We start from the raw sequence: 461,373 nt of genomic DNA on the forward strand, positions 1-461,373 counted from the left end.
GCCGCCGTCGCAGCTTTTGCATCGACGATGATGTGGCCTGCGCAAGTGGCGAGCCGGCCTGCTTCACGTGCGTTGCGTTTGCGGCTGCGTCCGTGTCTTCTTTTGAGTGAGTGCACGTTGCGCCCGCTGCGTGACCGCTGGCGCGTGCCTACCGCATCGTGCGCTGCCCTGGGCACACGCCACTCGCGCATCGCGGCACACCGGAAACGGCACCAAAAACCGGACCACGGCGTGGCCCGGCGCTTTCGCCGGTACTCATGTAGAGTGACCGCCGCCTCACGGGTGGCGCACCGACGCCGGCCCACGAGAAACCGGGATTCAACCACACGCAATCGCATCATGCTGGCGCGCCGGTCAAGCCGGCACCGGCAGACGGGGAAAACGATGGAACGCTTTGTTGTCTATCTGCCGCGCTGGTTGCGCTGGGCCTTGCTGGGGGCGCTCACGCTGCTGGTGGCCGGTTTCGCCACGGCTTTCTTTATCGGCATCAACCGGCCGGGATTCCGCGACTGGCTGCCGGCGTCGGTGTCGGTGATCCAGATCGCGTTGACGGCGCTCGCCTATGTACTGCTGGTGTTTTTCACCGAATCCGGCCAGAGCCCCGTGGCGCTCGAGCGCCGCGCGGAACACGTGCTCACTCACCTGCTGCCGCATGCGCTGGCGCGCATCACCGACGCGCGCGGTCTCGCGGTGGAAGTCGCCACCGGCGCGCGCAGCGGCGTGATCGGCCATGACTACACCCTGCACGCCGCAGACGGCGACCTGCGCACATGGGTGGGGATCAACGTGCACCGCGCCATCGTGATCCTGTTCTGCGCGTGGCCGGACGACTTGGACAAGACGGCCTTCCTGCAGCGTCTGCGGGAAACCTTCGCCGACACCATCCGCGGCGCCAAGGCGGTCGGCTACGACGAGCCGAACTTCCAGGCCGAGCACCTCGATGGTCGCCGTTTCGCATCCATCTGGCTCACCTGGAATATTCGCACGCAGGAGGATTTCCTCACCCACTCACCGACCCAGCTGTTTTTCGTGCAGGACGTGGCACTGATGCTGCAGTCCTTCCTGCGCACCGCGCATCGCAGCGGCATGGCACTGTCGACCCCGCTGACGCCGATGCCGCTGTAGCGCCGCCGGTCGGCGCACACCCACCCGGCGACGTTTCCCTCCGGGGCGGTTCATCCGCCTCACGCAGAAAGCCGATGATCGGTGCTTCGGCAAAACGCTGCTTCACGTCCCATCTCCTGCAACTGGGGGATCGGACTCCAAGCCACGGTGCTACTCGAAATCGGGGGGACGTCGCCACGGCGACACGCGCGGACGATTCAGCGCGGCGAGCAGCGGCGGGTCGCGGTCGTACACGTCGGGGCGGAAGCCGACGCGGCCGTCCTCGCGCAGGTCCACCGTCCAGTACGCCAGCAGCAGCGGCACCGGCTTGGGCAGCATCACGGTCTGCGTCTGCAGCGTGTCGATTGCGCGGTCGATCGCCGCGCGGTTCCAGCGCAGCGGATCATCCAGCAGCAGCTCGGCCAGTTCGCGCGGGCGCTCCACCCGGATGCAGCCGGAGCTGAAGGTGCGCCGCTCGCTGGCGAACAGTTCCTGGTGCGGCGTGTCGTGCATGTACACCGCGTAGTCGTTCGGGAAGCGGATCACCAGCCGCCCCAGCGAATTGCCCGGGCCGGCGTCCTGGCGCAGCACGATGCCGCGCGGGTTGGCCCAGTCCACGCTGGCGGGCGCCAGCTCGCGGCCCTGGCTGTCCAGCACGCGGATGCGGTTGGCGGCGAGGTAGCCGCGGTTCTTGCGCAGCTTGGGCAGGATGTCGTTCTTCAGGATGGTTGGCGGCACCGTCCAGGTGGGGTTGAGCGTGAGATAGGTGATTGCCGACTTGAACACCGGCGTGCTGCGGTACGGCTTGCCCACCTGCACGCGCGAGCGCCACACCGGCTTGCCGTCCTGGTAGTAGGTGACCCGGTAGCCGGCGATGTCGACCACCACGAAATCGCCCTGCAACTGGTGCAGCAGCCAGCGCGCACGCTCCAGGTTCGCGCGCAGCTGCGCGATGCGCGCGGCGACCGGCACGTTCAGCGCGGCCAGGGTGGCCTCGCCCAGATGGCCGTCCGCGGCCAGGTACTGTTCGCGCTGGAACTGTTTCAGCGCGGCCTCCAGCGCCGGGTCGTACCGGTCGTCCACGCCGTCACCCACGAGATGGCCGGCCAGTTGCAATCGCCGGCGCAGCGCCGGCACGCGTGCATCGTGGCTGCCCGGCTTCAGCGTGGGGCCGTTCGCGATCACGGGCCAGCCGCCCTGCGCCGCCACCGTGCGCAGCTTCGCCAGTGCCGCACGCAGCTGGGCGTAGTACGGATGCTGCGGCCGCGCCCGCGCGAACAGCTCGCCTAGCGTGCCCTGCGCCAGCGCCTCGCGCACCGCCTGCAGGCCCCGCGCCTGATCGAGCTGGCGCGGGTCGAAGTTCCAGTGCGGGTCCAGCGTGGCCGGATCGACCTTGCCGCGATACAGGTGCAGCAGCGCGGCCAGGCAGGCATCGGTGGCCAGCAGGTCGAACTGTGCGCGCTGCTGCGGCGTGGCCTGCGGGTCGGTGAGCACGCCGCGCCGGCGCTGCAGTTCGGTCAGCGCGTAGTCCTCCGGGTCGAGGCCGTCGCCGGCCATGTCGCGCAGCGCGGCCAGCAACTGGTCGAGATTGCCCGCCTGCGTCCATGCCGGCGCGAAGCGGTTCTGTTCGTAGAACGCCGCCACCGCGTTGCCGGGCGCCCGGGCCGCAGCGGCATCGGCATGCGCCGCGCGCCACTGCTCGACGCGTTCGCGGATCTGCTCCGCCACCGGCCCCGGCGGCGGCTCGGGCGCAGGCGGTTGCGCGTGCAGCGCCGTGCCAAGCAGCAGGCCCAGCACGGCGATGACTTGAACGACACGTAGGAATCTGGATGACACGGCACGGTCCTGCGCAGGAGACACCAGCCTCTCATAACGCGGCGACGTGCGCGCGCAGGCGCCCGCCGCCCGACGGGTTCTTAACGAGGGGCTGTTAGCATCGAGAACCGCATGTGCCCCACCCAGCCGTACCGATGAGCCGATTCCCGCGCCCTGTCGCGACCCTGATGTTGCTTTGCGCCGGCGGTTTCGTCGCGGCGCACGCCGCCACGCCGTCGCTGCAGGACGCGCTCAGCCAGCTCGCGCCGCAGGCGAACCCGAAGGTGATCGGGCTGGCGCTGGCCGCCACCGAATGCGCCGCCGCGCAGGGCCAGCCGCCGTCCGACCGGCTGGCGGTGATCGACTATTCGAAGCCTTCGACCGAGCCGCGGCTGTGGGTGTTCGACCTGACCCGGCGCAAGCTGCTGTACCACGAGCTGGTGGCGCACGGGCGCAACACCGGCGCGAACCTGGCGACGAGATTCTCCAACACGCCGGAGAGCCTGGAATCGAGCCTGGGCCTGTTCCGCACGCTGGGCACCTACAGCGGCCGCAACGGCTACTCGCTGCGCATGGAAGGCCTCGAACCGGGCACCAACGACCATGCACTGGAGCGCGCGCTGGTCATCCACGGCGCGGCCTACGTCAACCCGGCCATCGCCCGCCAGCAGGGCCGCATCGGCCGCAGCTACGGCTGCCCGGCGGTGCGCACGGCGATCGCGCGGCCGCTGATCGACGCGCTCAAGGACGGCCAGTACGTGTTCTCCTACTATCCCGATACGCGCTGGCTGGACAGCTCGCCCTACCTCAAGTGCGGCGTCGGGCGCGCCATGGTTGCCCGGCTGGCGGACCCGCACGCACCGGGCGGCTGATGGCGTGGCTGCTTCGGCAGGCGAGTGCCCAAGCGCGGCCAGCGCGCCGGCTTGAGGTACCGCGCCTTTCGGTGGGTCGCCTGCTGGATTTGCACCACTTGTCGAAGCTGGAGCAAGTGCAGGGCGCGCTCGAGGCCATCGGCTACCGCATCGAGCTGCAGGTGATGGCGGCATGGCCAACCCGACGCGTTTGCGCAGACGCGCGGCTGTCTGTCGCGCAACGGCTGCCGAAGGCCATCAAACAAGCTGCCTGGCCTGAAATTTCCGGCGTCCGGTTCAACGGGGCAGCTTCACTTCAAGCGCGACCGGCTGCGGCCCAGCCGGCGGACAGCTCGGTGGCCTGCTCGAGCACGGTCTCGGTGGCTTTTGCCTGCATGTCGGGCGGGTAGCCGTATTTGCGCAAGATGCGTTTCACCAGCACGCGCAGGTGGGCGCGCACGTTTTCGCGCAGGGTCCAGTCGATGGTGGTGTTGGCGCGCACGGTCTTGACCAGCTCCTGCGCGATCAGCCGCAGGGTCGGCTCGCCGAGTACTTTCACCGCACTGTCGTTGGTTTCCAGCGCGTCGTAGAACGCGAGTTCATCGGTGGAGAGCCCGAGCTCCTCGCCGCGCGCATCGGCCGCGCGCAGCTCCTTGGCCAACTTCACCAGCTCGTCGATCACCTGCGCGGCGCTGAGCGCCCGGCTCTGGTAGCGGCGCAGGGTCTGCTCCAGCAGTTCCGAGAACCGGCGTGCCTGCACCACGTTGCGGCGCTGGCGCTGGCGGATCTCGCCTTTCAGCAGTTTCTGCAGCAGCTCCGCGGCGAGGTTGCGCTGCGGCATGCCGCGCACCTCGGCGAGAAAGCCGTCGGAGAGGATCGAGATGTCGGGGGTCTTGAGGCCGGCCGCGGCGAAGATGTCCACCACGCCCTCCGGCGCCACCGCGCGCGAGATGATCTGGCGCACCGCGTGGTCCAGGTCCTCGTCGGCCCGGGCATTGTCGCCGGGCATGTGCTTGGCGAGGCTGGCGGCAACCGCCTGGAAGAACGCCACGTCGTCGCGGATCGCCATCGCCTCGCTGCTCGGCACCGCCAGCGCAAACGCCAGCGTCAATTCGCGCACCGCGCGCAGGCAGCGGTTCTTGCCGTCGTCCTGGGCCAGGATGTGTTCCTGCGCCGCCGGCAGCAGGCCAAGTTTTTGTTGCGGTGTCCCTGCGGTCCACGCCGACCAGTCGCAACCGTGGAACAGGCCGCGGCAGATCTCGTACTTCTCCTGCATCAGCGCGATCGCCTCGCGCTGGTCGATCGCGGTGCGGCCCTTGCCGCCGCTTTCCGTATACGTTGCCAGCGCCTGCTTGAGCTCGGCCGCGAGGCCGAGGTAATCGACGACCAAGCCGCCGGGCTTGTCGCGGAACACCCGATTCACGCGGGCAATCGCCTGCATCAGCCCGTGCCCGTGCATCGGCTTGTCGAGGTACATGGTGGACAGGCTCGGCGCATCGAAGCCGGTCAGCCACATGTCACGCACGATCGCGAGCCGGAACGGGTCCTGCGGGTTGCGGAAGCGCTTGGCCAGCTCCTCGCGCGCCGCCTTGTTGCGGATGTGCGGCTGCCAGTCCGCCGGGTCGGAGGCCGAGCCGGTCATGATGATCTTGACTACGCCCTGGGTATCGTCGTCACTGATCCACTCCGGCCGCAACTTGGCGATCGCGGCGTACAGCTCCACGCAGATGCGCCGGCTCATGGCGACGATCATGCCCTTGCCGTCCATCGCTTCGAGCCGCTTTTCGAAGTGCTCGACGATGTCCTTCGCCACCAGCTCGACGCGCTTTTGCGCGCCCACCACGGCTTCGAGCTGCGCCCATTTGCTTTTCAGCTTCTCCTTGCGCTCGACCTCCTCGCCTTCGGTGGCCTCCTCGAAGTTGGCGTCGATCTGCGGTTTTTCGCTTTCGTCCAGCGCCAGCTTGGCCAGCCGGCTCTCGTAGTAGATCGGCACCGTCGCGCCGTCCTGCACCGCGCGCTGGATGTCGTACACGCTGATGTAGTCGCCGAACACCGCGCGGGTGTTGGCATCCTTCAGCTCCACCGGCGTGCCGGTGAAACCGATGAAGGACGCCTTCGGCAACGCATCGCGCAGATGCCGGGCAAAGCCGTCGATGAAGTCGTACTGGCTGCGGTGCGCCTCGTCGGCGATCACCACGATGTTGCGGCGGGCCGACAGCACCCCGTCGCCGCCCTGGCCGTCGGCAAAGAACTTCTGGATGGTGGTGAACACCACGCCGCCAGCCTGCACATCCAGCAGCTCGCGCAAGTGTGCGCGGCTTTCCGCTTGCATCGGCGGCTGGCGCAGCAGGTCGCGGCAGCGCGCAAAGGTGCCGAACAACTGGTCGTCCAGATCGTTGCGGTCGGTCAGCACCACCAGCGTCGGGTTGGCCATCGCCGGCTCGCGGATGATGCGGCCGGCGTAGAACGCCATGGTCAGGCTCTTGCCCGAGCCCTGCGTGTGCCAGATGACGCCGATGCGGCGGTCGCCGGGCTCGCCGCCCGGCTGGCGGCCAGCTTCGTAGCGGCCTTGGCCGTCCGACAGCAGCTTGGTCGCGCGCAGCGTTTCCCCCACCGCCACCTGCACCGCGTGGAACTGGTGGTAGCCGGCGATCTTCTTGACGACCTTGGCGCCGTCGTCCTCGAACACGGTGAAATCGCGCACCAGCTCCAGCAGCCGGCGCGGCGCGCACAGGCCTTCCAGCAGCACCTCGAGCTCCGGCAGTTTGGTGTCGGCCAGGGTTTCGACCGACACCGTGCGCCAGGGCTTGAACCATTCCTTGCCGGCACCCAGCGCGCCCACGCGCGCCTCGACGCCATCCGAGGCGATCAGCAGCGCGTTGGTGGCAAACAGCGCGGGGATCTCGCGCTGGTAGGTCTCGAGCTGGTGGAACGCGGTCCAGATCGTGGCCTTCTCGTCGACCGCGTTCTTGAGCTCGATCACGCCCAGCGGCAGCCCGTTCACGAACAACACCACGTCCGGCCGGCGCGAATGCTTGTGCTCGATCACCGCGAACTGGTTCACCGCCAGCCAGTCGTTGCGCGCCGGCGCGACAAAGTCCAGCACCTGCGCCTGCGCGCCGCGGATCGCGCCATCGGCTGCCCGGTACTCCACCGTCACGCCATCCACCAGCATGCGGTGCAGCGCGCGGTTGCGCAGCATCAGGTCGGGCGCATCGGCACGCGTCAGCTTGCGGAAAGCGTCATCCAGCGCCTCGGCCGGCAGTTGCGGGTTCAGCCGCGCCAGCGCCGCGCGCAGGCGGTCGGCAAGGATGACTTCGCTGAAATCACGGCGTTCCGCGCCGGGTGTCTCGGGCGCGATGTCGGGGCCGTGCGCAACCTGCCAGCGGGCCGCTTGCAGCCAGGCCAGCGCGGCTTCCTCGACGTGCGATTCGTTGAAACCGGACATCCCCGACCCCCGACCACAACTGGCTTGGGCGCCCCTGCCCACCAGCAAACCTACAACATCACGGGCCTGCGCCGAAGGTGGTCACGTTGCGATCAATGCGACTCCGGTTGCGCGCTGGACAGGACAGCAGTCGCCTCCGGCTCATCAAGCCAACGAATTACTCAATACGTTGAGCAAATTTACTCAGCGGCGGCGGCAATCAAGCGGGGACGCCACCGCAACATCTGATGGTGCGCCGCCGAAGCGACGTTGGAACTGTCCGGAACTCGCCCGGCCGCCTCCATGACGGCGGGCCAGTGCTTCACGCGTCCAGGCGGTCGGGATGTCGAGCTTGTCGTCGACGCACGGATCATCGTCAACGTCAGGGGGGGCGTTTGCGGGCAAGCGCTTCCGACGCGCGGTTGCGCCCGCCAAAGAGCGGTGCAACATCCCCTTACCGCGGGCCTTGCTCCTCCATGCGGAACAGGATGGCGTCGACCGGGGCGGGTTGGCCGAAGGCGAAACGCTCTTGTTCGTAGTCTTCAACCAACTTCGCCAAAAGCTCCAGGCGCGCGCCGTCCGGCGTATCGAGCGGGGGGTCCGCTTCGGCCAGCCGACCGACCTCCGCGAGCGCCTCTTCGTACTGTGCGTCGGTTTTGATGATCTGAATATCCATGAGCCACCGGTTTCAGCGTTTGCGATTGCGCTCGTCGTACTCGGCGTGCGTACCTGCCCACTTCACCACCACCACGCCAGTGCGGTACTCGCAGATGACTTCGAGCCGATAGTCGTTGCCCTTGACGTTGAAAATCACGGTGTTGGCGGCAAGGAAGTTCGCTGCTGCGTACCTGTCCTTGATGTCCTGCGATCTTGCCCAGGCAGCGTCATGCGCGTCGGACAGCCAGTTCTCGATCCAGCGTCGGGCGTCGTCCAGCGCCGCGCGCCGGCGGTCGGCGAGGCTGCCTTGGCTGAATCGCGGCGCTCCGCACCGGGCATGTCCGGCGCGATGTTGGGGCCGTCCACAACCTGCCAGCCGGCCGCTTGCAGCCCGGCCAGCGAGGTTTCCTCGACATGCGATTCGTTGAAACGGGACGCGCCCCCGACCTGCACCGGCCCGGCTGCCGCCGTTCAAGTACCGCTTAAAGTTGGTGTAAACAACACGAAAACTTATAGCTTGTTGTTTTGCAGAGAATATTTTTGAGCGTCACTTTTGCGGGGCGAAAACTCGGCCTCACTTTTCGTTTACCGCCCAGTACCTCCACCAGCGCCGCTCGACCTCGAGTCCGGCTGCAAGCGGGATCGGCCGGCAAACGGTGCTTGCCGCAACCTACGCGGCTTCGAGCAAGTCCGGGCTGATGCGCACCCGCATCCAGCCCAGCAACACCAGGTTGCGGATCGCGTCGGCGATGGCTTCGCGTTTTTCGTCGCGGTCCCAGTGCTTCTTCCAGCCAAGGATGTAGTCGTAGATGTCCTGCTCGCTCACGTCGTCGGTGCCGCGCTGGCGTTTGAGCTCGCGGCTGGCGTAAAGCACGGTCAGCACTTCCTCGGCCTGTTCGGTGCTCTTGATGCGGCTGAACAGGTCGACAGCCTTGGCGATCTTTTTCTGGTACTTGTCGATGGCTTCCCGGTACTGCGCACGTTGCCGCTCGTACGTCGGCTCCACCCGCAGCGCGAGCATCCGGCCGAGCTGTTGCTGCTGCACCCAGTTGCGGTTGGCAAACTCGTGCAGCACCTGCTTCACGTCCACCGAAAACGGGCCGTACGAGCCCTTGCCGAACGCCATCCCGGTCGGCACGCCCATCGCCGTGACCACGTAGCAGATCTTCTGGAAAATCGTGTTGCCCACCGGGTTTGCATACGGCTGCGCCTGCAGCTCGCGCAGCACCTCCATCAGCACGACCCATTCCGGCTGCATCTTTGCCGTGCGCCGGCCCTTGCCGTCCAGTCGCATCTGCACGGGCGCCGACAAGAATTCCCTCGTCAGTTGCGCCGGAGGCGTGCCATAGGGGGCGTACAGCTCGACGTCGATGGGCAGGTCGTGCAATTTGCGCCAGACCAGCGGTCCCACTTCGGCCCAGTCCAGTCCGCCGTTGCCGCACCCGAGCGGTGGCAGCGCGATGCTGCTCACGCCCCACTCGGCCGCATGCGTTGCCAACCAGTCCAGCCCATGCTCGATATCCGCGATGCGGGACACCGCGCGCCAGTGGCCCTTGGTCGGAAAGTTCACGATCCGCGCGCCGGCCGTATCCACATACAGGTACGGCTCGCCCAGGCGCACCGCCTTGCGCGCGCAACGGCTCACGTAGTCCTTGAACATGGCCGGGTAGCGTCGCTTGAACTCGGCGGCGACGCCCTTGCCCATCACGCCCACGCAGTTGACGGTGTTCACCAGCGTCTGCGCGCGGCTCTCGAACAGGTCGCCGATCAGTACCTTGAACATGGTCATGCCCCGTTCGCCTGCTGAAAGAATAGTACCGGATCGATGCTGACCGGCAGCGCAAAACCCGCCGCGCTCAGTGCCCGTCCGACTTCCGCATTGATGACATACGCACCTCTCAGAAAGCGAGATTCGACCCTGCCGGGCACCAGCACCTCGGCGCATTTGCGCGACTTGTGTCGCCAATAGGCGATTTCGTCATCGGGATGGCGCCAGTCCATCGCGTAGATGTCGTCCCATGGCAACTGGTCCGCCTGCGCCGGACTCAGGAACCGCGCCCACTGGCTGGCGGCGTTCTGATCGGCAACGACGGCGCCCCGCAACGCCAATACGTCGGCGGCAACCCTCAGCACGCACAACGCACGCGTCTCGTTCAGCCGTTTGAACAACATCGGGTTGCGCGCGTGGAAGTAGAGGTTCGCGTACTGGTGCAGCTTCAAGCCGCCCGGCACCTGTTTCTGGTCACGGCGATCCTGCACCGGCTGCAACGCCACCGAGCGATGCGCCAGTTTGGCCGCCTGTTCGTAACACAGGATGCCGTGCGCCAGCACCGAACCGATGTTCGCGATCGGCATGATGCAGTGCAGTTCGGTGACGCGCGGGTCCATCGACACTCAACCTCGCTGCCCGCTCAAAGATGCAACCGCTGCCTTGAGTACCTGGAGACAAATCTCGGCCGTATGCCGATCCGGATTGAAACGCGCACTCATCTGCTCGTAGGGGTGAATGTAGTTCCTAAAGTCCCGCAATCCGTGGCTGAACTTCTTTACGTCCAGCTTCAGGAACCCGAGTTCACAGGCCACATCAATTAACTGGGCAAGTGTCCAGTCTTGCAGCAAACGAACCTTTCCCTCCCTATCCTTGGGACTGCTCGGTGCCTGGTTAAACTCTCTGGGATTCGCACTGGCGACTCCCAAAAGCAACCCTTCCAAGACGCTGCCGCAGTGAAAGATCACCGCAAGTGGAGCATCGGCTCGTAGACAGCGGCTGGCTTCTCCCAGCCGCATTTCCAAGATTGAAACCAGCGGGGCGGCCGAAGGGATCTTCTGTAATGTCAGCGGACCGAAGTCCTTCTTAAGGAACTCATCTCCCGATTCCTTCGGCTGGATTGATTTGCCGAGCAATCGCTCAACTACGCGGGTAGCTTGGGCTGCGAGCTGCTCGTCGTGAGCGCTTGGGTGGGGCGTCTTATACCGCCAATACTCCACTAGGTCGGAAAGTACTTTTCCCACTAATAAATCCGGCTCCATGTGAATGAATGTACGCAACCGCTTGGCCTTGGAATCACCGTTGCCAGCGTATTTGTCGGGATAAATATCTACTCGGGCGTTTTCTCGAAAAAACTCGCGGAAGGTCGGATTTGAAAAATCCAATACGTAGCCGCCTGCCATCCCGAACATATCTTCGAAGCACTGGCGTTCGACCATTTTGAGACTGCTCATGTAACCTCCCCCACCAGCCGGCTAGTTTCAGGCACACGAAGCTCACCGGAGATCAGCTTGGGCAGCAGGGTATCGCGGAGGGTGGCGAGCGTGCGGGATTCGCGGCGGTTCGCTTGTATCTGCGTGAGCCAGCCTTCCGCCGGGTGCTCAAACGCTGCGACGGCCGCCTCTGACGGCAACACGACATCCATGTCCATCACGGCGAGAGGTTGTGCTCGTTGGTGGCTCTTGGAGGTTCCGGTAACAAGCGATTCGAGCTGTTGGCGGAAGTGGTCCGACCGAGCGATCGAATACAGAAACGATCGCACAAACGGCTTACGCGCCGCGAGTACAAGGAACTCGGTGGAGCACACCGCCGGCGCGTCACCGCGCACATCCACGAACCATGTACGGTCGATCTCTGGATTGAGCTTAGACAGCAGGACGGTGCCGGGTTCGACCCGCCATTTATTGCTCTTGATCGCTTCGCCTGCTTCGAACACCGGTGACTGACTATCGTCGAATGCCGGCAAGCTGTAGTGCGCGAACATTGCTTTCGGGGATTCGCCGGGATTTACCGGTTCTTTGAGCTGCCGCACGATCTGGCCAAATTTGCCCGCGCTCCACCCCTCCGGAATCTCGCCGAGCTCGGAGTCGACGAGGTGGTCGGGGAAGAGGTCGTAGAGGTGGGCGGGCAGGCCGGGCAGGGATTGGCCGCGGTGCCAGCGGCCTTCGAGTTTGGCGCGGACGGGTTCGAAATCGACGAACCAGGCCTTGAACAGCGCGCGCGCCATCGCTTCCAGCGTGGCGTTGCGGCGGCGATTCAGTTCGATCTTGTCGTCCAACGTGCCGAGGATGTGGGCGGTAGCGCGTTGTTCAGACAGGGATTTGACGGGGATCGGGAGGTCACCGATGTCGCGCAGATTGAAGTTTGGCTGGGCAGATTGGGCCACACTTCGCTGCACATACCCGCGGCATGTGGGTGCACTCAAGACATAGTGAACGAAGCGAGGCACTGCTCGGTCTCGATCGACGCGAATTATCCCGACCGCTTGATTAGTGTTCGCCGGAAGTATGTTGCGCGGTACTACAGCAGTCTTTCCAAGGTACACGCCAGCCATCGAAAATAAGACGTCCCCTTCGTGCAATATTGATCGCCCGAGTGATGCGTGTGTTTCGGGATCAACAAACGCGAACTTCGACGCATCGATACGGCCATCGCTAGTAATCGACTCCGATTTGATGAAGTTGATGCCGTGATCTGTAAAGCGACCACCAAGGGTGGTCGGTGTCGTTCCCTTGGTGATTCGTGTGCAGAGACTTCCAAGCGGTACGGTCTCCAATTCACCCGCCATACCCCAACCCCTTCAAATTGGCGGCGATCGCGGCATCGAGCTTGGCGGCTTCCGTCTGCTGCGCGCGCCACTCGCCGACGAGGCGCTGCATCTTTTCGGCGAACGGCTCGCCGTCGTCTTCCACTTCCTCGGCGCCGACGTAGCGGCCGGGGGTGAGCACGTGGCCGTGCTTGCGCACTTCGTCGAGCGGGGCAGATTTGCAGAAGCCGGGGATGTCCTGGTAGGCACCGCGCAAGTTCGTACCCTCACCCCCGGCCCCTCTCCCGGTGGGAGAGGGGAGAACGGGTTCGCCGCGCCAGGCGTGGTAGGTGGCGGCGATGCGGGCGATGTCCTCGTCGGTCAGGGCGCGGTGGGTGCGGTCCACCATCGCGCCGAGCTTGCGCGCGTCGATGAAGAGGATTTCGCCGCGGCGGTCGCGGTGGCCGTGGCCCGATGCTGCCTTGGCGGCACCGGTCGAGAGCGCGCTGCGGTCGCGGGCGAGGAACCACAGGCACGCCGGGATCTGGGTGGAATAGAAGAGCTGGCCGGGCAGCGCGACCATGCAGTCGACCAGGCCGGCCTCGACCAGCGCCTTGCGGATCTCGCCTTCGCCGGACTGGTTGGAGCTCATGGAACCGTTGGCCAGCACGAAGCCGGCGACGCCGGCGGGTGCGAGGTGATGCACGATGTGCTGCACCCATGCGAAGTTGGCGTTGCCGGCGGGCGGCGTGCCGTAGGCCCAGCGCGCGTCATCCTTCAGCGCCTCGCCGCCCCAGTCGGAGATGTTGAACGGCGGATTGGCGAGGATGAAATCGAATTTCCTGTCGGGGAATTTGTCGGCGCGGAACGAATCGCCGTGCGCGACCTGGCCGCCGATGCCGCGGATGGCGAGGTTCATCTTGGCCAGCCGCCAGGTGGTGTAGTTGGACTCCTGCCCGTAGATGGACAGGTCGAGCGGCTTGGCCGCGTGGCCGTTGCCGTTGGCGTGCGCGCGCAGGAACGCGATCGACTGCACGAACATGCCCGACGACCCGCAGCACGGGTCGTACACCCGGCCGTGGAACGGCTCGATCATTTCCACCAGCAGTTTCACCACGCAGCGCGGGGTGTAGAACTCGCCGCCCTTCTTGCCCTCGGCACTGGCGAACTGCGAGAGGAAGTATTCGTACACGCGGCCCAGCACGTCGCGCGAGCGCGCCTCGGCATCGCCCACCTTGATGTTGCTTACCAGGTCGATCAGTTGCCCCAAGCGGGTCTTGTCCAGCGCGGGGCGCGCATAGTCCTTGGGCAGCACACCCTTCAATGCGGGGTTGTCGCGCTCGATGCCGGCCATGGCGTCATCGACCAGTTGGCCGACCGTGGGCTGCTTGGCCTGCGCAGCCAGATGTGTCCAGCGCGCCTCGGGTGGCACCCAGAAGATGTTGACCGCGCGGTATTCGTCCGGGTCTTCGGGGTCGGCGCCTTCGCCCTTGGCGGCGGCGAGCTTCGCGTGCTGCTCGGCGAAGGCGTCGGAAATGTACTTGAGAAAAATCAGGCCGAGCACGACGTGCTTGTACTCGGCGGCGTCCATGTTGTTGCGCAGCGTGTCGGCCATCTGCCAAAGCTGCGCTTCATAACCGATGGTGGCGCCGCCATCGGCGCGGGCCTTGCGGGGCATGCGGGTTCCGTCTTGGGTGGGATGGCCCAGTCTACACGTGGCTTGGCGGCGGGCTTGGCGCCGTGCCGGGCGCACGGGACGGAGGTCATCAGGGCGGCCCCTTGGCTGTCACCGGCGACGATTCGCGCACTGGCACGCAAAGACCCACCCGCGACTCCCGTCCGTCCCAACCGCCACGCTTTTCGTGCCGAGCGCGGGGCGGGGAGAACCACCCCCGACACGCCACCGTGCCGCGCATGGTTCTTTTTCGCCGGCGCTCGGCTCTTTTTCAGCGGAGCGCGACTCTTTTCCAGTGGAACGTGGCACTCGCCAGAGCCATGTGCGGCTCTTCTTCAACGGCGCGTGGCTCTTTTTCGGCCGCGCCTGGCTCTGCGCGGTCGGTTGCCGGCTCTTTTTCGCCGAAGCCGGCCGGTTTCCCGCGCGCGCCGGGGCGTCGGGATGGTGTTCCTCCCCGTGGTGCAGCTTCCGGTCCGGTCGCCCTCGGGAGGGTTTGCGCCGTGGCGGGCAATTTGGCGGCGGGGTGGTCCGTCGACATGCCGTACGGGGTATATGTGCTGTACTTGGCACCCGAGCCACGTGCACACCCAGGGGAAGCACGATGTTGTTTCGCCAGTTCGCCGATCCCGTCTCCCACACCTATACCTACCTGCTTGCCAGCGCCCCCGGGCGCGAGGCGGTGCTGATCGACCCGGTCAGGGATCGGGTCGAGCACTACGTCCGCGCGATCGAAGAGCTCGGGCTGCGGCTGGTGAAGGCGATCGACACGCATACCCATGCCGACCACATCACGGGGCTCGGCCTGCTGCGGGTGCAGACCGGCTGCGCGACGGTGATGGGGCAATACACCAAGGCCGACTGCGTTGCGGTCCGGGTCGGCGATGGCGAGGTGATCGACACCGACGGCGTCAGGCTCAAGGCGCTGTACACGCCAGGCCACACGGACGAGTCGTTCAGTTTCGTGCTGAATCCGGACACGCCGCGCGCGGTGTTCAGCGGTGATGTGTTGCTGATCCGTGGCACCGGCCGTACCGATTTCCAGAACGGCGACCCCGGCGCGTCGTGGGACTCGATCACGCAAAAGCTGTTCGCGCTACCGGACGCGACGCTGGTGTACCCCGCGCACGACTACAAAGGCTGGACCTGCTCGTCGATCGGCGAAGAACGTCGCCACAACCCACGCCTCGCCGGCAAGAGTCGTGACGAGTACATCGAGATCATGAACCGGCTCGACCTGCCCCATCCCGAACTGATGGATGTGGCGGTTCCCGCCAACCTCCATTGTGGCCTGGACCATCCGCATTGATCGTTGCCCTGGTGGTGGCAGGCGGGCCGCTGCAGATCGTTGCCGCGGTGCTGTGCGGCGGGCTGGTGGGTTTCTCCCTGGCCTTGACCGGCGGCGGTGGCTCGACCCTGGCCGTGCCGCTGTTGCTGTACGTGGTCGGCGTGCGTGATCCGCACATGGCGATCGGCACCAGCGCGCTTGCCGTCGGGCTCAATGCCTATGCCAATCTGATTCCGCACGCGCGTGCCGGGCATGTGCAATGGAAGGCGGCCATCATCTTCACCGCGCTCGGCATTGTGGGTACGTTCGTGGGGTCGGAAATCGGCAAGAAGGTCGACGGCCAGGCATTGGTCGGCCTGTTCGCGATCCTGGTGCTGGTGGTGGCCGTGCTGATGGTCAAGCCGCGCAAACAGGTCGCGAACCCAACCGCCAGCGGGCCGCCACGATGGCTTGCCACACGGCTTTCGGGCACGGGTCTCGGCGCCGGCGCCATCGCCGGGTTCTTCGGCGTTGGCGGTGGTTTCCTCGTGGTGCCGGGGCTGATGCTGGCGGCGCGCATGGACATCATCAACGCCATCGGTACCTCGCTGTTCGGCGTGGGCAGCTTCGGCCTGACCACCGCCCTCAACTACGCCCGCTCCGGTCTCATCGACTGGGCCATCGCCGGCGAGTTCATTGCCGGCGGCATCGCCGGCGGCTGGATCGGCGCCTTGCTGGCACACCGCCTTTCCGCCAAACGCGGCGCGTTGCACATCACTTTCGCGACGCTGCTGTTCGCCATCGGCGTGTACATGCTGATTCGAACTTATGCATGAGGACATCGCCGCCATGCAGCGTGCACCGGCTGGCCAGCACGCCGTGGCGGGCTGAAAGCGCGGCAGTGTCGATGGCATGCACCCACCGCGGGGCTCGCGCCGGGTCGCCGGTACCGGTGACGGTTTGTCGGCGGGGTGTTCGCCTACGCCGTGGCGACGTTTCCGCCTACGGGTGGCGGGCGGGGGGGCGCGTTACGCTGCGGCACCGGCCCACGGGCCAGCTCGTCCGCAACCTCATCAACGGAGTGACCATGCCTCAGAACCTGATCGATATCGACTTCAACACCGATGCGCTGGCGGCCATCGACAATGCCCTGACGGCGCTGGAAACCGGCCTTGCCCCACTGATCGCGCTGACACCCGACCAGCGCCACGGGCTGACCAAGATGGGCGACAAGTCCGAGGCGTTCTGCCGGCAGGCCGGCCACGTGTTCAGCGATAACCCCGGCGTGCTGCCGCGCAATTTCGACTTGGCCGGTTACCAGCGCGACATCGCCACGCTGGATGCGCTGCGCCCGCGCCTGGTGCGCCTGGGCAAGCTGCACCAGCGCGGCGTCGACACCGAGATGGCGGTCGGCAGCGACCTGATGACCAACGCGCTGGAGGGCTACGCCGTGCTGAAGGTGGCCGGCAAGGGGCAGGGACTGGACGAGGCGCGCCGCGCCCTGGCCGCCCGCTTCGCCCGCGGGCCGCGCAATCCCGTACCGGCGAGCGAACCCGCACCGAGCGAGCCCGTGCCGGCCTGAAGCCCGCTCGGTTTCATCCGCCCCGAAACCAAGGAGGCCCCGTGCGCGGGGCCTCTTTTCTTCTCGGACGATTATATACTTGCCAAACCAAAGGATCGGCGTACGCTGCGCTTTAGCGGGAGCAAGACATGAGCGCCGACCTTTTCGCACCGCACTTCCAAGACGCTGACAAGGCCCGCGCGTATCTGGAAGCATTGCGGTGGCCGCGCGGCCCGGTCTGCCCGCATTGTGGTGCTGAAGGCGAGCACTATGCGTTGCAGGGCAGAGCGCATCGCCCCGGCTTGATGAAGTGCAAGGATTGCCGTAAGCAGTTCAGCGTGACCGTCGGCACCGTGTTCGAGAGCAGCAAGATTCCGCTGAACAAGTGGCTGCTCGCTGTACATCTGATGTGCGCCAGCAAGAAGGCCGTGAGCTCGCACCAGATCCACCGCATGCTCGGCGTGACCTATAAGTCGGCATGGTTCATGACTCATCGCATCCGCGAAGCCATGAAGTCGGGTAATGCCGGACTGATGGGTTCGGGCGGTGGCACCGTTGAAGCTGACGAAACTTATTGGGGAGATCAGGGCAAGCAGTCGAAGGGCGCTCGCGGCTATCAGCACAAGATGAAAGTGGTGTCGCTGGTCGAGCGTGGTGGCGAGAAGCGAGGCATCGTGATGAACGCGGTAAACACCAAGGCTCTGACTGCTGTTCTAGAGGGAAACGTGAGTAAGTTTGTCCGTCTGATGTCTGGCGAGCATGCGGGCCACACCAAAGCTGGCCGAGAGCTCGCATCCCATGACCAGACCCACAATAGTGCCGGACTGTACGTGGAAGGGAACGCGCACTCCAACACAGTCGAGCCCAGCCTTAGTCTTCCGAAGCGCGGATTGATTGGGACCGTCCATCGTGTGGGTAAAGAGCACCTGCAACATTATGTGACTGAGTTCGACTTCCGTTGGAACCATCGCAACGTATGCGACTTTGAGCGCACTAGCTACGTACTGGCTCAGGTCGGTGAACGCCGCCTTACCTACAAGCACTCATCACCGGAAACCTAGAAATCCCGGGAGCGGCCATGGCAATTGATTCCAAGAAGATTAAAACGGACATCACCCTCGAATTAGATGAGGATGAGATCACTGTCGCCGAATTTTCGTCTGCGTTTGACAATTTCATCGGCCTTGTTCGAGAAGTTAGCAAATGCGTGGATGCAACTGCGCCGCGCGAATGGCTGGTGAAGGTTTACCCGGGAAGCGCTGGTATTGGCTTGTATCCGAAACCCGGCCAGTCGGCGGGGACGCTTCATGCCGTTCGTGCCGCTGTCCTAGACGGGATGGATGCACTTGCTAAAGGACGTCGTCCAGTGACGTTCACCGACAAGGCAATAAACCACGCGAAAATTATTAGTAAGATTTTTGAGAAGCGGCAAAGACCTACCAGCAGTGTTAGGCTTTGGAGCGGAAACAACAAGTCTATCGCCGTCAAGCGGCAAGTCGCTACGGAAGCATCCAAACTTTTAGATCCAGTCTTTGAGGACTATGGATCTGTAGAGGGGCGGCTTGAAGTTGTCACTGCGCATGGGAAGCTGGAGTGCACGATCTTCGACCCGTTAGGTCAGCGTGCTATTAAATGTGACCTGGCTGAGGACCTGATTGCAGAGGCAGTCGAATCTTTCCGTAAGCGCGTCGAGGTATTCGGTCGAGTGCTCTATCGAAAGGATGGCCTTGCAGTGCGTGTCATAGCTAACCGCATCGTTAGATTCCCCAACGGTAGCGACATCCCCTCTGTCCGCGAAATGCGCGGCATCATGAGGGAGCAGCATGGATCGTGAAACCGTCTATTGGGACTCCAATGCTTTCTTGGGGTTCCTAAAGGATGAGCCAGACAAGGCAGAGGTTTGCGGCCAAGTACTTCAGGCTGCCGAGAATGGGCGACTTGTAATCGTAACCTCTGCCCTAACGCTCGCCGAGGTAATTTATCTGAAAGGAAGCACGAAGCTTCCGAAAGAGCAACGGACGAAAGTCGAGACTTTCTTCAAGGCTGAGTACATTTCGGTAAGGAATGTCACTCGGGCAACCACAGAGCTTGCTCGCGATCTTGTGTGGGATAACAACATTCGCCCCAAGGACGCAATTCACGTAGCGACGGCGTGCCTGTATGAGGTGCCCGTTTTCCATACGTATGACGAAAAACTAATTGCTAGCAGCGGATTGATCCTCGCCGGGCACAAGCTAGAGATCGCCGAGCCATCAATCGTTCATCAAGCGGACTGGATAGATGAAACAAAAGATCTACAGGAATAACAGTAGGGCCGCGGACGAGACAGATCAGTTCGATGCGGTGCTTAAGCGCATGCTAGCAGCGCCTCCTGAGCCACATAGGGCAGCCGCGAAGCCACCCAAGCTTAAGCAAAAAAAGAAGCTCGCCTAAGGTGGGCTTTTTCACATGCGACGGACACATGGTCCGTACGGGTTTGTCATGTATACAATTGCCTTTTTTCGTGCAAGATTGGAACCGAAGCCATAACGGTGCGGGGGAGGGTGGAACGGCGACAATGACGGCGGTTTAATTTCCTCGGCCCCTTTAAGAGCACGGGGCGTCGGGTGACGCGGGGATCGAAAGCCGAGGCGCGGAGCAGGCTCGCTCAACGGCCAGAGCCGCGGAATAAGCCGCTGCGCCTGGATTGGTCAGGGACACGGTCCAGTGCGAAGTCATATAGCTGGCGTCGCTGCCGGGTACGGTCACACTGAAGCCGGAAAGACTCCCGCCTGGCGGGATGAATTGGTCGGCAGTGTCGGCTCTCCATTCCAGGTCAAGATTTGATGTATCCTCGGTGGCGTTCAGATTGACTTTCCAGCCTTGTGGGGAAGACGCTGCTGAAGGTGGTAGCGGACCGGGCTTGGAGTCGAATGGTGCGGTAAGTAATTCAGTCGCGCCATGATAATAATCGAACCCGATTTGTAACGCGGTTATGGGTTGTTTCCCATGATTTACCACGCGGTAGCGGTAGACAGTTTCGTTGTCCAAGGTTTGAGCACTGACCATCACGCCAACTGGAGGTATCCCTTGGCCGCGTGCATTGCCAACGAGAAAGGCGCCAACCAAGCACGTCAGGCACTGGATCACCATAAACTTTATCGCAGGCTTCTTATCCATATGCTCCGCGTCCTTCGCTGGTATTGAGAGTGGACCTTGTCTGTCGTCCGGAACGATCGGTATAAACGACACCGTGCCGCGAACACATCTGTATTCTGCGTGAGGATATGAGACGGGAGCAATGAAGGCAGCTTGATTTCCCTCGTTTCTTTAGTGCTTTTTGTGCATGACCGGGCGGGCGCGATCCGTGGGCACTGGATCGGCGCGCAGCGGTTGTCATCGGCAGACGCTCGGGGCGGTACCGCGTGCCAGGGGCGATCTGGATCAGTTGGTCGCGCGGCGTGGCGACTACCATGCAGGGATTCGCTCTGATCGGAGGCTGCGTCATGTCGATGGGTCGTTTGCGGTTGCGGGGGGCACTCGTGTGTGCTGGTTTGGTGTTTGCCGGGGCTGCGGTGGCGGCCCAGTCGCCATCGTTCGGCATTACCGCGCCGGCGGCCGGGGCGACGGTGAGCAGCCCGGTAGCGATTGTGGTGGCGGTGCAGAATGCCAAGATCGGCAAGCCGACCGACGGGCCCGACCACTTGCACGTTTCGGTGGATGGCGGCCCGGCGATGGCGGTGTACCAGCCCGGCCCGGTGGATCTGTCGCTGCCGGCGGGCAAGCACACGGTGGAGGTGGAGCTGGCGGGGCCGACGCATGCGGCGCTGCTGCCGCCCAAGAGCGTGACGTTCACCGTCCGCTAGGCGTGCCATGAACGCGCCCCGGATACTGCGCCACGGCCGGCGCGCGCGCTGGCTGCACGGCGCGAATGCCGTCGTGCTGCTGACCCTGGTGGTGACCGGGCTGGCGCTGGGCGACTGGCTGCCGGTGCGCTGGGTGGCGCTGGCGGGCGGCCACGATGCGATCAACGGCCTGCACCGCGTGCTCGGCCTGGCGTTCGTGCTGGCGGCGCTGGTCGTGCTGGCCGCGCTGTGGCGCGGCACCGTGTGGCTGGCGGCGACGCTCGCCCGCTTCCGGTGCGGCGATGCGCGCTGGGTGGGCGCGTATTTCCGCGCGCTGCTGCGGCCGGCGCGCGCACCGGCGCCGTGGCATGACGGCTGGTTCGATCCGCTGGAACGGCTGGTGCTGGCCCTGCTGCTCAGCGTGACCGTGGTGGTCGGCGTGAGCGGCGTGTATCTCTATTTCCTGCCGTCCGCGCCGCTGTGGGTGTTCCTCGTCGCGATCCGCGCGCACGTGTACGGCGCGTGGCTGCTGCTGGCGCTGCTGGCGGTGCACATTCTCGCCGGCCTCGGCGTGCTGCCGACCCATCGCGGGCTGGCGCGCGCGATGTTCGGCGACGGCACGGTGCCCGCCGCCACCGCGCACCGGCTGTGGCCGGGGTGGGCGGCGCGGAAGCAGGCGGCGCCGGAAGCGGATGGCGCCCGCGAACGTCGGGGGTGAGCGCCCGCGCCGCCCGGACTGCGGGCGGCGCCGGCAACGCCCCTAGTGCTCGCGCACCTGCAGGTCTTTCGTCAGCACGTCGAGCTTGGTCTTCATCTCGGCCTGTGGCGGGGCGCCGGTGGCGCCGTAGAAGGCGGTGTACAGCACGGTTGGCGTGGCCACACCGGGCGCGCCGGCCACGCCGTCGATGCCCATCTGCCCGTTCTGCGGGTTGGCGACTGCGTTGTATGGGTACTCGCGGGCGGCGATCTTGCGCCACAGGCTGTCGAAGTTGGTGTCCAGCCCCGCCGGCGGCGCCATGTGGCGTTGTACGTTCACCTCGTACTGGTCGTCGTTGGCGGTGTTTTTCCACACGTTGACGATGCCGGCGTCCCAGGTCGGCTTGCCGCCGTCGAGGAAGAACCGGAAGCCCAGCCACAGCAGGTTGTCCGGCGCGACGGTCTGCAGCGACGACGGGTAGCTGAAGGTCAGCCGCGGCGAGCGGTAGCCGAAACGCTGGCCGTAGGTGTAGTCGAGGTGGATGTCGTGCATGACCGCCGGCAGCAAGGCCGGGTCGGCCAGGAACTCGCGCCACTGCGCCAGTGTGCCCGCGTAGGTGGCGTAGACGAAGCTGCTCATCTCATCCAGATCCAGCCGCGAGTCGTGCCATTCCGTCGGCGGCAGGAAGCGCATCAGCATCACGCTGCCGTCGGGCACCGGCAACGTATAGGCCAGCACCATGCGGTTGGCATAGGGCAGTGCCCAGGCGTCGATCTGCCACGGGCGCTGCCAGCGGTCGCGATGGGTGGCGGAGCGAATCGGCTTGCCGAGCGAGGTGATCTTGATCTTCTGGCCGGCCACCATGCGCTGGAACAGGCCGGTGCGCGCCAGCAGATCCATCCGGGTCTGCGCGTCGGCGTAGAACTTGGCCGCGGGAATGTCGTCGGGGCGGCGCAGGTGCACCAGCCCGTTGCGCCCGGCCTCGCCGATGCGCACGTAGCCATTGTGGTCGAGCGCGAAGTATTGCGACCCGGTATTGCTGAGGCCCCATTCGCCATCGCTGCCGCGCACGATCAGCGACGGGAAGCTGTTGAGGATGGTCTGCTGGTAGAGCAGCCGCCGCGAACCGGCGCCGTTCGGAAACAGATTGGCGGACTCGTGCGCCAGCAGCGACTGGAATTGTTTCTCGCTGTAGGCGGAAAACCGCGCCCCGAACTCGCGGTAGAACGCGGCGAGGTCGAGCGGCAACGCAAAGTGGGCGTCGAGGTTGCCGTTGGACACCGCAGTGAACAGGTCGAGCTGGTAGGAGCCGCGGGCGGACATCCGCGCCGTGTCGGCCGGCGCGTTCAGCAGCTCGCCGATCGGCAGCGCGTAGTTGAGGTTCTCGTTGGCCGACTTCATCAGTACCACGCCGACCACCTTGCCCTGCTGGTCGAGCAGCGGGCCGCCGCTGTTGCCGGGCGAGGCGGCGGCGGAGAAGCGCAGCCATTTCCACGCGCCGTCCTGCGGCTCGGGGGTGTCGGAGGTGTACAGGCCGTCGCGGATGACGATGCCGGTGCCCAGTGCGTTGCCCACGGCATACACCGTGGTGTTGGGTTGCGGCCGCGGGTCGAGCGCGAGGGTGGCGCCGCTGGCCGGCGGCGTCGCCAGGGTGAACACCACGAAGTCGCGGCGCAGGGCGAACTTTTCCACTTTCGCGATCGGGTACACGTGGCCGGCGCCGTCGCGCAGCGCGGGCGGTCCCCACAGGCTGTCCAGCCCGGCCAGCAGCACGTGGCCGGCGGTGACGTAGCGGCCGTTGCCGATCGCGAACGCGGTGCCGATCGAGTGGTACTTGTCGGTGCGTTGCTGGTAGGGCAGCAGGTCGAGCGGCAGCGGTTTCTCGTAGCTCAGCGGATCGTTGGTGGGCTTGGCCTGCACCACCTCGAACGTGGCGGCCTCGATCTTCGGCAGCAGCGCGGCGTCGAGGGTGGCCGCCCGCGTGGTGGTGGCGACCAGCGCCAGGGCGGCGCAGACGAGCGCCGTGCCAAACCGCGAAATGCCACGGAGTGCCGCCGGGTACCAAGCGTGCATGGGAGTCCTTTGCGGATGATGGCCGGCGGCACCCCTATGCCGCCGCGCCGGACGCATCTTGGCATACCGCCGGGGCGCGGACACCCGCCGTCACCGCCGCGATCCCGGGCCCCCGAAAACGGAGCGGCTGGGCCTTACGGAAAAAACCGGATGGCCGCGTAGACCGCCGTGGCGACCACCACCGCGGCAAGTCCCAGGATCACGTAGGCGCCGCGCGTCATCCCGCGGATGATCTGCTGGAACTGCGCACGGTCGTTGACCTGCGGGAAGGGCGTCGGCGGCACCGGCACGCCGATGAAATCGCACAGCGGCTGCCAGCCCTCGTTCACGCGGAACACCAGCAGCCGATCCGGCGGCACCGCCGCCTGCACGTCGGCGATGTGCTGGTGGTAGTCGGCGATGGCCGCGGCACGATTGCCCATGGTGCCGTGGTGCGCGCGCTGCCAGATCAGCTGGTGGCACACGTCGCCGAGCTTGCGCGCGAACGGGGTGACGAGCTGGAGCACCTTGAACTGCCACAGTGACTCGGTGAAATAGATCGTGGCCCGGGTGCTGTCGTACCACGCGTCGGCGCCGCCGGGGTGCAGCGACAACACCACCTTGGCGTCGGGATAGGCGGCGACGAGTTCGCGCCACACGCTGCTCGCGGGGTTGTCCACCGCGGCGGTGTAGCGGGAAAAGACGGTTTCCCAATCGTGCTGCGTGCCGGCGGGCGCGTTGGCCACCGTGCGCCAGAAACCCAGATGCGACTGGTTGTCCTTGTTGTCGAGGACTTCGGTCATGTGATAGCACGGGAACCCGAGCTGCCGGAGGGCCGTGCAGAGGGACAGCGTGCCGGTGCGACCGAAGCCGGCGCCGATGATTTTCAGGGGCATGGCCGGTTTCCCCGCCTTCCGGCAACGCGCTGCTGTCTCACTTCAGCGTGATCTCGCCGGTGGCGTACAGCGGGCCGCTGACTGGCGCGGTGTAGGCGAGGCACAGCGCGTGTTCGCCCGATTGCGCGGGCAGCTTCGCCTCGAGCGCGAACTGGCGACCGCTGTGTGCGGGGTCGGGCAGCGGCATGCTGGCCAGCACCCGGCCTTCGCAGGTGTCGGCATGTACCACCAGCTCGCCAAAGCGCGTGGCATGCGGGCGCGAAACCACCATTTTCTGGTCGTGCGCGAGGGCAAAGTTGCGCGGCAGCCGCACCGCCGCCACGTGGATGCTGGTGACGCCGTCCAGCACCGTGGCCGGGTACAGCTGGCAGGCGTCGAACACATTGACCGCGTAGACGGGCTGGGTGCTGGCCGCGTCCGGCAGCGGTTGCAGGCGCAGGCGGAAGTTGCTGCCGGAGCAGTTGGCCAGGGCGGTGCCGGGCAGGCTGAGCAGGGCGGCGTGGCTCAGTACGCGCTCACGCGGCGCGGCCAGTTCGCTGCCGTCGGCGAAGCTCGCGGCGCGCACCGTGGTGGGCAGTTTCACGTTGACCGGCCCGGCGTAGCGCGGCGAGGTGACGGTAGGGGTGGAACCGTCGAGCGTGTAGCGGATGCTGCCGAAACCGGTCTGGTTGGCGAGCGTCAGGGTGGCCTTGCCGGTGGCGAGCGCCACGTTGCGGTCGACGCTGGCCACCACCGCAAAGGCACTGTCGGCATACGGGATGTCCTGTGCGCGATAGCGCGCGAGTTGCGCCGGCAGGCGCGCCAGGAAGCTCTGCCAGTTGTTGCTGGTGGCCGGTGACCATGCCACTTCGCTGAGCGCGTCGAGGCGCGGGAAAGCGGCGTGGTCCACGTGCGCCATGGTGGGCATGTGCTCGGTCCAGATATTGGCCTGGATGCCGAGCACGTGTTTGGCCTCGGCGGTGCCAAGCACGCCGGGGATCGCCTGGAAGCCGTACACGTCGCGCAGCGTTTCCAGCCCGTCGCGGCCGGCAAACTCGTCCGGCAGGGTGCTTTGCAGGTTGTCCAGATACAGCGCCGGCGCAGGCGACATCACCACGTCGTGGCCGGTGAGCGCGGCCTTGATCGCGCCGTCGATGCCACGCCACGACATCACCGTGGCGTCTTTCGGCAGGTTGTCGCCGTCGAGGATTTCGTCCCAGCCGATCAGCTTGCGCCCGTGCTTTTCGAGGTACCCGCCGATGCGGCCGATGAACCAGCCTTGCAGCGCGTCCTCGCTGGTGATGCCGAGCTGGCGCATCTTGGCCTGCACCGCGGGCGAGGCCTGCCATTGATCCTTGATCGCTTCGTCGCCGCCGACGTGGATGTAGGTGGACGGAAACAGCGCCATCACCTCGTCGAGCACGTTGTCGATGAAGGTGAAGGTGTCGTCGTTGACGTTGTAGAGATACGGATTGATGCCCCAGTCGATCGACACCTTGGGCCGTTTGCCGGTGACGCCGTATTGCGGGTACGCCGCCACCGCGGCCTGCGCGTGGCCGGGCATGTCCAGCTCGGGCACGATGGTGATGTGGCGCGCGGCGGCATACGCCACCACCTGCCTGATCTGCGCCTGGCTGTAGTAGCCGCCGTAGCGGTCCGGCTCGCCGTCGCGCCCGGCATCCGGCGGGGCGCGCCACGCGCCGATCTTGGTCAGCTCCGGGTAGCGCTTGATCTGGATCCGCCAGCCCTGGTCGTCGGTCAGGTGCCAGTGCAGCACGTCGAGCTTGTGCTGCGCCATCTGGTCGATGAGCCGCTGCACGTCGGCCACGCTCTGGAAATGCCGGGCGGAGTCCAGCATCAGTCCGCGCCAGCCGAAGCGCGGCCAGTCGTGGATGGTGGTGGCGGCGAGCGTCACCGCGCCGCGGTGCGTGTCCGGCGTGAGCAACTGGTACAGCGTGACGGCGCCATAGAACACGCCGGCATCGTCGCGTGCGGAGACGCGGATGCCTTGCGGCGTCACCGCGAGCGCGTAGCCCTGCGCCTGCGCCACTGGCGCCTGCGGGTCACGTTCGAACGTGATGGCGGGTGGGTTGGGCGTGGCCTTGGCGGTGAGCCGCAGGTGCAGCGCACGGGTGCGGTTCAAGAGATTGATGAAGTAATTGGCCGTCTGTTTGGTCGCCGCGCTGGCGTCGCCCAGGATCACCGGCGTGTGCGCATCCACCGTGAGCTGGCCGGACTGCGGCGTGATCTGCGCCGGCAGCGGGATCAGGGCGGGCGCGGCCGCGTCTGCGGCGTGGGCCGCCAGCGGCAACATCACCATGGCGAATGCCAACGCGGCACAGCGGGCAAGCAGCAAGCGGTAACGCATGGGTATCTCCAGCAAGGACGGCCAAGCATGCCACTCACGCGCGCTTGCCGGGCAAAAAGACGGGCCCGCAAGAAAACACCGGGCCCGCTCGGGGAGAGTGCAGGCCATCCATGGCCTGCGGGTTGTCGCGGTACAGCGCTGGATCAGAACTTCAAATGCGCGTTCAAGTAGTACTGCCGGCCGTTCATGTAGAACGAGGTCGGGATGGCGGTGCTCTGGTAGTACTTGATGGTCGGGTTGTTGAGGTTCAGCGCGTCCAGGCTGAAGCTCAGCGATTGTGTGGCCTTGTAGCTGACCGATGCGTTGAGCGTGCCATAGGCCGCTTGGTAGTAAGGCACCGCGCCCTGCAGGCCGATCAAGAACGCCGAGCGCCAGCTGTAGCCGAGGCGCGCATTGAACATGTCGTTCTCGAAGTAGGCACCCAGGTTGTAGGTGTTCTTCGAGGTGCCGAGCAGGTTGTGCGTGCCATCGGCCCAAGTGAAGGATGAGGAGCCGTCCACGTAGGTGTAGTTGGCGTTGACGCCGAAGTACTCGCCGATCGGCTGGTTGTAGGTCAGCTCCAGGCCGGACAGGCGGGCATCGGCATTCAGCGGCACGGCAACCTTGTAGGTTTCGAGCCTGTGGGTCAGTTCGCTGAACAGCTGCTGGTCTTCGGTGCCGAATGCCACGTAGTTCTTCATGTTCATGGAGAACGCGTTGGCGGCCAGCAAGCCGCGTGGCATGAAGTACCACTCCAAGCCGGCGTCGAAGTTGGTTGACAGCACCGGCTTCAGGTGTGGGTTGCCGCCGCCGCCAGTCCGGGTCAGATCCGAACCCCATGCGGATGCGCCGAGCGAGGAGTAGTCCGGCAGGGTCTGGGTCTGCGACACCGCAAAGCGGGCGAGCAGGTTCTCGCCCATGTCGAACTTCAGGTTGAAGCTCGGCAGGAAGCGACCATAGTGGTTGCTGTAGTGCTTGCGGTTCCACTCGCCGAACAGACTGCTCACATCCGGATTGGCAATCGTGGTGGCGGCATACGTATCGATGTTCTGGCCGATGTTGACGTAGCGCAGGCCGGCATTGCCGCTCCAGTTGTCGCCCTGGAAGTTGGCCTGGAAGTAGGCGGCGGCGTTCTTCTCGTTCACCGCCCACTCGGCGCCGTAGTTGTGGCGCCCCGTCGGGCCGTCATTGTTTGAGAGCCAGGTAGCGACGGAATTGACTGCATTGGCCAAGGCGGACTGGGTGTAGAACCACACATTGCGCGGGAATTGGCCGCCGATACCCTGGGCAAAGTTGCCCGGATAGTTGCTGGTGGCCGCACCGGCAAGCGCACCCTGAAGGTCGCCGATGCTGGCGCCTTCCGGGGAGATGGTGGAGCGATCGTGCCTGGCGTAGCGGATGCCGTAGTTGAACGAATCCACCCAGCCGCTGTTAACGTACTGCGTGAAGTCGGCAGTCAACCAGTTTTCCTTGTCGCTAGCCTTGACGAGTTGATCGCCCCAGGTGCCGAGGCTGGTCACCCCGGACGGGGTGCCGTTGCCACCGACGTTCCAATCCACCGGCGAGCCGTTGCCGTGGGTAGCCCAGCTCGCGCCGCCGCCGTTGTTGGCGGTGACTTCGGCGATGAACTGTTTGGGCGTGATGCCGGTGCCCTTGGTGGTGCCGACCTGGAACTTGGCCGACAGGTTGTCCGATGCATTCCAGTCGGCATCTGCGGTGTAGTAGTAGGTCTTCGCCTGGGACTCGCGCGCGATCATGTCGTACACGGTGTAATCGCGGCCGGCCTGTGGCGCAAACTTGGCGTTCGCGAGGATGCCGTTCTGCACAGTGTATCCAGGGTTGGGGGCCTGACCTGGCTTCAGGGTGCCGTCGGGGTTGGTCCCGTCGTTCAGGATATTCCCGCCCCACAACATGTAGTTGCGGTTGTAGTTGTTGGCGTCGAGCTTGGAGTAGAAGCCGCTCAGGCCCAGGGTCAGGTCGTTGTTTGGACGGAACTGGGCTTCCAGCAGGCCGCCGGTGCGCTTGCGGGTCTGGGTGAACAGCGTGGAGCCGAGCAGCGAGGGCGCCCATACGTTGGCGAGGTCGGGATGAGCCAGCGCCACGGACGAGGTGGGGTCGATCTGGAAGAAGCCGCTGGGGAGCTCTTGCGCCTCGCGCTGCAGATGGCGCTTCTCGGAGAACACCTGGGCCAGGACGCCGAATGAGCCGTCGTCGTTCTTCCAGTTGAACAGGCCCGAGAACTGCGGGTCGGTCTTGGACGCGGTGCTGGAGTACACGCCGCCGATGCTGGCGCTGGCGGTGACCTGCTTGTCGAAGTCCAGCGGCTTGCGGGTGATGATGTCCACGTTGCCGGTGGTGCCGCCGTCCTGGAAGCGCGCTTCGGAGGACTTGTGCACTTCCACGCGGCTGACGATCTCGGACGGCAGCAGGGTGTAGCTCACGCTGCGGCCCACGGTGTTGCCTTGGCTCAGCACGAACCAGTCGGCCGAGCCGACGCCGTGGCCGTTGATGAGCGTCTGGGTGAGGCTGGGGCTGGTGCCGCGCAGGCTGACGCGGTCGGCTTCGTCGAAGCCGCCTTCCTGGGCGCTGGAGGAGCTGATGTTGACGCCGGGAAGGGAGCGCAGGGTGTCGGCCACGTTGTGTGCCGGCAGTTTGCCGACGTCTTCGGCGGTGACCACTTCGATGTTGGAGTTGGCGTCGCGCTTGATGTCGAGCGCCTTCTCCTGCGAGGCGCGGATGCCGGTGACGGTCACCGTCGACAAGGTCTTGGCCTGATCCTTGTTGGCCGGCTTGGTGGTGGTGCTGTTGTCCTGCGTCTGCGCGAAGGCGCCGACGGACAGGCACAGGCCGACGACGACACTGGTGGCCAGCAGAGTCTTGCGTTGGTTCATGGTGTCCTCCCCTCAGAGGTTGGGTCGATCCGGTTGGGTGCAGCGGTACACGGTTGGTGGACGGGGCACGGCGCGGTGGCGCTAGAGCAGCGGGACATTCCCCTTTTCCGGCCGCTCGTTGAGAAACCAGCCGGCGGCGCCGATGACGCCGAGCTGGCCGTGTTCGATCAGTCGTACGGGAATCTTTTGCAGAAAGGCGCGCATGGCGCCCTTGTCGAGAAAGCGCTCGGCAAACTGGCTGGCGCGCAGGTAGGTGTGGATTTGCGGCAGGATGCCGCCGGCCAGAAAAACGCCGCCGCTGGCGCCGTAAAGCATGGCGAGGTCGCCGACGAAGCTGCCCAGGAGGCCACAGAAAACCGCCAGGGTTTCCGCCGCGGTGGCGTCGTGGCCGGCAAGCGCCGCGCTGGTGATCTCGGCCGGCGTCATCAGGGTGATGGGAACGTCGTTGAGCTCGCACAGGGCGTGGTAGATGTTGCGCAGGCCGGGGCCGGAGAGCGCGTCTTCAAACGAAACGTGGGTGCGGCCGCGGGCCAGGATGCGCAGGATCTCGATCTCGCGCGCGGTGCCCGGCGCCAGAGAAATCTGGCCGGCCTCGGTCGCCAGTACCTGGGCATGGCCGGCGCGCGGCAGCAGCACGGCCGAGCCGAGGCCGGTGCCGGGGCCCATCACCAGCACCGGGCCGCGGGCCGCCGAACGGACAGCATCGATCACCGGCAGGGTGTCGTTGTCGCGCAGGAACTGCGCGGCCCAGGCCACGGCTTCGAAATCGTTGATGACCTTGAGCTGGGTGAGGCCGAGGCCTTCGCGCAGGGCGCCGACCGCGACCGGCCAGGGCAGGTTTTCGTTGACGATGGTGTCGTCCATCAGCACGCCGGCGCTGGCGATGACGCCGCAGCGGATATGTGCACGTGCCGGGCCGAAACCGGCGGCGGGCAGCTCGTCGAGGAAATGGCGCAGTACGGCGCCGAGGTTGTCCCAGTCGGCGCACTGATACCGGCGGTAATGCAGCACGCTGACCGGCTGGTTGCCGCTGGGCGTGCCCACCACCAGCGCCACCCGCGCATGCGTGCCGCCCACGTCGGTGGCCAGGAACGGCTCGTTGCCGGCCACCGCGGCATCCGGCGCAGGGGCCGATGACGGGCGGTGACTGGCGCGGTTTTGGCTGGCGAGCTCGACCACGAAGACATCCCCTGACGCGAAAGGTCATCCACCGGCAACTGCGCGCAGCGCAAAATGGTCGGCAGACGAGACTGGGCGGAGTCTGACCAGTATAAGACAACGTTGTCAAGCGTTGGTGACGAGACTGCCTTGTGGCGCGGCGCGAGGCGTTGCCGGTCGGGTCCGGGCGGCATGGCGTACCTTGGACTCGTGGGGCGCGTGGGTGGCCACGCCAAGCCACGGTCATCGTTTTCAGACGACGGGGAGTACCTTGCATCACGACGGCAAGCAGCACTTGTGCGCGGGGCCGTCGCGCCGCCGGGATCGGGCGTTACCGGGCCAGGTTTGACCTCGGGCCGGCGACAGTTGCCGGGGGGTGCCCGTGCGGGGGAGATGGCAAGTGGTTCAGGGGCACCAGTTGACAACGTTGTACGTTGCGGCCAATAAAGGGCACTTCGACCGCCGCGTGGTGGCCGCTGGTTCGCGCTCGACCGTACCGTCATCAGATTGGGGAGAGGTTTCATGGTTAGCACGCAGGCGGCTGCGCCATCCGAACGCGCCTACATCGGGCCGATGATCGTCATCGGGGTGCTGTTTTTCATCTTCGGCTTCTTCACCTGGCTCAACGGGCCGCTGATCACGTTCGTCAAGCTGGCGTTCCAGCTGCCGGACACCTACGCGTTCCTGGTGCCGTTCGCGTTCTACATCTCCTATTTCGTGTTCTCGCTGCCGGCGTCGGCGCTGCTGCGGCGGATTGGCATGAAAAAGGGCATGGCGCTGGGGCTATTCGTGATGGCGCTGGGCGCGTTCGTGTTTGCCGAATTTGCGACGCGGCGCGAGTTTGCCGGCGCGCTCTCGGGGTTGTTCGCGATCGGCGCGGGCCTGTCGCTGCTGCAGACCGCCTCCAACCCATACGTGAGCATTCTCGGCCCGATCGAAAGCGCGGCCCAGCGGATGTCGTTCATGGGCATCTGCAACAAGCTCGCCGGCATCACGGCGCCGATCCTGATCGGCGCGCTGGTGCTGCACGGCATCGGCGACCTCGATGCGCAGGTCACCGCGGCGGCGCCGGCGGCGCGCGCTGGCCTGCTCAATGCGTTTGCGGCGAAGATCCACACGCCGTACCTGGTGATGGCGGGCGTGCTGGTGCTGCTCGGCATCTGGGTGCTGCGCTCCGGGTTGCCGGAAATCAAACCCTCCGGGGCGAACGACGAGCACGCAATCGGCCACTCCGGGCGCAGCATTTTCAGCTTTCCGCATTTGTGGCTCGGCGTGCTGTGCCTGTTCTTGTACGTGGGTGCGGAGGTGATGGCCGGGGATGCGATCGGTACCTACGGCGCCGGTTTCGGCCTGCCGCTGGACCAGACCAAGTTCTTCACCTCGTTCACCCTCGGGGCGATGCTGGTGGGCTACGTCGCCGGCCTGGTGCTGATCCCGCGCTTCGTGTCGCAGCAGCGTTACCTCGCGGTGTCCGCGGTGCTCGGCGTGCTGTTTGCGCTGGGCGCGCTGGTGACGACCGGCTACCTGTCGGTGGGCTTTGTCGCCGCGCTCGGGTTTGCCAACGCGATGATGTGGCCGGCGATTTTCCCGCTCGCGATCAAGGGGCTGGGGCGACATACGGAGGCCGGTTCGGCGCTGCTGGTGATGGGCATTTGCGGCGGTGCGCTGATCCCGCAGGCGTTTGTGCACCTCAAGGAGGTCATCGACTTCCAGCTCGCGTTCGCGGTGCTGATGGTGCCGTGCTACCTGTACATCCTGTTTTACGGCATGCGTGGCCACCGCATCGGCCAGCACGGCGCCGCGTGAGCGTGCCGATGGCGTGCCGGCGCGGCACTCGCGTTATGCTTTCCGCGCATGACGCCGGCCGCGCACGCGTGGCCGTTCCAGCCAGCATTTCCATGGCGATTTGAGGGTATCCGCTTGCGCAGCACCACCATCAAGGATGTCGCTGAGCAGGCGGGCGTTTCGCTGAAGACCGTCTCGCGGGTCATCAACAACGAGCCCTCGGTACATGTGCTCACGCGGGAAAAGGTGCAGCGTGCGATCGACGCCCTGGGCTACCAGCCCGACCCTTCCGCGCGCAGCCTGCGCAGCACCCGCGCGTACGCGCTCGGGCTCGTCTACGACAACCCCAACCCGCACTACATCATCAGCATGCAAAGCGGCGTGCTGGCTGCCTGCCGCGAGCAGGGCTATGTGCTGCAGATCCACCCGTGCGATTCGACCTCGCCCAAGCTGGCCGATGAGCTGATTGCCCTGGCGGCGCACGCGCGGCTGGCGGGGCTGGTGCTGGCGCCACCGATGTCCGAGCAGGCGGCGTTGATCGAGCGCCTGGCGGCGGCGAAGCTGCACTTCATGCGCATCATTTCGGCGCGCGAAGACCCGGGCGACGGCTACCCGTGCGTGTACGTGGACGACCGCGACGCGGCGTATGCGATCACCGAGCACCTGATCCAGCTCGGGCATACGCGCATTGGTTTTTTGTGGGGCGGGCGCGACCATCGTTCCAGCCCGGAGCGCTACCAGGGCTACGAGGATGCCCTGAAGGATTACGGCATCGCGCTCGACCGCGAGCTGGTGCTGCCGGGCGATTACTCGTTCGACGATGGTTTTCGCGGCGCACGCAAGCTCTTGGCGCTGGCGAACCGGCCGACGGCCATCTTCGGCTCCAACGACGAGATTGCCGCCGGCGTGCTCGCTGCCGCGCATTCGAGCGGCATCAGCGTGCCATGGGAGCTGTCGATTGCCGGCTTCGAGGACAGTCCGTTTTCCAAGCAATCGTGGCCGGCGTTGACCACCGCGCGCCAGGCCACCGAGGAGATCGCGCACGCGGCGGCGTACCGGCTCATTCGCAACCTGCAGCACGAAGCCAACGGTGAGCCGCTGGATCTGTCCGGGCAGGGCTTCAGCCCGGAGCTGGTGGTGCGCGGTTCCACTGCACCGCTGCGCAGCGCCCGGCCCAAGCGCTGACTGGGCCGCTTGCGGGCGGCGGCATCGCTCGGCCGGGGCGCTCGGCTCCGCGTGGCGCCACCGGTTGGAGCTTGTCCAGCGGGAGTCGAGACCGGCCCGGCCCCTCGCCCCAGCCCTCTCCCCGAAGAGGAGCGGGGGAATCGCGGGGTGGAGACTTTGCTCCCCGCAGCCAAGCAACGCCACCCGGCCAGCGGATGCTTTCCCGAATCCCGGCCCGTCGGGCTTATTGCACCTTCTTGCCGCTGGCGCCGGCGTACACCTGATCGGCCCACTGGGTGGCGCCGAGATAAAGCGCCGCGAGTTTCTCGATCCGCTGCGGGGTGACCTCGAGCTTGGTGAGCTCGCCGGCCTCCCACGCGAGGATCTGCTTGAGCACCGCCGCGAACGAGCCGCCGCGGCCGGTCAGCGCATCGTTGATTTCGGGCGCCAGACGCAGCTGGGTCAGGAGGTATTCCATCGGTGCGCACATCAACACGTCGAGCAGCGAGAACAGGCCGACGGTGAACGCCATTTCTGGATCACCCTGCGCCGTGGCCTTGGCCAGGCCCTCGCACATGTGCGCGCGGATCAGCGCCGCGCGCAGGAGCTCTGGCGGGCGATCATCCATGCTGCACATGGCCATGGTGTCGACCCAGTTGCGCATGCGTGAAACGCCAAAGAAGATCGCCGCCTGCTGCACCGATTTGAGCTGGCGCGGCAGTGCAAAGTAGGCGGAATTGACGCACGAGAGCAGCTTGTAGCTCAGCACTGCGTCGTCGCGGACGATCTTGCCCAGCTCGACCGGGCCAGGGTTGGATTCGTGCAGCGCGCCCATCAGGCGCAGCATGCTCAAGCGGTTGGCGGTCAGCACCGGCACCGCAACCGGTTGCGGCACCAGAAGGTAACGGCCCTGCACCGCCTCGAATGGCAACGCGGCGCAGCGATCGAAAATCGCATGGTCGTTCACTTGTCCGGCCACCACGTGCAGACCACGCTGGTGCAGGTCGCGTGCGCGGCCGGCCAGTACCTCGGGCGCCAGCCTGGCCGCATCCAGGCGCACCAGCTGCACCTGCTGCAGCAGCACGCCCAGGGTGTGGGTGGCGTTGGGGTCGAGCGAGCCCAGGTCGAGCAGGAATTGGCAACCGCGCTGCGCCATCTGTTCGATGCGCATCATCACGCCGGGGTCTTCGGCCACCTCCGGCTGCAGCACCACGCCCAGGCGCGGCTGGTGCGCCAGCACGTCGGCATCCACCGGCAACAGATCAAGCGGCAGGTTGAGAAACGCGCGGTTGCCGCGCACCAGCCGGGTCAGTGCGCCGTCAGTGATGGCGCCGAGCACGCCTTGCAGCAGGGCCTGGTCGTCGCCGCCGTCGCGGTGAAACAGGAGTTCGTAGGCGTACAGCTGGCGTTCGCGGTCGAGCAGCGGCACGCGCAGCACCGGCAGCGGTGCATTGGCGGCGGCAAAGATCGGTGCCTCGGCGGAGGCGTCGGCGTGGGAGGAGGCAACAGGTGAGTTCATGATCGATCCGGCATCGCGGGACAGGGCGAGGGAAAACTGCCGACCATCCGCGCAGCGCGGGGATCACGCGCGCGGACAGCGCCGTGGCTCAGGGCAAAGGCATCAGGCGGCAGCCAGCGGGCGCGAACGCATGATGCCGCCGCGCAGCCCGCCGCCGCTGTCGTACAGGCCGTTGCCGTTGTCGTCGCCGCCGGTGAGGATCGCCAATGCCTGGCGCACGGCGCGCAAACGCTGGCTGGCAAGGTTGCCGTTGCGCAGGTTTTGCTCCTGGCACTGCTGCAGCGCGGTCACCAGCTCGCGCCAGGCCGGGTTGCGGCTGGCTGCGACTTGCGGTTGTTCGCGGGCAAATTGCTGGCGCTCGGCATCGAGGGCTTCAAGCTGCTGCATCAACGCCTGCTTGCGCGCGCCGGTCTGGTCGATGGCCTCGGTGTCGCCGTCGTGCAGGGCCACCCGTTCGGCGGTCAATACGCTGCCGAGCTGGGCCAGACCACCGCGCATTTCGCCCAGGATGGCGTCCAGCGCGGTCGCGAACTCCTGCGCCAGCGCGGTGTTCATGCCTTGCCCGTACCGCCGAGCTGGTGGTCCAGCGAAATCAGCCGGTCGGCAATGTTGCCGGGGTTGATCTGGTAGCTGCCGCTGGCAATCGCGGCGCGCACCTGGTCGACCCGTTTGGTGTCGATCGCGCTGCCGTTGTCCGGGCGGGCGGCTTGCTGCAATGCCCGCGCGGAGTCGGTCAGCTTGACCTGATCGGTGCCGTGGCCCACCGCGGCGGCACCGGAACCCGTTCCGGCGTCGGTGCCGGCGGCCCCGGCCGCACCACCGCTGCCCGGGTTGCCGGAAACCTGCGGAAGCTGCGGTGGCAAACCGTTGTTGGAGATGGTCGCGCTCATCATGTGTACTCGCTGGGTGAAGCCCCTGTGTGACCTTTTACGGCAGTCGAGCAGGAAACTTTAGAGGCCCTGCCTTGTGATGTTCGTCACAGTTCAGGGAAGTGTCCGTACCACGCCCGGGCCGCTGACGACGCCGTCGACAATGGTGCCCGAACTGCCGTTGCGCACGCGCAGTCGTGTGCCATTGTCGCCGCTGCCCAGGGCAACGCCGTCGGCGCGCACGACGATATCGCCAAGTTGCGCCACCATCTGCACGCGGTCGCCGGCGCGCACCATGGTGCGCCCGCCGAGTGCGGCCGGGGTCAGCACGCTGCCGGCGGGCAGCGCGCGCGCCAACGTCCGGTCGGCGAGCTGATCCGGTTGGTCGAGATAGCCGTAGCCGAGGCGCGCCACGTCGCGTTCCTCGCTGCGCACATCGTCGGCGTGGATGCCGTCGCCGCGCCGCAGGGCGTGGGTGGTCACCAGCACCTGGCGAAAGACCTGCAGGTGCACCGGCACCCGGATCGTCCAGCCTTGTGGCGTTTGTCGACAACTGACTGGCACGCTGACTTGCGGCATCGCGCGCACGCCATCGGGTACCTTGGCGGTCAACGGCACGCCACAGGGCGCGAGGCGCAGGCGCGGGTTGAGCGCGGCGGCCTGCGCCACGACGCGGGCACCGGGCGTACCGAAGTAGGCGCGCACCGCTTGCTCGGCGGCACTGCGCGCGGTGGCGTGTGCGCCGATGGGCGTGCCGATGCCCAGCACGGCAAGGGCCAGCCAGATGCATGGCTGGCGCAAACCGATGCGGGCACGGCAAGCACTCATGCGTCGGCCAGCAGGCTGCCAAGTTGCGCAATCAGCGCATCGCGGCCGGTTTCGATCTGTCGCAAGGCTTCGCCCGCCGGGCCGGTTTCGCCGTTGCCAAGCAGGGTGACAAAGCGCTCGCCTTGCGCGCACAACTCGGTGCCGGTGGCGCCCAGCGCGGCGCTGGCTGCGTGTTGCGAGTGCAGGGCCACCAGGCGCTCCACACTACGCCGGATCGCGTGGGTGTCGAACCAGCGGCGGTCGAGCGCAGCCGGCTCGGCCAACGCCGCAGTCGCAGATTGGCTCAGATTGCTGGCGCTTTCGCGCACGGTCAGGCTCAAGCTGGCCGGGTCGTTGCCGCTCAGGCTTTCCAGCCAGTCCAGGCCCAGCCGTTGCGAAAGCAGGGCCGCGCGTTGCAATGCTTCGGCCTGGCGCTGCGCTTCGTTGCCGCGACGCTGCAAGGCACCCAGCACCGATTGTGCAGCGGTGGCGCGTGCGTGTTGGGCGTCGTGGCTCTGCACCAACTGGTGCATGCGCTCGCGTGTTGCGGACAGGGCGCTGCTGCCGGCGCCAAGTGTGGCGCTCGACTGCGCGGCGCCGGTCTGCGCGCGTTCGAGCTGGGCCAGCCCGTGCTGCACGTCGCCGTTCAATTGGGTGGAGAAGTCGCCGATCGAGCTGGTGACGTTCTCGATCTCCGCCGTGGCATCGGCGGTTTTTTCCGCCAGTTGCTTCACCTCGTCGGCCACCACCGCAAACCCGCGCCCGGCTTCGCCGGCGCGCGCGGCCTCGATCGCGGCGTTCAGTGCCACCAGGTTGGTCTGGTGCGCGATCTCCTGCACTGTCGCGGTGAGCTTGCGGATCTGTTCGACTTGCTCGGCCAGCTTGCTCTGGTTGCGGTTCATCGCCGCCAGCGCGCTGCGCAACAGGCGCAGCTGGCCATCCAGCTCCGCCACCGACGCGGTGCCGGCTTCACCGGCGGTGCTGGCGGCCGCCAACTGCGCGTCCACCTCGGCCAGTGCCGTCGAGATCCCGGCGCTGCCCGCCGTCAAGTGGTCGACGCTGGCGCGACTCTCGGTGGCCGCCTTGTCGAGTGCACCCTGCTCGCCGGCCAACCGCTGCACGGCCCCCAGCACCAGGCTTTGCTGCTCGATGCATTGCAGCGCCACCGCCGCCGGCGGGCGCGCGGCGACGCGCGCCAGGAGCGGCGCCAAGACCTGCGCGGCGCGCGGATATCGGCGCCGCAGGCTGGCGACCTCGGCCTCGCGACCGGCCGCCGCGGCCTCCACGAGGGCCGCGAGATGCGGGTTCCAGATCAGACTCATGGGCTGAACATCACCTTGGGTTATGGCGCACGGTGCGCTTGCCGTCACTGCATCGTCCGAATTTCATGAAGCTTGAGAAAGCAAGCCGCATGCCAGTGGGGGCGTGGTGTGGTTGGGCGATGGGTGCGGCGCCGAAAGGCTAGGTGCGTCTTGCGCCGTGCCCCCTGTGGGCCGGGCTTCTGGCGGAATGGCCGCATGCCTGGTTGGGCGTCCGCGATAGCTGTGGCTTCAGAGCGGTTTCGTGCCGCGCCAGCGGCACGAAACCGCTTTGATGCTGCGTCGACCGCAGAGATACCCACCATTCCAGCCAACAGCCCGTCGGGATGAATCCCGACCCACATCCACCCTCGTGCCCGCGCCATCGCGATTCCCGATTCCCCTTGTAGTGCGCGACGCCGGAGCGTGCGGCCGGCGATGCTCAAGCACCCGGCGGCGTGGCCGATAGCGTCCGCGTGGCGCCACGCCGGCGCCTGCGCAGACCAAGGTGGAATTCATGGGCAACTCGCTGCTGGAACGCGTCGAGCAACACACGCGGCTGGCCGGACACAATCGCGTGGCGATGCTGCTGTTCCGGCTGGGCGATGCGCAGTTGTTCGGCATCAACGTGTTCAAGGTGCGCGAGGTAATGCGGCGGCCGCCGCTGGAACGCATGCTGGGCGTGCACGCGCTGCTGGCCGGCAGTTGCGACTATCGCGGGCAGACCATCCCGGTGATCGACCTGGCCGCCGCGCTCGGCTACCCGCCGCTGCGCGAGGTGGATTCGGCGCATTTGATGGTGACCGAGTTCAGCGGCAGCGTGCAGGGGTTCCTGGTGGCCGACCTGCAGCGCATGGTGCAGGTCGATGGCGGGCAGATGGCGGCGCCGCCGACTGCACTCGGGTTTGGCAACAAGGTCAACGCGGTGACCCGCGTGGATGGCGCGCTGCTGGCGGTGGTGGATGTGGAGCAAGTGCTGGCCGGCATCGATTCGGCGCCGGCCGACCTGTCGCTGCAGATGCAGCGGCTGGCCGAGGCGCGCGCGATGACGCCGCGGCGGGTGCTGGTGGCGGACGACTCACTGGTGGCGCGCCGGCGGCTGGTGGCGCTGTTCAAGCAGATGAACATCGAGTGCATCGTGGCGAAGGACGGCGAGGAGGCGCTGGCAAAGCTGCACCAGCTGGCAGAGGGCAACCCGGCCGAAGGCGTGAAGCTGGTGGTGTCCGATATCGAAATGCCGCGTTTGGACGGCTACGCACTGACCCGCGCCATCCGCGAGGATGCGCAACTGCGCGCGCTCAAGGTGGTGCTGCACAGCTCGCTCTCCGGCGGCTTCAACACCTCGATGGTGAAAGAGGTGAAGGCCGACGCGTTTGTTGCCAAGTTCCAGCCCGACCTTTTGGCGCAGGCGGTGTTTGAACTGTTGCCGGCCGAATCGGCCAAGGCCTGACGGGGATGCGACGCGCGGGTTGACCGCGTCAACAATCCGACTCCGGCCATGCGCGGCTTGTGCGGGGCCCGGGCGAAATGGCGCCCGGCCCATGCGCCGCAACGGTTCGCGGCCCGTGGCATGCAACTTGCCTTTGACTTTCGTGCAGCCACTGCACGCGGAGTCGAGATGAGCGCATTGCCTGAAAACCTGTTTGGCATCCACACCCAGGCGCTGGCGCTTTGGCAGCGCCGGGCGGACGTGCTGGCCAACAATCTTGCCAACGCCGACACCCCCGGCTTTCTTGCGCGCGATGTGGATTTTCGCAAGGCGCTCCAGGCGGCGGGCGGCACGGCCGGCGGCAACCTGCCGTTGGCGACGCCGGATACCGGACAAATCGGCAATGGCCAAGGCGCCGCGCCGGGGCAGGCACCGCTTGAATACCGCGTGCCCAGCCAGCCGACGATGGATGGCAACACCGTCGACACGCAGGTGGAGCAGGCCGATTTTGCCGGCAACACGGTGCATTACCAGGCCAGCCTTTCCTTCATTACCGCGCAGATCAGCATGCTGCGCACCGCCATCACCGGAGGGCAGGGCTGATGTCGCTGTATTCCATTTTCAACGTGGCCGGCACCGGCATGGCCGCGCAATCGCTGCGGCTCAACACGGTGGCCAGCAACCTCGCCAACGCGGAAAGCGTGGCGACCACGCCGCAGGGTGCCTACCGCGCCCGCGAGCCGGTGTTTGCCGCGATCCATCGCCAGTCGCTCGGCAGCGCTGCGGACGGCGCCGCCGCCCAAGGCGTGCAGGTGCTTGGCGTCAGCGAGAGCCAGGCCGATGTGCCGGCGCGGTACGAGCCGGGCAACCCGCTGGCAAACGCCCAAGGCTACGTGTACGGCTCCAACGTCAACCCGGTCGACGAGCTGGTCAACATGATCTCCGCGTCGCGCTCCTACCAGAACAACGTCGAGGTCATGAACAGCGCCAAGCAGTTGCTGTTGCAGACCCTGAATCTCGGCAAGTGAGAGGTGATGCGATGACTACCAATGCCATTGGTGCCGCCCCGGCATCGGCTGCTTCCGGCGTCAACGCAGCGCTTGGCAACAGCATGAGCCAAGCGGATTTCCTGAAGCTCCTGACCACGCAGCTGCAGACGCAGGACCCGACCAAGCCGATGGACAACACCCAGTTCGTGTCGCAGCTGGCGCAGTTCAGCCAGCTGGCGGCCACGCAGGACCTCAACACCAGCGTCAACAGCCTGTCCAGCCAGGTGGCCAGCTCGATGCAGTCCTCGCAGGTGCTGGGCTCGGTCGGGCTGGTGGGGCGCCACGTGCTGGTGCCGTCCAGCACGCTGAGCTATGCGGGCAGCGCCATCGCCGGCTCGGTCGGCGTGAGCGACGCCACCGCCAATGCGCAGGTGGTCATCACCAACGGGGCCGGCAAGGTCGTGCGCACGCTCGACCTCGGCCCGCAGCAGGCCGGGCTGGCCCGCTTCAGCTGGGATGGCATGGATGCCAACGGCAACCCGTTGCCGCCAGGGCAGTACGGCATCGCTGCCGCCGACCCCAAGGGCAACGCGCTCACCACCTACGTCAGCGGCACCGTGACCGGCGTTGGTTACGGCGGCGCCAAAGTGGGCACCTACGTGCAAGTCAACGGCGTGGGCGGCGTGCCGCTCACCTCCATCGCGCAGATCAACTGATCGCACGCCACCGCAACCGAGGATTCATCCATGGCTCTCAATCAAGCGCTCAGCGGCATCAAGGGTGCCCAGTCCGATCTCAACGTGATCGCCAACAACATCGCCAACGCCAACACCACCGGCTTCAAGGGTTCGCGCGCGGAGTTCGCGGATATCTACGCCTACACCGGCATCAACCTTGGCGCGACTACCGTGGGCAGCGGCACGCGCATGACCGACGTCGCCCAGCAGTTTGCGCAGGGGGATATCCAGACCACCGGCAACAGCCTCGACCTGGCCATCAGCGGCAACGGGTTTTTCGTGGTGAACACCGGCAACGGCTACGCCTACACCCGTGCTGGCGCGTTCCACCAGGACCCGGCGGGCAATGTCATCAACCAGGACCACGACGCGCTGCAGATCTACCCGTACAGCAATACCAGCAACACCTTCGATACCAGCACCCTGACCGACCTGAACCTGGTCACCGCGCAAAGCACCGCCAAGCCGAGCGGCACGGCGGTGGTGTCGTCCAACCTGCCGGCCGACGCCACGGCGCCGGTGTTGCCGTTCGATACCACCAACCCCGCCACGTTCAACCAGTCGGCCACGTTCACCGTGTACGACAGCCTGGGCTCCTCGCATCAAGCCACCACGTATTACGTCAAGACCGGCTCCAACCAGTGGAATGTGAACCTGTATGTGGACGGCCAAAGCGCCGGCACCCAGGCGCTCACATTCAACGCCACCGGCGGGCTGGCCACGCCGGCCAGCGGCGTCGTCACCTTCAACCCGCTCAATTACGCCAACGGCTCCAACCCGCAGACGCTGTCGGTCAATTTTGCCAAGACCACGCAGTACGGCACCGGCTATGCCGCCGGCACCATCAGCCAGGACGGCTATACGGCCGGCGCGCTGTCCTCGATCGACATCGACAGCGCCGGCATCGTCACCGCCAATTACTCCAACGGGCAAAGCAGCAAGCTCGGCCAGCTGGCGATGGCGAATTTCCAGAACCTGCAGGGCCTGCGCCAGCTGGGCGCCGCCAGCTGGATGGGGAGCACCGAATCGGGCACCGCGGTGATGGGCACTGCGGCCAGCGGCCAGTACGGCACCATCCAGTCCGGCTCGCTGGAGGAGTCCAACACCTCGGACACCACCGAGCAGCTGGTGGACATGATCAAGGCGCAGCGCGACTACCAGGCCAACGCACAGGTGCTGGGTACCGACAACACGCTCACCTCCACGCTGTTCAACGCGGTATCGCGCTAAGTCGAGGTAAGCCGCCGTGGATCACTCCCTCTACCTCGCGATGACCGGCGCCACCCAGGTGATGCGCGCGCAGGACGTGGTCAGCCACAACCTCGCGAACGCCTCCACCACCGGGTTCAAGAGCGAAATGGACGCGTTCCGCAGCCTGCCGGTGCTTGGCCCCGGCAGCCCCACGCGGATCAACGCGGTGGCGCAGGGCATTGGCCGCGACGATCGCCAGGGCGTGATGCAGCACACCGGGCGGCCGCTCGACGTGGCGGTGCGCGGGCCGGGCTGGATCGCGGTGCAGGCGCCGGACGGCAGCGAGGCCTATACCCGCGCCGGCGATCTGCAGCTCACCGCCGACGGCATGTTGACGGATGGCGCCGGCAACCCGGTGATCGGCAACGGCGGGCCGGTCACCATCCCCGACAGTGCGCAGATCGTGATCGGCAACGACGGCACCATCTCCACCGTGCCGCTCGGCCAGGGACCGAACACGCTGACCCAGATCGACCGCATCAAGCTGGTCGATCCCGATCCGGCCACGCTCAGCAAAGGCACCGACAGCCTGATGCACTTGGCCGGCGGGGCGGCTGCCGATGCCGACCCCGCGGTGCAGTTGGCACCGCAAATGCTTGAAGGAAGCAACGTCAACCCTTCGACGGAGCTGGTGCAGATGATCGCCCTGTCGCGCCAGTACGAGATGCAGGTGCGTTCGATCAAGACCGCCGAAGACAACGCCGACGCCAGCATGAAATTGCTGCAGGCCAACTGATACCTAGCGGAGCCGAACCATGTTTTCCTCGCTGTGGATTGCCAAGACCGGCCTCGACGCGCAGCAGACGCGGCTGGACGCCATTTCCAACAACCTCGCCAACGCCAACACCACCGGCTACAAATCCTCGCGCCCCGCGTTCCAGGATCTGATGTACCAGAACCTCGGCCAGCCCGGCGCGCAAACCACCGAGCAGACGCAGTCGCCGTCGGGCCTTTTGATGGGCACCGGCGTGCGCATGGTGGCGAACGAAAAGCTGTTCACCCAAGGCGCCATCAGCCAGACCGGCAACGCACTGGACGTGGCCATCCAGGGCCGTGGCTTCATCCAGGTGACGATGCCCGACGGCAGCACCGCGTACACCCGCGACGGCTCGCTGCACCAGGATCAGAACGGCCAGATCGTCACCGCCGACGGCTACCCGATCGAGCCGGCGATCACCCTGCCGCAAGGCGCGCAGTCGATCACCATCGGTACCGACGGCACGGTCGGCGCCAAGCTCCCCGGCCAGGCCGCGCCGCAGCAGGTGGGCAATATCCAACTGGCGGATTTCATCAACCCCGCCGGGCTGCAGTCGATGGGCCAGAACCTGTATCTGGAAACCGCTTCCAGCGGTTCGCCGCAAACCGGGCAGGCTGGACTGAACGGCATGGGCACCTTGCTGCAGGGGGCGCTGGAGTCGTCCAACGTCAACATCGTCGAGGCGATGGTGGACATGATCCAGACCCAGCGCACCTACGAGATGAACTCCAAGTCGATCAGCGCCGCCGACAACATGTTGCAAACCATCACCAACAAGACCTGAGGCACGCCGCCGTGCACGTTTCCACGCTTTTTACCCGCCTTGCCGCGGCGCTCGCCCTGGCCGTGCTTGCCGGCTGCGCCGGGTTGCAGCCCCGGCACGATGATGCCGAATGGGCCGCGACCGCGCCGGTGGCGCCGGTGGCGCCGGTCGCCGACGGCGCGATCTACCACGACGCGCAGAACATGGAACTGTTCGCCGACCCGCGTGCGCACCGCACCGGCGACATCCTCACCATCGTGCTGGTGGAGAACACGCAAGCCGTCAAGAAGGCCAATACCAGCACCAGCAAGACCGACAAGAACAAGATCGGCGCGCCCAGCCTGCTTGGCCACACCTACAACAAGGCACTGGTCGGCACCGATGCCGCGCGCAACTTCGACGGTGGCGGCTCCAGCAGCCAGAGCAACCAGCTCACCGGCAACATCACCGTCACCGTCGCCCAGCGCCTGGCCAACGGCAATCTGCTGGTGCGCGGCGAAAAGCTGCTCACCATCAACCAGGGCCAGGAGCAGATCCGGATCGCCGGCATCGTGCGCCCGCAGGACATCGGTCCGAACAACACCGTGCCTTCCACCCGCGTGGCCGATGCGCGCATTGCCTACACCGGCCGCGGCTCGCTCGCCGACTCCAACACCCAGGGCTGGCTGTCGCGCTTCTTCAACTCCAAGTGGATGCCGTTTTGACCATGAACATCCACGCAGCCGAAATGACCCGTCCCCCGGTATTGCACGTCGTGACGACCCCGCTCGGCACCTTTGCCCCCTCTCCCCGCCGGGGAGAGGGTTGGGGTGAGGGGGCGGGCTGGCGGGGTGCCGTACGGCGCGCCCTCGGCTCGGCGCTCGGCGTTTTCGCGCTGGCCGTGTTGCTGGCCGCGCCAGCCCCCGCCCGCGCCGATCGCATCGGCGACCTGACCTCGATTGGCGGCGTGCGCACCAACCAGTTGATTGGCTACGGCCTGGTCGTGGGACTGGACGGCTCGGGCGACCAGACCACGCAGGCGCCATTCACCACGCAAAGCCTGGAAAACATGCTGGAGCAGTTTGGCGTGAACGTGCCGCCGAACGTGCGCCCGCAACTCAAGAACGCGGCGGCAGTCACGATCACCGCCGAGCTGCCGCCGTTTGCCAAACCCGGCCAGGCGATCGACGTCACCGTGGCTTCCATCGGCAATGCCAAGAGCATCCGTGGCGGCGAACTCCTGATGGCGCCGCTGCGCGGCGCGGACGGCAACGTTTACGCGATCGCGCAGGGCAGCGTGATCGTGGGCGGCATCAGCGCCTCGGGCAAGAGCGGGTCGAGCGTGCAGAAGAACATCTCCGCCAGCGGCCGCATCCCCAACGGCGCCACGGTGGAACGCGCCGTGCCCTCCGCGTTTGCCGGTGCCGACGAGCTGCACCTGAATCTCAACACGCCGGATTTCACCACCGCGTCGCGCATCGTCGGCGCGATCAACCGCACCTATGGCACCGGCACCGCGCATGCGGTGGATGGCGGCACGGTGGCGGTGCGCGTGCCGCAGGACCCCACCCAGAAAGTTGCCTGGCTCGGCGCGATCCAAAGCATTGACGTGGCCCCTGGCGCACCGCCGGCGCGCGTGGTGGTGAACTCGCGCACCGGCACCGTCGTGATCGGCTCTGATGTGCGCGTGTCGGCCGCCGCGGTGGCGCAAGGCGCGATCCAGGTCACCATTGGCGAGCAGCCGCTGGTCAGCCAGCCGGCGCCGTTCAGCGGCGGGCAGACCGCAGTGGTGCCATCCAGCAATGTGCAGGTGAGCGAGGGCGGCGGCCACATGTTCAAGTTCGGCCCCGGCGTCAGCCTCGATACCATCGTGCGTGCGGTAAACCAGGTGGGCGCTTCGCCGAGCGATCTGGTTTCCATCCTGCAGGCGCTCAAGCGTGCCGGCGCGCTGCACGCCGAGCTGGTGGTGATCTGACATGGCCGACCTCGGGCTTGCCGCCAATGCGTCGCTGGACACCTGGACCAACCTGTCCGGGTTCGATCAGCTGCGCGCGGAAGCCCAGCGCAATGGCAACGCCGCGCTGCCCGCCGTGGCCAAGCAGTTCGAGGCGCTGTTCACCCAGATGATGCTGAAGTCGATGCGCGCGGCGTCCGACAGCTTTGGCGCCGGCATGGGCGACAGCGACGCCGGCAAGGCGTATCGCGACCTGTTCGACCAGCAGCTGGCGGTGAGCCTGGCGCAAAACGGCAAGGGGCTGGGCATTGCGCAAATGCTGGTGCGCCAGCTTGGCGGTGGGGTGAAACCGGGCTCGGGCACCGGGGCGTATATCGGCGCGCTCGGCGGCACTGACAGTGCCGTGGTTGGCGGCGCGGCAGACGCCGGCATCGGCGACCCCAGCCAGTTGCCGGCCACCGCCGAGGCGTTTCAGCAGCGGCTGGCCGCGCTGATCGACGCTGGCCGTGCCGTGGGCCGCAGCGCGGCGCAATGGGTGCCGCAGGATGCCAACGAATTTGTTGCCGCATTGGCGCCGTATGCGCAGGCGGCGGCGCGGCAGCTTGGCGTGTCGGTGCGCAGCGTGCTGGCGCAGGCGGCGCTGGAAACCGGCTGGGGCAAGCGCATGCCGCGCGGCGCCAACGGCGGCGCCAGCTTCAACCTGTTCGGCATCAAGGCCGGCAGCAGTTGGGACGGGCGCAAGGTGAGCGTGCCCACGCTGGAGTACGAAAACGGCGTGGCGGTGCGCAAACGCGCGCAATTCCGGGCTTATGACTCCCCGGCACAGTCGTTCAAGGATTATGCCAACCTGCTCGGCAACGACCCCCGCTACGCCGGCGTGCGTGGCCACGGTGACGACGTGCGCGGCTTTGCGCAGGCCTTGGTGCGCGGCGGTTACGCCACGGATCCGTCCTACGCGGCCAAGGTGGCAGCCATCGCCGCCAGCCCGCAAATGCGCGAAGCGCTGGCGACGCTCAAGAATGCGCCAAACCCGTCGAATAACTGACTGATTCCCGGAAAGCGCAGCCATGGCCAGTTTGTTCAGCATCGGTGTTTCGGGGCTCAATGCCGCCCAGATGGGCCTGCAAGCCACCAGCAACAACATCGCCAACGCCAGCACCGACGGTTACAGCCGCCAGAGCACGGTGCAGGCGGACCGGGTCGGCCAGAACATGGGCCGGTTCACCACCGGCGCCGGCGTGGACGTGATCGCGGTGCAGCGCGCCTACAACCAGTTCCTGACCCAGTCGCTGTGGACCGCATCCGGCACCGCGCAGGCCGCCAGCACCACCAACGACCTCACCACCGCGCTCAACGGCTTTCTCAAGAACAGCGGCAACCTGCAGACCGCGCTGGACAGTTTCTACGGCGGCTTCAACGCCGTGGCCAACGCGCCGCAGGACCCTTCCGCGCGGCAAGCGGCGATCGGCAACGCGCAGACGCTGGTGATGGCGTTCAACACCTTTGGCCAGCAGCTCGACCAGCAGCGCGCGCAGATCAACAGCCGGATCAGCGACACCGTGACCGGGATCAACTCCGCCACCCGGCAGATTGCCGCGCTCAACGACCAGATCGCGCAGGCCGGCAGCTCGCAGCCCAACGCACTGCTCGATCAGCGCGACAGCCTGATCCAGCAGCTGGCCGGGCAGACCGGCATTGCGGCGACGCCGCAGCCGGACGGCAGCATCAGCATCTACAGCACCTCCGGCCAGGTGCTGGTATCCGGCAACCACGCATATGGCCTGCAAACCGGCACCAGCGCGTTCGATGCCAGCAGCACCGTGGTGCTCGACCCGAGCGGGCACGACATCAGCTCGCAGCTGTCCGGCGGCGCGCTCGGCGCGCTGCTGAGCTACCGCAGCAATACCCTGGATGCTGCGCAAAACCAGCTCGGGCGCGCTGTGCTCGCGGTCGCGCAGGGGGTCAACGCGCAACAGGCCAAGGGTCTCGACCTGACCGGCGCGCAGGGCCAGCCGCTGTTCATCGTGCCGTACCCCAGCGTGGCGATGTTCAAGGGCAACCAGGGCACGGCGACCATTGCCGCCCAGGTGAGCGACATCGGCAAGCTCACCACCGACAACTACCTGCTGACCCGTACCGGCAGCAACACGCCACCGTCCACCAACGGCTGGGCACTGGCCACCACCGGCGGGCGCAGCGTGCCGCTCACCGCCAACCCGGATGGCACGTTCAGCGCCGAAGGCCTGACTCTCACCGTCTCCGGCAGCGCCCAAGTGGGCGACAGCTTCGAGATCCGGCCCACGCAGGACGCCGCCAGCGGGTTGGCGATGGCCACCAGCGATCCGGCAAAAATCGCCGCCGCCGCGGCGCTGGCCGCCACGCCGGGCAGCACCAACACCGGCCAGGCCGGCGTGGGTTCGGTCACCGTCGCCGACAGCGCCAACCCGGCGCTGTTCACTGCGGCCACCATCACCTTCGGTGCCGGCAACACCTACAGCGTGAACGGCGGTGCCAGCCAGGCCTTCACGCCGGGGCAGCCGATCAGCGCCAATGGCTGGAGCCTCATGCTCACCGGCACGCCGGCCAGCGGCGACACGTTTGCCGTCGGCCGGAACAGCGCCGGGCTCAACGACAACACCAACGCGCTGGATCTGGGCAACCTCGCCAATGCCGGAGTGCTGAACGGCGGCACGGTTTCCGTCGTGGGTGCGTACGGCGCGCTCACCAACCAGATCGGGCTGGCCGGCAGCATGGCCGCCAATGATCTGGCCACCCAGACCGGGCTGCTCAATCAGGCGAAGAGCGCGCAACAGAGCGCGGCCGGCGTCAATCTCGACGAGGAGGCCGCCAACCTCGTGAAGTACCAGCAGTCCTACCAGGCGTCGGCGCAGGTGATCGCCGCCGCGCAGACCGTGTTCACCAGCCTGATCGCCGCGATCAGGGCCTGAGGGAGCGCCGCCCATGATCCGCTTGTCCACCAGCTGGATGTTCCAGCAGTCGCTCTCCAGCATGCTCAGCGCGCAATCCGCACTGGCCACCACGCAAAACGCGGTGACCAGCGGGCGGCGCATCGATCTCGCCTCCGACGACCCGGCCGGCGCCGCCCAGGCGGTGTCGCTCAACCACATCATCGCCAGCACGGCGCAATACAGCAGCAACATCGACAACGCCAACGCGCGGCTGTCCACCGAGGCCAACACGCTTACCTCGTTCAACGGCCTGCTCGACCAGGTGCGCGCGATGACGCTGCAGGGCGTCAACGGCACGCTCTCCAACGCCGACCGCAACGACATGGCCACCCAGCTCACGCAGATTCGCGCACAGCTGGTGCAACTGGCCAACACCACCGACGCCAACGGCAACGCGCTGTTTGCCGGCACCGCCACCACCAACACCCCGTTCGTGACGGCCAGCGACGGCAGCGTCAGTTACGTCGGCAATGCCAGCAATCAGATGAGCCAGATCGGCAACGGCCTGCGCCTGCCCGACAGCGACGCCGGCGCGAACCTCTTCATGCACGTCCCCGCCGGCAACGGTTCGTTCGTTGTCAGCGCCGGTGCCGCCAACACCGGTACTCTCCTGGTAGGCAGCACCAGCGTCATCGACGGCAGCGCATGGCAAGCCGCCACCGCCGGCGGCCCGGCGAATTACCAGGTGAGTTTCGACGGCGCCGGCAACTGGACGGCCACCGATGCCAGCGGCACCATCGCCACCGGCGCCTATCGGGACGGCGGCAGCATCAGCTTCAACGGCATCTCGCTTGCCCTCAGCGGCACTCCCGCCGCCGGCGACAGCGTGAGCGTCAAGAGCGGCCAGACCCAGGACGTGTTCAGCACCCTGACCAACCTCATCAACAGCCTGCAGAACAGCACGCTTTCCGACACCGCGCGCAGCAACCAGATCAGCCGCCAGCTCGAATCCATCGACCAGGCGCAACACAGCGTGCTCTCCACCCAGACCGACGTTGGCGGCCGCCTGAACCGCATCAGCCAGCAAAAAACCACCTACAGCGACCTCACCCTCACCTACCAGACCACCCTCTCCGGCGTGCAGGACACCGACATGGCCAGCGCCATCAGCAAGCTCGTGCTGCAGTCCACCGCCCTGCAAGCCTCGCAACAGACGTTTGCGAAAGTGCAAGCGATGAGCTTGTTTGATTACCTGCGGGGCTAGGAGCGTCGGCGGCAGAGACCAGGCACGCGGCGGCAAGGTCGTCTTGAGCCAGCCTGGGTGACGTTTGCCGGCCCATCGTGGTTTCCCATGGTCCGGAGGCCCGCGCGGAAGATGGCCGGAACGGCGCCGCCGAATCGCCTGTGTTTCTGCCGCCCAAGCTCCCGGGACACCGAGCCGTCTTCGGATGCTTTTGCCATGTTCACTCGTCGGCGGTGCCGGGGCGCGGCGGCGGATGTCATGGCAGGCGCAGCCTGCGGTCGAGGTGATAGGTGGCGAAGGCCCGTTTCAGCGACAGTCCGGCGCGCGCCCACTGGCGCTGCACCGTGTAGTTCCACAGTTGGGTCGAGACGCCAAGCTCCAGGTACGAGTGCGCCGCGTAGTGCTGCAGGATGGCCTCGAGCAATCGCCCATACAACCCACGGCGGGAAAACCGCGGGTGCACCGCGTTGAGCACGATTTCGATCGCGCCCCGGTCCGGACGCAGGTCGCAGGTGGCGAAGCCAGCGACCCGGTCTTCAGCGGTCACCACCCAAGTGCAGCCACCAGAGTTTTCCGGCGCTAGCCGGCTGTTTGCCCATTCGACGTAGCCGGCGACGACCTTGTCCGCAGGCAGCAGCGGGTTTGCGGCGTAGTGGGAACGGTAGCCGGTGAAGCTGCGCTCGGCTATTTCCCGGATGGCGTCGCGATCGACAGTGGTGGCCAGCCGCACTCCCGGGGGCAAGGGCCTGCGCGCGAGGGTCGTCAGGTCGATGCCGTAGTAGACCAGGGTGTCCGCGTGGATCACGGGCCACCCACCGCGTTGCAATTGGACGATCGCGCCGGAGTCGCCGGCGGCGGTGCGCAGGATGATCAGTTCGGCGTCGCTGGCCTCGACTTCGTCGATGACCTCCTGCTCGGCAGTGCCCGCCGGGACGCAGCCCCGCACCACCTTGATGCCGAAGCGGGCGGAATCGAGCGCGGAATCAGCCAGGATCCGGGGCTTGTCCATTTCACCAGCCCTCCGTTCCATCTGCGGCGTTGCCGCATCCTGATTGGCTCCATGCACCGAAGACGCCGTGGTCTGCCAGGATCCCTCCGGCGACCTGCATGACGTGGTCTTGATGATCTTCGAGGCCGATCCACAGCGGCAGGCGCACCAGGCAATCGCTGACGCGATCGGTATGCCGCATCGAACCGTGCGCGCGCGCGTAGCGCCGCCCGGCGGGTGAACTGTGCAACGGGACGTAGTGGAACACGGTGCCGATGCCGGCGGCTTTCATGCGCGCGATGAAGGCGTCGCGCTGTGCGGAATCGTTGAGCAGTATGTAATACATGTGTGCGTTGTGCGTACACGCGGCAGGGATCACCGGGCGGCGCAACACCCCCTGCGCTTCCAGCGGTTCGGCCCACGCGTGGTAACGCTGCCAGATGGCCAGGCGCCGCGCGGTAATATCGTCGCCCTGTTCCAGTTGCGCCGCCAGAAATGCCGCGACCAGTTCGCTGGGCAGGTAGGATGAACCGAGGTCGACCCAAGTGTATTTGTCCACCTCGCCGCGAAAGAACTTGCTGCGGTTGGTGCCCTTCTCGCGGATGATCTCGGCCCGCTCGACCAGCGCGGGGTCGTTCACCAGCAGGGCGCCGCCTTCGCCGGCAATCACGTTCTTGGTCTCGTGGAAGCTCAGCGCCGCCAGGTCGCCGATACCACCCAACGCACGCCCCTTGTAGCTGGAGAAGATGGCCTGGGCGGCGTCCTCCACCACTTCCAAGCCATGCCGGGCGGCGATGTCCATGATCGCGTCCATCTCGCAGGCCACGCCCGCGTAGTGCACCACGCAGATCGCCCGGGTGCGCGGCGTGATGGCGGATTCGATCAGCGTCTCGTCGATGTTCAGCGTGTCGGGACGGATATCCACGAACACCGGAACCGCACCGCGCAACACGAATGCGTTGGCGGTCGAGACGAAAGTGAACGAAGGCATGATGACCTCGTCACCCGGCCGCAGACCCAGCAGGATCGCTGCCATTTCCAGCGCCCCGGTGCAGGAGTGCGTGAGCAGCGCCCTGCGCGCGCCGATGCGCTGCTCCAGCCACGCGTGGCAACGGCGGGTAAACATGCCGTCGCCGGACAGATGGCCGTCCGCATGGGCTTGGGCAATGTTGTGCAGTTCGCGGCCGACGAGATAGGGACGATTGAACGGGATGCTCATGCTTGTCCCTCACGGACAGGTTCGATGCCGGCAATGGCAGGTGCAGTGATGCGGTGCCACGGCGGCGTCAGCCTGGCAGCCAGGCGTCGCGCCAAGCGACCAGGTTGTCGCCGGTGAGCATCCAATCGCGGCGTACGACAGCGCGCAGCTCGTCGCCAATGCGCGCCGCGGCGTCGAGGTCGTTGGTGTGCATGCGGATTGCGTCCACCCATTCCTTGTAGCGGTTGCGCACGCGCGTCACCGGCAAGTCGCCGCGATAGCAGACGATGTCGCTGCACACCACCGGGAAGCCGCAGGCGCCGTATTCGAGCAGACGCAGATTGCTTTTGCAGACGTTGAACAGGTTGTCCTCGAGCGGCGCCAGGGCAAGATCGAGGTCCAGCGCGGCCAAGGCCGCCGGATATTTGTCGATCGCCACACCGTCGTGGTGCTCGTGCACGTGGGGGCGCAGCTTCTCCGGACACATGCCGAAGAACACCCACTCGACCTCGCCGGCCAGTTCGCGTACCACGTCGGCAATCAGCTCCAGGTCGCCGCGATGGCTGCTGCTGCCGGCCCAGCCAACGCGTGGCTTGGCACTCTTGCGGCGCCGGCTGGCCAGTGAACTCCACCAGTCCACCGGCAGGCGGTTCGGCACCACGCGGATGTCGCTGTGCAGGTCGGCGAACTGCTCGGCCAGCGGCGCGGTGGAGACCACGAAGCGGTCGGTCAAGGCGACCGCCTTGCGCAGTGACTTGACGACATCCCGGGGCATGCTGCCGCGATGCACGCTCTTCAGTGGCAGGTTCGGCAGGTAGTCGTCCAGCTCGTAGACCTTGAATGCGCGACTGAAGTCGCGGTAGCCGCGCATGGTTTCGAGCTGGCTGTCGGTAAGCTGGCGCTGCAGCACGATGGCGGAGGGCGCGTAGCGTTCCATGGCAATCGGCTCCAGATGCGCCGGGGCGATCATGCCTTCGGCCAGTCCTTCCCGTTGCATGGCGAGGAAGGGCTGGCGGATGCGGTAGTGGCCGCAGCCGTTGGCGTCGGCCGCCACGCAGAACAGGCGGGGCCGCAGCGGCTGCTCGAAGGGTTGCCAGGCCAGCGGCCGGGCGTGATCCAGGTCGAAACCGTTGCCGGCCAGGCTGAGGTTGCGGTTGTAGGCCGGGTCGCGCGCCAGCAGCGGCAGCCACTTGCGGTACATCGCCTGCTGCTCGCCCTTGAAACGTACGCGCTTGGCTTCCCGGGTGGTCGTGTCCACCTTGTTCTGGCTGACGCTGCCCTCGTGCATCAGGCGGGCGTAGGGTGTCCACACCGTGAGGTAGCCGGCCCGGTTCACCTTCAGGCAGAGGTCGACGTCGTTGTAGGAGACCTTGAAGTCCTGCTCGTCCAGTCCGCCCACTTCCGCGTACACCGACTTGCGGATCATCAGGCAGGCAGCGGTGACCGCGGTGTAGTTCTGGTCCACCTGCAGGCGGTGCATGTAGCCGGGCGCGTCCAGCGGCTCGCCGATGAAGGGATGGTCGGCCGGCCCGCGCAGGCCGAGCACGACGCCGGCATGCTGGATGCGCCCGTCGGGGTAGTGCAGCTTGGCGCCGACGATGCCCACCTCGGGCCGCTGCGCGTGGTTGAGCAGCGCCTCGATCCAGTCCGCGTGCAGCACCGCGGTATCGTTGTTGAGCAGGATCAGGTATTCGCCGCGCGCCTGCGCGGCGGCGAAGTTGTTGATCGCGGAGTAGTTGAACGGATGCGGCCAGCGCAGCACGCGCAGTTGCGGGTTGGCGAGCCGCTCGATGCCGTCGAGGTAGGCGCAGGCGGCCGGGTCCTGGCTGTCGTTGTCCACGATCAGCAGTTCGTAGTTCCGGTAGCTGGTCTTGGCCAGCAAGCTGTCGATCAGGCCGTTGAGCATCGGCAACTGGTCGCGGGTGGGGATGATGATCGAGACCGGCGGCTGGCACTGGTGCAGGTAGGTGATGCGATGGGAGCCGGCGAGCACGCCCGGTTGGATCTCGTGGGCGATACCAAGGCGCCCGAGGTGGGCGGCCAGGGCCTGTCTGCCCAGAGTGCTGGTGGCAGGCGCGGCCAGCCACGCCCCAAACGCGACGGCTGAGTGCAGGACGGGTTCGGCGAGATGGCCGACGCTGTCCAGTCCGAACTGCTCGATGCAGCGGAACAGGTGGTCGTAGACGGCCATCGCCCCGGCCTGCTCCTGCAGGCCGCCCGCGGCAAGCAGGCGTTCACGGTGCATGGCCAGCATGTGCCCCGTGTAGGGGTAACTGCGCAACAGATCCAGATTCACGTCCGGCTTGAAGATGGGCACCGCCGGGCGTTCATCCAGCCAAGTGTCCTCGTCGGTGTAGCAGCAGGCCATGCCGGGATGTGCCAGGGCCTTGTCGGCCAGCAACAGCAGCGCGTCATCGTCCAGTACGTCGCCGGCGTCCAGCAGGATCAGCCAGTCCGCCCGGCTTGCTGCGGCAATCGTGTTGAAGGCGGAAATCCGGCTTTCCACCACCGGATGCAGCGTGACGCCGTCGGGTACGGCCAGCCCTGCGGCGCCCAGCACGGTCACCCTGCTGGCTGGAAATGATTGCCGGTCCAGCGACTGCAATGTGCGCGCCAGGTGCCCGGCATCCCCGCCGGCATCGGCGACCAGTACGTGGAAGCCGGTTGCCCCGGCGATGCGGCGGCGCGCCAGTGCGGCACGCTTGGCGTCCAGTCGCTGCGGAACGCGCCAGCGCCGGTACTGCTCCTCCGGCGAGATGGGCTGGAACGCGATTCCCGCCTGGCCGGCCGCCGATTGCGAGGCGATGGTCAGGTTGTCGGCAAGCTTGCCAAGCAGGGTGTCGAGCAGCTCCACCCGATACGCCGCCGCAGCCGCGTCGGGTTCGATGCGCGGCAGCTCCGCGACCCGCCGGTAAAGCGCCTCGATTTGGCTCTGGAACAGCGCGTCGCTGTGGCACAGCCGCAACATGTCGCGCACCAACCGGCCGCGCCGGGCGCGCAGTGCCGGCGAGTCGATCAGCGCAAGCAGCTTTTGCCGGTAGTCGACGGGATCACGCGAGACGTAGAGCGGCGGCGGGATGGCATCCAGGTCGATGGTGAAACCGCAATCGGTCCACGCCTGTGGGGCGAACTTAAGCACCGGCTTGCCGAGTGCCGCCGCCTCGCACAACGCGGTGTTCGACGGGAACGGTACGGCATCGAGGTAAACGTCACATGCCGCGTAGGCGGCCTGCAGCTCGTCCTGCCGGGCGATATTGCCCGCCAGGTGGACGCGGTCCGGATGGTCCGCCGCAAGGCTGGTCCCGATCGGGTCGGACGCGGGACCGACCAGCAGGACATGCACGTCGGGCCGTTCGGCAAGCAGCGGCGACAGCAGGGCCGCGATCGAAACGTCGTCGATCGGCGCGAACTTGTAGGCCGAACCGCAAGACATCAGCAGTGGTGCATTCGGCGGGATGCCGTACCGGGTGCGCAAGTCGAGGTCTGGCGCCCGATCCAGGGTGGCGAGATCGAGGGGAATGGGCGCCCAGCCGATATGCGGCCGCGGTACCCCGCGCCGCGCCGCGGTGACCCGCGCCGCGCTTTCGCACAGCGAGACGATCAGGTTGCTTACGCTCGCGCCCAGCCAGAAGACATGGCTGGCGTGATCCTCGAACAGCACGGGCGGCGGCGATTCCATGCCGGCAAGCGCCACTACCGCCAGCGGGTCGTTCGGATGGATGTGCAGCACTCCGAGGTCGGCGTTGGCCAATAACCGCCGCAAACTACCGGCACGCTCCATGGGCGTCCTGCCGTGCAGCGTCTCCAGACTGATGGTTCCGTTCCCCGCCAGTTCCTCGATTGCGTGCGGAAGCGGAACGCCGTCCTGCCGAGTGACGGCGAGGGTGTGGCTGGAACCGGCGTCCAGGGCCATCCAGCGGCAGGCCAGTCGCGTATGGCCGCCGACGGCATAGGCGGTGCTCATGACGGTGAGCACCCGGCGGTGCGCGGACGGCCGTCGAGCGGGCGGCTCCGCTTGCGGCAGCATGTGGCCCACGCGTGCCAGCAAGGCCTCCAGTCGTGGCGAGGCGAAAATGCCGCAGCCCCGCAACCAGGCGATCGTCGCCGCGGTTCGGGCGAATTCGATGGCGGCATCCGGATCACCGCCGTCGGCCGCCTTTTCCATGCGGTCGAGCAGCCGCTGGAATTCGACGTGGTTTTGCGCGAGGCGTTCCTCTATTTCGGACATCAACGGGTCCCTAGTGCGCTGGGTGGATGTTGAAAAAACGGCCTCGCCGACTTTTCGACGGAACGGGATGGTCGCCAGTCACACAGCAAGGTTGATGCCAATCGGCAAATAGACACGGAGACTGCCTCGCGGCCGGGCGGGTACCGGCCGCCGCCATCCACCCGGCAGCTCATCGGTGCCGGCCGTGCGCGTGGTCATGCGCACATCCCGTGCCAACGCGAAGGGTTTTGCTGGGGTGATTCAAGAAGCCGGTACCACCGCCGAAACATCCCCTGAGGCGGTTGGCACTCCGGTCCAGGAGCCCCGCCGGAGAAGGTATCCGACAGCTTCAAGACTGCAATTAGGAGACATTCCATGTCACTGGTCATCAACACCAACGTGTCATCGCTGAACGCGCAGAACAACTTGTCCAAATCGCAGAGCGCGCTGGCCACCGCCACCATGCGCCTTTCCTCGGGCCTGCAGATCAACAGCGCCGCCGACAATGCCGCGGGCTTCGCGATTGCGCAGCGCTACACCACCCAGGTCGGTGGCCTGGCCCAGGCCAGCGCCAACGCCTCGGACGCGATCAACCTGGCGCAGACCGCCGGCAGCGCGCTGGATCAGGTCACCGCCAACCTGCAGGCGATCCGCGACCTGGCCGTGCAGTCCGCCAACGGCACCTACACTGCCGGCGACCGTTCCTCGATCGACCAGGAAGTGCAGCAGCGCCTGGCAGAAATCACCCGCATCGCCAACCAGACCACGTTCAACGGCTCCAAGGTGCTGGACGGTTCGCTGGGCACCAAGAGCTTCCAGGTCGGCGCCGACGTGGGCCAGACCATCAGCGTGAGTCTGGGCACGAGCGTGAAGGCCTCGGCGATGGGCCAGATTGCCCAGATGGAAACCGGCAACCTGAGCGGTGCGTTCGTCGACGCCAGCGGCAATGCCCAGACGATGGACCTGAGCAAGATCCAGGTCACTGGCACCGATGGCACCGCGGTCACGCTTTCCGGCAAGGCCAGCAGCGTGCAGGACCTGGCCGACGCGATCAATGCGGCAGGCGTCACCGGCGTCAGCGCGGCGGTCGACGGCAAGGGCGGCGTCAGCCTGTTTGCCAACGGCAGCTTCACGGTGGCCGATTCCGGCGCGGCCGCGAGTGGTGCAGTGACCTCGGGCGCGATCACCAGCGGTGCCTACGTGAACGGTTCCACCACGGCCACCGACGCCTCGGGCAGCATTGCCACGGCGGGCTCGCTGGCCACCGGCAATGTGCTGAGCGTCAATAGCTCCAACGCGCTGATCTCCCAGGTCGACGTGGCCCTGAAGTCGGTGGCCGACTTCGCCGCCCAGCTGGGCGCAGTGCAGAACCGCTTCCAGTCCACCATCGCCACGGTGGCGGCGCAAAGCACCAACCTGCAGGCTGCACGATCCACCATCCAGGACGCGAACTTCGCGGCCGAGACGGCGGCGCTGAGCAAGGCGAACGTGCTGCAGCAGGCGGGCATCTCGGTGCTGGCCCAAGCCAATGCCAACCCGCAGATGGCGCTGAAGCTGTTGCAGTGACGGCGGCCGGGGAATCGTTCGCGGGCTGCCCGTGCCGCGAACGGTCCCCCAGTTGGATGGCGGCTCCCGGGTGGGGCCGCCATCGCTGCGAGGGTTTCAGGCAAAGCCCATGCTGTTGGCGTGAGTTTTGCCTGTGATTCTTGGATCCCCGTCGCTGGGGATCGGGTCACCGAAGGAGCAGTCCATGACTTCCATTTCCGGCGTCGGCACCACCACGCCCCCTTCCTCCGCGGCAACCACCGGCAGTATGGGCAGCGGCCTGCTCAGCTCGGCGGGCATCGGCTCGGGGCTGAACGTCAGTGCCATCATCACCGCGCTGGTCAACGCCCAGCAGGCGGGTCCGGCGCAGCAGATCAGCTACCAGACCACCCAGCTGCAGGCGCAGGAGGCCGGGCTCACCGCGCTGGGCAGTGCGCTCAGCTCGCTGCAGGGCACACTGGGCACGCTGGGCAGCAACCTCACCTACACCAGTTTCACGGCCGCGCTGGGTGACACCACGCTGGGCACGGCCAGCACGCTGCCCAACGCGCAGCCGGGCACCTACAACCTGGTGGTGAGCCGCCTCGCCACCGCACAGTCGCGCACCAGCGGCGCTTACGCATCGAGCGCGGCGGTGGGTGCCGGAACTTTGACGGTGAGCATCGGCGGCCAGTCGATGAACATCACGGTTTCGTCCACCGACACGATCAGTGCCATCGCCAGCTCGATCAACCAGTCCAGCAGCAATCCCGGCGTGCAGGCCACCGTGATCAACGGCAGCAGTGGCTCCCAGTTGCTATTGACCTCGACCAAGACCGGGGTGGCCAACGCCTTCACCGTAAGCGCCGGTTCGGGCAGCAGCTCGGGGCTCTCCTCGCTGGCCACGACGCTGAACACGGCAGGATCCAACGAGGCCAGCGATGCCAGCCTGAGCATCAACGGCATTGCGGCCACCAGTGCCAGCAACTCGGTGAGCGGCGTACTGAACGGAGTCACCCTCAACCTGGCCAAGACGGGGTCCACCACGCTCACCGTGAGCCAGGACACCGGCACGGTGACTGGCGCGGTGAACAACTTCATCAGCGCCTACAACAGCTACATTTCCACGGTCGGGGCGCTGAGCAGCTACGACCCGAACGCCAAGCAGGCCGGGGTGCTGCTGGGTGACGCCACCCTGATGTCGGTACGGCGCCAGATCAACGGCGTGCTGAGCGGCAGCGTGGCGGGCAACAGCATCGGCTCGCTGGCGGCGCTGGGCATCACGCGCAACGCCGATGGCACGCTGGCCCTGAACAGCAGCACGCTGAACAGCGCGCTGCAGAGTAACCCGGGCGCGGTGCAGGACCTGTTTGCCGGTACCAATGGCTACGCCACCCGCCTCAACAGCATGCTGAACGGGTTCACCGCCAGCAACGGCGTCATCGCCTCGCGCACTGCCGGTATCCAGAGCCAGCTCAGCAACCTGAGCCAGGAATCGGCGGCGCTCACCGCGCGCATGAATGTCTACGCAACCCAGTTGCGCCAGCAGTACACCGCGCTGGACACCTTGATGAGCTCGCTGAACAACACCAGCAGCTATCTCAGCAGCTCGCTGAAGGCGCTGGAAAACACCTATACCGGCGGCAAGTAACGGAGACCGGGCATGACCAACGGCTACATGCGCAGCGCCAGCGCGCTGTATCAACAAACCCGCGCGGTCGGGCGGGTCGAAAACGCTGACCCGCACCAATTGATCGGCATGCTGTACGACGGCGCCATCGAGCGCATTGGGCAGGCGCGCAACCATGTGCGCAGCGGCGATGTGACCGCCAAGGGTGCGGCGATCGGCAAGGCCATTGCCATTATTGGCGAGCTGCGTGCCAGCCTCGACATGAAAGCGGGCGGCGCGCTCGCCGAGCGGCTGGATGCGCTGTACGACTACATCAACCGTCGGCTGCTGTTTGCGCAGTTGAACGACAACGAGCGCGCGCTGGCCGAATGCGTCGATCTGTTGGGCGAGGTGCGCGACGGCTGGCGCGGCATTCGCGACAACTACCTGGCCGGCCGCAGCCGGGGCGCGGTGTGACCGATATGCATGCCGGGCTTGAACGTGCGCTGGAAGTGAGCCACAGCATGTTGGCCCTGGCCCGTGACGGCCAGTGGGATAGCCTGCCGAAAATGGAGGTGGAGCGCCAACCCTTGCTGCGCGCCGAGCACCCGCGCGATGCACGCAGCCGCGACCTGCTTACGCAGCTGCTCGCGTGCAACCAGGAAATGTTGGCGTTGGCCGCAAGTGCGCGCGCCGAAGTGGCCAATGCGCTCAGCCGGCAGGTGCATGCGCGGCAGGCAATGAACGCCTACGTCAATCTGGCGCGTTAAACGCATCACAGTTTGCGGTAGCGATTGATAGTAACCAGACGACCATGAGCTATGGCGACGGCATCGACACGAAAGCGCACCCCGCGGCGGTGCGCGGGGCCGCGCCGGGGGCTCCGACGGCAACCGCCACCGAGCTGCTGGATGCCCTGCTGGAACAACTGGCGCAAGCGCGTGCGCACACCATGCGTGGCCAGCTGGCCGCCAAGGGCGAAGCCATTGCGCTGTGCATTCACCTTGCCGGGCGCTTGCGCGCGCACCTGGATGCCGGCGGTGCGCCGGCCTTGGCACCACGCTTGGCGCCGCTTTGTGATGATGCGCGGCGCGACCTGCAACAAGCCAGCCTGCACAACAACGTCGGCCTGATCGACGGCGTCACCCAAGGCTTCGAGGCCATCCGCGACGAGCTGGATTGAGCGCTGCCTTGCGGCGAGCACCTGTCAGCCGAAGCCCGATACCCCAGTGGCTGCGTTGCTTGCCGGAAGCGGCTTTGCCAAATCCCGAGTTTCGTACCCCGATCCCGGCCTGCCGGACCCCGGCGTTCCCCCGCTTGACCGCGCTCGACCGGGGTGGCAACCATCCACGCCACCAGCTTTGACGCCGGAGTGGCAATGAATACCGATACGTGGGATGCGTTCGAGCAGCGCCTTTCCAGCGACGAATCGCTGCATGCCGATGCCGAGCCACTGCCGTGGCCGCCTACGCCGGAGCGCCTGCAACAACTCGTCGACCGCAACGCCACCGTGCTGACCACGCTGGCGACGCTGGAGGAGCGCCGTGTCGATACGGGCGACGACGACGACCCGCTGACGCAGGAAATGCGGCGCATGGACGCCAAGCTCACCGCACTGGTGGCTATCGTCAACCAGCTGCTGGCACCCGTTGCCACGTTGCCGCCACGGTGCAACGTGCGGTTCAACGAAGTGGGTGCGGTCGTGCCGCAGGCGCTGGTGCCGGCTGCCGATGGCCTGTTGTTGCGCCTGCGGTTTGACGCTTGCCCGAGCCTGTCGCTGGAATTGCCCGGTCAGCCGGTGCGCGACTTGGGTGACGGTCGTGTGTTTGTGTCATTCGTGACGCAGGGTGACGCGTTGGGTGACGCAATCAGCCGTCTCGTGTTTCGTCATCACCGACGCAAAGTGGCAGACGCCCGTCAACAGGCCTTTTGAATCACGTCGACGGCATCACACTTTGCGTGTGATGGAGCTCACGCTTTCTGTCATTGCCGGGACTTTTTCTTGGGCCTGGCACGGTGCCGGAATGCCTGGTGTGGCGGCCTGTCTTTGATCGTAAAAAAGCTTTCCTATCAATTACCTGCACGCGTTTCGGGAGGCATCCCACAAGTCGGGCAAGGGCGATTTTCCCGCCGCGCGACGTTTTTGCGGCGCGTCAACCAGCCGTTGCTGGCCTCCATGTTGCAGATCGTTAAGCGGGCCGGCGACAAGCGGCTGACGCAGTCGGACAACCAACAACAAGAGCCGTACCGCGGGAAGCGGGGAAGCTTGCAGAACGATGGGAAAGTTGCCATGCAGAAAGTCGATTTTCTGGTGATCGAGTCCGACCCGGCACGGGCCGAAGCGATTTCCTCGGCGTTGTTTTTTTTGGGCTACCGGCCGCAGCTGGGGTCGGAATGTGAGGATGTGAGTGCGGAAACCCACGCCTGGCGCGCGGTGTTTGTCGGCAACGCCGAGAGCGAGGTCGAACTCGACCGCCAGCTGGCGCTGCTGGGCGATGCCACCAAGCAGGTGCCGATGGTGGTGGCCGAGGATTCCGCGTGGCGCGAGCGTTTTGCCAAGGCGTCCTCGTCGTTTGCCACGCGCATGGCCACGCTCGCCTTTCCGCTGCGCTATGCACGCATGGCGGAGACGCTGCGCAACTTGTATGCGCATCTGTTGGGCGGGCGCTCGGCGGCACTGCGTTTCGTCGGCAACTCCACGCCGATGCTGCAGGTCAACACCTTGATCCGCCAGGTGGCGCCGTTTGATTCGAGCGTGCTGGTGCTGGGCGAATCGGGCACCGGCAAGGAGATGGTCGCGCGCAGCATCCACGAGCACTCGCCGCGCCGCGACAAGCCGTTCGTGGCGATCAACTGTGGCGCGATTCCGGCCGATCTGTTGGAAAGCGAGCTGTTTGGCCACGAAAAGGGCGCCTTTACCGGGGCGATCGCCGCGCGCAAGGGCCGCTTTGAGCTGGCCGAGGGCGGCACGCTCTTTCTGGGTGAAATCGGCGACATGAGCCTGCCGATGCAGGTGAAGCTGTTGCGCGTGCTGCAAGAGCGCGTGTACGAACGCGTTGGCGGCACCAAGACCCAGCGCTGCGACGTGCGCATCATCGCGGCCACCCATCGCAACCTTGAGCGGGCGATCGACGAAGGCAAGTTCCGCGAGGATCTGTTCTACCGGTTGTCGGTGTTCCCGCTGGAACTGCCGAGTCTGCGCGAGCGGCTGGAAGACCTGCCGGTGCTGATCGACGAGTTCAACCAGCGCCTGGCGCGGCGCGGCCTGGGCAACGTGCGCTTCAGCACCAGCGCGATCCAGGCGCTGGCCGAATACGCCTGGCCGGGCAACGTGCGCGAGCTGGCCAACCTGGTGGAACGCATGGCCATCCTGTGCCCGCATGCCGAAGTGCGCGCCAGCGAGTTGCCGGCCAAGTATCGCGGCGCGCATGGCATGGACGACTCCCAGGGCGCCGGCCTGATCGCGCTGATGAACAACGCCGTGCCGGCCCCGACCGCCGCCCAGGTGCTGCCGCTGGCGAGCGCCGCGACGGCGCTGTTGCCGGAAGAGGGCATCGACCTCAAGGATCACCTGGCCGACATCGAAGTGGGCTTGATCCGGCAGGCGCTCGATGCCAGCGGCGGGGTGGTTGCGCACGCTGCGCGCCTGCTCCACGTACAGCGCACCACGCTGGTGGAAAAGCTGCGCAAGTACGGTTTGCAGGCCGCCGGCCTCGCCGCCTGATACAGCTCGCCGTGCCATGCGCTGCGCATGGCACGGCTCGTGCAACTACTGCATTGGGACCCGTCGCGTGACGGTTTCCCGTCGCTACCCCATCGGCACGGATGAAACGTCATGAGCTCGATCGACATCACCAACCTGCTGAACCAGATGCACCAGATGAAGGTGCAGTCGCGGTTTCCCGAAACCGCGGTTGGCGCGCCGGCAGTGGCCGGCAACCCGTCGGATTTCGCCGGCGTGTTCCGGCGTTCGCTCGCTGCCGTGGGCAACCAGCAGATGGAAGCCGGACAACTCGCGGCGAGTTTCGAGCGCGGCGACCCCGGCGCCGATCTCGCGCGCACGATGATCGCGGTGCAAAAGGCCGACCTTTCGCTGCGCACGGCAGTGGCCGTGCAAAGCAAGCTGGTCGATGCCTACAACACCATCATGAACATGTCGGTCTGACGCCGGCTTTTCCGCCACTGACCGCCGAGCACTCGCATGGCCGACACCGCCATTGCCACCGCGCCAAACCCCGCGCCGGGCAACCGCCTCACCTCGCTGAAAGACGCCGCGCGCACGCCGGCCGCCCGCCAATTGATGTTGCTGGTGGCGGTGGCCGCCGCCGTCGCCCTTGGGGTGGCCGTGGTGCTGTGGTCGCGCGGGCCCAACTACGGCCTGCTGTACGCCGGGCTCGACCAGCAAGACGCCGCCGCCATTACCCAGGAGCTGCAGGCGTCGAATACCCAATACCAGCTCGGCGCTGACGGCACCTCGATCATGGTGCCCGCCGCCGACCTCGCGGCGCTGCGCCTGCGGCTGGCCGCCAAGGGCTTGCCGCAAGGCAGTGCGGCGATCAACGCCCAGCAGGCCAACGCCTCGCCGTTTGGCATGAGCGACCTGGCGGAGCGCGCGCACTACCAGCAAATGCTGGAAAACGATCTGGACAGCACCATCGGCGCGCTGCAATCGGTGCGCGCCGCGCGCGTGCATCTGGCCTTGCCCAAGCCGTCGGCCTTCATCCGCGACAACCACGCGGCCAGTGCCTCGGTGCTGCTCACGCTGTACCAGGGCCGGCAACTCGATGCTGGGCAGGTGGCTGCGATCGTGCACCTGGTGGCTGCCAGCGTGCCGGGGCTCGACCCCGGCCAGGTCTCGGTGGTGGACCAGCAGGGCCGGCTCCTGACCAGCAACAGCGATGCGCCGGGGCAAACCAACGACGACCGCCTGCGCTTGGCCACGCGGATCGAAAACACCTATGCACAGCGCATCGAGGATCTGCTTACGCCGCTGGTCGGCGCCGGCAAGGTGCGCGCGCAGGTCAACGCCGATCTCGACTTCAGCCAGAGCGAAAAGGCCACCGAAACCTACAACCACGACAACCCGGCGCTGCGCAGCGAGCAGGTTTCCAGCGAGCAGCGCACCGGCGCGGGCCCGGCCGGCGGCGTGCCCGGCGCGCTCAGCAATCAGCCGCCGAACACGGCGGCACAGCCCACGGCGGCGCAACCCAAGGCCGGTACCGCACCCACGCCGGGCGCAACCACCGCCAGCACCACCAGCGCGAGCGGTACCGAAACCTCCAGCAGCGCTACCCGCAATTACGAGCTCGACCGCACCATCAGCCACGTCAGCGACCCGGCCGGACGCCTCGCGCGGCTCACCGTCGCGGTGGTGGTGGACGACAAGGTGACGCCGGCCAGCGACCCGGATGCCAAGCCCAGGGAAGTACCGTTCAGCCCGCAGGAGCTGGCGCATTTCACCGACCTGGTGAAGAACGCGGTCGGTTTCGAGGCGCAACGCGGCGACAGCGTCAGCGTCATCAACCAGGCGTTCCACCACAGCTCGGCGCCGACGAGCGAAGCCACGCCGTTCTGGGATCGTCCCGGCATGCTCGATTTCATCAAGCAGGGCGTGGGCGTACTGATTGCGCTGCTGGTGGCGTTTGGCGTGCTGCGGCCGCTGCTCAAGGGATTGCTGCGCAACGCACCGGCACCCGCCACCGCCCGCGCGCTGGCCGGCCCGATGCCCAGCTTGTCGGTGCGCGTCGATGACGACGTTGCGTTGGGCGAAGACGGCGAGTCACCGGCGCGTATCCGCGGCGAAAGGGGCAAGACCTACGACCAGCGCGTGGCGGTGGCCAAGCGGCTGGTCACCCAGGACTCCAAGCAAGTGGCGCAAGTCGTGCGCTCGTGGGTGAACGAAGATGCCAGCTAACCATCCCGCCCCCGCCTTCAGCGGCGCTCAGCGCGCGGCCATCTTGCTGCTCACGCTGGGCGAGCAGGACGCCGCCGAGGTACTCAAGCATCTTTCCGCGCGCGACGTGCAGGCGGTGGGCAGCGCCATGGCCGGGCTCTCCGGGGTGTCGCGCGAAAACGTGCTCGACGTGCTGGACAAGCTCGATCAGGACATGGGCACCCAGACCGCGCTGGGCGTCGGTACCGAGGAGTACATCCGCAAGATCCTCACCAGCGCGCTGGGCGAGCAGAAGGCCGGTGGCCTGATCGACCGCATCCTGCTGGGGCGCAGCTCGAAGGGGCTGGAATCGCTCAAGTGGATGGAAAGTCGCGCGATCGCCGAACTCATCAATCAGGAACACCCGCAGATCATCGCGCTGGTGCTCTCGCATCTGGAGGCCGACCAGGCCGCCGAGGTGCTGGGCTACCTGCCGCCGCGCACGCGCGCCGACGCGGTGATGCGCATCGCCACGCTGGATGGCGTGCAGCCCAGCGCCCTGCAGGAGCTGGACGCGATCATGGAGCGCCAGTTCAACGGCAACACGCGCAAGCTCAAGACCGCCAGCGTCGGCGGCCTCAAGGTCGCGGCCAACATCCTCAACTCGATGGATACCAGCCGCGAAACCGAGCTGATGGCGGCGATCCGCGCGCAGGACGACGCGCTCGGCAGCCGCATCGAAGACCTGATGTTCGTGTTTGACGACCTTGTCGGCATCGACGACCGCAGCATGCAGACCCTGTTGCGCGAAGTGTCTTCGACCACCCTGGTTACCGCGCTCAAGGGCGCCGAGCCGGGCATCCGCGACAAGATCTTCGCCAACATGTCGCAGCGCGCCGCCGACATGCTGCGCGACGACCTGGAAGTGAAGGGCCCGGTGCGGCTCTCCGAAGTGGATGCGGCGCAAAGGGAGATTCTTGCCGCGGCCCGCAAGCTGGCTGACGCCGGACAGATCAGCCTCGGCGGCGCCAATGGCGACGAGTACGTGTGATGGTCGTCGCGATCCACGAGGGCACGTTGGATTTCACCCGTTGGGAATTGCCCGACGTTGGCGATCCGCAACCGCCGGAACCGGCGGTGGCGGCGGGCGACGGTACGCAGCCGACGGTGCGCGAAATCGAAGCGATCCAGCAACAGGCACGCGATGAAGGCCGCGCGACCGGCCTGGCCGAAGGCCGCGCACAGGCACAAAAAGAGTTGCAGGAACGCGTGGCGCGCCTGGAGTCGGTGTACACCGCCGCCGCGCGCCCGCTGTTGGCACTGGACGAACAGGCCGCCGGCGATCTGGCGCGGCTGGCCATGATCGTGGCGCGCCGTGTCGTCGCCGCCGAACTGCACCTGATGCCCGAGCTCATTGCCAACGCCGTGCAGGAGGCCGCCAAGGCGCTGCCGGCGGCAACCCGCGAACTGCGCGTCTACCTGCACCCCGACGACCTTGCGCTGGTGCGCGCGCTGGAAATTGCCGAGCGCGACTGGCAACTGGTGGCCGACCCTAACCTGGCGCGCGGCGATTGCCGGCTCGAAAGCGAGCGCTCGCGGCTCGATGCGCGGGTGGAAACCCGGTTGGCTGCCGCGATCGACGCCGTGCTCGGCGATGCCGCGCCGCCGCTGCCGGAGGGTCTCGCATGAATGCCGCCGCCGATCTTGCCGCGCGCCAGGCGCGCTGGCACACCGAGTTTTCCCGGCTTGCCGTGCGCGCCAAGGGCGCCCACACGCTCACCGTCGAAGGCCGGCTGCGCCGTGTCGTCGGCTTGACGCTCGAAGCCGAAGGCTGCGAAGCCGCCCTCGGCGCGCGCTGCCTGGTCGACACCGTCGACGGTGCCGAGCTGGAAACCGAAGTGGTCGGCTTTGCCGACGAACGCCTGTTGCTGATGCCGGTGGGCGACATGCACGGCGTGCAGCCCAATGCGCGCGTGCGTCCGTGCGCGCGCAGCGGCGGCTTGCCGGTGGGCCGGCCGCTGCTCGGCCGCGTGGTCGGCGCCGACGGCAGCGTGCTGGACGGCCAGGGCCCGCTGGAAACCGAAGACCACGCCGCGCTCAAGCGCGAGCCGATCAATCCGATGGCGCGCAAGCCGATCGACGCCCCGCTCGATGTCGGCGTGCGTGCGATCAACGCGCTGCTCACCGTGGGCCGCGGCCAGCGCCTTGGCCTGTTCGCCGGCTCCGGCGTCGGCAAGTCCACCTTGCTCGGCATGATGACGCGCTACACCAATGCCGATGTGGTGGTGGTCGGCCTGATCGGCGAGCGCGGCCGCGAGGTGAAGGAATTCGTCGAGCAGACGTTGGGCGAGGAAGGCCGCCGGCGTGCGGTGATCGTCGCGGCGCCGGCCGATGCGCCGCCGCTCAAGCGGCTGCGCGGCGCGCAGTACGCCACCGCGATCGCCGAGTGGTTCCGCGATCGCGGCCAGCGCGTGCTGCTGTTGATGGATTCGCTCACTCGCTACGCCCAGGCGCAGCGCGAGATCGCATTGGCCATTGGCGAGCCGCCCGCCACCAAGGGCTATCCGCCTTCGGTGTTCGCGCTGTTGCCGGCGCTGGTCGAGCGCGCCGGCAACGATGCCGAAGGCAAGGGCTCGATCACCGCGTTCTACACCGTGCTGACCGAAGGCGACGATTATCGCCACGACCCGATCGCCGATGCCGCGCGTGCGATTTTGGACGGCCATATCGTGCTTGCGCGTGATCTCGCCGAGGCCGGGCATTACCCCGCGATCGACCTCGAAGCTTCGATCAGCCGCGTGATGCCGCAAGTGGTGGCGCGCGAGCACCTGCAGGATGCACAGCGCTTCCGCCGGGTGTATTCGGCCTACCGCCAGCAGCGCGACCTGATTGCCGTCGGCGCCTACCAGAAAGGTTCCGACCCGCAGGTGGATCTCGCCATCGAGCTGTGGCCCAGGTTGCGCGAGTACCTGCAACAGGAAGTGGATGAGCCGGTAACGTTGGCGGCGGCGGTGGAGCGGCTCGCCGCGATTGCCGCGGAGGTGACCGGGTGAACACGCGCGCGCAACGCCTGCAACCGGCCGCCGACCAGGCGCGTCAAAAAACCGAAGACGCGCTGGCACAGCTGGCTACCGCGCAGCAGCAGGTTGCCAAGGCCAGGCAGCAGCTCGCCGAGCTGGAGCAGTACCGGCGCGAATACGCCGCCGCCGGCAACGGTGCGCAAAGCGTGAGCGCATTGCTCAACCGCCAGCAATTCGTCGCCCGCATCGACCAGGCGATCGAGCAGCAGGTGGTGGAAGTGGAGCGCCAGCAGCGCCGGCTTGAGCAGGTGCGGGCGAACTGGCGCAACGCGCATGCGCGCGAAAGTGCGCTGGACACCGTGATCGCGCAACACGTGGAACACGAACGTCGCGCCGAGGAACGGCGCGAGCAAGCCGAGATCGACGAGCGCATGCAGCACCGCCCGCCGCGCTGAAGCGCGGCCCCTTGCGGCATGCCCCTGATTGCGAAGGAGGTCTTTCGCCATGTCACCCCCTGCCATGTTGTCGCCGTTGCCGGCGGCCGCCGTTGCCGGCAATGCACCTGCATCCGGCCCGGCCACGACCCGCGATGCCAGCGCCCCGTTCGGCCAGCAATTGCGGGCCGCGCGCAACGCACAACCCGCACCGGCCCCCGCGTCGGCAAAGAGCGATCCACCCCCGGCATCAGCCGGCAAGGCAACGGGCACGGCGCGCACCGACGCCGCACCGAGCAAGCCGGCGCACCCGGCGGAGGAGACGAAAGTGTCGAACGTGGCGACGCCCGCGGCCAAAGCCGTCCCTGCCGCCGCCGACCCGGCGACGGCCAACGCGCCCGGCATTGCACCGGCGCCCCCTGGCGATGGCAGCTTGCTGGATACGGCGATGGCGGCAGCCCAGGCGGCTGCGGCGGCACAGGCCAGCGCGAGCGCCGGCAGCGCTGACGGCAAGACGCCACCCGCAACCTCGCCCAAGGCCGACGCTGGCGACGCTCCGCCGGACGACACCGGCGCTGCCGCGCTGGCGGGCGCCATGTTGGCCATGCTGGGGCAGGTCAACGGCCTCCCCGCCCCGGTGCCCACCGCAGGCAAGGGTCTGGCGCTCGATCCCGACGGCGCCCGCGCGCAGGCGGCGTCCCTGTCGCCGCTGTCTCTGGCCGATGTACTGGGGAGTGGGGCAAAAGCCGTCAGCGACAATCCACTCGCCGCCAATGCGTCGGCGCCGGCAACGTCGGGAGCCACCCATTCACCGGCGACGCCGTTTGCCGCCCTGTTGACCGCGACTGGCGCCGCCGCCACGGCTGCCGTGGCCGGCGATGCGCACCAGGACAACACGCTGGAAGCCTTGGCGCTGGCCGCGCCCGCGTTGCCGCCGACGACTCCCGCGGCGCCGCCGCTGCCGCCGCTGCAAATCGCCACGCCGCCGGGACAACCCGGTTTCGCCAACGAGCTGGGGCAGCAAGTCATCTGGCTCGGCCGGCAGGATATTCAGAGCGCCCGCATCCACCTGCATCCGGAAGATCTCGGCAGCATCGACGTGCACCTCAACGTGAGCCACGACCGCGTCGACGTGGTGTTTGCCGCGCAGCATCCGGCGGCCGTCACCGCCGTGCAGCAAAGCCTGCCGCAACTGCAGCAGATGCTGGCGCAACACGGCCTGGCGTTGGGCCATGCCGAAGTCGGCCAGCAACAGCAAGGCAACCCGCACTCCCACGGCACGCACCACGGCGCCGCCGCGCCGGACGAACCCGGTGGCATCGCCGCCATCGCCAGCCTGCCCGCCGCCGCCAGCCAGATCGGTCTGCTCGACGCGTTTGCGTGAGAGGCGGAGATACGGGATTCGGGATTCGAAAAGGCTCGCGGCCGCAAGGGTTGAGGGGCAGCTGGTGGGGTGGAGTTCCGCCGACGGTGCTGTTGGCGTTGCGCCTCGCAAATGCCGCTCGTCGGATTGCGGTGACACGCCGGCAACCGGCGTCAAGAAAGCGGCGGCGGCTTGGCCAGGGAGGCGCCTGACGGTGCGCTGTCGCAGCCTGTCGGGCATGGCATGCCGATTGCATCCATCAGGCATGCGCCAATGCGATGGCGCGCCACCATCGACCAAACGGAGTTTTCATGCCCGCGAACGAGCCCGCCGCCGACGCCACTCCGGCGCCGCCGAAAAAGAAATCACGCTTGCCGCTGATCCTGATCGTGGCCGCGGTGCTGCTGACGGCCGGCGGTGGCGGCGCGTACTTCCTGCTGGGCAGCGCGCATGGCAAGGCGCGAGCGCCGAAGGTGGAGCTGTCCAAGACCGATCTGTACCTGCCGCTGGAACCGCCGTTCGTGGTGAATTTCCAGGATGGCGACTCGCTGCGTTACCTGCAGGTGGGCATCACCTTGATGTCGCATGACCCGCAGGCGATCGCGACGGCGAAGGATTCCGACCCGGTGATCCGCAATGCGCTGGTGGCGCTTTTGAGCAACCAGCAGTTTGCGTTCCTGAGCACCGCGGCTGGACGCCAGAAGTTGCAGGCACAGGCGCTGGCGGCAGTGCAAAAAGTGGTTGCCCAGAGGCTGCACCGGCCCGGTATCGAAGCGCTGTATTTCACCAGTTACGTGATGCAGTGAGCACGGGAGCATCGGCATGAGCGATCTGCTTTCCCAGGACGAAATCGACGCGCTGCTCGACGGCGTGACCGATGGTGCGGTGGAAACCGGCAACGACCAGCCGCCGCCGAAAGACACCGTCATCTCCTACGACTTCACCCAGCAGGATCGCATCGTGCGCGGCCGGCTGCCGACGCTGGAGATGGTCAACGACCGTTTTGCGCGCTACTTCCGCACCGGCATCTTCAATGTGCTGCGCAAGACCGCCGAGGTGTCGGTGCTGGGCGTGAAGATGGTCAAGTTTGCCGAGTACGTGCATGGGCTGGTGGTGCCCACCAATTTGAACCTGGTGCGCATCAAGCCGCTGCGTGGCACCGCGCTGGTGGTGTTCGAGCCGCGCCTGGTGTTCACCGTGATCGACAATTTCTTTGGCGGCGACGGGCGCTTTCACGCGCGCATCGAGGGGCGCGACTTCACGCCTACCGAAAACCGCGTCATCCAGATCATGCTGGAAGAGCTTTTCACCGCGATGCGCGAGGCGTGGGCGCCGGTGCTGGGGCTTGCCTTCGAGTACCAGAGCTCGGAAATCAACCCGCAGTTCGCCAACATCGTCAGCCCGACCGAGACCGTGGTGGTGTCGCGCTTCCACGTCGAGCTCGACGGCGGCGGCGGCGAAATCCACCTCACCCTGCCGTACGCGATGATCGAGCCGATCCGCACCCTGCTGGATGCGGGCGTGCAGAGCGACCGCGTGGACCGCGACGACCGCTGGGCCGAGCTCTTGCGCGAGGAGGTGCTGGACGCCGAGGTGCCGATCAGCTCCGAGCTGCTCGAAGTGGACATGGCGCTCGGCGACTTTTTGCACCTGCGCCCGGGCGACGTCATTCCGGTCCAGCTGCCCGAATGGGCCACGGTGTTTGCCGAAGACGTGCCGCTGTTTCGCGGCGGGTTCGGCAAATCCAACGGCGTGAACGCCGTGCGTTTCCACAACAAGGTGACGCGCCAAGAGGTGCGTCTGCCGATCGAACATCACGAAGGGAACCCTCCGCATGAATCAGTCCACTGAAGCTGCCGCCATCGACGGCGAACGCGTCGAGTTCGACTCGCTGCAAGGCGCCGCGCCGGCGGCCGGCGGCGAGGTGAACCTCGACATGATTCTCGATGTGCCGGTGACGCTGGCGATGGAGGTCGGGCGCACCCGCATCAGCATCCGCAACCTGCTGCAGCTCAATCAGGGCTCGGTGGTGGAGCTCGACCGCGCGGCCGGCGAGCCGCTCGACGTGTTCGTCAACGGCACGTTGGTGGCGCACGGCGAAGTGGTGGTCATCAACGAAAAGTTCGGCATCCGGCTGACCGATGTCATCAGTCCGGCCGAGCGCGTGCGCAAGTTGCGCTGAGCCGTGAATAGGAAATCGGGAATCGGGAATCGACTCGCGTTGCTCGCGCCCGCGGCGCTGCCTGCGAGCGATGTGGATGTCGGTGGCGAGCTGGTGCGGGTGGTGCTCAGCCTGGTCGCGGTGATCGCGCTGATATTCGTTGCGGGGTGGTTGTCGCGGCGGATGCAGGGGCGCGCGCGGGCGGGCGGGCGGCGCATCCGCTGCGTCGAAACCATGGCGGTGGGCGCACGCGACCGGGTGCTGCTGATCGACGCCGACGGCAAGCGTCTCTTGGTGGGCGTCGGCCCCGGCGGCATGCACACGTTGCACGTCTACGACGGCGTGGCGCCGGCAACTGAAGCACCTGCGCCGGTGGTGCCCGCGGTGCCGAATTTTGCCCAGCTCCTCACTCGCCTGCGCCGGCCAAAACCATGAGCGCGCGCCTGCTTCGCTGTGGCCTCGTGCTGCTGTTGGCATTGCTGCCGCTGGTGGCCTTTGGCGCCCCGCCAGCGACCAAGGTGCCGGCCAGTGCGCCGGCGGTGAGCATGCCGGCGAGCCCGGCCGGCATCGGCAGCCAGGGCATCCCGGTGCTGAGCGTGCACGATGCGCCGGGCGGGGTGAAAAACTGGACGCTGTCGCTGCAGATGCTGGCGCTGCTCACCGTGCTCACGCTGTTGCCGGCGATCGTGCTGATGATGACGTCGTTCACCCGCATCATCATCGTGCTCGGCTTTTTGCGCCAGGCGCTGGGCACGCAATCCACACCGCCCAATCAGGTGCTGCTGGGGCTGGCGCTGTTTCTCACGCTGTTCGTGATGTCGCCGGTGCTGAACCAGTCCTACAACCAGGGCGTCAAGCCGTATATGGACGGCCAGATGTCCGCCGAACAGGCACTGCCCGCCGCTACCGCGCCATTCAAGCACTTCATGCTCGACCAGACCCGCGAAGCCGACCTCGGGCTGTTCACCAAGCTCGCCGGCAGCAAGCCCTACACCAGCAAGGCCGACGTGCCGTTCACCGTGGCCATGCCGGCATTCCTCACCTCGGAGCTGAAAACCGCGTTCCAGATGGGCTTCCTGCTGTTCATCCCGTTCCTCATCATCGACATCGTCGTCGCCAGCGTGCTGATGTCGATGGGCATGATGATGGTCTCCCCTTCGATCATCTCGCTGCCGTTCAAGATCATGCTGTTCGTGCTGGTGGATGGCTGGACGCTGCTGCTGGGGACGCTCGCGGGCAGCTTTTATACGTGAGGCCGGGAATCGGGAATAGGGAATGGACGACAACAGGGCGCGCCGGTGAACGACGCGCCCTGCGTTGCGGCAAACCCTGTGGGCCGGGCCTTGACCCGACCGATCTGTGTCAGTCGCGGTGCACTTGCAACCCGGCGGCGGATTGGCTGACCGGCATGATTTCCAGCCGCGTGATGTCCAGGTGCGCGGGCAGGTTGGCCACCCACCAGATGGTGTCGGCGATGTCGCCGGCGGTGATCGGGTGGGCGCCGGCGTAAAGCTGGTCCGATGCTGCCTGGTCGCCGCCGGTGCGCACCACCGTGAACTCGGTCTGCGCCATGCCCGGCTCGATCGAGGTGACGCGCACGCCGCTGCCGTGTAGATCCACGCGCAGGTTCTGCGAGAATTGGGTGACGAACGCCTTGGTGCCGCCGTACACGTTGCCGCCGCGGTAGGGGTAGCTGCCGGAGATCGAGCTCAGGTTGACGATGGCGCCGCGGCGTGCGATCAGCCGCGGCAGCAGCAGGCGCGTCATCGTCACCAGCGCGGTGACGTTGGTGTCGATCATCTGCTTCCACTGCGCCAGATCGGACTCTTGCGCCAAGCCGGTGCCGAGCGCGAGGCCGGCGTTGTTCACCAGGAGATCGACCTCGGCGAACGCCGGTGGCAGCGTGTCGATGGCGTGGCGCAGCGCGCCCTCGTCGCGCTGGTCGAACGCGGCGGCATGCACGCGGTCGGCGCCGTACTTGGCGACCAGTGCGGTCAGCCGCTCGGCGCGGCGGCCGCTGGCGATCACGCGCCAGCCGCCGGCGAGGAAACGCTCCGCGGTGGCAGCGCCGAAACCGGCGGTGGCGCCGGTGATCCAGACAGTCTTGGTGCTCATGCTTGTCATCCTCGGCGAAAAACTACTTGCCTTCTTTCAGCGCGATCGACGGGATGCCGGCAGCGGTCAGCCGCTGTTTGGTCGCTTCCAGTGCGCTGGCGCTGGCGAACGGCCCGAGCCGCACGCGGTGGTAGGGCTGGCCGTGCACGGTGACCGTCTGCACGTTGGCGACAAAGCCCTGCATGGCCATTTGCGCCTTCATCGACTCGGCTTTCGCCGCGTCCGGGAAAGCGCCGATCTGCAGCAGGTAGCCACCGCCGCCGGCCGGCTCCGGCAGCGCCGCAGGTGGTGCGGCTTCCACGGTTTGCGTGGCGATGTGGCCGTTGGCGCCCGCCACCGGGGTCGCCGGGTTGGGGGTTGGCGTCGGCGCCGGCGGCGCGGCGTTGGCGGCAGCAGCGGCAGCGGCGGCCTGTTTCTGCTGCTCGGCCTTGGCCTGCGCGCTGATTTCGGCGTCCGGAATGCGCACTTCTTTTTCCGACAGCACCGAATAGAAATCGAACTGCGGTTTTTTCGCTGCGCTCGACGTCGTGGCCGGGGCGACGGCGCCGGCCTCGCTGGGTGTCTCGGCCGTGGCCTGCGGATTGGCTTGCGGGCCGGGGGTCATCGGCAATTGCGAGCGGTGCATCAGCACCACGACGAAGATGCCGCCGGCGATGGCGCCGACCAGCGCCCACGCCCACGCGGGTACGCCGCCGCTCGAATTGCGCACGGCCTGGCGGCCCTTGGCTCTGCGTTGCGCCATCACATGTGCTCCGGGGCGGTGAGGCCCAGCAGGTCCAGACCGTTGCGCAGCACTTGCCGGGTCGCCACCGCGAGGGCGAGGCGGGCGTCGCGCAGATCCTTGTCGTCAACCAGAAACTGGCAGGCGTTGTAATACGTATGGAACGCGTTGGCGAGGTCGCGCAACCACACCGCGAGCAAATGCGGTTCGAGGTTGGTCGCCGCGCTGGCGACGACCTCCGGGTAGCGTGAAAGCTCGGTCAGCAACGCCTGTTCGTGTTCGTTGTCGAGGCGGTCGAGGTGCAGCAGGCCGTTGGCTTGGTCTTGCGCAAGGCCTTTTTCACCGGCCTGGCGCAGCACGCTGCACACCCGCGCGTGGGCGTACTGGATGTAGTACACCGGGTTGTCGTTGGACTGCGAGCGCGCGAGGTCGATGTCGAACACCAGCTGCGAATCGCTCTTGCGCGAGACGAGGAAGTAGCGCGTGGCGTCGCGACCCACCTCGTCGATCAGGTCGCGCAGGGTGACGTAGCTGCCGGCGCGCTTGGAGATCTTCACCTCCTCGCCGCCGCGCATCACCGTCACCATCTGGTATAGGAGGTAATCCGGGTAGCCCCTGGGGATGCCGCGATCCAGCGCCTGCAGGCCGGCCTTCACGCGCGCCAGCGAGCCGTGGTGGTCCGAGCCCAGCACGGTGATCGCCTTGCCGTAGCCGCGCTGCCACTTCGAGAGATGGTAGGCCACGTCCGGCACGAAATAGGTATAGGTGCCGTCGGACTTGCGCATCACGCGGTCCTTGTCGTCGCCGAAGGCCGTCGTCTTCAGCCACAGCGCGCCGCCTTCCTCGTAGGTGTAGCCGTGGGCCGTCAGCCCGCGCACGGCTTCCTCCACCTTGCCGTCGGCGTACAGCGAGGATTCGAGGAAATACACGTCGAACCCGACACCGAAGGCGGCGAGGTCGAGGTTCTGCTCGTGCCGCAGGTAGGCCACGGCGAACGCGCGGATCGCGTCGAGATTGTCCGGATCCTTCGCGCCGGTGACGGTCTGGCCCTCGACGCTGACGCTCGCGCCGGCCAGATAGGCGCTCGCGACGTCGGCGATGTAGTCGCCGCGGTAGCCGTTCTCCGGCCAACCGGGGGCCTCCGGTGCAATCCCGCGCGCACGCGCCTGCACCGACACTGCGAGGTTGGCGATCTGCACGCCGGCGTCGTTGTAGTAGAACTCGCGCTTTACCGCCCAGCCAGCGGCTCCCAGCAGGCGCGCCACGCAGTCGCCCAGCGCCGCATTGCGGCCGTGGCCCACGTGCAGCGGGCCGGTGGGGTTGGCCGAAACAAACTCGACCCCCACGGTGCGCCCGGCACCGCTGGCGTTGCGGCCGTAACGCTCACCTTGTTCCAGGATGCGCCGCACCAGCGCTTGGCTGGCGTCGGCGGCGAGAAAAAAGTTGATGAAGCCGGGGCCGGCAATCTCGATCTTGGCCACTTCGGCGCTGGCCGGCAGTGCCGTCACCAACTGTTCCGCCAGTTCGCGCGGCTTGCGGCGTGCCGCCTTGGCCAAAAGCATCGCCACGTTGGTGGCGAAGTCGCCGTGTTCGCGGCTGCGTGTGCGCTCAATCACGAAATCCGGAACCACGAGGTCGCCCGGCAGCAGCGTCTGGCCCTGCAGGGCGTGGATGGCCTCAAGGACCAGGGCGTGCAACTGTGCTTTCACGGGCGCGGCAGGTTCGGGATGGAACCGATAATGCTAGCAGACGCTTGGCCGCCCACCGTGCTGACGCAGGTACGTGACCAGTGGCGAGGTGGTGCCCGTGCGGCTTGTGGATAAGTCTGTGGGGAAAGTACGGAGGTTCTTGCCGGCTTGGCGCGTGGAACAGTCCTTGCAGGTGTTCCACGCCGACAGGTACTTTGCTATCAATAGGTTAAGTGAAAACCTTCGTGTGCCGCCTTGAATGACCCCTGCAAGCGCCGATCTGCGGTATTTGTGCATAAGTATCCGCAGCTTGGCCGCGAACCCTGCAGCGAAGGGTTGGCTCACACCCGCCAGAGCGCATCAAATAAGGCCGCGCGCGGCCATCGACACCGGCTCGCCGGCGCCAATCACGAGGTGGTCCAGCACCCGTACGCCGATGGTCCTGAGCGCATCGCCCAAATCATGGGTGATGGCGCGGTCGGCGGCGCTCGGCTCGGCCACACCGGAAGGGTGGTTGTGGGCGAAGATCACCGCGCTGGCGTTGTGCTCGAGGCAGGCGCGCACGACCTCGCGTGGATGCACGCTGGCGCCGTCCACCGTGCCGCGGAACAGTTCCGCGAACCCCAGCACGCGGTGGCGGTTGTCGAGAAACAGGCAAGCGAAGATTTCATACGGCAGGTGGCGCATGCGTGCACGCAGATAGGTGCCGCTGTCGCGCGGATTGGCCAGCGCCGGCTGCTCGCGCAGTTGTTCGGCCAGGCTGCGTCGTGCCAGTTCCAGCGCGGCCGCGATGCGCGCGCGCTTGGCCGGGCCGAGGCCACGGACGCGGGCGGACTGGTCGGGCCGCGCCAACAAATTGGACAGGCTGCCGGCGGCCAGCAATATTTCCCGTGCCAGCGCGATTGCGTCCTTGCCGCGCACGCCGCTGCCCAGCAGCACGGCCAGCAGTTCGGCATCGGAGAGCGCGTCGCTGCCGCGTGCGAGCAGCTTTTCGCGCGGGCGTTCGCCTTCGGGCCAATCACGGATGCTCATGCCGCCAGCGTGCCCGTTATGCCGCCACGCGGCAGCCGTCGCGGCCTGCAGTTCCGGTAAGCTAGCCGCGTTGAGGTACGTCAGGCCGAACCTACATGAGTCTTGCTGAGCGGCGCATTCTGCTGGGGGTTTCAGGCGGCATAGCTGCCTACAAGGCGTGCGAGCTGGTGCGCCGGCTGCGTGACGCCGGCGCCGAGGTACGGGTGGTGATGACCGCCGGTGCCGAGCACTTTGTCGGCACCGCCACCTTCCAGGCCTTGTCTGGCCAGAGCGTGCGCACCTCGCTGTGGGATGCCTCCGCCGAAGCCGCCATGGGCCACATCGAACTGGCGCGCTGGGCCGAACGCATCCTGATTGCGCCGGCCAGTGCCGATGCCATCGCCCGCCTGGCGCATGGCCATGCCGACGATCTGTTGACCACGCTGTGCCTCGCCAGCGATGCCCCGCTCTACCTCGCGCCGGCGATGAACCGGCAGATGTGGGCGCACCCGGCGGTGCAGGCCAACATGGCCACGTTGCGCCAGCGTGGCGTGCATGTGCTGGGGCCGGCGGATGGCGCGCAGGCCTGCGGGGATGTCGGCGCCGGGCGCATGGTCGAGCCCGAGGCGATGCGCGACGCGCTGGCGGCGTCGTTCGGCGCGGGCGTGCTGGGCGGCGTGGCCGTGGTCGTCAGCGCGGGCCCCACGTTCGAGGACATCGACCCGGTGCGCTTCATCGGCAACCGCAGCTCCGGCAAGATGGGGTTTGCGGTGGCGCAGGCGGCGGTCGAAGCTGGCGCCGAGGTGACCCTGGTGGCCGGGCCGGTCAGCCTGCCGACGCCAGCGGGCGTCGGCCACCGGGTCAACGTGCGCAGCGCCGCGCAGATGCAGCAGGCGGTGCAGGCCGCGTGCCGTGCGGCGCAGATCTACGTCGGGGCGGCCGCGGTGGGCGACTATCGCCCGGTGCAGTGTGCCGGGCGCAAGCTGAAGAAACAGGCCGGCGCCGATCTGGTGCTCGAACTGGCGGAAAACCCCGACATCCTCGCCAGCCTGGCGGCGCTTTCCGCGCCGCCGTTCCTGGTCGGCTTTGCGGCGGAAACCCACGAAGTGGAGCGCTATGCGCAGGACAAGCTCGCGCGCAAAGGGCTGGACATGATCGCCGCCAACCGCGTCGGCGACGGCCTTGGCTTCGACTGCGCCGACAACGCGCTCGAGGTGTTCTGGAAGGACGGCCACCAGCCGTTGCCGCGTGCCAGCAAGATCGAGCTGGCACGCCAGCTTGTTGCCTGCATCGCCGAGCGCTACCACGCCGCGCGCGGCTGAGCGGCCATGCTCGACGTCCAGCTCAAGGTTCTCGACCCGCGTCTGGGCGCAAGCATCCCGCTGCCGGCCGCGGCCACACCCGGCAGCGCCGGGATGGATCTGCGCGCCGCGCTGGCAGCGCCGCTCACGCTCGCCCCCGGCGAAAGTGCGCTGGTGCCCAGCGGCATCGCGATCCACATCGGCGACCCCGGCTGGTGCGCGCTGATCGTGCCGCGCTCGGGGCTGGGGCACAAACACGGCCTGGTGATGGGGAACCTTGTCGGGGTGATCGACGCCGACTATCAGGGGCCGCTGATGATTTCCTGCTGGAATCGCGGCCGTGCGGCGTACACCATAGAAATCGGCGATCGCATCGCGCAGCTGCTGCTGGTGCCCGTGGCGCAGGCGCGGTTGACGGTGGTGGCGGATTTCGCGCCCAGCACGCGCGGCAGTGGCGGGTTTGGTTCAACCGGTATCCGGTGATGCCGCAAGGCAACCGGAAGGCACAGGCACCTGTGACGACAGGGATCGGCAATGGCTGAGGCGAGCGGTTCGAGACGGCGTATGCAGGTCGATGTGCGGCGTTTGTGGCCGCTTGCGCTGGGCACCGTGTTCCTGCTGGCTGGCGTGTTTTGCGCCTGGCAAACCTGGCTCGTCGCCGACGAGGCACACGCCGCCGCGCGCGTGGTGCGTGCCCGCGACACGGTGGCGCAAGGGCTGGCAAGCACGGTGGCACGCCAGCGTGCCGCGGTGGAAAACATCGCCGCGACCCTGCCGCCGGCCACCTTGCAACTCGACCACGCGCAGCTGGTGGCGGCCCTGCATGCCGAGCTGCCGCAGGCCCTCGCGCTCGACGTCTACAGCGGCAGCCTGGCAGAAGTGCTGCATGCCAATTTCCGCGAGTTTGGCTACGCCAAGGCAGCGCAGCTCATGGCGGCGCAAACCGACGATGGGCTGCCGCCGGTGCAGAGCGTCTCACACGGCATCGGCGACCGCCGCCTGAGCATGGTGGTGCCGCTCGGTCAGGCCGGCCACGCGCAGGCGTGGCTGTGGGTCGAACTGCCGTTCGCGCCGGTCAAGCAGGTGTTCGAATCGGTGTCGCCTGCGGGCGGCCGGCTCGATTTGCGGCAGGGCGACACGGACAGCGACATGCGCATCCTTGCGCACGGCAGTGCGGCCGCCCAGGCGGAGCCGGTTGCGAAGATGGTTCCCGGTAGTACCTTCAGCGTTGCCGCCGCGCTGCCGGACGCATTCATCGTGCTGCCGCATTCGTGGCCGCTCGCTGCCTTGCTGGCCTTGCTCGGGCTGGGCATCGGCAGCTACCTGATCATCTGGCACCGACGCTCGGCGCACGACGCTGGCGGCGCGGGGATCGACATCCAGGAGTTTACGTTGGCCAAGCATGCTGCAACACCGGCAACATCCCTTCCCGCGCCCATCGCGGCCGCCGCGCCGCCGGCCGTGGCCGGCATCCGCGTTGATCCCGGCATTTTTCGCGCGTACGACATCCGCGGCGTGGTTGGCCAGACGCTGGATGCCGGCGTGGCGCAACAGTTGGGCCAGTCGATCGGCAGCCTGATGCGCGAGCAGGGCCTGCGCGAGATCGTGGTGGGTCGCGATGGCCGACTGTCCGGCCCGGAGCTTGCCGGGGCGCTGTGCCAGGGCCTGTGCGACGCCGGCGTCGACGTGGTCGACCTCGGTGCGGTGCCCACGCCGGTGGTGTACTTCGCCACTTTCCACTACGGCACCGGCTGCGGCGTGGCCGTGACCGGCAGCCACAACCCGCCCGACTACAACGGCTTCAAGGTCGTGATTGGCGGGCAGACGCTGTCCGAAGGGGCGATCAAGGATCTCTACCGGCGGATTGCCGAAGACGCGCTCGAACAAGGTGGCGGCGGCAAGCTGCGCCAGATCGACGTGTTGCCCGATTATCTCGAGCGCATCGTGTCCGACGTGCAGACCGAGCGCCGCCTGAAGGTGGTGGTGGATTGCGGCAACGGCATCCCCGGCGTGATCGCGCCGCAGGTGCTGTCCGGCATCGGTTGCGAAATCATTCCGCTCTACTGCGATGTCGACGGCACCTTCCCCAACCACCACCCCGACCCGTCCGAGCCGCGCAATCTGCAGGATCTGATCCTCGCGGTGCGCCAGACCGGTGCCGATCTCGGCGTGGCGTTCGATGGCGATGGCGACCGTCTGGGCGTGGTCACCAAGACGGGCGAAATCGTGTTTCCCGATCGCGTGCTGATGCTGTTTGCGCGCGACGTGCTGGCGCGCCAGCCGGGCGCCACCGTCATCTACGACGTGAAGTGCACCGGGCATCTCAAGGGGCAGATTCTCGAAGCCGGCGGCAGCCCGCTGATGTGGCGCACCGGGCACTCGCTGATCAAGGCCAAGATGCGCGAAACCGGCGCCGAACTCGCCGGTGAAATGAGCGGGCATTTCTTCTTCAAGGAGCGCTGGTACGGCTTCGACGATGGCGTGTATGCCGGCGCGCGGCTGCTGGAAATCCTGGCCGGCGACCTGGAAGGGCGCACGCCGGAGGAGATCTTCGCCACCTTGCCCAAGGGCGTTTCCACCCCCGAGCTCAAGATCCCGATGGCCGAGGGCGCACACTACCGCTTCATGGAGAAATTCCGTGTCGCGGCGAAATTCGGCGACGCCACGCTCATCACCATCGACGGCGTGCGCGCCGATTGGCCGGATGGCTGGGGCCTGGTGCGCGCCTCCAACACCACGCCGGTGCTGGTGCTGCGGTTCGATGCCAACGACGAGGCCGCGCTCAAGCGCGTGCAGCAGGTGTTCCGTACCCAGCTCCTGGCGGTGGAGCCGTCGCTCAAGTTGCCGTTCTGAAAGCCGGGATCCGGGATCGCGAATCGAAGCGCGAGGCCCGGACGGGTCAGGGTTGCTGGGCCTGGGCGGCCAGCAGGGCGCGGTAGTGGGCGAGCTGCTGCACCTGGTTTTGCGCGGTCTGGTCGCGTTCGGCCTGCTGGCGGGTGAGCTGGCCTTGCACCTCGCTCACGATGCCGCGTTGATGGGTGATGCTGTCCTGCAACGACTTGGGCAAGGGCTGCTTGTTGTGTTCGAGTTCGGCCGCGCGCGCGAGCAGCCCGGTCAAGGCTTGCTCCTGACTGCGCAGGTTGATCTTGCTGGTGCGGATCTGCTGGTCGAGGCTGGTCAACGTCTGTTGCAGCGCGACCTTGTAAGCGGCCTCGTTGGGGTAGGCCGCAAGCAGTTGCTCATCGGCGCGCTGGCGGTCGCGTGCCTTGCGTTGCTGCGCCGCCTGCTGTTCCGCGAGTTTCTGCGCGGCCGCCCGTTCCTCCGGGTTCAGCGTCCGCTGCACGCGGCGCACCACCAGCCCCTGGTCGTTGACCACCTGGTAGCCGTACTTGATCGCGTCCTGGGTCAAGCCGTCGCTGAAGTGCGGCACCCCGGCGCCATCGACCCACTTGTAGCGCATGCCGTTGGTAGTCGTGTTCTGCTGTGCAAACGCCGCCGAGCAGGTCAGCAGCGCCGCGATGGCAAGGGCGGTGAGCGTCTTGTGTGTGGAATTCCCCATGGCCGGGCAGTATAGACGCGGCATCGGCCGGCGCATGTGGAAGCGTGGTGCGCGCGGTGGCGGCGCGTGACGGATCGCGCGTTTTCAGCCAGTCACGCCGTAGCGGACGCGATAGGCGACGAGGCGCGCGTGCTCGGCCGCCAGTGCGGGGCGCTCGCCGGCGTAGGCCAGCACGTCGGCCAGGCTGGCGATCGCCACCACCGGGATGCCGAAGTCGCGAGTCACTTCCTGGGCCGCCGACAAGGCACCTTGGCCGCGTTCCTGACGATCGAGCGCAATCAGCACCCCGGCGGGCGTTGCCCCGGTGGCCTTGATCAGTGCGAGCGATTCGCGTACCGCGGTGCCGGCGGTCATCACGTCGTCCACGATCAACACGCGACCCTTGAGCGGCGCGCCGACCAGCGTGCCGCCTTCGCCGTGATCCTTCGCCTCCTTGCGGTTGTACGCCCACGGCACATCGCGGCCGTGGACATCGGCCAGCGCGATCGCCGTCGCGGCGGCCAGCGCGATGCCCTTGTAGGCAGGGCCGAACAACATGTCCACGTCGAGCCGGGCCGCCATCAGCGTGGCTGCGTAGGCGCGACCGAGCCGGGCCAGCGCGGCGCCGCTGGCAATGCGCCCGAGGTTGAAAAAGTACGGGCTCTGGCGGCCGGACTTCAGCGTGAAGTCGCCGAAGCGCAGTACTTCGCGCTCAAGCGTGAGGTCAATGAAGTCGCGCTGGTAGTCGTGCATGGGGGGTCTCGTCAGGGCAGGACGCGCCACCACAGGTGTTCGGGCGCAGTGCGCGCGTCATGGTACAGCGCGCCCCGGTCGACGAAGCCGGCGCGCCGGTAGAGCTTGAGCGCCACCGCATTGCGCGGGCTGACGGTGAGCAGCAGGCCGCTGGCGTGCGGGCAGCGTGCAGCGAGGTCGACAAGTAGTGCCCGCATGGCGCTGCCGCCGAGCCCCTGGCCCTGGTGCGCAAGGTCGATCTGGAACGAGCGCAAGCCCAGCGCACGGCGCTCGCTGGCCGCTCCCGCCAGGCTGCGTGCGCTGCGCTCGATGCGGTAATAGCCGACCACGGAATCGCCCAGGAGGATCGCCATCGGCTGGCTGCCGGCGCAGCGCTCGGCATCCGGCAGGGTGAGTGCGGGCGGGCTGACGAACGCCGCCTGCTCGCGGCTCACGCGCAGGCGCAGTACCGCTGCGCGCAAGGCGGGCGTGACCGGGGTGACGTGGACGGCGGGTGCGGGCATGGTTGCTATCATGCCTGCCTCGCCTCAGGAGGCCCGCATGCGGATCATCACCTTGAACGCCAACGGCGTGCGCTCGGCCGCGTCGAAGGGCGTGTACGAGTGGCTGGCGCAGCAGCGCGCGGATGTGGTGTGCCTGCAGGAAGTCAAGGCGCAGACCGAGCAGCTCACCGACCCGGTGTACCGCCCGCACGGCCGCCACTGCTATTACCGGCCGGCGACCACCAAGAAGGGCTACTCCGGCGTCGCCGTGTACGCCCGGCGCGAGCCGGACGAAGTCCGCACCGCGCTCGGCTGGGAGGCGTTCGACGAGGAGGGCCGCTATCTGGAGGCGCGGTTCGGCAACCTCTCGGTGGTGTCGCTGTACGTGCCGTCGGGGTCCTCGGGCGAAGAACGCCAGGGCTTCAAGTGCAAGTCGATGGCGTGGCTGGCGCCGATCTTCGAGGAGTGGCTGGCGAGCGGCCGCGACTACGTGTTGTGCGGCGACTGGAACATCGTGCGCAGCGAGAAGGACATCCGGAACTGGAAATCCAACCAGAAGAATTCTGGCTGCCTGCCGGAGGAGCGCGCCTGGCTCAACGGCCTGGTCGCGCGCGGCTGGGTCGACAGTTACCGCCGCCTGCAGCCCGCGGGCGAGGATTACACGTGGTGGTCCAACCGCGGCAACGCGCGCGCCAACAACGTGGGTTGGCGCATCGACTACCAGCTGGTCACCCCGGCGCTTGGTGCGCGCCTCAAGCACTGCGCGATCTACCGTGACGAGCGGTTCTCCGACCACGCGCCCTACAGCGTCGACTATGCCGATTGAACATGGCCGCTGACGCGGTGGCGCGGCGGGCAAAGCCCTCGGTCTGGCGCGCGTTCGCGCAACCGGCCGCCGGCACCATGGCGCTGCTCGGGTTTTCGTCCGGGCTGCCGTTTCTGCTGGTGGCCGGCACGCTGGCGTACTGGCTCAAGGAAAACGGCATCCGGCTGGGCGACATCACCATGATCGCCAGCGCCGGCATGACCTACGCGTTCAAGTTCGTGTGGGCGCCGCTGCTCGACCATGTGCGGCTGCCTGGCTTTGCGCGCTTCGGCCGGCGGCGCGGATGGTTGCTCGCGGCACAGCTGGTGCTCACGCTCGGTCTGCTCGCGATGGCGTGGTTCACGCCGCACCATCTGGTGCCGTTCATTGCCGCCACCTTGGTGGTGGCGTTTTGCGGCGCCACCCAGGACATCGCGATTGACGCCTACCGCATCGAGATCGCTCCGATCGAAGCGCAGGGCGCGCTGGTGGCCACCTATTCGCTTGGCTACCGCATTGGCCTGCTGCTGGCCGGAGCGGTAGCCCTGATCGCCGCCGACCATCTGCCGTGGCGCGTGGTGTATGCCGGCATGGCCGTCGCAATGCTGGTGCCGATCGCGACCACGCTGTACGCCCGCGAGCCGGATGTCGTGCGCACCCCTGCGCTGCGTTGGCGCGCCGCGATGCGCGAGGGCGTGCTTGATCCCTTCGCCGATTTCTTCCGCCGTTACGGCTGGGCGTTGGCCGGCGTCACGCTGCTGTTCCTGCTGCTGTTCAAGCTGCCGGAGCAGGCCACGGTGGGCGGCATCATGAGCCCGTTCTACCGCGACATGGGGTTCTCGAAGACCCAGATCGGCACCATCACCAAGGTCTACGGCATCTGGATTGGCATCGTCGGCGTGTTCATTGGCGGTGCGATGGTAGCGCGCTGGGGCGCATGGCGGCCGCTCGGGCTGACGATCGCGCTGTGCGGCGTGACCAACCTGCTGTACCTGCTGCTGATCGCGCACCCCGGCAACCTGGTGATGCTGACCGCCGTGATCTCCTGCGAAAACCTCGCGCTCGGCATGCTCGGTCCGCCGACCGTGGCGTTTCTCTCCTCGCTGGTGAACCAGCGCCACACGGCGACGCAATACGCGCTGCTCAGTTCCCTGGTGAACCTGCCGGGCAAAGTGCTTGGCTTCTTTGCCGGCGATATCGCGATGGCCACCGGCTATGGCGGCTACTTCATCATCACCGTGCTGGCGGTGGTGCCGGCCATGCTGCTGTATGCCGTCCTGTGGCGGTATTTCCGCGGCGCGGAGCGCGCCCGCACGGAAAGCTGACGCCATTTCGTGGCGTGGTTCACGCCTGAAGTGCGACTTGCACCACGCTTCGTGCCAATGGCGCCACCCGCGCACGCCGAGGCATGGCACGATGCTGGACGCAGGGGACCATGCAGGAGACGCACATGCCGGACATGGTCGTGCAGTATGTCGATACCCAGCTGGTCGAGCGCATTCGCTTGCTCGCCAACGAGCGCCAGTGCTCAATGAACGAGGTGATGCTGTTTGCGCTGCGGCGTGGCGTCGGTCTTTCCACCGCGCCACAGTTCAGCGAAAGCCACTGCGACCCCGCCACGCTGGATATCCGCGACGGCGGCTGGGGGGCCGCGGAGCAGGGTGCGTTTCGCGAAGCCCTGCGCGCGTTGGCGCAGACCCAGCCCACCCAGTTTGCCCCGGAGGCGATGGGCGTTCAGGCGGCAGCAGGCGGTGGCGCCGAGTAGACCGCGCCGAGCACGCGCGACCCGCGCGCGCCGGTCACTGCCGGCAGGTTGCCGGGCAGTGCGGCAAGGCGTTGCCGTGCCAGCCAGGCGAAGGCCATCGCTTCCAGGTAATCGGGATCGACGCCGCAGGTCGCGGTGCTCGCGAGGCCGCGCGGTGCCAGCAGCCCGCGCAGGCGCTGCAGCAGTGGCGGGTTGTGCACCCCACCGCCGCACACCAGCACGTCTTCGGCGCCGGCGGCGTATTGCACAATGGCGTTCGCCACGCTGCGCGCGGTGAGTTCGAGCAGCGTGGCCTGCACGTCGGCGGCGCCCAGGTGCGCCACGCGCGGCTGCGCCAACAGCCAGCGCAGGTGGAAATGCTCGCGTCCCGTGCTTTTCGGCGGCGGCAACGCGAAATACGGGTCGGCCAGCCAGGCCGCCAGCAGCCCGGTGTCGACCGTACCGCTTGCGGCGAAGGTGCCGTCGCGATCGAATGGCAACCCGCAACTGCGCTCGCACCAGACATCGAGCAAGCCGTTCGCGGGGCCGGTGTCGAAGCCGGTCACCGTGCCGTCGGCGCCAAGCACGGTGATATTGGCGATGCCACCAAGGTTCAGCACCACGCGAGGGTGGCCGGGGCTTGCCAGCAGCATCGCGTGCACGGCGGGCAGGAGCGGCGCGCCCTGGCCGCCGGCAGCCACGTCGGCGCGGCGAAAGTCCGCCACCACGTCGATGCCGCAGCGTTCGGCGATCACGTTCGGATCGCCGGCCTGCAGCGTGAACGGCAGCGCACCGCCAGGCCGATGGCGCAAGGTCTGGCCGTGTGAGCCGATCGCACGTACCGCGGCGCGCGGGGTGCCGCTGGCGTCGAGCAGCGCGTTGGCGGCGTCGGCAAACCCGTGCCCCAGCGCGACATCCAGCCGGCCGTAGGCGTCGAGATCAAGTGGATCGGTGCCCTGCGCCAGCGCGAGGATTTCCGCGCGCAAGGCCGCGGGCCACGGGTGCGTGCGCGCGGCGACGAGTTGCGGTTGCGGCGCTGCAAACGACACCAGCGCCGCGTCGATCCCGTCGGCGCTGGTGCCGGACATCAAGCCGAGATAGAGCGTGGCCGGCGTCACCCGCCGCCACTCAGTTGTCGGTGCCCGGCGGGTTGATACGTGCGAGCTGGATGCGGCGGTCGATCTGCTCCAGCCGCGCCAGCTCCGGCTTCACCACGGTGCTCTTGAACTTGGCCATTTGCGCGGCCGGCAGCGGCTCGGGCTTGGGCAGGGTCACCGTGAGCGGGTTGCGCGCCACGCCGTCGACGCGGAATTCGTAGTGCAGATGCGGGCCGGTCGCCAGCCCGGTCATGCCGACGTAGCCGATTACCTGACCCTGCTTCACGCGCTGGCCCACGCGCTCGCTGGCGAAGCGCGACATGTGGCCGTAGGCGGTGCTGATGTCCTTGTTGTGCTGGATCACCACGAAGTTGCCGTAGCCGCGCTCCCAGCCACGGTACTTGATGACGCCATCGCCGGCGGCGTGGATCGGTGTGCCGGTGGGCGCGGCATAGTCGACGCCCTTGTGCGCCCGCATGCGGCCGAGGATGGGATGCATGCGCGCGGTGCTGAAGGTCGACGAGATGCGGGTGAAATCCACCGGAATGCGCAGGAAGGACTTCTGCAGCGGCCGACCGTCCTCGCTGAACCAGCCGTAGCTGCCGTCACCCTTCTTGAACCGGTACGCGGTGTAGCGCTTGCCCTGGTTCACGAATTCGGCGGCGAGGATGTCGCCTTCGCCGTAGCGTGCGCCATCGCGGTAGACGTCGTCGTAGATCACGGTGAAGCTGTCGCCCTCGCGCAGATCCTGCACAAAGTCGATGTCGTACTTGAACAGGTCGGCAAGCTTGCCCACCATCGCGTTGGACAGCCCGGCCTGGCCCGCTGCTGCGTACAGGCTGCTGCGAATCACCCCGTGCGCGACTTCTTCGCGCACGTCCATGTCGCGCGATTGCAGGCTCAGCGTGGGCTGGCCGTTGTCAAACCGCACGATGGCGCGGGTGGCTTGATCCTTGTCGAAGCGGAAGCCCTGCAGCGTACCGCCCGGCCCGAGCAGGAAATCGAACTCCTCGCCGGGGTGGATGTTGTGCAGCGCAGTCTTGGCGCTGCCGGCGGCATCCATCACCTTTTGCAGATCGGTCAGGCTCAGCCCGTGACCACTGAAAATGTCGGACAGCGTCTGCCCTGGCTGCACCCGCACCACCTGCCAATCGTCCACCGTGCTGGCCGCCGGGTTCATTGCCGGCGTCTTTGGCAAGGCCAGCGGCAACAGCGTGTGCGCCTCGATGGTCGGCGTCGGCTTCATCGCCGTGGCCCAGGCCGGCATGATCAGCCCGGAAAGCAAGGTGGCCAGCAGCGCGGTACCGGCGAGAATCCAGCGCTCGCGGTGCCAGCGGATCGGGGCCGCCGGTTCCAGGCGCTCGAACGACCAGTGCGCGCAGTGCTCGTAAAAAGTGGTGTGCAGTCGTTGGGCGGTGCGACGGATCGCTCGCCGCCGCGCCTGATGTGCTTCCCGGTTCCCCTCAACCATGCTGCCCCGGCCCCGCGGATAAAGTAACAAACCTGACGCACCTTAGTCGTGCCGTGATTGGTCCGTCAATGCCTTTGTGATCAATAGTTTGCGTTGGGTTTCCGGTTAACGCACAATTAACGCGGAAACGTGACCGGTGTCCGTTGTGCGGTTGCCGCATCCCCCCCCAATTCGAGGAATCCATGAACGATCCCGAGCAGGCCCTGGCCCTCATCGCGCGCGGTGCGGACGAAATCATCAAGCAGGAGGATCTGCTCGAACGCCTGCAGTCCGGTCGTCCGCTGCGGGTCAAGGCGGGCTTTGACCCGACCGCGCCGGATCTTCATCTCGGACATACCGTGCTGCTCAACAAGATGCGCCAGTTCCAGGATCTCGGGCACCAGGCGATCTTCCTGATCGGCGACTTCACCGGCATGATCGGCGACCCCACCGGCAAGAATGTCACGCGCAAGCCGCTCACCCGCGAAGACGTGCTGCAAAACGCCGAAACCTACGCCGCGCAGGTCTACAAGGTGCTCGACCGCGAACGCACCGAGGTGCGTTTCAACAGTGAGTGGTTCGGCAAGATGGGGGCCGCCGACATGATCCGCCTTGCCGGCCAGCACACCGTGGCGCGCATGCTCGAGCGCGACGACTTCGCCAAGCGCTACGCTGCGCAGCAATCCATCGCCATCCACGAGTTCCTGTATCCGCTGGTGCAGGGCTACGACTCGGTGGCACTCAAGAGCGATCTCGAGCTGGGCGGCACCGACCAGAAGTTCAACCTCTTGATGGGGCGCGGCCTGCAGGAGCACTACGGGCAGAAACCGCAGATCGTGCTGACGATGCCGCTGCTCGAAGGCCTGGACGGCGTGCACAAGATGTCCAAGTCGCTGGGCAACTACATCGGCATCGACGAGCCGGCGATCGACATGGTCACCAAGACCATGAAGATCGGCGACGAGCTGATGTGGCGTTGGTTCGAGCTCCTGAGCTTCGACGTCTCACTTACCGAGCTGGCGCAAATGAAGCGCGACGTCGCCAGCGGCGCGCTCAATCCGCGCGACGCCAAGCTGCGCCTGGCGCGCGAGCTGGCAACCCGGTTCCACGATGCTGCGGCCGCCGAACAGGCCATCGCCGGCTGGCATGCGGTGGTGCGCGGCGAGGGTGACACCTCGCTGTTGCCGCGTACCGACATCGCGGTGCCGGCCGAAGGCCTGCGCCTGCCCGCCCTGCTGACCGCCGTCGGTCTCACCAGCAGCAACTCCGAGGCGAACCGCAAACTGCGCGAGCGTGCCGTGCGCATCGACGCGACCGTGGTCGAGGACGGGCAACACGTGTTTGCTGCCGGCTTCGAGGGCGTGCTGCAGGTTGGCAAGCGCAACTTCGTCCGTGTCCGTTTGGTTGCTGCTTGAGCCGCACCCTGAAGAGAAATATTCCTTTCCTGCTCAGTGCGTTGTGCAGGCAAGTGCAACCAGACTCGAAATAACGCTTGCCAACCACCGGGCACCTGCCTAGTATTCGCGGCCCGGCTGCTGCATCGGCCCGGTTCAACCCCTTTCGGCAATCAAGTTTCACGTTTTGAGGGTGTTGACGGCAAGTAAAAACGATGTATAGTAGGCGGCTCACCGACGACGAAATGTCTCGGGCGGTCCTTCGGGATCGGGAGCGGATCTTTGACAGTGTGCACAGGTGAATTGTGTGGACGCCTTGCGCTGGCGGGTCGCTGACCTGTCCAAGCAATGCAAAGCGTCCCACCCAAAGAAAGTCAGTAATGAGTTTCGGAGGTTGGGGTCACGCTTCAGAAAGATAGGTCGACTTCGGTCGATCGAAAACTTAAGTGAAGAGTTTGATCCTGGCTCAGATTGAACGCTGGCGGCATGCCTAACACATGCAAGTCGAACGGCAGCATGACCTAGCTTGCTAGGTTGATGGCGAGTGGCGGACGGGTGAGTAATGCATCGGGATCTACCCAGACGTGGGGGATAACCTCGGGAAACCGGGACTAATACCGCATACGTCCTACGGGAGAAAGCGGGGGCTCGCAAGACCTCGCGCGGCTGGACGAACCGATGCGCGATTAGCTGGTTGGTGGGGTAAAGGCCTACCAAGGCGACGATCGCTAGCTGGTCTGAGAGGATGATCAGCCACATTGGGACTGAGACACGGCCCAAACTCCTACGGGAGGCAGCAGTGGGGAATATTGGACAATGGGCGCAAGCCTGATCCAGCAATGCCGCGTGTGTGAAGAAGGCCTTCGGGTTGTAAAGCACTTTTATCAGGAGCGAAAGCATGTCGGCCAATACCCGGCGTGGATGACGGTACCTGAGGAATAAGCACCGGCTAACTTCGTGCCAGCAGCCGCGGTAATACGAAGGGTGCAAGCGTTAATCGGAATTACTGGGCGTAAAGGGTGCGTAGGCGGTTCGTTAAGTCTGTTGTGAAATCCCCGGGCTCAACTCGGGAATGGCAATGGATACTGGCGAGCTAGAGTGTGTCAGAGGATGGTGGAATTCCCGGTGTAGCGGTGAAATGCGTAGAGATCGGGAGGAACATCAGTGGCGAAGGCGACCATCTGGGACAACACTGACGCTGAAGCACGAAAGCGTGGGGAGCAAACAGGATTAGATACCCTGGTAGTCCACGCCCTAAACGATGCGAACTGGATGTTGGTCTCAATTCGGAGATCAGTATCGAAGCTAACGCGTTAAGTTCGCCGCCTGGGGAGTACGGTCGCAAGACTGAAACTCAAAGGAATTGACGGGGGCCCGCACAAGCGGTGGAGTATGTGGTTTAATTCGATGCAACGCGAAGAACCTTACCTGGCCTTGACATGTCCGGAATCCTGCAGAGATGCGGGAGTGCCTTCGGGAATCGGAACACAGGTGCTGCATGGCTGTCGTCAGCTCGTGTCGTGAGATGTTGGGTTAAGTCCCGCAACGAGCGCAACCCTTGTCCTTAGTTGCCAGCACGCAATGGTGGGAACTCTAAGGAGACTGCCGGTGACAAACCGGAGGAAGGTGGGGATGACGTCAAGTCCTCATGGCCCTTACGGCCAGGGCTACACACGTACTACAATGGTCGGTACAGAGGGTTGCAATGCCGCGAGGCGGAGCTAATCCCAGAAAGCCGATCCCAGTCCGGATTGGAGTCTGCAACTCGACTCCATGAAGTCGGAATCGCTAGTAATCGCGGATCAGCTATGCCGCGGTGAATACGTTCCCGGGCCTTGTACACACCGCCCGTCACACCATGGGAGTGGGTTGCTCCAGAAGCTGTTAGCCTAACCGCAAGGAGGGCGACAACCACGGAGTGGTCCATGACTGGGGTGAAGTCGTAACAAGGTAGCCGTATCGGAAGGTGCGGCTGGATCACCTCCTTTCGAGAGTGACAGCGCGACTCGTCGCGCAAGACGTCCACACAAGACACCTGGTTTTCATGCAGCGTCCCAAGGCTTTCCGGGTCTGTAGCTCAGGTGGTTAGAGCGCACCCCTGATAAGGGTGAGGCCGGTGGTTCGAGTCCTCCCAGACCCACCAACCACGGGGCCATAGCTCAGCTGGGAGAGCACCTGCTTTGCAAGCAGGGGGTCGTCGGTTCGATCCCGACTGGCTCCACCATTGGGCATGCATGGATTCACGGCACACTGAAGGATTTGAAGCGGACCGGCGTTGAGGCCGGTACCGTGTTCTTTGACAAATGACAAACGAGTGACAAGCGTCTTGGTTCGAACCGAACCGAGACACGTGTTGAGGCACGAACAGGTGGTTTGATACATGGCCCCGAGGCGACTTGGGGTTATATGGTCAAGCGACCAAGCGTATACGGTGGATGCCTTGGCAGTCAGAGGCGATGAAGGACGTGGCAGCCTGCGAAAAGTGTCGGGGAGCTGGCAACAAGCTTTGATCCGGCAATGTCCGAATGGGGAAACCCACCGCGCAAGCGGTATCGCACGATGAATTCATAGTCGTGCGAGGCGAACCCGGGGAACTGAAATATCTAAGTACCCGGAGGAAAAGAAATCAACCGAGATTCCCCCAGTAGCGACGAGCGAACGGGGAGCAGCCCAAAAGCGTGAGTTGTTCTAGTCAAACGGCCTGGAAAGGCCGGCCATAGACGGTGATAGCCCGGTAGGCGAAAGGGCAACTTGCGTGAAATTGAGTAGGGCGGGGCACGAGAAACCCTGTCTGAACATGGGGGGACCATCCTCCAAGGCTAAATACTCCTGACTGACCGATAGCGAACAAGTACCGTGAGGGAAAGGCGAAAAGAACCCCGGAGAGGGGAGTGAAATAGACCCTGAAACCGTATACGTACAAGCAGTGGAAGCCCGCAAGGGTGACTGCGTACCTTTTGTATAATGGGTCAGCGACTTACTGTCAGTGGCAAGCTTAACCATCTAGGGGAGGCGAAGGGAAACCGAGTCTGAATAGGGCGCATAGTCTCTGGCAGTAGACCCGAAACCGAGTGATCTATCCTTGGCCAGGTTGAAGGTGCGGTAACACGCACTGGAGGACCGAACCCACATCTGTTGCAATAGATGGGGATGAGCTGAGGATAGGAGTGAAAGGCTAAACAAACTCGGAGATAGCTGGTTCTCCTCGAAAGCTATTTAGGTAGCGCCTCGTATGTATCTTCCTGGGGGTAGAGCACTGTTATGGCTAGCGGGCCATCGCGGCTTAGTAAACCATGGCAAACTCCGAATACCAGGACAGACTGTACGGGAGACACACGGCGGGTGCTAACGTCCGTCGTGAAAAGGGAAACAACCCAGACCCGCAGCTAAGGTCCCCAAGTTCTAGCTAAGTGGAAAACGATGTGGAAAGGCATAGACAGCCAGGAGGTTGGCTTAGAAGCAGCCATCCTTCAAAGAAAGCGTAATAGCTCACTGGTCGAGTCGGTCTGCGCGGAAGATTTAACGGGGCTAAGCTAGACACCGAAGCTCGGGGTGCACAGCAATGTGCGCGGTAGAGGAGCGTTGGGTAAGCCTGTGAAGGTGTGTCGTAAGGCATGCTGGAGGTATCCCAAGTGCGAATGCTGACATGAGTAACGATAAGAGGGGTGAAAAGCCCCTCCGCCGAAAGCCCAAGGTTTCCTCGCGCAACGTTCATCGGCGCAGGGTGAGTCGGCCCCTAAGGCGAGGCAGAAATGCGTAGTCGATGGGAAGCTGGTTAATATTCCAGCACTTGACTGTAGTGCGATGTGGGGACGGAGAAGGTTAGGTCTACCGGGCGTTGGTTGTCCCGGGGAAAGGCGGTAGGCATGCACCCTTGGCAAATCCGGGGCGCTTTATGCCGAGCACCGAGACGAGTCCTTTATTGGACGAAGTGACCGACACCACGCTTCCAGGAAAAGCCACTAAGCTTCAGCTACAGCCGAACCGTACCGTAAACCGACACTGGTAGGCAGGGTGAGAATCCCAAGGCGCTTGAGAGAACTCGGGTGAAGGAACTAGGCAAAATGGCACCGTAACTTCGGGAGAAGGTGCGCCCATTGGCGTGGTCACATGCGTGACTTGGCGTCGGTGGGTCTCAGTAACCTGGCCGCTGCGACTGTTTACCAAAAACACAGCACTCTGCAAACACGAAAGTGGACGTATAGGGTGTGACGCCTGCCCGGTGCTGGAAGGTTAATTGATGGGGTCAGCCGCAAGGCGAAGCTCTTGATCGAAGCCCCAGTAAACGGCGGCCGTAACTATAACGGTCCTAAGGTAGCGAAATTCCTTGTCGGGTAAGTTCCGACCTGCACGAATGGCGTAACGACAGCGGCGCTGTCTCCACCCGAGACTCAGTGAAATTGAAATCGCTGTGAAGATGCAGCGTTCCCGCGGCAAGACGGAAAGACCCCGTGAACCTTTACTATAGCTTTACACTGAACGTTGAGTTCTTCTGTGTAGGATAGGTGGGAGGCTACGAAACGCAGACGCCAGTTTGCGTGGAGCCATCCTTGAAATACCACCCTGAAGTGCTTGACGTTCTAACCTCGGCCCGTAATCCGGGTCAGGGACCGTGTATGGTGGGTAGTTTGACTGGGGCGGTCTCCTCCCAAAGTGTAACGGAGGAGCACGAAGGTACGCTCAGCGCGGTCGGACATCGCGCACTGTGTGCAAAGGCATAAGCGTGCTTGACTGCAAGATCGACGGATCAAGCAGGTACGAAAGTAGGTCTTAGTGATCCGGTGGTTCTGTATGGAAGGGCCATCGCTCAACGGATAAAAGGTACTCCGGGGATAACAGGCTGATACCGCCCAAGAGTTCATATCGACGGCGGTGTTTGGCACCTCGATGTCGGCTCATCACATCCTGGGGCTGTAGTCGGTCCCAAGGGTATGGCTGTTCGCCATTTAAAGTGGTACGCGAGCTGGGTTCAGAACGTCGTGAGACAGTTCGGTCCCTATCTGTCGTGGGCGTTGGAGATTTGAGGGGGGCTGCTCCTAGTACGAGAGGACCGGAGTGGACGTTCCGCTGGTGTTCGGGTTGTCATGCCCATGGCATTGCCCGGTAGCTACGAACGGATGCGATAACCGCTGAAAGCATCTAAGCGGGAAGCGCGCCCCAAGATGAGATCTCCCGAGAGCTTGACTCTCCTTAAGGCACCATCAAGACCAGGTGGTTGATAGGCGCGATGTGGAAGTGCAGCAATGCATTGAGCTTACGCGTACTAATGAGCCGTGCGGCTTGACCATATAACCCCAAGTGGCCTTCACCACGTGTGCGCTCCGCTTGAACCCGGACGCTTGTCACTCGTTTGTCACCCCCCTTGAAGCTGGCGCCTGCGCGCCGCTTCTACCCCTTCCCTGGCGGCCATAGCGCTGTGGCCCCACCCGATCCCATCCCGAACTCGGAAGTGAAACGCAGCCGCGCCGATGGTAGTGTGCTTCGTGCATGCGAGAGTAGGTCACCGCCAGGGTCTTACACCGAACGCCTCCGCAACTTCGTTGCGGGGGCGTTCTCCTTTGCGGCGAGGGAAATCCGCTCGCCCCCTCGGCGCGCTGGACGCAGTGATTTTCGTCTGCTGCGCCAGGGGTGACGGAATCGCGGGACTGGCAGCTCCGCCAACATGCCGGCTTTGCCCGGCGGAACCGTGGACGGACTGAAAGTCCGGCGTACGAGTAGCCGCCTCGGCGGGTGCGCGTCGGCCTCCCCCCGCATGGTGGTTTGCTGCGGCAGACGCAGTCCGGTCGGCGCGCTCGATGCCTTCCCGCTCGTCTGGCCGCGCTCCGTTTGTGTTGCCCGGCACGAAGGCCAGGTTTGAGGGATGACACCGGATGCGATATCCGGAACAGTAACCCGGTCCAGCCCAGGAGCTTGCCTGCCGTGTTCGTCCACGTTGAAACCCGACGCAAACATCAATGGCTCTGGGCCACCACGTTTCTCGTGTGTCTTTGCGTCGTGGCGTTCATCTGGCTCGCCGTGCTGCCGCTGCCACGGCGCATCGCAGTCCTGCAGGAATGGGGCACGGTTCCGGCCAACGTGTTCGATGCCCACGAGGCGATCTGGCCGCAGCTGACCGATCCCTCGCTGCTGCGGCTGTTCACCGCGCTGTTCATCCATGTCACCTGGCTGCACCTGCTGAGCAACCTGTTGTTCCTGGTGATTTTCGGCCTGCCGGGCGAACGCGCGCTGGGCTCACTGCGGTTTTTGTCGCTGTTCGTGATTGGTGGTGTGGTGGCGAACCTGATCGGGGCGCTGTCGCTCGCCGGAGTGCGCCTGCCCATTATCGGCTGCAGCGGCGCGGTTTCTGCCGTCGTGGGCACTTATGTCGCACTGTTTCCGCGGGCCCGGCTTGGACTGGTGCTGCCGCTGGGCCTGTACTTGCAGTTTGTGCGGGTGCCGGCTTATCTCTTGATTGGCATCTGGGTATTGCTGCAGCTGCTTTTCAGCTACGCCGGCGCCAGCTACGGCGCCTACGTCTGGTGGGCGCACATCGGCGGGTTCCTGTTTGGACTTGCCTTTGCGCTGCTTTCGCGCGATGCGATTGCGCGCCGCTTGCGCCGCTGAAGTCAGCGCCCGCGAGGTATCTTGCCGAGCCCGGGGCGGAGCGCAAAGCGCTGCAGCAGGCGGCGCGCGATGGGCGTTGCCGCGATGTCGCGATAGACCCGCTGCGGGTCGCCGCCTTCGCGGCGCATCGCTTCGCGTTTGCGCACGACGTAGGCGCGCATCACGTCGGCGCTGAACTCGGGGTGGAACTGCGAGCTCAGTGCCTGCGGGCCGTAGCGCAGCAACTGGTTCGGATCGCGCTCGGAGCGCGCCAGTACGACCGCGCCCGGTGGCGGTTCCAGCACGCTTTGTTCGTGGGTGGTATGCGCGCGGAACTGCGGCGGCAGGCTCGCGGCGAGGATGTCGCCTTCGGCGGCGGCGAGCCTGGTGATGGTCTGCGTGCCCATTTCCCGACCACCGGGCAAATAATCGACCTTGCCGCCAAGGGCGTGGGCCATGAGCTGGTGGCCGAAGCAGACGCCGAACATGGGCAGCTCGGCATCCATGGCGGCGCGGATCCAGCCGGCGGTGCGCTCGCTCCACGCGGCGCGCTCGGTCACCATTGCCGCGGAGCCGGTGATGATCGCGCCGGCAATGTCCTGGGGTGGCGGCAAAGTTTCGCCGGACTCGACATCCACGCTGCGCGTGCGGGTGCTGGCGAGGCGGGCGGCGACGCGAAACCATTGGGGGAAATCTCCGAAGCGGCCGCGAATGTGCGCTGGTGCGCGGCCGGTGCGGATGATGAGGATCGGTTTCATGCGGCGTCCGTGGCAGCTCCGCGGATGGGCGGCGCCGGTTCGACGGTTTCGATCGGCGGCAGCACGGCAAGGACTTCCTGCACCGTGGTCAGGCCGCGGGCAACCTGGGTTGCGGCGGAAATGCGCAGCGGGCGCATGCCTTCGGCAAGTGCCTCGCCACCGAAGCCGCCAAGGTCGAGCTGCGCCGAGATAAGCCCGCGCAAACGTGGCGACACCGGCATCATTTCGTAGATGCCGGTGCGGCCCATGAAGCCGGTATTGCGGCACTCGAGGCAGCCGACCGGTTTGCAGACTTTTTCCGGCAGCGGCGTGGGCCAGCCGCGCGTGAGCGCCGCCCATTCGTGTGGATCCTGCGCGGCCTCCACCTTGCAATATGGGCACAGGGTGCGCACCAGGCGCTGGGCGACGACGCCGGTCAGGGTCGACTGGATGAGGTAATGCGGCACGCCCAGATCGAGTAGGCGGGTGACCGCGCTGGGCGCGTCGTTGGTATGCAGCGTGGAGAGCACCAGGTGGCCGGTGAGCGACGCCTGCACCGCCATCTGCGCGGTTTCGAGGTCACGAATTTCGCCGATCATGATGATGTCCGGGTCCTGCCGCAGCAGCGTGCGCACGCCGGAGGCGAAGTCCAGGTCGATCGATGGTTGCACCTGCATCTGGTTGAACTCGGCCGAGACCATCTCGATCGGGTCTTCCACCGTGCACACGTTCATTTCGGGCGTGGCGAGGTGCTTGAGCGTGGAGTACAGCGTGGTGGTCTTGCCCGAGCCGGTCGGGCCTGTCACCAGCACGACGCCGTGCGGACGCTCGACCATGTGCCGCCACTGGCGGGTTTCCTCCGGCGAAAAACCGAGCTGGGCGAAATCCTTTACCACGAGGTCCGGGTCGAAGATGCGCATCACCACTTTTTCGCCAAACGCGGTCGGCATGCTGGAAATGCGCAGCTCGATTTCGCGTCCTCCCGGCGAGCGCGTCTTGATGCGGCCGTCCTGCGGGCGGCGCTTCTCGGCCACGTCCATGCGCGCGAGGATCTTGATGCGCGCGGTGACCGCGGCCATCACCGGCGGCGGCAACTCGAACACCTTGTGCATCACGCCGTCGATGCGGAAGCGGATCTGCCCGGCGTCGCGCCGCGGTTCGAGGTGGATGTCCGAGGCACGCTGCTCGAAGGCGTATTGCAGCAGCCAGTCGACGATGTGCACCACGTGGCGGTCGTCGGCGCCAACCTCGCCGCTCTTGCCGAGCTCGACCAGCTGCTCGAAATTGAGGATCGCCGCGCTGTTCTCGTAACCGCCGGCATTCTTGGCGTCCTGCGCGAGCTGGATCGAACGCTGGACGCCGTAGAACTCCTGCAGGTAGCGGTTGATGTCGATCGGGTTCGCCACCATGCGGTGCACGTCACGCCGCAGCATGTGCGAAAGGTCAGTCGCCCAGGCCGCATCGAACGGCTCGGCGGTGGCAAAGGTCACCTCGCCGGTTGCAGCCGCCACCGGCAAGATGCGGTGCCGCTTGGCGTAGGCGTGGCTTACCACCTGGGTGACGACGGCGACGTTGACCTTCATCGGGTCGATCTTGAGATACGGCAAGCCAGCGTGGTCGGCAAGCCATTCCACCAGGTTCTCGAGGCTGAGCGGGCGCCCGGTGTCGCGCTGGCTGGCCAGGCGCGCGTTGGCGATGATCACCAGCGGATGCAGCTCGACCGTGGTGCGCCCGGCGCGCGAGCCCAGGCGCACCTGCTTGGCATCCTCGGCCGCCACCAGGCCGTCGACGACCAGCGCGGCCAGCAGTTCGTCCAGTTGCAGTCGACCGCGGCGGCCGAGCAGGCTGGCGATTTCAGGGGATGCAGCCATCCGCAGGGATCTCCTCGCGCATTGCGGCGAGCGCGGACGGCGCTGCGACGCACGCTCGCTATACTAACGCGCTTTGTTCCCGATCACGGCACGCCATGTCTGCACCCACGTTTCAGGATGTGATCCAGACCCTCAATCGCTATTGGGCGGCCCAAGGTTGCGTCCTGCTGCAACCGCTCGACACCGAAGTCGGCGCGGGCACTTTCCATCCGGCCACGTTCCTGCACTCGCTCGGCCCCGAGCCGTGGGCGGCCGCCTATGTGCAGCCGTCCAGACGCCCCACCGATGGCCGCTATGGCGACAACCCGAACCGCCTGCAGCATTACTACCAATACCAGGTGGTGATGAAGCCGAACCCGGAAAACATCCTCGACCTCTACATCGGGTCGCTGAAAGAGCTGGGCATCGATCCGCTGGTGCATGACCTGCGGTTTGTCGAAGACAACTGGGAATCGCCCACGCTGGGTGCGTGGGGACTCGGTTGGGAGGTGTGGTTGAACGGCATGGAAGTCACTCAGTTCACCTATTTCCAGCAGGCTGGCGGGATCGAATGCCGGCCGGTGACCGGCGAGGTCACCTACGGGCTGGAACGCCTGGCGATGTATCTGCAAAACGTGGACAACGTGTACGACCTGGTGTGGACGCACGCGCCCCACGGCACCGTCACCTATGGCGACGTGTTCCATCAAAACGAGGTGGAGCAGAGCACCTACAACTTCGAGTACGCGAACGTGCCCGAACTGTTGCACTGGTTCGACGTGTGCGAAGCCACGGCCAACCAGTTGATTGCCGCAAATCTGCCGTTGCCGGCGTATGAGCAGGTGACCAAGGCGAGCCACACCTTCAACCTGCTCGATGCACGCCGCGCGATCAGCGTGACCGAGCGTCAGCGCTACATCCTGCGCGTGCGTACGCTGGCGCGCAGCGTGGCCGAGGCGTATGTCGCGCAGCGCGAACGGTTGGGTTTCCCCGGCCTCCGGAAGAACGCAAAGGAGCTGGCGGCATGAGCGCGTCGAAGTCGCTGCTAGTGGAACTGGGTACCGAGGAACTGCCGCCGAAGGCGCTCGACGAACTGTCCGCCGCATTTGCGCATGGCGTGTGCGAAGGCCTGGCCAAACGCGGCATCGAGGCTGCGGTGGACGCCGCGCATGCGTATTGCTCGCCGCGGCGTTTGGCCGTCCATATTCCACGCGTTGCGGATACCCAGCCGGAGCAGACCATCGAACGCCGCGGGCCGGCAGTTGCCGCCGGCCTCGACGTCGCCGGCCAGCCGACCAAGGCGCTGCTCGGTTTCGCGCACTCCTGTGGCGTGGACGTGGCGAAACTCGAAAGGCTCGATACCGGCAAAGGCGCGTGGTTCGTGTTCCGCGCGGTGCAACCGGGGCACACGCTGGCCGCGCTGTTGCCGGAGGTCGTTGCCGAAGCGCTCAAGGCGTTGCCGATTCCGCGCCCCATGCGCTGGGCCAGCCACGAGCATACGTTCGTGCGTCCGGCGCATTGGCTGGTGATGCTGCATGGCGCCGATGTCGTCGATGGCGAGGTGCTGGGCATCCGCAGCGGCCGGCAATCGTCCGGGCATCGCTTCATGCATCCGCAGCCGGTGCACGTGGCGGATGCCGACGGTTGGCTGGCGGCGATGCGCGGCGCCAAGGTCCTGGCGGACCCCGACGAGCGCCGGCAGCGCGTGCGCGATGAAGTGGCGCGCGCCGCGCGGGAAACCGGCGGCGTGCCGCGCCTCTCCGACGAGCTGTTGCACGAGGTGGCGAACCTGGCCGAGTGGCCGGTGGCGATCGCATGCAGTTTCGAGCGCGAATTCCTCGCGGTGCCGCACGAAGCGCTGGTCACCACGATGGAGACCAACCAGAAGTTCGTGCCGGTGTTCAGTGCGAGCGGCGAGCTCACCGAGCACTTCATCGGCATTGCCAACATCGAGTCGAAGAATCCGGCCGAAATCCGCAGGGGCTACGAGCGCGTCATCCGCCCGCGGTTTGCCGATGCCAAGTTTTTCTGGGACGAGGACCTGAAGACGCCGCTGGCGAGCTACCAGGATCAACTCAAGGGCGTCACCTATCAGAAGACGCTGGGCAGCCTGTGGGACAAGAGCTGCCGCGTCGCGGAAATGGCGCGCATCATCGCCGGCCGGGTCGATGTCGATGGCGGGCTTGCCACCCGCGCCGCAGCGCTTGGCAAGTGCGATCTGCTGACCCGCATGGTGGGCGAGTTCCCCGAGCTGCAAGGTGTCATGGGGCGCTATTGCGCCGCGCATGACGGCGAACCGGCGGCGGTGGCGGCCGCGATCGACAGCGCCTACCAGCCGCGCTTTGCGCGCGATGCGATCGCCGCCGACAAGGTCGGTCAGGTCGTGGCCGTTGCCGAGCGGGTGGACACGCTGGCCGGCATCTTTGCCGCCGGCCAGAAGCCGAGCGGCACCAAGGACCCCTTTGCGCTGCGCCGCGCGGCGCTTGGCCTGGCGCGCACGCTGATCGAAGGCAAACTGGAACTCGACCTGCGCGCGGTGTTCATCGAGGCGCTGGAGCTGCTGCCCGATGCCGTGTTTGCCGCTGGCGTGAAAGCGGGCAAGGACGGCAAGCGGCCGCCGGTCGATGCAGGCAAGCAGCGCGCGGCGCTGGCAGTGGAGCTGCATGCCTTCGTGCTCGAACGCCTGCGCGGCTATTACGCCGACCAAGGCTTTGCGGCGGACGTGTTCGATGCGGTGGCCGCGGTCGACCCTGAGCACCTGCTCGATTTCGATCAGCGGATGCATGCCGTGGCCGAATTCAGCTGCTTGCCGGCGGCGGCCAGCCTGGCTGCCGCCAACAAGCGGGTGGCGAACATCCTTCGCAAGCAGGCCGAGGAAGATGGCCAGCCGCTCGCGATCGGCAAGGTCGACCCCGTGCACTTCGAGCAACCTACGGAGCACGCGCTGGCCGCCGCGCTCGATGCGGCCAAGGCCGAAAGCGCAGCCGCGTTGGCGAGCGGCGACTATGCGGTGGTGCTGAAGCGGCTGGCCGCGTTGCAGCCGCCGGTGGACGCATTCTTCGACGAAGTGCTGGTCAATGCCGAAGACCCGGCAGTGCGGCATAACCGCCTTGCATTGCTGGGCCAGCTCAAGGCCGCGTTTGGCGCGGTGGCTGATATCGCGTTGCTGCGCGGCTGATTGTTGGCGGCGTGCAAAAACGGCAGCCCGCAGGGGCTGCCGTCTGGCGTGCCGCCAGGTGGCGGCGGTTCAGGCCAGCGTGCGCTGCTTGGCTTGCAGAATGCGCGTGGTGAGCGCGCGGTTGAACTTGAGCATCGCCATCGCGTTGACGTTTTCGCCGTTGCTGCCGAGCACCTCGTAAAGTTCGCTCAGCAGGTCGGTGTTGTCCGCCAACGTCAGGTTGCTGCCGGCCAGTTGCAATTCCGATTGCAGGATCTGCATGGCCGTGTTGAGGCGATGCGGGTCGACGCCGGCGTCCGCATGCGTGGTGGGGGGGACCAGCGTGTGCGATGGGCCCGCCGCATGCCACCGTGTGCGTGTGGTTTCGCTGCTGAGCTGATTGTCGTCGTTGCCGGAGAGGGTGGGGTCGATTTGCAACGCGCCTTCGCCCGCCACCAGCCATACCAGCGAAATGCCCAGCGTACGGGCCAGGGTGACGCAGCGCGCACGCGAAGGGTCGGTGTGGCCGTCGCGCCAGCTGCGCACGACGCCTTCGGAAAAGCCGCACATGCGGGCGATCTCGGTGGCGCTGCCGACGCGCTGGATGAGCAGCTTGATGCGCTCGGCGAAAGTGGACTGAAGGGGATCGTGCGGAATTTTGTGCGAGCTCATGGGGACTGCCTGAAAACGTGAACCTGGATTCGCAAGATTGCGCGACCATCCGTGGAAACCGTGCAGCAGCCACGCGACAACCGTGTGACGTGGGCAACGCGTGGTGCACCGACGGGGTCCAAAACCTCACGTCGTACACTTGATCTAGAACAAGTTCTTGCAACGCGAATCATAAATCCGCGTTTACCGTCAAACGGGCGCTTGGACAGTGATATTTCGGCGGCGTTCACGTAGCAGGTGGTGATGGTTGCCCTTGACTTTCCCGTGGAGTCAGTTTTGCACTATCCTCGGCGTTTCCCCCGCGTCGAACCGCCGTGTTCTAGCCCGGCGGTGTCCGCGACCCGTTCCACGAGAAATGAGGCTTTCCCATGCGCAAGTTGGTTTTGTCGTTGCTGTCGATGGCCGTGCTGGCCTTGGCCGGCTGCGGGTCGTCGTCGTCAACGGCGGAGGGTGGTGCAGCCGGCGTGGGCTCGGCGGCCGCCGCGGCAAGTTCGGTCAGCGGCACGATCTCGGTTCGCGGCGCGATCCAGCCATCCCCGAATGCGCAGTTGACGATCAACCTGGTGGACGCGTCGGCGGGTCAGGGCGGCGCGGCGCCGTTGGCGAGCAAGACGGTGGACGGCGGCGTGACTTTTCCCTATGCGTTCGAGCTGAACTTCAAGCCCGCCGACATCAAGTCGGCTGACCTGTACGTCGTGCGCGCGATCCTGACCGATGGCAACCGGCACTATTCGATGCCGATGCAGGCGCCGGTGCTGACCAATGGCAACGCGAACCAGACCAAGATCGAGTTGCAGGCCGATCCGACGCCGGCGGAGAAGGATCTCGCTGCGTTCAAATCGTTGGTCAAGCAGATCGGCGGCATGAAGGTGACCAGCGGCACCAAGCTCGACGCCGACGCGTCGCGCAGCTGGCAGGTATTTCGTGACAATGGCCAGGTGAAGATGATCCGCGAGTTGGTGGATTACGGCGACAAGGGGTTCACCAGCACCGATTTTGCCTACAACAACGGCGCGCCGTGGGTGGCCGAGCAAAAGAAGAAGGCCAGCCAGAACGCGGCGCCAAGCCAGATCGAACGCGCGAGCTGGACCCAGAACGGCATGCTGGTACTGCATGAGCAGCAGAGCGGCAGCGATGTCGGCGACCTGGGCTCCGACGCGGCGGCCACGCTGCTGCGGCAGGCCAAGGCCATCTACAACCTTGCCGGTGGCAACAAGAAGTAAGTACGCCGCGGGCATGTGGGCAAAGAAAAAGCCGTCCAGCGTGGACGGCTTTTTCTTTGCCCGGTGAAAGCCGTGGATCAGAACGCGTACTTCATGCCGAGATTCACGCTGTTGTACTTCTGGCTGTTGTCGCTGAACCGGCCGCTGTAACCCACCCAGCCGCTGAGCCGCTGGTTGAATTGCGCACTGAGTCCGAGGTCGGCGGTACCCCAGGTCTTGTCCGGTACATAGCCGGCGAGGGCGAAGTTGCCGTTCATCGAATTGAGGCCGGCGCTGATGGCGCGCGGGTCGGCCTTGCTGTCGTGGTTCCACGCCAGCTCGACATACGGTGCCAGCGTGGCGGCGCCCGCCTGCCAGTGCCCTTGCAGGCGCCAGCCCACGGTGCCGATCAGCGCGTTGCGCTGCTGGCGACCGAACCACATCGCGGTGCTGTCGTTGCCGTTTTCGTTGTAGCCGCTGACCTTCACCGTCTGCCACTCGGCGGTGGCGAACGGCCCGGTGCGCAGCGTGCCGAAATCAAACCACCAGCCGCCGGTGACACCACCGCCCAGGCGCGAGCCGTCGGTCTTGCCGCTTTCGGTACGTGCCAGCGCGCCAATCTGCAGGCGACGGTCGATGTCGGTGAAATTGGCCTGGCCGAAGTCGGCGTAGCCGCCGACGTAACCGCCGCCGTTGTGGTAGGTGAGGTAGCCGATGCCGCTGACGTCCTGCGACTTGTAGCCGCCACCGCCGGCGAAACCGGCGTTCTGCTGGCCGACGCCGAGCGCGATGCCGCCGGAAACGTGGTCGGCGAGCTTCGCATCCACGCCCAGCGTGAGGTTGACGTTGTTGCTGGTGGTCTTCGGCGAGTTGGCCTGCGCGTCGAAGCGCTGGTGCGCGTAATCGACGTTGACGAACACCCGCGTGGGGCTGCCGTTGCCGTCGGCCAGCATCTGGTTGCGCACCGCGCGCGTCTGCGCCGCGTTGGCCGCCAAGGGCGCCTCGCCCAGCAGCGAGATCTGGCCCGGCGCCGCCAGTTCGGAGAGCACCACCTGCGCCAGCATGGCGTGCGCCGCCGTGGTCGGATGCACGCCGTCGGCGAACAGGTAGCTCTGGTCGGTGCCCGCGGCGTAGGTGTAGGGCAGGCCGGAGCCAGCCGGGCCGCACTGCACCGAGCTCGAACCCGCTCCGCAAGCCGGCGTGTTCACGTTGGCAAAACCGAACGCACTGGGGTTGGCCACGACCTCATTGATGAGCGCGTAGGTGTTGACCGGAATGATGCCCTGGCCCATCTGGCTCAAGCCACTGTTGAGCGTGGTGTTGAACAGCACGCTGAGGCCGGTCAATTGCGCTTGCGCAGTGGGCCCCTGGGCAATGCCGTCGGGCGTCATGCCGATGTTGGGCAGATTGAAGACCAGGAGGTTTTTGACACCAGCGCCTTGCAGCTGGCCAATCAGCTTCACCTCCTGCAGCGCGGCGGCGCCGATGGCGGCCTGTACCTGGTCGGCGGTCATGAAGCCGGACACACCTGCAGCCGCCAGCACCTGCTGGGTGACGGCCGCGGTCACCTGCTGGGTGATCGTCGGCGTCAACGCGGTGATCTGCGCCGCGGTCATGCCGGCGGCCTCCAGCTGCGCGATTTGGGTGGCGACGTTTTGCTGGATCAACTGCTGAGCCAGTGCGCCGGCGCCGGCGGCGGTAGCCGCATAGAAGATGTCGTTGGCGCCGCCCCAGATCGAGTACAGCGCATTCGGATCGACGCTGCCCGCGGCCAGGTAAGCATTCACCTGACTGGTGAGGGTGGGGACGGCGCCGGGAGTGCCAGGCGAGTTGGTGAGCACACCGGCGCCGCCCCAGGCGTAGTCGGTGCCGCCGGCCAGCGACGGTGTCAGCGTGTAGCCGAGGCGGCCGGCGAGGTCCTGCACGGACACATGGCCGGGATTGGTGGTGAACTCCAGCGGCGGCTGGATCGACGGCGCGGTTGCCAGCGAAATGTTGCCGGCATCGCTCAGGCTGTCGCCGAACACGACGACCTTGCTGAAGGTGGCGGCACTGGCGGCAGTGCTGAACAGCAGGGCGGCGGCGATCGCGCCGGCCAGGTGGCGGGTACGCAACATGGAAATACTCCTTGGCCGGGATGGCCGCGTTAACCGGGTGTTACGGTACGGCATCCCATACGGAACCGCATGCTGCACCGCATGGTCGCGGGCGCCGCCGGGTTTCAGTGCTTGGCTGCTCGCGCGAATGCATCGGCAAACGCGCTGTTGGCGGGCACTGGCGCCGGCTTGGGCGCTGCGCCGCCGCGTGCATGGCGCGAGCCACCGCGATCATTGCCGGCGACCGGTTTGGCCTGCGCCTGGCCCGGCTCGTCGTCGAGCCGCATCGATAGGCCGATGCGCTGCCGCGGCAGATCCACCTCCATCACCTTGACCTTGACGATGTCGCCGGCCTTGACCGCGTCGCGCGGGTCTTTGACGAAATGATGGGCAAGCGCGGAGACGTGCACCAGGCCATCCTGATGCACGCCGATGTCGACGAACGCACCGAACGCGGCCACGTTGGTGACGCGGCCTTCGAGGATCATGCCGGGCTTGAGGTCCTTCATGTCCTCCACGCCTTCGGCAAAGTTCGGCGCGACGAATTCCGGGCGCGGGTCGCGACCGGGTTTTTCCAGCTCCTTGAGGATGTCGTGCACGGTCGGCACGCCGAACTGGTCGTCGGTGAAGGCCTCGGCTTTCAGTCCGCGCAGGAAAGCGACATCGCCGATGATCGCGGCCACCTTGCGCCCGCTGCGCTCAATGATGCGCTCGACCACCGGATACGCTTCCGGGTGCACGGCGCTGGCATCGAGCGGGTTGTCGCCGTGCGCCACGCGCAGGAAGCCGGCGCACTGCTCGAACGCCTTGTCGCCGAGTCGCGGCACTTTCAGCAGCGCCTTGCGGTTGGCGAACGCGCCGTGCTCGTCGCGGAACTTGACCACGTTCTCGGCGACCGAGGCGGAGAGCCCGGCCACGCGCGCGAGCAGCGCGGCCGACGCAGTGTTGACGTCGACCCCGACGGCGTTGACACAATCCTCGACGCGGGCGTCGAGCGCGCGCGCGAGCTTCACCTGGTTCACGTCGTGCTGGTACTGGCCGACCCCGATCGCCTTGGGCTCGATCTTCACCAGCTCGGCAAGCGGGTCCTGCAGGCGGCGCGCGATGGAGACCGCGCCGCGCAGGCTGACGTCGAGCTCGGGGAATTCCTTGGCCGCGAGTTCGGAGGCCGAATACACCGAGGCGCCGGCTTCACTGACCACGATCTTCGCCAGCTTGTGCTCCGGGTGGCTCTTGGCCAAGCCCTTGATGAGCTCGCCGGCCAAACGGTCGGTGTCGCGCGAGGCAGTGCCGTTGCCGATGGAAATGAGATCGACCGCGTGCTTCACGCACAGGTGCGCCAGTGCGGCGAGCGATTCGTTCCACTGCCGCTTGGGTTCGAGCGGATAGATCGTGGTGGTGGCGAGCAGCTTGCCGGTGGCGTCGACCACCGCCACCTTGCAGCCGGTGCGGATGCCGGGGTCGAGTCCCATCACGGTTTTTGCGCCGGCCGGCGCGGCCAGCAGCAGGTCCTTGAGGTTGGCGCCGAACACGCGGATGGCCTCGTCCTCGGCGCCTTCACGCACGCGGCCGAACAGGTCGAGCGTCAGGTGCAGATGCAGTTTCACCCGCCAGGTCAGGCGCACGGTTTCCCGCAGCCAAACGTCGGCGGCGCGGCCGCGGTCGGCGATGCCGGCGTGCACGGCCACGCGGCCTTCGGCTTCGAGATGGCCCTGCTCGGCGTCCGTGCCGGGCTGCAGGTCGAGGTCGAGCACGCCTTCGTTGCGCGCGCGCATCAGCGCCAGCAGCCGGTGCGAGGGAATTTTCGCGATCGCCTCGACGTGGTCGAAGTAGTCGCGGAATTTCGCGCCTTCGTGCTCCTTGCCGGCGATCACCTTGGCGCGGATCTGGCCCTTCTCCCACAACCAGTCGCGCAACTCGCCGACCAGGTGCGCGTCTTCGGCGATGGACTCCATCAGGATCGCGCGTGCGCCTTCGAGCGCGGCGCGCACATCCGCCACGCCTTTCCCCGCATCGACGAACGCCTCGGCGATAGTTTCCGGCACCTGCGTCGGGTCGTCGCGCAGGCTGGTGGCGAGCGGTTCCAGGCCGGCCTCGCGCGCGATCTGCGCCTTGGTACGGCGCTTGGGCTTGTACGGCAGATAAAGGTCTTCGAGCGTGGCCTTGGTGTCGGCCGCGAGAATGTCGGCCTTGAGTGGCGCGCTTAGCTTGCCCTGTTCCTCGATGCTGGCGAGGATCGCGGCGCGGCGCTCCTCCAGCTCGCGCAGGTAGCGCAGGCGTTCTTCGAGCAGGCGCAATTGGGTGTCGTCCAGGCCGCCGGTGACCTCCTTGCGGTAGCGCGCAATGAACGGCACGGTGGCGCCGCCGTCGAGCAAATCCACCGCCGCGCGCACTTGTTCGGTCTTGGCGGCAATGTCCTGGGCAATACGCTGTTCGATGCTTGGCATGGGGTGAAGCGAATCCTTCGGTGGGATCGAGCCGCCGATGATAGCAAGCGGCCTGGTGCCGACGGCCAGCACAAAAACCGCAGACGGTCGTGCATTTACCCGCGCGAATCCACGGCAAACCCGCAGCGTCTCCACTTGCCCCCCGATGCAAACCCGCAAGCTTGGGCTGAGGCGTCGACCTATGGTCGCGCCACGGACTCTGGTGTCCGTGTGGAGGAACCCATGAAACGTACGATCACTGCCATCGCCCTCGCGTTGACCCTTGCCGGTATCAGCGGCATCGCCTGTGCACAAGACCGCCCGGACAGCGCCGACATGCAGCGCGTCACCGTTACCGCGTCGCCGGGCCAATATGAGACTTACGAGATGGACCTGGATGCCGGGTTCGGGCTGCAGGCGCGGGTTGGCAACACGCATCGGCAGTTCCTGCAGGCGTCGCGCGCCACCGCGGAGTTGGAAACCCTGCGCACGCACGGCAAGGCAGCCACCCCGTTCGTGACCGTCGCGATCGACAACTCGGCGCGCGCCGGCAGTGCGTGGCAATACGTCCTGACCGACCGCGGCAACCGCACGCTGGCCATCGTCAACGTGTACTGCAAGCGCGCGGCGAGTGCCGGCAGCCAGTGCCGGATGGTGTCGTTGCCGGTGGCGGGTGCACTCGGGCAGGCTGGCCTTGCGAAGCTGCCGAAAGGATCGGTGCCGCTGGCGCAAATCCAGGCCATGCCGGCGCACTGAAACGGGCATCCTGCACGCCGCGGAAGGACGACGATTGTCGTCCGCCCGCGGCGTGGTCGTTACAGTTCGGGCGGTGAGGGACGCGGCGAGGTGGCGATGGTTGGCACGTTGCCGAGCCGCCGTTGCTGGCGGCAGAAGTCCGGATCGCCCGCCAGCGTGCGCCAGGCCAGGTCGCGGCGCAGTGCCAGCTCGTCGCACGCGCCTTCGTCGATCGCCAGGCCGAGCGCGGCCAGTGCGGTTTGCCGATCACCCGCCAGCGCCGCCAACACGGCTTCGCTATACAACAGCGTCACCGGCGCGGCACCGCCGGCGCGCAGCCGCGCGTACTCCAGCTGCAACACGGTGAGAATCGCCTGCCGCAGCGTATCGCCCGGCGGCAACAATGCGGCCCAGTTGGCGAGCTGGTTCAAGCAGGTTTGCAGGTCGATGAACTGCAGAAACGTATCGCCGTCGGCGAACCGGCGGCGATACGGCGCCCGTGCGTCGAAGGCGGGCGGGGCGCTGGCCGCGACAGGCGGCGGGGGTGCGGCTGGTTCGTTGTCGACGACAGGCGCGGCCGCCGGCGCCGGTTGCAGTACGCCGATAAAGCGGTATCCCAGGCTGTGTACGGTGGCGATGTAGCGCGGTTGCGCAGGCGAGTCGCCCAACGCGCGCCGCAGTTGCGAGACCACCCGATTGAGCACGCCGGTACTGACGTGGTGGTGGCCCCATACGCTGTCCAGCAGGGTGTCTTTGCTGACCATTTCGCCGGCGTGGTGCAGCAGCGTCAGCAACACGGTGTAGGCCTTGGGTTCCACCGGCACATCCCGCCCGTCACGCTGCAGCCGGTGCGCCGCTGGCTCGACCAGAATGTGGTCAAACCAGTAGATGATGTCGTTGTCGGGTTCGGTTCGAGGCACGGCGGCAGCTATGCTCAGGAGTGAACGAGCCTAGTCGCGCATCCATAAAGTGGATGTGATGTCGGAGCCTGCACGCCGTGCCGCAAATACTGATGCGGCACGGCAGCGGCACAACCCGGCAGCGCACCAGGCTTGCCGTGATCCGCTTGGTCAGATCCCCCGCTGGTCGGGCTGCAGCCCGACCCACAGTCGCGGCAACCTCGCCGCACCATGCTTTTCCTAATCTCCAATCCCGAATCCCGAATCCCGAATCCCGGCCCTCAAGCATTGAGCGACCCGTTGCCGGCATTCGACTTCGGCTGCGCGTCCTTGAACTCGCTGGCGCGGCCGTTGAGCACCAGGGTGCTGGCGATGAGGTCGTGCAGGCCCTGCTTGCGCGCGGTGAAGCCGATCATCAGGAAACCGATCAGCAGGATCAGGTAGCTGAGGAACTTGGCGGCGTAGCGGCCCAGCCCGCGCGCAAAGCTGATGCGGTGGCCGGCAAGGTCGGTCACGCGCACGCCGAGCGCGAGCTTGCCGACGGTGGCCTGCCAGGCCGAGCTTTCCAGCGAGGCGAAGTACAGCCAGGTGATGGCCGTGGTCAGCGTCGAGTACACCCAGGTGTTGAGGTAGAACCCGCGGTAGGCTTCGAGCAGCGACATGCCGCCGAGCATCTGCTGCTTCATTGCCTCCTCGGCGGCGGAGACGCCGAAGAAGGTGCCGAGCAGCTTGAACGCGATGCTGAGGATGATGGTGTCGATGATGAACGCCGCGAGGCGCTTCCAGAACCCGGCGTAATCCTCCAGCGCGGCGGCGTTGGTCTGCGGCAGGCTGGAGGCGGGGGCCACAGGTGCCGCGTACGGCTTGTCGACGGGTGGTGGTTCGCTCGGCACTTCATCGGGAAACAGCACCGACAACGGTTGCCAATCGGCGAGGCCTTCGCGCCAGCCGAGATCGTCGCGGCTGACCTTGCCGCTGCGCAGCCACTGGCGGATGTCTTCCTCCTTGTAGGGGCCATGGCGTTCGCCATTGCGTCCGATCCAGATTTCCATCGTGCCGCTCCTCGCCCGGTTGACTGCCGGCATCATGCCATGGACGCGTGGCGGCATGAGGGGCCCGAATGACCCAGGTCGCTTTTCCGGGAAGCGTCGCGGTCCGCAACGTTGCGCCGGACGATGGCATGTCCGGCTTGCGCCACCCGATGAACCGGGCAGCCTGCGAATCCCGGATGATGTCCCGGGGTTTCCGGCCTGCATGTTTCACGGGCGGGTTCACGACGTTGCATCAGCGAATCTACGCTCATCCCTCAGGGAACCCTCAAGCAGGCGCCGTTACATCGGTCTAGGTTCAAGCGACGGATGTGGAAGTCCGCTTGGAGGTTCCTATGAAACGCACGATCATCACTTCAGCCTTTGCGTTCGGTCTTGCCTGCATCAGCGGTGGTGGCATGGCCCAGGATCAGTCGCAAACCGCCAACTTGCAGCATGTCACCGTTACCGCGGAACCCGGCCAGTACGAAACCTACCAAGTCGATCTGAACACGGGATTCGGCTTGAAGGTTCGCGTCGGCAACCGGCACGGGCAGTACCTGGCGGCACGACACGCGACGGAGAGGTTGGAAGCCTTGCGGAAGCACGGCATGACCGAGTCGCCATTCGTCAACGTGGCCATCGACAACTCGTCCGGCGAACGCCACGTTTGGCAGATTATGCTGTCCGACCGCGAACAGCGGACGCTTGCCGTCGTCGACGTGTATTGCAAGCACTTCGTCAGGGATGGCGGCAGGCGGTGCCGGTTGGTTCCCCAGCCAGTTTCAGGGCGTGCGAACGACCAGGGACTGGCATCGCGGGGGACGGGCGGCGTATCGCTTGCGCAGGTGCAGGCAGGTTCTCGTTGAGCCTGGATGTGCCATGCCTGCCCAATGCGGCACGAAGCGTTGGCGATGCGCCTGGTGAGGGCGGATCAGCGCAACGGATGAGGGTTGGTGCCGTCATGGCACCAGCCGCCTGTGGCGTGGCGAGTTGTCCACCGTGCGGGCTGCTGCACGGATCGTTGCGCGGGTGGCTCCGTCACGCGGACGGCGCCTCCACCGGTTGCCTGACGAGAGGGTCGCTCAGGCGGCGTGGCGCTTGAGGTGCACCAGCAGCAGGGAGATGGCCGCCGGGGTGACTCCGCTGATGCGCGCCGCCTGGCCCACAGTGGCTGGCTGGCTGCGCTTGAGTTTCAGCAGCACCTCGGTGGAAAGCCCGCGCACGCGGTCGTAGTCGAACCCGCTGGGGATGGCGGTGGACTCCTGCCGGTGCAGGCGCGCGATCTCCTCGCGCTGGCGTTCCAGATAGCCGGCGTATTTCGCCTGTACCTCGACTTGCACCGCGACATCGGCGCGCGGGCTGGCCGGGCCCAGTTCGGGCACGGTGGCGAGCTTGGCGTAGTCGAGCTCTGGCCGGCGCAGGAGGTCGAGCGCGTTGGTTTCGTGGCTGAGCGTGATGCCGAGGTGGCGTTCGACGGCGGCGCCGGCGGCGTTGTTGGGCGCTGCCCACAGTGCTTTCAAACGAGCGGTTTCGCGCTCGACGGCGTCGCGTTTCGCGCGCAGGGCATCGAACCGCGCCTGCGGTACCACGCCCAGCTCGTAGCCTTTTTCCGTGAGTCGCAGGTCGGCGTTGTCCTCGCGCAGGTGCAGGCGGTACTCGGCGCGCGAGGTGAACATGCGGTAGGGCTCGATCGTGCCGTTGGTGGTGAGGTCGTCGATCAGCACGCCGAGGTAGGCCTCGTCGCGGTGCGGATACCACGGTGCTTCGCCACGCGCACCGCGGGCGGCGTTGAGACCCGCGAGCAGGCCCTGCGCCGCGGCTTCCTCGTAGCCGGTGGTGCCGTTGATCTGGCCGGCAAAGTACAGGCCGGGAATGGCCTTGGTTTCCAGCCACGGGTGCAGGCCGCGCGGGTCGAAGTAGTCGTACTCGATGGCGTAGCCGGGGCGGATCAGATGCGCGTGCTGGAAGCCGGGGATGGAGTGCACCAGGTCGAGCTGCACGTCGAACGGCAGCGAGGTGGAAATGCCGTTGGGGTAGACCACCTGCGAATCGAGGCCTTCGGGCTCGATGAAGATCTGGTGCGAGGTCTTGTCGGCAAAACGCACCACCTTGTCCTCGATCGACGGGCAGTAGCGCGGGCCGATGCCGTGGATCTGGCCGGTATAGAGCGGCGAGCGGTCGAGCGCGCCGCGGATGATTGCGTGCGTGCGCTCGGTGGTGTGGGTGATGAAGCAGGTGGTCTGGCGCGGGTGCTCGGTCACATCGCCGAGGTAGGAAAACACCGGCAGCGGGTCGTCGCCGAATTGCTCCTGGAGCTGGCTGAAGTCGATGCTGCGGCGGTCGAGCCGGGCCGGGGTGCCGGTCTTCAGCCGTTCGGCCGCCACCGGCAACTCGCGCAGCTTCGCCGCCAGCGCGCTGGCGGGCGGGTCGCCGGCCCGGCCGCCGGCGTATTGCGTGGGGCCGATGTGGATTTTGCCGGCGAGGAAGGTGCCCGCCGTGAGCACTAGCGACCGTGCGCGGAAGGAAACGCCCATTTGCGTCACCACCCCCACCGCGCGGCCGCCTTCGAGGATCAGGTCGTCGACCGCCTGCTGGAAGGTGTCCAGACCGGGCTGGGTCTCCACCAAGTGACCGATGGCGGCACGGTAGAGCTCACGGTCGGCCTGGCAGCGCGTGGCGCGCACCGCCGGCCCTTTCGAGGCGTTCAGCGTGCGCCACTGGATGCCGGCAAGGTCGGCGGCATGCGCCATCGCGCCGCCCAGGGCGTCGATCTCCTTGACCAGATGCCCCTTGCCGATGCCGCCGATCGCCGGGTTGCAGCTCATTGCGCCGACCGTGGCGAGGTTGTGCGTGACGAGCAGGGTGCGCGCGCCGCAGCGCGCCGCCGCCAACGCGGCCTCGGTGCCGGCGTGGCCGCCGCCGATGACGATGACATCATATGGGGTGGGGTGAAGCATAGGTGCGACTTCTCTGGGTTGTGTGTGCGGCCACGACGGTGACTAGGCGCGGCCATCCTGGCCCCGCCGAGTCACCCGGCCCTCGGCATCCTGCCTCGGGCGCTCACCGCTTGCGGCCTGCCACCGGCAGTCCGCACGGCCTGCGGCCGTCGCGGTTCGCCCGCTGCCGATGCCGATGACATCGTATGGAGTGGGGGTGAAGCATGGGGGCGTCTCTGGTGCTTGGTATGGCCGTTGGCGACTCGAGGGGGCGAGTGCTGTCGGGATGAATCCCGACAAGGGAAGCGAGCGATTGTCGGGCCGAAGCCGGGTCAACGGGGTTGCCGGTCGGCATGGTATCGCGAGTGCCTGCCGGCGGCATTGGCATGTCGATTGCATCTCGAACCCCGCACTTTCATGGACACCGATCGCGCATGCGCGTCGGGGTCGGGCGGACAGGGGCTCGATCGCGTGCCGTGGAGGGAAGCTAGGCGGCGTCCTTCGGGGCGCCGCCGTTTTTATGCGGCCAATCAAACAAAACCCCGCTCGAAAGCGGGGTTTTGTCGTTTAGATCTGGCGCCCGACGGTCTCAGGAACAGGGGGAATCCAGGATGACCGTATGGCCGGGCGCCAGAAACCGTGAAGCCTTTGGACGGCCGAATGTGTTGCCGCAACGTGTGCCGATATTTGCCGCAAACGCGTGAACCTTCGGTGACTGAAACCGAAGATCTGGTCAATGTGCGACACGAGGTGACGCGGGGCGTCACCGCACTGGTGACGCGCCCAAACGGCAAATGTGATGCGAGTCACAGCTTGGCACGCCGCATGCTTTTCCTCGGTCAGGACTTCCCGGAGAGCAGCCATGAGCACCAATGTCGACTTCACCAAGTTCTTCCCCCATCACGATCTGTTGATCGAAATCGGCCGCATCGAGATGGCGATGGAAAACCTGAAAGTGCGGGCCGACGACGAGCGCGCCACGCTGCAACCGCGGCTGGAATCGCGCATGGTGCGTCTGCGCACCGCGCTGAAGGGTCTGCCGGCTTGAAGCCAAACGGAGCCGCGCAGCGGCTCCGGTGAGACACGGCGACGGCGCAAGGCCGTCGCGGCGAATGCACGGGCACAGATGGCAGGGACCAAGTGGCGCTTTGGCCGCCACCCGCATCGGTTTCCAGCGGATGGATCCGGCCGGCCATCACGCAACCCGCTTCAACGCCGGTTGATCGCGTGCCCCTATCCCTTGCGGACGTTGCCGATGATTTCGGCCAGGTTGCGCGACAACGCGGGGTGCGCGGCCAGGGTTTCCAGTGCGGTGCGCGCAGCTTCGCGCCGGCGCGGCTCCAGCCGCTGCCAGCCGTTGAAGGCGGTGGCCAGGCGCGCCGCGATCTGCGGGTTCAAGGCATCGAGGTCAAGCAGCCGATCGGCGTAATGGCGATAGCCGGCGCCATCGGCGCGGTGGAAGCCGGTCGGGTTGCCGGTGGCGTAGCCGCCGAGCAGCGCCCGCGCGCGGTTGGGGTTCTTGAGGGTGAAGGCCGGATCGGTCTCGAGTGCCGCGACGCGCGCCAGCGCGCCTTCGCCCGGCAGTTGCGCCTGCAGGGTGAACCACTTGTCCAGCGCGAGCGGATCGTTCGCGTAGCGCGCGCGGTAATGCGCCAGCGTGGCGGCGCCGCGCACGGCGTCATGCCGCGCCAATACGGCCAACGCACCAAGCCGGTCGGTCATGCCCTGTGCGGCGTGGTATTGCGCGTGGGCAAGGTCGCTGGCATGCGCCGCGTCGAGGTGGGCAATGAGCTGCAGCACGCGCTGCTTGAGCCGCCGCGCCGCCTGGCTTGGTGCATCCAGTGCGGCGCTCGCGCGGGCGGCCAGTGCCGCGTGGCGGGCGTCGAGCCGCGCCGCGCCGATACGGGTGGCGAGCCGGGCCAGCAGGGTTTCGCGCAGGACATGGATCGCCTGCGGGTCGACGCTGGTTTCACGCTCGGCCAGCTCCACCTCGCCCGGCGGGGTGAGCAGGTCGGCCAGCAAGGCGGCGTCGAGCGCGTCGTCGTCGAACAGCGCCGCCAGGGTGTCGCACCAGGCATCGAGCGCGGCTTCGCCGGCGTGGTCGCGCAGGTTGCGGAAGGCGTGCGCGGCCAGCTGCTGGCTGGCTTCCCAGCGGTTGAAGCCCTCGCTGTCGTGGCGCAGCAGCAGGGCGATGTCCGCCGCGGTGGCGTCGCTTTCCAGTACCACCGGGGCGGAAAAACCACGCAATAGCGAGGGCACCGGCCGTGCCGGCACGGCGTGGAACACGAATTGCTGCTCGGGCTGGTCGAGCACGATCACTGTTTCATCGCCCGCGACAGACGTCTGGCCGTCCAGATGCAAGGCGAGCTTTTGTCCGTCGGGGCCGAACAGGGCGAGCCTGACCGGGATCGGAAGCAGCAGCTTGCGCGGCTGGTCGTGGCTCGGTGCGGTGTGCTGCGCGAGGGTCAGCGTGTAGGTGTGCGCGGTGGCGTCGTAGTGGCCGCGCGCCCGGACGTGCGGCGTGCCGGACTGGCCGTACCACGCGAGGTAGGGCGTGAGGTCGGTGGCGTTCGCGCTGCCGAGCGCGGCGAGGAAATCCTCGATTGTCGCGGAGCGGCCGTCGTTGTCCGCAAAGTAGCGGTCGGTGCCGCGGCGGAAGCCCTCGGTGCCGAGACGGCCGGCCAGCATGCGCACCAGTTCCGCGCCTTTTTCGTACACCGTCGCGGTGTAGAAGTTGTTGATCTCGCGGTACTGCGCCGGGCGCACCGGGTGGGCGAGCGGGCCGGCATCTTCGGGAAATTGCGCGCGGCGCAGCAGCGACACGTCCTCGATGCGCTTGAGTGGGCGCGAGTTCATGTCGGCGGAAAAACTCTGCTCGCGAAACACGGTGAAGCCTTCCTTGAGCGACAGCTGGAACCAGTCGCGGCAGGTGACGCGGTTGCCGCTCCAGTTGTGGAAATATTCGTGCGCGATCACCGCTTCCACCCGACGGTACTCGTCGTCGGTGGTGGTGTCGGGGTCGGCCAGGAGGCACTTGGCGTTGAAGATGTTGAGGCCCTTGTTCTCCATCGCGCCCATGTTGAAGTCATGGGTGGCGACCACGTTGAACACGTCGAGGTCGTAGTTGCGGCCGTAGGTCTGCTCGTCCCAGCGCATCGCGCGGATCAGCGCGTCCATCGCGTACGCACAACGGTCGATGACGTTGGCTTCCGACCACACGCGGATCGCCACGTCGTGGCCGTCCGCGGTGCGGTACGGGTGCTCGATCTTTTCCAGCCGCCCGGCAACCAGCGCAAAGAGATAGCTTGGTTTGCGGTGCGGGTCGACGAAGCGCGCCCAGTGACGGCCGTCGGCGAGCTCGCCGGCGCCGTCGGGGTTGCCGCCGGCGAGCAGCACCGGGAATCGCTCACGATCGGCGCGCAGGGTGACGGTGAAGGTGGCCTGCACGTCCGGGCGGTCCGGGTACCAGGTGATGTGCCGAAAGCCCTGCGCCTCACACTGGGTCAGCAGGAACCCGGCTTCGCGACTGCCGGAAAGGTACAGGCCTTCGAGCGTGGTGTTGGCCGCCGGCTGCAGGCGCACGCGGGTTTCCAGCACGCTGCCGTCGTGCGCGCCGTCGATCTCGATGCCGCCGTCGATGGCGCGCCAGGCGTCGTCGGGCAGCGGCTCGCCGTCAAGCACGAAGGCGAGCGGTTCCAGCCCTTCGCCATCCAGTTGCAGCGGTTGCGCCGGCGTGCCGGCGCAACGCAGCGTGAGGCGCGCCGTGACTTCGGTTGCGTCGATGCCAAGGTCGAACACGAGATCGGCATGGTCGACGTGCCAGGCGGGTGGCTGATAGTCGGCCAGGCGAACGGGAAGGGGAGCGGTTTCAGTGCGGGCAGGCATGGCGACAACATCGGGGGGTGGGGACGGAAAAGGCTACCATGCAGGCGGTTATCGACCCTTGCACGGAGTCAGGCAATGACGCGTTTTCAAGCGGCTGAAGGCACGCTCGGCACCCAGCGCGTGGTGCAACTGGAGGACGCCGTGGCGGGGCGCCGCGTGCGGATTGCGTGCTTCGGCGCGGTGCTGACCAGCCTGGTGGCGCGCGAAGCCGGCGGCTGGCACGACTATGCGGATGGTTACCGCAACGCCGCCGAGATTGCCGCGCGCAAGGGCTCGCGTTTTGCGGTGATGGTGCCGTTTGGCGGACGCATCCAGGATGCGCGCTACACGTTTGACGGCACCGCGTACGACCTGGCGCCTGGCGTGACCGGCGAAGCGCGCGCCGTGCGGCACGGCTTCGTGCGCGACGCGCTGTTTGCGGTGACGGATCTCGTGGCCGATGCGGATGGGGCGCGGGTGACGCTGGCCACCCAGGCGATCCGCCCGCGGCCGGGGTATCCGCATGCAATCGACCTTGCCGTGAGCTTTGCGCTGGAGGCCAGTGGTCTCGCGCTGGACGTGGCAATGCGCAACGTTGGCACGCAACCCGCGCCGTGTTTTTTTGGCTGGCACCCGTATTTTCGCGTGACGGACGGCGTGGTCGATGAGTGGGAGCTGCAGATCCCCGCGCACGGCCTGATCCGCACCGGCGCGGATTTGCTGCCGCTTGCCGGCGCGCAGGCGCAGGTGGCGGCGGACGATGCGCCGGCGCTGGATTTTCGCGTGGCGCAGGTCATCGGCAACCGCATCCTGGACCAGGGTTATGCCGAGCTGGACGCCGATGCCGATGGCCGCATCCGCACGCATCTGCGCGACCCGGTCGGCGGCCGCGCGATCGCGGTGTGGCAGGAGCGCGGGCTGATGCACGCGTTCACCGGCGACACCATCAGCCGCGATCCGCGCCGGGCGATCGCACTGGAACCGATGGAGTGCATGGCGGATGCGTTCAACCGGCCGGAGTGGGCCGCCGCCATCCGCCTGGAACCGGGCGCGACGCGCCATTTCCGTTGCGGCGTGGAGATCCTGACCGCATGAACGCGCTGCCTGAGTTGACGGATATCCGCGCCGCCGCCGCGCGCATCGCGCCGCACGCGGTGGTAACGCCGGTGCTGCGCAGCGCGGCGCTGGATGCGCTGGCCGGCGCGCACCTGCATTTCAAATGCGAGCAGCTGCAGCGCGGCGGCGCGTTCAAGTTTCGCGGCGCGTGCAATGCGGTGTGGTCGCTCAGCGACGGGGAAGCCGCGCACGGGGTGGTGACGCACTCCTCCGGCAACCACGGCAACGCGCTGGCCTTGGCGGCCGCCACGCGCGGCATCCAGGCGCACGTCGTGGTGCCGGAAGGTGCGGTCAAGGCCAAGGTCGACGCGATTGCGCGCGCTGGCGCCACGCTGCACCGCTGCGCGCCGACCCAGGCCGCGCGCGAGGCGATGTGCGCCGCGGTGCAGGCGCAGACCGGCGCCACGCTGGTGCACCCGTATGCCGATGCGCGGGTAATGGCCGGGCAGGGCACGATCGCGCTGGAACTGCTGCGGCAGGTGCCATCGCTCGAGGTGATCGTCGCCCCGGTGGGCGGCGGCGGGCTGATGAGCGGCATCGCCATCGCCGCGCACGCTTTGAATCCCGAGCTGAGCCTGGTTGCCGCGGAACCCGCCGGTGCCGACGATGCCGCGCGCTCGCTGGCCGCCGATACCCGCGTGACCAGCGTGGTACCGGACACCGTGTGCGATGGCCTGCGCGCGCTGGTGGGCGAGCCGAACCTTGCGGCGCTGCGCGCGCACCAGGTTTCCATCGTCACCGTCACCGACGCCGAGGCAGTGGCGGCGATGCGTCTGGTGTGGAGCGAGCTGAAACAGGTGGTCGAGGTGTCGAGCGCCACGGTGCTGGCCGCGGTGCTCAAGGCCCCCGGGCGTTTTGCCGGGCGCGAAGTTGGTCTGGTGGTGACTGGCGGCAACGTCGATCTCGACGCGTTGCCGTGGTGAGCACGCCTACGCGGTCACCGGCTTGTCGGTAGCGGCGGTGGGCGCCGTGTGCCCGGTGGTGGCGCCGGGTTGGTGCGCCGCCAGCGCGTGCACATCCAGCTCGCTGACCGGCACCGGGTGCAGGTCGACCGGGTCGAACGCCACTTCGCCGGGCTTCCAGCCGGCCAGGCACCACACCGAGGCCCAGAAGCGCTTGAACGACACCCACTGCAGGCCGATCACGCCGCAGCGGTTGTCGGCATCCACCACCGGGTCGCCGACGCCGGTCGGGCGCGGCGGCTCGCCATACAGCGCGGTGCCGAAGATCACGTCCCAGATCGAGAACACCTGGCCGAAATTGCAGTTGTGCAATTGCGGCCGGTCCGGGTCGATCAGCATGTGGTGCAGGCGATGGAATTTCGGATCGACGAAACAGTGGTTGAGGACGCGCCCGAAGCCGAGCCGGGTGTTGGTGTGCGAGAGGTTCTGCACCAGCTCGCCGATCAGCATCAGCCAGGCGAACTCGTCCGGGTCGACGCCGATCACGAGGCCGACCACGGCGAGAATCATCGACTGGATGAAGCCGTCGACCAGGCTGCCGCGATCGTTGGTCCAGCAGCTCATCTGGTGCGTGCTGTGATGCATGCTGTGCAGCGCCCACCACCACGGAATGGCGTGCTGCGTGCGGTGCATCCAGTAGTACACGAAGTCGTAGATCACGTAGTACGTGCCGAACAGCACGTACGGGTGTGCGTCGAACCACGGCATCCAGGTGGTCAGCGCCAGCGACGAGCCGGTGCTGGCGGTGCTCGCGTCGCCGCCGCCAAAAAGGTTGCTGAACGGCATCAGGATCAGGTACGTGAACAACGGGAAGATGCCCAGCAGCATCGCCAGCGTGTAATTGCGATCCGGCAACGTCAGCTTGCGGTCGGTCCACTTTTCGGCCGGGAAAAAGGTTTCCAGCGGACGGAACAGGCAGGTAATGATCGCGATTTGCAGCGCCGCGATCAGCAGCGCCGCGGCAATGTCACGCGGGTCACCGGAGAGCTTGCCCAGATGCAGGACATCCAGCGCCGGTGCGACCGCGTGCGTGCTGACGGCATCCACCAGCGAAGACCATACATGCGGCAGCGAGAGCATGACCGACCAACCATGAAAACCTGTCGCGGATGGTAACGCCGTTGCCGCCGCGCGACGCTGAATGCGTCAATGCCGCCGCAGGCGCACGCCGCTCACCGCGCACAGGCCGACCAGCACCAGTGCAATGCCCAGCCATTCCGACGGTGGCGGCCGCTCGGCAAGAATCCACCACGCCAAGAGCACGCTGACGATCGGCACTCCGAGGCTGCCCACGCTGGCGAGCGTGGTCGGCAGGCGTGCCAGCACGATCGACCACAGCCACCACGCGAGGCTGGAGGCAAACAGCACGCAATAGGCCAGCCCGGCAATCAGCGCGCCGGTCCACAGCGTGGGCCGCTGCGGTACCGCCAGCGCCAGCACCCCCAGCGCAATCCCGCCCACCAGCATTTGCCACGCGGTGAGGCTGAGTGCCGATACGTTGCGCTGGCGAAACAGTTTCTTGCTGAGCACGGTGCCGGCCGCCCACATCGCGCCGCCGACGATCGCCAGTACCGTGCTGGTCGGGTTGCCGAGGCCATGCCACGGTTCGATGATGAAAACCAGCCCGGCGGCGGCAAAGCCCACGCCCACCCAGTGTGCACGCATCGGCCGGTCATGCAGCACTACCCAGGCCATGAGCACCGCCCAGAACGGCATGGTGTATGCCAAGAGCGCCACGTGCCCGGCCCCGCCGTGGACCAGCGCGAGCTGCTCGAAACCCTGGAACGCCGCGGTCTGGAACAAACCGATCAGGATCGTCGCGCCCAGCGGCGGCGGACGCAGCGACTGGCGCGCGGCAAGCAGCGCCACAAACAGCACCAGCGCGCCGAGGAAATAGCGCAGTGCGGAAAAATTGAACGGGCCGATGTACGTCAGCACCTGTTTCATCACCACCCAGCTGTAGGCCCACAGCAGGATGGTGGCGAGCAGCGCCAGCACGGCGCCGCGTTGCGGCGAGGAGGGGGTCATCGAAAGCGGCGCGAAGGGAGGCCGCGATTGTAGCCGTGGCGCCGACCGGCACGCCGGCGGCTTGCGCGATCCGGGGCGGGGCGGTTCACTGCGGCTTTGCCGGAGCGATTGCATGCACCGCTGCGAATGGGCCCGGGCCGACGACGCGTTGATGTGCGCCTACCACGACCGCGAGTGGGGCGTACCGCTGCACGATGACCGCCTGCTGTTCGAGTTCCTGTGCCTCGAAGGCGCGCAGGCCGGGCTGGCGTGGCGCACCGTGCTGGCCAAGCGCGAGCACTACCGCGCGGTGTTTCACGGTTTCGACATCGCCCGCGTGGCGGCGCTGACCGATCGCGACCTGGAGCGGTTGCTGCTCGATCCGGGCATCATCCGCAACCGGCTCAAGGTGAACGCGATGCGCGACAACGCGCGCGCCGCGCTGGTCGCCAGCGCCGAGTTCGGCAGCCTCGATGCATACCTGTGGTCACTGGTGGGCGGTGCGCCTCGCGTGAACCGCTGGCGCACGTCGGCGGAAGTGCCGGCCACCACGCCGGTCTCCGACGCCATGAGCAAGGCGTTGCGCAAACGCGGCTTCCGCTTCGTCGGCAGCACTATCTGCTATGCGCTGATGCAGGCCACCGGCATGGTCGACGACCATCTCGTTACCTGTTTCCGGCACGCGCGCGACCGCTGAGGAGTGGCCGGCGAGAAAGTACGTGTTCTCGCCCTGTCTCCGGCGCGCGCGCGACCGATTGAGTGGCGCGGCGGCACGGGGTTCCGCAACTTCTTGCAACCTGACGCAGCGCACATTTCCTGCGGAATGCCCGCTGAATCCGGAATCCCGGGTGGCTTGTGCGCGCGACCCATTCGCGCAAACTTGGGGTGTCACGTCGCTGCGTCGGTCAGCTCGCAAGGGTTGTCGATCGGCGGCGGCATCCATACCCGTGGCAGGACGCCGGCGGATCGCACTGGCCAGTCCGGCCATTCCACGTTTCGGGAGGGCTTAGCATGAACACGCGTCGCTTCACCACCACCCTGCTGGCTGCTGGCGTACTGGCTGCGTTCGCCGCCACGCCGGCGCTGGCACAGACGACCGGCACCGCCACCACGACGACGACGACCACGTCCACAACCCACGAGTCGACCCGGCTCACTACCGAGTTCACGACCTTCGCCGGTTCCGACACCAACGCGCAGGCGCTGGTGAACGGCCTGCGTGATGGCAGCGCGATCACGCTGACCGAAACTGTCGCCGGCACCAACGGAGCGCCGAGCACCACGACCACCAGCACCTTCACGCCGGCCACCGGCAAGATGGGTTACGGCAACGTAAAGATCGCGCTGTCGCTGGCCGAGGCCAGCCTGACCAAGGCGGGCATCACCGATCCCACCGCGGCCGAGCTCGAGGCGGCGCTCAACGGCGGCACGCTGGTGCTGGCCGACGGCACCAGCATCGACCTGCAGGGCGTGCTTGCAGCGCGCGCGTCCGGCGAGGGTTGGGGCCAGATCGCCAACAGCATGGGCTTCAAGCTGGGCGACGTGATGCGCTCGCCGAATGCCGCCGGCCACGGCGCCAAGGGTGCGCACGCAAACACCTCCGTCGCGAAGGTGGATTTCGGCAAGAGCCACATGGACAGCCATCCGGACGCGGGCGACCACGGCGGCCGTCCCGACATGGCGGGCAAGCCCGACTTTGCCGGCAAGCCGGATTTCGCCGGCAAGCCCAATCTGCCGGAGCGTCCGCAGATTCCGGATCATCCTTCGCACGCCGGTCGTCCGGGCGGCTGATCCGGGACCCCCGGGCGCAACCGCAGGGCGAACCCGGCGGTTGCGCCCGGTGATGCACTCTGCTGCGCGGCCGAAGGTAGGCCCGGCCGCGCAGCGTCGTACCTACCCATCAGGACTTTCCACGCATGAGCAACAAACCTTATTGGATGCTGGCCGGTGGCCTGCTGCTGGTCGGTGTGCCGGTGGCGTACGCGGCTGACGCTCCGGACCAGTTCAGTGTTTCCGCCGGCGCCAACTACAGCAGTGGCAAGTACGGCACGAACACCACCACCGACATCTGGTCGGTGCCGATCACCGGCGAGTACACCACCGGCGATTGGACCTTCAAGCTGGTGGTGCCGTATATCAACATCAGCGGTCCAGGCGACGTGATCCCCGGCGTGGGCCAGGTGCACAACAACAACCCGAAGTCGCGTGGTCATGGCAATGGCCAGGGTGGCCCCGGCGTGCCCGGCACACCGGCCGTCACCAGCGGCTCGGCCTCGGGCCTGGGCGATGTGGTGGCGTCGATCGGCTACCAGGTGTTCACCAGCGCCGACCAGACCTTTGGCGTGGACCTCACCGGCAAGGTCAAGTTCGGCACCGCCGACGAGAACAAGGGCCTCGGCACCGGCAAGAACGATTACGGCGTGGCGCTGGACACCTACAAGGTGGTCGGCAACTGGACCGCGTTCGGCGGGGTGGGCTGGATGAAGTACGGCAGCTCGCAGTACATCCAGCTCAAGAACGGCTTCAATGCCAATGTCGGCGCCCAGTACAAGCTCGGCCCGGCCGATGGCATCGGCGTCTACTACTACTACCGCGAGCGGATCGCCACCGGCGGCGCGGCGCAGAGCGAACTGACCGGCTACTGGAACCACAAGCTCGGCAACAGCTGGCGGATGCAGGCCTACGTGATGGGTGGCTTTGCCGACGGCAGCCCGGACTACGGTGCGGGTGCGTCGCTGAAGTACACGTTCTGAGCCGATCCATGACGCCATGCGTGGCGTCGGTGACGCAGCAAACGGCCGGCACTCCCGGCCGTTTGTCGTGATGGCGTCCGTGCGACCAGGTGCTTACCGGGCGTTGGTTGCTGTCGGCGCTTGAGGAGGGGAAGCAGGCAAGCACGAGCGGTGCGGTTGACCGACGCCCCACTTTCCCCGCGCGCCAAGCGCCTCCGTGCGCGCCTGATACGATGCGCGCACGGGCGCGTGCCGCGCGCACCCAGCAGCGGAGCCGCGATGAAGGGCAAGGCCACCTCGTTCGATATCGCCCACCTCGCCGGGGTGTCGCAGTCCACGGTGTCGCGTGCCTTGCGCGGCAGCCCGTTGGTGAGCGAGGAGACCCGGCGGCGCATTCGCGCGGCGGCCGAGGAGCTCAATTACAAGGTCGACAAGAACGCCTCCAACCTGCGGCGCCAGCACACCGGCACGCTGGCGCTGCTGTTGTTCGAGGATCCCACGGCCGACGATTCGCACATCAATCCGTTCTTCCTGTCGATGCTGGGCTCGATCACGCGCGCCAGCGCGCAGCAGGGGTATGACCTGCTGATCTCGTTCCAGCAGTTTTCGCGCGACTGGCATGCGGATTTTGCCGGCTCGCAAAAGGCCGATGGGCTGATCCTGCTCGGCTACGGCGACTATCAATCGCATCGCGACAAGCTCGAAAAGCTTGTCGCGCAGGGCACCCGTTTCGTGCGCTGGGGTGCGGTGCTGCCGGGCCAGCCCGGGGTGTCGATCGGCTGCGACAACTTTGCCGGCGGGCGGCTGGCCACCGCGCACCTGATTGCCCAGCACAGCCGGCGCATTGCCTTCCTGGGCGATGCCACACCGCACTACCCCGAGTTCCACGAGCGCTATCGCGGCTATGCGGCGGCGCTGGCGGATGCCGGGCTGGCGGCCGATCCGGCGTTGCAGGCGGATGCGGAAACCACCGAGCGGGCCGGGTACGAGGCGGCGGAACTCCTGATCGAGCGCGGCGTGGCGTTCGACGCGGTGTTTGCCGCCAGCGACCTGATCGCGATCGGCGCCTTGCGCGCACTGGCGGAGCATGGCCGCGCGGTGCCGCGGGACGTGGCGCTGGCCGGCTTCGACGACATTTCGATGGCGAGCTTCGTCAACCCGGCATTGACCACCGTGCGCCAGGATACCGGCCGCGCCGGCGAGGTGCTGGTCGAGCAATTGCTGCGTGAAATCCGCGGCGAGCACGCCGAGAGCGCGATGCTGCCGGCCGAGCTCAAGGTGCGCGCGTCGAGTGTGCGCGGGGCACGCAAGCGCGCACGGTAGGCAGCCGGGGTTGGGGTGGGATCGGGCTTCGGGATTTGGTAAAAGCAGGCTGCGGCAAGTTGCTGGCGCCGGTGGGATTCGGTCCGCCGCAAAGCCCGGCGGGGCGGAAGCCCGACCATGGACGTTTTGCCGCTGCGTGACGGGTCCGCTTCTCGACAAAACGTTCATGTTGCGGCGGGTGGGCGGCGGGCATACGCTGTTTTCCCGCGTGCAGCAGGGTCATGCTTATCCATGGCGCACACTTCGAGTGGATCGACGTCGCAGCAACGCGCGCTTGCGCGCGTGACCGATGCGTTTGTCGCGCTCGATCTCGACTGGCGGTACACCTACGCCAGCCCGGTGGCCTGCGAGTTGCTGCACAAGGCGGCGGATGAGTTGCCGGGGCGCCATCCGTGGGAGGTGTTTCCGGATGTTTCGGAGGCGGGCTGCCGCGAGCGCTACCAGCACGCGCTGGCGGCGCAGCGGCCGAGCAACCTGGAAACGTGGTTCCCAAGTCTCGATCGCTGGATTGAAAGCTGCCTCTACCCCGCGCCCGATGGGCTGACCATCCACTTTCGCGATGTCACCGAACGCAAGCGCACCGAGCAGCATTTGTTGCAGCAGCAGCGGCAATATGACCAGGTGCAACAGTTGGCGCAGGTCGGCAGTTGGAGCTGGGAGGTGGCGAGCGGCCAGGTCGCGTGGTCGGATGAGCTCTACCGCATCTACGCGCTCGACCGCAGCACGTATGCCCCTACGTTCGAGGGTTATCTGGCGCGCGTGCATGCGGATGACCGCGACCGCGTGCGGCAGGCGATCGAGCACGCCGTGGCGACCGCAGCGCCGTTCGTGTTCGAGGAGCGCATCGTGCGCCCGGATGGCGAGCAGCGGGTGCTGTCGAGCCGCGGCCTGGTGGAAACCGATGGCACTGGCCGGGTGGTGCGCCTGCTGGGCGCTTGTCAGGACATCACCGTGCAAAAGCGCGACGAGCGCATGGCCAGCGGCCAGCACGAGATCCTGCTCGGGATTGCCGCGCAGCGGCCGCTGGTGGAGAGCCTCGAACGCATCGCACAGTTGCACGAGGCGCTGAACCCCGGCGCGCTGTGCTCGCTGCTGCGGATGGATGCAACCGGCCGGCGCGTGTTGCAGGGGGCTGCGCCGAGCTTGCCGCAGGCCTACAACGAAGCCATCGATGGCCAGGAGATTGGCGAGGCGCGCGGCTCCTGCGGCACCGCGGCGTGGCGGCGTGAACGGGTGATCGTGGCCGACATCGAGCACGATCCGGCGTGGGCTGCGTACAAGCAGCTGGCGCTGGCGCACGGCTTGCGGGCGTGCTGGTCGACGCCGGTGTTTGGCAGTCGTGGCGAAGTGCTTGGCACCTTTGCCGTGTACTACCGCGAAGTGCGCGCACCGAGTGCCGGCGAGCTGGCCGGCATCGACCGCATGTTGCCGCTGGCGGGCATCGCGCTGGAAAGCGAGCGGCTGCTCGTGCGGCTGCGCGAGCGCGACCAGTTTTTCGAGATGTCGCAGGAGCTGTTCTGCATCTTCGACCGCGCGCACCAACGGATGGTGGAGTTCAACCCCTTTCTGCAGCGGCTGACCGGGCGCAGCGCCGACGACCTCAAGGCGCGTGACTACACCGACTTCCTCAAGCCGCTGCCGGGTAGTCGCGAGGCATGTTCGATTCCGGGCAACCTCGCGCCCGGGCGTGCCGCCGGGTTCACCAACCGCCTGATTGCGGTGGACGGCAGCGAGCACGTGCTCGAATGGACGGCGTTCGCCACGCCGGATGGTTTGCTGTACGCGGTGGCGCGCGACGTCACCGCACGCCGCGTGGCCGAGGCCCAGTTGCTGGAGGCTGCCACCCACGACGCCATCACCGGACTGCCACGGCGCAGCATGCTGGAGGACGCGGTGGGCGACTTGCTCGCTGGTGGCGAGGCGCCGGTCTGGGTGTGGGTGGTGGGGCTGGATCGCTTCCAGGTGGTCAATGAATCGGTTGGCCACGTGATCGGCGATGACGTGTTGCGCCGCGTGGCCGGGCGCCTGCGCAGCGCGCTCGATGCGGCGTGGCCGCTGGCCCGCGTCACCAGCGACAAGTTTGCCGCCACCGCCAGCGGCATGGATCGCAGCGCGGCGCTGGGCGTGGCGCAGCGGCTGCGCGAGGCGGTGGCGCGTCCGATCGAGGGCGACGAGTACCGTCTGCTGCTGACCGCCAGCGTCGGCATCAGTCATGCACCCGAGCATGGCAAGACGCCGGGTGCGCTGTTGCGCGGCGCGGAGGCGGCGCTCAGCCTGGCCAAGCGCGAAGGCCGCGACCGCGTGGCCGAGTTCACCCGTGAGCAGGGCCGCGCGCTGGACGAACGCGTGGTGCTTGGCCGGCATCTGCGCGACGCCGTGCGCCGGCATGAGCTGGAGCTGTACTACCAGCCGCAGCACAACGCACTCGATCATTCGCTCACCGGCTTTGAAGCCTTGCTGCGCTGGAACAGCGCGGAGCTGGGGCGGGTCATGCCGGCGCGCTTCATTCCGGTGGCCGAGGCACTCGGGCTGATGCCGGAGATCGGCGGCTGGGCGCTGAACGAGGCTGCGCACCAGTTGCGCAGGTGGCTGGATCGCGGTTTTCACGGCCTCACCCTGGCGGTGAACGTGTCGGCCCAGCAGGTGCAGTACGCCGGTCTGGTGGAGCAGGTGGCGCGCGCACTGGCGCGGCACGCGGTACCCCCGGCGCAGTTCGAGATCGAGATGACGGAAAGTGCGCTGATGCAGAACATCGCGCGCATCCGCACCACGCTGGCCGGGCTCAAGGCGCTGGGCCTGCAGATGGCGCTGGACGATTTCGGCACCGGCTATTCCAGCCTCGCGTACCTGAAACAGTTTCCGATCGACAAGCTCAAGATCGACCAGAGCTTCGTGCGTGAGTTGCCGGACAACGTGGGCGACGGCGCGATCGCGCAGACCATCATCGAGCTCGCGCACCAGTTGCGCATGCTGGCGGTGGCCGAAGGGGTGGAAACCCCGGCGCAGGCCGCGTTTCTCACCAGCCTCGGCTGCGACGTGCTGCAGGGCAACGACTTCGGCGCCGCGATGCCGCGGGCCGAAGCCGAGCGTTACCTCGGCTCCGCGCGCAGCGCATCGGCCTAGGCGAGCGTGCGGCAAAAACCAGACGGCGCGGTCTCGCTTGCTGGTTCCTTCCGCTCGCTACTGAACGCGCTCCTCGCGCACCCGCAGAGTGAACACGCCGGCAAGCAGGAGGCTCGCGCCGCCGAGCGCCAGCGCCCAGATCGGGTCGTCGCGGAAGAACCATTTCAGCAGCACGCCCAGCACGCTGGCGGCGAGCAGCTGCGGGATCACGATGAAGAAATTGAAGATGCCCATGTAGATGCCCATCTTCGCCGCCGGCAGGTTGTCCGACAGCATCGCGTAGGGCAGCGACAGGATCGACGCCCACGCAAAGCCGACGCCGATCATCGAGGCGATCAGCCAGTGCGGATCGCGCACGAAGAGGAACGAGATGAGCCCCAGCCCGCCCAGCCACAGGTTGATGAGGTGGCTCCAGCGCAGCCCGAGCGCGCGCACCAGCGGCGGGATGAGCAAGGCGGCGAGCACGCCGACGCCGTTGTAGGTGCCCATCAGCACGCCGGCCCAGTTCGCGCCTTCGTTGTACGCCGCGCTGGTGGGATCGCTGCTGGCGTAGAAGTGCGCGGCCACCGCCGGCGTGGTGTTGATCCACAGCGCGAACATCGCGAACCACGAGAAAAACTGCACCCAGTTGAGCCGGCGCATCTGCGGCGGCATCGCATACAGATCCCCCATGATCTGGCGCCGCGCGCCGCGCGTACGGGTGCGCGCCAGCCAGCCGAACAGCAGGCCGGCCGCGGCGAGACCGCCGGCCAGCAGGTACAGCTCCGCGCGTAGCGCGTAGTGGTGGATCACGCCGGTGAGCGCGAGGCCGGCGACGAGGAACAGCGCGCCGATCTTCCACGCGCCGCGCACGTCGACCACCTGCGCCTCGGGGCCGGCATCGGCAAACGCGTGCAGTTCTTCCGGCGGGTACTCGCGCGTGGTCGCGATCGTCCACAGCATGGCGCCGAGCAGCACCACTGCGCCGAACCAGAACGCGTACATCACCGAGTGCGGCACGCTGCCGGCCGGTGCGGTGTTGGCGACGCCGAAGCGGGTGAGCAGCCACGGCAGGAACGAGGCAATGACGGCGCCAATGCCGATCAGGAAACTCTGCAGCGCGTAGCCGAGCGGACGCTGGCGCGGCGGCAACTGGTCGCCGACAAACGCGCGGAACGGCTCCATCGCCACGTTGAACGACGCATCCATGATCCACAGGAGCCCGGCCGCGATCCACAACGTGGGCGAGGTCGGCATCGCCACCAGCGCCAGCGTGGCGAGCAGCGCGCCAGCGAGAAAATACGGCCGCCGGCGACCGAACCGGCACCACGTGCGGTCGGAGAAATAACCGATCAGCGGCTGCACGATGAGCCCGGTGAGCGGCGCGGCGATCCACAGTACCGGGATCTGGTCGACGTCGGCGCCCAGCGTCTGGAAGATGCGGCTGACGTTGGCGTTCTGCAGCGCAAAGCCGAACTGGATGCCAAGGAACCCGAAGCACATGTTCCAGATTTGCCAGAACGTGAGCTCGGGTTTGCGGGTGCTCATTCGCCCTCCAGCGGCACGATGCGCAGCGCGCCGATCGTGGCATCGTTCAGCGGCCCGCCCGCACCACCGCTGCCGCCGGTGTAGTGCGCGTTGTGCGCGAGGTAGCTCATGTTGAAGCCGTCGTCGAGCGCGAACGTGCAGTGCGCGCCGGCCTTGGCGTCGAAGCGCGCGGTAGTCGAATCCTCCGCGCCGACGCTGTGCGGCATCACCATCGTCGCGACCTGCAGCGGCGCACCCGCGCAGGTGACCCGCAGACGTTTCACCGCGGCAGTGATGCCGGTGTTGATCGGGCCGTGGTCGTTCGTGTAGCGCAGCGACACCTGGTAGGTGCCGTTGGCTGGCGCCGTCCACGCGCGCGGCCAGGCGCCGACGACTTCGGCAAACGGGCCGACGCAGCGCGGCGCGCTGGGCAGGGATTCGAGGCCGTTCGCGCCGGTGGTGGTGAGGCTGAAGCATTGCAGCGCCGCGCGCGCTGGCACACTGCGCGTGCCGTCGATGGCGCCCAGGCGCCTGCCGTTTTCATACAGCGTGCCGGCCACGGCGGCCTGCACCTGCCACTGTGCGCCGGCGCGGGTGACGGCCGGCGTGGCCGGTGCAACCGGCGCGTATAGCGGCGCATCCAGGCGCAGCGCGAGTGCGAGTACCGTGATGGCCTTGAGCGTGACGCGTGCCTCGGTGCCGCGGCGCTCGACGTGGTCGGCCACCAGCAGGTTGCCGGCGAGGTTTTGCGGCCGCACCAGCGTGATGCGCTGGCCGGGCGTGGCGAGGCTGATCGCGTCGCGGTTGCCGAACAGCATCGGCACCAGCGCGGTCGGCAGCTTGGGTGCGATGCGGCCATCACTTTCCAGCCCGAACACGCCTTCGCCCACCATCGCCAGATAGCCCGCGACCGACCACAGCTGGCGCGGCGAGTTGACCACCGGGCCGGAAAGCTTGCCATCCTCCACGTGCACCGCCTGCGTCGTCAGCTCGTAGTTCTCCATGTTGGAGCCGGCCAGCGCGGCGCCGCGCATCAGCGATTCGATCTCGAACGCGATGTGCGCGGGGTCGTCCAGCTTGCGCGCGGCGCGCAGGGCGTAGGCGCTGACGAACGGCCAGATCGCGCGGTTGTGGTAGATCGGCTGCTCGCTGCGCTCGGGCCAGATCACCGGGCTGCCGGCCGGCCATGCCGGGTACTTCGCCAGCGCTTGGCGTGCCTGCGCCGTGTCGGCGACGCCGCTGTCGATCGCCAGCGCGATGCCGAGCAGGTCGTAGGTGGCATACGGCAGGCCGTTGCCGCCGAGGTAGCTCACGTACAGACCACTCCCGGCCTGCCAGAAATGCGTATTGATCGCGGTCTTCAGCGCATCGGCCTGCGCCTGGTACATCGTTGCGCGTGCATCGTGGCGCGCGCCCGCCATGCGCGCGGCAAGCACCAGTGCCTGGTAGTGCAGCACGTTGGTGGACAGTGCGAACGCCTCGCCGATCGGCACTACGTCGTTCGCCGTCCACGCCGGGTAGCTCTGCTCGCGCCAATCGAGGAACGAGGTCTCGCCGCGGTACAGGCCCATGCGGGCGTCGAATGCGTATTCGCGATCCTGCGCCAGCGTCGCGGTCAGCGCCTGCCAGGTGGTGGCGGCAAACGCGGTGTCGCCAGCGAGGTGGCGCGCGGCGAGAAACCACACGATGCGGTCGGTGCTGATCGGCCAGCTGCCGCCCGAGCCGGTGTCCTGCATCACGAACGGCCCGCGCGGCGTGCCGGCCACGCGCGAGTCGGACAGCTTGAACAGGAGGCCGTTGCGTGCGCGCGTGGCGTCATAGCGCCACAGGCCGAGATCGACCGCATAGGAAAGATCGCGAGTCCACACGTACGGCCATTTTTCGCCGGTCGCAAAGCAGTCGCAGGCAATGGCCTTGCCGTGGTCGTACGCGCCGTCGCGGATCGCGGTGACCGAATCCTGCTTGAGATCGTCCTGCGCCATCGCATACAGACCATCGAACAGTGGGCTTGCCGTAGCCACCGTGTAGCGTGGCGCCGGGATCGCGCGTGTGCCGTGCGCGGCGTGCAGCAGGAAACCCGGCCCCTGGGTTTCGATGCGGGCCCGCTGGTCGCGCCACTGCAGTTGATCGTGCCAGAGCGGGGGTTGTGCGCCCGCGGCCAGCGCCAGCGCCAGGCTGCCAAGCAGAATCATGACGCAAGCCTCCGCGCATCGGCCGGCATTGGCGTGGCGCCTGCCATGGTCTTCTTCATGTTGCTTGTTCCTCGTTCCGGTCGATGGTCGGGTGCCGTGCTTTCGCCGGCACGTTCATGCCTGTTGGCGGGCCCGGATGGCCGCATGGCCAGCATGCGGCAATCCGGGGGCAGTGTGCACGGATGGCCGCACTGCCCGGTTTGCAAAGCCGCGGCGGTTACTGCGCGAGGATCACCCCGTAATGACCCAGGACGTTCACGGTGACATTGCCGCCGCTGACCGTGTACTTGTTGCCGGTGAGCAGATCGGTGACCTGGCTGCCGTTGGTCATGCTCTCCGCGTACACCGGCACCGTCACGGCCTTGGTGGTGCCGGTGCCGTTGAGCACGACCGCGATGCGGTTGGTCTGGTCGAAGCGGCCGAACGCGTAGATGTCGTTGGTGTCGTCGGTGATCAGGGTCATGAACGAGCCGGTACGCAGCGCCGCGTAGGTGTTGCGGATCCGCACCAGCTGCTGGGTCAGCGCTACCGCGGTGTTGCTGGTGGTGGCCTGGCTCCAGTCGAAGCTGCGCCGATTGTCCGGATCGGCGCCGCCCTGCATGCCGTATTCGTCGCCGTAGTAGATGGTGGGCGTGCCGACGTAGGTCATCTGGAAGATCAGGCCCAAATAGGTTTTCCAGATGTCGCCGCCGCAGCGGGTGGCGAAGCGCGAGGTGTCGTGGCTGCCCAGGAAGTTGGTCATGGTCTGCTGCACGTCGGTCGGCAGGTCGGCGCGCGTGCCGTGCAGCCAGCTGTCGAGCTTGCTCGGAACCAGCGAGGCGGCGTTGCCGCTTTCGTCCACGCCGCAGATCCACTCCGACGCCGGCTGGGTGAAGCCGTTGTAGTTCATCGCGCTGTCCCACTCGGCGCCGTTGGCCAGCCAGGCCGAGGCATCGCCCCAGTATTCACCGACGATGGTGGCATTCGAGTTCGCCGATTTCACCGCCGTGCGCAGCTCCTGCATGATCTGGTGGTTGGTGGCGTCGCTGCCGTTGTTGCCACCGGCATCGAGGTACTGCGCCGCATCCAGCCGCCAGCCGTCGATGCCGTAGGGTGGCACGAGGTAGGTCTGCACCACCGAGCCGGTGTTGGCGTAGATCTGGCTTCGCGTGGCCGAGCCGCTGGCGCCGTAGTCCAGCTTGGGCATGCTGGAAATGCCGAAGAACGTGGAGTAGCTGCCCGGCCAGGTCTGGAACGTGTAATAGCGGTAGTACGGGCTGGCCTGCGACTGGTAGGCGCCCTGCTGGGAGCAGGTGATCGAGGCGTAGCGCACCTTGCCGAACCAGCAGTTGCTGTCGCCACTGTGGTTGAACACGCCGTCGAGGACGAGGTAGCCGTGCGGCCCGTTGCCGCTGCTGTGCACGTCGGTGATCAGTTGCTGCAGCGTGGCGTTGCTGCCGAAGGCCGGATCGACGGTGTAGTAATTCTGGGTGTCGTACTTGTGGTTGGTGGGCGAGGAGAAGATCGGGTTGAGGTAGAGGATGTCGGCGCCCAGCGTGTTCTTGATGTAGCCCAGCTTCTGGTCGATGCCGGCAAGGTCGCCGCCGAAGAACACCTCGCTGTTGCAGCCACTGATATTGGCGACCACGCTGCTGCCCCAGGCATGCTGCTCGGTGGCGCAGCCGGCATAGGTGTACTGCCCGTTGGTGACGTCGTTGGACGGATCGCCGTCGTAGAAGCGGTCGGGGAAGATCTGGTACATCACGCCGTTCTTCATCCAGTCCGGCGTCTTGAAACCGGGGAGGATGAAGAAATCGCCGGAGGACGGCTCGCTGCTGGTGATGCCGGCCGCGTTGTACCAGGCGGTGGCGGTGCCATCGTTGATCTGGAAGCGGTAGTACTTCTTCGAGCTGCTGGCCGGGATGGTGCCCTGCCAGAGGTCGTAGGTGCCGGTCGCGTCGTTCGCCGTCCAGTGCATCGCCACCCAGTGGAACAGGCCGTCGGCACTGTCGTAGTACTTGATGTTGGCGCTGCTGATGTCGCCCTTGAAGGTGCGGAACGTGAGCGTCACCGGCGTGCTCGCGGTGGGCTCGGGGGCGCTGTCGTACAGCAGGCCCTGGTCGTGGAACAGGCCGGCCCATTCCACGTTGTTGTCGTTGCTGGCGGCGGTCGCCGCGGTGCTCCACAGTGCGGCGCCAAACCCGCTCAGCGCGAGGCACAAGGCCAGCGGCAGCTGGCGCAGACCGTGGCGGCCGGCTTTCATTGCATGTTTCATCGAAACCCCTCCTGGATCGGACTGGGCGGATGCCGCCGCGCTCGCCGGTGCCCAGGGCCGGCATTTCCTCGCGTGGTGACGTTCAGCGCCGCATCCGGCGGCAGCACGGCTCCCTTGCGCCGCGCGCACCGGCGCGCGGCGGCGTCGTTCCTCAGTGCGTGGCGTTGGCGTGCAGCGTTACTGCGCGCGCCGCACCGGCGTCGAGCTTGAGCACGGTGAGTGCGCCGTAGCGGTCGCTCGCGGTGCTCCAGCCTTCGCCGTCGGCGGCCGCGAGCGCCGCGGGCGTGGCGTAGCGCTTGAGCGCGCCATCGACCGTTTGCGCCGCGATGCCATGCACGCGTACCAGGTAATGCCGCAGTGCCGGTTGGTAGCTGCCTTCTGGCGCGGCGACGCTGAAGCTCACCGTGTCGCCGGCCTTGTGCGTGGTGAGCCGCTGCGCAAAGTATTCGCCGTGCTGGTAGCCGTAGGTTTCGCCGTCGTCGTCGTAATAGGCGAAGTGCGTGGCCGTGGCGGCGGGGAACACGTCGACATCGACCGTTGCGACCGGGTGCTCGCTGGTCCAATCCATCACCGGCTGGGTCGGGATGATCGCGCCGGCGAGGACGAACAGCGGAATGTCGGCCCAGGTCTTGGCATCCACTGCGTAGTCGACGCTCTGGCCGCCGGCGTAGTGCTTGCCGCTCCACCAGTCGATCCAGTCGCCGGCCGGCAGGTAGATGCGTTTGGACGTCTGTCCTTGGGCGACCACCGGCGACACCAGCAGCCAGTCGCCGAACAACCAGCTCTGCACGTCGTTGCGCGCCTGCGTGTCGTGCGGCCAGACGAAGGCGAGCGGCTGCACCAGGCCCACGCCCTGGGTGCTGGCGCGGTGCTGGTAGCTGTAGATGTACGGCATGAGCGCGTAACGCAGGCGGATGGCCTTGGTGGCCGCGGCTTCGGCGACCGGGCCGTACACCCACGGCTGGCGCTTCTCGTTCTGCGTGCCGTGCACGCGGAAGACCGGCGTGAAGGCGCCAAACTCGATCCAGCGCGCGTAGTTTTCGTCCGAGGGATGGCCTTCGAAACCGCCGCCGTCCATGCCCCACTGCATCTCGCCCAGGGCGATGGCGCTGAGCATGCGCGGACGCTGCGCGGCCATGCTGGCAAAGCCGGTCTTGATGTCGCCCGACCACAGGCCGTAGGCGTAGCGTTGCGCGCCAAGCCAGAAATCGCGGTTGAGCGACCACACGCGCAGCGGCGAGTGCGCGCGCTGGCCGTCATAGGTGGCGCGCTGCATGTTGAGGAACTGGGTGTTGCTCTGGGTGGTGTCGGCCTCGTCGTTCCACCAGCCGACGATGCCGGTCTCGAAACTGTGCTGGAGCTGCGGGTTCCACCACCACGCGCGCGCGGCGGGGTGGTCGAAGTCGATGTCCTTCACCATCAGATGCGAGAAGTAGTCCGGGCTTGCCTTCTCGCCCGGCAGCCACAGGTCATGCGCCGTGGCGTAGCGGCCCTCGATGGTGTCCACATGCACGCGGGGCTTCATGATGCCGGTCATGCGCACGCCGAGCGCGTCCATGTCGGCCTTGAGCTTGCCGCTCGGGCCATCGGGGAATTTCACCGGGTTCCAGCTGAACTCGCCCCAGTCCTTGCCCCAGTCCTTCCAGTCGAAGTCGAAGGTGAAGGCGTCGAGCGGGATGTGCTTGGCACGATAGGTGGCGACGATCTGGCGGAATTCCTTTTCGTCGATGCCCCACTGGCTGTTGATGAAACCCGATGCCCATTTGGGGAACAGCGGCGCGTGGCCGGAGAGCTGCGCCAACTCGGCGAACAGTTGCGGCGGTGTGCCCACCAGGAGATAGACGTCCACCGCCGGCTTGGAAAGCCTGGTGACTTCGAGACGCGCGGAATGCAGCGCAAAGTCGGCGCCGTCGGTATCCACCAGCATGCCCCAGCCGGCGGTGCTCCACACGAACGGCGCGCCGGCATGCCCCTGCTTGCCGGCCTTGGCCACCCAGTGACCGGTGCGCAGCAGGCCGCTGGCGGCATCGGCGTCCTTGTCGTAGCCGGCGATGCCGTACAGTGCATCGGCCGCGGCATGGCCGAGCGCCACCTGGCCTTGCGCCAGCGCGGCGAGATCCAGCGTTAGCAGCGGATGGTGTTGCGCGCTCTGCAAGGTGAGCGTGTTGGCCTGCCGGTTCCAGCGTGCCGTGAGGCGGGCGTCGTCCAGTGTGCCGCCGTCGTGGTCGCTGCGTACCTGTGTGGCGCGTGCATCGAACGGGGCGGCGTGCGGATCCATCACCAGCGTGGGGCGGTCGGTGGCGCCGGCCGGCAGGGCCTGCACGTGCAGCACACCGGGGCCGGCGAAGCGGATCGACACCTGGGTGGCGCCGAGGCGGAAGTCCAGCGCCGATGCGTCAGCGCCCTGCGTGGTTGGTGCCGGCGGAGCGACCGCCGCCGCGGTGGCGGGCAGGGCGACCAGCAGGCCGAGTGCGAGGGTGAGAGCGCGGGGAAGCATGCGTCGATTCGTCATTGCAGCACCACGCTGGTGTAGGCCGGCACGCTGAGCGTCGTGCCGTGGATGGTGGCACCTGGGCCGGTCTGTTCGATCAGGCGTGCGTAATGCGGTTCGCCGGGCACGTCGAGCGCCATCGTCTGCGTACTGCTGGAGAGGTTGTGCACCACCAGCACGCCACCGCTGGGTGCGGTGCGTTGCCACGCGGCCAGATGGTCGCTCGCATGCGGGTAGGCACGGAAACCGCCATCGCGCAGCGCGGGTACCGCGATGCGCCAGTGGATCAGTGTGCGGTAGCGGTTGAGCAGCGACTGCGGATCATCCGCTTGCGCCTGCACCGAAATGGCCGGCCCGTTCGCCGGATCGACCGCCTCCCACGTGGTTTCGCCCTTGGCGGTGGTGGCACGTTCCCAGCGCATCGGCTCGCGCAGTGCGGGGTCGGGCTTCTTGCCCAGTGTGCCCAGCTCCTCGCCGTAATAGACGTATGGCCGGCCGGGCAGGGTGAGCAGCATCGCGGCGGCGGTGCGCATGTGCTGCGCGTTGCCGCCGAGCTGGCTCATCACCCGCTCCTGGTCGTGGTTGGAGAGAAACGGCGCATCCTTGATCGCGCTGCCGCCGGTCACCGCGCGGTAGCGCGCATAGGTGTGTTCCAGCTTGGCCGCCAGGCTCTGGTTGCGCTCGCTGCCGGCGGCCTTGATGAGCTCGATGGCGAGCGGGAAATTGAACGCCGCATCCAGCGGCTTGAACCACGGTGTGAGCTCGCTGGCGAGCGGCCGCGTCACCTCACCCACGAGGTAGGCGTGCGGATCGACGCGGTCGATGCCGCGGCGGAATTCACCCCAGAACGCGAGGTTCTTCGCCAGCGCCTGCGGGTTGTCGTTGTCGGAGGCGAAGTCGTCGTACAGGTGCTGCGCAGCGTCCAGCCGGAAACCGTCGGCGCCCTGTTTCAGCCAGAACTTGCCGACATCGATCATTGCACTGCGCACGGCCGGGTTGTCATAGTTGAGGTCCGGCATCTGCGCGACGAAGATGCCGAGGTAGTTTTGCTTGCCGTCCGCCGCCGCGTGCCACGATTTGCCGCCGGTGGCGCTCAGGGTGTCGAGGTCGGTGTACGGGTTCGCCCACACGTACCAGGCGTGGTGGGCGTCGCGCGGATTTTGCGCGGCCTTGAACCACGGGTGCTCGTTGCTGCTGTGGTTCGCGACCAGATCCACGATGACGCGGATGCCACGCGCGTGCGCAGCAGCGGTGAGCTTGCGGAAATCCGCCAGCGTGCCGAACTGCGGGTTCACCGCCTGGTAATCGGTGATGTCGTAGCCGTGGTAGCTCGGTGACGGGTTGATCGGCGTGAGCCAGATGCCGGAGACGCCGAGCGACTTCAGGTAGTCGAGTTTGGCGGTGACGCCGTTCAAGTCGCCGATGCCGTCGCCGTTGGTGTCGTACCAGCTGCGCACGAAAATCTCGTACCACACGCCGGAGCTGGCGGGAACCGAAATGGATGGTGCGGTCGGCGTGGCGGGTGCCGCCACGGCAGGTGCGGCGATGCCAAGCGCGAGCAGCGCGGCGAGCAGGGTCGGAACGAGACGGCAGGTCATGGCAACTCCGGACGCTACAAAAAGAATGCCCCGCCGAAACTTGCACGACGGGGCATGAGGGGAGGGTCAAGCGTGGGCGGCAACCGTCGGGCAGACGCAAAGAGTGCCCGGTGGTTGCCGCTCACGTGTAGCGGGCCTTATTGGAACTTGTACGACACGCCCAGATCGTAGCGGCGGCCGTAACGTTCCCAGGTCTGCACCTGGCGCGGGTCATTGTTCTGGAACGTGGTGAAGATCTTGTTCGACAGGTTGGAGCCCTGTGCAATCAAGGTCAGCCCCTTGAAGGTGCCGCTTTCAAACGTGTAGCTCACCTGCGCGTCATAGGTGCTGCCACCCTTCAGCGTCTGCTCGATGCGCGTCGCGCTGATGCCGGACACTTCGCCGAGGAAGTTCGAGCGGTAGCTGTCGCTGATGCGCGCCTCGAAGCCGCCATGCTGGTAGTACAGCGTGCCGTTGGCGACCCACTTGGACAGGCCCGGCACGGTGATCGGCGTCGAGTTGCCGGGGTACACCAGCGAGCTCTTGGTGCGGTTGCCGGTAAGGATCAAACCGAAACCGTTCAGGGTTGGGGTGAGCAGGTTGAACGGCAGGTTCAAGGTGCCCTGCAGGCCCTTCACGTAGCCGCGGCCTTCGTTGGCCGGGCCGGAAACGAAGCCCTTGGTAGTACCCAGCTGAGCGAGTTGGCTAGCCGATAGGTTGAACGGCAAGAACGACGCGAAATCGAACGGGTACGCCGAGTTCGGATTGATGTAGTCCTTCAGCTTGATGTAGTAGCCGGACACCGCAAAGTAGCCGCCGCCGCCGGTGCGGCACAGGTCGGAGTTCTTCGCATCGGTGCTGCTGCACTCGTAGCCGTTGCCGCCGGAGAAGTAGTGCTCGTAGCTGATGTTGTAGTTGTCCGCCATCGTCGGCTTGAGTTTGGCGTTGCCGCCTTGTGCGTGGAAGTAAGCCTGGTTCGGATCGGTGGAGTTGAGGTGGGTCGGGTCGCCGACGACCGCGAGGCTCGCGTTCATCTGATCCATGCGTGGTCGGGCCAGGGTGCGGGCGGCGCTGACGCGCAGATCATCGTTGTCGCTGAAGCCGAAGATCAGGTTGGCGCTGGGCAAGTACTTGTTGTAGCTGGTGTGGCCGGTGACCGGGACCAGCGTGATGGCGTTGCCGGTGATGGCGCTGCCCGGCGCGACGCGCTCGCCGGTGGCGTCCTGCGAGGTGTGCTGCATCTGCACCCCGAAGTTGCCGCGCAGGCTGACGTTGCCAAGCATGGTGTCGAGGTTGAACTGCACGTACGGCGTCAGCACCTTTTCGCGCGTCTTCCAGTTCGGCGGCAGACCCGTGTTGGAGCCGAAGGTCGGCACCCCGACCAGGGTGCCGTTGCCCATCAGCGCAAACGGGTTGTAGCAAAGCTGCGACGGGATGCCCATCCACGCCAGCGGGTTGCACGAGGTGCCGCTGAACGGTGCCGTGGTGACAGCGCTGCCGCCGCTGATGGTGCCGCCGCCGAGCGTCAGGAAGGTCTGGTCGATGTGGTAGGTCTTGTCACGCTGGCTGTGCGCCACGCCAAACTCCATGCTGGAGAATGGGCCGCTGGCAAAGCTGCGCACCGCGGCGAGGCGGAAGTTGGCCAGCCAGTCGACCGTGCGCGGGGCGTTGATGAAGCCGGCCTGCACCACATCGCTGCCACCGCCCCAGCCTTGCGGGTCGGTCAGCACCACGCCACTGGTGTAGTCAATCGTGGGGTGGACGTAGAGCATGCCGTTGCTTAGTTCGCTGAAACCGAGCACGTCGGTGGGGCCGCTCTTGTTGAAGCCGAAGCCTGAGTAGCTTTCCAAGTTCACGTCGCGGCGCGTGGCGCGCGAGTAGTTGGCGACTGCATCGATCGTCCAGTTTTCGTTGATGGTGAACTTGTTGTCGAAGTTGAGGTTGTAGACGCGTGCCGTGGTGCTGTTGTAGTCGTTGCGGATCACCGGCGACACGTTGGTGTAGGTACCGTTGGTCACCAGGCCGTTAGAGGCTGTAACGCCCGGGGCCACGATGCCGCTGGCCCAGCCAAGAGGAAACTCCACACCTTTGGCCTGCTGGGCTTCCTTGAACGCGTCGTAGGTGAGGTCGAGAGTGCCGGTGTAGTGCTCGTTCGGCTGCCACTGCACGGTGGCCAAGAGGCCATTGCGCTTCATCGAGTCAGTGATACCGAAGTTTTTGGATCCACCGAGCACTTGGTTGCCGTCGGCGTTCAAACAGTTGCTTACCCCATTTGTTTTTGAGCAGGAATCAGGAGTGGGATAGCCCCACGGCCCCTGATGCTGGATCTGGGTCGGGTTGTTTTCCAGATCGACGCCCAGCGTGACGCCGATGGTGTGGTCTGCAAACTGGTTCACCCACACGCCGTTGACGTTGTAGCCGCTGTTGCTCACGCCGCGCCCGGGCGACAGCTCGGACATGCTGTTCCAGATGTAGTGCGCGTTGAACGCCGCCTCCATGCCGCTCTTTTCCAGCGGGCGGATGGTGTGCATGTCGACCGTGCCGGCAAGACCCTGGCCGATCAGGTTGGCCTCCGGCGAGATGTGCACCACCACGTTGTCGAACCAGCTCGACGGGTACTGGTCGAACTGCACGTCGCGGTTGTTGGAGGTGGAGACCTGCTGGCCGCCGTTGACCAGCGCGGTGGAGAAGTCGGGGCCCAGGCCGTGGATGGTGAGCACCTGCGGGCGACCGTTCAAGGTCTGCACCGCGAGGCCGGGCAGGCGGCCCAGCGAATCGGCGATCGACACGCCCGGCAGCTTGCCGACCTGCTCGGCGGAGACCGCCTCGACGATGGTGCTGGCGTTGTGCTTGAGCGCAGTGGCGTTCTCGATCGAGCTGACGAAGCCGTTGACCGTCACCGTCGACATGTCCTGTGCCTTCGACTTGTTGTCGGCGGCCTTCTTGTCGGTCTTGCCGGCGGTGGCCGGTGCGGCGGTGTCCTGCGTCTGGTCCTGCGCAGCTTGCGCCGAAGCGGGTGCGGCGAAGGCACCGGCGGTGGCGCCGATGCCCGCGGTAAGCAGCGCTGCGGCAAGCAGCTTGCGTTTCAGTAGCATGTTCGGTCTCCCCACGAAATATCGATGCCGTCTTGCGGCGCGTGCCGGATGCGCATCCCGCGTTGCCGGCGTGTCTCGGCCGTATTTCGGCCGCGTGACCGCATGGTAGGGCCGGGGTTTCGCCGCGCACCGTTTGTGCATACGTATTCATTTCGCGGCTCCGTCGGCGTTGTTGCAATGCCACACGCATAGCCGCGGCGCCCGCGCCGGAGTCGGGAAAATTGGCGTTGCGCGGCATGGTGCCGCCACTTTCGCGGTGGCGGGCAAAATGCAAATGGACGTCCAGACGTCCATTTGTTCTCGTATGCATGCCGCGGGTGCAGCATGCATGAATACGTATGCACGTTTCTGCTGGCCCGCGCGGTGCTGCCCTAAGCTGGGTGCCGTTTTCAGGGCAGTGGCGCGCCGCTGCGCGCTGCGCCGGACCGGGGCCAGCAATGAGTGACACACCATGGTGGCGCGGTGCCGTCATCTACCAGATCTATCCGCGCAGCTTCCTCGACACCGACGGTGACGGGGTCGGCGACCTGCCGGGCATCATCGCGCGTCTGGATTACATCGCCGCGCTCGGCGTGGATGCGATCTGGGTTGCGCCGTTCTTCCGCTCGCCGATGGCGGATTTCGGCTACGACATCGCCGATCCGTGCGACGTCGATCCGCTGTTCGGCACGCTCGCGGACTTCGACAGCCTGCTGGCTGCCGCGCATGCGCGCGGGCTCAAGGTCATCATCGACCAGGTGCCCAGCCACACTTCCGCCGAGCACGCGTGGTTCAGGGAAAGTCGACAGGATCGCGCGAACCCGCGCGCCGACTGGTACGTGTGGGCGGACGCGAAACCCGACGGCACGCCGCCGAACAACTGGCTGTCGCTGTTCGGCGGGCCGGCGTGGAGCTGGGAGCCGCGGCGCGGGCAGTACTACCTGCACAATTTCCTCGCCAGCCAGCCGGATCTCGATTTCCACCACCCGGCGGTGCGCGCGGCGGTGCTGGACAACCTGCGGTTCTGGCTCGACCGCGGGGTGGACGGCTTCCGCCTGGATTCGATCAACTTCTGCTACCACGACGCCGAGTTGCGCGACAACCCGGCCAAGCCGCCGGCGGCGCGCAGCGGGCGCGGCTTCAGCGCGGCCAACCCGTACGCGTTCCAGTACCACTACTTCAACAACACGCGGCCGGAAAACCTCGGTTTTCTCGGGGAGCTGCGCGCGCTGATGGATCGCTACCCCGGCAGCGTCACCCTGGGCGAGATCTCCTCCGAGGACTCGCTGGCGACGATGGCGGAGTACACCGCCGGCCATCGCCTCAACATGGGCTACAGCTTCGAGCTTTTGACCGACACCTTCAGCGCGGCCTATATCCGGGACACGGTGCGCGCGCTGGAGGCGCAGATGACCGAAGGCTGGCCATGTTGGGCGCTGTCCAACCACGACGTGGAGCGTGTGCTGAGCCGCTGGGGCAAAGGCCGTTCCTCCGCAGCGATGGCCAACCAGCTCACCGCGCTGGTGTGCTCGCTGCGCGGCTCGGTGTGCGTGTACCAGGGCGAGGAGCTGGGCCTGACCGAGGCCGAGCTGCCGTTCGAGGCGCTGCGCGACCCCTACGGCATCGCGTTCTGGCCCGAGTTCAAGGGCCGCGATGGCTGCCGCACGCCGATGCCGTGGACAGACGGCCCGAACGCCGGCTTCAGCGTGGCCAAACCGTGGCTGCCGGTGCCGTCCGAGCACCGCGTGCTGAACGTGGCGCGGCAGGCCGCCGATGCGCACTCCGCGCTCAGCGGCTACCGCCGTTTCATGCACTGGCGCCGCCGCGTGGCGGCGCTGCGCCTGGGCAGCATCCGTTTTCTCGACACCGCCGAGCCGGTGCTGGCGTTCGAGCGCGAGCACGCAGGCGAGCGGGTGCTGGCGGTGTTCAATCTGGCGGCAACCAACGCCACGCTGGAGTTGCCGCAGGACGCGGCGTGGTCGGTGCTTGACGGCCACGGTCTCGCCACCGCCACCCGCGAAGGCAACCAGCTGCAATTGCCGCCGCACGCAAGCTGGTTTGCGCGCGCGGAATAGGCCGGGGTCGGCGTGGGCCGCAGTTGCGCGCTCAGATCAGGTCAGGCGCCCGGCATCACGCATAGCGCCAGCCATCCAGCTCCACCAGCAGCTCGCGACGGCAGATGTCGCCGTGCAGCAACAGCACCGGTACGCCGGGCAGGCGTTCGGCGAGGATCGCGCGGACGCATTCGGCGTCTGCGGCATGCCGCACGTAGGCCTTGAGCGGCGCGGTGGTGTCGAACCCGGTGGGCAGCCCGGCCTGGCCAAGCAGTGCTTCGAGATTGGTGAGGATTTCGCGCAGTTGCGCGGCCACATCGCCCACGTGCGCGGAGGCGTGGCCAACCACGGCCGCGGTACCCGAGATCGCCAGCGCGTCGCGCGCCGGCAACAGCATGGCGCGCGCGAAACCCGGTGCCGTGCGGCCGTATTCGCGGGGATAACGCCATGCGCTGACTTGACGCGGGTTTTCCACCGCGGTGCCGGCGCCGATGCCGGCGAGTAGATAGACCTGCAACCGATCGCGCGCGGCGTGGTGGCCAATGGCGGTGGCGGCGGGATAGCCGGTGGCAAAGAAATTCCCGCTGCCGGCGGCGCGGCCGTCGCAAAACCGGCGATAGCGCTCGGCGTCGCCGTCGCCCTCGTTGATGGCGCCCTGGTAGTTCCAGATGCGCAGCACGCGAAACGCCGGGTAGCGGCGCATGAAGGCATGCAGCGCCGCGTACGCGGCCTGGGCGGCGCCAGCCGGACCGCCGTATTCGCGCTCGTCGAGTTCCAGCGCCGCAAACAGCCAGCCGCCGCCCTGCGACCAGCGCAACGCGCCGACGCGGCCGTGCGTGATCGGTGCCGTCACCCGCCACACTTCACGCGGCGCAGTTCCTTCCAGGGTTTCCAATGGCACCTGCAGGTGGCGCGGATCGGCGCTGCCGGCGGCGTCGTGGCCAAAGTCGAACACGGCCAGGGTGCCGGGCTCGGCGAGCAGTTCGGCCGCGCTTTGCTGGCGATAGCAGATGTACGGGGCAGGCACCGGGGTGGCGACCGGGCCGGGGTTTTCACCAGCTTGGATCATGCGCAACACCGGGCAAACGAGGACAGCATGTTACACTCGCTGGCCTAGTTGCAGGTTTTCATGGCGTTTTTCCGGGTGTTTCTTGCATGACGCAATTGACTGACGCCCAGCGCGAGCTGGCCACCTTGATCGTCGAGTGCCTGAACCTCGAAGACGTCGACCCGGCCGCGATCGATCCCGACGCGCGGCTGTTCGGCGGCGAGCTGGGGCTGGATTCGATCGACGCGCTGGAGATCGCCTTGGCGGTATCCAAACACTACGGGTTCCAGTTGCGTTCGGACCACCCGGACAACCGGCGCATCTTCACCAGCCTGCGCGAGCTGGCGGCGCACGTCGAAGCGCACCGCGCCGCAGCCTGAGCTGTCCCACGCCGATGATCGAAGCCACCCACTGGCGCGAACGCCGCGAAGGCGGCGGGCGGTTTGCGTTGTGGCTGATCCGCACCCTGGCCCTGTATGGCGGCCGCCGCTTCGGGCGCGCGTTGCTGTATCCGATCACGCTGTATTTCTTTCTGCGCCGCGGCGCGGAACGCCGTGCCTCGCGCGATTACCTCACCCGCGTGCTTGGTCACCCGCCACGGGTGACGCAGATGCTGCGTCAGTTCCATACCTATGCCGCCACCACGCTCGATCGGGTGTTTCTGCTGGCGCATGGCGAGCGTGATTTCGAGATCACCATCGAGGGGTTGGCGCTGCTGGAGCAGCACGTCGCCGCTGGCCGCGGCGTGCTGTTGGTGGGCTCCCACCAAGGCAGCTTTGAAGCCTTGCGCGCGGTGCGCGCGCGCCGACCGGACGTGAGCCTGCGCGTGGTGCTGGACAAGGGCAAGACGCCGGCGTTGACGGCCCTGCTCGAAGCGCTCGCCCCGGACGTGGGGGCCGCCGTGATCGATGCCGAGCGGGGTGGCGCCGCCATCGTGCTGGCGGCGGCCGAGGCGTGTGCGCAGGGCGCCATCGTCGCCATGCTCGGCGACCGCGCCGGAACGTGCGAGGCACAACGCGCGGCGCCGCTGCTGGGTGCGCCGGCGTTGCTGCCGGTGGGCCCGTGGCTGTTGGCCGCCGCGCTCAAGGTGCCGGTGATGTTGTGCTTCGGGCTGTACCTCGGCGGTAATCGTTATCGCCTGGTGTTCGAGCCGTTTGCCGATCCGCTGGTGCTGCCGCGCCGGGGCCGCGACGCGGCGCTGGATGGCGTGCTGGCGCGCTACGCGGCACGGCTTGAGCACTACGCCCGGCAGTGGCCCTACAACTGGTTCAACTTCCACGAGTTCTGGGCGCCGGGTGCGTCCACCGTGCCGATCACGCAGGGCGCGCAGCCGTGCGAGCGCCGGTAGCTGCGCACGATGTCGCGGTAGTGCAGCACGCGCGCAATCGTGTACAGCGTGATGCGGGTGATGTCGCGCACCGGGCGCAGGTGGCTGGCGCGGCGGTTGGCCGGGTAGCGCGAGGCGATCGGTACCGAGACGATCGGCATGCCTAGCTCGCGCGAGGCGGCGATCAGCAGCGCCGCCTCGAACACGAAATCCTGCGCGGGCAGGTCGACCAGATCGAGCGCCGCCCGCGGATACCAGCGTTGCCCGCTCTGGGTGTCGGCGACTGGTTGTCCGCAACCCCAGGAAATGCCCCAGTCGGCCACCGCGTTCGCCCTTCGCCGGGCTGATGGCTGCTGCGCGCGGTTGAGCAGGCGTGCGCCGATCACCAGCGCATCGGGGTGGGTTGCCGCCGCCGCCAGCAGGCGCGGAATGTCGGCCGCGCTGTGCTGGCCGTCGCCATCCATCGTCAGCACCGCGGTGTAGCCCTGGCGCAGCGCCTCGCGAAAACCGTGGCGCAACGCCTGGCCCTTGCCGTGCCGCGTGGCGTGGCGCAGCACGGTTACCGGCAGCGCGGCAAGGATTGCCGGCGTGGCATCGGTCGAGCCGTCGTCCACCACGATCACCGTCGCGCCCAGCGCCAGCACCGACTCCACCACGCCGCGGATCGCCACCGCTTCGTCCAGGCACGGAATCACCACGCACCAGCGCGGCAGTGGATTGGTGCGCGTTTCGAGGCGCGCATCTGGCGCGGCCATTTCGGTGGGGGGCAGAGGGGTTTTCGGCGTTGCCATCCGGCAAGGTTACTCAGCGGCCTACGGGCTGGCTAGGCGCGTGGGCGGCGCAACACGAGCGGCTGCGGCCACGCCGTTCTGGTCGTCTTTCGCACCGGGTTTTGGCCCACGGGCCGACAGCGGTCGGCACGCTAAAGCGCACGCTGCCTCGCAACGGCTGTGCCCCGCCTTTGATTTCCACCGTGCACGCTCACGGCCGGTGGCGCGCCTTGATCCAGTGCAGGCTGGCGCGGCGCCGCGCCACAGGAGCGCGCGCAGCGCACTTGCTAAGCTCGTTCCATTCTTGCGGAGTACCCAGATGAGCGACCAAGCCGATCGTGCCGAAGCCTTTTTGCGAGAGCTGCAGGACCGCATTTGCGGCGAGCTGGAGCGTCTCGACGGCGGCACGCACTTCGTTACCGACGCGTGGATGCGCCCGGCCGGCGGCGGGGGCCGCACCCGCGTCCTGCGCGATGGTGCGCTGTTCGAGCAGGCCGGCGTCAACTTCTCGCGCGTGTCCGGCCATCAGCTGCCACCCAGCGCCACCCAGCACCGGCCGGATCTGGCCGGCGGCAGCTTCATCGCCACCGGGGTGTCGCTGGTGCTGCACCCGAAGAACCCCTACGTGCCCACCACGCACGCCAACGTGCGTTATTTCGAGGCGAGCAAGCCCGGCGTCGAGCCGGTGTGGTGGTTTGGCGGCGGCTTCGACCTGACGCCGTTCTATCCGTTCGACGAGGACATCGTGCACTGGCACACCGTTGCCCGCGACGTGTGCACATCGTTCGGCGCGGACGTCTATGCCCGCTACAAGAAATGGTGCGACGAGTATTTCTATCTCAAGCACCGCGACGAGACGCGCGGCATCGGCGGCTTGTTCTACGACGATTTGAACGCGGGTGGCTTCGAGCGCTGCTTCGATTTCACCCGCGCCGTGGGCCAGGGTTTTGTCGATGCCTACCTGCCGATCGCCGCACGTCGCCGCGACACGCCCTACGGCGAGCGCGAGCGCGAGTTCCAGCTGTACCGCCGTGGCCGCTACGTGGAGTTCAACCTGGTCTACGACCGCGGCACCCTGTTCGGCCTGCAGTCCGGGGGGCGCACCGAATCCATCCTGATGAGCCTGCCGCCGCGCGTGCGCTTCGAATACGCCTACACCCCGGAAGCCGGATCGCCGGAGGCGCGTTTGGCCGCCTATCTCATGCCGCGCGAGTGGGTCTAGCCTGAACCTCGTGGGTCGGGCTTCAGCACGACAGGCTTCTGCGGAATGACCGCGTGTCCGGTGGAGTGGCTGCGCTGGATGCGGCGTCAATCAGGAATCCTGTGGCCCTGCCGCCAAAAGGACTTGGTGCGGCGCGAGTGCGGCCCGAGGCTGGGTTCATGCCGTCGAGGACGGCGTCGGGTTTGACGCCTGCGGTGCCGCGCTGCACCATCCCGCTTTCGGCCCCAAGGAAAATCCTCGTCATGCACAAGCTCGTCCTGATCCGCCACGGCCAGTCGCAGTGGAATCTCGAAAACCGTTTCAGCGGCTGGGCCGATGTGGATCTCACCTCGCAGGGCGTGACCGAGGCGCGCGAGGCGGGCGAGCTTTTGCGGCGCGAGGGTTACACGTTCGACGTGGCGCATACCTCGGTGCTCAAGCGTGCCGCGCGCACGCTGTGGCACGTGCAGGATGCGATGGACCTGATGTGGCTGCCGGTGCATACCGACTGGCGGTTGAACGAGCGCCATTACGGCGGCCTGACCGGGCTCAACAAGGCGGAGACCGCGCAGCAGTTCGGCGATGCGCAGGTGAAGATCTGGCGCCGCAGCTACGATGTGCCGCCGCCGCCGATGGATCACGCGACCAACCCGTCGCGCAGCGACCCGCGCTACACGCGCCTGGCGCCGGCGCAGATTCCGGATACCGAATGCCTGAAAGACACCGTGGCGCGCGTGCTGCCGTACTGGCATGAGGTGCTGGCGCCGGCGATCAGTGCGGGCCAGCGCGTGGTGGTGGCCGCGCACGGCAATTCGCTGCGCGCGCTGGTGAAATACCTGGATGGCATTTCCGACGCCGACATCGTCGAGCTCAACATCCCCAACGGCGTGCCGCTGGTCTACGAGTTCGACGCCGCGCTGGTGCCGCAACGCCACTACTACCTCGGCGATGCCGCTGCCATCGCCGCCAAGACCGCTGCCGTCGCCAACCAGGGCAAGGCGAAATAAGCACCGCACCGCGGCCGTTGCATCACCAAGCCTGATTGGCAACGATGTTCACCGGGTTTCCCCGTTCCCCCACCGGGAAGACACATCGGCAGGGCTGGGTGAGGTGCCGGGGTCTGGGTTGATGTTCATCGAAACGCTGTGGTGTTGGGCCTTGGCGATGCCGGCCCCTCACCCCGCCCGCTGCAAAGCAACTCTCGCCCGCGGCCCTTGCAGCAGCCGGCCCGAGTCACCGCGCCTGCCGCGCCGCGCGTTCCCCAATCCCGATTCCCCAATCCCTAATCCCCGCCCTTCACACTGAAATCAATCTCCAGCGGATATGGCATCGGGCTGGCCGGTGGCTTGGGGAACGTCCAGCCGGCAAACACCTTGGCCATGCAGTCGGCGACCGGAATACCCGGTTGCACGGCAACGCGTTGCGGCTGGCCGTGGGCGTCGAGCGCCAGTACCAGGGTGAAGGGAGTTTTGTCGGGCGGGGTGGTGGCGGCCAGGCAGGTTTTGTAGGCATCGCCGGTGGCGGTGCCGATCTGCGCCCAGAACGCTTTCTGGTAGACCGGGCCGGTGGTGGCGGCTTCGGCGAGTTTGGCCTGCTGTACGCGTGCCGCAAAGTCGTCGCCGGCGTGGGCGGCGGCGGTGGCAAACAGCAAGGCAAGGACGGCAAGTGCAGGGCGTGTGGTCATGGGCTGGCCGGGGTGGCGCCGGTGTTGAACTCGCCGACCCAGTAGGGCACGGCGGCGGCCGGCAAGGGGCGGGCAAGGTGAAAGCCTTGTACCACGTCGCAGCCGATGCCGCGCACGAGGGCGTACACCGCGGCGTTGTCCACGCCTTCCATCACCACCCGAAATCCCAGCTCGTGGCCGAGTGCGGCGATGGTGCGCACGATGGCGGCGTCGTGCGGGCGGGTATCCAGCCCGCGCACCAGCGATTGGTCGATCTTGAGCGTGGTTGCCGGCATGCGGCGCAGGCCGTCAAGGTTGCTGTAGCCGATGCCGAAGTCGTCGATGGCGATGCCCACGCCGGCTTGCCGCAGGGTGCCGAGCACTTCGCGGGTGACCGTATCGTGGTGGATCGCGGTACTTTCGGTGAACTCCAGCTCCAGGTGGTCGAGCGCAATGCCGTGGCGGTGCGCGGCAGCGCGCAGGCGCGGTTCGAGCGTGGCGTCGAGATCGACGCTCGCCACGTTGAGGGCGATCCGCAGGTCGAGCCCCTCGCGCTGCCAGGCGGCCATTTGCGCACAGCCGCGGTCGAACACCCAGTCGGTAAGCGTGCGCATCAGGCCGGATTGTTCGGCCAGCGGCACGAACACGTCGGGCGGCACCGTGCCCAGGGTGGGGTGGTGCCACCGCGCCAGCGCCTCAAGCCCGGTACAGCGGCCGCTGGCGAGATCCACCTGCGGCTGGTAGTGCAGCTCCAGCTCGGCGCCGTCGGTGAGTGCGGCGGCCAGCTCGGTGACGAGGAAAAACTCCTGACGCTGGCGCTCGTCGGCCGTGTGGTCGTAGCGCGTCCAGCCGCGCATGCTGCCCAATGCCTGGATGGAAGCGCTCATCACCCGGCGCAACGGGTCGCCGCCGCGCAGCTCGCCGGCTTCGATCTCGAGCAGGCCGACGCCGGGTTGCAGGGTGAGCGGCACGCCGAGGCAGTCGATCGGCTCACGCAGTGTCGCCACCAGCGCATCGAGCGCAGCCGCTTCGGGTTCGGCGCCCGTGCGCAGTACGGCCAGCCGGGTGGGCGCCACACGGTAGAGCTGCATGTCGGCCGTCATCCATTGCTGGACACGTTCGGCCACCGCGCGCACCAGCGCGTCGGCATAGGCATAGCCCATGGCGCGCACAAACGCCAGATAGCGGATGACCGGCGAAACCTCGATTGCCACCAGCCACGCGGTGTCGTCGGTGTGCGGCAGGCGCGCGTGCAGGTCGGCAAAAAAGGCGCCGCGGTGGGGCAGGCGGGTCGCCGGCTCGATGCGGTTGAGATAACCGCGCAGCGCGGCGCCGGTGGCGGCCAGCGCGGCGGCATCGCGCAACGCGGCGCGCTCGCTGTCGCGCAGGGCGACGCGCGGCACGCGGCCGATCGCGAACAAGGCGCCGAGCTGCTGACCGTCCAGCCCGAACACCGGTTCGCACACGTACAGCGCCACGTTGGCGTGCGCCGGGTCGCCGCCGGGCGGCAGGAAGCGCGGATCCTCACGTGCGTCGAGCACGGTTTCGGGCCGACCGCGGCGTACCGACTGGCGGCAGGCGGCCAGCAGCCGCGCGTCCTCCAGCGGCAGTGCGCCGGTGCTGGCGGGGGGCGCGTACCAGAACGCGCTGCCGTCGGTGAGCAGCAGGGCGACCAACGGCACGTTGAGCGCACCGGCGGTGAGCCGCGCCACGGCGTCGAAACCGGGCAGGGCGGGTGGCTCGCCGTTGGTGCCGAGTGAGTGTGCGTCCTGCGGAAATGCGCCGTCTGCTACTGCCATCGTTGCCCCCTGGCCGCCGCGGTCACACGGGTCATCGGCAAGCTAGCGCGGCAGTTGAGGCGCAGCAAGCCGGAAAATGTCCCGGGCCGGGGTTCAAGCCGATTCGGGGCGGTGCGGCAACGCGAGGTAGTCCTCGCTTTGCATCTCGATCAGGCGCGACTCGGTGCGCCCGAACTCCGCGCGCAATCGGGTGCCGTCGTACAGCTCGGTGATCGGCGCGGCGGCGGATAGGATCAGCTTCACATGGCGGTCATAGAACTCGTCCACCAGTTGCACGAAACGCTGCGCGGCATCCTCGCTGTAGATGCTGAACTGCGGCACGTTGGCGACGATGATCGCCGGCCCGGCCTTGGCCAGCGCGATGTAGTCGGCCACCGAGCGCGGGCCTTCGCACAGTGCAGCAAACTCGAACCACAGGATGTTGTCGGCGCGTTTGCGGCAGGCGATGTGGCGAGCGTTGATCAACAGCTCGCCGTCCTCCACCACGCTGCCATGCGCCTGGCTGGCAAAGATGCGTTCCAGCGCACGCTGTGCCTCCGCGCCGGGCGGGGTGTAGTACACCGCGGCCTGGGTCAGCGCGCGCAGTCGCCAGTCGTGGGTGGAGGCCATTTCCAGCACGTGGCAGCGGGTTTCCAGCAGCGCGATGGCCGGCAGGAAGCGCGCGCGCTGCAGGCCGTCGTGGTAGAGCTCCGCCGGTGGCGTGTTCGACGTGGTGACCAGCGCGACGCCGCGGCCAAACAGGCTTTCGAGCAGGCGCGCAAGAATCATCGCGTCGCCGATGTCGTTGACCAGAAACTCGTCCAGGCACAGCACGCGGCAATGGCTGGCGAGGTTGGCGGCCACCTCCACCAGCGGGTCCTCGCGGTCGCCGAGCGCGCGCAACTGGTCGTGCACCTCGGCCATGAAACGGTGGAAATGCCGGCGCAGCGCGACGCTGTGCGGCAGGCTGGCCACGAACAGATCCATCAGGAATGTCTTGCCGCGACCGACCGTGCCCCACAGGTACAGGCCCTGCGGCGCGGGGGTCGGGCCGTTTGCCAGGAGTGTTTTCAGACGGCCAAAAAAGCCGTCGTCCGCAGGCGGTGCGGCGAGCGCGGCATAGAGGCGGTCGAACTCGGGCAGCACCGCAAGCTGGGTCGGGTCGGACTCCCAGCGGTGGGCGGCGACGCCTTCGAGATACCGCGCGGTGGGCGTGGAGGTGGCAGGCTCGGGCATTGAAATCGTCAGGTGCGGGCGGGCGGCAGCCAGCCGGCCACGCCGGCCTGCACCGCGTTGCGCAGCTCAATCAGGCGGCGGTGGAAGAAATGCCCGGCACCGGGAAACCGCACCAGCGTCGGCGGCTGCGCCATCGCCGCGATCCAGTCGAACACTGCTTGGGGTTCCACGACCTCGTCGGCTTCGCCCATCACCACCAGCCACGGGCAAGTGGGCAGCGCGTCGATGCCGTCGGCCCAGCGCCCGACCGGCGGCGCGACGCTGACCAGTGCGGCGGCGCCGAGCCGCTGCGCATTGCGGATGGTGACGTAACTGCCGAACGAGAACCCGGCCAGCCACAGCGCATCGCCGGGATGCGTGCGGCGCATCCAGTCGACCACCGCGGCCAAGTCCTCGCTTTCGCCGCGGCCGTCGTCGTAGCTGCCGGCGGAGGCGCCGGTGCCGCGGAAATTGAAGCGCAGCGTATCCAGCCCGGATTCGCGCAGCGCGTGTTCCACCATCGTCACCACCTTGTTGTGCATGGTGCCGCCCTGCACCGGGTTGGGGTGGCAGATGACGGCGATGCCACGACGCGCGGTGGCCGGCGCGGCGGCATCGCTGATGCACTCCAGCGCGCCGGCCGGACCGCTCAGCATGAAGGTGGAAGCCGCCGCCGGAAAGCGCTCCGGGTCGGGCGGCAGTTGCGGAAGTTGCGGGGCGATCATGCGCGCCATGATAGCCGAGCGCGGTTTGTGGGCCGCCGTGCGCCATCGGCTAAGCTCTGCGGCGACCTCTCCGGCATGGAACCGCATGAGCCAGTTCGCCCTGTTCGGCCAGCGCCGCTTCGCGCCGTTTTTCTGGACGCAGGCGCTGGCGGCGTTCAACGACAACGCCTTTCGCAATGCGCTGCTGGTGCTGGTCGCGTTTCAGCTCGGGCTCGACGAGCGTGCCGCGGGGCTCTACACCAATCTCGCGCCGGCGCTGTTCATCCTGCCGTTTTTCCTGTTCTCGGCTACCGCGGGGCAGCTCGCCGAACGCTTCGAGAAAAGCCGCATCATCCGCTGGGTGAAGCTGTTCGAGATTGCCGCGATGGCGGTCGCCGCCGCCGGCTTCCTTACCCACCACGTGGCGTTGCTGCTGATCGTGCTGTTCATGATGGGCATCCACTCCACCGTGTTCGGCCCGATCAAGTACGCGATTCTGCCGCAGGCGCTGAAACCCGCCGAACTGCTGGGCGGCAACGGCCTGGTGGAGATGGGCACCCAGCTCGCAATCCTGCTCGGCATGATGGCCGGCAGCGTGCTGATGGGCGTGGCCGGCGTCGGCGCCTGGCTGGCCTCCGGGCTCACCATTGTCGTCGCCGTGGCCGGTTACGTCGCGTGCCGCTTCATTCCGCCGGCGCCGGCCACCGCACCGGGGCTCAGGATCAACTGGAACCCGTTCACCGAAACGGCACGCGTGGTCGGCATCACGCGCGCCAACCGCGCGGTGTGGAACGCGGTGCTCGGCATTTCGTGGTTCTGGTTTTTCGGCACCGTGCTGGTGGCGCAATTGCCGCTCTACACGCGCGAGACGCTGGGCGGCGACAGCACGGTGTACGCGCTGGTGTTGGCGTTGTTCTCGATCGGCAGCGGGCTTGGCGCGCTGGCCTGCGAGAAGCTTTCCGGGCGCCGGGTGGAGATCGGCCTGGTGCCGCTGGGCGCGTTCGGCATCACCGCGTTCGGCGTGGATTTGTACTTTGCCGGCCACGGCACGGCCAGCGCGCACGGGCTCGACTGGCTCGCGTTTCTGCGTGGCGCCGGCAACTGGCACATCGCGCTTGACCTGACTTTGATCGGCGCGTTCGCCGGCCTGTACGTGGTGCCGTTGTTTGCCTTCGTGCAGTCGCGCGCGCCACGCGAAAAGCTCTCGCGCGTCATCGCCGGCAACAACATCATGAATGCGGTGTTGATCGTCACCGCCGCCGGCTTCGGCCTGGGCCTCACGGCGCTCGGCGTGAGCGCCGCCGGCATCTTTCTCGCCGCCGCGCTGCTCAACGTGCTGGTGGCCGCGTACATCTTCACCCTGGTGCCGGAATTCATCCTGCGCTTCGTCACTTGGCTGCTCACCACCACGCTCTACCGCGTGCGCGCCGACGGCCTGCGGAATATTCCCGAGGAAGGCGCGGCGCTGCTGGTGTGCAACCACGTGAGCTACGTCGATGCGCTGCTGCTGATGGCCAACCTGCGCCGGCCCGCGCGCTTCGTCATGTACTACAAGATCTTCGACATCCCGCTGCTGCGGTTCTTGTTCAGGACCGCCAAGGCGATCCCGATCGCCGGCCACAAGGAAGACCCGGCGCTGCTCGCGCAGGCGTTCGACACGATCGACGCCGCGCTCGCCGGCGGCGAACTGGTGTGTGTCTTTCCCGAAGGCGCGCTCACCCCCGATGGTGCAATGACCGCGTTTCGCCCCGGCATGGAAACCATCCTCGCCCGCCGCGCGGTGCCCGTGGTGCCGATGGCGCTGCGCGGCCTGTGGGGCAGCATGTGGAGCCGGCGCGATTCCGCCCTGCACCGCGCGCGCCTGCCACGCCGCTTCCGCGCCCACGTCGAACTCGTCGTCGGCGCCCCGGTACCCGCCAGCGAAGCCACCGCCGCCACGCTGGAAGCCCGCGTGCGTGTGTTGCGTGGGGAGATGGCGTGACGGCTGAGATTGGGGAGTCGGGATTCGGGATTTGGCAGTTCAAAAGCGTGGCGCGCCTGGGCGACATCGCGTTTGCGGCTTGGTGAGGGTCGGGTGCGGCTCCGCGGCACACACGTCCTCGCGCCAATCCGATCTTGCGACTCCCCAATCCCGACTCCCCAATCCCGGCCTTACAGCCACCCCCCGATCACGATCAGCGCCACCACGCTGAGCCATGCCAGCAGGGCGCGCATCAGGGCACTGCGCAGGCGGCGCAGTTCGGCAAGGGCGTCGCTGTGGTCTTCGGTGTAGCCGTCGCCGCCTTCGACGTCGACCTTGATGTCGGCGCGTGAGGCGGCGCCGAGAAACCCTGGGCCGTCGCGCAGCCAGGTGTTGGGAAGGGCCTGCCGATGCCAGCGGCGCCAGGCTTCGATCACGGCGTCCCAGTGGCCGACCAGCGCCAGCGTGAACACCAGCAGTTGTGCGGGAACCCAGTCGAGCAGGTTGGCCAACCGGCGGGAGGTACCGTGCGCGCCGGCATCGAGCCGCAGGCTGTCGTCGTGGCCGAGCTGGCGCACCAGGCGATATGCCAGCGCGCCGATCGGGCCGAGCACGAAATACCAGAACAGCATGCCGAAGCGCCGGCGCAGCGCGGCATACGCGGTGGCCTCGCCCAGTGCGGGCGCGTTCCACTTGATCGTCTCGCCGTCGTCGCCCAGCGCCTGGGCGGCAGCCTCGCGCTGCGCGCCGTCCGGGGCGGCGAGGATGGCTTCCAGATCGGCCTCGAACGCGTGCGGGCCGAACGCGAACAACAGCACCGCCAAGGCAAACACGAGCTGCCATAGCTGCGGCATTGGCAGGTGGCCGAGCAGCCACAGCGCCAGCGCGCACAGCACCAGCGGCACGCCCAGTGCAAGCGCCACGCGGCCGCTGCCGCTGGTGTCGCCCAGCTGTGCCACCCAGCGCCGAAACCCGGCGTCGCCGCGCCAGTGCGCAAGGCGCGGCAAGGCGTGCAGCAAGCCGAGGGCGATCAGGGCAACAAGCAGGCGGATGGCCATCAATTCACTCTCCGAAGGACCGCCGCATTGTAGGCGACGCGTGGAACGCTCAAGCGACGGCGGCGCGGGCGGCCACCAGCTCGCCCAGTTCCAGCCTGCCACATGCGCGCAACCAGTCGGCCAACAGGTGATACGACACCGACATCGCCGCCGAGGGTACGAAGCTGCCGTCGGCGATGCCGTCGGCAATGTCGCGCGGGGTGAACCAGCGCGCGTCCTCCAGCTCGTGGTCGCGCAGGGTGATGGCGGTGCTGCGCGCGGTGGCGGTGAACGCCACCATCAGCGAGGCTGGTAGCGGCCACGGTTGCGAGGAGTGGTAGCGCACCTCGCCGACAACGATGCCGGACTCTTCGCCCACCTCACGCCGCACCGCGTCTTCCAGCGCTTCGCCGGGCTCGATGAAGCCGGCCAGCGTGGAGTAGCGCCCCGGCGGCCAGGTGGATTGCCGGCCGAGCAGGCAGGCGCCGTCGTGTTCCACCAGCACGATGATCGCGGCATCGGTGCGCGGAAAATGCAGCCGTGCGCAGGCGGTGTTGGTGCAGCGCATGCGGTGTCCGGCGGAGATGGTTTCCAACGGGGCGCCGCAAAACCCGCAGTGCCGGGTTTCGTGGTGCCACCAGGCCAGGCCTTTGGCATACGCAAACAGCGCGGCCTCGTCGACCGGCAACGTGGCCGCGGCCTCGCGCAGGCTCGCGCGGCGGGCACCCAGCGTGCGCTCCAGCGCCAGCGCGTCGGCGGTCTCGTCCAGCTCGATCACGAAGTGCGCGTGGCCACCGGCGATGCCGAGCAGCCACGTCGGCGCCTTGCCGCACAGCCGCGTGCGCTCGTCGCCACCCAGCCAGCGCAGCGCGTCCTCGCCGGCCAGCACGTAGGCGCGTTGCTCGGCGTCCAGCAGCAGGAACCGCGTGCTGGCGGCGGCGGCCTGGGCCGCCACCCACGTGCTGTCGTTGCGCCGCTCGGCCTTGCGGTCGAGCGTGAGGCTCAAGCCGGCAAATGCGTTCGCCACCGGCACCGGCATGTCAGGCATCCGCCGAGGAGCCGCAACCGCAGGTGGTTTTCACGTTTGGGTTGTGGATGGTGAACTGCGAGCCGCCGAAGTTTTCGGTGTAGTCGATCTGCGCGCCGGTGAGGTATTGCAGCGACAGCGGATCGCACACCAGCGTGACGCCGTGGCGCTCCACCGCAAAGTCTTCGGCTTCGCGCTCTTCGTCAAAGGTGAACCCGTACTGGAACCCGGAGCAGCCGCCGCCGTGGATGTACACGCGCAGCATCAACGCCGGGTTGCCTTCTTCGGCAATCAGGTCGCGCAGCTTGATCGCGGCGTGGTCGGTAAGCCCCATCGTCGCGCCGGTGTGGTAGTCGGGCGTGGCGGGTGCAGCGGCGGTATCCATGGCATTCACAAAGTGGCGGACAGATGCCGCAAGGATACTTCGGACGCGCGTGTGCAGCGTGTTAGGCTCGCGCCCACGCCGTGCGGCGCCACATGAAGGAGACAACGATGGGCTTGCTGATCCTGCTGGTCGTCATCGTGGCGATCGTGTTGTATTTCGTCGTGCTCTACAACGGGCTGGTCACCGCCCGCAACGGCTACAAGAACGCGTTCGCGCAGATCGACGTGCAGCTCACCCGCCGCCACGACCTGATTCCCAACCTGGTGGAAACCGCCAGGGGTTACCTCGCGCATGAGCGGCAAACGCTGGAAGCCGTGGTCAGCGCGCGCAACGCCGCGGTGAGCGGGCTGGCCGGCGCCAAGGCCAACCCCGGCGATCCGGCCGCGATGCAGCAGCTTGCCGGCAGCGAAAACATGCTCACGCAGACGCTGGGCAAACTCTTCGCGCTGCAGGAGGCCTACCCCGACCTCAAGGCCAACCAGACGATGATGCAGCTCTCCGAGGAGTTGACCTCCACCGAAAACCGCGTGGCGTTCGCGCGGCAGGCGTACAACGACTCGGTGCTCGGCTACAACAACCGGCGCGAGGTGTTCCCGGCGTCCATCGTCTCGCGCCAGTTCGGGTTCACCGCGGCCGAGCCGCTGGCGATCGAAAGCCCCGCCGTGCGCGAAGTGCCGAAGGTGTCGTTCACCTGATACTGCGCGGCGGAGACCGCCCGTGGATTTCTTTGCGCAACAGGCGCGCGTGCGCCGCAGCTCGCGGCAGCTCGTGGTGTTGTTCACGCTGGCCGTGCTGGCCATCGTGGCCGCCATCGATTTCGTGGTGTGGGTGGCGTTTGGCCAGCACCCCAATGCGTACGGCGAGCTGGCAGGATCGAACCTTCCGCTGCTCCTGGTGACCAGCCTCGGCGTGCTGCTCGGCATTGGCGGCGCGTCGCTGTACCGCATCGCCAGCCTGTCCGGCGGCGGGCGCAGCGTGGCCGAAGGCGTCGGCGCGGTGCCGGTGGCGGCCAACACCTCCGACCCTGCGTTGCGCCGCCTGCGCAACGTCATCGAAGAGGTGGCGATCGCCTCCGGCGTGGCGGTGCCCGACATCTATGTGATGGAGGACGAACCCGGCATCAACGCGTTTGCCGCCGGCTACTCGGTGGCCGACGCCGCCGTCTGCGTCACCCGCGGCTGCCTGGATGCGCTCAGCCGCGACGAGCTGCAGGGCGTCGTCGCCCACGAGTTCAGCCACGTGCTGAACGGCGACATGCGGCTCAACATCCGCCTGATGGGCCTGTTGTTCGGCATCCTCGTGCTCACCATCGTCGGCCGCCAGATCGCCGAAGGCGGCGCATGGTCCAGCCGCCGCCGCGGCGGGCAACTGGTGCTGCTTGGCATCGCGCTGATCGTGGTCGGCTACATCGGCTACTTCTTTGCGCGGCTGATCCAGGCCGCGGTGTCGCGCTCGCGCGAATCGCTCGCCGACGCCTCGGCCGTGCAGTTCACCCGACAAACCGCGGGCATTGCCGGCGCGCTGAAGAAAATCGCGCTGGCCGAGGCCGGTTCCTCGCTGCGCGCGGCGAACCGCCACGAAGTGGCACACATGCTGTTCGGCGAGGCCGGCAGCTTCAACGCGCTGTTCGCCACTCACCCGCCGCTGATGGAACGCATCCGCGTGCTGGAGCCGGGTTTTACCGAGGCGAGCCTGGCGCGGTTCGCGGCACAGGCGGCCGCTGGCGATGGCGATGAAGCATCGGTGCCGCCGCCGCTGCATCCGGCAGCCGCCACTGGGTTTGCCGGCGCGGCCGGCGCACCGCTTGGGGTACCGCCAGCGATCCCTGCCGCGGGGCTTGCCAGTGCACCGGCAACTGTGGCGTCCGCAACCGCTTCGGCGAGCGTCCCGCCTGCCTTGCCGGGAATTGCTGCCGGCGTCCCCGCGGATTTGCGCGCCGCCGTGCAACAACCGACCTCGGCGCTGGTCCTGGTGCTCGCGCTGGCGTGTTCCTCTGCCAACGAGCTCGCACCCGCCGAGCGCCGCGCCATTGCCAACGCGTTCGGCGATGACGCCGCCGTTGCGGTTGCGCGCCAGCTCGCCGCCATCGGCCAGCTCGATCCCGGCAGCCGCCTGCCGCTGGTGTCGCTGGCGTTCCCGGCGCTCAGGCAGTTGTCGGATGGCCAACGGCAAACCCTGCTTGATGCCCTGGACGCGCTGGTGCTCGCTGACGGCCGCGTCGACCTGGCCGAGTACTGCCTGACCCGCCTGGTGCGCGTGCAACTGCAGGAAGCCGCCGACCCACGGCACGCCCCGGTCGATGGCAAAAAAAAGCTTGTCGCCTGCCGCGCCAGCCTGGTGCTGGTGTGCGCCATCGTGGCCATCTACGGCCAGAACGGCGACGAGGTCGCCGCCAAACGCGCGTGGCTGCTCGCGATGCAGCAGGCGTTCCCTGGCGAGGCGGTGCCATGGGTGGTGCCGCCGCGCGCCTGGGCCAAGCCGTTCGAGGCTGCGCTGGATGACCTGGACGGCCTTTCGCCACCTGCCAAGGAGCTTGCCGTGCGCGCCCTGGTGGCGGCCGTCCAGGCCGATGGCGAAGTAAGCCTGGTGGAAGCCGAGTTGCTGCGCGTGATCTGCGCCAGCCTGCATTGCCCGGTGCCGCTCGGTTGAGGCCCGCGCAGTGCGCGGGCAGGGCTGTCGGACTGAAGTCCAACCCACGGCATCATGCGCTTCCGTGGGTCGGGCTTCAGCCCGACGGAGGCTTTTGGCGACGCGACCAAGCCGAGCCGTGCCGGTGGACGGCGCGGCTTGAACCAGCATCAGGCCGCCCCCGCACGCGGGCGTGGCGACTTTGGCGCGTGGATTTGGCCCCGTCGGCGCTCATCGTTCTGGTCGGGTAGGTGAGCAGATAGAGCTGCACCAGGATGCCCGCTACCGGCGCCAGGCTGATGAGTTGCCACCAGGGGTTCAGGCCGCTCAGCTCGGCCAGTTGCTCCTGTGACCACTGGCGGGCAACGCGGAGTTCTCGGAGGTGGGTGCTGTGGACGTGCATGGGGTGCTTCTGGGAATCGGTTGCCCGGGTTCCGGCCAGCATCCTGCCGCATGTCCGCCTGCCGTAACGACATCCCCCCGCCACCGGCACGACATCAACCCGACGGCCTCTTGTCGGGCGGTGGTCTCCGTCCGAGGAACTGTTTCTTGCCGGGGGCGGCGGGCCAAGGTGCGGCAGTACCACCGCGAACCGCACTGCGCGCCGCCTGCCACGGCAAGGGCGCGCAGTACCGCGTTCAACCCTGCATCTTGCGCTGCAGGTAGCGCTCCACGCCGATGTCCTTGATCAGGTTCTGCTGGGTTTCCAGCCAGTCGATGTGGCCTTCCTCCTCGTGCAGGATGTCGCGGAACAGGTCGCGGCTGACGAAATCACCGTGACCTTCGCTGTGGCTGATGGCTTCGCGCAGATCCTTGGCGCCGCCCAGCTCAAGGTCGAGATCGGCCTGGATGCATTCCGGCACGTTTTCGCCAATGTGCAGCTTGCCCAGATGCTGCAGGTTCGGCAGGCCCTCGAGAAACAGGATGCGTTCGATCAGGCGGTCGGCGTGGTGCATCTCGTCGATCGATTCCTTGAACTCGTGCTCGCCCAGTTCCGCATAGCCCCAGTTCTTGAACATCCGTGCATGCAGGAAGTACTGGTTGATCGCCGTGAGCTCGTTGTACAGCGCCTTGTTGAGGAACTCGATGACCTTCGCGTCGCCCTTCATGACCATTCTCCGCGTGGCAAACGCGACCGACTCTAGGCATCGCGCCGTGTACGCGGTGAGACGCGAATGGCAATGGTTTTCGGGTGGCCGCGCGCGGCAGCTCAGGCGGCGGCGAATACCGGAAGGCCGATCGGCCGCGCATCCGCCCTGGCTTCCTCGGCGTGCAGCGCCTCCTTGAAACAGGCCCGCGCCTCGCCCATGCAGCAACCGCAAGTGGTGGAACACCGCGTGCGCTGCTGCAACTCCGCAAACGTACGCACGCCCTCGGCCACGGCGCGGCGGATATCGCGATCGGTAACGGCGTTGCACATGCAGATGTACATGCAGCGCATGAAAACGCAAATGCGAATGATTGTCAACTGTGGACGAGAACGCCCGTGGACTGGCGCCCATCGGACGCGCCCGGCACAGCCCCCGAAGGGTCGCATCCAACGGCCTCAGGCGGCGCGCCAGCCCTGCGGCGACCGGTCCGCCGCATCCGCCGCCGCGCGCGGCGGCGCATTGCCCAGCTCCACGCTGCACATGCCTTCGACCAGCGGCGCGAAATGGCGCAGCGCGCGCTCGTACACTTGGCGCTTGAAGTTCACCACGTGCACGGCGGGGTACCAGAAATCCACCCAGCGCCAGATGTCGAACTCCGGCTTGTCGCCGGCGTCCAACCGCAGCGCGTCCTCGGCGCTCACCAGCTTCAGCAAAAACCACACCTGCTTCTGGCCGATGCACAACGGATGCTGATGCTGGCGGATGTAGCGGTGCGGCAGCTTGTAGCGTAGCCAGCCGCGCGTGGTCGCCAGCACCTCGACGTGCCGCGCGGCCAACCCGGTTTCCTCTTCCAGTTCGCGGTACATCGCCTCCAGCGGGGTCTCATCGCTGTGCATGCCGCCCTGCGGAAACTGCCAGCCGTCGCGATTGATGCGGCGCGCCCAGAACAGGCGCCCGTCCGTATTCAGCAGCACGATGCCCACGTTGGGGCGATAACCATCGACGTCGATCATCTGCAAACCCTCGAGCCTTGCCGTGCGCCGGCAACCGCCAGCCATGCAGGGCGAATGACCCGATTCAACCATGCGCGTCGGCACGCATCAAGCCGCAACGCCTTGAATGTGAACGCGCAGGCCTCTACACTGCCGCGCCCCGGCCTTTGCAATGCGCCGGCCGCACGGCACGCCAGCACGGCGCCCGCGCAGGCGGGTCACCCGCTAGAATTCAATCGTTTCGGCTATGTAGCTCAGCTGGTTAGAGCACGGCACTCATAATGCCGGGGTCGGTGGTTCGAGCCCACCCATAGCCACCACATACCTGTTCAAAGACACCCCAAGAAGGCCGGGAAACCCAGATGTATCAAGGGCTCCGGCCTTTTTCATGTCCAACGACTTCCCATGAGGTACATTGAAATCTACTGTCACGTGACGGTAGATCTGACGGTAACTGGTTACCGTCAAGAAAGTTACCGTCAGAAGGTTGCCGCCATGCCGCTTACCGACACGGCCATTCGCAACGCCAAACCCGCTGACAAACCGCAAAAGCTGGCGGACGGCGGCGGCTTATACCTGCTCCTGAACCCAAACGGCTCGCGCTGGTGGCGCTTTGACTACCGGTTTGACGGCAAGCGCAAGACGCTGAGCATGGGCACCTACCCCGATACCGGTTTGAAGGATGCCCGTGACAAGCGCGATGCAGCACGCAAGCTGGTGGCAGCGGGCTCCGATCCTGGTGCCCAGCGCAGGGCGACCAAGGCCGCCGGGCAAGATCGCGCAGCGAACAGCTTTGAAGTGGTGGCGCGCGAGTGGCTGGCGCTAAAGCAGGGGGAGTGGACGCCCGGCCAGTACGCCAAGGAGCGTGACCGGCTGGAGAATCACGCGTTTCCCTGGCTGGGTCACCTGCCCGTGGCTGATATAGGTGTGGCGGAGATTCGGCCGCTGCTCGTTCACGTCGTGAAGCGTGGGCATATCGAGCAAGCGCATCGCCTGCGGCACCAGTTGAGCCGAGTATTTCGCTTTGCGGTCGCCACCGAGCGGGCAACCCGCGATCCGGCCGCCGACCTGCGCGACACGTTGCCAGCGCGCCAGCCCAAGAACTATCCGACCATCACCGATCCCCTGAAGGTCGGCGAGCTGCTGCGCGCCATGGATGGGTTCACGGGTATCCGGTGGACGAAGAATTGTCCGCCGCGCACGCATGCTCTCCCCGCGCGTCAGTTCCCCCGCTCCTCGGGGTACTTTCTGATTGCCCGGAAACGTCGACGAGGAGGCGCAGGCCTTCCCGCTCGATGTTGATCGCCGCGTTCGCGTCGCGGTCGTGATGCGTGCCGTCGGCGCGCCAGGCAGCATCCTTCGACCGCAGCGCCCAATTCCAAGGTTTACTGGCGGTCGGGCTGCCGGCGGCGTGTGTTGGCATATCCCGTGCATCGTTGGGTGAGCCATCGAGCGCCGAAGGCCATGCCTTTGGTGGCTACGCCGGCATCCGGCCATCATGAACTCACCAGAGCGCAGCATGATCAACCTGAGGACGCACCACTTTGTTGCAGCGCTGGGGCTGGCCGCGATACTCGGCACGACACCAGCACGTGCGGGCGACGCGCCGGCCACCGTCCTCACCGGCAACGTGGAGCTGGCCTCCGACTACATCTTCCGCGGCCTTACCCAGAGCTGGGGCAGGCCGGCGGTGCAAGGCGGTGCCGACCTCGCCGCCATCGGTGGTTTCGCTGCCGGGGTGTGGGGCTCCAGCATCAGCGATCGCAGCTATCCGGGTGGCGCCATGGAGCTGGACCTGTACGGAAGTTACGGCCGCGTCATCAACACCGACTGGTCGTGGCGCGTCGGCCTTTACGGCTACTTCTACCCCGGCGCCAATCTCGATCATGACGGCTTGCCGGCGCGCTCGCTCAATACCAGCGAAGCGAATCTGGCACTGGGCTGGAAGCTGTGGACGCTGAAATACAGCTACGCGCTCACCGACTATTTCGGCGCGGACCGCGAGCAGGGCTACCGCGGCCATTCCAGGGGCACCAGTTATCTGATGCTGGAAGGCGCCTATCCGCTGGATGCGAAGTGGAGCCTGACGCTGCATCTTGGCTACACCTTCTACAGCACCAGCCTAGCGGTGCCGGACGCCGACGGTGCGCGCGACCCCAGCTACGCCGACATTGGCGTGGGCGCAAAGTACGAGATCGATGCGCACTGGACGGTGCTCGGTGTGGTGACCCATGCCTCCAACGACCGCTTCTACCGCCATACCGCCAGTTTCCAGAACCCCGCCGACACGCTCAATGTGGGCGGTACGCGCGGTCTGTTAATGCTGCAAGGGGGTTTCTAGCGGATCGGTGGGTAATTCCCCAGAAAGTAGCGGCACCCAGAAGTGGAGTCTTCTCGTGGTCTGACCCGAGGAGGTTCCATGAAGAAGTCGCGATTCAGCGACAGTCAGATCATCGCGGTGTCGAAGCAGGCGGGGGGCAGCACGCCGGTGCCTGAGCTGTGCCGGCAGCACGGCAGCAGTGCAGCGACGTTCTACAAGTGGCGCGGCAAGTTCGGCGGGATGGACGCGTCGCTGATGTCGCAGCTTCGGGTCTTCTATCGCCTTCACCACGCTGCGCTTGGCCGCGATCCAGAGCTACCGACCGCGCTTTGGCACCCGTTTCTCCGCGCCGAGGTAGCCAGCATCGCCGAACACACACATTTCCCTGCCGTGCAGCAGGGTCGCTACCTCGGCCACATCCGTCACGTTTGCCGCCGTGCTCACCACGGTGTGCACTAGGCCACTTTCAGCATCGACACCGATGTGCGCCTTCATGCCGAAAAACCTTTTTAGCAGGTCACACCCTCCTGCAGGCGCACGACCTGGGCCTCCAGCTCCCTGATCCGCTGCTGCCCGGCCAAGCCTTGGGCCCCTGTCGGCACCTCGGCATGGGCCGCGCGCCACCGCGCCACCCACCGGCGCACCGCGGTCGGACCGACCTCCAACAACCCGCACACCTGCGTTAGCGTCCGCCCTTCGGACACGATCATCTGGATCGCTTGTTCCTTCACGGCCGGGCCGATCTCTCTGCGTCCCATACGTCACCTCGATAGTCAGTGTCGCCTATCTCGGTGTCCAACGTCATTGGACCACCAAACGGGTCAGTTACATTTTGATAGATGCACTCATCAAAATGTGCAGTACGTCACACTTGCATATGGGTCGGTGGCCAAAGGCTTGCATACCTACCCCGAAGCTGAATCTCCCCGTTCAGCGGATGGAATTGTCCCCATGACTAGCTTGATTGAGTGTGTCGTTGCCGGCGGTCCCCAACACGGCGCCATCTTTGTTCATGCCGATGACAATCGGGGTGAATGGCCATTAAGTATCGAATGCTCTGATGGATATGCCTGTGCACTGGCTGGTCGCCGCTCGTCGCGGTTGGCTACCCGACTCGTGTTCGTTCACCCCAATGCCAGTGGCCGTGAGTTCTTATCCGTCCTTACTGCACCTGTCAATAAAACCCCGAACGCGCCTTCCCCGGCACCTACCTCCGCCTCGCTACTGGAAGTCGAAATACATGGTTGATCGCGTGGATACGTAACCGTTGGAGCTGTCGCTACGAATACATTGATTTCAATGGTCGTCCTGGGACTCCCGGTCCTATTCGTCAATGTCGCCGTGGCACAGGTTCACCAAGGGACCATCTCGTTCTCAGGAGCGGTCGTGACCTCTACCTGTGCAATGACGAAACCTACGGTCACTTTGACTACTGTGGGGGAATCCCTTTCTAACAGTCCGGCCGGGACGGCAGGTGTGTGCCGCGAAGGTTCGGGTGCGTCACAGCCAGTGGTCGTGGCGTATACGTCGGTGGTTCGTACGCTCGGCCATACCGAAGGAGACATCCTTCTCAACTATTTCGTGCACGAGCGACGGAATTCAACAAGCATCAATCCGCCGATCAAACAGCTCTTAACCCTTACTTATAAATAAGTGAAGTGCCGTGACCAAAATAAAAGCGTACCAGCCGCATCGTGATTCGAGTAGTTGACCTCCACGTCGCGGCCTACCGATCTAAGCGTTCAGCGGGGTATTAATATACGCAAGGCCGTGGACACACGCGTGCAACTTCCGCGGGACTTGCACAGGTCCCCACACACGTGCCATCTACAGGCTTGCGCGCTTTAGCCGATGCATATCGATCTGCTTGCGCGTCCGGTTCGTCGCCTTCTCGGCGATCGTGAACATCGAGCGCTGCGGAAAACGGCTTGCCAACCCGGCGGCCTCCGTGTACGTGGCGCCGGATGGATGCCACCACTGCCGCCGGGAACCCCTCTGCAGTCTGCCCCACTGCACGGCCACTCGGGTCGCCTTCCTGCACATCCAACAATCGATATGCAGCACGTTGGGTAATCCCCCCATTTTTAGCAGACGCCAGAAGTGGAACTATGCGGTCAAGGCCAGCTTCTGCATGGGGGTGATCCCGCCCGGCACCGCGCGGCCCGTCGTCACGTTCGCCACGGGGTCGATCGCCAAGGGTGACAAATCAGCACCACGTCGATTGGCCGACTTGCCGGGCGCGCCGCGAGGTGTGCAGCGCGCCCGCCACGTGCCGAGTGACACCCTGAGCGAGGTGGCCGATCAACCGGCCGCCGCGTTGCCTGCCATGGCAACCCGACTGCCGCAACTCCAACCCACCCGAAGGTCGTCGAGCCGGAAGCTGCACCACAGCGCGGGACACAATCATGGCGCGGGCCACAACCCCCAAAAGCCGAAAAGCCCAGGTCGCCAGCCAGCAAGGTTGTCGGTGGAAGCCGCCACCAAGGCAATCTTGTCGCAGGCGCTTGAAGTCGGCAGGGTCACCACCTAGCCTCCGTGATGGTTTCGCAGACAAACAAGGCAAGCGATGGCCCTTGCTACCTTTGCTGATCTTCTGGAAGCAGCCTGCAATCAGCCGCAGCCGCAGCGCCTGCTGCTGGTCTTTGCCACGCGCGAGCTTCCGGAGGAGGCAGCGCCGGCACACCGCGCCAGCTTTGAGCGGGGTGAAGGAGGCGCGCTGGTGCCCGCCTTGTGCGTGGACAAGCGCCCGGAAGAAATCGGGGATTTCAGCGGTTTGAAGGCCGAGGCCGACCGGCTGGGCAAACCTTGGGATGTCCTGTTCGTCGCGGCACTGGACGGCCGGTACGGCTTGCCTGCCGACGAGGCCGAGACCGATCGCGCATTGCGCAAGGTCGTGCAGCAGGTACGCAGCGGACGGATCTCCGAATTCGTCACCATCGACCGCCAGGGTGATTTCATCCAGTTGCGTGCGTGATCGCTTCCTCAGGCGCACGTCAGCCTGAGCGCGGAAGGATCAGTCCGCCGCAGTCCTGCAGCCGGGTCCGGATGAGCGGATCGAGGACGTGGCGCGCCCGACGCGCGCGCGCCAATCCGCCCATTCCGCTGCATCGGCCGTGCGCCAGCTTCCGGTTATTGGACGAGCGGCGAGCCGGCGGCCGCCAGGTCGATGCCTTCCATCTCGGCCTGGCCCGCGAGCAGCTGGACGTACTGCGCCAGGGCGCGGGTCTCGGAGGCGTTGCGCAGATCCCTGGCGACGCGCTCACCCATCGCCTCGAATGGCAGTTGCTCCCCAGGGATGCGCTGGTCGATCGCCACGATGTGGAAGCCATACCGCGTCTTGACCAGTTGCGGCAACAGCCCGATGTCGCTGCTTTCGAAAATCGCCTTCTCGAACTCGGGAATGCTGGACCCGCGCGCCAGCTGCCCGAGTTGTCCACCCTGTGCGCCCGAAGGGCAGTTGGACTTGTCTCGGGCGCGTTGCTCGAACAGTTCCGGATGCAGACGCAGCTCGCGCAACATGGCCTCCGCCACGGCGCGAATCGCGGGCACCGGCGTACCCGTCGTCACCTGGAACAGGATGTGCCGCGCGTGCACCAGCTCGCCGCTGCGGTAGCGCTCGGGATGGGCGTCGTAGTAGCGGTGGCATTCCCCGGGCGTGGGCGCGGGCACGCTGACCTCGCGTGCCAGCAGTTGCTCGATCGCCGCGTGCATGGCGTCGCCATCGGCATCCTCGGCCAGCAGTCCCAATTCCCGCGCACGCTGGCGCAGCAGCTCGTGCACCGCGGCCAGCTCGTCGCTGGGCCAGTCGGCGGTATCCACCGCCACGCCGTTGATCTGCACGCTCATGAGCGCACCTCGCGCTTGCGCGAACGCACCAGCTGATAGGGCCGGAACAGGTAGGCGAGACTGCCCACACCGCTCCAGATGTGCACCATGCGGGTGAACGGCGACACCAGGAAGATGGTGAAGCCCAGGAGGATGTGCAGCTGGTACACCCACGGCACACCTTGCAGCAGGGCCGCGCTGCCGCTCTGAAAGTACACGATGCCCTGCACGTAGTGGCTGAGCTGCTGGAACATCACGCCATCCATGTGCTGCGCCGAGATCGGCACGGTGGCGATGCCCAGCAGCAGCTGCAGCCACAGCATGAGGACGATGCTGATGTCCCATTTGCGACTGTTGCGACGCACGCGCGCATCGCCCACGCGGCGCCGGATCAGGAGGGTGAGGCCGATGATGGCGACCAGCCCGGCCGGGCCGCCGACGGCCATCGCGAGCAACTGGTGCTGGGCCGGATCGAGCAGCCAGTCGATGGCCCAGCCCGGGGTGAGGAAACCGACGAAGTGGCCAAGCACCACCACCAGGATGCCGTAGTGGAACAGGTTGGAACCCCAGCGCAGGCTCTTGGCGCGCAGCACCTGCGAGGAGTCGCTCTTCCACGAGTACGGCTCGCGGTCGTAGCGCACCAGGCTGCCCAGCAGCAGCACCGTGAGGCAAAGGTAAGGGTAGATGCCGAACAGGAACTGGTTCCAGGCGGGCGAGAGAGTCATGGCAAGTACCTCCGGCGCGGGGGCAGTCATCGATGGGCGGTGGCAGTGGGGGCTTCAAAAGCCGGGCGCTCTTCCCAGCTCTGGTCCAGGTCTTCGGGCGGCGGCACCGGGGCGAGGGGGTCGAGCCCCTCCTCGCCGGCCAGATCGAGCAAGGCGGCGGGTACGGCGGCGTAACGGCTGCCGCGCTTGGCCAGGGTATTGCCCAGCTTGCGCAGCACCAGGGCGCACTCGCCAAGCAGCGCCGGCGTTTCGTCCGGCTCGCAGCAGCTCAGGTACTCCAGCAGTACCGGCAGGTGGTCGGGCAGTTCGTGGTTGCTCTGTTCCAGCCCGATCTTCGCGTAGCGTTCGCGCAGCTCCAACATCGCCGAGCCGCGCTCGCGGCCGTCGCCGTGCACGTGCTCGAACAGGTTGAGCGAGGTGGTTCGGCCGCGATCGAACAGCTCCACGTAGCGTGCTTCGGCGTCGAGCAATTCGCCATGCCCCAGTTCGTCGACCAGGGCCAGGAGCTGCGCGCGGCGTTCGCCGTCCACGCCCCTGGCGTGTTGCAGGGCGGCGCCGATCTCGGGCAGCGCCGCGCGCTGCTCCTCGTCGGGGTAGGCGAGCAGGGCCGCCAGGGCGCGCAGGGTGAGGGAGTGTTCGGTAGCCATCAGTTGTCGTCGTCGATCATGCGGATGGGAATGACCTTGCGCCGGCCCATCTTGCCGCCGAACAGGCCGGCCTTGGCGTCGATGCCGTCGCAGCCGTTGCCGAAGGTGAAGCCGCAACCGCCGCGGATCTGGTAGGCGTTGTCGGCCTCCTCGCGGTGCGCGGTGGGGATCACGAAGCGGTCTTCATAGTTGGCGATGGCGAGGTAGCGGTGCATGGCCTCGGCAGTGGCGGGGGTGAGGCCCACCGAATCGAGCATGGCCTTGTCCTGCGGCATGCCAAGCTGTTTGGCGCGGAACCACGCGCGCATCGCCAGCAGGCGCTTGAGCGCGTCGGTGACCGGTGCCTCGTTGCCGCCGGTGAGCAAGTTGGCGAGGTAGCGCACCGGGATGCGCAGCGAGTCCACGTCGGGCAGGCCATGCTCGGTGGCGCCGACCTGGCCGGAGTTGGCATGCGACTGGATCGGCGACAGCGGCGGCACGTACCAGACCATGGGCAGGGTGCGGTACTCCGGATGCAGCGGGAAGGCGATCTTCCACTCCACCGCCATCTTGTAGGTGGGCGAGTGCTTCGCCGATTCCAGCCACGCCGCCGGGATGCCGTCGGCCAATGCCTGGCGCTGCACCTCCGGATCGTTCGGGTCGAGGAAGACGTCGAGCTGGGCCTGGTAGAGATCCTGCGGGCTCGGCGTGGCGGCGGCCGCGCTGATGCGGTCGGCGTCGTACAGGATCACGCCGAGGTAGCGGATGCGGCCCACGCAGGTTTCCGAGCACACGGTGGGCAGGCCGGCCTCGATGCGCGGGTAGCAGAAGGTGCACTTCTCCGCCTTGCCGCTCACCCAGTTGTAGTAGATCTTCTTGTACGGGCAGCCGGAGACGCACATGCGCCAGCCGCGGCACTTGTCCTGGTCGATCAGGACGATGCCGTCCTCCTCGCGCTTGTAGATCGAGCCGGACGGGCACGAGGCCACGCAGGTGGGGTTCAGGCAGTGCTCGCACAGGCGCGGCAGGTACATCATGAAGGTGTTTTCGAACTGGCCGTAGATGTCCTTCTGCACGGCCTCGAAGTTGTAGTCGGCGCTGCGCTTGGCGAATTCGCCGCCGAGGATTTCCTCCCAGTTCGGGCCCCACTCCACCTTCTCCATGGTGCGGCCGGTGATCAGCGAGATCGGCCGCGCCACCGGCGCGGTGGGCAGCTCCGGCGCGGTCTGCAGGTTCTCGTAGTCGAAGGTGAAAGGCTCGTAGTAGTCGTCGATCTGCGGCATCGCCGGGTTGGCGAACAGCTTGGCCAGCACGGCGAAACGGCCGCCCTGCTTGGGCACCAGCTTGCCGTTGGGCTTGCGCACCCAACCGCCGTTCCAGCGCTCCTGGTTTTCCCAGTCCTTGGGGTAGCCGATGCCGGGCTTGGTCTCGACGTTGTTGAACCACGCGTACTCCATGCCCTTGCGCGAGGTCCAGACGTTCTTGCAGGTGACCGAACAGGTGTGGCAGCCGATGCACTTGTCCAGGTTCAGCACCATCGCGATCTGTGCGCGAACTTTCATCGTCGATTCCTCAGGCCAGCTTGGTGTTGAGTTCGTCTTCGCGCGCCTTGTGCTGCACGCGATCCATCCAGTCCACCTTGGCCATCTTGCGCACGATCACGAACTCGTCGCGGTTGGCGCCCACGGTGCCGTAGTAGTTGAAGCCCCAGGACAGCTGCGCGTAGCCGCCGACCATGTGGGTGGGCTTGAGCACGGTGCGGGTGACGGAATTGTGGATGCCGCCGCGCATGCCGGTGATCTCAGACCCCGGCACGTTCACGATCTTCTCCTGCGCGTGGTACATCAGGCACATGCCCGAGTTGACGCGCTGGCTGACCACCGCGCGGGCGGTGAGCGCGCCGTTGGCGTTGTAGACCTCGATCCAGTCGTTGTCGACGATGCCCACCGACTTCGCATCGGTTTCCGAGATCCAGACGATCGGCCCGCCGCGCGAGAGCGTGAGCATCAGGAGGTTGTCGGTGTAGGTGCTGTGGATGCCCCATTTCTGGTGCGGGGTGATGAAGTTCAGCACCACCTCGGGGTGGCCGTTGCCCTTCTTGCCGGCCATCGGCGCCACCGTGCGGGTGTCGATCGGCGGGCGGTACAGCGCCAGCGCTTCGCCGTAGTCGCGCATCCATTCGTGGTCCTGGTAGAACTGCTGGCGGCCGGAGAGGGTGCGCCAGGGGATCAGCTCGTTGACGTTGGTCCAGCCGGCGTTGTAGCTGACGTGCTCGCTTTCGATGCCGCTCCAGGTGGGCGAGGAGATGATCTTGCGCGGCTGCGCCTGGATGTCGCGGAAGCGGATCTTCTCGTCCTCGCGCGGTCGAGCCAGGTGGGTGTGGTCGCGGCCGGTGATCTTCGACAGCGCGGTCCAGGCCTTCACCGCCACCTCGCCGTTGGTTTCGGGCGCAAGGTAGAGCACGGTTTCGGCCGCATCGATGTCGCTCATGATGCGCGGGCGGCCCTTGGCCGGGCCGTCCTCCACCGTGTAGTTGAGCGCGGCCAGGCCGGCCACTTCGTGCTCGGTGTTCCAGCCGATGCCCTTGCCGCCGTTGCCGAGCTTGTCCAGCAAAGGGCCGAGCGCGGTGTAGCGCGCCCAGGTCGCCGGGTAGTCGCGCTCCACCACCGTGATGTTGGAGGCGGAGACGCCGGGCACCAGCCCGCACTCACCCTTTTTCCAGTCCTGCGCACCGAAGGGTTGCGCCAGCTCGGCCGGGGTGTCGTGCATGATCGGCGTGAGCACCACGTCCGGTTCCACGCCGAGCTTGCCCACCGACAGCTCGGAGAAGCGCTTGGCCACGGCCTTGAAGATCTCCCAGTCGCTCCTGGACTCGAACACCGGGTCCACCGCGGCCGACAGCGGGTGGATGAAGGGGTGCATGTCGGAGGTGTTGAGGTCGTTCTTCTCGTACCAGGAGGCGGTGGGCAGCACCACGTCCGAGTACAGGCAGGAGGTGGACATGCGGAAGTCCAGCGTCACCACCAGGTCGAGCTTGCCCTCGGGCGCGGGTTCGCGCCACACCACTTCCTCGGGCTTGGCCGCGCCCTCCTCGCCCAGATCCTTGCCCTGGATGCCGCAGCGGGTGCCGAGGAAGTGCTTGAGGAAATACTCGTGGCCCTTGCCGGAGGAGCCGAACAGGTTGGAGCGCCAGATGAACAGGTTGCGCGGGAAGTTGACCGGGTTGTCCGGATCTTCGCTGGCCATCTGCAGCGAGCCGTCCTTGAGCGACTGCACCACGTAGTCCTGTGCGCTCAGGCCGGCGGCGGCGGCATCGCGTGCCACCTGCAGCGGATTGCGGTTGAGCTGCGGTGCGGACGGCGTCCAGCCCATGCGCTGCGCGCGCACGTTGCAGTCGATCAGGCTGCGGCCGTGACGCGTGGGGTCGGCCAGCGGCGAGAGCAGCTCGCCCACCTCCACCTTCTCGTAGCGCCACTGGTCGGAGTGCACGTAGAAGAACGTGGTGCCGGCCATCTGGCGCGGCGGGCGCACCCAGTCCAGCGCGAAGGCCAGCGCGGTCCAGCCGGTCTGCGGGCGCAGTTTCTCCTGGCCCACGTAGTGCGACCAGCCGCCACCGGAGACACCCACCGTGCCGCACAGCATCAGGAAATTGATGATGCTGCGGTAGTTCATGTCCTGGTGGTACCAATGGTTCATGCCCGCGCCGATGATGACCATCGAGCGGCCCCGGGTCTTTTCCGCGTTGTCGGCAAAACCGCGCGCCACCGCGATCGCGTGCCTGGCCGGCACGCCGGTGATGGACTCCTGCCAGGCCGGGGTGTAGGCGATGTCGTCCTCGTAGCTGGTCGCCACCTCGCCGCCGAGGCCGCGATCCAGGCCGTAATGCGCGCACAGCAGGTCAAAGGCGGTGGCCACCATCACCTCGCCGTCCCTGGTGGCCAGCTTGCGCGCGGGCACGTGGCGCAGCAGCACGTCGCCGCCCGCCTGCGTGTTGTGCGGAAAGTTGGGATGCTCGGTGCCGCCGAAGTACGGGAAGGCCACCGCGCAGACCTCGTCGCGGCGGTCGAGCTGGGTCAGCGCCAGCGTGATCTCGCGGCCATCGGGGGTCTTCTGTTCCAGGTTCCACTTGCCGTGGTCGGGGCTGTCCGCCTTACCCGGCCAACGGAAGCCGATGGAGCCCTGCGGCACCACCGGCGTACCGTCGGTGTCGAAGCCCACGGTCTTCCACTCGGCATGGTCGGGGCTGCCCAGCGCGCCGTCGAAATCGCTGGCGCGCAGGTAGCGGTCGGGCACCCAGCGCGCGCCGTCCCTGCGCAGCGTGACCAAGAGCGGCAGGTCGGTGTACTTGCGGCAGTAGTCCTGGAAGTACGCGGCTTGGCGATCGAGGAAGAACTCCTTCAGGATCACGTGGCCCATCGCCATGGCGAGCGCGGCATCGGTGCCCTGCTTGGGGTGCAACCACAGGTCGGAGAGTTTGGCGACCTCGGAGTAGTCCGGCGTCACCGCCACCACCTGGGTGCCGTTGTAGCGCGCCTCGACGAAGAAGTGCGCGTCGGGCGTGCGCGTCTGCGGCACGTTCGAGCCCCACGCGATGAGGTAGCCGGAGTTGTACCAGTCGGCCGATTCGGGCACGTCGGTCTGCTCGCCCCAGGTCTGCGGGCTGGAGGGCGGCAGGTCGCAGTACCAGTCGTAGAACGACAGCAGGGTGCCGCCGATCAGGCTGAGGTAGCGCGCCCCGGAGGCGTAGGACACCATCGACATCGCCGGGATCGGCGAGAAGCCGGTGACGCGGTCCGGGCCGTGCACCTTCACCGTGTGCACGTTGGCCGCGGCCACCATGTCCAGCGCCTCGTTCCATTTCACGCGCACGAAGCCGCCGAGGCCGCGCGACGCCTTGTAGTCCTTCATGCCCGGCTCGGCCATCAGCGCCGCCCAGGCTTCCACCGGCGCCAGCGTCTCGCGCAGCTTGCGCCAGTGCTTGAGCAGGCGGCCGCGGATCATCGGGTACTTCAGCCGGTTCGCGCTGTACAGGTACCAGGAGTACGACGCACCGCGCGAACAGCCGCGCGGCTCGTGGTTGGGCATGCCCGGGCGCGTGCGCGGGTAGTCGGTCTGCTGGGTTTCCCAGGTGACCACGCCTTGCTTGACGTGGATCTTCCAACTGCACGAGCCGGTGCAGTTCACGCCGTGGGTGGAGCGCACCACCTTGTCGTGCGACCAGCGGTTGCGGTAGCCGTCCTCCCACTGCCGCGCTTCGGTGCGCACCTCGCCCCAGCCGTCCGAAAACGGCTGCCGGGGACGTTGGAAGTAGCGGAGACGTTCCAGAAAGTGGCCCATGGTGCAACTCCCGCGTGGGTGGCTTGGTGGGAAAGGCGACTGCAGGTCAGCGCGCGGCCTCGATGCCGTGGAAATCCACGCGGCGCGCTTCGGTGAAATAGATCAGGATGAGCGATACCCAGACGATGCCGTACAGCAGCATGAAGGCGCTGGAGCGGATGCCGAGCAGGTCGAGCAGCGCGCCCCACAGGATCGGCAACAGGAAACCGCCCATGCCGCCGGCGAGGCCGACGATGCCGGTGACGACGCCGAGGTGGTCGGGAAAATCGTCACCCAGGTATTTGAAGGTGGAAGCCATGCCGAAGGCCAGCACCACGCCCAGCACGAACAGCAGCGGCACGAAGAACCACAGCGACAGGCCGATGTGGAAGGCCGCCGGGCCGCGGATCGTGTGCACCGTCAACTGGGTCTGCGGGTAGGAGAGCAGGAACAGCGCGATCCACGCCACCCACAACACCCACCACGTGGTGGCATGCGCACCGAACTTGTCCGACAGCGCACCGCCCAGCGCACGCAGCGCACCGGCCGGCAGCGAGAAGCTCGCCGCGAGGGCCGCCGCCACGCCGATCGCCACGCCGTATTCGCCGATGAAGTACTGCGGCATCCACAACGACAGCGCGGTGAAGCCGCCGAAGGTCAGCGAGTAGTACTGGCAATACTTCCACACGCGCGGGTCGCGCAGCACGCGCAACTGCGCCGCCAGCCCGGGCGCTTTGCCACCCTTGCCCACCACCGGATCGGGTGCGGAGAGCAGCCAGAACAGGCCTGTCGTGACCAGCAGCGCCACCGCGTAGATCGGCGGCACCGCGCGCCAGCCCCAGTGCGACGCCAGCGCCGGCGTCACGAACAGGTTGAGCGCCGCGCCCGAGGTGCCGGCGCCAAACACGCCCATCGCGAAACCGCGCCGCGAGGCGGGGAAAAAGCGCGCCACGTAAGGCGTGCCCACCGCAAAGGACGCACCCACGGCGCCCAGCGCAAGGCCGATGGCGAGGAACTGCCAAAGCGCGTGCGCGTAACCCACCAGCCACACCGGCAGCGCGCAGGCCAGGAGCAGCACCGTCATCACCAGGCGCCCGCCGTAGCGGTCGGTCCAGATGCCCAGCGGCAACCGCAGCGCGGCACCGGAAAGCACCGGGGTGGCGGTGAGCAGGCCGAACTCGGTGGCGTTCAGGCCCAGCTCCTGACGGATCGGGATGCCGAGCACGCCGAACATCATCCACACGGCGAAGCAGACCACGAAGGCAAACGTGCTGGCGAACAACACTCGGTAGGCGACACGCATCGTGCTCGTCTCTACTGGCTTGTCGATGGGGCGAAAGCAGCTGGGAAAACCCTACTTGGCCGATGGCGCCGTTCATTTGTCCATCGTCAAATACCGTGGACCCGATACCACGCTCCGCACCGAGCCCGCCCGCGCCAAACATCACTGCCGCCGCGTAAAGTCGGGGTGACGAAGGCGCCCCGGATCGGCCCGCAACGCCCGCCGCATGGCGTCTCGCGCACCGCCATCGGGCCTGACCCACCGCCGCGACGCGCCGCCGCGGACGTCGACGCGAGCACCGCCTGCGCGGATTTGCCGCAATGCGAACCGCGCGGGGCTCAGTGCCTGTCCTTCTGCATCCGGCGCGCGCTGTCGCGCACGTCCACATCGAAACTCAGGTCGAGGCCATGCAGCGCGAAGCTCAGCCCGTCGCGGCTGGGCAGCCGCGATGCCAGCGCACGCACCTCGGCATCCGGCAGTTGCACGCACCAGCCATCGTCGCTGCGCTGCCAAGTGGTGGCAGCGGCTAACCCCACACGCTGCGTCTGCACGCGGCCATCGGGCCAGCGGGTGGCGTTCTCCACCACCTCGCCGGCGAGCAGCCGCGCCAGTTCCGCCTCGTCGATGCGCAGGCGCAGCGCCTGCCCTTGCTGTTGCACTTTCATCGGTTCGCCTCGTTCCATCGTTCGGGGGTATTGCAGTCGATCAGTTGCGCCACTTCGTCCCGCGTCAGCGCCAACTCCGCGGTGCACAGTGCGTGCTGCACGCCGTGCAGCGAGCGCCGACGCGGCTCGTCGCTGGTCAGCAGCGTCGCCAGCGCGAGGCGGCACGCCGCATCCAGCCGCACCCGCCACGGCAGCACGTGGCCAGCCAGGCGCAGGCTGCGCGCCGCCGGGTTTTCGCAGCGCAGTCGGCGCAACAAACCGCTGGAAAGGCGCGGCATGTCCACCGGCATCACCAGGAGATCGGGCTCGCCGGTCAGCGTCGCCGCCACGCTGGCGAGGCCGCCCAGCGGGCCAAAGTGCGGTTGTGCATCGGCCGTGCCGCCGTGCATGGGGCGTTCGCCGCTCACCCGCAGGCCGTCCACGCCGGATGCGCGCAGGGCCGCGAGCTGGCGTTCGATCAACGGCTGGCCCTGCCAGTCGAGCAGTGCCTTGTCGCGGCCCATGCGGCGGGACTGGCCGCCGGCCAGCAGCACGCCGAGGCAGGGCCGGTTTTCAGTGGGCGTGACCATGCGCGGCATGCGTGTGGGCGCGGTCTTCCTCGCACAGCGAACAGCCTTCGCTCCAGGCGCTGTCGCCGTCCACGTAATGCTCCTGCTTCCAGATCGGCGCCTCATGCTTCACCGCCTCGATGGCGAGACGGCAGGCGCGGAAAGCCTCGTCGCGGTGCGGGGTGCCGGCGGCCACCACCACGGCCGGATCGCCGATGGCCAGCTGGCCCTTCGCGTGCACGATCCACAGTTTCAGCGGCGCGCCCACCTCGGCGAGCGCGCGCTCGCCGATGGCGCGGAACTGGTTGAGCGCCAGCGGCACGAACAAGTCGTAGCTGATGCCCGTGACGCGGCGCCCCACGTTGTGGTCGCGCACCCGGCCGATGAAGGTGGCGATGCCGCCGAAGTGCGGATCGCTCACGAAATCCAGCGCGGCGGCCACGTCCAGCGCGGCTCGTTCGCGTTCCACCACGGCGACGTGCAGGCCTTCCATCTCAACCTCCGCTCACCGGCGGCAGCACCGCCAGCGTCACGCCGGCGGGTACCTCGCGATGGTCGTGCAGGATTTCCGTGTCGGTGGCAAACACACAGTGGCGCACCAGGCTGGCGGACACCGCCGGGGCGTGCACGGCCAGATGCGCCACCAGCGCCGCGGACAAGCCCGCGACGGTGCTGCCGGTGGGCAGTTCCAGCTCCACGTAGCCGCGCGGGTCGGCCTCGCGCAGCGCGCCGAACAAGTTGATGCGTGTACTCATGCTGTGCTCCCGCTCGTGTTCGGGCTGGCCAGATGACCGGGCCCGTAGACATCCACCAGGTCGCCCGCGCACAGGGCGTTCACCTCGGCCGGGATCACCACCCAGGCATTGGCTGCCGCCAGCGAGCGGATGCGGTAGGACTCCTGCCCATCCAGCACCCAGGCGCCCAGCCGGCCCTGCGGATCCATCGCCACCCGGGCCTTGAGATGAAAACGCAGGCGCGATTTCTTGACGTAGTCGGCGGCCAGCGGCACGCGCCAGGGCATCTCGCGCGGCAGGCCGAGCATGGCCCGCAATGCCGGCTCGACGAAGAAGCGCAGGCCCACGGCAACCGCCATGGGATTGCCCGGCAGGCCGAAGAACAACGTACCGTCGGGCAGCCGCGCGAACAACAGCGGCTTGCCCGGACGGATCGCCAGCTTGTGGAAGATCACCTGCGCACCCAGGCGTTCCAGCGCCTCCGGCACGAAATCGTACTGGCCCATCGACACCGCGCCGGTGGATAGCAGCACGCGCGCGCCGGCTTCGCGTGCCCGCGCCAGCGCCGCGAGAAAGGGCTCCACCGTATCGCCCACCGTCTCGCGGTACACCAGTGCGGCGCCGGCGCGCGGCAAGGCGGCGGCCAGATAGGGCCCGTTGGAGTTGCGGATCTGCCCCGGCGTCAGCGCCACGTTCACCGCATCCACCAGCTCGCGCCCGGTGCACAGCACGGCCACGCGCGGCCGCGCGGCCACGCGCACGCGCGCCACGCCCAGCGCGGCGAGCAGCATCAGGTGATTCGTGGCGAGCAGCGTGCGGGCGGCGAGTACGGCCTCACCCTGCGCCACGTCGGAACCGGCGCGGCGCAGGTTGTCGCCCGCCGCCACGGCGGCTTTCAGTCGCACGCGCGGCGGCGCATCCAGGCGTTCGGTCTGCTCCAGCGGAATCACGCGGTCGAGGCCATCGGGCACGCGCGCGCCAGTCATGATGCTGATGGCGCCGGCACCGCCCTGCGCGATGCCGTCGCCAGCGGCCTGCTCGCCCGTGATCATCCACTCGCTGCCGGCGGGCAAGGGCGCGCTGCCGCCGGCCAGCGCGTAGCCATCCATCGCGGAGTTGTCGAACGGCGGCAGGGTCTCGGGCGCAATGACCGCTTCCGCCAGCACGCGGCCCAGCGCCGCGTCGGGCGCCACGTCTTCGGCGGGCAGCGCCACGCATGCGGCGAGGATCAGTCGCAGCGCGGCTTCGGGATCGAGCAGCCCGTCGCTCATGGGTGGCGCTCCCCGGCCATCATCGTCAGCGCGTGGGCAAGGATTCCCATGCCCTGCGCCACCATCTTGCCGCTGTCGGGCCCGCTCATGGATCAGCCTCCGGTGGCTGCGAGATGGGGCGTGATGCCGGTGCGGCCCTGGTGCAGGAAGTGGCCCTGCTCCTTGCGGCCGATCTGGCCGCCGATGGCCTGCAGCAGGTCGTCCAGCTGGTCGTCGCGCTGCAGGTGCCGGCGCAGCGGGATGCCGAACTCGCCGAACAGGCACAACCGCAGGTCACCGGTGGCGGTGACCCGCAGGCGATTGCAGCCGGCGCAGAAATCCCTGGAGTACGGGGCGATGATGCCGATGCGGCCGGCGTAGCCGGGGTGGGCGTATTCGCGTGCCGGGCCGGCATCGGGGGCACGCGGCAACGCCTGCCAGCCGCTCCCGCGCAGATGGTCTTCCAGCGCGGCGGCGCGCACATGGTGCCGGCGGAAGAAATCGAGGTTGTCGCCGGTCTGCATCAGCTCGATGAAACGCACGCCCACGGCGTGGTCGCGCAGGTAGTCCAGCCACGCCGGCAACTGGCGGTCGTTGACGTCGCGCAGCAGCACGGCATTGAGCTTGGTGGGCAAGCCGGCTTCCAGCGCCATGTCGACGCCGTGCAGGATGTCCGCCAGCCGGTCATGCCCGGTGATACGCGCAAACAGCGCGCGGTCGAGGCTGTCCACGCTGACGTTGATGGCGTTCAACCCGGCGTCCATCCACCCATGCAGGCGCTTCGACAGCAGCGTGCCGTTGGTGGTCATCGCGAGCTTGGTCACGCCGGAAACCGTGGCGACGCGCAGCACGTCGCCGAGGTCGCGGCGCACGCTGGGTTCGCCGCCGGTGAGGCGCAGCTTGTGCATGCCCAGCCCGGCGAAGCCGCGCAGCAGGCGGGCGATCTCGTCCAAGGACAGCGGGCCGGCCGTGCCCGCCTCGACCCGGTAGCCGTGCGGCAGGCAGTAGCTGCAACGGAAGTTGCAGGCGGGAGTGACCGAGAGCCGCAGGTACGGAAACCGGCGACCATGGCGATCGGCCAGCAGGGTCATGCATGTGCTCCTTTCCAATCGGCGGGAGGCGGGTGCGTTTCCACACCCACCCGGCAGCCGGCATGCAAGCTTTCCGGCTACGGACACGGCACCAGGTCGCTGGCGACTGAAGATGCTGCATCTCGGAGTTTGTGCGGCGATTCTGCGGTCAATCCGGAGCGGCTGTCGATGAGCGACTTGTCGCAGCTCAAATGGGACCACCGGGCCGCTCGCGATCATCGCCACCGAAGACGGAGCACCTCATGGACCGCCCGACCCCGATGCTCGTTCCTCCCGCCGGAATCCGGGTCGCCCGAAAGCCCGGCACGCCCCTCGCCGCCGGCCGGCCGGGCTCCCGTGACGACGCGGCCAGGCCACGCCGGTTCGCGGGCAACAGCACAACGCTCATCACTCACGTCCCGGCTCGACCGGATCGCAAGGACCTGTCATGACCGCCCTGCTGCAACGCGTGCGCGCCTCGTTGGAGACCATGTCTCCGGGTTACTTCAGCATGGTGATGGCCACCGGCATCCTGTCGCTGGCCGCGCACCTGATGGCCGTCCCATTCTTGCCGCGTGCCCTGCTGGTGCTGAACTGGATGCTGTTCGTCGCCATCGGCCTGCTCGCGCTGCTGCGCGTCTGGTGGCATCCCCGGCGCGTGCTGGCGGATCTGTTCGACCATGCGCAGGCACCGGGCTTTTTCACTTTCGTCGCCGCCTGTTCGATCCTCGGTAGCCAGAGCCTGCTGATCGGCCACAGCCTGTGGCTCGCCATGCTGCTCGGTGGCCTCGGCCTCGCCGGGTGGATCGCTTCCACCTACACCGTGTTCACCGTGCTCACGGTGAAAGCCGACAAGCCGGCGCTGGACAAGGGGATCAACGGCGGCTGGCTGCTCGCCGTGGTGGCCACCCAGTCGATGAGCGTGATGGCCGCGCTCATCGCGCCGGAGGTGCCGCAGCCGATGCGCCTGGAGCTGAACTTCTTCGCGCTGTCGATGTGGCTGTGGGGCGGCATGCTCTACATCTGGATGATGTCGCTGATCTTCTACCGCTACACCTTCTTCGTCTTCTCGCCGGCCGACCTCTCGCCGCCCTACTGGATCAACATGGGGGCGATGGCGATCTCCACCCTCGCCGGCTCGCTGCTCATCATCAACACGCCGCACGCGCCGTATCTGCTCTCCATGCTGCCCTTCATCAAGGGCTTCACGGTGCTGTACTGGGCGACCGGCACCTGGTGGATACCGATGCTGGTGGTGCTGGCGATCTGGCGCCACGGCGTGCGCCGGTTTCCGTTTGCCTACGACCCGATGTACTGGGGCGCGGTGTTCCCGCTGGGCATGTACGCCGCCAGCACGCTGCGCATGATGCAGGCGATGGACCTGGGCTTCCTTGGTCTTCTGCCGCACGTCGTCTTCGGTATCGGGCTGCTGGCCTGGCTGCTGCTGCTCGTCGGACAGGTGCGCACGCTGCACCGGCACTGGTGCGCCCACGCGCCGGGGGAAAGCGTCCCCCAGTGACGGCCGCCGGGAAGCGATGCTTGAATCGCAGCCTGCAGGTTCTCATGCAGCCCGTTTCCCGCCGCCGCTGCACCGCTGGAATCCGGCGTCGGCCTGGAGGAGCTGGAGGACAGCCGGCTCACCATGGCGGTGAACCGCTCGGGCGGAAACCTGACCCGCGCGGCCAAGCTGCTCGGCATCAGCCGCGCCAAGCTCGCCTACCGGTTCAAATCCGCCAAGGGCACCGGCGAGCCGCCAGCGGGCGAACGGGTGTCATAGCAAAGGACCGCCACCCGGCGGTGCGTGCCGCAGCCGCACGCGGCATCGCCGCGACAACTTGCCGCTGGCCGAATGGCCATGCGCGACGCGCCGGCGGGCGCGCAGTTGCGAATTGTCAATTGCGGGAAAAAGCCGATAACTAACGTGACAACCAATCCGGGCAAACACCGAGTTGGCGGTCATGCAGCGTTGCGATGTGCTCATTGTCGGAGCGGGCCCTGCCGGCCTGTTCCAGGTGTTCGAGCTGGGCCTGCTGGGCCTGCATGCGCATCTGGTCGATGCCATGCCGGTCATCGGTGGGCAATGCACCGAGCTGTATCCGGACAAGCCGATCTATGACATCCCGGCGGTGCCGGTCTGCACCGCGCGCGAACTGGCGGAGCGGCTGACGACGCAGATCCGCCCGTTTTCCCCGGTGCTCCACCTGGGGGAAACCGTTACGCGCATCGCGCCCGGCGAAGAGCGCCGGTGGCATGCACGGACGAATGCGGGCACCGAATTCGATGCGGGCGCCATCGTGATTGCCGGCGGCCTGGGCGCCTTCACCCCGCGCCGGCTCGTGCTGCCCGGCATCGATGCGCTGGAGGGGCGCTCGGTGCATTACAAGGTGGCCGACGCCGACGCGTTCCGCGGCAAGGACGTGATCGTCGCCGGCGGCGGCGACAGCGCGCTGGACTGGGCGCTGGCCCTGCTCGACCGCGTGCGCAGCCTGGTGCTGGTTCACCGCTCGGGCACGTTTCGCGCGGCCGCCGCCAGCGTCGCGCGCATGCAGGCGCTGTGCGCGCAGGGCCGCATGCAATTTCTCGAGGGCGACATCGTCGGCGTGGAAGGCGCGGACGGCCGCCTGTCGACCGTGCGCGTGCGCAGCCGCAGCGGCCTGGTGAATCGCGTCGACGCCGAGGAGCTCCTGGTGTTCTGGGGCATGCACCCGGCGCTGGGCCCGATCGCCGACTGGGATCTCGCGCTCGACCGCCAGCAGATCGTGGTCGACCCCGCCACGTTCCAGACCTCGCGCGCGGGCGTGTTCGCGATCGGCGACATCGCCAGCTATGCCGGCAAGAAGAAATTGATCCTGTCGGCATTCCACGAAACGGCGTTGTGCGCCTTCGCCGTGCACGGCCACCTCGCGCCGGACGTGCGGGTGCCGCTGCAGTACACGACCACCAGCCCGCTCATGCACCGGCGCCTCGGCGTGCGCGAAAACGCGGACGGCGAAGCCGTCGGCGCACCCGGGCAAACCCGTTCCGCCAGCGGCGTCGGCACCGACGCCGCAACCGGAGTGCCGGCCTGATGCGGCCCGGCTCCAGCGGTTCGACAACCAGAGGATCAGCCATGAACCAGAACGATGCGTTTGATGCCGGCCGCCGCAAGTGGCTGAAGACCGGCGCCACGGTGGCCGCGCTGGGCGCGGTGGCCGCCACCGGCCTGTTCGCGCCGCGCGCGGTGCGGGCGGAGGAGAAGGCGTCCAAGGACACGATGATGTATCAGCCAACGCCGCACGGCAAAGAGACCTGCGCCAACTGCATCCACTACATCCCCGGCAAGAACCCCAAGGCGGACGGCACCTGCAACGTGGTGGCCGGCGCGGTCGCACCGCAGGCCTGGTGCGTGGCCTACGCGGCCAAGGGCTGAGTGTCGCGGGTGCGGAACGGGCTGCGCGGAGGCGGAATGATGCAGGCGGACGAAAAAGCCGACCGGCCGTGGTCGCCGGAACGGCGCCGGGCACTCAAGGCGCTGGCCGGCACCGCGGCGGTCGCGGTGCTGGGCGGTGGCGGCTGGCTGGTGGCGCGGCGCGGCCGCGACGTGTTCGAGGTGCGCCGCGAGCGCAGCCTGATGCAGACCTCGGTGGTGGTGAGCTGCCTCGCCGCCGATGCGGCCGCCTGCGGCACCGCGATCGAGGCGGCGTATGCGCGGATGGCGGCCGCCACCCGCGTGCTCACCCGCTTCGACCCTGCCGGCCCGGTGGCCCGCCTCAACCGCGACGGGCATCTGGACCAGCCGCCGGCGATGTTGCGCGAGGTGCTGCAGCAGGCGCAGGCGGTCTCGGCGCGGACGGACGGCGATTTCGACATCAGCGTGCTGCCGGTGCTGCGCTATTTCGAATCGCTGCGGCAACCGGCCGGCCTGGATGCGGCGCTGCGCGCACGCATCCACCAGCGCGACCACCTGGTCGGCTACCGCGGCATCATGCTCGACGCGCAGGGCGTGCGCTTCGCGCGGCCGGGCATGGCGATCACGCTGGACGGGCTGGCCAAGGGCTACGTGATCGACCAGGGGATCGCCGCGCTGCGCGCGTACGGCATCGGCGACGCCCTGATCGACGCCGGCGGCGACGTGCGCGCGATCTCCTCCGGGCGCATCGCCCACCGCTGGCGCGTCGGCATCGTCGACCCGGCCGACATCGGGTGCATCGCGGCGGTGGTCGAGCTGCGCAACGCGGCGCTCGGCACCTCGGGCAACTACCGGATCTTCTACGACGCGGACAAGACCCTGTTCCACGTGATCGATCCGCACACCGGGTACTCGCCGCTGCACTACGCCAGCGTCACCGTGATGGCGGAGACCTCGGTCGCGGCCGATGCGCTGAGCGTGGCCGCGGCCTCGATGCCGCTGCCGCGGCTGCGCGAGACCATGCGCGGATGGAACGCGCAGTGGCTGGTGTTCGACCGCGCCAACCGGCGCGCGTGGCGCTCGCCCCTGCTGCCGCAGGTCGCCGGCAGCGCGGAGGTGGCGTGATGGTCCGCGGACAAACGCGTTTCGCCCGATTCGCGCGGTGCCTGTTCGCGGCCCTGCTGCTCGGCCTCGCGGCGGGCACGGCATGGGCCGGGGTGGACCAGAAGTTTCCGGTGGTGAAAACCTACTTTCCGCAGGCCACGCGGTTCGGCGACATCGAGGGCAAGCCGGCGGCGGCCAGCGTGTACGCCGGCGACAAGGTCATTGGCTACGTGTTCGAGTCGGTGATGGTGGCGCCGATCCCGGCGTACTCGGGCGAGCCGATCAACATCCTGGTGGCGATCGACGTCGCCGGCCGGATCGTCGGCACCAGGGTCATCTACCAGGACGAGCCGATCCTCCTGGTCGGCATCCCGGTGCAGAAGCTCTACGACTTCGTCGCGCGCTACGTCGGCCACCGGGTGGACGACAAGATCGTGGTGGGCGGCAGCAGCGCGCCGGGCAGCGTCAAGATCGACGCGATCAGCAGCGCGACGGTGACCTCGATGGTCACCAACGAGACGATCATGAATGCGGCGCTGGAAGTGGCGGCATCGCGCCATCTGGTGGCGGGCGCTGCGCTCGGCGCCGGCAGGCTGCCGATGGCGACGATCCGGCGCGATGTCTTCCACCCGGCGACGTGGCAGCAGTTGACCGGCAACGGCGCGATCCGGCGCCTGCACCTCACCCGCGGCACGGTCGCCGCCGCGTTCAAGGGGCAGCCGGAGAGCGGGCTGGACGACGACCCCACCGCGCCGGTGCCGGGCCACGGGCAGGACACCTTCATCGACCTGTACTACGCCGACCTCATGGCGCCGACCATCGGCGAGAACCTGCTCGGCAAGGCCGGGTACGCGGAGCTGCTGAAGCAGTTGCAGCCCGGCGACGAAGCGATCGCGGTGATGGCCAACGGGATCTACTCGTTCAAGGGCCTGGGCTACGTGCGCGGCGGCGTGTTCGACCGCGTGCACGTGATGCAGGACGGCAAGCTGTACCTGTTCAAGGACGCCGACTACCTCGCGCTGGACCGCGCGAAACCCGCCGATGCGCCGGCGTTCGACGAGCGCGGGGTCTTCATCCTGCGCCACGGCCAGGGCTTCAACCCCGGCGCGCCGTGGACGCTGCAGCTTCTGGTCAACCGCCAGGTCGGGCCGCTCAAGAGCGTCTACAGCACGTTCTCCGGCGGCTACCAGTTGCCGGCGGACTACTACGCGATGCCCAAGGCCAGGCACGAGCTGGTGCCGGACAACGCGCCGATGTGGGTGAAGGTGTGGTACGCGAACCGCTTCAAGCTGGCGGTGCTGGTGGCCGGGCTCGGGTTCCTGTTCACGCTGCTCACGTTCCAGGACTGGTTCGTGCGCCGTCCGGTGCTGCTGGAACGCCTGCGCGTGGGGTTCCTGGTCTACACGGTCGTGTTCATCGGCTGGTACGGGCTGGCGCAACTCTCCATCGTCAACGTGCTCACCTTCGTCAGCGCGGTGATCCACGGCTTCCACTGGTCGGTGTTCCTGATGGACCCGCTGCTGTTCGTGCTGTGGACCTTCGTGGCGGTCTGCCTGCTGCTGGTCGGGCGCGGCGTGTTCTGCGGCTGGCTGTGCCCGTTCGGCGCGATGCAGGAGTTGATCAACAAGGCGGCGAAGAAGCTCAAGGTGCGCCAGTACGAGGTGCCGCCGTTCGTGCACGAGCGGCTGTGGGCGATCAAGTACCTGGTGCTGATGGTGCTGTTCGGCCTGTCGCTGCAGTCGGTGGGGTTGGCCGAGCGCTACGCCGAGGTCGAGCCGTTCAAGACCGCGGTGAGCCTGCACTTTGCGCGCTCCTGGGGCTACGTCGCCTACGCCGGCGCGTGGCTCGTCGCCTCCGCCTTCACCAACAAGGTGTACTGCCGCTACGTGTGCCCGCTCGGCGCGAGCCTCGCGGTCGGCGGCCGGCTGCGCCTGTTCGAGTGGCTGCGGCGGCGCAAGGAGTGCGGCCACCCGTGCCAGATCTGCGCCAACGAGTGCGAGGTGCAGGCGATCCGCCCCACCGGCGAGATCAACTACAACGAGTGCCACTACTGCCTGGATTGCCAGGTCACCTACTGGAACGACCGCAAGTGCCCGCCGCTGGTGGAGCACCGCAAGAAGCGCGAGCGCGCCGCCCGCCCGGTGCCGCCGCCGGTCGTGGCCGTGGCCGGCCGCCCCGAACCCACCGAAGTTTCCTGACCACCCGAGTCTTTGCCGGCCATTGCCGAGAGCGAGGAGCATCACCATGAGCGACCACAAGCACGACGAGCACGCCGCGTCGAACCCGACTTCCCCCGCCACCGGGCGCACGTCGCCGGCGGCCGCAGCGGACCTTCCGGGCGACCCGGCGCGCCGCACCTTCATCCGCGGCAGCGCGCTGGCCGGGCTGGTCGGCGCTGGCGGCCTGATCGGCGGCCTCGGGCTGGAACGCACGGCGCAGGCATCGGACCACGACAAGATGCCGGAAGACCACGTGGCGCCCGGCCAGCTCGACGAGTACTACGGCTTCTGGAGCGGCGGCCAGTCCGGCGAGATGCGCATCCTCGGCGTGCCGTCGATGCGCGAGCTGATGCGCATCCCGGTGTTCAATCCCGATTTCGCCATCGGCTGGGGCATCACCAACGAGAGCAAGCGCGTGCTCGGCAAGGGCTTCCCCGCCGGTGGCGACGCGCACCATCCGCACGGCAGCCAGACCCACGGCCATTACGACGGCCGCTACCTGTTCATCAACGACAAGGCCGGCACCCGCGTCGCGCGCATCCGCCTCGACGTGATGCGTACCGACAAGATCACCAAAATCCCCAACGTGCAGGCGATCCACGGCCTGCGCGTGCAGCGCGAGCCGCGCACCGGCTACGTGTTCGCGAATGCCGAGTTCCGCATCCCGACGCCGAACGACGGCCGCGACCTGGACGCCCCGGCCAAGTACCAGGCGATGTTCACCGCGCTCAATGGCGACACCATGGAGGTGGCCTGGCAGGTCATCGTCGACGGGAACCTCGACAACACCGATTGCGACTACGCCGGCAAGTACGCCGCCTCCACCTGCTACAACAGCGAAGGCGCGGTCGACCTCGCCGGCATGATGCGCAGCGAGCGCGACTGGGTCGTGGTGTTCAACCTCGCCCGCATCGAGGCAGCGGTGAAAGCCGGCAAGTTCACCCGCATCGGCAGCTCGAAGGTGCCGGTGCTCGACGGCCGTCACGGCTCGCCGCTCACCATGTACATCCCGGTGCCGAAGAGCCCGCACGGCCTGAACGCCTCGCCGGACGGCAAGTACTTCGCCGCCAACGGCAAGCTCTCGCCCACCGTGACGCTGATGGCGTGGAGCAAGGTGGACGACTACTTCGCCGGCCGGCTGAAGGGCCCGCGCGGCGCGGTGGTGGCCGAGCCGCAGCTCGGCCTCGGGCCGCTGCACACCGCCTACGACAACCGCGGCAACGCGTACACCACGCTGTTCATCGACAGCCAGATGGCCAAGTGGAACATCGCCGACGCGATCGCGGCGTACGCCGGCAAGAAGGTCAACTACCTGCGGCAGAAACTGGACGTGGCCTACCAGCCCGGCCACTGCCATACCTCGCTCGGCGAAACCCGCGACGCCGACGGCAAATGGCTGGTGTCGCTCAACAAGTTCTCGAAGGACCGTTTCCTGCCCACCGGCCCGCTGCATCCCGACCTCGACCAGCTGATCGACATCTCCGGCGACAAGATGGTGCTGGTGGCCGATGCGCCGGTGTTCTCCGAACCCCACGACGCGATCATCCTTCCGCGCCGCATGATCATCGACAAGATCAAGCGCAAGTGGGACCGCAAGGATCCGTTCTTCGCCGAGACCGTGGCGCAGGCGCGCAAGCACGGCGTGGTGCTGGAAAAGGACAGCAAGGTGGTGCGCGCCGGCAAGAAGGTGTTCGTGTACATGACCAGCTCCGCGCCGAAGTACGGCCTGTCGGAGTTCAAGGTCAAGAAGGGCGACGAGGTGACCGTGGTGGTCACCAACATCGACCAGGTCGAAGACCTCACGCACGGTTTCTGCCTGACCGACTACGGCATCAACATGGAGATCAGTCCGCAGGAAACCTCGTCGGTGACCTTCGTCGCCAACCAGCCCGGCGTGTACTGGTACTACTGCACGTTCTTCTGCCACGCGCTGCACCTGGAAATGCGTGGCCGGATGCTGGTGGAGGCGTGATGGCGGGCGGTTGCCGGCCGGCCCCGACCGGCAACCGCCGCAGCCTGCGAAGACCATGACGCCCCGTCACCTGCTCCTGCTCGCCGGCATGCTGCTTGGCGCCTGCACGCTGCTGCAGGCGGCGCCGGCCGCCGACGCCGTGCTGCAGGCGGTCGCGGCCGCGCGGCCGGGCGCGACGGTGACCGTGCCGCCCGGGGTCCACCACCTGCATCTGGTGCTGGACAAGCCGCTGACCCTGGCCGGCGCGCCGGGCGCGGTGCTGGACGGCGACGGCACCGGCAGCGTGGTGACGATCACGGCGCCCGGGGTGACCGTGCGCGGACTCGTGGTGCGCCGCTCGGGCAGCGACCTCACCGCCACCGACGCCGGCATCCGCGTCGGCCAGGCCGCGCGCGGCGCGCAGGTGCTGGACAACCGCATCGAGGACGTGCTGTTCGGCGTGTACCTCGACGGCCCGGCCGCGGTGGACGTGCGCGGCAACACCATCGTCGGCATGCCCGGCCTGCGCCCGCCCGATCGCGGCGACGGCATCCACCTGTGGAACGACACCGGCTGCACCATCGCGCACAACGACGTCAGCGGCACGCGCGACGGCATCTACGTCTACATCAGCCCGGACAACGTGATCCGCGACAACCACATCCACGGCGTGCGCTACGGCGTGCACTACATGTATTCCAAACACAACGAGCTGACCGGCAATGTCAGCCACGACAACACCGCCGGTTTCGCGCTGATGGCCTCCGACCATCTGCGCGTGGTCGGCAACCGCGCCTATCGCGACATGTCGTACGGCATCCTGCTCAACTACATCAACGACAGCGAGATCCGCGGCAACGAGATCCGCGGCATCGCCGGGCAGTTCGACGCCGACGGCAACGTCATCGTCGGCGCCGAAGGCAAGGCGCTGTTCGTCTACCTGTCGCAGGGCAACGCCATCGTCGACAACCTGCTGGCCGACTCGCGCATCGGCATCCACGTCACCGCCGGGTCCAACGCCAACCGCATCGTGGGCAATGCGTTCCTCGGCAACCGCACCCAGGTGATGTACGTGCAGAACGCCGCGCAGGAATGGTCGCGGCCCGGACACGGCAACTACTGGAGCAACTACGCCGGCTGGGATCTCGATGGCAACGGCATCGGCGACGTGCCGTACCGGCCGAACGACGGCGTCGATGCGCTGATGTGGAAATACCCCGACGCGCGGCTGCTGATGTCCAGCCCGTCGGTGCTGCTGCTGCGCTACGTGCAGCGCGCGTTCCCTGTGTTTGCCGCCCCCGGCGTCAGCGACCACTTTCCGCTGATGGCCATTCCCGCAGCGTGGAGAGGACACCAGCCATGACCGACGCGATCGTAGTCGAAGCCCTGGCCAAGCATTACCCGGCATGCGTCGCGCTGGAGCACGTCAGCGCCCGGGTGGCGATGGGCAACGTGGTCGGCCTGCTAGGGCACAACGGCGCGGGCAAGTCGACCCTGATCAAGCTGGTGCTGGGGCTGATCCGCCCGAGCGCCGGGCACATCGCCGTGCTCGGCGCCTCGCCGTGGGGCGCGGGGTCGGCGGCACTCCGGCGACGCATCGGCTACCTGCCGGAAAACGTCGCCTTCTACGGCAACCTGACCGGCCGCGAGGTGCTGGCCTACCTCGCTGCGCTCAAGCGCGCGCCGCGGGCGCAGGTCGACGAGCTGCTCGAACGCGTCGGCCTTGCCGCGGCCCGGGACCGGCGCGTGGCGGCATATTCCAAGGGCATGCGCCAACGCCTCGGCGTGGCGCAGGCGCTGCTCGGCAACCCCGAGGTGGTCGTGCTGGACGAGCCCACCAGCGGCCTCGACCCGCAGGCCACGCGCGAGCTGTATGGCGTCATCGCGCAACTGCGCGCGCAGGGCTGCGGCGTGCTGGTGTCCTCGCACCTGCTGGCCGAGCTGGAGCCGCACATCGACAGCGCGCTGATCCTGCGCCAGGGCGAACTGCTGGCCGCCGGCAGCATGCAGGACCTGCGCCAGCGTGCCGGGCTGCCGGACCTGATGCAGGTGCGCCTGCGGCGCGACGACGATGCCGCGCAGTTCCTGCGCGAGTTGCACGCCAGCGGCGCGCTGTACCACGTGGCCAACGACGGCCGCTACGAGATCGAGGTGGCCGGCAGCGCGAAGCTCGCCCTGCTGCAACGGCTCGCCGCGCGCGCCGAGGTCGGCGACATCGTGGTGAAGGAGGCCTCGCTGGCGCGCCTGTACGACCACCTCGGCGCCGGCCCACGCCAGGGGGAGGGCATGCGATGAACAACGTGGGCATCATTGCCGGCAAGGAATTCCGCGACGATTTCCGCAGCCGCTGGACGATCGCGGTGGCGGTGCTGTTTGCCGCGCTGGCGCTGGTCATTTCCTATTTCGGCGGCGCGGCGGCCGGCAAGGTCGGCTTCACCTCGTTCAATGCCACGCTGGCGAGCCTCACCACGCTGGCCGCGTTCATCGTGCCGCTGATCGGCCTGCTGCTGGCCTACGACATGATCGTCGGCGAGCAGGACAAGGGCACGCTGCTGCTGATGCTGAGCTACCCGATCTCGCGCGCCACGTTGCTGGCCGGCAAGTTCGTCGGCCACTGCAGCGCGATGGCCGGCGCCATGCTGGCCGGGTTCGGCGTGGCCGCCATCGCGATCCAGGTGATGCAGCCGGAGGCGCGCACGCTGGACGCCTGGCGCAGCCTGGGCAATTTCATGCTGAGCGGCGCACTGCTCGGCGCGTGCTTCATCGCGCTGGCCGCCATCGTCGGCACGGCGGCGCGCGACAAGGCGCGCGCTGCCGGCATCGCGCTCCTGGTGTGGCTCATGGCGGTGGTGGTGTTCGACCTGTGCCTGCTGGCGGTGCTGGTGCTCAGCGGCGGCAGCGGATGGGAGCGCGCTGCGTTTCCGTATCTGCTGTACCTCAACCCGGTCGACGTGTTCCGCCTGGTCAACCTCACCACGCTCGGCGCCGGCAGCGGCAACGAGCTCTTCATGGGCATGACCGCGGGGCACGCCTACCCGCTGTGGGGCCTGTACCTGGCGCTGGTGCTGTGGGTGGTAGTGCCGTTCGGCCTGGCGCAGTGGCTGTTCCGACGCGAGGAGGCATGAGCATGCACGCGATGCACGGGGTGTGGCTGGCACTGGCGGTGCTCGGTGCCGCCGGCTGCGGGCGGCAGGTGGCAACGGTGGCGCAACCGGCGGTGGCGATCGCGGCCGACGACACCAGCGTGGGCTGCGGCATGGCGATCGCCGGTGCACCCGGGCCGCGGGCCGAGGCCTACCTGGCCGGCCAGCCGGCGCCGCTCAAGTTTGGCTCGGTGCGCGATTTCTTCGCCTTCATCCTGCAGCCGGAAAACCGCCACCAGCTCGGCCAGCTCTACGTGCAGGACATGGCCGGTGCCGACTGGCGGCGGCCGCCGTCATCGCCGCGCAGTTTCATCGACGCGCGCACGGCGTACTACGTGGCCTGGCAGCCGCTCGCCGGCATGATGGGGCCGACCTTCGCCTCGTTTGCCAGTGCGCCGGCCGCGGCGGATTTCGTGCGCCGCCACGGCGGACAGGTGGTGCGGTTCGACGACGTCGATGCCGCGTTGACCGCCGCGCTGGACACCCGTTGCCCGGCACCAGGCAGCACGATGCATGCGCGGTTCCGCGCCTGCGCTGCCGGCTCCGGCATGGGCCTCGCAGCGCCGGCAACCGGCATGCCGGGCATGCACGCCGGCATGGCCGGCACGTCGCCGGGGCACGCGATGTCCGCGCATGTCCCGCACTGAGCAGTGCCTGTTTCATCGACGGAGAGTGGACCCATGAGCATCTGGCATCTGTTGTTGCTGCTGGTGGTGGTGGCGCTGGTGTTCGGCACCGGCAAGCTGAGCAAGATCGGCCCCGACCTCGGCGCGGCCATCCGCGGTTTCAAGGAGAGCATGGGCACCGAACCGGCGCCGAAGCCGGTCGAGCGCCTGCAGGCCGACGCGGCCGCCACCGGCGAGTCGGTACCCGCGGGCGACAAGGTCGCGCGCAGCTAGGCGACCGCCATGATCGAGCTGGATTTCGGCAAGCTGATCCTGCTGGCGCTGATCGCGCTGGTGGTGCTGGGGCCGGAGAAACTGCCGGTGGCGGCGCGCACCGCCGGGGCGCTGCTGCGCCGGCTGCGTGGCGGTTGGGCCAGCGTGCAGGCGGAAGTGGCGCGCGACCTGCAGTACGCCGAGCTCAAGACGGCGGTCGGCGCGGCGCACACGCAGGCCGTCGCGCTGGAATCGCAGGCCGCGACGCTCGCCAGCGACCTGCGTGATGCGGTGGATGCCGTGGCCGCGCCGGCGCCCGTCGCACCCGGCGGCGATGCCCGCCGCGACGACCCCGCGTGAACGACGCCGCGCCCGATACCGTCACTGCGGCCTTGCCGCGGGGCATGTTTCCGCACCTGCTGGAACTGCGCTCGCGCCTGCTCAAGGCAACGGCCGGCGTGGGGCTGGTGTTTGCGGCCCTGATGCCGTTTGCGAACCGCCTGTACGCCGCCCTGGCGCGGCCGCTGGTGGCGCGCCTGCCCGCCGGCGCGCACCTGATCGCCACCGAGGTCACCAGCCCGTTCCTGACCCCGCTCAAGCTGGCGCTGTATGCGGCGCTGTTCGCCGGCATGCCGGTGGTGCTCTACCAGGCGTGGGCGTTCGTGCGGCCGGGCCTGTATGCGAGCGAGAAACGGCTGGCGCGGCCGCTGCTGGTATCCGCGGTGCTGCTGTTCTACCTCGGCTGCGCGTTCGCGTTTCTTGCCGTGCTGCCGGCGGCGTTCCGGTTCTTCACCGCGGCCACGCCGCACAGCGTGGCGATGATGACCGACATCGCGCACTACCTCGATTTCGTCACCCTGGTGTTGTTGGCCTTTGGCGCGTGCTTCGAGATTCCGGTGGCGGTGGTGATCCTTGCCGCGTTGGGCGTGGTCGATCTCGACCGCCTGCGCCAGGGGCGCCGGTATGCGGTGGTCGGTGCATTCCGCCGTGGCCGCGCTGATCACCCCGCCGGATATCGTCTCGATGATCCTGCTGGCGATTCCGATGTGTCTGCTCTACGAGTTGGGTCTGCTTGCGGTGCGCTGGCTGTTGCCGCACGACCGCGTGCGGGCAACCACCTGAATCGCTCAGCTGGGGTGTGTGGGCTGTCGCGCAGAAGAGCGGGCGGCAAGCATCAACGGCCAGCGCGGGGTGGCCACTGCCATTTGCCGCGCCAACGCTTCCACTTGCTGGCGCAGGTCTGCGGTCGGGCTGGCGGCCAGGGCCAGTGGGTAGTCGATCGGCTCGTCGATCTGCGGTTGCAGCGCGGCGCGCAGGCGCAGCTGTGCCTGCCAGACGGCGCTGTCGCCCGCTGCTGCCGGGTCGCCCGCGATGGGCGCACTGTGTTGCAGTACGGTTGCGGCGTACCCCGGCGAGAGCACCAGACGGGCGCCGCCGGGGGCGTCGATCCGGTGCGAGCGCCAGCCGGCGGGCAGGGGATCCAGTGCATCGCTGACGTCGTTGGCCAGCAGGGCTAGGCGGCGCTGACTATCGATCGCGGTGATGCTGCGATAGCGCCAGCGGTGGGGCACACCGGATCGACGCACCGCGGGCGAGGGGTAGCGGCGGGTCACCGTCAGCGGTGTCTCGCCGCGCAGGGAAGCGGTGGCTCCGCGCGCCATGGCCAGCTCGTGATTGGCTTGCCGGCAGCCCTCGTCGAGTGCTTCCGCGAACCGCCGCGCGGTGTCGCAGGCAGCCGCGCTGGCGTAATCCAGGCCCAGCAACGCCAATGCGTCGGCGATGCCCATGATGCCGATGCGCACGTGGGTATCGGTGCGTCCGACCAGCAGCAGTGCATCGTCCAGCAGGCGCAGCGCCAGGCCGGCGCTGCGCGCGACTGCACCGTAGTCGGAAAATGCGCTGGGCGTACCCGGCCGGGAGACGAAGCACGCGGCGTTCAGCGTAGCGTGCAGTGGGCCGCTGCGCAGGGCGAGCGTCCCGGTGCCGAGCTGGTAGAGCCGCTCGTCGGGCAGCACCCGCCACTGCGCCATGTCCTCGACGAAGCGGTTCAACCACCTCACTCGCCCGGCGTGAGGCTCCGCAGCGGCAAGCGCCGTGGCGATCCGCTGCCAGGTGTCCTCGATCGACACGTCGTGCAGCCTCTTGGCGTCGCGCCAGCGGAACCATGCATCCCACGCCTCCACCGATGCGGCGCAAAGAAAGGGCGAATCAGTGGGTAAGGCGGGCATGCAGGTGACAACTCGAAAGGGTCAACGCGACTCTGCGCAGAGGCAGCGTGTCCACGTTGACAGATATCAACTTGCGAGCGGCAGCAACCGTGCTTGTTACATACCGTTACCCGCCGTTTCCGGTTTGTGGCCCAGCCTCCAGTGGCGCACGGCTATGGTGCAGCCGTCATTTCAATTCGGCCGAGCCCCATGAACCTTGCCCTTGCCGATTGCCACCGCCGAGCCGCCACGCCGATGCCGCACACGACGTGGGCGCTCGATGTCGAACCGTTCCGCGAGCACCTTGCCCTGGCGCGGCGCAAGCTGAAAGCGGGCGATCACCTGTATCGCGCGGGGCAGCCGTTCAATGCGCTGTACCTGGTGCACGAGGGCTTGCTCAAGAGCTGTCTGCTGAGCAGCGATGGTCGCGAGCAGGTCACCGGATTTCGCATGCGCGGCGAGTTGCTGGGCGTCGAGTCGATCGGGCTGGAGACCTACGGTTGCGACGTGGTCGCGCTCGCTGACACGGAAGTCTGGTGCCTGCCGTACTACGCGATGCTCGGCGTGTGCACCGGCAACCCGGCGCTGCAGTCCGGCTTGACTGCCGCGGTTGCCAGCGAGGTGCGCCGCGACCACGGCTGGATGCTGGCAATCGGCACACTGGCGGCGGAGCGTCGGGTTGCCGCGTTTCTACTCAACCACGCCGCGCATTGCGGGCAGTCACAGTTCGTGCTGGCCATGGGGCGCGCCGACATCGCCAGCTTCCTCGCGGTACAGCACGAAACGGTGACACGCGCGCTGGCTGGGCTCGCCAGGCGGGGTCTGATCGCGGTATCGCGCAGGCAGATTCGCCTGCTCGATGCCAACGCGCTGCGCGTCTGGGTGGAGGACGGCGCTGCCGTGCATTGAGTCGGCGCGCTCAATCGCCGAGTGCCCGCGTCAGCGCGGCAGCCAAGTCCTCGCGCCGGTAGGGTTTGCGCAGCAGGTCGAATTCGGATGCGTCTTCGACGCCGCTCGTCTCGCCGCGTGGGTAGCCGGAGGTGAGCAGCACCGCCAGCCCGGGGCGCGCCAGACGTGCCGCGTGCGCCAGCGCGATGCCATCCATGCCGATACCAAGCACCACATCTGTGAACAGCAAGTCGACCTGCGCTTCCTCCGCGAGCATATCCAGTGCTTGACCGGCATCGCGGGCAACCAGTATCCGATGGCCGAGCGATCGCACGAACGCGATGGCAATGTTGAGCACCTCGGGGTCGTCCTCGACCACCAGCACCGTGGCATGGCGCTCTGCGTCGTGGGTATCCGGCCTTGCGCCGGCGGCGATCGCCGGATTGGTCGCCACCGGCAGGTACAGCCGCACGCTGGTGCCATAGCCGAGCCGGCTGTCGATGGTCATGCGCCCGCCCGATTGCTCGACAAAGCCGTAGACCATCGGCAGGCCGAGGCCGCTTCCCTTGCCGGATTCCTTGGTGGTGACGAACGGCTCCAGCACGCGCGACAGGATTTCGGCCGGCATGCCGGTGCCGGTATCGGTCACGGTGAAGGTCACGTAGCAGCCTGGTGGGATGTCCTCCGGCCCGGCCACGGGGATCGTGCAAGGCTCGGCGACGAGCGCCAGGCGACCGCCGCGCGGCATCGCGTCGCGCGCGTTCAACGCCAGGTTGATCAGGGCGGTTTCCAGCTCGGTGGGGTCGGCCTGCACATCGGGCAAGGCATCGACGCAGGTGATCTTCAGCTCGATGGTTTCGCCCAGCGTGCGCGTCAGCAGGTTGCCGAGGGTGTCCAGCATCGGACGCACTGCCACCGCGGTCGGGCGCAGCGATTGGCGGCGGGCGAATGCCAGCAGCTTGCGCGTGAGGTCGGCGCCGCGCTCCACTGCGTGACGCGCGCTGGCGATGGAGGTCGCGGCCGAGTCGGAGTTTTCGGACTCCATTTCGAGCAGCTGCAGATTGCCGGAAATCACCGTCAGCAGGTTGTTGAAATCGTGCGCGATCCCGCCGGTCAGCTGGCCGATGGCATCCAGGCGCTGGGCGTGCGCAAGCTGCACCTCGGCGCGCCGCCGCTGTACCGCCGAGGCCACCAGGTTGGCGACCGATTGCAAGAAGCTCACCGCACCATGGTCGAACCGGCGCGGCGCATGGGCGAGCGCGAGCAGCAGCCCGGATGGCTCGTACAAACCGAACAACGGCACGATGGCGCAGTCGCCAAAGCCCATCTGCGCCAGTTCCGCCTGCAGCTGCGCAAACTCCGCGCCCGCGAGGGCATCCATGGTCATCGCCGGCAGATCGCGGTCGACGAAGAAGTGATGCATGCAGCCCGCGGCCGACAGGATCGGCGCCAGTCGTGCCACGGCTTCGGCCGGAATGCCCGCATCCGCGCGGACGCGCAGCAGCTTGTCATGCCAGTCGGTGGCCAGGATCGCGACCGCGTCAATGCTGAGCGCTGCCATCACTTGCTCGGGAATGCGCGCAATGGCGTCCCAGTGGTCGGGCGACTCCAGCAACAGCCGGCCGATCTGCACTACAAAATTGTCCAGCCGCGAACCCCGTGCGCTTTGCTGGCTGCGCTGAGTGGTGGAAATGTCGCGGATGGCCGCGATGGCCAACGGGCCGTGTTCGGTGGCCACGGGACTCAGGCCGACATCCACCGCAAACTTCTCGCCATTGGCGCGCACGCCTTGCAGCTCGTAATTGATGCCCATGCGACGCACGCGCGGGCGCCGCAGGTATTCGCGAAAATGTGCGGCATGCATGTAGCGCAGCGGCAGCGGCAACAGGGCATCCAGCGGCTGGCGGTGCAGTGCGCCCGGCGCATAGCCAAACAGCTGCTCCGCCTGCGCGTTGGCCAGCGCGATGCGGCCATCCTCGTCCACGGCGAGCATGGCGTCCGGAGTGATGTCGAACAGGGCGCGCAGCACGCCGAACACATCGCGCTGATCCGGTGCCCCGACCATGGTCAACTTTCCTTGCACGTCACGCGCGCCGCGAGCAGATAGCCGGCGCTGCGCACCGACTTGATCAGCACCGGATTGCCGGGATCGACTTCGATCTTGCGCCGCAGGCGGCCGATCTGCATGTCGATCGCGCGATCGATTGGGCCGGCATCGCGCCGGTGCAGACGCGCCATCAGTTCGTCGCGCGACAGCACATGGTTCGGCTGGGCTACCAGTGCGTCCAGCAACGTGTATTCGCCGGTTGTCAGGGGGATCGGTTTGCCGTTGTCGGTCAGTTCGCGGGTGGCGCGGTCGAGCACGAAGCGGTCGAAGCCGTAGCGCCGGGGGGCTGCATCGACGTGAGCGCTGGTCTCGGCTGGTCGGGTTCGCCGCAACACCGAATGGACGCGCGCCAGCAGCTCACGCAGGTCGAACGGTTTGGTCACGTAGTCGTCGGCACCGATTTCCAACCCCACCACGCGATCGACCGGCGCATCGCGGCCGGTGACGATGATGATGGCGCCGTGCCAGTTGGCACGCAGTTCGCGTGTCAACGCCAGGCCGTCCTCGCCCGGCAGGCCCAGATCCAGCAACACCAGATCGGTTGGCTGGTGTGCCAACAGTGCGCGCATCTGCGCGCCATCGCCGGCGGTATCCACCTGCAGCCCCTGGGCGGCCAGGTAGCGCTGCAGCAAGCTGCGGATCCCCGGATCATCGTCGACGATCAACAGTCGCGGGCAGGGTGTGGTCACGATGCGGTTGCCGGAACGGTGTCGCGTGCATTCTATTTCCTGCGGACAATCGATGTCGCACCGTCTGCGGCAATCTGTCGGCGTTGGTTGCGCGCATGGGCCGATTTGATATTTCGCAAACCATGTCGAGTACGGCCGGTGAGGATGGGGCCGATGGTTCTTGCGTTGCGGGGTCGGTGATGCGCCGCGTCATGCTGCTGAAGAAACTTGCCGAGCTGATTCTGATCGCCTGCGTGGTTGGCGCGTACTACGGCTTTTGGCTTGGTGGCCATCCGCTTGCACGGTGGTTTGCGCTGGTGTTTACGCTGCCAGCCGTTGCAGCCGCGCTGTACGGACGCCGCCGCTATCAGGCGGAGCTGCAGCGACAGGCGTTGGCGCGCCAACGGATTGTCGCCTGGCAACGGCAGATGACGGCCGCGATGCACGCTGCGCTTGATCCACAACCGCGCGGACAAAGAGGGCGGTTGCGCCCAGCCGGCGGATTGAACCGCCGCAAGCCGCGGCTCAGGTGGCCCGCACGATGAGCCGGTCGGGCCGATGCCCAGTGCCATGACCCCCTTCCAATTTGCGGTGCCCAGTACGGATATCAGGTGCTCAGGTTTCCGGTTGTCAGGGTGGATGTGGCATCGAAAGGCGAGCCTTGTTTCACCCATTGGTTCGAAGGTCATCGAGCAACATGCCCGCTTTCATTTCGTGGCGGCTGGCGCGAAGCTGTGTGCTGGTCTAATCCTTTCGGACCCCTCGATAGGGGATCATTGCCCCAACGAGGACCAACGATATGAACCGAACCGTTCGCCGCAGCTTCGATGCGGCCTTCAAGCTGCAAGTGGTGCAGATGCTTCGGGACCAAGGCATGAGCGTGGCCCAAGTCTGCCGCGACATGAACTTGGTGGACAGCGCCGTCCGCCGCTGGCTGGGACAGTACACGGCCGAACCGGCCGGCGGTGCCGGCATGGGCAAGCCGCTGACGGCCGGGCAACCGCGCATCCGCCACCCAGTTGACACGTATCAACAAGCCTTGCGGCCGTCGACCCTACCTTGCCCGTGACATGAAGCGCGCCAGACACCTCCGCCTGCGTACCCGCCGCCGCCTCAGTTGGCTGGTGGCGATGATGCTGTTGTGGCAGCAGGTGGCGGTGGCGGCGTATGTGTGTGCGGTCGCGCCGGCCCCGGCGGGCGCGGTGGCGACGATGGTGCAGGCGCATTCGACGGCGGCGATGGGTCACCACTGCGCGCAGATGCCGGCCTCCCAGGGCGACGCCCTCTGCCACCAGCACTGCCAACCCGACCACGCCACCCAGGTCGGCGCCTACACGGCGTCGGTGCCGGTCAATGCGCTGGCGGCGCTGCCGCCAACGCCGTCGTTCGCCACGATGGTCGCATTGCCGTCGAACCGGTTCCATGCGCGGCACGACCCTTGGCGTGAACGGCCACCCCTTCCCAGATTGTTGTTCTGCTCGCTCCTGATTTGATCTGAACCGTCGCGGTATCCACCGACGGGCGCCGTGCCTGCGTGGCACGGCGTGGTTTGCAGATTGACGGAGTGTTCATTCATGTTGTCCATGCGATTGACCCGGCGCCCGATGGTGGCGGGGGTGGCTTTGCTCCTGTGCGGGGCCTTGGCCGTGGTTGCGTCTGCCGCCGAAGCGCCGCTGACCCTGAAAGCGGCCGTACAACAAGGCCTGGCGCGGGCGCCGCAACTGGAGGCGCGTGCCGCCGACGGTACCGCTGCCCGCGAAGAGGCAGCGCGAGCAGGGCGGTTGCCGGATCCCGTGCTCACGTTCGGCTTCGCCAATGTTCCCGTCACCGGTCCGGGCGCTTTCAGTCTGCGTTCGGACGCCATGACGGAGCGCACGGTCGGCGTGATGCAGGCCATCCCGTCGCGCAGCGCACGCCGCGCGGAGCATGATCTGGCCAGCGCCAGGATCGATGCGGCCCAGGCCGAAGGCGTGGTGGCCGCGCAGAGCGTGCGCGAGCGCATCGCCGACGCCTGGATCGAGCTGTGGACCGTCGAGCGGCAGCATGCGCTGCTGGCCGAGCTGCACGACGAGGCCAGTCTGGCCGTGCGGCTCGCCCAGGCACGTCTGCATGGGGGCGAAGGCAGCGCGGTCGATGCGCTGGCGACCCGTGCCGAGCTCGCCACGCTGGACAACCGACTGGCCGCGGTCGAGGCCGATCGGATCGCCGCGCAGGCCGGCCTGCAGCGCTGGCTGGGCGTGTCGCCCGGCACGCTCGCGGCGACACCGGATTTCGACCGCCTGCCGGTGCCACCCGAGCGCCTGTTGGCCGGCATCGACCAGCAGGCGCCGCTGCAGGCGTGGGCCGCGCGCGAGCAACTGGCGCGGGCGACGCTCGAACGGGCGCGCGCGGCGCGCCACCCGGACTGGAGCGTAACCGCCAGCTACGGCCGGCGTGCGCCGGGCCTGTCGGACATGGTGATGCTCGAGGTGGGGGTCAGCCTGCCGTTGTTCACGCGCAACCGGCAGGATCGCGGCATCAGCGCCAGTCAGGCGCAATGGGACGCCGTGCAGGCCGATCACGAAGACGCGCGCCGCGCGCAGCGCGAGGCGGTGACGCGGGCGCTGGCAGCGTGGCAGGGCTGGGGGCAACAAATCACGCGCTATCGGCAAACGCTGTTGCCGCTGGCACGCGATCGCGCGCGCACCGCGCTGGCCGGCTACCGCGGCGGCGGCCCGCTGCAGCCGTGGCTGGATGCCCGCCGCGCCGAGATCGCACTGCGCCTGAGCTATGTGGATGCGCTCGCTGCGCATGCCCGGTTGTGGGCTTCACTCGCCTATCTGCTGCCTCCGGAGGTGACGCCATGAAGCGTCCGCTGATCATCCTTGCCTCTGTCGCTGCGGCGGTGGCCCTGCTCGTCGTCGGCTACCTCGGCGGTCGTCGCCAAGCGCCGATGGCGCTTGCGCCCACGGCGGTGTCGGCGGCTGCCGCAGACACCGCCGGCAAGGTGTTGTACTGGTACGACCCGATGGTGCCGGGCCAGCATTTCGACCATCCTGGCCTGTCGCCGATGGGCATGCAGATGGTGCCCCGCTACGCCGACGGCGGCGGTGCCGATGCGGGCGTCGTGCGGATCGACCCGGCCACCGTGCAGAACCTCGGCGTGCGTACCGCACCGGTCGAGCGCCGGGTACTGCCGACCGTGCTGCGCGTACCCGGCACGCTGGCATGGAATCCGCGCGAGGCCAGCGCGGTGAGCGCCCGCGTCGACGCGGTGGTCAGCCGACTGCTGGTGCGTGCGCCGTACACGAAAGTGGCGGCCGGCGAGCCGCTGGCCGAGCTGCTGGCGCCGCAATGGAGCAGCGCGCTGGCCGAGTACGACGCGCTGCAGGACGCGCAGTCGGCCGACGCGAAGGCCTTGCGCAGCGCCGCGCGCGAGCGCCTGCAGGTACTCGGCCTGACTGCCGCGGACATCCGCGCCGCACGGCGCGGCGCGGGCGCGGCGATCACCCTGCATGCGCCGCAGGCGGGCGTGGTCACCACGCTGGAGGTGCGCGACGGGCAGCGGGTCGGCGCCGGGCAGACGCTGATGATGTTGAACGGTCTGGCGACGGTGTGGGTCGAGGCATCGCTGCCGCAGGCCGTCGCCGGCACGGTGCACGCCGGTACGCCGGTCACCGTCACGGTCGATGCGTTCCCCGGGCAAGTGTTCCACGGCAACGTCGAGACGCTGCTGCCGGACATCGACAATGCCACGCGCACCCAGCGCGCGCGCATCGTGCTGGCCAACCCGGACGGCCGGCTGAGTCCGGGCATGTTCGCCACCGTGCAACTACAGCCGGCCGCCGGCGAGGCGGTGCCGGTGGTGCCGAGCGATGCCTTGATCGCGACCGGCACCCAGACGCGGGTGATCGTGGCGGAAATGGACGGCCGGTTCCGCCCGCTCGCCGTGCGCACCGGGCGTTCGTCCGGCGGCTACACCGAAATCCTGGATGGCTTGCATGGTGGCGAGAAGGTCGTCGTCTCTGGCCAGTTCCTGATCGACTCGGAGGCCAGCCTGTCCGGTGCGCTGGAACGCCTTGGCGAACGCGGAGGGGTTCCCGCAGCCGCCGCCAGTGCCCTTCGTCCGGCAACCCCGCATGACTCGCATGCGGGCCAGGTGGTGCCGAGCGGAGGTCGGCCATGATCGCCGCCCTGATCCGCACTGCCGTCGCCAACCGCGTGTTCGTGCTCCTGGCCGCACTGGCGCTGGCGGCGGCGGGCATGTTCTCGCTGACGCGCACGCCGCTCGACGCGTTGCCGGACCTGTCCGATACCCAGGTGATCATCCGCACCAGCTGGGCCGGGCAATCGCCGCAGGTGGTCGAGGACCAGGTCACCTATCCGCTGGCCACCACCATGCTGTCGGTGCCCGGTGCCCGCACGGTGCGCGCGTACTCGTTCTTCGGCGACTCCTACGTCTACGTGCTGTTCGACGACAGCACCGACCTGTACTGGGCCCGCTCGCGCGTGCTGGAGTACCTGAGCCAGGTGCGCGACCGACTGCCGGCCGGGGTCAATCCGTCGCTCGGGCCCGACGCCACCGGCCTAGGCTGGATCTACGAGTACGCGCTGGTCGACCGCACCGGCAAGCACGACCTCGGCGAGCTGCGCGCGCTGCAGGACTGGTTCCTGCGCTACCAGCTGAAAACCGTGCCGGATGTCGCCGAAGTGGCCAGCCTGGGCGGCATGGATCGCGCCTGGCAGATCGTGCCGGACCCGCAGGCGCTGGCCGCGCGCGGTATCACCGTGGCGCAGCTGACGGACGCGGTACGCGCGGCCAACGGCGCCAGCGGCGGCTCGGTGATCGAGCAGGGCGAGGCGGAACTGATGGTGCGCAGCGAAGGCTATCTGCACAGCCGCGAGGACTTCGAGCATGTGCCGGTCGGCACCAACGCGAACGGCGTGCCGGTGCTGCTGGGCGAGGTCGCCACGGTGCGGCGCGGGCCGAGCTTCCGGCGCGGCATTGCGGAACTGGATGGCCAGGGCGAGGTGGCCGGCGGCATCATCGTGCTGCGTTCGGGCAAGAACGCGAAGGCCGCGATCGAGGCGGTCAAGACGAAGCTCACCGAACTCAAGCGCAGCCTGCCGGCCGGCGTCGAGATCGTGCCGACCTACGACCGCTCGCAGCTGATCGACGCGGCGGTGGACAACCTGTGGGGCAAGCTGCTGGAGGAGTTTCTGGTGGTCGCGCTGGTCTGCGTGCTGTTCCTCGGCCACCTGCGCTCGGCGCTGGTGGCGGTGGTCAGCCTGCCGCTGGGCGTGCTGGCCGCGTTCATCGCGCTGCACCTGCAGGGCGTGACGGCGAACCTGATGTCGCTCGGCGGCATCGCCATCGCGATCGGCGCGATGGTCGATGCGGCGGTGGTGATGATCGAGAACACGCACAAGCACCTCGAGCATTGGCGCGACGCGCACGGCGGCGATGAGCCGCAAGGTGCAGCGCGCTGGTCGCTGGTGGTCGAGGCGGCGGCAGAGGTGGGGCCGGCGCTGTTCGTCAGCCTGCTGATCATCGCGCTGTCGTTCATCCCGGTGTTCGCGCTGCAGGGGCAGGAAGGCAAGCTGTTCAAGCCGCTGGCATTCACCAAGACCTACGCAATGGCGGCGGCGGCCGGGCTGGCGGTAACCCTGGTGCCGGTGCTGATGGGCTATCTGATCCGCGGGCGTATCCGGCCGGAACATGCCAACCCGCTCAACCGCTGGTTGATTGCGCTGTACCGGCCGATTCTGGAAGTGGTGCTGCGCCGTCCGAAGACGACCCTGGTACTGGCCGGACTCCTGCTGCTCAGCGCGCTGCTCCCGCTCAGCCGGCTCGGCAGCGAGTTCATGCCGGCAATGGACGAGGGCACGCTGTTGTACATGCCCACCGCATTGCCGGGGTTGTCCTCCGGCAAGGCGGCGCAACTGCTGCAGCTCACCGACCGCATGATCAAGACGGTGCCTGAGGTCGACCACGTGTTCGGCAAGGCTGGCCGCGCCGACACCGCCACCGATCCGGCGCCGATGGAGATGTTCGAAACCACCATCACCTTCAAGCCGAAGGACCAATGGCGACCGGGCATGACGATGGCGAAGATCAAGGCGGAGCTGAACCAGGCGGTGCAGGTGCCGGGTCTGACCAACCTGTTCGTGCCGCCGCTGCGCAACCGCATCGACATGCTGGCCACCGGCATCAAGAGCCCGATCGGCATCAAGGTGCTGGGCAGCCAGGTGGACCGCCTGCAGGCGGTCGCCGACCGCATCGAGGCGGTAGCACGCACGGTGCCGGGCGTGGGCTCGGCGATTGCCGAGCGGGCGGCCAGCGGTCGCTATGTCGACGTGCGTATCCGCCGCGCCGAGGCCGCACGCTATGGCCTGACCCAGCAGCAGGTGCAACAGCTGGTGGCGACGGTGGTCGGCGGCGATCCGATCGGGCAAACCGTCGAAGGCCGCGAGCGCTATCCCATCGTGCTGCGCTACCCGCGGGCCGATCGCGATTCGCTGGCCGCATTGAAGGCCTTGCCGATCGTCGCGGCGAACGGCGCGCAGCTGACGCTGGGGCAGGTGGCCGAGATCAAGGTGGTCGCCGGACCGCCGATGCTGAAGAGCGAGAACGGCCAGTTGGCGACCTACGTCTACGTCGATACCGCCGGGCGCGACCTGGGTGCGGTGGTGGCGGACTTGCAAGCGGCGGTGGCGCGCGAGGTGCGCCTGCCACCGGGCGTCACGGTCGCTTGGTCGGGCCAGTTCGAATACCTGGCGCAGGCGATGCAGCGGCTGACCCTGGTGGTGCCGGTCGTGCTGTTGATCGTGTTCGTGCTGATCTACGCGGTGTTCCGCCGGGTGAGCGAGGCGGCGGTGATCATGGCCAGCGTACCGCTGGCGCTGGTCGGCGGACTGTGGCTGATCTGGCTGCTTGGCCATGCGGTATCGGTGGCGACGATGATCGGCTTCATCGCGTTGGCCGGCGTCGCCGCCGAGTTCGGCGTGGTGATGATGCTGTACCTGCGCCACGCGTGGGACCACCAGTTGGCCATCGATCCGCACTCGGGGCCGGCCGAGCTGGACGAGGCGATCCGCGAGGGCGCGGTGCAGCGCGTGCGGCCGAAGGCGATGACCGTGGCGGTGATCCTCGCCGGCCTGTTTCCGATTCTGCTCGGCCACGGCGCCGGTTCGGAAGTGATGCAGCGCATTGCCGCGCCGATGATCGGCGGCATGCTCACCGCGCCGTTGCTGTCGATGCTGGTGGTACCCGCCGCATTCCGGCTGCTGGTCCTGCACCGCTTGCGCAGGAACGTCCAGGACGCCTGTTCCCAACCCGACGGAGGGAAATCCACACCATGAAAAAGCCTCTCCCCGCCCTGGCGCTCACCGGCTCGCCGGCCGAGCACCAGTCGTTGCTGGACCGTGCACGCAGCACCCCATTCCCCCGGGAGCAATCATGAATACCACGAGCGGATCCACCCTGCAGTTCCTCGGTGCCGCCGGCACCGTCACCGGTTCGCGCTATCTGGTCGAAGATGGCAGGCACCGCGTGCTCGTCGACTGTGGCCTGTTCCAGGGCTACAAGCAGCTGCGTGACCGCAATTGGGCCCCGTTCCCGGTGGCTCCGGCAGCCATCGACGCTGTCGTGCTCACCCATGCGCACCTGGACCATTCGGGATACCTGCCGGCGCTGGTCAAGCAGGGGTTCCGCGGCCAGATCCACTGCACCCACGGCAGCGTGGCGCTGTGCGGCCTGTTGCTGCCCGACAGCGGCCACCTGTTGGAGGAGGAAGCCAAGTACGCGGCACGCAAGGGATACTCGAAGCACAAGGAGCCGCTGCCGCTGTACACCGAAGAGGACGCGCATAGGAGCCTGAAATACCTGCACGGGCACAACCAGGGCGAAGAGGTCGAGGTGGTGCCCGGCATCCGGGCACGCTTCCATCCGGCTGGTCACATCATCGGTGCTGCCCATGTCAGCCTGGACGTGCATGGCCAGCGCCTGCACTTCAGCGGCGACCTCGGGCGGCAGAACGAGTCGCTGATGAACCCGCCCTCGCCGCTGCCCGCCTGCGACGTGCTGGTCTGCGAGTCCACCTATGGCAACCGGGCGCACGTGTCCGTCGACCAGGAAGCCGAGCTCGCGCCGATCGTGCGCCGGGTGGCCGCCCGGGGCGGGGTGATGGTGATCCCGGCCTTTGCGGTAGGCAGGGCGCAGGCGTTGATGTTGCACCTGGCGCGGCTGCGGGAGCGGGGCGATATCCCGCGGGTTCCGGTCTACCTCAACAGCCCGATGGCCATCGATGCGACCCGCATCTACCACCGCTACCACGACGAACACCGCGTGTCGGACGAGGATTGCCGCCGCATGTACGAGCTGACGACCTTCGTCAACAGCGTCGAGGAGTCCAAGGCGCTCAATCGCCAGCGCGGACCGATGATCATCATCTCGGCCAGCGGCATGGTCACCGGCGGCCGCGTACTGCATCACATCGAGGCGTTCGGCCCGGATGATCGCAATGCCATCGTGCTCGCGGGCTACCAGGCCGGTGGCACGCGGGGCGCGGCCCTGGTGGGGGGCGCGTCCACGTTGCGGATGTTCGGTCGCGACGTTCCCATCCGCGCCGAGGTCGTCAAACTGGAGGGGTTCTCCGGCCACGCGGATGCGAACGAACTGCTGGACTGGATGCGCACCGCACCGACGGCGCCACGCATTGTCTACGTGACACACGGCGAGCCGGACGCGGCAGACACGTTGCGCGCGCGCATCCAGCGCGAGCTCGGATGGTCGGCCCGTGCTCCGGAACACCTGGAACGGGTGGCGCTGGAAGGAGGACGTGGTACATGAACGCGTTGACCCACACCCGCATGCGGGTCGTCCGTGCCGGCATCGACACCTACCAGCAGCCGGTGGTCTACATGCACCGCGACTGCGAGATTTGCCGCTCGGAAGGATTTGCCGCCATGACCCGGGTGGAGGTGCAGCTCGGGCAGCGCACGCTGATCGCGACCCTGAACGTCGTGGTCGGCGACCTGGTCACCGTCGATGAGGCAGCTCTTTCGGAGGCGGCCTGGAGCGCACTGGCACCGCAGCCCGGGGAGCTGGCCAGCTTCCGTCACCCCGAGCCGGCGGCTTCCGTGGGTGCACTGCGATCCAAGGTGTTTGGCGGACGTCTGGACGAATCCCAGTATCTCGCCCTGATGCAGGACGCCGTGGCCAGCCGGCTGTCCGACCTGGAGCTCGCGGCCTTCGTCGCCGCCTCCGCCGGCGAGCGGCTGGACCAGAGTGAAACCACCGCGCTGACCCGGGCCATGCTGACCGTCGGCCAGCGGCTCGACTGGGGCGAAGGCCTGGTGCTGGACAAGCATTGTGTCGGTGGTCTGCCGGGGAATCGCACCACCCCGATCGTAGTGGCGATCATCGCCGCGCTCGGCTACCGCATCCCCAAGACCTCCTCGCGCGCGATCACGTCGCCGGCGGGGACCGCCGACACCATGGAGGTGCTGGCGCCGGTGGCACTGGACCTGCCGGACATGCGGCGCGTCGTGGAGCGTGAGGGAGGCTGCATTGTCTGGGGAGGCAACGTCCGCCTGAGCCCGGCCGACGACATCGTGATCCGGATCCAGCGACCGCTGGATTTCGACAGCGACGGGCAATTGGTCGCCAGCGTGCTGTCGAAAAAGGTTGCGGCCGGCTCGACCCACGTCCTGATCGACATCCCGGTAGGTCCGACCGCGAAGGTGCGCAGCGACGCCGCCGGCACCCGTCTTGCCACCCGGCTGGGTGGCACGGCCTCGGCGCTTGGCCTTCAGCTGGACGTGTACCGCTCCGACGGCCGCCAGCCGGTCGGCGTGGGCATCGGGCCCGCGCTGGAGGCGCTGGATGTGCTCAAGGTCCTGCGCAACAACGCCGATGCACCGGCGGATCTGCGCGAGCGCAGCGTGGCGCTCGCCGGTGCCCTGCTGGACATGGTGCCCGGCACCACCCCAGGCACCGGGGTAGCGCGGGCCAATGAGGTGTTGGACTCGGGCCGGGCGCTGGCGAAGTTCCTCGCGATCTGCGAAGCCCAGGGCGGTTTCCGCGAGCCGCCACACGCGGAGTTCACCGCGGACGTCACCGCGGGTGCGTCCGGGCGGATTGCGGCGATCGACAACCGCCGGCTGGCACGCATTGCCAAGCTTGCCGGCGCCCCCGGCTCGCCTGCGGCGGGCCTGGCCACCGCGTGGCGGATCGGTGACGTCGTCCAGCGCGGACAACCCCTGTTCACCGTCCATGCGCAGTCGCGCGGAGAGTTGGCGTACGCGCTGGAGTACGCGGCGACGGCCGTGCCCTTCGCCTTGGAGGAGGCCGCATGAATCGCATCCTGATCCCGTTTCCCGCCGACGTCGCCCTGGCGGCGACGGTCGGGGCCGAACTCGGCGCCCGCGTTGCCCCGCTGGACTGGCACCGGTTTCCCGATGGGGAATCCCTGGTTACCCTGGATACTGCCCTGCAGGACGCGGACGTCGCCATGCTTGCGAGCCTGCGCACGGCCGACGCCATCGCGCTGCCGCTGCGGTTCGCCGCGGAGACCGCCCGTGAGTTCGGCGCCCGCAGCGTGGGTCTGATTGCGCCCTACCTCGGCTACATGCGGCAGGACACCCGCTTCCACCGCGGCGAGGCCGTCACCTCGCCGCTGTTCGCGCGCTTTCTGGAGCAGTCCTTCGACTGGCTGGTGACGGTGGACCCCCACCTGCATCGCACGCCACGACTGGATGCCTTGTACCGCATCCCGACGGCACACGTGCGCGCCGCTCCGCTCGTGGCCCGCTGGATCGCTTCGAATGTGCCCGACGCCATCGTGATCGGGCCTGACAGCGAAAGTGAGCAATGGGTGAGCAGCATCGCCACGCGGGCCGGCGTGCCCTTCCAGGTGCTGCGCAAGCTGCGCCGCGGCGACTACGATGTCAGCGTCAGCTTGCCCGATGCCGCTGCCGTCGCCGGACGCACCCCGGTGCTGGTCGACGACATTGTTTCATCGGGACGCACGATCCTGGAGACGCTCGGCCACCTGGAACGACTCGGCCTGCCGGCGCCGGTCGTGGTGGCGATCCATCCGGTGTTCTCGGGTGATGCCTATGAGCAACTGAAAGCCGCCCGTCTGGCGAGAATCGTCAGTACCGACACGATCGCCCATCCGTCCAACGCGATCTCGATGGGACCGGCGCTCGGCGCTGCCGCGGCCAAGCTCATGACGTCCCTTCCCACTGCGCCGGGGGCCTCGTGAACCTTTGACGTCGCCGGCCTGCGGTCTGCGAACCGTTGCACCGGGCCTGCGTGGTAGCGGCGGCTTACCGGGAATGAACCGGGCACACCTGCTGGACACGGAGGAGCCGATCGCCATCGATGGCGACGGCGATCCCACCATCTTTTTTCGACCTGTGCTTGACCGGAGGCATCCATGCATACCGACCGCCATCCATCCGGGCACGCCCATGCGTCCGATGAGCATTCCGCGCACCACGCGCACGGACATGGGCCGGACACCGGCGAACACGCCGGCCACGACAAGCATGCCGGCCACAGCGTGGAGATGTTCCGCGACCGGTTCTGGCTCAGCCTGGCACTGACCCTTCCCGCCTTGGTGTGGGAGCCGATGCTGCAGGAATGGTTCGGGTACACGGCGCCCCGGTTCCCCGGCGCGCAGTACCTCCCCGCGATCTTCGGCACCGTCGTCTTTCTCTACGGCGGCTGGGTGTTCGTGAAGGGCGCATGGGGCGAGCTGATCGACCGCCTGCCAGGCATGATGACGCTGATCTCGATGGCGATCGTGGTCGCCTTCCTCTACAGCGCGGCGGTGACACTCGGCTATCCGGGGCATGCGCTGTGGTGGGAGCTGGCGACCTTGGTGACGATCATGCTGCTGGGCCACTGGATCGAGATGCGCTCGATCTTCCAGGCCCAGGGCGCGCTCAAGGAGCTGGCCAAACTGCTGCCGGACACGGCGGTACGGATCACCCGCGGCGATGAAACCGAGGTGGTCCCGGTCGGCGAACTCCGCGCCGGCGACGTGCTGCTGATCCGGCCCGGCGCGGGCATCCCCGCCGACGGCGTGGTGAAGAGCGGCAAGAGCAGCGTCAGCGAGGCGATGATTACCGGCGAGTCGAAGCCGGTCGAAAAAAGCGAAGGCGCCAAGGTCATCGCCGGCACGGTGAACGGCCAGGGATCGCTCCGGGTCGAGGTCACCGGCACCGGGGACAGCACGGCCCTGGCCGGGATCATGCGCCTGGTTGCGCAGGCGCAGACGTCCCGTTCGCGCGCCCAGGCACTGGCGGACCGGGCGGCGTTCTGGCTCACGCTGGTCGCCATTGGCGCGGGTGTGGTCACGTTCGTCGCATGGTCGGCGGCGGGCGCAACACTGGACTTCACCATCACCCGCGTGGTGACGGTACTGGTGATCGCCTGCCCGCACGCCCTCGGGCTGGCGGTGCCACTGGTAACCGCGATCTCCACCACGATCGGCGCGCAGAACGGCCTGCTGGTTCGCGACCGGCGCGGTCTGGAAGAGGCACGCAACCTCGATATCGTCGTGTTCGACAAGACGGGCACGCTGACGCTTGGTTCGCATCGCGTGGTGTCGATGACAGTCGAGGACGGCGTGACGCAGGACGACGCCCTGCGCCTGGCCGCGGCGGTGCAGCGTGACGCCGAGCATCCCATCGCCCATGCCCTGACGACGAGCGCGAAGGAGCGCGGCCTGGCGATACCTGCCTCGGCCGGGTTCGAGTCGATGGCCGGGGTGGGCGTGCGTGCCGAGGTGGAAGGCCGCCTGCTGCATGTCGGTGGGCCCGCCATGCTCAGGCGGCTGGGCGCGCGGCCCGGCCGGATGATCCAGGAAGCCGCGCAGGCCGCGGCCGCCAACGCGCAGTCGGCCACCTACCTGATCGAAGGCAACCGCGTGCTCGCCGTGTTCGCCATCGCCGATGCGGTGCGGCCCGAATCGCGGGAAGCCATCGAACGCCTGCACGCTGCCGGCATCAAGGTGGCCATGCTCACCGGCGACTCCCGAGCAGTCGCCGAGTCCGTTGCCCGGGAGCTGGGGATCGACGTGGTCTTTGCCGAAATCCTGCCGGAGGACAAGGTCGCCAAGATCGGGGAGCTGCAGCAGGGCAACCGCAAGGTCGCCATGGTGGGCGATGGCGTGAACGACGCACCGGCGCTGGTAACCGCGGACGTGGGCGTGGCCATCGGCGCCGGCACGGACGTGGCGGTGGAAGCCGGAGACGTGGTGCTGGTGCGCTCCGATCCGCGCGACGTGCCGCGCATCGTCACCCTGAGCCGGGCCAGCTACCGCAAGATGGTGCAGAACCTCTGGTGGGCGGCAGGCTACAACATCCTGGCGATTCCACTGGCCGCGGGCGCACTGGCCTGGACGGGCATCCTGCTGGTCCCGGCGGTGGGCGCGATCCTGATGTCCGCCAGCACAGTGATTGTGGCGATCAACGCCCAGCTGCTCCGACGGGCGGCGCTGTAGAGCGCCCGAAATCCAAGCGCCTTGTGTGGCCTTAGGAGGATTGAACGCTTTGGCTACGGGGCGTCCGGTAGCACCAAGGTCACTTCGCATCAACTACGCGTTGAATCGAACCGGAGACGCATGCCCAAGGGCTATTGGGGCGGGGCACCATTCAACGCCGTGGAAACTGGATCCTGCGCTTGATACTGAAATCCGTAATGCGTCGACCGGCTCTTCGGGCCGGTTCCACGGTCTGGCTCAAGGTTATCGGTCAGCGGCTCGTCGTGGTGCCTGCTGGTAGCCCGTTACGCCGAGTGATTGGGCATGATGAGGATAAGTGACTGGGGCGCAGGACATGGCAAGAGATAGATGCAACCCCGTGATTAGTTGGTACGGCAGGTGGGGAGAAGGTCGCTTGAGGGTCGCCCCTTCACCAGGATGCGACTGCGACAAGCGCCAAACACGTCCAGCGGTCCGAGTAGGTTCAAAGCCCACCGTATCGGCCAAGCTCTCGCTGCGTACTTCAAGCTGATGCACCGCCGCGATTGTGTTTTCGCTCGCGGTGTCGGCTCTGACTCGATAGCCTCCGAGTGGGTTTGAGCTGCGGCGTTCAGATTGTCGGGGCAGGTAGCTCGGCGGTGGAAGGATCGGGGACATCGCTCGGCGTGTCGTGTGGCATGTAGCGAGCCCGATGCACGGCCCATTCATCGGTCTGCTCAAACAGGATCGCGCCGGCCAGTCGGCGGATGGCGTCTTCGTTCAGGAAGACGCCATCCGCCTCAGGGTGAGGATCGATTTTGCGGTTTAGACGCTCGTTGTGGTTGAGCTTGGTGCTGTGGGCTACGGGCGCCACAGTTTCACCGCCCCGAGCCCCGGGGGGCACAATCCAGCTCCTCTCGATGGCGGGGATTTGTTACCTCATCTACCGGATGGGCTCAACGTCGACCGGTGAGGTATACGAGCCAAAATCGATGAGCGAGACAGTGCCGAGGCTGCCCGGCGAGTTGTCGGTCTTCCAGACGGCGATCGTGATGTCGTTGCCCCCGTGTGGGTTGATGACGCCGTTGGGTATTGGAAAACGATGCTGCGGGCCGAGGTCAGCGACGTAATTGCCCATCTGCCAGCCGTTGACGAAGATTGTGGCGCGGTAGTGTCGGCCCGGCGGATCCTCGATCTCCAACCCCAGCGACGTGTCTTGGCCTTTGGGCAGGTCGAGCGTGGCGTTGGTGCGGTACCACCTCACTCCCGGTACGGCGTCGTTGGCCGGCAACGTCGCATGGTGCCAGTCGGAAGCCTTGCCCGGCTTGATTGGCCATTCCTGGCGCTCACCGTAGAGTCCGCCAAAGTTGTAGGGGCCGCGTTGCGGATTTTCGTCGATGATTGCCCCCTGTAGACGCCAAGTGATTGTGTTGGCACTGACGCCGAGCGGCTCGGCCGAGACGATGCCGCGTGCGGTGCGGTTCTCTCCGGTGGATTTGTAGTCCTCCTCATGCCCCATATCGACGGTCAACACCGAAATGACGTTGTCGCCCGGCACGAGCATCGTGGCAGGGAAACCAAATGAGCCGGTTTCATTGCGGGTCACGCTGCCGAGGAAGTGCCCGTTGAGCCACACCGAAAAGGCTCCGGCGTTTCCGCCGCTTATCACGTCGAGTTTTAGACCAGTAGGCGCCGCATGATCGGGACCGACGGTAAAGTGGCCGCGATACCATGTGTTGCCAGTATGGAAACCATAGTCGTCGGCGAACAAGACCGGCAGCGTGCCGGGTTTGGTGATGCTGCTGGTGGTGGTGAGGTTGGCGATGCGCCACTTTGCATCGTCGAAGTTGCGGGAGATCTCCGGCGCGCCGGCGCGCTGTGTCCAGTGGTCGAGCACCGGCAACGTGACGGGTCGCGGCACCGGCAGCGTGAGCACCAATCCCCCCGAGGCGGTGGGCTTGGTAGCGAGCGGCTGGCCGTTCCACGTTATTTTCGCCGAGTTGTCGGCAAACACCTCCGCATGCGCATCGCTGTCACCATCGCCAGTCAATGCCAGGGTGCCGTCACCGAAGTGTGCGCTGCGCAGTAGATGCGAGCCGAGCATCAGTACCGGCCCGCGGGACGTTTCCTGCTGCCAGACGTGCTCCGTTGCCTGGTCGTCTCCGATGAGCAGCAACAGCGGTCGTTTGCCGCCGTCGACCAATACGCGTATCAGGCCGTCGTGGCGATAGTTCAGCCGCAGTCCGGTGCTGCCCCAATGTTGACTGACGTTTCCCGACAATACCGTTACCTTCGGCTTGACGGCAAAATCGAGCAAGGTTTCACCGGCGGTGCCACGGTGACCGTAGAGCACAGCGATGTCCCGACCGTCGATCGTCGCATCCGTCATCAATTCGGAGGTCGAATAGGTCAGGTGCGTCGCGCCGAGCGGGTAGTCAGCCACCAGCATCTTGCTCTGACGCCCATTGATGGTAATAGCGGTGCCAGATTCTTGCGGTATGTCGAACCGACCTTCCTTCAGCGATAGTGCTAGATGCGTCGTTTCGGTGGTGGAGGCGGTGGTGTCGCCGTGACGAACGAGATGAAATTGTGTATTGGTGTCCGGGTTGACGCGGGCGCGATCAACAAGGTCTGGATTGTTGAGGCGGCCCGGTGTCATCGCGTCGGTCTTGGCGATCGGCGCGACTGCGTGGAGGAAATAGCCGATGCGCTTGTCCTCGTAGTACTTGGGATCGAACTGCCGTCCCTCGGTGATCGCCGCACCGTAATCGTAGGACGTGTAGTTTTGCGGGATTGCCTGCCAGCCCCACGACGTGCCGCCGAACAGCATGTAGAAGTTCTGCGCCGTGGCCCCCGCCGCAATGTTCTCCTTGTAGAAGACGTTGGCAAAGCGATCGTTGATGAGTTGTGCGCACTTGGGGTAACCGGGTCCGCCCCAAGGGTCGAACGCACCGCCCTGGAACTCTGCCGTGAAAAGCGGCTCACCGGCGAACCGATGTTCAGCCATGTCCGGGGCGGGCTTCCACTGTGAGGGATGTGAGCAGTCGAAACCTTGCGGGTAATAGTCCCAGCCGCTGACCTGCATCGCGCCCTTGCCGGTCACGAAGGTTGCGTTGTGGTTGCCGACCAACGGCACTGTGATCCCGTCCGCCCGGGCCTTGCCCTCAAGGTGCTGCATGTAGGCGCGGCCGTCCGCTGAGCCGTTGTAGTACTCGTTCTCGACTTGGTATGCGATCACCGTGCCACGGCCATTGGTGAGCTGGTGGCGGGCGAGGACATGGTCGATTTGTGTCATCCACTGATCGGCGAGCTTGAGGTAGGCGGGATCTGGGCTGCGGTTTTTGACCGGCTCGTCGGTCAGCCACAACGGGAAGCCGCCACTGTCGATCTCGGCGTTGATGTAGGGGCCGGGGCGGGCGATTACGTAGATGCCGGCTTCACGCGCGTCATCGAGCAGCTTGTCGATGTCGCGTATGCCGCCGAAGTCATACTTGCCCGCGCGTGGCGAATGGTAGCCCCAGGAAAAATAGATCGAGGCGGTGTTGAACCCGGCCGCCTTCATCTTCTGGAAGATGTCTGGCCACAAACCAGGGCTTGGCAAACGATATGGGTGGAACTCGCCGGACCAGATGTAGATCCGTTTCCCGTCGATGAGAAAGCTGTATTTGTCGAAACTGATCTGGTGCATCGCGGACATTGGCGCGGAAATCTCGGCACGCGTACTGGCCAGCCCAACCGCCGACAACGTAAGGCCACCAGCAATAATCCCGGCCTTTATCCATGGATGACTTTTCATGACAATTGCCCTTATGGTTATGACAGGTTGACGTCGTACGATTGGGTACCTATTCCGCAATCACTGCATCGCGATACGGGGAATTTCGGGTAACGGAAATGCATGACTCGAGGCCGCGGAAATGTCAGCCAAGTTGCCCGTGCAGACCGCGCGGTACTTTTATTCACGCTTATCAATTTCCCGACATGCCGATCACGCTGAACGAAAAGCGGCGCCGCAAGGTGGCCCGTGGCGGAAGCATCGTCATGCCGTTGTCAGTTGCCCCGCCAGGCAGGTGTACAGCGTTTATGGGGTGGTCGACCGGTTCAAAACAGAAGAAGTTGCGGTCAGCTGGTGTATAGAGCACGAACGCGTCAACATTGGCATCGATCCGCAGGCTAAGTCGAGCCGATGGCCAATGAATCGTGGCCGTACCGGTCCAGTCTTGGAACGCGTGATCGAGGCCGTTCTCCGGCAACGAGCGCTCGGTTCGGAAATCCCACCTTGCTGGAACCACAACGCGCTTCGTTGGCAGTGGCGTCCGGCCGTCATTGAGCCAGACCTTGGACGCCGGTGCGAGCAGGCGCACGCCATCTAGGCGGGTGAAAAAGGGATGCAGCCCGAGTCCAAACGGCATCGTCGCGCGTCCGGTATTGGTGACCGCCAGATCAACCCGCAAGGTGTAGCCGTACACGGCGTACTGAAGCATCGCTTCGTAGTGATACGCGGTCGCCGCATGCTGCCGCAACGAAAGTCGCACCTTGTATGCCGTGTGTGCCTCCACCCGCCATGCGTGCTGCCATCCACTGCCGTGAATCGGCCAAGGCTCATCCTCGCAGTTACGCTGCAATGCAACCCAGCGTCCGCCGACCGTGAACCCACCGTCGGCAATGCGGTTACTCCATGGCACCAGTGGGAAGCAAGACAGTTGCCTTGGATCGATCTGATGTTCCGGTCGCTCTGGCGTAGGGTTGTAAGGGCGCAACAAGGGTATTGAGCCTCCCCGTCCATGCCAGTCGAAGCCGGCGATCCCGCCGCCGGCTTCGGGAAGAACCAAAACACTAAGCGCCGTATTCCCTATTCTCAGCATAGGAGACCACGACCTTTCAGCTCGTCTGCGAACGCGGTTGGCCGCGTCCACATCAGAGTTGACTGATGCGGTACATCATCGTCGCGTGCGCCGGGAGATTGACCTTGATGGAACCGTCGCTCGTCATATCCGCGTGGGTCCAAAGGTCACGTACGCGATAGCTAGCACCCTGCTTAAGGCCTATTTCAGTGGAGTTCACGCTCACGTTACGTGTGGTATCAGTTTCATTAAACACCGCAACAGCCTTGCTGCCGTCCTTGAGTGGCTTGACGATCACGTGGATGCCGGTCGCATCGCTCACCTGTTTGCCCTGTACACCAAGCGGATCTTGATCCACCGCAATCACATCCTTGTTGAGCAGTATCTGTAACGCATCCGGTTTGATCGTGCGTAGGTCGGTACCGATCAACAGCGGTGCAGCCATGATGGACCATAGGCTGAATTGGCTGCGGTACTCGGTGTCGGTCATACCACCGTTGCCGACTTCAAGCATGTCGGGATCATTCCAATGACCTGGCGTAGCATATCTGTCGAATACCACATTTTGCTTGAAGATTTTCAGCATGGATGCGTAGTTGTCGCTGACGTCCTCGGTGGTACGCCACGATTCGGCGTCGACTGGTGGCTTTCCCGCCCAAAGCCAAGGCTTGTTTTGGCCCCACTCGCAAACTGAGTAGAAGATTGGCCGGCCGGTGGCGCGCAGGGCTTCTGCCATAGCGGTGTATCGTTTGACGGCGTCAACCTTTTGATTATTGCAGTTGTCGTACTTAAGGTAATCCACGCCCCACGATGCGAAAGTGGCGGCATCTTGCTTTTCATGACCGAGGCCGCCAGGAAAGCCGCGATTTTCCTGACGAGGTTCGCAGGTCCAAGTGCCAGCACTGGAGTACAGACCGAATTTGAGGCCGTGTGCATGGACGTAGTCAGCCAACGCCTTGATCCCGCTTGGGAAACGCACTCGATTGGGTTGCAGGCTGCCGTCCTTGCCCCTCTTCCAATAGGCCCAGCAGTCGTCGATATTGACGTATTCATATCCGGCATTCTTCAGGCCGAGGCTGATGAATTTGTCAATGATGCCGCGGATCATGATCTCGTTGAACTCTGGGCGGCAGTGAGTGGAGTTCCAATTGTTGAAACCCATCTGTGGCAACGGAGGCGTAGTCTGGTTGGCGTAGACAGGCCCCGTGGCGGCGACAAGTACAAACGCAAATGGCGTTGCAATGTGTAACAGACGCTCGAGTAAACGATTCATTGACTTCTCTCCTTGGGGATTGAAACAAGATCGAAAAGCTTGGAGCTAAAAAATACCGTTGTTGGTAACGGAATATAAACTTGCCACCGCAGCGGTGCCAGCACTTGGATCGTGTACCACAAGTGCTTGAAGCCGGTCGGCCATGCCTTAGCGCGGACCGGTGTTACATGCCGTTGAGAAGGCATTGAGGGCCCAAGCTGGGATGCTTGTAATGTATAAAACGTCGCACGCTGAGACGCGCCAACGCCACGTGCGTGTATGCTTCCCAGAATGAGCGATTTAAGTTGGGCGACAGGTCTCCTGCCTCACGTGGTCAACCGCGTTCATCTTTCGGAGAACTCGGTGACACCCGGGATGCCGCTGGTGGTTTCCTGTTCCCACCGTAAGTGACATCCGGGGTGTCTCGGGTTTCAGAAGCTGCCGCGAACGCCAACGGTGTATACCGTACCGTCTGCCTCTGCATAGAGGAAACGGTTCGGGTAAACCGAGTAATCGTAAAGGTGCGAGCGGGTCAGGTTCGTACCGGAAACGAACAGCGAAACGTGGGGGTTGAGCTTGTAGCTAGCGCTTAAGTCAAGCTCGCCGTAGGAGGTACGAGTAGCTGGTTGCGCGCCGCTTCCAAACGCGATGCTGCGCAGATATTTGCCACGCCAATTGTAGGCTAGGCGAGCCTGCCAAGGTCCTTTTTCATAATAGGTGCTCAAGTTAGCCGAATCGCCAATACCAGGTACCGCGAACTTACCTGACGTGCTGATTCTTCCCGGATTAAGGTTAGCGCTGCTCTTGACATGGGTGTAGTTGAAAGCCACGCCTAGACCATCGAATGGCGCTGGAAACACATTCTTGAACTGGTAGTTGAAGGTCAGCTCTTCACCATAGATCTTGGCGGAATTAAGATTGATAGGCTCGCTCAATGCCCAGGTGTAGCCGAGGAACTGCACGGGGGTGGTGGCAATGGTGCTGAAGTTGCTGACGTTCTTGTAGAACGTCTCCAGCGACAGGTAACTGGCGTCGTTGATGTACCACTCCAAGCCGGTATCCCAGTTGATTGAGGTATAGGGCTGCAGGTTGGGGTTGCCCTGGGTAATCGTTAGCGATTCAGGGCGCGTTCCGAAGCTCTGGTTGTAGTAAAGGTTGCTGAGCTCGGGTGGGGTGAGCGTCTTAGAGAATGCAAGACGATACACCAAGTTGTCGAGGAGGTTGAGCTTAAAGTTTAGTGACGGCATCCACTTGTGATAGCTGCCGGTAGCCGACTGCGGTTGCAACGGACCATAGGCAACTTGGCCTGCACTGCTGTCGTTGGGATCGATGTGGTAACTGACAGGCTCTTGGAAGATCGCCTGTGACTCGGAATTGACGTCCAAGAACCGGACGCCAGCATCCAAAGTCCATGACTTTTCCCACATTGTGCCCTGGAAAACGGCTTTGACGAAGGCGGCTTTGTCCACCTCGTATACTTTGTTGTAACTGCCGGGGTTAACTTTGGGAGCGAAGCTGCCGTATTGCGCAAGCGCCGCAAGCAACGCAGCGCGCTTGTCTGGTGCCAGTTGATTGTAGGCGGCCGGCGTGATGAGCCAGTTGAAGTAGGAGGCGACGTTGTATTGAACCCACTGTGCCGGCACGTTCGGTTGGGAAACGCCATGGATGGGTGCGGGCGGCGTGTAGATGTAGGCCTGAACTACATCGGCCGGCACCTTGACGGCGTAGCCGCAGTACGCATTGCACATGATACCCTGCGGTGTCGCCCACTGTACGGATTTGTTGTACTGGCGGTTTTCCTGCAGTCCGAATTCAAGCTGCGACAGCAGATCTCCATCAAAGTACTTCGAAAGGTTGATTTGGTATTGGGTTATACCATCGGTAATGTTATTCGACTGCCCGCCCAAATTGCAGCAATGTGCAAACAAGTCACTCGTGTCGGTAGTGGAGATTATGTTGGTGTAGTCCGGTGGCTCGTTGCTGCCGTTGTTGGTCCAGGTCGGGTTGACGCCGACATTGCGAGTTCCAATGACCGAAAAGTAACCATCGGGGCTTTGTTTGTTCCAGGCCTTGGATTTGGAAATATCCAAGGTGAGCATGGTGGATGCGTCGAAGTTGAACGAGACGTTCAGCCCGTTTTGCAGCATGACTTCGTTGCTTGGGTAGTAGGCCATCACGTAGTCGTTGGACATGGCCCCGGTATTTTTCCGGACATAATTCAGTACGGTATTGTTGGCGTCGGTGGTGAGCGATTGGAAGTCGCCAGAGTTGCCATACTCACCGAACTCGTGTACCAGCGAGTCGACCTTGTATCCTGAGTACAGAGTGTCGAACTTGATGGTCAACTGGTCGATCGGACGCCAATCGATGGCACCGCTGAAGCCCTTGCGGGTGCGCGTTTCATCAAGGACGTTACTGGCCAAGGTTTCCGGGATGGCGACGTTCGTGTAATTGGGATTGCTCAACCCGGAAAGTTTGGAAATGTCCTGGTTGACGTACCAGGAGTTGGCCTGAGTGTTGATCTGGGTGTCTTTCCGCTTGTAATACTGCACGGACGCCAGCCAGCCGAAGGTATCATCCGCGTTGGTCCAACCGAATAGGCCGGACGCCTTGGGTGTTGTCTTGCCGGCCCAGCTTCCAGTCAGGTTGCTGTTGACACCGGCAATCGATCCGGAGGCATGGTAGCCACTGAAATCGAGGGGCCGTGCCGTCTGCACGTCAACCACGCCGCCGATATCGACCTCCGGGATATCCGCAGATGAGGTCTTGTTGACCGTGGCGATGTTGATGATGTCGGATGAGAGCACGTTGAAATCGAACGCGCGCGAGCCGGATGCGGTCGCCATTTGCCGGCCATTGACAGTGACCGCCACGAAGTCCGGGCCGAAGCCGCGAATCGCTATCTGGCTGGATTCGCCACCGCTGCGGTCGACCGATACGCCTGGGACACGCTGCAGCGCATCAGCGACGTTGGGGTCGGGGAATTTGCCGGCTTCTTCGGCCGAAACGGAATCCACGACGTTGGTTGCGTCCTGCTTGACAGATTGCGCGCGCTGGATGGCGGCAAGCTGGCCAGTGACGGTTACCGCGCTCAAGTTGGTCGCCTCTTTTTTCTTGGCAGGCGTCTTGGAGGCGTTTGAAGCTCCACTTTTAGCTTCGGAGGTGGATGTCGTTGGACTGCCTGGTGCGGCAGGAGCGCTCGTTTGAGCATAGCCCTGTGCGGTATAGCCGATCAGGCAAGCAGCCCCTATGGTCACCAGCGCCCAATGTACCGAAAGCGCCATGTTGGTTTGTTGCATGACTTGTTCTCCCCAATTAATGCGAAGTGTCAGCGAGACCTGCGCGCAGCGATTCGGACAAAGGCGCACAGCCAGTACCATCCGATCGAATTGTAGTATAAAAAGTCTATACGTCGTACCGTCAAGTTGCACTGCAACATGCGCGCTTCTGCGCCGTTGTCCGTTGCCGGGGACGAGGATCGGAGTGTGCGTGTGTCGCCGCGGACCGACAGCTGCTTGCGACTGGAAGTGCGAGCTTCTTTGCGTCTCGAGGGCGATGGCCGGAGCAGAGATGCGTCGTTGAACACCGATGCTTCGTCGGGATCGAGGGCCTTCCATCCGACAGGCCGCACCAGTTTCGCCTGCAGGTTGCGACAGATCTCGAACTGCCCGTACTTGGTTCGCGCAGCGGTGGCGGTGGCCCGTCGTTGGCAAAGCCACCGGCGTTGATGGCCGATGCTGGCGCATTCCGCGGGCCCGTCGGGCGAGACGCGTTACCGGGAGACGACTATTTCGTGCTTCGGTGCGCTATGAGGGGAGGCTCGCTGATCGCGGACCAGTTTCCGTGGGGGCGGCGGGAGATATCTGGTTTCCGCGTCTCTTACGTATGAATCGGCACGCAGTGCGTGGCTTTGGTGCCGCTGGTGCCTTCGGGCGATAACGGCCTGGCGTTTCGGCCAATTACACAAAGGGCGTGGTCGGCGGGTTCGTCCTCGCAGTGTTCCTGAACACCTTTAGCAACGTCGCTGCTATCCACTTTCGGTCATGGTGAGCGTCGTGTCCGTGCGTCGAGCGGACTCCGGGTGCGTGTCACCTCGCCTTCGTTTGTGCCGCATCCCAATTTTCGGTCCGGATCGTTGTCGACCTTGGCGCGGAAGGCCGCGTATTGGCACCCCATCCTGTGCTGGTGCTGAGCTGGCCAGTCCACGTGTAGCAGGCGCGGCGTGGTGCACACCCGGCGTGACGGACGTCGTTGCGGCGGCCGCCACGCCGGGTGGTTTCATTGCCCGATCCGCCGCAGCGGTTCCCCCGCCATGAGCTTGCGTTCGATCTGCTCCAGGGTGACGCCCTTGGTCTCCGGCACCAGCCAGAGGGTGAGGAAGAGGAACACGGCGTTGAACGCGGCGTACAGCCAGAAGGTCTGTGCCTGGCCGATGCCGTTGAGCAGCGGCAGGAAGGAGAAGCCGACCAGCCAGTTCGCCACCCAGTTGGTGAAGGTGGAGCAGCCGATGCCGAAGTCGCGGCCCTTGAGCGGCTGGATCTCGGAGCACAGGGTCCAGATCAGCGGACCGGCGGACATCGCGAAGCCGACGATGAAGAGCAGCAGCATGCCGACGGTGAAGAACTGCTGGCCGTGGGTGTGGATGCCCAGGTGCATCATGGTGCCGACCACGCCCAGGCCCGCCGCCATCACCACGAAGCCGGTGTAGAGGATGGGCTTGCGGCCGAGCTTGTCGACCAGGCCGATGGCGATGAAGGTGGCCAGCACGTTGACCAGGCCGACGATGGCGGTAAACCACATCTGCGACTCGGTGTCGTAGCCCATGTCCTGGAAGATGCGCGGGGCGTAGTACATCACCACGTTCATGCCGGTGAGCTGCTGCATCACCTGCAGCAGCATGCCGAGCCCCACCGAGCGGCGGAAGTTGCGGTTCTGGCGGAACATCGCAAAGCCGCGCTGCGGGATCTTGAGCTGCTCGGTGATCGCGCCCAGCTCGCGGGCGATCGACTCCGGCAGGAGGCCCAGCCGGTGCAGCACGTGTTCGGCCTCGCCGCGGCGGTCCTTCATCATCAGCCAGCGCGGGCTTTCCGGCAGGAAGGCGACGCCAAGCAGGAACAGCGCGCCGGGGATCGCGATCACGCCGAGCATCCAGCGCCAATTGCCCGAGTAGCTGAAGGCGGTGTCGGAGAGGAAGGCGACCAGGATGCCGATGGTGATCATCAGCTGGTAGAGCGAGATCATCGCGCCGCGGATCGACTCGGGCGCGATCTCGGCCAGGTACAGCGGGGCGGTGAAGCTCGCCAGGCCAATGGCGACGCCGAGCACGAGGCGGCCGGAGATCAGTGCCTCCGGCGACCATGCCATGCCGCACAGCACCGAGCCGGCGACGAACAGCACCGCGCCCAGGATCAGCGTGCGCTTGCGGCCCAGCTGGCTGGACAGCCAGCCGGCCACCAGGGCGCCGAAGGCGGCGCCGATCATCATCACGCTGACGATCCAGCCCAGCGTGTCGTCGCTGATGCCGAAGTCCTTCTGCAGGAATTGCTGCGCGCCGGAGATCACGCCGATGTCGAGGCCGAACATCAACCCCGCGAGCGAGGCAAGGATGCAGACGAAGATCGCGGTGGCCTTGCCTTGCGGCACGGTGGGTGCCGCGGACGCGGTGAGGGTGTTGCCCATAGGTGTCTCCCCGTGGAATGGCTGCGTGGTGGTGGCGAGGGTCGTGCGATCCGCATGCCGGGCTACGGCGCCGGCGGCAGATCAACCGTTGGCGGTTTACCGGCAAATCGTGGTTCGGGCAGGCCGTGCGTGCCGACCTGCGCGGCGAACAGGGCACCGGCATCCGGTTCCCTGGCGAGCGTGGCGGCGTCCAGCCCGTCGCGTGCGCTGGTGAGGTAGAGCGTGTCCAGCTGCGCGCCGCCGAAAGCGGGACGGGTGGGCTGAGTGGCCGGCACCGGCAAGGTGTGGCTGAGGTGGCCGTCGGGCGCGTAGCGCACGACGCGGCCGGCGCCCCATTGCGCGCTCCACAGGCCGCCTTCGGCATCCACGCAGGCGCCGTCCGGCTCGCCGCGTTCCTCGCCGCGCAGGTCGGCAAACAGCCGTGAGGAACCGAGCGTATCGCCGTAAGGGCAGCAGCGGATCGTGCGCGTGGCCGAGTCGCAGTAGTACAGCGTGGCGCCATCCGGGCTGAAGGCCAGGCTGTTGCTGATGGCGACGTTTTCCAGCGGCAGGCGTTCGAGCGAAAGATTTGTGTTCAGGCGCCAGAAACTGCCGAGCGGCCGCTTGGTGCCGCCGTCGGCGGGCTCGTGCAGGGTGCCGAACACGAAGCGGCCCTGGCGGTCGCAGGCACCGTCGTTGCAGCGCGTGGGCAGCTCGGGCTCGATCTCGCATACGGTGTGCAAGGCGCCATCGGCCAGATGGAAAAACGCCAGCCGCGATGCCAACGCCAGCAGCAACCAGCCATCCGTCTCGCACAGGGCGAACGAGGTGAGGCGTTCGGGCAGATGCCACTGCCGGGTTTCGCCGCTGGCCGGCGCGTGGCGCCACAGCGTGGCGCGCTGGATGTCGGTCCAGTACAGCGCTTGCGCGCGCTCGCACCAGAGGATGCCCTCGCCGAGCACATTGCCGGCCGCCAGCGCCACCTGCGCCGGCGCGTTCACACCCAGCCGCCGTCGACCACGAAACTTTGCCCAGTACACATGTGGCTGTCGTCTGCGCCGAGGAACAGCGCCATGCGCGCGATGTCGTCGGCCATCAGGTAACCGCGCATGCACTGCACGCGGGCAATTTCGGCCTTGCCGTCGGCGTCCAGCCACAGCCGGCGCTGTTTGTCCGTGATGACCCAGCCCGGCACCAGCGCGTTGATGCGGATGTTGCGCTGACCGAGCGTGTGCGCCATGCCGTTGACGAAGCCGTGCACCGCCGCCTTGGCGGTGGCGTACAGCGGGTAGTCGGCGTTTTTCTTCATCCAGCCGGTGGAGCCCAGACAGATGATCGAGCCGCCGCCGGCAGCCTCCATGCCGGGCGTGACGGCGCGGGTGGCGAACACCTGGTGGCGCAGGTTGATGGCGAGGTTTTGCTCGTAGCCGGCGAGGTCGATGTCCGGCAGGTGGTGGCGTACGTCGTTGGCGGCGTTGTTCACCAGCACGGTGATCGGTCCGAGCTGGCCGGCGATCGTCGCGATCGCGTCCTGCAGGGCCGCGACGTCGGTGACGTCGCAGTGCACGAACTGCGGCAGATGCTGCACGTCGGCCAATGTGGGCAGCAGCTCGGCCGCGCCGGTGTCGTCGATGTCGAGAAAACCGACCTTGGCGCCCTGGCGTGCAAAGTGGCTGACGAACGCCGCACCGATGCCGGTGGCGCCGCCGGAAACCAGCACCACGCGGTTGGCGAGGCTGGGGTAGCGTGCGTAGGCGGAAGCCATGGCCATCACCACTCCGCCACGCTGCCGTCGGCATGGCGCCAGATCGGGTTGTGCCAGTGCTGGCCCACCGTGGCGCGCTCGGCCACGTAGGCCTCGTTCACCTCGATACCAAGGCCGGCACCGGTCGGCATTGTCACATAGCCGTCGGCGTAGGCGAACACGTGGCGGTCGGTGATGTAGTCAAGCAGGTCGTTGCCGCGGTTGTAGTGGATGCCCAGGCTTTGTTCCTGGATGAAGGCGTTGTGGCACACCGCGTCGAGCTGCAGGTTGGCGGCCAGCGCGATCGGCCCCAGCGGGCAGTGCAGTGCCAGCGCCACGTCGAACGCTTCGGCCATGGCGGCGATCTTGCGCGTCTCGGTGATACCGCCGGCATGCGAGGGGTCGGGCTGGATGATGTCGACACCGCCGGTGGTCAGTACCCGCTTGAAATCCCAGCGCGAGTACAGCCGTTCGCCCAGCGCGATCGGCGCCGGGGAAATCGCCGCCAGCTCGGGGATGGCTTCGAGGTGGTCGGAAAGCACCGGCTCCTCGATGAACATCAGGTTGAATGCGTGCAGTTCGCGCATCAGCACCTTGGCCATCGGCTTGTGCACGCGGCCGTGGAAATCCAGCGCGATGCCGATGTCGGGGCCGACCGCGTCGCGGATCGCCTGCACGTTTTCCAGCACGTGGGTGACCTTGGCGTGGGCGTCGATGAACTGCAGCTCCGCCGTGGCGTTCATCTTTACTGCACTGAAGCCGCGCGCCACGGCGTCCTTCGCCGCGTTGGCGGTATCCGCCGGGCGGTCGCCGCCGATCCACGAATACACCCGGATGCGCTCGCGCACCGGGCCGCCGAGCAGCTCGTACACCGGCTTGCCGAGATCCTTGCCCTTGATGTCCCACAGCGCCTGGTCGACGCCGGCGATGGCGCTCATCAGTACCGGCCCGCCGCGGTAGAAGCCGCCGCGGTACATCGCCGACCACAGGTCCTCGACCGCACGCGGGTCCTTGCCCACGAGGTAGTCGGCCAGCTCGGCGACGGCGGCAGCCACGGTGTGCGCGCGGCCTTCCACCACCGGCTCGCCCCAGCCGCTGATGCCGGCATCGGTGTCGATGCGCAGGAAGGTCCAGCGCGGGGGGACCACATAGGTGGTGAGTTTGGTGATCTTCATGTGCGGGGTTCCAGCTTGTGCCACGCGGCGACGAAAGCCGCGGCGCGGGTTTTGGTTTCTGCCAATGGGCGACCTGGTGCGTACAACGCCGAGCCGATGCCGAAGCCGCTGGCGCCAGCGGCGTGCCACGCGGCCATGCTTTCCGGCGTGATGCCGCCCACCGGCAGCACCGGCACCGTGCGCGGCACCACGGCACGCCAGGCTTTCAGCGCCGCCGGCGTGGACTGCTCGGCGGGAAACAGCTTCAAGGCGTCGGCCCCGGCGGCCAGCGCGGCGAAGGCCTCGGTGGGCGTCGCCACACCGGGCGTGCACACCATGCCGGCGGCCTTTGCGGCGCGAATCACCGCGCCGTCACTGTGCGGCATCACGATCAACCGGCCGCCCGCGGCGGCCACCTCGGCGACGGCATCCGCCGTCATCACCGTGCCGGCACCCACCAGCGCACGGGTGCCCAGCGCCGCGTGCAGGCGCGCGATGCTGTCCAGTGGGGCGGGAGAATTGAGCGGCACTTCGATCAGGCGGAAACCAGCGGCGAGCAGCGCCTCGCCCACCGGCACCGCCTCGTCGGGCGCAATGCCGCGCAGGATCGCCACCAGCGGCAGCGCGTGGAATTCGGGAATCATGCGGAAGTTGCCTCGGTAACCAGGCCGGCCAGGGTCGCCAGTCGCCACAACCCGCTGGCGGCGCTGTCGACGATGGTGGCGGACAGGGAAAGATCGAAATGGCGGGCGGCCTGTGCGTAGCGCCGGCACAGGTCGGGATCGCCGATGAGTTGCAACGGCGTGTCGCGCGTGGCGTCACCATTGGCCACGGCGCTGCGGAACTCTTCGCCAATCAGCAGCCCGGAGAGGTAATCCGGCACGGCGCTGGCGGCAAGCTCGCCCGCCAGCAGCAACGCGCGGGCGGTGAACAGCCGGCTGAAGGCGCCCGCCGCGCCACTGGCGCGCGCGGCGATCACGCCACGGTCGAAGGCGGCAGCATCGGTCACGGGTTCCGCGCCGGTCGTTCCGAGGATCGTGTGTCGGCTGAGCGCGGCAAACACCTCGCCGGTCATGACGGTGCGAAACGCCACGATCTGGCCGCGCGCAATGCGCACCCATTTGCTGTGCGTGCCGGGCATGACGCAGGTGGCTTGCGATGCCAGTGCCGGCCGCTGATGCAGGGCGCCAAGCAGTTGCGTCTCCTCGCCGCGCATCACGTCCGGTCCGGCCGCATCGCGCAGCCCCGGCACCAGCCATAGCGGCAGGCCGTCGGCCGCCACCACCGCCACCAACACGCTGCCCAGCTGGTCGAGTGCCAGCGGCACGTCGCGGTACGGCACTTCGTGCCAGCCGCCACGACTGCCCACCATGCCGCACGCGATGCGCGGCAGGCTGGGCCAGCCGGCGGTGACCTCCGCCAACGCGGCCGGGTAGCCGCCAGCCGGCAATTGGCGGATGCCCCAGGCGCGTGCACGGTGGTCGACCACGCGGCCAGCATCGTCGAACCGGTACGCGCGCAGGCTGCTGGTGCCCCAGTCGAGGCCAATCAAGCCGGTCATGACGCGCCGGTTGTCTTGGTGTGGCGGCGAATGTTGCGGCGCGAGTCGGTCACGGTCGCCAGCATGGCCTGACGGGCCACTTCGGGATGGCGGCGGCGGATCGCATCCAGCACCTTCTTGTGATGCGGCAGGGAATACTTGAAGTTGCTGGCGGTTTGCGCCGACAGCTGGAAGTAGCTGCCCAGCGCGGTCTCGATCACTGCAAACAACGAGGCCAGAAGCTCGTTGTGGGTGGCCTGCAGGATGGCTTCGTGGAAGGCGAGATCGGCGATCGCCCAGGCGTCGCGATCGACCGCGTCGGCCATCGCCGTGTAGGCCGCATCCAGCGTTGCCAGCTCGGCATCGCTGCGGTTGCGTGCCGCGGAGGCCGCGGCTGCCGGCTCGATGATCTCGCGCATCTCGACCAGCTTTTCGACAAAATCGTCGGTGGGCATCAGGTCGCAGCGCCAGGCCAGCACATCGGCATCGAGCTGGTTCCAGTAGGTCACCTCGCGCACCCGCGTGCCGGTCTTCTGCCGCGATTCGATCAGGCCCTTGGCCGAAAGCACTTTCATTGCCTCGCGCAACGCGGTGCGGCTCACGTGCATGCGTTCGGCCAACAGTTCCTCACGCGGCAGGTTCGCGCCCGGAGCGATCCCGCCGCCAACGATCAACCGGCCCAACTCCTGCACGACTTGCCCATGCAGGCTGCGGACCGCAGCAAGCTTGACCATCGGTATCTCCTTGCGGATGGTGCGACGACGCGCATCACAGTAGGGTTATTTGTACTACATTTCACCGGAAACTCGAAGCGCTGTCGAGCGCATTCTTCACGGCGCCGGCGGCGGCGCCGCCAGTTCGATGTCGTAGACGTAGGCGGCGGGGCCGGCAGGCGGCTTGCCGACCTGCAGACGCAACCCTTGTGGCGTGCTGTGCCAGGCCACCGGTGCACGGCTGCCGAGCAGGCGCACGCTGCGGACCCCGTCGCCCGGCGTGACCGATTTGATGGTCGCTGCGCCGTCCCTGGGCCAGCCCAGCTCGATGGCGTACAGGTGGCCGGCGCGTTGCGTGAAGCGGAAGTCCGCCGCGGTATAGGCTTTCGATGCCCGTTCCTGGAACGCGCCCGCGGCCTGGCGCGTCGGGCCTTCGCCAAACGTCCACCACGGATGGCTGGCGTAGATCGCCGCGCCGTTCACCTTGAGCCAGGCACCGATCTCGCGCAGCACGTCACGCTCCTGCCGGACGATGGTGCCGTCCGGTCGCGGGCCGATGTCCAGCAGCAGGTTGCCGTTCTTGCTCACCACGTCGGCCAGCAGCTGCACGATCTCGCCGGCATCGCGATAGCGGTCGTTGGCCACGTAGCCCCACGAGCTGCGGCTGATGGTGGTGTCGGTTTGCCACGGTTGCGGACGGATGGCGCCCAGCTGTCCGCGCTCCACATCCAGCGTGCCGCTGCCGGGAGCCAGGGCGTCGAGCTTGTAGGTGAGCACCACGCCGCCGCGCGTCGCCCCGGCGTTGTAGTAGTACGCAAGGAGTTTTGGCACTGCCGCATGAAACGCCGGCTGGCCCATCCACCAGTCGAGGTAGAGCAGATCGGGGTGGTAGTACTTCTCCAGCTCGGCGGTGCGCGCCAGCCAGTCGTCGACCCACGCCTGGGACACATACGTGCGGTCGGCGGCGAGCTGCATGTCGGCCGGGTCGCCCGGTGCGGGACGCTGCGGCACGGCCGGGCCGTACAAGCCGGCGTAGCGCGGGTCGTTGACGTCCGAATCGACCTCGCGGCCGTGACCGAAGAACCAGTCGTTCTCCGCGGTGTGCGAGGACACGCCGAAATGCAGGCCCGCCGCGCGGACCGCCTTGCCGAGCTCGCCGATGACGTCGCGGCGGGGCCCCATTTTCACTGCGGTCCAGTCGGAAAGCCGCGAGTCGTACATGGCGAAGCCGTCTGAATGTTCGGCGACGCCGATCACGTAACGTGCGCCCGCGGCGCGAAACAGCGCCGCCCATTGGGCCGGGTTCCAGCGCGCGGCGGTGAGTCCGGGGATGTAGTCCTTGTAGCCGAAGTGCGCGAGCGACCCGTGGGTAGCGAGCTGGTGCGCGTATTCCGGTGTGCCTCGCCGGTACATGTTGCGTGGGTACCACTCGTTGGCGAACGCCGGCACCGCGAACACGCCCCAGTGCACGAAGATGCCGAACTTGGCGTTGCCGAACCACGCCGGAGCGCGATACGCCTGCAGCGATTTCCACTCGGGGCGAAACGGCCCGTGCGCATCGCCTTCGGCCACGGTGCCGAGCAATGCCTGGCGCGGTCGGGTGAAACGCTGCACCGCCTGCTGCCAGCGCAAGTCTGCCTGCTGCGGGGTGAGCGTGGTGGCCGTGGGCTGCGTGGCGTCGGCAGCCAGCGCCATGCAGGACCATGCCGCCAGCACGGCGAGCATCCCCCACCGCTGCCACGGTGAGGTCGTTGAAGACGAACTGCGCATGATCCCCTCCGGGCATTCGCGTAGGGTGCCGAAGGCACGCTTGGCCGCCGCGAAAATCTAGCAGGCAGGCTGGTTGCCGCGGATGCATACGGCAAGCGCAAATGAAGAAACGTTAGCGGAGCCGCTTGATTTCGTAATTGTGCCGCCGCGGTGTGCCGCCCCACGATGTGCCATCCCCGTTTAGACGGGTATGACGGAACGCCTGCATGCCAGCCAGCGCGTGGATGCAGTCGAGATCCGTCCGGGCAATTGGGGTGATGCAGGCATCGTGGCCTGCGGACTGACGATGTGGGGGAGAGCCATGATCGAATTCGCAAGCAAAGTAAAGACTCGTCCAATCCGGCGTCCGCTGTCGCGGTTGTCGGGCGCGATTGCGCTTGGGCTGCTGTTTGGAGTGCCGGGCCTGCACGCGCAGCCGGCAACCTCGACGGCACAGACGCAGGACCAAAATGCGTCGGCGGCATCTGCCACCGACGCGAGATCGCCGAAGAAGGCCGCGAAGGCCGGCAGCAAGCAGGTCAAGGACCTTTCCACCGTGACCGTGACCGGCATTCGTGCATCGGTGGAGAAGGCGCAGGACATCAAACGCGACGCCGACACCTTCGTCGATTCGATGTCCGCCACGGACATCGGCGCGCTGCCGGATCGCAGTGTCACGGAAACCCTGTCGCGCATTCCCGGCGTCACCATCGACCATTTCCTTTCCCAGGGCGACCCGGAACACTTTTCCGCCGAGGGCAGTGGCGTGCAGGTGCGCGGCCTCACGCAGGTGCGTTCCGAGTTGAATGGCGGCGACAGTTTCTCCGCCAACGGTGGGCGCGCCCTCAGCTTCCAGGACGTGCCGTCGGAATTGATGTCCGGCGTCGACGTCTACAAGAACCAGACGGCCGAGATGATCGAGGGCGGCCTGGGCGGCACGGTGAACCTGCGCACTTTCATGCCCTTCGATTTCCAGGGCCAGAAGATCGCCGCTTCAGTCAGCGAGAACTACGGCAACTTCATCAAGAAGTACAAGCCGTCCGCCTCGGTGCTCTACAGCAATCGTTGGCAAACCAGCCTCGGCGAAATGGGTTTCCTCGTCGATGTCGCCGATTCCCGCCTGGCCACGCGTACGGATGGCCTGTTCGTGCGCCCGTTCTTCAAGAACGCAGGCGGCATCTGGGTGCCGCGCGGCGCCGACTGGCGCACCTTGCTCTATGACCGCAAGCGCGATGGTGCCTACCTGGCCTTCCAGTGGCGTCCCAACAACGATATCGACGTTTACGCCACCGCGTTCCAGAGCAAATACCACGAGGTCTGGGACGAGGATGCGATCTTCGTGAGCAACGACCCGACGCAGGTCACGGTGGATGCCAGCCAGCCAAGCCAGGTCAACGGCGGCGTGTTCCAGTCCGGTCGGCTCACGCAGAACGGCGGGATGCCGATGGGCACCGATATCCGTGCATCCAACAGCCACTCCAAGACCACGGATTTCTCCACCGGGATGAAATGGCGGCTGGGCACGAGCACCGAGCTCTCGAGTTCTTTGCAGTTCGTCAAGGCCAGCACCAACAGTCTGGATTCCACGGTGTCCCTGGGCACCAACGTGCCTTACATCGACGTCGCGCTGAACGGCAGCAACCCGCCACGCATCGGTGTCGCTTCCGATTTCACCGGGAACCCCGCCAATTACTACTGGGGGTTCACCATGGATCACCAGGATCAGAACTACGCGAGAGAGCTGGCCTGGCGCGCGGACATCAACCACAGCTTCGTCAACGGCTTCGTGCAGGGAGTGAGGGCGGGCGTGCGCCTCACCAACCGCTACGCCAACAACATCGATACGGGCTACAACTGGATGCCCGTGTTCCAGACCTGGATGCAGGGTTGGGCACTGCCCGGTGGTGCGCTGCCCGGCCTGGACTTGAACGGTACGGTCAACACCAGCCTGGTGCACCTGGATACGTTCAAGAACTTCTACAAGGGTGACGCCGGCGTACCGGGTGCGTTCTATGCGCCGATATTGTCGACCGCGCTGGGCTACCCGGGCAGTTACGCGGCCATCCACGATGCCGCCAGCCCGTTTTATTCCTGCTGCTATGCGAACCCGTACAAGCCCACGCTGCTCGATGCCGCGCACACCAATCTTCAGCACGAAAAGACCTACGCGGCGTATGCCATGGTCGATTTTGGCGTGGACGATATCGGGCTGAGCGGCAACCTCGGCGTGCGTGCGGTGAAAACCAAGAATGCGGCCCAGGGCTTTCTGGTGTATCCCGACCAGGCGTTTGCGCCCTATCTGGGCGCGGGCCAGTCCACGCCCGTCAGCGCCCGCAACGAGTACACCGACGTCCTGCCCAGCTTGAACGTGAAGTGGGAGTTCGCCCCGAACCTGGTCACGCGGTTTGCCTTTTCCAAGGCGATTGCGCGGCCGAGCTTCAGCCAGATGCAGGCCTACCAGATTCTCAATGCCGCCGTGCTGTCGGGCTATACGCCGCCGGCCGGCACCGCCACCCTGCCGGTCGACAAGCTGACCCTGACCGGCAGTTCCTACAGCAACCCGTACCTGACGCCGATGAAGGCCAACCAGTTCGACTTGTCGCTGGAGTGGTACTTCGATCCGGATCGCGGCGGCATGGCCTGGATCAACCTGTTCCACAAGGGGCTGAGCGACTATTTCCGCAACGAGTCGCGGTTCGTGACCTATCCGGGCGTCGACGGCAACAACTACCCGTATCTGATCACCCGGCCGGTGAACGTCGGCAAGGCGACGATCGATGGCGCGGAAATCGGCTGGAACCAGTTCTTCGATTTCCTGCCGGTCAAGGGTTTCGGCATGTCGGCGAACTACACCTACATCCGGAGCAGGACCCATCTGCCGAACGACACCACGGCAGTGCCGTTGGATACGGACGGCTCCAGTTACGGCAGTCTCCCGGCGGATGGGTTGTCGCGGGATTCCCTCAACGTCGCCGGCTTCTACGAACACGGCCCATGGCAAATCCGACTGGCCTACAACTGGCGCAGCCAGTACCTGCTGTCGATCGGTCCGAATGGCTACAACGGTACCGACAACAGCATTCCGTGGAAGCTGCCGGTATTTGCCGATGCCTACGGGCAACTGGACGGCTCGGTCTTCTACGCGTTCAACGAGCACCTGAAACTCGGCCTGGAGATGAACAACCTCAACAACGCCGAGCAGCGCACGATCATGTATCAGAACGCATCCGGCAAGCACATCACGTCCTGGTACGTGAACGACACCCGTTACGCGCTGACGCTGCGCATGTCGTTCTGATCGTGTCGGGGGTGGGCAGCCGACGAGGGTTCCGGCCTGAGGCAGGGCAGCCCGTATCGGGTGTCTTGCCGGGCACCCTGAAAGACCTTGCCGCATCCCGGCCTGCGCAGTGTGCGGGCCGGGGTGGCGGCAAGGTGACGAGGGGTTTCTTCGACATGTTCAGAACCATCGGCGTCATTGCCGGCTCTTTGTTTCTCGCGCTGAGCGTCCACGCCAGCCAACCTGCCGCCGTCCCGTACCACTTCACCGGCGTGCGCATCGGGGGCGGTGGCTATGTTTCCGGTCTGCTCTTCCACCCGGCGGTGCGCGGCCTGTCCTATGCGCGCACCGACGTGGGTGGCGCCTATCGCCGGGATACGGCCTGCGGGGAATGGGTGCCGTTGCTCGACTGGATCGCGGCAAAGGACGAGAACCTGCTCGGCATCGACAGTCTCGCCGTCGATCCTTCCGATCCGCAGCGGCTGTACCTGGCCGCCGGCACCTACACCACGCCGCAGGCGGGTAATGCGGCCATCCTTCGCTCGGATGACCAGGGGCGCCACTTCGAGCGCATCGACTTGCCGTTCAAGCTGGGCGGCAACGAGCTAGGGCGCGGCAACGGCGAGCGGCTGGCGGTGGATCCGAACGATGGCCGGGTGTTGTTTCTGGGGTCGCGCGATGCCGGGCTGTGGCGCAGCGACGACCATGGCGCGCATTGGGCGAAGGTGGACGGCTTCCCGGCCGTGGCCACCTCGCCATCCGCCAGCGCGAGCAACGCCTGGCGCACCCAGCCCGTCGGCATCGTGTTCGTGGTATTCGATCCGGCCAGTGGCCGGCGCGGCCAGCCGACGCCGGTGATCTATGCCGGCGTGTCCACCCGGCAAACCAGCCTGTTCCGTTCCACCGATGGCGGCCGCAGTTGGAGCGCGGTACCGGGGCAGCCCGTCGGCCTGCGACCCAGCCATATGCATCGTGCCAGCGATGGCGACTACTACCTGAGTTACGGTGACGAGCCGGGCCCCGACACCATGCACGACGGCGCCATCTGGCGCTGGCAGTCGGCGGCTAACCGCTGGACCGACATCACGCCCATACCCGATCAAAGCCGGCCCGGCCACGGCAAATCCGCGGGCTTCGGCTGGGGCGATGTGGCGGTGGCGCCGTCGAATCCCGCGGTGCTCATCGCCAGCACGCACCATCTGTACACGCCGCACGATCTGCTGTTCCGCAGCACCGACCGCGGCGCGCATTGGGTCGAGGTGTTCGCGCATTCGGTGTTCGACCGTCGCGAGGCGCCCTGGACGGTGGAGCACACGCCGCACTGGATGACCACCGTGGCAATCGATCCGTTCGATCCCGGCCACGTGATGTTCGTCACCGGCTACGGCGTGTGGTCAACGCGCGACGTGGGCCGGCTCGATGCGGGCGGCGAGGTGCACTGGACGTTCGCCGATCGCGGGCTGGAGGAAACCGTGCCGCTCGGCCTGATCAGCCCTCCGCAAGGTGCGCACTTGCTGAGCGCGCTCGGCGATCTGGACGGCTATCGCCATGACGATCTCGACCTAGCGCCGCTGCAGTTCGCCGCACCGCCGCGTTATGCGAACAGCGAGAGCATCGACTACGCCGGCCTGAGGCCATTGCGCATCGTGCGCAGCGGCTACCTGCGCAAGCCGTTCGGTCCGGCGGTGCGCGCCGCCTGGTCGGACGACGGTGGCCGGCATTGGCAGGCGTTTGCCGGCGAGCCGCCGGAAGGCGACGGCGCGGGCAGCATCGCGTGGAGCGCCGGTGGGGAAGGCGTGCTGTGGGCGCCGCGCCACGCGGGGCAGGTCTACCTCACGCACGATTTCGGCCGCCGCTGGCGTGCCGTGGCGGGCTTGCCGGGCGGCGTGACGGTGCTGGGCGATCGCGTCGACCCGCGGCGCTGCTACGCGGTCGATCCACGTACCGGTGCGCTGTATGCAAGCCACGACGGCGGCGCGAGCTTCGCCCCGCTGGCGGGCGAACTCGGAGCCGCTGCGCGCGGGCGCGATCATGTGCAGTTGCAGGCTGCGCCCGATGCGGCGGGTGTGCTCTATCTGGCTGCGCGGGACCTGCCCCTGACGCGCGGCGACGATGCGGGCCATGTGCAGCAGGTGCTGCCCGGCATCGCCGGCGTCGACGCCTTCGGTTTCGGCAAGCCGGCGCCGGGCCGGCATTCACCCGTACTGTTCGTGGCGGGCCGGTACGGGCAGCAGCAGGGCCTGTTCCGTTCGCTTGACGATGGACAGCACTGGCAGCGCATCAACGACGACGCCCACCAGTACGGCCGCATTGCCCATGTGACGGGCGACCCGCGCGTGTTCGGGCGGGTGTACTTCGCCACCGGCGGGCGCGGGATCATCTACGGCGAACCAGAGGGGACGGGCCCATGAACCGTTGGCGATGGTTGTTCGCAGGCGTGTTCGCCATGGTCGTCGGCATGCCGGCGTTCGCCGCGCCGCTGCCGCGGATCGTGACCGACCACGGCCGGCACATGCTGCTGGTGGATGGCCAGCCGTACCTGATGCTGGGTGCACAGGTGAACAACTCCAGTGCCTGGCCGGCGATGCTGCCGAAGGTATGGCCGGCGATGGAAGCGCTGCACGCGAACACCGTGCAGGTGCCGATCGCCTGGGAGCAGATCGAGCCCGGCGAGGGGCATTTCGACTTCAGCTTTCTCGACACCCTGGTCACGCAGGCGCGCGAGCACCACCTGCGCCTGGTGCTGCTGTGGTTCGCCACCTGGAAAAACAACGGCCCCGCCTATGCTCCGGCGTGGGTGAAGCTCGACAACCGCCGTTTCCCGCGTGTGGTGAAGAAGAATGGCGACACGCTGAATTCACTGTCGCCGTTTGCGGCGTCCACGCTCAACGCCGACCGTACGGCGTTTGTCGCCTTGATGAAGCACCTGCGCACGATCGACGGGGAGCAGCACACGGTCATCATGGTGCAGGTGGAAAACGAGTCGGGCACCTATGGCACTGACCGCGACTACGCCGCTGCCGGCACCCGGCTGCTGCGGTCGCCGGTACCGGCGGCGGTACTGGCGAAGACCGGGCGCAAGGCCGGCACCTGGGCCGACGTGTTCGGCAAGGACGCGGCGGAGTTCTCCTACGCCTGGGCCATCGCCCGCTACATCGAGCAGGTGGCTGCGGCCGGCAAGGCCGTCTACGACCTGCCGATGTATGCCAATGTCGCCTTGCGCGACCCGTTCCATCCGGGCCCGCCGGGCAGCTATTCGAGCGGGGGCCCCACCGACAACGTGCTCGCGATCTGGCGTGCGGCGGCACCGGCACTGGACTTGATCGCACCGGATATCTACCTGCCGGAATACGCGAAGTACACCTCGGTGCTGGACCGCTACGCGCGCGCCGACAATCCGCTGCTCGTCGCCGAAACCGGCAACGCGGCGCCGTATGCGCGTTACGTCTTCGCGGCGCTCGGGCACGGCGCGATCGGGTTCTCGCCGTTCGGCATGGATTACACCGGCTATTCCAACTGGCCGCTCGGCGCGCAGCGGGTGGACGCCGACACGATTGCCCCGTTTGCGCTGGATTACGCCTTGCTGCGCCCGATCGCCGCGCTGGTCGCCCAGGCCGGTTATGCGGGCCACGTATGGGGTGCGTCCGAGCCGGAGCAGGTGCACACCCAGCAGCTCGACCTTGGCGGCTGGGTCGCGGATGTCGCCTACGGCTTGCCGCAGTTCGGCACGCCGGAAGCCAAGGGCAACCCGGCGCCGCGGGGCGGCGTGCTGATCGTGCAGCTTGGTCGCGATGACTACCTCGTGGCCGGTTATCACGCGCGCGTGGGCTTTCGGCCAGCCGGTCGCAATGCCGGCAGGCATGCGCTGTTCGAGCGGGTGGAAGAAGGTCGCTACGTGGCGGGCCAGTGGCAGTTCCTGCGCGTGTGGAATGGCGACCAGACCGATTACGGCCTCAACCTCACCAGTCAGCCGCAGTGGCTGCACGTGAAGCTGGCCACCTATTGATGGACATCCGCATGATTCGATGGAAAGCACTCGTCACTGCCTGGTCGCTGGTCGGCCTGGTCGCGCCGGCTTGGGCCGCCGACCCGCAGCCGGATACACCGGCAATCGAGCATCGGGTGGATACCTTGATGGAGCACCTGACGCTGACCCAAAAGGTCGACCTGATCGGCGGCACCAACGGTTTCGACATCCGCGCCGAGCCTTCCATCGGCATGCCTGCGGCGGCCATGTCGGACGGCCCCTACGGCGTGCGCATGGGCGGCAACTCCACGGCTTACGCGGCCGGCATCGCGCTGGCTGCGAGCTGGGACCCGGCGCTGGCGCAGCGGGTGGGCGCGGCGATGGGGCGCGATGCGCGCGCCCGCGGCATCAGCTTCCTGCTGGGGCCGGGCGTGAACATCTATCGCGCACCGCAGAACGGCCGCAACATGGAGTACTACGGCGAGGATCCTTACCTGGCCGGGCGTACCGCGATCGGCTTGATCGACGGTATCCAGAGCCAGGGCGTGGTGGCCGTGATCAAGCACTTCGCCGCCAACAACTCCGAGTACGACCGCCGCCAGATCAACTCGGTGATTGCGCCGCGGCCGCTGCACGAAATCTATCTGCGCGCGTTCGAGATGGCAGTGAAGCAGGGTCATGTCGGCGCGGTGATGAGCAGCTACAACCAGCTCAACGGCCAATACACCGCGGAGGATCGCGGCCTGGTCACCGGCATCCTCAAGCACGACTGGGGCTTCGACGGCCTCTTCATGTCCGACTGGGGCGCGGTGGATAACGGCATGAAGGCGTTCAAGGCCGGCCTCGACCTGGAGATGCCCGCGGCCGACAAGATGCAGCCCTCCCTGCTGCTGCCCGCCTTGCGCGACGGCACGCTGTCCAAAGCCGAACTGGACGACAAGGTGCGCCGCATCCTGCGCACCGCGGTGCGTTTCGGTTTTCTCGACCGGCCGCAGCAGGATCTCGCCCAGCCCCGGTTCGGCGCGAAGAACGACCAGGTCGCTTTGGATTCGGCGCGCGAATCGCTGGTGCTGCTGAAAAACGCACATGGCCTGCTGCCGCTCGATGCCGGCAAGCTCAAGACCATTGCGGTGATCGGCCCCGACGCCTACCCCGGCTACGCCACCGCCGGCGGCAGCTCGCACGTCGACCCTTTCCGCACCGAAAGCATCCTCGGCGGCATCGTCGACCAGGTTGGTGGGCACGTGCGCGTGTTGTACGAGCGCGGCCTGCCGACGCCGGACGCCGTTTTCAAGCGCGCCGGTTTCACCACGGCCACCGGTCAGCCCGGTCTGCAGCGACAGACGTTCGACAACCCGGATTTTCGCGGCACGCCCGAATCGACCGGCGTGGATGCAAAGGTCGACCAGTGGAAGCCGGAGCTGTGGACCACGCCGGCGGTGCAGCGGCACAGCATCCGCTGGAGCGGGCGCTATGTGGCGCCGCATGCGGGGCGCTACCTGTTCCTGACCGCCGCGGCGAGCGCCGACAGCTACACGCTGTACGTGGATGGCAAGGCGGTGATCCTGCAGCCCAAGCGCGAGGGCCAGGCACCGTTGTACGCGACCCTGGACCTCAAGGCGGGGCAGGCGGTGGCGGTGCGGCTCGATTACCTGCCCGACGTGGCCTACAGCCGCATGGGCCTGGGCGTGGTGCCGGTCGACGAGCTGATTTCGCCGGCCGCGTTGAAGATGGCGGCGATGGCCGATGCCGCGGTGGTGGCGGTTGGTTTCGACCCGACCTCGGAGAGCGAGGCCTACGACCGCACCTTCGCCTTGCCGTGGGGGCAGGAGGCCTTGATTGAAGCAGTAGCGAAGGCAAATCCGAAGACCGTGGTGACGGTGACCTCGGGTGGCGGCTACGCCACCGCCGACTGGCTCGGCCAAGTGCCGGCGCTGCTGCAGAACTGGTATCCGGGACAGGAGGGTGGCCGCGCGGTGGCCGAGGTGCTGTTCGGTGCGCGCTCGCCGGAAGGCAAGCTGCCGATCAGCTTCGAACGTGAGCCGCAGGACAACCCGACCTACCACCATTACTACGCGCCGCCGCATGCGCCGGGCACGCATCCCACGGTGAATTACGGCGAAGGCCTGTTCGTGGGCTATCGCTGGTACACCAGCCATCCCGACCGGCCGCAACCGTTGTTCCCGTTCGGCTACGGCCTGTCGTACACCACGTTCGCGTTTTCCGGCCTCGAGGTGAAGCCGGCAGCGGCGCACGCAGGCGACCCGGTGCAGGTGTCCTTCGAACTACGCAACACCGGCTCGCGCCCGGGCGCGGAGGTGGCGCAGGTCTACGTGAGCGATCCTTCCGCCAGCGTCGAGCGGCCGGAACGCGAGTTGAAGGCGTTTGAGAAAGTGAACCTCGCACCGGGGCAGAGCCGGCGCGTCACCCTCGCGCTCGATCGCCGTGCGTTCGCCTATTACGACCCGGGCCACAACGACTGGAAGATCGATCCGGGTCGCTTCGTGATCCGCGTGGGCGATGCTTCCAACCACACACCGCTGACCACCGATCTGACGCTGGAGAAGACGCCATGAGCTGTGCCCGCCTGTCTGCCATTGCCTGCCTGCTTGCCCTCGGCCTGTGCGTCGGTGGCGTGCACGCCACGGCGCCGGTGTCCGCCAGTCACGTCCAGCCTCTGCACGATGGCGCCGTGATCAGCGTCGAGGGTTCTGCGCAAAAGGTGCGCCTGCAGGTGGTGTCCGATCGCATCATCCACGTCACGGCCGTGCCCGGGGGCGATTTCAAGCTGCCGGCCAGCCTGATGGCGCTGAAGACCGGCGGCGACCCGCACTTCACCGTCAGCGAGCACGCCGGCACGGTGGCATTGGATACACCGGCGATCGAGGCCCGCGTGTCATTGCGCGACGGCGCGGTGGCCTTCTACGGTCGCGACGGCAAGCCCGTCCTGGCCGAGCAGCCGCATGGCCGCAGCTTCACGCCGGTGACGGTGGACGGAAAGTCGTTCTACGCGATCCGCCAGCAGTTCGCCTCGCCGTCCGACGAGGCGTTCTATGGCCTGGGCCAGCATCAGGAAGGCGTGCTGGACTACAAGGGCAAGGATGTCGAGCTGGCCCAGCACAACATGGATATCGGCATCCCGTTCGTGGTGTCCTCGCGCCACTACGGCGTGCTGTGGGACAACAACTCGATCACCCGCTTCGGTGATCCGCGCCCCTACCAGCTGATCGACAAGGGCCTCAAGCTGTTTGACGCCGACGGCAAGCCTGGCGGTCTCACCGCCAGCTACTACGTGGACGGCAAGCTCAAGCTGCGCCGCAACGAAGCCCGCATCGACTACCAGTACCTCGACGACCTGAAGCGCTGGCCCGCCGCCCTCACCGACGCGAAAGGCGTTACCGGTGGTCCCGGCCAGACGGTGGAGTGGAAAGGCTCGCTGGCTTCCGACGTCGCCGGCACGCACAAGTTTCGCCTGTACGCCAGCGGCTACTTCAAGCTCTACATCGACCACCAGCTGGTGCTGGACGACTGGCGGCAGAACTGGAACCCGTGGTACCGCGATTTCAGCGTGGCGATGAAGCCCGGCGAGAAACACGCGATCCGCATCGAGTGGACGCCGCAGTCGGGCTATATCGCGCTCGACCACCTCGACCCGCTGCCGGCGGCCGAGCAGGACGAGCTGTCGCTGTACTCCGAGCTGGGCCACGCGGTGGATTACTACTTCATCGACGGCAAGGATCTGGATGACGTCATCGCCGGCTACCGCGAGGTCACCGGCAAGTCGGTGATGCTGCCGCGCTGGGCCTACGGTTTCTGGCAGAGCCGCGACCATTACGAGACCCAGGCGCAGTTGCTCGATACCGTCGCGCGCTACCGCAAGCTGGGCCTGCCGCTGGACAACATCGTGCAGGACTGGCGCTACTGGAAGGACGACGCCTGGGGCTCGCACCAGTTCGACACCTCGCGCTTCCCCGACGCGAAGGCGATGATCGCCAAGGTGCATGCCGAGCACGCGCACTTCATGATCTCGGTGTGGCCGAAGTTCTACCCGACCACGAAGAACGCCAAGGAGCTGGAAGCGGGCGGCCACATCTACCAGCGCAACATCGAGGAAGGCGTCAAGGACTGGGTGGGGCCGGGCTACCTCAGCTCGTTCTACGACCCGTACTCGGCCGAGGCGCGGCATATCTACTGGCGGCAGATCCGCGAAAACCTGGGCGACCTCGGCGTCGACGCTTGGTGGCTGGATGCGACCGAGCCGGACATCAACTCCAACACCAGCATTGCCGAACGCAAGCTGTTGATGGGGCCGACGGCTCTCGGCCCGGGCGCGGCGTTCTTCAACAGCTATCCGCTGATGACCACCACTGCGGTGTACCAGGGCAGCCGCCAGTCGTACCCGGACAAGCGCGTGTTCATCCTCACCCGCTCGGCCTTTGCCGGGCAGCAGCGCAATGCCGCGGCCAGCTGGAGCGGCGACGTGGTGGCGCGCTGGAGCAACCTGCGCGACCAGATTTCCGCGGGCATCAACTTCTCGCTGTCGGGCATCCCCAACTGGACCACCGACATCGGCGGCTACGCGATCGAAGACCGCTACATGAAGCCGGACGCGAAGGACCTCGCCGAGTGGCGCGAGCTCAACGTGCGCTGGTTCCAATTCGGCGCGTTCAGCCCGATCTTCCGCTCGCACGGGCAGGGCGTGACGCGCGAGATCTACAACATCGCGCCACCCGGCACGCCGGTGTACGCCGCGCTGGCCTGGTACGACGCGCTGCGCCATCGCCTGATGCCGTACATCTACACCCAGGCGGCCAACACCTGGTGGCACAATGGCACCATCATGCGCGGCTTGCCGATGGATTTTCCGCACGATCCGAAGGTGCGCGACATCGACGACGAGTACCTGTTCGGCCCGGCCTTCCTGGTGGCGCCGGTGACGGCGTACGAGGCGCGCAGCCGTGCGGTCTATCTGCCGGCCGGCAGTGATTGGTACGACTTCAACACCGGCAAGCGCTACACCGGCGGACAGAGCGTGCAGGCGCCGGCGCCGCTGGCGCGCATGCCGCTGTTCGTGCGCGCGGGTGCCATCGTGCCCACCGGCCCGGCGGAGCAATACACCGACGAGCACCCGGATGCGCCGATCACGTTGCTGGTCTACGCGGGCGCCAATGGTCATGCCTCGCTGTACGAGGACAAGGGCACCGACTACGGCTACGAACACGGCCACTACTCGCGCGTGCCGATCCGCTACGACGACGCCACCGGCACGGTCACGCTGGGCCAGCGCGAAGGCGACGGCACCGGCGCACCGGCGACGCGGCAATTCATCATTCGCCGCATCGACGCCGCGCATCCGAATGCGGATGCCGCGGATGCCAGCCGCGACCAGAGCGTCACCTATCGCGGCCATCCATTGAACGTGCCGCGCTGAGCGGCCACTGCACGAGGTCAGCCGGAAATGAACCAGCTTCGACATGGACTTGCGTGGGTCGCCGCCGGGGTACTGTGCCTGACGACAGTGGGCGCGCTGGCGGGTGCCGCCGATCGGCAGCCCGCATGGGTGGATGCGTGGACGGCGGCACCGGATACCGTCGGCCCGGTGTTGAACGCCCAGACCGTGCGCCAGGTCGTGCGCACGAGCGTGGCCGGTACGCAGCTGCGCATCCGCATCTCCAACCTGTTTGGCGCCACCGCGGTCACGCTCGGGCCGGCGCGCGTGGCCCAGAGCGCCGCCGGGGCGGACACCGTGCCCGGCACCGACCACCTGCTGTCGTTCGATGGCAAGCCGACGGTCACCCTCGCGAAGGGCGAAAGCGTGCTCAGCGACCCGGTGACGATGAACGTTGCGGCCTTGCAAAACCTGACGGTGAGCCTCTACGTGCCAGCCGCCGCGGCCTATCACCCGGCGACCGTCCACAACGCCGGCATGGCTACCGCGTACCTCACCGAAAAGGGCGACGCCACTGCTGCCGTGCGTTTCCCGCGCGAGGAGACCAGTGGTGCCCGGTTCTACCTCACCGGTGTCGAGGTGGCCGGCGCCGCCACCCGCGCCACGCTGGTTGCCTTCGGCGATTCCATTACCGACGGCGTGGGCTCCCGGCCGGATGCGAACGACCGCTGGCCGGATTACCTCGCCGCGCGGCTGCAAGCCGATCCGGCACTGAAGTCCATTGGCGTGGCCGACGAAGGCATCGGCGGCAACCGCATCCTGCGCGACAACTATGGCCCCAGCGCCTTGAGCCGCTTCGACCGCGACGTGCTCGATCAGCCGAACGTGCGCTGGGTCGTGCTGCTGGAAGGCATCAACGACATCGGCGGTTCGGGGTATGCGTGGGACGCGAAGGACAAGGTGTCGGCGCAGCAACTGATTGCCGGCATGCGGACACTGGTGGCGCGTGCGCACGCGCGGCACGTCAAGGTCTACGGCGCCACCCTCACGCCCTACGGCGGCAACGGCTGGCCCTATCACAGCGCTGCCGGCGAAAAGATCCGGGAGGAGCTCAACGCGTGGATTCGCCACTCCGGTGTGTTCGACGGCGTGGTGGATTTTGACCGCGCCGTGCGCGACCCGGCCGCGCCGAACAACTTGCTTCCCCAATACGACAGCGGCGACCACCTGCACCCGAACGACGCGGGCTATCGCGCCATGGCCGCGGCAGTCGATCTGCGGTTGTTCCGGTGAGGCCGGGATGGGGGATACGGCCTGCGCGAACGGCGGCGCTACCGAATCCCCCATCCCGGCTCCTATCCCTCCTCGCGTTCCGCGTATTGCCGTGGCGTGCAGTTGAACTCGCGGCGGAACACCGCGTACATGTACTGCAACGAGGTGAAGCCGCTGCGCACGGCGACGTCGGCGAGTGGCACGCCGGGGTCCGCGAGCATGCCGCGGGCGATTTCCAGCTTGTGCGCCATGATCGCCTGATGCACCGTCTGGCGCAGTTCGCGCTTGAAGTGTTCTTCCAGCAGAGTGCGTGAAATGCCCACGTAGTCGGCCACCTGTTCGGCCTTGATGCCGAGGCAGGCGTACTGGCGGATGTAGTGGCGCGCGCGCATGACATGCGGGCTCTTGATCGGCTGATGCAGGCTGCTCGCCTGCACGTTGATGCCCACCGGCGGCACCACGATACGGGTGGCTGGCGGTACCTGGCCGTGCAGCATCTTGTGCAGCAGTTGCGCGGCCTCATGGCCCATGCTCTCGGCGCCCTGGATCACCGAGGTCAGCGCGATGCGGCCGAGCAGTTGCGCGATGGGGTCGTTGTCGATGCCCACCACCGCGATTTGTTCGGGTACCGGCACGTCGGCCACTACGCAGGATTGCAGCAGTTGCCGGGCGCGCGCATCGGTCACCGCGATGATGCCAATCGGCTTGGGCAGCGACAGTACCCAATCGGCCATGTCCTGCTGTGCCCGTCCCCAACCGCCCGCGCTGGTCGTTGAGCCGCGGTAGACGACGCCTTTCATGTGGTCGGCGGCCAGCATGCGGCAAAACGCGTCCTCGCGCTCCTGCGCCCAACGGTTGCCGGGGGTCGGCGGCAGACCGTAGAACGCGAAGCGTTGCAGCCCTTGTTCGATCAGGTGGTCGTAGGCAAGGCGCACTAGTTTGGCGTTGTCGGTGGCGACGTACGGGGTGCTGGGCGGGTACGCCGCCTCGTTCGCGTAGGAACCGCCCACGGCCACCACCGGCAACGGCATGTCGGCCAGGGTCTCGGCCACGGCGGGGTCGTCGAAGTCGGCAATGATGCCGTCGCCACGCCAGTGGTGGATGCCGAGCGTACGGCAGCGGAAGTCCTCTTCCATGAAGAGATCCCACTCCACGCGGGTGGATTTCAGGTACTGGCCAATACCGGTGATGACCTGCCGGTCGTAGACCTTATTCGCGTTGAACAGCAAGGCAATGCGATGGGGAGCGGACATGGCGCACCGGGTTTGGCGGTTGGTTGTCTGGCCTTTCACTCTAGGCGTGTGGGCGGCTGGAACCGAGTATCGCCGCCGATCGCGTTCCTGCCGCTCACGCCCGCAGGACATAAACCCTACATGCGTGAGCCGGCATGACGCGACGCGGCAGGCAAAAAAACTTGCCTCAATGATGGATTTCGCAATTGCGGGTGTCGCGGGCCGGCATGCAGGATCGAACCAGATCACGCGTTACACGATTGTTTGCCGTGTCGGGCGTGCAGGTGATGTGGTCGGTGTGCGCGCCGTGCGAGGGGAAATGAAGGCTTGGTTGAAAACACGGATGCTTGGGTGGTTTGCGTGGCACGCACGTCGGGTTTCGGCAGGTGCGGCTCACGGCGCCCATGAGAGGCGATGCCCATGAGCTTCATCGCCGGCATCGACGTTGGCACCCAGAGCGTCAAGTTGCTCGTGTACGACCCCGTGGCGCGGAGCCCGGTCGCGCGGCATAGCCAGCCATTGACGGTCAGCGGCACCGATGGCACGTGCGAGCAGTTGGCCTCCGACTGGATCGATGCGATCCGCGCCTGCTTTGCGAGCCTGGCGCCGACGTTGCGCGCCGGTGTCGGCGCGATTGGCGTGTCCGGACAGCAGCATGGCTTCGTGCCGCTTGCTGCGGACGGTCGCGTACTGGCACCGGTCAAGTTGTGGTGCGATACCAGCAGCCAGCGCGAGTGCGCCGAGATCACCGCCGCGGCGGGGGGCGAGGCGACCTGCATGGCTGCAGCCGGCAACCCGGTACTAGTTGGTTATACCGCCTCCAAGTTGCCGTGGACGCGGCGCCACCGCCCGCAGGCGTATGCGGCGCTGGCGGGTATTGCCTTGCCCCACGATTACGTGAACTTCTGGCTCACCGGCCAGCGCTGGATGGAATGCGGCGATGCCTCCGGCACCGGTTGGCTCGACGTGCGTACGCGCCGCTGGTCGGCGCGCATGTTGGCGGCAACCGACCCCGGGCGGGATTTGGCCGTCTGTCTGCCGCCGCTGGTGGCGCCAGACGCGAGCTTTCCCATTGCCGCCGCCGTGGCCGACGCGCTTGGCGTGCCGCGTACCGTGCAGGTGGCGGTCGGCGGCGGCGACAACATGATGGCGGCAATCGGCACGGGCAACGTCGAGGCCGGCGTGCTCAGCATGAGCCTCGGTACTTCGGGGACGCTGTTTACCCGCACCGACCGTCCGCTGGTTGATCCGGCGGCGCGCTGGGCCGCGTTCTGCTCCTCCGACGGCGGCTGGTTGCCGCTGATCTGCACCATGAACTGCACCAGCGCAACCGCGGCGGTGGCGCACGCATTCGGCTTCGCGGCCGCCGAGGGCGACGCCGTGCTGGCGGATACCACGCCAGGCGCCGACGGCCTGCTGATGCTGCCGTTCCTCGCCGGCGAACGCACGCCGAACCTGCCCAACGCGCGCGGCAGCCTGCACGGCATCGACACCCACAACCTGACCCGCGGCAACGTGTATCGCGCCGCGATGGAAGGCGCGACCTGCGCGTTGCGTCACGGCTTCGAAGCGTTGTGCGATGCCGGCCTCGTGTTCAGCTCGATTCGCCTGACCGGCGGCGGTGCACACAGCCGCGTGTGGCGGCAGATCGTCGCCGATCTGTTCGCGCTGCCGGTGAGCGTGCCGACGGAGTCCGAAGCAGCGGCGTTTGGCGCTGCGCTGCAGGCTGTGTGGGCACTCGATCATGCGCATGGCGGGCAGCTGCAGCTTGCCGACCTTGCCCGCGAGCATGTGCGGATGGACGCCCAGCTCGCCACCTTTCCCCACGCGACGGAAGTGGCGCGTTACCGCGAACACTACGCGCGTTTTTTCCACCAGCTCGATGCGCTGCGTGCCGCAAGCGCGGATGTGTCGAAGCTTTCCACCGCGCTCTCGTCCCCGGGCGCTCCCCCACATCACTTGTCGACAGGGCCAAACATCACATGACGAGCTATTTCACCGGTGCACACGAGTACTTTCCCGGCATCGGCCGCATCCCGTTCGAGGGCGCCGACTCCGACAACCCGCTGGCGTTCAAGCACTACGACGCAACGCGCAAGGTGGGCGACCGGACAATGGCCGAGCACCTGCGTTTCGCGGTGGCGTACTGGCATACGTTCTGCAACGGCGGACGCGACCCGTTCGGTTCGGCGACCCGCCATTTCGGCTGGACCATACCTTCCACGCCAATGGCGCTGGCCGAGGCGCGCATCGATGCCGCATTCGAGTTTTTCACCAAGCTCGGTGCGCCGTACTACTGCTTCCACGACACCGATCTCGCCCCCGACGCGGACAGCGTGGTCGAGTACGAGCAGAACCTTCGGCACATGGTGACGCTGGCTCGTGAGCGCCAGCAGGCGACCGGGGTCAAGCTCCTGTGGGGCACGGCCAACCTGTTCAACCATCCGCGCTACATGAACGGCGCGGCGACCAATCCCGATTTTGCGGTGGTGGCGCGCGCCGCAGTGCAGGTGAAGGCCGCGATCGATGCCACGGTCGAACTCGGCGGCGGCAGCTACGTGTTCTGGGGTGGTCGCGAGGGCTACGCCTCGCTGTACAACACCCAGATGAAGCGCGAGCAGGAACACTTTGCGCGCTTCCTCGGCATGGCGCGCGACTACGGCCGCAGCGTCGGCTTCAAGGGCCAGTTCCTGATCGAGCCCAAGCCGATGGAACCGATGAAGCACCAGTACGATTTCGACGCGTCGACTGTCGTCGGCTTTCTCCAGCGGCACGGACTGGACGCCGATTTCAAGCTCAACGTCGAAGCCAATCACGCCACCCTGGCCGGCCACACGTTCGCGCATGATCTGCAGGTGGCGTCCGACCACGGCCTCCTCGGCAGCATCGACGCCAACCGCGGCGATGCGCAGAACGGCTGGGATACCGACCAGTTCCCCACCGACCTGGATGCCGCGGTGGGCGCCATGCTCGTCGTGCTGCGCCAGGGCGGGCTGGCTCCCGGCGGCCTGAACTTCGACGCCAAGGCGCGCCGCGAGTCGACCGACGTCGAGGACCTGTTTCTCGCCCACATCGGTGGCATGGACACCTTCGCACGCGCCCTCGAGGTGGCCCATGCATTGTTGGCGGGCTCACCGCTCGAGCGCTGGCGCGACGAGCGTTACGCCAGTTTCGACGGCGGCACCGGCGGCGACTTCGTGCATGGCAAACTCAGCTTCGCCGATTTGCGCGACTACGCGGCTGGCCATGGCGAGCCGGTGCCGACGAGCGGCAAGCAGGAACGTTACGAGAACCTGGTACACCAGTACATGCAGCGTCACTGAGTGACGCCTGGCGCGTTGCGCCATCTCGCCACCGCGTCCGGCATCGGGCGTGGTGGCGTCACCCTCGACCACGGGATGCTCCGCGATGAACAGCGTATTGCTCGACCGCGAACTGGCCATGCGGCCTGCCGAAAACACGCGGCTCATCATCCTCATCAGTTGCGCCGCAACCCTGGGCGGGTTCCTGTTCGGGTTCGACAGCGGCGTCATCAACGGCACGGTCGACGGCTTGCGCGAGGCGTTCCACTCGAACGCCGCGGAACTCGGCTTCGAGGTGGCGTCGATGCTGCTTGGTTGCGCGGCCGGCGCGTTCTTTGCCGGCCGGGTCGCGGATTACTGGGGCCGGCGCGCGGTGCTCATCGTGTCCGCCGTGCTGTTCCTGCTGTCGGCGCTGGGCGCCGGTTCCGCCCAGCAGGCGGTCTGGTTCGTGGTGGCGCGCCTGACCGGCGGTTTCGCGGTGGGCGCGGCCAGCGTCATCGCGCCGGCCTACATCGCCGAGGTGGCGCCGGCACGCTATCGCGGGCGGCTGGCGACGGTGCAGCAGATCGCCATCATCGGCGGCTTGTTCAGTGCCTTCCTCAGCAACTATCTCCTCGCCAGCGCGGCCGGTGCTTCCACCGGCGAGCTGTGGCTGGGGCAGGCGGCGTGGCGCTGGATGTTCTGGATGCAGGTGCTGCCCTCGTCGCTGTTCCTGGGGTCGTTGCTGTTCATCCCCGAGAGTCCACGGTTTCTCGTGGTGCGCCGGCGCGAGCGCGAGGCGCTCGCCGTGCTGGGGCGGCTGTACGGCGCGTCCGAGGCGCAAGCCAAGCTGGGTGAGATCGGCGCCTCGCTGGCGCAGGATCGGCATCGGCCGAAGTTGTCCGATCTATTCGACAAGGTACGCGGGCGCATTCGGCCGATCGTGTGGACGGGCATCGGGCTGGCCGTGTTCCAGCAACTGGTCGGCATCAACGTCGTGTTCTATTACGGCGCCGTGCTCTGGCAGGCGGTCGGCTTTTCCGAAAGCGACGCGCTGCTCATCAACGTGTTGTCCGGCGCGCTCAGCATCGGCGCCTGTCTGATCGCGGTGGCGCTGATTGATCGCCTGGGCCGCAAGCCCCTACTGTGGATCGGCTCGGTGGGCATGACCGTCACGCTTGCGGTGGTCGCGTGGGCGTTCCTGCAGGCCGACGCCGGCGCGGGCGGCAAGCTGAGCCTGCCGCCGGCGATGGGCGTTACCGCCCTGGTCGCCGCCAATGCCTACGTCGTGTTCTTCAACATGTCGTGGGGCCCGGTGATGTGGGTGATGCTGGGCGAGATGTTTCCCAACCAGATTCGCGGCTCGAGCCTGGCCGTGGCGGGCGCTGCGCAGTGGATCGCGAACTTCGCGATCACTATCAGCTTCCCGATGCTGCTGGCCGGCATCGGCCTGGCCGGCGCCTATGGCTTGTATGCGGCGGCCGCCGGCCTGTCGATCGTGTTCGTCCTGGCCTGCGTGCGGGAAACCCGCGGCAAGGAGCTGGAGGCGATGGGCGACTAGCCGGTGATGTTTCACTGAATCGAGGACACCTGGCATGCAACGTTCCCGCCGCAATCTCATCAAGCTGGCACTGGCCAGTGCGACCGCGCCACTGTCGCTGCCCGTGCTGGCTGCGGCGTCCTGCGCAGAGGACCGCCAGCGCGACGTGCCGCCGCGACCGGGGGGGGAAGGTCAGCGCCGCGCCGATCTCGGCAATGGCACGTACTGGAACCCGATCGTGGCGGGGGATCACCCGGACCCGACGATCCTGCGCGACGGCAGCGACTACTACATGACGTTCACGTCGTTCCAGTCCTGCCCCGGTTTGCTGATCTGGCATTCGACCGACCTGGTGAACTGGGCACCGCTGCGGCCCGCGTTGACGCGCCCCCTGGGCAACGTCTTTGCCGTCGACCTGTGCAAGTACGGCGACCGGTATTTCCTCTACATCCCGGCCATGGTCGCCGGTGGCGGCTGGACGATCTACGTGACCTGGGCGGAGCACATCGAGGGCCCTTGGAGCGAGCCGCTCGACATGGGTATCCACGACTGCATCGACCCCGGGCACGTGGTGGGCGAGGACGGCAAGCGGTATCTGTTCGTCAACGGCATCCGTTACGTCCGCCTGCGCGATGATGGCCTGGCTCCCGACGGGGAATTGCGCCATGCCTACAGCCCGTGGCATTACCCCGCCGACTGGATCGTGGAGGATTTCGCTCCGGAGGGTCCCAAGCTGTTGCGCCATGGCGGATGGTTCTACCTAGTGTCGGCGGTTGGCGGCACGGCCGGGCCGCCGACCAGCCACATGGTGATTGCGGCAAGGTCGAGATCGGTGCACGGGCCGTGGGAGAACTGCCCGCACAATCCCCTGGTGCACACCGCAAGTGCCGCCGAGCCGTGGTGGTCGCGCGGCCATGCCTCGCTGGTCGAAGACCCGGCGGGCGACTGGTGGATGGTCTATCACGGCTACGAAAACGGCTTTCGCACGTTGGGCCGCCAGACGCTGCTGGAACCGATCGAATGGACGTCGGACGGCTGGTTCCGCGCTACTGGCGGCGACTTGTCGCGGCCGTTGCCGACGCCGAAAGGGGGCCACCCCAGTGCTGCCGGCATGGTGTTATCCGATGCGTGCACCGCCGACCGGCTTGGTGTGCAGTGGAGCTTGCAAGCGGCAGGTGCCGATGATTTGCGCCGCATCCAGTGCGGTGCGGCCGGCACGCGGCTTGCCGCACAAGGACATTCACCGACCGACAGCGCGCCACTCACCTGTCTGCCGGGCGATCGTGCCTATGCAGCCGAGGTGGCGCTGGAGTTGCAAGGCAACGCCGAAGGCGGCCTGCTGTTGTTCTACAACCATCAGGCGTTCGTCGGCGTTGGCTTTACGCCGCGCGAGATGAAGACCTTCGAGTACGCGGCCGAACAAACCTGGATGCGCGCGCCGATGGCAACGCGCCGCGTGCGGCTGCGGCTGACCAACATTGGGCGAGTGGTGACTTACGACTACTCGCACGACGACGGGAAAAGCTGGACACGGCATCCGATGCGGATGGAGGTTTCCGGCTTGCATCACAACGTGTTTGGCGGTTTCCTCAGTCTTCGCCTCGGCATCTATAGTGCCGGGCAGGGCGCCGTTGTGATGCGCCAGTTCCGTTACCGCGCGTTGGCGGATCGGTGAGCGTGACTTCGCTGGTGTGTCTGCGGAGCCCCGTTCGGCGGTTTTCCCACGCGTACGTCGTCGTTTTCAGTACGGGTCGATGAATCTCATGTCAGCGATGGATACTCATGCACTGCTCGCGAAGGAATACCTCCGCCTTGGTCGCGCTGCGGTTGGCCGCGATCCATTTGCCTATCAACGCTTGCGGCGCGCGATTGCCGGGCTGATCGAGCAAGGGGGCCTCAGGGCCGGCTATGTGCTGCCTGGGGAACGTGACCTGGCGCAGTGGCTCAAGCTCTCGCGCGCCACGGTGCGGCGCGCCATTCGGTGCCTGGTGGCAGAAGGGTTGCTGGTGCAAAAGCAAGGCTCGGGCACGTTTGTTGCCGAACGCATCGAGAAAGCGCTCGCCAGCTTGACCAGCTTTGCCGATGACCTGCAGTCGCATGGGTTGCCGACGCGCACGGCGTTCATTGAGCGCAGCACCGGACAGGCCACGGCAGCGGAGCGTGAAGCCCTGCAGCTGGCGCCCGATCAGCCGGTGTCGCGCATCCGCCGCCTGCGCTACGGGGGTGGTGAACCGCTGGCGGTGGAATGCAGCACAGTGCCGGCCGACGTGTTGCCCAACCCCGAGCTGGTGCATGGCTCGTTGTACGAAGCGCTCGGCGCCCTCGGCCATCGGCCGCTGCGGGCTACCCAGCACTTGCGCGTGATGCCGCTTACCGGGCAGCAGGCCCGCCAGTTGGCGGTACCGGTGGGTACCGTCGGCATGTATGTCGAACGCAAGGGCTTTACCGGCGATGGGCGTTCCGTCGAATTCTCCTGCTCGTGGTATCGCGGTTACCTGTACAACTTCGTCGACGACCTGCGTGTTTGATGCAGTGTCGTGATGTTCGTCGCGACGGTGTTTGCCACCGCGGGACCGCTTCCGTCGCGATTGGATTGAGGTTGGGCTGGGTGGCGAGGGTCGGCGTGCCAGGGCTGGCCGTTCGGTAGAGGGAAAACCGGCTCCCCCACGATCCCCGTGGTTGACGTTCAGGCGGAGGTGAACCGAACCGACTTTTCCCCGAGGTCATTAAAGAAACACTGACCTTGCCCTGTGGTCGAAGCCCCGCTCCGGCGATGGATTGCCCCGATGACCTCCAAGAAAATGATCCTAGCAATGCAGCGGAGCGCTGTATTTGAGCGGCGCCGCAAGCCGAGGTGGTGCGACGTGTTCCCTGGTAGAGGTGGGGCAGGTGGTGCCGTGGGCGTCGCTGTGCGCGGGTATCGCATCGTGCTACGCGGATGATCCTGAGCGGGGCGCAGGCGGCCGACGCACGGTCGGGCTGGAGTAGATGCTGCGCATCCACACCTTGCAGCAGTGGTATGCGGTCCCCGATCCGGTGGTAGAAAGCGCTGTACGACTCGACGGTGATGCGGCGGCACGTGGCGTCGACCTGGGCCAGGAAGGCGCACCAGGCGAGATCACGGTGCGGAGGTCCCGGCACCTGCTGGAGAAGCACGGTCTGGTTGGCCAACGGTTCGACACAGTGGCCTGCCGCCTGAGGCGATACGGCATGAAGCTGTCGCAAGGCACGGTAATCCCCCGCCGGTACGGCCCGAATCGAGCTGATCCCTACAGCTCAAACCCGCCCCAGGGCCATCGAGCCTGAAGCTACGCCGTGGGAGGGGACACAATCGGGACCTCCCGGCGCATGATCGTCCAGTCCGGCGTGGCCGCGCGGCGCGTCGGCCACGCGCGCGGCGCGGCCAAACCGGCATCAATCCTTGCGCGGATACCCGAGTGCCTGCAGGGCTTGGGTGATCTCGGGCAGTACCGTCTGGTCCTCGATGGTGGGTGGAATCTTGATCGTGGTGCCATCGGCGATCGTGCGCATCGTGACGCGCAACACCTTGCCCGAGCGGGTCTTGGGCAATCGCGAGACGACCTTCACGTCCTTGAACGCCGCGACCGGACCGATGTGTTCGCGCACGCTGGCGACCAGCTCGCGACAGATGGCCTCCTCTGATCGGGTGACGCCGGATTTCAACGTCACCAGGCCCACCGGTACTTGCCCCTTGAGGGGGTCGGCGGCGCCGATCACGGCGCATTCGGCCACGTCGGCGTGGGCGGAAAGGATCTCTTCCATCTCGCCGGTCGACAGGCGGTGGCCGGCAACGTTGATGATGTCGTCGATGCGCGACATCACCGAGTAGTAGCCGTCCTCGTCCTCGACGGCCGCATCGCCGGACAGGTAATAGCCCGGGTAGCGCGCAAGGTAGGTGCTCTCGAAACCGGCTTCATTGTTCCATAGCGTGTACAGGCTTCCAGGCGGCAGGGGCAGCTTGATCGACAGGTTGCCGACCGTGCCCCGCGGGCAACGTTTGCCCTCCTCGTCGAGGATCTGGATGTCGAAGCCCGGTACCGGCTTGGTCGCGGAACCCGGCTTGACCGGCAGCGCTTCGATGCCCATGCAATTGCTGATCGCGGGCCAGCCGAGCTCGGTCTGCCACCAGTTGTCGATGACCGGCGTCCCCAGGATCCGGTGGGCCCACTCAATGGTGTCCGGGTCGCCGCGCTCGCCGGCAAGAAACAGCGTCCGGAACTTCCGCAGGTCGTACTGCTTCACCAGCTCGCCGCGCGGATCCTCTTTCTTGATGGCGCGGAATGCGGTGGGTGCGGTGAACAGGGTGTTGACGCCATGGTCCCGGCATACCCGCCAGAACGCGCCGGCATCCGGGGTGCCCACGGGCTTGCCTTCGTAAAGGATCGTCGTGCAGCCTTGTAGCAGCGGACCGTAGACGATGTAGGAGTGGCCGACCACCCAGCCGATGTCGGATGCCGCCCAGTAGACGTCGCCGGGCCAGCTGTCGTAGACCGCTTCCATCGACCAGCGCAGGGCCACCGCGTGGCTGCCGTGGTCGCGCACCGCTCCTTTCGGTTTACCGGTGGTGCCGGAGGTGTAGATGATGTACAGGGGGTCGGTCGAAGCCACCGCAATGCACTCGACCGGTTGCGCTGTGGCCATGGCCTCGTCCCAGTCGTGGTCGCGTCCGGGGGTGAGCTCGGCTGCGAGTTGCGGGCGCTGCAGGATCAGGCACGGGGTGTCCGCGGCCCCCGCGATCCGCAGGGCCTGGTCGAGCATCGGCTTGTACGGCACGGCTTGTCCGGGCAGCAAACCGCAGGACGCGGAGATCACCACCCGCGGCTTGGCATCCACGATGCGCTTTGCCAGTTCCGGTGCCGCGAAACCGCCGAACACCACCGAATGCACGGCGCCGATGCGCGCGCACGCGAGCATCGCCATCACCGCCTCCGGCACCATCGGCATGTAGATGATGACGGTGTCGCCACGGCGGACGCCGAGGTTGCGCAGGGCGCCCGCGCAGCGTGCCGTCTCGTCGCGCAGCTCGCGATAGGTGAACTTGCGAACGGTATTGGCCAGCGGGCTGTCGTACACGAGCGCGAGTTGTTCGGCCCACCCGCCTTCGACGTGGCGGTCGAGGCAGTTGTAGCAGGTGTTCAGTTCCCCGCCCGGAAACCAGCGGTAGAACGGTTTGCGGGAGTCGTCGAGCACCCGCGTCCAGCGCCTGGTCCAGACGATCTCTTCGGCGAGTTTGGCCCAGAACGTTTCCGGGTGTCTGATGGACTCGTCGTAGGTGCTCTGATAGGTACCCGGTGCGGCATGTTTCGCGTTCATGTTGCCTCCTGCGTGACGCCTGGTGATCGGTTGGCTTGGACCCGGTGAAGCGACAACCCCTGAGGCGGATACGGCTGGCGGAAATCGGACAGCGTGCGCGAAATCATTGACGTCCGTGCGTCATTCGCTGCCGGCCCGGCGCAGGGCGACCGTCACCCCGGCCCAGAACGTGCGCCCTGTCGCCGGCTCGAAGCTGGCGCCGCTGGCCTGGTTGACGATCACCGAGCCGACGTACTTGCGGTCGAACAGGTTGTCGACCCGCACGAAGGGTGCGATCTGGTAGCGCTCGGAATCAAACGTGTAACCTCCGTTCACGCCGGCGATGGCGTAGCCTGGGGCCCTCAGCGTATCAGCGTCGTCGGCGCTGACGGCACCGGCCGCGTCGACGCTGATGCCCGCGTGCCAGCCGACGGTCCCACCCCAGCGGAGCCCTGCGTGCAGCCACTGGCGGGGTACCCCCGGCAAGCGCGTGCCGGCCGCGACCCTGCATCCGGACGGGCCGGCACAATCGCCGAACGCGCTGCGGAATTGTGCCTGCAGCCAAGTGTACGTGGCATCCAGCCGCCAGGCATCGCCGAGTGGCAACTGCAGCCCGAGTTCCGCGCCGCGCCGACGCGCGGCGCCGACGTTGTGGTAGATGGTGCGTCCGCCGCTGCTCGACAGTACCGCGATCTCGTTGCGGCTGTTGGCGTCGAACAGCGCAAGATCCAGCCTGCCGCCATCGTCGAAGCTCCATTTCGAACCGATCTCGCCATTCTTCGACCGGGCCGGGCGCAGACCCAGGTTCAGACCGGACTTGCCGTTCGGGCGGTAGCCGATCTCGCTGAACGTCGGAGTCTCGAACCCGGTGCCGTAGGACGCGTACAGGTGCCAGCGCGCGCTGGCGTCGAACATCAGTCCCGCGACCGGGTTGGTGGAACCGTAGGCGACCCGGCCGCTGTCGTCCGGATTCTTGCCGGTGACGTAGAAATCGGCCGAGCTGAAACGCACCACGCTGTGCCGCGCGCCGAGGGTGAGCGACCAGCGATCCGCGAACTTCCATGTTCCCTGCCCGTACTCGTCGATGTTGTAGACGTTGTCCTGTTCGTCGCGCCGCAGCGCGCCCGCGACCCCGAGCGTCGTGCCCACGAAATTGTCGTAGCCGTTGCGGTGCTGGGCCTCGTCGTCGTACGCCACGCCCGCGGAGAAGTTCAGCGGCCGCCCGGCGAGGTCGCCGGACCACATCCAGCGCAGGTCGGTGCCTTGGTAGACCGTATGCAGGTCGACGACCCCACCCGAGCTCAGGGGGCTCTTCTGCGCCGCCGGCGGGATCGAGAGGAATTGCCGGACGCCACGCTGGCCGTAGTACACCAGCGCACGCACGCTCTGGTGCGCGTCAAGCTGCTGGGTGAACACCGCACCGCCCTGCCACTGGTGCACGCTCTTGCGGGTGTTGTAGGCGAGGGAGGCGGGCGCAGCCTGGCGCGGATCGGCCCTGTACTGGGCCCAGGTGAGGCCTTGCGGGTCCTGCGTCTGCGGCAGCGAAACCGTGTTGAGCAGCACCGTCAGTTTCCCGCCCGTGCCGATTTTCCAGTCGAGCTTGGCGTTGCCGTCGGTGCGCTGGGCCCGGCTGTGGCGACGGAAGCCGTTGGTGTGGAAATCGGACAGATCGAGGTTGTAGCCGAACCCGCCCCGCGTGCCGCGCGCGCCCACATCGGCGCGCCAGGCACCATCGCTGCCGAGGCCGAAGTTGCCAAGCAGTTCGGACGGCTGACTGCCGTCCGCGGTGAAGAGTTGGACGACGCCGCCGGAGGAGTTGCCGTACAACGCCGAGAACGGGCCGCGCAGCACTTCGATCCGGTCCGCCCCGCCGAAGTCGAAATTCGACACCTGGCCCTGGCCGTCCGGCATCGTCGCCGGGATGCCGTCGGTGTAGAGGCGCACGCCACGCACGCCGAAGGTCGAGCGCGAGCCGAAGCCGCGGATGGAGATCTGCTCGTCCTGTGCGTAGTTCTGGCGGTCGCGCGCCAGCACACCGGGCACTTGGCGCAGGTATTCGGAGGTATTGATGCCGGGCGTGGCATCGTCGATGTGGCCGATCCCCACTGCGCTGATCGAGGCCGGGATGTCGAAGGCCGGCTCGGGCATGCGGGTGGCGGTCACCACGATCACGGGAAGCTGCTTCGGGATGTCCTCCTTCGGGGGCGGTGATTGCGCGAACGCCGGCGGCGCGGCCGCGACGACCAACGCCAGTGCCAGCGCAGTCCGGCGCAGCGTCTGGGCATGCGGCGCGGCAGCACCGCCGGAGAGCCGGGAGAACACGAAGACGGACATCAGCTTTTTTCCTTTCCAAAGTCGTAACGCAAACCGATGAACCAGCCACGGGGTGCACCCGGCACCACGAACAGGGTGGAGGTGCCAGGCCCGGTAGTGTCGATCAGCCGGTTCGGCGAATCGAAGACGTTGTCGCTCAACTGGCCGCTGATGAAGTAGCGGTGGTCGAACACGTTGTCGACCTCCACGAACAAGGTGAGCGATCGCGAAGCGCGGTAATGCAGGTCCAGGTTGACGACCGCATGGCCGGGTACCGGGCCATGGCGGTCCTGGTTGTTGTCGTCGTCGGTCGCATACTGGCTGGACAGCGCACGCAGGTTGCCGCCGAGCGACCACTGAGCGGTCAGGCGGTATTCGATGGAGAGGGTGAACACGTTGCGCGGCACGCCGGGCAGTCGATCGCCCTGCGCCACATGGATGGCGCCATCGCGGTCGGCACTGGAATTGTCCGCGGCCAGCTCGACGAAGGGCGTGCCGTAGGTCGCGTCGATGACGCTGTAGTTGGCTTGCCACTCCAACCCGCCGAGCCCGCCACCGATGCCGAGGTCCACGCCCTTGCGCAGCGTTCGCGGCACGTTGGCGAAATAGCCCTGCAGACTGCCGCCGGTGAAGATCGTGAGGATGTCGTTGTCGACGCGGGTGTAGTACGGCGAAACGTTCCAGTGCACGTGGCCGTCGGCAAAGCTGCCGCGCAGTCCGCCGCTCAGGGTCCGCGCGACCACGGGTTTCAGTGGCGGATCGCCGGTGAAATTGTTGGGCAGCGTGCACGGCGCATCCGGACTCGCGCATTCGATTTCGATCGGCGTCGGCGTGCGCGAGCCTTCGCCGTAATTCAGGTACGCGCCGAGCGTCGGCGTGATGGCCCAGGTGAATCCCGCGGTCGGGTTGAAGCGGTGGAAGGACTGGCGGCCGTCGATGGCGGGCGTGTTGCCCGACAGGTCATGTACCGCGAGTGTGCTGTGGTCGTAGCGGCCGCCGACGGTAAGGTGGACGGCATTCGCCAGCGCCAGCACATCGGCGAAGTACAGGCCGTAGCTGCGATCGGAAGAGCCCGCCCAGGTCATCGGATCTTCACCGAACGGCCGCAGTCCGACTGCTTCGCCACGCCGAGCGGGGTCGTGGGGAAAGTACGCCGGCTGGCCGAGCTGCGTGAACACGGTGGCGCCGGCGTCCAGGCTGGCGCCGATGGTGAACTGGTTGGCGTGTCCCCACAGGCTGCCGTCGTCCGCCACCTGGATCGAACCGCCCCAGGCACGCGTGTGCACGTTGCCCAGCACGTTCGAGGCCGGCACGTTGTTGATGGTTGCGGCGGGATGGTACGGATCGTAGGCCGGGGACAGCCCTGCGTAGTAATAGGTGCCGATCGAACCCGGATCGTAGGGGAGGTCGGCGGCATGACCGATCGGACCCATGCCGGGGTCATAGCTGTCGTGGCGGTTGGTGTTGCTGTTGAAACCGCGGCTTTGCGAAATGCGCAAATAGGCGTCCGCCTGCAGCGACCAACCACCTCCCACCTGGCGCGAGCCCATGAGGTTGAGCTGGCCGAGGTTGTTGATGGAATAGTCGGGCCAGGTGTACCCGACCTGCGGCGCATTCGCCCACGCGACGGGGATGGCCTGGGTGCCATGCAGCTTCGCGTGTGCGCCGGTGTAGCTCAGCGCGACGTTGGTTGCGTCGTCGGGCTGCCAATCGGCACGCAGGAAGACCTGTTGCACGCGGCTCGACGAGAAGTCGCGCCAGCCGCTTTCGTAATTGCTGCCGATACCTGCGTAGAACCCAAGGGTTGGGCCGTGCCACCCGAAATCCGCATCTTCCTGGATGCGCCCCCAGGAACCGCCGGAAAGATCGAACGCGCCGCCGGGGTTGGCGAAACCGTTCTTGGTGGTCAGGACCAGCGCGCCGCCCAGCGTGTTGCGTCCGAACAAGGGGTAGGAACCCGGAACCACCTCGACGTTGCCGATTGCGAAGGCCGGCAGCGACTCCCAGTTCAAGGTCTCGGCAAACGGCTCGTTCTGGCGCACGCCGTCCACGTAGACCGAAATGCCCGACGGTGACCCGAGCAGCGGCGACAGCGTGAAACCGTGGAAGTACAGGTTGGCCTGCCACGGGTTGCCCTGCGACTGGGTCACGTTGACGCCCTGGAACTTGTCCTGCAGCAGGTTGGTCAGCGACTGGCCGTGGATTGGTTCGATGTCCTCGGCCTGCGCGCTCAGCACGTTCAACGGAATCAGCTCCGGTGGCAGGTTCAGTCCCGGCAACGGCGTGATGCCGATCACGACCACCTCGCCGAGCTGCTGGACCGGGGTATCGGCGCGCGCTTTTCCCAGCGCCACCACGGACGCAGCCATGCACAGCGCCGTCCATCCTGCGCGGTGGCGTTGGCCGCGGCAGCGACCGACATGCGCCGTCTCGTGGAGTCCTGCGGAGCGTGGGGCGATGGCCATGCCCGATCGCGCGCGTGCCGCCACTACATCTCTCCGGTGGTCGGGTCGCTGAGCGAGACGACCTCGGACATGCGCTGGGCGGGGAAGCCGCCCTGCCGCGCATGCTCGCGGAGCGTTTCCTCGTTCGGGGCGATGTACACGCAATAGATCCGGTCACCCGTCACGTAGCTGTGCAGCCACTGGATCCGTGGCCCCATGCTGTCCAATACGCCGCACGGCTTCTTGCCAGTGCCTTGAAGTTGTTCGGACGACAATCGGTCAGCGCCGGGAATGTCGCGTTCGATCACGTACTTCGGCATGCTGCGGTCCTCCCGTTGTCTCGGCAGTACCTCGTGTCGGCGAACCAGGCCCGCGCGCGGCTCAAAAGCGCCCTTCGCGTTTCAGTTGTTCCACCTCCTCGTCGCTGAACAGCCGCGAGCGGGTAAGGAACCGCACGCCTTCGCCGTTCTCCAGCGAAAACATGCCGCCGCGCCCCTCGACCACGTCGATGATCAGTTGCGTGTGTTTCCAGTATTCGTATTGGGATGCACTCATGTAGAACGGCGCACCGTCGATTTCGCCGAGCCGGATGTCCTGGTCGCCGACGATGAAGTCGCCTTGCGGGTAGCACATCGGTGACGAACCGTCGCAGCAGCCGCCGGATTGGTGAAACAACAGCGGGCCGTTCTTCTGGCGCAGCCGATCGATCAACGCATCGGCCGCAGGCGTGGAAAGGACCTTTGCAATGGACTTTGTTTCAGACATGACGATTTGCCTCCATACAACCACTCGAGCCCGTCCGGTCCACCCCGCGCGAGAGCGGCATCGGCCGCTGCGCGGCGGAGTGCGCCAAGGCGCTACGGCTACTTGTCGGGCGAAATGAACGGCGCTTTCGATTGCTCGGCCCCGTCGAAAGTCAGCGCCTTGCCGCCAGCCGGGTAGCCGTTCTGTTGCAGCAGGAAAGCCATGATCTCGACATAGGTCAGGTGATCGAGGCTTCCCGGCTGGCTCGCCGGCATGTTTTTCGAAACGATCGTGAAGATGTCGCTGACGTGATAATTGGCCTTTGCGGGAGCGAAGTGCTTGCCTTTCAGCGCCGGGCCGACGAACCCTTCCAGTTGCTTGCCGTGGCATGCCGCGCAGTTGTCGGAGAACTTCTGCTGGCCCGCCGTAGCCTGGGCAGTCGTGTACAACGCGGCTGCCGGTGCACTCGCGGATGCTGTCGGAGGCGCGCTCGTGGTCAACGGGATGGCACCCGCAACGGCGGGTGGGGCGGAGGCCGCACCACCCTTGCCGGATGCGGGCACCGCGCCCGCCTCGACGTAGGGCGCGAGTACCTGTGCCAGTTCCCCGGACACCTGCATGGCCGCGATGGACCGGTCGAATGCCGCCCCGGCCTCGGCATGCTGGCCGGCATAGAGGGCCACCAGATTGAAGTTCGCGTGCGCGAGCCGCAATGGATGCGCGGCATAGCGGTCACCCAGATGGTGCTCCGCCAGGTACCGGGTCACGGCGGGCCGCCACAGCATCGCGGCATTGACCTCGCCGGAAATCAGCGCCTTCAACGCGTCGTCGGTATTCAGCGCGACACCGGCGATCAGGTCGGGGTGCTCGACGAAGTAGATGTTGGGCGTCGTCAGGTACGTGACTTCAACCTTGCTTCCACGCGGCAGTTGTTGCAGCGTCGTCGCCTTGCTGCCGCGCGACGTCACCAGCGCAAACCCCGTATGCGCGTACGGCCGGCTGGCGTGCAGCCCGCCCAGATCGACGTTGGTGACATCCGTGTCGATCGGAAACCCCAGCACCAGCGTGCAGTGGTGGTCCGCGAGCTTGGCAAAGTCCTTCAGGCTGTAGGGATCGTCACCGTCGCTGCTGTCGAATTGGTGCACCCGCAATGTCGCGTGCTCGTGCGCGGCGACCGCCTGGGCAAGCCGGGTCTCCACTGCCACCATCGGGTCGCTCGTGTCCACGCAGATCGAACGTTCCGCCGCTGCCGCGGTGCCGCCGTACAGAAGTACGGCGGCAATCGCTGCCAGCGACGCACAACGACCCGCAACTCTGAGTGTCGTGCGCATCATCATCACCCATGCTCCTTACAGCGAGAACACGTACAGGTGGCCGCCGCGCGGAATGTCTTTCACCGCGGGATCCTTTGCCATGTCGCCACCCCAGATCGGCGTGGCACCGCCCCAGCCTGCCCACAGCGACACGTATTGCTTGTCGCCCACCTTCCAGGTCGTTGGCACGCCGATGATCCCGGAGGTCATCTTGGGGCTCTTCCACAACACCTTGCCGGTCTTGGCATCGAACGCGTACAGATAGCCGTCCGCGCTGCCCGAGAACACCAGGCCACCAGCCGTGCTGAGCATGCCGTCGTTCCACGGCAGCGCGGACGGGAAATTCCATGCGGCCTTGCCGGTGTTGAGGTCGATGGCAATGACGTCACCCCACTGGTTGGGGAACTTCGGATCCGCAGTGACGTTGAAGGACTCGCCCAGGAACGGCAGGCCGGCCTTGTAGGACACCGTGGTGCCGCCGATCGTCATGCAGGTGTGCATGGCGGGCACGTAGGCCAAGTGCGTTTCCGGACTCACCGAAATCGGCCACCAGTTCTTGCCACCGAGGAAACTCGGGCAGGTGGTCACGGTCTTGCCGACCGCCGGACGCAGCGCATCGTCGGTGGTCATCCGGCCGTCCTTGATGCCGTTGACCGAGGTCGCGGTGACGAACGGCTTGGCATAGATCAGCTTGCCGTTGGTGCGGTCGATCGCGTAGAACCAGCCGTTCCGGCTCGCGGACACCAGCGCCTTGTAGGGCTTGCCCTGGTAGTCGATGTTCGTCAGCACGGTTTCGTTCGTGCCGTCATAGTCCCAGGTGTCGTGCGGCGTGTACTGGTAGTGCCACTTGATCTTGCCGGTGGCGGGATTCATCGCGATGACCGAATCCGTGTAGAGATTCAGGCCCGGACGCAGGGTCGCCAGCCACGGCCCCGGATTGCCGACGCCCCAGAACAGGGTGTTCGTTTCCGCGTCGTAGGTGCCGGTCAGCCACGCGCCACCGCCGCCGGTTTTGTAGGCGCCCTTGGGCCAGGTGTTGCCACCCGGCTCGTCTGGCGCGGGGATCGTGTAGGTCTTCCACGCTTCCGCACCCGTGTTGGCGTCGAGCGCCTCGATGAAGCCGCGGGCGCCGTATTCGCCACCTGACAGCCCCACGATCACCTTGCCTTTCACGATCAGCGGCGCAAGCGTCATCGCGTAGCCGACATCTGGCTGCATGAGCTGCTTTTGCCACACCACCTTGCCGGTCTTGGCGTTCAACGCCACCACGAAGTTGTCGAGCGTCGCCATGTAGACGTTGTCACCATGCAGCGCGACACCGCGATTGACCACATCGCAGCAAATCGTTTTCAGGCCGGCATCGGAAAGGTCGTGCTCGTACTTCCACAACAACTTGCCGGTGCTGGCCTGGAACGCGAGCAGCCCATTTTTGGGGGTGGTCACGAACATGTAGTCGCCATTGACGATCGGTGGCGACTCGTAGCCTTGTTCGTTGACGGGGCTGACGTAACTCCAGGCCTCCTTGAGTTTCGCCACGTTGCCGGTGTTGATGTCCTTGAACGGGGCGTAGCCGCTGCTGGTGTAGTCGCGGCGATACATCAGCCAGCCATTGCCGTTCGCGGCATGTTCAAGCGTCGCCTGGGTGACGGTGGGGTAGTTCCCGGCCCCGTCCGCGGCAAAGGCGACGCCGGTCATCGAGGCCACGATCGCGGCGCAAAGGGCCACCCTGCAGAATGCTTTTGTGGTTGTCATGGGAGTCTCCGTGTTGGATGGGCAGCCTGGCTCAGAAGAAGAAAATGCCGCCGGCGGACAGGCCGTTCATGTGTTCGTTGTTGCCGAGGTAATCCTTGGAGCGGGTCTGACTGAGTTCGACGTCGAGGGTCACGCTCTTGGTCAGTGCGTAATACACGCCGGCAGTGACATTGGTGTTGGACTTGAAGCTGGCGTTGTAGGTGGCGTTGAAGCCGTTGTTGCTGTTGCGGTCGATGCCGCCGCTCAAGCCCAGTTTGAGCTTGGGGGTCACCTGATAGGTGCCTTGCAGTAGGTAGTTCACGCCCTTCACGGAGCCTTGGTCTCCGTCGCTCAGGATGCCTAGGCCGCGGCCGGCCTGCACGTTGGCCAGCAACGAGAACCAGCCGGCCGTGAACGAAGCGCCGAGTTCGCCGGCGGACATTGTGAAGTCCCGGTTGGTGGAACCGGATGGCGCGTAGAAGCGTTGCGTCTTGGCACCGATCCAGCCCTTGAAGGAGCCATTCGTGTACGTCAGCTGCAGCTGGATCTGCGGGTTGGTGCGCGAGTCATAGTTGACCGCGGACAAGCTGGTGCCGACCGGGCTGACGACGCCGCCGGTGAAGGTGAAACCGGAGATGCTTGGCGAGGTGTAGGTGATCTGGCTGTAGGTGCCCAGATAGGTGTAGCCCGCGCCGATGTGGCCCAGCGATACGCGGCCGCGCTGGGTCGCCTGCGCGGGCATGCCGACGCCGAGCAGGGTCATGTCGGTGAGGATCGCGTTGGAGCCGAAGATGCCGTAGTCGCGGCCAAGTTTCACCGTGCCGAAGTCGGCAGTGCCGAGCGTGAAGTAAGCCTGCCGCACGTCGACGCCGCTGTTCTGGCCGATCGCGGAGGAGGTGGCAATGGGCACGGCCAGGCCGAGTTCCGCGCCGATGTCGATGCCTTCCTGGGTGGTGGTGATCTTGGTAATGAGCTCGTTGGGCAGCAGGCCGTTGCCGATGGTGGTGCGATCCTTCTGGCCGCCGCAGCCCAGCGTTTCACCGGCCAGCGCGAGGCCGCCCACCGAATTGCCGGAACAGCTCGTGACGGTATAGAACGCGTTGGCGAAGCCGCTGACGTCGACAGTGAAACCACCGGCGCTGAACGAGGTGGCGCCGGCGGCCGCCGGGCAAGCGGCTGCTATTCCGAGTGCAACCGCCAGTGGGCGCCGCCATGATCGCGTAGCGCGGGTACACGGGGCATGGCGTTTTGCGGAACGACGGTTCATGGGTGATCTCCCCTGCAAGGGCGAAACCTTCGCGGTCGAAGGTGTCGCGGACACTGCGTGTGGATCGCGCCGTTGCGGCGCGGCCGCGAAGGTCGCAGCCACCAACCGGCGGCCGCGACGAAATGCCCGGATCAGAAGAATCCGAGTTTCTTCGGCGAGTAGCTCACCAGCATGTTCTTGATCTGCTGGTAGTGGTCGAGAATCACCTTGTGCGTCTCGCGGCCGTACCCCGACTGCTTGTAGCCGCCGAAGGTCGCCCCGGCCGGATACGCGTGGTAGCAGTTGGTCCACACGCGGCCGGCCTGGATGCCGCGCCCCATGCGGTAACAGCGGTTGACGTTGCGGCTCCACACCCCGGCGCCCAGGCCGTACAGCGTGTCGTTCGCGAGCTCGAGGGCTTCGTCGTCGTCCTTGAAGGTGGTCGCCGATACCACCGGCCCGAAGATCTCCTCCTGGAACACCCGCATCTTGTTGTTGCCCTGGAACACGGTGGGCTTGACGTAGTAGCCGTCCTTGAGATCGCCACCCAACGTATTGCGTTCGCCGCCAATCAGGATCTTGGCGCCCTCCTGCCGACCGATGTCGAAGTAGGAGAGGATCTTGTCCATCTGCTCGCTCGACGCTTGCGCGCCGACCATCGTCGATGGGTCGAGGGGATTGCCCTGTTTGATCGCCTTGACGCGCTGGAGCGCCCGCTCCATGAATTTGTCGTAGATCGATTCCTGGATCAGCGCGCGGCTGGGGCAGGTGCAGACTTCGCCCTGGTTGAATGCGAACAGCACGAAGCCCTCGACCGCCTTGTCGAAGAAATCGTCGTCCTGCGCGGCGACGTCGTCGAAGAACACGTTCGGCGATTTGCCGCCCAGCTCCACGGTCGCCGGTATCAGGTTCTGGCTGGCGTACTGGAGGATGAGCCGGCCGGTGGTGGTTTCGCCGGTGAAGGCGATCTTCGCGATGCGGTTGCTGGTGGCCAGCGGCCGGCCGGCTTCCAGGCCGAAACCGTTCACGATGTTGAGCACGCCGGGCGGCAGCAGGTCGCCGATGAGCTCGGCCCAAACCAGGATGCTCGTCGGCGTCTGTTCGGCCGGCTTCAGCACCACGCAGTTGCCGGCAGCCAGCGCAGGCGCCAGCTTCCAGGCCGCCATCAGCAGCGGGAAGTTCCACGGAATGATCTGGCCGACCACGCCGAGCGGCTCGTGGAACTGGTAGGAAACCGTGTTCTCGTCGATTTCGTCGATCGTGCCTTCCTGCGCGCGGATGCATCCGGCGAAGTAGCGGAAGTGGTCGATGGCAAGCGGGATGTCGGCGTTCGCGGTTTCCCGGATCGGCTTGCCGTTGTCCCAGGTCTCGGCCTGTGCGAGCAGGTCGAGATTCTGCTCCATGCGGTCCGCAATCAGGCTGAGGACGCGCGACCGGGCGGCGATCGAAGCCTTGCCCCACGCGTCCTTCGCCGCGTGGGCGGCATCCAGCGCCGCCTCGATGTCCTCCTTGTCCGAGCGCGGCACTTCGCAGAACGCCCGCCCGGTGACGGGCGTGACGTTTTCGAAGTACCTGCCGTTGACCGGCGGTAGCCATTTGCCGCCGATAAAGTTCCCGTATCGGGTCTTGAACGGTACCTTGGCCGCGAGGTGCTGCAGTTCCAGTTTCGTCATGTCTGTGCTCCGGTGGTGGCGACGTGCGATCCACTCATCGCACGGTGCGTGCCAACCACCGCAGGCAGTGGGGGATGCTGCATTGCACACCAATCCATCCATTGAGCGGCAACGGATAGCATTCACGCCTACCGCACTGCACCATCAACGCTGGGCGCGCCCCTATTGCATCGTGTCGCGTAATGTGTTTCGTATCGGGACGTACCCGTGACACGGTGTCGCAGGCTGCAACACTCGAGGCATTCGATGCCGCAACCGAATCCGACCCAGACCATCAAGCAGGCGCGCCAGTTGTTTTTCGAGGACGGGTCGGAGCCGCGTGGCCTGGTTCCGGGGGCCATCCTGGCTTCGTGGCGCCGGTGCCGCGACATGGGCCTGGTGGCCAACGACTACCACGGGGCCACTCCCGTGGAGCAGCACGCGTTGCGGGTGATGCAGGAACATTTTGAGCAGTTGCGCAGGCTGTGCCGGCCGGAGCTCGAGGCGCTGTATGCCGGCGTCGATCGCGCCGGCAGCATCGTGGTGCTGGCCGCGCCGGACGGTTTCATCCTGGATGCGCTGGGTAGCGCGGATTTTCTGGACAAGGCGGCCCGGGTGTCGCTGCGCCCGGGCGTCCGGTGGACCGAATCGTCAACCGGAACCAATGCCGTCGGCACCGCGATCGTGGAGCGCCGTTCGGTGGAGGTGCTCGGTGCCGAGCACTTCTATCTGCCGCACAAGGTACTGAGCTGTTCCGCGTCGCCCATCTTCAATCCGCAGGGCGGAGTGATTGGTGTGCTGGATCTGTCCGGCGAATCGTCGGTGTACCGCAACCTGGCGATGGGCATGGTGCAATTTGCCGTGGAGCAGATCGAGCGTCGCGTTTTCGAACACGAGTTCGACCACGGCGACATCGTACGCATCCACAGTGATCCCGACCTGCTGGGAACGGCGCGCGAAGGCCTGCTGGTGTTCGAGGATCACAAGCTCGTCGCCGCCAACCGTGGTGCCTTGCGCCTGCTCGGGATCGACTGGAGCGAGCTCGGCAAGCTGCGCCACCACGAGCTGTTCGCTTCCGCATTGCCCAGGCCCGGCGGCACCGGCGACATGCGTTGTCAGGATGGCAAGATGATGCATGCGTGTCGCGACCTGCCGCGCCGCACGCGTTGGGTCCATGGCGCCCAGGCGCAGGCGACCGCGACGCCGGTGCCCGCGCCGGTCTTTTCCGCAGAGCTGGACGCGGAACTCGACCGCCTGATGAAACTGATCGACGCCGGCATCCCGGTGCTACTGCAGGGCGAGACCGGTACCGGCAAGGAAGTGGTTGCCCGCGAGCTGCATCGGCGCAGCGCCCGTGCCGCCGCGCCATTCGTCGCCGTCAATTGTGCGGCGCTGCCGGAGAGCCTGATCGAATCCGAGCTGTTCGGCTACATGCCTGGCGCGTTCACCGGCGCGCGGCGTGACGGCACGCCCGGGTTGTTGCGTCAGGCCGACGGCGGCACGTTGTTCCTGGACGAACTGGGCGACATGCCGCTTGCGCTGCAGAGCAGGTTGCTGCGGGTCTTGCAGGAGCGCGAAGTCACGCCCCTTGGCGGCAGTCGTGCATTTGCCATCGACGTCAACGTCATCGCCGCCACCCACCGGGATCTATGCAGCGCCATTGCCCGAGGTGCATTCCGTGCCGACCTGTATTACCGGGTGGCGCAATCCACGTTGCACCTGCCGGCGCTGCGCGAAGAGGCCGATCGCGCCACCTTGATACCCCGGCTTTGGCAAGCTCTGGGTGGCGGCCAGGCATCGATGCAGTTGCACCCGGAGCTGGTCCAGGCGCTGGCTGCGATGCCGTGGCCGGGCAACAAGCGGCAACTGGTTGGCGTGCTGCGCAGCCTGATGGCGCTCGGCCTTCCCGGCTCGACGTTGACCGTGGTGGATCTGCCGATCGAGCTGCAGCGTCAGCAGACGATGGCGCCGTCGCCAAGGGCCGATGCCCAGGCGGACGACCTGCACGCGATCGAGTTGCGTGCCATCGACGAAGCCGTGGCAACCTGCGGTGGCAACGTGGCCGCGGCGGGCCGTAAGCTCGGCATCAGCCGCAGCACCATCTATCGACGCAAGGGCGATTCCCCCGCGAAGGGTTGACGTCCGGTGTTGTCGTGGTGTGCATGCTGCGCACGGTGCCGTGCCGGTTCGACCCGCTCCGCCCGAATGCCGATTGCCGGCGTTTCGGCCGATCCGGTCAACGCATCGCCCATTGCGCAGCCGGCCGAGGTACGGTGGGATTGCCATTGAATTGCGGGGCTTCCTCTACGCCCGTGGTTGTGCCGGCAGCATGCTGGCTTCGCCAGTTCTTGAGGAAAGTGGCGACGGGGTGCTGCGACGCGTGTGCAGAAGCCCTGAATCCTTTTGTCTCCCCGCCGCCTCTATAGGGGGCAGGGGCCATCCAGGTCCCATCCACGGAGATGCTTCATGAACAGCAGTCGACTTCTCAAGACCACCCTTGCCTGCGCCATCACGCTGGGTTTCGCGTCGCTCGCGTCCACCGCCATGGCCCAGGAGGCGGGCCACATGCAGATGACGCCCGCCATGATGAAGATGCAGCAGCAAAAGACCATGACGATGATGAAAAAGGACAAGTTCGCGCCGTGCTACGGCGTCAATGCGGCGTACAAGAACGACTGCCAGTCGCCGGGGCATTCCTGCGCCGGGCAGGACAGCAAGGCGAGTGATCCCAGCGCCTTCGTTGCGATGCCGGCCGGGCTGTGCACCAAGATCGCCGGTGGCAGCCTGACCAAGGCGTGAGGGCGTAGGCCGTGACGAATCCCGTCGCCACGGGTGCGGGTGCGGGTGCGGGTGCGGGTCCGATGCCGGTTGCGGCCGGCATCGGGCTGCGTGCGCCGCACATCATGCGGGTGCTCGCCGAGCACCCAAGTGTGGCCTGGCTGGAAACCCACAGCGAGAACGTGTTCACCGCGGGCGGGCCGTTTCACGATGCGCTGGGCCTGATCCGCCGCGACTATCCGCTCAGCCTGCACGGGGTCGGGTTGTCGCTGGGCTCGGCCGATGGCCTCGATGCCGCGCACCTCAATCGCCTGCGCGAGGTAGTCCATCGCTACCAGCCGGATCTCGTGTCCGAACATCTGTGCTGGGGTGCGGTGGGCGGGTGGCACAGCAACGACCTGCTGCCGCTGCCGTTTACCGAAGAAGCGCTGCGGCTCGTCGTGGCGCGGATCGGGCAGGTCCAGGACGCGCTGGGCCGGCAAATCCTGGTCGAGAACGTGTCGACCTACCTGCGTTTCGAGGGCGGCGACTACACCGAATGGGAGTTCGTCGCCGAAGCGGTGAGGCGCAGCGGTTGCGGGCTGCTGTGCGACGTCAACAACATCTATGTCAACAGCGTCAACCACGGGTTCGACCCGCAGGTGTATCTGCGGGCGATGCCGCGCAGCGCGATCCAGGAAATCCACCTCGCCGGGTTCACCCGCAAGGACAACCTTGCGGTGCCGCTCCTGATCGATTCGCACAGCCGGCGGGTCGCTCCGGACGTGTGGGATCTGTACGCCGACGCGATCGCGCTGTTTGGCCCGGTACCGACCCTGATCGAATGGGACCAGGACATCCCCGAGCTCGAAGTGTTGCTGGACGAAGCAGCGCATGCCGAAGGAGTGCTCGATGCCCACCGTGCCCTCCCTGCTTGAATGCCAGCGTCGCTTCATGGCCGCGCTGTACTCGCCGGACGCGTCCGGGCCGGTCGAGGCGATTGCCGGGAACGGGCTGGAGCCGGCGGCGCGGCTGCGTATCTATCGCCACAGTTGCGAGGGCAATCAGGTCAACGCGCTGCGGACTTCGTATCCGGCCGTGCTGGCCCTGGTCGGTGGCGCCTTTTTCGATCAGTGCGCACGCGGTTACCGGCGCGAGCATGCCTCGCACTCGGGCAACCTGCAGGTCTTTGGCGGCCGTTTCGGCGACTATCTCGCGACCGTGCCGCAGGCGCGGGAGCTGCCCTACCTGCCCGACGTCGCGCGGCTGGAATGGTTGCGCCAGCGGGCGGTGCTGGCGGCCGACGCCGAGGCGTTGCCAAGCGCCGCCTTCGAACGGGCGCTGGCGGTGCGGGACCGCACGCTGACGCTGCACCCGAGCGTGCAGTGCCTTGCCAGCGCGTATGCGGTACTGACGATTTTTCGGTACGCGATGGCGCCCGGCGAGGAGGGCCTGCAGTTGCCCGACACCGGCGAGAACGTGCTGCTGTGGCGCGAAGACGGCGAGGTCGCGATGGCGGCGCTGGACGCCGCGAGTTTCGCCTGCATCGAAGCACTGGCACGGGGTGCGACGCTGGCGAGCAGCAACACGGTGGCACAGGCCATTGATCCCGCATTCGACCAACCGATCTGCCTGGGTACGTTCGCCCAACGGGGACTGATCGTCGGTTCAGTTCCGAACGACAACTTGAAGGAGTCGGTATCGTGCCGATGATCCCATGCGTGGAAACCGGTTACCGGCGCACCGCCGACGGGCTGCAAGCCTGGCTCGGGCCACCGACGCTGCTGCTCATGCGGATCTGGGTGGCGCTGGCGTTCTGGCACGCCGGCGTGGTCAAGTTCGAGGATCCGACGGGAACGCAGTTCCTGTTCGAAAGCATGTACCACGTGCCGCTGCTGCCGCCCGATGTCGCGGCGGTGCTCGGTACCTGGGTTGAGCTGATCGTGCCGTGGTTCCTCGCGTTCGGCCTGCTTGGCCGACCGTTCGCGCTGTTCCTGTTCATCTACAACATCATCGCGTTCTCGTCATTCCCCGACCTGTGGCCGCACGGTTTCTGGCACGGACTCTTCGACACGGCCGAGTTCGCCGACCACAAGGTCTGGGGCCTGATGCTGATGGCGGTGATCGCGTTCGGGCCGGGCAAACTTTCGCTGGATGCGCTGCTCGGCGTGGTGTGGCGGCCCTGGCGGCATCCCCACCTGGGGAACGGGAGCCCCGCGTGATCGGTGTCGGCTTCGATTTAGTGAACCCGGGACACCGTACATGCGGGCATGCTGCGCACGGAGTCAATCGACATCGCGCCGCTGCCTTTGGCGTGCGAGCAGGCCCGCGTTGGACACCACGAACGGCGTCAGGTAATTCAGCGCCAGCTTGACCGCGAGGGGTGCATTCATCGCGCCGTGGAGCAACGCATCCGCGTGGTTGAACAGGTTCAACCAACTGCCGACCACGAAGGCGATCAACAGCGTGCGTTTCAAGTGGGTCGGGTCCAGCACGACATGGGCGCAATCCATCACGGTGGCCGACGTCGTACGCAGAGGGGGTGGGAGGTGCATGACCGGCAGCGAGGCGTCGCCTCATCGAGAGGCGTCAATGCCATCCTCTCACGCCGGCCGCTCGGGACGATGGCGTTGCCGCTTGCGCGCCTCCGGTCGCCGTGGTCGCTGTGAAGCAGGCCAGGTTTGACGATCTGGAAGCAAGGCGAAACATCGACGTTGCACGGGACGAACCGGCGGCGGGGCAGGGCTCACGCAGACCGTCGCAGCCATTCGGATCCGATTCGAGCATGGCAGGCAGTGTGCATGACCGGACTCGCGAAGGCGCTACCGGCTGAGGAGGAAAACGGCCGGATTGGGGCGCACGGAAGCTGGACGCGAGTTTCATTGGTGACGGACAAGGATGAATCCTTTGTGCCGTTTGCCGCCTCTATGAGTCGAGGGGCGACGCTGCCGCGTGGCGGGTCATGGTGTGCCATGTGGCCGGCACGAGCCGCAGCATGGTGAGACCATGCGTTTGGCTGGCGTGGTGTGCCAACGATCTGCCGGTTGCCCTTCCATCCACCATTCCGGGGCCCGTACCGTCATGTCCAACAATCCCGCTTTGATCGAAGCCGCACGCCAGGGCGACGAGGCCGCCTTGCGTTTGCTGCTGCAGGACAGCCAGCCCAACCTGCGGCGGATCGCCGAGGCCCAGTGCGCCTCCCACGCCGATGCCGAGGATGCCGTGCAGGAAACGCTGCTGACGGTGTATCGCCGGATCGGCGCGCTGCGCACCATCACCTCCTACACGGCGTGGCTGTTCTCGATCGTCCGGCACGAGTGCCAACGGCTGATGCGGGTGATGCAGGGCCACGTCGAGTTGCCCAGCGCGGATCATCCGGTCTTTGCGTACTACACCACGCCCGGCCTGCACCTCGATCTGGCCGCCGCGATCCAGTCGCTGCCAGACAAGTACCGCGAGGCGATCGTGCTGCGCGATTTCGAGGAATGCTCGATTGCCGAGATGGCCAATGACCTGCGCCTGTCGCGCGAAGCAGTGAAGAGCCGGATTCACCGCGGTCGCATCCTGATCCGCGAGTACTTGAAGGATTGACGCCGCGCGCCCCGGCCCGGAGCGATACCCGATGGTTTCCGCTGACGTAGCGCAGTCGATGTCACCGTTGGTGCTCAAGCCCGGAGCAGAGGTCGCGGACCAGCACGAACCCGAGGGGTGGCCGGTGATTCCGGTTACCCCACCGCAACGGACACGATTTCGGCCCGGCGCCGACGTCGGGCTCCGGCTCGCGGGCGCCTGCTCCACAGTCAAAGCGGTCGTGCACGCTGGCAGGCGACGAGTAGATGCAGCCACCACTTGACACGACAATGCGAACCATTATCATTCGTGCCTTGTCGCCCATCCGGCTGCCTGGCGGTATCCATGAAATCCCTGTCGTTGATGCTGCTGTTGAGTGCCGCGCTGCCATGCGTGGCCGCGGCCGCCGTGCCCGAATACACACTGGTCATCCGCAACCACGCCTACCAGCCCGCCACGTTGCAGGTACCGGCCAACACCAAGTTCAAGCTGCTGGTGCGCAACGAGGACGCCACGCCATCCGAGTTCGAGAGCAACGATTTCAACCGCGAGCAGATCGTGCTGCCGGGTACCACGGCCACCGTGTTCGTCGGCCCGTTGGACGAGGGGCGCTACACCTTCTTCGATGATTTCCACCGCGCCACCGGCAACGGCGCGCTGATCGCACGGTGAGACCCTGACATGCTTGGTATTGCGCTGCTGGTGTTTCGCGAGGTGCTCGAAGCGGCACTGATCATTACCATCGTGGCGGCCGCCACCCGCGGCGTGTCGCGCCGCTGGGCGTGGATCGCTGGCGGCACGGCGCTCGGCGTGACCGGCGCGGTGATCGTTGCCGGCTTTGCCGGCGTCATCGAGGAAGCGTTGAACGGCACCGGGCAGGAACTGTTCAACGCCAGCGTGTTGCTGGCGGCGGTGCTGATGATCGGCTGGCACGTGGTGTGGATGTCCAGCCACGGCCGCGAGCTGGCGCAACAGATGCAGACCCTAGGGCACGCGGTAAAGGCAGGTTCCAGCGCGCTGACCATGCTGCTGGTGGTGGTGGCGCTGGCGGTGCTGCGCGAAGGCTCCGAGATCGTGCTGTTCCTGTACGGCATGGCCGCCGCCGGCGCCGGCATCGGCGATCTTCTGAGCGGGGTGCCGCTGGGTCTGGTCGGCGGGGTGGCGGTCGGCTGCGCGCTGTACTTCGGCCTGCTGCGCATTCCGCTGCGCCATTTCTTCAGCGCGACCAACGGCATGCTGGTGCTGCTGGCCGCGGGGCTGGCTTCCACCGCTACGCGTTTTCTGGTGCAGGCCGACTGGCTGCCGGCGCTGGGCACACAGCTGTGGAACAGCTCGGCGCTGCTGAGCAACGGTTCGGTGCCGGGACAGGCGTTGCACATCCTGATTGGTTACGACGCCCGCCCGAGCGGCATCCAGATCGTGTTCTACCTGGTCACCGTGCTGCTGCTGGTGGCCGGAATGCGACTTGCGCCGCGTCTGGTGACGCGTCATGCGTCGCCGCCAGCAGTCGCCAGCGCGTCGTCCTGAGTTCCTGCTTCTTTTTCGTACCTGCCCTCCGGTGGCGGGTATGGCCCCTTGTGCCTCAAATCCCTGCGAGTCCACCGATGCCCCGCCTTGCCCATCCGTTTTCCGTGCTGTCTCCCCTGCGCCGCCGGCAATCTGCCGTGGCCGCCTGTCTCGCATTGGCGCTGGCGGTTGCCGCGCCCCATGCGCGAGCCGATGATTTCATCGTGTACTCGCCGCACGTGGTGGCGACCCAAAGCGAGATCGAGCTGCGCGGCTACCACTACGACGATCCGCGCGCTGACTACCGCGGCAGCAGCGCCGCCGAGCTCTCGCTCGCGCATACCTTCAACTCGTGGTGGAAGGCCGAGCTGTATGTTGCCCGGTATCTGAAGGCGCCCGGCGAGGGTGAACACCTGCTTGGCTACGAGCTCGAAAATACCTTCCAGCTCACGCCGGCCGGTGAGTACTGGGCCGACTTCGGCTTCCTCGCGGCCTACGAGCACAATACCCGCCCTGGCGAACCGGATGCGGCCGAGTTTGGCCCGCTGATCGAGAAGACCGCCGGCCGCTTCACTCACACGGTCAACCTGATCTGGGAGAAGCAAGTCGGCCCCGGTGCGGCGGGCAAGTACGAGTTCCGCTACAGCTACCAGGGCACCTACACCGTGTCTTCGGCGTTTCGCCCGGGCATTGAGGCCTATGGGCGCCCGGCCGACGATGCCTATCAGGCGGGTCCGATGGTGGCCGGCGACTGGCGCATCCCGAACACGACCAGCGAGATCGAATACCGCGTGGGCGTGGTGTTCGGCCTCAACGCCAGCGCACCCCGCCGCACCCTGCTCGCGCAGGTGGAATACGAGTTCTTCTGAGCGTCAGCGGGTTTTCGATACGGCACCGGGGCGCCGCTGCATCGTGATGTCGGCGGCGATGCAACGGATGCCGGTGGCATCGTCACCGCCCCCCCCTTGACCGCCGTTTTTCGTGAGCCCCACGGCGTTGTCCGGGGCGGCGCCAATACCAGTTTGCAGGACCCTTGTGGTCGAAGCGCGGTCGCCTGATGTGCGCATCTGCTGCGGGACGGCTCCGGTGTCGAGCGTTCTGCGGGTGCACTTGACAAGCCGTCATGTAAACGTTTACATCTGGCATCACCAAGGCATGTGGCTGCGAGTCCAGAGGGCGTGTGAAGGCGACCATCAAAGACGTGGCACATGAAGCGAAGGTCTCGGTGGCCTCGGTGTCGCGCGCGCTCAACGGCGTGGGCGGCGTCACGGCTGCGACCGAAAAGCGGGTGCGCGAGGCCGCGGCGCGCCTGCGGTACATGCCGCACGGCGCGGCGCGCAGCCTGATCACGCGGCGCACGAACACGATCGGTGCGTTGCTGCCCGACCTGCACGGCGAGTTTTTCTCGGAGCTGATCCGCGGCATTGACCAGCAGGCGCGTTTGCATGGTCTGCAGCTCCTGGTCTCAAGCTCGCACGACGGGCTGGACGATGCCGCGAGTGCCTTGCGCGCGATGCAGGGGCGCGTCGACGGCATCGTGATCCTGTCACCGCGACTGGATGCGCGGTTTCTCAAGGCCAACCTCCCCGAAGACCTGCCGGCCGTGCTGCTCAACAGTCCGGTCACGGGTGCGCAGCATGCCGTGCTCAACATCGACAACTTTGCCGGCACACATGCGATGGTGCGGCACCTGCTCGGCGTGGGGCATCGCCGCATCGCCTTCATTGCCGGCCCGCCCGACAACTATGACGCGCAGCAGCGCGAGGCCGGTTTCCGCGGGGCGATGGCCGAGCTCGGCCATGACGGATCGCCGGTGGTCGTTGCCGGTGATTTCAGCGAACGCGCCGGTTACGAGGCGGGCCGCAAACTGCTGAAGGCGAAGCTGCGGCCGCAGGCCATTTTTGCCGCCAACGACATGATGGCGGTGGGCTGCCTGCAAGCGCTCAAGGACGCCGGCCTCGACGTGCCGCAAGACATCGCGCTCGCGGGTTTCGACGACATCCCCATCTCGCGCTACGTCAGCCCGGCGCTGAGCACGGTGCGCGTGCGCATTGCCGAGCTTGGCCGCAGCGCCATGGGCCTGCTGTCGGAAATGATCGCGCGGCCAGGCACCGCGGTCGGCGCGGTGCACCTGCTTGGCTGCGACATCGTGGTGCGGGATTCATGCGGGGCGCATGCCATCGGCAGCGTGCATCGCTGAAACGGATTGCCGCGCCAAGCAACGTGGCAACCAACCTTGATCGGTAGCGACATCATTGGAGGGGAGAGAACATGAAGCATCACGAAAAATCCGCGACGCGGATATTGGCCAACGCCATCGCATGCGCGCTGTTCGGGTTGGTCGCCCTGCCGCTGGCGACCCAGGCGCAGACTGCCGATGCCACCTTGCGCGGCCATGCGCCGCCCGGAGCCACGGTAAGCGCCAAAAACGTCGCCACCGGCAGCGTGCGCACCACCAAGGCGGACGCCAAGGGCAGTTACGCGCTGGTGAGCCTGCGCCCCGGCACCTACACCGTGAGCGCCGGGCCCGGCATCGAGCGGACAGTGACCTTGTCGGTGGCTTCCACCGCCACCCTGGATCTTGCCGCCAGCGCCAAGACCACCGTTTCCGGCGCGCCGGTCACGCTTGGCGGCGTGACCGTGTCGGCCGCCGCACTGCCGGACGTGACCACGTCCGAGGTGGGCAACCTCGTCTCCGTGCGCCAGATCAACGTGCTGCCGGAAGCCTCGCGCAACTTCCTCGAGTTCGCCGACACCGTGCCCGGCATGGTGTTCACGCGCGACGCCAACGGCAACACCAGCCTGCGCTCCGGCGCGCAGGCGAGCAGTGCGATCAATGTCTACATCGATGGCGTGGGCCAGAAAAACTACGTGTTGCCGGGCGGCATCACCGGCCAGAACGCGAGCCAGGGCAATCCGTTCCCGCAGCTCGCGATTGCCGAGTACAAGGTCATCACCTCCAACTACAAGGCGGAGTTCGACCAGATCTCCAGCGCGGCGATCACGGCGGAAACCAAGTCCGGCACCAACCAGTTTCACGGCGACGTGTTCGGCAGCTTCACCAACACGCGCATGCGCGCGATGACGCCGGCCGAGCAGGACGCGCACCACAAGACGCCATCGCACGAAAAGGATTACGGCTTCGACCTCGGCGGCCCGATCATCAAGGACGTGGCGCATTTCTACCTGGCCTATGAGGGCAAGGGTTTCGACAGCCCCACCACGGTGGTGCCGGGCAACTTGACCTTGTTCAACCAGTTGCCGGCCAGCGTGCAGGCGCAGGCCGGCCCGGCCAACCTGCCGTTCCGCGAAAACGACTGGTTTGCCAAGGTCGACTACGAGCCCACCGCACATGACCGCATCGAGGCCAGCGGCAAATACCGCACCGAAACCTCGATCGGCGGGCTGGGCGGCGTCACCACCGCATCGGCGGGCCTCAACACGCTGAACACCGACAAGCGCTTCGACATCCGCTGGGATCACAGCGCCTACAGCTGGTTCAACCGTTTGCAGCTCACCTACGAGGATGCGTTCTTTGCCCCGACGCCGCGCGTCCTGGGCGCGGGCAACAACTACACGCTGACCGGGCCACAGCTCTATCAGACGATCCTGCAAACCGGCAACTCGCCGCTGGCGCAGCAGAACAAGGGGCAGAAGGGCCCGGCCATCCAGGACGACCTCACCTTCAACGACCTGGAGTGGCACGGCGACCACGTCATCAAGATGGGGGTCAAGTACAAGGCGGTGAAGCTCACCGCGCAGGATGCCGGCGTGTCCAACGCGCTGTTCAACTATGGCGTGACGCCGACCGGTACCGAGTCGATCCCCTACCAGGTGCAGTTTGGCTCGCCCACGCCGGGCATGAACCCGGTGGCCAGGAGTTCCGACAAGCAGCTCGGCCTGTATATCCAGGACGACTGGGCGGTCAACGAACACCTGACCCTGAACCTCGGCGTGCGCTGGGATTACGAGAAGACGCCGTCCTACCTCAACTGGGTGACGCCGGCGAATGTGGTCGCGGCGTTCGCCATGCAGGACCCGCACCCCGGCGCGCCCGCCGGACAGACCTACGCTCAATCGCTGGCGCTGGGTGGGGTGAACGTCAACGACTACATCAGCACCGGCAACAATCGCAGCGCGATGAAGAGCAAATGGCAGCCGCGCCTGGGTTTTGCCTACGACATCAACGGTGACCAGGCGCACGTGATCTTTGGCGGCATCGGCCGCTCCTACGACCGCAACCTGTATGAATCGCTGCAGGTGGAACAAACCAAGTCGGCCTTGTCGCAGCCGACGATCATGTTCAACACACCGGCCGTACCCTGCACGGTCGGCGTGGGCAATTGCTACGCGTGGGATCCGTCCTTCCTCAACATCGCCACGCTGCAAGGTCTGGTCGCAAGCAGCAACCTCGGCAAGGAGGTGGACATGGTCAACAACCACCTCAAGGCGCCGTATTCGGACCAGTTCAGCATCGGCATGCGCAACCGGATCGGCGAGTGGAACACCAGCGTGGCAGTGGCGGAAATCCGCAGCCATGACGGCCTGGTGTACACGCTGGGCAACCGTTATCCGGATGGCTCGTTCTGGAAGAGCTGTGGCACCAATTGCATGAGCCAGCCGTGGGGCAACACCATCCCCGGTTTCGGCGGCATGATCATTGGCAACAACGGCCTGGAAACCAGGACCACGCAGTTGCTGGTGTCGCTGGACAAGCCCTATACGCACGAGTCGCACTGGGGCGCCTCGGTGGCCTACACCTGGTCGCGCGCCAAGCAGAACAACGACAACAACGACCCTACCGACCAGTACGCGTTCGACTTCGAGACGATCGGCCATTACCCGTTCACCCGCTCCGGGGTGGCGCGCAACCGGATCGTCGCCACCGGCACGCTGGACGGGCCGTGGGGCTTCGTGTTTGGTGCCAAGTTGACCTTGTCCACCGCGGTGCCGGACCTCAACCTGTCCTGCTACGGCGCGACCGGAACCGGCGTCGACCACGGCATCACCAACGGCGCAGGCTGCCAGTCGGCGGCAGTCGCGCCGCCGAACACCGGGCGGTTCCTGGTCGGCGGCAAGCTGTGGTCGTACCGCGACTTCGACCTGCAGGCGACCAAGAACTTCAAGGTCTACGACGGCGTCAGCGCGTACGTGCGCCTGGATGCGATCAACGTGTTCAACTGGAACAACTACGCCAGCTACATCGAGAACTGGGGCACGAACGGCATGGCCAACCCGCGGCCGGTGGTCTACAACCCGGTTGGCGCGATCACGGGTTACCCGCGCACGGTCAAGCTCACGATGGGCATGAGTTTCTGATGATCCACGGCAACCACGCGGCTCGGCATGCACTGCGGGCTGCGCGGTGGTTTTTTCCGGGCATCGCCCGAACCGCACCGGAGGGCTGATGAGTTGGTTTTTGCGGCGTGCGCGGCGTGCCTTGATGATGGGGGCATGGGTCTGCCTGGCGGGCTGGCAGGTGCCGCTGCGGGCGACACCGCCGGCACCGGCTGTGCCCGGCTACGCGGCGTTGCCGCCGGCGCAGCAGGCGTTCGTTGCCGAGCTGGAACGACGCACCTTTGACTGGTTCTGGCAGAGTGCGGACCCGTACACCGGACTGGTGCCGGACTCGTGGCCCAACCACACCTTTGCCTCCATCGCCGCCATGGGGTTTGGCCTGACGGCCTACGGCATCGGTGCGGAACGCGGCTACATCACGCGCGCGCAGGCGGCGCAGCGCACGCTGGTCACGTTGCGGCATCTCGCGGCGGCGCCGCAAAACGCCAGCGAGGACGATGCCGCCGGTTACCGCGGGTTTTTCTACCATTTCCTCGACATGCAGACCGGGCTGCGCGAAGCGCGCTGGACCGAGCTGTCCAGCGTGGATACCTCGCTGCTGATGGCCGGCGTGCTGTTTGCCCAGAGTTACTACGACCGCGACACGCCGCCGGAGCGGGAGATCCGCCAGCTCGCCGACCGCCTCTACCGCACGGTCGACTGGCCGTGGATGCAAGCGCGCGTGCCGCTGGTCAGCATGGGCTGGACGCCGGGCGGTGGGTTCATCGCCGCCGACTGGAAGGGTTACGACGAAGGCAAGCTGGTCTACCTCCTTGCGCTGGGTTCGCCCACGCATCCGGTCGGCGCGGACGCCTGGGCAGCGTGGTGCGCGACGTACCCGAAGCAATGGGGCACGTTCCAGGGCTACACCTTCCTCAACTTCGGGCCGCTGTTCGGCCACCAGTACACCGAGGCGTGGGTGGATTTCCGCGGCATCCGCGACGCCTGGAGCCGGGCGCACGGCCTGGACTACTTCGAGAATGGCCGGCGTGCCACGCTGGCACAGCGTGCCTACGCCATCGCCAACCCCGGCCATTGGGCCGGCTACGGCACCGACGTGTGGGGCCTGACCGCCAGCGACGGCCCCGGCGACATCAGGGTGGACACGCCGCAGGGCGTGCGCCGCTTCAGTGGCTACATGGCACGCGGCGCCGGGCTGGACGGCATCACCGACGACGGCACCATTGCGCCCACCGCCGCAGGCGGCTCCATCGCGTTTGCGCCCGACGTCGCGGTGCCGGCATTGATGGCGATGCACCAACGCTATGGCAAGTACATCTACAACCGCTACGGCTTCGTCGACGCCTTCAACCTCAGTTTCCACGCGACAGTGGCCAACCAGCGCAGCGGTCACGTCTATCCCGGTTTTGGCTGGGCCGACAACCAGCAGCTGGGCATTGACCAGGGCCCGATCCTGCTGATGATCGAAAACTGGCGCAGCAACCTGGTGTGGAAGGTGATGAAGAAAAACCCGTACGTCCGGCGCGGGCTTGAGCGCGCCGGTTTCACCGGCGGCTGGCTGGAGCCTCACTGAGGGCGATCTATGGGCGGGCAGGCGCGGCGAGGCGTTTGGCGATGGTGGGCCGCCGTCGCCGTCTGTCTGTGTCTCGCCGGGTGCGGCGGCCAGCATGGCGAGCGTCTGGTGTTCTGGACGTTCGGCCCCGAGGGCGACGCCGTCGCCCGGCTGCTGCCGGCCTTTGAGCAGGCGCACCCGGACATCCGCGTCGAGGTGCAGCAGTTGCCGCTGAGCGCGGCGCACCAGAAGCTGCTTACCGCGATTGCCGGCGGCACCGCGCCGGACATGGCGCAACTGGGCAACAGTTGGCTGCCGGAGATGGTGGCGCTGCAGGCGCTGGCGCCGCTGCAGCAGCAGGTGGCGGCATCCACGGTCGTTGCCGCACCGGATTATTTCGCCAGCCTGTGGGCCACCAACGTCGATCACGGTGAGTTGTACGGCATCCCGTGGTATGCCGACACGCGGCTCTTGTTCTATCGCACCGATCTTTTGCGCCGCGCCGGTTTTGCCGCGCCACCGCGCGATTGGGTGCAGTGGCGGCGCATGCTGGCCGCGCTCAGCCATCCACCGCAGGGAACCTACGGCATCCTGCTGCCGACCAACGAGTACGAGCAGTTGCTGTCGCTGGCGCTGCAGCAGCCCGATCCGCTGCTGCGCGACGGCGATCGCTACGGCAATTTCGAAAGCCCCGGGTTCAAGCGCGCGCTGGCGTTCTATCTGGACACCTTCCGGCTGGGGCAGGCGCCACGGGTCACCAACATGGAGGTCGGCAATCCGTGGGAAGAGTTCGGCCGCGGCACCTACGCCTTCTACCTTTCCGGCCCGTGGAACATCGGCGAGCTGCGCAAGCGCTTGCCGGCAAGCGAGCAGGGCGACTGGTCCACCACGCCGCTGCCCGGCCCGAACGGCCCCGGCGCAGGGTTGGCCGGTGGCGCCAGCCTGGTGGTGTTTCGCGCCTCGCGACACCCACGGGCGGCCTGGGCGCTGATCCAATACCTCTCGCAGCCGCAGGTGCAGCGCCAGTTCTACCGGCTGACCGGCGACCTGCCGCCGCGGCGCAGCAGTTGGGACGGCCCGCCGTTACGCGATGATGCGCAGGCGCAGGCATTCCGCATCCAGCTCGAACGGGTGAAGGGCACGCCGGCCGTGCCCGAGTGGGAGCGCATCGCGGAAATGATGCAGAAGATCGCGGCCCGCGCAGTGGCCGGCAAGCTCACGGTGGATCAGGCGACCGCCGAGATGGATCGCCGCGCGGACGCGATTCTGGCCAAGCGGCGCTGGCTGCTCGACCAGGCCGGAGGGCAGCGATGAAACCCGCACGCGTGGCCTGGCTGTTTCTCGCGCCGGCGCTGCTGGTGCTTGGCGTGTTCTTCCTGTTGCCGGTGCTGGGGGCGCTCGCGCTCAGCTTCACCGACTACGACCTCTACGCGCTGGCCGACCTGCATCACCTGCGCTTCGTGGCGCTGGGCAACTACTGGGCGCTGCTGCAGCGGCCGGCGTTCTGGGCCGCGCTCGGGCACACTTTCTATTTCGTGGTGGTGGGCGTGCCGCTGTCGCTCGCCGCCTCGCTGGGGGCGGCGTTGTTGCTGGCCTCGCCGCTGGCGCGCTGCAAGGGATTTTTCCGTACCGCGTTGTTCGCGCCGGTGGTGACCACGGCAGTGGCGACGGCGGTGGTGTGGCGTTACCTGTTCAACACCCAGTATGGCTGGGCCAACCATCTGCTCGGTCTGTTGGGGATCCATCCGGTGGACTGGCTGGGCGACCCGCACTGGGCGATGCCCACCATCATCCTGTTCGCGGTGTGGAAGAACTTCGGCTACAACATGATCATCCTGCTCGCCGGCCTGCAGGCGATTCCCCATGAGCTGTACGAGGCGGCGCGCCTGGACGGCGCTTCACCCTGGCGGCAGTTCCGCCACGTCAGCCTGCCGCTGCTCGGCCCGACGCTGATGATGGTGGCGATCCTCACCGTGTCGGGCTATTTCCAGCTGTTCGCCGAACCCTACGTGATGACCGAGGGCGGGCCGCTGGAAAGCACCACCAGCGTGCTGTACCTGATGTACGAGGACGGCTTCAAATGGTGGAACCTCGGCACCGCCGCGGCCGAGGCATTCCTGCTGTTTCTGGTGATGTTCGCGGCCACGCTGGTGCTGTTGCGCTGGCCGCGCCGGAGCGGTGCATGACGCCGCGGCTCGCCCGCGCGCTGGTCAACGGCCTGCTGCTCGGCGGCGCGCTGGTGGCGCTGTTTCCATTGGCGTGGATGCTCGCGGTGTCGTGCATGCCGCCGGGCACCGCCAACACGCTGCCGCCGCCGCTGTGGCCGGCGCACCCCACGCTGGACAACTACCGGCAACTGTTCGCGCACGCCGGCATGTGGCGCTATCTCGGCAACAGCTTCTTGATTTCCGGCGCGATCACGCTGCTGTCGCTGACGTGCAATCTCCTCGCCGGCTACGCCTTCGCCAAGTTGCGCTTTGCCGGACGCGAGCGTCTGTTCCGCAGCCTGCTCGGCTTGCTGGTGGTGCCGGCGCAGGTAGCGATGCTGCCGCTGTTCCTGCTGTTCAAGTACACCGGCCTGGTGGACAGCTACGCCGGCGTGGTGCTGCCCGGCGCCGCCACCGTGCTCGGCATCTTCTTGGTGCGCCAGTACGCGCAGGGCCTGCCCGATGCGTTGCTGGAGGCCGCGCGCATCGACGGCGCCAGCGAGCTGCGCATCTTCACCACCATCGTGCTGCCGCTGCTGCGGCCGGTGATCGCGACGCTGGCGATCCTCACCTTCCTCGCCGCGTGGAACGACTTCATGTGGCCGCTGATCGAGCTGACCGGGCAGGATCACTACACCCTGCCGCTGGGGCTGGCCGCGATGGCGCGCGAACACACCGCCGGCACCGAGTCGCTGATGGCAGGCTCGGTGCTCACCGTGCTGCCGGTGCTGCTGCTGTTCCTGTCGATGCAGAAGTACTACCTCGAAGGCTTGCTGCTGGGCGGGGTGAAGGGATGACCATGAACCGGTCGCGTGTCGAGCTTCTCGGGAGCCTTGCCATGACGGGAGAGCGCGGCGAACGACGCCGCGCAGGGTCGTGCCTTTCCCGCTTCAGACGGCTGATCATGGCGGCGACACTGGCCGCCGCCATGCTGATGCCCGCGTGGGGTGCCGACGCACCGGCACCGGTTGCCGGTGCCGGCGCGATGACGCCGCTGGTGCTGGCGCCCGATGCGGTGGTGGCCACCGGCAATGACTGGATCGCACTCCCGGAGATTCGCGCGGGCGATGGCGCGATCGTGAGCTTCAACGTGTTGTCGATGCACGACCGCGGGCTGCTGCAGGTGCAGGGCTCGCCGAAGGTCGAAACCGGGCCGGAAGCCGGGCGCGTCCCGGCGCTGGCGCCCTGGGTTGCCGTCGGCTCGGCGCAACCCGGTCTGCACGTCGACGCCTGGCACCTGCTCGACGACTGGATCCCGGTGGCCACGACCACGACCGATAACGTGCGTGCGCAGCTCACCTATGTCGCGCCACGCCATGCGAGGGCGGCGTGGATCCGCATGCAACTGGTCAACCAGGGTACGTCGCCGCGCACGGTGCACTTCGGCCTCACCGCGAACTGGGGCGGGCTGGTGCGCGTCATCTACGCGCCGTCCGTGATCCGCGGCCAGCGCGAGCAGGTGGCGGCGCCGGCGTGGATCAAGCGCACGCAGGTCTTCAGCTTCATCGAGAACGAAACGACGTTTGCGTGGGCGCTTGGTCATCCCGATTGCGGCGACGCGAGCCGATCCGGCGATGCGTTCACCGCCACCTGCCAGCGCGTGCTGGCGCCGGGGCAAGAGGTGACGGCGAACTTCATCGTGGCGGTCGGGCTGGAGGAGTCCAGCGCGCAATACAGCGAACGCGTGCTGGCCGCGCACCTGGCGGAGTGGGGCGACCAGGCCGTGCTCGACGGCGAGCGCGCGTGGCTCGCGCAGCGGTTGCGCACGACCGGCGACCCGGCGCTCGACCAGCTCGTGAATCGCAATCTGCTGTTCTCGTCGTATTTCGCCTGGGGTCGGGCGCTGGATACCGAGCAATTCGTCGGCTTCACCTCGCGCTCGCCGCGCTACTACGTCTCGGCGGCGTACTGGGATCGCGATGCCATGCTCTGGAGTTTTCCGGCGTTGCTGGCAACGGATGTCGCGCGCGCCCGCGATGCGCTCGACGTCGCGCTCGGCATCCAGTTGCGCAACGCCGGAACCCACAGCCGGTATATCGACGGCGTGACCCTCGAGCCCGGCTACGAGCTCGACGAAAACGCGGCGCCGGTCATCGCGCTGGCCCGGTACTGGCGCAAGACGCACGATCTCGCCTATCTCAAACAGCATCGGCCTGCGCTCGATGCCTTGCTGGCCGGCATCGCCGGGCATCGCGGGCGCGCCGGGCTGTACCGCACCGAGCAGGACGCGCAGGACGAAAACCGCCGCGCGATCTACGAGACCTACGACAACGCGCTGGTGTGGCGGGCGTTCAAGGACGCAGCAACGTTGTACCGCACCCTCGGCGATACCACCGCGGCCAGCCGCTACGACGAGGAAGCGCGCCAGTTGCGGCGCGCGGTCATGCAGCACCTGGTGGCTACCGGCGCACCGGGCACCGACGGCCCGATCTTCGCGTTCGGCTGGGATGGCGAGCGGCTCGAGTTCGACGACGTGCCGCCCGGCTCGCTGCTCAGGTTGCCGGCGCTGGGGTTCGTGGGCCAGCACGACCCGGTGTTTGTGCGCACCTACGCCTGGCTGCATTCACCGCACTTTGCGCACTCGAACGCCGGCAAGCCGTACGGCCTGCCGGGCAGCTATCGCGTGCCGTACACCACGGTCTGGTCGATTGCCGATCACCTGCGCCTGGATGCCGGCCGGGCGCAGGCGCTGAAGATCCTGCGCGCCAGTGCGTGGGATGGCGGCATCGTCTCCGAACAGGTCGATCCGGTGACGGCTGCCAGCATTCCCGGTGGCGGCGCCTTTGCGACGGCGGCCGGGTATCTGGCGGCCACCGTGTGCGACCTGTATTGCCGACCCGCGCCGAAGACTCCGCCGAAAACGGCGACCGACGAAGGCGGCCGACCTTGAGTGCCGACTTACGCGATGCGCGTGCCGTGGGCCGGATCGAACCAGTGCCCATGCGCCGGGTCGATGCCGAAGCGCATCGTCGCGCCCGGCGCGGCCGCGGTGCCCGGCGGGGCGCGCGACACCAGCGGCGCGTTGCCGCAGCGCAGATGCAGGAATTCCTCGTTGCCGACCTGCTCGACGACTTCCAGCCGCGCTTCCAGCGCGGCATCGCCGGCGTCGCCGGCCAGCGGCAGCAGGTCTTCCGGGCGCACGCCGAGCACCACCTCGCGCCCGCGCCAGGCGTCGAGTGCGGGCATCGGCGGCGAGCTTCCCAAGCGGATCGTGCCATGCGTGCTCACCAACGCGAGGCCGTCATCGGCGACCAGCGTGCCGCGCAAGAGATTCATCGCCGGGCTGCCGAGAAAACCGGCCACGAACAGGTTTGCCGGCTGCCGGTACACGTTAATCGGGGTGTCGATCTGCTGGATCACGCCGCGGTCCAGCACCACGATGCGCTGGCCCAGCGTCATCGCTTCCACCTGGTCGTGGGTGACATAGATGGTGGTGGTGCCGAAGCGCTGGTGCAGCCGCGCGATCTCCACCCGCATTGCCAGGCGCAGCCGCGCATCGAGGTTGGACAGTGGTTCGTCGAGCAGGAACACCACCGGCTGGCGCACCATCGCGCGGCCCAGCGCCACCCGCTGGCGCTGACCGCCGGACAGCGCGGCGGGGCGGGCGTCCAGTTTGGTTTCCAGTTCCAGCAGGCGGGCCACCTCGGCCACGCGCTGCGCGATCTCGCGGCGCGGCGTGCCGCGCAGGCGCAGGCTGAAGCCGAGGTTTTCCGCCACCGTCATGTGCGGATACAAGGCGTAGTTCTGGAACACCATGGCAATGTCGCGGTCTTTCGGCGCCACCGCGTTCACCACCCGGCCGCCGATCCGCAAGGTGCCGGCACCGATTTCTTCCAGCCCCGCGATCATGCGCAGCAGCGTGGTCTTGCCGCAGCCGGAAGGCCCGACCAGTACCAGCAGCTCGCCGTCGCCGACGTCGAAGCTGGCACCGGCCACGGCCACCTGGCCGTCCGGAAAAACCTTGCGCACGTTGTCGAGACTGACAGTGGCCATGGGTGCGCGTACTCCCGGGTGGGTGCCGTGGACGGGGCTGGTCGACCCCCGATGCTGCAGCGTGCGTGCATCGGGGCCCGGCTCTCGGCTATTCTCGGCACGTAATCGTTTACATCAAGCCGCAGTGCGGCAACAGGGGCGTGCATACCCATGACTCGACGTTTCCGCTTTCCGGACGGCTTTCTCTGGGGCGCGGCCACCTCCGCCTACCAGATCGAAGGCTCGCCACTGGCGGATGGGGCTGGCCCCAGCATCTGGCAGCGGTTTGCCCACACGCCCGGGATGATGGCCAACGGCGACACCGGCGATGTCGCCTGCGACCACTACCGGCGCTACTGGGACGACGTGCAGTTGATGCGGGCGCTGGGTTTGCAGAGCTACCGGTTCAGCGTGAGCTGGTCGCGCGTGCTGCCGGAAGGCACGGGGCGGGTCAATCCCAAAGGTTTGGACTTCTATTCGCGGCTGGTCGACGAGCTCCTGGCAAACGGCATCGTGCCCAACGCCACGCTGTTCCACTGGGATCTGCCGGCGGCGCTGGACGACCGCGGCGGCTGGCTCAACCGCGACAGCGCCGACTGGTTCGCCGATTACGCGCAGATCCTGTTTCGCGCGCTGGACGACCGCGTGCCGATGTGGGCCACGCTCAACGAGCCGTGGGTGGTGGTGGATGGCGGCTACCTGCATGGGACGGTCGCGCCCGGCCATCGCAACCTGTACGAGGCGCCGCGCGTGACGCACAACCTGATGCGTGCCAGTGCGGCCGGCATCCAGGCCTATCGGGCGCTGGGCAAGCATGCAATCGGCGTGGTGTTCAACATCGAGCCCAAGTATCCGGCCTCGGACGCTCCGGCCGACATCGCGGCCACGCGCCGCGCCGATGCCTACATGAACCGCCAGTTCGCCGACCCGGCGTTGCTCGGCAGCTATCCACCCGAACTGCGCGAGGTGTACGGCGAGGCCTGGCCGGATTTTGCCGACGCTGAGTGCCGACCGCTGCGCCAGAAGGTCGACTTCGTCGGCCTCAACTACTACACGCGCGCGGTGGTGCGGCACGACGCGGCGGAGTGGCTGCTGCATGCCGCGGCCGTGCCGCAGGCGCAGCGGCCGCGCACGGAAACCGGATGGGAAGTCTACGAGCAGGGGTTGCTCGACCTGCTGACCGGCTTTCGCGCACGCTACGGCGACATCCCCCTCTACATCACCGAGAACGGCGCCGCGTTTGCCGACCCGCCGCACGTTGCCGGCGGGTTGCTGGAGGATCCGCTGCGCGTGGATTACCTGCGCCGGCATCTCAAGGCGGCGCATGCCGCGCTCGAGGCCGGCGTCGATCTGCGCGGCTACTACGCGTGGTCGCTGCTGGACAACCTCGAATGGTCGCTCGGCTACGCCAAGCGGTTCGGCCTGTACCACGTGGATTTCACCACGCAGAGACGCACCCCCAAGGCCAGCGCGAAGTTCTACGCGCAGGTGATCGCCAGCCACGGCGAGGCATTGGCCGAGCCATGAACCAACCCACCGGGTTACCTGGAGGAAACGACATGACGATGACTCAGCGTGCATGGCGACGGACAGCGTGGTGCCTGCTGGCAGCCGGGCTGCTGGCGCTGGGCAGCGCGCAGGCGGCACCGGCGCCGGCGGACACCGTGCAGATCCGGGTGGACGCCAAGGCGGTGGGTACGCCGTTTCCGCATTTCTGGGAGCGGATGTTCGGCTCCGGGCGGGCCACGCTTTCGCTGCGCGACGACTACCGCAAGGATCTGGCCGAAGTGAAACGGGCCACCGGGTTCGGGTACGTGCGCTTCCACGGCATCTTCGATCGTGACGTGGGACTGTTCCACTTGGGCAAGGTCGACCAGGCGTTCTACAACGCCGCCAGCAAGGCGGCCGCAAGCGACCAGCCGGTCTACAACTTCTCCTACGTCGACCAGATCTACGACGGCCTGCTCGCCCGCGGCGTGCGTCCGTTCGTGGAGTTGGGCTTCATGCCGTCGGACCTGTCGTCGGACCCCAAGGCGCTGCAGGACTTCTGGTACCACCCGAACGTCGCCCCGCCGAAGGATTACGCCCTGTGGGACGGCATGATCCGCGCCTTCGCGCAGCACCTCGTTGCGCGCTACGGCATCGACGAGGTGGCCCAGTGGTACTTCGAGGTGTGGAACGAGCCGAACATCGGCTTCTGGGCCGGCAACCCCAAGATGGCCACCTATTACACGCTGTACGACCACACCGCGCGCGCGCTGAAAGCGGTGAGCCCGCGCCTGCGCGTGGGCGGCCCCGCCACCGCGCAGGCGGCCGACGTGGCCGCCTTTCTCCGGCACGTGCATGACGCCGGGGTGCCGCTGGATTTCGTCAGCACCCACGTCTACGGCGACGACACCGCACCCAACGTGTTCCATACCGACGAGAAGATTCCGCGCAAGGACATGGTGTGCCGCGCGGTGGACAAGGTGCACAAGGAGATCCTCGCCTCGCCGTACCCGAAGATCCCGTTCTTCATGAGCGAGTACAACGCCTCCTACGCCAACCTGCCGAACGTCACCGACACCGTGTACATGGGCCCGTGGCTCGCCAACACCATCCGCGCCTGTGCCGGCAAGGTGGACATGATGAGCTACTGGACGTTCTCCGACGTGTTCGAGGAGCAGGGCGTGGTGCGCACGCCGTTCTACGGCGGCTTCGGGCTGATCGCCGAGCGCAACATCCCCAAGCCATCCTTCAACGCGTTCGCCATGCTGCACAAGCTGGGCGAAGTGCGGTTGCCGGTGGCCTCCGACTCCGCGCTGGCCACCCGCCGCGCTGACGGCACGCTGGTGGTGGCGTTGTGGAACTACGCGCCGCCAGTGGGCGTCACCGCGAGCTATACCGTGGGCAAGCCGAAAGGCGAGATGAAGCACTTCGAGCTCGACCTCTCATCGCTGCCGGCGAACGCCACGGCGCAGGTATGGCGCCTGGACGCGACGCACGGCAACGCGATCGCCGCGTACGACAAGATGGGGCGGCCGGCCTTCCCGTCGCGCGAGCAGATCGACGCATTGCGTGCGGCAGGCCGGATGGCCCTGCCGGAGCCAGTGGCGTTGCATGGCGGCAAGCTGAGCCTGGATATTCCCCCGCAAGGGCTGGTGGTGGTGAAGGTGGCGAGAGCGGTGCCGACGCGATAACCCCGCATCGGGGCTTCCCGATGGCATCGGGCTCGATGCCGGGTGGTATCCCGTCTGTCTGGGCGACAGTGCAACCTGTGGAGAGCGCCAGCCGAGCAGTTGCGTCGCCCCATGCCCAGAATGGTTGCCGGAGCGACGTGCCGCACCGTCTCGTAATGGGTGTCCAGGGATAAGGATGGATAGACGCCCAAACAACGTTTGCATCAGGCGGACGGTTCCGTAGCCAGCAGCGCCGTGCAGCGCGACACCTCAGCCGGGTCTATTGCGAAACCGCATCAATCTGCAGTGATGCACGCGGCTATGGCATTGGAGAAGCCAACCCCGCCCATGCTCGACAACGGGTCCCATGGTGGACAGCTCCCAGCACCCGCGGTTGGCGGGCCCCGCACTGCTCGTCGCTCGTCTCTGTCGGGAATGAGCGAACGCTGGTCGGCAACCCGTCTCGTTGGCGGGCCCGAGGGAAGTGCGGGCGGGAAGGTGCAGGACCTTGAGGCGATCAACTACTCGGGTGCATCCAGCAGTTCCTGGCTATCCGGCGCAGCACGACAGTTGCCGGACATCCTTGTGGAAGGTTTGCGCGGCGAGTTTCAGGCCTTCGACCATGGTGAGGTAGGGGAACAGCTGGTCAGCCAGATCCTCCACGGTCATGCCGGTGTGGATCGCCAGTGCCGCGGACTGGATCAATTCCCCTGCCTGTTCGGCCACCGCCTGCACACCGAGCAATCGGCCGGAGCGTGCTTCGGCGACCAGCTTGATGAAGCCCCGGGTGTCGAAGTTGGCGAGCGCGCGCGGCACGTTGTCGAGCGTGAGCGTACGGCTGCCGGTCTCGAAGCCGGCTTGGCGCGCTGCCTGCTCGCTGAGTCCCACGGTGGCGACCTGCGGGTCGGTGAAGACCACCGCGGGCATCGCGGTCAGATCGAGCGAGGCCTCGCCGCCGGTCATGTTGAGGGCGGCCCGGGTCCCGGCGGCGGCCGCCACGTAGACGAATTGCGGCTGGTCGGTGCAGTCGCCGGCGGCGTAGAGGTGGGGCGCAGTGGTGTGCATGCCGGCATCGATCTCGATCGCCCCGTGCCGACCCGTTTTCACCCCGGCCGCCCCGAGGTTGAGGCTGCCCGTATTGGGCGTGCGGCCGGTGGCCACCAGCAGCCGGTCGGCGCGTCGTTCGCCCTGCGGGGTGGTCAGCACGAATTCGCCGTCGCGGTACGCAACCTTGCTGGCCTGTGTGTGTTCCAGTACGTCGATCCCCTCGTCGCGGAAGATCGCGGTGAGCGCTTCACCGATCGCCGGGTCCTCGCGCGAGAACAGCGTGCTGCGGGCCAGGATCGTCACGTGGCTGCCCAGCCGGGCGAAGGCTTGCGCCAATTCCGCCGCGACGACCGAAGCGCCGATCACCACCAGCCGGGGTGGGATCGTGGCGCTCGCCAGGGCCTGGGTCGAAGTCCAGTACGGCGTGTCCTGCAGGCCGGGGATCGGCGGCACGGTGGCGCTGGCGCCGGTCGCGATCAGGCAGCGGTCGAAAGTCAGCCCGCGCTCACCGCCGCCGTTGAGCTGTACCACTAGGGTATTCGTATCCGTGAACCGCGCCGTGCCATGCACGACGGTGATGGCCGGATTCCCGGCCAGGATGGCCTCGTATTTCGTGTGGCGCAGTTCCTCTACCCGCGTCTGTTGCTGGGTCAGCAAGCGATCGCGCAGGATGCGCGGCGGGGCCGCGGAGATGCCGGCGTCGAATGGGCTCGACGTCCGCATGTGGGCCACTTGGGCGGCGCGGATCAGGATCTTGGACGGCACACAGCCGGTATTGACGCAAGTGCCGCCGATGGTGCCGCGCTCGATGAGGGTCACGCGTGCGCCTTGCTCGGTTGCCTTCAGCGCGGCGGCCATGGCCGCACCGCCGCTGCCGATCACGGCGATGTGCAGGGGACTGCCAGCGTGGCGGGTCCCGCTGTTGCCGACAATCTGCTCCCGCGTGCGCTCGGAGCGGTTGTGCGAGGTGGCGTCGGACGCTGCCAACGTGGTGCTGTCCTTGGCCCAGGACGCCTCCAATGCGCACGAGTCGGGCAATTTCGTTGGCGCCTGCGTGACGGGGGCCGCGCAGGATTCGCAGGTCGTCTCGGTGCTTTTCAATTCGGTCATGAGATGGTTCCTACCCACTCTGGATGTGGGTTCACGGCGTCAGTCGCGTTTCCCCGCGCCATCCACCGCGCAGCGCCGACTTGCCGGTGAGACCAGATCCCAGATGGCCGCCAGCAACATGACGACCAGGCCCGCGTACAGGACGCCGCGGGCGTCATCCGTGGGAAGCCAACCACCGACGAAGGCAAGCCAGCCGATCAAGGCCACCAGCGGGCCGATGCACCCCAACGCGCTGCGCCGCCACTGGCGATGGCTGAGCCAGCCCAATGCGTTGGCGAGCAGTGCCAGCAACACGAACGCCGGGATCAGCACGTGCACGAAAACCGATTCCCAGCGGGCCAGGAAACCCAGGCCGATGACGGCGCCGATGCTTGCCATCGCCGGAAAGCACATGGAACAGGACATGGCGGATACCAGGGAACCCGCAACGCCGACTTTGTCGGCCATGACGCGTACGACAGTTTTCACAGTGAGTTCCTCTGCTGGATATTCAACGACGCCTTCGACTCAAGGCCGGCCATGCGTGCCGCCTTGCAATTCATCCCCGACACGGCAACGCTAGTTCCGTAGTCGACTACGGGGTCAAGCATCATGGATGCGGCAGCGGTGAACCTGACGATCGGCGCCTTCGCCAAGGCGGCCGACGTCAACGTGGAAACCATCCGGTTCTATCAGCGCAGGGGGCTGTTGCGGCAACCGGCCAAGCCCTACGGCGGCATCCGGCGCTACGACCAGGCCGATGTCGCCCGCCTGCGTTTCGTGAAATCGGCCCAATGCCTCGGATTCAGCCTGGACGAGATCGGCGAGCTGCTGCAGCTGGAGGACGGCACGCACTGCCGCGAAGCGAGCATGCTGGGGGAGGTCAAGCTGCGCAGCGTGCGCGAGAAGCTGGCCGGCCTGCGGCGGATGGAGACGGCGTTGTCCGGGCTCGTGAAGGCATGTCATGCCCGCAAGGGGAGCGTGTCGTGTCCGCTCATTGCATCGCTGTCCGGAGCGCGCACCGCAGCGCGCCGAGACCGCGGCGGATCGGACACGGACACGTGAAGCGCGCCCTGCAGACGCTGCGCAAGCTGCCGCGCATGGTGTGGATTCTCGGCGCGCTCAGCCTAGCCAACGACAGCGCCAGCGACATGGTTTACCCGTTGATACCGCTGTACCTGAGCGCCGTATTGATGGCCGGGCCGCGTGCATTGGGCCTGATCGAGGGAGTGGCTGAAGCCAGCAGCAGCGTGTTGAAGCTGGCCGCCGGGGTGCTGGCCGATCGCAGCCGGCGGATGCGCGGCTGGATCGGCAGTGGCTATGTGGTCAGTGGCCTGGCGCGACCGTTTATCGGGTTGTCCACGAGCTGGCTTGGCGTGCTTGGCTGTCGACTTGCCGATCGCGCCGGCAAGGGGCTGCGAAGCGCGCCCCGCGACGCCTTGCTGAGTTTGAGCGTGACGCCGGAGCAGCGCGGATTGGCGTTCGGCCTGCATCGCGCCATGGACAATGCCGGCGCGGTCATCGGGCCGCTCGTGGCGGCGGCGCTGCTGGCCTGGGGTTTGTCGCTGCGCGCGATTTTCCTGTGGTCCGTGGTGCCGGCGGTGGCCGTGATCGTGCTGGCCTTGCGCATCCCGGAACCCGCCATCCGCGTCCCGGTGATACGCGCCGGGTTCGATTGGCGGGTCGGGCAACTTCCTCCCGCCTTCCGCCGCTATCTCGTGACGTTGGGTTTGTTCACGCTGGGCAACTCGTCGAACATGTTCCTGTTGCTGCGTGCCGAGCAAATAGGCGCGAGTGCCGAACGGGTCGTGCTGATGTGGGTGTTGTACTCGGCGGTTGCCATGCTGCTGTCCACGCCACTTTCGGCGTTGTCCGACCGCCTCGGGCGAATCCGCGTGCTGGGATCGGCATGGGCCGCATACGCGGTCGCGTATCTGGTCATCGGGCTGCTGCCGCAGGCGGATTGGGCCTTGTGGCTGGCGTTTGCCCTCTACGGCACCGTCAGCGCAGCCCTGGAAGGAACCGAAAAAGCGCTGGTGGCCGATCTGGTCGAAGGCGAGCGCAGTGGCACCGCCTATGGCTGGTACAACCTGGTGGCGGGCCTCATGTTGCTGCCGGCCTCGCTGATCTTCGGGGCGCTCTGGCAGTCCGTTTCCGCCGCCGTCGCCTTCGGCTTCGGTGCCTTGTGCGCGGTGGGCGCCACGGTGCTCCTGACGCGGTGGGTGGCGAGTCCCTCGTCCCCGGCATTCATGGGTGCCTGAAGAGCAGCGGCAAATATTCACCAAGGCACCCTCCCGCCGTACCAGGTTTCAGGGGGATGCCAGCGCGGCAGCAGATGGCCAAGCACTGCCCGTTCATACGCGATCGATTCACCGGTGTGGCCGAGCAGGGCGCCCGCCGTAGCTGACGTCGGGTGGTGGCATCGCGGCCGTGCGTGCCTCGCAAGCTTCGACCGGTCGGAAACAATGGCGATCGGGGAGACGAGACCCCTTACTGCAGTGCGACATGCCGGACCGGTGGGTTGACGCTAGTCTGTCCCGATTTGAAACGATCTAAATTTCATTGCAAGCTAGGCCTGCGGCTCAATGGCGAACCGTGGAGTGGGGAGGACGCGATGGTTGCTCGTCGGCAATTTCTGAAGGCCTCGGTGCTGGGCGCGGTGGCCGTGGCCACCGGCAAGGCCGCGGCCACCGCCACGCCCTTGGCGATCGCCGCACGTGGCGTTGGCGTGGTGCGCGTCGCTTCCACCTGGGACTTCGGCGTTGCCGCCAACCAGGCGGCGTGGGCGATCCTGGGGCACGGCGGCCATTCGCTCGATGCGGTGGAAGCCGGTGCGCGGGTGCCTGAAGCGGATCTCAAGAACCACAGCGTGGGCAAGGGCGGTTACCCGGACCGCGACGGCAGGGTAACGCTGGATGCCAGCATCATGGATGCCGAGGGCCATTGCGGCGCGGTGGCGGCGCTGGAACACGTCACCCATGCGATCTCGGTGGCGCGGCGGGTGATGGAACGCACTCCGCACGTGCTGCTGGCCGGCGATGGCGCGTTGCAGTTCGCGTTGGAGCAGGGCTTCGAGCAGGAAAACCTGTTGACGCCGGAGGCGGAGAAGGCTTGGCGCGAGTGGCTGAGGACCGCGCACTACCGACCGCAAATCAACAGCGAGGTGCGCAGCTATGGCGCCGACGCACCTGCCGGCCTGCCGGGCGGCAAGGACAACCACGACACCATCGGCATGCTGGCGCTGGACGCGCACGGCAAGCTCGCCGGCGCCTGCACCACCAGCGGCATGGCGTGGAAGCTGCACGGTCGCGTGGGCGATTCGCCGATCATCGGCGCCGGCCTGTACGTGGACGGCGAGGTGGGTGGCGCCACCTCCACCGGCGTGGGCGAGGAGGTGATCCGCAACGCCGGCAGCTTCCTCGTGGTGGAACTGATGCGCCAGGGCCGCACGCCCACCGAAGCCTGCCGCGAGGCCGTGCTGCGCGTCGTGCGCAAGCAGCCGAAGACGGCAAACGAGATCCAGGTGGCCTTCCTCGCCATGAACAAGGACGGCGAGGTGGGCGCCTGGGCGATCCAGCCGGGCTTTTCCTACGCGGTGTGCGATACGAAGGATCAGCGCGCGCTGATCCCTGCGCGCAGTGTGTTCGCCACATGAGCGCGCGCCTGCTCGAAGTGGTCGCCAATTCAGTCGCCTCGGCGCTCGCCGCGCAGGCTGGCGGGGCGGGGCGGGTGGAGCTGTGCGCGGCGCTGGAGCTGGGGGGACTTACGCCCTCGCCGGCGTGCATCGCGATGGCGCGCGAACGGCTGCGCATTCCGCTTTGCGTACTGATTCGCCCGCGCGCCGGTGACTTTCTCTACGACGATGCCGAGTGCGAGGCCATGCTGCGCGACATCGAGTACTGCGCTGCGCAGGGCTGCGATGGCGTGGTGCTGGGCGTGCTCGACGCCGATGGCGGGGTGGACGTGCGGCGTTGCTGCAGCCTGCTTGGCGCGGTGGGCAACATGGACGTCACCTTCCATCGCGCCTTCGATCTTGCCAGCGACCCGTATCGCGCGCTCGAGGATGTGATCGGGTTGGGTTGTGCGCGCGTGCTCACCTCGGGTGGGCAGGCCAACGTGGCCGAAGGCGCACCCCTGATCCGCGAACTGGTGCGGCAGTCGGCGGGGCGCCTGGCTGTCATGCCCGGCGCCGGCGTGACTGCCGACAACCTGCCCGGGCTTGTGCGATCCACCGGGGCGAGCGAGTTTCATGCTTCCGCCAAGCGGCAGCTGGCCTCCGGCATGCGCCATCGCCCGCCGCAACTGGCCGCGATGCAAGGCGGCGAATGGCGTACCGATGTGGCGCAGGTGCGCATGCTCGTGCAGGCATTGGGGAGGGTCGAGCGTGGGGACGATGATCTTCAGCGCGAGGCTTGGCCACGGAGCAGGCACGAACCGACGTCGGGCGCGTCGATGAAGCACGGCACATGACGCGAAAGCTCACGCATGTCCCGGTCGGATATGTGTCGCGGTAGCTGGACTGACGATGTACGCGAGGTGCTGGCGTGTTCAACCACCGATTTGAATCGTGTCAAATTACCGGCGTGCGGCGCGGCCTGATAGCCGTCTTGTGCGTGCTTGCGCTGCTGGGTGCGGGCGGCTGCCGCGCCGACGCACTTGCCACGCGATCACTGGATGCCGGCTGGCAGTTCCGGCTTGCGCCCGGCGACCGCCACGCCGCGGAGCATCCGCAGGCTGCGCACTGGATGCCGGCGAGCGTGCCCGGCACGGTGCAGACCGACCTGCTGGCTGCGAAGCAGGTGCCCGATCCGTACCGGCGCGGCAACGAGGCGAAGATCCAGTGGGTAGGCCTGGCCGACTGGCAGTACCGCACGCGCTTCACCGTGGATGCCGCCACGCTGGCGCGCAAGCACGTTGAGCTGGTGTTCGATGGCCTGGACACGTTTGCCGACGTCTCGCTCAACGGCCACAGGCTGCTCGCCGCCGACAACATGTTCCGTCGCTGGCAGGTGGACGCGAAGCCGTGGCTGCATGCGGGCACGAACACGCTGGAAGTCACCCTGCATTCGCCGATCGCGCGGCTGCAGCCCTGGCTGCTGAAACAGCCCTATGCGCTGCCGGGCGAGTTCGACTCGGCCTTCGGCGACGAGCCCGAAGGCAAGCAGACGGCCAATTACGTACGCAAGGCCGCCTACCAGTACGGCTGGGACTGGGGCCCGCGCATCGTCACCGAGGGCATCTGGCAGCCGGTGAAGCTGGAGAGTTGGGACACGCTGCGCCTCGCCGGTTTCCACATCGCGCAGCCGAAGGTGGATGCCGACGTGGCGCAATTGCAGGCGCAGTTGCGCATCGCCGCCGATGCGGCAGGCCAGGCAAAGGTGATGCTGCGCTGGCGCGCACCGGACGGTGGCACGCGGTCGCTGGCGCGCGACATGGTGGTCAAGGTCGGCGACAACGCATGGTCGCTGCCATTCAAGATCGCACACCCGCAACGCTGGTGGCCGGTGGGCTACGGCAAGCCGAACCTGTACGACTTCCATGTCGATGTCGTGATGGACGGCCAAACCATGGTCAGCGCGGACCGCCAGACCGGCCTGCGCCGCGTGCAGTTGCTGCGCGAGAAGGACCAGTGGGGCAAGAGCTTCGCCTTCGTGGTGAACGGCGTGCCGATTTTCGCCAAGGGCGCGAACGTGATCCCGATGGACATGTTTCCAAACCGCGTCACCACGGCGCGCATCGAGGCGATGCTGCAGTCGGCGCGCGACGCGAACATGAACATGCTGCGCGTCTGGGGCGGCGGTTATTACCTCGAGGATGCGTTCTACGCCGAGGCCGACAAGCTCGGCCTGATGGTGTGGCAGGACTTCATGTTCGGCGGCGCGATCCCGCCCTACGACCAGGCCTTCCGCAACAACACGCGCATCGAGGCAATCGAACAGGTGGATCGCCTGCGTGACCATCCGTCCATCGTCCTGTGGGCCGGCAACAACGAGGTGGAGACCGCGTGGGAGTCCTGGGGCACCAGCCTGGATTTCCAGAAGGCGCAGGGCAAGGCCGAGAGCGCACGCGTCGAGCAGGGCATGCGCGAGCTGTTCGACCACACGCTGCGCGACGTGGTCGCGTCGCAGTCGCCCGCGGTGCCGTACCGGCCCAGCACGCCGAGCAGCGACTACGACACCAAGGCCAACGTGCTGGACAACGGCGACTACCACTACTGGAACGTGTGGTCGGGCGATGCGTTGCCGGCCAGCGCTTACCTTGATGTCACCCCACGCTTCCAGTCCGAGTACGGCCTGCAGTCCTTCCCCGCGCTGGCGACGCTGCGCAGCGTGCTGGCGCCGGCCGACCTCGCCATCGATTCGCCCGTGCTGCGCGCGCACCAGAAGTTCGACAAGGGCAAGGGCAACCAGCGCCTCGTGATGTACGTGGAGCGCGAGTACGGCAAGCCGAAGGACTTCGCCTCGTTGGTGTATCTCAGCCAGGTGATGCAGGCCGAGGGTATCCAGCTCGCCGCCGAGCACCTGCGCGCGTCGCGGCCGCAGAGCATGGGCTCGCTGTACTGGCAGCTCAACGACGTGTGGCCGGGCGTCACCTGGTCCAGCATCGACTATTACGGCCGCTGGAAGGCGCTGCAATACCACGCGAAGCGTTTCTATGCGCCGCTGCGGGTAGTGGCGATCCGCAAGGGCGGCGTTACGCACGTATCGCTGGTGTCGGACGCCACGACGCCGATGAATGCCGAGTTGCGCATACGCGTAGTGGGCATGGACGGCAAGCCGGTGTGGACGCACACACAGGCTTTGCGGGTGGCGGCGTTGGCCAGCACCCATGCCGTTGACTACAACGATGCGCAACTGCTGCACGGTGCCGATCCGCGCCGCACGGTGGCGGTGTTCGAGTGGCTGGACCACGGCAAGGTGCTCAGCCGCCATTTCGTGTATTTCGGGCAGGCCAAGGATCTGCAACTGCCCGATCCCGGCCTGAAGGCGCAGCTCGCCGCCGACGGTCGCAGCCTCACGGTGAGCGCGCAGCGCTTCGCGCGCGAAGTGTGGGTCGACTTCGGCGCGCTGGATGTGCGGCTTTCCGACGATGCCTTCGACCTGCTGCCCGGCGAGTCGGTGACGCTGCATCTCGACAGCACGGCCGAGGCAGCCGCACTGAAGCATGCGTTGACGGTGCGCAGCTTGTACGCCGCCACGGAGACCACGCCATGACCATGGGCAACCTTTCCCGCCGCGACCTGCTCAAGCTGATCGGTGGCGGCGCCGCGGCGCTGGCCTTGCCCGGCTTCGCCGCGCCGGCCACGGCATCGGCGCGATCCAGTCATCGCCCGCCGCCCGGCAAGCGCAAGTTCACCAGCCCCGCGGTGGAGGCGGAAATCGCCCGCGTGCAGGCGAAGATCGGCGACCCCGAGCTGCGCTGGATGTTCGGCAACTGCTACCCGAACACGCTGGACACCACGGTGCAGATGGACACCCTGCACGGCAAGCCGGACACCTTCGTCATCACCGGCGACATCGACGCGATGTGGCTGCGCGATTCCTCCGCACAGGTGTGGCCGTACCTGCCGCTGGCGGCGAAGGATGCGGCGCTGCGCCGGCTGTACCGTGGGCTGATCCGCCGCCAGGCGCTGTGCATCTCGATCGACCCGTACGCGAACGCCTTCCTGCCCGATCCGCGCGGCAGGACCACGCTGGACTGGGCGCAGCACGACCTCACCGACATGCAGCCCGGCGTGGCCGAGCGGAAATGGGAGATCGATTCGCTGTGCTGGACGATCCGCATCGCCCACGGCTACTGGAAAACCACCGGCGACCGCGTGCCGTTCGACGACGACTGGCGCGGCGCGATGCGCCTGGTGCTGGCGACGTTCCGCGCGCAGCAGCGCAAGCACGGGCCGGGCCCGTACCACTTCCAGCGCGCCTCGGCGGTGCCCACCGACACGGTGCCGCTGGGCGGCTACGGCAATCCGGCGTTGCCGGTGGGGATGATCTTCTCGATGTTCCGGCCGTCCGACGATGCCTGCACCTATCCCCTGTTCGTGCCGGCCAACGCGTTCGCGGTGGTCTCGCTGCGCCAGCTCGCGGAGATGGCGCGCGCGCTGCACGGCGACGCGGCGTTCGCCGCCGACTGCGAGGCGCTGGCGGCCGAGGTGCAGGCGGCGCTGGAGCAGCACGCCGTGATGCACGAGGGTGGCGCGGACTTCTGGGCCTATGAGGTGGACGGTTACGGCAACCAGCTGTCCATGGACGACGCCAACGTGCCCAGCCTGCTGGCGCTGCCCTACCTCGGCTTCTGCGCGCGCGGCGATGCGCGCTACCAGCGCACCCGCGCACGGGCCTGGGGCGCACGCAACCCGTATTTTTTCCGCGGCAAGGCGGCGGAAGGCATCGGCGGGCCGCACGAGGGCCTGCGCATGATCTGGCCGATGTCGCTGATGGTGCGCGCGCTCACCAGCACGGATGCCGGCGAGATCCACCAGTGCCTGCACTGGCTGAAGACCACCCATGCGGGCACCGGCTTCATGCATGAGGCCTTCGACCAGGACGATCCCGCCCATTTCACCCGGCCCTGGTTTGCCTGGGCCAACAGCCTGTTCGGCGAGCTGATCGCCGGACTGGCCCACCAGCACCCCGAACTGCTGCGGTAATCACCGCACCCCACATTCCCAGAGGAGTCCACGACCATGGTGACCCGCAGACGATTCCTGCAAGGCGCGGCGGCATTGACACTGCTCGGAGGCCTCGATGCGCGTGGCGCGCTCGCCGCACCGCGCGGCCAGGGCAGTGCCGCGGCGCTGACCGGCCTGGCGAAGAACGGCGTGTCGCGCTGGGTGGACGTGTTCGTCGGCACCGGTGGCCACGGCCACACCTATCCCGGTGCCTCGCTGCCGTGGGGCATGGTGCAGCTTTCGCCCGACACCAACGACTTCGGCTGGGATGCCTGCTCGGGCTATCACCAGGCCGACGGCTCGATCATGGGGTTCTCGCATACTCACCTCAGCGGTACCGGCGCCAGCGACATGCTCGACGTGTTAGTGATGCCGGCGCAGGGCGAGGTGCTGCTCGACCCGGGCGAACGCGGCCTGCCGCCGTACAACTACTACTCGAAGTTCGACGGCGCCGCGCGCGGGCCGCACCTCACGCCTGACATGGTGGCGCACCCGGGCAGGGGCTATCGCTCGCGCTACGACCGGGCCTCCGAACAGGGTGTGCCCGGCTACTACCGCGTGCGCCTCACCGACCACGACATCCTTGCCGAGCTCACCGCCACGCTGCGCACGGGCCTGCACCGCTACACCTTCGCCAAGGGTGGCAAGGCGCACCTGGTGGTCGACCTCGCGCACGGCTTCCACGACGACCCCAAAGTGCCGTGCAAGGTGTCGGACGCCACGCTGAAACTGGTGGGCAACGACACCCTGGTCGGCGGCCGCCGCGTGCACCAGTGGGCAAACGGGCGGCACATCTACTTCGCGATGAAGCTGTCGCGGCCGTTCGCGCAGGCCACGCTGTACAGCGAAAACCAGCCGCTGCCCAGCGGCACCGGCGAGGCCAAGGGCACGCACCTCAAGGCCGCGCTGCACCTGGACGACGCGAACAAGGCGCCGCTGCTGGTGAAGGTGGGCCTCTCCGGCGTGGACGTTGCCGGTGCGCTGCGCAACCTCGAATCGGAATTGCCCGGCTGGGATTTCGAGCAGGTGCGGCAGGCCGCGGCGAAGAACTGGGAAACCGAGCTGTCCCGCATCCACATCGACACGCCGTCGGTGCCGGTCAAGCGCACGTTCTACAGCGCGCTGTACCACACCATGCTCGCACCCACGCTGTTCAGCGACGTCGATGGCCGCTACCGCGGCATGGACCTGAAGGTTCACGAGCTGCCCAAGGGCCAGCACAACTACAGCACCTACTCGCTGTGGGACACCTACCGCGCGCTGCACCCGCTGTACACGCTGTATCAGCCCGACAAGGTGCCGGACATCGTCAACGGCCTGGTGCGGATGACCGCGGAAAGCCCGGAAGGCCCGCCGGTGTGGCCGCTGCAGGGCGTGGAGACCGGCACCATGATCGGCTACCACTCCGCGGTGGTGATCGCCGAGGCGCACGCCAAGGGCTTCACCGGCATCGACTACGCCAAGGCTTGGCCGCTCTTTCGCAAGCGCGCCTTCGACGACGACTACCGCGGCCTGCCGTGGTACCGCAAGCTCGGCTACATTCCCAGCGACAAGGAGGGCGAGGCGGTCAGCAAGACCCTGGAATACGCCTATGACGACTGGGCGCTGGCGGACCTGGCCGAGCGCGTCGGCGCGAAGGACGATGCGAAGCAGCTGCGCGAGCGCTCGCGCAACTACCGCCACGTGTTCGACCAGAAGCTCACCTTCATGCGCCCGCGCGGCAGTAACGGCCAGTGGCTGGAACCGTTCGACCCGCGCGAGATGGGGCACTTCGAGAAGTGGCGCGACTTCACCGAGTCCAACCCGTGGGTGGCCACCTTCCTTAACCAGCATGACCTGTACGGCTACATGGGCATGTTCGGCGGCGTGGCCGCGTTCGAGCACAAGCTGGATGAGCTGTTCACCACCAGCTCCAAACTGCCCGCCGACGCGCCGCCGGACATCGCCGGCATGATCGGCCAGTACGCGCACGGCAACGAGCCCAGCCACCATGTGGCCTACCTCTACGCCTACACCGGCAACCACTGGAAGACCCAGTCGCGCGTGCGCATGCTGCTGGAGACCATGTACCCGCCGCAGCCGGACGGCCTCGCCGGCAACGAGGACTGCGGCCAGATGAGCGCGTGGTACGTGCTGAGCGCGCTGGGCCTGTACCCGGTCGATCCGGTGAGCACGCACTACGTGTTCGGCAGCCCGCTGCTGGACCACGCCGAGGTGATGCTGGGCGCGGGCAAGAAGCTGGTCGTGGAGGCGCACGGCAACGGTCCAGGCAAGCCCTACATCCAGTCCGTCACCTGGAACGGCAAGCCGTGGACGAAGAGCTGGATCAGCCACGCCGAACTCGCCGCCGGCGGCACGCTGGCGTTCGCGATGGGCGACAAGCCGAACAAGCGCTTCGGCGCCGCGCCGGAAGACCGGCCGCCGTCGTTCGGCCGGATGGCCGGCAAGGGGGAGGCCTGAATGATGGCGCCGGTACGCAGTATCCGCGGATGGTGGATGGGCGCGAGCCTGGGTGTGCTCGCGGCAATGGGATGCGCCTCGATGGCAATGGCGGCATCGGCGCGGACGATCACATGGAGCGGCAAGGTGGCGCCGCTGGCGACGCCGTGGACGGCCGAGGTGTCGCCCACCAACGCCTGGCCCGACTATCCGCGTCCGCAGCTCGCGCGCCCGTCGTTGGCGCATCCGCAATGGATGAACCTCGACGGCCTGTGGCAGTACGCGCCCGGCGACGGCAAAGCCGCGCCACCGTTCGGCAAGACGCTGGCGGGCAAGGTGCTGGTGCCGTATCCGGTGGAGTCGGTGCTCTCGGGCGTGCAGCAGCATGCGGACCACATGGTCTACCGCCGGCTGGTCGAGATCCCGGCGGCGTTCACCGCGCGCGGCCAACACGTGCGGCTGAACTTCGGCGCGGTGGATCAGGCGGCCACGGTCTACATCAACGGCGTGGAAGTGGCGCACCACGTCGGCGGCTACACCGCGTTCAGCGCGGACATCACGCCGCAGCTGCGCACGGACGGGCCGCAGGAGATCGTGGTCGTCGTGCACGCGCCGGTGGATGGCGCCAACGTGATGGTCGGCAAGCAGCGGCTGAAGCCGGAGGGCATCTTCTACACGGCGGCCTCGGGCATCTGGCAGCCGGTGTGGCTGGAATCGGTACCGGCCACCAGCCTGGCGCAGCTCACCTTCACCCCGGCGCGCAGCCTGGATGCTTTCAGCGTCGCCGCGCGGCTGCATGGCCCCAGTGCCGGTGCCGTGCTCCGCGTCACCGCCTATGCGGACGGCAAGGTCGTGGGCGAGACCAGCGGGCCGGCCGGCCAGCCGCTGCATTTGGCCGTCGCGCATCCGCACCTGTGGAGCCCGGACGATCCTTTCCTGTACACCTTCAAAGCTGTGCTCACGCGCGGCGGACAAAGCGACGAGGTGACCAGCTACGCCGGCCTGCGCACCATCGCCGTCGAGAAGGTGGGTGGCCGCAACCGCATCGTGCTGAACGGCAAGCCGACCTTCCTGCTGGCCACGCTGGACCAGGGCTATTGGCCGGATGGCATCTACACCGCGCCCACCGATGCGGCACTGAAGTTCGACATCCAGAAGACCAGGGATCTGGGCTTCAACACCATCCGCAAGCACATCAAGGTGGAGCCGGCGCGCTGGTACTACTGGGCCGACCGCCTCGGCGTGATGGTCTGGCAGGACATGCCGGCGTTGCCCACCGGCAGCAACGACAAACTCACCGCTGCGGACAAGGCCAACTTCCGCGCCCAGGTCACGGCGATCGTCGAGCAGCTCAAGGGCGAGACCGCGATCATCGGCTGGATTCCCTTCAACGAAGGCTGGGGGCAGTGGAGCATCCCGGCTGCGGCCGAGCTGGCGGCACAGATCAAGCAGCTCGATCCCTCGCGCCTGGTCGATGCGCGCAGCGGCGCCAATTGCTGCGACATGAAGGGTGATCCGCATGCCGGCGACGTTATCGACGTGCACGACTACCAAGGGCCCGGGCTGCCCAGCCCGGACGCCACGCGGGCCGCGATCGACGGCGAGCATGGCGGCCTGACTCTCGGCATCCCCGGCCACGTCTGGCCCAACACGCCGATCAACCCCTACGGCGCGGTAAAGGACCGTGCCGCGCTGACGGCCGGCTACGTCGCCAACACGTCGGTGTTGCGCGATCAGGGCGTACCCAAGGGCATGTCCGGCAGCGTCTACACCCAGATCACCGACGTCGAAGGCGAGCACAACGGCTTGCTCACCTACGACCGCGAGGTCGAGAAAGTGGACGAGGCCAAGGTGCGTGCGATCAACGCGGAGACGATACGTGCGGGCGCGCGACCGTGACCGCGTCCCGCCGCCGCGTGTCGGTGGACTTTGATGCCTGGCAAGGCGCCTGCGTCGCCAGCGTGGACAGGTGCCGTCGCGCATGGCGTACGGGCTGGATCGATCTATCCATGGGAACGAAATAAGCAGTCCAGGTTCATGCCTGAGCCTTGGTCCGGGCAGTTCGATGAGGCGGTACGGCGACGGGCCGCGAGGAGTGGCGAAGACACCACTTCCGCAGAAAACCGGTGCGTGAACGGCACGGAAAGGGTTTTCCGCACTGCAGCGTGACATGTCGCGTCTTTGGTGCGGTAATTTGGTCATTGGATTTAGATCGATCTAACTTCAAGCGCTCCGGTTTATGGGAAAGCCGTCCACGGGGATCGCCTGCGAGTGGTTGTTGCAAACCCCGGGCCGCTGGCGAACAGGGGGCGGCGGATCTGGGGCAGGGCGGGAAAACGAAAGTCGAAGCGGGTTGCAGGAGCAGTTGCAGCGGGTGCGGGCCTGGTTCGGTTGCCGGTGTCAGACACGGGTTGACCAGTGAACACCCCGTCGCGCCGCGACCGCGAAATGAGATCCGAGTGCTGCATCAATGCTGGGAAAACGCACGCCGTCACATGGGGATAACGCAAATGGGGATCAAGAACATGACTGGTTTGTCGAACGTTGCTACCCGGAAGCCGCTGTACGCCGCACTCGTCCTGGCGATCTGGTCATTTGGTGGCGGGGCGCCTGCCACTGCGTACGCAGCGCAACCGGCCACCACTTCCACCGCCACGCCCACTCCGCAGACCGCCGGCAGTACGGCGGACACGAACCAGACGGACCAGCGCAAGGCAACCAAGAAAAAGGCCACCGGGTCACCCGCGGCGCCCACCCAGCTGCAGGGTGTGGTCGTCACCGGCTACCGGCAGTCGATCGACCAGAACCTGCAGGACAAGCGCGACTCCAATGCCATCGTCGAGGTCATCAACGCGCAGAACATTGCGCAGTTCCCGGCAAAGAACATTGCCGATGCCCTGACGCACGTGCCCGGCGTGGTCATCACGCGGGAATCCGGCGAAGGCAAGACGGTCAGCATCCGCGGCCTCGCGCCCGAGCTGACGCTGACTGAATTGAACGGCAACTACGTGGCCTCGGCCGACACCTCGGCCAGCCTGACGCGTTCGTTCAACTACACGCTGATGCCAGCCAACATGTTCTCGGACATCAAGCTCTACAAGAGCCTGGAAGCGCGCCTGGACGAAGGCGGCATCGGCGGCAACGTGGATCTGCGCACGCGGCGTCCGCTGGAGATGGCGGCGAACGACGGCTTCGTGTCCCTCAATGGCGCGGGTTCCGACAACAGCGGCAAGATCACGCCCCAGGCTTCGGCACTGTGGTCGTGGAAGAACAAGGACGAGACCTTCGGCATCCTGCTTGCGGGCACCTACCAGAAACGCCGCGACGTCGACTACACCGCCAATGCGTCGAGCTGGCACTGGTGGTCGAACGATTGCACCGACCATGCAACCTGTACCGCGCCGGCCACGGATGTACGCGGCAATCCGTATGGCCCCGACGTGGCACCCAACATCGCCTTGTGGCCGGGTGGCGGCGTGGTCGACCAGTCCGGCAGGCAGTATTCGGGCTACTGGATGCCGCAGCAGTTCTCCACCAGCCGCAACCGGCTGGACCTGAAGACCAAGGGCGTCCAGGCCACCGTGCAGTTCAAGCCCAGCGCCCATTTTCTGCTGACCGGCAACTACTTCCGCTTCCAGCGGCAACAGAACCAGATCACCAATACCCTGGAAGTTCCCGAGTGGGGCCTGCCCAGCAACCACAATTTTGCCGACCAGCAGGGCCGGCTGCTCGCGCCCAACGGCCTGACCTTCGATCCGTCGGGCACCGTCGTCACCGGGGCAAACTACGTGCTGCCGCCCGCGGGCCAGGGCTGCAACTCGACGACAAACCCCAGCACCGGCGCACAGCGGCAGCCAGTGGACGTCTGTTCCACGGAGATTCCGTGGCTCAACGGCAACTACTCGGTCGAGAAGGCCACCTCGCAGACCCTCAACCTTGAAGGTGAGTGGGACAACGGCGGCGACCTCAGTGGCACGTTCAACATCGGCCGCACCTGGGCAACCGGCGGCCCGTCGATCGAACTGGGAATGGCGGCCAAGCCGCGCAATTTCGTCAATGGCCAGTGGGTGGATGGCAGCAACGGCGCCGCGTGGACACTGAGCGGCACGCCGACCATCACCGCAGCGCCGAACGTGTTGCAGAACATGCTGGCGGGGAAGGGCCAGGTGGATCTCGGCTCGACCGGTTCCGGCATGGTCAACACCAGCACTTCGCAGAACTTTGCGCAGGCCGACTTCACCTGGGCGTTCGACCACGGCTGGCTGCAGTCACTGCAGTTCGGCGTGAAGTACCGCGACAACCATGCCGAGCAACAAAGCAACGAACTGCGCTGGTACTGCAAGGGCACCACGCTGCAGTTCCAGACCTGCGATCCGAATGCTGGCCAGCTTCCGGCCGGTTTCCTGTTGCCCTCGATGCTCGACGGCCATAGCGAGGCGTACAACGACAGCGTCTTTCCGGCGATCAATTTCCCGGCGTACTACAACCATCTCAACGCCACTTACGACCGCGTGCTCTACAACCACCCGGAGAACCGGTCCTCCGTCCAGGAAAAGATCTCGGCGGCCTATGTCGAGGCCAACTTCGACACCGGTACGCTGCGCGGCAACGTCGGCCTGCGTTTCGTCAGCACCCAGCAGGACCTTACCGTTGCCGACGAGATCACCACCAACAACGCGGTGTACTACCACGACGCGAACGGCAACATCCTGATCTGCCCGGCCAGCGGCGTGAATGCCGGCGGCGGCCCGTGCGCGCCGGGTGATTTCCAGTACCTGCCACGCGAGCAGTCGGTGGTGCAGACGTTCTCCAATGCCTCCACCTCCAAGCGCTACAACAAACTGCTGCCAAGCTTCAACGTCGCGTGGACGATTGCCGACAACTTCGTGCTGCGCGCTGCCGGATCGCAGGCAATGGCGCGCGCCAACTACACGGATCTGGCGCAACTGGGCAGCCTCACCAACAACACACAGGCGTACTACAACGACCGCCGGCAGTTCGGTGCGCCGCCTCCGGGCTGGTACGGCAGCGGCGCCAACGCCGACCTCAAGCCGTTCACGGCCACCCAGTTCGACGTGGCGGGCGAGTGGTACTACGCGCCCGAATCGGTGGTCGGCCTGGACCTGTTCGAGAAGAAGGTGAAGAACTTCGTCGTGCCGGTCACCGTCAACAACATCACGGTCAACGTGGGCGGTACCCAGGAGAATTTCCTGGAGTACAGCACCAATGCCAACGGCCGCTCGGGTACTTCCAAGGGTGTGGAGCTCTACACCCAGCACACCTTCCAATCCGGTTTCGGCTACATCGCCAACTACACGCTCAACAAGACCAGCGAAACCGCGGTTTCGCTCGGTGACACGCAGGTGGGCAAGTCGGAGCTGATCGGCAGCGCCAAGTACGCGGCGAACGTGTCGTTGTTCTATGAAAAGAATGGGCTGCTGCTGCGCGCCACCAACAACTGGACGGGCCGCACCATGCAGGGCCTGGCATCGGGCTTGCCGGTCTACACCCGGCCGTACCACCAGGTCGACTTGAACGGCGATTACGAGTTCAACAAGCACCTGATGGTGACCGCGTCAGTCATCAACCTGACGCGCTCTATGCCGCGGTCGTACCTGGGCGGCGACACGACGGCGCGACTGAACCAGCTCGAGTACGCCGGGCGCCAGTACTACGTGGGGGTCACCTACAAGTTCGGCGCCGGCGACTGAGCGCGGTGTGCCGGCTGTTCGTGCCGGCCGGACCCTGCTCCCTCTTCCCCAACGGGGAGCGGGAGCAAACGCCGCCGGCATGACGGATGACACCTTTTCATTCACGTACACACCGGAAAGGACGATGCATCCATTCCCCGAGCGCTCCTGCCGTCAGGTTTCACCAATCCGCGGACACGTTGCGCTGGCCATTGCGCTGGCGGCCCTCGTGCTCGGGGGTATGGGCGATGTCCATGCCAAGGATGGCAGCGCACCGCAATCCGCATTGCAGGCGGTCGACGCCGCCAACCCGCTGGTTGGCACCGCGCCATTGGACCAGCAATCGCTGATCGGCAATGCGCCGCCACCGGGCGAGCCGCTGTATTCGGGCATGACCTCGCCGGGCGCAAGCCTGCCGCACAGCTCGACCGAGGCAACACCGGTCAACCTCAATGTCGACCTCAGCTACCCCGCGGGCGTCGGCATGTCGTACTACTACCCCAACCCGACGATGATCGGCTTCACCGGCGGCGGCTCGACCTACGGCGGCCAGGCATCGCCGATGATCATGCCGGTGGTGGGCGACTGGACCGTGCCGCCCGACTACGCGCAGTCGTATTACGACAAGGCAAGCGAGCAGGCGTCGCCGGGCTACTACACAGTTGACCTCGCCACGTTTCACACCAAGGTCGAGCTCACCGCGACGCAGCGCACCAGCCTGATGCGTTTCACCTTTCCGGCGAGCCGTCGGTCGAACGTGATCATCAACCTGCGCCGCGCCGGCGGCGACGTGGAGGTGGTCGACAGCCACACCATCCGCGGCGCCACCAAGGCCGGGCCGCAGCGCGACTCGGATGGCGCGTGGTTCGTCGCCGAGTTCTCGCGGCCGTTCGCCGTGTTCGGCACCTTCCGCGCGGACAATGACCACGAGGGCTACGGCATCGGCGACGCGGACGTGCAACCGAATCGCCGTGCGGTGTCCGGCAGTTACGCCGGCGCCTACGTCACCTTCGACACCAAGGCGGGCGAGCAGGTGCTGGTGAAGATCGCCCACGGCCACAGTGCCGCGGAAGCCGAACAGCGGCTGCGCGACGAACAACCGGGCTGGGATTTCGAGCGCGTGCACGCCAAGGCGCGTGAGGCGTGGGCGCAATTGCTCGACCGCGTCGAAGTCAGCGGCGGCACGCCCAAGCAGCGCATGCTGTTTTACTCGACGCTGTACCACTCCTTCGCCAGCCCGCGGCTGCTCGCGCACAAGGGCGAGCGCTTCACCGGCGCGGACGGCAAGGTCCGGGTCGCCAGTTACGATCGCTACAGCCCGGTGCCGTTCTGGGATACCGGCCGCAACCAGATCGTGCTGCTGATGCTGCTCGAACCGAAGGTCGTGCAGGACATCATGCGTTCCGAGCTGGACCGGGCGCGCGAGCGCGGCTACATGGACACCTCGTTCCACGGCGACCATGCCTCGTTGATGTACGACGGCACGTGGCAGCGCGGCATCCCGTTCGACTACGCCGCCGCGTACACGTATCTGCGCAAGAACGCGACCGATCCCAAGGGGCCGCGCGGCTATCTCGCCGAATACCTGAAGAACGGCTGGATCGCCGACATCGTGCCGCCGGGCAATCCCAGCCCGCCGTATGCGGGCGGCAAGGCGGGCGTCGCCACCACACTGGAATACGCCTGGGACGACCACGCGCTGGCCGACATCGCGCACCGGCTCGGCAAGACGGACGACGCGCAGATGTTCCTGCGCCGCGCCGCGAACTACCGCAACGTGTTCGACCCATCGACCGGTTTCATGCGCGGCAGGACCGCGGACGGCAAGTGGATTGCGCCGTTCGACCCGGGCGAGCCCTACTACAACTTCATGATGAAGGAGGCCTCGGGCTGGTCCACGCTGTGGCTGGTGCCGCACGACGTGCAGGGCCTGGTCGACCTGCTCGGCGGGCGCGCCGCGTTCAACGCCAAGCTCGACGCGTTCTTCTCCACGCCGTACACGGCCAAGGGCATCTGCCGCGACTGCACCGGCCTGGTCGGCGAGTACGTGCAAGGCAACCAGCCGGACCAGCAGGCGGCCTATCTGTACGCATGGAGCGGTCAGCCCTGGAAGACGCAGGCGCTGGTGCGGCGCATCCTTGCCGAGATGTACGGCAGCGACGCCAGCGGCTACGGTTTCCCCGGCATGGACGACCAGGGCTCGACCTCGTCGTGGTACGTGCTGAGCGCGATGGGTTTCTATCCCGTCGATCCGTCCAGCCCGGACTACATCCTCGGCAGCCCGATCTTCGACCGGGTGCGCCTGCACATGGGCAACGGCAAGATCTTCGAGATCGTCGCGCGCGACAACTCGGCAAAAAACCTCTACATCCAGTCCGCGACGCTCAACGGCAGGCCATGGAACAAGCCGTGGTTCAGCCGGGCGGACATCGCGAACGGTGCCACCCTGGTGCTCACCATGGGGCCGAAACCGAACCAGGCCTGGGGTGCCGACCCGGCAGCGGCGCCGCCATCAATGACATCATCCGGGCATGGCCAGCAGTGAACGGTCGAAGCACCAGTCATTCCGCCAGAGGAGTCGCTCGATGCGATGGTTGCCCCGCCTTTTCCTGATCCTTGTGCTTGCACTGGCTTGTGTCGTGGCCAGCGCGACCGGCACCCACGACCTTCGCGTCATGACTTTCAACGTGCGCTACGGCAAGGCGGACGACGGCATCAACGCCTGGCCGCATCGCCGCGACCTGATGGTCCAGGTCATCCGCAAGGAACACCCCGACATCCTCGGTACGCAGGAGCTGCTCTCGCCGCAGGGCGATTACCTGCAGCAGCACCTGCCCGGGTACACCTGGTTTGGCATGGGCCGCAACGGCAACGACGTCAACGGGAACGACAACGAGCACATGGGCGTCTTCTACGACACGGCACGTCTGGTGGTGCTCGAGTCCGGCGATTTCTGGCTTTCGGATACACCGGACAAGCCGGGCAGCAGGAGTTTTGGCCAGCCGCTGCCACGCATGGTGACCTGGGCGAAATTCCGGGATCGGCGCAGCGGCAGGCAGTTCTACTACTACAACACGCATTTCCCCTACCAGGATGGCGAGCAAGCCGAGGCGGTCCGCGAGCGGTGTGCCGAGGAAATCAGGCAACGCCTGGCATCCCTGCCCACGTCGCTGCCGGTCATCCTGACGGGCGATTTCAACACCACGCCCGACAGCCGCACGCATGCCCTGCTCACCGCCAAGCTGCACGATGCGCGCGAGTCGGCCCCGCGACGAGAGGGGCCGGATGCCACCTTCCACGGCTTTACCGGCCATGCGGTCAACCGCATCGACTGGATCCTCTATCGCGGGGTGAAAGCCGACGAGGTGGGCACGGTCACCACGCACGCTGGCAAGGTCTATCCTTCCGACCATTTCCCGGTGGTCGCCGATTTCAGCTGGCAGATGCCGTAACGACCACTGCCGGAAGCCGACCGATCCCTCTCAGGTCGTGCCTGTTCCCCCCAGCCCTGGCTTCGGTCGGGGCTTTTTTTGCGATGGGTTGGTCACCGCGAACAAGGAGACACCCGCCGCGGTGGGTTGGCGGGCGTTTGCCTCGGCGTGCAGCGGAGCGGGATGTCAGGCGCGGCGACGGTACAGCGCCAGCAGTTCGTGGCACGCGCCCATGGTGTGGTAGTCGACCTTGCCGGCGGGGCTTTTCTCGTCGCTGTACTTGCGGTTGTCGACGGTGAGGATGCGGTACCAGGCGCCGTATTCGTGGTCGACGAAGTGCCGCCAGGCGTAGGCCCACAGCTTGTCGTGCCAGCCGGCGTACACGGGATCGCCGGTGCGTGCGTGCAGCAGGGCGGCGGCGGTGAGCGATTCGGCCTGTACCCAGAAATACTTGTCGTCGTCGCACACTTGGCCATCGGGCGCGAAGCCGTAGCAGAGGCCGCCGTGCGCGTCGTCCCAGGCGTGCTTGACCGCGGTGTCGAACAGATGGCGCGCGGTGGGCAGCAGCCAGTCGGGCACCGCGCGGCTGGCGGCGTGCAGCTCGCGGTCGAGGATCATCAGGAGCTTCGCCCACTCGGTCTGGTGGCCGGGCTGGAAGCCCCATGGGCGGAACAGGTGTTTGGGGTTGTCCTTGTTGTAGTTCCAGTCGATCTGCCAGCGCGCGTCGTAGTGCTCCCACACCAGGCCGTCGGCGAGCGCGGCCTGGCGGCGCGTCATGTGGTCGGCGAGCGTGAGTGCGCGGTCGAGGTAGCGCGACTCGCCGCTCGCCTGCCAGGCAGCGATCATCGCCTCGCACATGTGCATGTTCGCGTTCTGGCCGCGGTAGTCGCTGAAGCGCCAGTACTCGTCCGCTTCGTCGCGGTACAGCCCGGCCTGCGCGTCCCAGTAATGCTGTTCCAGCAGCGCCCAGGTTTCGTCCATCCACGCCGGCGCTTCGGTCACGCCGAGGCGGCGGCCGCAGGCATAGGCCAGCAGCACGAAGGCGACGCCGTAGGCGTGATAAGTGGTGTCTTCGGGTGCACCATCGCGGATCGTCCACGCGTAGCCGCCGGTGTGCGGGTTGCGGTGCACTTCGCGCAGGTAGCGCAGGCCGTGCTGGGCAGCCTCGCGGTATTGCGCGGCCAGTGGCGCGTCGTCGGCAAACTCCAGTGCCGCCATCGCGTTGTTGAACACGAAGCGCGTGCTGCTCACCAGGTGGCGGTGGCTGCGCTCGTAGATCGCGCCGTCGTCCTTGAAGTACTGGAAGAAGCCGCCGGCGGGATCGATCGAGCGCGGGTGGTAGAACGCCATGGTGTCGGCGATGTGGCGGCGCAGGAAGGCGGGCGAGCGGAAATCCGGCACGGGTGTGGCGGGCAGGACGGGATTCATGCGTGGGCCTCCAGGAAGGCAAGGACTTCGGCGCTGTCGGGCAGGGCGGTGAACGAGCCCTTGCGCGTCACCGCCAGCGCACCCGCGGCGGCGGCGTGGTGCAGCACGCGGTGCAGGCGGGGCAGGTCTGCCACCAGGGCATCCAGGCCGGCCGGGTCGATCCGTTGCCCGGCCAGCTGCAGCAGCAGCGCTCCGACGAAGGCATCGCCGGCGGCGGTGCTGTCGACCGCGCGCACCCGGTAGACCGGCAGTTCGCCGGCGCCATCCGGGTGGAACCAGCGCAGCGCGCGTGCGCCGTCGGTCACCACCAGCAGGCGTGCGCGGCCCTGCCACAGGCGCGCGATGGCGCCCGCCTCGTCGCCGCCGGCAAGCCAGGCAAGCTCTTCCGAACTCAGTTTCACCACATCGGCCAGCGCGAGCGCCGGCCATACCTGCGCGTGCACGTCCGCCGCGTGCGGCCACAGCGCGGGGCGCAGGTTGAGATCGAAGCTGACCAGCGCGCCGGCAACGCGCGCACGGCGCATGCCTTCGCGCGTGGTCTCGGCAGCCGCCGGCTCGGTCATGCTGTTGGAACAGACGTGGAATATCGCCGTGTCGGCAAACGCATCGGCGCGGAAATGCTGCGGGCGGAACAGGAGGTCGGCCGCCGGCGGGCGGTAGAAGCTGAAACTGCGGTCGCCGTGCGCATCCAGCGTGACGAACGCCAGCGCGGTATTCGCCTCGCCGGTACGCGCCACGTCGCGGGTTTCGACGCCGGCGTGGCGCAGGCTGTCCAGCAGCAGGTCGCCGAACAAATCGGTACCCAACATGCCGGCAAAGCGCGCGCTGCCGCCGAGCCGCGCCACCGCCACCGCCACGTTGGCCGGCGCACCGCCGGCAAACGGCACGTAGGCGCGCGGGAAGCCGCGCTCGTCGCGGCCCTCCGCATGGAAATCGATCAGCGCTTCGCCGAAGCAGAGGATGGAACGCATGTCAGGCCGAAGCCTCCCCGGTCGCATTTGGCGTCGCTGGCGCAAGGCTGCGGATCCGCGATCCCGACAGGCCGTAGAACACGATGTAGGCGTAGCACGCCAGCGGCAGCGCAAAGGCGAGCTGCAGGCCGATGCCGTCGGCCAGCTTGCCGAACAGCCACGGGATCACTGCGCCGCCGACGATGGCCATGATCAGCAGGCTCGACGCCTTGCTGGTCATCGGTCCGAGGCGCTCGATGCCGAGCGCGAAGATGGTGGGGAACATGATCGAGTTGAACAGACCTACCGCGATCACGCTCACCATCGCCAGCGTGCCGTGGCTGGCCATGGTGGTGGCGACCAGCAGCATGTTGATGGCGGCGAAGGCGGCCAGCAGCTTGCGCGGCGAAAGGTGCGCGGTCAGCCACGAGCCAAAGAAACGTCCCACCATCGCGCCGCCCCAGTACAGCGAGGTGTAGTAGGCCGCTTGTTGTTCGCTGATATTGCCGATGTCCGGCAACGACAGGTAGTTGACCATGGCGCTGCCGATCGACACCTCGGCGCCCACGTAGAAAAAGATGCCGAATACGCCAAACAGCACGTGTGGATGGCGCAGCACATCGCGATAGCCGTGATGGACGGCATCGGCCCGGTCGGTCGCTTCGCGCAGCGCGGGCAGGCGAAACAGCGCCACGAAGACGGCCAGCAGAAACAGCACGATGGCGAGGCCGAGATACGGACCCTGCACCGCGTGTGCCTGCTGCGCCTGGTAGGCAAGCTGCTCCGGTGGCGGCAACGCCGCGATGGCGTCCGGCGCCTTGACCACGGCGGACAGGATGAGCTTGCCGCCGAACCACAGTGCCAGCGCCGTGCCCAGCGAGTTCAGCGCCTGCGCCAGCGTGAGCCGGCTGGGGCTGGTGCGTTCCGGCCCGAGCAGGGAAACGTAGGGATTGGCCGCCACCTGCAACACGGTGATGCCGGTGGCCAGCACGAACAGCGCGCCGAGGAAAGCGCCGTAGGAATGCATCTGCGCCGCCGGCAAAAAGCCGAGCGCGCCGAGGCCGGCGATCACCAGCCCGGCTACCACGCCATTCTTGTAGCCCAGTGCCGCCACCAGCTTGCCGCCCGGCAGCGACATCAGGAAATACGCGCCAAAGAACGTCGACTGCACCAGCATCACCTGCGCGTAATCGAGCTGGAACATCGATTTCAGGTGCGGGATCAGGATGTCGTTGAGCGCGGTCAGCAGGCCCCACATGAAGAACACGGTGGTGATGACGCCGAGCGCCATGGGGTAGTTGGTGTAGCGGTCGCTGCCGCCGGCGTCGGTGGCAGGGGTGGACGGGCTGAGAGGGGTCATGCAGTTTCCCGGTCGAAAGAGGGATTCAGGCGGCAGGTGGCGGGCAGCTGCTGGCGCGCAGCACCAGCTGTACCGGCGCCACGGTACGCCGCGCCGGCGCCTGCGGCTCGCGCAGACGCTGCAGCAGCATCTCGGCAGCCTGGCGTCCACGGGCGCGTGGCGTGGAAGCCAGGGTGGTGAGTGGCGGTGCACTCAAGGCCGCCTCGGCAATGTCATCGAAACCGGTCACCGCAAAATCGCGGCCCGGACGGATGCCGCGTTGATACAGGCCCAGCATCAGTCCCAGCGCAACGGCGTCGTTGTAGCAAACCGCCGCGGTGGGCGCGGGCTGCTCGAAGAACAAGGCGCCGCATTGCGCCGCGGCGTCCACCCGGTTGGGCGCCGACTCGATCCGCCACGATGGCACCACCGCCAGCCCCGCCGCCTGCATCGCCTCCAGGTAGCCGGCGTGGCGTTGCTGGCAGGAGCTGGAGCTGGCGTGGCCGCCGAAGAAAGCAATGCGTCGATGGCCCAGCGAGATCAGGTGCTCGGTGGCCAGGCGGGCGCCGCGCTGGTTGTCCAGCATCAGCCGATCCCATGGCGCGTCGGGATCGATGTCGCCCTCCAACTCGCGGTTGAACAGCAGCAGCGGCGTGCGCAGGCCGATGCTGCGCCGCACCTGGCCGGCCTCGCTGCCCTCGGCGGGCGAAAGGATGATGCCGGCCGGGCCGTGCTCCAGCAGCGAACCAAGCACGGCCTGTTCGCGGGACACGGACTCGCCGGTGCTGCCGAGCAGGGTGACGTAGCCCGCGCTGCCCAGCGCCTCGTCCACCCCCGCGGCAAACTCGGCGAAGAACGGGTTGCCGAGGTCGTTGAGCACCAGCGCGACGCTGGAAGAGGTGCGCCGGCGCAGGTTGGCGGCGGCACGGTTGTACACGTAGCCTTGCCGGTGCAGCTCCTCCTCAACCCGGGCGCGGGTGTGTTTGTTCACCAGCGGGCTGCCGCGCAACACCAGCGATACGGTGGCGCGCGAAACGTTGCAGCCGGCGGCGATGTCGGCCAGCGTGATCTTGCGGTTGGCGTGCGGCGTGCTGTCCGTGCTCATGGTCGGAACCGTGTGAATTAAAACGATCAAAATGTAACGGAAGCACGCCTCGCGTGTTTCTGCGATGCAACATGCGCGAATCCGTATAACATCGGGCATCGACTTTACCTGAAACGATCTAAATCGTCATTGGGGCGCACTTGCGATGAATCAGCGAAACGGCAAAAGGAAGCGGTGGCTGGCGGTTCTGCTCACCCTGGCGGGCGTGCTGCCGGTGGCGACCATGGCGGCGACCGGGCACGCAGGCGAGGTCGATCCGCGCATCGGCACTGGTGGCGACGGCCACACGTTTCCCGGCGCCACGGTGCCGTTCGGGATGATCCAGCTCTCGCCTGACACCGCGATGCCGGACTTCAAGCGTGCCTACCAGTGGGCTGCCGGCTACCAGTACGGCGACCCCACCATCATGGGCTTCTCGCACACCCACTTCTCCGGCTCGGGTCACTCCGACCTGGGCGACGTGCTGGTGATGCCGATCGCGGGCGAGGTGAGGCTCGACCCGGGCGATCCGGCCAAGCCGGGCAGCGGCTACCGCTCACGCTTCAGCCACGCCACCGAAGCGGTGCAGGCCGGTTACTACGCGGTGACGCTTGCCGACTACGGCGTGCGCGCCGAGCTCACCGCATCGCGGCGGATCGGCTGGCACCGCTACAGCTTCCCGAAGAACCGGCCCGCGCACCTGCTGCTCGACCTGCGCCCGAGCATCTACGACTACCCCGGCAAGGTGCTGTGGGCACGCCTGCGCGTGCGCAAGGACGGTACCGTCAGCGGCTGCCGCACCACGCGCGGCTGGGCGCCGGGGCGCGAGCTGTGCTTTGCGCTGCGTTTCAACCAGCCGATGGTCTCGCGCACGCTGTACGACCGCGAGACCGGCATCGTCTACAGGGGCTTCAAGGGGCCGGGCAACCAGCCCGAAGACCACGACTCCGAGAACGGCCGCGCGTTGGAAGGCGTGTTCGATTTCGGCGAGCTCACGCAGCCGCTGCTGGTGAAGGTGGCGATCTCGCCGGTGAGCGAGGCCAACGCGATCGCAAACCTCGACCAGGACGGCAAGGGCTGGGACTTCGACGCCCGCCACGCCGCCGCCACCGCAGCCTGGGACCAGGCGCTGTCGGTGATCGACGTGTCCGGCACGCCGAGCCAGCGCACCCAGTTCTACACCGCGCTCTACCACGCGATGCTCGCGCCCACCCTGAGCATGGACGTCAACGGCGAGTACCGTGGCCCCGACCATGAGGTGCACAAGGCGGATGGCTTCGATTTTTATTCGAGCTGGTCGCTGTGGGACGTGTACCGTGCCGAGGAGCCGCTGATGGTGCTGCTGCGCCCGGACCTGAGCACGCAATTCATCCGCTCGCTGCTTGCCGCGCAGCAGGCCAGCCCGTTCGGCATCCTGCCGGTGTGGGCGTACCAGGGTCTGGAGACGTGGTGCATGATCGGCTACCACGCGGTGCCGGTGATCGCCGACGCGTACATCAAGGGCGTGCGCGGCTTCGATGCGGAGGCGGCGCTGAAGGCGATGGTGGCGAGCGCCACCTACGGCCCCTACGGCGACCTCGCCGATTACATGAAGCTTGGCTATGTGCCGATCGACAAGGAGCCCGAAGCCGCTTCGAAGACGCTGGAATACGCCTACGACGACTGGTCACTGGCGCAGATGGCCAAGGCGATGGGCAAGACGAAGATCGCCGGCGAATTCGGCAAGCGCGCCGCGAACTGGCGCAACGCGTGGGACCCGAAGACCGGCTTCATGCGCGCGAAGCTCAGCAACGGCCAGTTCCGCACCCCGTTCGACCCCACCTTCGCCGGCTACGGCAGCGACTACACCGAAGGCAACGCGTGGCAGTACTCGTGGTACGTGCCGCAGGACGTCTCCGGCCTGATCGCGGCAATGGGTGGCGACGCGAAGTTCGTCGCCAAGCTCGACCAGGTGTTCGACGCCAAAGTCGATCCGGGCCACTTCAAGAACGTGGAGGACATCACCGGCCTGATCGGCTGGTACGCGCACGGCAACGAGCCCAGCCACCACATCGCCTACCTGTACGACTATGCCGGCGCGCCATGGAAGACCCAGCAGCGCCTGAAGCAGATCATGGACAGCCAGTACCACGACGGCCCCGACGGCCTGGCCGGCAACGACGACCTCGGCCAGATGTCGGCCTGGTACCTCTTCACCGCGCTGGGCTTTTATCCGGTCACGCCGGCCAGCGACGAGTACGCGATCGGCCGACCGTTCGTGCCCAAGGCGGTGCTGCATTTGCCGAACGGGCACACCTTCACCGTCGTGGCCGAGCACCTGGATGCCGCACACCCCTACGTCGGTGCGGTGACGCTCGACGGCAAGCCGCTGGATCGCGTGTACCTGCGTCACGCCGACATTCTCGCCGGCGGCGAATTGCGTTTCACCATGCAGGCCGCGCCGAACAAGACGTGGGGCACGAGGATTGCGGCGCGCCCGGCGGCGATGAGTGCGTACGGGCCTTGAGGCTGGCGGAGTCCTGCGAAGATGAAGGCGGCGGATCGTTGCCACTCGCCGGCGCCGTGCTGCTGTTTGCCGGCGGCATGGACCAGAGCACGGGGAGTGCCGGGATAGAGGGCATGTCGCCGACGGCGCAACGGTTCCGTGGCCATCGATATGCCCCGACCTCTTCGCTCGTGTCGGTATCATGAGCACCGATGTCGACGCGGCGCGTGAAGTGTGGCGGGCCGCTCATCGGTAGCCGCGCGACGGGCACGCTGCCAACGGTCGCTGCGCCTGGATCGAGACGGACGAGTGATGCACCGCCATGCGGATTCTGCTTGCCGAGGATGAAGCCAAGACACGGCGCTACGTCGCACAGGGGTTGCGTGAGCTCGGCTTCACCGTCGACGCGGTGGAAGATGGGCAGGTCGCCTTGGGCTTGTTGCGCGACCATGCGTTCGATGCGGCCGTGCTCGACATCATGCTGCCGGGCCTCGACGGCTGGACCCTGGTCAAGACCTTGCGCGGCGAGAAGAACCGCACCCCCATCCTGTTCCTCACGGCGCGCGATCAGGTGGAAGACCGCGTGCGTGGCTTCGAGCTCGGCGCGAATGACTACCTGGTGAAACCGTTTGCCTTTGCCGAACTGGTGGCGCGGGTGCGCAACATCGCGCGGCCGGCGGAGGCCGTGGCCGGCGACAGCACCCTGTGTGTCGGGGATCTCGTGTTCGATCTGCTCCGGCATCGCGTCGAGCGCGCCGGCCAGGTGTTGCAGTTGACGCCCAAGGAGTATGCATTGCTGCTCCTGCTGGCGCGCCACCGGGGGCGGGTCTTGTCGCGCACCCTGATTGCCGAGGGTGTGTGGGGCGTGTGCTTCGAGACGCAGACCAATGTCGTGGATGTCGTGATCCGCCGCTTGCGCGCCAAGGTCGATGCGCCGTATGCCTCGCCCATGCTGCAGACCGTGCGCGGCGTGGGTTACCTGCTCGATGCCGATGACGAGTAAGCACCCCCGTCGCCGGTCCTCGATCGGCGGGCGCCTCACGCTGCTCTACACCCTGGTGGTACTGGTCGCGATGGCGCTGCTTGCCGGCATGGTCATGTGGCAGTTGGCGGCCACGTTCGCTACCGAGCACCAACGTTTCCTGCAGACGAAGACGGCGGAAATGCAGACCGATCTTGACGATGGTCACGGCCTGCCGGGTAGCTTGCTGCGCGAGATCGCGAAGGAAACCGACGCCAGTGACGTGCGTCAGTACCAGGCCAGGGTGCTGTCCGGCGCCGGCCGGGTTCTGGGTGAAACGCAGGGCATGCACGCCGTGCTGCCACCGGATGCTTTTCCCTCGTCGTCCTCCGCGCCCGCGGTCGTGCGCATGCTGAAATCCGGTCGGCATGTGTATGCGCTGGCGACGACGGAGTTGCGCTCGTCGGATACGTCAGCGCCGCTGCACGTGCAGATCGCCCTGGACGTGACACGCGACGCCAGCCTGCTCGCCGAACTGCGGCATGCCATCTGGATGGCGTTTGCGCTGCTGACGCCACTGCTGGTGGCGGCCGGGTATTTCGTGGCCGAGCACGGGCTGGCGCCGCTCAAGCGCATCACCAACGCCGCGCGCGAAGTGACCCCGAAGCACCTGTCGGCGCGCATGCCGACCGATCCGCCGTGGCCGCGCGAACTGGAGGAACTGGTCAGCGTGTTCAACGCGATGCTGGCGCGCCTGGAGGAAGCGTTTGGACGTCTGTCGCGGTTCTCCTCCGACCTCGCGCACGAGCTGCGCACGCCGCTCAGCAACATGCGCAGCTCGCTGGATGTCTGCCTGCTGCGCGAGCGCAGCGGCGGCGAATACCGCGAGGCGCTGGAATCGAACCTGGAGGAATGCGGACGCCTGGGTGCCCTGATCGACAACCTGCTGTTCCTGGCGCGTGCCGAACGCGCCGAGGCCGCCCTGCATCTGGAATGGTTCGCCGGCGAAGAGGTCTGCCGCTGGGTCATCGCGCAGCAGCTCCCCGGCGCCCGGTCGCGCGGGCTGAGCATCCAACTGGAAGGAACCGCCCGGGTGCACGCCGACCCGGTGCTGTTCCGGCAGGCGCTGGCGAACGTGCTGGCCAATGCCGTGCAGCATTCGAAGGCGAGCGGCGACATCCGCATCGAATTGCGCACGGCGGCAGGCGGTGGCGCGGAAGTGCAGGTGGTGGATCACGGCATCGGCATCGACCCCGCCGACCAGCCGCACCTGTTCGACCGCTTCTACCAGGCCAACCGGTCGCGCGGGCACGCCGACGGCGAGGGCTCGGGCCTCGGGCTGGCCATCGTCAAGACCATCGTCGAAGCGCACGGCGGCACCGTCATCCTGGAAAGCCGGCCGGGTATCGGCACCACGGTTGCGCTCCGGTTTCCTTCGTCGCCGCAGATGCCTCGCAGCGACGGATGACAAAATGGCAGGGTGCCGTTTGGCATGCCCGGAGGACGCCAGCAGAGGAGTGTGTCCCGCCCCGTGGTACAGCTTGCGGCGCGACGGCCCTCGGGCGGATTCGGGTGACGTCGATCCACAAGCATGGCCTGTCGCTCCAGCCAGCAGGTCAGTCCTCGGCTACGCATCGATGGCTACTGCGCCCGAACCCTTCGGGCTGGCCGCCACCATGCCCTCGGACCCGCTCACGACCCGGGACGTCACGACTCGATGCAAACAACCGGCTGACCGCGCCCACGCGCCATGGCAGGACAGCGCCAACCGTCCGGCACGCGTGCGACCTTCCCCAGGCATCCAGGTGTTGCCTGCATTTCCGCCTCATGGGCAAGCCGCGGCGTGCGCATCACTGCGCCTGGTTACGTGCGATCCAGGTCCGGTATGTCCGGTAGTGGTGGATGACGAAACCGGCGAAGGACGGATCGTTGCGCAAGGCCCGCTCCACGGTATCCAGCGCCTGCTCGAACACCTTGGGCCCGACCTGGTCGAAGGTGACCTTCTCCGGGTCGTCCGGCGATACCTGCAGGCCGATCACCACCTTCTTGCCGACGCGATCGGCGTAGGCGATCTCGCTGGCGGCATGCGAGAGGATGCTGTCACTGCCTTCGGCCTTGTGCCGGTAATCCATCAGGGCGACGTAGTCGAACAGGCCGATGACGTGTTCGCTCGCCGGGCGCCTCGTGCCGTTCCAGTCCAGCTCGATACCGTCCAGCCAGAACGGGATGGCGGGGCCCACCGCCAGGGTGGCGTGGCATGCGCGCTTGATCTTCATCAGCGCGTCGCCCATGTCGAGGAAGTCGGTGAGCAGTCGCACGCGGGTGTCGTCGTTCCATGCGTCGAGGATGTGCGGCTCGATGTCCAGGTTGACGCCGTCGAAGCGCGCCGGTGCCGGCGCGGCACCGTTGTACTGCACCACGCGACGGAACATTGCCTCGGCCTGCGCGCGGTAGGCCGGCAGCACGTAGTTCTCGGTATGCAGGTAGGCCGAGCCCAGCAGCGCATACACCTTCATGTGCTGCCGGTGCAGATGCCCGATGAAGGCGCGATACCGCTCTGGATGTTCGATGAGCAGGTCGTGGCCCCGATAGGCATCGGCATACAGGTATACGGTGTCGATGTGCTGCGATTGCAGGTAGATCGCCGCCTCGCGCGCCACCGCCGGGCTGCCGACCATGGCGTAGGAGTCGGCCTCCCAGATCCAGACGGCACGGCTGGCCTGTGCCATCGCCGCCATCGGCAGCGCACCCAGCAGGAGCAACACGCACCAACGGACGCAGCGGTTCATCGCGCGCTCCTGGCGCCGGCGCCGACATCCACCGGCAGGTGATAGCGGCCCACGCCGACGGCCTTCCCGGTACGCGGATCGGACGGAAGCACCGAGGCGTAGCAGCGGCTGCTGCAGGCGTCCGGCAGCGGCATGCTCAAGTGCACCTGCTGGAGCCCGTTGGCAACCAACTGCAAGGCGCTGCCGGAGACTTCCCGCAACTCGCGGCCATCCTCGGCGGTCAGCACGGCCAGCGGCACGAAGGTGCGACTGGTCTGCGCATCGCCGTTGGCGAAGGTCGCCGTCAACTGCACGCCGGCGGCGGATACGGTCGCCTCGGCCATGTCCGTCGACAGACCACGCATTGCCGGCGCCTCGACCACTGCCTGGGTGGACTCGCGATAAGGCACCGGCCTGGATACGCCGCCGTCGGGCGCCAGCGCGAGGCTTTGCATGAAGATCGCATTGGCCTGTTCGTAGCGTTGCAGGCGATGCGTGACCCAAGCCAGCGCCGTGGCATCGTCGGCAGACGTGAGATGCATGCCGTCCTGCAATTCGAACAATTGTCCGTTGTGCAGCCACCAGCGGCCTGCGAGGTAATCCGGCGCGCTGGTCTTGGTCTGCTTGAGCGGCAACTGGTGGATGTTGCGGAAGTTCGTGTTCATGTCCAGCCCGGTGCCCAGCCACGGCGTTTGCGCCGGCCGTTCCAGGCCGTAGGTGTGGGCGAGCAGGGCGATCAGCGAGGGCGTGACGTCGAGCTGCGAGGACACTGCGCGGATGCGACTGGCCCGCTTGAGCAGCGGCGAATAGATGATGAGCGGCACGTGGTAGCGGTCGATGTGCTCGCCCATCGGGATTTCCGGCAAGCGATGATCGCCCGTGATGACGAAAATGGTGTCGGCGTACCACGGCTCCTTCGCCACCGTCTCGAAATACCGGCGCAACTGGTCGTCGGTGTAGAGGATGGCGCTGTAGATGTCGGCGTTGGCGCGGTAGGCAGCGAGCTGGTCGGCGGGAACGTGCAGCGCGCGCAGGCGCTGCTCGAAGCGCGCACGGTAGGCGTCCTGGCCCGGGAAGCGGTAGTCCGTGTGCATGGAGATGGTCTGCATCGCCAGCACGAAGGGCGGCCGCAACTGCCCGCTGTCGGCCAGCACGCGCGACACCAGCTCCTTGTCCGGGTAGCCCCAGGCGCTGTAGGGATCGAGCTGATAGCCGGGGCCGAAGCTCTGCTTGTCCACCAGATGCCGCACACCCTGCAACTGCATGAAGGCGCGTTCGTCGTCGAAGCGGGTGTCGGTGCCGTTGTAGAAGGCGCTGTGGTAACCCTGCCGTTCCAGCACATTGAACAGGCCCGGCCCCGGCGGCATGCGGACGCCCAGCGAGGTGAAGCCCTCCCCGGCGAACGGCGCCGAGTTGAACAGGCTGGGCAACACGCCGAAGGTGCGCCCCTGATTGGCGAGGAAGTTGTCGAAGTACAGGCTGCGCGCCGACAACTCGTCGAGGAAGGGCGTGAAGCTTCCCAGCGAGGCGTGCGGGCCGGAGAACGAGCGGCCCAGCCCCTCGACCACGATCATCACCAGATTCGGCGGGCGGCCATCGGGCGTGTGGGAGAAGTACGGCCCCAGCGTGTCCGGCGTCTGCTCCGGGTGCAGGAACGGAAACCGCGGATCGAGTGGCGCTTCGCCAGCGGCGGCGCCTGTTGCGCTGGCCGCCGAGTGGGCCGTCGCCGCGTGGCTCCTCGACCAGCGCCAGACGTCGCCGCAGAACCAGGCGAGCTTGTTGCTGGCCAGATCACGCGCCGCATCGTTCTTCAGCGCCTGCGCACCCGTCGGCAACGCGGGCAGCCATGCCAGCAGGCCGGCGATCAGCAGCAGGCTGGTCCAGCGCATCGAACCGCTGGGCCAGCGCCGCGCGCAAACATGCGGGCCGCCCCAAAGCAGCAGCAGCGGCAAGGCAAAGGCGACCAGGCTGCGCGGGTGGAACGGCGTCGCACCGGACAGCGTGGTGCGGATTTCCGCGAGGCTGTAACCAAACAGATCCGCCCCCAGCGGCACATGCGCCACCTGAAAATACTGGTCGAGCACAGCCTGCGCGACGATGAACAGCGACCATGTCACCGCCAGGGCGATCATCCGTGGTCGCGCCCTGCCGATGGCCAGCACCGGCAGCGAGAACAGCAGCAGGATGGGCGTCGCACGCAGCAGCACCAGCAGCGCCTGGGCGAGCGCGAAACCGGCGACGGCCCATTTCTGCCCGCCGATGAGCACCGTGTCGGCGACGCCGTTGGCCACCGCACCCGCCACCAGCACGAGCTGCGCAACAAGCAGGGCCGGAAATGCAGCGCAGAAGCGCGACCACGCATTGCCGCCGTGCGCAGCGGCCCTCGACGAGGCCCTCACCACAACGAATACAGCGTCAGCGAGACGATTTGCTCATTGACTCCGTTCCTGTCGCCGCCCTTGCCATAGCCGGCACCGAGCTTGAAACCCCATCGCGGCGACAGGTAGTGGCTCCAGGCCACGCCGATCGCAGCGCTGTTGTTCATCACCCGCGTGCCGAAGCGGTTCTGGTCGGTGCTGCGCCCGCTGCTGAGGCTGAGTTCCAGATAGTCGAAGGCATCGCCGCGGTAGTAGTTGCGCAACAGGAAACGGTTGCTCCAGCTCCCGGAGCCGACACCCGGCACGTATTGCAGCTTGTAGCGTGCATACCAGTCGCCCCAGTAACGGCCAATGCCGATGCCATAGAACTGCGTGTTGCCGGAGAAGCGCAGGTGGTCGACGCTGGCCGACAGCTCCCAGCCGCGGCCCACGCCCTGGAACACCTCCGCGCGCCATTCCTGCTGCGGCAGGACGCTGGAGCTCGGCCCTTGCTGGTAGCGCAGGTTGGCGTAGGCGCGCGGCCACAAGTCCACGTAGCCGTCGAGTGCCACGGCATGGTCGTTGGTGCCGAAGTGATTGGAACGCAGCAGCTCGACGGCAAGCGAGCCCCGGCTGAAGTAGCGCCGCAATGACAAGTCGAGGTCGTTCCAACCTTGCTGCCCCCCGGTGAACCCGGTGTGATCCCAGCCCAGCGAAGCCTTCCAGTGGTAGCCGCCGCTGTTGTCGACCCTGCTGGGCAACAGGCTGTGCTGCAGCTCGGCAATTTCGGCGGCGTTCGCCCCCTGCGCGGCGGCGGCGTCGAAATCGGCGCGGGCGGCGGCCGGCTGGCCCATGTCGCGCTCGGCCCGCCCGCGCGCGATCAACGCCGCCGGATCGTGCGGCGCCAGCGCGACCCAATGCGCATACGCATCAAGCGCCTGTTGCGGGCGGCCGCTCCAGCGGTACATGTCGCCCAGCGCCGACCAGGCGTCAGCATAATCGGGGCTGTGTTGCACCACCGTGCGCAGGTCGCTTTCGGCCTTGGTGTATTGGCCGTCCCAGGCATAGGTGCGGCCGCGCGCCAGCAGCAGATCCCCGTTCCCCGGATGCGCGGCCAGCAAGGCCGTATAGCGCTGGATGGCCAGGGCCTTCTGTCCGCTGGTCGCAAGCTGGCGGATCTGCGCCATCTGCTCCGTCAGCGATGCGGACACCGCGGTCTGTGCCAGCAGACCAGGCGCAGCCGTCGCCAGCGCCAGCAGCAATGGCCAACGGCCACCGATCCGGCGGAATGGACGTCCATGCATGACCATCTGTGGATTTCCGTGTTTCATGCGTGGCTGCTCCTCTCGGCCGCTTCTTCCGGGAGCACGGCCCCACCTGCCGCGCGGCCCTGGTGCCAGGAACCGTCGCGCTTGATGCGACCCCAGCGGGGGCGCTTGCGCAGCCCGAACAGCCACAGCAGCGTGCCGTAGAAGCGCCAGCAGGAATTCAGCTGCCGATAGCCGAAGTTCTCCAGCACCGCCACCAGGAACATGCGCAATTGCTGTACCGGCCTGGCATACAGGCCGAAGGACAGTTCCTCCAGCACCATCGCGTTGACCGAGAGCAGGATGCCCAGGCCAATCGCCGCGGCGAGGAAGATCAGGAAGCTGTACAACGGCACCAGGCCGGTGAGTGCCAGTACGATCATCGCGAAGTAGCCGACTACTTCGATGATCGGGCCGAAGAACTCGAAGACCAGCATGAACGGGAAGGCCACCCACCCCGCCACGCCGCCGCGCCGGTTGAACATCAACCCGAGGTTCGACCACAGGCTCTCGGCCAGCCCGCGCTGCCAGCGCACGCGCTGGTGGCGGAGCGATCGGAGGTCCGTCGGCACCTCGGTCCAGCACACCGGATCGGGCACGAACACGATGCGGGATTCGCGCTTCTCCTCGCGCATCTGGCGGTGCAGCCGGATCACCAGATCCATGTCCTCGCCCACCGTGTCGTCGCGGTAGCCGCCAATGGCGATCACGCGCTCCTTGTAGAACACGCCAAAGGCGCCGGAAATGATGAGCAACGCGTTCATCGGCGACCAGCCCATGCGCCCGAACAGGAAGGCACGCAGGTACTCGACGACCTGGTAACTCGGCAACCAGCGGTTCGGCAGCCCCACCTTGGTCAGCATGCCGGTTTCCACCTTGCAGCCGTTCAGCACGCGCAGCACACCGCCGCTGGCCACCACGCGCCGATCCTCCAGAAAGGGCCGAACCACGCGCGAAATGCTGTCCGGCTGCAGTATGCAGTCGGCATCCACCACGCAGAACAGCGGATAGCGCACGCAGTTGACGCCGGCGTTGATCGCGTCGGACTTGCCGCCCTGAACCTTGTCCACCATCCGCACCCGCGGACAGCGCGCCGAGGCGTAGACCGCCTCGACCGATTTGGTCTGCAAGCGTGCGCGATAGGCCTCCGGCACCTTCACCAGGCCGAAGGCCTCGATCAGCGCCTCCCGCGTACCGTCGGTCGAGCCGTCGTTCACCACGACGATCTCGAACTCGGGGTACCTGGTCCGGAGCAGGGAGCGCACCGAGGCCACCACCGTTTTTTCCTCGTTGTGCGCCGGCAGCACGATGCTTACCGGCGGCTGGTACTCACGCAGGCCGGGTGGAAGATAGCTGGCGCGGTACTCGCGCATGTACCGCACGATCTGGATGGCGGAGATGTAGTTGAGGATCAGGTAGCCCAGGTTGATCGCGACGAAATAGATCATGAAGACCCATTGCATCGACGCCAGCACCTGCACCCAGGCGGCAGGCAACAGGCCGGCCACGACCGCGTGTGCAGCAGCGTTCATGCCGCGACTCCCATGGCATGCTCGCAGAGCACCTGATCGATGATGTCCCGACCGAAGGCGTCGCTTTGCCGCAACTGCAAGCAGCGCATCGCCTCCTCACCCATCCCCGGCAGGACCAACAGCGCCTGCGCCGTGCGGTAGCGCACCCACCACACCTTGTCCTTCAGCAGCGGCTCCAGCCGCTGGCTGTCGGCGGCATCGCCGATGCGGCCCAGCGCCGCCGCCGCATGCATGCGCACGTGCCAGCGGGGAGATTCGAGGAAGTCGGCCACCAGCGGGGCATCTTGCTTGTCGCTCACCAGCTGCAGGCAGACCGAGACGGCATGGTCGTCGATGGGGCTGACGAGCAATTGCCGTATCACCGCTGCCGCCCGTCCGGGATCGATGTCGGCGAGGAAGCGCACCAGCTTCACCATCGAGCTGGTGCTGGCGCGCAGCAGCGAATTGTCGAGCTCCAGCGCTGCGCTGCCATCCGTATTCCTGGCCAGGATGCCGGCCACATTGCCCGGCATCCAGTCCTCGCGCTCGAGGATCATCGGCACGAACATGGCCATGGCCCGCGGCGGATCGACCTGGCCCAGCGCCTGCGCCGCGCACAGCGACACGATCGGGCTGCGGTCGTTAAGGAAGGGGGCCAGGTCGTCGAACACGCCGTGGTCGCGTTGATGCCCCATCGCGATGATGGCCATCGCGCAATCGTGGTAATTGCCGCGCAACATGCCACGCGCCGCATCCACCAGCCCCACGCTGCGGCCCAGCGGCTGCAGCCGCTTCGACTCATCCTCGGTCAGCGTGTCGTGCGTGGCGTTCCACGCCTCGATGAAGCCGCTTGCCTCGCCGCGGTCCAGTCGTCGGGTTTGCACTTCCTGGCCGGCCAACACCTCCCGCATCACCTGCAGCCAGTGCTGCCGCGCACGCTCGTCGCGCCGGTCACGACCCTGCGCGTGCACCCGCAGGATCACGATGATTGCCAGCACGCCAAACCCGAGCGCCAAGGTCAGTACTGCGACCCAATACGCCACGACCAGCAGCATTGGCCCATTGACGGAAACGTCCATCACACATCCTCCTTGCATGGCTGTGCGGCACGTATCCGGGCCCCGCCCGGCACGCCCACAGCCCATCGCGGCAACGGCGGCTGGCTGGCAACGCCACCACCGCCCCGCCGCATCGCGACCAGCACGCGGCTGGCCCCGACCCGCTCCGACGGTTCGGTGCTTTTCGCAAAAGGCAGGGCGCGCGCCAGCGGCGTTGGTGCGGCCTCGGCGATGGCAGGCACGCGGCAACGACCGGGTCTCTCGACGCAAGCAAGCGCGCGAGACCCGAGGCGACAGACCAACACGAACGTCCCCTGGAGCACGAACGCCCTTTCCATGGGGCACGGGAAGCATCGTCCATGCCAAATTATGTGAACTGCGTCACATTGTGGCGACACCCTCTTGCCTCTGGTGTCTGGCGTGCAGTCGCGACGACGTGCAAGGCGCCGCACTGCATGGCAGAACTTCGCAGGGAGTTGGTGCGGCCATGCCCCGCGACTGGATCAGCGCCGCCACCGGGCCGCAGCCGTAGCGTGGGAAATCCTTCCAGCCAGGATTCGTCGCGTGACCATCGGCGTCACCATCGAGCCGAACGTGCATCTTTTCGACGCGCGCGGCATTGCCCGTCGCTGCCGCCACTCGGCCAGTTGCGCGAACGCCCCGGCGAGCACATCACGGTGACCTGCCGCCAGCGGCTTGCCAATACAGCCCGCCGGCCTGTTCGGCCGCGTACTGCCCCCGCCAGCGGCGGACGGCGCTGTCCACCAGGTTCATGTCGCGGCAGACCTTGGTCACGGCATGCCTTGGCCTCGAATCATCCGCACCACTTGCAGCTTGAAGGCCGCATCAAAGCTGCGGCGAACGGATCGATTCATGTCGTTGATCCCCGTTGGCGGGAATGATCCCCTACCGAGGCGTCCGAAAGGATTGGGCCAGCACCGACTGGCCGACCCACTGCCGAGCCGTCCGCCATGACAATTTTGTCATCCGTTTGATCGCGGTTTGCCGGGCGGGTCTCCTTACGCTTGCCTCCTGTTGATGGCACGACAGGAGCGCAGAGGCATGTTCTGGTGGCGCGCGGGTTTGTTGATGGCGCTTGCCACGCCGATGATGGCCACACCGGTGACCCTGCCTGCGCGGGCACTGAACTACCAGCCGCAGGCCCGCGCCTGGGCGCGCGTGGAAGCCACCGCGCCCCTGGTGCTGCACGCCGCGACGGCGGCACGTGTCGTCCGCCTGCCGGTGGTCCCCGGGCAAACGGTGGCCGCGGGGCAGGTGCTGGCCGTTCTGGGCGGACCACAGCTCGACGGCGAACTCGCCACGGCGCGGGCGCAGGCGCAGGCCGCGCAGCAAGTCCTGGCGGCGGCCACGCGCAGCATGGCTTCGGCGCAGCGCACCTATCCGCTGACCACCAACCGCCAGGCACTGGAGGCGGCGCGTACGGCGCTGGACACCGCGCAAGGCCACGCGGTCGCCGCGCGGGCGAACCTGGCGACACTGCAGGCGCAGGCGGCGTTGAGCAGCCCCACCGGCGCGACCGTCGCCAGCATCGCCGTCGCGTCCGGTACCGACGTGCAGGCCGGCGCGCCGGTGCTGACGCTGGTGCCGCGCGGCCGGTCGTGGCTGCGCGCCGAGTGGTTCGGCACCCCGCCGCCGGCCGGATCGGTCGGCCGCTTCACGCCATCGGATGACGGGGCATCGGTTCCGGTCAGGCTGGTGGCCGAGCTGCCCGCCCGCGCCGGGAATGGCGCACGCGTGCTGGATTTCGCGCCGGTCGACCCGGCGGCATGGCAAGCCGGGGAAACCGGCGAGGTGAGCTGGCGCGGCCGCGCCGAGCCCGCGGTGGCCGTGCCCGCGCAGGCGATCATCCTCGATGCCGGCAAGTGGTACGTGCTCACCGCCGTCGGCGGCAAGCTGGCGGCCCGGGCCGTCACGCCCGGCCCGGCGCAGGGCAGCGACGTCGTGGTCACCGCGGGATTGCAGCCCGGAGTGCCGGTGGTGGTGCGCGACGCGTACCTGCTCTACCACCGCGATTTCGCCGCCCAATACACGCCGCCAGACTGATGAAATGGCTCGCCCTGCTGCGTCGGCCGCTGCCGTGGGCGATGGTCTTTGGCCTGCTGCTCGCCTACAGCGCCTATGCGCTCTGGCGGATTCCGGCCGAGGTGCTGCCGCGGTTTGATTTTCCGCAGGTTGGCGTGGTGGTGCATGCGCCGGGCTACGCCACGCTGGAGATGGAATCGCTGGTCGCCCGCCCGATCGAAGGGCAACTGCTCGGGCTGCAGGGCGTCGCCAACCTGCGCACCACCATTGCCCAGGGCAGCGCGCAATTCACCGTGCGCTTTGCCGAAGGCAGCGATCCGCAGCTGGACCTGCAGGCGGTCTACAGCGCGATCGACCGCGCACGTTCCAGCCTGCCGCCGCAGGTTGCGCTGCATGCCGAGATCATGGGCAACGCGATGAACGAGGTGCTGGACGCCGGGGTACGCGTGCCAGCCGACGTGCCGCTGTGGCAGGCCGAAGACGCGATACGTACCCACGTTTTGCCGGCGCTGCGCGCGGTGCCTGGCGTGCAGCGCGTGGAACTGTTCGGCGCGGGGCCGCCCACGATCTGGATCCAGCCCGATCCCGCGGCGTTGATCCAGCACCATGTCGGCGTGGACGCCCTGGCTGCCGCGGTCGGCCACGCGACCGTGCTCGCGCCGGCCGGCCGCACCACGCTCGGGCATCAGGACGTGCTGCTGGAAGTGCGGCACCTGCCGGTCGAGGTCGGCGACGTGCTGCGCATCCCGGTGCCGGCACCCGGCGGCGCGGTGCCGCTCGGCGCCCTCGCGCAGGTGGTCAACGGTCCACCCGCCGTCCACTACGGGGTGCAGGTCGACGGCCACCCCGCGCTCGGCCTGATCGTGTTCAAGCAGGCGACGGCGTCGACGATTCCGGTCGACCGCGCGGTGATGCACACCCTGGCGGTATTGCAGGGCCAGTTGCCGCACGGCGTCGCCTGGGTGCCGATCTATCGCCAGTCGTACCTGGTGGCGCTGATCGGCCATGACCTGCTGCGCGATCTCCTGATCGGCGGCGTGCTGGCGATCCTGGTGCTGGTCTGGATCCTCGGCCGCCGGCACGGCGTGGGGGTGCTCGCCCTGAGCATCCCCGCCAGCCTGCTGCTCGCGATCGGTGGCCTGTACGCGTTCGGGCAGAGCCTCAACCTGCTGACGCTGGGCGCGTTGACGCTGGCGGTCGGCCTGCTGGCGGACGACGGCATCATCGTGCTCGAAGCCATCCAGCATCGCTGGGAACACGGCAGCGACGGCTGGGCCGGCGTGCAGGCCGGCGTCGCCGATATTGTGGTGGCCGACGTCACCGGCACGCTCACCACCGTGGCGGCCTACCTGCCGTTGCTGGCGGTCGCGGGGCTGGCGGGGCTGTTCATGCGCCCGTTCGCGGTGGCGATGAGCCTCGCGCTGCTCGCCTCGCTGCTGGTGTCGCTCACCTTGATTCCGGCGGTGCTGGGCCATCACGGCACGCGCGCGGGACACGTGTTCCGCAGCGGCCACCGCTTCATGGAGGCGCTCGCGCGCGGCAACGACAAGCTGCTGGACGTGACCTTGCGCCGCCCCGGCGCCAGCCTCGCCGCCGCGGCCGTCGCCTTCGTGGTGGCGGTGGCGGCACTCGCCGTCGTGCCGGTGAATTTCCTGCCGCTGCCCAACGAGGGCGTGCTGCTCGACGGCTTCACCTTCGCGCCGGGCACCGCGCTGGACGACGCCATTGCCGCGTCGCGGCGCATGAGCAAAGCCTTGCAGGCGGACCCGGCCGTGGCGCACGTGTTCGTGCGCAACGGCTCGCCGGAGGAGTCGGCGTACACCGAACACAGTTTCGCCGGCGAAATGCAGATCGTGCTCAAGCCGGGCTTCGACGCCAACAGTCTCGACCGGATCGCCCGCCACCTGCGCGCCGTCGTCGAACAGCCGGGCGTGGTGCAGAGCATCGACACGCCCACCATCGAGCGCGTGGGCGAAAGCCTGTCGGGCCTGCCGCAACCATTCGAGGTGCTGCTCTACGGCGACCGGATCGACACCCTGCGCAGCCTGTCGGAAACCGTCGCCGCCCGGCTGCGCACGGTGCCGGCGCTGACCGACGTGTTCAACAACGACGGCTACCCGGTGACCCAGCTCCAGATCGCGCCGCGGATGGACGCGCTGCGCGGCGCCGGGCTGACCCCGGCCGACCTCGGCGACCAGCTCGGCCTGCTGCTGCACGGCCGTGTGCTGGCGACCCTGCCGTATGGCGCCAGCCAGCGCGAGCTGTTCATGCGCCAGGCCGACGCTCCGCATCTCGACCTTGCCGCGCTCGGGCGCGAACCGATTTTCAGCCCCAAGGGCTGGATGCCGTTGGCGCGCGTGGCGCAGTTGACGCTCCAGGCACAGCCCAACCAGCTGGAACACCTCGACGGCGAACGCGCGCTCAGCATCATGGCCACGCCGACCGGCCCCTTGGGCAGCACCATCGCCGCCGCGAAGGCTGCGCTGTCGTCGGTGTCATGGCCGGCCGGATACCGCGTGGCCTTCGGCGGCATGTATCCGGAGCTGATCCACACGGTCGAAGCGCTGGGAGTGGCCGTGCTGCTGGCCCTGCTGCTCACCCTGGGCATCCTGGCCCTGCAGTTTGGCGGCTGGCGCCTGCCGCTGATCCTGCTGCTGCAGGCGCCGCTCGCGTTCACTGGCGCGGCGCTGGCGCTGGCCATTTCCAGCGTGGGACTCAACGCCACGGGCCTGATCGGCCTGCTGACCCTGGTCGGCGTCAGCCTCAACCACGGCATCGTGCTGCTGGCCTACGTGCGCGCCTACGAACGGCAGGGTATGCCGCGCGAGGACGCCGTGCGCCACGCCACCCACGAGCGTCTGCGCCCGATCGTGCTGACCGTGCTCACCGCGGTGCTCGGCATGCTGCCGACGGCGCTGGGCCTGGGCACCGGCGCCGCACCGGAACAGGGCCTGGCGATCGTGGTGCTGGGGGGCGTGCTGTGGAGCGCGGTGCTGTCCACCAACCTGTTGCCCGCGCTCTATCTGCGCTGGGGTACGCGGCCGTGATGCGGCTCCTGGGGTGCGCTCTGTGCGCGGCGTTGGCCGGTTGCGCGACCTACCAGCCGCTGCCGCTGGCGCAGGATGCCCGCCTGCCGGACCACGTCGCGGACTTGAAAGTGGATGCGGCGTCGATGCCGGTCCCGGTGCTGCGCAAGCATGTGTTCGATCCGTCCCACAGCTTGGACATGACCGACGTGGCGATGCTGGCCGTCGCCAGCAACCCCATGCTGCGGGTGGCCCGGGATCAGCGTGGCATCGGCCACGCGCAGGCCTTTGCCGCCGGGCTGCTGCCCGATCCGGTGCTGGATCTTTCGCGCGGCTATCCCACCGGCAGCAGTGCCGGTAGCACGGCCTACAGTGTGGGCCTGTCCTATGACCTCACGGCCTTGCTCACGCATGCCTTGGATGTGCGCGCCGCCCATGCGTCCGAGCGGCAGGTGGACCTGAATCTGCTTTGGCAGGAGTGGCAGGTGATCACCGCCTCCCGGCAGCTGTTCGTGCGCTGCGTCTACCAGGCCAGGATGCTGGCCGTGCTGCGCGACGAGGTCCGGGCACGCGAGCACCTGCATGCGCAACTGGCGCAGGTCCAGCAGCGCGGTGACGTGTCGCTGGCGGATCTCGCCCTCGATCAATCCGCGCTGCAGGCGGTGCAGTCGCGGCGGGACGACATGGCGCGGCAGCTGCTGGCGAGCCAGCAGGCCCTCAGCGCCATGCTTGGCCTGTCCCCGAAAGCGAAGTTGCCGTTGCGGGAATCGACTGCAGTGGCAGCGCCCAGCGAGACGGAGATCACCCGCAACCTCGCCACGCTTGCGCAACGCCGTCCCGACCTCGTGGCGTTGCAGGCCGGCTACGCGAGCGCGGACGCTCGCTATCGTCGCGCGATCTGGCGGCAGTTCCCCGCAATCGACATCGGGTTTTCCCGCGGCCGCGATACCGACGCCATCAGCTCGCGAAATTTCCAGGTCTCGCTGACCCTGCCGATCTTCAACCGCAACCGCGGCAACGTGGCGGTGGCGAAGGCCACGCGCCAGGCATTGCACGACGAATACACGCTCCGGCTCGTCCAGGCACAGTCCGACATCGCGCGACTGGTGAAGGACCGTGTGCTCCTGCAAACGCAGCAAGCCGAGCTGACCCGAAGCGTGGCGGTCCAGACGCGTGTTTCCGAAGCACTGGCCAAGTCCGCATCGCCCGGCGACCTGTCTGCGGCGCAGGACCTCGCACTTCAGCTGCGGCAGGATGACCAGCGCCTCGGCCAGCTTGGCGTCGAGCAGGCGATGGCCGAGCAGCAGGTTGCGCTTGAGGCCCTGGCAGGCAACCTCGGTGCCGAATGAAGGGCGGGGGTATCCGTCATGGCTGAAAGGTGGCGCGCCATCCCGTTCGTACTTTGGGCGGCGCAGGATCCGCCAACGACGGAAAACCGGAAGCCGGTCTGCCATGGCACCGATTGCAGGGCTGAAGGGGTTGCCCGCCACCACTGCGCGCGGCCAGTCGCGGCGGTTCGGTTCTCGCGGGTCTGCCGATCCGCGACGGTGATCTGGCTCGGTATGCGTTTGGGGCCGCGACAATCTGCCTCGTGTGCCACCTGGGGGGAAAGCTGACGGGGGTCAATCGCGGTGGTGGTCGGGTTCGGCACGATGCCGGGGTTCATGCCGCGTCCGTCGCTGCGCAACCGCGCTGGCCCGTTCTTGGAGGACCGCGCCGGGTGGCGACGGCAGCATGGTGGTTGCCAGGTGACCCATGTCCGCGATCCAGCTTGCCTACAGCACCTCCGGCCTTACCGGGCTGGATTTCACCCAGGCGGTTGCCGCGATCGACCGCGCCGGTTATGCCGGGGTGGAAGTCGCGTGCCATCGCCGGCAGTTCAACGTGTTCGAGCTGGACGACACCGAGCTTGCCGCGGTGTGCCGGCAGTTCGACCGGTTGCGCGTCCAGCCGGCGTGCGTTGCCACCGCTTCCCATTTCTTCGACCCGCAACGCCCGCATGAACCCTCGTTGCTGGCGGTCGAGCCGGCAGCGAGGAAACGGCGCATCGACCTGATCCGACGGGGCATCCGCGTGGCGCGTGTGCTGGGTGCGCCGCTGGTGACGTTTGGCAGCGGCTTTCGGCGGCGCGAGCACGTGGAGCACCCCGATTTCGATCCCGCCGCAGCGCTGGTCGAGTCCATCCACGCCTGCCTTGCCGAGCTGCGCGATGACGACGACATCACCCTGGTGATCGAACCCGAGCCAGGCATGCAGGTGGAAACCCTGGCCGAAGGGCAGGCGCTGGTGGCCGCGGTAGGCTCGCCCCGCTTCGGCCTGCACATCGATCTGTGCCACGCCTATTGCTCCGAACGCGACTACGTTGCGGCGCTGGCCAGTGCGGCGGCGCAGGCCAAGTACCTGCATGTCTCCGATGCGGCTGCCGGCTGCAACGTGCGCATCGTCAACGACTCTGCGGCGCTGGTCGTGCCGCGCACGGGGGCGACGCTGCTGGTTCACTTGCCGGATACCAGCAGTTTCCTGCTGCTCGACCGCGAGCATCCCGTGCTGTTCCGCGATGGCGTCTTGGGGCGCACGCAGGCATCCCGCGTGGATGCGTTGCTGGCGGCAGCCGGGGCGACGGGCGCAGTCGAGATGGTGGATTACCGGAGCTTGCCGGTGCGGTCGTCGCCGCTCGACGAGGAAATATTCACCTGGCTGATTTCCCTGCCGGGGCTGAGCTACGACGTGCTCGAACGGGCGCGCCCGGTAGCGCGCTGGCTGCGCAGCCAACCGCGGGCCGGCCGGCTTGAACGCCGGCTCGCCAACACGCTGACCGGCATTGCCCACTATCACGACATACCGGGGCAGGGCACGCTGGATTTCGCGGCAAGCTTTTCCGCGCTGGCGCGCGGCGGCTTTGCCGGCTATGCCGCGGTCGAGCTTTATCACCACGTGGACGATTGGCACCACGCGCTGACCGCGACCCTGGCGCAGCTGGGCCCGGTGGTCGATCGCGTCAATGCCACGGCCGCCACGCCGAGCGAGGTGACCGATGGTTGACGTGGCGCACCTCGGCTGGCCGGTGGCCCTGGTCGGTGAGCTGGATCACCGCTTGCTCAAGGCGCCGCGGCTCAAGCTGCGCGCGGTGCACGTCAGCCCGGCGGGCAGCGCGGTCTATGCGGTGGATCTGCGCGTGCGCAAGCCCAACGCCGGGGCGGGTTTGTCCACCGCGGTGCTGCATTCGCTGGAGCACTTTCTGCTCGAAGGGTTCACCCGCCTGCTGCCGGCGCATTTCCTGAGCGTTGGCGTCATGGGGTGCCAGACCGGCTTCTACCTGGGGTTTGCCGACGAAGGCCGCGTCGCGGTGTTGGGCGATGCCCTTGCCACCTTGCTTGCCGGCGTGGCCACCGCCACCGCGGTGCCGTATGCGCGGGTCGACCAGTGCGGCAACTGGCAGAACCACGATCTGGCCGGCGCGCAGGCGGTGGCCGCAGAAATACTGGCAGCACGGCCGGTGTGGTTGGACGCGGCATGACCACGCGTTGGCAGGTGTGCGCCAGCCGCCCGGTGGACTATGCCGTCATCCAGGCGCCGCAGCTGTTTGCGCGTGACAACCCGCTGCTTGCCGAGTTTGGCCGCGGCGCCGGTTCGCGGCGTTTCGTGGTGGTCGACGACGCCGTGCAACGCCTGTATGGGCAGCGCATCCGCGCCTGGTTCCAAGCACACGGGATCGACGCGCGGCTGGTGCCGTTTGTCGGGGGCGAGGACAACAAGACGGTCTACGCCTGGCGGGCGCTTGCCCGGCAACTGGAAAATTTCCCGATCCATCGCCGCGATGAGCCGATCCTGGCGATCGGTGGCGGCGTGTTGACCGATGTGGTGGCGTTTCTCGCGGCGACGCATCGCCGCGGGGTACCGCATATCAAGATCCCGACCACGCTCATGGGCTACGTGGATGCGGCCATCGGCATCAAATGCGGCGTGAATTTCGAAGGGGCGAAAAACCGGCTCGGCGCGTTCGAGCCGCCGCTCGCGGTATTGCTCGATGCGGGTTTTCTGGCCAGTTTGCCGATGCGCCACTTGCGCAATGGCATGGGCGAGATCGTGAAGCTGGCGGTGATCCGCGATGCCGCGCTGTTCCGCGCGCTCGAAGTGGCGGGCGCCGACAGCCTGGCCACCCGCTTTGCCACGGCCGCCGGCCAGCACCTGCTCGATACCGCGGTGGAAGGCATGCTGCAGGAGCTGACACCCAACCTGTACGAAGACGAGCTCGCACGCAAGGTCGATTTTGGCCACACCTTCAGCTACGGGCTGGAAGCCCTGCATGCGGACCGCCTGCTGCATGGCGAAGCGGTATTGCTGGATGTGCTGGTTTCGGTGGCGGTGGCCAGTGGCCGCGGCCTGCTGCCGGCCGGCGCGGCCCATCGCGTGTTTGCGCTGGTGGACGCGCTGGGGCTGGCGCCGGACATCGGCCTGCTCAGCGGCGAAGCGATGTGGGCTGCCGTGCAGGATCGCATCCTGCATCGCAATGGCCGCCAGCGGATACCCATGCCCACCGCTATCGGCGAATGCACCTTTGTCGACGATATCCACCCGGCCGAGCTGGCGTCGGCCATCCCCTTTTTGCGCGCGCGGTTCCAGGAGCGACATGAACGCACCGTCGAATGTTGATCGCCTCGAGATCGAGAAATTCGAGCGGGTCGCCAACCTCTGGTGGGACCCGCACGGCAAGATGGGCATGCTGCATGTCATCAATCCGCTGCGGGTCGGATTCGTGGCCGAGCGGGTGCCGCTGCGCGGTGCCCGGTTGCTCGACGTCGGCTGCGGTGGCGGCATTTTTGCCGAGGCGCTGGCGGGGCTCGGTGCCCAGGTGATGGGTATCGACCAATCGCCGCTGACGCTGCAGGTGGCGCGCCAGCATGCCAGCGCCGCGGCGCTCGACATCGCCTATGCCGAGCAGACGATCGAGGTGCTGGCCCGACAGGAGGCGCGCGCGTTCGACGTCATCACGTGCATGGAGATGCTGGAGCACGTTCCCGACCCCGCCGGCGTGGTGGCTGCCTGCGCCTGGCTGTTGAAGCCGGGCGGCAAGGTGTTTTTCTCCACCATCAACCGAACCTGGAAAGCGTGGCTGTTCGCCATTTTCGGCGGCGAGTACGTGTTGCGTCTGCTACCCCGCGGCACGCACCAATATGCCCGCCTGATTCGCCCCGACGAACTGCGCGCGTGGGCCGCGCAGAGCGGGCTGGTGCACGACGCTTCCGCCAGCCTCATGTACCAGCCGTTCACCCGCCGGTTTCGGGTGGCCCCTGGCCGCGAGGACGTCAACTACATGATGTGCTTCACCCGCCAGCCGTGAGTGCGCTCGAACCCTTGTTGGCCCTGTCGCGCTCCCGCCATAGCGTGATCGACGTGGCGATGCCCGGGTTTGCCGCGCTGCTGTGGCTGGGCCGGCTGCCGGCGTGGCCGGTGCTGATCGTGGCGATCGTGGTCGCGCTGGCCGGGTATACGGCGTTGTATGCGTTGAACGACCTGGTGGGCGTGGTGACCGACAAGGAGAAATTTGCCGGCGTCGGCCCCAATCCGGGGTATGCGGTGGAAGCCTCGCCGCTGCGGCATCCGGTGGCCCAGGGGCGCCTCAGCATGCGGCGTGGCGTGGCGTGGTTCGCCGCGTGGTATCTGGTGGCGCTGGTCGGCGCGGCGTGGCTCAACCCCTGGCTGATCGTGGTGGTGCTGGCCGCCCCGGTGCTGGAGATCGCCTATTGCCGGCTGCTGCGGGTGAGCGCCTGGCGGGTGCTGCTCAGCGGGCTGGTGAAGGCGCTGGGGCCGATTGCCGCGGTGCTCACCGTGGTGCCGCGCCCCGCGCTTGGCGGCATGGCGTTGATGGTGGCCTGGCTGGTGGCGTGGGAGATCGGCGGCCAGAACATCCCTGCCGACTGGAACGATGTCGAAGAAGACCGCCGGGTCGGCGCGCGCACCATCCCGTTGGTGTTCGGCCCCGCGGTCGCGGGGTGGGCCGTATTGGCGCTGCTGGCGCTGACCGTCCTCCTCAGCCTGGCCTTGCCAGTGCTGTCGCCGCTGCCATTGGGGTGGGGCTACACGGCGGCGGTGCTGGTTGCCGGCAGCGCCCTGCTCCTGGTCCCGGCGGTGCGGCTCGTCCGCGACAGGACGGGGAGAAGGGCGGCACGCCTGTTCGATCTGACCAGCCTTTATCCGGTCGCCATGCTGGCCATCATTACCGGTAGCGTGCTGGCGGCCTGATGCGGCGAGCGGAGGAAGCGCCACGCCCTGTTATCGGGGCTTTCAGCTTGCCGAAGGTTCTCCGCCCGGCTTGGAGGACTTGAACCGATAGGCGAGTTTGGCCCGGCTGATGCCTAGCAGCTTCGCCGCGCGGGTCAGGTTTCCGCCCGAGCGATTCACGGCCATGTTGAGCAGGCCGTCTTCCAGCTCTTCCAAACCAATGCCGGATTCCAGCACGCGCTCGACCACCAGCTTGCCGTGGCCGGCATTATCGCTGCCGATCGCGCCCGACGCCTGCAAATGCTGTGCTGGTGTGGCGCCGGTACGCGGAAACAGGTGATGCTCGTCGATTTCGGCATTTTCCGGCGTCAGCAATACGCCGCGTTCAATCACGTTTTCCAGTTCGCGAATGTTGCCCGGCCACGGATAATCAACCAGTGTCTGCAATGCGCGATCACTCAGGCCGCGCGTATGTTTGCCCACGGGTTGTGAAAACCTCTCAATGAACCGCTCGGCAAGCAGGGGAATGTCCACTCGCCGTTCGCGCAGTGGCGGAATGGTAATTGGGAAGGTTGCCAGGCGGTAATACAGATCAGCCCGGAACCGCCCTTCCTGTACCGCCTTCAGGAGATCGACGTTGGTGGCGGCCACCACCCGGACGTCGATCACCGTGGTCTTTTCGCTGCCCAGCCGCTCGATCTCGCCGGACTGCAATGCGCGCAACAGTTTTACCTGCGCGCTTGGCGGCAGGTCGCCCACTTCGTCCAGAAACAGCGTGCCGCCGTCGGCGCGCTCAAAGCGTCCGGCGCGGGCACTTTGGGCGTCGGTGTAGGCGCCTTTCTCCACGCCGAACAGCTCCGCCTCGATCAGGTTGTCGGGGATGGCGCCGCAGTTGACGGCCACGAACGGTTTGCGCGAGCGCGTCCCGTTGTCGTGCAGCCAGTGCGCAAAAACTTCCTTGCCGACGCCGGTCTCGCCGAGCAGGAGGACGCTGATCTGGCTTGGCGCCGCGTTGTGCAGCAATGCCATGGCATCCAGGAAACCAATCGATGCGCCGATCAAGGGGCCGTCGTATTGCGGGCGCGCCAGGGACGAACGCAGATGCTCCACTTCCATTTTCAGATCGAGCAGTTCGTGCGCGATCGAATCGGGGCGAAAATATTCGAGATAATCCGGGTCATTCCATTCCTCCGCCGGTTTGCCGATGATGCGGCAGCACGAGTCGCCCTGCGCCGTGCATTCCACTTCCTTGAACGCGATGAACCGGTTCATGAATGCGCTGGTGTAGCCCGACGCGTAGCCGATCTGCGACCAGCACTCCGGCGAGTCCGAATACCCGGATTCGCGCACGTGTGACTCGCACTCCCACGAGTTCTGCCAGAGATATTCGCCGTAGAACCGACCGCGCTGGATGTCCAGATCCTGCTTGACCGTAACGACCTTCACCACGCCTTCCAGCGAGTGCAGGAGCGGGCCGGTGTTGAAGCTTTCATCCTGGTCTGCCACCTGCGGCAGCAGCTTGCGCGCCAGCTGGGCGTCGCGCTCACCGGAGGCAAAACCCATGCGCAACAGCAACCCACGGGCGTGCTCGTCGCCCAGGCTTTCGAAGAGCTCGTGACGCAGGGCGCCGAAGGCGCCGGTATGCAACAGCAGCATCCGGCTCTGGTCGAGCCAGATCAGCCCCTTCTCCGAGTCGAAACGGATCATGGACCGCAGCGAGGAGAGCAGATCGCTGCTTGATGGCATGGCGGCGGGCATCGGGGGCAGCTCCATGGGTGGAATACAGGGCGCGCGTTACGCCAGTCGTGCTCACGGAGCGTTCAGCGGACGTGTCGAACGCCTCTACTGCATCGCCGCATCATCAGATGGTCAAGCTGCGGTGCAGCAATTCACCATTTGCTCAACCTGCGGCAAGGCGAATTTGAGCCAAATCAAATGCAAAGCCTGTCGTGAAGCCATTCCTCATAGTTGGCACGGGCATTGCTGATAGCCCCTCGCAACACCTTTTCGATGACGCCAACGAGCACATCCGATGAATCCATCACGTCAGGTGGTATCCGGCCGGCAGGGGACGACGGTCCGGGTGCTGGGCGACATCGATCGACGGTTTGTGCGCTTCGAGTTCTCCATGGACGACCCGGATCTGACCGTGGAACTGGTGCTCAGTCCGGAGCAGTTTCGCGAGTTTTGCACGCGCCATCACAGCCGGTTCCTGTCGGAGCCGGAAGCCAACGCGGCGGACGCCGAACGGATGAAGTGGCGATACGGCGTGCCCGGCACGGTGCGCTGAGCAATTTTCTCCAACCCCGGCGGCAATCAACCACAGGAGCCTTGCAATGCAGGTCGACATCAAGACCAGCGGCATTCGACCGATTCGCCAGACCTTCTCGCACCTCGCGCGTCGGTTCGGCGGCGACGTGCCCGCCACGCGGTACCAGGAAGCGACGTTTGACCTGCAGCCGACGGTGAACTTCCACTACCGGCCGCTGTGGCAGCCCCAGTACGAGCTCTACGACGCGCGCCGCACCGCCATCGTGATGCAGGACTGGTACGCGTTCCGCGATCCGCGTCATTACTACTACGGCGTGTACGTGCAGACCCGGGCGCGCCAGCAGGACGTGCAGGAAAACAATTTCGAGTTCATCGACCGCCGCGGCATGTTGCGCAACGCCGGCGAAGAGGATCGTGCGCGCCTTGCCCGGTTCCTGGTGCCCATGCGTCACTACGAATGGGGCGCCAACATGAACAATTGCTTCTCGGTGGCCTATGGCTACGGCGCGGCGATTACCCAGGCCGCGCAGTACCAGACGATGGATCGCCTCGGCCTGGCGCAATACGTGACGCGCATCGGCCTGCTGCTCGACGGCAACGCCACCGGCGTGCTCGACCGGGCCCGCGAGGGCTGGCTCCACGACCCGTGCTGGCAAGGTATCCGCGAGTGCATGGAAGAGCTGTTCGTCACCGCCGACTGGTTCGAAGTGCTGCTTGCGCAGGATTTCCTGTTCGATGGCCTGGTCTACCCGACCGCCATGACCGGTCTGGATCAGACCCTGCTCCCGCAGGCCGCAAGCGGCTACGCGCTGGCCACCGAGTTTGCCCGCAGCTGGTACGAGGAAAACGTGCGCTGGGTGGATGCGAGCCTGCGCATCGCGGTCGCCGAATCGGAGGCCAACGCGTCCCTGCTCAAGGGCTGGATCGAGCATTGGTTGCCCAAGCTGGTGACGGCCCTCCGCCCGTGGGCGGATGCCGCCTTCGGCGACCAGGCCGAGGAGGTCGTGGCCAATGCCGCCGCCGAACTCACCACCCGCGCCCAGCGCGCAGGCATCGCACTTGACCTGCCCGCGGCGGCCACCAGGCAAGAGGTGACGGCATGAGCGCCAACAACAATGTCTTCATTGCGCTGCAAGCCACCGACGAGGCGCGCTCCATCATCGACGCCATCCTTGCCGACAACCCGGCGGCCACGCGCATCGACTACCCGGCAATGGTGAAGATCGACGCCCCCGGGCGCCTGGTCGTGCGGCGCGAATCCGTCAGCGAGCGGCTGGGGCGCGATTGGGATCTGCGCGAGTTGCAACTCAGCCTGATCTCGCTTTCGGGAAACATCGACGAAAGCGACGACGAGTTCTGTCTGATGCGCGGTTGATTCGCACTCCATCCGATATCCGCAGCGAAGTGAATGTCATGAACAAACCCGCTTTCGACGTCCAAGCCACGAATGCAGCCAGCCGCAAGGCGGCACCGCGCAAGTTGAGCCTGAAGGAACGCTACAACCTCATGACCGGCGACCTGGGGTGGGAAACCACTTACCAGCCGATGGACAAGGTGTTTCCTTATGACCAGTTCGAGGGAATCAAGATCCACAACTGGGAAGGCTGGCAGGACCCGTTCCGCCTGACCATGGATGCGTACTGGAAGTTTCAGGGCGAGAAGGAACGCAAGCTGTACGCCATTATCGACGCGTTCCAGCAAAACAACGCTCAGTTCAATGTGACCGACGCGCGCTACATCAATGCGTTGAAGCTGTTTTTCCAGGGTGTGTCGCCGCTTGAGTACGCGGCCAGTCGCGGTTATGCCTTGGCCGGCCGGAACCTGCGTGGCGTGGGCGCCCGCGTGGCTTGCCAGATGCAGGCGATCGACGAGCTGCGGCATGCGCAGACCCAGATCCACACGATCAGCCACTACAACAAGTTCTTCTCCGGTCTGCACGAAAACTCGTACATGTTCGACCGGCTGTGGTACCTGTCGGTGCCCAAGTCGTTCTTCGAAGATGCGATGTCGGCTGGCCCATTCGAATTCGTCACCGCCATTTCCTTCGGTTTCGAATACGTGCTGACCAATCTGCTGTTCATGCCGTTCATGTCCGGCGCCGCGTTCAATGGCGACATGGCGACCGTGACGTTCGGCTTCTCCGCGCAGTCGGATGAGTCGCGGCACATGACGCTGGGCCTGGAGATCGTCAAGTTCCTGCTCGAGCAGGACCCGGACAACCTGCCGATCGTGCAGCACTGGATCGACAAGTGGTTCTGGCGCGGTTATCGCCTGCTGGCGCTGGTGGCGATGATGATGGATTACATGCTGCCGAAACGCGTGATGTCCTGGTCGGAGGCGTGGGAAATCTACTTCGAAAAGAACGGCGGTGCGCTGTTTGAAGACCTTGCCCGCTACGGCATCCGCCTGCCGAAGTACCACGAAGTGGCGAGCAAGGAAAAAGGCCATCTGTCGCACCAGACCTGGGCGACGTTCTACAACTACACGCATGCCACCGCGATGCATACGTGGATCCCGGAGCCGCACGAAATGGATTGGCTGTCCGCCAAGTATCCGGACACCTTCGACAAGTATTACCGCCCGCGGTTCGAGTATTGGGATTCGCTGGCCAAGCAGGACAAGCGCTGGTTCAACCCGGGCCTGCCGATGCTGTGCCAGACCTGCCAGATTCCCATGCTGTTTACCGATGTGGGCAGTGACCCCACTCGTGTCGTGTCCCGTGAAAGTGTGTATCGCGGTACGAAGTACCACTTCTGCTCGGACGGCTGCAAGGACGTGTTCGATTACGAGCCGGAAAAGTATGTGCAGGCTTATTTGCCGGTGAATCAGATCTTCCAGGGGAACTGTGGCGGCAGCAGCCTCTCCGATGTGGTCAATTGGTGTCACGTCGAACCGGCCGACAGCGGCGACTTTGCCCAGTCCGAGGATCGCGCCAATTGGAACCGCTGGACGCATGCCGATGCCGGTAGCGAAGCGTAAAGCCGCGCCCAGTGATTCAGCCTAAGACCGGAGAAATCTAAAATGACCATTCGTGCGCTTTCGCCCGATTACGAGGGTACGCCGCGGGATGCCGAGGAAAACTTCCACGGCAATCGCCTGCTGTTCGTGTACTGGCAGAACCACGCGATGTTTTGTTCGCCGATCTGCATTCCGGTGCCGCCAACCATGCCGTTCGCTGCGTTGCGCGACGAGGTATTGCCCGGCCTGTATGGCTCGCACCCCGATTTCGCAAAGATCAAGTGGAACAAGGTGCACTGGTTCCATGAACAGGAAGACTGGAAGCCCAATCCGTCCAAGACCCTCGCCGAGAACGGTCTGGTGCACAAGTCGCTGGTGCAGTTCAGCACCCCCGGGTTGACCGGTATTGGCGGCAGTGGGACGTGAGGAGACAGGGCAATGGGGTACCGGCTGACAATTGAACCGTTGGGGCAAGCGGTCGAGGTGGAAGAAGGACAGACCATGCTCGACGCCTGCCTGCGCCGTGGCGTCTGGCTCCCGCATGCGTGTTGCCACGGGTTGTGCGGGACCTGCAAGGTGCAGGTCGCCCAGGGTGAAGTCGAGCATGGCAATGCGAGCCCGTTCGCATTGATGGATTTCGAGCGCGCCGAGGGCTATGCGCTTGCCTGTGTGGCCACCCTGCACGACGACGCGGTGATCGAGGCCGACGTTGACGAGGACCCGGACGCGCTCTACCTGCCGCTGGAAGATCGCCAGGGCGAGGTGGTGCGGTTGGAGGATCTGACGCCGACGATCAAGGGCATCTGGCTGCGTCCCGACCGCCCGGTGGAGTTCCAGGCCGGCCAGTACCTCAACCTGTATCTGCCGGGCATCAAGGGGCCGCGCGCGTTCTCCATGGCCAATGGGCCGGATGACGAGCTGCTGGAGCTGCATGTGCGCCGCGTGCGCGACGGCGTCGCCACGGGTTGGCTGCACGAGCACCTGAAGGTGGGCGACCGGTTGCACATGACGACCCCGATGGGGCGGTTCTTTGTGCGCAAGTCGGCCCAGCGGCCGGTGATCCTGCTGGCTGGCGGCTCGGGCCTTTCGAGCCCCAAATCCATGCTGACCGACCTGCTTGCCGAAGACTACCCGCACGAGATCTGGCTGTTCCAGGGCGCGCGGGACCGGACCGAGTTGTACTTCGCCAGCCATTTCGAGGAGCTCGCGCAGCAACACCCACAATTCCATTACATCCCGGTGCTGTCGAACCTCACCGCTGACGATCCGTGGACCGGCGCGCGCGGGTTCGTGCACGAGGAGCTCAAGCGCCGCTTCAGCCACGACAACGGGGCAACGGCGGATTTCCGCGGCAATCAAGCCTACCTGTGCGGCCCGCCGCCGATGATCGAGGCATGCATTGCGACGCTGATGCAGGGGCGGCTGTTCGAGCACGACATCTTTACCGAAAAGTTCCTGTCTGCCGCCGACGCCACGGCGGCGGCGCGGCGCAGCCCGCTGTTCCGGACCTTGTAGGAAGCAGCCATGCACGCTCACGACACGGTTCAAAACCCGGCGCCGGCAAGCCTGCCCATGGCAGGGCAGGTGATCGCGATGCCGGCAACGCCCAGCGTCACGTTGGCCTGCACGGGCGAGCAGTACCCGTGCCGGCATGACGAGAGCTTGCTGCACGGCATGTTGCGGCTTGGCCGCAAGGGCATCCCGGCCGGCTGCACCAACGGTGGTTGTGGGGTGTGCAAGGTGCATGTGACCTGTGGCCAGGTGCACCGGATCGGCGTGATCAGCCGTGCCCATGTAAGCGTGGAAGAGGAGGCGGCCGGCTACACCCTGGCTTGCCGTACTGCACCCGACACCGACGTGACCTTGGATGTCGTCGGCCGTGTGCGTCGCAACGTAATGCGTAGCGTCGTTGGTGGCGGGAACGCCACAACGTCCGAATCAGCTCGATGATGAGGAGAGCGAAATGGCAGTAATGAGGATTGGTCACATCAGCGTCCGCGTCATGGATATGGAGGCGGCGCTCAAGCACTACACCAATGTGCTCGGCATGCGCGTTACCCACACGGATGCCGATGGCAATCAGTACCTGAAGTGTTGGGATGAGTGGGACAAGTATTCGGTGGTTTTGACGCCGTCCGATCGCGCCGGCATGAACCATGTCGCCTACAAGGTCGAAAAGGACGCCGAACTCGACGTCCTCAAGCAGAAGATCAAGGACTACGGTTTCGCGGTGGCCGAGTTGCCGGCCGGCACCCTGCCGGCGTGCGGTCGCATGCTGCAGTTCACCCTGCCGAGCGGGCACGAAATGCGCCTGTTTGCCGAGAAGGAGTGTGTTGGCACCGATGTCGGCTCGATCGATCCCGATCCGTGGCCCGACAGCATCAAGGGCGCCGGTGCGCACTGGCTCGACCACTGCCTCCTGATGTGCCGCTTCGATCCGGAAAAGGGTGTCAACACCGTGGTCGACAACACCAAGTTCCTGAAGGAAGTCCTGAACTTCTTCCAGACCGAGCAGGTGATGGTCGGGCCGAATGGGTCTATCCAGCTGGCCTCGTTCCTCTCGTTGTCGAGCAAGCCGCACGACCTCGCGCTGGTCGGCGCGCCCACGTCCGGGCTGCATCACCTGTCGTTCTTCCTCGACTCCTGGCACGACATCCTCAAGGCCGGCGACATTATGGCCAAGAACCGGGTACGGATCGACGTGGCGCCGACGCGGCATGGCCTCACCCGCGGCGAGACGATTTATTTCTTCGACCCCTCGGGCAACCGCAACGAGACGTTTGCCGGGCTGGGTTATCAGGCCCAGCGCGATCGTCCGGTTACCACTTGGACCGAAGAAAACCTCGGGCGCAGCATTTTCTATCACACCCGCGAACTGACCGAGTCGTTCATCAACGTTTACACATGATCGGGTGCCGGGAATGAACACCACACACCACCACGCCAGTGTCACTGTCGAAGCCGCGCAAGCGGCAACGGCGGCCGCGTTGGAGCATGCCAAAAACCTTGGCATCCGCGTCAACGCGGCCGTCACGGACGAGGCCGGGGTGTTGGTGGCATTCCTGCGCATGCCAGGTGCGTTCCTGCATTCCATCGATATCGCGATCGACAAGGCCTACACCGCCGCCGGTTTTGGTTTTCCCACCGAACGCTGGCCCGCGCTGCTCAATGCCGATCCGGCGCTGCGTACCGGCATGCCGCAGCGTCCGCGCCTGGTGACGTTCGGTGGTGGCGTGCCGATGTATGCCGGCCTGGAGCGCGTCGGCGGCATCGGGGTTTCCGGCGGGTCCGCGGAGCAGGACGCCGAGTGCGCGCGGGCGGGGATCGCCGCGGCGGGATTGTCCGACGCGGCGGAGTGAGTTCGATTTTGTCCGATACACGGCAAACGCAGAGTCTATCCATGAAAAAGTTCCTGCATTTCATCAATGGCGAATTCGTGGCATCCGCGAGCGGCAAGACGTTCGAGGATCGCAACCCGGTGGACGGCTCGCTGATCGGCACGGTCTGCGAAGGCGGCCGGCCCGAGGTGGATGCGGCCGTGGCCGCGGCGCGCGCGGCCATGAAGGGGCCGTGGGGGCAGATGCCGATCACGCAGCGCGTCGAGCTCTTGTACAAGGTGGCGGACGAGATCAACCGCCGGTTCGACGATTTCCTCGCCGCGGAAGTGGCGGATACCGGCAAGCCGGTGTCGCTGGCCTCGCACATCGACATCCCGCGTGGCGCCGCCAACTTCAAGATCTTCGCCGACGTGATCAAGAACGTCCCCACGGAGACCTTCCAGATGAGCACCCCGGATGGCGGCGCGGTGCTGAACTATTCGCTGCGCAAGCCGCGCGGCGTGGTGGCCGTGGTCTGCCCCTGGAACCTGCCGCTGCTGCTGATGACCTGGAAGGTCGGCCCGGCGCTGGCCTGCGGCAATGCCGTGGTGGTGAAGCCCTCCGAGGAGACGCCGGCCACCGCGACGCTGCTGGGCGAGGTGATGAATGCGGTCGGCATTCCCAAGGGGGTCTACAACGTCGTGCACGGGCTCGGCCCGGACTCGGCCGGCGAGTTCCTCACCGCGCACCCCGACATCGACGCGATCACCTTCACCGGCGAGACGCGTACCGGCGAGGCGATCATGGGCGCCGCCTCGCGCGGACTGCGCCCGGTGTCGTTCGAGCTGGGCGGGAAGAACGCCGGCATCGTGTTTGCCGATGCGGATTTCGACGCGGCGGTGGAGGGCATTTCGCGCGCCGCGTTTGCCAACTGCGGCCAGGTGTGCCTGGGCACGGAACGCGTCTACGTCGAGCGCCCGATCTTCGACCGCTTCGTGGCGGCACTGAAGGACAAGGCCGAGGCCTTGAAGCCGGGGCTGCCCGGCGAGAAGGCGACTGGCATTGGTCCGCTGATCTCGCAGGAGCATCGGCGCAAGGTGCTCGGCTATTACGCCAGGGCGAAGGACGAAGGCGCCACCATCGTGACCGGCGGCGGCGTGCCCGAGATGCCGCACGCACTGCAGGCTGGTTCGTGGATCCAGCCGACGATCTGGACCGGTCTGCCGGAAACCTCGCCGGTCATCCGCGAGGAAATCTTCGGGCCGTGCTGCCACATCGCGCCGTTCGACCGCGAGGAAGAGGCGGTGGCGCTCGCCAACGACACGCCGTACGGCCTGTGCACGACGGTGTGGACCGGCAACCTCGGGCGCGCGCATCGCGTCGCCGCCGGCATCGACGTGGGCATTGCCTGGATCAACAGCTGGTTCCTGCGCGACCTGCGCACCCCGTTTGGCGGCAGCAAGCAGAGCGGCATTGGCCGCGAGGGTGGCGTGCATTCGCTCGAGTTCTATACCGAGCTGCGCAACGTCTGCATCAAGTACGCCTGAGCCGTCATCGCAAGGACATTGAACATGAGCACGCAAGACAACCCCGAGATCGGCAAGAACATTGTCGCCGCGGGCATTCGCACGAACTACCACGACCTCAACAGCAGTGCCTCGGGCATTCCGCTGTTCCTGATCCACGGTTCCGGTCCGGGCGTGAGCGCGTTCGCCAATTGGCGGCCGGTGATGCCGACGTTCGCGAAAAAACGGCGGGTCATTGCGCCGGACATGGTCGGCTTCGGTTTCACCGACCGCCCGGCCGGCTACCACTACACGATGGACAACTGGGTCACCCACGCGCTGGGCGTGATGGATGCGCTGAAGTTGTCCAAGGTGGATCTGATCGGCAATTCCTTCGGCGGCGCGTTGTCGCTCGCGCTCGCCGTGCGCCACCCCGAGCGCGTGCGCCGGCTGGTGCTGATGGGTGCGGCCGGCGTGCCGTTCAAGCTCACGCCGGGGCTGGACCAGGTCTGGGGTTATGAGCCCTCGTTCCAGAACATGCGCAAGATGATGGATCTGTTCGCCTACGACCGCACGCTGGTCACCGACGAGCTGGCCGAGCTGCGCTATCGCGCCAGCATCCAGCCGGGTTTCCAGGAGTCGTTCTCGGCGATGTTTCCGGCGCCGCGCCAGAACGGCGTGGATGCCCTGTGCACGCCGGAAGCGGACATCCGCGCGCTGCCGCACGAAACGCTGATGATCCACGGTCGCGAGGACCAGGTGTTGCCAGTGGCAACGTCCCTGACCCTGGCCAACTGGATCCCGAATGCCCAGCTCCACGTGTTCGGCAAGTGCGGGCACTGGACCCAGATCGAGCACGCGGCGCGGTTTGCACGGCTGGTGACCGATTTCCTCGACGAGGCGGCCTGAGACCATGACCCTGGAAGCAGGCGATATCCGCCGTTATGGCGATGAATTGTTCGATGCGCTGGTGGCGCGCCGCGCCGTGGCGCCGCTGACCGAGCGCGTCGCCGACATCACCATCGAGGATGCGTACGCCATCCAGTTGCGCATGAACCAGCGGCGGATCGGCGCGGGTGATCGGGTCGTCGGCAAGAAGATCGGCGTCACCTCGAAAGCCGTGCAGAACATGCTGAAGGTGTACCAGCCCGATTTCGGCCAACTGCTTTCCAGCATGGTGTGCAGCGAAGGCGAAGCGATCGACACGGACAGGCTGATCGCGCCGCGTGCTGAATCCGAAGTGGCGTTCATCCTGAAGCGCGATCTGAATGGGCCGGGCATCACCGCGGCCGACGTGCTGCGCGCGACGGATTACGTCCTGCCGTGTTTCGAGATCGTCGATTCGCGCATCCAGGACTGGAAGATCAAGATCCAGGACACGGTCGCCGACAACGCCTCCTGCGGCGTGTTCGTGCTCGGCGGCACGCCGCGCTCGCCGCGCGGCCTGGATCTCGCGGTCGCCGGCATGGTGGTCGAGAAGAACGGCGAGATCGTTTCCACCGCCGCCGGCGCCGCGGTGCAGGGCTCGCCGGTCAATTCCGTGGTGTGGCTGGCGAACACGCTCGGCGCGCTTGGCATCCCGTTCAAGGCGGGCGAAGTGATCCTGTCCGGATCGCAATCGCCGCTGATGCCGGTGACGGCAGGCGACTCCTTCCACTGCAGCGTCGGCGGTCTCGGCAGCTGCTCCGTGCGCTTTGCCTGAGGGTCGCCACCATGACGCTTGACGAAAAGACCATTCAACAATTGGCGGCGCATCTGGAAGACGCCGAACGCGAGGCGCGCGCGGTGGCGAAGATCACCGATGCCCACCCGCACCTGGATCGGGATGACGCCTACGCCATCCAGGCGGCCATCCGTGCGCGCAAGGAAGCCCGCGGTTCGCGCGTCGTCGGGCTCAAGGCCGGGCTGACCTCGCGCGCCAAGATGAAGCAGATGGGCGTGGAGACACCGTGTTTCGGCCTGCTGTTCGACTACATGAGCGCGGCCAACGGCAGTGAGATCCGCATGGCCGAACTCATTCACCCGAAGGTGGAAGCGGAAATCGCCTTCGTGCTGAAGCAGCCGCTGCGCGGCCCCGGCTGCCACGTCGGCGCGGTGCTCGCCGCCACCGACTTCGTGGTGGCGGCGGTCGAGATCATCGACTCGCGTTACGAGAATTTCCGCTTCGACCTCGCCAGCGTGATCGCCGACAACACTTCGGCCAGCCGCTTCGTCGTCGGCGATGTCGCCGCCGACGTCGAAGGCCTCGACCTGCGCACGCTCGGCCTGGTGATGGAGAAGAACGGCGAGATCGTCGCGATGGCGGCAGGCGCTGCGGTGCTTGGTCATCCGGCCACCGCGGTCGCGGAGCTGGCCAATCACCTTGCCCGGCGCGGCCAGGAGATTCCGGCCGGCACCTACGTCATGAGCGGCGGCGCGACGGAAGCGATTCCGGTTGCGGCGGGAGATGCGATCCACGTGCGCTTCCAGAACCTTGGCAGCACGTCGATGCGTTTTGTCTGAGACCAGTACAGGAACCCGAGAATGAACAAGATCAAGTGCGCCATCATCGGCCCCGGCAACATCGGCACCGACCTGTTGTACAAACTGCGCCGCTCCAAGGTGCTGGAGCCGGTGTGGATGGTGGGTGTGGTGGCCGCTTCGGAGGGCCTTGCGCGGGCGCGCGAGTTCGGCCTGAAGACCACCGCCGACGGCGTCGACGGCATGCTGCCGCACGTCATCGAGGACGGCGTGCAGATCGCGTTCGATGCCACCAGCGCCGCCGCACACAAGGCCAATTCGGACAAGCTCACCGCGCTCGGCGTGATGATGATCGACCTCACGCCGGCGGCGATCGGCCCGTACTGCGTGCCGCCGATCAACCTGCAGCAGCACACCAGCCAGCAGGAAATGAACGTCAACATGGTCACCTGCGGCGGCCAGGCCACGGTGCCGGTGGTGGCGGCGATCTCGCGCGTGCAGAAGGTGGCCTACGGCGAAATCGTGGCGACCGTCTCCTCGCGCTCGGCCGGCCCCGGCACGCGCCTCAACATCGACGAGTTCACCGTCACCACCGCCCTCGCGGTGGAACGCGTCGGCGGCGCGAAGAAGGGCAAGGCCATCATCATCCTGAACCCGGCGAAGCCGCCGCTGATGATGCGCGACACCGTGTATTGCCTGACCGCGGAAGCGCCGGATCAGAAGGCGATCACCGAGTCGATCCAGAAGATGGTGGCCGAGGTGCAGACCTACGTACCCGGCTACCGCATCGTCCAGGGCCCGATCTTCGACGGCAACCGCGTCTCGGTCTACATCGAGGTCGAAGGCCTCGGCGATTTCCTGCCGAAGTACTCCGGCAACCTCGACATCATGACGTCGGCGGCCACCCGTACCGCGGAAAACTTCGCCGAACGCATTCTCGATGGCACGTTGAAGCTGAAAGTCGCATAGGGCCAAGCACATGAGTACTGAGAAGAAGCACATCGTCGTGCACGACGTCACCCTGCGTGACGGCATGCATCCCCTGCGCCACCAGATGACGCTGGAGCAGATGACCTCCGTCGCCACCGGGCTGGATCGCGCCGGTATCCCACTGCTGCAGGTGACCCACGGCGAAGGCCTGGGTGGCGGCTCGGTCAACTACGGCTTCGGCCGGCACACCGACGAGGAGTACCTCTCGGCGGTGCTGCCGCTGGTGAAGCACGCCAAGGTGTCGGCCCTGCTGCTGCCAGGCATCGGCACGGTCGATCACCTGAAGATGGCCTACGACGTGGGCGTGCGCAGCATCTACATCGCCACCCACTGCACCGAAGCGGACGTGGCGCAGGAGCACATCACCGAAGCGCGCAAGCTCGGCATGGATACCGTCGGCTTCCTGATGATGAGCCACATGAATTCCGTCGAGGGTCTGGTTTCCCAGGCCAAGCTGATGGAAGGCTACGGCGCCAACTGCATCTACATGACCGACTCCGCCGGCCACATGCTGCCGGCCCAGGTGACCGAAAAGATCCACGCGCTGCGCGCTGCGCTGCGTCCGGAAACCGAGCTTGGTTTCCACGGCCACAACAATCTGTCGATGGGCGTGGCCAACAGCGTCGCGGCGGTGGAGGCGGGGGTCAATCGCGTCGATACCTCGTGCGCCGGGCTGGGCGCGGGTGCCGGCAATACCCAGACCGAGGTGTTCGTGACGGTCTGCGCCTTGATGGGGATCGAGACCGGGGTCGACATGTTTGCGATCCAGGACGTGGCCGAGGATCTGGTGCGGCCGATGAAGAAGACACCGCAGAAGATCGGGCGTGACGCGCTGACGCTGGGCTATGCCGGCGTGTACGGCTCGTTCCTCGGCTTTGCATGGCGGGCCTCGGAGAAGTACGGCGTGCCGGCGCGCGAGATCCTGTTGGAAATGGGGCGGCGCGGCATGGTTGGCGGTCAGGAAGACATGATCGAAGGCACCGCCTACCGGCTCGCCAAAGAGCGCGGTGTCCTGAAAACCGGTACCGACGCGTGAGCTGACGGGTGAGGCAGCGCGGTGCTGCTTCACCCGGCCGCCACATCGAAGCAACAACTGACGCTGCCATGCGCGCATGGCGGAGCGAGGGGATCATGCAACTTGTCGACAGGCGATACGCATACGGGCTACTCATGGCCACGGCGCTTGCAGCGGCCGTGAGCGGGTGTGCCGCCGATCAGGGAACCACCGGGGCCGCGGCGGCCGTCGCGCCCGATGGGACACGCCGGACCGATCGCTTCGATGCGGTGGCGGCCACCAGCGAAGAACTGGTGGCGGGCACGCTTGGCGGCGTCATGCTGAGCAGCCGCGACGGCGGGCGCAACTGGACCCGCGCAACCCTCGCACCACCTGCTTCCATCATCGGCGCCACCGCCTGCCCGGGCGACGTGCCGGTGGCCCTCGATTTCTACCGCAAGGTCTGGGTCCAGGTCGATGGCCAATGGGCAGCCCGCCCCATCCCGGGAAAGATCACCCCGGTTGCCATGACCTGCGACGGTGCCGGGCGGTTGTGGGTGGTCGGCAGCCACACCGACATCGCGATGAGTGGGGATCACGGCAAGACCTGGGTGTCGACGACCCTCGGCGAGGACGCGATCCTGAGCACGGTGCATTTCTTCGACCCTGAGCACGGGATTATCGGCGGGGAATTCGGCACCGTGCTGAACACCGTTGATGGCGGCAAGACCTGGACCAAGGCCAGCCCGCTGCCGGCTGATTTTTATCCCTATGCCATGTACTTCTCGAACAAGGACCGCGGCTGGGTGAGCGGGGTTGCAGGGGCGATGTTCACTACCGCCGATGGCGGCCGGACGTGGGTGGCAAGCGACAACCCGGTAAAAGCCAGCATTTACGCGTTTGGCGGCCATGCCGAAAAGGCCTATGGCGTTGGCGCCGACGGTAAATCCATCACCCTGGTCGGAGACAACTGGGCAGCGCGCCAGGTCAATGACGCGAGTGCCGGTGAATTGACCGCGGTTGCGGCCATTCCATCCGGTGGTGCCATGGTCGCAGGTGGCTCGCAATTGATTCAGTTCGGCACCCGCCGAAACGCTGATTGAAGGTTGACATCATGCATAAGCTACGCAATGTCATTACCGGTGCCCTGGTGCGCGGTGAACAGTGGTTGTTTGCCAATCCCAAAACCGTACTGGGCATCATTTTTCTCATCACCGTCGTGTTTGCCGCTTTCTTGCCGAAGCTGCGCATGTACACGGATTTCAATGATCTGTTGCCGCAGGACAGTGCCTATATCCAGACCTACAACCGAATCAAGGACAATTTCGGCGGCGCCAATCAAATGGTCGTGGAGATCCATGCCGAGCACGGCACGATCTTCAATGCCAAGGCGCTGGACCTGATCTACCGGGCAACGCAGGGCGTGGACAGCCTGCCGTTTGTCGACCACAACCAGGTGTCCAGCCTTGCCCACCGCACGGTGCGTTCCACCCACCTCGCCTCCGACGGCAGCATCGTCTCCACGCCGTATTTCGACCCGCACAATCCGCCCACCAGCAAGGCTGCCCTGCAGCAGTTGGAGGCCGCGGTAGTCGAGAACCCGCAGGTGTACGGCATGCTGGTATCGCCGGACTTCAAGTCGGCGCTGATCCGTGCCCGGCTGACCGAGGGCCAGGTCGACTACCGCACGTTCATCGATGCGCTGATCAAGTTGCGCACCGACCTGGCCACGCCCGGCTATGCCATCCATGCCACCGGCAACCCGGTGCTGACCGGCTATGTCTACACCTATCTGAACCAGATCATCGCGATCCTGTTCGGCACCGTGGCGCTTTTGGCCGCCCTCCTGATCCTGTATTTCCGCCGCTTTTACGGCGTGCTTCTGCCGCTGATCGGCATCAGCCTGTCGTCGATCTGGGGCCTGGGCTTCATGGCGATGTTCGGCTTCAACCTCGAACCGCTGGCCATGCCGATCCCGTTCCTCATTGCGGCGCGCGCCATGTCGCATGGCGTGCAGTTGGTGGCGCGTTATTACGAGGAATTCGAAGTCGTCCACGACGGCAAGCGGGCGGCGCGCAACGCGCTGGAGGCCCTGTTCCGGCCCGGCTCGCTCGCGATCATCGTCGACTCGCTGGGCATTGCGGCCCTGGTATTGGCCACGGTGCCGTTCGACCAGAAGCTGGGCATGTCGGCCGGGTTCTGGGCGTTTTCCGTCATCTTCACCGTCCACTTCATGGTGCCGTTGGCGTTGACAGTTCTGCCGGCGCCACGCAAGACGCAAAACAAGAACCACGGCATTCGCGCCGCCCTCGGCAAGTTCATGGCGCGCACCGGGGGCAACCGCCCGGGCGCCCAGACGATACTGGTGCTGGTCCTGGTGTTGTTTGGCGCGGGTACCTATTACGCCTCCCATGTCCAGATTGGCGACTCGGAACCCGGCTCGCCCTTGCTGCAGCGGACCCACGACTACAACCTGTCCACCACCGCCATCAACACCGCGTTCCCCGGCTCCGAGGAGCTGCATGTGTTGGTGCGCACTGACCAGCCCGGCGGCATCAAGGATCCCAAGGTCCTGCACGCCATCGAGCGCCTGCAGAACGACATGATGCTCGACCCGGACACCGGCGGCACCACTGCGCTGCCGATGGTCGTGCGCCAGGTCAACCGGTTGACCCACTACAACGATCCGCGCTGGGCGCAGATACCGAGCGACGCGCGCGAGGCCGGCGGGTTGATGTTTGCCTACATGGCATCGAGCCCGATCCCGGGGGCGCTCAAGCAGTACGCCAACCCGGCAAGCGATGAAGCCGACGTGGTGTTCTATTACAAGGACCACCGCGCGGTCACCGTGGACCGCGCGATGAAGCAGGCGCGCGACAGCATCGCCCGGATCGCGCCGGGCGTGCCGGGCATGTCGATGGAATTGGCCGGTGGGCTGATCGGCGTGACCGCGGCGACCAACCGCGCGATCGACCGCGACAACGTGGTGATCGTGCCGCTGGTGATGCTGATCGCCTTCCTGCTGGTCATGGGGTATTACCGCTCGGTCCACGCCGGCGTGCTGATGGTCGTCCCGATGCTGTTCTCGACGGTCATGACGTATGCGTACATGGGCTGGCGCGGCATCGGCATCGACGTCAACGTGGTGCCGGTGATCGCGGTGGGTGTCGGGGTGGGCATCGACTACGCGGTGTACTTCATGGACCGCATCCGCGAAGAGATGGCCCGCGTGCCGGATCTCAAACGTGCGGTGATCGAGGCATTCAGCACCACTGGATATGCCGTGAGCTTTACCGCCGTCACGCTCGTGGCCGGCGTTGCCCTGTGGATCTTCATGTCGGATCTGCGTTTTCAGTCCGACGCCGCCCTGCTGCTTTCGTTCATGCTCGTTTTGAATGCGGTCGCAGCCATGTTCATCGTGCCGGCCTGGTGCCTGATTCTGAAGCCGCACTTTGTTACCCATGCCCACGCCAGCAGCTGGGAGGCTCCAGCCGACGATGAATATTGCGAGCCCGCGATGTTTGCCGCCGGTCAACAAGACGCTGTAGGCAAGTCCGAAATCGCTTGAGCTGCAACAAACCAACACGCCTGGAGGGGAGACCAATGAGCAAAAAATCCACCGCCGCGAAACGCGGCGCATGGCTGCTACTGGCCGGTACGCCGCTGCTGATAATGGCGCCGAACGTACTGGCACAAAATACGCAATCGGGATGGGACGTCCACGGATATTACGAAAACGATACCCAGTACCGTGGCGAGGACTACACCGGACACACCGCCGGTTTGTCGAAAATGCGCAATACGTTCCAATTGTCGCTGGGCAAGCAGGTTTCGGATCACTGGAAGTTTCACGCCACCCTGCGCGGCACGTTTGATGGCGTGTACCGCATGAATGCCAGCGAATACGGCAATGAGGCTGGTGGCCCGATCCAATTGCAGAACTCGGCGTACCAGGCTTTTGTCGGCAGTCCGTTCACCAATCTCGCGCAGCCGTTTGTGCCGCACGGTGGTGGCTTGAACCACGACGAGGCCACGATGCTGGGTTTGCCGCCGAGCAATGCGTTCGGCATCAACTCCACCAACCCCGGCGCACCCAATTACAACCCCAACCAGGGGATGATCGTGCTGGGGCAGCGCTGGCATTCGGTCAACCGCGGCGGGGTGGAATTTGGCGTGCCGGTGCGGCCATGCAATGTCGACCCGCGTGGTTGCGTGAATTTCGGCGGCTACGGCAACCTCAGCCGTCACGACCTGGAGTTCCCGGAGTTCAACAACCGGTTTGATTTCCTGCGCGAGGTGTATGTCAGTGGTGACGTGCCGCTGTCGCCGACCAAGTCGCTGTTCATCAAGGTGGGGCGCCAGCAGGTGATCTGGGGGCGTACCGACCTGTTCCGCGTGCTCGACGTCATCAACCCGGTGGATTTCTCGCGCAACAACATCTACGACGAGCTCGAAGACACCCGCATTCCGATGTTCATCACCACGGTTGAATACCGCATGGGGGCGTCGAAGTGGTTCCAGGATTCCAACCTGCAATTGGTCTGGAACATGGAAAAATTCCGCCCCAGCAACCTGGGCCAGTGCGGAACCCCGAACTCGATCCTGGACGCGGGCTGTTTCTTCCGCGGCATGAAGAACCTGTGGGACAACGGTGGCACGGTAGCCAACTTTGCGGCGATCCCGCCGGGTACGCCGCCAAACGCCGGTGGTGCCGGGTTCGCGGCCACCGACTTCGGCCCCCACCAGATCGGCATTCGCAACGTGGTTCTACCAAAGTGGACGCTGAACAACTCGCCGGTCGGGTTGAAGTTCGAAGGCGTCTCGGCGGGCGGTGCGCTGTCGTTCTCGCTGAATGCACTGACCTACCGTTCGCAGTTGCCGAGCCTGCACGGCATCAACACCGCAGCCATCAACTCCTTCACCGGGGTGCCTGGCAATGCGGGTTCGCCGCCGCCGTTCAATCAGATTCCGGTGGAGCATCTGATCGCGTTTGACATGCATTTTCCGCGTGTCAACCTGTTCGGTGGTTCGATGGACTACCAATGGGATTGGGCAAAGTCGACCATCCGCTTCGAGGGCGCGTACACCCGCGGCGAAGAGTTTGCCAACACGCTGCAGCCGCAGCTGTATTCCAAGAACCCGGTGTTCCGCTCGGTCATCGGCATCGACCGCCTGAGCTTCATCCCGTTCATCAGCGGCGCACAAGCCACGTTGGTGTCGGCGCAGGTGTTCTTCCAGCACATCTACGACTACCAGAGCAAGCACGGCCCTCTGGGCCCGGAAGGCATCCCCGACTGGAAGAACAACCTGACGTTCACCCTGTTGGTGAAGCCGACCTACATGAACGGCCGCCTGAGCCCGCAGTTGCTCATCGCGCATGACTGGAAGGCCCACGCCGGCACCGTTTCACCTTCCATCAACTGGCTGGTGAACAACCACGTCAACCTGACGGCCGGCGCGCTGTTCCACTACAACGACCTGAGCCGTTACGGGTTTGACGATTGCCGTTCGTGCAATCCGTGGGCGCCGTTCACGACCTACACCAACGCCAACCCGATGCAGGCGCTCACCGATGGGTCGTATGGCCTGGGTGGCATCGAGCCGCTTGGCCGCTTCCGGGCAGGTCCGCTTGGTACCGCGGGCAAGGAGAACCAGTTGTTCGTCAAGTTGCGGGTCAGCTTCTGATGCTGCCGAACCGTTTTGCAGACCATCATTTCTGGAGGTAGATCATGAAAAAGAAACCGCTTGCCACGGCATTGGCGGCATTGCTGACAATGCTCTCCGCTGCAGCCATCGCGGCCGGGCAGTCCACCGGATTTGTCGAGAACAACAGTCCGACCGGCGATGCCGTGGTCGATGCTTCGTTCAATCCGTACGCGAAAGGCATGCCGACTTCCCCGGGCTATACGCCCGGCGTGACGATCAACAAGGAGAATGTCGAGAAGTACAAGGACATTCTCGACCCCGGCATGTATCTGGTCATCAAGAATGGCTGGTACCAGGTGCAAACCAAGCCGACGTTCTCGGAAATGTTGCCGAAAAGCTATCGCGACGCGACCAAGGCCGACTACAAGAACGTGAAGGTCGACGCCAAGACCGGCCAGCTGGATGGCTACGTGGCGGGGCGGCCGTTCCCGGAGGAGCCTTCGCTGAAGGACCCGGCGGCGGGCCTGAAGCTTGCGTGGAACTTCCAGCGCGGCCTCAACTGGGGCGACAACGGCACGATCAACCCGTTCATTTTCCAATACAAGGACATGAAATCCGGGAAGGTGGAGCGTGTGATCAACATCGAGTACCACACGCTCAACTACAAGCATCGGTTTGAAAATACGCCGATTCCGGACATTACCCCGAATCCGTCGAACGTCTTCCGCAGCATCTACCTCAAGGTCAACAGCCCCGACGACGTGCGCAATACGCAGTTGTTGATCCAGCGTTACGACGACGATCGCAAGCTGGATGACACGTACCTGTATCTGGGCTTCCAGCGTCGGGTGCGGCGTCTGCCTTCGGCGCAGACCACGGACTCGTTCCTCGGTTCGGATTTGATGATCCAGGATTTCGAGGGCTACAACGACCGCGTGGCGGCGATGAAGTGGACCTACAAGGGCACCAAGAACGTGCTCATTCCGCTCTATCGGCACAACGAACTCAAGCTGTCGAGTGAGTTTCCGCAGTCGAACGGATACAAGTTCGTCGCCTTTGGCGGCCAGGGCGGGTGCTTCCCGGAGATCACCTGGCAGCTGCGCAAGGTGTATGAACTGGAGGCAGTGCCGGTCGATTCCGGTTCGCCGATCAGCAAGCGCATCTTCTTTGTCGATGCACAGACCGGTGCGCTGGCGCGGACGTTGATCTACGACCGCAAGGGCTCGCTGTGGAAGAACTGGATCATCGGCAAGACCGACCCGGATTATCAGCTTGCGGGCAACAAGGGCTCGGGCATCCCGATCGACGACTCGTTCTCGATGGTCGATCTGGAGTCGCAGCACTGCACCACCGGGCAATTCGAGGGACAGATCAATCCCAAGCTCAGCCCGGAGCGGATGTTCCAGGTGCAGTACATGCGTGATTCGGGTGGCGGCAACTGAGTGATTGCCATCCTGGTGGCCAGGGACGGCCACCGGCGGATAGTGGTGGTCGGCGTACCGCCGATCGTGCGTAGCCATCGATTGAGGTGGGTTTGATGGAAAGTGTCCAGCTGGAAATCTTCTTCAATTTTCGCAGCCCGTATTGCTACCTGGCTTCCAAGCGCATGTTCAACCTGCTGGACGACTTTCGCGTCGAGCTGGCGTGGCGTCCGCTGGGCGGGTGGAATGGACGCTCGCCGCCGGAGCGGGCGAAGTTCAAGGTGCCGTTGGCCCGGCAGGATGTCGGACGGTTCGCGCGGCGGATGGGCATACCGTATGTGCCGCCGCCGAAGACCACCGAACCGACCAGCGCGGGAGCGGTTTCGCTGCTGGCGCAGGAGCGCGGCGTGTTGCGCGAGTACGTGATCGAGGTGATGCGCACCGAGTGGGCGGATGGTCGGGACATCGGCGATCTCGATGTGCTGGGTGCGGTCGCCGAACGGGTCGGCCTGGAGCGTGCGGCGACGCTGGCCGCGGCCAAGGACCCCGCGCGGTTGGCCGTCCTGACGGCCAATTGGGCACGGGCGCAGGAACGCAATATCTTTGGCGTCCCCACGTTTGTCGTGGGCGACGAGATCTTCTGGGGCCAGGACCGGCTGGATTTCGTGCGCGAACATTTGACCGAGCTGCGTCTCGCGCGGCTCTGACGGCACAAAGGCCCCTGGCCGCGTTCGTAGAGGCGCAAACACCGTGCAATCGACATCTTCCGGCGCCCGTTTCCGGGCGGCAGTAGCGGCCGAGCGACCGTTGCAGGTGGTGGGGGCGATCACCGCGTACGCCGGGCTGATGGCGAAGCGCGTCGGCTACCGGGCGCTGTATCTCTCCGGCGGCGGGGTGGCGGCCAACTCGCTGGGCATGCCGGATCTGGGCATTTCCACCATGGAGGACGTGCTCACCGACGCCCGGCGCGTGGTCGAGGCCACCGGCCTGCCGCTCTTGGTCGACATCGATACCGGCTGGGGCGGCGCGTTCAACATTGCGCGCACCATCAAGAGCTTCGAGCGCATCGGTGTCGCCGCGGTGCATATCGAGGACCAGGTGGGCCAGAAGCGCTGCGGCCATCGCCCCGGCAAGGAGGTGGTGCCGAAGGCGGAAATGGTCGACCGCGTGAAGGCCGCGGTGGACGCCAGGACCGACGCCGATTTCGTGGTGATGGCGCGCACCGACGCCGCCGCGAAGGAAGGCCTCGACGCCGCGATCGAACGCGCCGTGGCCTACGTGGAAGCCGGCGCCGACATGATCTTTCCCGAGGCGATGCAGACGCTGGACGACTACCGCAAGTTCAAGGCGGCGGTGCAGGTGCCGATCCTCGCCAACCTCACCGAGTTTGGTTCCACCCCGTTCTTCACCACCGCCGAGCTGGCCAGTGCCAACGTGGATATCGCGCTGTATTGCTGTGGCGCGTATCGCGCGATGAACAAGGCGGCGCTGGGTTTCTACGAAACCGTGCGCCGCGACGGCACGCAAAAAGCCGTGGTGGACACCATGCAGACGCGCGAGGAGCTGTACGACTACCTCGGCTATCACGCCTACGAGGACAAGCTCGACGCGCTGTTCACGCACCAAACTGGAGAACTTCAATGAGCGAACAAGTCCTTCCCAAAGCCAAGAAATCGGTGGCGCTGTCCGGCGTGGCCGCGGGCAACACGGCGCTGTGCACGGTGGGCCGCAGCGGCAACGATCTGCACTATCGCGGCTACGACATCCACGACCTGGCGGGCAAAGGCTGTTTCGAGGAGGTGGCGCACCTGCTGGTGCACGACCACCTGCCGAACTGGACCGAGCTGCAGAACTACAAAGCCAAGCTGAAGCGCCTGCGCGGGCTGCCGGCGCCGGTCAAGGCCGCGCTGGAGCTGCTGCCGGCCGCGACCCATCCGATGGACGTGCTGCGCACCGGCTGCTCGGTGCTGGGCACCGTGCTGCCGGAGAAGGACGACCACAACGTCACCGGCGCGCGCGACATCGCCGACCGCCTGATGGCGAGCTTCGGCTCGATGCTCTTGTACTGGTACCACTTCAGCCACAACGGCAAGCGGGTGGAGACCGAGACCGACGACGAGTCGATCGCCGCGCACTTCCTGCACGTGCTGCACGGCAAGGCGCCGAGCGAGCTGCACGCCAACTCGCTGGACAAGTCGCTGGTGCTCTATGCCGAGCACGAATTCAACGCGAGCACCTTCAGCGCGCGCGTGATCGCCGGCACCGGGTCGGACATGTACTCTTCCATCACCGGTGCGATCGGTGCGCTGCGCGGCCCCAAGCACGGCGGCGCGAACGAGGTAGCGATGGAGATCATCTCGCGCTACCGCAGCGCGAACGATGCCGAAGCGGACATCCGCGCGCGCGTGGAGCGCAAGGAGATCATCATCGGTTTCGGCCACCCGGTGTACACGGTGTCCGACCCGCGCAACGAGATCATCAAGGAGATCTCGCGCAAGCTGTGCACCGATGGCGGCAACCCGGTGCTGTTCGCGGTGTCCGAGCGGATCGAGAAGGTGATGGGCGAGGTCAAGAAGATGTTCCCGAACCTCGACTGGTACTCGGCCAGCACGTACCACATGCTCGGGGTGCCGACCGCGATGTTCACGCCGCTGTTCGTGATCTCGCGCACGGCCGGCTGGAGCGCGCACGTGATCGAGCAGCGCCAGGACGGCAAGATCATCCGTCCGAGCGCCAACTACACCGGCCCGGAAGACCTCGCCTACGTGCCGATCGACAAGCGCTGAGCGCGTGGTCTTGGTTCCGACCGTCGCAGTGGTACCGGGAACGCCGACTGCTGACGAGGCGCAAGACGGCGATGTGCGACGCGTCGGGCCGCTTCAGGTTTACGCGGCTTCCAGCGAGCAGGCGTGTGCTGGCTGTCGTGGTAGTCGGGAGCATCGCGGGCCAGGGGCCGGAATGCCGCGGGGGCCGATCATGAAGAGCCTTACGCTCGCGGCTGGCACGAAAGCGCAGGCGATCCTTGTGCCTTGAAACGTCGGAGCAGGCCCTCAGTCGCCCAAGGTGCCTGGCTGCTTTGACGAAGCGGGCGCCTGGGTGGTGGCGTGATCGAGCAGCTGGTGCAGCTTCAGGTACACGCCGTTGGTCCAGCCGAAGCCGATCACGTTCTGCGTGTAGCCGGCGGTGATCTTCACCGCGGCGTTGCCCTGCGCCATGTTGTATTTCTCGCGGATGGTGCCGTCGGCGGCGAAGCCGCGATCCACGCTGGCCATGAACTTGCCGGCGAGGCGGCGCGCGTCGGTGTGGAAGCCGTGGGCGTCCAGGCCGGCGATGGCGAGCCAGTTGGTCGGCGCCCAGCCGTAGGGCGCGTCCCATTGCGCGCCGGTGGTGCGCGTGCTCATCGCCAGGCCGCCGCGCTGCTCGAACAGTGCGAGCTTGCCGCGCAGCGCCTGTGCCTGGGCAGTGGAGGCGGCGCCCGCCCACAGCGGGTAGAAGGTGTTGAGGTAGGGGTCGGTGGAGGGCTTGCCCGCGACGAAGTCGTAGTCCATGTACATGCCTTGCGCCGGCTGCCACAGGTATTTGTCCATCGCCGCCTGGCGCGCGGCGGCGGCCTGCTGCCAGCGGGCGGCGTCGGCGGTTTTGCCGAGTTCCACCGCGAAGTCGTGCAGGTCGCGCTCGTAGCGGTAGAGCAGGCTGTTCAGGCCCACCGCCGCGTAGTGGTGGGTGGCACCGGCGAACGGGCCGAAGTGGAAGTTCACGTCGAAGCCCGATTCGCGCATCGCGCGGTCGCCGAGGTAGTAGTCGGCGCTGAGTCGGTAGCCGTCCACCCACGCGCCGGCGCAGGCCTTCGAGGCCGTGACATCGCAGCTCGCGGCCTTCAGCCGTTCGGTTTCAGCGGCATCGGGGTGCTGCGACGCCTGGACGAGATAGCCGGGATCTGCTGCCCGATGCGCCAGTAGCCAACGGATCACGCCCTGGTAGTAGCTGGCGTCGTGCGCTTCCAGCACCGGGCCGTGGCCGTAATCGAAGTAGCGTGCCAGGCCGGTGTCGCCGGCGCGGTGTCCGGGCCGCAGCCAGAGGTCGTGGTTGCGCACGGCCAGCGGGTAGGCCTGGGCCAGCCAGGCACGCCGGTCCGTGGCATCGCGGAAGCTGGCGGGATCGGCGAGCAGCGCGGCCATCATGGCGGAGAGGAACGGCGGCTGCGAGCGACTGAGGTAGTAGCTGCGGTTGGCGTTGAGCACGCCGCCGTAGTGCTGCACCTCGAACAGCGCGTTGTCCACCATGTCGCGCGCCAGCGCCGTGTGGTGATCGGCCAGCAAGCCCAGCTCGATGAAGTAGCTGTCCCAGCCGTACATTTCGTTGAAGAAACCGCCCGGCACCACGTAGGGATGCGGCAGGTAGAGCAGGCCTTGTACCGGCAGGGTGGCGGCGTCCAGCTCACCGAGCTGGTGAATCGTCTGCGGCAATCGGCGTACCTCGACCTGACAGGCCTTGGCGATGCGCGGCAATGCTTCCGGCATCGGCAGTTGATGCGGCAGGTAGATCACCAGGTGCGTGTCGCCCGGCCCCTTGCCGAAGGCGGAGCAGTCGGCCATCTGCCGCGTGAGCGTGGACCAGGCGTGGTGGATGTAGTCGAGCGTTTTCGCGGCGTCGGGCGTGGCCGCGCTGGCCAGTGGCGCGGACGCCATCGCCAGCAGCATGGCGGCGAGGCGAGTGTGGAGTTTCATGGTGAGATGTCCCCAGTGGAACGGATGGTGGTCAGCGACAGCGCCGGCTTGCCGTTGGCGCCGCGGCGCACGGTGATGTCGATATGCCGGTTGCGGAAAGTGACGTCGCGCAGCGTCAGCGACTTCCATCGCGCGGGCAGCATCGGCGGATAGGCCGGCACCAGTCCCTTCGACTCGATGCGCAGGCCGGTGAAGCCGTAGAGGATGTTCTGCAGCATGCCGGCGCTGGCGGTGAGGAAGTAGCCGGTGTTGTTGTGCGCGGTCTCGGTGCGCACGTCGAACGGCGTCTGCACCACGTGCGCCTTGAGGTTGCGCTCGAACCACATCTCGGCATCCGCGCTGTCGCCCGCGGTGGTGGCGGCGATCGACAGCGGGGCAAGGCCCATGCTGTTCGGGTCATGGCTGGAATGCTCGATCGGACCGAGCGCGTAGGCGTAGTCGCGGCGGCGCACGGCCGTGGTCATCGGCAAATCCAGCGAAGGCAGCGCGAGCATCGGCAGCGAGCTGCCGCCCCAGGTGTCGCGGTTGTGCGGCACGGACGGGTCGAAGTCGAGGTGGTGCCCGTCGGAGAATGGCAGGTACAGGCCATCCGCGACCCTGGTCCAGCGCGGGTCGGCGGTTTCGCCGAGCACGGCGGCCGCGGCGGCGGCGATTTGCAGCGCCTTGCGCGCCGCGGCATTGGTGTAGGTGTCGTTGGGCACGTCGCTGTAGTCCTCGTCCACCGAGGTGACGTGCTCGATCTCCCAGCGTTGCTTCGCCGCGTTCCAAGTGGCGCGGCTGGCCCAGAAATCGGCGACGGCGTGGATCACCGGCCAGCCGTGCCGGCGCAGCCATGCCTTGTCGCCGCTGGCCAGCCAGTACTGCCACTGCGCGATGGCGACGTCGGCGTTGACATGGATCTCGCGCTCGTCGAGCACCTGAGCCGAGTGCGGTGTCTGCGAGCTGCCGTCGTCGGGGTCGGCCTCCCACGGATACATCGCGCCGCGCAGGTCGCGGGCACGGGCGCGCGCCTCGGCCGCCGGCAGCGTGCGGGCGCGGAACGCCACCAGCGATTTCGCACGCTCCGGATGCAGCAGGAGCAGGGCGGGGAACACCCAGGTGTCGCTGTCCCAGAACACGTGCCCGGCATAGCCCGGCGTCATGCCGCAGCCGCCGGTGGCCCACGCGGTGCCGGGTGTCACATTGGACAGCAGGTAGTAGAGGTCCGCGTGCACGATGCGCTGTGCGGCGGGGTCGCCGTCGATCACCACGTCGGACTTCCACAGCGCGTGCCAGGCCTCCCGTTGCGCGTGCAGCAGCGCGTCGAAGTCCCGCTCGCGTGCCTGTGTGGCCAGCGCGAGGTCGGCTCGTGCGTCGCCGCCCCAGCCTGTGCGCGAGACGGCGACGAACTTGGCGAAGCGGTAGCGATGGTTCTTGTGCACATCCACCACCACGTCGAGCGCCAGGTGCAGGCCGTCGCGCACCACCTTGGCCGAGATTGGGTGCATGTCTTGCGGCAGCGCCACGGCGACCGCTGCCGCCATCGCCGCGCCGTTTGCGGCACGGCCCTCGAGCCACAGCGTGAGCTGCGTGGCATCACCGCCGCGGTCCAGCACCTCGGTGGTGCCGGGATACCACAGCGCTGCGCGATCCGGCGTGGCGGGCGCGACGGGTTCCAGTTTCAGGTGGTACTTGTCCAGCTCCTGGTGCATTTCCGCATCGCTGATGCGGGCCAGCGCGAAGCGCGGCTGGTGCGGCGCCCAGGCGTCCAGTGCAAACGACAGCTCCACGCGGCCATCGGAATGCGGCGTGAGGACGAGCCGGCTGCCGGCGAGGTGCGGCGAGGCCTGGCTCACCAGCGAGAGGACTTCGACGTCGGTGCTGCGTTCGCCGTCGCGGTAGGCGTAGCGCGTGGCCAGCGTGCCGTCGTGCATGTCCAAGGTCTGCGCGTAGTCCTGGAAATGCGCGGCGTCCAGTGGCGCGGCGTTGAGCCAGGCGCCGCTCTCGGTGCGGTAGTCGATGGCGCTCCATGCGGGCACGACGGCCGGGCGTGCGATGTCGCCGGGCGTGCGATCCATGAAGGCGACGAGATAAGCCGGTGCGTCTTCTGTGCCGCGCGGCGCGGTCAGCGTGGAGGCGTAACCGTTGCCCAACTGTCCGGGAAAGTAATTTGCCCAATCGGCGGCGCTGGCCTGCAGCACGAAGCTGGCGTCAGTGGCGGCGATCACGGGCGGCGTCGCCAGTGCAAGCAGGATCGTGGCAATGGCGACGTGTTTCATGCGGGCGCTCCCGGCACCGCGTCGAAGGCCACCGTCAGGCGTGCCTGCTCGCTGTGGAACGGCACGGTGCCGTGCCACACATAAGAGGGGAACAGCACCAGCATGCCGGGCTCGGGATGCACGGCGTGCTGTGCGGGCAGCGGTGGCGTGGTGATGATGCCGGGCTGGCCGAAGGTGAGCCAGCCGGCGTCCGTATCGCCGTCGGCCATGCTTGCGGGCAGGTCGATGTAGCAGGCCGAGGAGATCCAGCCGCGCGGGTGTACATGGTTGGCGTGGAAGCCGGCGTTGCGCAGCCGCACCGACCAGCTGCCGTGGTAGCGGTAGTTGCCGCGGTTGCGCCGGCGCAACGCGTCGTCGCCCTGGCCGAGGCCGGCCAGGTAGTCGCGGATGGGGGCGTCGAAGGCGCGAAACAGAGCCTGGATCACCGGGTTGGCGTGGCGCGCCAGGTCCGTCGTGGTCTCGGTGCCGTGGCGCAACGACTGGAACAGCAGCGGATGGCCGTGCGGATCGTGCAAGCGTTCCAGGCTGCGCTTGAGGTCGGCGAGGAAGGCTGGGAGGTTTGGCCATCCATCCGGCGTCGGCACCTGGTACGGGCGCACCAGGTGCGGGTAGTCGCAGTACACCGCGTGGTGCGGGTCGCCGAGCATCCGCCACGCGGTGGTCTCAAGGGCGATCAGGTACTGGTCGTCGGGCGCGTCGGCAAGCAGGGTCTCGCACTGTTCGAGCGCGCGCGCAGCGTCGCCGGTGCCGAGCAGTGCAGCGGCAAGCAGGCTGCGCGCGGTGCTGGCGGTGGGTTGGCGTTGCAGTGCGCGTTGCGCCAGCGTCTGGGCGGTAGCCGGATCGAAGGCCAGTGCGCTGAGTCCGGCGCGCACCAGCAGGGTGGGCGCGGCCTGCGGGCGCTCCGCGGCGGCGGCGAGGCAGGCCCAGGCGCCGCGCGCATCGCCCACACCCTGCAGGATCGCGGCCTTGGTGGCGAGCAGGGTCTCCTCGCCGGGAAAACGGCGCAGCGCCGCGTCCAGCATCGCGGTGCTGGCGGCGAGATCGCCGCTGCGCATCCACACCAGCCGCGCGAGGTGGTCGTGTGCCTCGGCGTCGCGCGGCGCCAGCCGCAGGCCGTCGCGCAGATCCGCTTCCGCGCGGGTGAACTCGCCCAGCGCCACCCGGCTGCGGGCACGGGTGAAGTAGGCAGTGGCATCGGGGTGCTCGCGCGCCAGCGCGCGGCCGGCGGCGCGCTCGGCCTCGGCATGCTGGCCAGCGGCGGCCAGGGCGATGGCGAGCGCGTGCGCGGCGGAGGTCTGGTCGACGGCGGTTTCCGCTGCATGGCGGTAGAACTCCACCGCTTCCGCGGCGCGGCCCAGCGCCGCCAGCGCCGCCACGTGCTGCGCCGCAAACGCGGCATCCACGCGGCCGGCGGCACACCGCGGAGCGATGGTGGACAGCGCATCAGCCGGGCGCAGCTGATCGTTGTAATGGCGTGCGAGGCGCAGCGCGGCTGCCGGCAACTTGGTCGCCGCGCGGCGCAGCAGGGACTCGCCTTCTTCGTTACGGCCGGCGGTAAGCAGCAGCTCGCCCAGCGTGGCGAGCGTCGGCGCCCACGCCGGGTCGAGCGCCAGCGCGCGGCGCAGCAGTTGCTCGGCCTCCTCGGCATCGCCAAGCCCGAGGCGCAGGCCACCGAGCAGGCGCAGGGCTTCCACGCAGTCCGGATGATTCGCGACGAGTATCCGAAGCTGGTCGTGTGCCCGCTGCAGGTCGCCCGCCTGCAGCAGGTTGCCAACCTGGCGCAGGGCTTCCAGCAGCGTGGGTGCGGGCGTGGACATGGCGGACTTTGCCGGTTACCGCGGTGGGTTGGCTCGCCCGCGCGAGCGGCGCACAGGAGCCGAGGGGTTGGAAGTCATGTCGGGCGCCTCACTGCGCTGTCTTTATCAAATTCGTGTTGCCTGCAGCATCGCGTTGGAGGCGGATGTCGAAGCGCTGGCCGCGAAACTGGATGTGCTTGAGCGTGAGTGATTTCCAGCTGGGCGGCAGCACCGGTGGATAGGCGGCATCGAGCCCCTTGTCGTTGATGCGCAGGCCGGTCAGGCCATACACGAGGCTTTGGATGTAGCCGGCGGAAGTGGCCAGGATGTAGCCGGCGTTGTTGGCCGCGGTTTCGGTGCGCACGTTGAACGGGGGCTTGAGAAAACCGACCAGGTTGCGCTGCAGCCAGTCGCCGGCGGCCTTGCCGTTGCCCAGCTCCGCCTCGCCCACGGCGAGCATCACCATCATCATTTCATTCGGGTCGTCGCCGTGGGTTTGCAGCGCCTGCAGCTGAAAATCGAAGTCGTTGCGGCGCACCGTGGCGCTCATCGGCAGGTCGAGGTTGGGGTACATCAACCACGCCAGCGAAGACCCCATCCAGGTGATCTTGTCGTGCGGCACCGACGGGTCGAAGTCTTCATGGCGTTGCGCCGCGGCGTTGAACGGGAGATACATCTTGTCGGCAATCCGCGACCACTGCGGGTCGGGCGTGGCGCCCACCTGTTTGGCGGCCGTGACCGCGATGCGCAGCGCCTTTTGCGCGGCGGCATTGGTGAAGGTGTCATTGGGCACGTCGCTGTACGCCTCGTCGGGCGAGGTGACGTGCAGGATCTCGTAGCGGTCGTGGGCCTGGTCGTAGGTGACCCGGCTGGCCCAGAACTCGGCAATGCCGCGGATCACCGGCCAGCCGTCCCGCTGCAGCCAGTCGCGGTCGCCAGTGGCCAGCCAGTACTGCCATTGCGCGATGGCAATGTCGGCGTTGACGTGGATCTCGCGGTACACGTCGTAGGCAAAATGTGGCGTGTTGTCGACGCCGGTTTGCGGATCGGATTCCCACGGGTACATCAGCCCCTTCGCGCCGTAGTGCCGCGCGCGCGCCGCAGCCGGCGCCATCGTGCGGTCGCGGAACATCACGATCGGTTTGGCGCGCTCCGGGTGCAACAGCAGGAGTGCAGGGAACACCCACGAATCGCTGTCCCAGAACGCGTGGCCGGCGTAGTTGGGGGTGAGCGCGCAGGCGCCCATCGGCCAGGCGGTGCCCACCGTGGTGTTCGCCAGCAGGTAGTACAGATCCGAGTGCACCGCCCGCTGCACCTGCGGGTCGCCATCCACCACGATGTCGGATTGCCATAGCTGGTGCCACGCCGCAACGTGCCGCGCCAGCAGCGGGTCGAAGCCGGTCTGGCGGGCGGCCACGGCAGCGGCGAGATCCGCCTTGGCGTCGCCGCCCCAGCCGGCGCGCGAAACCGCAACGTACTTGGTGAAGGCGTAGCGTTGGCCGGATCGAACCGGCACGGTGAGGTCGAGCGAAAGCTTGTACGGCCCTTGGCTGACGTGCACGTCCTTGGCGGCAAGACCGGCCGGCAGTTGCAGTGCGGCCGCCTCGGCCATCGCCAGCCCCTGCTTGGCCTGGCCGTCCAGCCACAGTGTCAGCGTCTGCGCGTCGCCGTTGGCCGCCAGCACCCGGGTGTAACCGGGGTACCACACCGCGGCGCGGTCCGGCGTGGGCACCGGCTTGTTGCCGAGGTTTTGCCCACTGGCGATCACCGCAGAAATCATCTGCTCCCCGCTCAGACTGGCGATCGGAAAGCGCGGCGCGTGTTCCGACCACAACCGGATCGGGAAGCTGAGCGTCACCTCGCCGTCGAAGTGCGGGGTGATGGTGAACCGCACCGCCGCCAGGTGCGGGTCGGCCTGGCTGACGAAGCTCTGCACCTCGATTCCGGTCGACTTGTTCGCGTAGTTGAAGTCGTAGCGCGTGGTCAGCGTGGCGTCGTGCAGGTTCAATGTCTGCGTGTAGTGGGCAAAGATCTTGGGGTCCAGCCGCGTCGCGTTGAGCCATCCGCCGCCGGGGTTGTAGTCGACCTCGTTCCAGCCCGGGATTGCGGCCGGGCGGGAAATGTCCTTCGGGTCGTAGTCCATGAACGCGACCATGTAGCTGCGGTCGGGTTCGGTGCCGCGCACCGAGGTCATCACCGAGAAGTAGCCGTTGGCCAGGTAGCCGGGAAAGTAATGGCCGAAATCCGCGCTGGTCGCGGTCAGGAGAAAGCTGGGGTCTTCGGCCGCCATGACCGGGGTGGCGAGCAAGGTCGCGAGCGTGAGGCAGGCGATGCGAACGAGACGATGGTGCATGCGGACTCCTTGCGTGGGCGTGGCGTTGGTGCCCTGGCCGTGTCGTCAGTCGGACGTTGCGACGCCGACCACGGGTTCCGGCGGACGGACGCGATCGGTTTCGCGCTTGAAAAAGTAGAGCGTCACCAGCACCAGGCTCATCGGCACCAGTGAAAAGTAGAACGCGTCGATGCCGTTGGAGCGGGTGAACACGATCGCGGTGATGCGCGAGCCAAGGGTGCCGCCCAGCGCGGAGAAGATCACGATCAGCCCGGTCATCGCGGCGTGCGAAGGCTTCGGCAACGCGCTCAGCACCACCGAGTTGATGACCGGATAAATGGGTGCCATCAGCAGGCCCACCAGCGGGAAAACGTAGGCGGCGATGGGCGCGTTGAACCACGCGATATCCGCGCGCGGCAGGACACCGCGTGCCAGCGGCAGGCTGACCAGCACCACGACGCCCATGCCGATGACGCAGAGGTTGAGCAGCACGTACCAGTGCATGCGGCGCAAGGCCTGCCCGGCGCCGAGGCGGCCCAGGGCCAGCGCGGCCGGCAGGATGCTGGCGATCTGGATGCTCATCGCATTGGGCAGCTTGAGGATCTCGTTGTTGAACGTCGGCAGCCAGGTGGAGAAGCTCTGTTCGATCAGCACGTAGAGGAAGGCCGAGATCAGGAACACGTAGACCAGCGGCCGGGCAAACAGCTGGAGCATTTCCACCAGCGAGCCGGACAGGGTGCCGGTGTGCGCGTTGTGCGCGGCCGATTCATCCAGCTCGCAACTCGCCAGCAGCAGGATCACCGCGGCGCAGGCGCCAGCCAGCCACCAGTACACGTTGAGCCACCCGAGGTTGGCCGGGTTGGCGTGGTCGACGAAGGCGCTGAACAGCCAGTTGCCGACCAGCACGCCCAGCATGAACATGCCTTCGATGGTGGAGGTCAGCCGGCCATGCGCGCCGGGGTTGGTCGTCAGCAGGCCAATCGAGCTGTACACGCCGACCTTGGCCAGCGCAAAGGACACACCGATGCAGGTGAACAGCAGCTCGGTGGTGCGAAACCCCGGCCACAGCGGCATCAGCAGGCAGGCGCCGCCAAGCAGCGCCAGCGCAATCAGCATGGCGCGCTTGTAGCCGATCAACGGCAGAAACGAGGCCACGCCGAAGGACACCACCGCAATGGTGAGGTCCTTGAATAATTCGAGCAGGCTGGCCCGGGTCTTGTCGACGCCGAAGCTGGCCATGGACTGCAGGATCACCGTACCCACGCTGTTGAGCAGGATCGCGAAGACCACGTAGGTCAACGCGAGTGCGGCGATGGTGCGATATCGGTTCATGCACACCCCGGATCGGTGGCGCGCACCGGGCAGGGCGATCCGGGCGGGTGGCGCATGCCCGGATCGCCCTGCGCGGAAGCGTCAGGACGTCAGAACTGGTACTTCGCCTGGAACGTGTACTGATGGCCTTCCAGTGGCCGCGCCAGGATCACCCCGTTGGCGCCGGCACCGGAACCGGCAATGCGCGAGTTCGACTCGGTCAGCCCGAGCGTGTCGGTGACATTGGAACCGAGCAGCGTGAATACCCAGTGCTTCTGCCACGTATATTGCGCGCCGAGGCTGAAGTCGGTGTAGCTGCCCAGTTGCTGCAGGGCCAGCTGGTCCTGCGTGTGGTTGCCCACGTACTCCATCGTGAACCACAACCGCAGGGCGCCATCCGCCACCGGCAGGTTCAGCGCCGGCGTCCAGCGCATCTGGAATTTCGGCTGGCGCTGCAACTGCTTGCCCTGGAAGGTGCCGACGAACATCCCGGAAGGGTTGTCCGCCGTGGCCAAGCCGACGAACTCCGCGTTGCCGAGGAAGTTGGTGTAATGGCCGTGCATGATGTCGCCCGACCAGGTCGAGGTGAACATCTTGTCCGGCGTGCTGGCGGTGATGATGAAGTTGAGCCCGTTGGTGGTGGAGCCGTAGGTTTTCTTGGGCCCGAACGGCACGCCGAAGCTCGAAGGCTGGTAGCTCAGGCCGTCGAAGTTGCGGTGGTAGACCGAGATGTCCGAACTCACGTACGGATTCTGGTACTTGAAGCCCGCTTCGTAGTTCTCGACCTTGAGCAGCGGCGGGGTGTCGCCGGTGTTGCTGCCGCGCAGGTCGTCAAAGCCGTTGAAATGCGCACCGCGGTTGGCGCGGGCGTAGACCGACAGGTTGTCCGCCACCTTGTAGGTGGCACCGACCGTCCACGAGGTATGGGTCTTGTTGTAGTTGGTGCGCGAGTACGTGCCATTGCACATCGAGACGCTGTTGTCGTAGAGCGTGTTGGCATTGCCGTCGAGATTCACGCTGCTGAGGTTGCACACCGTGTTGTGCGCGTTCTCGTTTTCGGTGCGCACCGACGCGTCCAGGATCCACGCATCCAGTTTCCAGGTATCGGACAGGTAGAAGGCCTTGTTGGTGGCCACGCCGTTTTCGGTGATGTTGTAGCCGCCGTTGGAGATCACGCCCTGCTTGTCGGTCACCGCATAGGTCTGGCCGTTCTGCACGTAGCTCACCGCGATCGGCGTGGCGTTGGGCGTGTTGGTCATCAGCATCGGGTTGCCGAGCGACCAGCGGTCGTCGTCGGTGTAATGGGCCAAGTACACCCCGGCGGTCAGCGTGTTGCCCTCGAACAATTCCTTGCTGAGGCGGAAATCGTTGATCGCGCTCTTCAGGTTCTTGTGGATATGCCACCAGCCCTGGCTGATCACGTCGGCATTGGGATCGGTGACGAACCCGGTGCCATTGGTGTAGTTGGCGGTGACCGCGGTGCCGGCCGGGACGCCATTGCCGGTCATCCACGACGCCAGCGTCTGCGGGTTGGAACCCGAGAACAGCGCGTTGGTGTCCATGTTGCCGCCGTCCACCAGGAACTTGTCGCTGATGGTCCAGCCGTTGCCGAAGTCCCAGTCGAAGTTGGCGCCAAAGAAGCCGAGCTGCGAACCGCGGCCGTCAGCAAGATCCGCGTTGATCCCGCCACCGGGGTAGCTGGCGAGGTACACGTGTTGCATCGCCTTGCTGTAGTAGGTGCTGGTCAGCGGATCGAAGCCGGGGTAGGCCGAGAAGGTGCCCTGGCCGCTGGTCTGCAGCAGCGGAATCGGGGTGATGAACTGATTCTTGTCGTCCAGGCCGCGCGCCCACAGCACCAGCGAGCCGTTGTCCCAGTCGCGGGTCAGGGTGGCGGTCAGCTGGCCGCCCTTGTCGGCGGCGAACTGCGGATCGCGGATGCCGTCGTTGTCACGGTAGAACCCGCCGACGCTGCCGAACCAGTTGCCGCTGCTGCCGATCGGGAAGCCGTAGAAGCCGTCGATGCGGCGCAGATTGCCGGTGCCAACAGTGGCGCCGATGCTGCCCGAGGGGTGCTCGGTGCCCTGCTTGAGAATGTAGTTTGAGGTCAGGCCAATCTGGCCATCGCCGAACACCACCGAAGGGCCACCCTGCAGAATTTCCACGTGGTCGATGGTGTCGTCAAGCCGGAACATCGAGCTTTGCTCGAAGAACGACAACGACGGCATGCCGTACAGCGGCGTGCCCATGATCTGGTTGGTGTAGAACGGCGCATCGCCGCCACCCGGGAAACCGGCGATCTCGATATTGGCGCCGGTCTGGCCGCCGGTGGATTCCGGCCATACGCCGGGCGACATCTTCAACAGGTCGGCGGCACTGCGCGGGTTGTCCTGCTGGATTTGTGCGGCCGAGGCGGTGGTAATGGAATAGCTGGCGTCGATCTTGCGGACGCCGGCGACGGTAGCGGCACCGGTGACGACCACCGTATCCAGCGATTGCACCTGCTTGCCGTTCTTGGTGGTGTTGGGTGCTTTTGCGACCTGGCTGCTGGCCGGGGTGGCGTTCGGCGCCGCGGGCGTGTCCTGTGCCCAGGCGGCGCCGGTTGCCAGTGCGGCGGCTATGGCGGTGGACAGCGTCAAGCCTTTCATCGATCGTGCGTTCATTGTCGTTCTCCCCATGAGTACCAACTTATGTCGTGGCGTCGGCCATCGGCCGTGCCGGAACGCCGCTTGTCTTGGTGATGCGGTTGATGTCGAACGCGGCGATATTCGGCAACAACACGTCTGCTTCAAACAGCTGCTTCGCATTGCCGATACCCACGGCCAGCATGCCGGCGGCGTGGATACCGGCAATGCCGGCGCGGGCATCCTCGACACCGATGCAAGCCTCGGGCGCTAGCCCCAGGCCCTTGGCGGCGGCGAGAAAGATTTCGGGGTGCGGCTTGGAATGGCGGATGCGGCGCGCGTCGACCACGTAGTCGAACGCGCCCTCGAGCGCCAGGTGTTGCAGCAGCAGGGGCGCGTTGCGGCTGGCCGATGCGAGCGCCAGCTTGAGGCCGGCGGCGCGCACCGACGCCAGCGCGCGGCGTGCGCCCGGCAAGAGGTTGTCCGGCGTGAGCGCCTCCACCAGCTCGACGTAGCGCGCGTTCTTGCGCGCGGCCAGTGCCGCCTTTTCCGCATCGTCGTAATGGTGCGGCGCGCGCTCCAGCAGGATCTCCAGCGAGCCCAGGCGGTCGACGCCCTTCATGCGCTCGGCGATGGTCTCGTCGAAGGGCGCGCCGATTTCCCCGGCCAGGGCTTGCCATGCCGCGCGGTGCAGCACCGCGGTGTCGGCCAGCACGCCGTCGAGATCGAACACCACGGCTTGCACGGCAGGCAGCGCGAAGGGGGGGATCGGCAGCACCAGGGTCTGGCCGCGTTCCAGATGCTGCGCTTGCCGGTAGTGATGGAAGGCCAGTGCCGCGCCTTGCAGCAGCGTGTAGCGCGCCTCGGTGGCGGTGATCTCGACGCGCAGGCGCGCGGCATGCCAAACCACCGCGAAACGGCAACCGCGCCAGGCCGCGGGCAGGCGCGGCGCCAAGTGCAGATGGCCATCGCGTACGCGCAGCCCGCCGAAGCCCCACACCAGCGCCAGCCAGCTGCCGGCCATGGCGGCCATGTGCAGGCCGTGTGCGGCATTGCCGTGCGAGTCGTCCAGATCGACGCGCAAGGTATCGAGGAAATACCGGTACGCCTTGGCGTCGTATCCGACCTCGCTGGCCACCACGGAAAACGTCGAGGCCGACAACGTGGAGTCGTGCAGCGTGAGCGGCTCGTAATAGTCGAAGTTGCGGTGCTTGGCGGCGGGATGGATCGCAGTGCCCGCCAGCGTCAGCGCCAGCACGACGTCGGCCTGCTTGCACACCTGGTGGCGATAAAGGCTCAGCGGGTGGCGGTGCAGCAGCATCGGGCGCAACGCCACATTGCGCATGTCGGCATCGGGAAGGCGCGGCTTGTCGAGAAAACCGTCATCCTGCGGGAACACGCCCAGCGCGGTGTCGACCGGCAGATACATCGTGTCGGCGGCGCGTTGCCAAGCGGCGATTTCGTCCGGCCCGAGCTCGATGCGGCCAACCAGGTTGGCGTAGTCGGAGGGGAAGTGCCCGGCCAGCCAGTCCGCGGTGGCGACCGCGTCGCGCAGGTGCTGTTGCGCCATGCGGTTGGTGTAGTGGTTGTTGTCGACTAGCGCCGAGTACTCGTCCGGGCCGGTGACCTCGCACAGGCAGAACGCACCGCCGCGGCGGGCATCGTGGTGGCCGATGGCGATCCAGATGCGTGCTGTTTCGAACAGCATCTCCGCGCCCATCTGGCGCAGGAACGCCTCGTCGCCCGTCACCGTGACGTACCAGCGGATCGCCCACGCGATGGCGGCGTTGATGTGGTACTGCGCTGAACCGCCGGGAAAGTACGCCGAGCACTCGTTGCCGCTGATCGTGCGCCACGGGTACAGCGCACCGCGCGGGTGGTCCAGCTCGCGGGCGTGGGCGCGCGCCTGGTCCAGCGTGCGGTAGCGCCACGCCAGTAGGTGGCGCGCCATGTCCGGCGCCACCTGGGTCAGCGCCGGCAGCACGAACGCCTCGGTATCCCAGAAAACGTGGCCCTCGTAGCCTTCGCCGGTCAGGCCCTTGGCGGCGGTGCTGAACCCGTCACTGCGGCTGCCGGACTGAAACAGCTGGAACAGGTTGAAACGCAGCGCTTGTTCCACTTCCGCCGGCCCGTCGATGGCCAGGTCGGCGCGCTCCCACAACTGGCGAAACCGTTCCGCCTGGCCGGCAAGCAGGGAGGGGAAGCCCGCTTGTCCGGCCGTGGCCAACGCCGCCCTGGCATCGGTCAGCAGAACAGGGTCCGTTTCCGCGTTGGCACCTGGTTCGGACCACGTCCAGGTTGCGAACTTGTCGAGCACCACGCAGGTGCCCGGTGCAAGTTCGCCGTGGAATGTCTGGCATACGCCGGCAGCGGAGGTGCTTGCTTCGCCGGCAATGAGATGGCTGGTGCTGGACAGCCCGTGCGCCTGCGCGCAGACGAGTCGGATCGCACTGTGGCGGGTATGCTGCGCCACCCACGCACCGGCCGTGTCGGCTGCGCTGGCGTGGGTGGCAAGCCCGCCGTCCACCGCCGCCCCCACGCGTGGGTCGTCGCCTTGGGTGGTGGCGTTGCGCGCGGTGTCGATCGCCGATTCCAGGCGGATCGGCCCGCGGTAATCCAGCGAGCGCACGCGATAGCGAATCGCCAGCAAGGCCGGCCGGTCCAACGGCACCACCCGCTCGGCGGTGATCTCCACTGTGCCGCCGGTCGCCGCCTGCCAGCGCAGGGTGCGCCGGTAGCTGCCGTGGCGCAGATCGAGTTCGCGTTCGCTCGCATGCGCGGCGTCTGTATCCGGGTCGATCCGTTCGTTGCCAAGCCACAACCGGATGCGGCTGGCGTCGGCCACGGGCAGGCGCGTGTCGGTGTGCGCGGCAAACCCGGTGAAGCGCTCGTGGTAATGGATGGGCGAGCGTTCCCACACCCCGACGAGAAAACAAGCTTGCGTCGGGCTGCTGCCTTCTTCGCTGCCAGCGCGTACGCCGAGCGTGCCGTTGGCGAGCACAAACAGGCTTTCGTTGACCGCGCGATCCATTGGCCCGCCATCGCGGCGGTGCAGCCGCCACGCATCGGTTGCCGGAGTGGCTGCCGTGGTGTTGGCGGAGTGGGTGCCTTGGTCGACCATCAGCCGTGTTACTCCTTCGGATACAGCGCAGCCGGCGCCGACGAAGGCGAGCATACGAGCCAATGTTACCGATATCAAGATATCGGTAACATTGGCTTTGCAACGACCTTCTCCGCACTTTTCATGTTGAACGGAGGCGGGTACGCGGCGACACTGGGGCCTCGCCGCTGAGGCGATGGTCGACGCTGATACCGGGAGCCGTGGAACCGTGAGTCCAACCAGGAAGAAGCTGACCGTTGCCGCCGCGGCCACCCCGACCATGGCCGATCTGGCCCGGCTGGCGGGGGTGTCCAAGATCACTATCTCGCGCGCGCTGGCCGACAGTCCGCTGGTGGCGCGCAAGACGCGCGAGCGGCTGCAGGCGCTCGCTCACCAGCAGGGCTATCGGCTCAATGTCAGTGCGCGCAATTTGCGCCTGCGGCGCAGCAAGACGGTGGCGGTGATTGTCGAGATGCAACCTTCGAGCAACCGCACCATGTGGGATCCGTACCCGCTGGCCTTGCTGGGCGGTATCTCGCAGGAGCTGACCTCGGCCGGGTACAGCGTGCTGCTCACTACCCGTCAGGGCATCGCCAATGCCACCATCCAGACCGCCGATGGGCTGATCCTGCTGGGTCAGGGCGAACGCGGCAAAGCCGAATCGCAATACGAGCGCCTGGGCCTGCCGATGGTGGTCTGGGGCGCGGAATCGACCGACGATCGCCACGTCGTCGTCGGCAGCGACAACCAGCAGGGCGGCGCGAGCGTCGCGGCGCGGTTCCTGTCGCTGGGTCGTCGCCACCCGGTGTTCATCGGCAATGTCGAGCACCCGGAGATGGCGCAGCGCCTGCAAGGGTTTGCCGCCGAGCTCGCCAAGCAGCAACTGGAACCTACCGTGATGCCGCCGGCCGGCTGGACGCTCGAGGCGGGCGCCAAAGTCGTCCGCTCGCTGGCCCGGCGCAAGCTCAAGTTCGACGCCATCTTCGCCGGCAGCGACCTGTTGGCGATGGGCGCCATTCGCGCCCTGGTCGAGCTGGGCATTGGCGTGCCCAACGACGTCTCCGTTGTCGGCTACGACAATACTCCGCATGGCGCGGGCTTTTTGCCGCCGCTTTCCAGCGTCGAACAGGATTGGCAGGAAGGCGGCGTGCTGCTGGCGCGCAAGGTGCTCGCGCTGATCGACGGCAACCCCGCGCCGTCACAGATGCTTCCCGCCCGCCTGATCGTGCGCGATACCTGAGGCGCGAAGGCGGCGGGCTCCGGGTTGTCGTGGTCGGGGCCACCCGAGTCGCCGGGCATCGTCGGGGGTGCGGGAAGGCGCCGTCCGCGCACGTCCGCTGGACGCCGCGGCGCCGTGTGTCCCGCCGCCGGCAGGGTGCGACGTGGCAGGCTCAGTGATCAGGGCAACCGTTGGTCGCCGCTTTCCACGGACTCGCCGATCTACCGGGCGAACTCAGCGCGGCAGCACGCTCGTGCCCATCAGGAACTCGTCCACCGCGCGGGCGCATTGGCGGCCCTCGCGGATCGCCCAGACCACCAGCGACTGGCCGCGGCGCATGTCGCCGGCGGTAAACACGCGCGGCACGCTGGTGTGGTAGGGGTTCACGCCTTCGCTGATGGCCTTGGCGTTGCCGCGCTTGTCCTTGGCGACGCCGAAGGCGTCGAGCACTTTTTGCCGGGGCGAGACGAAGCCCATCGCCAGCAGCACCAGTTGCGCCGGAATCTCGAACTCCGTATCCGGCAGCTCCTTGAACTCGCGGCCGTGGAATTCGAGGCGCACGGCGGTGAGGCTCTTGACGTTGCCGTGGCCGTCGTCGTTGAAGCGCTTGGTGCCCACCTTCCAGTCGCGTTCGCAGCCTTCCTCGTGCGAGCTCGACGTGCGCAGCTTGAGCGGCCAGTAGGGCCAGGTCAGCAGTTTGTTTTCCTGCACCGGCGGGCGCGGCATCAGCTCGAACTGGGTGACGCCGGTGCAGCCCTGGCGGTTGGAGGTGCCGACGCAGTCCGAGCCGGTGTCGCCGCCGCCGATCACGATCACCGGCTTGCCGGTGGCGAGGATCTGGTCGGTGAGCGTGTCGCCGGCGTCGACCCGATTCTGCTGCGGCAGGAAATCCAGCGCAAAGTGCACGCCGTTCAATTCGCGGCCGGGCACCGGCAGGTCGCGCGGGGTTTCCGAGCCGCCGGAGAGCACCACCGCGTCGAACTCGCGTTCGAGCTCGGCCGGGGTGACGGTCTGCGGCTGGCAGAAGCCCATCGCGTCCTCGGGGTTGCCGATGTAGACGTTGGTGCGGAACACCACGTCTTCTTTTTGCATCTGGTCGATGCGGCGGTCGATGTGGGTCTTTTCCAGCTTGAAATCGGGGATGCCGTAGCGCATCAGGCCGCCGATGCGGTCGTTCTTCTCGAACACGGTGACGGCGTGGCCGACGCGCGCCAGCTGCTGTGCGCAGGCGAGCCCGGCCGGGCCGGAACCGACCACGGCGACGCGCTTGCCGGTCTTGACCGCGGCGCGCTGCGGCACCACCCAGCCTTCCTCCCAACCCTTGTCGATGATCTTGTGCTCGATCGACTTGATGCCTACCGGGTCGGCGGACAGCCCCAGCGTGCATGCGGCTTCGCACGGCGCCGGGCAGATGCGCCCGGTGAACTCGGGGAAGTTGTTGGTGGACAGCAGCGAGTCGAGCGCGCGCCTCCAGTCGGCCTTGTAGACGAGGTCGTTCCAGTCCGGGATCTTGTTGTTGACCGGGCAGCCGTTGTGGCAGAACGGGATGCCGCAATCCATGCAGCGCGCGGCCTGTTTGCGCGCGGTCTCGTCGTCCATCTCGGCGACGAATTCGTGGAAATCCTGCTTGCGCTCGGCGATCGGCCGGATCGGCTCGGGCTGGCGCGGGATTTCGAGAAAGCCGGTGATCTTGCCCATGGCGTGGCCCTCAGACGGTGGTGGTGGCAGCGGCGCGAACGGCAGCGACTTCGATCAGCGCGCGCCGGTAGTCGGTCGGCATCACTTTGATGAAGCGGCCGCGCATCGTCGGCCAGTCGGCGAGGATTTCCTTGGCGCGGAAGCTGCCGGTGTAGCGGAAGTGCGCCTCCAGCAGCCGGCGCAGGATCGCCTCGTCGGTTTCCGCTGCCGCCAGGCTGCCGCCGATGCGGTGCCACTGCGCACGTTCCATGCGCACACCTTGTTCCACGCCGGAAAGCACCGGTTCGAGCGCGACCATGGCCAGGTTGCAACGCGCCTCGAACTGGTTGTGCGGGTCGTACACGTAGGCGACGCCGCCGGACATGCCGGCCGCGAAGTTGCGCCCGGTTTCGCCGAGCACGACCACGGTGCCGCCGGTCATGTATTCGCAGCCGTGGTCGCCGACGCCCTCGACCACCGTGATCGCGCCGGAGTTGCGCACCGCGAAACGCTCGCCGGCCACGCCGTTGAAATACGCCTCGCCGCTGGTGGCGCCATAGAGCAGCGTGTTGCCGGCGATGATGTGGTCCGGGCCGAACCCGTGGAAGTCGTTCGGCGAGCGCACGATGATGCGGCCGCCGGATAGCCCCTTGCCGACGTAGTCGTTGGCCTGGCCGACGAGATCGAAGGTGATGCCGTGGGCGAGGAATGCGCCAAAGCTTTGTCCGGCGGTGCCGCTCATCTGCACGTGGATGGTGTCGTCCGGCAGGCCCGCCTGGCCGTGCAGGCGCGCGAGCACGCCGGAGAGCATCGCGCCCACGCTGCGGTTGGCGTTGCGGATGTCGACGATGAAGCTGGTCTTTTCGCCATGCTCGAGCGCGGCCTTTGCCTTGTCGATCAGCGCGTGGTCGAGGGCGCCGTCGAGCTGGTGATCCTGGTGTTCCACGTGCCGCCACGCAGTGCCTTCCGGCACCTGCGGGCGATGGAACACGCGCGAGAAATCCAGCCCGCGCGCCTTCCAGTGCTCGATGCCGACGCGGGTGTCCAGGAGATCGGCGCGGCCGATCATGTCGTCGAACTTGCGGAAGCCGAGCTTGGCCATCAATTGGCGCACTTCCTCGGCCACGAAAAAGAAGTAATTGACCACGTATTCGGGCTTGCCGTTGAAGCGCCGGCGCAGCTCGGGGTTCTGCGTGGCGATGCCGGTGGGGCAGGTGTTCAACTGCCCCTTGCGCATCTGGATGCAGCCCTGGGTGACCAGCGGTGCGGTGGCGAAACCGAACTCGTCGGCGCCGAGCAGCGCGGCAACCACCACGTCGCGGCCGGTTTTCATTTGGCCGTCCGCCTGCACGCACACGCGGCCGCGCAGGCGGTTCAGCACCAGCGTTTGCTGGGTTTCGGCCAAGCCCAGCTCCCATGCCGAGCCGGCGTGGCGGATCGACGACCACGGCGAGGCGCCGGTGCCGCCGTCGTGGCCGGCAATCACGATGTGGTCGGCCTTGGCCTTGGCGACGCCGGCCGCGACCGTGCCCACGCCCACTTCCGAAACCAGCTTCACCGACACGTCGGCCTGCGGGTTGCAGCTCTTCAGGTCATGGATGAGCTGGGCGAGGTCTTCGATGGAATAGATGTCATGGTGCGGCGGCGGCGAGATGAGCCCTACGCCGGGCACCGAGTGGCGCAGCTTGGCGATGTACGGCGATACTTTGTGACCCGGCAACTGGCCGCCCTCGCCGGGCTTCGCGCCCTGCGCGATCTTGATCTGGATCTGGTCGGCGGAAACCAGATACGCCGCGGTGACGCCGAAGCGCCCGGAGGCCACCTGCTTGATGCGCGAGCGCAGCGAGTCGCCGGCCTTCAGCGTGAGATCGCGCACGATGTTCTGCTTGCCGAGGATCTCGGCCAGCGTCTCGCCTTCCTTGATGGTGTCGCCGCGCATCTCGCGCCGGTAGCGTGCCGCGTCCTCGCCGCCTTCGCCGGTGTTCGACTTGCCGCCGATGCGGTTCATTGCCACCGCGAGCGAGGTGTGCGCCTCGGTGGAGATCGAGCCGAGCGACATCGCGCCGGTGGCGAAGCGCTTGAGGATGTTCTCGACCGGTTCCACCTCGTCGATCGGCAGTGGGCCGTCGGTGTTGAACTTGAACTCGAACAGCCCGCGCAGCGTCATGTGCCGGCGCGTCTGGTCGTTGATGATGTCGGAGTATTCCTGGTAGTCGTGCGGGTTGTTGGCGCGCGTCGCGTGCTGCAGCTTCGCGATCGCGTCGGGCGTCCACATGTGTTCCTCGCCCTGCACGCGCCAGGCGTAGTCGCCGCCGTCGGCGAGCGCATCGGCGAGCGTCGGGTCGTCGCCCCACGCGGCCGCGTGCTGCTGCAAGGCTTCTTCGGCGAGCTGGAACAGGCCGATGCCTTCGATGTTCGACGTGGTGCCGGTGAAGTACTTGTCCACCAGCTCGCGCGACAGGCCCACCGCCTCGAAAATCTGCGCGCCGGTGTAGGACATGTAGGTGCTGATGCCCATCTTGGACATCACCTTCTGCAAGCCCTTGTTGATCGCCTTGACGTAATGCGCGATCGCCTTGTCGGCGGTGACGCCGTTCGGCGCATCGGCGTAATGGCGTTCGAGCGTTTCCATCGCGAGGTAGGGGTGGATTGCCTCGGCGCCGTAGCCGGCGAGCAGCGCAAAGTGGTGCACCTCGCGCGCCGAGCCGGTTTCCACCACCAGGCCGGTCGAGGTGCGCAGGCCGCGCGCTACCAGGTGCTGGTGCACCGCCGAGGTGGCGAGCAGCGCGGGGATCGCCACCCGCTCACGGTCGGCCTGGCGATCCGACACGATGAGGATGTTGTGGCCCTGCTTGATCGCATCCACCGCCTGCGCGCACAGCGAAGCCAGCCGCGCCTCGATGCCTGCCGCGCCCCAGGCCACCGGGTAGGTGATGTCCAGCGTGTGGCTGCGGAACTTGTTCTTGGAGTAGCGCGCGATCTTGCGCAGCTTCGCCATGTCGGCAAAGCCGAGCACCGGCTGCGTCACTTCCAGCCGCAGCGGCGGGTTGATGTTGTTGATGTCCAGCAGGTTCGGCTTGGGCCCGATGAACGAGGTCAGGCTCATCACCAACTGTTCGCGGATCGGGTCGATCGCGGGGTTGGTGATCTGCGCGAAGGTTTGCCGGAAATAGTCGTACAGCGAGCGGTTCTTCGACGACAGCACCGCCAGCGGCGTGTCGTTGCCCATCGAGCCGAGCGCTTCCTGGCTGTTTTCCGCCATCGGCAAGAGCTGGAATTTCAGGTCTTCCTTGGTGAAGCCGAACGCCTGCTGGGCATCCAGCAGGCTCGCTTCGCTGCGCGGCTCCGGGCGTGGCGCGACGAGGTCGTCCAGACGCACGCTGATGCGCTTGATCCATTGCTTGTACGGGCGCGCGTTGGCGAGCTGATCCTTGATCTCCTGATCGTCGATGATGCGCCCGGCAGCCATGTCGATCAGCAACATCTTGCCCGGCTGCAGGCGCCATTTCTTGACGATGCGCGACTCCGGGATCGGCAGCACGCCAGCCTCGGAGGCGAGCACGACCAGATCGTCGTCGGTGATGACGTAGCGCGCCGGGCGCAGGCCGTTGCGGTCGAGCGTGGCGCCGACCTGGCGCCCATCGGTAAAGGCGATCGCCGCCGGGCCGTCCCACGGCTCCATCATCGCCGCGTGGTACTCGTAGAACGCGCGGCGGTTGGCGTCCATCAGCGTGTGCTGCTCCCACGCTTCCGGAATCATCATCATCATCGCGTGGGCGAGCGGGTAGCCCGCCATGGTCAGCAGTTCGAGACAGTTGTCGAACGAGGCGGTATCGGACTGGCCGGGGTAGATCAGCGGCCACAGCTTCGGCAGGTCGTCGCCGAGCACCGCGGAGGAAATCGCGCCGGTGCGCGCGTTGATCCAGTTGACGTTGCCCTTGACCGTATTGATCTCGCCGTTGTGGGCGATCATGCGGTACGGGTGCGCCAGCTCCCACTCGGGGAAGGTGTTGGTGGAGAAGCGCTGGTGCACCAGCGCCAGCGCGGAGACCGCGCGCGGGTCGGCCAGGTCGCGGTAGTAGCGGCCCACCTGGGTGGAGAGCAGGAGGCCCTTGTAGACCACGGTGCGGGTCGACATCGAGGTGACGAAGTACTCGCCGCCGTACTTCAGGTCGAGCGCGCGGATCGCATGGCTGGCAGTCTTGCGGATCACGTAGAGCTTGCGCTCGAGCGCGTCGGGCACCATCACGTCCGGCCCGCGGCCGATGAAGATCTGGCGGATCACCGGCTCCTTCGCCTTGACCGTGGGCGACATTTCCATCGCATGGTCGACCGGCACGTCGCGCCAGCCGAGCAGCACCTGGCCCTCGGCCTTGACCTTGCGCTCCAGCTCTTGTTCGCATGCCAGCCGCGCAGCCTTTTCCTTCGGCAGGAAGATCATGCCCACGCCGTATTCGCCCGGCGGCGGCAGGGTGATGCCCTGCAGCGCAAGCTCCTCGCGATACAGCGCATCGGGGATCTGGATGAGGATGCCGGCGCCATCGCCCATCAGCGGGTCGGCCCCCACCGCGCCGCGATGGTTGAGGTTCTTCAGGATCGCGAGCCCCTGGTCGATGATGGCGTGGCTTTTGTGCCCCTTGATGTGGGCGACAAAACCGACGCCGCAGGCGTCGTGCTCGAAGCGCGGGTCGTACAGGCCCTGGGCATGCGGGTGGCTCATATCTCTTCTTCCAAGGGAAGCTGCGGCATCATTGAATATACTGCACCGCAGCAATCGCGCAAGCAGACCAGTGAAAAAAATCGCGTATGGCCGTTTATAGGGCCAAACGATTCACGCTGTCGCTAGGACTTTTTCGGGTTGGACCGCGGTTTGCCGGCGTTCGGCCCGGTGCAGGCGCCGGCGGCGGAGCGGCAGGCGCCTGACCGCATTGGGTGCGGAGCCAGGCAAAGCACCCGCGCCATTCGCCGCGCTCAACCGCGGGTGAGCAGCCCGATGGCGACCAGCGCCAGCGCGACGCCGGCCAGGTTCAGCCGGCTCAGACGTTCGCGAAACACCAGCACGCCGGCCAGCGCGCCAAGCATCACCACGCCGAGATTCATGCTGGCAAACACCAGCGCCGGATGCTCCGGCAGTGCGCGATGCGCCTTGAGGTAATACAGGATGTTGCCGAAATTGCAGGCACCGAGTGCCGCCCCGCCAAGGGCGCTGCGCCGGTTGAAGCGTCCGCGCGAGTGCCAGGCCGCCAGCGCAAAGGCCACCGGCAACGCCAGCGTGAACATGGCCAGCAACGCACTGCCGAGCGGTACGCCGGCGGCGGCCACGCGCTTGAACAGCACGTCGATCGCGGCAAAACCGACGAATACCGTGAGCGGCCAGACCCACGCCGCCCGTCCGTCGCTGCGGGGATGCCCGTGGCGCCACACCATGCCGATCAGCGCGGCAAGGCCAAGCCCGCAGCCGGCGAGCTTCCAGCCGTCCAGCCGTTCGCCGAACAACACAAACGCCGCGATCAGCGAAAGCAGTAGCGACAACCGCTGCGCGGCATCGGAGCGCACGATGCCGGCGTGCCGCACCGAGGCGCCCAGCGCCACAAAGATCGTCGGCAGCAACAGCGCGAGTGCCACCAACGCCGGCCAAGGGGTGGCCGGCGTGCGCAGCGGCGCCAGCGAGGGCGCCAGCAGCCACGCGGCAAGCAGTGCCGCGACCACGTAGTTCCACGCCACCGCCTGCGGCACATCCACACCGTGCCGTTTCGCCAGCTTGAGCAGCACCGACACCAGCACGCTGCACACTGCGGCCAGCAGCACGTAGATCATCGCGACACCCGCGCAAACGGAAGCGGGGAGGGTACACCACGCCGTGGCGCTGCCGGTTGACGACAACCCGCGTGCACCGGGTGGAAGTGCCTGCGCACGGGTGGCGAATGCGGGGGCGGCTCAACCGGAACGTTGATCCCGTGCGCGGTGGGAACCAAGTGGCGGCTGACCGGTCTGCTGCACGTCTTGCCAGCACAGGGAAGGTGGGCCGCCGCATATCGAACGCCATCGGGTTTGCTCGGGTTGATCGAATCCGCGAAGGGCTGTCTGCCCGACGCGCGGTGGCCGTGGCAGTCGTCGTGGCATGGCATGCCGGGCTGTTGATGTTGCTGCTGAGGCCTGCGGCATTTCGGCAGCGGTCGGCAGGGCGAGTGGCCGTGGATACTCGCAGTGCCTTGCAGGTGCGCTGGCTACCCCGGATGCCGGCGATGCCGCGGCATCCGGCACCGGCCACGGCAGTGGCGCGCGCAAAGTCGGTAACCCGGGCGCGTGCGACCCGTGCAATCCGCACGGTGCAGGCGGTGGCGCCGGTTGCCGCATCCGCCAGCACGAGGCCGTTCGTCGCGGCGCCCGCTGCGCATCCGCTTTCTACACCGTTGCCTGCGCCCGATTACGTGCCCGGCCGCCGCCGCCTTGCCGCACCGGAATGGCAACACTCGCGTCCACGCCTGCCGGGCAGTCGCGAGCCGGCGCATGGTGCGCCACTGATCGCCATGGCCGACCCGCGCACCCAGGGCGCCGCCGGCGTCGTGCGCTTCATCGGCACCTTGGCCGGTGCAGTCGACCCGCACTGCGTGGACGTCGATGCCTGGCGCGGCATGACTGCCCGCGAACGCATCGCGCACCACGTCGATCCCGATGCGATCACCGCCACCGTCGAGCGCTACGGCTGCGCACCCCCGCCGGCGCCGCCGGGGAGCCCGGCGTACTTGCGGACTTCACGCTGAGCGTTAGCCCAGCGCCTACAGCCAGATGTGGTGCAAGTCCTGTACGCCACGCACGGGTGGTGGCTATGATCGCGTCGGTCCGCACCAAGGGTGGTAGGAAACCGGATTTCGACGGGCGGGAAGGGTCACAGGATGGTGATGAGCAACGACGGTACGCGCCGTACGGGTGTGTGCGCGTGGTATCGCACAGGGGTATGGGTGCTTGCGGTGGCGGCCAGTGCGGCTGCGCCCGCGTCGTGGGCGCAAACGGCTTCGGTTCAGCAGGCGCAGCACGAGGGCGCGCGGCAGCAGGCACAACAGCGCGAGGCGTTGCGCCTCGCGCCGGACGTGCGGTTGCCGACCGCGGCGGGGAGCGATTACCACCTGACGACGGTTCCGGCGGAAACCCCGTGTTTCCGCGTCGACACAGTGCGGCTGGAAGGTGCACATCGCGAGGGCTTCGGCTTTCTGCAGAAGTATCTCGACGGCTATCGCCATCGTTGCCTCGGGCAGCAGGGATTGCGCCTGCTGGCGCACCGGGCATCGGATTTGCTGCTGGCCCGCGGCTATGTCACCAGCCGCTTGGTGGTTCCGGAGCAGAACCTCGCCACCGGCCATCTGCGTGTGGTGCTGCTGGCCGGCACGGTTGCGGCGGTGCGTCTTGCGCCGGGTTCGGCCGCGGTGGACTGGCGCAGCGCCTTGCCGATCCGTCCCGGCGACGTGCTGAACCTGCGTGCGATCGAACAAGGCCTTGAACAGCTCAAGCGCGTGCCCGCGCAGGACGCGAAGATCGACATCGCTCCCGGCGCGCGTCCGGGCACCTCCGACCTGGTGCTCACCGTCACGCGCGGCAAGCGCTGGCGCGTCGTCGCCAATCTCGATGACAGTGGTGCCGACAGCACCGGCAAGGAACAGGGCGGCCTCACCCTCGCTATCGATCAGCCGTTGGGCATCAACGATCTGCTGAGCGTCGGCTATACCCACAGCCTCGGGGACCTCAGCCGCAGCCAGGGCACCCAGGGCAGCCGTTTCCAGTACAGCGTGCCGTGGGGCAACTGGACCTTTGCCCTGGCGTCCATGCGCTACGGCTATCGGCAGACGATCTACGGCGCGGTGCAGTGGTTTGCCTACACCGGGACCTCGAACACCACGTCCACCAGCGCCACGCGCCTGCTGCATCGCGATGCGCACAGCCGCACCGCGCTGGAAGCGACGCTCACCACGCGCGGCGAACGCAGCTACATCGACAGCGTGCAGATCCAGACCCAGCATCGGCAGGTGACCTCGGCAGAACTGGCGCTGATCCAGCGCCGCTACCTCGGCCGCTCACAACTCGACCTGCGCCTTGCCTATCGCTGGGGGGTGCCGTGGCTGGGCGGGCAATGGCGACCCAGTGTTGCAGGCGGTCCCAGCAACCGCTACGGCTTTGCCACGCTGGACGCTGGCCTGAGCACACCGTTCCAGGTGTTTTCCGTACCGTTGGCGTGGCTTTCCGAGCTGCGCGTGCAGGCCACCGGCGACACGCTCTATGCCGAGGACGATTTGGCCATCGGCGGCCGCTACACGGTGCGCGGGTACGACGGCAACAGTGCGCTCGCCGGCCGGCATGGCTACTACTGGCGCAACACACTCAGCTTGCCGCTGGGTGGCAGCAGCGCCCAGCTTTATGGCGGCGTGGACCTGGGCCGGGTCGGCGGCGACGCCTTGCGCGGCTTCGGCAGCCACCGCTTGAGCGGTGCCGTGGTCGGCATACGTGGCGCGCGCTACGGCTTGGCCTGGGATGTGTTCGCCGGTTGGCCGCTTGCGGCGCCGCACGGTTTTCCGGTGCGTCGCCCGAGCGCCGGCATGCAATGGATTTACACCTACTGACCCGCATGGCGCCGCCGGGCGCGGCCATGTCTCGCGTCGGTGCGACAGATTTCATCAGGGAGCATCACCATGCAGCACGCGCAACCGCACAAGACCAGGGGTACCTCGATGGGTCGCGTCGCCTGGCGGCGTTCCCTGCGTCGGCATGCGTTGTGGGCCGCATTGAGCCTGGCGCTCGGCGGGCCGCTGGCACAGGCGCAAACCGTTGCCGACGGCGGCACGCGCACCAGCGTCATTGCCGCGCCCAACGGCGTGCCGGTGGTCGACATCGCCGCACCCAACGGTGCCGGGCTGTCGCACAACACCTATCAACAGTTCAACGTCGGCAGCAACGGTCTCATCCTCAACAACAGCGCCGGCATCAGCAATACGCAACTGGCCGGCTACATCGGCGGCAATGCCAACCTTGGCATCGGCCAGGCGGCATCGCTGATCCTCAACGAAGTGACCTCCACCACGCCGAGCCAGTTGAACGGTGCCATGGAAGTGGCCGGCCGCGCCGCACAGGTGGTGGTGGCCAACCCCAACGGTATCAGTTGCAACGGCTGCGGCTTCATCAATGCGCCGCGCGGCACGTTGACCACCGGCCGGCCCTTGTTTGCCGGCGATGGCTCGCTCAGCGGCCTGGCGGTGACCGGCGGCACGATCACCATCGACGGGCCGGGCCTGCCTGCCGCCACCACCGATCAGGTGGATCTGCTCGCGCGCGCCGTGGCGATCAACGCCGGCGTGTGGGCACATCGGCTCAACGTCGTCACCGGCCCCAACCGGATCGACTTCACCACGCTTGCCACTCAGCCGCTGAGCCCCACCGGGGCAACGCCGAACGTGGCGCTCGATGTCTCGGCGCTGGGCGGCATGTATGCCAATGCCATCCGTCTGGTCGGCACCGAGGTGGGCCTGGGCGTCAACAGCCGCGGCGAGATCATTGCCGGCAGCGGCGACCTGACACTGACCAGTGCCGGTCAGGTCGTGCTGGGCGGCAAGACCACTGCCACCGGCAACCTCACGATTCGGGCTGCGCAAGCGCTGGCCAACCAAGGCACGCTTGCCGCCGGCGGAGCCGTCGACCTCGGCAGTGGCGATTTCACCAACCAGGGCGTGCTCTACGGCAACCACGCGATCACGCTTTCCGCCACGGGCGCGGTGGCCAACGGCGGCGAGATCGAAGCGCAAGGCGGCGCGTTCACCGTGCAGGCGCAGGGTGCGATCACCGGCTCCGCCGGCAGCACCGTGTACGCCAGCGGGCCGATCAACCTGTCCGGCGCTGCGTTTGCCAACGCCGGCAAGCTGGAGTCGGCGCAGGGCATGGCGCTGCAGGTCGGCGGCGGCGCCACCAACAGCGGCAGCCTTGCCGTGGATGCCGGCAACTTCAACCTGACCGCCGGCAGCCTTGAAAACACCGGTAGCCTGGCGGTCGGCGGCGATGCGGCGTTGAACGTCGCCACCACCCTGACCAGCACCGGCACCTTGGTTGCCGAGGGTGCCGTGACGCTGGCGGCGTCGAGCCTGAACACCGCCGGCATCGTGCAAGCAGGCAGCACCCTGGGTCTCCGCGGCGATGCGCTGACGAACAGCGGCAAGCTGTACGCCCTCGACGGCGCATGGACGGCCGCGTTGAGCGGCGGCTTCGCCAACCAGGGTGGTGGCGCCATCTACGGCAGCCGGAACGTCGTGGTGACGGCGGCCTCGCTGGCCAATGCAGGCAGCATCGAGGCCCGGCAGGGCAACGCGATCACCCTCGCCGGCGGCTTCACCAACAGCGGCACGTTGCAATCCGATCAGGCCGACATCGCGCTGCAGGCCGCGAGCCTCGCCAACACCGGCACGCTCAGCGCACAGCGCAACCTGCAACTTCAGGCGGGTGGTGCGGCACGGAACGGCGGCGTACTGGTCAGTGGCCAAGTCTTCAACCTGTCGGCAGGCTCGTTCGACAACCAAGCCGGAGGGCAAATCCAAAGTGGCAGCGACGCGGCCTTCTCGGCCACCACGCTGGGCAACGCGGGCGCGATCAACATCAATGGCAACGCCGCGTCGTCCGGCACCGCGCTGACGAATGCGGCGGGTGCACAGTGGCTTGCCGCGGGCACCTTCACGCTCAACCAGACCGGCGACGTGAGCAATGCCGGCGTGTTGCAGGCGGGCGGCAACCTGGATCTGCGGCATGCCGCCTCGCTCACCAACGGCGGCGCGCTGCAAACCACGGCGGGCAACCTCACGCTTGCCGCCGGCACGCTGGTCAGCACCGGCACGCTGGGTGCGAGTGGCGACGCGACCCTCAGTGCCGGCAACGGCCTCAGCAGCACCGGTACCCTGATCGCCGGTGGCGCCATCGGGATGACGGCGGCGCAATTGGTGACCGCCGGCACTGTCGAGGCGGGCGGCGCGTTGACGCTGAGCGGCGGCGCACTGAACAACGGCGGCAAGCTGCATGCGCTGGGTGGCCTCTGGCTCGCCACGCTGAGCGGCGCGTTCACCAACCAGGGCAGCGGTGACATCTACAGCGGCCAGGGCCTCACGCTCAACGCCGCGTCGTTGACCAGCGCCGGAGGCATCGAGGCACGGCAGGCGGCCGGCATCACCGTGGGCGGCGCGTTGGCGAACAGCGGCACGCTGCAATCCGACCAGTCCGGCATCACCATCAGTGCGTCATCGTTGGCCAACGCGGGCACGCTCAGCGCCGCCCAGTCTTTGCAATGGCAGGTTGGCCAGGCCGCGCAAAACAGCGGCGTGCTGATCAGCGGCCAGGCGATGGGCCTGTCGTCGGGCAGTTTCGACAACCAGGTCGGCGGGCAGATCCAGGCCGGCACCGACCTTGCCTTGTCCGCGGTCGCTGTGGACAACGAAGGCACGGTCAATGCCAAGGGCAATGCTGCGCTCAGTGGCATCACGCTGAGCAACGCCGGCACGGGGCAAATCCTCGCGGCCGGCACACTCACTGTGGGCGAAACCGGCGGCGTCGACAATGCGGGTGTACTGCAAGCGGGTGGCAACTTCACCCTGACACAGGCCACCTCGCTCACCAATGCCGCCAATGCCACGCTGTACGCCGGGCAGGATTTCAACCTAACGCTCGGCCAGGCGCTGACCAACGCCGGCACGCTGTACTCCGCCCGCACCAGCACGCTGTCGGTGGGCAGCGTGGACAATGCTGGCACGCTGCGCAGTGGAGGCGCCCTGTCCCTGACCAGCGCGGGTGACGTCGTCAGCCGTGGTGCCATCCAGGCACAGCAAGGGGTGAATCTGGCAAGTGGCACGGATCTCACCAACAGCGGCAAGCTTTACGCCATCGACGGCGGATTGATGGTGCAGGCCGCGCGTACTTTCAGCTCCGCGTCCACTGGCGACATCTACAGCGGCCAGGGCATCGGCTTCCGGGTGGGCAGCTTTGCCAACGCGGGCACGCTGGAGGCCACGCAGGGCGTGAACCTCGTCGCGCAGGGAAGTGCCGGCAACAGCGGCATCCTGCAGGCTGACCACGGCGACGTCGTGATGTCGGCGAGCGCGCTGACCAACCAAGGCACCTTCAGCGCCAACGGCAACATGCAGCTGGATACCAGCGGCACGCTGAGCAATGCCGGCCAGGTCGTCACCGGCGGCACGTTGCGCCTGGCGGGTGCCGACGTGGGCAACAGCGGCCAGATGCAGAGTGCCGGCGACACCACGCTGCAGGCCGCCGCGATCGACAACCGCGGCCGCGTGCAGTCGGGCGGCGTGCTGACGATCAGCCACAACACCACCTTGACCAACGCGGCGCCGGGCCTGCTGCTGGCGGCAGGCAACCTCAGCGCTGATACCGCGTTGCTGCTCAGCAATGCCGGCGTCATCCAATCCGGCGGCAACTTGTCCGTTGCAGGCACGGGGGCATTCGACTCCATGGCCGGCAGCACGTTGTACGGTGCCGCGCTGACTACCTTGCAACTGGGCGGCGGCTTCTCCAACGCCGGCATGCTGTACGGCGGGCAGGGCCTGCAGCTTGCCGCTGCCAGCGTGGCCAACGCGGGCGTGCTGCGCAGCGATGCGGCGCTCAACGTGGCGACGCAGGGCAATGCCGGCAACAGCGGCACGACGTATGCGGCAGGCAACGTCGACTGGGACGTCGCTGGCGTGTTGACCAACACCGGCGTGTTGGCATCCGCCGTCAACACCATGCTTGCCGTGGGCAGCCTGGCGGGCGACGGCACCCTGGCCGCGGGTTTGCAGGGCAACGGCGCGCTGGGTACGTCGGGCGTGCTCGATGTGGCGGCGACGGGAAACCTGGCCTCGCAAGGTCGCGCGATGGCCGCCGGGGACCTGGTCTTCACCGGCCGGGCCGTCGACCTCTCCGGTAGCCAGACGCGTGCGGGCGGAAACATCACGTTGTCCGCCAGCCAAGGCAACGTGACGAACGTCGGCGGCAACCTGGCCACCAACGGGACGGTATCCATCCGCACACCGGGCAGCCTGATCAATGGCGGCACTGCGGCGGTGCAGGGCGGCACCATCAGCGGCTTGACGCTTGCGCTGTCGATGGCCTCCCTCGACAACGGCTACGGCACGCTGATCCAGACGGGCACCGGCGACCTGGCGCTTGCGCTGGCCGGCGCCTTCGTCAACCCGAACGGCATCTTCGCGACGAACGCACGCAACCTCACGGTTTCCGCGGCGTCGGTCGACAATGCCGCCGGTGCGATCCAGGACGCCGGCGACGGCACCCTGGGCATCACGACATTGGGCAACCTGAGCAACACCGGCGGCAAGATCGCGGGCAACGGCGCGCTCGCGCTGCAGACCGGCGGCGTGCTCGGCAATGACGGCGGCCTGCTGAGCGTCGCGGGCGATGTCACGGCTTCGGCGGGCAGCTTCGACAACGTGGGCGGCACGCTGGTTGGCCGGAATCTCGGCCTCACCGTCGCGCAGGCGTTGACCAACACGGGCGGCGGCACGATCCAGTCCGGTGGCGCACTCCGGCTCGCCGCCGGCTCGCTGGACAACACCGCGGGCTACGTCAAGGTCACCGATGCGCAGTCGTTGAGCCTCACGGCCACGGGCGCCTTGACCAATGGGGCTGGCGGCTTCATCGGCGGCAATGGTGCGACCACGGTAAACGCCGGCAGCCTCGTCAACGCAGGCCAGGTCTATGCCGGCAGCACGCTGGGCGTCAGCACACAAAACCAGCTCACCAACGACGGCGGCGCGCTGCAGGCACAGGGCGCGGCTTCCGTCACCAGCGGTGGGGCGCTGGGCAACCGCAACGGCCGCATCGAGGCCGGCAGCGGCGACAGCGCTGCCAGCTTGGTCGTGCGTGCGGCAAGCCTGGACAACACCGCCGGCCGCATCGCCAACGTGGGGCAGGGTGCCAGCGCGTTCGCTTTCACGCAGGACGCCGTCAACCACGGCGGTGCCCTCGGTGGCCAAGGCGCGGTCACGCTGTCGGCCACGAGCCTGGACAACAGCCAATCCGGCAAGCTGGTGGCCGGACAGGCGCTGACACTCGGTCTCGGCAGCTTGAACAACACTGCCGGCAGCGTATACGCGGCGGGCGATCTCGGCTGGGCCAACGGCAGTGCCAGCCTGAAGAATGCACAGGGCTCGCTGCAATCGGGCGGCAACCTGGCACTGGAGCTGGCCGCGGTCGACAACGCCGGCGGCACGCTGGCCGCCAACCAGAGCGTCGCCCTGACCCTGGGCAGCACCACCGCATTGGGCAAGATCGCCGCCGGCCAGGATCTGACGCTTTCCCTGGCTGGTGGCTACACGAATACCCTCGCCAGCCAGCTCAGCGCCAACCGCAACCTCGCGTTCAACCTGACCGGCGATTTCCACAACGCCGCCGGTGCCACCTTGCAGGCGGTGGACCAACTCACCGTCAACGCGGCCAACATCGACAACGCGACGGGCGCCACGCTCAATGGCGCAGCCACCGTGCTGACCACGAGCGGCGCGCTCAGCAACGAGGGCAGCATCGAAGGCGGCACCATCACGCTCACCACGGGGTCGCTGACCAACACCGCCAACATCATTGGCGGCGCCCTCACGGTCACCGCCGGCGCGCTCACCAACGGCAGCGATCTCGGCCCAGTCACCGGCAACAATGCGTATCAAAGCGCGCTAATCGCAGCCGCAAACGGCATCGACCTGTACGTTGGCGGCGCGCTGCTCAATCGCGATGCCACGATCTTCACCCTCGGCCACCTCACCATCGCCGCCGATGTCAGCGGCGGCGGCAGCCAAGCCGTGACCAACCTCTCCGGTGACATTGAGGCCAACGGTGGCATCACGATCACTGCCCACCAGTTCACCAACCAGCGGCGGGTGTTCAACACCACCACCGTCAATCTGACCGCCGCGGAGCAGGCGCAGAACACGACCAGCGTCACCCTGTCGCGCTACGCCTATTTCGACACCGACCCGAATCACCAGGTGCCGAACATCACCGCCGCCCAGGTGATCGGTGCAGCGGAATACGCCAACGTCAACAGCTTCTGCAACAGCTTCAACAGCGCCAACAGCGGCTACCAACGCTGCGACGGCTATCCCTTCGGCATCGGTCAGCCGGACACCTTCCAAGGGGTTTACACCTCGACCGTGACGGCTGTGCAGCAGCTTGCCGCCACCAGTGCCCAGAGCAAGCTGGTGGCCGGCGACAACATCACGCTCAACGGCTCGGTGCTCAACGACAAGTCGACCATCGCGGCGGGTAACAACCTCATTATCAACGGCCAGAGCGGCAGCGCGGCGAACGCAGCGGTGCAGAACGTGGCGTTCGAACCCACCGCCACCGTGCAGACCACCGTCGACGACCAGACCGGCACCCAGATCCTGGTATGGAGCCCCAGCCGCGCGTGGATCGGTGGGCCATGGGTCAGTTACGGCTCCAGCACGTCCAGCAACACAATTTCGCTGGCGCCGGGGCAGGCGCCGGGTTGGGTTTCCTACAATCCCGGCCAGGATGCGCCGGCGGTCATGAGCGCTGGCAACACGGTCAGCATCACTGCCCACAGCATCAGCAACACCGCCGTCGGCGCCAACGGCCAGCCAGTGCAGAGCGCCATCGGTCTGGGCAGCAACAGCGCGGGGTCGTCCGTGGCCGGTGCGGGTGCGGTTGTGGTGGGTAACGTCAGCGGTACCAGCGGTGGCACCGGCAGCGTGACCGTGGGCAGTGTGCCCGGCGTGGCGAGCGGTGGTTCGCTCGGCCTCGCGGCGGCGCGCACCCTCGGTGGCGCGTCGGCGCCGGGTGCCGCGTCGGCGCAGGGCCTCGGCTTGAGTGGAGCAAGCTCTCCCGTTGGTACGGCTGCCCAGGCGGCGGCATCCACCAACACCGCGTCGGTCAACGCCAGCGTTCCCGCACCCAGCCAACCGGCATCGGCCGCGCCGCAGGTGGTCTCCACCCTGGTCGGCCCCGACGCCAGCGTGCATCTGCCGCAGCCGGGCCTGTACACCATCAACGTGCAACCCGACAGTCCGTTCCTGGTGGAAACCAACCCGCAGTTCACCCAGTACGACAACTTCATCAGCAGCAACTACCTGTTGCAGCAACTGGGCTTGAATCCGGCGCAAACCCAGCAGCGTTTGGGCGACGGCTTCTATGAGCAGCAACTGGTGCTGAGCCAGATCACCGACCTGACCGGCCGCCGTTATCTGGCCGACAACACCGACGCGCTGGATCAGTACCGCACGCTGATGAGCAACGCGGTGGATGTGGCCAAGCAGTTCGACCTGTCGGTAGGCGTGGCGCTGACACCGGCGCAGATGGCCAGCTTGACGCAGGACATCGTGTGGCTGGTGAACGTGACGGTGGACGGCCACCAGGTGCTGGAGCCGGTGGTGTACCTGAGCGCGGCCAGCGCCAGGAACCTCGCGGCCAGTGGCGCCACCATTGCCGGCAAGGACGTGATTCTCACGGCCAGCGGTGACCTCACCAACAACGGCCGCATCGCCGCCAGCCAGAACGCCCAGCTCATGGCCGGCAACTTGCTCAACAGCGGCACGATCAGTGCCGGCAACGATCTCAGTATCAACGCCGCGCAGAACATCTTGAATGGCGGCACGCTCCAGGCCGGCGGCAATGTGAGCCTGGTGGCCGGGAACGACGTGCTGAGCGGGGTAAGCGTGGCGCAAGGCCTGGGCGCGGTGGCGCTGCCGGGCCTGGGCACCTCGACGGGTCCCGTGGCCCTGACCAGCCTCCCGCTTCCAGGCAGCATCACGGCGGGTGGCAATCTGTCGATGGCGGCCGGCCGGGATCTTTCGCTGGACATGGCCCCGGTGCTAGCTGGCAGCAGCCTCAGCCTGGCCGCAGGCCGTGACCTCACTGCCACAGCCACGGCGATCCGCGCCGGTAGCGACGCTCAGTTGCTGGCCGGCCGCGACCTCAGCCTGTTGGCCGTCGGCAGCACCAACCGTACCGGCATTACGCAGAACAGCGTGGAAACCGCCACGCACACCGTGAGCACCCTTACGGCTGGCGGTGCGTTGACCCTGCTGGCCGGCCACGACGTACTCAGCCAAGGCGCCCAACTCACCGGCACCACGCTGAACCTTGCCGCCGGCCACGACGTCAACCTCGCCGCGGTCACCGACAGCACCACGCGCCTCACACAGGGTTTCCAGGGCCACATCATCGTCAGCACTGGCCAATCTGACCAGATCGTGCGTGGCACTGCCCTCACCGGTACCGCCGGCGTAGCGGTGTCGGCAGGCCACGATCTCTCCACCGAAGCTGCCACGCTGGGAAGCGACAACGGCGCGGTGAACCTTCTGGCCGGTGGCACCCTGAATTTAGGGACGGCCGACGAGCACAGCGCTAGCACCTATCAATCCGTGAGTCACAGCGGTGGATTCCTGCACAGCACGACCACGGCCGTCACCGATAACGTCACCACCACGCATGCCGTCGGTACCGTGGTGAACGGCAACACGGTCAACCTGCAATCGGGTAGCGACATGACCTTGCAGGGCGCCACGGTAGTGGGCTCCAACGGCGTTGCACTGAATTCCGGCGGTGCCATCAACGTGCTGGCGGCCACCGATACGCGCCACGAGGATTACCAGAAGACGGTCGAAACCAGCGGATTCCTGAGTGGTGGCGGCATCGGTTTCACCATTGGTCATCGCACGCAACAAGTTACGACAGGCAGCGACAGTACGCTGTTGAATGGTTCGCTCATCGGCACGGTCGACGGCGATGTCAACGTCCATGCCGCGACCGGGTATACCCAAGTTGCCAGTTCCCTACTGTCCCAACACGGTGACGTGAATGTGTTGGCAGGCAACATTAATATCACTGCCGGTGCGGAAAGTGGGCACCAGATGACCGACACGCTGTTCAAACAAAGCGGGTTGACCGTGGCGGTGGGTGGTGGCGCGATCGGCGCGCTGGCCAGTTCACTGGAGACCGGGCAACAGCTGATGCGTACTGCGAGCCAAGCCCACGATGGCCGCGTGAACACTATGGTCGCCGCCAACGCGGCGATCGCCGGGTATCAGGGTTATCAAGCGGCACGGGGTTTGGCCCAGCAGTTCGGCAGTGGCGCGAGCGGTGCCGGCTTGAGCGTGTCGCTGACTTATGGCCAGACCAAATCCACCTCGCACTCGGTGACTGATGCGACACAAGCGGTGGAGAGCACGGTGAGCGGGCAAAACGTTATGCTCATGGCACGCGGTGGGAATGGCACAGCCGGTGATCTGAATGCCACCGGGTCGCACATCCTGGCCATGCAAGATGGCACTCTCGTTGCGCAGCACAATCTCAATGTGACCTCGGCGCAAAACACCTACACCACCACCACCACCACCACCACCAACCACAGCGAGTCTGGCAGCGTGGGAGTAGCGGCCTCGTTCGGGCAAAACGGCATGGCCCTCGGCGTGACCGTGAGCGCGGCGATGGCCCACGGCAACGCCAACACCGACAGCGTGCAACAGGCCAACAGCACGGTGACGGCAGGCAAGACTTTGCAGTTTGTCTCCGGCAACGACACCACGCTGGCCGGTGCGGTCATGCAGGGCAATCAGGTGATCGGCAACGTGGGCGGCAACCTGACGCTACAGAGCCTGCAGGATACGGAGCAGTCGCACAGCACCCAGACCAGCGTGAGCGCCAGCGCCACGATCGGGTATGGCGCCTCGGTCAGCGCGTCGTACGGGCACTCCAGCTCGCACTCCGACTACGCCAACGTGGCGCAGCAAACCGGCATCGAAGCGGGCGACGGCGGTTACCAGCTTGCCGTGGGCGGCGACACGAACCTGATAGGCGCGCTGATCACCTCCAGCCCAACCGCCATCGCCGCCAACCGCAATACCCTGAGCACCGGCACGCTCACGGCCAGCACCATCCAGAACCACAGCTCCGGCTCGGCGGACAGCATGGGACTGGGCGCAAGCCTCAACACCGGCGCCACCTTTGGGCAAAACCTCGACGGCGACCCCGGCAACAACAACTACCTCGCCGCCAACGGCGGCAGGTATGGGGCCACCAAGGCGGTGATCCAGAACCTGATGAATAGCGGCAGCGCCTCGAGCTCATCGTCGGGGCAGACGCTCAGTGCGATCAGTGCGGGGGCGATTCAGGTACGCGATGCATCGTCGGACACGGCCCAGACGCTGGCCAGCTTGGAAGCCAATGCGCAGACGACTACCAACACGCAGGCAACCGCACCCGATGTGGTGGCGCTGGAGTGGAGCGCGGCCAACGAGCAGACGGGGAACAACCTGTTGTTCAACGCGGGGGTCTGGGCGGCGAATCAGGGGGCGTTGAAGGATGCACTGGCTGCGGTGCAGCGCGTGGTGAGTTGCGCCATCGTTTCGGGCAGCAAGTCATGCGCGACGGAGAAGCTGTCTGGCGCCTACGGTATCGTGCCGGGCACCAAGCTCGACGCCTTCATAAATGGCATCAACAACGATAAGGAACTGGCCGGCAACAATGCGGGCGATCTGGCCGTACTCACTACCACGCCCGCTGGCGCAGAGAATACGGTGGTCTTGAATGTTTACTCGCCGCAAGTGAGCACGCTTGGCAGCTTGCTGGCCGGCTTCTGGAACAGCCTCAATGCCAACCATGCCGGTGGTGACTTGGGTACGACGGCGGGAGCCGAATTGGCGGCAAACATCGCGGGCCAGGTCAACCAGATCAACCAAGGCAGCAGCGGCTTCGGCACCGGGCTCGCGCTGCTGCCGATGGCCCACAGCGATGGCACATCCCAGTTGGCGTTGTCGATGGAGCAAAACCCCAGCGACTGGAGCAACGTCAACGGCAGCACGCCAACGCTGGTGATGCTGGCCGAGCCCGCGGCCAACGCGGCGACGTTCCAGGCGGCGGCCAATACACTGGGGCTCAATGCCGGCGTGGTGTATTCGGCCAACGTCAACGATCCGGTGGCGCGATCCTGGTTCATCGGGAACAACCCATCGACGGGCGGCGACCCGAACGGCATGTTCGAGGTGCCTCCGTTCACCTATGGGGCCAGCGGCGTGGGGCTGGTGTCGAGCTCGGTGTCGGGCACCTCGAACCACTCCGACATCGGCTATAGCTCGCTGGTGACACCCGTAGCCACGAACAATGGACAGACGAGATACCCGTGGGGGCCGTCGGGGAACACCTTGGTGCCGGGTGGGGTTCCTGTGTTTGCAAAGGCGCCCGATTTCCCATCGGGAACTCCGATTCAGACATTCGATTGGTGGGATGGCGGCGATCGAACCTTTGCGGCCTTCCCGGCAAGCGGCACGCCCGGCGCCTACACGCTCACCTTCTCGTCGATCTCGGTGGCGGGCTCTACTGCGTGGAATCCCAACATCGCGTTGCTGACGTGGCCATCAGGGGCCGCTGTCAACCTGGGATCAGCGATGGCCTCGATGAATGGGCTGCCAGTCAACGGGGCCGCATCCACCAATGTGCCGACGTTTGCGCCAGGTTCCAACCAAACACCGAACCTGTCGACGTCGCCAGCAGGCGCGGCATCGAACGCCAACGGCACGTCCAGGAAGGCTCTGACACCCGCGCAGCAACGCTGCCTGGCCCTGACCGGAGGGGCGCCACAATGTTTGCAGTGAGCGGCGGCGTTACCAAGGGGGCAAGGTACGGTCTGGCGATAGTGGGGTTCATGCTGCTGGCGGGGTGCTTGAACCCACAATCAGTCAAGCCAGCCGTGGACATGTTCTCGATCTATGACGGTCGGCCTTCGACGGCGGTAGAGCGGGAGCAGGCGCTTAGGGACTGTTTCAACTATGGAAATTCGTTAGGAATTTCGGGGCCTATGGCAGTTGGTATGCAAATTTGCATGCTACAGATTGGCTTCCGTGCACCTGACGGAGAACCACCGGGTTTGAGTTCATCCGTCCTTGATCCCGGTGGGAATTGCGTGGCTGATGCGTACATGCCGGTTTGCTGGGCCATGAAGTACGGCTGGCCGCAAGACCCTCCGCCCCGTTGGGTCAAGCAGGGGGCTGATCCTTACCAGCTCGGTAACGTGTGGTACGACTGCTACTCACGGTATGTAATGGTTACGCCCTATTCCACGTTTGCTGCCGACGTAGACCGTTGCATGGCTGAAAGTCACGGCTACACCGTCGCACATCCTTACTCACCGGCAGCGCCATGGCTTCCTCGCAAATACTGGCCCGACTGCACCAAGCCGGTCGCCGAGAGGAATTGGCTCGAAAAGAAATGGTGCCCGTCGTCTGCAATGCCCGCGCCCGCCGCGAACACGACAGGCCAATGAGCAAACCCACCACGCACTCGGTCACCGATGCGACCCAGACCGTGGGCAGCAGTGTGAGCGGCCAGAAAGTAACAAAAGGGGTTAACAAAAGGGGTTGGGTTCATTTATTCACAAAGCCAAACCGAGCAGCACACCCTCCAGAGCACCAACAAGAACGCCAGCGGCGGAGTGGGCCTGCATCGGCACCGACGGCATCGGCTTCTACACCGAAGCCAGCGTAGGCAAGGGCAAGGCGCACGGCAACAGCAGCACGCACGCCGACACAGTGGTGAGCGCGGCCGACACGCTGAGCCTGACGGCCGGCCACGACGCCACGATCCAGGGCACGCAGGCGAAAGGCGACACCGTGCTGACCGACGTCGGCCACGACCTCACCATTACCGGCGAGCAGGACACCGGCGACTACGCCAACACGCAGTGGCAGGTGGGCGGCAAGGTGGTGGTGGGCATGCAGGAAATGAACCTGAAGACTCATGTCGCCGCCTCCCGCGCTCGGCGGTACGTTGGAACTACCACGGTTTCAACGTCGCCCAGCGACAGGAGGCAGCCATGTCACTTTACGCAGCGATCGATTTGCATTCCAGCAACAGCGTGTTGGCGGTCATGGACGGCGAGGGCAAGCCGGTGCTGTGCCGTCGGCGCCCCAACGATTTGCCGCGCCTGCTGGCGGACTTGGCCCCGTACCGGGACGAGCTGGTCGGTGTGGCGGTGGAGTCCACCTACAACTGGTACTGGCTGGTTGATGGCCTGATGGACCATGGCTATGCCGTCCATCTGGTCAACACCACGGCGATTCCGCAGTACGACGGCCTCAAGCACGGCGACGACGACAGCGACGCGCTGCACCTGGCCCAGTTGATGCGCCTCGGCTTACTACCGGAGGGCTACATCTATCCCCGCGCGCAGCGCGGCACCCGCGACCTGCTGCGTCGACGCTTCAGTTTGGTGCGGCAGGCGGTGCGGTTGATGCTGTCGATCCAGTCCAGTTTCAGTCGCAGCACAGGCAAACAGCTGTCGGCCAACCAGTTGCGACAGCTGACGCCGTCGCAACTGGTCGACCTGTTTCCCGATCTTTCCACTCGTTTCGGCGTGCTGATCCAGTTCAAGCTGTGGCTCACCCTGCAGGAACAGATCACCACCTTGGAACGCTGGATTCACAAGGACGTGGTACGACCGGATCTGCTTGGGCGCCTGCAAAGCGTGCCGGGCATTGGTCCGATCCTGGGCACGACCATCCTGCTGGAGAGCGGTGCCATCGAGCGCTTCGCTTCCGTTGGTGACTACGCCTCGTACTGCCGCATGGTCGAGAGCGTGCGGCTGTCCAACGGCAAGCGAAAGGGGCATGGCAACCGCAAGTGCGGCAATCGCTACCTGTGCTGGGCGTTCATGGAAGCGGCCAACTATGCGGTGCGCTTCGATCCGTCGATCCGGCGCTGGTACGAGCGCAAGCGTGCCCGCAAGCACCGCGTCGTGGCGATCAAGGCTGTTGCGCACAAGCTGGCCCGCGCCTGTTACCACATGCTGCACGAAGGCACGGCGTTCGATCTCACGCGCGCCTTCGGCTGATCACGCTGACGGTCGCAGGCCGGAAACGGGGTGTGGCTTCGAGCCAGCAAACCTGAAAGGTCGCGGCCGTCGGCACCCGTGTTGGACGCAAGACCGCACGCGGACCGAGCCACAAAAGGTTGGGCCTTGAGCCCGTGATCCTGTGCCACGCATGTCGTGCACCTGGACGGGATCCGCGATGACCGATGAGTGTTTGGCAAGCAACAAGGGCCGCTGATGCGGCCCTAACCAGAACGGTGACTGGCGCGATCTTCGCGCCGCATGAAACACAGCGGCTGGTGGTCAGCGGCAAGGCGGGCACCTGCCCTTCGGCGCGGCCGGAGAAGAGCAAGTGCGTGCCTATTGACCCGGACGGCGAAATGGCGACCCCTTTTCCTTAACTCCGGAGACGATACCATGAGAGTTTTTACTTTTAGTGCCATAGCAACGACATTGATAATGTTATTAGGCTGCACGAGTATGCTTGACAACTCACGCTTTTACGACGGATCGATACCCCATCCAGCGCAACGGTGGCCGTTGAACTTATTGGCGTGCCAGGCGTCGCCGTGGGTATTCACGGGGTTAGAGCTAAAGATATCCACCCTCTATGTCCCTTCGTGGACTAGCGGTATTAATTACACCTGCGCGCCACCTATGAAGTCCCCGATCCCTGACATCTATGACGATGCTAATGTTTCACGTGACACATTTACCCACGTTGATAAGGCGATGGGTGCATGGAATGCGTACGACGTAATCTATGGACAGATAGTAAATACGAATAATCACCTTTATAAACCTGATGCGAATAACATCTCTCCGGGGCAATTCTATGACCCAAGGTGGATCTATCAGAGGCCGCATTCTATATATTACCCAGACGAATGGTCGTTTAACCGTGAGATCACTACTAATGTCGAAGTTATCAATGGCATACAGTGGCAGTACGCCATGTTTTGGCAATACTCCAGTCTGTCAAGTAGGCCGGACGACTTGGCCTTGCCTGTCAACAGCCAATACGGCGATCCATCCGATGGCTCGGCATCCACCCCGTTGGCCGTGGTCGTGAGACAGCCAGGCGCACTCGCCCTCCTTGGGGAGGTATACATGCACCGGGTCGACAGCACCCACACCATGCTTGTCTACGCGGTATACAAGCGCCCTGTCGTGCAGGATGCCCAATGGCTCGCCGCTCGCCGCGGGTTGTTGAGGAAACTGGTCAATGCGGTAAAGATAACCCCGCTGACCGGTGCACAAATCGAGGAATACAAGCAACAAGCGGCGGCCTACCACGATGCGGCCCTGGCCCGTGACTGCGCCGCCGGTACGTACACTGGCAAGCTGAAGAAGCTGATGTGCAAGTGATGTCGAACACGGTACGTTACGTTGCTGGCGATACTACTATATTACAGGCCTTTGCCCACTTTTGACGCGAATCGAATCCAGATAAAGAAGGATGCGAGGGACTACAACCTGCAACATAAGAGCGAGGAGGTAAAGCGGGCCTCGAAAGTTAGCGCTCTATGACGTATGGGACGCCATAGGCGATGCAGTTATCATCAAGCCAAAGGGTACATGGAGGAAGTCAGAATGAGTGGTAAATACAAGCATATTTCCGCGGTATCGCTGACCTCAATGGCCGCGCTTCTGTCGGGATGCGTGACGCTTTCCGGCAACTACAAGGTATCGCTCCAGGACGGGGCGAACGGCGGGAACACGGTAATCCTGACCCAGGGAAGTGGCATCTATACGGCGCGCAACGCGCTTTGTTCCACGCACCCCGGTGCCACCGTCGTCATCAGGGACGCCACCTCCGGCGTGGAACTGAAGGGTGAAAGTCCCTATCATTGCCGTTGAGCGGGGGCTGGTACTTGACTGACCGCTGCCCGTACCCCGTCGCTGCCGCCGATTGTTTTAGCAACGACATGTCCGGCGTGGATGGTGGTCGCAGCCTCCTGAGCCATTCGACGCTCTCACACGCTGGGTCGGTGCCGCAGGTTGACGTTTTCGCAAGTACTGGGCGGGCGGTACAAGGCCGGTAGCTACAATAAGCCAAGTTGAAACGAAATGGAGACCTGCCGAGTGGATACCGTTATTTGCGGTTGTCAAATCATAAGGTAGTACCGCATGGTGGCGACCGAGATCGGTGAGTAGGGGAAAGTTGAGTGCGGAGTCGGTAAATTTGCTTGGTGCCTCAAGCCACTTCGGCTTTGGGTACGGTGCATTGGCGACGGCGGTAATGGGAATGGGTGACGTAACATTGCGGAAATTGCGGTTGAGGCAGAAGTGAATGAGGTTTGCCACGGTGTTGGCTGTGCCAACAACGGCGAATCTGTAGCCGTTTGGTTATACCTACGGTGCATTGCAGGTGGAATAACAACAGGGAGAAGTTACGATGGCATATCGTTTTCTGTGTATGGCCCTAGCGTCGGCGGTACTTGCCGGTTGCCAGACAGTTGCGCCGACATCCGGCGCCAATTCGCCGCACCGGCCAATGACGCTTTGCGATGCGCCGGCTGTACGCTCGCAATGCGTTGACGTGCTGGCGGCCACCCACTGGACTTCGGCGGTAATGGTAGGCAACGCCGTCGAAGTCAATCCGCTCATCGAGGCGTTGATGCCGGCCGCGGCTGCGGGGTCGAGTGCCGACACGGAGATGGCGGTGCGGGTGCTGGAGTCGCCCGCGCGCGACCCGCTGGTCATCGTGGATCACAGCGAGAAATTCCGAGTCGCCGTCCTGCGCGCGGCTTTGGCCAAGGCGAAGACTCCGCTGGTGCCACGCGACGTGGCGATCGTAGTCAAGGATCCCAAGCAGTTTGTCGACTTGCAGCAACAGGCGACGGCGCTGGGTCTGCACTTGTGGCTGGTTGCGGCATCTCGCCCGTAAACCGAACGGGAAAACCCGGGAGTGGTTGAGGTTTCCTGAGCTGTCACCCCGGGATCCCCCTGCAATCGGGCAATGGTGGCCGGGACGCCGGTGAGCGCTCCAGCCACCCTACCCTTCTGCCGTGGCCGTGTGGCCTTGCGACCTCGACTTGTGGTGAGTCAATTTCGGCTACGAGTACCTGAAGGAGGTGCGCATCCAGATCTCCGCCATCGGCTTGCTGGCGCTCTACCGCCTCTGGCAACTGCGTCAGCAGGGCGAGGCGAACTTGCTGGCCGAACTATGACGGTCCGCCTGGGGAGTTGATGGGGCGGCCCGAGCGCTTCCTGGTGCGCAAGCTGGGCAAGGAGTTCCTGGTCGCGGCCCGCGAGATCGAGTGGCTGCAGGCCGCGGGCAACCATGTGAACCCGTATGTGCGCAGGGCGACTACCCGCTGCGCAGCACCGTGGTCGGCATCGAATCGCGGATGGAGTCGACGCGCTTTTTGCGCGTGCACCGCGGCCATTTCATCAACCTCGACTACCTTGCCGGGATTGAGCCGCTGGACAGCGGCGATGCGCGCATGCACCAGTGCGACGACAGCAGCATCCCCTGGCCATCGCGCGGTGTTGCGTGAGCGCTGCGGTCGGCTGGCGGAGCAAGCGGGGAAGGTCGCCGGGGAATGCGGGCTGCGGTTTCCCATCGACCTTTGCAATCGAACTGAGAGAGCCGGTCCTGTCCGCCGGCTTGCGGTCGCGCCTACCGCAACGCCGCCGCCGCGCGCGCCAATTGCTCGATGCCAACCCAGTCACCGTTGGTGAGTTTGTCTTTGGGAGTGAGCCAGGAGCCACCCACGCAGGCGACGTTAGGCAGGGCGAGGAAATCGCGCGCGGTTTCCGGTTTGATGCCGCCGGTGGGGCAGAAGCGCAGTTGCGGCAGCGGGCTGGCCCAGGCTTTGAGCAGGGCAACGCCGCCGACCGGTACGGCGGGGAAGAGTTTCAGGTGGCGGTAGCCGCGTTCGAGCAGGTGCATGGCCTCGCCGACGGTGGCGACGCCGGGCAACAGCGGCAGCGCGCTGGCATCGGCAGCGTCGAGCAGCTTGGGCGAGACGCCAGGGGACACTGCGAACTTCGCGCCGGCCACGCGCGCGGCTTCGAGTTGCGCGGCGTCAAGCACGGTACCGACACCGACGATGGCATCGGGTACCTCGGCGCTGATGGCACGGATGGCATCGAGCGCGGCCGGTGTGCGCAGCGTGACTTCGATGCTGCGGATGCCGCCGGCGACGAGCGCGCGCGCCATCGGCACCGCGTGGGCGACGGTGTCGACGATCACCACCGGCACCACCGGGGCGAGGGCGAGGATCTCGGCGATCTGCTGTTGTTTGGTTTCCTGCGAAGTCATGGCGGGCTCGTGGGGTGTGGGGGAGGTGAGGGGACAAAAAGGGGTCAGAGTCAGTTTTCCGCAGCGTTTCGGGGTAACCGGGTCGCCCAGAAAACTGACTCTGAAGACTCATGTCGCCGCCTCCCGCGCTCGGCGGTACGTTGGAACTACCACGGTTTCAACGTCGCCCAGCGACAGGAGGCAGCCATGTCACTTTACGCAGCGATCGATTTGCATTCCAGCAACAGCGTGTTGGCGGTCATGGACGGCGAGGGCAAGCCGGTGCTGTGCCGTCGGCGCCCCAACGATTTGCCGCGCCTGCTGGCGGACTTGGCCCCGTACCGGGACGAGCTGGTCGGTGTGGCGGTGGAGTCCACCTACAACTGGTACTGGCTGGTTGATGGCCTGATGGACCATGGCTATGCCGTCCATCTGGTCAACACCACGGCGATTCCGCAGTACGACGGCCTCAAGCACGGCGACGACGACAGCGACGCGCTGCACCTGGCCCAGTTGATGCGCCTCGGCTTACTACCGGAGGGCTACATCTATCCCCGCGCGCAGCGCGGCACCCGCGACCTGCTGCGTCGACGCTTCAGTTTGGTGCGGCAGGCGGTGCGGTTGATGCTGTCGATCCAGTCCAGTTTCAGTCGCAGCACAGGCAAACAGCTGTCGGCCAACCAGTTGCGACAGCTGACGCCGTCGCAACTGGTCGACCTGTTTCCCGATCTTTCCACTCGTTTCGGCGTGCTGATCCAGTTCAAGCTGTGGCTCACCCTGCAGGAACAGATCACCACCTTGGAACGCTGGATTCACAAGGACGTGGTACGACCGGATCTGCTTGGGCGCCTGCAAAGCGTGCCGGGCATTGGTCCGATCCTGGGCACGACCATCCTGCTGGAGAGCGGTGCCATCGAGCGCTTCGCTTCCGTTGGTGACTACGCCTCGTACTGCCGCATGGTCGAGAGCGTGCGGCTGTCCAACGGCAAGCGAAAGGGGCATGGCAACCGCAAGTGCGGCAATCGCTACCTGTGCTGGGCGTTCATGGAAGCGGCCAACTATGCGGTGCGCTTCGATCCGTCGATCCGGCGCTGGTACGAGCGCAAGCGTGCCCGCAAGCACCGCGTCGTGGCGATCAAGGCTGTTGCGCACAAGCTGGCCCGCGCCTGTTACCACATGCTGCACGAAGGCACGGCGTTCGATCTCACGCGCGCCTTCGGCTGATCACGCTGACGGTCGCAGGCCGGAAACGGGGTGTGGCTTCGAGCCAGCAAACCTGAAAGGTCGCGGCCGTCGGCACCCGTGTTGGACGCAAGACCGCACGCGGACCGAGCCACAAAAGGTTGGGCCTTGAGCCCGTGATCCTGTGCCACGCATGTCGTGCACCTGGACGGGATCCGCGATGACCGATGAGTGTTTGGCAAGCAACAAGGGCCGCTGATGCGGCCCTAACCAGAACGGTGACTGGCGCGATCTTCGCGCCGCATGAAACACAGCGGCTGGTGGTCAGCGGCAAGGCGGGCACCTGCCCTTCGGCGCGGCCGGAGAAGAGCAAGTGCGTGCCTATTGACCCGGACGGCGAAATGGTGACCCCTTTTTGCCTTTTGCGGTCACGCGTCGGCGAGATGATGCCGGTCGACGGTGCCGAACACGGTGACGCCGGCATCGGCGGTGCCAACCGCGTTGCGGAACGGGGCGAACAGTTCGCGGCCCATGCCGACGTGGTGTGCGGAGAGGTCGATGTGCGCCTGTGCGCGCGCGGCCCATTCGGCGGCGTCGACTTTCACTTCCAGCGTGCCGGCTTCGGCATCGAGGCGGATGACGTCGCCTTCGCGCAATTTTCCGATGGCACCGCCGTCCACCGCTTCGGGAGTGACGTGGATTGCTGCCGGCACCTTGCCGGAGGCGCCGGACATGCGGCCGTCGGTGATCAGCGCCACGTGGTGGCCGCGCGCCTGCAACACGGAGAGCGGCGGCGTGAGCTTGTGCAGCTCGGGCATGCCGTTGGCTTTCGGGCCCTGGAAGCGCACCACGGCGACGAAATCGCGGTTGAGCTCGCCGCGGTTGAACGCGGCCTGCACTTCTTCCTGGTCGTTGAAGACGAGTGCGGGTGCTTCGACCACCTTGCGGTCATCCGGGATGGACGACACCTTGATGACGGCGCAGCCGAGGTTGCCGCGCAGCACGCGCAGGCCACCGTCCTTGCGGAACGGCTCGTTGGCCGGGCGCAGCACGTCGAGGTTGCCGCTGGGGCCGACGTCGTTCCACACCAGTCGGCCGCTGGCTTCCAGCGCGGGCATTTTGCGGTACGGCGCCAGGCCCTTGCCCCATACCGTTTGGACGTCCGGATGCAGCAGCCCGGCATCCAGCAGCGAGCCGATCAGGAACGGCATGCCGCCGGCGGTGTGGAAGGTGTTCACGTCCGCGCTGCCGTTGGGGTACACGCGGGCCATCAGCGGCACCACGCGCGAGAGCGCGTCGAAATCGTCCAGCGTGAGTACGATGCCGCCGGCGCGCGCCACGGCCACCAGGTGCAGCAGGTGATTGGTGGAGCCTCCGGTCGCGTGCAGGCCGACGATGCCGTTGACGAAGGCGCGTTCGTCCAGCACGCGGCCGATCGGCGTGTAGTCGTCGCCCAGCGCGGTGATCTGCGCGGCGCGGAATGTCGCGGCGCGGGTAAGCGCTTCGCGCAGCGGCGTGTTGGGGTGGACGAAGCTCGCTCCCGGCAGGTGCACGCCCATGATCTCCATCAGCATCTGGTTGGAGTTGGCGGTGCCGTAGAAGGTGCAGGTGCCTGGCGCGTGGTAGGCGGCCGACTCGGCTTCGAGCAGCTCGTCGCGGTCGGCCTTGCCCTCGGCGTAGCGCTGGCGCACTTTCGATTTTTCGGGGTTGGACAGCCCGCTGGTCATCGGCCCGGCCGGCACCAGGATGGTGGGGATGTGGCCGAATGACAGCGCGGCGGTGAGCAGGCCCGGCACGATCTTGTCGCAGATGCCGAGCATCAGCGCGGCGTCGAAGGTGTCGTGCGAGAGCGCGACCGCCGCCGCCATCGCGATCACTTCGCGCGAGAAGAGGCTCAGCTCCATGCCGGCGCGGCCCTGGGTGATGCCGTCGCACATCGCCGGCACGCCGCCGGCCACCTGCGCTACCGCACCGACCAGGCGCGCGGCCTTGCGGATTTCCACCGGGTAGGGCTCGTACGGCTGGTGCGCCGAGAGCATGTCGTTGTACGCGGTGACGATGCCGATGCTGGGCGTGATCTTGCCGCGCAGCTTGCTCTTGTCCGCGTCCGGTGCGGCGGCAAAGCTGTGCGCGAGGTTGGAGCAGCCGAGGCGGTGGCGATACACGCCCTGGGCTTTCGCGGCGTCGATCCGCGCGAGGTAGGCCGTGCGCGTGGGGCGGCTGCGTTCGACGATACGGGCGGTGACTTCGGCGAGGACGGGATGGAGGGTGGTCATGGCGGAACTCCGGCGGCGTTGGGGCTTGCGATGCGCGGGCCAAGGGTGGCCCGCCGCGACACCAGCACATGGCGCTGGTGTCGCGGAGCCTTTGCCGGGCCAGGCCCAGCAAAGGCGAGTCAAAAACGGGCAGGAGCCCGTTTTTGACATCAGGCACGGCGGTGTGGCTCTGATGCTGTGTCTGCGAAAGGAACTTAACTTGTGCCTCGCCAGTGCAGTCCTGCCTTGGCAAGGCTCGGCGGGCTTGGCGTCGCCAAGCCCACTTCCGTCAGCCAGCGACCCTGCTGCTGGCTGACGTGCGGCCATCCATGGCCGCTGGTCTTGCGGTGCGCAGACCGTCCATGGATCGCTCGTATTTCACGGTGCCCAGTAAACCGCCACCGGCACCTGCGCTTGGTGCACGACGGCGCGTACCGGGTAATCCTTGGCGCTGTCCATGCCCAGCCGCACGTCGGCGATCAGGTCGCGTTTTTTCGCGCCACGGATCAAGAGGTACAGCGCGCGCGTGGCCAGCAGCACCGGCAGCGTGAGCGTGATGCGTGGCTCGCCGGCGCGCGTGGCGCGCATCGGCAGCACCTGCGCCAGCGTGCGCGGATCGGTGGCTTCGGCCAGGTGATCGCCACCGGGGAAGAACGACGCCGTGTGGCCGTCGTCGCCCATGCCGAGCAGTACCGCGTCGAACGGCAGCGGCAGCGCGGCGATGCGCGTGGCGGCATCCGCCAACCCGGCCTCGGGCGTGGCGGCGCCGGTGTATAGCGGCACGAACGTGGCGGCCGCCGCGGGCCCTTGCAGCAGGGTCTCCTTGACCAGTTTCGCGTTCGAGCGCGGATCGGTATCCGGCACCCAGCGCTCGTCGACCAGGGTTACGGTGACCCGCGCCCAATCCAACACTTGCCTGGCCAGCTCGGCAAAAAACGCGGCGGGTGTGGTACCGCCGGAGACCGCGACCAGTGCACGTCCGCGTGCCGCGATGCCGTCGCGCAGCTGCGCGGCGACGCGCTCCGCCAGCGCGCTGGCCTGGGCGGCGGCCTGCGTGAAGTGGTGGCTGGTGAGGTTGGGCGCCATGTTCACTCGCTGTCCTCGTGCCAGGTGCGGCCGTCGCGTTCGATCAGCGCCACCGATGCGCTCGGGCCCCAACTGCCGGAAGCGTACGGGCGCGGCGCTTCGCCGCTCGCCGCCCAGCCGGCAAGGATGGGATCGATCCACTTCCACGCGGCTTCCACCTCGTCGCGGCGCATGAACAGTGTCGGGTTGCCGCGCACCACATCCAGCAACAGGCGCTCGTAGGCGTCCGGCTGGGTGACGCCGAATGCCTCGGCAAAGCTCATGTCGAGCGGCACGTGGCGCAGGCGCATGCCGCCGGGGCCGGGGTCCTTGATGTTGACCGAAAGCTTGACGCCCTCGTCCGGCTGCAGGCGCAACACCAGCTTGTCCTGTGCGAGCGTGCCGACCTTGGTGCCGAAGATGGAATGCGGCACGCGCTTGAACGCCACCACGATCTCGGACACGTGCTGCGGCAGGCGCTTGCCGGTGCGCAGGTAGAACGGCACTCCGGCCCAGCGCCAGTTTTCGATTTCGGCCTTGAGCGCCACGAAGGTTTCGGTATCGGATTTCGCGCCGTTCAACTCCTCGGCATACCCCGGCACCGCCTGCCCCTCGGCCACGCCGGCACGGTATTGGCCCCGCACGGTGAACTGCGACACCTCGCTGCCGGCGATCGGCTTGAGCGAGCGCAGCACCTTGAGTTTCTCGTCGCGCACCGCGTCGGGTGCGAGCGAGGCCGGGGCTTCCATCGCCACCATGCACAACAGTTGCAGCAAATGGTTTTGCACCATGTCGCGCAGCGCGCCGGCATGGTCGTAGTAGCCGGCACGACGGCCGATGCCCAAGGTCTCGGCCACGGTGATCTGCACGTGGTCGATGTGGTCGGCGTTCCACAGCGGCTCGAACAAGGCATTGCCGAAGCGCAGCGCCAACAGGTTCTGCACCGTCTCCTTGCCGAGGTAGTGGTCGATGCGGAAAGTTTGCGATTCGCTGAACACCTCGCCGACCAGATCGTTGATGCGGTTGGCGCTGGCGAGATCGCGGCCGATCGGCTTTTCCAGGACCACGCGCGAGCCCTCGCCGTTCAGGCCGTGGCCGGCCAGGCGATGGCAGATGTCCACGTACAACTCGGGCGACGTCGACATGTAGAACACGCGCACGTGCTCGGGTTGCCCCTTGATGTACGCGGCAAACGCCTCCCAACCATCGTCCTTGCGCGCATCCAGCGGGCGGTAGTCGACCTGGGCCAGGAAGGCGTCAAGCTTGGCCGGCTCGGCACCCTTGCGCACCAGCACTTCGCGCAACTGTGCGCGGTAGGCATCGTCGGTGAGCTTCTCGCGTGCCACGCCGATGATGCGGCTCGCGGCCGGTATTTGGCCGTCCGCATGGCGATGGAACAAGGCCGGCAGCAGCTTGCGCAGGGCAAGGTCGCCAGTGCCGCCGAAAATCACCAGGTCGAACGGTTCGACCTTGTACAAAGTAGCCGTCACGCAATCACCTCGCAGCCGGGGAGATGGGCGGTAGGGGTGGATTCCGCCCTCGCGTCGACGATAGTACCAGTGAAATACCAGCACAAGCGCACTCCTGCATACGAATTCATTGTGCCCACGCAGGCCGCAGGATTACCGGGTTTTCACCTTGCTTGAACGATTGGACGTCCATCCAGCTTGCGGTCAATGGTTTGCTATTGGTATCTTCTACGGATGGAAAACGCCCTTGCCCGCGAATACCGCCGGATCTGTCGCGATCCGGCCAGTCATCAGCCGCTGGCCTACCTGCGCTTGCGCAGCGCCATCCGCAACGTGGTCGAACAGCACACCATCGAGCCGGGCCAGGCGCTGCCCAGCGAGCGCGATCTGTCGCAAAACCTGAAGCTTTCGCGCGTCACCGTGCGCAAGGCCATTGCGGGGCTGGTCGAAGAGGGCTTGCTGACCCAGCGCCACGGCGCCGGTACCTTCATTGCCGAGCGCATCGAGAAACCGATGTCGCGGCTGTCCAGCTTTACCGAGGATTTGCGCGACCGCGGCCTGCATCCGCGTTCCGAGTTTTTCGAGCGCACCATCGGCGAAGTCACGCCCGAGGAGTCGATGGCGATGAACCTGTCGCCCGGCTCGCTGGTGGTGCGCCTGCACCGCGTGCGCTATGGCCAGAACGAACCACTGGCGATCGAGCGCAGCGTGGTGCCGGCCAATCTGTTGCCGGACCCGATGCTGGTGCACGACTCCCTGTACGAAGCGTTGGGCGCGCTGGGTTGCCGGCCCCGGCGCGCGTTGCAGCGCCTGCGCGCGGTGTCGCTCAACGCGCAGCAGGCGCGTTTGCTGCACGTGGCCGCCGGCAGCGCCGGGCTCAGCATCGAGCGACGCAGCTTTCTGGACGATGGCCGGGTGGTCGAGTTCACCTGTTCCTGGTACCGCGGCGACATCTACGACTTTGTGGCCGAGTTGCACGCCGACTGAATCCACCGGTTGCCGTGTGCGGCAACCTTGACGCGAGGAAATCATGCAAGCCAGCGACACCCTGATGTTCCGTGAGGCGCACGAAACCGCCGACGTGGTAGCCCGCCAGTTTCTGGCCAACGAGCGGGTCGTCGCCGAGCTGGCTGCGGCGCTGCGCAAGGCGCCGCCGCGCTTCATCGTCACCTGCGCGCGCGGCAGCTCCGACCACGCGGCGGCGTATGCCAAGTACGTGTTCGAAACCCAGCTCGGCGTCGTCACCGCATCGGCCTCGCCCTCGGTCACCTCGGTGTACGCTGCGCCGCAAAAGTGGGAGGGCGCGTTGTTCATCGCCATCTCGCAATCGGGCAAGAGCCCCGACCTGGTGCGCAATGCGCAGGCGGCCAAGGCGACTGGCGCGCGCGTGGTAGCGCTGGTCAACGTCGAGGATTCGCCGCTGGCCGCGCTGGCCGATACCGTGATCCCGCTGCACGCCGGCCCGGAGCGCAGCGTGGCAGCCACCAAGAGCTATCTCGCTGCGCTGGCCGCGATCCTGCAACTGGCCGCGCATTGGCACGGCGATGCCAAGTTGCTGGCCACGCTCAAGGCGTTGCCGGATGAACTGCGCGCCGGTTGGGGGGCGGACTGGTCGCCGCTGGTCGAGGTACTGAAAGGCGCGCACAACCTGTTCGTGCTCGGTCGCGGCTACGGCTTTGCGGCGGCGCTCGAAGCCGCGCTCAAGTTCAAGGAAACCAGCGGCCTGCATGCCGAGGCGTTCAGCGCCGCCGAGGTCAAGCACGGCCCGATGGCGCTGGTTGGCCCGCATTTCCCGGTGCTGTGCTTTGCGCAGGACGACGAGTCGCTGGGCGGCACGCTCGCAGTCGCCGACGAGTTCCGCGGTCGCGGCGCGAACGTGCTGGTGGCCGCGCCGGGCAAGACCGGCAACGGATTCCTGCCGCTCGCCGCCGGCCTGCCGCCGATGTTCACCCCACTGCTGACGATCCAGAGCTTTTACCGCGCCACCAGCGCGCTGGCGCTGGCCCGTGGGTTCAATCCGGATGTGCCGCCACACCTCAACAAGGTCACCGAGACCGTTTGATTTCGCGCGGCCCCGCGAGCCCCGGAATCGCGGCCCATGGATGGGCCGCACGTCGGTCGCCTGCAAGGCGGGTGGCCGACGGAGCCACCTACGGGCTACGCCCGTTGGTGGCGAGCCGGGCAGGGGCAGGAGCCCTTGCCCAGCATCGGTAAAGGCTCTGGCTCGACCGCGTTGCCGCTCCAGCGCTCGGTTTCGATTCCATCATTCAGCCGTATAGGCCTCTATATGCCAACCGCCCTGACCCACGCCAAAGTCCTCACCGCCCACGGCTGGCGCGACGATCTTGCGGTGCTGATCGACGGCGCACGCATCGCGGCGCTGTTGCCGATGGATCACCCGCAGGTGCGCGCCGCGCAGGCGGACGATCTGGCCGGTGCGCTGCTGGTGCCCGGCTTCATCGACGTGCAGGTCAATGGCGGCGGCGGCGTGTTGTTCAACGCCGCGCCCACGGTGGACACCATCCGCACCATTGGCGCCGCGCACCGGCAGTTCGGCACCACCGGTTTCCTGCCCACGCTCATCAGCGACAGCCCGGAAGTGATGCGCGCAGCGCTGGCCGCCATCGAGCAGGCATTTGCCGAAGGCGTGCCGGGCCTGCTCGGCGTGCATCTGGAAGGTCCGTTCCTCGCGCCCGAGCGCAAGGGCGTGCACGACGCCAAGTGGTTCCACGTGCCCCGCGAGGACGAGCTGCAACTGCTCACTGCGCCGCACCGCGGGGTGCGCGTGCTGACCCTGGCACCCGAGCGCGTACCGCACGAAATGATCGCGCGGCTCGCCGCCGCCGGCGTCATCGTCAACGCCGGCCACACCGCCGCCGACTACGCCACCGTGCGCGCCGCCCTTGCTGCCGGCGTGCGCGGCTTCACCCATCTCTTCAACGCCATGACGCCGTTCGGCAGCCGCGCGCCCGGCGTGGTCGGCGCCGCGCTGGACGACGCCGGCAGCTGGTGCGGCATCATCGCCGACGGCCACCACGTGCACCCGGCCAGCCTGCGCAATGCCATTGCGGCGAAGGCGTCCGGCAAGATCGTGCTGGTCACCGACGCCATGCCGCCGGTCGGCGCCGCCGACCCCAGTTACGTACTGAATGGCGAGACCATCACCGCGAAGGACGGCATCTGCCAGACCGCCGCCGGCGTGCTCGCCGGCTCCGCGCTCGACATGGCCAGCGCCGTGCGCAACGCCGTCAATCTGCTCGACCAGCCGCTGGCCGAAGCCGTGCGCATGGCCAGCGCATACCCGGCTGACTACCTCGGCCTCGCCGCCACCCACGGCCGCATCGCCGTCGGCTGTCAGGCTGACCTCGTCGCCATGACCCCCGACTGCCGCGTGCAGCACACCTGGATCGCGGGCGACAAGTGGTAGCAGCGCGCGGGGCATGCCGGTTGGTCTTGGGCATCGGAAATCGGAAGAGCGCTCGGCGGCGAAGGCGCGTCGTGGGACGGGCTTCATCCCGGCGGACTCTGCGCGAGAGGCCACGTTGAGATGAATTCCGACCCAGCGGGAGCGAGCTGCTAGACTGCGCGGCGTTCTGGTGTCCCGGCGGCGTTTGCCGGCGGGATGAAACGGGAAGCCGGTGCGCGGGGTATCCGCAAGGCCGGCGCTGCCCCCGCAACGGTAAGTGAGTCAACGCGCGGCCATCCGCCACTGTGCGAACACGCACGGGAAGGCGCCACGCGGGGCGATGCCCGCTCACGAGCCCGGAGACCGGCCTGGACATGACTGCTGGCGCGCGGTGGGCGTGGCTGGACAGATGTGTCCGGCATGGCCGTGGCGCTTCTCTCCCGCTTCCTTGCGTGCGCTGGCGTGGTGACGACCATGCGCCGCACGGGTGTGCGGCTGAGGATTGCAATGAACAAGACCTTGCTTGCAGCGGCGCTGATGACCTGCATGCTGCCTGCCTACGCTGCCGACCAGAACGCCGCGAGTGCCCTCGATCCGGTGGTGGTGACCGCCACCCGCACGCCGGTGACGGTGGACGACACGCTCTCCGCGGTCACCATCGTCACGCGTGCCGACATCGAGCGCTTGCAACCGCTCTCGGTGCAGGACCTGCTGACCGGCCTGCCGGGCGTAGCGATCGCGCAATACGGCGGCCTGGGCCAGCTCAGCACGTTGTCGCTGCGCGGCAGCAACGCCAACCACACGCTGGTGCTGATCGACGGCGTGCGCATCGGTTCGGTCACCGCCGGCTTTGCCGCCATCCAGCAGTTGCCGGTGGACCAGATTGAGCGCATCGAGATCGTGCGCGGCCCGCGCTCGAGCCTGTATGGGCCGGACGCGATCGGCGGGGTGATCCAGATCTTCACCCGCCACGGCCGTCCGAATGGCGGCACCGTGCCGTCGATGAGCGTCACCGTGGGCAGCCGTGGGCTGGCCGGCAGCACGCTGGGTCTTTCCGGCGGCGACGCGCACGCCTGGTACAACGCCAGCCTCGGCGGGCAGTACACGCGTGGTTTTCCAGCCTGCAAGATGGGCGCCGCGGAGGCCTTCGCCGGCTGCTTCGTGGATGACCCGCGCAACGACGCGTTCCGCAACTGGAACGGCGCATTGAGCGGCGGCTGGCGCTGGGACAACGGCGCCGAGCTGTCCGGCAACTGGCTGCGCAGCCGCAACTTTGTCGAGTACGCCGGCAGTCCGTTCGGCAGCAACCGCGCGCTGCAGGAGCAGCGGTTGGGCGGCGCGCGGCTGGCGTTTGCGCCGCTAGCGGCGTGGAAGGTGATGCTCAGCGCTGGGCAGAGCAAGGATCTCTCCACCACCTATTACCAGGGCACGTATCTGGGTGCGTATTACCCGCGCCGGCAGACCGGTTACGCCAATTCCCGCCGCGACCAGGCCAGCTGGCAGAACGATGTCACGCTGGCGCCCGGCCAGCTGTTGACCGCCGGCGTCGACTGGCAGCGCGAGCACGTGGACAGCTCCACCGGCTATCTTGCCGATCGCCGCCTGGATACCGGCGTGTTTGCGCAGTACCAGGCCAGCTGGGGCGCGAACACGCTGCAGGCATCGGCGCGGCGCGACCACAGCGGCCAGTTCGGCAACCACAGCACCGGCGCGCTGGCGTGGGGCTACGCCTTCGACCACGGCCTGCGGGTCTCCGCCAGCTATGGCACCGCGTTCCATGCGCCCACGTTCAACGACCTGTATTTCCCGCCGTTTTTCGGCATGGCTTCGGCCAACCCGCAGCTCAGGCCGGAAACCTCGCGCAGTGCCGAGCTGGGCGTGCAGCAGCAGGGCGACGGCTGGCACTGGGCGCTGAACGCGTACCAGACGCGCATCAACCAGATGATCCTGCTCGACGCCACGCGCAACTACGTGCCGTTCAACCTGTCGCGCGCGCGCATCCGCGGACTCGAAGGCCAGGCGGGCGCCACGCTGGCCGGCTGGCAGCTCGCGGCGTATCTCACGTTGCAGCAGCCGAAGAATGACGATGGCGGCACGAACGACGGCAAACTGCTCAACCGGCGCCCGGAACGCACGCTGCGCGTCGACCTCGACCGCCGCTTCGGCGCCTTCGGCCTCGGCACCACGTGGTACGCCGCCAGCCACAGCTACGACGACGTGGCCAACACCCGTCGCCTTGCCGGCTACGGCACCCTCGCGCTGCGCGCAAGCTGGCAACTGGCGCCGGCGTGGCAGCTCGAAGGCCGCCTGGCAAATGCCTTCGACCGTCGCTACGAGACGGTCTACTACTACAACCAGCCGGGGCGTACCTGGTCGCTCACGCTGCGTTGGAAGCCGTGAAGCCGTGAAGCCGTGAAGCCGGGATCAGGGATGCGGGATTGGGGATACGGACAGGCAAAATCCCGGCGAGCCACGGGGTTTCTGGAACGGATGCGCGGGATACGGAAGAGCTGCGACGGGACGGCTCGTGCGAATCCCCAATCCCGTATCCCCAATCCCCATGCCTAATGGCAGGGCCTGCCTCTCGGCACATACGCGGCGGGTGCGGATGGGTGCATAAAGGCGGCATGTCCGGGAGTGCCGCCACGCTGCCACGGTGCCGCCGGGTTCTCCCGTTATGCTTGCGCGCCACGGAGGACACGTGAACGTTTTTGCACCCATGATCCGCCGCCCGATCGGCACCTCGCTGCTGGCCATCGGGCTGGCAATGGCCGGCGTGTGGGCTTATCTGCTGCTTGGCGTGGCGGCGTTGCCGTCGATCGAGTTTCCCGGCGTCGGCGTGATGGCGCAGATGCCGGGCGCCAGCGCGCAGGTGATGGCGAACACCGTGATGTCACCGCTGGAACGGCACCTCGGGCGCATTCCCGGCGTCAAGGAGATGTACGGCTCCGCGGCCGAGGGCGCGGTGCAGATCCAGATCATGTTCGACATGAGCCGCAATGCCGACGAGGCGGCGCGCGACGTGCAGCAGGCGATCAACGCGGCGCAGCCCGACCTGCCCACCGGCATGGTGCCGCCGCAGTATTTCAAGTTCGACACCTCGCAGATTCCCATCCTGCTGATCACGCTGACCTCGTCCAGCCTGCCGCCGGACAAGCTCTACGACTTGACGCAAACCCTGCTGCAGCCAGCGATGGCGCAGATCCCCGGCGTGGCGCAGGTGGGCGTGGGCGGCGGCTCGCCGCATGCGGTGCGCGTGGCGCTCAACAGCGCGGCGCTGGCGCACGCCGGCATCACTTCCAACGACATTGCCAATGCGCTGCGCGCCGCCAACGTCACCGCGCCACAGGGTGCCATCGGCAACGGCCGCATGCAGTTCATGATCGGCGCGAACGATGCGCTGCACACGGTGGATGATTTTTCCAAGCTCATCGTAGCTACCCACAATGGCGTGCCGGTGCGCCTGGCGGACGTGGCGACGATCACCGGCGGTCAGGCCGACAAGTATCAGGCAGCGTGGTTCAACGGCCAGCGCGCGGTGCTCATGCAGATCAACAAGCGCGCCGATGCCAACTCGGTGGCGACGGTGCGCGCGATCCTGGCGCGCCTGCCGGCGCTGCGCGCGCTGATGCCGGCGGATGTCTCGATCCAGCCGGTGTTCGACCTGACGCAAACCACGCAGTCGGCGCTGGACGAGGTGCAGATCGCGCTGGGCATGAGCGTGGTCATGGTGGCGCTGGTGATGCTGGTGTTCCTGCGGCGCACGCGGCCGATGGTGATCGCGATGTTCAGCGTGCCGCTGTCGCTCGCCGGCGCGCTGGTGCTGATGTGGGCGCTGGGGTTCACGCTCAACCTGTTTTCGCTGATTGCGCTGGTGCTGTGCGTCGGGTTTGTGGTGGACGACGCGATCGTGGTGATCGAGAACATCGTGCGCCACATGGAGCAGGGCAAGGGACCGCTGGATGCGGCGCTGGCCGGCGTGCGCGAAATCGGCTTCACCGTCATCTCGATCACGTTGTCGCTGATCGCGATCTTCGGGCCGATGGTGTTCGGCCACAACATGTTCACCCTGCTGATGCGCGAGTTTTCGGTGACGCTGATCGCCACCATCGTGATCTCCGCGGTGGTGTCGCTCACGCTCACGCCCGCGCTGTGCGGACGCTGGCTGAAGCAGGAGCGGCCGCAGGCCGAACGCCGGCCGGGCCGCGCGGAGCTGCTGGCCGAACGTTTCGACCACTGGATGCTCGCGGTCTACACCCGCGCGCTGGACTGGTCGCTGCGCCACCGCCGATTGATGCGCTGGCAGCCGCCGATCCTGCTGGTGCTGACGGTGCTGCTCGCGGTGCTGGTCGGCATGACCGCCGGCGGCGGCATGATGCCCAAGGAGGACATTGGCATGATGCGGGTGCAGCTCACCGCCGACGCCAACATCTCGCCCACGCGCATGGCGCAGCGTACGCAGGAGATGGCGGCCGAACTGCGCCACGACCACGACGTGCTCGATGTCACCACTGTGCTGGGTCGGCAGGGTGGCGACAATGGCGCGGTCGGCAACCGCGCCACCATGTTCGTGGACCTGCGGCCGCACGGCGACGGCCCGAACGACCGCCACGCCACCGCGCAGGAGGTGGTGGATCGGCTGTCCAAACAGTTTGCGAACGTGCCCGACCTGCGCCTCTCGTTGACGCCGATGCAGTTTTTCGGTGGCGGTGGCGGCGGCGACAGTGGCGGCCCGCAGTACTCGTTCCAGCTCACCAGCACCGCCGGCGTCGCACTGCAGATGCCCACGCTGAAGTTGGCGCAGATGATGCGCAGGATGCCGCAGTTCCGCGATGTCACCACCAGTTTCGACAGCATTGGCAAACAGCAGATGCTGGCGGTGGATCGCGACGCCGCGGCGCGCCTGCACCTGGGCGTGGCGCAGGTGGACGACGCGTTGAACGACGCGTTCGGGCAGGCGCCGGTGTCCACCATCTACTCGGACATCAACCAGTACCAGGTGATCCTCACCTCGAACAAGGCCGACACACTGAGTCCGGATGCGCTGCTCAACACCTACGTGCGCAACACCCAGGGCAAGATGGTTCCGCTCTCGGCGGTGGCGCGGATCCACCCGCACATCGCCCCGGTCAGCATCCAGCATTACAACCAGGTCGAGTCCTCGCGCGTCAGCTACAACCTGGCCAAGGGGGTGACGCCGGTGACCGGCATGAAGCTGGTCGACCAGGCGATTGCCGCCGCGCAACTGCCGGCGGGCGTGCAAAAGCGCTACACCGGCGAAAACAAGGACCTGCTCGATTCGCTCACCAACTCGCTGCTGCTCCTGCTCGCGGTGATCGGCGCGATGTACGTGGTGCTCGGCATCCTGTACGAAAGCCTGATCCACCCGCTCACCATTCTTTCGACCCTGCCGGCGGCCGGCGCCGGTGCGTTTCTGGCCATGCTGGTCACCCACACCCAGCTCACGTTGATGAGCGTGATCGCGGTGCTGATGCTGATCGGCATCGTCAAGAAAAACGCCATCCTGATGGTGGATTTCGCGCTGGTGCGCGAACGCGAGCACGGGTTGTCCGCACCCGACGCGATCCGCGACGCGGCGCTGGTGCGGTTCCGCCCGATCACCATGACCACGCTGGTGGCGATGGGTGCGGCGCTGCCGCTGGCGATCGGTTTCGGCATCGGCTCGGAAATGCGCCAGCCGCTCGGCATCGCCATCCTGGGCGGACTCGCGGTGTCGCAGCTCCTGACCCTGCTCTCCACTCCGGCGATGTACCTGTGGCAGCACGACCACCGCGAGCGCAAGGCCAGGCGCCGCGCGCTGCGTGCCGAAATCCGCCGCCAGCGCGAACTGGCCAAGCAGGTGCCGGCCCTGCCACCGCAGTAGATCGCCTGCGACCGATCACGCGGGAGATGGTTCCGTGGCGTGCGGCGACGCCGCACGCACAGTTCAGTGATGCTTGCTAAGGTTGGGCCTTTCCGCCATCTGGAACCTGCCCATGCGTCTGCGTCCGGCGTCGCTCCTGGCCACTTTCGTGTTTGCCGTCGCCGCGCTCGTACCGGTGGCGCATGCCGCCGAACCGCTCACGGTGCCGCCGATCGACTACCACACGCGCACGCTCGCCAATGGCCTGCAGGTGATCAGCGTGGTCGACCGCGCGAGCCCCGACGTAGCGGTGCAGATGTGGTACCACGTGGGCTCCAAGGACGACCCGCAGGGGCGCTCGGGCTTTGCGCATTTGTTCGAGCACCTGATGTTCAAGAGCACCAGGCACATGGGCGCGGAGCAGTTCGACCGCCTGACCGAGGACGTGGGCGGCGCGAACAACGCCTCGACCGGCGCCGACGTCACCAATTATTTTGAGGTGGTGCCGGCCAATCATTTGCAGACCATCCTGTGGGCCGAGGCCGAGCGGCTGTCGAACCTCAACGTGGACGAGAAGAACTTCGAGTCCGAGCGTGCGGTGGTGGAGGAGGAATACCGCCAGAGTGTGCTGGCGCAGCCCTACGGCAAGCTGTTCAACGCGATCGACGCACATTCGTACACGCGCCATCCGTACAAGCGGCCGACGATCGGCAGCATCGCCGATCTCGACGCGGCGAAGCTGCCTGACGTGATCGCGTTCCACCACACGTTTTACCGACCGGACAACGCCACCTTGATCGTGGTCGGCAATTTCGAACCGAAGCAACTCGACGCGTGGGTCGACCAGTATTTCGGCTGGATTCCGAAGCCGGCGACGCCGGTTCCACAAGTAGTGGTGCAGGAGCCCAAGCGGCGCAAGAGCGCGCAGTACACCGTGACCAGCGCTACTGCGCCGCTGCCGGCGGTGGCGATGACCTGGCTGATTCCGTCCGCGGCCGACGTCAAGGATCTGATTCCGCTGCAGGTGGCTGCGGCGATCCTGGCGCAGGGGAAATCCTCGCGGTTGTACCAGTCGCTGGTGTATCGCCACCAGGTGGCCCAGCAGGTGGGCGCCGATGCCGATGGCCGCGTGGGGCCGGGGCTGTTCACCGTGTATGCGATTCTCGCCAGCGGCCATACCGTGAAGCAGGCGGCCAAGCTGTTGCACAGCGAGCTGATCTGGCTGGCGACCCAGCCAATTTCCGACACTGAATTGGAGAAGGTGAAGACCCAGCTCTTGACCGCGACGCTCAAGCAGCGCCAGACCGCGCAAGGCACGGCGTTTGCCCTTGGCCAGGCCGCGCTGATCGAAGGCAGCCCGGCGCGCGCCAACGACGACCTTGCCGCCTTGCAGGCGGTGACCGCGAAGGACGTGCACCGTGTGCTGCGCCACTACGTGACCGATGCGCGCAGCGTCACCATCGACTACGAGCCGCAAAAAGCCGGCGCCAAGGGAGATGCGAAATGAGCCGCCTTGCCTGGTCGCACGGTGTCCTCCTGGGAGCCGCGCTCGGACTCCTGCCGCTGGTGGCCGCAGCCGCCGACGCAGCACCGACCGAATTTCCGACCGCGCCGCCGGTGTCCGGCCCCGCAGCTGCGTTGCAAGTGCCCGTGCCCAGCATGCAAACCCTGCCGAATGGGCTGCGGCTCATCAGCGTGCGCCGCGCCGATCTGCCGCTGGTGACCGCGCGTCTCATCGTGCGCAGCGGCGGCGAGATGGACCCGGTGCAAAAAGCCGGCCTTGCCGACCTCACCGCCAACCTCTTGACCCGCGGCGCCGCAGGCAAGAGCGCGCCGCAGATTGCCGCCGCGGCCGAAGCGCTCGGTGGTTCACTCGAAGCCGCCGCCGGCTGGGATGAAAGCGCGCTGGGCATCACCGTCACCACGCCCAAGCTGCCGCAGGCACTGAAGCTGCTGGCCAGCGTCGTGCGTCATCCGGACTTTGCGCCGGCCGAGCTCAAGCGCGCGCAGACGCAGGCCGAGGACGACGTGCGCCTTGCGCTCAGCCAGCCGGTGGCGCTGGCCTCGCTTGCCGCCGGGCGTGGCGTGTTTGGCGGCGGCGCCTACGGCCACTCGCGCACCGGCACGCCGGCCTCGATTGCACGCATTACCCGCGATGACGTGGTGCGCCTGCACGCGCTGCTGTATCGCCCCGACAACGCCATCCTCGTGCTGGCCGGCGACATCACGCCAGTGCAGGCCATGGATCTGGCGCAGGCCGGGTTTGGCGATTGGCAAAAACCGGCGACGCCGCTGCCGACCAAGCCGGCCAGCACCACGTCGAGCGTGCTGCCGGCGCTGGTGCTGATCGACCAGCACGGTGCCGGCCAGGCCGGCGTGGTGGCCGCGCATATTGCGCCGCCGCGCAAGGACCCGAGCTATTACGCCGGGGTGGTGGCCAACGCGGTGCTGGGTGGCTCGTACTCGGCGCGGCTCAACCAGGAGATTCGCATCAAGCGCGGGCTTTCCTACGGCGCTTCGAGCCGGCTGCAGCCGCTGGCCGATACCGGCCTGTGGCTGGCGGCCGCGCAAACCAAGAACCCGTCCGCGCCCGAAGTGGTGGCGCTGATGCGCCAGCAGTTTGCCCAGCTGGGCGACGAGCCGGTGGCGGCCGCCGAGCTGGCGGCGCGCAAGGCCACCCTCATCGGCGGCTATGGGCGCAGCCTGGAAACCACCGCCGGGTTGGCGCAGCAGGTGGGCGATCTGGCGGTGTACGGGTTGCCGCTGGCCGACATCGGCAGCTATGCGGCGCAGGTGCAAGCGGTGACGCCGAAAGAGGTCACCCGGTATGCCCACGAATGGCTTGGCGCCAAGCACCTGCACCTGGTGGTGGTGGGTGACGCCGCACAGTTCGCCCCGGCGCTGCAAAAGGCCAACGCCAAGGCGCTGCTGCTGGACGCCGGCACGCTCAACCTCGACAGCGCAAATCTGCGGCCGCAGGTCGCGCAGCACTGACGGCGGGATTGGGGAGACGGGATTGGGGATTGGCAAGAGCCGCATCGCGCAGGCGGCAAAAGGATCCGTGGGGATGGGCAACCAACCAAGGCACGTCGCAGCAGGTGGCTTTTGCGTACCCCCAATCCCCCAATCCCGCACCCCAATCCGGCCCCGTCATCACGCTGTTTTGAAATACCGTTCAGTACAGTTTAGGAAGTTGAGTGAGGGCTATTGAAGGGTAATCGTTATGAGCAGGATTTCGCGCTGCGGTCGTCTTTTGGCGGCGGTTACGTTGGGGGTGGTGGCATTGCCGGCAACAGCCGCCGAATGGCAGGTGCAGGCCGGTCGCAGTTACATGAACAGCTACGGCGCCAACGCCGTGTTCGTCGACGCCACTTGGGCGCCGCATCCGCTGGGCATCGGCACGCTTACCTGGGCACCGGATGCAACGGCGGGCTGGATCGGCGGGCGCGACCTCGGCCAGTTTCGGCACGCCCGCTATGGCACCAGCGATGACATCTGGCTTGGCGCAGCGGGTGCACGGTTTCGCCTGGGCACGGAGGAAGACTGGTATCACCCGCTGTATTTCAGTTTCCAGGCGGCGCTGCACACCGGCCGCACCCAGGCGCTGAGCAGTGCCTACGAGTTTGTCAGCACGCTGGGCTGGCAATGGCGCCGTTTCAGTTTCAGCGTTCGCCACATCTCCAACGCGAAGCTGCACAAACCCAACCGCGGCGAAACCATGGCCTTGGTCGGCATGCGTTTCGACTGAGGCAGAGCGGCAGGCACATCCAGCCGCGCAAGGTTGGCGTCGCGGGGTGACGGTCGGGGCGGCTGCAATGGCATCATGGCGACACGCCATGGTTGCCATTGCCCGCATGCACGTCATCCCCCGCATCCGCGCCGCGTTGCCCACCGATGATGGTGCGCTGGCCGCGCTTGGCGCGCGCACGTTCCGCGCCACCTTTGGTGCGCAGAACACCACGCAGGACATGGACGCCTACGTGCGTGCGGCGTTTGCGCGTGAGCAGATGGCGGCCGAGCTGGCCGATCCGGACAACCATTATTTGCTTGCGTTTGCGGCGGATGCGGAACCGCCGATCGGCTACGCGAAATGGCGTGTCGGTGTGATCGAGCCGGCGGTGCGGGGCAGGCGACCGGTGGAATTGCAGCGGTTGTACGTGGACCCTGCGGCGATCGGCTGCGGGGTAGGTGCCGCGCTCATGCGGGCATGTCTCACGGCGACGGCTGCCGGCGGCCACGACACGCTGTGGCTCGGCGTGTGGGAGCGCAATGCGCGCGCACTGGCGTTTTACCGACGCTGGGGCTTTGCCGAGGTTGGCGAGCACGTGTTTCGGCTTGGCAACGACGACCAGCGCGACATCCTCATGCAACGGGCCGTCGCCGGCTGACGCCAGCGGCGGCGAAGCAGCCGGTTTCTTCGCGGCTGCTCAGTGCCCACCGGCGCCGACGTCGCGCGCCTTGGGCACGAACGGCGGCTTGGCGATCCAGATCACGACGACCAATGCGACGAAGATCCAGCCGAGCGCGTACATGATGTCGTTGAACGACATCTGGAAACCCTGCTGGGTGATCATGTTGTTCACGATGGTGGCCGCGCGCTGCGGATGGCCTTGGCCCAGGTGTTCCAGTCCGGCTTGCGCCACCGGGTTGTACGGGTTGATCTGTTCGGTCAGCTGCTCGTGGTGGGACACCGCGCGGCGTGTCCACATCAGGGTGGTGATGGAAGCCGCGAAGCTGCCGGCCATGGTGCGCAGGAAGGTGGCGACGCCCGAGCCGGAGGCGATCTCGTTGGATTCGAGGTCGGAGAGCAGGATGGTCAGCGTCGGCATGAAGAACAGGGCGACGCCGAGGCCCTGCAGCAGTTGCACCATGGCGACGTTGTAGAAGTCGATCTGCAGGAAGAAGTCCGCCCGCCAGAAGCAGGTGACACCCATCACCAGGAACGAGGCGGCCGCAAGCAGGCGCAGGTCCATGCGGGCGGCGTACTTGCCGACGAAGAACGTCAGCAGGATCGGGATGATGCCCAGCGGCGCCGTGGCGAAGCCGGCCCAGGTGGCGGTATAGCCGAGGTTTTGCTGCAGCCACAGCGGGATCAGCAGCGCGATGGCGAAGAACGCGGCATAGCCGAGCACCATCGCCATGGTGCCGGTGGTGAAGTTGCGGTGGCGGAACAGCTTGAGGTCGACGATGGGGTCGTCGTCGGTCAACTCCCAGATCAGGAAGACGGCGATCGCGATGGCCGAGAGGATGCTGGCGATGATGATGAAGTTGGAGTTGAACCAGTCCTCGTCGTTGCCCTTGTCCAGCACGATCTGCAGCGCACCGATACCGACGATGAGGGTAACGAGGCCGACATAGTCCATCCGCGGGCGCTCGAGTTTCTCCAGCTTTTCGCGCAGCTGCGCGGCCACCACCGTGCTGGCAAAAATGCCGATCGGCACATTGATGAAGAAGATCCACGGCCACGAATAGTTGTCGGTGATCCAGCCGCCGAGGATCGGGCCGGCGATCGGCGCCACCACCGTCACCATCGACAGGATCGCCAGCGCCATGCCGCGATGCTGGGGCGGGTAGGTGCCGATCATCAGGCTCTGGGTGATCGGGTACATCGGTCCGGCGACCGCGCCTTGCAGCGCGCGGAACAGCAGCAGCATGCCCATGCTTTGCGAGATGCCGCACATGAACGAGGTGAGCGAGAACAGCAGCGTGCACCACACGAACAGCTTCACCTCGCCAAAGCGGCGGGTGAGGAAACCGGTGAGCGGCAGCGAGATCGCCATGCTCACCGCAAACGAGGTGATGACCCAGGTGGACTGGTCGTTGCTCACGCCGAGGTTGCCGGCAATGGTCGGCAGCGAGACGTTCGCAATCGTGGTGTCCAGCACCTGCATGAACGTCGCGAGCGACAGCCCGAACGTGGTCAGTGCGAGGTTGGGGGGACGAAAGTAGGTGCTCATGGGGCCGTTTGGGTGGCGGGCCCGGCGGCATGCATCGCCGGCGTTCCCGCGGGTCGGGCTGCGGGCCGGGCTTCAGCCCGGCCACCTGCACATCGAGAATGCAAGAGCCTCATCCCCGCGGATCGGGCTTCGGCCCGCCCCGCGAGGATGTGGGTTGCCGCATCACTTCGCATCGCCAGCCATGTTGGCGTGGATGATCCGGGCGATCAGCGCATCCGGCTTGGCCGCCTGTTTCGCATACACGTCGGTGCTGAAAGCCGGCTGCGTCGGCGGCTCGCGCGCCAGCATTGGGCCGCTGCCGTCGTGCAGGTTCACGTCCACCGTCAGCGACATGCCGATGCGCAACGGGTGCGCGTCGAGCTGCTTGGGATCGGAGAACACCACACGCACCGGGATGCGCTGCACGATCTTGATCCAGTTGCCGGTGGCGTTTTGCGCCGGCAGCAGCGAGAACGCGCTGCCGGTGCCGATGCCGAGGCTTTGCACCTTGCCCTGGTATGTCACCTTGCCGCCGTAGACGTCGGAAGTGATTTCCACCGGTTGCCCGATGCGCATGTGGGTCAACTGGGTTTCCTTGAAATTGGCGTCGATCCACACCTGGTGCAGCGGCACCACCGCCATCAGCGGCGTGCCCGGGGCCACGCGTTGGCCGAGCTGCACCGAGCGTTTCGCCACGTAGCCAGTCACTGGCGCCACCAGCGTGGTGCGCAGGTCGTCGAGATACGCCGCGCGGAATTTCGCCGCGGCCGCCTCCACGTCGGGGTGCGAGGCGACCACGGTGTCGTCCACCAGCACCTTGCTGGTCTGGAACTGCTGCTGGGCGGTCACCAGCGCGCTTTGTGCGGCGGTCAGCGCATCGCGCGCATGCGACAGCTCCTCCGCCGAGATCGCACCCGATTTGGCAAGTCCCACGCGGCGGTCGTAGTCGGCCTTGGCCTTGGCCACCGCCACCTCGCGCACCGCCACGATCGCCTGCTGGCCGTTCACGCTGGAATACATGCCGCGCACCTTGCGCACGGTGGCCGCCAGGTTGGCCTGGGCTTCGGCCAGTGCCACGTCGGCATTGGACCGGTCCAGCTTCACCAGCGTATCGCCCTGCTTCACCAGGTCACCATCATCGGCGCCGATGGTGACCACCGTGCCGGGGATCTGCGGCGTGATCTGCACCACGTTGCCGGCCACGTAGGCGTCTTCGGTGCCCTCGTACCAGCGGCCGTCGAACCAGTACCACAGCACCCAGAGGATGCCGAACAGGATGATGACGACCAGCAGCGCGCGCAGCAGCACGTTGCGCCGCCGCTTCATCGGCGCCGGCACAACGGGGTTCGCGGCGGCGGAAGGATTGGGAGTGGACATGGGGTGCCTTCAGGAGCGGGGAGCGGTGGCGGCGGACGAAAGGGCGGGCGTGGCGGGCGCGTCGGCAGCGGGCTGCCAACCACCGCCAAGGGCCTGGATCAATTGCAGCGACTGGTCGCTTTGTTCGGCCTTGAGCTGCGCCATCCGCTGCTCGGCCACCAGCAGTTGCTGGCGCACGCTGAGTGCTTCCAGCCAACTGCCGATGCCGGCCCTGAAGCGCTGGTCGGCAAGCTGCCAGGCATCCTGTGCGGCGCTCAGGGCGCGGCTTTGCGCGTCGGTCTGCACGCCGAGCGATTGCAGCGCATCGACGTCATCGGCGACTTCGTTCACCGCCTGCACCAGGGCCTGGTTGTACTGCGCCACCGCCAGCTCGTATTGCGCATCCTTGCCGGCCAGGTTCGCGCGCAAGCGGCCGCCGTCGAAGATCGGCAGCGAAAGCGCGGGCGCCACGCTGTAGAAGCGCGCCGGCAACTGGAACACGCTGTGCCCGCCCACGGCGATGGCGCCGGCCAGCACGCCGAGGCTGAGGTTGGGCAAGAACGCGGTCTTGGCCGCCTTGATGTCGTGGCTGGCCGCGTCCACCCGCCAGCGTGCGGCAACCAGATCGGCGCGATGGGCGATCAGCCCGGCGGGCAGTGCCGCGGGCACGCCCAGTGCCGCGGGCGCCAGCGCGGTGGGTCGCGCCAACGCGCGGCCGCGATCCGGACCCTTGCCGAGCAGCACCGAAAGCGTCGATTGCGCGGCATCGATGCCGCGCGCGGCCACCGCCAGCTGCTGCTGCGCACTGGCCACTTCGGCGTCGCTGCGGCGCAGCTGCAACGCATTGTCCAACCCGGCGGTGACCCGTTGCGCGGTCAGGTCGCGCACCTGCTGCGCGCGCTGCAGCTCGTCCTTGGCCAGATCCTGCGCGGTCCAGGCGTGGCCGAGTTGCACATATGCGCGGGCCACGTTGGCGGACAGCGCGATGCGTGCGGCATGCGCGTCCACTTCGGCAGCGCGCGCCTGACCCACCGCGGCTTCCCACGCGGCGCGCTTGCCGCCCCACAAGTCGATATCCCATTTGAAACTCGCGTAACCGTAGCGTGCGGCCGCCATGTGGCCGGTGCCGAGGCCCGGCACCGTGGTCGGGATGCGCGCTTCGGACACGCTGGCGCCGACGCCGAGCGTGGGCCTGCGTGCGGCATCGGTTGCGCCGGCGATGGCCTGCGCCGCCTGCACGCGCGCATCGGCGACGGCCAGCGTGGGGTTGTCGGCCAGTGCCTCGGCAATCAGCTGCGACAGTTGTGCGTTGCCCAGTCCCGCCCACCAGTCCGCCTTGGGCCACGTGGCCGCAGGCACGCCGGCGAGGCTTTGCGTGGTGTGCAGCGTGGCCGGGTCGGTGGGCGTCGCGTGGGGCGCAAGGCCGCTGCTGGTGGCGCAACCGGCAAGGGCAAGGGTCAGTGCGACCGCGGCGGCGCGGGGATGCAGGCGCATGGGGGTTCAGTCTCGGGAGCGGTGGATCAAAGGTCGGGGCGCAACACCTGCAGCATGCGCTGCAGGTAGTCGAACAGATGTTTGCGTTCTTCCGCCGCAAGCGGTGCCTGCGCGGCGGCCAGCACCTGCTCGCCGCAGCCGGCCAGTTGTTGCCACAGGGCCTTGCCGTCGGCGGTCAGCTCGATGCGCAGCGCGCGGCGATCCAGCTCGTGCGGGCAACGGCGCAGGTAGCCGCGGTGTTCGAGCTGGTCGAGCTGGCGCGTCATGGCGCCGCAATCGACGTCGACCGCATGGGCCAGCTCGCTGGCGCGCATCGGCCCCAGCCGGGTCAGGCGTTCGACGATCAGGAACTGGGTAAAGCGCAGTTCCAGCCCTCTGGCCGCGATCTCCGCCTCGATCGCACGCACCAGCTCGCCACGCACGGCGCCAAGCAGGGCGCCGACGTTGTCGGGGCGGCAGGAAGAGGGGGTGGAGGCAACCATGGGCGCGCATTTTTGCCTTGCAGCAACTACTTGTCAAGGCAAATATGAATGCATTGGTTATTGACGGTACAAGAATCACACCGGCGGCGACGATCCTCCCGGCGGCGCCCATGCCGACGCCGAACCGGCACAATGCGGGCTTGTCCCGTCACAGGCGTTGCGTCGTGAACCTTGGTCCCTTTGCGTTCTCCAGCGCCGTGCTGGCGCTGTTGTTCGGTTTCGTCGCGGCACAGGGCGCTGCCGGGTTCCTGCGCAAGCGTGGCTGGGCCGATGCCAGCGGGGCCATCTACTGGGTGATGGGCTTCGCCCTGCTGCTTTCGCGCGCCGCCTACGTCGTCGGCTGGCGCAACGTGTATTTCCCGCAGCCGCTGCACATTTTCAACATCCGCGATGGCGGCTTCGACCTGGTCGCCGGCCTGATCGGGCTGGCGCTGATGACCGCGGTCATCGCCTGGCGGCGCGGCGCGCTGCGCAAGCCGCTGGCGCTTGGCGTGTGCGTGGGGCTGGCGGCCTGGGGCGTGGCCAGCCTCACCGCGCATGCACTGCAATCCGCGCGTGCACAACCGTTGCCGGCCATCACCTTGCACGATCTGGACGGCCATGCGGTGCCGGTCGCCCAGCTCACCGGCAAACCGCTGGTCATCAACTTCTGGGCCACCTGGTGCGGGCCGTGCCGCAGCGAAATGCCGATGCTGGTTGCCGCCCAGCGCGCGCAGCCGCAGGTGCGTTTCGTGTTTGCCGACCAGGGCGACGACCCGGCCCAGGTGGCCGATTTCCTGCGCAAGGAAAACCTCGCGCCAAGCAACATGCTGCTCGACGTCAACCTCGACCTCAGCACCTACTACAACGTGCGCGCCTACCCCACCACGTTGTTCATCGACGCCGACGGCGTGCTGCGCGACACCCGCATGGGCGAGCTCTCCGCCGCCACCCTGGCCGACCACCTGCGGCGCATCGCGCCGCAGGTGGTACCGGTCACTGCGCCGGGCGGCGCTTGACCCAGGTATCGAACAGCTCGTCGATGCGACGGTACTCGTCGTACCAGGAGTCCGGATGGACGAAGCCGTGGCGTTCGAGCGGGTAGAGCGAGATCCAGAAGTTCTTCTTGTGCAGCTCGACAAAGCGCTGGTAGAGGCGGATGGAGTCGGCGGTGAGCACGTTGTCGTCGATCAGGCCATGCTCGATCAGGAGCGGATCGGCGAGGTTGGCGGCGTATTCGATCGGCGAGCTGGTTTTGTACGCTTCCGGGTCGAGCTGCGGGTCGTTCAGGATGTCCGACGTGTAGCCGTGGTTGTAGGTCATCCAGTCCGACGGCGCGCGCAGCGCGGCACCGGCGGCGAACTCGCCGGGTGCACACAGCAACGCCATCTCGGTCATGAAACCGCCGTAGCTGCCGCCGTAGATGCCGACGCGGCGCGGGTCGACATGGTGGTTGGCGACCAGCCACGCCTTGCCGTCCAAGAGGTCTTCCAGCTCGGGGTGGCCCATGTTGCGGTAGATCGCGGTGCGCCACGCGCGGCCGTAGCCTTCGGAGGCGCGGTAGTCCATGTCCAGCACCACGTAGCCCTGCTGCACCAGCAGGTTGTGGAACAGCTGCTCGCGGTAGTAGCTCGACCAGCCGAGCTTCACGTCCTGCAGGTAGCCGGCGCCGTGCACGAAGATCACCGCCGGGCGCGGCGCGCCATCGGCATGCGCCGGGCCGTAATACTTGGCCCAGATCGTGCCCGCGCCGTGGCTCGACGGCACGCCGACGATCTGCGGCGCGATCCACGCATGCGCCGTGAAGGCGGGCGAGGTGGTGGCGGTCAACTCGCGGGCGTTGCCGCCGGTCACGTCCGCCACTGCGAGCTGCGGCAGCACGTAGGGCGCGGAGTGCAGTACGGCGAGACGGGTGCCATCGGGTGACAGCACGAACGCATCCATGCCCTGGTAGTGCGTGATCCGGGTGAGTTCCCCGCCGGCCGCGGGCACGCGGTAGACGTCGTAGCTGTACGGTGCAATCTGGTTGGTGCGCAGGTAGAACCACGCGCCGTCGGGGCTCAGCTGCGGGTGGCTCACCTCGAACGCGCCCTGGGTCAGCGCCTTGGCCTTGCCGTCCAGCGGCTTGACGTAGAGCTGCGAGTAACCCGTGGCCTCGGACAGGTACCACAGCGTGCGGCCGTCCTTTTCCCAGCCGAAATCGTTGAAGTTCCAGTTGATCCACGCCTCGTCGTGCAGGCGCTCTTGCGCCACCAGCGCGGCCTTGGCGAAGTCGATGGTGGCGAGCCAGCGATCCTTGTTGTCGATCGCGCGCAGTTGCACTGCGACTTGGCTGCCGTCGTCGCTCCACGCGATGCCGCCACCGCCGGTGTCTTCTTCGTCCGCGATGGTCACCGGCCGCACGTTCGGTGCCCTGAGCGCCTTGGCCTCGTCGGCATGGCCGTCCGCCGTGAGCTTCGCGATGGCCTTCTCGCGCAGTGCCTCCAGCGGATCGTCCTTGATGCCGGGCAGGGTGTCGGTGGATATCGGTTTGGCGGTGTGTGCGGCGAGATCGAGCAGCAACAGCGATTGCGGCGCCGGGGCGTTGCGGCCGACATAGCTGCGCGCATGCTGCACTTCGGTGTAGCCCGAGTCGGTGACGTAGTGGATGACGTCGCCGGGCGCGCCGGCGGCGCGCTGCGCCGGCACCGTTACCAGTAGCAGCCAGCGGCCGTTCGGCGACAGCGCGCTGTCCACCGCGCGGATCTTGTCGCCGAGCCAGAACGGTTGCGGCACGCGACCGGGGTCGGCGGCATCCAGCGCCTGGTCGCGTTCGCGCACGGCATCGCGATCCGCCTTGATCGCGCGCAGCGTGCTGAAGAGTTCGAGCTGGTGGCGCGCCAGCGCATCGGGTTGCTTGGTTTGCGGATCGTCGGCGAATTTCAGGATCGCCACCGGCGCAGTGACGCCGCTGGCAAGGTCGTAGGCGTACCACGCGATGCCGTCGCGAAACTGCAGTGTGCGGCCATCGGCGGAAAACCGCGGCGCGGATTCGTGCTGCGGCGTGCGCGTGACCTGGGTGCGCTGGCCGCTGGCGAGGTCGACGAGGAACACGTCGCCGTGCAGCACGAACGCCGCGTGGCGATGCGTGCGGTCGTACACCGCCGGGCCGTCGGCCGCGCCCAGCTGTGCGGGATCGAGCCGCACCGGTGCGCCACCGTCCGCGCTGACGCGATATCTGTCGCGCACGTCGCTACCGTCGCGTTTCAGCCCGTAATAAAGGTCTTTGCCGTCCACGCTCCAGTACGGCGACTCGACCGGATGCCCGATCCAGTCCGGGTTCGCCATGATGGTTTGCAGATCGAGCGGCGCGCTCGGCGTCGGGGTTTGCGCCGCGGCCGGCACGACAAGCAAGGCCGCGAGGCCGGCCAAGAGCAGGCGTCGCATGATGCGCTCCGAGAATGAAAGCCCTGCAGCATAGCGACGCGGTGAATGTCGGCAAGCGCCATCGGTCGTGGTTTCGTTCCGCGCCGGCCATGGCTACCCTCGAAGCCCCACCTGTTGGTTGCCGCCCGCCCATGTCGCTTGCCCGTTATCTCCCCCTGCTGGCACTGATCGCTTGCACACCGCCGGCCGTTGCGGCGCGCCAATCGCCACCGCCGACGCCGCTGCATGCTGCGTCGAGCGTGTTCCACGGCGTGACCGTGAACGACCCGTATCGCTGGCTGGAGAACGCCGGCGACCCGGCGGTGGAAACGTGGATCGCCGCGCAAAACGCGTATACCGAAAAGGTGCTGGGTGCGATGCCGGACGGCCAAGCGCTGACGGCGCGTGTGCAGCAACTGGCGATCACCTCCACCACCCGCAGCAGCCCGCAGTTGGCCGGCGGCACCTTGTTCTATCTGCAGGAAACCCCGCCGGCGCCGCAGCCGCAACTCATGGCGCAAACCTGGCCGAACGGCACGCCGCGGGTGCTGGTGGATTTGAACGCCGCCGGCGGCAACACCGCGATCACCGCGTACTGGCCTTCGCCCAGTGGCCGCTACCTCGCCTATGGCACGGCCGAAGGCGGCAGTGAGCTGACCACGATCCATGTGCTCGACGTGGCAAGCGGCAAGACGCTGGCCGACGCGCTGCCGTGGGCCGGCGGCGGCACCACGCCGCAGGGGCTGGCATGGGATGCCGACGAAAAAGGCTTCACCTACGTGCGCTTGCCGCCTCCGTCCAAAGGCGAGGAAGTGGTGCAGTTCCACGCGGCGCTGGTGCACCACGCGCTCGGTGCGCCGGCGGCCAGCGACACGGTGGTGTTCGGCAAGGATTTCTCGAAAGTCGCCGAGTACCGCCTGCTGCCTTCGCCCGGTGCGAAGCAGCTCGCCGTGCTGGCGAACGTGGGCGATGGCGGCCCGGCGCAGGTGTGGCTGCGCAGTGATGGCAAGTGGAACCGGGTGCTGGATGACGCGGCGAACGTGCGGTTTGCCGATTGGGTCGGCGATCGCCTCGTGGTGGCGAGTTTCGAGCACGCGCCGCGCGGCAAACTCCTGGCAGTGAGCGTCGACGGCAAGGTCGCGCCGCTGGTCGCCGACCGCGCCGGGGCCTTGCAGCAGGTGGCACCGATCGCCGACGGATTCCTCGTGGTACGCAGTTGGGGCCCGGACTGGTGGGCCGAGCAGTACGACCATGCCGGCAAGTTGGTGCGCCGCCTGCCGTTGCCGGCGCACGGCATCGGCATTGGCGCGATCGCCGGCGAGGCCGGGCAGGCGCTGGCGCTGATCCCGTATGCCGGCTGGACGCTGCCGGGTCGCTGGGTGGAGTACGACGCCGCAAGCGGCAAGCTCTCGACCGTGTTCGAGGTGAAGTCCGCGGCTGATTACGCCAAGGTGGAAGTCTCGCGCATCGACGCCACGTCGAAGGACGGCACGCGGGTTCCGGTCACCGTGCTGGCGATGAAGGGCGTCACGCCGGACGGCGCGCGGCCGACCATCCTGTACGGTTACGGCGGCTTCGACATTCCGGTGGCGCCACACTTCATCGGTGCCGAGCTGGCGTGGCTGGAACGCGGCGGCGTGTTGGCATTCGCCAATCTTCGCGGCGGCAACGAGGACGGCGAGGCATGGCACGCGCAGGGGCAGAAGCTCGCCAAGCAGCACGTGTTCGACGATTTCCACGCCGCGGCGCTCGCGCTCATCGCCCGGCGCTGGACCGACCGCGCGCATCTCGGCGCGCTGGGCGGCAGCAACGGCGGGCTCCTGATGGGCACCCAGATCGTGCAGCACCCCGGCGATTACCGCGCGGTGGTGGGCATGGTCGGCATCTACGACATGCTGCGCCACGAGACGGTGTTCGCCAACGGTGCCTACAACGTGCCCGAGTACGGCAGCATCGCCGATGCCGCGCAGTTCAAGGCCACGCTGGCGTATTCGCCGCTGCAGAATGTCACCCCGCACACCGCCTACCCGGCCGTGCTGCTCACCACCGGCGTCAACGACCCGCGCGTGGCGCCGTGGCAATCGCGCAAGTTCGCCGCTGCGCTGCAGGCGGCCAGCACGTCAGGCCAGCCGGTGTTGCTGTTGACCCGCATGCACGCCGGCCACGGTTTCGGCGCGCCGTTTTCGCAGCGCGTCGGCAATACCGCGCTGATGCTGACGTTCTTTGCGCACGAGCTCGGGCTGCCGTGAGTGCGCCACTCGCCTCGCCCGGGGGGTTGTTGGCCGCCGAGCGGCACGAATTTGCCACCGCCGAGCGCTGCCACATCACCGAGCTGTCCAATTCGGAAGCCGACCCCGGCCTGTCGGTGGCGCTGGCGCGGGTGGCGCCGGGCGTGGTTACCCGCTGGCACCGTCTGCACGCCACCGACGAGCGTTACGTGCTCATTGCCGGGCAGGGCGCGGTGGAGGTCGGCATGCTGGCGCCGCAGGCGGTCGGGCCGGGCGACGTGGTGCTGATCCCCGCCGGTTGCCGCCAGCGCATCCGCAACACCGGTGCGGGCGACCTGGTGTTCCACGCGCTGTGCACCCCGCGGTTTCGGCCCGAGGCCTACGAGGATCTGGAAGCGGCGTAGCCGTTTTCGGCCAGCGCCGTTGGCACCCGGCCGACGCATCGACGACACTGGGGCGCCTCTTCCCGCGAATCCCGCCATGTCCACCTTGCCCGAAACCATCGAACGCGAAATCGGTGCCAACCCGCGCCACAGCATCATCTGGCTGCACGGCCTGGGCGCCGATGGCCATGATTTCGTGCCGCTGGTGCCGACCCTGATTGCGCACGACTGGCCGGCGATCCGCTTCGTGTTTCCGCATGCGCCGGTGCGCCCGGTCACGGTGAACGGCGGGCTGCCGATGCGCGCGTGGTACGACATCGTTGCGTTCGACCTCAATGCGCGGCAGGACGAGGCCGGCATCCGCGAGTCGATGGCCAGCGTCGAAGCCCTGATCGCCCGCGAGAACGCGCGAGGCGTGGCCGACGAGCGCATCGTCCTGGCCGGGTTCTCGCAAGGCGGCGCCATCGCGCTTTCCGCTGGCCTGCGCCATGCGTACCCGCTGGCCGGCATCGTCGCGTTGTCCACCTACCTGCCACTCGCCGCTGCGCTCGCCACCGAGCGCAGCCAGGCCAACGCCGCGGTGCCGATCTTCCAGGGCCACGGCAGTTTCGACCCGGTGGTGGTGCCGCCACGCGCCACCGCCAGCCGCGAACAGCTCGAGCACCTGGGGTACAAGGTCGACGCCCACGTCTACCCCATGGCCCACGCTGTCTGCGTCGAGGAAATCGCCGACCTGCGCGCGTGGCTCACGCCGCGCCTGGCGGGCTGATCGCGCTTGCAAGGATCCTGACACCCACCGAGGCCAGCTTTCCCGTATCCCGAATCTCCCATCCCGAATCTCGGCTCCCCACCTCATGCCCTTGTTCCGCCCGCCTGACGAACCCAGCCCGCTGCCCGACTTCTGCAGCCTGCCGGTGCTGTTCACGCTGCTGGTTACCGGGGCGCTGACGGCCACTGTCGTGTGGCTGGCTGCTGGCAACCATCACGACCTGTCGGGCTACAGCGTGGGCATTTTGTTCGTGGCGTGGCTGGCGCTGCTGATCGACGTCGCGCTGTGCCTGCTGCGCCCGTACTTGCAGCGGCTGCCGGGGCATTGGTCGTACCTCGCCGCGTGGGCGCTGTTGATGCCGATCGTGGGCATCGCGAGCTGGGTGGCGCACGGGTTTGACGCGGCGCTGCACATGGGTTTGCTGGCGGGCAGCCGGATGGTGTTCGTGCGTGACAATGTGCTGATCGCCGCACTGCTTGGCGCGGCACTGCTGCGCTATTTCTATGTCGCCGCGCAGTGGCGTTTGCGCCTGGCCGCGGTGAGCCGCGCGCAGGTCGAAGCGTTGCAGGCGCGCATCCGCCCGCATTTCCTGTTCAACAGCATGAACACCGTGGCCGCGCTGATTCCGCTCGATCCGGTGGCGGCCGAACGCACGGTGGAGGATCTCGCCGAGCTGTTTCGTGCAGCGCTCGGCGCCGACAAGCAGGGCGATGGCACGCTGGGCGAGGAGCTGGCGCTGCTCGACCGCTACCTGGCCATCGAACAGCTGCGGCTGGGCGAACGGCTGCGCGTGGAACGCGATGTCGAGGCGCTGCCGGCGACGTTCCCGCTGCCACGGCTGCTGCTGCAACCGCTGGTGGAAAACGCCGTGCACCACGGCGTGCAGCCGCTGCGCGAGGGCGGCACCGTGGCCTTGCGCGGAGCCTGCACGGGGGATCATCTGGTGATCGAGATCACCAACCCGCTGCCGTCCACGCCAGCCCGCGCCGGCAACGGCCACGGGCTGGACAACGTGCGCCGACGCGTCGCATTTCGCTACGGCCCACGCGCGCAGCTGCGCGCCGGTGCGCGCGGCGACCGCTACGTGGTGACCCTGACCTTGCCGCTCACCGAGGCGCGGCCATGAGCCTGCGCGTGCTGATCGCCGACGACGAACCCTTGGCCCGCATGCGCCTTGCCGCGCTATTGCGCGAGTGCGCCGATGCCGAACTCGCCGGCAGCGTCGGCGATGGCGAAGCCGCACTGGCCGCACTGGCCACGGCGGCGCCGGACGTGCTGCTGCTCGACATCAACATGCCCGGGCTGGATGGCCTCGATCTCGCGCAGCGCCTTGCCGGCCAGGCGCGTCCGCAGATCGTGTTCTGCACCGCCTACGAAAACCATGCGCTGCGTGCGTTCGAGCTCGACGCGGTCGATTACCTCTTGAAGCCGGTGCGCCTCGAACGCCTGCGCGAAGCGCTGCAACGTGCCCGCAAGCGCCTTGCCGAAACCCCGTCGGTGCCGACCGTATGGCTCTACGCCCGCATGCGCGGCGAGCAGGTGCGGGTGGCGCTGGACGACGTCATCTGCCTGGTTGCGGAAGAGAAATACGTCAGCGTGCGCCACACCGGTGGCGAGCTGTTGATCGACGATTCCCTGCGCCAGCTCGAGGAAGCCTGCCCCGGCCAGCTCATCCGTCTGCACCGCAACTGCCTGGTGCCTTCGGCCCGCCTGCTCGGGCTCAAGGCCCAGCCCGACGGCCGCGTCGTCGCCCGCCTCGTCGGCACCGACTTTTGCCCCGAAGTGAGCCGCCGCAACCTGCCCGAACTGCGCAAGCTGCTGCGGGTGGGGTGAAATGGCGCGGGTCAACGATCTCGTCAAGGAGATCGCGCGCATGCCGCATGCGGGCACCGGAAAGCCGGAGCCGTTCAAACACGCGCTGTCCGGTTACTGGTCGCGCCGCCTCAACGACGAACACCGCATCGTTTACAAAGCCGGCGGCGATGCGGTTTTCATCGCACAGCTGCGGTATCACTACTGACCGGTGTCGCTTTTCCAGTGCCGCCGCACGCCATGCCGGGTGATGTTCGCGTCCGCCGTATTGAGGGTGTTCCCGGCCTTGCCGCGCCGTGCTGCGCGATACTGTGCAGTCTGTTCCCCGCATTGATCGCCATGTCCATCGCCACCCTTCGTATCGCCACCCGCAAAAGTGCGCTTGCCTTGTGGCAGGCGGAGCATGTCGCCGGCCTCTTGCGCGCGGCACATCCGAAGCTGGTGGTGGAGCTGGTGCCGCTGTCGACCAAGGGCGACGAAATCCTCGATCAGCCGCTGGCGACGATCGGCGGCAAGGGGCTGTTCCTGAAGGAGCTCGAGGTGGCGATGCTGGACGGCCGCGCCGACCTGGCGGTGCATTCGCTGAAGGACGTGCCGGCGCAGCTCGAAGCGCATTTCGCGCTGCCGGCGATCCTGCCGCGCGCGGATGCCGCCGATGCGTTTGTCAGCACGCGCTATGCCGATCTGGCCGCGCTGCCGCAGGGCGCGAAGGTAGGCACCTCGTCGTTGCGTCGGCAGGCGCAGCTCCGCGCCGCGCGGCCGGACGTCGAGTTGCTCGATTTGCGCGGCAACGTCGGTACCCGTCTGGCGAAACTCGCCGCCGGGCAGTACGACGCCATCGTGCTGGCCTGCGCGGGGCTGGAGCGCCTCGGGCTTGGCGCGCATATCCGCAGTCGCCTCGCGGCGCCGGCGTGGTTGCCGGCGCCAGGGCAGGCGGCCATCGCGATCGAATCGCGCGCGGATCACCCCGAGGTGCAAGCCCTGCTGGCCGGGTTGAACGACGCCCGCACGCAGCGCGAAGTAGGTGCGGAGCGTGCGTTGAACCTGGCTTTGGGCGGCAGTTGCACGGTGCCGGTGGCGGCGTGGTGCACCAGCACGGCCACCGGGCTGCATTTGCGCGCCCTGGTGGGCGATGCGTCCAGCGGCAAGCTGCTGCGGGCGCAGGCGGAGGGCGGCGATGGCGATGCGCTGGGCAAAGCGGTGGCGCAGGCCTTGTTTGATCAGGGCGCGGCGGCGTTCCTCGGCACCCCGTAAAAAAACGGCCCCGCGATCGCGGAGCCGTCGAAACCGACATCGCCACGCGATGGGTCAGAGGTTGTACACGAGGTTGGTCGTGGTCAGCGTGTCGGTGCGCTTGAGGCCCGGCACCACGTCGCTGTTGTGGCGCACCTCGAAACCCACCTTCAGCGCGAGCTTGCGCGTCATGCTGACGGCAATGCCGGCGTCGTTCTGGATGTAGGTGTTCTTGGAACCTGATTCGGTTAGGAACGTGTTCTCGAACGCGGTGTTGTCGGTCAGGCGGTACTTGTAGTTGACCAGGCCGCGGGCCACCACCTCATGTTCGGTGGGCTGGCGCACCTTGGTGCTGACGCCGGCGGTGACCACGGTGAGGTCGGCCGGGCGATACTTCTTGTAGCCGGGGCCGATTTCGAACGACAGCTCGTTGCGGGCGTCTTTCAGCGCGATGTAGCCGTAGCCGAGCGAGACCACCCCTTGCCACAGGTTGGCGCCGAACTCGTCGTGCTCGTAACGCGCGGCGCCGACGATGTAGCTGCGCGGGTCGAGCTTGTAGCCCACCGAGGCCCCGGCGTCGTACCGGTTGGCGGTGCTGTTGTAGGTCCTGATCGTGGTGCCGTTCGGCTCGAGTACTTTCTGCTGTGCCTTGGTGCGCAGGCCGTCGAGGAAGGCGTTGTTTTTCCAGTGCTCGTTTTCGAAGTTCAGGTTGAGCTTGGCATTGGCGTTTTGCGAGCGCGTGTTGCCGGTGGCCGAGGCGAAACCGAATTCGCCGGAACCGGTCCAGCCGCCGTTGTTGCCGGCGTCGCTGGCATCCGTGCTTTGCGCCTGCGCGCCAAAGCTGACGCATGCCGCCAGCAGGGCGGCGGCCATCAGAGTCTTGTGCATGGGGAGGAAGTCCGTGTTTGTTAAGCAGATGTAATCAACCACACACCCTAGCGCAGTGCGTTGAATTGATGATGAATGTCGCCGCTTCGAAACCGTAGAAAGGCGCGTGTCGGCGGGTGCCGCAGGTGCGCAGACCGGCACCTGGCCTCAGGCTGCCACGCCGACGCGCGCGTCGAGCAAGGCGTTCGCGTACAGGTGCCGGTCAAGCATGCGGCCGGCGACGCAGCCGGGTATCGCGATGGCGGCCGCGACCAGGGCGAGCCCGGTGTCGGCGAGCAGCAGCGCGGCACACGGCAACACGTAGGCCAGCAGCGTGGCGCCGACCCGCGCGGCGGTGCGTTGGCGCCGCGCCGGGCAGGCCGACGTCTCGAACTCGTGCAGCGCCTGCCACAGGCCGCTTTCGAGCAGGCCCAGGCCAAGCGCGAGTATCAGCAGCGGCAGCGCCCAGCCATGCGTGTGGTCCGGCAGTGCCTGCACCAGCGCGGACAGCCACAGCCACAGGCCGCCGGTGAAGGCTGCCGCGGTGATCCGGCAGGTGGGCAGCAGCGCAGTGGCCCGCTGCAACGCGGGCCCCAGGCCGGCGCGGTCATCGTGGGTGGCGGCGAGCACGCTGAGCAGGCTGCACACGGCCAGCACGGTGCCGGCCAGGCGGGTGATCCAGAAACGGTGGTCGCCGTGCGTGAGCCCAACCACCGCCAGCATCGGCAGCCAGGTAGCCAACGCGATCAGCGCCGAGCGGGTGGGCCAGTTGCCGTTGCCCGGCTGCCAGCCGCGCCACCGGGTGAATCCGGGCAAGCGCAACCCGGCAGCGAGCGGCGCGATGCCAACCAGCACGGCGCCCAACGCCAGTGGCGCAAGCATGCCGTTGCGCGTTTGCGGGCTCATGCCCAGCAGCAGCGACAGACCGAGCAGCGCCCAGATGCCGTATCCACTGAGTGCCAACACTGGCAAGCAGGCAGCGCCCGGCGGCGCGTGGTTCGGCGCCGTGGCATCGTTGGCGGCTTCAAGGCGGGGCGGAGCAGATGGCATCGGGGCATCCAGGCGATGGCGAAGCATGGCGGTGGATCGGCTGCGGCGGGCTTGCGGACGGCCATGCGGCTCTCCATGCTACACGGCGACCCTCATCGCGAGCGCGCCATGGATCGTTACGAACGCATACTCACCCTGCATCGTTTGCTGAAATCCGCGCGCTATGCAATGACGCTGCCGGTGCTGACGGACGAGCTGGAATGCTCGCGCGCCACGCTGTACCGCGACATCGGTTTTCTGCGCGATGCCCTGGGAGCGCCAATCGAAAGCGTGGCCGGCGAGCACGCGGCGTGGCGCTACGAACAGGCCGAGGGCGAGCGCTTCGAGCTGCCGGGGCTGTGGCTGACTTCCGACGAGCTGGCGGCATTGCTCGCGCTGAACGAGCTGATCGGCCGCAACGGTCCCGGCGTGCTGGCCGGTGCGCTGGCGCCGTTCCGTTCGCGCATCGAAAACCTGCTGTCCGACCACGGCAGCGGCAAAGCACTGCCGATCGAGCGCATCCGCGTCATTCCGTGGGGCTCGCGCCGGCTCGACCAGCAGGCGTTCCGGGTGGTGGCTGGCGCGGTGCTCGAACGCCGGCAACTGCGGTTCCGCTACCGTGCGCGCACCACCGACGCCGACAGCCGGCGGCTGGTGTCGCCGCAGCGGCTCACGCATTACCGCGACAACTGGTACCTCGACGTGTGGGACCACGACCGCGAGGCGCTGCGCAGTTTTGCGGTGGATCGCATTGCGGACGCGCAGGCGCTGGAAACCCCGGCGCGTGACGTGCCCGACGCCGAGCTGGACCAGATGCTGGCGTCGAGCTACGGCATTTTTGCCGGCGCGCCCAAGGCCTGGGCCACGATAAGGTTTTCCGCCCACGCCGCACGCTGGGTCGCCGACGAGCACTGGCACTCGCAGCAAAAGGGCGAGTGGTTGGCGGATGGCCGCTACGAGCTGAAGCTGCCGTATTCCAACTCCAAAGAGCTGTTGATGGACGTGCTGAAGTACGGGCCGGATGCCGAGATCGTCGCGCCGCTGCCACTGCGCGAGGAGATGAAGATCATGCTGCAGCTGGCCATCGGCACCTACCAGAACCCGCCGCGCTGAGCGGCTACAGCAAGGTCGCCTGCGGGCCGGCGTAGCTCAGCACGCCGTTTTCGACGTGCGCCGCCGAGGTGTACGGGTGCAGCTTGGTATGTTTGGCGTCGAGGATGTGGATCACCTCGATGCCGCGCACTTTCATCGCGTCGGCCAGCATCGAGCGGTGGCAGCGCCACCACACCGCCTCGGCGCACATGATCGCGGTCCGCTGGCGTCTGGCGTAGGCCAGCAGCGCGGCAAAGCCGGCAACGAACTGCGGCGTCGCCATGTAGTCGGCGTAGCCGCGGAACGAGGCGTTGCGCCACGCGGTGTTTGGCGAGTCCCTGTGCACGGGGCGCCGGCCGCCCACGTCCTCGAACCACGCATAACCAAAGCCGTGCGCGACGAGACTGGGCTCGAAGTTTTCGCGGGCAAACTGCGGCACATGGCGCGAACCGGGGAAATGGCGCACGTCGGCGATGGCCTCGATGCGGTGCACGGCGAGCAGGGCCAGGAACTCATCCAGCGTGCGGGTCGAGTGCCCGATGGTCCACACCGTCTGTGGATCGGTGGCGTTCACGGCTCAGGCGATCTTCATCAGCGCCGCGCCCTTGTGCATGGCAACGTGGTCGGTCTTGTCGCTCTTGATCTCGTATTGCGGATCGGCCGGCGTACAGTGGCGCGGATGGCCCTTGTACAAGGTGTCTTCCGTATGCACGCGGACGATGTGGCCGGTGACGTAGCCGGCCTCCGAGTTCCAGCGCACGTGGTCGCCAAGGTGGAACTGCTGGGCCATGGTTGTGGTCTTTCCTCTGATTCGATGGCGCCATCCTCGCACCGCGGCCGTGCAGGCGGTGCGACGCGGCAAACCGCGTGGTGGCGGAGGCGCAAGGGGCGGGGCCGCGTGCGCTTGGTTTCTGGCACCCGCGCCCCTACGATGGCAGCAGACTTGACGGAGTTCGACATGCAAAGCGGCAACCCCACCCTCAACAAGAACATTTTCCTCGATGCCGCCAGCGGCACCGTGTTCAGCCGCAACGACCAGGCAATGACGTTGAATGGCACGGTCAACAAGACCGGCCTGATGCTGCTGCTCGTCGTTGTCGGTGCGATGTTCAGCTGGAGCCAGTTCACCGGCCCGGCGAGCCTGCCGGCGGTCGGTCCGCTGGTGCTCGGCGGGGCGCTGATCGGTTTTGTGCTGGCCATGGTCACGGTGTTCAAGAAAACCTGGGCACCGGTGACCGCGCCGCTCTACGCGCTGTGCGAAGGCGTGTTCATCGGCGCGCTGTCGGCCATTTTCGAGATGCGCTACCCGGGCATCGTGATGCAGGCCGTGGGGCTCACCTTCGGCACCATGGCGGCGATGCTCTTGGCCTACCGCAGCGGACTGATCCGCGCCACCGACAAGTTCAAGCTCGGCGTGGTCGCGGCCACCGGCGGCATCATGATCCTGTACCTCGCCAGCTTCGTTGCCGGCTTCTTCGGTCACTCGTTCGGGTTCATCAACGGCAGCAGCACCATCGGCATTGTGTTCAGCCTGGCGGTGGTGGTGATCGCGGCGCTCAACCTCATCCTCGATTTCGACATGATCGAGCAGGGCGTCGGCGCCGGTGCGCCGAAGTACATGGAGTGGTACGGCGCCTTCGCGCTCACGGTGACGCTGGTGTGGCTGTACCTGGAAATGCTGCGTTTGCTCTCGAAGCTGCAATCGCGCAATTGATCCGGGCTCCGGGCCCGGCCCGACAACGCCGCCTGCGGGCGGCGTTGTCGTGTGCGCACCGGGACCCTTCTCCGTTGTGGGTCGGGCTTCTGCGGCCCGACAGGCTGTTGGCGGGATGGTCACGGGCGTTCGCTTGGCGTCTGCGGCGTCAATCACTGGCGCCGACCAGTGAATCGTAACCGTGCCGCCAACAGCCCGGCGGGATGAATCCCGACCCACAGGAGTCGCGTTGCTTGCCACCGCGCGCTCTTCCCAATCCCGTATCACGAATTCCGAATCTCGGCTCACCGAGTCCAACAAAAACGCCGCCCAGCAGGCGGCGTTTTTGTTGGCAAGCGGAAGTCAGCGTGGCTTACTTCGAGTGATCCACCATGTAGTTCACGGCCGCCTGCACCTGCGCCTCGGAGAGCGCCGGGTTGCCGCCCTTGGGCGGCATGAAGTTGCCGTCCGGGCCGTGGTAGCCGTCGGTGGCGTGCTTGAACAAGGTGGCCATGCCCTGGGCGATGCGCGGTGCCCAGGCGCCCTTGTCGCCGAACTTCGGCGCGCCGGCCACGCCGGCGGTATGGCAGCTGGTGCACAGGTTGTCGAAGATTGTCTTGCCGTCGGTGCTGCCGCCGTAGGCGACTTGCGAAGATGCAGCCTTGGCTGCGGCATCAGCGGCAGCCTGCATTGCGGCGCGGCCGGTGTCGCCGGCGTACACCGCGCTGATCGGCGCGATGCGGGCGTTGATCGTGGCTTGCGAGTTGGGATCGTGCTCGGCTGGCACATGGTTGTGCACAGTCATCGCGATGGAGACCAGCACCACGGTCAGTACGACCAAGCCGCCGATCAACCGGGCGAACTGGCGCACAAATACCCGATCGCTGTCGTTCATGGATCTCGTCACGAGAGTCTCTCCAGGTCGTTGAAACGTCCGGGCTGCCCCTGCAGCGGCCGGCGCCGCGTTGTACGGCCGCACGGGCGCATCACGGGGATGCGCGCCGGACAGGCACAAGCTGCGGAGTATAGGACAAGCCCGGCGCAAGTTTTCAGGATGACGCCATCGGTCGCGGCGTTCCAGCGCGCTTGCCCCCTGCCGTCGGTCATGCCTTACCCATGTCAACTGGCATTGTTCGCTGGCGTTCCTATGCACCTATGCTTGGCACCCATATCCCCCACCGCCGCAGGTTTTCGCGAACCCGCGACTGGTGACGGTGTCGAAGCAGGCCACTGGCGGCACCTGCCGCAGGCACCCCGTCCTGACCAGGAGTTTCTGCATGTCGCGTTTCTGGAAAATCGCGCTCGTCATCGTCGCGGTGATCGTGCTGGTCATCGTTGCGGTGCGGTTGCTGCACAAGCCGAGCGGCTCTGGCCAGGGCGGACCCGGTGGCAAGGACAACGCGCCGGTGCCGGTGACCGTGGTGCCGGTGGTGCGCGAGAACGTGCCGGTGTACCTGACCGCTTTGGGCACGGTGCAGGCGCTCAACACCATCGCGGTCAACCCGCAGGTGGGCGGCGAGCTCTTGAGCCTGGGCTTTGCCGAAGGCCAGTCGGTGAAGAAGGGCCAGGTGCTGGCGCAGATCGATCCGCGTACCTACCAGGCCACCTACGACCAGGCGGTGGCGCGCAAAAGCCAGGACGCAGCGCAACTCGCCACCGCGCAGAGCAATCTCGCGCGCAGCGTGAACCTGGCGCCGAAGGGCTTCATCTCCAAGCAGGATCTGGACACCTTGCGCAACACCGTCGCGCAGTACAAGGCGGCGGTCGCCTCCGACCTCGCCGCGATCCGCGACGCGCAGGTGCAGCTCAACTACACCAAGGTGCTGTCGCCGATCGATGGCATGGCCGGCATCCGCGGCGTCGATCCCGGCAACGTGGTCACCACCAGCTCGACGCTGGTCACGTTGACCCAGCTGCACCCGATCAACGTCATGTTTGCGCTGCCCGAACAGAACCTCGACATGGTGCGCGCCGCGCAGATGAAGGCGCCGCTCGAGGTCACCGCGCTGGATCGCGTGGATGCCCACCCGGTCGCGGCCGGCGGCGTGCTCAAGGTGATCGACAACCAGATCGACACCACCACCGGCACGTTCCGCCTGAAGTCCGAGTTCCCGAATCTGAAGGGCGAGTTGTGGCCCGGCCAGTTCGTCAACGTGCAGCTCAAGGTGCGCACCGACAATGGCGCGCTGGTGGTGCCGGCGCAGGCAGTGCAGCGCGGTCCGGATGGCGATTACGTGTACCTGGTGCAGGGCGACGACACGGTCAAGATGCAGCCCGTGGTGGTGGCCGGAGAGGTTGGCGACAGCCACGTGATGATCGGCACCGGCCTCAAGGAAGGCGACAAGGTGGTGACCGAAGGCCAGTTCCGCCTGAAGCCCGGCAGCAAGGTCAAGGCGCTCAAGCCGGGCGAAGTGCCGGCGGCGCCGACGGCCGCCGAGCTGGAGAAGGCCAAGCAGAACAAGGGAGGCGGTTCCCGCGGCCGTCGCTGAGTTTTGACGCCGGTCGCCGCGCGGCGGCCGGCCCCGCCCCGCGCCCCGGCCAACTTCCGGCACGCCAGCCGCCACCCCGACCGCAAGACGGACACCCATGGGATTTTCCGGACTTTTCATTCGCCGACCGATTGCCACCTCGCTGCTGATGGTGGCGATCCTGCTGCTCGGCATCCTGGGCTACCGCCAGTTGCCGGTGTCGGCGTTGCCGGAGATCGAGGCGCCGAGCCTGGTGGTGACCACCCAGTACCCCGGCGCCAGCGCCAGCACCATGGCGGTGCTGGTCACCACGCCGCTGGAGCGCCAGCTCGGGCAGATCTCCGGGCTCACGATGATGAGCTCGGATTCCTCGGCCGGGCTGTCCACCATCATTTTGCAGTTTGCGATGAACCGCGACATCGACGTTGCCGCGCAGGACGTGCAGTCGGCGATCAACCAGGCGCGGCTGCCCAATGCGCTGCCGTACCCGCCGGTGTACAACCGCGTGAACCCGGCCGATGCGCCGATCCTCACCCTGTCGCTGCAGTCGGACAGCCGGCCGCTGCGCGACGTCAACAACTTTGCCGACTCCATCCTTGCGCAAAAGCTCTCGCAGGTGCCGGGCGTGGGGCTGGTGTCGATTGCCGGCAACGTGCGGCCGGCGGTGCGCATCCAGGTCAACCCCGCGCAGCTCTCCAACCTCGGGCTGACGCTGGAGGACGTGCGCAGCGCGCTCACCCAGGCCAACGTCAACGCGCCCAAGGGCACGCTCAACGGCAAGACGCAAAGCTACTCGATCGGCACCAACGACCAGCTTGCCGATGCCGCCGAGTACAAGAACACCATCATCAGCTACAAGAACAGCGCGCCGGTGCGGCTGGCCGATGTGGCGCACGTGGTCGATGGCGTGGAGAACGACCAGCTGGCCGCGTGGTCGAACGGCAAGCCCGCGGTGCTGCTCGACATCCGCCGCCAGCCGGGCGCCAACATCGTGGAGACGGTCAAGCAGATCCGCGCGATCCTGCCCGAGCTGCGCAGCGTGCTGCCGGCCGACGTGCACCTGGACGTGTTTGCCGACCGCACCATCACCATCCGCGCTTCGGTCGTGGACGTGGAGTTCACGCTGCTGTTGACCGTCTTCCTGGTGGTCGCGGTGATCTTCGTGTTCCTGCGCCGGTTGTGGGCCACGGTGATCCCGTCGGTGGCGGTGCCGTTGTCGCTGCTGGGCACGTTCGGGGTGATGAGCTTCACCAGCATGTCGCTGGACAACCTCTCGCTGATGGCGCTCACCGTGGCCACCGGCTTCGTGGTCGACGATGCGATCGTGATGATCGAGAACATCGTGCGCTACATCGAGCAGGGCAAGAGCGGCAAGGAGGCGGCCGAGCTTGGCGCGAAAGAGATCGGCTTCACCGTGGTGTCCTTGACGGTGTCCCTGATTGCGGTGTTCCTGCCGCTGCTGTTGATGCCCGGCGTCACCGGGCGGCTGTTCCACGAGTTTGCGTGGGTGCTCACCATCGCGGTCGCGATCTCGATGCTGGTGTCGTTGACGCTGACGCCGATGATGTGCGCCTACCTGCTGAAACCGGATGAACTGCCCGAAGGCGGCGATTCGCACGAGCGTCAGCTTGCCGCCGGCAAGCGCACCGTGTGGTCGCGCACGGTGCTGCTCTACGAGCGCTCGCTCAACTGGGTGCTCGATCACCAGCGGCTGACGATGCTGGTGGCCGGGGCGACAGTGGCGTTCACCGTGTTCCTCTACATCGTGATCCCCAAGGGCCTGTTGCCCGAGCAGGACACCGGCATGATCACCGGCGTGGTGATGGCCGACCAGAACGTGGCGTTTCCGGCGATGGAGGCGCGCACCAAGGCGGTGGCCGAGGCCTTGCGCAAGGACCCGGCGGTGGCCGGCGTGGCCGCCTTCATCGGTGCCGGTACGATCAACCCCACGCTCAACCAGGGCCAGCTCTCGATCGTGCTCAAGGACCGCGGCAAGCGCGACGGGCTGGACGAGATCCTGCCGCGCCTGCGGCACGCCGTGGCCGGCATCCCTGGTGTGGCGCTGTTTTTGAAGCCGGTGCAGGACGTGACGCTCGATACCACGGTGTCCGCCACCGAATACCAGTATGCGTTGGCGGACACCAACACCGACGAGCTGGCAAAGTATTCGCAGCAGATGGTCAGCGCGCTGCGCCAGCGGCACGAGCTGGCCGAGGTGAGCAGCAACCTCGCCGACCAGGGCAATGCGCTGAAACTCACGATCGACCGCGAGAAGGCCAGCCGCCTCGGCGTGCCGGTGCAAACCATCGACGACACCTTGTACGACGCCTTTGGCCAGCGCCAGATCTCCACCATCTTCACCCAGCTCAACCAGTACCGCGTGGTGCTGGAGGTGGCGCCGCAGTTCCGCACCACCACCGCGCTGCTCGACCAGCTCACCGTGCGCGGCAACGGCAACGGCGCGCTGGTGGGCAGTACCGCCACCCGTTTTGGCCAGCTCAAGTCCAGCAACTCCGCAACGCCGTCGGGCATCGGCAACCAGGGCAACGTCGGCTTCACGCTCGGCGGCGGCGGCACGATTCCGCTCTCCTCGCTGGTGAGCGCCAAGGTCACCAACGCGCCGCTGGTGGTCAGCCACCAGCAGCAACTGCCGGCGGTGACGATCTCGTTCAACGTGGCGCCGGGGTATTCGCTCTCCGATGCCGTGCGCGCGTTCAACCAGGTCGAGGCGCAGCTCGCGTTTCCGCCGCAGCTGCGCGGGCAGTTCATCGGCAAGGCGGCGGAGTTCTCCAACTCCATTGGCGACGAAGTGCTGCTGCTGCTCGCCGCGGTGATCGTGATCTACATCGTGCTGGGCGTACTCTACGAGAGCTACATCCACCCGCTGACGATCCTCTCCACGCTGCCGCCGGCCGGCGTCGGCGCGCTGCTGGCGCTGATCCTGTTCGGCATGGATCTCTCGGTGGACGGCATCGTCGGCATCGTGCTGTTGATCGGCATCGTCAAGAAGAACGCGATCATGATGATCGACTTCGCGATCGAGGCGCAGCGTACCGGCATGAATGCGCGCGACGCGATCCACCGCGCCTGCCTCCTGCGTTTCCGGCCGATCATGATGACCACCGCGGCAGCGATGCTCGGCGCGTTGCCGCTGGCGCTCGGCACCGGCATCGGCGCCGAGTTGCGCCGGCCGCTCGGCGTGTCCATCGTCGGCGGCCTGCTGCTCTCGCAGCTCATCACGCTGTACACCACGCCGGTGATCTACCTGTACATGGAGCGCTTCCAGGATTGGCTGCGCATGCGCCACGAGCGACGCGCGCTGGCGCATGCACAGGCGGATGCGGCGCGGTGAAGCCGGTGGCCGCGCAGGGCACGGCGTTGCCGCCGGCGGTTCAACCGTTTCGCGGCGTGGACGTTGAATACCGCATGCTGCGTCCATCCGTTGCCGGCGACGGCACGCGGCGCATCCGGAGCGTCCGCGCATGAACCTTTCCAGCACCTTCATCCGACGCCCGATCGGCACTTCGCTGCTGGCGATGGGCGTGTTCGCGGCCGGCGTGATCTGCTATCTGCTGCTCGGCGTCGCTGCGCTGCCGAACATGCAGTTTCCGGCGATTTTCGTGCAGGCCAGCGAGGCGGGCGCGGATGCGACGACGATGGCGTCCACCGTAGCTGCGCCGCTGGAGCGTCATCTGGGGCAGGTGCCCGGCATCCAGATGATGAACTCGCACAGCTCCGAGGGCCGAACGTTCGTCTTCATGATGTTCAACCCCGGCGTGAACCTGGACTCCGCCGCGCGCGACGTGCAGGCGGCGATCAACGCGGCGATTCCTGATTTGCCGCCCGGGCTGAACGGCACGCCGAACTACCAGAAGGCCAACCCCAACGACGATCCGGTGATTGCGATTGCCTTGTCCTCGTCCACCCAGGCGTCGGCCGACCTGTACAACACCGCCGACACCTTGCTGGCGCAGCGCCTGCGCCAGTTGCCCGGGGTCTCCTCGGTGGATATTGCCGGCGCGTCGACGCCGGCGATCCGGGTGGATGTGAACCTGCGGGCGCTGAACGCGATGGGTCTCTCACCCGACCAGCTGCGCAATGCGCTCAGCGCCGCCAACGTCACTTCGCCGCAGGGCTTCCTGTCCAACGGCCGCACCACGATGGCGATCAGCGCCACCTCGCAACTGCACACTGCGGATGAATTCGCGCAGCTCGTGATCGCGATGAAGAACGGCACGCCGGTGCGGCTCTCCGACGTGGCGCACGTCTACAACGGTGCGCAGGATGCCTATCAGGCGGCATGGTTCGGCGGCAAGCCGGGCATCCTCATGTACGTGTACAAGAAGGCCGACGCGAACGTGATCGCCACCGTCGACCGCGTGCGCGCCGAGCTGCCGATCCTGCACGGCTACCTGCCGCCGGGCACCACGATGACGCCGTTCTTCGACGGCACGCCCACTATCCGCGCTTCGTTGCACGAGGTGCAGGCGACGCTGCTGATTTCGCTGGCGATGGTGATCCTCACCATGGCGCTGTTCCTGCGCCGGCTGGCCGCCACGCTGATTGCGGCAATCACGGTGCCGCTGTCGCTCGCCGGTGCGTTCGTGGTGATGTACATCCTCGATTACACGTTGAACAACCTGACGCTGCTGGCGCTGGTGATTGCCATCGGCTTCGTGGTCGACGACGCGATCGTGGTGATCGAGAACATCATCCGCCACATCGAGGCGGGCATGAGCCGGATGCAGGCGACGCTTGCCGGCGCGCGGGAGATCGGCTTCACCATCGTCTCGATCACTGCCTCGCTGATCGCGGTGTTCATCCCGCTGCTGTTTGCGGGTGGTTACACCGGCATGTTCATGCACGATTTTGCGGTCACCCTGGTGGCCGCCATCGTGATGTCGGCGCTGGTGTCGCTCACGCTTACGCCGGCGCTGTGCGGCGTGTTTCTGCGCGGGCCGGCGCACGACGAGGCCGGCGAGTCGCGCCTGGGTCGCGCGCTGGAAGCCATGCATGCGCGCCTGCTGGCGGTGTACGAGCGCGCGCTGGACTTTGCGCTGCGCCACACGCTGGCGTTTGCGCTGACGCCGCTGGTGCTGATCGGGCTGACCTGGTTCCTGTTCGGCGTGGTCAAGAGCGGCCTGTTTCCGCCGCAGGACACCGGGCTCATCTGGGGTCGCGCGACGTCCAGCGCCACGGTGTCGTTTGCGCAGAGCGAGCAGCGCATGCAGCGGCTCACCCACATGCTGATGGCCGACCCCGACGTGGCCAGCGTCGGCACCCGTTTGGGCAGCAGCCGGCAAGGCGCGAGCGGCTCGTTCAACATCGACCTGAAGACCCGCGCGCAGGGCCGCAAGGACGACACCTTCGCGGTACTCGATCGGCTGACCGCGAAGGCCGCGAAATACCCCGACCTCAATTTGCGCCTGCGCCCGCTGCAGGATCTGCCTAGCGCGAGCGGCGGCGGCACCAGCCAG

General features: G+C 66.8%; 345 protein-coding genes, 3 tRNA genes, 3 rRNA genes, 6 pseudogenes and 2 riboswitches (1 of these 359 only partly in view). Of the genes and pseudogenes, 215 read left to right on the forward strand and 142 right to left on the reverse strand.

Annotated elements, in window-relative coordinates; all coding sequences use genetic code 11:
• Positions 1-384 precede the first annotated feature (384 nt).
• Positions 385-1,125 (forward strand): hypothetical protein, encoded by a 741-nt coding sequence (locus AC3WP6_RS00275; protein WP_492625802.1) that lies wholly within the window; start codon positions 385-387, stop codon positions 1,123-1,125.
• A 150-nt stretch (positions 1,126-1,275) separates the two neighbouring features.
• Here AC3WP6_RS00275 and AC3WP6_RS00280 read toward each other — a convergent pair whose 3' ends face one another.
• Positions 1,276-2,940 (reverse strand): L,D-transpeptidase family protein, encoded by a 1,665-nt coding sequence (locus AC3WP6_RS00280; protein WP_492625803.1) that lies wholly within the window; start codon positions 2,938-2,940, stop codon positions 1,276-1,278.
• A gap of 134 nt (positions 2,941-3,074) precedes the next feature.
• Here AC3WP6_RS00280 and AC3WP6_RS00285 point away from each other — a divergent pair, with 134 nt between their 5' ends.
• Positions 3,075-3,791 (forward strand): murein L,D-transpeptidase catalytic domain family protein, encoded by a 717-nt coding sequence (locus AC3WP6_RS00285; protein WP_492625804.1) that lies wholly within the window; start codon positions 3,075-3,077, stop codon positions 3,789-3,791.
• A 295-nt stretch (positions 3,792-4,086) separates the two neighbouring features.
• On the opposite strand, the gene AC3WP6_RS00290 is transcribed toward AC3WP6_RS00285, so the two are convergent.
• The 8 genes from AC3WP6_RS00290 to AC3WP6_RS00325 all read right to left on the reverse strand — a co-directional run bounded on the left by AC3WP6_RS00290 (position 4,087) and on the right by AC3WP6_RS00325 (position 14,046).
• Entirely contained in the window at positions 4,087-7,218 is a 3,132-nt protein-coding gene (locus tag AC3WP6_RS00290; RefSeq protein ID WP_492625805.1) for a type I restriction endonuclease subunit R, read from the reverse strand.
• A 433-nt stretch (positions 7,219-7,651) separates the two neighbouring features.
• On the reverse strand, positions 7,652-7,873 hold the full coding sequence (locus AC3WP6_RS00295; protein ID WP_492625806.1) for a helix-turn-helix domain-containing protein: 222 nt from the start codon (positions 7,871-7,873) through the stop codon (positions 7,652-7,654).
• Between the two features lie 12 nt (positions 7,874-7,885).
• Positions 7,886-8,329, reverse strand: a complete 444-nt coding sequence (locus AC3WP6_RS00300) for a type II toxin-antitoxin system HigB family toxin (RefSeq protein ID WP_492625807.1) — start codon at positions 8,327-8,329, stop codon at positions 7,886-7,888.
• 195 nt (positions 8,330-8,524) lie between these two features.
• Positions 8,525-9,643, reverse strand: coding sequence for a type II toxin-antitoxin system antitoxin DNA ADP-ribosyl glycohydrolase DarG (gene darG / locus AC3WP6_RS00305; protein WP_492625808.1), 1,119 nt, complete (start codon positions 9,641-9,643; stop codon positions 8,525-8,527).
• Positions 9,640-10,242, reverse strand: a complete 603-nt coding sequence (locus AC3WP6_RS00310) for a DUF4433 domain-containing protein (protein WP_492625809.1) — start codon at positions 10,240-10,242, stop codon at positions 9,640-9,642. The genes darG and AC3WP6_RS00310 overlap by 4 nt, the downstream gene beginning before the upstream one ends.
• Before the next feature lie 6 nt (positions 10,243-10,248).
• Positions 10,249-11,076, reverse strand: coding sequence for a hypothetical protein (locus tag AC3WP6_RS00315; RefSeq protein ID WP_492625810.1), 828 nt, complete (start codon positions 11,074-11,076; stop codon positions 10,249-10,251).
• Complete coding sequence (locus AC3WP6_RS00320; protein WP_492625811.1) at positions 11,073-12,410, reverse strand: restriction endonuclease subunit S; 1,338 nt, start codon at positions 12,408-12,410, stop codon at positions 11,073-11,075. The genes AC3WP6_RS00315 and AC3WP6_RS00320 overlap by 4 nt, the downstream gene beginning before the upstream one ends.
• Positions 12,400-14,046 carry a class I SAM-dependent DNA methyltransferase gene (locus AC3WP6_RS00325; protein WP_492625812.1) on the reverse strand — a complete coding sequence of 549 codons (1,647 nt, stop codon included), beginning with the start codon at positions 14,044-14,046 and terminating at the stop codon, positions 12,400-12,402. Before AC3WP6_RS00325 ends, AC3WP6_RS00320 begins: the two co-directional genes overlap by 11 nt.
• 598 nt (positions 14,047-14,644) lie before the next feature.
• Between AC3WP6_RS00325 and AC3WP6_RS00330 the strand changes: the two genes are divergently transcribed.
• The 6 genes from AC3WP6_RS00330 (at position 14,645) to AC3WP6_RS00355 (ending at position 19,174) form a co-directional block, all read left to right on the forward strand.
• Entirely contained in the window at positions 14,645-15,349 is a 705-nt protein-coding gene (locus AC3WP6_RS00330) for an MBL fold metallo-hydrolase (protein WP_492625813.1), read from the forward strand.
• A complete protein-coding gene (locus tag AC3WP6_RS00335; protein WP_492628611.1) occupies positions 15,349-16,143 on the forward strand; it encodes a sulfite exporter TauE/SafE family protein in 795 nt (264 codons plus the stop codon). The genes AC3WP6_RS00330 and AC3WP6_RS00335 overlap by 1 nt, the downstream gene beginning before the upstream one ends.
• A 251-nt stretch (positions 16,144-16,394) precedes the next feature.
• Positions 16,395-16,889: a hypothetical protein gene (locus AC3WP6_RS00340; RefSeq protein ID WP_492625814.1), complete on the forward strand. Its 495-nt coding sequence runs from the start codon at positions 16,395-16,397 to the stop codon at positions 16,887-16,889.
• A gap of 128 nt (positions 16,890-17,017) precedes the next feature.
• Positions 17,018-17,929: an IS1595 family transposase gene (locus AC3WP6_RS00345; RefSeq protein ID WP_492625815.1), complete on the forward strand. Its 912-nt coding sequence runs from the start codon at positions 17,018-17,020 to the stop codon at positions 17,927-17,929.
• A gap of 17 nt (positions 17,930-17,946) precedes the next feature.
• Positions 17,947-18,702, forward strand: a complete 756-nt coding sequence (locus AC3WP6_RS00350) for a hypothetical protein (protein WP_492625816.1) — start codon at positions 17,947-17,949, stop codon at positions 18,700-18,702.
• Complete coding sequence (locus tag AC3WP6_RS00355; RefSeq protein WP_492625817.1) at positions 18,692-19,174, forward strand: type II toxin-antitoxin system VapC family toxin; 483 nt, start codon at positions 18,692-18,694, stop codon at positions 19,172-19,174. The genes AC3WP6_RS00350 and AC3WP6_RS00355 overlap by 11 nt, the downstream gene beginning before the upstream one ends.
• 280 nt (positions 19,175-19,454) lie before the next feature.
• Here AC3WP6_RS00355 and AC3WP6_RS00360 read toward each other — a convergent pair whose 3' ends face one another.
• Positions 19,455-20,027, reverse strand: coding sequence for a hypothetical protein (locus tag AC3WP6_RS00360; RefSeq protein ID WP_492625818.1), 573 nt, complete (start codon positions 20,025-20,027; stop codon positions 19,455-19,457).
• Between the two features lie 326 nt (positions 20,028-20,353).
• Here AC3WP6_RS00360 and AC3WP6_RS00365 point away from each other — a divergent pair, with 326 nt between their 5' ends.
• Positions 20,354-20,713 (forward strand): hypothetical protein, encoded by a 360-nt coding sequence (locus tag AC3WP6_RS00365; protein WP_492625819.1) that lies wholly within the window; start codon positions 20,354-20,356, stop codon positions 20,711-20,713.
• Positions 20,714-20,720: 7 nt separating this feature from the next.
• The gene (locus tag AC3WP6_RS00370; protein WP_492625820.1) at positions 20,721-21,410 is read left to right on the forward strand and encodes a cytochrome b/b6 domain-containing protein; all 690 of its coding nucleotides are present in this window, start codon (positions 20,721-20,723) and stop codon (positions 21,408-21,410) included.
• A 42-nt stretch (positions 21,411-21,452) separates the two neighbouring features.
• On the opposite strand, the gene AC3WP6_RS00375 is transcribed toward AC3WP6_RS00370, so the two are convergent.
• The 5 genes from AC3WP6_RS00375 to glk form a co-directional block, all read right to left on the reverse strand.
• A complete protein-coding gene (locus tag AC3WP6_RS00375; protein WP_492625821.1) occupies positions 21,453-23,462 on the reverse strand; it encodes a S1 family peptidase in 2,010 nt (669 codons plus the stop codon).
• A 134-nt stretch (positions 23,463-23,596) separates the two neighbouring features.
• Complete coding sequence (locus AC3WP6_RS00380; RefSeq protein WP_492625822.1) at positions 23,597-24,337, reverse strand: sulfotransferase family protein; 741 nt, start codon at positions 24,335-24,337, stop codon at positions 23,597-23,599.
• 37 nt (positions 24,338-24,374) lie between these two features.
• Positions 24,375-26,684, reverse strand: a complete 2,310-nt coding sequence (locus AC3WP6_RS00385) for a beta-N-acetylhexosaminidase (RefSeq protein ID WP_492625823.1) — start codon at positions 26,682-26,684, stop codon at positions 24,375-24,377.
• 143 nt (positions 26,685-26,827) lie between these two features.
• Positions 26,828-29,554: a TonB-dependent receptor gene (locus AC3WP6_RS00390; protein WP_492625824.1), complete on the reverse strand. Its 2,727-nt coding sequence runs from the start codon at positions 29,552-29,554 to the stop codon at positions 26,828-26,830.
• An 81-nt stretch (positions 29,555-29,635) separates the two neighbouring features.
• Positions 29,636-30,733, reverse strand: a complete 1,098-nt coding sequence (glk, locus tag AC3WP6_RS00395) for a glucokinase (RefSeq protein WP_492625825.1) — start codon at positions 30,731-30,733, stop codon at positions 29,636-29,638.
• Between the two features lie 501 nt (positions 30,734-31,234).
• Here glk and AC3WP6_RS00400 point away from each other — a divergent pair.
• Together AC3WP6_RS00400 and AC3WP6_RS00405 are read left to right on the forward strand one after the other, a co-directional pair.
• The gene (locus AC3WP6_RS00400) at positions 31,235-32,518 is read left to right on the forward strand and encodes a sugar MFS transporter (RefSeq protein ID WP_492625826.1); all 1,284 of its coding nucleotides are present in this window, start codon (positions 31,235-31,237) and stop codon (positions 32,516-32,518) included.
• 114 nt (positions 32,519-32,632) lie between these two features.
• Positions 32,633-33,682 carry a LacI family DNA-binding transcriptional regulator gene (locus AC3WP6_RS00405; protein ID WP_492625827.1) on the forward strand — a complete coding sequence of 350 codons (1,050 nt, stop codon included), beginning with the start codon at positions 32,633-32,635 and terminating at the stop codon, positions 33,680-33,682.
• A 223-nt stretch (positions 33,683-33,905) separates the two neighbouring features.
• Here AC3WP6_RS00405 and AC3WP6_RS00410 read toward each other — a convergent pair whose 3' ends face one another.
• The 5 genes from AC3WP6_RS00410 to AC3WP6_RS00430 form a co-directional block, all read right to left on the reverse strand.
• Complete coding sequence (locus tag AC3WP6_RS00410; RefSeq protein ID WP_492625828.1) at positions 33,906-35,180, reverse strand: EAL and HDOD domain-containing protein; 1,275 nt, start codon at positions 35,178-35,180, stop codon at positions 33,906-33,908.
• A gap of 102 nt (positions 35,181-35,282) precedes the next feature.
• Positions 35,283-35,735 carry a flagella synthesis protein FlgN gene (locus AC3WP6_RS00415; RefSeq protein ID WP_492625829.1) on the reverse strand — a complete coding sequence of 151 codons (453 nt, stop codon included), beginning with the start codon at positions 35,733-35,735 and terminating at the stop codon, positions 35,283-35,285.
• A complete protein-coding gene (gene flgM, locus AC3WP6_RS00420) occupies positions 35,732-36,073 on the reverse strand; it encodes a flagellar biosynthesis anti-sigma factor FlgM (protein WP_492625830.1) in 342 nt (113 codons plus the stop codon). The genes AC3WP6_RS00415 and flgM overlap by 4 nt, the downstream gene beginning before the upstream one ends.
• A 90-nt stretch (positions 36,074-36,163) precedes the next feature.
• Positions 36,164-36,877: a flagellar basal body P-ring formation chaperone FlgA gene (flgA, locus tag AC3WP6_RS00425; protein WP_492625831.1), complete on the reverse strand. Its 714-nt coding sequence runs from the start codon at positions 36,875-36,877 to the stop codon at positions 36,164-36,166.
• Positions 36,874-38,178 (reverse strand): methyl-accepting chemotaxis protein, encoded by a 1,305-nt coding sequence (locus AC3WP6_RS00430; protein WP_492625832.1) that lies wholly within the window; start codon positions 38,176-38,178, stop codon positions 36,874-36,876. Before AC3WP6_RS00430 ends, flgA begins: the two co-directional genes overlap by 4 nt.
• A 493-nt stretch (positions 38,179-38,671) precedes the next feature.
• Between AC3WP6_RS00430 and AC3WP6_RS00435 the strand changes: the two genes are divergently transcribed.
• The 12 genes from AC3WP6_RS00435 to flgL all read left to right on the forward strand — a co-directional run bounded on the left by AC3WP6_RS00435 (position 38,672) and on the right by flgL (position 50,186).
• Complete coding sequence (locus AC3WP6_RS00435) at positions 38,672-39,604, forward strand: chemotaxis protein (protein WP_492625833.1); 933 nt, start codon at positions 38,672-38,674, stop codon at positions 39,602-39,604.
• Positions 39,605-39,772: 168 nt separating this feature from the next.
• A complete protein-coding gene (gene flgB, locus AC3WP6_RS00440) occupies positions 39,773-40,186 on the forward strand; it encodes a flagellar basal body rod protein FlgB (protein ID WP_492625834.1) in 414 nt (137 codons plus the stop codon).
• On the forward strand, positions 40,186-40,611 hold the full coding sequence (gene flgC / locus AC3WP6_RS00445) for a flagellar basal body rod protein FlgC (protein ID WP_492625835.1): 426 nt from the start codon (positions 40,186-40,188) through the stop codon (positions 40,609-40,611). The genes flgB and flgC overlap by 1 nt, the downstream gene beginning before the upstream one ends.
• A gap of 11 nt (positions 40,612-40,622) precedes the next feature.
• Positions 40,623-41,288: a flagellar hook assembly protein FlgD gene (locus AC3WP6_RS00450; protein WP_492625836.1), complete on the forward strand. Its 666-nt coding sequence runs from the start codon at positions 40,623-40,625 to the stop codon at positions 41,286-41,288.
• Positions 41,289-41,318: 30 nt separating this feature from the next.
• Positions 41,319-42,539, forward strand: a complete 1,221-nt coding sequence (gene flgE / locus AC3WP6_RS00455; RefSeq protein ID WP_492625837.1) for a flagellar hook protein FlgE — start codon at positions 41,319-41,321, stop codon at positions 42,537-42,539.
• 16 nt (positions 42,540-42,555) lie between these two features.
• On the forward strand, positions 42,556-43,296 hold the full coding sequence (gene flgF / locus AC3WP6_RS00460; protein WP_492625838.1) for a flagellar basal-body rod protein FlgF: 741 nt from the start codon (positions 42,556-42,558) through the stop codon (positions 43,294-43,296).
• A gap of 19 nt (positions 43,297-43,315) precedes the next feature.
• The gene (flgG, locus tag AC3WP6_RS00465; protein WP_492625839.1) at positions 43,316-44,101 is read left to right on the forward strand and encodes a flagellar basal-body rod protein FlgG; all 786 of its coding nucleotides are present in this window, start codon (positions 43,316-43,318) and stop codon (positions 44,099-44,101) included.
• An 11-nt stretch (positions 44,102-44,112) separates the two neighbouring features.
• Complete coding sequence (gene flgH / locus AC3WP6_RS00470) at positions 44,113-44,784, forward strand: flagellar basal body L-ring protein FlgH (protein ID WP_492625840.1); 672 nt, start codon at positions 44,113-44,115, stop codon at positions 44,782-44,784.
• A 2-nt stretch (positions 44,785-44,786) separates the two neighbouring features.
• Entirely contained in the window at positions 44,787-46,034 is a 1,248-nt protein-coding gene (locus AC3WP6_RS00475; protein ID WP_492625841.1) for a flagellar basal body P-ring protein FlgI, read from the forward strand.
• 1 nt (position 46,035) lies between these two features.
• Positions 46,036-47,058, forward strand: coding sequence for a flagellar assembly peptidoglycan hydrolase FlgJ (gene flgJ, locus AC3WP6_RS00480; protein ID WP_492625842.1), 1,023 nt, complete (start codon positions 46,036-46,038; stop codon positions 47,056-47,058).
• A 22-nt stretch (positions 47,059-47,080) separates the two neighbouring features.
• Positions 47,081-48,961 carry a flagellar hook-associated protein FlgK gene (gene flgK / locus AC3WP6_RS00485; RefSeq protein WP_492625843.1) on the forward strand — a complete coding sequence of 627 codons (1,881 nt, stop codon included), beginning with the start codon at positions 47,081-47,083 and terminating at the stop codon, positions 48,959-48,961.
• 13 nt (positions 48,962-48,974) lie between these two features.
• On the forward strand, positions 48,975-50,186 hold the full coding sequence (gene flgL / locus AC3WP6_RS00490; protein ID WP_492625844.1) for a flagellar hook-associated protein FlgL: 1,212 nt from the start codon (positions 48,975-48,977) through the stop codon (positions 50,184-50,186).
• A 235-nt stretch (positions 50,187-50,421) separates the two neighbouring features.
• On the opposite strand, the gene AC3WP6_RS00495 is transcribed toward flgL, so the two are convergent.
• The 3 genes from AC3WP6_RS00495 to AC3WP6_RS00505 form a co-directional block, all read right to left on the reverse strand.
• Positions 50,422-51,174: a GNAT family N-acetyltransferase gene (locus AC3WP6_RS00495; RefSeq protein WP_492625845.1), complete on the reverse strand. Its 753-nt coding sequence runs from the start codon at positions 51,172-51,174 to the stop codon at positions 50,422-50,424.
• A gap of 1 nt (position 51,175) precedes the next feature.
• On the reverse strand, positions 51,176-52,372 hold the full coding sequence (rffA, locus tag AC3WP6_RS00500) for a dTDP-4-amino-4,6-dideoxygalactose transaminase (RefSeq protein ID WP_492625846.1): 1,197 nt from the start codon (positions 52,370-52,372) through the stop codon (positions 51,176-51,178).
• A gap of 67 nt (positions 52,373-52,439) precedes the next feature.
• On the reverse strand, positions 52,440-56,579 hold the full coding sequence (locus AC3WP6_RS00505; RefSeq protein ID WP_492625847.1) for a glycosyltransferase: 4,140 nt from the start codon (positions 56,577-56,579) through the stop codon (positions 52,440-52,442).
• A gap of 354 nt (positions 56,580-56,933) precedes the next feature.
• Here AC3WP6_RS00505 and AC3WP6_RS00510 point away from each other — a divergent pair, with 354 nt between their 5' ends.
• The 19 genes from AC3WP6_RS00510 (at position 56,934) to fliP (ending at position 73,794) form a co-directional block, all read left to right on the forward strand.
• Positions 56,934-58,124, forward strand: coding sequence for a flagellin N-terminal helical domain-containing protein (locus AC3WP6_RS00510; protein ID WP_492625848.1), 1,191 nt, complete (start codon positions 56,934-56,936; stop codon positions 58,122-58,124).
• Between the two features lie 184 nt (positions 58,125-58,308).
• The gene (fliD, locus tag AC3WP6_RS00515) at positions 58,309-59,733 is read left to right on the forward strand and encodes a flagellar filament capping protein FliD (RefSeq protein WP_492625849.1); all 1,425 of its coding nucleotides are present in this window, start codon (positions 58,309-58,311) and stop codon (positions 59,731-59,733) included.
• A 12-nt stretch (positions 59,734-59,745) separates the two neighbouring features.
• Positions 59,746-60,168, forward strand: a complete 423-nt coding sequence (fliS, locus tag AC3WP6_RS00520; protein ID WP_492625850.1) for a flagellar export chaperone FliS — start codon at positions 59,746-59,748, stop codon at positions 60,166-60,168.
• 5 nt (positions 60,169-60,173) lie between these two features.
• Positions 60,174-60,461, forward strand: a complete 288-nt coding sequence (locus tag AC3WP6_RS00525; RefSeq protein ID WP_492628612.1) for a flagellar protein FliT — start codon at positions 60,174-60,176, stop codon at positions 60,459-60,461.
• Positions 60,462-60,505: 44 nt separating this feature from the next.
• Positions 60,506-60,874 (forward strand): flagellar export chaperone FliS, encoded by a 369-nt coding sequence (locus AC3WP6_RS00530; RefSeq protein WP_492625851.1) that lies wholly within the window; start codon positions 60,506-60,508, stop codon positions 60,872-60,874.
• Positions 60,875-61,069: 195 nt separating this feature from the next.
• Positions 61,070-61,624 (forward strand): PilZ domain-containing protein, encoded by a 555-nt coding sequence (locus AC3WP6_RS00535; RefSeq protein ID WP_492625852.1) that lies wholly within the window; start codon positions 61,070-61,072, stop codon positions 61,622-61,624.
• Positions 61,625-61,981: 357 nt separating this feature from the next.
• Complete coding sequence (locus tag AC3WP6_RS00540; protein WP_492625853.1) at positions 61,982-63,415, forward strand: sigma-54 dependent transcriptional regulator; 1,434 nt, start codon at positions 61,982-61,984, stop codon at positions 63,413-63,415.
• Positions 63,416-63,526: 111 nt separating this feature from the next.
• Entirely contained in the window at positions 63,527-63,856 is a 330-nt protein-coding gene (gene fliE / locus AC3WP6_RS00545; RefSeq protein ID WP_492625854.1) for a flagellar hook-basal body complex protein FliE, read from the forward strand.
• Positions 63,857-63,892: 36 nt separating this feature from the next.
• Entirely contained in the window at positions 63,893-65,605 is a 1,713-nt protein-coding gene (gene fliF, locus AC3WP6_RS00550; protein WP_492625855.1) for a flagellar basal-body MS-ring/collar protein FliF, read from the forward strand.
• On the forward strand, positions 65,595-66,614 hold the full coding sequence (gene fliG / locus AC3WP6_RS00555) for a flagellar motor switch protein FliG (RefSeq protein ID WP_492625856.1): 1,020 nt from the start codon (positions 65,595-65,597) through the stop codon (positions 66,612-66,614). Before fliF ends, fliG begins: the two co-directional genes overlap by 11 nt.
• Complete coding sequence (locus AC3WP6_RS00560) at positions 66,614-67,252, forward strand: flagellar assembly protein FliH (protein WP_492625857.1); 639 nt, start codon at positions 66,614-66,616, stop codon at positions 67,250-67,252. Before fliG ends, AC3WP6_RS00560 begins: the two co-directional genes overlap by 1 nt.
• Complete coding sequence (gene fliI / locus AC3WP6_RS00565) at positions 67,249-68,616, forward strand: flagellar protein export ATPase FliI (protein ID WP_492625858.1); 1,368 nt, start codon at positions 67,249-67,251, stop codon at positions 68,614-68,616. The genes AC3WP6_RS00560 and fliI overlap by 4 nt, the downstream gene beginning before the upstream one ends.
• Complete coding sequence (fliJ, locus tag AC3WP6_RS00570) at positions 68,613-69,038, forward strand: flagellar export protein FliJ (protein WP_492625859.1); 426 nt, start codon at positions 68,613-68,615, stop codon at positions 69,036-69,038. Before fliI ends, fliJ begins: the two co-directional genes overlap by 4 nt.
• Before the next feature lie 49 nt (positions 69,039-69,087).
• The gene (locus AC3WP6_RS00575) at positions 69,088-70,401 is read left to right on the forward strand and encodes a flagellar hook-length control protein FliK (RefSeq protein WP_492625860.1); all 1,314 of its coding nucleotides are present in this window, start codon (positions 69,088-69,090) and stop codon (positions 70,399-70,401) included.
• Positions 70,402-70,691: 290 nt separating this feature from the next.
• The gene (locus AC3WP6_RS00580) at positions 70,692-71,186 is read left to right on the forward strand and encodes a flagellar basal body-associated FliL family protein (protein WP_492625861.1); all 495 of its coding nucleotides are present in this window, start codon (positions 70,692-70,694) and stop codon (positions 71,184-71,186) included.
• A gap of 10 nt (positions 71,187-71,196) precedes the next feature.
• A complete protein-coding gene (fliM, locus tag AC3WP6_RS00585) occupies positions 71,197-72,231 on the forward strand; it encodes a flagellar motor switch protein FliM (RefSeq protein ID WP_492628613.1) in 1,035 nt (344 codons plus the stop codon).
• Positions 72,215-72,562 (forward strand): flagellar motor switch protein FliN, encoded by a 348-nt coding sequence (gene fliN, locus AC3WP6_RS00590; RefSeq protein WP_492625862.1) that lies wholly within the window; start codon positions 72,215-72,217, stop codon positions 72,560-72,562. Before fliM ends, fliN begins: the two co-directional genes overlap by 17 nt.
• Before the next feature lie 39 nt (positions 72,563-72,601).
• Entirely contained in the window at positions 72,602-72,976 is a 375-nt protein-coding gene (fliO, locus tag AC3WP6_RS00595) for a flagellar biosynthetic protein FliO (RefSeq protein WP_492625863.1), read from the forward strand.
• Positions 72,973-73,794 (forward strand): flagellar type III secretion system pore protein FliP, encoded by an 822-nt coding sequence (fliP, locus tag AC3WP6_RS00600; RefSeq protein ID WP_492625864.1) that lies wholly within the window; start codon positions 72,973-72,975, stop codon positions 73,792-73,794. Before fliO ends, fliP begins: the two co-directional genes overlap by 4 nt.
• A gap of 109 nt (positions 73,795-73,903) precedes the next feature.
• On the opposite strand, the gene AC3WP6_RS00605 is transcribed toward fliP, so the two are convergent.
• The 4 genes from AC3WP6_RS00605 to radC all read right to left on the reverse strand — a co-directional run bounded on the left by AC3WP6_RS00605 (position 73,904) and on the right by radC (position 78,097).
• Positions 73,904-74,656 carry an SDR family NAD(P)-dependent oxidoreductase gene (locus tag AC3WP6_RS00605; protein ID WP_492625865.1) on the reverse strand — a complete coding sequence of 251 codons (753 nt, stop codon included), beginning with the start codon at positions 74,654-74,656 and terminating at the stop codon, positions 73,904-73,906.
• A gap of 22 nt (positions 74,657-74,678) precedes the next feature.
• Entirely contained in the window at positions 74,679-75,398 is a 720-nt protein-coding gene (locus tag AC3WP6_RS00610) for an SPOR domain-containing protein (RefSeq protein WP_492625866.1), read from the reverse strand.
• Entirely contained in the window at positions 75,398-77,086 is a 1,689-nt protein-coding gene (gene argS / locus AC3WP6_RS00615) for an arginine--tRNA ligase (protein WP_492625867.1), read from the reverse strand. Before argS ends, AC3WP6_RS00610 begins: the two co-directional genes overlap by 1 nt.
• Positions 77,087-77,425: 339 nt before the next feature.
• The gene (gene radC / locus AC3WP6_RS00620) at positions 77,426-78,097 is read right to left on the reverse strand and encodes a RadC family protein (protein WP_492625868.1); all 672 of its coding nucleotides are present in this window, start codon (positions 78,095-78,097) and stop codon (positions 77,426-77,428) included.
• 95 nt (positions 78,098-78,192) lie between these two features.
• Between radC and coaBC the strand changes: the two genes are divergently transcribed.
• From coaBC to AC3WP6_RS00635, 3 genes are all read left to right on the forward strand, one after another.
• Positions 78,193-79,398 (forward strand): bifunctional phosphopantothenoylcysteine decarboxylase/phosphopantothenate--cysteine ligase CoaBC, encoded by a 1,206-nt coding sequence (coaBC, locus tag AC3WP6_RS00625; RefSeq protein WP_492625869.1) that lies wholly within the window; start codon positions 78,193-78,195, stop codon positions 79,396-79,398.
• A 6-nt stretch (positions 79,399-79,404) separates the two neighbouring features.
• The gene (dut, locus tag AC3WP6_RS00630; protein WP_492625870.1) at positions 79,405-79,860 is read left to right on the forward strand and encodes a dUTP diphosphatase; all 456 of its coding nucleotides are present in this window, start codon (positions 79,405-79,407) and stop codon (positions 79,858-79,860) included.
• 81 nt (positions 79,861-79,941) lie between these two features.
• On the forward strand, positions 79,942-82,230 hold the full coding sequence (locus AC3WP6_RS00635; RefSeq protein ID WP_492625871.1) for a phosphomannomutase/phosphoglucomutase: 2,289 nt from the start codon (positions 79,942-79,944) through the stop codon (positions 82,228-82,230).
• Between the two features lie 46 nt (positions 82,231-82,276).
• On the opposite strand, the gene AC3WP6_RS00640 is transcribed toward AC3WP6_RS00635, so the two are convergent.
• From AC3WP6_RS00640 to AC3WP6_RS00650, 3 genes are read right to left on the reverse strand one after another with little or no spacing between them, the layout of a single operon-like run.
• On the reverse strand, positions 82,277-82,960 hold the full coding sequence (locus tag AC3WP6_RS00640) for a DUF4124 domain-containing protein (protein ID WP_492625872.1): 684 nt from the start codon (positions 82,958-82,960) through the stop codon (positions 82,277-82,279).
• Between the two features lie 60 nt (positions 82,961-83,020).
• Positions 83,021-83,668 (reverse strand): orotate phosphoribosyltransferase, encoded by a 648-nt coding sequence (gene pyrE, locus AC3WP6_RS00645; RefSeq protein ID WP_492625873.1) that lies wholly within the window; start codon positions 83,666-83,668, stop codon positions 83,021-83,023.
• 11 nt (positions 83,669-83,679) lie between these two features.
• Positions 83,680-84,171 (reverse strand): GNAT family N-acetyltransferase, encoded by a 492-nt coding sequence (locus AC3WP6_RS00650; RefSeq protein WP_492625874.1) that lies wholly within the window; start codon positions 84,169-84,171, stop codon positions 83,680-83,682.
• Positions 84,172-84,208: 37 nt separating this feature from the next.
• On the opposite strand from AC3WP6_RS00650, the gene AC3WP6_RS00655 reads away from it, so the two are divergent.
• The 3 genes from AC3WP6_RS00655 (at position 84,209) to AC3WP6_RS00665 (ending at position 86,720) form a co-directional block, all read left to right on the forward strand.
• Positions 84,209-84,976 (forward strand): exodeoxyribonuclease III, encoded by a 768-nt coding sequence (locus AC3WP6_RS00655; RefSeq protein WP_492625875.1) that lies wholly within the window; start codon positions 84,209-84,211, stop codon positions 84,974-84,976.
• A 2-nt stretch (positions 84,977-84,978) separates the two neighbouring features.
• Positions 84,979-86,280: an AmpG family muropeptide MFS transporter gene (locus AC3WP6_RS00660; RefSeq protein ID WP_492625876.1), complete on the forward strand. Its 1,302-nt coding sequence runs from the start codon at positions 84,979-84,981 to the stop codon at positions 86,278-86,280.
• A gap of 125 nt (positions 86,281-86,405) precedes the next feature.
• Positions 86,406-86,720 (forward strand): hypothetical protein, encoded by a 315-nt coding sequence (locus tag AC3WP6_RS00665; RefSeq protein WP_492625877.1) that lies wholly within the window; start codon positions 86,406-86,408, stop codon positions 86,718-86,720.
• Here the strand turns inward: AC3WP6_RS00665 and AC3WP6_RS00670 are convergent.
• Positions 86,690-87,787, reverse strand: coding sequence for an anhydro-N-acetylmuramic acid kinase (locus AC3WP6_RS00670; RefSeq protein WP_492628614.1), 1,098 nt, complete (start codon positions 87,785-87,787; stop codon positions 86,690-86,692). The genes AC3WP6_RS00665 and AC3WP6_RS00670 overlap by 31 nt on opposite strands.
• A 40-nt stretch (positions 87,788-87,827) precedes the next feature.
• Positions 87,828-89,267 (reverse strand): OapA family protein, encoded by a 1,440-nt coding sequence (locus AC3WP6_RS00675; RefSeq protein WP_492625878.1) that lies wholly within the window; start codon positions 89,265-89,267, stop codon positions 87,828-87,830.
• A 182-nt stretch (positions 89,268-89,449) separates the two neighbouring features.
• Between AC3WP6_RS00675 and tyrS the strand changes: the two genes are divergently transcribed.
• The 7 genes from tyrS (at position 89,450) to AC3WP6_RS00710 (ending at position 97,243) form a co-directional block, all read left to right on the forward strand.
• The gene (tyrS, locus tag AC3WP6_RS00680) at positions 89,450-90,661 is read left to right on the forward strand and encodes a tyrosine--tRNA ligase (RefSeq protein ID WP_492625879.1); all 1,212 of its coding nucleotides are present in this window, start codon (positions 89,450-89,452) and stop codon (positions 90,659-90,661) included.
• Positions 90,662-91,083: 422 nt separating this feature from the next.
• Positions 91,084-92,628 (forward strand): 16S ribosomal RNA (locus tag AC3WP6_RS00685).
• 78 nt (positions 92,629-92,706) lie between these two features.
• Positions 92,707-92,783, forward strand: a tRNA-Ile gene (locus AC3WP6_RS00690).
• Positions 92,784-92,788: 5 nt separating this feature from the next.
• A tRNA-Ala gene (locus AC3WP6_RS00695) sits at positions 92,789-92,864 on the forward strand.
• A 184-nt stretch (positions 92,865-93,048) separates the two neighbouring features.
• Positions 93,049-95,928: ribosomal RNA gene (locus tag AC3WP6_RS00700) — 23S ribosomal RNA — on the forward strand.
• A 110-nt stretch (positions 95,929-96,038) separates the two neighbouring features.
• Positions 96,039-96,152 (forward strand): 5S ribosomal RNA (gene rrf, locus AC3WP6_RS00705).
• Together the 16S, 23S and 5S rRNA genes with 2 tRNA genes alongside form the textbook arrangement of a ribosomal RNA operon.
• A gap of 407 nt (positions 96,153-96,559) precedes the next feature.
• Complete coding sequence (locus tag AC3WP6_RS00710) at positions 96,560-97,243, forward strand: rhomboid family intramembrane serine protease (RefSeq protein ID WP_492625880.1); 684 nt, start codon at positions 96,560-96,562, stop codon at positions 97,241-97,243.
• Between the two features lie 2 nt (positions 97,244-97,245).
• Here the strand turns inward: AC3WP6_RS00710 and AC3WP6_RS00715 are convergent, their stop codons facing one another.
• Together AC3WP6_RS00715 and tfpB are read right to left on the reverse strand one after the other, a co-directional pair.
• Positions 97,246-97,980 (reverse strand): glutamine amidotransferase, encoded by a 735-nt coding sequence (locus AC3WP6_RS00715; protein ID WP_492625881.1) that lies wholly within the window; start codon positions 97,978-97,980, stop codon positions 97,246-97,248.
• Positions 97,977-99,830 carry a type IV pilus assembly ATPase TfpB gene (tfpB, locus tag AC3WP6_RS00720; protein ID WP_492625882.1) on the reverse strand — a complete coding sequence of 618 codons (1,854 nt, stop codon included), beginning with the start codon at positions 99,828-99,830 and terminating at the stop codon, positions 97,977-97,979. Before tfpB ends, AC3WP6_RS00715 begins: the two co-directional genes overlap by 4 nt.
• A 95-nt stretch (positions 99,831-99,925) precedes the next feature.
• On the opposite strand from tfpB, the gene glyQ reads away from it, so the two are divergent.
• The gene (gene glyQ, locus AC3WP6_RS00725; protein WP_492625883.1) at positions 99,926-100,837 is read left to right on the forward strand and encodes a glycine--tRNA ligase subunit alpha; all 912 of its coding nucleotides are present in this window, start codon (positions 99,926-99,928) and stop codon (positions 100,835-100,837) included.
• On the forward strand, positions 100,834-102,987 hold the full coding sequence (gene glyS / locus AC3WP6_RS00730; RefSeq protein WP_492625884.1) for a glycine--tRNA ligase subunit beta: 2,154 nt from the start codon (positions 100,834-100,836) through the stop codon (positions 102,985-102,987). The genes glyQ and glyS overlap by 4 nt, the downstream gene beginning before the upstream one ends.
• Positions 102,988-103,056: 69 nt before the next feature.
• On the opposite strand, the gene AC3WP6_RS00735 is transcribed toward glyS, so the two are convergent.
• Positions 103,057-103,638 carry a helix-turn-helix domain-containing protein gene (locus AC3WP6_RS00735; protein ID WP_492625885.1) on the reverse strand — a complete coding sequence of 194 codons (582 nt, stop codon included), beginning with the start codon at positions 103,636-103,638 and terminating at the stop codon, positions 103,057-103,059.
• A 368-nt stretch (positions 103,639-104,006) separates the two neighbouring features.
• On the opposite strand from AC3WP6_RS00735, the gene AC3WP6_RS00740 reads away from it, so the two are divergent.
• Positions 104,007-104,861: a YbaY family lipoprotein gene (locus AC3WP6_RS00740; protein ID WP_492625886.1), complete on the forward strand. Its 855-nt coding sequence runs from the start codon at positions 104,007-104,009 to the stop codon at positions 104,859-104,861.
• A 77-nt stretch (positions 104,862-104,938) separates the two neighbouring features.
• On the opposite strand, the gene AC3WP6_RS00745 is transcribed toward AC3WP6_RS00740, so the two are convergent.
• Together AC3WP6_RS00745 and AC3WP6_RS00750 are read right to left on the reverse strand one after the other, a co-directional pair.
• Complete coding sequence (locus AC3WP6_RS00745) at positions 104,939-106,957, reverse strand: autotransporter outer membrane beta-barrel domain-containing protein (protein WP_492625887.1); 2,019 nt, start codon at positions 106,955-106,957, stop codon at positions 104,939-104,941.
• A gap of 104 nt (positions 106,958-107,061) precedes the next feature.
• The gene (locus AC3WP6_RS00750) at positions 107,062-109,383 is read right to left on the reverse strand and encodes a Tex family protein (protein WP_492625888.1); all 2,322 of its coding nucleotides are present in this window, start codon (positions 109,381-109,383) and stop codon (positions 107,062-107,064) included.
• Between the two features lie 222 nt (positions 109,384-109,605).
• Between AC3WP6_RS00750 and AC3WP6_RS00755 the strand changes: the two genes are divergently transcribed.
• Entirely contained in the window at positions 109,606-110,118 is a 513-nt protein-coding gene (locus tag AC3WP6_RS00755) for a hypothetical protein (protein ID WP_492625889.1), read from the forward strand.
• Between the two features lie 59 nt (positions 110,119-110,177).
• Here the strand turns inward: AC3WP6_RS00755 and AC3WP6_RS00760 are convergent, their stop codons facing one another.
• Together AC3WP6_RS00760 and AC3WP6_RS00765 are read right to left on the reverse strand one after the other, a co-directional pair.
• A complete protein-coding gene (locus AC3WP6_RS00760; RefSeq protein WP_492625890.1) occupies positions 110,178-111,017 on the reverse strand; it encodes a winged helix-turn-helix domain-containing protein in 840 nt (279 codons plus the stop codon).
• 260 nt (positions 111,018-111,277) lie between these two features.
• Positions 111,278-112,048 (reverse strand): RDD family protein, encoded by a 771-nt coding sequence (locus tag AC3WP6_RS00765; RefSeq protein WP_492625891.1) that lies wholly within the window; start codon positions 112,046-112,048, stop codon positions 111,278-111,280.
• Between the two features lie 332 nt (positions 112,049-112,380).
• On the opposite strand from AC3WP6_RS00765, the gene AC3WP6_RS00770 reads away from it, so the two are divergent.
• The gene (locus AC3WP6_RS00770; protein ID WP_492625892.1) at positions 112,381-112,893 is read left to right on the forward strand and encodes a hypothetical protein; all 513 of its coding nucleotides are present in this window, start codon (positions 112,381-112,383) and stop codon (positions 112,891-112,893) included.
• A gap of 216 nt (positions 112,894-113,109) precedes the next feature.
• On the opposite strand, the gene mnmG is transcribed toward AC3WP6_RS00770, so the two are convergent.
• Positions 113,110-114,984 (reverse strand): tRNA uridine-5-carboxymethylaminomethyl(34) synthesis enzyme MnmG, encoded by a 1,875-nt coding sequence (mnmG, locus tag AC3WP6_RS00775; protein ID WP_492625893.1) that lies wholly within the window; start codon positions 114,982-114,984, stop codon positions 113,110-113,112.
• Between the two features lie 841 nt (positions 114,985-115,825).
• On the opposite strand from mnmG, the gene AC3WP6_RS00780 reads away from it, so the two are divergent.
• Complete coding sequence (locus AC3WP6_RS00780) at positions 115,826-116,011, forward strand: hypothetical protein (RefSeq protein ID WP_492625894.1); 186 nt, start codon at positions 115,826-115,828, stop codon at positions 116,009-116,011.
• Positions 116,012-116,196: 185 nt separating this feature from the next.
• Here the strand turns inward: AC3WP6_RS00780 and pepN are convergent, their stop codons facing one another.
• Complete coding sequence (pepN, locus tag AC3WP6_RS00785) at positions 116,197-118,848, reverse strand: aminopeptidase N (protein WP_492625895.1); 2,652 nt, start codon at positions 118,846-118,848, stop codon at positions 116,197-116,199.
• A gap of 75 nt (positions 118,849-118,923) precedes the next feature.
• On the opposite strand from pepN, the gene AC3WP6_RS00790 reads away from it, so the two are divergent.
• Positions 118,924-119,922 (forward strand): aldose 1-epimerase, encoded by a 999-nt coding sequence (locus AC3WP6_RS00790; protein ID WP_492625896.1) that lies wholly within the window; start codon positions 118,924-118,926, stop codon positions 119,920-119,922.
• Positions 119,919-120,866, forward strand: coding sequence for a pyridoxal-phosphate dependent enzyme (locus tag AC3WP6_RS00795; RefSeq protein ID WP_492625897.1), 948 nt, complete (start codon positions 119,919-119,921; stop codon positions 120,864-120,866). The genes AC3WP6_RS00790 and AC3WP6_RS00795 overlap by 4 nt, the downstream gene beginning before the upstream one ends.
• A 6-nt stretch (positions 120,867-120,872) precedes the next feature.
• Here AC3WP6_RS00795 and AC3WP6_RS00800 read toward each other — a convergent pair whose 3' ends face one another.
• Complete coding sequence (locus tag AC3WP6_RS00800) at positions 120,873-121,985, reverse strand: sterol desaturase family protein (RefSeq protein ID WP_492625898.1); 1,113 nt, start codon at positions 121,983-121,985, stop codon at positions 120,873-120,875.
• Between the two features lie 66 nt (positions 121,986-122,051).
• On the reverse strand, positions 122,052-122,933 hold the full coding sequence (locus tag AC3WP6_RS00805; protein WP_492625899.1) for a DMT family transporter: 882 nt from the start codon (positions 122,931-122,933) through the stop codon (positions 122,052-122,054).
• A 112-nt stretch (positions 122,934-123,045) separates the two neighbouring features.
• Between AC3WP6_RS00805 and AC3WP6_RS00810 the strand changes: the two genes are divergently transcribed.
• The 5 genes from AC3WP6_RS00810 (at position 123,046) to AC3WP6_RS00830 (ending at position 130,090) form a co-directional block, all read left to right on the forward strand.
• Positions 123,046-123,609 (forward strand): DNA-3-methyladenine glycosylase I, encoded by a 564-nt coding sequence (locus AC3WP6_RS00810; RefSeq protein WP_492625900.1) that lies wholly within the window; start codon positions 123,046-123,048, stop codon positions 123,607-123,609.
• 314 nt (positions 123,610-123,923) lie between these two features.
• Positions 123,924-124,703, forward strand: a complete 780-nt coding sequence (locus AC3WP6_RS00815) for a hypothetical protein (RefSeq protein WP_492625901.1) — start codon at positions 123,924-123,926, stop codon at positions 124,701-124,703.
• Positions 124,704-124,828: 125 nt separating this feature from the next.
• Positions 124,829-125,665 carry a transporter gene (locus tag AC3WP6_RS00820; RefSeq protein WP_492625902.1) on the forward strand — a complete coding sequence of 279 codons (837 nt, stop codon included), beginning with the start codon at positions 124,829-124,831 and terminating at the stop codon, positions 125,663-125,665.
• Positions 125,666-125,923: 258 nt separating this feature from the next.
• Positions 125,924-126,967, forward strand: coding sequence for a LacI family DNA-binding transcriptional regulator (locus AC3WP6_RS00825; protein WP_492625903.1), 1,044 nt, complete (start codon positions 125,924-125,926; stop codon positions 126,965-126,967).
• Positions 126,968-127,198: 231 nt separating this feature from the next.
• Positions 127,199-130,090 (forward strand): sensor domain-containing protein, encoded by a 2,892-nt coding sequence (locus tag AC3WP6_RS00830; RefSeq protein ID WP_492625904.1) that lies wholly within the window; start codon positions 127,199-127,201, stop codon positions 130,088-130,090.
• A gap of 57 nt (positions 130,091-130,147) precedes the next feature.
• Here the strand turns inward: AC3WP6_RS00830 and AC3WP6_RS00835 are convergent, their stop codons facing one another.
• From AC3WP6_RS00835 to AC3WP6_RS00860, 6 genes are all read right to left on the reverse strand, one after another.
• Positions 130,148-131,617, reverse strand: coding sequence for an MFS transporter (locus AC3WP6_RS00835; protein ID WP_492625905.1), 1,470 nt, complete (start codon positions 131,615-131,617; stop codon positions 130,148-130,150).
• Positions 131,614-133,788, reverse strand: a complete 2,175-nt coding sequence (locus tag AC3WP6_RS00840; RefSeq protein ID WP_492625906.1) for an alpha-L-rhamnosidase-related protein — start codon at positions 133,786-133,788, stop codon at positions 131,614-131,616. Before AC3WP6_RS00840 ends, AC3WP6_RS00835 begins: the two co-directional genes overlap by 4 nt.
• 217 nt (positions 133,789-134,005) lie before the next feature.
• A complete protein-coding gene (locus AC3WP6_RS00845) occupies positions 134,006-136,042 on the reverse strand; it encodes a glycoside hydrolase family 13 protein (RefSeq protein WP_492625907.1) in 2,037 nt (678 codons plus the stop codon).
• Between the two features lie 151 nt (positions 136,043-136,193).
• Complete coding sequence (locus AC3WP6_RS00850; RefSeq protein WP_492625908.1) at positions 136,194-138,539, reverse strand: TIM-barrel domain-containing protein; 2,346 nt, start codon at positions 138,537-138,539, stop codon at positions 136,194-136,196.
• A gap of 11 nt (positions 138,540-138,550) precedes the next feature.
• Complete coding sequence (locus AC3WP6_RS00855) at positions 138,551-140,131, reverse strand: alpha-amylase family glycosyl hydrolase (protein WP_492625909.1); 1,581 nt, start codon at positions 140,129-140,131, stop codon at positions 138,551-138,553.
• 137 nt (positions 140,132-140,268) lie between these two features.
• Positions 140,269-143,205 carry a TonB-dependent receptor gene (locus AC3WP6_RS00860; protein WP_492625910.1) on the reverse strand — a complete coding sequence of 979 codons (2,937 nt, stop codon included), beginning with the start codon at positions 143,203-143,205 and terminating at the stop codon, positions 140,269-140,271.
• A gap of 437 nt (positions 143,206-143,642) precedes the next feature.
• On the opposite strand from AC3WP6_RS00860, the gene AC3WP6_RS00865 reads away from it, so the two are divergent.
• On the forward strand, positions 143,643-145,259 hold the full coding sequence (locus AC3WP6_RS00865) for an alpha-glucosidase family protein (RefSeq protein WP_492625911.1): 1,617 nt from the start codon (positions 143,643-143,645) through the stop codon (positions 145,257-145,259).
• A gap of 55 nt (positions 145,260-145,314) precedes the next feature.
• Here AC3WP6_RS00865 and AC3WP6_RS00870 read toward each other — a convergent pair whose 3' ends face one another.
• The gene (locus AC3WP6_RS00870) at positions 145,315-146,307 is read right to left on the reverse strand and encodes a chorismate transformation FkbO/Hyg5 family protein (protein WP_492625912.1); all 993 of its coding nucleotides are present in this window, start codon (positions 146,305-146,307) and stop codon (positions 145,315-145,317) included.
• 86 nt (positions 146,308-146,393) lie between these two features.
• On the opposite strand from AC3WP6_RS00870, the gene AC3WP6_RS00875 reads away from it, so the two are divergent.
• A complete protein-coding gene (locus tag AC3WP6_RS00875) occupies positions 146,394-146,666 on the forward strand; it encodes a phosphopantetheine-binding protein (protein WP_492625913.1) in 273 nt (90 codons plus the stop codon).
• Between the two features lie 14 nt (positions 146,667-146,680).
• The gene (locus tag AC3WP6_RS00880) at positions 146,681-147,634 is read left to right on the forward strand and encodes a lysophospholipid acyltransferase family protein (RefSeq protein WP_492625914.1); all 954 of its coding nucleotides are present in this window, start codon (positions 146,681-146,683) and stop codon (positions 147,632-147,634) included.
• On the opposite strand, the gene AC3WP6_RS00885 is transcribed toward AC3WP6_RS00880, so the two are convergent.
• Positions 147,544-148,368, reverse strand: coding sequence for a glycosyltransferase family 2 protein (locus AC3WP6_RS00885; protein ID WP_492628615.1), 825 nt, complete (start codon positions 148,366-148,368; stop codon positions 147,544-147,546). The two genes, AC3WP6_RS00880 and AC3WP6_RS00885, sit on opposite strands and share 91 nt — an antisense overlap.
• 334 nt (positions 148,369-148,702) lie before the next feature.
• On the opposite strand from AC3WP6_RS00885, the gene hemF reads away from it, so the two are divergent.
• Positions 148,703-149,605: an oxygen-dependent coproporphyrinogen oxidase gene (gene hemF / locus AC3WP6_RS00890; protein WP_492625915.1), complete on the forward strand. Its 903-nt coding sequence runs from the start codon at positions 148,703-148,705 to the stop codon at positions 149,603-149,605.
• A 242-nt stretch (positions 149,606-149,847) separates the two neighbouring features.
• The gene (gene gpmA, locus AC3WP6_RS00895; protein ID WP_492625916.1) at positions 149,848-150,591 is read left to right on the forward strand and encodes a 2,3-diphosphoglycerate-dependent phosphoglycerate mutase; all 744 of its coding nucleotides are present in this window, start codon (positions 149,848-149,850) and stop codon (positions 150,589-150,591) included.
• Between the two features lie 275 nt (positions 150,592-150,866).
• On the opposite strand, the gene AC3WP6_RS00900 is transcribed toward gpmA, so the two are convergent.
• The 4 genes from AC3WP6_RS00900 to AC3WP6_RS00915 all read right to left on the reverse strand — a co-directional run bounded on the left by AC3WP6_RS00900 (position 150,867) and on the right by AC3WP6_RS00915 (position 154,965).
• Positions 150,867-151,268 carry a peptidase C13 gene (locus AC3WP6_RS00900; protein ID WP_492625917.1) on the reverse strand — a complete coding sequence of 134 codons (402 nt, stop codon included), beginning with the start codon at positions 151,266-151,268 and terminating at the stop codon, positions 150,867-150,869.
• Positions 151,265-153,046 carry a sensor domain-containing phosphodiesterase gene (locus tag AC3WP6_RS00905; RefSeq protein WP_492625918.1) on the reverse strand — a complete coding sequence of 594 codons (1,782 nt, stop codon included), beginning with the start codon at positions 153,044-153,046 and terminating at the stop codon, positions 151,265-151,267. The genes AC3WP6_RS00900 and AC3WP6_RS00905 overlap by 4 nt, the downstream gene beginning before the upstream one ends.
• A 93-nt stretch (positions 153,047-153,139) precedes the next feature.
• The gene (gene zapE / locus AC3WP6_RS00910; RefSeq protein WP_492625919.1) at positions 153,140-154,261 is read right to left on the reverse strand and encodes a cell division protein ZapE; all 1,122 of its coding nucleotides are present in this window, start codon (positions 154,259-154,261) and stop codon (positions 153,140-153,142) included.
• 8 nt (positions 154,262-154,269) lie between these two features.
• Positions 154,270-154,965 (reverse strand): alpha/beta hydrolase, encoded by a 696-nt coding sequence (locus tag AC3WP6_RS00915; protein WP_492625920.1) that lies wholly within the window; start codon positions 154,963-154,965, stop codon positions 154,270-154,272.
• Between the two features lie 85 nt (positions 154,966-155,050).
• Here AC3WP6_RS00915 and AC3WP6_RS00920 point away from each other — a divergent pair, with 85 nt between their 5' ends.
• Entirely contained in the window at positions 155,051-156,925 is a 1,875-nt protein-coding gene (locus AC3WP6_RS00920; protein ID WP_492625921.1) for an MFS transporter, read from the forward strand.
• Between the two features lie 170 nt (positions 156,926-157,095).
• On the opposite strand, the gene AC3WP6_RS00925 is transcribed toward AC3WP6_RS00920, so the two are convergent.
• The 3 genes from AC3WP6_RS00925 to erpA are packed head-to-tail and all read right to left on the reverse strand — an operon-like array spanning position 157,096 to position 159,353.
• A complete protein-coding gene (locus AC3WP6_RS00925; RefSeq protein WP_492625922.1) occupies positions 157,096-157,962 on the reverse strand; it encodes a beta-lactamase induction protein in 867 nt (288 codons plus the stop codon).
• A 49-nt stretch (positions 157,963-158,011) separates the two neighbouring features.
• On the reverse strand, positions 158,012-158,989 hold the full coding sequence (gene nudC, locus AC3WP6_RS00930) for an NAD(+) diphosphatase (RefSeq protein ID WP_492625923.1): 978 nt from the start codon (positions 158,987-158,989) through the stop codon (positions 158,012-158,014).
• A complete protein-coding gene (erpA, locus tag AC3WP6_RS00935; protein ID WP_492625924.1) occupies positions 158,982-159,353 on the reverse strand; it encodes an iron-sulfur cluster insertion protein ErpA in 372 nt (123 codons plus the stop codon). The genes nudC and erpA overlap by 8 nt, the downstream gene beginning before the upstream one ends.
• Before the next feature lie 107 nt (positions 159,354-159,460).
• On the opposite strand from erpA, the gene AC3WP6_RS00940 reads away from it, so the two are divergent.
• Both AC3WP6_RS00940 and AC3WP6_RS00945 read left to right on the forward strand, forming a co-directional pair.
• Positions 159,461-160,048 (forward strand): LemA family protein, encoded by a 588-nt coding sequence (locus AC3WP6_RS00940; RefSeq protein ID WP_492625925.1) that lies wholly within the window; start codon positions 159,461-159,463, stop codon positions 160,046-160,048.
• A 22-nt stretch (positions 160,049-160,070) separates the two neighbouring features.
• Positions 160,071-162,002, forward strand: a complete 1,932-nt coding sequence (locus AC3WP6_RS00945; protein WP_492625926.1) for a M48 family metalloprotease — start codon at positions 160,071-160,073, stop codon at positions 162,000-162,002.
• A 76-nt stretch (positions 162,003-162,078) separates the two neighbouring features.
• Here AC3WP6_RS00945 and AC3WP6_RS00950 read toward each other — a convergent pair whose 3' ends face one another.
• The 4 genes from AC3WP6_RS00950 to AC3WP6_RS00965 form a co-directional block, all read right to left on the reverse strand.
• A complete protein-coding gene (locus AC3WP6_RS00950) occupies positions 162,079-162,384 on the reverse strand; it encodes a hypothetical protein (protein ID WP_492625927.1) in 306 nt (101 codons plus the stop codon).
• A gap of 235 nt (positions 162,385-162,619) precedes the next feature.
• Positions 162,620-163,090, reverse strand: a complete 471-nt coding sequence (bfr, locus tag AC3WP6_RS00955) for a bacterioferritin (protein ID WP_492625928.1) — start codon at positions 163,088-163,090, stop codon at positions 162,620-162,622.
• A 101-nt stretch (positions 163,091-163,191) separates the two neighbouring features.
• Positions 163,192-163,401: a (2Fe-2S)-binding protein gene (locus AC3WP6_RS00960; RefSeq protein WP_492625929.1), complete on the reverse strand. Its 210-nt coding sequence runs from the start codon at positions 163,399-163,401 to the stop codon at positions 163,192-163,194.
• Between the two features lie 126 nt (positions 163,402-163,527).
• A complete protein-coding gene (locus AC3WP6_RS00965; RefSeq protein ID WP_492625930.1) occupies positions 163,528-164,085 on the reverse strand; it encodes an RNA pyrophosphohydrolase in 558 nt (185 codons plus the stop codon).
• 222 nt (positions 164,086-164,307) lie between these two features.
• Here AC3WP6_RS00965 and AC3WP6_RS00970 point away from each other — a divergent pair.
• The 4 genes and pseudogenes from AC3WP6_RS00970 to AC3WP6_RS00985 form a co-directional block, all read left to right on the forward strand.
• Positions 164,308-164,384, forward strand: a tRNA-Met gene (locus AC3WP6_RS00970).
• An 85-nt stretch (positions 164,385-164,469) separates the two neighbouring features.
• On the forward strand, positions 164,470-165,366 hold the full coding sequence (locus AC3WP6_RS00975) for a tyrosine-type recombinase/integrase (RefSeq protein WP_492625931.1): 897 nt from the start codon (positions 164,470-164,472) through the stop codon (positions 165,364-165,366).
• 217 nt (positions 165,367-165,583) lie between these two features.
• Positions 165,584-166,405 carry a TorF family putative porin gene (locus AC3WP6_RS00980; protein WP_492625932.1) on the forward strand — a complete coding sequence of 274 codons (822 nt, stop codon included), beginning with the start codon at positions 165,584-165,586 and terminating at the stop codon, positions 166,403-166,405.
• A 78-nt stretch (positions 166,406-166,483) separates the two neighbouring features.
• Positions 166,484-166,654: pseudogene (locus AC3WP6_RS00985) on the forward strand (transposase); the annotation flags it as partial.
• Between the two features lie 48 nt (positions 166,655-166,702).
• On the opposite strand, the pseudogene AC3WP6_RS00990 reads toward AC3WP6_RS00985, so the two are convergent.
• Positions 166,703-166,888, reverse strand: a pseudogene (locus tag AC3WP6_RS00990) (transposase); the annotation flags it as partial.
• 5 nt (positions 166,889-166,893) lie between these two features.
• Positions 166,894-167,142: a transposase gene (locus tag AC3WP6_RS00995; RefSeq protein ID WP_492625933.1), complete on the reverse strand. Its 249-nt coding sequence runs from the start codon at positions 167,140-167,142 to the stop codon at positions 166,894-166,896.
• A gap of 1,109 nt (positions 167,143-168,251) precedes the next feature.
• Here AC3WP6_RS00995 and AC3WP6_RS01000 point away from each other — a divergent pair.
• Positions 168,252-168,914 (forward strand): hypothetical protein, encoded by a 663-nt coding sequence (locus tag AC3WP6_RS01000; RefSeq protein ID WP_492625934.1) that lies wholly within the window; start codon positions 168,252-168,254, stop codon positions 168,912-168,914.
• Positions 168,915-168,950: 36 nt separating this feature from the next.
• A complete protein-coding gene (locus AC3WP6_RS01005) occupies positions 168,951-169,358 on the forward strand; it encodes a ribonucleotide reductase subunit alpha (protein ID WP_492625935.1) in 408 nt (135 codons plus the stop codon).
• Between the two features lie 155 nt (positions 169,359-169,513).
• Here AC3WP6_RS01005 and AC3WP6_RS01010 read toward each other — a convergent pair whose 3' ends face one another.
• From AC3WP6_RS01010 to moaA, 12 genes are all read right to left on the reverse strand, one after another.
• Positions 169,514-170,230, reverse strand: a complete 717-nt coding sequence (locus AC3WP6_RS01010; protein WP_492625936.1) for a peptidylprolyl isomerase — start codon at positions 170,228-170,230, stop codon at positions 169,514-169,516.
• On the reverse strand, positions 170,227-170,934 hold the full coding sequence (gene narI / locus AC3WP6_RS01015) for a respiratory nitrate reductase subunit gamma (RefSeq protein ID WP_492625937.1): 708 nt from the start codon (positions 170,932-170,934) through the stop codon (positions 170,227-170,229). The genes AC3WP6_RS01010 and narI overlap by 4 nt, the downstream gene beginning before the upstream one ends.
• 26 nt (positions 170,935-170,960) lie before the next feature.
• A complete protein-coding gene (gene narJ, locus AC3WP6_RS01020) occupies positions 170,961-171,581 on the reverse strand; it encodes a nitrate reductase molybdenum cofactor assembly chaperone (protein WP_492625938.1) in 621 nt (206 codons plus the stop codon).
• Complete coding sequence (gene narH, locus AC3WP6_RS01025; RefSeq protein WP_492625939.1) at positions 171,581-173,122, reverse strand: nitrate reductase subunit beta; 1,542 nt, start codon at positions 173,120-173,122, stop codon at positions 171,581-171,583. The genes narJ and narH overlap by 1 nt, the downstream gene beginning before the upstream one ends.
• Before the next feature lie 10 nt (positions 173,123-173,132).
• Positions 173,133-176,897, reverse strand: coding sequence for a nitrate reductase subunit alpha (locus AC3WP6_RS01030; RefSeq protein WP_492625940.1), 3,765 nt, complete (start codon positions 176,895-176,897; stop codon positions 173,133-173,135).
• Positions 176,898-176,943: 46 nt separating this feature from the next.
• Positions 176,944-178,179, reverse strand: a complete 1,236-nt coding sequence (locus AC3WP6_RS01035) for an MFS transporter (protein WP_492625941.1) — start codon at positions 178,177-178,179, stop codon at positions 176,944-176,946.
• 317 nt (positions 178,180-178,496) lie between these two features.
• Positions 178,497-178,823, reverse strand: coding sequence for a hypothetical protein (locus AC3WP6_RS01040; protein ID WP_492625942.1), 327 nt, complete (start codon positions 178,821-178,823; stop codon positions 178,497-178,499).
• Complete coding sequence (locus AC3WP6_RS01045) at positions 178,820-179,392, reverse strand: molybdenum cofactor guanylyltransferase (RefSeq protein ID WP_492625943.1); 573 nt, start codon at positions 179,390-179,392, stop codon at positions 178,820-178,822. The genes AC3WP6_RS01040 and AC3WP6_RS01045 overlap by 4 nt, the downstream gene beginning before the upstream one ends.
• Positions 179,376-179,864, reverse strand: coding sequence for a molybdenum cofactor biosynthesis protein MoaE (locus AC3WP6_RS01050; protein ID WP_492625944.1), 489 nt, complete (start codon positions 179,862-179,864; stop codon positions 179,376-179,378). Before AC3WP6_RS01050 ends, AC3WP6_RS01045 begins: the two co-directional genes overlap by 17 nt.
• 1 nt (position 179,865) lies before the next feature.
• A complete protein-coding gene (locus AC3WP6_RS01055) occupies positions 179,866-180,126 on the reverse strand; it encodes a MoaD/ThiS family protein (protein ID WP_492625945.1) in 261 nt (86 codons plus the stop codon).
• A complete protein-coding gene (locus tag AC3WP6_RS01060) occupies positions 180,123-181,364 on the reverse strand; it encodes a molybdopterin molybdotransferase MoeA (RefSeq protein ID WP_492628616.1) in 1,242 nt (413 codons plus the stop codon). The genes AC3WP6_RS01055 and AC3WP6_RS01060 overlap by 4 nt, the downstream gene beginning before the upstream one ends.
• A gap of 104 nt (positions 181,365-181,468) precedes the next feature.
• Positions 181,469-182,446: a GTP 3',8-cyclase MoaA gene (moaA, locus tag AC3WP6_RS01065; RefSeq protein ID WP_492625946.1), complete on the reverse strand. Its 978-nt coding sequence runs from the start codon at positions 182,444-182,446 to the stop codon at positions 181,469-181,471.
• Positions 182,438-182,586, reverse strand: a riboswitch (molybdenum cofactor riboswitch). Its footprint overlaps the gene before it by 9 nt.
• A gap of 287 nt (positions 182,587-182,873) precedes the next feature.
• Here moaA and AC3WP6_RS01070 point away from each other — a divergent pair.
• From AC3WP6_RS01070 to tatC, 14 genes and pseudogenes are all read left to right on the forward strand, one after another.
• Positions 182,874-183,944, forward strand: a complete 1,071-nt coding sequence (locus tag AC3WP6_RS01070) for a tellurite resistance/C4-dicarboxylate transporter family protein (RefSeq protein WP_492625947.1) — start codon at positions 182,874-182,876, stop codon at positions 183,942-183,944.
• A 102-nt stretch (positions 183,945-184,046) separates the two neighbouring features.
• Positions 184,047-184,202, forward strand: coding sequence for a helix-turn-helix domain-containing protein (locus tag AC3WP6_RS01075; protein WP_492628617.1), 156 nt, complete (start codon positions 184,047-184,049; stop codon positions 184,200-184,202).
• A gap of 181 nt (positions 184,203-184,383) precedes the next feature.
• Positions 184,384-185,493, forward strand: coding sequence for an NAD(P)/FAD-dependent oxidoreductase (locus tag AC3WP6_RS01080; RefSeq protein WP_492625948.1), 1,110 nt, complete (start codon positions 184,384-184,386; stop codon positions 185,491-185,493).
• 41 nt (positions 185,494-185,534) lie between these two features.
• Positions 185,535-185,834 (forward strand): high-potential iron-sulfur protein, encoded by a 300-nt coding sequence (locus AC3WP6_RS01085; RefSeq protein ID WP_492625949.1) that lies wholly within the window; start codon positions 185,535-185,537, stop codon positions 185,832-185,834.
• A gap of 36 nt (positions 185,835-185,870) precedes the next feature.
• A complete protein-coding gene (locus AC3WP6_RS01090) occupies positions 185,871-186,938 on the forward strand; it encodes an FAD:protein FMN transferase (protein ID WP_492625950.1) in 1,068 nt (355 codons plus the stop codon).
• On the forward strand, positions 186,938-189,115 hold the full coding sequence (locus AC3WP6_RS01095; protein WP_492625951.1) for a 4Fe-4S binding protein: 2,178 nt from the start codon (positions 186,938-186,940) through the stop codon (positions 189,113-189,115). The genes AC3WP6_RS01090 and AC3WP6_RS01095 overlap by 1 nt, the downstream gene beginning before the upstream one ends.
• A 46-nt stretch (positions 189,116-189,161) precedes the next feature.
• Positions 189,162-191,108, forward strand: a complete 1,947-nt coding sequence (gene nosZ, locus AC3WP6_RS01100; protein WP_492625952.1) for a TAT-dependent nitrous-oxide reductase — start codon at positions 189,162-189,164, stop codon at positions 191,106-191,108.
• A gap of 55 nt (positions 191,109-191,163) precedes the next feature.
• On the forward strand, positions 191,164-192,450 hold the full coding sequence (locus AC3WP6_RS01105) for a nitrous oxide reductase family maturation protein NosD (protein ID WP_492625953.1): 1,287 nt from the start codon (positions 191,164-191,166) through the stop codon (positions 192,448-192,450).
• Positions 192,447-193,382, forward strand: coding sequence for an ABC transporter ATP-binding protein (locus tag AC3WP6_RS01110; RefSeq protein ID WP_492625954.1), 936 nt, complete (start codon positions 192,447-192,449; stop codon positions 193,380-193,382). Before AC3WP6_RS01105 ends, AC3WP6_RS01110 begins: the two co-directional genes overlap by 4 nt.
• Positions 193,379-194,212 carry an ABC transporter permease subunit gene (locus tag AC3WP6_RS01115; protein ID WP_492625955.1) on the forward strand — a complete coding sequence of 278 codons (834 nt, stop codon included), beginning with the start codon at positions 193,379-193,381 and terminating at the stop codon, positions 194,210-194,212. Before AC3WP6_RS01110 ends, AC3WP6_RS01115 begins: the two co-directional genes overlap by 4 nt.
• A 2-nt stretch (positions 194,213-194,214) precedes the next feature.
• The gene (locus AC3WP6_RS01120) at positions 194,215-194,877 is read left to right on the forward strand and encodes a nitrous oxide reductase accessory protein NosL (protein ID WP_492625956.1); all 663 of its coding nucleotides are present in this window, start codon (positions 194,215-194,217) and stop codon (positions 194,875-194,877) included.
• A gap of 33 nt (positions 194,878-194,910) precedes the next feature.
• Complete coding sequence (gene tatA, locus AC3WP6_RS01125; protein WP_492625957.1) at positions 194,911-195,129, forward strand: twin-arginine translocase TatA/TatE family subunit; 219 nt, start codon at positions 194,911-194,913, stop codon at positions 195,127-195,129.
• A 9-nt stretch (positions 195,130-195,138) separates the two neighbouring features.
• Positions 195,139-195,468, forward strand: coding sequence for a Sec-independent protein translocase protein TatB (gene tatB / locus AC3WP6_RS01130; protein WP_492625958.1), 330 nt, complete (start codon positions 195,139-195,141; stop codon positions 195,466-195,468).
• 44 nt (positions 195,469-195,512) lie between these two features.
• Positions 195,513-196,230 (forward strand): annotated as a pseudogene (gene tatC / locus AC3WP6_RS01135) (twin-arginine translocase subunit TatC).
• 5 nt (positions 196,231-196,235) lie between these two features.
• Here the strand turns inward: tatC and AC3WP6_RS01140 are convergent.
• Positions 196,236-197,336: a ribonucleotide reductase barrel domain-containing protein gene (locus AC3WP6_RS01140; protein WP_492625959.1), complete on the reverse strand. Its 1,101-nt coding sequence runs from the start codon at positions 197,334-197,336 to the stop codon at positions 196,236-196,238.
• Between the two features lie 189 nt (positions 197,337-197,525).
• Between AC3WP6_RS01140 and AC3WP6_RS01145 the strand changes: the two genes are divergently transcribed.
• Positions 197,526-198,224 carry a Crp/Fnr family transcriptional regulator gene (locus AC3WP6_RS01145; protein ID WP_492625960.1) on the forward strand — a complete coding sequence of 233 codons (699 nt, stop codon included), beginning with the start codon at positions 197,526-197,528 and terminating at the stop codon, positions 198,222-198,224.
• Between the two features lie 10 nt (positions 198,225-198,234).
• Here the strand turns inward: AC3WP6_RS01145 and AC3WP6_RS01150 are convergent, their stop codons facing one another.
• The 3 genes from AC3WP6_RS01150 to AC3WP6_RS01160 are packed head-to-tail and all read right to left on the reverse strand — an operon-like array spanning position 198,235 to position 201,550.
• The gene (locus AC3WP6_RS01150) at positions 198,235-200,268 is read right to left on the reverse strand and encodes an ATP-binding protein (protein WP_492625961.1); all 2,034 of its coding nucleotides are present in this window, start codon (positions 200,266-200,268) and stop codon (positions 198,235-198,237) included.
• Positions 200,269-200,270: 2 nt separating this feature from the next.
• Positions 200,271-200,999: a response regulator gene (locus AC3WP6_RS01155; RefSeq protein WP_492625962.1), complete on the reverse strand. Its 729-nt coding sequence runs from the start codon at positions 200,997-200,999 to the stop codon at positions 200,271-200,273.
• Between the two features lie 32 nt (positions 201,000-201,031).
• Positions 201,032-201,550, reverse strand: coding sequence for a hypothetical protein (locus tag AC3WP6_RS01160; RefSeq protein WP_492625963.1), 519 nt, complete (start codon positions 201,548-201,550; stop codon positions 201,032-201,034).
• Positions 201,551-201,777: 227 nt separating this feature from the next.
• On the opposite strand from AC3WP6_RS01160, the pseudogene AC3WP6_RS01165 reads away from it, so the two are divergent.
• The 9 genes and pseudogenes from AC3WP6_RS01165 to AC3WP6_RS01205 all read left to right on the forward strand — a co-directional run.
• Positions 201,778-201,990 (forward strand): annotated as a pseudogene (locus tag AC3WP6_RS01165) (transposase); the annotation flags it as partial.
• 58 nt (positions 201,991-202,048) lie between these two features.
• Positions 202,049-202,471 (forward strand): hypothetical protein, encoded by a 423-nt coding sequence (locus AC3WP6_RS01170; RefSeq protein ID WP_492625964.1) that lies wholly within the window; start codon positions 202,049-202,051, stop codon positions 202,469-202,471.
• A gap of 81 nt (positions 202,472-202,552) precedes the next feature.
• Positions 202,553-203,824 carry a TolC family protein gene (locus AC3WP6_RS01175; protein ID WP_492625965.1) on the forward strand — a complete coding sequence of 424 codons (1,272 nt, stop codon included), beginning with the start codon at positions 202,553-202,555 and terminating at the stop codon, positions 203,822-203,824.
• Positions 203,821-205,143 carry an efflux RND transporter periplasmic adaptor subunit gene (locus tag AC3WP6_RS01180; RefSeq protein ID WP_492625966.1) on the forward strand — a complete coding sequence of 441 codons (1,323 nt, stop codon included), beginning with the start codon at positions 203,821-203,823 and terminating at the stop codon, positions 205,141-205,143. Before AC3WP6_RS01175 ends, AC3WP6_RS01180 begins: the two co-directional genes overlap by 4 nt.
• The gene (locus AC3WP6_RS01185) at positions 205,140-208,319 is read left to right on the forward strand and encodes an efflux RND transporter permease subunit (RefSeq protein WP_492625967.1); all 3,180 of its coding nucleotides are present in this window, start codon (positions 205,140-205,142) and stop codon (positions 208,317-208,319) included. The genes AC3WP6_RS01180 and AC3WP6_RS01185 overlap by 4 nt, the downstream gene beginning before the upstream one ends.
• 97 nt (positions 208,320-208,416) lie before the next feature.
• Positions 208,417-209,808: an MBL fold metallo-hydrolase RNA specificity domain-containing protein gene (locus AC3WP6_RS01190; RefSeq protein ID WP_492625968.1), complete on the forward strand. Its 1,392-nt coding sequence runs from the start codon at positions 208,417-208,419 to the stop codon at positions 209,806-209,808.
• Positions 209,805-211,316: a thymidine phosphorylase family protein gene (locus tag AC3WP6_RS01195; RefSeq protein WP_492625969.1), complete on the forward strand. Its 1,512-nt coding sequence runs from the start codon at positions 209,805-209,807 to the stop codon at positions 211,314-211,316. Before AC3WP6_RS01190 ends, AC3WP6_RS01195 begins: the two co-directional genes overlap by 4 nt.
• A complete protein-coding gene (locus AC3WP6_RS01200; protein ID WP_492625970.1) occupies positions 211,313-212,227 on the forward strand; it encodes a ribose-phosphate diphosphokinase in 915 nt (304 codons plus the stop codon). The genes AC3WP6_RS01195 and AC3WP6_RS01200 overlap by 4 nt, the downstream gene beginning before the upstream one ends.
• A gap of 306 nt (positions 212,228-212,533) precedes the next feature.
• Positions 212,534-214,474, forward strand: coding sequence for a heavy metal translocating P-type ATPase (locus AC3WP6_RS01205; RefSeq protein WP_492628618.1), 1,941 nt, complete (start codon positions 212,534-212,536; stop codon positions 214,472-214,474).
• Positions 214,475-215,063: 589 nt separating this feature from the next.
• Here AC3WP6_RS01205 and AC3WP6_RS01210 read toward each other — a convergent pair.
• The 13 genes from AC3WP6_RS01210 to AC3WP6_RS01270 all read right to left on the reverse strand — a co-directional run bounded on the left by AC3WP6_RS01210 (position 215,064) and on the right by AC3WP6_RS01270 (position 233,107).
• Complete coding sequence (locus tag AC3WP6_RS01210) at positions 215,064-215,306, reverse strand: hypothetical protein (RefSeq protein ID WP_492625971.1); 243 nt, start codon at positions 215,304-215,306, stop codon at positions 215,064-215,066.
• A 69-nt stretch (positions 215,307-215,375) separates the two neighbouring features.
• On the reverse strand, positions 215,376-218,228 hold the full coding sequence (locus tag AC3WP6_RS01215) for a beta-galactosidase (RefSeq protein WP_492625972.1): 2,853 nt from the start codon (positions 218,226-218,228) through the stop codon (positions 215,376-215,378).
• Between the two features lie 172 nt (positions 218,229-218,400).
• Positions 218,401-219,297 carry an aldose 1-epimerase gene (locus AC3WP6_RS01220; RefSeq protein ID WP_492625973.1) on the reverse strand — a complete coding sequence of 299 codons (897 nt, stop codon included), beginning with the start codon at positions 219,295-219,297 and terminating at the stop codon, positions 218,401-218,403.
• A 52-nt stretch (positions 219,298-219,349) separates the two neighbouring features.
• Positions 219,350-220,549 carry a glycoside hydrolase family 27 protein gene (locus AC3WP6_RS01225; RefSeq protein ID WP_492625974.1) on the reverse strand — a complete coding sequence of 400 codons (1,200 nt, stop codon included), beginning with the start codon at positions 220,547-220,549 and terminating at the stop codon, positions 219,350-219,352.
• Positions 220,550-220,959: 410 nt separating this feature from the next.
• Complete coding sequence (locus AC3WP6_RS01230) at positions 220,960-223,827, reverse strand: TonB-dependent receptor (RefSeq protein ID WP_492625975.1); 2,868 nt, start codon at positions 223,825-223,827, stop codon at positions 220,960-220,962.
• 979 nt (positions 223,828-224,806) lie between these two features.
• On the reverse strand, positions 224,807-226,207 hold the full coding sequence (locus AC3WP6_RS01235) for a sugar porter family MFS transporter (protein WP_492625976.1): 1,401 nt from the start codon (positions 226,205-226,207) through the stop codon (positions 224,807-224,809).
• Positions 226,208-226,269: 62 nt separating this feature from the next.
• Positions 226,270-227,187: an SMP-30/gluconolactonase/LRE family protein gene (locus AC3WP6_RS01240; protein WP_492625977.1), complete on the reverse strand. Its 918-nt coding sequence runs from the start codon at positions 227,185-227,187 to the stop codon at positions 226,270-226,272.
• Entirely contained in the window at positions 227,184-227,951 is a 768-nt protein-coding gene (locus tag AC3WP6_RS01245; protein WP_492625978.1) for an SDR family NAD(P)-dependent oxidoreductase, read from the reverse strand. The genes AC3WP6_RS01240 and AC3WP6_RS01245 overlap by 4 nt, the downstream gene beginning before the upstream one ends.
• A 5-nt stretch (positions 227,952-227,956) precedes the next feature.
• Positions 227,957-229,105 (reverse strand): galactonate dehydratase, encoded by a 1,149-nt coding sequence (dgoD, locus tag AC3WP6_RS01250; RefSeq protein ID WP_492625979.1) that lies wholly within the window; start codon positions 229,103-229,105, stop codon positions 227,957-227,959.
• Positions 229,102-229,728 carry a 2-dehydro-3-deoxy-6-phosphogalactonate aldolase gene (locus AC3WP6_RS01255; protein WP_492625980.1) on the reverse strand — a complete coding sequence of 209 codons (627 nt, stop codon included), beginning with the start codon at positions 229,726-229,728 and terminating at the stop codon, positions 229,102-229,104. The genes dgoD and AC3WP6_RS01255 overlap by 4 nt, the downstream gene beginning before the upstream one ends.
• The gene (locus AC3WP6_RS01260; protein ID WP_492625981.1) at positions 229,725-230,645 is read right to left on the reverse strand and encodes a 2-dehydro-3-deoxygalactonokinase; all 921 of its coding nucleotides are present in this window, start codon (positions 230,643-230,645) and stop codon (positions 229,725-229,727) included. Before AC3WP6_RS01260 ends, AC3WP6_RS01255 begins: the two co-directional genes overlap by 4 nt.
• Positions 230,642-231,358: a FadR/GntR family transcriptional regulator gene (locus AC3WP6_RS01265; protein WP_492625982.1), complete on the reverse strand. Its 717-nt coding sequence runs from the start codon at positions 231,356-231,358 to the stop codon at positions 230,642-230,644. The genes AC3WP6_RS01260 and AC3WP6_RS01265 overlap by 4 nt, the downstream gene beginning before the upstream one ends.
• 96 nt (positions 231,359-231,454) lie before the next feature.
• Positions 231,455-233,107: an alpha-L-fucosidase gene (locus AC3WP6_RS01270; RefSeq protein ID WP_492625983.1), complete on the reverse strand. Its 1,653-nt coding sequence runs from the start codon at positions 233,105-233,107 to the stop codon at positions 231,455-231,457.
• A 301-nt stretch (positions 233,108-233,408) separates the two neighbouring features.
• Between AC3WP6_RS01270 and AC3WP6_RS01275 the strand changes: the two genes are divergently transcribed.
• From AC3WP6_RS01275 to AC3WP6_RS01300, 6 genes are all read left to right on the forward strand, one after another.
• On the forward strand, positions 233,409-236,384 hold the full coding sequence (locus AC3WP6_RS01275) for a TonB-dependent receptor (protein WP_492625984.1): 2,976 nt from the start codon (positions 233,409-233,411) through the stop codon (positions 236,382-236,384).
• Positions 236,385-236,539: 155 nt separating this feature from the next.
• On the forward strand, positions 236,540-238,774 hold the full coding sequence (locus AC3WP6_RS01280; RefSeq protein WP_492625985.1) for a WD40/YVTN/BNR-like repeat-containing protein: 2,235 nt from the start codon (positions 236,540-236,542) through the stop codon (positions 238,772-238,774).
• Entirely contained in the window at positions 238,771-240,369 is a 1,599-nt protein-coding gene (locus AC3WP6_RS01285) for a DUF5597 domain-containing protein (RefSeq protein WP_492625986.1), read from the forward strand. The genes AC3WP6_RS01280 and AC3WP6_RS01285 overlap by 4 nt, the downstream gene beginning before the upstream one ends.
• 11 nt (positions 240,370-240,380) lie before the next feature.
• A complete protein-coding gene (locus tag AC3WP6_RS01290; protein ID WP_492625987.1) occupies positions 240,381-242,906 on the forward strand; it encodes a glycoside hydrolase family 3 C-terminal domain-containing protein in 2,526 nt (841 codons plus the stop codon).
• Entirely contained in the window at positions 242,903-245,761 is a 2,859-nt protein-coding gene (locus AC3WP6_RS01295; RefSeq protein ID WP_492625988.1) for a TIM-barrel domain-containing protein, read from the forward strand. The genes AC3WP6_RS01290 and AC3WP6_RS01295 overlap by 4 nt, the downstream gene beginning before the upstream one ends.
• A gap of 27 nt (positions 245,762-245,788) precedes the next feature.
• Positions 245,789-247,012, forward strand: a complete 1,224-nt coding sequence (locus AC3WP6_RS01300; protein WP_492625989.1) for an SGNH/GDSL hydrolase family protein — start codon at positions 245,789-245,791, stop codon at positions 247,010-247,012.
• Between the two features lie 62 nt (positions 247,013-247,074).
• Here AC3WP6_RS01300 and AC3WP6_RS01305 read toward each other — a convergent pair whose 3' ends face one another.
• On the reverse strand, positions 247,075-248,244 hold the full coding sequence (locus tag AC3WP6_RS01305) for a XylR family transcriptional regulator (protein ID WP_492625990.1): 1,170 nt from the start codon (positions 248,242-248,244) through the stop codon (positions 247,075-247,077).
• A gap of 399 nt (positions 248,245-248,643) precedes the next feature.
• Between AC3WP6_RS01305 and xylB the strand changes: the two genes are divergently transcribed.
• From xylB to AC3WP6_RS01335, 6 genes are all read left to right on the forward strand, one after another.
• Positions 248,644-250,209 (forward strand): xylulokinase, encoded by a 1,566-nt coding sequence (gene xylB / locus AC3WP6_RS01310; RefSeq protein WP_492625991.1) that lies wholly within the window; start codon positions 248,644-248,646, stop codon positions 250,207-250,209.
• Positions 250,206-251,546 carry a xylose isomerase gene (gene xylA / locus AC3WP6_RS01315; RefSeq protein ID WP_492625992.1) on the forward strand — a complete coding sequence of 447 codons (1,341 nt, stop codon included), beginning with the start codon at positions 250,206-250,208 and terminating at the stop codon, positions 251,544-251,546. The genes xylB and xylA overlap by 4 nt, the downstream gene beginning before the upstream one ends.
• An 85-nt stretch (positions 251,547-251,631) precedes the next feature.
• Positions 251,632-253,065 carry a sugar porter family MFS transporter gene (locus AC3WP6_RS01320; RefSeq protein WP_492625993.1) on the forward strand — a complete coding sequence of 478 codons (1,434 nt, stop codon included), beginning with the start codon at positions 251,632-251,634 and terminating at the stop codon, positions 253,063-253,065.
• 34 nt (positions 253,066-253,099) lie between these two features.
• Positions 253,100-254,719, forward strand: a complete 1,620-nt coding sequence (locus AC3WP6_RS01325; RefSeq protein ID WP_492625994.1) for a family 43 glycosylhydrolase — start codon at positions 253,100-253,102, stop codon at positions 254,717-254,719.
• An 88-nt stretch (positions 254,720-254,807) separates the two neighbouring features.
• Entirely contained in the window at positions 254,808-255,572 is a 765-nt protein-coding gene (locus AC3WP6_RS01330) for a GntR family transcriptional regulator (RefSeq protein ID WP_492625995.1), read from the forward strand.
• Positions 255,573-256,032: 460 nt separating this feature from the next.
• The gene (locus AC3WP6_RS01335) at positions 256,033-256,350 is read left to right on the forward strand and encodes a hypothetical protein (RefSeq protein ID WP_492625996.1); all 318 of its coding nucleotides are present in this window, start codon (positions 256,033-256,035) and stop codon (positions 256,348-256,350) included.
• 108 nt (positions 256,351-256,458) lie between these two features.
• On the opposite strand, the gene AC3WP6_RS01340 is transcribed toward AC3WP6_RS01335, so the two are convergent.
• The 9 genes from AC3WP6_RS01340 to adh all read right to left on the reverse strand — a co-directional run bounded on the left by AC3WP6_RS01340 (position 256,459) and on the right by adh (position 269,821).
• Complete coding sequence (locus tag AC3WP6_RS01340) at positions 256,459-258,378, reverse strand: propionyl-CoA synthetase (protein ID WP_492625997.1); 1,920 nt, start codon at positions 258,376-258,378, stop codon at positions 256,459-256,461.
• Between the two features lie 120 nt (positions 258,379-258,498).
• Positions 258,499-260,691, reverse strand: a complete 2,193-nt coding sequence (locus AC3WP6_RS01345) for a TonB-dependent receptor family protein (protein WP_492625998.1) — start codon at positions 260,689-260,691, stop codon at positions 258,499-258,501.
• The gene (locus tag AC3WP6_RS01350; protein WP_492625999.1) at positions 260,691-263,039 is read right to left on the reverse strand and encodes a TonB-dependent receptor; all 2,349 of its coding nucleotides are present in this window, start codon (positions 263,037-263,039) and stop codon (positions 260,691-260,693) included. Before AC3WP6_RS01350 ends, AC3WP6_RS01345 begins: the two co-directional genes overlap by 1 nt.
• 119 nt (positions 263,040-263,158) lie before the next feature.
• A complete protein-coding gene (locus AC3WP6_RS01355) occupies positions 263,159-263,434 on the reverse strand; it encodes a DUF4242 domain-containing protein (protein ID WP_492626000.1) in 276 nt (91 codons plus the stop codon).
• Between the two features lie 61 nt (positions 263,435-263,495).
• Positions 263,496-263,879, reverse strand: coding sequence for a DUF779 domain-containing protein (locus tag AC3WP6_RS01360; protein WP_492626001.1), 384 nt, complete (start codon positions 263,877-263,879; stop codon positions 263,496-263,498).
• Positions 263,880-263,977: 98 nt separating this feature from the next.
• On the reverse strand, positions 263,978-265,195 hold the full coding sequence (locus AC3WP6_RS01365) for a c-type cytochrome (RefSeq protein ID WP_492626002.1): 1,218 nt from the start codon (positions 265,193-265,195) through the stop codon (positions 263,978-263,980).
• A gap of 12 nt (positions 265,196-265,207) precedes the next feature.
• Positions 265,208-266,923 carry a methanol/ethanol family PQQ-dependent dehydrogenase gene (locus AC3WP6_RS01370; RefSeq protein WP_492626003.1) on the reverse strand — a complete coding sequence of 572 codons (1,716 nt, stop codon included), beginning with the start codon at positions 266,921-266,923 and terminating at the stop codon, positions 265,208-265,210.
• Between the two features lie 31 nt (positions 266,924-266,954).
• Positions 266,955-268,169, reverse strand: coding sequence for a porin (locus tag AC3WP6_RS01375; RefSeq protein ID WP_492626004.1), 1,215 nt, complete (start codon positions 268,167-268,169; stop codon positions 266,955-266,957).
• Positions 268,170-268,300: 131 nt separating this feature from the next.
• On the reverse strand, positions 268,301-269,821 hold the full coding sequence (adh, locus tag AC3WP6_RS01380; RefSeq protein WP_492626005.1) for an aldehyde dehydrogenase: 1,521 nt from the start codon (positions 269,819-269,821) through the stop codon (positions 268,301-268,303).
• Between the two features lie 246 nt (positions 269,822-270,067).
• On the opposite strand from adh, the gene AC3WP6_RS01385 reads away from it, so the two are divergent.
• The 5 genes from AC3WP6_RS01385 to AC3WP6_RS01405 all read left to right on the forward strand — a co-directional run bounded on the left by AC3WP6_RS01385 (position 270,068) and on the right by AC3WP6_RS01405 (position 274,779).
• A complete protein-coding gene (locus tag AC3WP6_RS01385; RefSeq protein WP_492626006.1) occupies positions 270,068-271,939 on the forward strand; it encodes a sigma-54-dependent Fis family transcriptional regulator in 1,872 nt (623 codons plus the stop codon).
• Between the two features lie 327 nt (positions 271,940-272,266).
• On the forward strand, positions 272,267-272,599 hold the full coding sequence (gene bufA1, locus AC3WP6_RS01390) for a BufA1 family periplasmic bufferin-type metallophore (protein WP_492626007.1): 333 nt from the start codon (positions 272,267-272,269) through the stop codon (positions 272,597-272,599).
• A gap of 11 nt (positions 272,600-272,610) precedes the next feature.
• Positions 272,611-273,495 (forward strand): MNIO family bufferin maturase, encoded by an 885-nt coding sequence (gene bufB, locus AC3WP6_RS01395; protein WP_492626008.1) that lies wholly within the window; start codon positions 272,611-272,613, stop codon positions 273,493-273,495.
• Entirely contained in the window at positions 273,470-274,270 is an 801-nt protein-coding gene (locus AC3WP6_RS01400; RefSeq protein WP_492626009.1) for an HvfC/BufC N-terminal domain-containing protein, read from the forward strand. Before bufB ends, AC3WP6_RS01400 begins: the two co-directional genes overlap by 26 nt.
• Positions 274,267-274,779, forward strand: coding sequence for a DoxX family protein (locus AC3WP6_RS01405; protein WP_492628619.1), 513 nt, complete (start codon positions 274,267-274,269; stop codon positions 274,777-274,779). The genes AC3WP6_RS01400 and AC3WP6_RS01405 overlap by 4 nt, the downstream gene beginning before the upstream one ends.
• 63 nt (positions 274,780-274,842) lie before the next feature.
• Here the strand turns inward: AC3WP6_RS01405 and nrtS are convergent, their stop codons facing one another.
• Positions 274,843-275,112, reverse strand: a complete 270-nt coding sequence (gene nrtS, locus AC3WP6_RS01410; RefSeq protein ID WP_492626010.1) for a nitrate/nitrite transporter NrtS — start codon at positions 275,110-275,112, stop codon at positions 274,843-274,845.
• Positions 275,113-275,638: 526 nt separating this feature from the next.
• Between nrtS and AC3WP6_RS01415 the strand changes: the two genes are divergently transcribed.
• The 11 genes from AC3WP6_RS01415 to AC3WP6_RS01465 all read left to right on the forward strand — a co-directional run bounded on the left by AC3WP6_RS01415 (position 275,639) and on the right by AC3WP6_RS01465 (position 289,580).
• Positions 275,639-276,148, forward strand: a complete 510-nt coding sequence (locus AC3WP6_RS01415; protein ID WP_492626011.1) for an RNA polymerase sigma factor — start codon at positions 275,639-275,641, stop codon at positions 276,146-276,148.
• 324 nt (positions 276,149-276,472) lie between these two features.
• Positions 276,473-276,799, forward strand: coding sequence for a cupredoxin domain-containing protein (locus AC3WP6_RS01420; protein WP_492626012.1), 327 nt, complete (start codon positions 276,473-276,475; stop codon positions 276,797-276,799).
• A 9-nt stretch (positions 276,800-276,808) separates the two neighbouring features.
• Positions 276,809-277,654: an FTR1 family iron permease gene (locus AC3WP6_RS01425; RefSeq protein WP_492626013.1), complete on the forward strand. Its 846-nt coding sequence runs from the start codon at positions 276,809-276,811 to the stop codon at positions 277,652-277,654.
• A 77-nt stretch (positions 277,655-277,731) separates the two neighbouring features.
• Entirely contained in the window at positions 277,732-278,502 is a 771-nt protein-coding gene (locus AC3WP6_RS01430; protein WP_492626014.1) for a hypothetical protein, read from the forward strand.
• A 332-nt stretch (positions 278,503-278,834) separates the two neighbouring features.
• The gene (locus tag AC3WP6_RS01435; protein WP_492626015.1) at positions 278,835-279,833 is read left to right on the forward strand and encodes a LacI family DNA-binding transcriptional regulator; all 999 of its coding nucleotides are present in this window, start codon (positions 278,835-278,837) and stop codon (positions 279,831-279,833) included.
• A 71-nt stretch (positions 279,834-279,904) separates the two neighbouring features.
• Positions 279,905-282,952, forward strand: a complete 3,048-nt coding sequence (locus AC3WP6_RS01440) for a TonB-dependent receptor (protein ID WP_492626016.1) — start codon at positions 279,905-279,907, stop codon at positions 282,950-282,952.
• An 88-nt stretch (positions 282,953-283,040) separates the two neighbouring features.
• Complete coding sequence (locus AC3WP6_RS01445; RefSeq protein WP_492626017.1) at positions 283,041-284,504, forward strand: glucoamylase family protein; 1,464 nt, start codon at positions 283,041-283,043, stop codon at positions 284,502-284,504.
• Positions 284,505-284,513: 9 nt separating this feature from the next.
• Entirely contained in the window at positions 284,514-285,797 is a 1,284-nt protein-coding gene (locus tag AC3WP6_RS01450; protein WP_492626018.1) for an extracellular solute-binding protein, read from the forward strand.
• The gene (locus AC3WP6_RS01455; RefSeq protein WP_492626019.1) at positions 285,794-286,669 is read left to right on the forward strand and encodes a carbohydrate ABC transporter permease; all 876 of its coding nucleotides are present in this window, start codon (positions 285,794-285,796) and stop codon (positions 286,667-286,669) included. Before AC3WP6_RS01450 ends, AC3WP6_RS01455 begins: the two co-directional genes overlap by 4 nt.
• Positions 286,666-287,487 (forward strand): carbohydrate ABC transporter permease, encoded by an 822-nt coding sequence (locus tag AC3WP6_RS01460; protein ID WP_492626020.1) that lies wholly within the window; start codon positions 286,666-286,668, stop codon positions 287,485-287,487. Before AC3WP6_RS01455 ends, AC3WP6_RS01460 begins: the two co-directional genes overlap by 4 nt.
• Before the next feature lie 107 nt (positions 287,488-287,594).
• Positions 287,595-289,580, forward strand: a complete 1,986-nt coding sequence (locus AC3WP6_RS01465) for a glycoside hydrolase family 125 protein (RefSeq protein ID WP_492626021.1) — start codon at positions 287,595-287,597, stop codon at positions 289,578-289,580.
• 8 nt (positions 289,581-289,588) lie between these two features.
• On the opposite strand, the gene AC3WP6_RS01470 is transcribed toward AC3WP6_RS01465, so the two are convergent.
• On the reverse strand, positions 289,589-290,683 hold the full coding sequence (locus AC3WP6_RS01470) for an ABC transporter ATP-binding protein (RefSeq protein WP_492626022.1): 1,095 nt from the start codon (positions 290,681-290,683) through the stop codon (positions 289,589-289,591).
• Between the two features lie 150 nt (positions 290,684-290,833).
• On the opposite strand from AC3WP6_RS01470, the gene AC3WP6_RS01475 reads away from it, so the two are divergent.
• Together AC3WP6_RS01475 and AC3WP6_RS01480 are read left to right on the forward strand one after the other, a co-directional pair.
• Positions 290,834-292,189 (forward strand): GH1 family beta-glucosidase, encoded by a 1,356-nt coding sequence (locus AC3WP6_RS01475; protein ID WP_492626023.1) that lies wholly within the window; start codon positions 290,834-290,836, stop codon positions 292,187-292,189.
• Positions 292,190-292,221: 32 nt separating this feature from the next.
• Positions 292,222-293,841 (forward strand): GH39 family glycosyl hydrolase, encoded by a 1,620-nt coding sequence (locus AC3WP6_RS01480; RefSeq protein WP_492626024.1) that lies wholly within the window; start codon positions 292,222-292,224, stop codon positions 293,839-293,841.
• Positions 293,842-294,369: 528 nt separating this feature from the next.
• Here AC3WP6_RS01480 and merA read toward each other — a convergent pair.
• Positions 294,370-295,977, reverse strand: a complete 1,608-nt coding sequence (gene merA, locus AC3WP6_RS01485) for a mercury(II) reductase (RefSeq protein ID WP_492626025.1) — start codon at positions 295,975-295,977, stop codon at positions 294,370-294,372.
• A 39-nt stretch (positions 295,978-296,016) separates the two neighbouring features.
• The gene (gene merC / locus AC3WP6_RS01490) at positions 296,017-296,424 is read right to left on the reverse strand and encodes an organomercurial transporter MerC (RefSeq protein WP_492628620.1); all 408 of its coding nucleotides are present in this window, start codon (positions 296,422-296,424) and stop codon (positions 296,017-296,019) included.
• A gap of 144 nt (positions 296,425-296,568) precedes the next feature.
• On the opposite strand from merC, the gene merR reads away from it, so the two are divergent.
• From merR to AC3WP6_RS01545, 11 genes are all read left to right on the forward strand, one after another.
• Entirely contained in the window at positions 296,569-297,021 is a 453-nt protein-coding gene (gene merR / locus AC3WP6_RS01495) for a mercury resistance transcriptional regulator MerR (RefSeq protein WP_492626026.1), read from the forward strand.
• Complete coding sequence (locus AC3WP6_RS01500) at positions 297,018-298,217, forward strand: MFS transporter (protein WP_492626027.1); 1,200 nt, start codon at positions 297,018-297,020, stop codon at positions 298,215-298,217. The genes merR and AC3WP6_RS01500 overlap by 4 nt, the downstream gene beginning before the upstream one ends.
• Before the next feature lie 353 nt (positions 298,218-298,570).
• Positions 298,571-299,611 carry a glycosylasparaginase gene (locus AC3WP6_RS01505; RefSeq protein WP_492626028.1) on the forward strand — a complete coding sequence of 347 codons (1,041 nt, stop codon included), beginning with the start codon at positions 298,571-298,573 and terminating at the stop codon, positions 299,609-299,611.
• Entirely contained in the window at positions 299,608-300,426 is an 819-nt protein-coding gene (locus AC3WP6_RS01510) for a copper homeostasis protein CutC (protein WP_492626029.1), read from the forward strand. Before AC3WP6_RS01505 ends, AC3WP6_RS01510 begins: the two co-directional genes overlap by 4 nt.
• A gap of 143 nt (positions 300,427-300,569) precedes the next feature.
• Positions 300,570-303,170 (forward strand): beta-mannosidase, encoded by a 2,601-nt coding sequence (locus AC3WP6_RS01515; protein ID WP_492626030.1) that lies wholly within the window; start codon positions 300,570-300,572, stop codon positions 303,168-303,170.
• Entirely contained in the window at positions 303,167-304,606 is a 1,440-nt protein-coding gene (locus tag AC3WP6_RS01520; protein ID WP_492626031.1) for a glycoside hydrolase family 125 protein, read from the forward strand. The genes AC3WP6_RS01515 and AC3WP6_RS01520 overlap by 4 nt, the downstream gene beginning before the upstream one ends.
• Positions 304,607-304,642: 36 nt before the next feature.
• On the forward strand, positions 304,643-307,087 hold the full coding sequence (locus tag AC3WP6_RS01525) for a GH92 family glycosyl hydrolase (RefSeq protein WP_492626032.1): 2,445 nt from the start codon (positions 304,643-304,645) through the stop codon (positions 307,085-307,087).
• 36 nt (positions 307,088-307,123) lie between these two features.
• On the forward strand, positions 307,124-308,965 hold the full coding sequence (locus AC3WP6_RS01530; protein WP_492626033.1) for a glycoside hydrolase family 2 protein: 1,842 nt from the start codon (positions 307,124-307,126) through the stop codon (positions 308,963-308,965).
• 626 nt (positions 308,966-309,591) lie between these two features.
• Entirely contained in the window at positions 309,592-312,777 is a 3,186-nt protein-coding gene (locus AC3WP6_RS01535) for a TonB-dependent receptor (protein ID WP_492626034.1), read from the forward strand.
• 124 nt (positions 312,778-312,901) lie between these two features.
• A complete protein-coding gene (locus AC3WP6_RS01540) occupies positions 312,902-315,301 on the forward strand; it encodes a GH92 family glycosyl hydrolase (RefSeq protein ID WP_492626035.1) in 2,400 nt (799 codons plus the stop codon).
• A gap of 40 nt (positions 315,302-315,341) precedes the next feature.
• Complete coding sequence (locus tag AC3WP6_RS01545) at positions 315,342-316,208, forward strand: endonuclease/exonuclease/phosphatase family protein (RefSeq protein ID WP_492626036.1); 867 nt, start codon at positions 315,342-315,344, stop codon at positions 316,206-316,208.
• Positions 316,209-316,373: 165 nt separating this feature from the next.
• Here AC3WP6_RS01545 and AC3WP6_RS01550 read toward each other — a convergent pair whose 3' ends face one another.
• The 4 genes from AC3WP6_RS01550 to AC3WP6_RS01565 all read right to left on the reverse strand — a co-directional run bounded on the left by AC3WP6_RS01550 (position 316,374) and on the right by AC3WP6_RS01565 (position 321,009).
• A complete protein-coding gene (locus AC3WP6_RS01550) occupies positions 316,374-317,615 on the reverse strand; it encodes an AGE family epimerase/isomerase (RefSeq protein ID WP_492626037.1) in 1,242 nt (413 codons plus the stop codon).
• On the reverse strand, positions 317,612-318,586 hold the full coding sequence (locus AC3WP6_RS01555; protein ID WP_492626038.1) for a carbohydrate kinase family protein: 975 nt from the start codon (positions 318,584-318,586) through the stop codon (positions 317,612-317,614). The genes AC3WP6_RS01550 and AC3WP6_RS01555 overlap by 4 nt, the downstream gene beginning before the upstream one ends.
• 1 nt (position 318,587) lies before the next feature.
• Entirely contained in the window at positions 318,588-319,856 is a 1,269-nt protein-coding gene (locus tag AC3WP6_RS01560) for a sugar MFS transporter (protein WP_492628621.1), read from the reverse strand.
• A gap of 94 nt (positions 319,857-319,950) precedes the next feature.
• Positions 319,951-321,009, reverse strand: coding sequence for a LacI family DNA-binding transcriptional regulator (locus AC3WP6_RS01565; protein WP_492626039.1), 1,059 nt, complete (start codon positions 321,007-321,009; stop codon positions 319,951-319,953).
• 145 nt (positions 321,010-321,154) lie between these two features.
• Between AC3WP6_RS01565 and AC3WP6_RS01570 the strand changes: the two genes are divergently transcribed.
• From AC3WP6_RS01570 to AC3WP6_RS01580, 3 genes are all read left to right on the forward strand, one after another.
• Positions 321,155-323,494 carry a GH92 family glycosyl hydrolase gene (locus tag AC3WP6_RS01570; RefSeq protein WP_492626040.1) on the forward strand — a complete coding sequence of 780 codons (2,340 nt, stop codon included), beginning with the start codon at positions 321,155-321,157 and terminating at the stop codon, positions 323,492-323,494.
• 301 nt (positions 323,495-323,795) lie between these two features.
• Positions 323,796-324,476 carry a response regulator gene (locus tag AC3WP6_RS01575; protein ID WP_492626041.1) on the forward strand — a complete coding sequence of 227 codons (681 nt, stop codon included), beginning with the start codon at positions 323,796-323,798 and terminating at the stop codon, positions 324,474-324,476.
• Positions 324,466-325,902, forward strand: coding sequence for a heavy metal sensor histidine kinase (locus tag AC3WP6_RS01580; protein WP_492626042.1), 1,437 nt, complete (start codon positions 324,466-324,468; stop codon positions 325,900-325,902). The genes AC3WP6_RS01575 and AC3WP6_RS01580 overlap by 11 nt, the downstream gene beginning before the upstream one ends.
• A 382-nt stretch (positions 325,903-326,284) precedes the next feature.
• Here the strand turns inward: AC3WP6_RS01580 and AC3WP6_RS01585 are convergent, their stop codons facing one another.
• The 6 genes and pseudogenes from AC3WP6_RS01585 to AC3WP6_RS01610 form a co-directional block, all read right to left on the reverse strand.
• A complete protein-coding gene (locus tag AC3WP6_RS01585) occupies positions 326,285-327,223 on the reverse strand; it encodes a hypothetical protein (protein WP_492626043.1) in 939 nt (312 codons plus the stop codon).
• Complete coding sequence (locus tag AC3WP6_RS01590) at positions 327,220-329,601, reverse strand: LTA synthase family protein (protein WP_492626044.1); 2,382 nt, start codon at positions 329,599-329,601, stop codon at positions 327,220-327,222. Before AC3WP6_RS01590 ends, AC3WP6_RS01585 begins: the two co-directional genes overlap by 4 nt.
• Positions 329,598-330,890 carry a YaiO family outer membrane beta-barrel protein gene (locus AC3WP6_RS01595; protein ID WP_492626045.1) on the reverse strand — a complete coding sequence of 431 codons (1,293 nt, stop codon included), beginning with the start codon at positions 330,888-330,890 and terminating at the stop codon, positions 329,598-329,600. The genes AC3WP6_RS01590 and AC3WP6_RS01595 overlap by 4 nt, the downstream gene beginning before the upstream one ends.
• Complete coding sequence (locus AC3WP6_RS01600) at positions 330,887-332,398, reverse strand: glycosyltransferase family 2 protein (protein WP_492626046.1); 1,512 nt, start codon at positions 332,396-332,398, stop codon at positions 330,887-330,889. The genes AC3WP6_RS01595 and AC3WP6_RS01600 overlap by 4 nt, the downstream gene beginning before the upstream one ends.
• Positions 332,395-333,375 carry a HEAT repeat domain-containing protein gene (locus AC3WP6_RS01605; protein WP_492626047.1) on the reverse strand — a complete coding sequence of 327 codons (981 nt, stop codon included), beginning with the start codon at positions 333,373-333,375 and terminating at the stop codon, positions 332,395-332,397. The genes AC3WP6_RS01600 and AC3WP6_RS01605 overlap by 4 nt, the downstream gene beginning before the upstream one ends.
• 768 nt (positions 333,376-334,143) lie before the next feature.
• A pseudogene (locus AC3WP6_RS01610) lies at positions 334,144-334,310 on the reverse strand (transposase); the annotation flags it as partial.
• Positions 334,311-334,497: 187 nt separating this feature from the next.
• On the opposite strand from AC3WP6_RS01610, the gene AC3WP6_RS01615 reads away from it, so the two are divergent.
• The 8 genes from AC3WP6_RS01615 (at position 334,498) to AC3WP6_RS01650 (ending at position 344,747) form a co-directional block, all read left to right on the forward strand.
• The gene (locus AC3WP6_RS01615; protein ID WP_492626048.1) at positions 334,498-335,499 is read left to right on the forward strand and encodes an efflux RND transporter periplasmic adaptor subunit; all 1,002 of its coding nucleotides are present in this window, start codon (positions 334,498-334,500) and stop codon (positions 335,497-335,499) included.
• Positions 335,499-338,525: an efflux RND transporter permease subunit gene (locus tag AC3WP6_RS01620; RefSeq protein WP_492626049.1), complete on the forward strand. Its 3,027-nt coding sequence runs from the start codon at positions 335,499-335,501 to the stop codon at positions 338,523-338,525. Before AC3WP6_RS01615 ends, AC3WP6_RS01620 begins: the two co-directional genes overlap by 1 nt.
• A 104-nt stretch (positions 338,526-338,629) precedes the next feature.
• The gene (locus AC3WP6_RS01625) at positions 338,630-339,853 is read left to right on the forward strand and encodes a TolC family protein (protein ID WP_492626050.1); all 1,224 of its coding nucleotides are present in this window, start codon (positions 338,630-338,632) and stop codon (positions 339,851-339,853) included.
• A 406-nt stretch (positions 339,854-340,259) separates the two neighbouring features.
• Positions 340,260-341,546: a sugar phosphate isomerase/epimerase family protein gene (locus AC3WP6_RS01630; RefSeq protein ID WP_492626051.1), complete on the forward strand. Its 1,287-nt coding sequence runs from the start codon at positions 340,260-340,262 to the stop codon at positions 341,544-341,546.
• Positions 341,539-342,021 (forward strand): S-ribosylhomocysteine lyase, encoded by a 483-nt coding sequence (locus AC3WP6_RS01635; RefSeq protein WP_492626052.1) that lies wholly within the window; start codon positions 341,539-341,541, stop codon positions 342,019-342,021. Before AC3WP6_RS01630 ends, AC3WP6_RS01635 begins: the two co-directional genes overlap by 8 nt.
• The gene (locus AC3WP6_RS01640; protein WP_492626053.1) at positions 342,018-343,157 is read left to right on the forward strand and encodes a sedoheptulose 7-phosphate cyclase; all 1,140 of its coding nucleotides are present in this window, start codon (positions 342,018-342,020) and stop codon (positions 343,155-343,157) included. Before AC3WP6_RS01635 ends, AC3WP6_RS01640 begins: the two co-directional genes overlap by 4 nt.
• Positions 343,135-343,845, forward strand: coding sequence for a bifunctional 2-polyprenyl-6-hydroxyphenol methylase/3-demethylubiquinol 3-O-methyltransferase UbiG (gene ubiG / locus AC3WP6_RS01645; protein ID WP_492626054.1), 711 nt, complete (start codon positions 343,135-343,137; stop codon positions 343,843-343,845). Before AC3WP6_RS01640 ends, ubiG begins: the two co-directional genes overlap by 23 nt.
• Positions 343,842-344,747 carry a UbiA family prenyltransferase gene (locus AC3WP6_RS01650; protein ID WP_492626055.1) on the forward strand — a complete coding sequence of 302 codons (906 nt, stop codon included), beginning with the start codon at positions 343,842-343,844 and terminating at the stop codon, positions 344,745-344,747. The genes ubiG and AC3WP6_RS01650 overlap by 4 nt, the downstream gene beginning before the upstream one ends.
• A gap of 42 nt (positions 344,748-344,789) precedes the next feature.
• On the opposite strand, the gene AC3WP6_RS01655 is transcribed toward AC3WP6_RS01650, so the two are convergent.
• Positions 344,790-346,433, reverse strand: coding sequence for a sigma 54-interacting transcriptional regulator (locus AC3WP6_RS01655; protein ID WP_492626056.1), 1,644 nt, complete (start codon positions 346,431-346,433; stop codon positions 344,790-344,792).
• Here AC3WP6_RS01655 and AC3WP6_RS01660 point away from each other — a divergent pair.
• From AC3WP6_RS01660 to prpC, 23 genes are all read left to right on the forward strand, one after another.
• Positions 346,432-346,713, forward strand: a complete 282-nt coding sequence (locus tag AC3WP6_RS01660) for a hypothetical protein (protein ID WP_492626057.1) — start codon at positions 346,432-346,434, stop codon at positions 346,711-346,713. The genes AC3WP6_RS01655 and AC3WP6_RS01660 overlap by 2 nt on opposite strands.
• Positions 346,714-346,758: 45 nt before the next feature.
• The gene (locus AC3WP6_RS01665; protein ID WP_492626058.1) at positions 346,759-347,016 is read left to right on the forward strand and encodes a phenol hydroxylase subunit; all 258 of its coding nucleotides are present in this window, start codon (positions 346,759-346,761) and stop codon (positions 347,014-347,016) included.
• Positions 347,017-347,062: 46 nt separating this feature from the next.
• Positions 347,063-348,100: an aromatic/alkene monooxygenase hydroxylase subunit beta gene (locus tag AC3WP6_RS01670; RefSeq protein WP_492626059.1), complete on the forward strand. Its 1,038-nt coding sequence runs from the start codon at positions 347,063-347,065 to the stop codon at positions 348,098-348,100.
• Complete coding sequence (locus tag AC3WP6_RS01675) at positions 348,097-348,372, forward strand: MmoB/DmpM family protein (RefSeq protein WP_492626060.1); 276 nt, start codon at positions 348,097-348,099, stop codon at positions 348,370-348,372. The genes AC3WP6_RS01670 and AC3WP6_RS01675 overlap by 4 nt, the downstream gene beginning before the upstream one ends.
• Positions 348,373-348,410: 38 nt before the next feature.
• Positions 348,411-349,976, forward strand: a complete 1,566-nt coding sequence (locus AC3WP6_RS01680; RefSeq protein ID WP_492626061.1) for an aromatic/alkene/methane monooxygenase hydroxylase/oxygenase subunit alpha — start codon at positions 348,411-348,413, stop codon at positions 349,974-349,976.
• A 42-nt stretch (positions 349,977-350,018) separates the two neighbouring features.
• Positions 350,019-350,381, forward strand: a complete 363-nt coding sequence (locus AC3WP6_RS01685) for a phenol hydroxylase subunit P4 (protein WP_492626062.1) — start codon at positions 350,019-350,021, stop codon at positions 350,379-350,381.
• Positions 350,382-350,393: 12 nt separating this feature from the next.
• A complete protein-coding gene (locus tag AC3WP6_RS01690) occupies positions 350,394-351,470 on the forward strand; it encodes an NADH:ubiquinone reductase (Na(+)-transporting) subunit F (RefSeq protein ID WP_492626063.1) in 1,077 nt (358 codons plus the stop codon).
• 9 nt (positions 351,471-351,479) lie between these two features.
• A complete protein-coding gene (locus AC3WP6_RS01695; RefSeq protein ID WP_492626064.1) occupies positions 351,480-351,905 on the forward strand; it encodes a 2Fe-2S iron-sulfur cluster-binding protein in 426 nt (141 codons plus the stop codon).
• A 13-nt stretch (positions 351,906-351,918) separates the two neighbouring features.
• Positions 351,919-352,863, forward strand: coding sequence for a catechol 2,3-dioxygenase (locus tag AC3WP6_RS01700; RefSeq protein ID WP_492626065.1), 945 nt, complete (start codon positions 351,919-351,921; stop codon positions 352,861-352,863).
• Between the two features lie 13 nt (positions 352,864-352,876).
• The gene (locus AC3WP6_RS01705) at positions 352,877-353,314 is read left to right on the forward strand and encodes a GlcG/HbpS family heme-binding protein (RefSeq protein WP_492626066.1); all 438 of its coding nucleotides are present in this window, start codon (positions 352,877-352,879) and stop codon (positions 353,312-353,314) included.
• Between the two features lie 41 nt (positions 353,315-353,355).
• Positions 353,356-354,819, forward strand: a complete 1,464-nt coding sequence (locus AC3WP6_RS01710) for a 2-hydroxymuconic semialdehyde dehydrogenase (protein ID WP_492626067.1) — start codon at positions 353,356-353,358, stop codon at positions 354,817-354,819.
• 24 nt (positions 354,820-354,843) lie between these two features.
• Positions 354,844-355,686: an alpha/beta fold hydrolase gene (locus tag AC3WP6_RS01715; protein ID WP_492626068.1), complete on the forward strand. Its 843-nt coding sequence runs from the start codon at positions 354,844-354,846 to the stop codon at positions 355,684-355,686.
• Between the two features lie 4 nt (positions 355,687-355,690).
• Positions 355,691-356,479 carry a 2-oxopent-4-enoate hydratase gene (dmpE, locus tag AC3WP6_RS01720; RefSeq protein WP_492626069.1) on the forward strand — a complete coding sequence of 263 codons (789 nt, stop codon included), beginning with the start codon at positions 355,691-355,693 and terminating at the stop codon, positions 356,477-356,479.
• 11 nt (positions 356,480-356,490) lie between these two features.
• A complete protein-coding gene (gene dmpH, locus AC3WP6_RS01725) occupies positions 356,491-357,279 on the forward strand; it encodes a 2-oxo-3-hexenedioate decarboxylase (protein WP_492626070.1) in 789 nt (262 codons plus the stop codon).
• A 21-nt stretch (positions 357,280-357,300) separates the two neighbouring features.
• Positions 357,301-358,206 (forward strand): acetaldehyde dehydrogenase (acetylating), encoded by a 906-nt coding sequence (locus tag AC3WP6_RS01730; RefSeq protein ID WP_492626071.1) that lies wholly within the window; start codon positions 357,301-357,303, stop codon positions 358,204-358,206.
• A 10-nt stretch (positions 358,207-358,216) separates the two neighbouring features.
• Positions 358,217-359,263 (forward strand): 4-hydroxy-2-oxovalerate aldolase, encoded by a 1,047-nt coding sequence (gene dmpG / locus AC3WP6_RS01735; RefSeq protein WP_492626072.1) that lies wholly within the window; start codon positions 358,217-358,219, stop codon positions 359,261-359,263.
• Between the two features lie 95 nt (positions 359,264-359,358).
• Entirely contained in the window at positions 359,359-360,324 is a 966-nt protein-coding gene (locus AC3WP6_RS01740; protein WP_492626073.1) for a WD40/YVTN/BNR-like repeat-containing protein, read from the forward strand.
• Positions 360,325-360,335: 11 nt separating this feature from the next.
• On the forward strand, positions 360,336-362,789 hold the full coding sequence (locus tag AC3WP6_RS01745) for an efflux RND transporter permease subunit (RefSeq protein ID WP_492626074.1): 2,454 nt from the start codon (positions 360,336-360,338) through the stop codon (positions 362,787-362,789).
• A gap of 35 nt (positions 362,790-362,824) precedes the next feature.
• A complete protein-coding gene (locus tag AC3WP6_RS01750) occupies positions 362,825-364,906 on the forward strand; it encodes a DUF1302 family protein (protein WP_492626075.1) in 2,082 nt (693 codons plus the stop codon).
• Between the two features lie 44 nt (positions 364,907-364,950).
• A complete protein-coding gene (locus AC3WP6_RS01755) occupies positions 364,951-366,309 on the forward strand; it encodes a DUF1329 domain-containing protein (RefSeq protein ID WP_492626076.1) in 1,359 nt (452 codons plus the stop codon).
• A 95-nt stretch (positions 366,310-366,404) separates the two neighbouring features.
• Entirely contained in the window at positions 366,405-366,995 is a 591-nt protein-coding gene (locus AC3WP6_RS01760) for a 2-hydroxychromene-2-carboxylate isomerase (RefSeq protein WP_492626077.1), read from the forward strand.
• Between the two features lie 43 nt (positions 366,996-367,038).
• Positions 367,039-367,932, forward strand: coding sequence for a methylisocitrate lyase (gene prpB / locus AC3WP6_RS01765; RefSeq protein WP_492626078.1), 894 nt, complete (start codon positions 367,039-367,041; stop codon positions 367,930-367,932).
• The gene (gene prpC, locus AC3WP6_RS01770; RefSeq protein WP_492626079.1) at positions 367,929-369,074 is read left to right on the forward strand and encodes a bifunctional 2-methylcitrate synthase/citrate synthase; all 1,146 of its coding nucleotides are present in this window, start codon (positions 367,929-367,931) and stop codon (positions 369,072-369,074) included. Before prpB ends, prpC begins: the two co-directional genes overlap by 4 nt.
• Before the next feature lie 264 nt (positions 369,075-369,338).
• On the opposite strand, the gene AC3WP6_RS01775 is transcribed toward prpC, so the two are convergent.
• From AC3WP6_RS01775 to pgmB, 7 genes are all read right to left on the reverse strand, one after another.
• Entirely contained in the window at positions 369,339-371,015 is a 1,677-nt protein-coding gene (locus AC3WP6_RS01775; protein ID WP_492626080.1) for a trehalase family glycosidase, read from the reverse strand.
• On the reverse strand, positions 371,012-373,273 hold the full coding sequence (locus AC3WP6_RS01780) for a glycoside hydrolase family 65 protein (protein WP_492626081.1): 2,262 nt from the start codon (positions 373,271-373,273) through the stop codon (positions 371,012-371,014). The genes AC3WP6_RS01775 and AC3WP6_RS01780 overlap by 4 nt, the downstream gene beginning before the upstream one ends.
• Positions 373,270-375,090 carry a putative 2OG-Fe(II) oxygenase gene (locus tag AC3WP6_RS01785; protein ID WP_492626082.1) on the reverse strand — a complete coding sequence of 607 codons (1,821 nt, stop codon included), beginning with the start codon at positions 375,088-375,090 and terminating at the stop codon, positions 373,270-373,272. The genes AC3WP6_RS01780 and AC3WP6_RS01785 overlap by 4 nt, the downstream gene beginning before the upstream one ends.
• Before the next feature lie 88 nt (positions 375,091-375,178).
• Positions 375,179-377,422 (reverse strand): glycosyl hydrolase family 95 catalytic domain-containing protein, encoded by a 2,244-nt coding sequence (locus tag AC3WP6_RS01790; RefSeq protein ID WP_492626083.1) that lies wholly within the window; start codon positions 377,420-377,422, stop codon positions 375,179-375,181.
• A 45-nt stretch (positions 377,423-377,467) separates the two neighbouring features.
• Positions 377,468-378,733, reverse strand: coding sequence for an MFS transporter (locus AC3WP6_RS01795; RefSeq protein ID WP_492626084.1), 1,266 nt, complete (start codon positions 378,731-378,733; stop codon positions 377,468-377,470).
• An 89-nt stretch (positions 378,734-378,822) separates the two neighbouring features.
• A complete protein-coding gene (locus AC3WP6_RS01800) occupies positions 378,823-381,372 on the reverse strand; it encodes a TonB-dependent receptor (protein ID WP_492626085.1) in 2,550 nt (849 codons plus the stop codon).
• Between the two features lie 25 nt (positions 381,373-381,397).
• Positions 381,398-384,454, reverse strand: coding sequence for a beta-phosphoglucomutase (gene pgmB / locus AC3WP6_RS01805; RefSeq protein WP_492626086.1), 3,057 nt, complete (start codon positions 384,452-384,454; stop codon positions 381,398-381,400).
• Positions 384,455-384,713: 259 nt separating this feature from the next.
• Between pgmB and AC3WP6_RS01810 the strand changes: the two genes are divergently transcribed.
• On the forward strand, positions 384,714-385,673 hold the full coding sequence (locus tag AC3WP6_RS01810) for a LacI family DNA-binding transcriptional regulator (RefSeq protein WP_492628622.1): 960 nt from the start codon (positions 384,714-384,716) through the stop codon (positions 385,671-385,673).
• 213 nt (positions 385,674-385,886) lie between these two features.
• Here AC3WP6_RS01810 and AC3WP6_RS01815 read toward each other — a convergent pair whose 3' ends face one another.
• The 3 genes from AC3WP6_RS01815 to AC3WP6_RS01825 all read right to left on the reverse strand — a co-directional run bounded on the left by AC3WP6_RS01815 (position 385,887) and on the right by AC3WP6_RS01825 (position 393,146).
• A complete protein-coding gene (locus AC3WP6_RS01815) occupies positions 385,887-387,350 on the reverse strand; it encodes a glutamate synthase subunit beta (protein ID WP_492626087.1) in 1,464 nt (487 codons plus the stop codon).
• A gap of 10 nt (positions 387,351-387,360) precedes the next feature.
• Positions 387,361-392,049, reverse strand: a complete 4,689-nt coding sequence (locus tag AC3WP6_RS01820) for a glutamate synthase-related protein (protein ID WP_492626088.1) — start codon at positions 392,047-392,049, stop codon at positions 387,361-387,363.
• Positions 392,050-392,300: 251 nt separating this feature from the next.
• Positions 392,301-393,146: an EamA family transporter gene (locus AC3WP6_RS01825; RefSeq protein ID WP_492626089.1), complete on the reverse strand. Its 846-nt coding sequence runs from the start codon at positions 393,144-393,146 to the stop codon at positions 392,301-392,303.
• 377 nt (positions 393,147-393,523) lie between these two features.
• Between AC3WP6_RS01825 and AC3WP6_RS01830 the strand changes: the two genes are divergently transcribed.
• The 9 genes and pseudogenes from AC3WP6_RS01830 to AC3WP6_RS01870 all read left to right on the forward strand — a co-directional run bounded on the left by AC3WP6_RS01830 (position 393,524) and on the right by AC3WP6_RS01870 (position 413,684).
• A complete protein-coding gene (locus AC3WP6_RS01830; RefSeq protein WP_492626090.1) occupies positions 393,524-394,093 on the forward strand; it encodes a hypothetical protein in 570 nt (189 codons plus the stop codon).
• Positions 394,094-394,231: 138 nt separating this feature from the next.
• The gene (locus tag AC3WP6_RS01835) at positions 394,232-395,941 is read left to right on the forward strand and encodes a ShlB/FhaC/HecB family hemolysin secretion/activation protein (protein WP_492626091.1); all 1,710 of its coding nucleotides are present in this window, start codon (positions 394,232-394,234) and stop codon (positions 395,939-395,941) included.
• 69 nt (positions 395,942-396,010) lie between these two features.
• On the forward strand, positions 396,011-407,968 hold the full coding sequence (locus AC3WP6_RS01840) for a two-partner secretion domain-containing protein (RefSeq protein ID WP_492626092.1): 11,958 nt from the start codon (positions 396,011-396,013) through the stop codon (positions 407,966-407,968).
• Positions 407,969-408,730: 762 nt separating this feature from the next.
• Positions 408,731-409,000: pseudogene (locus AC3WP6_RS01845) on the forward strand (hemagglutinin repeat-containing protein); the annotation flags it as partial.
• A gap of 185 nt (positions 409,001-409,185) precedes the next feature.
• The gene (locus tag AC3WP6_RS01850; RefSeq protein WP_492626093.1) at positions 409,186-410,202 is read left to right on the forward strand and encodes an IS110 family RNA-guided transposase; all 1,017 of its coding nucleotides are present in this window, start codon (positions 409,186-409,188) and stop codon (positions 410,200-410,202) included.
• A 1,089-nt stretch (positions 410,203-411,291) separates the two neighbouring features.
• Entirely contained in the window at positions 411,292-411,549 is a 258-nt protein-coding gene (locus tag AC3WP6_RS01855) for a hypothetical protein (RefSeq protein ID WP_492626094.1), read from the forward strand.
• Between the two features lie 225 nt (positions 411,550-411,774).
• Complete coding sequence (locus AC3WP6_RS01860; protein WP_492626095.1) at positions 411,775-412,041, forward strand: hypothetical protein; 267 nt, start codon at positions 411,775-411,777, stop codon at positions 412,039-412,041.
• A gap of 715 nt (positions 412,042-412,756) precedes the next feature.
• On the forward strand, positions 412,757-413,071 hold the full coding sequence (locus AC3WP6_RS01865; RefSeq protein ID WP_492626096.1) for a hypothetical protein: 315 nt from the start codon (positions 412,757-412,759) through the stop codon (positions 413,069-413,071).
• Positions 413,072-413,444: 373 nt separating this feature from the next.
• Positions 413,445-413,684 carry a LytTR family DNA-binding domain-containing protein gene (locus AC3WP6_RS01870; protein ID WP_492626097.1) on the forward strand — a complete coding sequence of 80 codons (240 nt, stop codon included), beginning with the start codon at positions 413,445-413,447 and terminating at the stop codon, positions 413,682-413,684.
• 122 nt (positions 413,685-413,806) lie between these two features.
• Here AC3WP6_RS01870 and eda read toward each other — a convergent pair whose 3' ends face one another.
• Entirely contained in the window at positions 413,807-414,451 is a 645-nt protein-coding gene (gene eda / locus AC3WP6_RS01875; protein ID WP_492626098.1) for a bifunctional 4-hydroxy-2-oxoglutarate aldolase/2-dehydro-3-deoxy-phosphogluconate aldolase, read from the reverse strand.
• Positions 414,452-414,637: 186 nt separating this feature from the next.
• Between eda and AC3WP6_RS01880 the strand changes: the two genes are divergently transcribed.
• Entirely contained in the window at positions 414,638-415,654 is a 1,017-nt protein-coding gene (locus AC3WP6_RS01880; RefSeq protein ID WP_492626093.1) for an IS110 family RNA-guided transposase, read from the forward strand.
• A gap of 386 nt (positions 415,655-416,040) precedes the next feature.
• On the opposite strand, the gene edd is transcribed toward AC3WP6_RS01880, so the two are convergent.
• The 3 genes from edd to zwf all read right to left on the reverse strand — a co-directional run bounded on the left by edd (position 416,041) and on the right by zwf (position 420,422).
• A complete protein-coding gene (gene edd, locus AC3WP6_RS01885) occupies positions 416,041-417,888 on the reverse strand; it encodes a phosphogluconate dehydratase (protein ID WP_492626099.1) in 1,848 nt (615 codons plus the stop codon).
• Positions 417,889-418,245: 357 nt separating this feature from the next.
• A complete protein-coding gene (gene pgl / locus AC3WP6_RS01890) occupies positions 418,246-418,953 on the reverse strand; it encodes a 6-phosphogluconolactonase (protein WP_492626100.1) in 708 nt (235 codons plus the stop codon).
• A 2-nt stretch (positions 418,954-418,955) separates the two neighbouring features.
• Entirely contained in the window at positions 418,956-420,422 is a 1,467-nt protein-coding gene (gene zwf, locus AC3WP6_RS01895) for a glucose-6-phosphate dehydrogenase (RefSeq protein ID WP_492626101.1), read from the reverse strand.
• A 213-nt stretch (positions 420,423-420,635) separates the two neighbouring features.
• Here zwf and AC3WP6_RS01900 point away from each other — a divergent pair, with 213 nt between their 5' ends.
• The 9 genes from AC3WP6_RS01900 to AC3WP6_RS01940 all read left to right on the forward strand — a co-directional run bounded on the left by AC3WP6_RS01900 (position 420,636) and on the right by AC3WP6_RS01940 (position 434,058).
• Positions 420,636-421,388: a GntR family transcriptional regulator gene (locus AC3WP6_RS01900; protein WP_492626102.1), complete on the forward strand. Its 753-nt coding sequence runs from the start codon at positions 420,636-420,638 to the stop codon at positions 421,386-421,388.
• A 43-nt stretch (positions 421,389-421,431) separates the two neighbouring features.
• Positions 421,432-422,463: an SIS domain-containing protein gene (locus AC3WP6_RS01905; protein ID WP_492626103.1), complete on the forward strand. Its 1,032-nt coding sequence runs from the start codon at positions 421,432-421,434 to the stop codon at positions 422,461-422,463.
• 225 nt (positions 422,464-422,688) lie between these two features.
• Positions 422,689-423,828, forward strand: a complete 1,140-nt coding sequence (nagA, locus tag AC3WP6_RS01910) for an N-acetylglucosamine-6-phosphate deacetylase (RefSeq protein ID WP_492626104.1) — start codon at positions 422,689-422,691, stop codon at positions 423,826-423,828.
• Positions 423,829-423,978: 150 nt separating this feature from the next.
• Positions 423,979-424,193, forward strand: a riboswitch (cobalamin riboswitch).
• 121 nt (positions 424,194-424,314) lie between these two features.
• Complete coding sequence (locus tag AC3WP6_RS01915; RefSeq protein ID WP_492626105.1) at positions 424,315-426,207, forward strand: TonB-dependent receptor domain-containing protein; 1,893 nt, start codon at positions 424,315-424,317, stop codon at positions 426,205-426,207.
• Positions 426,208-426,508: 301 nt separating this feature from the next.
• Positions 426,509-429,691: an efflux RND transporter permease subunit gene (locus AC3WP6_RS01920; protein ID WP_492626106.1), complete on the forward strand. Its 3,183-nt coding sequence runs from the start codon at positions 426,509-426,511 to the stop codon at positions 429,689-429,691.
• 112 nt (positions 429,692-429,803) lie between these two features.
• Positions 429,804-431,177, forward strand: coding sequence for a M16 family metallopeptidase (locus AC3WP6_RS01925; protein ID WP_492626107.1), 1,374 nt, complete (start codon positions 429,804-429,806; stop codon positions 431,175-431,177).
• The gene (locus tag AC3WP6_RS01930; protein WP_492626108.1) at positions 431,174-432,664 is read left to right on the forward strand and encodes a M16 family metallopeptidase; all 1,491 of its coding nucleotides are present in this window, start codon (positions 431,174-431,176) and stop codon (positions 432,662-432,664) included. The genes AC3WP6_RS01925 and AC3WP6_RS01930 overlap by 4 nt, the downstream gene beginning before the upstream one ends.
• Positions 432,665-432,893: 229 nt before the next feature.
• Positions 432,894-433,418: an acyloxyacyl hydrolase gene (locus tag AC3WP6_RS01935; protein ID WP_492626109.1), complete on the forward strand. Its 525-nt coding sequence runs from the start codon at positions 432,894-432,896 to the stop codon at positions 433,416-433,418.
• A gap of 88 nt (positions 433,419-433,506) precedes the next feature.
• Positions 433,507-434,058 carry a GNAT family N-acetyltransferase gene (locus AC3WP6_RS01940; RefSeq protein ID WP_492626110.1) on the forward strand — a complete coding sequence of 184 codons (552 nt, stop codon included), beginning with the start codon at positions 433,507-433,509 and terminating at the stop codon, positions 434,056-434,058.
• A gap of 39 nt (positions 434,059-434,097) precedes the next feature.
• Here AC3WP6_RS01940 and AC3WP6_RS01945 read toward each other — a convergent pair whose 3' ends face one another.
• From AC3WP6_RS01945 to AC3WP6_RS01960, 4 genes are all read right to left on the reverse strand, one after another.
• Complete coding sequence (locus AC3WP6_RS01945; protein ID WP_492626111.1) at positions 434,098-435,627, reverse strand: DHA2 family efflux MFS transporter permease subunit; 1,530 nt, start codon at positions 435,625-435,627, stop codon at positions 434,098-434,100.
• 162 nt (positions 435,628-435,789) lie between these two features.
• Positions 435,790-436,983, reverse strand: a complete 1,194-nt coding sequence (locus tag AC3WP6_RS01950) for an HlyD family secretion protein (protein ID WP_492626112.1) — start codon at positions 436,981-436,983, stop codon at positions 435,790-435,792.
• A 9-nt stretch (positions 436,984-436,992) separates the two neighbouring features.
• Positions 436,993-438,456 carry an efflux transporter outer membrane subunit gene (locus AC3WP6_RS01955; protein WP_492626113.1) on the reverse strand — a complete coding sequence of 488 codons (1,464 nt, stop codon included), beginning with the start codon at positions 438,454-438,456 and terminating at the stop codon, positions 436,993-436,995.
• Positions 438,457-438,482: 26 nt separating this feature from the next.
• Positions 438,483-438,938 carry a MarR family winged helix-turn-helix transcriptional regulator gene (locus tag AC3WP6_RS01960; RefSeq protein ID WP_492626114.1) on the reverse strand — a complete coding sequence of 152 codons (456 nt, stop codon included), beginning with the start codon at positions 438,936-438,938 and terminating at the stop codon, positions 438,483-438,485.
• Positions 438,939-439,102: 164 nt separating this feature from the next.
• On the opposite strand from AC3WP6_RS01960, the gene AC3WP6_RS01965 reads away from it, so the two are divergent.
• Complete coding sequence (locus AC3WP6_RS01965; protein ID WP_492626115.1) at positions 439,103-439,936, forward strand: redoxin domain-containing protein; 834 nt, start codon at positions 439,103-439,105, stop codon at positions 439,934-439,936.
• Here AC3WP6_RS01965 and AC3WP6_RS01970 read toward each other — a convergent pair.
• A complete protein-coding gene (locus tag AC3WP6_RS01970; RefSeq protein ID WP_492626116.1) occupies positions 439,914-442,343 on the reverse strand; it encodes a S9 family peptidase in 2,430 nt (809 codons plus the stop codon). The genes AC3WP6_RS01965 and AC3WP6_RS01970 overlap by 23 nt on opposite strands.
• A 131-nt stretch (positions 442,344-442,474) precedes the next feature.
• On the opposite strand from AC3WP6_RS01970, the gene AC3WP6_RS01975 reads away from it, so the two are divergent.
• The 7 genes from AC3WP6_RS01975 to hemC all read left to right on the forward strand — a co-directional run bounded on the left by AC3WP6_RS01975 (position 442,475) and on the right by hemC (position 448,768).
• Positions 442,475-444,571 (forward strand): prolyl oligopeptidase family serine peptidase, encoded by a 2,097-nt coding sequence (locus AC3WP6_RS01975; RefSeq protein WP_492626117.1) that lies wholly within the window; start codon positions 442,475-442,477, stop codon positions 444,569-444,571.
• Positions 444,568-444,954: a cupin domain-containing protein gene (locus AC3WP6_RS01980; RefSeq protein ID WP_492626118.1), complete on the forward strand. Its 387-nt coding sequence runs from the start codon at positions 444,568-444,570 to the stop codon at positions 444,952-444,954. Before AC3WP6_RS01975 ends, AC3WP6_RS01980 begins: the two co-directional genes overlap by 4 nt.
• Positions 444,955-445,030: 76 nt before the next feature.
• Complete coding sequence (locus AC3WP6_RS01985; protein ID WP_492626119.1) at positions 445,031-445,702, forward strand: alpha/beta hydrolase; 672 nt, start codon at positions 445,031-445,033, stop codon at positions 445,700-445,702.
• Between the two features lie 85 nt (positions 445,703-445,787).
• Positions 445,788-446,828 (forward strand): sensor histidine kinase, encoded by a 1,041-nt coding sequence (locus AC3WP6_RS01990; protein ID WP_492626120.1) that lies wholly within the window; start codon positions 445,788-445,790, stop codon positions 446,826-446,828.
• A gap of 2 nt (positions 446,829-446,830) precedes the next feature.
• A complete protein-coding gene (locus AC3WP6_RS01995; RefSeq protein ID WP_492628623.1) occupies positions 446,831-447,535 on the forward strand; it encodes a LytR/AlgR family response regulator transcription factor in 705 nt (234 codons plus the stop codon).
• Between the two features lies 1 nt (position 447,536).
• Complete coding sequence (locus AC3WP6_RS02000) at positions 447,537-447,722, forward strand: Txe/YoeB family addiction module toxin (protein ID WP_492626121.1); 186 nt, start codon at positions 447,537-447,539, stop codon at positions 447,720-447,722.
• Positions 447,723-447,859: 137 nt separating this feature from the next.
• The gene (gene hemC / locus AC3WP6_RS02005; RefSeq protein ID WP_492628624.1) at positions 447,860-448,768 is read left to right on the forward strand and encodes a hydroxymethylbilane synthase; all 909 of its coding nucleotides are present in this window, start codon (positions 447,860-447,862) and stop codon (positions 448,766-448,768) included.
• 54 nt (positions 448,769-448,822) lie between these two features.
• Here the strand turns inward: hemC and AC3WP6_RS02010 are convergent, their stop codons facing one another.
• Both AC3WP6_RS02010 and AC3WP6_RS02015 read right to left on the reverse strand, forming a co-directional pair.
• Positions 448,823-449,635, reverse strand: a complete 813-nt coding sequence (locus AC3WP6_RS02010) for a DUF481 domain-containing protein (protein ID WP_492626122.1) — start codon at positions 449,633-449,635, stop codon at positions 448,823-448,825.
• A 147-nt stretch (positions 449,636-449,782) separates the two neighbouring features.
• On the reverse strand, positions 449,783-450,664 hold the full coding sequence (locus AC3WP6_RS02015) for a hypothetical protein (RefSeq protein WP_492626123.1): 882 nt from the start codon (positions 450,662-450,664) through the stop codon (positions 449,783-449,785).
• A 108-nt stretch (positions 450,665-450,772) separates the two neighbouring features.
• On the opposite strand from AC3WP6_RS02015, the gene AC3WP6_RS02020 reads away from it, so the two are divergent.
• Entirely contained in the window at positions 450,773-451,756 is a 984-nt protein-coding gene (locus AC3WP6_RS02020) for a helix-turn-helix transcriptional regulator (RefSeq protein WP_492626124.1), read from the forward strand.
• A 4-nt stretch (positions 451,757-451,760) separates the two neighbouring features.
• Here the strand turns inward: AC3WP6_RS02020 and AC3WP6_RS02025 are convergent, their stop codons facing one another.
• Both AC3WP6_RS02025 and AC3WP6_RS02030 read right to left on the reverse strand, forming a co-directional pair.
• Positions 451,761-452,309, reverse strand: a complete 549-nt coding sequence (locus tag AC3WP6_RS02025) for a DUF488 domain-containing protein (protein WP_492626125.1) — start codon at positions 452,307-452,309, stop codon at positions 451,761-451,763.
• A gap of 3 nt (positions 452,310-452,312) precedes the next feature.
• Complete coding sequence (locus AC3WP6_RS02030; RefSeq protein ID WP_492626126.1) at positions 452,313-452,525, reverse strand: hypervirulence associated TUDOR domain-containing protein; 213 nt, start codon at positions 452,523-452,525, stop codon at positions 452,313-452,315.
• 168 nt (positions 452,526-452,693) lie between these two features.
• Here AC3WP6_RS02030 and AC3WP6_RS02035 point away from each other — a divergent pair, with 168 nt between their 5' ends.
• Complete coding sequence (locus AC3WP6_RS02035; RefSeq protein ID WP_492626127.1) at positions 452,694-453,449, forward strand: Bax inhibitor-1/YccA family protein; 756 nt, start codon at positions 452,694-452,696, stop codon at positions 453,447-453,449.
• A gap of 352 nt (positions 453,450-453,801) precedes the next feature.
• On the opposite strand, the gene AC3WP6_RS02040 is transcribed toward AC3WP6_RS02035, so the two are convergent.
• Positions 453,802-454,323 (reverse strand): c-type cytochrome, encoded by a 522-nt coding sequence (locus AC3WP6_RS02040; protein ID WP_492626128.1) that lies wholly within the window; start codon positions 454,321-454,323, stop codon positions 453,802-453,804.
• Between the two features lie 382 nt (positions 454,324-454,705).
• Between AC3WP6_RS02040 and AC3WP6_RS02045 the strand changes: the two genes are divergently transcribed.
• The 3 genes from AC3WP6_RS02045 to AC3WP6_RS02055 all read left to right on the forward strand — a co-directional run.
• Complete coding sequence (locus AC3WP6_RS02045; protein ID WP_492626129.1) at positions 454,706-455,917, forward strand: efflux RND transporter periplasmic adaptor subunit; 1,212 nt, start codon at positions 454,706-454,708, stop codon at positions 455,915-455,917.
• 97 nt (positions 455,918-456,014) lie between these two features.
• The gene (locus tag AC3WP6_RS02050; RefSeq protein ID WP_492626130.1) at positions 456,015-459,248 is read left to right on the forward strand and encodes an efflux RND transporter permease subunit; all 3,234 of its coding nucleotides are present in this window, start codon (positions 456,015-456,017) and stop codon (positions 459,246-459,248) included.
• Between the two features lie 130 nt (positions 459,249-459,378).
• Positions 459,379-461,373 carry the 5' portion of an efflux RND transporter permease subunit gene (locus AC3WP6_RS02055; RefSeq protein WP_492626131.1) on the forward strand. The gene runs 1,146 nt beyond the window's last position, so the window shows 1,995 of its 3,141 coding nt (coding positions 1-1,995); the start codon lies at positions 459,379-459,381; its stop codon lies beyond the right edge, outside the window.

This window comes from Rhodanobacter sp. FW106-HT46G03 (assembly GCF_058789895.1).

What these genes read in the sequence shown, in the direction of transcription:
- AC3WP6_RS01010 (WP_492625936.1), bottom strand. Translation starts at nt 170,230, where the DNA reads ATGAGCGTGCAGATCAACGGCGTGGCGGTGGATACCGCCGACTGGCCC.
- AC3WP6_RS01680 (WP_492626061.1), top strand. Translation starts at nt 348,411, where the DNA reads ATGAACAAACCCGCTTTCGACGTCCAAGCCACGAATGCAGCCAGCCGC.
- eda (WP_492626098.1), bottom strand. Translation starts at nt 414,451, where the DNA reads ATGACTTCGCAGGAAACCAAACAACAGCAGATCGCCGAGATCCTCGCC.
- AC3WP6_RS00880 (WP_492625914.1), top strand. Translation starts at nt 146,681, where the DNA reads ATGATCGAAGCCACCCACTGGCGCGAACGCCGCGAAGGCGGCGGGCGG.
- AC3WP6_RS00810 (WP_492625900.1), top strand. Translation starts at nt 123,046, where the DNA reads ATGCACCGCTGCGAATGGGCCCGGGCCGACGACGCGTTGATGTGCGCC.
- fliG (WP_492625856.1), top strand. Translation starts at nt 65,595, where the DNA reads ATGCCAGCTAACCATCCCGCCCCCGCCTTCAGCGGCGCTCAGCGCGCG.
- AC3WP6_RS01415 (WP_492626011.1), top strand. Translation starts at nt 275,639, where the DNA reads ATGTCCAACAATCCCGCTTTGATCGAAGCCGCACGCCAGGGCGACGAG.
- AC3WP6_RS01045 (WP_492625943.1), bottom strand. Translation starts at nt 179,392, where the DNA reads ATGGTCACGCCCACTGAAAACCGGCCCTGCCTCGGCGTGCTGCTGGCC.
- AC3WP6_RS00815 (WP_492625901.1), top strand. Translation starts at nt 123,924, where the DNA reads ATGAACACGCGTCGCTTCACCACCACCCTGCTGGCTGCTGGCGTACTG.
- fliS (WP_492625850.1), top strand. Translation starts at nt 59,746, where the DNA reads ATGACCAACGGCTACATGCGCAGCGCCAGCGCGCTGTATCAACAAACC.
- AC3WP6_RS01305 (WP_492625990.1), bottom strand. Translation starts at nt 248,244, where the DNA reads ATGTCCGCTCCCCATCGCATTGCCTTGCTGTTCAACGCGAATAAGGTC.
- narJ (WP_492625938.1), bottom strand. Translation starts at nt 171,581, where the DNA reads ATGGCTACCGAACACTCCCTCACCCTGCGCGCCCTGGCGGCCCTGCTC.
- AC3WP6_RS01635 (WP_492626052.1), top strand. Translation starts at nt 341,539, where the DNA reads ATGGTTGACGTGGCGCACCTCGGCTGGCCGGTGGCCCTGGTCGGTGAG.
- AC3WP6_RS00800 (WP_492625898.1), bottom strand. Translation starts at nt 121,985, where the DNA reads ATGCTCTCGCTGCCGCATGTATGGTCTTCGCTGGTGGATGCCGTCAGC.
- AC3WP6_RS01585 (WP_492626043.1), bottom strand. Translation starts at nt 327,223, where the DNA reads ATGAACCGCTGCGTCCGTTGGTGCGTGTTGCTCCTGCTGGGTGCGCTG.
- AC3WP6_RS01945 (WP_492626111.1), bottom strand. Translation starts at nt 435,627, where the DNA reads ATGAGCACCTACTTTCGTCCCCCCAACCTCGCACTGACCACGTTCGGG.
- AC3WP6_RS00320 (WP_492625811.1), bottom strand. Translation starts at nt 12,410, where the DNA reads ATGGCGGGTGAATTGGAGACCGTACCGCTTGGAAGTCTCTGCACACGA.
- AC3WP6_RS00925 (WP_492625922.1), bottom strand. Translation starts at nt 157,962, where the DNA reads ATGGCCATCCGCCTGCTTGTTGCCCTGATCGCCCTCGGCTTGCTGCAC.
- bfr (WP_492625928.1), bottom strand. Translation starts at nt 163,090, where the DNA reads ATGAAGGGCGACGCGAAGGTCATCGAGTTCCTCAACAAGGCGCTGTAC.
- dmpH (WP_492626070.1), top strand. Translation starts at nt 356,491, where the DNA reads ATGACGCTTGACGAAAAGACCATTCAACAATTGGCGGCGCATCTGGAA.
- AC3WP6_RS01835 (WP_492626091.1), top strand. Translation starts at nt 394,232, where the DNA reads ATGAGCAACGACGGTACGCGCCGTACGGGTGTGTGCGCGTGGTATCGC.
- flgM (WP_492625830.1), bottom strand. Translation starts at nt 36,073, where the DNA reads ATGATGAGCGCGACCATCTCCAACAACGGTTTGCCACCGCAGCTTCCG.
- AC3WP6_RS02030 (WP_492626126.1), bottom strand. Translation starts at nt 452,525, where the DNA reads ATGGCCCAGCAGTTCCACCTTGGCGACCACGTGCGCTGGAACTCGGAG.
- AC3WP6_RS01290 (WP_492625987.1), top strand. Translation starts at nt 240,381, where the DNA reads ATGATTCGATGGAAAGCACTCGTCACTGCCTGGTCGCTGGTCGGCCTG.
- tfpB (WP_492625882.1), bottom strand. Translation starts at nt 99,830, where the DNA reads ATGGCTGCATCCCCTGAAATCGCCAGCCTGCTCGGCCGCCGCGGTCGA.
- AC3WP6_RS01170 (WP_492625964.1), top strand. Translation starts at nt 202,049, where the DNA reads ATGAAGCGCGCCAGACACCTCCGCCTGCGTACCCGCCGCCGCCTCAGT.
- gpmA (WP_492625916.1), top strand. Translation starts at nt 149,848, where the DNA reads ATGCACAAGCTCGTCCTGATCCGCCACGGCCAGTCGCAGTGGAATCTC.
- AC3WP6_RS01405 (WP_492628619.1), top strand. Translation starts at nt 274,267, where the DNA reads ATGATCCCATGCGTGGAAACCGGTTACCGGCGCACCGCCGACGGGCTG.
- AC3WP6_RS00380 (WP_492625822.1), bottom strand. Translation starts at nt 24,337, where the DNA reads ATGCCCCTGAAAATCATCGGCGCCGGCTTCGGTCGCACCGGCACGCTG.
- flgL (WP_492625844.1), top strand. Translation starts at nt 48,975, where the DNA reads ATGATCCGCTTGTCCACCAGCTGGATGTTCCAGCAGTCGCTCTCCAGC.
- nagA (WP_492626104.1), top strand. Translation starts at nt 422,689, where the DNA reads ATGCCAACCGCCCTGACCCACGCCAAAGTCCTCACCGCCCACGGCTGG.
- AC3WP6_RS00850 (WP_492625908.1), bottom strand. Translation starts at nt 138,539, where the DNA reads ATGCTTCCCCGCGCTCTCACCCTCGCACTCGGCCTGCTGGTCGCCCTG.
- dgoD (WP_492625979.1), bottom strand. Translation starts at nt 229,105, where the DNA reads ATGAAGATCACCAAACTCACCACCTATGTGGTCCCCCCGCGCTGGACC.
- AC3WP6_RS01880 (WP_492626093.1), top strand. Translation starts at nt 414,638, where the DNA reads ATGTCACTTTACGCAGCGATCGATTTGCATTCCAGCAACAGCGTGTTG.
- AC3WP6_RS01905 (WP_492626103.1), top strand. Translation starts at nt 421,432, where the DNA reads ATGCAAGCCAGCGACACCCTGATGTTCCGTGAGGCGCACGAAACCGCC.
- AC3WP6_RS01710 (WP_492626067.1), top strand. Translation starts at nt 353,356, where the DNA reads ATGAAAAAGTTCCTGCATTTCATCAATGGCGAATTCGTGGCATCCGCG.
- AC3WP6_RS02020 (WP_492626124.1), top strand. Translation starts at nt 450,773, where the DNA reads ATGGATCGTTACGAACGCATACTCACCCTGCATCGTTTGCTGAAATCC.
- AC3WP6_RS00410 (WP_492625828.1), bottom strand. Translation starts at nt 35,180, where the DNA reads ATGAACTCACCTGTTGCCTCCTCCCACGCCGACGCCTCCGCCGAGGCA.
- AC3WP6_RS01745 (WP_492626074.1), top strand. Translation starts at nt 360,336, where the DNA reads ATGCATAAGCTACGCAATGTCATTACCGGTGCCCTGGTGCGCGGTGAA.
- AC3WP6_RS01050 (WP_492625944.1), bottom strand. Translation starts at nt 179,864, where the DNA reads ATGGAAGGCCTGCACGTCGCCGTGGTGGAACGCGAACGAGCCGCGCTG.
- AC3WP6_RS01790 (WP_492626083.1), bottom strand. Translation starts at nt 377,422, where the DNA reads ATGCACCATCGTCTCGTTCGCATCGCCTGCCTCACGCTCGCGACCTTG.
- AC3WP6_RS01865 (WP_492626096.1), top strand. Translation starts at nt 412,757, where the DNA reads ATGGTAGGCAACGCCGTCGAAGTCAATCCGCTCATCGAGGCGTTGATG.
- AC3WP6_RS00795 (WP_492625897.1), top strand. Translation starts at nt 119,919, where the DNA reads ATGAACGCGCTGCCTGAGTTGACGGATATCCGCGCCGCCGCCGCGCGC.
- AC3WP6_RS01330 (WP_492625995.1), top strand. Translation starts at nt 254,808, where the DNA reads ATGTCAGCGATGGATACTCATGCACTGCTCGCGAAGGAATACCTCCGC.
- AC3WP6_RS01820 (WP_492626088.1), bottom strand. Translation starts at nt 392,049, where the DNA reads ATGAGCCACCCGCATGCCCAGGGCCTGTACGACCCGCGCTTCGAGCAC.
- AC3WP6_RS00495 (WP_492625845.1), bottom strand. Translation starts at nt 51,174, where the DNA reads ATGGACAAGCCCCGGATCCTGGCTGATTCCGCGCTCGATTCCGCCCGC.
- AC3WP6_RS01670 (WP_492626059.1), top strand. Translation starts at nt 347,063, where the DNA reads ATGCAGGTCGACATCAAGACCAGCGGCATTCGACCGATTCGCCAGACC.
- AC3WP6_RS01110 (WP_492625954.1), top strand. Translation starts at nt 192,447, where the DNA reads ATGACCGACGCGATCGTAGTCGAAGCCCTGGCCAAGCATTACCCGGCA.
- AC3WP6_RS00855 (WP_492625909.1), bottom strand. Translation starts at nt 140,131, where the DNA reads ATGACCTGCCGTCTCGTTCCGACCCTGCTCGCCGCGCTGCTCGCGCTT.
- AC3WP6_RS00765 (WP_492625891.1), bottom strand. Translation starts at nt 112,048, where the DNA reads ATGGAAATCTGGATCGGACGCAATGGCGAACGCCATGGCCCCTACAAG.
- darG (WP_492625808.1), bottom strand. Translation starts at nt 9,643, where the DNA reads ATGACCATGTTCAAGGTACTGATCGGCGACCTGTTCGAGAGCCGCGCG.
- AC3WP6_RS01215 (WP_492625972.1), bottom strand. Translation starts at nt 218,228, where the DNA reads ATGAAAAGTCATCCATGGATAAAGGCCGGGATTATTGCTGGTGGCCTT.
- AC3WP6_RS01475 (WP_492626023.1), top strand. Translation starts at nt 290,834, where the DNA reads ATGACTCGACGTTTCCGCTTTCCGGACGGCTTTCTCTGGGGCGCGGCC.
- AC3WP6_RS01230 (WP_492625975.1), bottom strand. Translation starts at nt 223,827, where the DNA reads ATGCAACAAACCAACATGGCGCTTTCGGTACATTGGGCGCTGGTGACC.
- AC3WP6_RS00655 (WP_492625875.1), top strand. Translation starts at nt 84,209, where the DNA reads ATGCGGATCATCACCTTGAACGCCAACGGCGTGCGCTCGGCCGCGTCG.
- AC3WP6_RS00750 (WP_492625888.1), bottom strand. Translation starts at nt 109,383, where the DNA reads ATGCCAAGCATCGAACAGCGTATTGCCCAGGACATTGCCGCCAAGACC.
- AC3WP6_RS00540 (WP_492625853.1), top strand. Translation starts at nt 61,982, where the DNA reads ATGCAGAAAGTCGATTTTCTGGTGATCGAGTCCGACCCGGCACGGGCC.
- flgK (WP_492625843.1), top strand. Translation starts at nt 47,081, where the DNA reads ATGGCCAGTTTGTTCAGCATCGGTGTTTCGGGGCTCAATGCCGCCCAG.
- AC3WP6_RS01400 (WP_492626009.1), top strand. Translation starts at nt 273,470, where the DNA reads ATGCCCACCGTGCCCTCCCTGCTTGAATGCCAGCGTCGCTTCATGGCC.
- AC3WP6_RS01325 (WP_492625994.1), top strand. Translation starts at nt 253,100, where the DNA reads ATGCAACGTTCCCGCCGCAATCTCATCAAGCTGGCACTGGCCAGTGCG.
- AC3WP6_RS01450 (WP_492626018.1), top strand. Translation starts at nt 284,514, where the DNA reads ATGGGCGGGCAGGCGCGGCGAGGCGTTTGGCGATGGTGGGCCGCCGTC.
- AC3WP6_RS00430 (WP_492625832.1), bottom strand. Translation starts at nt 38,178, where the DNA reads ATGAGTCTGATCTGGAACCCGCATCTCGCGGCCCTCGTGGAGGCCGCG.
- AC3WP6_RS01465 (WP_492626021.1), top strand. Translation starts at nt 287,595, where the DNA reads ATGGCGGCGACACTGGCCGCCGCCATGCTGATGCCCGCGTGGGGTGCC.
- AC3WP6_RS01705 (WP_492626066.1), top strand. Translation starts at nt 352,877, where the DNA reads ATGAACACCACACACCACCACGCCAGTGTCACTGTCGAAGCCGCGCAA.
- AC3WP6_RS01085 (WP_492625949.1), top strand. Translation starts at nt 185,535, where the DNA reads ATGAACCAGAACGATGCGTTTGATGCCGGCCGCCGCAAGTGGCTGAAG.
- AC3WP6_RS01810 (WP_492628622.1), top strand. Translation starts at nt 384,714, where the DNA reads ATGGCCGATCTGGCCCGGCTGGCGGGGGTGTCCAAGATCACTATCTCG.
- AC3WP6_RS01815 (WP_492626087.1), bottom strand. Translation starts at nt 387,350, where the DNA reads ATGGGCAAGATCACCGGCTTTCTCGAAATCCCGCGCCAGCCCGAGCCG.
- AC3WP6_RS00790 (WP_492625896.1), top strand. Translation starts at nt 118,924, where the DNA reads ATGACGCGTTTTCAAGCGGCTGAAGGCACGCTCGGCACCCAGCGCGTG.
- AC3WP6_RS01420 (WP_492626012.1), top strand. Translation starts at nt 276,473, where the DNA reads ATGAAATCCCTGTCGTTGATGCTGCTGTTGAGTGCCGCGCTGCCATGC.
- moaA (WP_492625946.1), bottom strand. Translation starts at nt 182,446, where the DNA reads ATGACCCTGCTGGCCGATCGCCATGGTCGCCGGTTTCCGTACCTGCGG.
- AC3WP6_RS01480 (WP_492626024.1), top strand. Translation starts at nt 292,222, where the DNA reads ATGACGATGACTCAGCGTGCATGGCGACGGACAGCGTGGTGCCTGCTG.
- AC3WP6_RS01900 (WP_492626102.1), top strand. Translation starts at nt 420,636, where the DNA reads ATGGAAAACGCCCTTGCCCGCGAATACCGCCGGATCTGTCGCGATCCG.
- fliE (WP_492625854.1), top strand. Translation starts at nt 63,527, where the DNA reads ATGAGCTCGATCGACATCACCAACCTGCTGAACCAGATGCACCAGATG.
- erpA (WP_492625924.1), bottom strand. Translation starts at nt 159,353, where the DNA reads ATGGATACCGCCGCTGCACCCGCCACGCCCGACTACCACACCGGCGCG.
- AC3WP6_RS01265 (WP_492625982.1), bottom strand. Translation starts at nt 231,358, where the DNA reads ATGGTCAAGCTTGCTGCGGTCCGCAGCCTGCATGGGCAAGTCGTGCAG.
- AC3WP6_RS01575 (WP_492626041.1), top strand. Translation starts at nt 323,796, where the DNA reads ATGCGGATTCTGCTTGCCGAGGATGAAGCCAAGACACGGCGCTACGTC.
- AC3WP6_RS02035 (WP_492626127.1), top strand. Translation starts at nt 452,694, where the DNA reads ATGCAAAGCGGCAACCCCACCCTCAACAAGAACATTTTCCTCGATGCC.
- fliN (WP_492625862.1), top strand. Translation starts at nt 72,215, where the DNA reads ATGAATCAGTCCACTGAAGCTGCCGCCATCGACGGCGAACGCGTCGAG.
- AC3WP6_RS01800 (WP_492626085.1), bottom strand. Translation starts at nt 381,372, where the DNA reads ATGAACGCACGATCGATGAAAGGCTTGACGCTGTCCACCGCCATAGCC.
- nudC (WP_492625923.1), bottom strand. Translation starts at nt 158,989, where the DNA reads ATGCCTGACATGCCGGTGCCGGTGGCGAACGCATTTGCCGGCTTGAGC.
- AC3WP6_RS00885 (WP_492628615.1), bottom strand. Translation starts at nt 148,368, where the DNA reads ATGGCCGCGCCAGATGCGCGCCTCGAAACGCGCACCAATCCACTGCCG.
- AC3WP6_RS00845 (WP_492625907.1), bottom strand. Translation starts at nt 136,042, where the DNA reads ATGAAACATGCAATGAAAGCCGGCCGCCACGGTCTGCGCCAGCTGCCG.
- AC3WP6_RS01220 (WP_492625973.1), bottom strand. Translation starts at nt 219,297, where the DNA reads ATGCTGAGAATAGGGAATACGGCGCTTAGTGTTTTGGTTCTTCCCGAA.
- AC3WP6_RS00840 (WP_492625906.1), bottom strand. Translation starts at nt 133,788, where the DNA reads ATGATTCTGCTTGGCAGCCTGGCGCTGGCGCTGGCCGCGGGCGCACAA.
- AC3WP6_RS01370 (WP_492626003.1), bottom strand. Translation starts at nt 266,923, where the DNA reads ATGACAACCACAAAAGCATTCTGCAGGGTGGCCCTTTGCGCCGCGATC.
- AC3WP6_RS01860 (WP_492626095.1), top strand. Translation starts at nt 411,775, where the DNA reads ATGAGTGGTAAATACAAGCATATTTCCGCGGTATCGCTGACCTCAATG.
- AC3WP6_RS01750 (WP_492626075.1), top strand. Translation starts at nt 362,825, where the DNA reads ATGAGCAAAAAATCCACCGCCGCGAAACGCGGCGCATGGCTGCTACTG.
- AC3WP6_RS00665 (WP_492625877.1), top strand. Translation starts at nt 86,406, where the DNA reads ATGCCGGACATGGTCGTGCAGTATGTCGATACCCAGCTGGTCGAGCGC.
- AC3WP6_RS01525 (WP_492626032.1), top strand. Translation starts at nt 304,643, where the DNA reads ATGGTGACCCGCAGACGATTCCTGCAAGGCGCGGCGGCATTGACACTG.
- AC3WP6_RS01510 (WP_492626029.1), top strand. Translation starts at nt 299,608, where the DNA reads ATGAGCGCGCGCCTGCTCGAAGTGGTCGCCAATTCAGTCGCCTCGGCG.
- AC3WP6_RS01915 (WP_492626105.1), top strand. Translation starts at nt 424,315, where the DNA reads ATGAACAAGACCTTGCTTGCAGCGGCGCTGATGACCTGCATGCTGCCT.
- AC3WP6_RS01115 (WP_492625955.1), top strand. Translation starts at nt 193,379, where the DNA reads ATGAACAACGTGGGCATCATTGCCGGCAAGGAATTCCGCGACGATTTC.
- AC3WP6_RS01035 (WP_492625941.1), bottom strand. Translation starts at nt 178,179, where the DNA reads ATGCGTGTCGCCTACCGAGTGTTGTTCGCCAGCACGTTTGCCTTCGTG.
- AC3WP6_RS01700 (WP_492626065.1), top strand. Translation starts at nt 351,919, where the DNA reads ATGGCAGTAATGAGGATTGGTCACATCAGCGTCCGCGTCATGGATATG.
- AC3WP6_RS00385 (WP_492625823.1), bottom strand. Translation starts at nt 26,684, where the DNA reads ATGCGTTACCGCTTGCTGCTTGCCCGCTGTGCCGCGTTGGCATTCGCC.
- AC3WP6_RS01005 (WP_492625935.1), top strand. Translation starts at nt 168,951, where the DNA reads ATGGCCCTTGCTACCTTTGCTGATCTTCTGGAAGCAGCCTGCAATCAG.
- AC3WP6_RS00360 (WP_492625818.1), bottom strand. Translation starts at nt 20,027, where the DNA reads ATGGATAAGAAGCCTGCGATAAAGTTTATGGTGATCCAGTGCCTGACG.
- AC3WP6_RS01120 (WP_492625956.1), top strand. Translation starts at nt 194,215, where the DNA reads ATGCACGCGATGCACGGGGTGTGGCTGGCACTGGCGGTGCTCGGTGCC.
- AC3WP6_RS02010 (WP_492626122.1), bottom strand. Translation starts at nt 449,635, where the DNA reads ATGCACAAGACTCTGATGGCCGCCGCCCTGCTGGCGGCATGCGTCAGC.
- AC3WP6_RS00735 (WP_492625885.1), bottom strand. Translation starts at nt 103,638, where the DNA reads ATGAGCTCGCACAAAATTCCGCACGATCCCCTTCAGTCCACTTTCGCC.
- narH (WP_492625939.1), bottom strand. Translation starts at nt 173,122, where the DNA reads ATGAAAGTTCGCGCACAGATCGCGATGGTGCTGAACCTGGACAAGTGC.
- AC3WP6_RS01620 (WP_492626049.1), top strand. Translation starts at nt 335,499, where the DNA reads ATGAAATGGCTCGCCCTGCTGCGTCGGCCGCTGCCGTGGGCGATGGTC.
- AC3WP6_RS01855 (WP_492626094.1), top strand. Translation starts at nt 411,292, where the DNA reads ATGCACCGGGTCGACAGCACCCACACCATGCTTGTCTACGCGGTATAC.
- AC3WP6_RS00290 (WP_492625805.1), bottom strand. Translation starts at nt 7,218, where the DNA reads ATGTCCGGTTTCAACGAATCGCACGTCGAGGAAGCCGCGCTGGCCTGG.
- glyQ (WP_492625883.1), top strand. Translation starts at nt 99,926, where the DNA reads ATGTCTGCACCCACGTTTCAGGATGTGATCCAGACCCTCAATCGCTAT.
- flgA (WP_492625831.1), bottom strand. Translation starts at nt 36,877, where the DNA reads ATGAGTGCTTGCCGTGCCCGCATCGGTTTGCGCCAGCCATGCATCTGG.
- AC3WP6_RS01930 (WP_492626108.1), top strand. Translation starts at nt 431,174, where the DNA reads ATGAGCCGCCTTGCCTGGTCGCACGGTGTCCTCCTGGGAGCCGCGCTC.
- AC3WP6_RS01755 (WP_492626076.1), top strand. Translation starts at nt 364,951, where the DNA reads ATGAAAAAGAAACCGCTTGCCACGGCATTGGCGGCATTGCTGACAATG.
- narI (WP_492625937.1), bottom strand. Translation starts at nt 170,934, where the DNA reads ATGACTCTCTCGCCCGCCTGGAACCAGTTCCTGTTCGGCATCTACCCT.
- AC3WP6_RS01615 (WP_492626048.1), top strand. Translation starts at nt 334,498, where the DNA reads ATGTTCTGGTGGCGCGCGGGTTTGTTGATGGCGCTTGCCACGCCGATG.
- pgl (WP_492626100.1), bottom strand. Translation starts at nt 418,953, where the DNA reads ATGGCGCCCAACCTCACCAGCCACCACTTCACGCAGGCCGCCGCCCAG.
- nrtS (WP_492626010.1), bottom strand. Translation starts at nt 275,112, where the DNA reads ATGCACCTCCCACCCCCTCTGCGTACGACGTCGGCCACCGTGATGGAT.
- AC3WP6_RS00505 (WP_492625847.1), bottom strand. Translation starts at nt 56,579, where the DNA reads ATGTCCGAAATAGAGGAACGCCTCGCGCAAAACCACGTCGAATTCCAG.
- AC3WP6_RS00660 (WP_492625876.1), top strand. Translation starts at nt 84,979, where the DNA reads ATGGCCGCTGACGCGGTGGCGCGGCGGGCAAAGCCCTCGGTCTGGCGC.
- flgC (WP_492625835.1), top strand. Translation starts at nt 40,186, where the DNA reads ATGTCGCTGTATTCCATTTTCAACGTGGCCGGCACCGGCATGGCCGCG.
- AC3WP6_RS01180 (WP_492625966.1), top strand. Translation starts at nt 203,821, where the DNA reads ATGAAGCGTCCGCTGATCATCCTTGCCTCTGTCGCTGCGGCGGTGGCC.
- AC3WP6_RS00980 (WP_492625932.1), top strand. Translation starts at nt 165,584, where the DNA reads ATGATCAACCTGAGGACGCACCACTTTGTTGCAGCGCTGGGGCTGGCC.
- AC3WP6_RS00960 (WP_492625929.1), bottom strand. Translation starts at nt 163,401, where the DNA reads ATGTGCAACGCCGTTACCGATCGCGATATCCGCCGCGCCGTGGCCGAG.
- ubiG (WP_492626054.1), top strand. Translation starts at nt 343,135, where the DNA reads ATGAACGCACCGTCGAATGTTGATCGCCTCGAGATCGAGAAATTCGAG.
- AC3WP6_RS01950 (WP_492626112.1), bottom strand. Translation starts at nt 436,983, where the DNA reads ATGTCCACTCCCAATCCTTCCGCCGCCGCGAACCCCGTTGTGCCGGCG.
- hemF (WP_492625915.1), top strand. Translation starts at nt 148,703, where the DNA reads ATGAGCGACCAAGCCGATCGTGCCGAAGCCTTTTTGCGAGAGCTGCAG.
- AC3WP6_RS01550 (WP_492626037.1), bottom strand. Translation starts at nt 317,615, where the DNA reads ATGAATCCCGTCCTGCCCGCCACACCCGTGCCGGATTTCCGCTCGCCC.
- AC3WP6_RS00780 (WP_492625894.1), top strand. Translation starts at nt 115,826, where the DNA reads ATGAGCACCAATGTCGACTTCACCAAGTTCTTCCCCCATCACGATCTG.
- AC3WP6_RS01175 (WP_492625965.1), top strand. Translation starts at nt 202,553, where the DNA reads ATGTTGTCCATGCGATTGACCCGGCGCCCGATGGTGGCGGGGGTGGCT.
- merA (WP_492626025.1), bottom strand. Translation starts at nt 295,977, where the DNA reads ATGACCGAATTGAAAAGCACCGAGACGACCTGCGAATCCTGCGCGGCC.
- tyrS (WP_492625879.1), top strand. Translation starts at nt 89,450, where the DNA reads ATGAACGATCCCGAGCAGGCCCTGGCCCTCATCGCGCGCGGTGCGGAC.
- AC3WP6_RS01940 (WP_492626110.1), top strand. Translation starts at nt 433,507, where the DNA reads ATGGTTGCCATTGCCCGCATGCACGTCATCCCCCGCATCCGCGCCGCG.
- AC3WP6_RS01140 (WP_492625959.1), bottom strand. Translation starts at nt 197,336, where the DNA reads ATGCCCGCCTTACCCACTGATTCGCCCTTTCTTTGCGCCGCATCGGTG.
- AC3WP6_RS01780 (WP_492626081.1), bottom strand. Translation starts at nt 373,273, where the DNA reads ATGAAACACGTCGCCATTGCCACGATCCTGCTTGCACTGGCGACGCCG.
- AC3WP6_RS01335 (WP_492625996.1), top strand. Translation starts at nt 256,033, where the DNA reads ATGCTGCGCATCCACACCTTGCAGCAGTGGTATGCGGTCCCCGATCCG.
- AC3WP6_RS00530 (WP_492625851.1), top strand. Translation starts at nt 60,506, where the DNA reads ATGAGCTATGGCGACGGCATCGACACGAAAGCGCACCCCGCGGCGGTG.
- AC3WP6_RS01460 (WP_492626020.1), top strand. Translation starts at nt 286,666, where the DNA reads ATGACGCCGCGGCTCGCCCGCGCGCTGGTCAACGGCCTGCTGCTCGGC.
- dmpG (WP_492626072.1), top strand. Translation starts at nt 358,217, where the DNA reads ATGAGTACTGAGAAGAAGCACATCGTCGTGCACGACGTCACCCTGCGT.
- flgE (WP_492625837.1), top strand. Translation starts at nt 41,319, where the DNA reads ATGGCTCTCAATCAAGCGCTCAGCGGCATCAAGGGTGCCCAGTCCGAT.
- AC3WP6_RS01665 (WP_492626058.1), top strand. Translation starts at nt 346,759, where the DNA reads ATGAATCCATCACGTCAGGTGGTATCCGGCCGGCAGGGGACGACGGTC.
- dmpE (WP_492626069.1), top strand. Translation starts at nt 355,691, where the DNA reads ATGACCCTGGAAGCAGGCGATATCCGCCGTTATGGCGATGAATTGTTC.
- AC3WP6_RS00915 (WP_492625920.1), bottom strand. Translation starts at nt 154,965, where the DNA reads ATGATCGCCCCGCAACTTCCGCAACTGCCGCCCGACCCGGAGCGCTTT.
- AC3WP6_RS01985 (WP_492626119.1), top strand. Translation starts at nt 445,031, where the DNA reads ATGTCCACCTTGCCCGAAACCATCGAACGCGAAATCGGTGCCAACCCG.
- AC3WP6_RS01685 (WP_492626062.1), top strand. Translation starts at nt 350,019, where the DNA reads ATGACCATTCGTGCGCTTTCGCCCGATTACGAGGGTACGCCGCGGGAT.
- AC3WP6_RS01730 (WP_492626071.1), top strand. Translation starts at nt 357,301, where the DNA reads ATGAACAAGATCAAGTGCGCCATCATCGGCCCCGGCAACATCGGCACC.
- AC3WP6_RS00610 (WP_492625866.1), bottom strand. Translation starts at nt 75,398, where the DNA reads ATGGCGCAACGCAGAGCCAAGGGCCGCCAGGCCGTGCGCAATTCGAGC.
- AC3WP6_RS01455 (WP_492626019.1), top strand. Translation starts at nt 285,794, where the DNA reads ATGAAACCCGCACGCGTGGCCTGGCTGTTTCTCGCGCCGGCGCTGCTG.
- adh (WP_492626005.1), bottom strand. Translation starts at nt 269,821, where the DNA reads ATGACGAAACTGGAACTGCAGCACCTCGCGGCCAAGGTACCGTTCAAG.
- AC3WP6_RS00605 (WP_492625865.1), bottom strand. Translation starts at nt 74,656, where the DNA reads ATGAGCACCAAGACTGTCTGGATCACCGGCGCCACCGCCGGTTTCGGC.
- merC (WP_492628620.1), bottom strand. Translation starts at nt 296,424, where the DNA reads ATGGCCGACAAAGTCGGCGTTGCGGGTTCCCTGGTATCCGCCATGTCC.
- AC3WP6_RS01235 (WP_492625976.1), bottom strand. Translation starts at nt 226,207, where the DNA reads ATGGGCAACACCCTCACCGCGTCCGCGGCACCCACCGTGCCGCAAGGC.
- AC3WP6_RS01960 (WP_492626114.1), bottom strand. Translation starts at nt 438,938, where the DNA reads ATGGTTGCCTCCACCCCCTCTTCCTGCCGCCCCGACAACGTCGGCGCC.
- AC3WP6_RS00390 (WP_492625824.1), bottom strand. Translation starts at nt 29,554, where the DNA reads ATGAACCAACGCAAGACTCTGCTGGCCACCAGTGTCGTCGTCGGCCTG.
- AC3WP6_RS01070 (WP_492625947.1), top strand. Translation starts at nt 182,874, where the DNA reads ATGACCGCCCTGCTGCAACGCGTGCGCGCCTCGTTGGAGACCATGTCT.
- AC3WP6_RS00510 (WP_492625848.1), top strand. Translation starts at nt 56,934, where the DNA reads ATGTCACTGGTCATCAACACCAACGTGTCATCGCTGAACGCGCAGAAC.
- AC3WP6_RS01760 (WP_492626077.1), top strand. Translation starts at nt 366,405, where the DNA reads ATGGAAAGTGTCCAGCTGGAAATCTTCTTCAATTTTCGCAGCCCGTAT.
- AC3WP6_RS00820 (WP_492625902.1), top strand. Translation starts at nt 124,829, where the DNA reads ATGAGCAACAAACCTTATTGGATGCTGGCCGGTGGCCTGCTGCTGGTC.
- AC3WP6_RS01970 (WP_492626116.1), bottom strand. Translation starts at nt 442,343, where the DNA reads ATGCGACGCCTGCTCTTGGCCGGCCTCGCGGCCTTGCTTGTCGTGCCG.
- fliD (WP_492625849.1), top strand. Translation starts at nt 58,309, where the DNA reads ATGACTTCCATTTCCGGCGTCGGCACCACCACGCCCCCTTCCTCCGCG.
- coaBC (WP_492625869.1), top strand. Translation starts at nt 78,193, where the DNA reads ATGAGTCTTGCTGAGCGGCGCATTCTGCTGGGGGTTTCAGGCGGCATA.
- edd (WP_492626099.1), bottom strand. Translation starts at nt 417,888, where the DNA reads ATGACCACCCTCCATCCCGTCCTCGCCGAAGTCACCGCCCGTATCGTC.
- AC3WP6_RS01105 (WP_492625953.1), top strand. Translation starts at nt 191,164, where the DNA reads ATGACGCCCCGTCACCTGCTCCTGCTCGCCGGCATGCTGCTTGGCGCC.
- AC3WP6_RS01345 (WP_492625998.1), bottom strand. Translation starts at nt 260,691, where the DNA reads ATGTCCGTCTTCGTGTTCTCCCGGCTCTCCGGCGGTGCTGCCGCGCCG.
- AC3WP6_RS01445 (WP_492626017.1), top strand. Translation starts at nt 283,041, where the DNA reads ATGAGTTGGTTTTTGCGGCGTGCGCGGCGTGCCTTGATGATGGGGGCA.
- AC3WP6_RS01030 (WP_492625940.1), bottom strand. Translation starts at nt 176,897, where the DNA reads ATGGGCCACTTTCTGGAACGTCTCCGCTACTTCCAACGTCCCCGGCAG.
- AC3WP6_RS00865 (WP_492625911.1), top strand. Translation starts at nt 143,643, where the DNA reads ATGAGTGACACACCATGGTGGCGCGGTGCCGTCATCTACCAGATCTAT.
- AC3WP6_RS00375 (WP_492625821.1), bottom strand. Translation starts at nt 23,462, where the DNA reads ATGCACGCTTGGTACCCGGCGGCACTCCGTGGCATTTCGCGGTTTGGC.
- AC3WP6_RS01205 (WP_492628618.1), top strand. Translation starts at nt 212,534, where the DNA reads ATGTTCCGCGACCGGTTCTGGCTCAGCCTGGCACTGACCCTTCCCGCC.
- AC3WP6_RS01200 (WP_492625970.1), top strand. Translation starts at nt 211,313, where the DNA reads ATGAATCGCATCCTGATCCCGTTTCCCGCCGACGTCGCCCTGGCGGCG.
- AC3WP6_RS00860 (WP_492625910.1), bottom strand. Translation starts at nt 143,205, where the DNA reads ATGCTACTGAAACGCAAGCTGCTTGCCGCAGCGCTGCTTACCGCGGGC.
- AC3WP6_RS01555 (WP_492626038.1), bottom strand. Translation starts at nt 318,586, where the DNA reads ATGCGTTCCATCCTCTGCTTCGGCGAAGCGCTGATCGATTTCCATGCG.
- AC3WP6_RS00830 (WP_492625904.1), top strand. Translation starts at nt 127,199, where the DNA reads ATGGCGCACACTTCGAGTGGATCGACGTCGCAGCAACGCGCGCTTGCG.
- AC3WP6_RS00715 (WP_492625881.1), bottom strand. Translation starts at nt 97,980, where the DNA reads ATGAAACCGATCCTCATCATCCGCACCGGCCGCGCACCAGCGCACATT.
- AC3WP6_RS01975 (WP_492626117.1), top strand. Translation starts at nt 442,475, where the DNA reads ATGTCGCTTGCCCGTTATCTCCCCCTGCTGGCACTGATCGCTTGCACA.
- AC3WP6_RS01600 (WP_492626046.1), bottom strand. Translation starts at nt 332,398, where the DNA reads ATGAACGCTGCTGCACACGCGGTCGTGGCCGGCCTGTTGCCTGCCGCC.
- AC3WP6_RS01385 (WP_492626006.1), top strand. Translation starts at nt 270,068, where the DNA reads ATGCCGCAACCGAATCCGACCCAGACCATCAAGCAGGCGCGCCAGTTG.
- AC3WP6_RS01630 (WP_492626051.1), top strand. Translation starts at nt 340,260, where the DNA reads ATGTCCGCGATCCAGCTTGCCTACAGCACCTCCGGCCTTACCGGGCTG.
- AC3WP6_RS00535 (WP_492625852.1), top strand. Translation starts at nt 61,070, where the DNA reads ATGAATACCGATACGTGGGATGCGTTCGAGCAGCGCCTTTCCAGCGAC.
- AC3WP6_RS01530 (WP_492626033.1), top strand. Translation starts at nt 307,124, where the DNA reads ATGGGCGCGAGCCTGGGTGTGCTCGCGGCAATGGGATGCGCCTCGATG.
- pyrE (WP_492625873.1), bottom strand. Translation starts at nt 83,668, where the DNA reads ATGCACGACTACCAGCGCGACTTCATTGACCTCACGCTTGAGCGCGAA.
- AC3WP6_RS00340 (WP_492625814.1), top strand. Translation starts at nt 16,395, where the DNA reads ATGCCTCAGAACCTGATCGATATCGACTTCAACACCGATGCGCTGGCG.
- AC3WP6_RS01365 (WP_492626002.1), bottom strand. Translation starts at nt 265,195, where the DNA reads ATGATGATGCGCACGACACTCAGAGTTGCGGGTCGTTGTGCGTCGCTG.
- xylA (WP_492625992.1), top strand. Translation starts at nt 250,206, where the DNA reads ATGACGAGCTATTTCACCGGTGCACACGAGTACTTTCCCGGCATCGGC.
- AC3WP6_RS00950 (WP_492625927.1), bottom strand. Translation starts at nt 162,384, where the DNA reads ATGCACGTCCACAGCACCCACCTCCGAGAACTCCGCGTTGCCCGCCAG.
- AC3WP6_RS00900 (WP_492625917.1), bottom strand. Translation starts at nt 151,268, where the DNA reads ATGACCACACGCCCTGCACTTGCCGTCCTTGCCTTGCTGTTTGCCACC.
- AC3WP6_RS01580 (WP_492626042.1), top strand. Translation starts at nt 324,466, where the DNA reads ATGACGAGTAAGCACCCCCGTCGCCGGTCCTCGATCGGCGGGCGCCTC.
- flgJ (WP_492625842.1), top strand. Translation starts at nt 46,036, where the DNA reads ATGGCCGACCTCGGGCTTGCCGCCAATGCGTCGCTGGACACCTGGACC.
- AC3WP6_RS00350 (WP_492625816.1), top strand. Translation starts at nt 17,947, where the DNA reads ATGGCAATTGATTCCAAGAAGATTAAAACGGACATCACCCTCGAATTA.
- AC3WP6_RS01660 (WP_492626057.1), top strand. Translation starts at nt 346,432, where the DNA reads ATGGACCGCAGCGAGGAGAGCAGATCGCTGCTTGATGGCATGGCGGCG.
- fliF (WP_492625855.1), top strand. Translation starts at nt 63,893, where the DNA reads ATGGCCGACACCGCCATTGCCACCGCGCCAAACCCCGCGCCGGGCAAC.
- AC3WP6_RS00295 (WP_492625806.1), bottom strand. Translation starts at nt 7,873, where the DNA reads ATGGATATTCAGATCATCAAAACCGACGCACAGTACGAAGAGGCGCTC.
- AC3WP6_RS01055 (WP_492625945.1), bottom strand. Translation starts at nt 180,126, where the DNA reads ATGAGTACACGCATCAACTTGTTCGGCGCGCTGCGCGAGGCCGACCCG.
- AC3WP6_RS01095 (WP_492625951.1), top strand. Translation starts at nt 186,938, where the DNA reads ATGGTCCGCGGACAAACGCGTTTCGCCCGATTCGCGCGGTGCCTGTTC.
- AC3WP6_RS01145 (WP_492625960.1), top strand. Translation starts at nt 197,526, where the DNA reads ATGAACCTTGCCCTTGCCGATTGCCACCGCCGAGCCGCCACGCCGATG.
- pepN (WP_492625895.1), bottom strand. Translation starts at nt 118,848, where the DNA reads ATGCCTGCCCGCACTGAAACCGCTCCCCTTCCCGTTCGCCTGGCCGAC.
- AC3WP6_RS00400 (WP_492625826.1), top strand. Translation starts at nt 31,235, where the DNA reads ATGGTTAGCACGCAGGCGGCTGCGCCATCCGAACGCGCCTACATCGGG.
- AC3WP6_RS01505 (WP_492626028.1), top strand. Translation starts at nt 298,571, where the DNA reads ATGGTTGCTCGTCGGCAATTTCTGAAGGCCTCGGTGCTGGGCGCGGTG.
- AC3WP6_RS01785 (WP_492626082.1), bottom strand. Translation starts at nt 375,090, where the DNA reads ATGTCCACGCCCGCACCCACGCTGCTGGAAGCCCTGCGCCAGGTTGGC.
- glyS (WP_492625884.1), top strand. Translation starts at nt 100,834, where the DNA reads ATGAGCGCGTCGAAGTCGCTGCTAGTGGAACTGGGTACCGAGGAACTG.
- AC3WP6_RS00940 (WP_492625925.1), top strand. Translation starts at nt 159,461, where the DNA reads ATGGGCTTGCTGATCCTGCTGGTCGTCATCGTGGCGATCGTGTTGTAT.
- AC3WP6_RS01425 (WP_492626013.1), top strand. Translation starts at nt 276,809, where the DNA reads ATGCTTGGTATTGCGCTGCTGGTGTTTCGCGAGGTGCTCGAAGCGGCA.
- AC3WP6_RS01955 (WP_492626113.1), bottom strand. Translation starts at nt 438,456, where the DNA reads ATGCGCCTGCATCCCCGCGCCGCCGCGGTCGCACTGACCCTTGCCCTT.
- AC3WP6_RS00315 (WP_492625810.1), bottom strand. Translation starts at nt 11,076, where the DNA reads ATGAGCAGTCTCAAAATGGTCGAACGCCAGTGCTTCGAAGATATGTTC.
- AC3WP6_RS00370 (WP_492625820.1), top strand. Translation starts at nt 20,721, where the DNA reads ATGAACGCGCCCCGGATACTGCGCCACGGCCGGCGCGCGCGCTGGCTG.
- AC3WP6_RS02045 (WP_492626129.1), top strand. Translation starts at nt 454,706, where the DNA reads ATGTCGCGTTTCTGGAAAATCGCGCTCGTCATCGTCGCGGTGATCGTG.
- AC3WP6_RS01040 (WP_492625942.1), bottom strand. Translation starts at nt 178,823, where the DNA reads ATGAAAGTGCAACAGCAAGGGCAGGCGCTGCGCCTGCGCATCGACGAG.
- AC3WP6_RS00580 (WP_492625861.1), top strand. Translation starts at nt 70,692, where the DNA reads ATGCCCGCGAACGAGCCCGCCGCCGACGCCACTCCGGCGCCGCCGAAA.
- AC3WP6_RS00365 (WP_492625819.1), top strand. Translation starts at nt 20,354, where the DNA reads ATGTCGATGGGTCGTTTGCGGTTGCGGGGGGCACTCGTGTGTGCTGGT.
- AC3WP6_RS00805 (WP_492625899.1), bottom strand. Translation starts at nt 122,933, where the DNA reads ATGACCCCCTCCTCGCCGCAACGCGGCGCCGTGCTGGCGCTGCTCGCC.
- AC3WP6_RS00310 (WP_492625809.1), bottom strand. Translation starts at nt 10,242, where the DNA reads ATGGACCCGCGCGTCACCGAACTGCACTGCATCATGCCGATCGCGAAC.
- tatA (WP_492625957.1), top strand. Translation starts at nt 194,911, where the DNA reads ATGAGCATCTGGCATCTGTTGTTGCTGCTGGTGGTGGTGGCGCTGGTG.
- AC3WP6_RS01300 (WP_492625989.1), top strand. Translation starts at nt 245,789, where the DNA reads ATGAACCAGCTTCGACATGGACTTGCGTGGGTCGCCGCCGGGGTACTG.
- AC3WP6_RS01935 (WP_492626109.1), top strand. Translation starts at nt 432,894, where the DNA reads ATGAGCAGGATTTCGCGCTGCGGTCGTCTTTTGGCGGCGGTTACGTTG.
- AC3WP6_RS00745 (WP_492625887.1), bottom strand. Translation starts at nt 106,957, where the DNA reads ATGTTGCGTACCCGCCACCTGGCCGGCGCGATCGCCGCCGCCCTGCTG.
- AC3WP6_RS01840 (WP_492626092.1), top strand. Translation starts at nt 396,011, where the DNA reads ATGCAGCACGCGCAACCGCACAAGACCAGGGGTACCTCGATGGGTCGC.
- merR (WP_492626026.1), top strand. Translation starts at nt 296,569, where the DNA reads ATGGATGCGGCAGCGGTGAACCTGACGATCGGCGCCTTCGCCAAGGCG.
- AC3WP6_RS00650 (WP_492625874.1), bottom strand. Translation starts at nt 84,171, where the DNA reads ATGCCCGCACCCGCCGTCCACGTCACCCCGGTCACGCCCGCCTTGCGC.
- tatB (WP_492625958.1), top strand. Translation starts at nt 195,139, where the DNA reads ATGATCGAGCTGGATTTCGGCAAGCTGATCCTGCTGGCGCTGATCGCG.
- zapE (WP_492625919.1), bottom strand. Translation starts at nt 154,261, where the DNA reads ATGCCCGAGCCTGCCACCTCCACGCCCACCGCGCGGTATCTCGAAGGC.
- AC3WP6_RS01545 (WP_492626036.1), top strand. Translation starts at nt 315,342, where the DNA reads ATGCGATGGTTGCCCCGCCTTTTCCTGATCCTTGTGCTTGCACTGGCT.
- AC3WP6_RS01715 (WP_492626068.1), top strand. Translation starts at nt 354,844, where the DNA reads ATGAGCACGCAAGACAACCCCGAGATCGGCAAGAACATTGTCGCCGCG.
- AC3WP6_RS01640 (WP_492626053.1), top strand. Translation starts at nt 342,018, where the DNA reads ATGACCACGCGTTGGCAGGTGTGCGCCAGCCGCCCGGTGGACTATGCC.
- AC3WP6_RS00325 (WP_492625812.1), bottom strand. Translation starts at nt 14,046, where the DNA reads ATGCCCCGCAAGGCCCGCGCCGATGGCGGCGCCACCATCGGTTATGAA.
- AC3WP6_RS01740 (WP_492626073.1), top strand. Translation starts at nt 359,359, where the DNA reads ATGCAACTTGTCGACAGGCGATACGCATACGGGCTACTCATGGCCACG.
- rffA (WP_492625846.1), bottom strand. Translation starts at nt 52,372, where the DNA reads ATGAGCATCCCGTTCAATCGTCCCTATCTCGTCGGCCGCGAACTGCAC.
- AC3WP6_RS00675 (WP_492625878.1), bottom strand. Translation starts at nt 89,267, where the DNA reads ATGGTTGAGGGGAACCGGGAAGCACATCAGGCGCGGCGGCGAGCGATC.
- xylB (WP_492625991.1), top strand. Translation starts at nt 248,644, where the DNA reads ATGAGCTTCATCGCCGGCATCGACGTTGGCACCCAGAGCGTCAAGTTG.
- AC3WP6_RS01355 (WP_492626000.1), bottom strand. Translation starts at nt 263,434, where the DNA reads ATGCCGAAGTACGTGATCGAACGCGACATTCCCGGCGCTGACCGATTG.
- AC3WP6_RS01850 (WP_492626093.1), top strand. Translation starts at nt 409,186, where the DNA reads ATGTCACTTTACGCAGCGATCGATTTGCATTCCAGCAACAGCGTGTTG.
- AC3WP6_RS01260 (WP_492625981.1), bottom strand. Translation starts at nt 230,645, where the DNA reads ATGACCGGCTTGATTGGCCTCGACTGGGGCACCAGCAGCCTGCGCGCG.
- AC3WP6_RS00435 (WP_492625833.1), top strand. Translation starts at nt 38,672, where the DNA reads ATGGGCAACTCGCTGCTGGAACGCGTCGAGCAACACACGCGGCTGGCC.
- AC3WP6_RS00905 (WP_492625918.1), bottom strand. Translation starts at nt 153,046, where the DNA reads ATGGCAGTAGCAGACGGCGCATTTCCGCAGGACGCACACTCACTCGGC.
- AC3WP6_RS02000 (WP_492626121.1), top strand. Translation starts at nt 447,537, where the DNA reads ATGGCGCGGGTCAACGATCTCGTCAAGGAGATCGCGCGCATGCCGCAT.
- AC3WP6_RS01795 (WP_492626084.1), bottom strand. Translation starts at nt 378,733, where the DNA reads ATGAACCGATATCGCACCATCGCCGCACTCGCGTTGACCTACGTGGTC.
- AC3WP6_RS01470 (WP_492626022.1), bottom strand. Translation starts at nt 290,683, where the DNA reads ATGGCCACTGTCAGTCTCGACAACGTGCGCAAGGTTTTTCCGGACGGC.
- AC3WP6_RS01350 (WP_492625999.1), bottom strand. Translation starts at nt 263,039, where the DNA reads ATGGCTGCGTCCGTGGTGGCGCTGGGAAAAGCGCGCGCCGATACCCCG.
- AC3WP6_RS00825 (WP_492625903.1), top strand. Translation starts at nt 125,924, where the DNA reads ATGAAGGGCAAGGCCACCTCGTTCGATATCGCCCACCTCGCCGGGGTG.
- AC3WP6_RS00640 (WP_492625872.1), bottom strand. Translation starts at nt 82,960, where the DNA reads ATGCCGCGTCTATACTGCCCGGCCATGGGGAATTCCACACACAAGACG.
- AC3WP6_RS00995 (WP_492625933.1), bottom strand. Translation starts at nt 167,142, where the DNA reads ATGGGACGCAGAGAGATCGGCCCGGCCGTGAAGGAACAAGCGATCCAG.
- AC3WP6_RS00475 (WP_492625841.1), top strand. Translation starts at nt 44,787, where the DNA reads ATGAACATCCACGCAGCCGAAATGACCCGTCCCCCGGTATTGCACGTC.
- AC3WP6_RS00835 (WP_492625905.1), bottom strand. Translation starts at nt 131,617, where the DNA reads ATGAGCACCCGCAAACCCGAGCTCACGTTCTGGCAAATCTGGAACATG.
- prpC (WP_492626079.1), top strand. Translation starts at nt 367,929, where the DNA reads ATGAGCGAACAAGTCCTTCCCAAAGCCAAGAAATCGGTGGCGCTGTCC.
- nosZ (WP_492625952.1), top strand. Translation starts at nt 189,162, where the DNA reads ATGAGCGACCACAAGCACGACGAGCACGCCGCGTCGAACCCGACTTCC.
- AC3WP6_RS01565 (WP_492626039.1), bottom strand. Translation starts at nt 321,009, where the DNA reads ATGAGCACGGACAGCACGCCGCACGCCAACCGCAAGATCACGCTGGCC.
- AC3WP6_RS00920 (WP_492625921.1), top strand. Translation starts at nt 155,051, where the DNA reads ATGAGCCAGTTCGCCCTGTTCGGCCAGCGCCGCTTCGCGCCGTTTTTC.
- AC3WP6_RS00330 (WP_492625813.1), top strand. Translation starts at nt 14,645, where the DNA reads ATGTTGTTTCGCCAGTTCGCCGATCCCGTCTCCCACACCTATACCTAC.
- AC3WP6_RS01270 (WP_492625983.1), bottom strand. Translation starts at nt 233,107, where the DNA reads ATGCGCAGTTCGTCTTCAACGACCTCACCGTGGCAGCGGTGGGGGATG.
- AC3WP6_RS00965 (WP_492625930.1), bottom strand. Translation starts at nt 164,085, where the DNA reads ATGATCGACGTCGATGGTTATCGCCCCAACGTGGGCATCGTGCTGCTG.
- AC3WP6_RS01090 (WP_492625950.1), top strand. Translation starts at nt 185,871, where the DNA reads ATGATGCAGGCGGACGAAAAAGCCGACCGGCCGTGGTCGCCGGAACGG.
- AC3WP6_RS01695 (WP_492626064.1), top strand. Translation starts at nt 351,480, where the DNA reads ATGCACGCTCACGACACGGTTCAAAACCCGGCGCCGGCAAGCCTGCCC.
- AC3WP6_RS01570 (WP_492626040.1), top strand. Translation starts at nt 321,155, where the DNA reads ATGAATCAGCGAAACGGCAAAAGGAAGCGGTGGCTGGCGGTTCTGCTC.
- AC3WP6_RS01195 (WP_492625969.1), top strand. Translation starts at nt 209,805, where the DNA reads ATGAACGCGTTGACCCACACCCGCATGCGGGTCGTCCGTGCCGGCATC.
- AC3WP6_RS00975 (WP_492625931.1), top strand. Translation starts at nt 164,470, where the DNA reads ATGAGGTACATTGAAATCTACTGTCACGTGACGGTAGATCTGACGGTA.
- AC3WP6_RS01360 (WP_492626001.1), bottom strand. Translation starts at nt 263,879, where the DNA reads ATGTCTGAAACAAAGTCCATTGCAAAGGTCCTTTCCACGCCTGCGGCC.
- AC3WP6_RS00575 (WP_492625860.1), top strand. Translation starts at nt 69,088, where the DNA reads ATGTCACCCCCTGCCATGTTGTCGCCGTTGCCGGCGGCCGCCGTTGCC.
- flgB (WP_492625834.1), top strand. Translation starts at nt 39,773, where the DNA reads ATGAGCGCATTGCCTGAAAACCTGTTTGGCATCCACACCCAGGCGCTG.
- AC3WP6_RS01150 (WP_492625961.1), bottom strand. Translation starts at nt 200,268, where the DNA reads ATGGTCGGGGCACCGGATCAGCGCGATGTGTTCGGCGTGCTGCGCGCC.
- AC3WP6_RS02050 (WP_492626130.1), top strand. Translation starts at nt 456,015, where the DNA reads ATGGGATTTTCCGGACTTTTCATTCGCCGACCGATTGCCACCTCGCTG.
- AC3WP6_RS01990 (WP_492626120.1), top strand. Translation starts at nt 445,788, where the DNA reads ATGCCCTTGTTCCGCCCGCCTGACGAACCCAGCCCGCTGCCCGACTTC.
- AC3WP6_RS00870 (WP_492625912.1), bottom strand. Translation starts at nt 146,307, where the DNA reads ATGATCCAAGCTGGTGAAAACCCCGGCCCGGTCGCCACCCCGGTGCCT.
- AC3WP6_RS01340 (WP_492625997.1), bottom strand. Translation starts at nt 258,378, where the DNA reads ATGAACGCGAAACATGCCGCACCGGGTACCTATCAGAGCACCTACGAC.
- AC3WP6_RS01225 (WP_492625974.1), bottom strand. Translation starts at nt 220,549, where the DNA reads ATGAATCGTTTACTCGAGCGTCTGTTACACATTGCAACGCCATTTGCG.
- AC3WP6_RS01160 (WP_492625963.1), bottom strand. Translation starts at nt 201,550, where the DNA reads ATGGCACTGGGCATCGGCCCGACCGGCTCATCGTGCGGGCCACCTGAG.
- bufA1 (WP_492626007.1), top strand. Translation starts at nt 272,267, where the DNA reads ATGAACAGCAGTCGACTTCTCAAGACCACCCTTGCCTGCGCCATCACG.
- AC3WP6_RS01320 (WP_492625993.1), top strand. Translation starts at nt 251,632, where the DNA reads ATGAACAGCGTATTGCTCGACCGCGAACTGGCCATGCGGCCTGCCGAA.
- AC3WP6_RS00275 (WP_492625802.1), top strand. Translation starts at nt 385, where the DNA reads ATGGAACGCTTTGTTGTCTATCTGCCGCGCTGGTTGCGCTGGGCCTTG.
- AC3WP6_RS01430 (WP_492626014.1), top strand. Translation starts at nt 277,732, where the DNA reads ATGCCCCGCCTTGCCCATCCGTTTTCCGTGCTGTCTCCCCTGCGCCGC.
- AC3WP6_RS00770 (WP_492625892.1), top strand. Translation starts at nt 112,381, where the DNA reads ATGAAACGCACGATCATCACTTCAGCCTTTGCGTTCGGTCTTGCCTGC.
- AC3WP6_RS01255 (WP_492625980.1), bottom strand. Translation starts at nt 229,728, where the DNA reads ATGATTCCCGAATTCCACGCGCTGCCGCTGGTGGCGATCCTGCGCGGC.
- AC3WP6_RS00345 (WP_492625815.1), top strand. Translation starts at nt 17,018, where the DNA reads ATGAGCGCCGACCTTTTCGCACCGCACTTCCAAGACGCTGACAAGGCC.
- AC3WP6_RS02040 (WP_492626128.1), bottom strand. Translation starts at nt 454,323, where the DNA reads ATGAACGACAGCGATCGGGTATTTGTGCGCCAGTTCGCCCGGTTGATC.
- AC3WP6_RS00560 (WP_492625857.1), top strand. Translation starts at nt 66,614, where the DNA reads ATGGTCGTCGCGATCCACGAGGGCACGTTGGATTTCACCCGTTGGGAA.
- AC3WP6_RS01655 (WP_492626056.1), bottom strand. Translation starts at nt 346,433, where the DNA reads ATGATCCGTTTCGACTCGGAGAAGGGGCTGATCTGGCTCGACCAGAGC.
- dut (WP_492625870.1), top strand. Translation starts at nt 79,405, where the DNA reads ATGCTCGACGTCCAGCTCAAGGTTCTCGACCCGCGTCTGGGCGCAAGC.
- AC3WP6_RS01775 (WP_492626080.1), bottom strand. Translation starts at nt 371,015, where the DNA reads ATGAAACTCCACACTCGCCTCGCCGCCATGCTGCTGGCGATGGCGTCC.
- AC3WP6_RS01560 (WP_492628621.1), bottom strand. Translation starts at nt 319,856, where the DNA reads ATGGCGCTCGGCGTCATCACCACCGTGTTCTTCATGTGGGGCCTGCTG.
- AC3WP6_RS01080 (WP_492625948.1), top strand. Translation starts at nt 184,384, where the DNA reads ATGCAGCGTTGCGATGTGCTCATTGTCGGAGCGGGCCCTGCCGGCCTG.
- fliP (WP_492625864.1), top strand. Translation starts at nt 72,973, where the DNA reads ATGAGCGCGCGCCTGCTTCGCTGTGGCCTCGTGCTGCTGTTGGCATTG.
- mnmG (WP_492625893.1), bottom strand. Translation starts at nt 114,984, where the DNA reads ATGCTTCACCCCACCCCATATGATGTCATCGTCATCGGCGGCGGCCAC.
- fliI (WP_492625858.1), top strand. Translation starts at nt 67,249, where the DNA reads ATGAATGCCGCCGCCGATCTTGCCGCGCGCCAGGCGCGCTGGCACACC.
- AC3WP6_RS01595 (WP_492626045.1), bottom strand. Translation starts at nt 330,890, where the DNA reads ATGAAACACGGAAATCCACAGATGGTCATGCATGGACGTCCATTCCGC.
- AC3WP6_RS01285 (WP_492625986.1), top strand. Translation starts at nt 238,771, where the DNA reads ATGAACCGTTGGCGATGGTTGTTCGCAGGCGTGTTCGCCATGGTCGTC.
- AC3WP6_RS01675 (WP_492626060.1), top strand. Translation starts at nt 348,097, where the DNA reads ATGAGCGCCAACAACAATGTCTTCATTGCGCTGCAAGCCACCGACGAG.
- AC3WP6_RS01540 (WP_492626035.1), top strand. Translation starts at nt 312,902, where the DNA reads ATGCATCCATTCCCCGAGCGCTCCTGCCGTCAGGTTTCACCAATCCGC.
- AC3WP6_RS01280 (WP_492625985.1), top strand. Translation starts at nt 236,540, where the DNA reads ATGTTCAGAACCATCGGCGTCATTGCCGGCTCTTTGTTTCTCGCGCTG.
- AC3WP6_RS00875 (WP_492625913.1), top strand. Translation starts at nt 146,394, where the DNA reads ATGACGCAATTGACTGACGCCCAGCGCGAGCTGGCCACCTTGATCGTC.
- AC3WP6_RS01375 (WP_492626004.1), bottom strand. Translation starts at nt 268,169, where the DNA reads ATGAACCGTCGTTCCGCAAAACGCCATGCCCCGTGTACCCGCGCTACG.
- AC3WP6_RS00740 (WP_492625886.1), top strand. Translation starts at nt 104,007, where the DNA reads ATGCGCAAGTTGGTTTTGTCGTTGCTGTCGATGGCCGTGCTGGCCTTG.
- AC3WP6_RS01535 (WP_492626034.1), top strand. Translation starts at nt 309,592, where the DNA reads ATGACTGGTTTGTCGAACGTTGCTACCCGGAAGCCGCTGTACGCCGCA.
- AC3WP6_RS00285 (WP_492625804.1), top strand. Translation starts at nt 3,075, where the DNA reads ATGAGCCGATTCCCGCGCCCTGTCGCGACCCTGATGTTGCTTTGCGCC.
- AC3WP6_RS01825 (WP_492626089.1), bottom strand. Translation starts at nt 393,146, where the DNA reads ATGATCTACGTGCTGCTGGCCGCAGTGTGCAGCGTGCTGGTGTCGGTG.
- AC3WP6_RS00415 (WP_492625829.1), bottom strand. Translation starts at nt 35,735, where the DNA reads ATGAACACCGCGCTGGCGCAGGAGTTCGCGACCGCGCTGGACGCCATC.
- flgG (WP_492625839.1), top strand. Translation starts at nt 43,316, where the DNA reads ATGTTTTCCTCGCTGTGGATTGCCAAGACCGGCCTCGACGCGCAGCAG.
- AC3WP6_RS01275 (WP_492625984.1), top strand. Translation starts at nt 233,409, where the DNA reads ATGATCGAATTCGCAAGCAAAGTAAAGACTCGTCCAATCCGGCGTCCG.
- radC (WP_492625868.1), bottom strand. Translation starts at nt 78,097, where the DNA reads ATGAGCATCCGTGATTGGCCCGAAGGCGAACGCCCGCGCGAAAAGCTG.
- AC3WP6_RS01440 (WP_492626016.1), top strand. Translation starts at nt 279,905, where the DNA reads ATGAAGCATCACGAAAAATCCGCGACGCGGATATTGGCCAACGCCATC.
- AC3WP6_RS01190 (WP_492625968.1), top strand. Translation starts at nt 208,417, where the DNA reads ATGAATACCACGAGCGGATCCACCCTGCAGTTCCTCGGTGCCGCCGGC.
- AC3WP6_RS02015 (WP_492626123.1), bottom strand. Translation starts at nt 450,664, where the DNA reads ATGCCATCTGCTCCGCCCCGCCTTGAAGCCGCCAACGATGCCACGGCG.
- AC3WP6_RS00450 (WP_492625836.1), top strand. Translation starts at nt 40,623, where the DNA reads ATGACTACCAATGCCATTGGTGCCGCCCCGGCATCGGCTGCTTCCGGC.
- AC3WP6_RS01690 (WP_492626063.1), top strand. Translation starts at nt 350,394, where the DNA reads ATGGGGTACCGGCTGACAATTGAACCGTTGGGGCAAGCGGTCGAGGTG.
- AC3WP6_RS00755 (WP_492625889.1), top strand. Translation starts at nt 109,606, where the DNA reads ATGAAACGTACGATCACTGCCATCGCCCTCGCGTTGACCCTTGCCGGT.
- AC3WP6_RS00525 (WP_492628612.1), top strand. Translation starts at nt 60,174, where the DNA reads ATGCATGCCGGGCTTGAACGTGCGCTGGAAGTGAGCCACAGCATGTTG.
- AC3WP6_RS00670 (WP_492628614.1), bottom strand. Translation starts at nt 87,787, where the DNA reads ATGTCCGGCACCAGCGCCGACGGGATCGACGCGGCGCTGGTGTCGTTT.
- AC3WP6_RS00355 (WP_492625817.1), top strand. Translation starts at nt 18,692, where the DNA reads ATGGATCGTGAAACCGTCTATTGGGACTCCAATGCTTTCTTGGGGTTC.
- AC3WP6_RS01245 (WP_492625978.1), bottom strand. Translation starts at nt 227,951, where the DNA reads ATGGCTTCCGCCTACGCACGCTACCCCAGCCTCGCCAACCGCGTGGTG.
- AC3WP6_RS01185 (WP_492625967.1), top strand. Translation starts at nt 205,140, where the DNA reads ATGATCGCCGCCCTGATCCGCACTGCCGTCGCCAACCGCGTGTTCGTG.
- AC3WP6_RS01520 (WP_492626031.1), top strand. Translation starts at nt 303,167, where the DNA reads ATGACCATGGGCAACCTTTCCCGCCGCGACCTGCTCAAGCTGATCGGT.
- AC3WP6_RS01925 (WP_492626107.1), top strand. Translation starts at nt 429,804, where the DNA reads ATGCGTCTGCGTCCGGCGTCGCTCCTGGCCACTTTCGTGTTTGCCGTC.
- pgmB (WP_492626086.1), bottom strand. Translation starts at nt 384,454, where the DNA reads ATGGTCGACCAAGGCACCCACTCCGCCAACACCACGGCAGCCACTCCG.
- AC3WP6_RS01295 (WP_492625988.1), top strand. Translation starts at nt 242,903, where the DNA reads ATGAGCTGTGCCCGCCTGTCTGCCATTGCCTGCCTGCTTGCCCTCGGC.
- AC3WP6_RS00635 (WP_492625871.1), top strand. Translation starts at nt 79,942, where the DNA reads ATGCAGGTCGATGTGCGGCGTTTGTGGCCGCTTGCGCTGGGCACCGTG.